Below are 461,373 nucleotides of genomic sequence, written 5' to 3' on the forward strand. Positions count from 1 at the left end.
GGAAGGGGCTGCGCAGATCCTGGACCACCAGGCAGAACAGGATCACCGGGAACGCCGCGTCCAGCCCCAGCCGGTCCGCGTCCACCACCGATCCCAGCAGCTGGCCCAGGGCGGCGCCGCCCACCCATGCCGGGAACAGGACCACCGCCATCAGGACGAAGCGCTGCCACCGCTCGGTGCGATCCGCCCCTGGGCGCGCGAAGGCCGCCGTCTCGTCATTGGCCAGGTGCGCCGCCAGGTACTGGCGCACACCCCGCGGAGCGTACTCGCCGATGCTCAGCCCGAAGGCGAAGTTCCGGGAGTTCACCAGCAGGCCGCCCAGCACCGCCAGGATCGGGGCGCCGCCGGCGGCCACCACCCCGACGAAGGTCAGCTCCGCGGCACCGCCGATCGCCAGAGCCGCGAGCATCACCGTCTGCCACAGGGGGAAGCCCGAGGCCTGGGACAGCGCCCCGTAGGACAGGCCCACAGCCACCAGGGTCACCCCGATCACCGCGCACTCCCTGCGCTGGGCAGGAGCGACCGCCGGGAACCACGGTCGGCCGGAGCTGGGCACGGATCTCATATTCCGTATCGTGCTATATCCACTGGCCGCCGTCACATCGGGGCGACGCCGCCCGGCCCCGATCCAGGCCCCGGCCCCGATACCGCGCCGTCACCTGCTCGTGATCCGCAGGCGGTAGGGTCGTGAGCCACATCGCACGCACCCGCCGAGACCCGGAGATCGCCATGGCCGACACCGACACCGACACCGCGCAGACCGCCCCCACCCGCGGGGCCGGAGACCGTCTGCTCACCGCCGTGGAGAAGCTCGGTAACAAGCTGCCCGAGCCCTTCACCCTGTTCATCATCCTGTTCCTGATCACCGGCGCCATCTCCACCGTCATGGCCCTGAGCGGGGCCGAGGTCACCATGCCCGGCTCCGACGAGAAGCTCGCCATCAAGGGCCTGTTCACCGGGGAGGGCATCGCCTGGTTCACCTCCACCATCGGGGACAACTACATCGGATTCCCGCCGCTGGTCACCGTCGCCACGATCCTGCTCGGCATCGGCATCGCGGACAAGACCGGCTTCCTCTCCACCGCCATCCGCCTGGGCATCGGCAACGCCCCGCGCTGGCTGCTGCCCTACGTCGTCGCGTTCGTGGGCGTGTCCGCCTCGATCATGGCGGACTCCTCCTTCCTCGTCGTCCCGCCGCTGGCCGCCCTCGCCTTCAAGGCCGTCGGTCGCCACCCGGTCGCCGGGCTCCTGGGCGGCTTCGCGGCCGTCAACGCCGGGTTCTCGACGGCGGTGCTGCCCACCACCCTGGATGCGCTGTTCGCCGGGATCACCAACGCCGTGATGCCCAACGTCCCCCAGGTCGCCCAGACCGCCACCACCGTCACCCCGCTGTCCAACTACTGGTTCAACATCGCCTCGTCCCTGGTGCTCACCGTCATCTGCGGGTGGCTGATCGACAAGGTGCTCGAGCCGCGCCTGAACCGGCAGCAGGTCCCCCAGGAGGAGAGCGGCGACCCGGTGGATCCCGCCCAGCCCACCACCCGGCAGATGCGCGCCGTCGGCGGGGAGGACGCCTTCGTCCCCGCGGACCAGTTCGACCAGACCGGGCCCGTCACCGCGCAGGAGAAGAAGGGGCTGGTGTGGGGCGCCGTCGCCCTGGCCGTCGTCGGGATCGCGATGATCGTGTTCGCGCTGCTGCCGGCCTCCCCGTGGCGCAACGACGACGGCGGATTCCTCCCCAAGTCACCGCTCATGGACTCGCTGGTGTTCATCATCTTCGCGCTGTTCGCGGTGGGCGGGTACGTCTACGGGCGCGTGGCCGGGGTGGTGCGCGGCATGAAGGACGTGCCGACCATCATGGGCCTGGCGCTGAAGGACCTCATCCCGTTCCTCGTCATCGCCTTCGTCCTCGGGCAGTTCGTGGCCCTGTTCAACTGGTCCGGGATCGGCTCCTGGACCGCCGTCAAGCTCGCCACCGGGCTGCAGGACGCGGGGATCACCGGCTTTCCGATCGTGGTGCTGTTCATCCTGCTGTGCTCGCTGCTGAACCTGTTCATCACCTCCGGCTCCGGGATGTGGACGCTGATGGCGGCGGTGTTCGTGCCGATGTTCGGACTGCTCGGGTACGAACCGGCCTTCGTGCAGGCCGCGTTCCGCATCGGCGACTCCGCGACCCAGGTGGTCACCCCGCTGTCGCCCTACCTGGTGATCATCCTGACCATGCTGCGCAAGTACGAGCCGAAGGCCGGCCTGGGCACCGTGATGGCCCGGCTGGTGCCCTTCGCGATCCTGTTCTGGATCGGGTGGTTCATCGTCCTGTGCGTCTTCTACTTCTTCGACCTGCCCCTGGGCCCGGGCGCCGGCATCATGATCGGCGGGTGAGCCGGGCGTCGGTCCGACTCCGGCGTCCTCGCCGACGCGAGGCGGGGCTTTCGTTCCCACCCGGGCGCCTTCTCCGAGGCGAGGCGGCGCTTTCGTTCCCACCCCTTCCGCGACCCGGCGCATCTGTTCCCACCCCTTCCGCGACCCGGCGCATCTGTTCCCGAAAATCGGTTTTTCGGGAACGGATGCGCCGGGTCGGCGTCGGGAGCGTGGGGTGCGGGAACGGATGCGCCGGGTCGGTGCCGGGTGGGCGAGACCCGGGGCGCCGTCGTCATGGTTAGCCTGGTGCGCATGGGAGCAGAAGCGAGCACTCCGGACGCCGGGCATGACTTCCCCGTGGAGGATCCGTTCCGGTGGTGTGTGCGCTCGCCGATCCTCAAAACGGTGCTGGTGGTGATGGTCGGGGTGCTGGCGGACGCGGCGGCGAGGACGCTCACGGCCTGGACCGGATCGGTCTGGGCGGACCAGATCACGCTGTGGGTCCTGTGGTGCGCGGGTGCCTATCTGCTGACCCGCATCTTCCGCGCGTCGGATGAGTCGAACCTGCCGCGGCCGTGGTGGAAGATGACCGGGCATCCCACGGCGAGCTTCATGATCGGCCTGCTCCTGCTCCTCGGCGTGCTCACCGGGAACGGCTGGTACTTCGCCCGCCCGCTGCCGGAGCAGCTCATCCTGCTGCTGCCCACCGCGCTCGCGGTGCTGTGCCTGCACTCCTCGTATCGGATGGGCGGGTTCCGCATCGGGGCGCCGAGCGGGACGCGCTGAGGGCGCCGTCGTCATCCCGGGACACCTTCCGCTGGTGGCGGAAGCCCCCGGGGGCCCTGGTGGAGCGCGGGCGGCGGCGCTAGCCTGGGAGGCGGTTCTATAAGCTGGATCACCGAAAGGATCGACATGGCTGACCAGTACACGCTTCCCGATCTCCCGTACGACTACGCCGCCCTCGAGCCGCACATCTCCGCGCGGATCATGGAGCTGCACCACGACAAGCACCACGCCACCTACGTCAAGGACGCCAACGCCGGGCTGCAGAAGCTCGAGGAGGCCCGCGCCAACGGCGACCTCGCGTTCGTGAACCAGCTGGAGAAGGACCTCGCCTTCAACCTCGGCGGCCACGTCAACCACTCCATCTTCTGGAACAACCTCTCCCCGGACGGCGGCGACAAGCCCACCGGTGAGCTCGCCGCGGCGATCGACGACTTCTTCGGCTCCTTCGACGCGTTCAAGAGCCAGTTCACCGCCACCGCCACCGGCATCCAGGGCTCCGGCTGGGCCGTGCTCGCCTGGGACTCCATCGGGCAGCGCCTGAACCTGTTCCAGATGTACGACCAGCAGGCCGGCAACATCCCGCTGGCGCAGACCCCGATCCTGCAGCTGGACATGTGGGAGCACGCCTTCTACCTGGACTACCAGAACGTCAAGCCGGACTACGTCAAGGCCTTCTGGAACATCGTGAACTGGGCTGACGTGCAGCAGCGCTTCGACCGCGCCCGCACCCAGACCCAGGGCCTGATCGTTCCGTAAGGTCCCCGCGTCCGTCCCCGTGACGACGTCGGAGCCCCGCCCCGCCGAGCCGCGCGCTCGGTGGGACGGGGCTCCGGTTCTTTAAGGGGCGACCCGGGGGCGGTGCCGCGGACCGGATCGTGCAGCGCGGGCCGGATGATCCGGCACCGGACGCACGATCCGGTACGGCGGGTGAGCGCCGGGGTCAATGGCGGCTGACGGCAGTGCCCGGTACCCGCGGCGTCGGCCGGGTTACTGCGGGGGCGGGGCGGAGTCGGCGAAGGCCAGGGAGTCGTCGTAGCGGTACAGCCGCGGGGGGCGATGAGGGGTGCCGGTCAGGCGTCGGCCGGTGTCGATGACGGCACGGGAGGCGGCCACCCGGCGTCGGAAGTTCGCCGGGTCCAGGGCCCGTCCCAGGATCGCCTCGTAGACCTCGCGCAGCTGCGCCAGCGTGAACTCCTCGTCGAGGAAGGAGTGCGCGACCCGCGAGTACTCCACCTTGGCGCGCAGCCGCGTGAGCGCGTAGTCCACGATCTCCCGGTGGTCGAAGGCCAGGCGCGGCAGCCGGTCCACCGGGAACCACCGCACGTTCTCCTCCTCGAGCACCTGGGCCGCCTGCGCGGAGGGCACCGACGCCCAGTACACCACCGAGACCACGCGCTCGGCCGCGGCGTCCTCCTCCTCAGAGGCCGACGCCACCGCCGCCGGGGAGCCCGACGCCGCCTCGGCATCGTCCCCCGGGGCGCGGGCCTGTCCCCGGTGCACCCGACCGAAGGCGTAGAGCTGCTCCAGGTAGCCGGGAACCAGCCCGGTCGCGTCCCGCAGCATGGAGGCCGCGGCCTCCTCGAGGGACAGCTCCGGGGGCAGGGGGCCGCCGGGCAGGGCGAACAGCCCGCGGTAGGGCGCGCGGATGCGCCGCACCAGCGGCAGCCACAGCCGCAGCCGACCGTCGGCCGCCGCGGACCCAGCCCCGGCCGCGCCGGTATCGGACGCCGACGCCGCGGCATCGGCCGCCTCGCCCCCGGTCCCGGCAGCACCAGCCTCAGCAACCCCGGCCGCAGCCTCGTCGGGCCGCAGAGCCAGGATCACCGTGGAGACGGCCAGCTGCACCGGGGCCGACGCCGCCCCGACCGGCCCACCTGCCCCGGCCAAGCCGGGCGCCGTCCCCGCCTCATCGCTCACAGCTTCGCTACTTCTTCAGCTCGCCCATCTCGTCCCAGCCGTCGCCGTCGACCTGCCGGGAGATGATCTTGGGCGTCTGGGTGATCAGCGGGTACAGGTCCTTCATGGCCTTCTGGAAGTGCTCGGAGTTCACGTGGGCCTCGGCGGCGTCGTCTTCGAAGGCCTCCAGCAGGACGTACTCGTTGGGGTCCTCGACGCTGCGGTTCCACAGGAACCACTTGTTGCCGGGTTCCGCGCGGGTGGCTTCGGTGAACTCCCGGACGTGCTCCATCCAGGTGTCGGCGTGCTCGGGCTTCACGGGGAAGCGGACGACGATCGAGATCATGGGGTCCTCCTCGGGTCGGTGATGGTCTCCTTCCATCGTGGCACGCCCGGCCCGTGGGACAATGGGGCGCATGAGCACCGCCACACCCGCGCCGCTGGTCCGCTTCCTGCCGACCCACCGCGACGTCGTCAGCGCCCAGACCGTGCTGCCGGGGGTGGAGGCTTCGCAGGTCTGGGATCTGGTGTCCCGGCCGCGGCGCCACGCCGAGCTCGACGGCGGCGGGAACGTCCGCGGGCTGATCGACGGCCCGGAGGCTCCGGAGGTCGGGCAGAGCACCGTGCAGCGCATGCGCCTATACGGCATCCCCTACCGGATGCGCGCCACCGTCATCCGCCGGGAGCCCGAGCGGACCTTCGCGTGGGTCATGCCCGGCGGGCACACCTGGGCCTGGGAGATCCTCCCCGCGGGGGACCCGGAGGGGGACAGCGCGGAGGCGATCACCGTGCGCTGCACCTTCGACGCCGCGGCGGCCCGCGTGCTCGGCCTCCCCCTGGCCCCGCTGTATCGACTCGACGGCGGATTCGCCCGCAACCGCCGCTCCATCGCCCTGTCCCTGGCCCGCCTGCACCGGACCTTCCCGCCACGCGGCTGACCTCTCGGCGGCCCACCCGAATCAGAAGGAGCACCCATGAAGATCCTGCTGCCCATGTCCATCGAGCTGGATGCGCAGACGCTGCCCCTGGAGCCGGGCGACGTCGTCGCCGGGTACGACCCCACGCAGCCGGTGCGCGAGGAGGACGCCGACGCCGAGGTCCTGGTGGTCTGGGGCAACACCGACGACCAGCTCGCCGACGCCGCACAGCGCCTGACCGACCTGAAGCTCATCCAGGCGCTGCTGGCCGGGCCGGACCAGATCAAGAAGGCCGGCTTCGGCGAGGATGTGGTGGTCTGCGCCGGCATCGGCCTGCACGACCGGACCGTCTCCGAGCACGCCCTGGCGCTGTCCCTGTCCCTGGTCCGCTTCCTGCCCGAGCTCGCCAGGCGCCAGGAGCGCCGCGAGTGGGCCTCGGAGCTTGGCGGGGCGCAGCCGCTGCACCCGGAGGGCGCGCCGATCACCACCCTGCTCGACGCGCACGTGACCATCTGGGGCTTCGGCTCCATCGGGCAGACCCTCGCACCGCTGTTCACGGCCCTGGGCGCGAAGGTCTCCGGCATCGCCCGCTCCACGGGGGAGCGCGCGGGGTATCCGGTGGTGGCCACCGAGGAGAAGAACGAGCTGCTGGCCCGCACGGACCTGCTGGTCATGATCCTGCCCTCCGGTGAGGCCACCGCGGATTCCCTCGACGCAGCGGTGCTGAAGACCCTCCCGGATACCGCCTACGTGGTCAACGTCGGCCGCGGGTCCACCGTGGACGAGGCCGCGCTGATCGAGGCCCTGGAGGAGGGGCGGATCGCGGGGGCCGCGATCGACGTCGCCAAGACCGAGCCGCTGCCGGCCGAGGACCCCCTGTGGGGCGCCCCGCACCTGATCATCACCCCGCACGCGGCCGGCGGGCGCCCGGTGGGCGCGGAGGAGCTGATCGGGCACAACCTGAAGGCCCTGCGCGGCGACGGCGAGTTCCGCAACCGCATGTAGCCGCCGACGCCGGGTCCCACTTCCGCGAGACGGCGCTCTCGTTCCCTACGCGGGCGCCCCTCTGCAACGACCCGGCGCTCTCGTTCCCTGCACGAGCACCCTTCTCACGCGAGACGGCGCATTCGTTCCCGAAAACGCGATTTCCGGGAACGAATGCGCCGTCTCGCGGAGGGGTGGGTACGGATGCGCCGTCTCGCGGAGGGGTGGGAACGAGAGCGCCGCCTCGCCGACGTCGACGTCAACGGGGACGCCGACGCGACCAGACCCCCCGGCGGCTCAGCGCGCCGTGGCCTCCGGGGCACCGGCGGCCGGGACCGACATCGTGCGCGGGGCCTGGGCGGCGGGCAGGTGACGGCGGTAGAAGGCCACCGCGATCCCCAGGCACAGCAGCGCCACCACGGACCCGCCGGCGAACATCAGCGGGTAGGTCAGCCACGTGTTGAGCATGGCCAGGGTCGCCGGGATGAAGAAGCCCAGGTAGGTCAGGGAGTAGTACACGGCGGTCAGCCCGGCCAGGTCCTCCGGTCCGGCGATGCGCTGCACCTCCTGCAGCCCGGAGACCAGCAGCATCCCGTAGGCCAGCCCCAGGGCGGCCGCGGCCAGGATGGCGACGGCGGGGTCGTGGGTCGCGGCGGCCCAGGCGGCCAGGCCCATGCTGGGTACGGTCGCGGCCAGGCCCACCACCACGCCGCGGGCGGAGCCCGGGTCATCCAGCTTCTTGCCGACGGACTGGATGCCGATGCCGAATCCCAGGGCGATCAGGCACAGCAGCCCGGAGAAGCCGACGTCGAGCCCGTGGGTGCGCGAGCCCATCAGCCCGGGCAGCACCGCGTAGGCGCAGCCGGCGCAGCCGAAGACCCACGGCGCCATCGGCACCACGACCCACAGGAACCGCCGGTGCGTGGCGGCCGGGATCTTCAGGTCCTCGGCCAGCGGCGCCGGGGTGGCCTGGCGGGCGTGGGTCTCCGGGGCGCGCAGCACCATCAGGAAGCCGATCGCGGTGACGAGCAGGTGCACCAGGTACGGGGTCTGGGCCTGCAGGGGGCCGAACTGCGCCAGTGCCGCGGCCACCGCCGCCCCGAGGCCGAAGCCGGCGGTCAGGGCCATGGAGGAGCGGCGGGCGCCGGCGGACTCGTCGGCCTCGGGGTCGTAGGGTGCGCCGGAGAGCTCCTTGATCCAGGAGCCGCCCACGACCATCACCAGGCCCAGGGCCAGGCCGGAGAAGATGCGGCCGAGGAACAGCACGGCGGGGGAGGAGGTCCCCACTCCCAGCAGGATGGAGGCGATCATCGCCAGCACCGGGGCCGGGACCATCAGGGGGCGCCGACCGTACCTGTCGGACATCGGGCCGCCGATCAGCAGGGCGGGGATGATGCCCAGCACATAGGCGCCGAGCAGCACGTCCACCGCGCCGGTGGACAGCCCATCCAGGTCCTTGTACATGATCAGCAGCGGGGTGAACTGGTTGCCGCCCCAGGCCACGGCGAACAGCGCGGCGGCGACCTTCAGCCAGTGCGGGATGCGCGGGCGGGCCGCACCCACGGGCACGACGGCGTTGGCCGAGGTGGCGGGGTGGTTCAGCTCGGGGCGGGCGGTGCCGGCGGGGCGGGCGCCGTCGGCCGCGTCGTGGGCGGCGGCACCGGTCTGGGGATCGGCCGGCGGCGTCGCGGCGGCGGTGACGTCGTGGGTGGTGGCGGCGGTCTCGGCGGACACGCGGGTTTCCTTTCGGGGCGGCGGTGCGGTGGGGGATGGCCGACGACGTCGGCGGCCGGGTCCCGCGCGGGCGGCGCGGGAAGTGCGGGGGCGCCGTCCCGGAAGACGGCAGGGCTCGGGGTTCGGGGCGGGGATTACGGGGCGCCGAGCAGGCGCTCGTGCACGGTGGTCAGGTGCTCGGTCAGCGCGGTCTCGAAGGCTCCCGGGTCCCCGGCCCGCACGGCGTCGAGCAGGTTCCGGTGTCCCGCCAGCACGGTGGCGGAGCGACGGTCGTCGCGCCAGACGGCGCGGGCGGACATGCGCCGCTGCCGGTCCGCGAGGCTGAGGTAGAAGGTGGTGATCAGCTGATTGCCGGCGGAGGCCACCAGGTGCTGGTGGAACTGGGCGTCGGTGGCGACGAAGTCGTCGTGGTCCTCGGCGCGGCGGGCGGCGTCCTGCCGGTCCAGGATCTCGGCGAGTTCTGCGGCGACCTGCTCCTGCTCCTCGGCGGTGACGATCTGGCGCACCGCGTGGGATTCCACCATGATCCGGGCCTGCACGACGTCGCGGATCTCGTGGGGGCCGACCTGCCGGATCAGGGCGCCGCGCTTGGGGTAGAGGGTCATCCACCCTTCGGTCTGCAGGCGGATGAATCCCTCGCGCACCGGGGTGCGGGAGACCTCCAGCGCCGCGGCGATCTCGCCTTCGGAGATCAGCTCCCCGCCCTCGAGGTCGTGCTCGAGGATGCGGGTCTTGACGTGCTGGTACACCAGGTCCGCCGCGGAGGCGCCGGTGGGGCGGGCGGGAGCGGTCTGGGCGGTCATGGGAGCCTTCCGGGGGTGGATCGGCCCGACGAGGTCTGGTGAACCTCACGAGCACAACTTAGATACAAGTTGCATCATAGTCTCATCGCGCCGCGAAGCAACCCCCGCCTCACCGACGGGATCGCCTCCGCTGTCCGGCCGGTTCCGCGGCCCTGGGTGCGGCCCCTGGGTGCGGGGCCCTGGAGCCGGGACGCTGAGGGGCCCGGCCGCCGGCAGGCGATGCCCCGCGGCGTCAGGCCATGAGGGCTGAGATGACCAGCAGGGCGGGGACCGAGGCGAGGGTGGACAGCAGCACGATGTCCCGGGCCAGGGAGACCTGCTGGTCGTACCGGGAGGCGAAGTTGAACAGGTTCTGCGCCGTCGGCAGCCCACCCAGGACGGTCGCGGCGAACAGGTCGTGCGGGGCCAGGTGGAAGGCGAAGCGGCCCAGGAGGTAGGCCGCCACCGGCATCATCGCGACCTTCAGGCCCACGGCCAGCAGGGTCTCCGTCCGCTGGCCCGGCACGGCGAGCGGTCGGCTGCCGCGCAGGGACATGCCGAAGGCCACCAGGATCAGCGGGATGCCGGCCCCGCCGAGCAGGCGCAGCGGCTCGTGCACGACGTCGGGGACCGGAAGCCCCAGCAGGTTCACGATGATCCCGGCCGCCGAGCCGAGGATCAGGGGGTTGCGCAGCGGCTGGGTGGCGATGGTCCTCAGCCTCACCTGCCCGCGGGAGACGACGTCGAGCACGGCCAGGCACAGCGGCGTGGCGAAGATCAGCTGGAACAGCAGGATCGGGGCGACCTGGGCCGGGTCCCCGAAGATGTAGGTGGCCACCGGCAGGCCCATGTTGTTGGCGTTGAGCAACCCGGCCCCGACGGCGCCGACGGTCACCCGGGCCACCCCGCGGCGCAGGATGAGTCCGGCGACCAGCGCGTAGAGGCCTGCCATCGCGGCGAAGCTGATCGCGGCCACCGGCAGGCGCCCGGAGAAGATGACGTGCAGGTCCGTGCCGGCCAGGGTGGTGAACATCAGGGCGGGCAGGGCCACGAAGAAGGCGAAGCGGTTCAGCTGCCATCCGGCGCCTTTGCCGAGCACCCCGGAGCGCTCCACGGTGTAGCCGATGCCGACGACGACGCCGATGATCGCGAACCCCTCGAGCACCCCGAGCATGGGCGGCCCCTTTCCTCCTGGTGAGCGCGGCGACGTCGGCTCCTCGCCCTCGAGTCTAGGGGCGCGGGGTGTGGGCCTGCTGCCGCGTTGAGAGGGAGGCGCGATGCCGCTTCCCGCGCTGCCCCGTCCTCGGGTCCTGACTGCGCCGGGTCTCAGACGCCGGTGTCGGTTTCCTCCTGGAGAGGACGACCTACCCTGAAGAGTCCCAGACCCGTACCATGTCTCTCAGCACTGATGACCAGGGCCGACATGCCAGTGTCGAAGAGTGACGACGTACGCTGCGTTCGGATGCGCCTTCCAGGGCGACGGAGGATGATCTTGTTGCCGGATCTTCTGCAGAGAACCCCGGGTTCGTTGTTCGCTCCTGAGGTTAGGCGCTTTCCTGGCGAGGCCTCGCGGCGCCAAGAGATGGAAGGGGCGTGATGGACCTGGGCTGGTTCGATGCGCTCACCTTCATCTGCGCCGCGGCCATCATCATCAGGAATCGGGTGTGCAAGAAGAAAGGTGTCGAACCGATCGATCATCGACTGTTCAGGAAGGTCGTTCCCTGGGGTGATCCGCGGATTGTCGGCTCTTCACGAATGAGGGTGTAGCGCGGGTCTGAACCCTCCGGCTTCGAGCAGCGACCGAGCGATGTAGTGGGTGAGGTTGCGGAAGCCCAGAGCGGAGCCGCGAAGGTGTTCGAGCCGCCCGTTGACGGCCTCCGTAGGACCGTTGCTGGTGCCAGGTCGGTCGAAGAACGCGAGAATGTCAGCGGCGCGTTGCTTCAGCGTCCGGCCGAGCTTGCGCAGCTCGACGAGCGGGGTCGGGACCCCGCTGGCGAGTGAGTCGATGAGCTGCTGCATGGCGAACCTCCCCAGACCCCGGTCGGGTTCCCGATATGCGGTGACCATCCGCTGGTAGATGCCCCAGGTCGCCTCGACCTCGGCATGTCGCTCATCGGCGAACAGCGCTTCAAGGCGGGCTTGTTGCTTCTCGGTGAGCAAGCCGGCACCGGTGTGCAGGGTACGACGCGCCGTGTAGAGCGGATCATTCTTCCTCCCGCGCCGCCCGAACGCATCGCGCTGGACGCGGCGGCGGCACTCATCGAGCGCGTCACCGGCCAGCCTCACGACGTGGAAGGGATCCATCACCGTCACCGCCGCAGGCAGCTCTTCGACGGAGGCGGTCTTGAACCCGGTGAACCCGTCCATCGCGACGATTTCGACACCGTCTCGCCAGGTCCGCGGCCGATCCGCGAGCCAGGTCTTGAACACCGCCTTCGAGCGTCCCTCGACCATGTCCAGCAGCCTGGCAGGTCCCGTTCTCTCACGGACCGGTGTCAGGTCGATGATGACGGTCACGTACTTGTCGCCGCGGCGGGTATGCCGCCAGACATGCTCGTCGACGCCGAGCACTCGGACACCGTCGAACCGGCCTGGTGCGTCGATCAGGCGGCGTTTGCCCGCGGTGAGGATCGCGGTGTTCGCGGTGTGCCAGGACACGCCCAGGCCGGCAGCGGCGCGCGAGACGGTGAGGTGCTCGATCACGATGGCCTCCAGCGCCCACCGCATCCCGCCGCGAGACAGCCTCGCTCGTGCGGGCGCGGCCTGGGTGAGGTCTTCACGCCAGGACCGCCCGCACCCGGGGCACGCGTATCGGCGGACGCGGACCAGCAGCGTGGTGGGTCGGTGTCCGAACGGCTCGTGCGCCAGGTATCGGGCATCCGTGCCTCGGGACAGTGCCTGGCTGCCGCAGCCGCGGCACCACGGATCCGGCTCGGCAACGCGGCACTCCAGGACCGCACGGTCCGGTTCGATGTGCTGGCCCACGGCTATGAGGCCGAGCTCATCAAGTCGGCAGAACACGGTCAGGTCAGGGGTGGCGAAGGTATCGTGGGGCATGTCGGGGTCTTCCGGATGGGCAGTGTAGGAACTTCCATCATCGGGAGGCCTCGACCCTCACCCAGGCAGCGACGCGCCGGCCGCACCTACCTCCTCGATTACGAAGAGCCGGACATCTTGGGGATCTGGCCAGGCAACGGGGACGGGGAGTCGGCGAAGTTCTGGTTCGCCTGCCTGACCGAACTGAAGAACCGCGGGGTCAAGGACGTGTTCTTCGTGGTCTGTGACGGGCTCAAGGTGGCTATGTCAACTTCATTTGGCCCCGGGTTGTCGGTCTGGCTGGGCCCCGGTTGGGTGCGAGAAGCCAACCCAGAGTGAACTCCGGGCAGCTTATGGGGGGCAGTTCATGTCAGTGGTGTCGGCGCAGGCGCAGGGAGTTGGTGATGACGCTCACCGAACTGAGGGCCATGGCGGCTGCGGCGATCATCGGGGACAACAGCCAGCCGAAGGCGGGGTAGAGCACTCCCGCGGCGATCGGAATGCCGATGACGTTGTAGATGAATGCGAACAGCAGGTTCTGCTTGATGTTGCGCATAGTGTCGACGGACAGGTCGCGGGCCTTGACCAGGGCTGCGAGGTCGCCGCCGAGGAGGGTCACGTCTGCGCTCTCGATGGCGACGTCGGTCCCGGTGCCCATGGCGACGCCAACGTCCGCCCCGGCCAGGGCAGGGGCGTCGTTGACGCCGTCACCGGCCATCGCGACCGTGTGACCTTGCTCCTGGAACCGCTGGACGTGCCCATGCTTCTGATCCGGAAGCACGTCCGCGATCACCTCGTCGATGTGGAGCTCGTCGGCGATGGCGTGGGCGGTGGTGGCGTTGTCCCCGGTCAGCATCACGATCCGCATGCCACGGTGACGTAGGTCGTCGATGGCCTGGGCGGTGGTGGGCTTGAGTGGGTCGGCGATGGCCAGGATGCTTGCAGGCTGACCATCGACAGAAACGATGACGGCAGTGGCTCCTTGGCGACGGAAGGCGTCGATGTCGTCGGTCAGGGGGGTCGTGTCGGCATGCTGGGTCGTGAGGAAGGCAGGGCTGCCGACCATGACCTGGTGACCGTCGACCAATGCTTCGACGCCGCCACCCGGGTGGGCGGTGAATGCAGTGGCGGTCGGTACGGTGACGTCGCGTTCTCGCGCCGCGTCGACGATCGCGCGGGCCAAGGGATGTTCGGACCCGGACTCGACAGCGGCCGCCATGGCCAGCACGATCTCGGCGTGGTGGCCGGCGACGACCTTCTGGTCGACGAGGCTGGGATGGCCCTGGGTCAGGGTCCCGGTCTTGTCGACCACCAAGGTGTCGATCTTCTGCAGTCGTTCGAGTGCATCGGCGTTCTTGACCAGGACGCCATCGCGGGCTCCGCGACCAACCCCGACCATGATGGACATGGGTGTGGCAAGGCCAAGCGCGCAAGGGCAGGCGATGATGAGCACGGACACTGTAGCAACGATCGCGAACGGTAGCCGGGGCTGTGGCCCGACCGTGGCCCAGACGGCGAAGGTGATCAGTGCGATGCCGATCACGACCGGCACGAACACAGCGGAGATCTTGTCGACGAGCCCTTGGATGGGGGCTTGGGAACGTTGCGCCTGGGACACGAGGTCGACGATGCGGGCCAGGGTCGAGTCGGCGCCCAGGCCGGTGGCCTCGATGACCAGGCTGCCGTCGCTGGTGATGGTGCCGCCGATCACACGGTCGCCGGGGTTCTTGTCAACAGGTACCGGCTCGCCGGTGATCATGGATTCGTCGACGTAGGCGTGGCCGTCGACCACGATGCCGTCTGCTGGGATCTTCTCACCGGGGCGGACCCGGCAATGGTCGCCGACCTGCAGGTCCGCGGATGGCACTTCCTCTTCTTCTCCGTCGGGGTTGATGCGGTGCGCGGTGGCTGGCGACAGGTCCAGCAGGGCGCGGATGGCACCCGAGGTCTGGTCGCGTGCCCGCAGTTCGAGTACCTGCCCCAGCAGCACCAGGGTGATGATCACGGCGGCGGCCTCGAAGTAGACTCCGACCCGGCCACCGTCATCACGCATGATGGCCGGGAAGATCCCCGGGGCCAGGACGGCGACCACACTGTAGAACCACGCGGCACCCACACCGAGGCTGACGAGGGTGAACATGTTGAGGTGCCGGCTGGCCACTGATCGGGCGCCACGTGCGAAGAATGGCCACCCGGCCCACCACACCACGGGGGTGGACAGCGCGAGTTCGACCCAGGGCACCCACGCCCCGACGGCCAGGGCCGGGACCATCGCCAGCACCACCAGGGGCAGGCTGAGCACGGCTGCCACGCGGAGACGGCGGCGCATGTCTGCCAGCTCTGGGTTGGGTCCGTCGTGGACGCCCACCGAGACCGGTTCGAGCGCCATGCCACAGATCGGGCACTCGCCCGGCCCATCCTGCCGGATCTCGGGGTGCATGGGGCAGGTCCATTCGCCATCGCGTGGGCCGGTGTCGGCCTGTGGTGGCGGGGCGCTTTGCCCGCCGTGCTCTTGGTGGGCAGCAGGCTGCCCGGGGTGGGTGTGCTGGTGTGCTGCTGGCGCGGGGGGCTGTCCGTCCGGTTGGAGGAACATGCCGCACTTAGGGCAGCGGCCAGGGTGGTCACTGGTGACCTCGGGGTGCATGGGGCAGGTGAAGGAGTCCCCTTCAGCCGTGATGGGCTCGTCGGGTGGGGTAGGGCTGGTCATGGTCTTCCTCGTCCGTTGAGTGGTGGTGCTCTGTGGTGCTGGTGGGCGCGTGGTGCGAGGTTCTTGGCTCAGTGGTGATCGGCCCCGTGGTTCATCATCCGCATCATGAGCCACATCATCACTACGCAGCCGAGGGCGGGGATGACGGCGGCCATGACGCCGCCTGCGGCGAGGCTGGCACGACCTGTCCACAGGTATCCGGCCACGATGAGCAGCATCGGGGCACACATCAGCAGGTGCATCCAGTGGTGGCTCTTGCCGTGGCCTGTCATCTTCGGATCGTGCCGGTGCTGCACGGGCTCGAGTACCGGGTCGGCGGCGGGGCGGGGAGCGTCGCTGTCACTGCGGTTGAGCTGGGTGGGGCTTGTGTACATGGTGGTCTCCTTCGTCGTGTGTGGCTGGCTGCCGTCACCATCCAGACTGTCGAGCGTCCATGAAGCTGGACCGGGGCAAATGATGAAGGTTTGACCAAGACGTCGGAGGCATGTGCGGGCATGCGGCGGTGCGGTTCCCGGGGTGACGCGGGAACCGCATCGGCGTGGGCTGGGGTCAGTAGCGCAGGCTGGTCATCATGCCGATCTCGGCGTGGTAGATGTTGTGGCAGTGCAGCATCCAGGCTCCGGGGTTGTCGGCCTGCAGGTCGGCCTCGATGGTCTGCATGGGCAGCAGCAGCACGGTGTCCTTGCGCAGTCCGTTGCTGCCCGGCAGGGACCAAGTGTGGCCGTGGATGTGCATCGGGTGGGCCATCATCGTCATGTTCGTCATCCGCATCCGGACCCGCTGTCCCGGGCTGATCGACAGGGGTGTGTCCTCACCGAACTTCTTGCCGTTGATGCCCCAGGCGTAGGGCTTCATCTGGCCGTTGAGCTGGACCTCGAGGGTCTGCTCCGGTTCCTTGTCGGGCAGCTTGGCTGCGTCGGCGGCGCGCAGGGCGGTGCCCAGGGCAGCCTTTCCTCCGAGTTCGGGGATTCGGGTGGTGGCCGGCGGAATGCTGCCGGCGCCGGTCTTGACGATGGCGCGGGCGGGAGTACCGGTCTTGCCCTCGGGGGCGGCCTGCAGCACGAAGACGCCGTCGCCGACGGTGACGGTGGCGTCGATCCTTTCTCCCATGGCGAGGTAGATGGCCGTCGCCTCGACCGGCTGCACGGCGAAACCGTCGGCGTGGGTGATGGTGAGTCGGTGCCCGGACAGGCCGACCTTGAAGATCGTGTCGGCTCCGGCATTGATGAGCCGTAGCCGGACCTTGTCCCCGGGGCGTGCCGTGAGGGTGCGCGGTGCGGCCGGGATCCGGCCGTTGACGACGTAGTGCGGGTAGCTCACGTCTCCGGCATCGCCCAAGGGGGAACTGCCGTGGTCCATGCCTCCCATGTCGTGGTTCATTCCTTGGGACAGGGGGCCGCTGTTGGCCTTGAAGTCGGCGAAGATCGCATCCGGTGACTTGCCAACCCCATCGGTCCAGTCATCCAGGACCAGGACCCATTCCGCGTCGTGGTCGCCCGGATCGCGTGGGTCGTCCAGCACGAGGGGAGCGTACAGCCCCCGGTCGATCTGGACTCCGCTGTGGGGATGGAAGAAGTAGGTTCCGGCATGGGGTGCGACGAACTCGTAGGTGAAGGCACTCTTGGCGGCGATGGGGTCCTGAGTGACACCAGGCACACCGTCGGAGGCGTTGCGCAGGGCAATGCCGTGCCAGTGCACCGAGGTGGCTGTGGGGAGCTGGTTGTCGACCGTGACCCGGAACAGGTCGCCCGCCTTGCCGCGCAGGACGTTCCCGTCGAGTTCGTCGGTGTAGGCCCAGGTCTTGGCCAGGACACCGCCCAGGTCCAAGGTGACAGGGCGCGGGGTCAGGGTGTGGGTGACGGTCGTCGCCCCGGTCGGGGTGGCGAGTGGTGTCTGGGTCGGGATGGCCCATGTGGCCGGGGTGGTGCTGGCCGGGGAGGGCTGCTTGGCGCCGCATGCAGCCAGGGCGCTGGTGGATGCCAGGCCGAGGCCGGCGAGCAAGGCCTGTCGGCGAGTGATCGTGTTCATGCCCACGACTCTTCCCGCCCCGCATTGTGACCGGGTCAGGGAAGTGTGGAGATTCGATCAAGACTTCGTGGCAGCACCAGGGTGAACGACGCACCGCAGCCCACCCCCGGACTGGCCGCCAGCACGTCGCCCCCATGTGCCCGGGCGACGGCTCTGGCGATGGTCAGGCCGACTCCGGTTCCGCCGTCGACGTCACGGACCCTGCGTGATCCTTGGTGGAAGAAGCGTTCGAAGACGTGGGGCACCTCACCGGCGGGTATGCCTGCGCCGGTGTCGCTGACCTGGATGGACACCGAGTCCGTGTCAGACCAGCTCGTCACACATACCTCACCCCCGCGTGGCGTGTGCTGGACGGCGTTGCGCAGCAGGTTGTCCAGGACCTGGCCGATGCGTGCAGGGTCGACATCCACCTCCACGGGGCAGTTGCCACGGGTCACCAGCTGGATACCTGCCTCGGCACAGGCTTTCGCACACGAGGTGACCGCCGATTCCACCAGGTCATCGATGCGGGTCAGCCGTAGTTCCAAGGGGATCCGCCCCTCCTCTGCCCTGGAGACCTCGGAGATGTCGGCCGCCAGCGCCGTGATGCGCTCGTTCTGGCGTTGGAGGACCTCAAGGACCTCCGGCCCATACACGGCGACTCCGTCCTGGAGGCTCTCGAGCGTCACCCGCGTCACGGACAGGGGCGTTCGCAGCTCATGGCCAAGATCGGTCAACATGCGTCGTCGGGTGGCCTCCGTGGCCGCGATCTGGGCCGCCATCCGGTTGAACTCATGGGCCACGGATTCGAGTTCGCGCCCCAGTGGCGGCATGCGCACGGGGTCGTCGTAGTTGCCGTGCGCGACCCTCTCAGCCCCCTCGGCCAGGGCATCCAGCCCTCGGATGAGGCTGCGGTTCAGCACCCATGACGTCACCGCCGCGATCATCATCGCGGCGGCAAGCCCCAATCCCAGGGAGGCCGCACCGGCGTCATGGAAGGCACGCTCGGCATGGTCCAGCACCATGGGCTGGGTGTGCCCGGCCTCGGCCATGTGCTTCTTGAACAACGGCGGGCCCATCTCCAGGGCGGTCAGGACCAGCGTGACGCTCATGGTGACCAGGACGGCGAACTGGGTCCACACCACCCGTCGACCCCACGACAACCCGGGCCACAGCTCTGATGGCCGTCCTCCCATCAGCCTCGGCCCATCCGGTAGCCCACGCCCCGCACAGTCAGCACGTAGCGGGGATCGGCGGCCTCCTCACCCAGCTTCTTGCGAAGGTGTGCCACGTGGACATCGACCAGATGGTCGTCGCCGACCCAGTCCTCGCCCCAGACCATGTCCGTGAGCTGACGCCGGCTCAACACACGTCCGGGATGCGCGGACAGCGCCTTCAGCAGGTCGAACTCGGTGCGTGTCAGGTCCACCGCCACACCATCCATGAAAGCCTCGCGCGAGTCGGGATGCACCACCAGTTCCCCGATCCTGCGGGCGACGGATACCGAAGCCGTGGATCTCGGGCGACGCAGCATCACCTGGACGCGTGCGACGAGTTCGCGCGGGCTGAAGGGCTTGGTGAGGTAGTCATCCGCGCCCACGGACAACCCGATGAGCATGTCCACCTCGTCAGCTCGCGCGGTCAGCATCAGGACGTAGCAGTCGCTGAAGGTGCGCACCTTGCGACAGACCTCCACTCCGTCGAGGCCCGGAAGGCCGAGGTCGAGGATGACGACATCCGGCTGCTCCTCCCGGATCCGCGACACCGCCTCGTTCCCGTCTGCACACGTGTCTGCGGCCATGCCGGCCCGTTCCAGGTAGTTCTTCACCGTGCCGGCCAGCACCGGTTCGTCGTCGACCACCAGCACCGAAGTGCGCGCCACATCACTCATGGCTCCATCTCACCACGAAACCCAGCAGGCGTCACCTCGTCGGTTGCGAGGACGGGGACATGTTGTGGTTCATGCTGCCCATGTCGTGGTTCATGCCGGACATGCCACCCATGTCATGGGTCATGACGCTCGACGACGTGTCACCTCCCAGGACTGCCGGATCGACCATCCCGAAGATCATCGCCATGTGGGCCACAACGAGGAAGGCCGCCACCATCGCCACGTGCATCCGCAGACGGTTCTCACTACTGCGGCCCAGGACCCCCGCCTCGAGGAGACTGATCACGAGCATGGGCAGGCCACCGACCAGGTAGCTGAGGACCGCGATGACATCAGCCGGGCCGCGCCATCCCCCATTCATGGTCAAGGGCACCACCGCGTGGACCATCAGGTGCGTCCCGATGAAGACCCACACGGGACCGGCGAGCAGGCCAGCAGCCCGACTGAGCCTCGCCACCCACGGGGCTGCGGGCCGGTCATTGCGGCGCCCCAGCAGCATGACCAGTTCCGTGATCGCCAAGGTCTCGGCCAGGATGACCGGGAGGGCCATGAACAACAGCAGGTTCCACGGTTGCCGCACCGCGAGAAGTTCCATGTAGTGGGTCATCGCCATGCCAGCCATGCCCGAGCCAGCAGTCAGGTCGGGCACGGCCAGGGCCAGCCCGACCGCGGCCACGCTGGCAATTCCCAGGAATGCGAGGGACCCACGAGCCAGCCCGGAGATTTCATGGGGGTAGGTGACCCCTGAACGCGAGAAGTGCCCTTGACCTGCAAGGATGTCGATTGCTGAAGTCGATACTTGCAGGATCAGAGGGGCACTTCTCAGGTGAGTAAGCGTAGCGGGCTGTACCCGCATGTCCGGGTTGATGCTGCGGACGTTCCCGCGGTGGCGCATGCGGGCGGGGTGCTGTTGACGCGCACGGTGCGGGTCTCGGGCTTGGATGTGGCGTTGAGGGAGGCGCTGCGACCATGGCGGAAGCCGCTGGTCAGGCACGATCCGGCGAAGGTCGTGACGGATCTGGCGGTTTCGTTGGCGTTGGGTGGGGACGCGTGCCGAGACGCGGCGTTGTTGCGGGCCGAACCCGGCGTGTACGGGCCGGTCGCTTCGGACGCCACGATCAGCCGGACTATCGCGGCCTTGGCCGCTGAGGTCGACAAGGCCGAGAAGGCCATCCCTGGAGCCCGTGCCACAGCGCGCGGACACGCGTGGCGTCTGGCCGGTGACCGCGCCCCGAGCCACGACGCGTCAGCGGCGAATCCGCTGGTCATTGACCTTGACGCGACTCTGGTGACGGCGCACTCGGACAAGGAACAGGGTGCGCCGACGTTCAAACGCGGCTACGGGTTCCACCCGCTGTGCGCCTTCGTGGACCACGGCGGCGACGGCACCGGGGAACCGTTGGCGATGCTCCTGTGCCCGGGCAACGCCGGATCGAACACGGCCGCGGACCACGAGACAGTCATCAAGCAAGCGCTGGCCGCCACACCAGGGATCAACCCGAGGAGGCCGGGTAAGAAGGTCCTGATCCGCACCGATGGCGCTGGTGGCACCCGTGACCTGTTGTGGTTTTGCCACCGGCGCGGGGTGTCGTATTCGATCGGATGGACCCTGCCGGCCGCGATGCCGCAGCTGTACCGGCTCGTGCCCGAGCGCGTGTGGCAGCCGGCGTACGACGCCGACGGGGCCGTGCGTGAGGGCGCGCACGTGGCTGAGCTCACCGACCTGCTCACGCTGAAGGACTACCCGCCGGGCATGCGCGTCATCGTCCGTCGCGAACGTCCCCACCCCGGAGCTCAGCTGCGGTTCGAGGACATCGACGGTTACCGGTTGACCGCGTTCGTCACCAATACGCAGCGTGGACAGCTCGCTGAGCTGGAGTTACGCCACCGTCGGCGGGCCAGGTGTGAGGACCGCATCCGGATCGCCAAGGACACCGGCCTGCACAACCTCCCGTTGCAGGGCTTCGCCCAGAACCGGATCTGGCTGCTCATCGTGCAACTCGCGAACGATCTGCTCGCCTGGATGGGAATGCTCGCCCTGAACGGACACGCCGCCCGCCGGTGGGAACTCAAAACACTGCGGCACCGTCTGTTCACCATCGCCGCAACACTCGCGCGATCCGCCCGTCAACGTCTTCTCCACATCAAGGACACCGCGTCCTGGGCAGTCCTGTTCACCACCGCATGGGACAAACTCGCGACCATGGCCCCACCCTGACCAGCGCCACCCCCGTCCCTTCGAGCCAGCACCGTCCTCGTTCCGTGGAAGACGACGCCCACCGGAAGCGACATCCCGGCCCTTGTCGTACCCACCTGCAAGAATCAGCCGATCTCAACGGCAGCGGCGCCCGTCACACCGGCGCCGCTGCCCGATGAAACATCCGGGTTAGGGCGTACGTATCCAGGGGTGCCTCCGTCCCTGCGTCTTGGGTCGGCAGGGAAGCGGCCCGCCGGGAACCGAGGTCCCGGCGGGCCGCCGCGAACCGAGGCTACTTCAGGGTCCGGCCGATCCTCAGGTGGATCAGGGACGGGCCGCGCGTGCGCAGGGCGGTGCGCACGGCGTCGGCCAGGGTGTCCATGGTGGCCTCCACGCCCACGGCGCCGAAGCCCTCCGCGAGCTTCACCCAGTCCGGCTGGCGCAGATCCACCGCCACCGGGGCGATCCCGGCGGCCCGCTCATTGGCGCGGATCTCCCCGTAGCCGCCGTTGTCCACGCAGATGATCGGCAGGTCCAGCTCCTGCTCCACCGCCGTCATCAGCTCCTGGATCGCGAACATCAGGGCGCCATCGCCCAGCAGGCACACCACCGGACGCTCCGGGGCGGCCACCTTGGCCCCCACCGCCGCCGGCAGGCCGTAGCCCAGCGTGGAGTAGGTGGCCATGAACAGCAGCGAGTTCGGCCTCTGCGCCCGGTAGAACGTGGTGGTGCCCATGTACGTCACCTGGGAGGAGTCCCCGGCGATGATCGTGTCCTCCGGCAGCACCTCCATGATCAGCTCATTCAGCTGTGCCAGCTCCGGGGCGATCGCCCGACCCTCCTCATCCAGGGCGTCGAACACCTCCCGCAGATCCCGCTCCGGCCGCGCCGGCCTCCCCGCCAGCTCGGCGCGCAGCGCCTCCACCAGCTGCGGCACGACGGCCGCGGAGTTGCCCGGCAGCTCCAGGTCCGGGGTGATGTTGGTGAGCATCTGGGAGCGCTCGATGTCCTGGCGGATCACCGGGCCCGCCGGGCGGATATCCCCCTCCCACAGCTCGGCCTCCCCGATCTTCGAGCCCACGATCAGCAGGGCGTCCGCAGACCGGCAGAACTCGTGCATCGCGGACAGCCGCAGATCCGCCCCCAGGGACAGCCGGTGCTTCTCCGGGATCGCGCCCTTCCCGTTCACCGACGTCACCACCGGGGCCTCCAGCAGCTCCGCCAGCTCCAGCAGCGCCGGACCCGCCGCCAGGGAGCCGCCGCCGGCCACGATCACCGGACGCTCGGAGGCCGCCAGCAGCTTCGCCGCCCGCGCGACGTCGTGGGCCGGGGCCGGCTGTGGAGACCCCAGCGGGCGCGGGGCCAGGTCCGCCTCCTCGAAGCCGCCCTCCTCCGCGAGCACATCCATCGGCACCTCGATGTGCACCGGCCGCGGCCGGGAGTGAGCGAAGGACACGAAGGCGTTGTGGATCATCTCCACCGCCTCCAGGGCCGAATTGACCCGGCGGGACACCCCCACGATCGCCCCGACCGCGCCGGTGGGGTTCTTGGTCTCGTGCAGCGCCCCGATGTCCCGGAACTCGTGCCCGCGCGGGCGCCCGGGGGAGAGCAGGATCATCGGCCGGGACTCGGCGTAGGCGGTGGCCGCCCCGGACAGGGAGTTCAGCAGGCCCGGCCCGGAGGTGGTGATCACGACGCCGGGCAGCCCCCGGGTCAGGGACCAGCCGTCCGCGCCGTAGGCCGCGCCCTGCTCGTGCCGGGTGGTGATCGGGGTGATCCCCAGGCCCTCCAGGTGCCGGTAGAACTCCAGGTTGTGGGTGCCCGGGATCCCGAAGACCGTGTCGATGCCGTAGCCGCGCAGGGTCTTCAGGATCGCGTAGCCGGCGTTGCGGCGGGGCTCGGTGCGCACCTCGGCGCCGTCGTCCGGGGCGGCCACGGCGCTGGGGGTCGCGACGTCGGGCGCGGTCTCGGGGTGCTGGGTCACGTCAGGCCTCCTGCGGGTGCTGCGGATCGGGATGCTCGGGGGCGCCGACGCGGGAGCCGGCTGTTGCCCGTGGATGAACTGGAGTCTACCGGGAGGAAACCCGCGGCGTGACGCAGACGACGCCGGATATCGCGCGAGGAATTCCCTGGATGCTCCCAGGAACGCGGGCCTACGATCGAGAATGGAAGCACCGAGGCGGAGCCGCCGGGTTCCGCCCGAACCACCTCAGGAGCGTGATTTCCCATGGCCCTGCGTCCCGAAGCGATGACGGACCCCATCATCAACCGCGGCACCGCGTACACCCACGAGCAGCGCAGGCAGCTCGGCCTGACCGGACGCCTGCCCTCCGGAGTGGAGACCCTGGACGCCCAGGCCGCCCGTTGCTGGGCCCAGCTCGGCCAGTTCCAGACGAACCTGCAGAAGTACATCTACCTGGACCAGCTGCACGACCGGAACGAGACCGTGTACTTCAAGCTCCTCGTGGACCACCTCAAGGAGCTGCTGCCCATCGTCTACGACCCCACGATCGGCGAGGCCATCGAGAACTGGTCCCAGGACTACCGTCAGTCCCGCGCCGTCTACCTCTCCGTGGACCGCATCGAGGACATCCGGGAGAGCTTCCAGACCCTCGGCCTGGGCCCGGACGACGTCGACCTCATCGTCTGCTCCGACGCCGAGCAGATCCTCGGCATCGGCGACTGGGGCGTGAACGGCACCGACATCGCCATCGGCAAGCTCGCCATCTACACGGCCGCCGCCGGCATCGACCCCTCCCGCGTGATCGCCGTGAACCTGGACGCCGGCACCGACAACGAGGACCTGCTGAACTCCCCCACGTACCTCGGCAACCGCCACGCCCGGGTGCGCGGGAAGGAATACGACCGCCTCATCGCGGAGTACCTGAAGGTCGCCTCCGAGCTGTTCCCGCACGCCCTGCTGCACTTCGAGGACTTCGGCCCCTCCAACGCCCGGCGGATCCTGCAGGACAACGCTGAGGACTACCGCATCTTCAACGACGACATGCAGGGCACCGGCGCGATCGTCACCGCCGCCGTGATGTCCGGGATGCGGGTGAGCGGCACCGACTTCTCCGACCAGAAGGTCGTGGTCTACGGCGCCGGCACCGCCGGCACCGGGATGGCCGACCAGCTGCGCGCCGGCATGATCCGGGACGGGCTGAGCGAGAAGGAGGCCACCGCCCGGATCTGGCTGATCGACATCAACGGCCTGGTCACCGACGACATGGACGACCTGCCGGACTACCAGCAGGCCTACGCCCGCCCCGCCGACGAGGTGAAGAGCTGGAAGCGCCAGGACGGGAAGATCGGGCTGGCCGAGGTGGTGCGCAAGGTCAAGCCGACCATCCTCATCGGCACCTCCACCGACCACGGGGCCTTCACCGAGGAGGTCGTCTCCGCGATGGCCGACGGGTGCGATCGCCCGATCATCCTGCCGCTGTCCAACCCGACCTCCCGCATCGAGGCCATGCCGCAGGACGTGATCCGCTGGTCCGACGGCCGCGCACTGGTGGCCGCCGGCATCCCCGTGGATGACCTGGACTACAAGGGCACCACCTACCGCTTCGGCCAGGGCAACAACGCCCTGCTCTACCCGGGCCTGGGCCTGGGCACGATCGTCGCCGGAGCGAAACACGTGACCGACGGGATGCTGCTGGCCGCGGCCTCCGCGGTGGCCGACCAGGTGGATGCCTCCCAGCCCGGCGCCCCGATCCTGCCGCCGGTGGAGAACCTGCGGGCCTCCTCCGCGAAGGTCGCGGTGGCCGTGGTCGAGGAGGCCGTGCGCGCCGGCGTCGCCGAGAACGCCCCGGAGAACGTGATCGCCGCGGTCCAGGAGCGCATGTGGTGGCCGGCCTACCCGGAGGAGCTGCCGACGACGGCGCACTGATCCTGAAGGAGATGCGCCGAACCGTCGCTGGCGTGGGCTCTGACCCGGTCAGAACCCACGGCGGCGACGGTTCGGCGCAGGGGGGCGGCGGGTACGGGACGCGGGCGCGCGGGGTTACCGCGCCAGGCGCTCCCGCCAGGCGCCCAGCACGTGCCGCGGCGTCGGCGGGGTGGCCAGGGAGACCCCGACGAACACCACCAGGGAGGCCGCCAGACCCACGTAGATCGGGGCGTTGGCCTCCACCCCGAACACCGCCATGGACACCAGCACGCCCACGGTGCCCACGACCATGGACCACCCGGCGGCGGCCCCAGTGGCCCGCTGCCACACCAGCGCCCCCAGGATCGGCACGAGCAGCCCGCCCACCAGGATCCCGTACGCGATGGTCAGCGCCGTGACCACGCTGGGCACGAGCATCGCGATGATCGTGACGACCACGCCCAGCCCCAGCACGTACCACCGGTCCAGGGCCATCGCGGCCTCGGACTCCCCGGTGACCTCCAGGGACAGCTGCTCGGTGTCCGGGTGCGACGTCGCGTCCTCCGCCGCGGACCCGCCGCCGGCCAGGGAGCGCAGCAGCGGCACCACGTCCACCCGCGCCACCGTGGCCGAGGCGATCAGCGCCCCGGAGGCGGTGGACATCATCGCGGCCACCCCGGCGGCCAGCACCAGCCCGCCCAGGCCCACCGGCAGGTAGCCCTCGGCCAGGGCCGCGAAGGCCTCATCCCCGGAGGCCAGGTCCGGCAGCACCACGGCCCCGGCCATCCCGATCACGGCCCCGGCCACCCCGTACAGCAGCACGTACACGCCCGAGGCGGTCCCGCCCCAGCGGGCCACCTGCGGGGAGCGGGCGGTGAACACCCGCTGCCAGATGTCCTGGCCCACCAGGATGCCCAGGGTGTAGACCACGAACATCGTCACGATGTACCCGGGCCCGCGCGCCCCGAGATCGAAGTGCGCGGCGTCCAGGCGCTGCTCCAGCCCGGACCAGCCGCCCGCGGCGTGCAGGGAGAAGGGCAGCAGCAGGAGGAACATCCCGACCGTCATGATCGCGAACTGCAGCAGGTCCGTCAGGGTGATGGACCACATCCCGCCCAGGATCGAGTACCCGATGACCACGACCGCCCCGAGGGCGATCCCCTAGGCGCGGTCGATGCCGAACAGCACTCCGAACACGCTGGCGTAGGCCGAGGTGGAGGTCACCGCGAGCATCAGGGTGTACCCGAGTATCACGATCGAGGAGGCCCGCACCGCCCGCCCGCCGAAGCGCAGCCCCAGCATCTGGGAGACGGTGTACACCCGCAGCCGCTGCAGCCGGCCCGCGAACAGCAGGGACAGCACGATGACTCCCACGGCGATCGCCGTCACCAGCCACACCCCGGACAGCCCGTAGGTCCAGCCCAGCCCGACGCCGCCGATGGTCGCCGCCCCGCCGAGCACCACTGCGGACATGGTGCCCGTGTAGAAGACCGGGCCCAGGCGCCGCCCGGCCACCCGGTAGTCCTCGGTGCTGCGGGCCCGGCGTTTGCCCACCCAGCCGAGGAACAGCATGAGCAGCAGATACAGGATGATGACGGCGACGTTCACGTGGGTCTCCTGAGTCTGGATGAAGTGCGTGGCCTCACGATACTGGGTGCGGATCACCACCGTGTTGCGCTGCCTGCGCCGAACCGTCATCGGCGTGGCTTCCGGGGCGCTGTTGAGCCACGTGGGTGACGGTTCGGCGGAACCCTGAGGCCCGGCCGGTCAGGGGGCCAGCAGGATCCACAGGACCTCGGCCGGCTCCTCGCCCAGGCTGCGCCAGGAGTGCGGCTCGCGCCCGCTGAAGGTCACCGTGTCCCCGGGGCCCAGGGCGTATTCCCCGGCGGCGGTGCGCAGCAGGAAGCGCCCGGAGATCACGTGCAGCAGCTCGGTCTCGCACTCCACCGTGTACAGGGCCTCCTCGCCCTCCCCGCCCGGGGCGACGCTGGCGCGGATCACCTGCGCGCCCTCCAGCTCCGGGGCCGAGACCAGCCGCTCGGCGATCCCGGTGCCGCCCAGATCCACGTGCGGGGCCTCCGCCAGGCGCACCACCGTCGTCGGCGGCTCCTCGAACAGCTGACCCACCGGGACTCGCAGCGCCCGGCAGATCTTCACCAGGGAAGCCACGGACGGGGAGGTCTGGTCCCGCTCCACCCGGGAGAGGAAGCCCTTGGTCAGCCCGGCCGCCCCCGCCAGCTGCTCGATCGTCATGTGCGCGCGCAGCCGGTGGTTGCGCAGGCGGGCGCCGAGCTCGGGGTCGCGCTCGGACTGCTGGACCGGCAGGGCCTTCATGGGTCGCTCCTGGTGGGGTGGGCGGCGTCGTGATCTCCCCAACGATCCTGCCATCTGCGCCGAACCGTCACCCGCGTGGCTGATCGGCCCGTCGGAACCCACGCCGATGACGGTTCGGCGCGGCAGCACCGGGGGGCGAGTGACACGGATGGGCAGGTCAGGGCGGTTCTCGTTACGCTGGCTGGGCAGAACGTCATCGCACCGACCCACCCGAAAGCGACATGAACCACCTCGTCTCAGCTCGCCGCCCCGCGGCCGCCATCGCCCTGCTCGCCTCCGCGGCCCTCGCCCTGTCCGGGTGCGGCTCCTCCGCCGACTCCGACGACGCCGCCTCCGGATCGGGCTCCGCCGCCGCCTCCGCGTCCGGGTCCGCCGGAGGGGCCCAGGCCTCGACGTCGGCGTCGGCCAGCCCGACCACCAGCGGCAAGGACGCGCAGCTGGTCGGCGGCGGACGCACCATGTTCCCGGACCGGCGCATGGTCGCCCTGTACGGCTCCCCCAACGGGCCCTCCCTGGGCGCGCTGGGCGAGCAGTCCCCGGAGGAATCCGCGCAGCGGGTCAAGAAGATGGCCGAGGACTACCAGCAGTACAGCAAGGAGAAGGTGATCCCGGCCTTCGAGATCATCACCACCACCGCCTCCAGCGCCCCCGGTGCGGACGGGGACTACTCGGATGAGATCCCCGTGGAGCAGCTCAAGCCGCTCATGGACGTGGCCAAGAAGGAGGGGATCTACGTGGTCCTGGACTTCCAGCCGGGCCGCTCCGACTTCCCCAGCCAGGTGGAGCAGTACAAGGAGCTGCTGGCCGAGCCGAACGTCGGCGTCGGCCTGGACCCGGAGTGGCGCCTGGCCCCGGACGAGCTGCCGCTGCAGCAGATCGGCACCGTGGACGCCTCCGAGATCAACCGGACCCTGGACGACATCGCCGCGATCACCCGCGAGCACGAGCTGCCGCAGAAAGCCGTGGTCATCCACCAGTTCGCCGGGACAATGATCACCAACCGCGAGCAGATCGACACCTCCCACCAGGAGCTGGCCCTGACCCTGCACGCGGACGGGCACGGCACCCCGGAGCTGAAGAAGGAGACCTGGAACGCCCTGCAGGAGGGACTGCCGAAGGGCATCTGGATGTCCTGGAAGAACTTCTACGACGAGGACACCCCGATGTTCACCCCGCAGCAGACCTACGAGCTGCAGCCCAAGCCCTGGGTGGTCACCTACCAGTGACCCGCCGGGTGCCCGGGGGATGACGTCGGTCCCGGGCGGCGCGGGGCAGGCGTGGTGCTCCCAGGGTGCGGGGGCGGCGTCGGCCGCGGCTCAGGCGGCGGCCCCGGGCACGGCGCGGCTCAGGCGCTGTGCCGCCCGGCGGGGATCCGGGCGAACTGGCGGATGACCCGCTCCGGGCCGTCCGTGCACATCCCGCGCACGCCCCACGCGGCGAGCTTGCGGGAGCGGCCCCGATCGTTCACCGTCCAGGTGTTCACGCCCAGGCCCTCCGCGTGCAGCAACCGCACGGTGGCCCGGCTCAGGTCCCGGTGGTGCGGGTGCACCCACGTCGCCCCGGTGCTGCGCACCGCCTCGCGCCACTCGGAGCGTCGACTCCACGGGGCCATCTGCAGCGGCTCGAACAGGCAGGCCGTGGCGTAGCCGGGGGCTGCCCGGTGGAACGCGGCCAGCAGCTCATGGTTGAAGCTGGAGACGATCACCTCCCGCTCCGGCGCCAGCCGATCCAGGTGCTCGGTCACGGTCTCCAGGAACCGGGTGGTGCGCCGCGGCGTCGGATCGGACAGCTTCAGCTCCAGATTCAGATTCAGCCCGCGGACCTCGGCCAGCTCGATCAGCTCGCCCAGCTGAGGCACCCGCTGCCCCGCGTGCGCGGAGGAGAACCAGGAGCCGGCGTCGATCCCGGCCAGATCCGTGCGGATCAGCTCGGCCACCGGCCCGACGGCGTCGGTGGTGCGCTCCAGCGTCGCGTCGTGGATGAGCACGGCGGTGCCATCGCCCAGCAGGTCGACGTCCGTCTCGATCCAGCCGAAGCCGGCGTCCGCGGCGGCGCGGAAGGCCGCCATCGTGTTCTCGGGTGCTCTGGCACTGTGCCCGCGGTGGGCGATCAGGAAGCTCACGGCTCCATCCCAACAGGTCGCATCGACGGCAGGGTGAACGGCGGGGGAACCGCTCGGGAACCCCCACCCTATGCGCATCCGCCGTGATAAACCGGAGGGATGGACACTTTCGTGAAGAACACCACGGGACGCGCCGCCGACTGGGAGGCCGCGGGGCTGGACTGGCTGGCCCGCGCCGAGCCGGACGGCGGGGTGCGCATCTGCCGGGTCCTGGGTCGGCCCGACGGCGGGCTCGAGCTGGAGCGGATCCGGGAGGCCGCGCCGTCGAAGTCCGCGGCCGGGGCCTTCGGCCAGGCGCTCGCGGTGACCCACGATGCCGGAGCCCCGGCCTTCGGCGCCGGTCCCGACGGCTGGGAGGGTGACGGCTACCAGGGGCCCGCCGGTCAGCAGCTGGACCTGCGCCTGGGATCATGGGAGTCCTGGGGCGAGTTCTGCGCCGCCGCCCGGGTGGCGCCGCTGGTGCGCGCGGGGAGGTTCGGGGCGGATGAGCGGGCGCTGTTCGGGAAGCTGTGCGATCGCCTGCGTGCCGGGGACTTCGATGACGACGACGCCCCGGCCCGCTGCCACGGGGACCTGTGGTCCGGGAACGTGCTGTGGACCGAGGACGAGGTGGTGCTCATCGACCCGACCGCCTTCGGCGGGCACCGCGAATCCGACCTCGCGGCGCTGTCCCTGTTCGGCGCGCCGCATCTGCGCGAGATCATCGCGGGGTACCAGCAGGTCCATCCGCTGCAGGAGGGCTGGGAGGACCGGGTGGCCCTGCACCAGATCCACCTGATGCTCCTGCACGCCGTGCTCTTCGGCGGCGGCTACGTGACCCGCGCCCTGGAGATCGCCCGCCGCTACGCCTGAGCGGGGGCACCCGTTCCCGTCCGGGCGCGTCCCTCCCGCGACCCGGCGCATCCGTTCCCGTTCGTACGGGTTCTTCCGGCGAGATGGCGCATCCGTTCCCGGTTTTCGCGTTTTCGGGAACGAGAGCGCCGGGTCGGTGAGGGGGTGGGTACGAGGGCGCCGGGTCGATGGGGGTGAGGGTGTCTCGAGCGGAAGGGGTGGGTACGGGAGCGCCGGGTCGATGCAGGAGGAGGGCGTCGGGAGTGCGGGTCCTCGAAGAAGGGGAAGCGCTGGGGCAACTTCTGTTGCACAATGGGAAACGACGCAGATCACATCCTCGTCGTCGAAAGGCAGCAGCATCCCATGACGGACCAGCACCCCGCTGAAGACCCCACCGAAACCACCGGATCCATCGGAACCCCCACCCCCGCCGCGAGCTTCTCCGCGCGTCCCCGGCGGGTCACCACCACGGCCTCGGACGGGCGGCAGATCCTCGGCCCGGTGGACGCCGCGCAGGTGCCTCGCTGGGCCGGGAGCGGGACCTTCGCCCGGCTGCCTCGCCTGGACGAGGTGGAGCACGCCGACGTCGTCGTCGCCGGGATGCCGTGGGACACCGGCGTCTCCTACCGGCCCGGCGCCCGCTTCGGCGCCAACCACGTGCGGGAGTCCTCGCGGCTGCTGCGGCCCTTCAACCCGGCGCAGTCCCACTCGCCCTTCGCTGGGGTGCAGGTGGCCGACGCCGGGGACATCATCGGCAACCCCTTCGACATCGAGGAGGCGCTGGCCGCGATGCAGGCCGGGGCCCGGGAGCTGACCGAGGGTGGGACCCGCCTGGTCACGATCGGCGGGGACCACACCATCGCGCTGCCCAACCTGCGCAACCTGGCCGAGCGCCACGGGAAGATCGCCCTGCTGCACTTCGACGCGCACCTGGACACCTGGGACACCTACTTCGGCGCCGAGTACACCCACGGCACCCCGTTCCGCCGGGCCTTCGAGGAGGACCTGCTGGACACGGACGCCCTGTGCCACGTGGGCACCCGCGGCCCGCTGTACGGCACCGAGGACCTGGATGACGACGCCCGCTTCGGCTTCGGCATCGTCTCCTCGGCGGACATCTACCGGCTCGGGGTGGACCGGGTCGTGCAGATCCTGCGCGAGCGGATCGGGGACCGTCCGCTGTACGTCTCCCTGGACATCGACGTGCTGGACCCCGCCCACGCCCCGGGCACCGGCACCCCCGAGGCCGGCGGGGCCACCTCCCGGGAGATCCTGGAGATCCTGCGGGGCCTGCGCGGGCTGAACCTGGTAGGTGCGGAGGTCGTGGAGGTCGCCCCGGCCTACGACCACGCCGAGATCACCGGCATCGCCGCCGCCCACATCGTCTACGAGTTCATCACCCTGCTCTCGCTCGGCGCGGGGGCCGACGCCGGCTCCCCGGTTTACGGGGAGGCCGACGCCGTCTACGGCGCTCGCCCCGGACGGGCCCGGCGCGACGAGGTTCGGGTGGTGCCCGTGGCCGACGTCGCCGGAACCCCCGACACCACCGGCCGGAAGGAGGCCTGAGGTGCCGAGCATCCAGGAGCTGATGGAGGGCGCCACCGGCGCCGACGCGCGGCTGATGCGCGGCTTCGCCGAGCGCGCCGGGGGCTTCCGTCCCTCGGCGGTGCGCGACGTCTTCGAGGTCGCGATGCGCCCCGGCATCGTCTCCCTGGCCGGGGGCAACCCGGACCTGGAGCTGCTGCCGCTGCAGGAGCTGGGGGAGATGGCTTCGCGGATCATCGCGGAGGAGGGTCTGGAGGTCCTGCAGTACGGCTCGGGAGCGGGGTATGAGCCGCTGATCGAGTTGGTCACCGAGTTCATGCGCTCGGAGGGCTCGCACCCGCGGGTCGAGGAGATCCAGATGACCGCGGGCTCCCAGATGGGTCTGGACCTGGTGACCAAGCTGTTCTGCGATCCGGGCGACGTCATCCTCGCGGAGGGCCCCACGTACACGGGGGCGCTGGGGGTGTTCGAGGGCTACCAGGTGGATGTGCGCCAGGTGCCCCTGGACGAGGACGGCCTGGATCCGGCCGCCGTCGAGACCCGCATCCGGGAGCTGAAGGAGCAGGGCAAGCGCGTCAAGCTGCTCTACACGATCCCGAACTTCCAGAACCCCACCGGGGTGACGCTGGCGCAGGATCGCCGGGCCGAGCTAGTGCGGGTCTGCCGGGAGCAGGACGTGCTGGTGGTGGAGGACAACCCGTACGGTCAGCTGTCCTTCTCCGGTGAGCGCCTGCCGTCCCTGCACTCCTACGACCCGGAGGCCGTGATCTACCTGGGGTCCTTCTCCAAGGTGTTCTCCCCGGGGGTGCGCGTGGGCTGGATGGTCGCGCCGCCGCGGGTGCGCAAGTTCCTGCAGATCGCGGGGGAGGCGGTGACGATCTGCCCGTCGGTGCTCTCCCAGCGCCTGGTCCTGGGGTTCATGGGGCAGGGGCTGTGGGAGTCGCACACCCGCCGCACCGCCGCGCTGTACCGGGAGCGCTGCGACGCCGTGCTCACCGCGTGCCGCGAGCACATGCCGGCCGGCACCCGTTGGACGACGCCGACCGGCGGTTTCTTCACCTGGCTGACCCTGCCGGAGGGCGGCCGGTACGACGACGCCGCGCAGGCCCTGGCCCCGGCGATCGACAACGGCGTCGTGTTCGTCCCCGGCACGGCCTTCCACGATGACCCGACGATGGGTCGCACGCCCGGGACGGATCCGGCCGGGGGCGCGGTGGACGACGCCGGCACCCGCCCGGGCGCCCGGAACCTGCGCCTGGCCTTCTCCTCGGTGGCCCCGGACCGCCTGACCGAGGGGGTGCGGCGCCTGGCCGAGGTGCTCTGAGCCCGAGCGAGCCGATGCTTCAGCGCCGCCTCGCGGCATCCGGCCCGCCAGACCGGGGCTACGGGCGTGCGCGCAGCCGCCGGGGGCGCAGCCGCACCGCGAGGCCGTGGGCGGTGAGCAGACCGAGGGTCATGGCCGCCAGGCTCAGGGCGGCCGTGGCCGCGTCCGTCGTCACGCTGAGCAGCAGATCCTGGCTCGGCCCGGTCACCAGGTCCATCAGCCCCGCCACGGTGCGGAACACGAACACGCCGGGAACGAGGGCCACGACCGCCGCGAAGCCGATCCCCGCGAAGGGCACGTGCCGGGTCAGCACCACGGGGGCCACCACCAGCCCGGCCACCAGGCAGGCGATGAAGTCACCCACCACGACGCCGGCGCCCACCGGCCCCAGCAGCACCCACCGCACCGCGTGGGCCGCGGCCCCGGCGAGCACCGCGTGCGGGATGTAGCGGGCCTGGAGGGAGAAGTAGACCGGATAGGACGCGGCGGCCGCCGCGGCCGCCGGCACGTCGATCCACCAGGCGACCGAGCGACCGGCCGCGTGGACCGGCAGCTGGGCCCCGCCGAGGGCCAGGCCCAGCAGCAGCCCGATGCTGATGCCGACCACGATCAGGGTGCCGAAGACCAGCCGGGCCCAGCCCAGGGTGATGCGCCGAGCCGCCAGATCCAGCATCCCGTTGAGCAGGTGCGGGCCGGGGACCAGGACCATCGCCGGGCAGACCGCGACCAGGCGGGCGTCGCTGGCGGTGCCCAGGTGCACGGTCAGCGCCCCGGCCAGTCCCGCGAGCAGCGCGGCGGCGAAGGCCTGGCCGATCGGCCCGACGCCGCGCCCACCCAGCCACCGCCGGATCACCGCGCCCAGCCCGGCGGCCACCGCCACCAGCACATAGGACACGGGCAGCCGGGCACCGAAGATCGCCGCGAGGGAGCAGGCGCCGGTGATGCAGGCCAGCGCGAAGATCGGCAGCGGGTAGGCAGGCGTCGACGCGGCGTCCTCGAGGCGCCGGGACAGCTCGCGGGCCGAGGGCTTCGGCTGCGCGCGCAGCTGCGCCATGGCGTTCACGACCACGCCCATGTGCACCCCGGTCGGGGAGCCGATCAGGCGCCGGTGGAGCCGGCCGTCCGGGGAGGCGAGCACGGAGCCGTCCCATTCGGGCAGCAGGCGCACCGGCACCTCCAGGCGGCGGGAGAGATCCTCGACGGCCTGCACCGTCCCCGAGGTGGTGCTGCCGTGGGTGAGCATCAGCTGCGCGGCCTGCCCGACCACCCCCAGACGCTCCTCCCGGCTTTCCTGTTCGGGATCCGCGTTCATCCTCGCTCCTCCTTCCGCGGCCGGGGTCCCGGTCTGCGCCGGAGGTCGCTGATTCCATCCTGCGCTTCGCACCGGAGGCCGGCAAAGCGGGACGCGCACAGTCCGAGCCTCCCAGCGGCGACGGCGCCCCCGGCGTCGCTACCCGGGGTGGGGTGCGCCCCCGCAGGAGCGGCGGCCCCGGCGTCGCCACCCGGACGACGACGGGGCGTCCCGTATGCTGGGGCGCGATGAGCGAATCACAGGAGAGGGCCCGCGGCGGGCGGGGACGGGGTGCCCTGCGTGCCGCCGTTCAGCACTGGCAGGTGCTCGCGGCTCTCGGGCTGCTCGTCGTCGGCGCGGTGGGTCTGGCCGTCACCGACTACGTGCCCGCGGATGAGACCTGCACCGCCGCGGACTCCCGCCCCATCCCGCAGGACCTCGTGACGGACCTGGAGGGCGCCTCCCGCGAATCCGGCTTCCCCGTGCGAGTGCTGGCCGCGCAGCTGGACGCCGAGTCCGGCTGGAATCCGGACGCCCACTCCCACGCCGGGGCCATGGGCATCGCCCAGTTCACCCAGGACACCTGGGACATCTGGGGCGGGGACGGGGACCCGATGGACGAGCACGACGCGATCGCCGCGCAGGGCCGGTACATGAAGTACCTGCGCACCGAGCTGGCGGACCTGGCCGGAGACGACGAGGACGCCCTCATCCGCTACGCCCTGGCCGGGTACAACGCCGGACCCAACGCCGTGAAGGACGCGAAGGGCGTGCCGAACTACCCGGAGACCCGCAGCTACGTGGACAAGATCATGCGGCTGCAGCAGGAGAAGTACGCCCGCACCTGCGACGGCTGAGGCGATGCCGACGCGCGGCGCGCCCTCGCCCGGCGCGGTCGGCGATCAGCGGCGGACGATGACGGGCACCGAGGAGAACCCGGCCACGGGATAGACCTCGTTGGCGGTGGGCCCGGCCTCTTCGATCGCGGTCGTGGCTGCGAGCAGCTCCTCCACGAGCAGCCGCAGCTCCAGCCGGGCCAGGGGTGCGCCGGGGCAGGCGTGGATTCCGGTTCCGTACACCAGGTTCGCGGACTGATCGCGGTCCGGTCGGTACTGCGCGGCGTCGGGGAAGGCGGCTTCGTCCCTGTTGGCGGAGGTCCAGTTCAGGGTGACCCGTGCCCCGGCGGGCAGGCGCCGGCCACCCACCTCCACGGGGCGGGTGGTCACGCGCCGATTGCTCACCAGCGGGTCCCGCAGCCGCATGATCTCCTCCACGGCCGCGGGGATCTGCGTAGGATCGCTGCGCAGCCGCTCCTGCTCGCGGGGGTGGGAGGCGAGGAACTGCACCAGCACCCCGGCGCAGGCCGCGATGGTGGACAGCTCGCCCACGGTCCAGTTGCGGATGAGGCTGATCAGCTCGGGTTCGGTCATCGGGCGGGCGCCGTCCGGCAGCTCGACGACGTCGCGCATCAGCTGGGCGGTGACGTCGCGCGGGCGGCCCTCGGCATCGAGCCCGGCGGAGCCCGTCCGGTCGGCGAGCATCCGGCGGATCGTGCCGTCGAACTCCAGGGCCACCCGACCGATCTCCGCGCGGTCCCGGCGCAGCGTGGCCTCCCGGTTGCGCTGAACCCACGCGCTCAGCGGCTCCCGATACTCCTCCTCCCACCCCATGAAGGCGGCGGTGATGCGCAGGGCGTACTGGCGGGCGAACTCCCCGGCCGCGTCCACGCGGTGTCCGGCGGGCAGCTCGGCGATGAGCTCGCGGATCACGGTGCGCAGCACGGGTTCGGCGGCGGCCATGCGCTCGGGGGTGAAGTAGGCGTCGTTGATGCGGCGGAAGGCCGTGTGCTCGGGTCCGTCCAACCCGTTGGGCACCGCGACGTGCCGATCGGAGACGCGGTTGCTGAAGGTCTGCGGGTCCAGGGCCGCAGCGGCGACGTCGGCATGACTGAGCAGGGTGTACCCCAGGTAGTCGTCGTGGGCCACAGGGCAGTGGGCTCGCAGCGCGTCGTAGGCGGCGATCTGATCCTGTTGCACCTCGGGGGAACGGGGGTCCCAGTCGGCGGGAACGGTGGTGTCTTCCGGTCTGCGGACTGTCATGGATCCTCCCTGATCACGGCTGCCCCTCCAATCTAGTACGAACAATGCGCATTATCGGCCGTCACTGGTCCCCCGCGTAGGATGAGGCCCATGACCCACGAGCTGCCCTGGATCGTCTCCGTCGCCGATCTCGCCTCCCTGCAGCGCGCGGCCGAGAACGCCGCCGCCGAGAACGCCCGGCACCGGGCCGCCGCCCGCGAGGCGGCCCGCGCCCTGGAGAACCCCGAGCAGCTGACCGCCGAGCGGCTGCAGGAGCTGGAGGCCCAGCTGGCCGCCGAGGACGAGCGCCTGCGCACCGCGCCCATCGAGGGGCGTCCCGTACGCGTGGCGGACGTGCGCTGGTACCTGGACGGGCGCTCCGGGGAGGAGGCCTACGAGGCCGGGCACATCCCCGGGGCCGTGTTCGTGGACCTCGACTTCATGCTCGCCGCCCCCGCCTCCCCCGAGGAGGGACGGCACCCGCTGCCGATGGAGGAGCGCTTCGCCGCCGCGATGGAGATCAGCGGCATCGCAGAGGACACCCTGGTCATCGCCTACGACGACGCCTCCGGCGCCTCCGCCTCCCGGCTGGTCTGGTTGCTGCGGGCCACCGGCCACCAGGCCGCGGTGCTCGACGGCGGCCTGCCCGCCTGGGTGGCCGCCCACGGCGAGGACGCCCTGGAGGCCGGGCCGGATGAGACCGAGCCGGAGGAGTCCGGGGCCTTCGCCGCCGCACCCTTCGAGGACTCCTGGCTGGCCGACATCGACGAGACCCAGGAGACGGCGTCCTCGGGCGGCGTCGTGCTGGATGCCCGCGCCCCGCAGCGCTACCGCGGCGAGGAGGAGCCGGTGGATCCCCGGGCCGGGCACATCCCGGGGGCGCGCAACCTGTTCCACCGTGACCTGATCGACGAGCACGGGCTGTTCCGCACCCCGGATCAGGTGCGGGCGCGGCTGACCGAGGCCGGGGTGGACCCCGAAGCACAGGAGACGCCGATCGTGTACTGCGGCTCCGGGGTGACCGCCACCCACGAGATCGTGGCCCTGGCCAGCGCGGGGGTGCGGGCGCGACTGTACCCGGGCTCCTGGTCCCAGTATTCGGCCACGGACCGCCCCGCCGCCACCGACTGACCCTTCCGCCCGAGCCCGGCCTCTCGCGACCCGGCGCATCCGTACCCATGTCCCGCTCGGTCTTCCGCGAGGCGGCGCATCGGTTCCCGGTTTTCGCGTTTCTGGGAACGGATGCGCCGGCTCGGTGGAGGGATGCGCCGCGGGAGCCTCACTCCACCCGGATCAGGCCGCGGGCGCCGCGCTCCATCTGCGCGAAGGAGTGGTTGACGAAGGTGTAGGTGCCGGGTTCCGTGAAGGTCAGCTCCACGAAGCCCCCCTGCGCGCTGGCCAGGTCCAGGGCCTGGGCCCGACCGCGGGTGCGCCCGAAGGCGTCGCGCTCCTCCAGCAGTCGGTACGCCCCCTCCTTGTACACGGTGGTGAACTGCCCGCCGACCACGTGGAAGCTCATCCCCAGGCTCGGCCCGGCGGCCAGGGTCCAGATCCGCACCCGCTGCCCGGTGCGCGCCTCCAAGGGCTCGGCGGCGTACTGGGTCGCGTGGCCGTTGAACATCGCGAGGGTCGGCACCCCGGTGGGCACTCGGGCCGGGTCCACCTCGGTGAGCTGCCGACCGGCGTCGTCCTTCCGGCCGGTGGTCTTCAGGTAGGTCTCGCTGTGCACCAGCAGGAACTCCCGATCCACCGTCGGCAGCTCGGGCGGGTCGACGACGACCGCCCCGAACATGCCCGCGGCGATGTGACTGGACATGGGCGCGGTGGAGCAGTGGTACAGCCAGATCCCGGCCCCGTGCGCGGTGAAGCGGTACTCCAGGGACTCCCCCGGGGCGATGGTGCGCATCGGCTGATCCGGGGCGATGTCCCCGGCATGGAAGTCCACCGAGTGGCCCATCGAGGCGCGGTTGACCAGGGTCACCTCGAAGGTGTCCCCGACCCGCCCGCGCAGGGTCGGTCCCATGAAATCCCCGTTGTACGTCCACGCGCGCAGCGCCACCCCGGGGGCCACCTCCAGGGTCTGCTCGGTGACGGTCAGGGTCACCCGGTGGATCACCCCGCCCGTCCCGTTCGGCTCCAGCCCGTCGACGGCGGCCGGGTCCAGCACCGCGGAGCGGGTGCGGTGATCCTTCCCCGGGGCGGCCTGCAGGTCCAGGGCCGGTTCGGTGCCCGCGCCCTGCCCGTCAGCGGACGAGTCCCCGCGCCCCGAGGACTCCTCGCCGGGGGAGGAGGCGCCGTCGGCGCGGATGCGCAGGGTCATGCCCATCTGCCGGTGCCCCACGATCGAGCACCATCCGTCCACATCCTGGGTGATCACCCCGGCGTCCACCGACGCGGAGGCCCCCGGGTCCAGCCGCCCGGAGGTGGCTCCGCCGTCCAGGACGAGGTCGTGCACCGTGGTCTCATCCGCGTTGGTGACCTCCAGGATGAGCCGGTCCCCGGCGGGCACGGTGATCTCGGCCGGCTCGAAGCGCATCGCGGCGGTGGCCTTCACCGCCACCCGGGTGGTGTGCCCCGTGCCGGCCGGCTCCCGACCCAGCCCGTGCAGCGCCCGCTGCAGACCCGAGGGGTCCAGGGCCAGGCCCGCGGCCACGCCCAGCGCGGTCAGGCCCGCCCCGGCGAGGATCTCCCGCCGCGGGTGCGCGGGCGCGACGCCGTGATCCCGCCGGGGGCTCGGCGGGGACCCCGCGGCGTGGCCGGACGCCTCGGAGGCCGGGTCCGTCCGGGCGGCAGGCCCGGAGCCCGGCCGCGCCCACGGGGCCGACCCCGCCGCGGACCCGGGCTCCGCTCCAGGCTCGGAATCGCCCGGACGCCCCCGATCGGCTGTGGCCGCCCGGGCGGCGATCATCGCCCGGCGGGCGGCCACCTGGGCGCGCACGGCGCGGATCATCAGGGGCAGGAAGGCCGCCAGGGCGAGGACTCCGAGGATCGAGGCGATGGCCCGCACCCAGGACCCGGTGAGCGCGGGCGGCAGGACGAACAGGATCAGGCACAGCTGCACCACGGTCACCCGCAGCCAGGACAGCCGGGTCAGCTCCCGGTTCCCGGCGCGCACCGCGGCGGGCCCTCCGCCCATGGTGGCCGGCAGCAGGTAGGTCATCGCCCCCAGCAGCACCTGCACCAGGAAGCCCGCGACGAACACCGGCGTCACCGGGGTCAGATCCAGACCCGCCCAGTCGGCGCGCAGCACGAGGATCCCGGTCCACACGGCACCCGCCAGCAGCCAGCAGATCCCGGCCAGCACGGACAGCCCGGCGTAGTCCCGCGGGGCACGGGTGCGGGCCACGCTCACCAGCCACCCCAGCAGCACCACAACACCCAGGGCGTAGGCGCCCAGGCCCGCGGCCGCCGTCGAGCGCCAGCCGACCGGGGCCGAGGTCGCGGCGCCCAGGACGCCGGCCAGCAGCAGCCCCAGCGCGAGACGCAGGCGCGGCAGGGAGCTCTGCGGCATCCGGGTGCGCAGGATCGTGGGCCACAGGGTCAGCAGGGTCCCGGTGACCGTGAGCCCGACGAAGCCCAGCACGTTCACCGCCTCGTGAGCCAGCTGGACCCGGGCGTGCCCGGCCGCGCTGAGATCGGCGACGCCGAGCACCGCCCCCAGCACCGCGCCCACCGGCAGCAGCCACGCCGCGGTGATGTACCACCGGACCGTGACCGCGAAGCGAGCCGGCAGGGCCGCGCGCAGCTGGCGCCCCAGGGAGGCGGCATGCCAGGCGACGGCCCCGCCCACCAGCACCGCCCCGCCGAGCACCGCCGGAACGTGCACGGCGGGGTACGGGGTGAGCATCATCCCCGCGATCAGGACGACGACGCCGAGGTTCAGCGTCCGGATCCGCCGCAGCTGGGCGGGGCGGGCGGAGTCCGGGAGACGGTGCTTGAGCAGGGCCTCGGCGAAGTGCTGGGACCAGATCAGGATGGAGTTGGCGATCAGCCCCAGGGCCACGAGGTGCACCAGGGTCCATCGGGCCTCGGGCAGCCACCGGTGGAAGAACACGGCGAACAGCAGCACGAGCATCCACACCGTGACCGGGCGGGAGGCTCGGCGGTGCCAGCTGGACCTGCCGCCGCCCGGGCGTCGTGCCTGCTGCTCGCCTCGCGTCCGGACCGTCACCGTCGTCGCGCCTCCCGGGGCCGTCATCGAATCATGCTTCTCCCATGCGAGTTTACCGGCCCGCGCGGTGGAGGCCGGGAGCGCAGACGCCGGGCAGGGAACCCCGGCCGGGAACCCGGGGCCAGCGGCTAGACTGGGCGCCCGTGAGATCCTTACCCGCCGTCGTCACCCTCGTCGCCGCCGCCATCCTGCAGGCGATGGGCATGTACCAGTACACCGGGGACACCATCGCCCTGTCCGGGCAGGTCTTCTTCCCGCTGCTGTTCGGGCTGATGGCGGTGTACTTGGCGTGGCGGACCAAGGACGCCCCGCGCTTCGGCGTCGTGCACGCGGTGCTGATGCTGCTGGGCTTCGCCGCCCTGGTGCTCACCGCGGTCGGGAGCATCATGCGGGTCTACTCCCTGTACCCGTCCCCCTACCTGTACTACGCGGCCTTCGCGGTGCTGGTCGCGGAGCTGTTCTTCCGCATCCTCGGGATGCCCAAGAAGGCCCGTGACCCGCAGGCCGCCCCGCGGCGCACCCGTCGCCGTCGCCGTCCCGCCGGTCAGGGCCCGACCAACCTGGTCGCCCGCCCCAAGGACCGCCCCCGGGAGGACCTCGAGGACGACGCCGACGCCATCGCCCCCGCCGATGAGGACGACGCCGCTTCCGGAGGAGCCGGCCGGTCCTCCCGTCTCGCCCGGTGAGCGATGACCGCCCGGGGATGAACCGGGCCCGTCCGGGATCCACCCCGGCCGACGCGGACTCCGCGGGTCACCGGGACCGGCCGGCTCGCCCACCCGCCCGCGGGGGAGCCCTCGTCCTGCTGCGCGCCGCGGTGTGGGCCTTCGTCGCGTGGATGCTGTGGAGCCAGTTCTCCTCGGCGGTGTTCGGAGGGTCCGGGGATCTGAAGGTCTACCGGGAGGCCGCGCGCATCGTCGTCGGGGACCCGGGGGCTGCGCCCTCCCTGTACGGCGGGCCCATCTCCACGACCGGAGATTCCTCCCTCCCCTTCACCTACCCGCCGTTCGCGGCCCTGGTCATGGCGCCGCTGGCGTGGATCAGCTGGTTCTCGGGCTCCGTGCTCGTGGCGCTGCTGACCTTCGCGGTCGCGGCGTGCCTGGCGTGGGTCCTGGTGGCGTCGGTCAACCGCCGCGGCGTCCTCCTGCCCGGGCAGGCGAGCCTGGGGACGGCCGCGATCGTCGGGCTCGTGTTCGCCCTGATCTGCGCGAGCTCTCCGTGGCAGGACAACTTCGGCTTCGGCCAGATCAACCCGCTGCTGCTGGCGCTGGTGCTCGCGGACTTCCTGCGTCCGGGCACCCGGGTGCCGCGGGGAGTGCTCGTGGGGATCGCCGGCGGGCTGAAGCTCACCCCGCTGGCCTTCGGCCTGATCCTGCTGATGCGTCGGGATCTCAGGGGCCTGGCGACCCTCGCGGCGAGCTTCGCCGGGACCGTCGCCGTGGGATTCCTGCTGCTGCCCGAGGAGTCCGCGCAGTTCTGGGCCGGGGCCCTGTGGGACTCCTCCCGGGTCGGCGGGCTCGGCGATCTGCGCAACATCTCCGTGGAGGGGTGGCTCACGCACCTGCACCTCGCGGGGCCGGCGCTGAGCCTGCTGCGCGTCCTGCTGGTGCTGGTGCTGCTGGTGGCGACGTCGGCCCTGCTGCCGCTGCTGCACCGGAGGGGTCTGGTGCTCTCCGAGGTCTCCGTGACGGCGTTCCTGATGCTGCAGATCTCCCCGATCTCCTGGATCCACCACTTCGTGTGGCTGCCGGTGGCCGTGTTCGCGTGGGCGTGGGAGGTGCGCCCCAGCCTGTGGGGCGGGGTCTCCCGGGGCGCGCGGATCTGGCTGGACGCGGCCGCGTGGGTGGCCGGCGTCGGCTTCTTCATCGGTCCGCTGCTGCTGGGGCCGTGGGTCGCCGGGATGTTCGGCTGGGGCACCGGGGGAGCGGCGAGCACCCTGCCCGCCGCGGTCCTGTACGCGCTGGTGGTGGTCACCGCGGTGCATGCGGTGCGCGGCGAGCGGCACGGTACCCTGGCAGGGTGAGTTCCCCCGCCGCCTCGTCGAGTCCCCAGCCTTCCCGCCGAGACCGCGATGCCGCGGTTCCCGGGCCCTCGCGCGCCTGGCAGATCGGGGCGTGGGTCGTCGTCGTCGCGGTGGTGGGTGCGCAGCTGACGTACTCGATGCTGGTGGGCGGGCTGGACTTCTCCGTGTACCGCACGGGCGCTGCGACGATCTTCGGCAGCGACGGCGTGCGCGCGGACCTGTACGACCGGGATCTGGTGCCCCTGGGTGGGGGCTTCCTGCCGTTCACCTATCCGCCGTTCGCGGCGCTGATCCTGCTGCCCTTCGCCTTCATCCCGATGTGGCTGGGTCAGGCGATCATGCTGGCGTTCTCGGTGGCGGTGGCGTGGTGGTTCGCGGCCATCGTGTACGACTACGTCAACCACCGCGGCCGGCGGATCCCCTTCCAGGACAAGCTGGGCCGCACGACGACGATCGCCGTGCTCACCGCGGTCATCCTGCTCTCGGGGCCGTGGCGGCGCGGCATCGGGCTGGTGCAGATCAATCCGCTGATCATGCTGCTGGTGCTGGGGGATCTGCTGCGACCGGCCACCCGCCTGCCGCGCGGGTTCTTCATCGGGATCGCCGGGGGCATCAAGCTCACCCCGCTGGTCTTCGGGCTCATTCCGCTGATGCGCAAGGACGTGAAGGGCGTGCTGACCCTCGGGGCGTCCTTCCTGGGCACGATCGCCCTGGGCTTCCTCCTGCTGCCGCACCAGGCGGTGCAGTTCTGGACCTCGGCGGTCTCGGATCCCACCCGGGTGGGCAACATCAACTACCCGGACAACATCTCGGTGCAGGGCTGGCTGATGCACCTGACCCTGGAGGGGTACCACGCGCAGATGCCGACGGCGCTGCTGTCGGGGCTGCACTGGCTGCTGATCGCGGTGCTGCTGGTGGGCACGGCCGCGGTGATCCCGGTGCTGGATCGGCGGGGGATGCGGCTGTCGGTGATCGGCCTGACGGCGTTCCTGATGCTGGAGATGTCCCCGATCTCCTGGTCCCACCACAACACGTGGCTGCCGCTGATCGTGGCGGCCTTCCTGGTGGACGCGCTGCCGTGGGCCTTCCGCGAGCGGGACTGGCGCCGCACCGCCGCGCAGGTGCTGGCGTGGGCGGCCTTCGTCGGCCTGTACTACTCGCCGCTGTGGCTGGCGGCCACGGTGGCCGGAACCACCGAGAACCTGGACTACGTCTCCCGTCCTGCCCAGATCGCGGCGGGCCTGCCGATGCTCGCCCACTACCTGCTGGTCCTGCTGTGGATCACCCAGATCTGGCGCCACCGCCACGACCCCCTGCCCGCCGGGAAATGATCTCCGGGATCTGTGGAGCGGTTGGCGGGTTGTGGAGCGGTGTAGCCACTCCCTAAGTTGCCAACCACTCCACAGACGGGAGTTGGCCGGGGGTTATCCACAGATTTCCGACGTCGGCTCCCCGCGTCCTGTTCCCGGGGGGACAGTGGTCCCATGGACAGGAAGCGCCTCATCACCGCCGATGACCTGCACCTCGTCTCCCGGATGCGCCGCGAGGGAGAATCCGAACACCCGCTGCGCCGCGGGGACTGGGTGAAGGTCTGGCGCGGCTGCTATCTGGACCGCGAGCACTGGGTACGGCTCACCCCGGAGCGCCGGGCCCTGGCCAGGCATCTCGCCTACGCCAGCGTGAGCACCGGGCCGATCACCTTCTCCAGGACCTCAGCGGCCCTGGCCTGGGGGCTGCACCTGTCTCCTGTGCCCGAGGAGATCCACATCTGCGGCGATCCCCGCCCGAACCCGTCGTCGCCGCTGGTCAAGGGGCATCTGCTGCGCGGACTCTCCGAGGATCGGCAGATCACCGATCTGGGGCTGCCGGTGACCTCTCTGCAGACCACGGCCGTGGAGTGCGCGCGCAGTCTGGACGCGCTTCCCGCCCTGGTGATCTTGGATCAGATCCTGGCCCGCGGGGTGCAGAGGGCCGCCATCGAGCGGGAACTCACCCACTCCCCGGGGAGGCATGGGAACCGCCGTGGACTGGCTGTCCTGGGACGGGCCGACGGGCTGGCCGGGTCCGTGGCGGAGACCATCGCTCGGTTCCGCATCGCGGAGGCGGGCATGCCGCTGCCGCAGCTGCAGGTCAGGGTGAACACCGCCAGCGGGAGGTTCTTCCTGGACATGGCCTGGCCGGAGCTGATGCTCGCCCTGGAGATCGACGGTTCCCTCAAGTACACCGACTACGGCCCGGCTCCGGAGGTCATCGTGAAGGAGAGATCCAGGGAGAAGGCCATCCAGAACCTCGGATGGTTCATCCTGCGGGCCGGGTGGCCTCAGCTGCACAGCGGCTGGCCGCAGTTCCGACGGATCCTCGGGGAGGCTATCCTGGTCCGCCAGCTGGAGCGCGGCCTGCCGCCGTGGACCGCTCCGAGCAGGTGATCGGTGATCTGCGGAGTGGTTGGCGGGTTATGGAGCGGCTACATCACTCCACAACCCGCCAACCACTCCACAAACGGGTTATTGAGCCGTGAAGGGGGCGATCTCCACCCCGGCCTCCTGGAGGGCGCCCCGCACCGCCCGGGCGATCCCGACGGCGTCGGGGGTGTCCCCGTGCACGCACACGGACTCCGCGCCCAGCCGCACCTGGGTGCCGTCCACGGCCTGGACCACGCCCTCGGACACCATCCGGAGCACGCGGGCAGCGATCTGCTCCGGGTCGTGCAGCACCGCGCCCGCCTCCCGGCGCGGCACCAGGGAGCCGTCCGGCAGGTAGCCCCGATCCGCGAAGGCCTCGCGCACCGGGCGCAGCCCCGCGGCTTGAGCCTCCTCCTCGATCACCGATCCCGGCAGCACCAGGATCGCCGCGCCCGGCAGGGCCGTCGCCACCCCCTCGGCCACCGCGGCGGCCTGCCCCCGCTCCCGGGCGATGACGTTGTACAGCGCCCCGTGCGGCTTCACATAGGAGACCTGCGCGCCCTCCGCCCGGGCGATCGCCTGCAGCGCCCCGATCTGCCAGATCACCGCATCCACCAGCTCGTGATGGGCCATCTCCAGGCGGCGTCGGCCGAAGCCCTGCAGATCCGGGTAGGCCACGTGCGCCCCGATCGCGGTTCCGTGCTCGACGGCGGCCCGGCAGGTCGCCCGCGCCACCGACGGGTCCCCGGCGTGGAAGCCGCAGGCCACGTTCAGCGAGGAGGCCAGCCCGGCCATCGCCGCGTCGTCGCCCATGGTCCAGGAGCCGAAGGACTCCCCGGAATCCGAGTTCAGATCGATCCGCGGCGCGGCCCCCGGCCCCCGGTCTCCGACGCCGGTCACCAGATGCTCACCCGCTCCTGCGGATCCAGCCAAAGCTCATCCTCCGGCCCCACCTCGAAGGCGTCGTAGAAGGCGTCGATGTTGCGCACGATCCCGTTGCACCGGAACTCCGCGGGGGAGTGCGGGTCCATCGAGAGGTACATCCGCAGGGTCTGCGGGCGGGCCTTGGAGCGCCACACCCGCGCGTAGGCGACGAACAGCCGCTGCAGCGCGGTCTGCCCGTCCACCACCGGCGCGGAGTCGAAGTCCAGCCTCTGCTCGGCCAGGGCCCGGCGGTAGGCCTTCAGCGCGATGCCCAGCCCGCCCAGGTCGCCGATGTTCTCCCCGAGGGTCAGCTCCCCGTTGACGGCGTCCCGCTCCGGGTCCAGCCCCTCCGGGACGTACCCGCTGTACTGGCGCACCAGCTCGCCGGTGCGCTTGTCGAACTCCGCCCGGTCCTGCGCGGTCCACCAGTCGTTGAGGTTGCCGTCGCCGTCGTACTTGGAGCCCTGATCGTCGAAGCCGTGCCCGATCTCGTGGCCGATCACCGCACCGATCGCCCCGAAGTTCACGGCGTCGTCGGCGTCCATGTCGAAGAACGGGGGACGCAGGATCGCGGCGGGGAACGCGATCTCGTTCATCAGCGGGTGGTAGTAGGCGTTGACCGTCTGCGGGGTCATCGCCCACTCGTCGCGGTTGATCGGCTGACCCAGCTTGCCCAGCTCGTACTCGTGCTCGAAGCGCGAGCCGCGCCGCACGTTCTCCAGCAGATCATCATCCATGCTCAGCCCGGAGTAGTCCCGCCAGGAATCCGGGTAGCCGATCTTGGGGGTGAACTTGTCCAGCTTGTCCAGGGCGCGCTCGCGGGTGGCCTCGGTCATCCAGTCCAGCGAGGAGATGGACTCGCGGTAGGCCTCGATCAGGTGCTGGACCAGCTGGAGCATCCGCTGCTTGTGCTCCGGCGGGAAGTGCCGGGCCACGTACTCCTGCCCCACCTCCTCGCCCAGCAGGGCCTCCACCAGGCCGACGCCGCGCTTCCAGCGGTCCCGGATCTGCTCGGTGCCGGTGAGGGTCTTGGAGTAGAACTCGAAGTTCTCCTGCACGATCTGCGTCCCGAGGAAGGGGGCGCGGGCGTGGATCAGGCGCCACACGGCCCACAGCCGCCAGTCCTCCAGGTCCTCCGAGACCCACAGCCGGGCCAGGCCCTCGAGGGCGGAGGGCTGGCCCACGATGACCTTCGCGAAGCCTTCGGGGGTGCCCCCGATGCCCTCGATCCACCGGGTCCAGGGGAAGCCGGGGAAGGCCTGATCCAGCTGGTCGAAGGAGTGCGGGTTGTAGCGCTTGTTGGCGTCGCGCAGGGTCACCTGGTCCCAGTGGTGGGAGGCGATCTTCTCCTCGAGGGCGTACACCCGGGCGGCGGCGTCGGCCGGGGTGGTGCCGAAGCGCTCGGCGGTCCCGGTCAGCGCGAACATCCGCTCCAGGTGCGCCCGGTAGGCCTCCCGGATCTGGGCGTGCTTGTCCTCGAAGAAGTAGTCCCGGTCCGGCAGGCCGATCCCGGACTGGGTGAGGTTCGGGACGTAGCGGGTGGCGTCCTTGGCGTCGTTGGCCACGTACAGGCCCACGGGCCCGCCGACGCCGGAGGCCTCCAGCGCGGCCAGGGCCAGCACCAGCCCGTCCCGGTCCTCGGCCTGTTCCAGCAGCGCCAGGTCCGGTTCCAGCGGGTCTGTGCCGGCGGCTTCGATGCTCTGCTCGTCCATGAAGGAGTTGTACAGCCGCCCGATGCGCGAATCCGGGTCGCGCCGGCCGATCTCGGTGATGATGTCCCGGACCTGCTCCTCGGCGAGGTCGCGCAGGTGGTGGAAGGCGCCGTCGATGCCGCGGTCGGCGGGGATCTCATGGGCGGCGATCCAGGGGCCGTTGACGTGGCGGTAGAAGTCATCGCCCGGGCGGATCGAGGGGTCGAAGGTCAGCTCGGGGGCTGTGGTGTCGGTGCTCTGCGTCATACGCACCAAGGTAATGTGTGCGCTCGCACCCTCGCACCCGGGTTCACCCACCGCGTGGCGCACCCCGGCGACGGTGTCGCCCCGATCGCGCATGTGACGCCGCCTGACGCCGGGTTGAGCGGGTCTGTTCGGGTGAGGCGAGCCTGACTAGACTGGCGAGGCGATGCCCACGGGGCCGCGCTCCAGCCGGGAGTCCGCGCCCCTCGCGGTCGACCGAAAGGAAACAACGCTTTGTCTCAAGACCAGCGCCCCCTGCGCGTGGCCGTCATCGGGGCCGGCCCCGCCGGGATCTACGCCGCGGACCTGCTGTCCCGCTCCGAGGCCGTCGCCGAGGGGCAGGTGCGCGTCAGCATCGACATCTTCGACCGCTACCCCGCCCCCTTCGGCCTGATCCGCTACGGCGTGGCCCCGGATCACCCCCGCATCAAGGGCATCGTGAACTCCCTGCACAAGATCATGGAGAATCCGGACATCCGGTTCTTCGGCAACGTCGAGTACGGCACGGACCTGACCCTGGCGCAGCTGCGCGAGCACTACGACGCCGTCATCTTCGCCACCGGCGCCTTCTACGACGCATCCCTGCACATCCCCGGCATCGAGCTGGACGGCTCCTACGGCGCGGCGGACTTCGTCGCCTGGTACGACGGGCATCCGGATGTGCCGCGTGAGTGGCCGCTGCGGGCGAAGGAGATCGCGGTGCTGGGCAACGGCAACGTGGCCCTGGATGTGGCGCGGGTGCTGTCCAAGCACGCCGAGGACCTGCTGACCACCGAGATCCCCGAAAACGTCTACGCCGGGCTGAAGGATTCCCCGGTCACCGATGTGCACGTCTTCGGCCGCCGTGGGCCGGCCCAGATGAAGTTCACCCCGCTGGAGCTGCGGGAGCTGGCCAAGTCCCGGGACGTGGACATCGTGCTGCACGAGGAGGACCTCCAGTACGACGAGGCCTCGCAGGCCGCGATCGAGTCCAACAACCAGATCAAGGCCCTGATCAAGACCATCGACAAGTGGAAGGCCGAGCAGGCCGAGCGCACCGAGCACGCCTCCCGGCGCCTGCACCTGCACTTCCTGCAGTCCCCGGCGGAGATCGTAGGGGATGAGGACGGGAAGGTCGCCGCGATCCGCATGGAGCGCAACGAGCTGGACGGCGCCGGCGGCATCCGGCCCACCGGCGAGATCCTGGAGTACCCGGTGCAGGCCGTGTACCGGGCCATCGGCTACTTCGGCTCCGAGCTGCCGGAGATCGGCTTCGACCGCACCCGCGGGGTCATCACCAACGTGGAGGGCCGGGTGGTGGACGAGACCGAGACGCCGGTGCCGGGGCTGTACGCGACGGGCTGGATCAAGCGCGGGCCCGTGGGGCTGATCGGCTCCACCAAGTCCGATGCCCTGGAGACCATCACGCACCTGCTCGAGGACCGCGCCTTCACCGCCGCGCACCCGGAGCCGGAGGCCGTGCCGGCCCTGCTGGACCGGGGCGGCGTCGAGTTCACCACGTGGGAGGGCTGGCACGCCCTGGACGCGCACGAGAAGGCGCTGGGTGCGGCCGCTCAGGATGCCGCCGGGAACCCGCGCCAGCGGGTGAAGGTCGTGGAGCGGGAGCAGATGGTGGACATCTCCCGCTCCGGGGCCTCGGCGGACGCCCGGGACTGAGGGCTTCCGCCGCGTCATCTCGGGCTGGCAGGGCCCCAGCCGGCCTAGACTGGAGGCATCGAGAACCCTCGTCTTCGCAGTCGCAAGGAGAGATGGAGATGACCGAGAACAACGGCGTTCGGCAGGATGGCGGCAGCTTCGGGCGGGAGGCGGTGGCTCAGCGCGCCAGCTCCCCCTCGGCCGAGGAGCTGCGCGGGGAGATCGTCGTCGGCATCGACGGCTCCGAGCAGAGCTTCGGCGCGCTGACCTGGGCGGTCGCGGAGGCCGAGCGCCGTGCGGCGGCGGTGCGCCTGGTCACCGCGTACTCCCTGCCGGTGTTCACCGGCTCCGGCTTCGACGCCGGATACTCCGTGGTGGATGAGAAGGCCCTGGAGGACGGGGTCGCCCAGATCCTCGACGAGGCCCGCTCGCGGGTGGGGGAGACGACGGTGCCGCTGCGGGCCACGGTGGAGACCGGAGACGCCTCGACGATCCTCGTGGACTTCTCCGAGCACGCCGAGCTGGTGGTGGTCGGCTCCCGCACGGCCCGCGGCTTCATGGGCCGCCTGCTGGGCACCGTGTCCACCTCCCTGCCGGCCCGGGCGCACTGCCCCGTCGTCGTCGTGCCGCTGCCGTGGGCTCAGCAGGCCGGCAAGGATCCGCAGGTGCTGGCCCCGAGCCAGCGCGTGGTGGTCGGCTCGGACGGATCGGATCAGGCGCGCATCGCGATCCTCGAGGCCGCGGAGCAGGCTCAGCGCTATGGCGTCGGGCTGACCCTGGTCAACGCGCTGGCCCCGTACACGGGGGCGCTGAGCTGGGTGCCGGCGGCCGTGGACTTCGAGGCGATCTACCGCGAGGTCGCGGATCTGCAGGAGAAGGCCAAGGCGTGGATCCACGAGTACTACCCGGATCTGACGGTGGATGCCGAGCTGATCGACGGCTCTCCGGTGGAGGTGCTGCTGGAGGCCGGGCAGAAGGCGGATCTGACCGTGGTGGGCACCCGGGGTCGCGGCGGGCTGCGCGGGATCATCCTCGGCTCGGTGTCCCAGGGGGTGTTGCACAGCTCGGATCGGCCCGTGATGATCGTCCCGGATCGGGAGGACCCGCGGCTGGAGCAGGCCCCGGAGGCCTCCGTGGTCTGGGGCTGAGCTCAGCACCCGGCGGGGGCGGTGCGTGATTGGCGCGGTGCGCCCCGCCCCCGTATGCTGGTGTGTGCTTCGGCGCGGGTGGACCGCGCCGGTCCGGGCCCCCATCGTCTAGCGGCCTAGGACACCGCCCTTTCACGGCGGCGGCACGGGTTCGAATCCCGTTGGGGGTACTGCAGATCACACGAGAGTGGATTTGCCCGGCGAGAGGGGTTCCGGTAGGCTCTTCTCTCGTTGGAAAAAACAACGAGGCCCTGTAGCGCAGTTGGTTAGCGCGCCGCCCTGTCACGGCGGAGGTCGCGGGTTCAAGTCCCGTCAGGGTCGCTCAGGCGGCGTATTCCTCCCGGTCACACCGGGGGTGAGGCGCCGTCGCGGCATATCCGGTACAGGATGTGCCGAGGCTCTGTAGCTCAGTTGGTAGAGCGTACGACTGAAAATCGTAAGGTCACCGGATCGACGCCGGTCGGAGCCACCGAAGACCGCCCCGTAGGCTTCTATGCGGGGCGGTCTTCTCGCATCTCTGAGGGGTCTCTGGAGGGACGCAGTATGAGCGAGGGGACCGGGCGCCGGCCCGTCATCGGGATCATCACCAACCTGGAGGCCGTCGCCCACTACCAGTTCCCGGGCTACCCGCGGATCACCGTCAACGAGGACTACCCCCGCTCCGTCGCGGCGTCCGGCGGGGCGCCCTTCCTCATGGCGCCCTCCCCGGATCTGTCCGTGCTCCCGGCTCAGCTGGACGCCCTGGACGGGTTGATCCTGGCGGGCGGGGTGGACGTCGACCCGCAGCGCTACGGCCAGGATCCGCTGATCGGCTGCGGCCCGGTGGACCCGGTGCGCGACGCCTACGAGCTGGAGGCCCTGCGCTTGGCGGGAGACTCCGGGCTGCCGGTGTTCGCGATCTGCCGCGGCATGCAGCTGGTCAACGTGTTCTTCGGCGGAACCCTCGTCCAGGACCTGCGCTACGCCGGCACGACCCAGCAGCACAGCTCCACCGGCAACCCCGCCCTGGGGGTGCACGCGATCGACGTCGAGCCGGGCACGTTCCTGGCCGAGGCCCTGGCCGAGGCGCGCACCCAGGATCCGGGAGCCGCCGGAATGCGCCGCGTGGGGCAGCCTGGGACGGGCACCGACGGTGAGGCTGGAGACGACGGCGAGCACCCGGCGTCGGCCCTGGTCAACTCGTACCACCACCAGGTCATCGACCGGCTCGGGGAGGGTCTGCGGGTGTGCGCCCGCGCCCGGGACGGGGTGATCGAGGCGCTGGACTGCCCCGGGGATCGGATGGATCTGACCGCGGTGGAGTGGCACCCGGAGATGATGTCCCGCGAGGACGCGCTGGCCCAGGCCCTGTTCACCCGCTTCATCCGCCGCACCACCCCCAGCTGACCCCGCCCCGCCTCCCGGCTCCGATCCGAGGGTTTGGGAGGGGTTTCGGTGTGCGGGATCCCCGAGGACGCTCCCGAACACCGAAACCCCTCCCCAACGGCTCCTCCGGGGGAGGGAGAGGGAGGCGAGGCCGGGGCGGCGCCGTCAGTCCCGGTAGTCCACGACGACGGGCAGGTGGTCGCTGGCGCCCTTGCCCTTGCGCTCCTCGCGGTCGTAGAAGGCGCCGGTGACGCGCTCGGCCAGGGCGGGGGAGCACAGCTGGAAGTCGATGCGCATGCCCTCGTTCTTCGGGAAGCGCAGCTGGGTGTAGTCCCAGTACGTGTAGTCCTTCTCGCCCTGGGTGTAGGGGCGGGCGACGTCGCTCAGGCCGGCCTCGTCCAGGAACGCGGCGAAGGCCTCCCGCTCCGGGGCGCTGACGTGGGTCATCCCGTTGCGGCGGAAGAAGTCGATGTCCCACACATCCCCGTCCTCCGGGGCCACGTTCCAGTCCCCCACCAGCGCCAGCGGCAGCCGCGGGTCCTCCGTCAGCCACCCGCGCACGTCCTCGCGCAGCACCTTCAGCCACTCCAGCTTGTACGCCATGTGCGGGTCATCCAGACCGCGCCCGTTGGGCACGTACAGGCTCCAGATCCGCACGCCGCCGCAGGTCGCGCCGATCGCACGGGCCTCCTGCACCGGCTCCTGCCCGGGCTTGCCGAAGGCCGGCTGCCCGGGAAAGGTGCGCTGCACGTCCTCAAGACCCACCCGGGAGGCGATGGCCACCCCGTTCCACTGGCTCAGCCCGAAGTGCGCGACGTCGTAGCCCAGCCGCTCGAAGACCGCGAAGGGGAAGGACTCGTCCTTGGCCTTGGTCTCCTGGATCGCCAGCACATCCGCATCGGAGCGGTCCAGCCAGGCCTCCACGCGGTCGGTGCGGGCGCGGATCGAGTTCACATTCCAGGTGGCGATTCTCATGCGCACCACCGTACCCACAACAGCTCCGCCCGGCCGCCCGACGACGGCCCCGGCGCCGCCGCGGAGCTCGCTCGCGGGCGGTCGGGCGGCCCGCGGCTCGAAGGTGAGCTCCGGCATGAACCGGTGCCGGGTCCCCGCCCCCGGTGTAGGGTGACGGACAAGCGGCCGGGGGGCCGCTTCTCATCGTCGGAGTCGGCGTCCGCCGCTCTCCGGCGCCGCGACCCGCGGGTGAGACCGCGGAAGAGCTATGGGGGTAGCTTGTGTCATCGGGCATCACTGTGCCATCTCGTCATCAGCAGGGAGATCCGCCCTCCCGGTCCACCGAGCCGGCGCCCGCCTCGCGGGCCCGCACCGGGCTGCAGCTGCTGCTCTACCTCTCGCCGGTCATCCTGCTGAGCACCATCTTCCCGCTCGTCTCGCCGCGTCTGGCCGCGGCGCAGCTGGGCGGGCAGCAGCTGAGCACTGTGGTGCTGGCCAGCAGCCTCACCGTCCCCTGGCTGAGCCAGATCGGCTGCCTGCCGATCTACCGGAGCCTGGGTGACCTCATCGAGGCGAAGGACCGCGCGGCCGTCACCGGGCGCTTCGCCCAGCACTGGGCGCGCACCTTCGCGCTGAGTCTGCCCGTGGTCGCGATCTTCACCGCGCTGGCGGGGCTGCTGCTGCGGTGGAGCCCGACGGCGCTGCTGGCCTACGCGGCGCTGATCTGCCTGCATCTGGTCTTCGTCCAGTCCCTCGTCCCGGGCAATGTGCTGCAGCGCAAGGGCGTGTGGGCCGCGGCGTGGCTGGCCTACGCTCTGGCCCTGCTGGCGATGCCCACCGTGTGGTGGCTGCCCCCGGTGCTGGGCACCGTGACGCAGCTGGTCTTCCTGCGCGCCGCCCTGCCGCAGGTGCGGGCGCTGCGCTCCCCGGGGGCGCTTCCGGCGCTGCGGGATATGGTCCGCGGCGCGCTGCTGGGCTCGGTCCTGTGGGCGGACAAGCTGATCCTGTTCCTGGTGGTCGGCCCCCGGATGGACGTGGTCGCGGTGTTCCTCGCCCTGCTGCCGGCGATCCTCGCGTACAACTGCTACTTCCAGCTCTACGCCCCGGGGGTGGACCGCGCCGTCGGACGCCTGCGCACGGCCATCCACGGGGAGCCGTATGCCGCGATGACCCGTCGCTCCGCCCAGCTGTCCGGAGCCGTGGAGTCCGCGGTGCGCCGCACCCTGGCGATCGGGGCGGTGGGGGCCATCCCGACGGCGCTCGTGCTGGGGGCGGCGCTGCCCGGGTCCTTCCCGTGGGGACTGAGCGTGCTGGCGGCGTCCTGGCTGTTCATGACCGTGACGCTGCTGACCTACCAGCTGGATTACATCGGGCGGCGCGTCGGCGCCCAGGTGCTCTGTGCGGTGCATCTGGCGGCCTGCTGCCTGGCCCTGGCGCTGCTGGGACCGGCCGGGGCGTATCCGGTGCTGATCGGGGTGGACGCCGTCCTGGCGGTGGCCGCCTACGTCGGCTACCGGCGGGTATGGTCCGTGCCGGAGTACACGCTGTTCTGGCGCCAGGCCCTCGCCTGGTGAGCCCGCCCCGCGCACCGGGAGGGGAGCCGGAGCGCGGCGGGGGTCACCTGCCGGCGTTTCCGAGGAACGCGCGATCCACGGCGCCGGGACGCGGCGCCACCGGCGGCCCGCTGGGGGCCGCACATCAATCATCGTCTGGGGGACGGATATGCAGACTGGAACACCGAGGCAGCCGCGCGTGCACACGTCGAGCGAGGACTGCGAGGATGTGGACGTCGCCATCATCATGGAATCGACCTACCCCTTCCTGAAGGGCGGGGTCTCGGCGGTGGTGCATGACATCGTCACCATGAATCCGGACATCTCCTACGGGATCATCCACATCGCCTGGGACTCCGCCGCCCCGAGCGAGGACCTGTACGGGATGCCGGAGAACGTGCGGTGGGTGCGGCTGATCCACCTGTCCATGGAGGAGCATGCGCAGGACTTCAAAGCCGCGGGAGCGCGCGCCGTCGGGATGGACCGGGGGCAGCGTCGGCGGGTCTCCGGCTGGTTCTTCGACGGGATCCGGACGCTGGCGCGCACGGGGGACCCGGAGCCGCTGTGGCGGCTCTACGACGCCGGATTCAACCCGCGCACCCGCACCATGGAGGCCTGGCGGGTGCTGGGCACGCAGGAGTTCATGACGGCGGTGCGCGAGCGGCTGTCCGGGCTGGGTCTGTCCCTGTCCGAGACGTTCTGGCTGGTGCGGGACTTCATGTCCATCCTCTATGCGCTGCTGGCCGAGACGATGCCGCGGGCTCGGGTATACCACGCGCACACCACCGGGTACGCGTCGCTGGTCGCGGCGGCCGCGGCCCGGGACCACGACGCCGCGTTCCTGCTCACCGAGCACAACCTCTACGTGCGCGACACCGTCAACACCCTCCTGGGCCGGAACATGGCCCTGCCGGTGCGCACCGGGGACTACCGGGACTTCGAGGCGGTCACGCCCGTGCAGCGGGCGTGGATGGCCTGGTGGATCGAGATGGGCCGGTTCTGCTATCCGAGCACGGATCGCATCACCTACCTGTACCCCAAGGCGCTGGAGGAGGCGCGGGGACTGGATGCTCCGGTGGATGACCCCGGGCGGGTGAGCATCCTGCCCAACGGGACGGTGCTCTCCGAGTTCAACGAGCAGTACGCCCTGCGCCTGGAGGAGACGCAGCGGATCGCTGCCCTGACCCCGGAGGGGGCCGCCCGACGCACCTGGAAGCTGGTGTTCATCGCCCGCGTGGTGCCCATCAAGGGGCTCGCGGACCTGCTGGATGCCCTGCACCTGCTGATCTCCCGCGGGGTGGAGGACTTCACCCTGGATGTGCTGGGGCCCACGGATCACGTGCCGGAGTACTACGAGCTGTGCCGGCAGAAGATCGAGGAGCTGCACCTGGAGCGGTGGGTGAGCTTCCGCGGCACCGTGGACGTGCGGGCGCAGCTGGGCCGTTACGACCTGCTGCTGATGCCCTCCTACAACGAAGGCCAGCCTGTGGTGGCGCTGGAGGCGATGAGCGCGGGCATCCCCGTGATCGGCTCCGACGTCGGCGGGATGTCCCAGCTGATCGACGACGAGCTGACCCACCCGGACGGTCGCACCTGGCAGGGGTGCGGGGTGCTCACCCGGCCCGGGGACGCGCCGATGCTGGCCGATGCGGTGGCCGGGGTGATCTCGGATCCGGCGCGGTACGCCCGTCTCGCGGCCAGCGCCCGGGGACGCGTGGAGGGATTCTTCCAGCTGTCGGACGTCATGGCCCGGTACAACGACCTCTATCGGGAGCTGGGCGGGTTCCCGTCCGTGGAGCAGCGGGTCCTCTCCGGTGAGCTCAGCGGCCAGCGGGCCCGCCGGGCCCTGGAGATCCGGTGAACCCGGGGAGGGGGGAGGCGAGGGGCGCGCCCGCCGGCCACCCGGGGCAGTTCCCTCCGGCCTTCCCTCCGGGGCGGTTCCGCCCCGACGCGGTGGATCCCGGGCCTGGGCCCGGCTCCCGAGCGGCGTGGGTCCGCTACGGCGGCCCGATCCCCCGGGAGCAGCTGGAGGCCGCCGTCGGACGCTACGCGGTGGCGATCCTGCAGCCCTGGGAGACGGGGGCCGCCGCGTACCTGCGGGAGCGCAGCCCGGGGACCCTGCTGCTGAGCTACAAATGCCTGTCCTCGGTTCGCGATTACGAACCGGGCCCGGTCTTCAGCTCCGGGGTCTCCCGCCGGGAGGCCGAAGCCGAGCGGGAGGGCGCGTGGTTCGCCCGTCGGCGGGATGGCTCGCGCATCCAGTGGAACGGCTACGGCGGGCACTGGCAGATGCGGGTCTGGGACCCGTCCTATCGCCGCCGGTGGGTGCGCAACGTGGTCGAGGAGATGCGCGGCTCCCCCTTCCACGGCGTCATGGCGGACAACGACGTGTTCGATGACTACTACGGTCTGGGCCTGCCCCTGCGCGATGTGGAGACGATGGCGCAGATCCGGGCCGGGGTGCAGACCCTGGTGGAGGAGGCGGGGGCCGCGCTCAACGGGATCGGACGGCTGCTGGTGCCCAACATCGCCGAGTCGCGGCGGGAGGAGGGGCGGTGGGAGCGGCACAGCGCCTACGGCGGGGGCTTCGAGGAGGTGTGGCTGGGGTGGTCCCCGGAGGACTTCTTCGACCCGCCCACGGTGCAGGCGCAGATCCCGCCGCTGCGCGGGGACCGGCTGTGCATCGCCCGGGTGCCGGCCGCCGGGCGGGAGGATGCCGCGCGGCTGCGCTACGCCGTCGCCGCACTGTGGGTCTTCGGCGGGGGCGGGCGCACGGCCGTGACCGCGACCGCCCATGACGACTACTCCGGTGCGCCGTTCCTGCCGGAGCAGCACTGGGAGCTGGGGGCCGCGGTGGGGCGCGGGCATCGGCGCGATGCCGTGTGGTCCCGCCGCTTCGAACAGGGCTGGGCCGCCGTGAACTTCCGGGCGGGGGCTCGGCGGGCCAGGGTCCGGGTCCCCGCCGGGCTGGTGGATGCCGCGGGGGAGCCGGCCCCGCGGCGCGTGACCCTGCACCCGCAGGAGGGGGCGATCTTCCGCCGTCCCCGGTAGGGTGGCTGTGATGGGCGGCACGCCGTGGGCGGGCTCGCCTGCCGCCCCGGCAGCGCCGTCGGGGCGAGCCGCTGGAAGGAGCCCCACCGTGACCGAATCCGCCGCCGCACCCTCAGCCCGCGCTGCTGACGCGCTTGGCCCGCCCTCGCCCTACCGGGCGGACCTGCTGGCCGGGCAGCGCATCCTGCTCACCGGCGGCGGCACCGGCCTGGGCCGCGGTGTGGCCGAGCAGCTGGCCGCACACGGCGCGCACGTGCAGATCTGGGGCCGCCGGGAGCCCGTGCTGGCCGACGCCGCCCAGCAGATCGCGCAGGAGATCGCGGACCGGCCGCACCCCGGCGTCGTGACCTTCCAGTCCGTGGACGTGCGCGACGCCGAGGCCGTGGAGGCCGCGGTGCAGCGGATCTGGGAGGAGCACGGCCCGCTGACGGGGGCGATCAACAACGCCGCCGGCAACTTCATCTCCCCCACGGAGAAGCTCTCCCCGCGCGGCTTCGCGGCCATCACGGATACGGTGATGAAGGGCTCCTACCACGTGACCCACGCCGTCGGGCGCCGGTGGATCGAGCAGGGGCTGCCCGGGGCCGTCCTGTCCACCCTGGTCTCCTGGGTGCACACCGGGTCGGCCTTCGTGGTGCCCAGCGCGATGGCGAAGTCCGCGGTGCTCGCGATGACCAGGTCCCTGGCGGTGGAGTGGGCCCGGCACGGGATCCGCCTGAACGCCGTCTCCCCGGGGGCCATCCCCACCGAGTACACCTCCGTGGTGCTGGGCTCGGGGCGGCGGGTGCGCGGGGACATGACGGATCTGGACGCCGTGCCGGCCGGGCGCGCGGGCACCGTGGCGGAGCTGGCGAATCTGGTGATCTTCCTGCTGTCCGACGCCTGCGAGTACCTGACGGGGCAGAACATCGTCATGGACGGGGCGCAGATGCTCGCCGGGCCCTCCACCTTCTCCCCGCTGACGGCCCTGTCCGGGGCCGACTGGGCGGAGATCGCCGCGCAGGGCAAGGCCGCGGCCGCCGCGTCCAGACGCCAGCGCGAGGGCTGAGCGGCCGCGCCTCGAACCATCCACCACCGCACAGAGCATCGGGAAGGGAAACCGCAGTCGATGAGCACCACCGCACCGCAGAGCGCACCGGAGACCGAGCCCACCGTCCTCGTCGAGACGCGGGGGCATCTGGGCGTCATCACCCTGAACCGCCCCCGGGCCGTCAACGCGATGGACACGGAGATGATCCGCCGCACCGACGCCGCCCTGGACGCCTTCGAACGGGATGACGCGGTGCGCGCGGTGCTGCTGCGCGGAGCGGGGGAGCGCGGATTGTGCGCGGGCGGGGACATCCGGGCCCTGCACCGGGCGTGCACCGAGGACCCGGAGCAGGGTTTCGCGTTCTTCCGCGCCGAATACGCCTTGGATCTGCGCATCGCCGAGCACCCCCAGCCGGTGGTGGCGTTCATGAGCGGGCTGGTGCTCGGCGGCGGCGTCGGGGTATCCGTGCCCGCGCAGGTGCGGGTGGTCACCGAGACCACACGGATCGGGATGCCGGAGACCGGAATCGGCTTCTCCCCGGACGTGGCCGGCAGCTGGCATCTGGGCCAGGCGCCGGGGCGCACGGGGGAGCTGTTCGCCCTGACCGGGCGGCACGGGGACGCCGCGGACGCCCTGTACCTCGGGCTGGCCGATGCGTACGTGCCGGAGGAGAGGCTGGCGGAGCTGGCCCGCGCCCTGGAGTCGGTGGCGGATCCGGAGCGGGTGGCCGACGTCGTCGAGGGCTTCGCCGTCGAGCCGCCGGTCTCCGGGCTGGAGGAGGCCCGGGTGTGGGTGGACGAGGTCTTCGCCGGGGAGACCGTGGAGCAGATCCGGGACGGGCTGATCCGCCGGGTGGAGCAGGTGCCGGAGGATGAGCTGGCGGCCCAGGCGCTCGCGGCGATCCGCCGCAACAGCCCCACCGGGATGAAGACGGCCCTGGAGGCGCTGCGCCGGGCCCGGGAGATGAGCATCGCGGCGACCCTGGACCAGGATTTCCGCACCAGCGGGCACGCGATCCTGGGCCACGACATGGCCGAGGGCATCCGCGCCCAGGTGGTGGACAAGGACAGGAACCCCCGGTGGGAGCCGGCCACCCTGGAGGAGGCCACCCGCGAGGCGGTGCTGGGGTTCTTCGCCCCGGTGCCGGGCCAGGCGGACCTGGGGCTGGAGGAGGCCCCGGAGGAGCCGGCCGAGGGAGCCTGAGGGTCGGTGAGGCGGGCTCGGTGAGGCGGGCCCGGTGAGCCGCCGGGTCACAGCGGCGCCGCGACGGAGGATGAACCGGAGATGAGCGAGGAGCTGGAGATGAGCGGGAAACGGGAGCAGACGGCGGAGCCGGTGGTGCTGACCGAGGTGCGCGACGGCGTCGGGCTGCTGCGGCTGAACCGGCCGAAGGCGCTGAACGCGCTGAACGCAGAAGTGATGGACGCGGTGGTGGAGTCCGCCGAGGCGTGGGAGGCGGACCCGCAGGTGCGGGTGATCGTGCTGACCGGGTCGGAGAAGGCCTTCGCCGCCGGGGCGGACATCAAGGAGATGGCGGGCAGGAGCTACCCCGAGATGCTGGCCGCGGACTGGTTCTCCCGGTGGCGGCGCTTCGCCGGGGTGCGTCTGCCGGTGGTGGCCGCGGTGAACGGCTACGCCCTGGGCGGCGGGTGCGAGCTGGCGATGATGTGCGACGTCCTGGTGGCCGGGGAAGGCGCGCGGTTCGGGCAGCCGGAGATCACCCTGGGCGTGATCCCGGGGATGGGCGGCTCCCAGCGGCTGACCCGCGCGGTGGGCAAGGCCAAGGCCATGGACATGGTGCTGACCGGCCGGATGATGGACGCGGCGGAGGCGGAGCGGGCCGGTCTGGTCTCCCGCCTGGTGCCCGACGACGCCGTCCTGGACACCGCCCTCGAGGTGGCTCGCACGATCGCGGCCCAGTCCCGCCCGGCGACGATGATCGCCAAGGAAGCGGTGGCCGCGGCCTTCGAGATGCCCCTGGAACAGGGCCTGCTCTTCGAGCGCCGGGCCTTCCACGCGCTGTTCTCCACCCGGGACCAGAAGGAGGGCATGGCCGCCTTCGCCGAGAAGCGCAAGCCCCGCTTCGAGGACCGGTGACCGGGGCGGGGGTGGTCCGGATAGGACGGGCCGGTCCGGGCCGCCCGTCCGCCGACGCCGACCCGGCGCATTCGTTCCCTCTTGCGGCCACCACTTCGCTGACCCGGCGTTTTCGTTCCCGGATTCCGCGTTTTCGGGAACGGATGCGCCGCCTCGCGGAAGGGGCTGGGAACGGATGCGCCGGGTCGCGGAGGGCGGCGGCGTCGGTACGGGGGGCATCGGGGTGACCGTGCGGTTTCGACGGGTGGCGCGGGGTGCCGCATAGGTGAACGTCATCCGGAACACACCGGTTGCTAGTGTGGGAGCCTAGCCCCCCGATGAATCGAGGAGAGCCAAGATGTCCGCAGAATCCCGCCGTCACCACAGCGACGAAGGCCACCGGCCACCGCAGGAGACCCCGCGCGAGAACGCCGGGCACAACGCCTACGACTTCCTGGACGGGTCCAGCGGCAGCGAGTTCATGACCGGGCCCAACGTGCAGCGTCGGGAGTCCGAAGGCCGCGGGGCGCTGTTCGGCACGATCGCGGTGCTGGTGCTCGCGGTCGTCGTCGTACTGGTGCTCATCCTCCGCTGATCCCGCCCCCGAGCGTCGAGTCATCACTTTCGACCGAAAAACCGCGGATTTCCGGTCGAAAGTGATGACTCGCGGAGCCTGCCTCGACGAAAGTGATGACTCGGCGCGGACGTTCTCTCCCGCGGCACCTCCCTCGCCGACCCGGCGCATTCGTTCCCGGATTCCATGTTTTTGGGAACGAGAGCGCCGTCTCGCGGGAAGGGGCGGGAACGGATGCGCCGTCTCGCGGGAGGCGGGAGGCCGGAGGCGTCAGAGGCAGGGGAAGGGTCGCACGGGGCGCGGCACCCTCCCCTCAGCTCCGACACTTCGTCAGTAAGTTAGGCAAGGCTTGCCTAAGCGTGAAGTTCGCACTACCGTTGCGGTGTGATGTCCCCGTCGATGAGGAACCCCATGCAGCATGAGGCACCGGTCCTGCTGGCCGGCAACCGCTCCGACATCGACCTCATGGCGGAGCTGATCCGCCAGCTGCCGCCGTGGGTGCACGGGCAGGTGCTCGTGGAGGTCCGGGAACTCGCCCACATCGAGGAGCTCGAGGTCCCCGCCGGACTCGCCGTGCACTGGCTCGTGCGGGAAAGCGCCCAGAGCCCGACGCCGCAGCCCGGCGCCAGACTCATCGACGCCGTGACCGCCTGGGTCGCCGAATGGGTCCCCGCCGAGGGATCCGACGACCCCGGCCCCGAGCTGATCTGGGTGGGCGGCAGCGACTGGCCCGAGGTCACCGGTCTGTGCCAGGACCTGATCCACCGCCACACCCGGCTGCACCTGCACCACGCCGACGTGTTCTGACCGGCAGCCCCAGGTGATCCGCAGGCCCCTTCCACCCGGAACCCGGACCCCGGAATCAGGAACCAGGACCCGGAACCCGGGCCCCGGGACCAGGAACCCGCCCCCACCCCGCCTCCAGACCCCCACCACCAGCCCCGACGGCACCCCGGGCCCGCGCGCCGTCGCCGCCGACGCTGCGGCCCACGCCCGAAACCACCCCCAACCCACCACCCCCGAACGAAGGAGTTCGCCATGAGCATGGACCAGGCTGCCCAGGAGCGTCACGTCAGCACCGAGGTGCTCGTCATCGGCACGGGAGGCGCGGGGCTGCGCGCCGCCATCGAGCTGTCCGAGCTGGGCCGGGACGTGCTGGCCGTGGGTAAGAGACCCAAGGCCGACGCCCACACCTCCCTGGCCGCCGGGGGCATCAACGCGGCCCTGGCCACGATGGACCCGGAGGACTCCTGGCAGCAGCACGCCGCGGACACCATCCGGGAGAGCTACGAGCTGGCCCACCCGGACATCGTGCAGATCGTCACCCAGGGCGCGGAGCAGGGCATCCGGGACCTGGAGCGCTACGGCATGAACTTCGCCCGGGAGGAGGACGGCCGGATCTCCCAGCGGTTCTTCGGTGCGCACACCTGGCGGCGCACCTCCTTCGCCGGGGACTACACGGGCCTGGAGATCCAGCGGACCCTGATCCACCGGGCCGAGCAGCTGGAGATCCCCATCCTGGACACCGTGTACATCACCCGGCTGCTGGTCAACGAGGACGGCGCGGTCTTCGGCGCCTACGGCTTCGACCAGGAGACCGGGCTGCGCTACGTCATCCAGGCCGACGCCGTGATCCTCGCCGCCGGCGGGCACAACCGCATCTGGCGGCGCACCTCCTCCCGACGCAACGAGAACACCGGGGACTCCTTCCGCCTGGCCGCGGAGGCCGGGGCGAAGATCCGCGACGCCGAGCTGGTGCAGTTCCAACCCTCCGGGATCCTGGAGCCGGAGGCCGACGCCGGCACCCTCGTCTCCGAGGCGGCCCGCGGGAAGGGTGGGATCCTGCGCAACGGCCTGGGGGAGCGGTACATGGCCCGCTACGACGCCGAGCGGATGGAGCTGTCCACCCGGGACCGGGTGGCCCTGGCCGGGTACACCGAGATCAAGGAGGGCCGCGGCACCGCCAACGGCGGGGTGTGGCTGGACATCTCCCACCTGCCGCGCGAGGTCATCATGGAGCGGCTGCCGCGGGTGTACCAGACCCTCATGGAGCTGCAGATGAAGGACGTGACCAAGGAGCCCATCGAGATCGCGCCCACCGCGCACTACTCGATGGGCGGGGTGTGGGTGGCCCCGGAGGACCACGGCACCGGGGTTCCGGGGCTGTACGCGATCGGGGAGGCCTCCTCCGGGCTGCACGGGGCCAATCGGCTGGGCGGGAACCCGCTGATCGAGCTGCTGGTCTTCGGGAGGATCACCGGGCAGGCCGCCGCCCGCTACTCCGAGCGGCTGCGGGTCCAGCGGCGCAGCCCCGAGGCCGTCGAGGCGGCCCGCCGGGAGGTGCGGGAGCTGCTGGCCGCCGACGGCGAGCAGAACGTGCGCGCCCTGCAGCGGGACATCCGCAACATCATGACCGAGCACTGCGGGGTGGTCCGGGACGAGCAGGGCCTCAGGCAGGGCCTGGCCGAGCTGGACGACGTCGAGCGCCGCGCCGCGGACATCGGGGTGCACCCGGACCTGGCCGGGTACTCCGAGCTGTCCCACGCCTTCGACCTGAAGTCCTCGATCCTCGCCGCCCGGGCGACCCTGCAGTGCGCCCTGGAGCGGCGGGAGACCCGCGGCTGCCACAACCGATCGGACTACCCGCAGCAGGACCCGGCCCTGCGGGTCAACATGATCTGGTCCGCGGACGGGACCGTGACCCGCGAGCAGATCCCGCCGGTCCCGGAGGAGATCCGGGCGCTGATGGGCGGGGAGGTTTCCCAGGAGGGCAAGCTCGTGGAGTAGCCGGGCCCGACGTCGCCCGAACGGACGATCACATGCCCGGCGGCCGGACCCGACGTCGCGTGCGGGTGCGCTACTCCAGCCCGGGGTAGCGCACCCCGATCTGCTCGCGGATCGCATCCAGCCAGGCCATCTGCCGCACCGAATCCGCCCACGGCATCACCGGGGACTCGGTGAGCCCCTGCTGGATGCAGCGGGTGGCCTCGCGCATCTCGTAGACGTACCCGCGGCCCACCGTCTCCACGCGCTCCTCGCGCACGGCACCGGAGGCGTCCGTGACGGTGAAGGAGACCGGCCGGTTCATCGGCGAGCCCACCTCCAGCACCCCCTCCTGCCCGGAGATCACGGCCCGGCGCGGCCCCTGGGAGGCCAGGGACAGGGTGATCTGCGCGGTGGCGGCCCCGCCCGGGGCGTCGTCGAAGGCCGCGGTGATGCTGGTCAGCGCGTCCACGGACCCACGCCTGATCGCGCTCGCGGTGAATCCGGTGGGCTCCCCGAAGGCCAGCCAGGGCCAGTGCAGCCCGTAGCAGCCCATGTCCAGCAGGGCCCCGCCGCCGGCGTCCTCGCGCCACAGCCGGTGCTCGACGTCGGCCGGGCCGCGGAAGCCCAGATCGACCTGCGCCCACCGCGGCGCGCCGATCTCCCCGGCGGCCAGCACCTCGGCGATGCGCGCGCGGATCGGCAGGAACCGGGTCCACAGCCCCTCCATGAGGAACAGCCCCCGTTGATCCGCCAGCTCGACGACGTCGCGGGCCTGCGCCGCGGTGATGGTCAGGGCCTTCTCGCACACCACGTGCTTGCCGGCCTCGAGGGCCGCCGTGATGTGCTCGTGGTGCTGCCCGTGCGGGGTCGCGATGTAGACGATCTCCACCTCCGGGTCCGCCAGCATCCGCGCCATCCCGTCCGGCCCGCCGTAGGCCCGGCCCACCCCGAGCTCCTCGGCGAAGGCGCGCGCGGACTCCTCGGTGCGGGAGGAGACCCCCACCAGGCGGGCGTCGGCCAGCAGGGCGATGTCCGGGGTCACCTTCCGGGCGATCGCCCCCGTGGAGACGATGCCCCAGCCGAGGGTGCGCCCGGTGGCGGTGCGGGGGTCGCTCGCGCGCGGATCGGGTGCGCCCGGCTCGGCGGCGGCTCGTGCGGTCTCGGTGCTCATCGGCGTCTCCTCAGCCCGGGGAAGTCGGCCTCCGCGTACTCGGCGGCCTCTCCCGGGGCCGGGGTGCGCTCGCTGTCGGGCCCGTGCAGGCGCTGCTCGCGCTCGCGCAGCTCCACGCGCCGGATCTTCCCGGACACGGTGCGCGGCAGGGCCTCGGCGAACTCCAGGCGGCGGATCCGGGCGTAGGGGGCCAGGCGCTCACGGCAGTGCGCCAGCACGGATTCGGCCAGCTGCGCCCCCGCCTGCGCGTCGGCAGCCGGCAGCACGTACACCTTGGGCACGGCCAGACGCACCGGGTCCGGGGAGGGCACGACGGCGGCCTCCGCGACCTCGGGGTGCTCCAGCACCACGGCCTCCAGCTCGAAGGGGGAGAGCTTGTAGTCGCTGGCCTTGAACACGTCATCGTCCCGGCCCACGTACGTGTACAGCCCGTCCTCGTCCCGGCGCATCACGTCCCCGGTGCGGTACAGCCCGTCCCGCAGGGTCCGCTCGGTGCGCTCCGGGTCCCCGACGTAGCCAGTCATCAGGCCCACCGGACGCGGGTCCGTGCGCAGGCAGGCCTCCCCCTGCCCGGGCCCGGTGATCAGCTGACCGGTGGACGCGTCCAGCAGCTCGACGTCGAAGCCCGGAGCGGGACGGCCCAGCGCCCCGGCCTTCAGCGGCATCCCCGGGGTGCTGGCGATCTGCACGGTGGTCTCGGTCTGCCCGAAGCCGTCCCGGATCTCCACGCCCCAGGCCTCCTGCACCCGGGTGATCACCCGGGCATCCAGCGGCTCCCCGGCGGAGACGGCCTCCCGGGGCGGGGTGCGCAGCCGGGTCAGGTCCGCGCGGATCAGCATCCGCCACACCGTCGGCGGGGCGCAGAAGCTCGTCACGGACTCCCGCTCCATCACGGCCATCAGCGCGGCGGCGTCGAAGCGGGAGTAGTGGTGCACCAGCACCGTGGCCTCCGCGATCCACGGGGCGAAGAAGTTGGACCAGGCGTGCTTGCCCCACCCGGGGGAGGCCACGTTCAGGTGCACGTCCCCGGGGCGCAGCCCGATCCAGTACATCGTGGACAGGTGCCCGATGGGGTACGAGGCGTGGGAGTGCTCCACGAGCTTGGCCCTGCTGGTGGTCCCCGAGGTGAAGTACAGCAGCAGCGGGTCCTCGGCCCGCGTCGGCTCCAGGATCTCCAGGCACGCCGACTCTACCCGGGAGTCCTCGTAGGCGGCGTGCGGGTGGGCCCCGGCGGGGGAGGTGACGCGGGAGGCGGCCTCCGGGCCGGTCTCGATGACGGTGAACTCGCCGTCGACCTCGGCGAACTTGCCGACGCTGCCCGGGCCGACCACGACCCAGGACACCTGCCCGCGCTCCACCCGGTCCTGCAGGTCCCGGGGGCCGAGCATCGTGGTGGTGGGCAGCAGGACCGCCCCGAGCTTGGTCCCGGCGAGCATCGTCTCCCACAGCTCCACCTGGTTGTCCAGCATCACCAGGATGCGGTCCCCGCGGGCGACACCCAGCTGCCGCAGCCACACGGCCACCCGGGAGGAGCGCTCGGACATCTGCCGGTAGGTGATCCGCTGGGAGGTCCCGTCCTCCTCCACGATCACCAGGGCCTCCTGCTCGGCCCGCTCCGGGGTCGCGGCGACGGCGTCGAACCAGTCCAGGGCGAAGTTGAAGTGCGTCGGGCGCGGCCAGCGGAAGGCCTCCCGGGCGGCGTCGAGATCCTCGCGCAGCTCGAGCAGGAGGTCCCGGGCGGCGCGGAACTCGACGGCGCCGGGATGAGCGGGAGCGGTGCTCACTTGGTCTCGCCCTCGATGACGTCGCCGGTGTCCAGCGGGGAGCGGGTGCGCCGGGTGGTGCCGTCTACGGTGCCGTACTGCTGGCGGAACTGCGCCTCGGCCCGGCGCAGGCCGTTGCCCACGCGGCGGAAGACGAGGCCGGCGGCGATCATCGCGAACCCGGAGAACAGGGCCAGCACCCCGAGCAGGATGCTCAGGGCCCCGGCGCCGGCGACGGGGTTGAACAGCAGGATCAGGGCGAGCAGGATCCACAGGATCCCGACGAGCACGCCCAGGCCGCGTCCGGGCCCCGGGGTGGAGGTGGCCGCCATCAGGCTGAGCACACCGCGCACGATGAGCCACACGCCCACGATCCACACGACGGCGGTGACCCCGGCGGCCGGGGCGAACAGGGCGACGATGCCGACGAGCGCGGTGAGGATCCCGGACCACAGGCCCCAGGCGCGCATGCCCCGGCCGGAGCGGGCCGCGAACACGGCCTCGGCGATGCCGGCGACCACGAGGAAGGCCCCGACGATCATGACCACGGCCATGGCGGTGTGCACGGGCCAGAACAGGGCGACCAGGCCGAAGATCACGGCCAGGACTCCGGTGACCAGGATGGTGGTGGACGAACGGGGGATCACGGTGATGCTCCTCGACTCGGGTCAGGGGGAGCGGGTCCGCTCCCTACCGGTCATTCTTCCACCACGGGTCCACCAGGGAGACCGGGGTGGTGCGCTTGTGTCGGGTGATGAGGTAGCGGCGCTCGATGGCCTCGGCCTGCTCCGCGGTCACCTCGCGGCCCTCCAGGTAGTCGTCGATGACGTCGTAGGTGATGCCCAGCTCATCCTCGTCCTCCCGGCCGGGGGTCGCATCCAGCAGATCCGCGGTGGGCTTCTTGGTCCACACGGCCTCGGGGGCGCCGAGCTCGCGCAGCAGGGCCTGGTTCTGGCGCTTGTCCAGCCCGAACAGCGGGAGGATGTCCGCCCCGCCGTCGCCGTACTTGGTGAAGAATCCGGTGACGGACTCCGCGGCGTGGTCCGTGCCGATCACCAGCAGGCTCCGGTCCCCGGCGATGGCGTACTGGGCGATCATGCGCTGGCGGGCCTTGACGTTGCCCTTGGTGAAGTCCGTGAGGTCCGCACCGGTAGCCGCGCGGTAGACCCGCTCGATGCCGGTGGTGGCCGGTTCGACGTCGAAGACCAGGGAGGTCTGCGGGCGGATGAACTCCAGGGCGCGCTGGGCGTCGGCCTCGTCGGCCTGGGTGCGGTAGGGCAGGCGCACCGCGACGAACTCGGCCTCGGTGCCCTCGGCGGCCAGTCGCTCGACGGCGAGCTGGGCGAGCCTGCCGGCCAGCGAGGAGTCGATACCGCCGCTGATGCCGAGGACGAAGCCCTTGGCCCCGGTGAGCCTCAGGTACTCGCACAGGAAGCCGACGCGCCGGTCGATCTCCTCGGCGGGGTCGATCTGCGGGCGCACGCCCATCTCGTCGATGATCTGCTGCTGGAGTTCGCGCATGGGGCCATGCTACGTCCGGGGTGTCGCCACTTGAATAGTCAACCCCTGGGGTAGAGGACGGAATCTGCAGTCGCTGAATATTCAGCTCCCGTGGCGCTGCCTGAATATTCAGCTGCGGCGCACGACGACGGTGCCACCCACCCCGCTGAATATTCAGTTCCGACGCACGACGACGGTGCCGCTCCCGCGCTGAATATTCACCAGCGGGCGGGCCGGTCGCGGACCTCTTCCGTGCCGGACCGGTACACGGAACGGTCGGTACCGGGTACTAGACTGTGATGCGGCCTACCCTGCACCGCCGAGCACCTCGAAGGAGAGCCCCGTGCCCGTGAACCCCGAACCCCGCTACGACCTGGAGACCCCCGAGGACCTGGACTACCTCGGCGCCTTCGCCGGAGCCACCGACGCCGACCGGGAGGCCTGGGGCGCTGCCCGCACCTACGGCCGGGAGATCCTGCCGCGGATGAATGAGGCCTGGCAGAAGGCCGAATACCCCCTCGATCTGGTCGCCAAGATGGGCGAGGCGGACCTGCTCACCGACGGCCTGGACATCCCCGGGCACCGGAAGCTCTCCCCGCTGGGCGCCGGACTCGTGAACATGGAGATCTCCCGCTGGGACGGCTCCATGGCCACCGCCCTGGCCGTGCAGGGCGGGCTGGCCCTGCGCTCCATCGCCCTGTTCGGCTCCGAGGAGCAGAAGCAGCGCTACGTGGAGGACCTGGTCACCGGGCGGGTCTGCGGCGCCTTCGCCCTGACCGAGCCGGAGCACGGCTCGGATTCCGTCTCCCTGGAGACCAGTGCTGTGCGCGACGGCGACGAGTACGTCATCACCGGGGAGAAGAAGTGGATCGGCAACGGCGCGGCGGGCGGCATCACCGTGGTCTGGGCCCGAGACGAGGACGGGAACGTGCGCGGCTTCATCGTCCCGCAGGACACTCCCGGCTACGAGGCCGAGGTGATCACCGGCAAGGGCGCGCTGCGCGCGATCGACCAGGCCCGCATCTCCCTGAACGGGGTGCGCGTGCCGGCGTCGAACCTGCTGCCCGGGGTCGCCCGCTTCAAGGAGGTCTCCGCGGTGCTCGTGGAGACCCGCGTCGGGGTGGGGTGGTCCGCGCTGGGCCACGCCGTCGCCGTGTTCGAGGCGGCCCTGGCCTATTCGCGCCAGCGCGTGCAGTTCGGCAAGCCGCTGGCGAAGTTCCAGATGGTCCAGGAGCGGCTGGTGGAGATGCTCTCCGACATCACGGACATGCAGCTGATGAGCGCGCAGATCGCCCGCCTGCAGACCGAGGGGATCCTGCGGGACCAGCAGGCCAGCCTGTTCAAGGTGCACAACACGGTCCGGGCCCGCCGGGTCGCGGCCACCGCCCGGGACATGCTCGGCGGCAACGGGATCCTGCTGGAGAACCACGTGATGCGCCATGTCGCGGACATCGAGGGCATCCACACCTACGAGGGCACCGAGTCCATCCAGCGGCTGATCGTCGGGCGGGACATCACCGGCCAGTCGGCCTTCGCCTGAGCCCGGGCACGACGGCGCCCCGCAGGTCCGGATCCCGGGGGCTCAGCTGCGGGAGTGGTGGCGGCGGGGCACCGCGAAGCTGTCCGCATCCGCCCGCTCCCAGCGGCGCATCCAGAACTCGGGGGCCGTGCCCTCCACCAGGGAACGGGGCTCGAGCCAGTCGTAGAGCTCCTCGTAGGACTGCGTGTGGGTGGAGTCGATCCGGTGCATCACGTGCTCCGGGCCCAGATCCTTGAAATCGGACAGCCCCATCGAGGCGAGGATGCGCCGGGCCGAGCGCATCACGCCCGCGTGATAGGCCCGCACCCGCTGGGCCTTGTCCTCCACGTCCACCCCGCGGGAGAGCCACGGATCCTGCGTGGCCACCCCGGAGGGGCAGCGGTTGGTGTTGCACCGCTGCGCCTGGATGCACCCGGTGGCCATCATCATCCCGCGCGCGGAGTTGGTGAAGTCCGCGCCCAGCGCGATCCGGCGCACGACGTCGGCCCCGCCGACCACCTTCCCGGCCGCCCCGATCGCGACTCGGTCCCGCAGCCCGGCACCCACCAGGGCGTTGTGCACGATGATGATCCCGTCCGTCAGCGGCACCCCCACGGAGTCCTCGTACTCCACCGGTGCCGCGCCGGTGCCGCCCTCGGAGCCGTCCACGGTGATCCAGTCCGGGGTGATCCCGGTGTCCAGCATGGCCTTGCACAGGGAGAGCACCTCGATGCGCGAGCCCACACAGAATTTGATGCCCACCGGCTTGCCGTCGGCCCCGCGTCGCACCCGGTCCACGAACTCCAGCAGCTCGCGCGGCGTGGAGAACTCGGGGTGCGCGGCGGGGGAGATCACGTCCTGGCCCATCGGGACCTCGCGGGTCTCCGCGATCTTCCGCGTCACCTTCGACGCCGGCAGCACCCCGCCGATCCCGGGCTTGGCGCCCTGGCTGATCTTGATGAGCACGCCCTTGACCTGCGGCAGGGCGGCCTTGCGGGCGAAGACCTCGTCGTCGAAGCGTCCCTCCTCGGTGCGGCACCCGAAGTACCCGGAGCCGAACTCCCAGATGATGTCCGCCCCGTGCTCCAGGTGGTACTCGCTGAGCCCGCCCTCCCCGGTCTCCTGGGAGAACCCGCCCAGGGCGGCGCCCTTGTTCATGGCCAGCACGGCGTTGGCGGACAGGGCGCCGAAGCTCATCGAGGAGATGTTGAACAGGGAGATCTCGTACGGTCGGGTGCAGTCCGGTCCGCCCAGGCGCTGGCGCGGCTCCTCCTCCATCACGGGCACGGGGGACATGGTGTGGCGCAGGTAGTCCTGTCCCGGCTGGAGGACCTTCCGCTCCGTGCCGAAGGCCTGCTCCCCGCCCAGGCCCTTGGCGTACTGGTAGATCATCGAGCGGGTGTCGCGGTCGAAGGGTCGACCGTCGTAGCTGCTCTCGATGAAGTACTGCTGGATCTCCGGGCGGATCCGCTCCATCGCGAAGCGGGCATGGCCCAGGAGGGGGAAGGTGCGCAGGATCGAGTGGCGCGGCTGCAGGGCGTCCCGCACGGCCAGGCCTGCGAGTCCGGCCGCGCCGGCGGCGGCTGCGGAGCGGACGATGCGACGGGAGAGCGAGGCCATGGGGGCTCCTCCTGAAGTGGTGGATAGCGGCAGTATGTGTGCTGCGCTTCAGCCTATGCCCGCGGGCCCGGCCGAGCCGTCGGTAGGATCGCAGGGACTCCCGACCCACCCCCCAGGAAGCGAGGAACCATGGCACCGCGCCCCTTCCCGCCGCGGGTCTTCGCAGTCCTCCGCGGGGAACCGACCCCGCAGGGTCGCGCCATCGCGGCGGGTCGCGGGCGGTGAGCGACGCCGTCCGGGCGCATGAGCTGCCCACGGGCCTGAGCGCGCAGGAGCTGGCGCCCATCATCCTCCTGGACCGTGGGCCCTCACCCGCCGGTTCCCCGGCCGACGTCGAGCGGGTGGCCTGGTGGCTGGACACCTCCGCCACGGGATCGGGGTGGAGCGCCCTGGGTGCTGCGGCATCCGAGGATCTGCGCACCGGAGCGGGCTTCGCCGTACCCGCCCCGCAGGAGCCTCCCGCGCCCGTGCCGGGGCTGCCGGAGGACGCTCCGGCCCTGCACGGCGGAGAGGTCGGGTTCTTCGGGTACGAGGCCGCGGCGGATCTGGAGGACTTCCGCGCAGACTCCCGGCCCCCGCGCGCGGCGCCCACCCCGGACTCCTGGTGGGTGCGGGTGCGCCGCCACGTCCTGGTCGACCACCGCACGGGGCGCGCTTGGGCCGTCGGAGACCCCGCCTGGGTCCGGAGGATCGCCGATGCGGTGCGCGACGCCGTCGATGGAGCAGAGCCGCAGGCGGCCTTACCGTCAGCCCTGGGCCGCTGGGCCGACGTCGTCCTGCCCGCCCCGGACCGCACCGGGTACGAGACCGCCGTGCGCGCCGCGCTGGCCGAGATCCGCGAGGGGAACTCCTACGAGGTCTGCCTCACCGCCGAGACGCACGCACCGCTGGCGGGACCGCTGAGCCTGCCGACGGCCCTGGGCCTCTACCTCGCCCAGCGCCGGGCGAATCCGGCCCCGCACGCGGCCTTCCTGTGGGGCGGGGATTTCGCGGTGCTGTGCTCCTCACCCGAGCGGTTCCTGCGGGTCGCGGCCGACGGGTGGTGCGAGGCGAAGCCCATCAAGGGCACCGCGGCCCGCAGCGCGGACTCGCAGGTCGACGCGGATTGCGCCCGCGCCCTGGCCGCCGACCCCAAAACCCGGGCCGAGAACCTCATGATCGCGGACCTGATGCGCAACGACCTCTCCCGGGTCTGCCGCCCGGGCAGCATCCGGGTGCCGGTGCTGTTCGGGGTGGAGACCTACGCCAGCGTCCACCAGCTGGTCTCCACCGTGCGCGGGAGGCTGCGCCCCGGGCGCACCGCGGCGGACCTGCTGGCCGCGTGCTTCCCGCCCGGGTCCATGACCGGGGCGCCCAAACCGCGGACCCTGGAGATCATCGACCGGCTGGAGGGCCGGGCCCGCGGGATCTACTCCGGGACCCTCGGGTGGATCGGCGCGGACGGGACGGCGGACCTCGCCGTCGTGATCCGCACCCTCGTGCTGACCCGCGGCGAGGACCCGGAGGCGACGACGGCCAGTATCGGCGCCGGCGGAGCGATCGTCGCGGACTCGGACCCGGCGGCCGAATACGAGGAGATGCTCGCCAAGCTGCGCGCCCCGCTGCCCCCGGGCTGGCGGATCGGCTGACGCGGATCCCAGCTACCCGCCCCGAAGCGTCCGTCGCGGCTCGGCGCGGCGTCGTCACGAGTGGGTCACACGGCGGGGGGACGGCTAGGGTCGGTGGCACCGATCACTCAGCGTCGAGAGGAAGGCCAGGTCCGCCGCCATGGAGCATCCGCACGTCACCGGGGATCACCTGCGCAGCTACGAACCGAACCCCACCCAGGCCATCGGCCAGGTGCAGCTCTCCCGGGGTCAGCGCAGCCCCGCCGTGGAGCGCGGCGAGCGGACCAAGCGCCTGCTCGGCCTGATCGGCGGGCCCGTGCTCGCCGTGCTGGTCTGGTTCCTGCTGCCCGCCGATCAGATGCCGGACTCCGCGCGGCTGACCGGCGCCGTCGCCGTGCTGATGGGCGTGTGGTGGATGACCGAGGCCCTGCCGATCCCCGCCACCGCCCTGATCCCGCTCATCGTGTTCCCCATCTTCGAGGACGGGGTGAAGTTCGACGACGTCGGCGCCTCCTACGGCAACAACGTGATCTTCCTGTTCATGGGCGGATTCCTCCTCGCCCTGGCCATGCAGCGGTGGAACCTGCACCGGCGCATCGCGCTGCTGACCCTGAAGGTCATGGGCACCAGGCCCTCCGCGATGGTCGCCGGCTTCATGATCGCCACCGGATTCCTGTCCATGTGGGTCTCCAACACCGCCACCGCCGTGATGATGCTGCCCATCGGCGTCTCCGTGCTGACCCTGGTGCTGAACATCGGCAAGGAGCAGACGGCCTCGGCCTCGACGGCCGACGCCGAGGGGCAGGCGGACTCGGGGCAGGCCGCGGAGGAGCCCGGCTTCGGCGGGGAGCCGGGCGAACCCCAGGACGAGGCGCAGCGGGAGATCATCAAGTCCAACTTCGGCACCGCCCTGATGCTGGGCATCGCCTACGCCGCCTCCATCGGCTCCCTGGCCACCCTGATCGGCACCCCGCCCAACACGCTGCTGCGCGGCTACATGGCCGACACCCACGGCATCGAGATCGGCTTCGGGCACTGGATGCTGGTCGGGGTCCCGCTGGCCGTCGTCGGGCTGGTGATCTGCTGGTTCATGCTCACCCAGGTGCTGTTCCGTCCGGAGATCAAGGAGATCCCCGGGGGCCGGGAGCTGATCCGCCACGAGATGCAGAAGCTGGGGCGCATGAGCCGCGGCGAGATGCGGGTCCTGGTGATCTTCGTGCTCGCGGCCGCCGCGTGGATCGGGGTGCCGCTGATCTGGGGCAAGGAGGCGTCGATCTCCGACGCCGGCATCGCCATCGCGGTGGGGGTGCTGCTGTTCCTGATGCCCGCCGGGGCGAAGAAGGGCGTGCGCCTGTTGGACTGGGACACCGCGGTCAAGCTGCCGTGGGGCGTGCTGCTGCTGTTCGGCGGCGGTCTGGCCCTGTCTGGGCAGTTCACCTCCTCCGGGCTGACCGAGTGGATCGGGCAGAAGGCGGCCGGGCTGGAGGGGATCCCCGTGGTGCTGATCGTGGCGCTGGTGGCCTGCCTGGTCCTGTTCCTCACCGAGCTGACCTCCAACACCGCGACGGCGGCCACCTTCCTGCCCGTCGCCGGCGGGGTGGCGATGGGCATGGGCCTGGAGCCGATGCTGCTGGCGATCCCCGTGGCTCTGGCCGCGACCTGCGCCTTCATGCTGCCGGTGGCCACCCCGCCGAACGCCATCGCCTACGGCTCCGGCTACGTGACCATCGGGCAGATGGTCAAGGGCGGATTCTGGCTGAACCTGATCTTCCTGGTGCTGGTCACCGCGACCACCATGACCCTGGCGGTCTGGGTCTTCTCCCTCTGAACCCTGGTTCCTCTGAAACCTGGTCCCGCGGCGCCCGGGCCGCCGGCCCGGCCTCGGCTACCCCTGCCCGGCGTAGGGAAGGGAGTACAGCGGGCTACGCAGAGACCCGGCCTCCTGGCCCGTGACGAAGAGGAAGAAGTGGTGCTGGGCCCCGGCGGCATCGCTGTAGGTGAACGTGTACCGCCCGGAGCGCAGCTGCTTCAGTCCCTCCCCGGTCAGGGCCGGGGCGCCGTCGGCGGTGGTGGACCAGCGCAGCCCCTGGATGGTGCCGGAGATCCACCGGCCGGTGGCCGCGTCCACGTACCCGGCCCGCGGCACGCTCAGCCCGGAGGTGTCCATCTGGCCGGTCGCGGCCCCGCCCTCGACCTGCCCCATCGGCAGCTCGGAGAAGCCCTGTTGGACCGTCGGGACCCCGGTGATGTTCCGGGCGTTGCCGGTGGGACCGGGCAGGTCGCTGCCCATCTGGTACTGCACCGCGCCGAGGAGGATCTCCGGCTCGGCGGGGACCCCGCCCTGCGCGTCCAGCGGACCCCGGACCTGCACCATGTAGTTCATCTTGTCCGCGAGCAGGGTGGAGAAGGCGTCCTGCTCCAGGGAGAACACCCCGCCGCGGACCTGCACCTCGGCGGTCGCGCCCTCGCGCCCATCCCCGACGGAGACCTGGTAGGTCCCGTCCGGGGCGGTGCCGCCGTCGGCGGTGCGCAGGGTCTGCTCCGGGCTGCCCAGCCCGTTGGGGGACATGGAGCCGCGGCTGCCGGCGGCGCCGAGCTGGTCCGCGGTCACCGGCAGGGGTGCGGTGCCGTCGAAGGACAGGGCCGCATCCGCCGGGGCGCTGCTCGTCGCGGTGGCCCCGGTGGGCTCGCCGCTCGGCGCGGGGGAGGTCGTCCCCGACGCCGTCCCTCCGGTCGCGGCGCTGGCGGCGGCGGTGGTGGGAGCCGGGGAGGAATCGGCGTCGGTCCCGCTCGAGCCGCACCCGCTCAGGGTCAGGGCGGCGACGCCGAGCGCGGTCATCGCGACGGCGCGTCGGCGGCCGGTGGGCAGTCGGTGTGTGGTGGGCTGGTGCCGCTGGGTCATCGTGGTCATCTCCTCATCCGATGTCCGCTCGGCCGCCCGGCCCGGCGCCGGGGGCCCCGCCTCACCGGGAGGCGGTATGACTCCGAGCATAGTGAGCAAGGCCACAGCAGACCATGGGGGTGGTCCGGGGTCGACGTCGGTGCGTGCGGTCCGCCGGTCGGCGCGCGGCGAAGGAGTGGGGCGGGTCGGGGCGGATAGGATGACGCTCGTGTCCGCCGCCCCCGTGTTCCGCCCCCGCCTCCTGCTCGCCATGGTGCTGATCGGCGTCGCCTCCGGCCTCGGTGGGGCGGCGATGTCCTGGACCCTGCACGCGGTGCAGCACCTGTGCTTCGGCACCGCCGCGAGCCCCTACACGGACCCGTACTCCGAGGTGGACGGCCCTCGGCGCGTCTTGGCTCTGCTGATCGTCGGGGCCGTGGTCTCCCTGCTGTGGTGGCTGCTGCGCCGCCCGCAGCCGCCGGTGCAGTCCGTGAAGGGCATGGTCGCCGGGGACACCCCGGTGCGGCGTCGACCCCCGATGCTGCGCGGGATCGTCAACTCCTTCGCGCAGGTGATCGCCGTGGGCGGCGGGGCCTCGATCGGCCGGGAGGTGGCTCCCCGGGAGATCGGCGCGCTGTTCGCCGGGCGGATCGGGGACGCCCTCGGGCTGGACCCGGCGCAGCGGCGGACCATGGTGGCCTGCGGGGCGGCGGCGGGCCTGGCCGCGGTGTACCACGTGCCCCTGGCCGGGGCGGGCTTTGCCCTGGAGATCCTGCTGGCCTCCTTCACCCTGGACTGCGCGGTGCTGGCCCTGGGCACCTGCGCCCTGGCGACGATCGTCGCCCGACTGACCGTCTCCCCGCTGCCCTTCTACCGGGTCGAGGCCCTGGAGGGGAGCTGGCCGGTGCTGCTGGCGGCCGTGGCGGTGGGGCTGGTGCTGGCCCTGCCCGCGCTGGGCTTCCGCCGCGTCGTCGCGCGCGTGCAGTCCCGCCGCCTGACCGGCTGGCGCCAGCTGCTCGGTCTGCCGCTGGCCTTTCTGCTCACCGGGGCGGTCTCCCTGGCCCTGCCGCAGGCCCTGGGCAACGGCCTGGCCGCGGCCCAGTGGGCCTACGACGGCGGCGCCCCCGGCACGGCCGCCGTGCTGCTGGGGGTCAAGGCCTTGCTGATCCTGGCCACCCTGGGAGCGGGGGCGGTGGGCGGCACCCTGACCCCCGGGTTCTCTCTGGGCGCGGTGGCCGGTGCGCTGCTGGGGGATCTGGCGGCGCTGGCCCTGCCCGGAACGGATCCGACCCCGTGGGCGCTGCTGGGGGCCGCCGCCTTCCTCGCGGTGTCCATGAACGCCCCGCTGACCGCGATCCTGCTGACCATCGGCTTCACCGATCAGCCGGCCTCCGCGTTCCTGCCCATCGTCCTGGCCGTGGCGGTCGCCTACGCCTGCGCCCGCCTGGTGACGACCCGGGCCGAGACCGGGACGGAGACGGGCCCCCGCCCGTAGAATGGGCGCCATGACTTCCTCCCTGTCCCAGACCCCGTCCATCGACGCGGCCCGTGAGCGGCTGCGCGACCTCATCGTGGAGCTCGCTGTGGTGCGCGGCAAGGTCACCCTGGCCTCCGGGCTGGAGGCCGACTACTACGTGGACCTGCGCCGCATCACCCTGCACCACGAGGCCTCCCGCCTGGTGGGCCAGGTCATGCTGGACCTGCTGGACCGCCACGGCATCGAGTTCGCCGCGGCCGGCGGGCTGACGATGGGCGCGGACCCGGTGGGCACCGCGATCATGCGCGCGGCCGGGGATCAGGACCGCCCGGTGGACGCCTTCGTGGTGCGCAAGGCGCAGAAGTCCTACGGGATGGGGCGCCAGGTGGAGGGCCCCTCGGTGGAGGGCCGCGACGTCGTGGTCGTGGAGGACACCTCCACCACCGGCGGCTCCGCGCTGACCGCGGTGGAGGCGCTGCGCGCGGCCGGAGCCAACGTGGTGGCCGTGGCCGTGATCGTGGATCGCGCCACGGGAGCGAAGGAGCGGATCGAAGAGGCCGCGGGCGTGCCCTGCCTGTACGCCTACTCCAAGTCCGAGCTCGGCCTGGACGACTGACCCGGTGACCGACCGGGATCCGAGCGCGCCCGACGACGCCGCATCGGCCGACGCCGCTTCCCCCGAGACCGCTGCCTCCGACTCCGGTCCCGCGGCCCCGGAGGACTCCGCGACCATCCCGCCCGGGCACGTCGTCGGCGTGGGTCCGTGGGAGGGGCCGTGGCCGCAGGGCCCGCAGTGGGACCCGCAGCTGCTGACCGAGGGGGACCGGCGCAACGTCGCGGATCAGTACCGGTACTGGCGCACCGAGGCGATCGTCGCGGAGCTGGACACCCGCCGGCACGGCTTCCACGTGGCGATCGAGAACTGGCAGCACGACCTGAACATCGGCTCCGTGGTGCGCACCGCCAACGCCTTCCTGGCCCGTGAGGTGCACATCGTGGGGCGACGCCGGTGGAACCGGCGCGGGGCCATGGTCACCGACCGGTACCAGCACGTGCGCCACCACGCCACGGTGGAGGAGTTCCGGGCCTGGGCCGAGGAGGCCGGGCTACCGGTGATCGGCATCGACAACTTCCCGGACTCCGTACCCCTGGAGACCTTCGATCTGCCGCGCGAGTGCGTCCTGGTCTTCGGGCAGGAGGGTCCGGGCCTGTCGGAGCCGATGAAGCAAGCCGCGCAGGCCACGCTGTCCATCGCGCAGTTCGGCTCCACCCGCTCCATCAACGCCTCGGCCGCGGCGGCCGTGGCCATGCACGCTTGGATCCGCAGGCACGCCTTCGGCCAGCATCCGGAAGGTCCGGCCCCTTCCGCCTGAGATGGCCCGTGACGGCGCGCCGCGATGCGTGATCGCGCAAGGAAAAGTGATGGATCCGTGACCTCTGCGCGCGATGGTCACGAAAAGGCGAACATTCTCCGAACGCGCCGGAAGAAAGCGCGCATCTCAGCATATGGATTCGCTGAGCGTCGCTATATCCGCAGGTCAGGAGTCTGTTTCCGAGGTGCAGCGAAAAAATACCGGGGATTTCGAGGCGAGCTCTTGTCGACCCCGGCGGGGTCGATAGCGTGAAATCGCAACCTCGATCCATGGGGCGAATCAAAGCGAATCCCTAACATAAGGAGCTGAGATCCATGGATACCGGTGACACCCAGAAGTCCGCTCGACGAACCATCGCCTCCGCGGCGGCGGCCGCGATGCTCGGCATCGGCGTCCTCGGGGCCTCCGCGGTCCCGGCCCAGGCCGCCCCCGCCGGCGGCACGGGGCTGTGCCAGGCGCCCACCGACGCCGGCTCCCCGGGGGGCTGAGCCCAACGAGGGTCAGTGGCTGGAGGGCCACGGCACGGCCCCGGCGGCCTTCACGCTGCCGCACCCGGCCGGTCAGTTCGGCGCGTTCGAGCAGAACGGCGTCTCCTCCCCGAAGTTCGAGGTGAAGGTGCCCGCCGGGGCCGGGGACTCGACCCTCGTGAACGCCCCGGATGGGCAGTACGACGTGAAGATCGGGGACGGCACCTGCGGCCAGACCCAGGTCTTCCCCGTGAAGGACGGGGTCCTGGACCTCTCCGAGCACCCCCTGATCGCCCAGGACCTGGGCCATCAGATGGTGCAGATCCGCGGCCCGGTGACCCCTGAGTTCGCCGAGGGCGCCGCGGGCGGGCCCATCTACCTGGACCCCGACGGTAAGCCCAGCTCCGCCCCGCAGCTGGAGATGGGCACCGTCTACTCCAACGGCGCGGACCTGGAGCCGGTCATGACGGAGGAGAACGCGCACCAGACCCGGGTCCTCGGGGTGCCCGTCCGCCAGATCGGGCTCGAGTCCCTGACGGTGGGGGCCGTGGATCCGCGGACCGCGGCCGAGGTGGTCGAGCAGAACCCGCAGGTGGACATCACCTATCGGGACTCCGTGACCGGCAATGCGGTGACCGTGGATGCCGGGACCACCTGGAAGCAGGATGGACCCACCGCGGCGGTCCTGGAGGGTGGGGTGCTCCCGCAGCTGCCCTCCGGCCGGTACACCCTGTCCTATCGGGACTCTGCTGGGGAGCAGCACCGGATGTTCCTGCTCCTGGGGGACGATGACCGCGATCCCCGGGCCGCGGATCAGCAGCTGTACTCGCTGCCCTACTGATCCGGGAACCCGGAAGGGGTGCCCGCTCCGGCCCATCACGGGCCGGGGCGGGCGCCCCCGTGTCCGGGGGGGGCGACGCCGCGGATGTGGGTTTCTGTGGGTTCGGTTCCGAAACACCGGGCCAAACCCTCTGGATCACACGCAATCCGTTGGTAGACTGAGGACCGAGCGAGCGACGGCGCACCCACCGCTGACGGGGGACGAGCACCGGACCGCTCGGAAGGCGCACCGCCAGACCGGCTGGCGCGCACGTCGTCGAAGAAGGAGCCTGCCATGCCCATTGCCACCCCAGACGTCTACTCGCAGATGCTCGACCGCGCCAAGGAGAAGGGCTTCGCCTACCCGGCGATCAACGTGACCTCCTCCCAGACCCTCAACGCCGCGATCCGCGGCTTCGCCGAGGCGGAGTCCGACGGCATCATCCAGGTCTCCACCGGCGGTGCGGCCTACTGGTCCGGCGCCTCCAAGAAGGACATGGTCGTCGGCTCCCTGGCCTTCGCCGCCTTCGCCCGCGAGGTCGCCCAGCAGTACGACGTCAACATCGCCCTGCACACCGATCACTGCCCCAAGGACAAGCTGGACGGCTTCGTGCTGCCCCTGCTGAAGAAGTCCGAGGAGGCCGTGGCCCGCGGCGAGGACCCGATCTTCAACTCCCACATGTGGGACGGCTCCGCGATCGCGCTGGATGAGAACCTCAAGATCGGCTCCGAGCTGATCGAGCGCACCGGCAAGGCCCACATCGTGCTCGAGGTGGAGATCGGCGCCGTCGGCGGCGAGGAGGACGGCGTGGTCGGGGAGATCAACGACTCCCTCTACACCACCACCGAGGACGCCCTGAAGACCATCGACGCGCTGGGCCAGAACGGGGAGAAGGGCCGCTACATGACCGCCCTGACCTTCGGCAACGTCCACGGCGTGTACAAGCCGGGCAACGTGAAGCTGCGCCCCGAGCTGCTGCAGCAGATCCAGTCCGAGGTCGGGCAGAAGCTGGGCAAGGACAAGCCCTTCGACCTCGTCTTCCACGGCGGCTCCGGCTCCACCGCCCAGGAGATCGCCGACGCCGTCTCCTACGGCGTCATCAAGATGAACGTGGACACCGACACCCAGTACGCGTTCACCCGTCCGGTGGCCGGGCACATGCTGGCCAACTACGACGGCGTGCTGAAGATCGACGGCGAGGTCGGCAACAAGAAGATGTACGACCCGCGCGTGTGGGGCGCCAAGGCCGAGGAGGGCATGGCCGACCGCGTGGTCGAGGCCTGCCAGAACCTCGGCTCCGCCGGCACCCGCATGAAGTAAGCGGATCCCGCGCAGTCCACGCCGCCCCCGGCCCTTCCCCCGCGGAAGGGACCCGGGGGCGGCGTCGTCGCGTCGGGCGGGATAGGCTGGCCGTCAACCCCGCAAGCGAGCACGTGAGGAGCCGCCATGTCCCTGGCCGGAAAGAATCTGCTGGACGCCCCCGAGCCCACCCTGCTGGAGGAGGAGCCGCAGGTGCGGGTCCGCATCGAGGCCGGCGACGAAGGCGAGGACCTGGTGAAGGCCTTCCCGAAGTCCTCCCTCGCCTGGTCCGTCATCGCCGGCGACGCCCTGGAGCAGGGGTACCTCGTGGAGGGCTACGCCTACGCCCGGGTGGGCTACCACCGCGGTCTCGATGCCCTGCGGGCCCACGGCTGGAAGGGCCACGGGCCGGTACCGTACTCCCACGAGCCCAACCGCGGCTTCCTGACCTGCCTGCACCTGCTGGGGCAGGCCGCCGCCGCCATCGGCGAGGAGGATGAGGCCCACCGCATCGAGGCCTTCCTGCACGACGCCGACCCGACCGCGAGGGAGCACCTCGCCGGCTGAGGCCGGGGACCGGGTGGGCGGCTCCGGATGCCCGACACGGAGCGCGCTCCTGTTCGGTGTGATCGGCACCTCGTGTCATGATGGTGGTGCGGACCACGACGTGGTGGGCCATCCCCATCCGAGACCCACGACCAACCGGAGGATGCTCCCATGCGCATCGGTGTTCCCACCGAGATCAAGCCCAGCGAGCGGAGGGTCGGGCTCACGCCGGACAGCGTGCACGCCCTGGCCGACCGCGGACACGAGGTCCTCATCCAGCGAGGCGCGGGAGAGGGCTCCGGTTTCACCGACGAGCAGTACGAGCGGGCCGGGGCGCGGCTGACCACCCAGGAGGAGGCCTGGGGCGAGGCCGAGCTGCTGGTCAAGGTCAAGGAGCCCATTGCCTCCGAATTCGGGTTCCTGCGTGAGGACCTGACCCTGTTCACCTATCTGCACCTGGCCGCGGATCGGCCGCTGACCGAGGCCCTGCTGAGCGCGGGGACCACAGCGATCGCCTACGAGACCGTGCGCGAGGGCCGGGCCCTGCCGCTGCTGGCGCCGATGTCCGAAATCGCCGGGCGCCTGGCGGCCCAGGCCGCCGCCCAGCACACCCTGAGCACCGAGGGCGGGCCCGGCATCCTGCTCGGCGGAACCCCCGGAGTGCGTCCGGCGCGGGTCCTGGTGCTCGGCGGCGGTGTCGTGGGCACCCAGGCGGCGCAGCTGGCCGTGGGGCTGCGGGCGGAGGTGACCATCCTGGACGCCTACCTGCCCCGGGTGCGGCAGCTGACCGAGCTGTTCGGCGCCACCGCGCGGGTGCTCGCCTCGAACCCGGCGACCATCGAGCGGGAGCTGCGCGAGGCCGACGTCGTCATCGGCTCCGTGCTGGTGCCGGGCGCGGCCGCCCCGAAGCTGGTGCGCCGGGAGCACCTGGGCATCATGAAGCCGGGGACGCTGCTGATCGACGTCGCGATCGACCAGGGCGGCTGCTTCGAGACCTCCCACCCCACCACCTACCAGGACCCGATCTTCGAGGTGGAGGGCATCCGACACTACTGCGTGGCCAACATGCCGGGCGCGGTGCCGCGCACGGCCACGGCCTCCCTGAACAACGCCAGCCTGCCGTACGCGCTGCGCCTGGCCGAGGGTGTGGAGGAGGCCCTGGTGCAGGACGCCGGGCTGGCCGCGGGGCTGAACGCCCGGGACGGGCGGATCACCTGCGCCGGGGTGGCCGAGGCCTACCCGGATCTGGCCGCCGCGGACTGAGGCGCGAACTCAGCCGAAGGTGCGGGGCGCGGGCCCATCGCGGCCCGCGCCCCGTTCCTGCCTCAGCGCAGCACGCGGATCTGCAGGGGGTAGCGGAAGACCTCGCCGCGGTGGGCCTGCACGGCCCCGATGATGTGGAAGATGATCGCGGCCAGGGAGGTGACGCCCCAGATCGGCACGGCCGCGATCAGGCCGATGCCCAGGGTCACCAGGGCCAGGATGCCCGCGGCGATGTTCACCAGCCACAGCATCAGGTTGAAGTTGAACGCCCCTGCGGAGCAGGCCCGCACGAAGGCGTACTCCGGTCGGTCCCGGTAGACGAACCAGAAGATCAGCGGCCCCAGGAAGCTCAGTGTGCCCACCGAGATCACCAGGCCCAGCAGCGAGGAGAGGTGGGAGAGCACCGCCAGGACGCGCACGTTCGGCGCCTCGGGGACGGGCTGCTGGGCGTAGGGCTGGTGCTGCGGCTGCTGGGTCACGGAGATCCTCACGGGTCGGTTCTGGTGGATGTTCTGGTCGACGGCGTCGCCGGGGGAGCGTCCATCCTGCCCCAGATCCGGCGGCGACCGGGAGACACATAGGAAGATTTACAGGAACTTCACGGGAAGTGCTTGACCTCACGTGATCCGTAGGACATGTTAGAGAAATCTCCGCTCGTCAGGGCGGGGTCTCCCCATCCCTCGCACCGAAGGAACGTCGATGTCTCCACGATTCCTCTCCGGGTCCCGCCGCAGCGCGAAAGCCTGCGCGGCGGCGGCACTCGGGCTCACGCTGGCCCTGTCCTCGGGCCTGCCAGCCTTCGCCGAGACCATCCAGGGCAGCGCCCCGGATGACACCTCGCTGTCCGCAGGCTCCTCCTCCCCGGTCCTCGCCGACGACGTCGCCGAGGCCCACGGGAACATCGCCGTGTACGTCCAGCTCAAGGGCGTCAGCGCCTTCGAGGCCACCCAGGCCGGCGGTCGCGTCGGCGGAGAGCTGCAGAACCGCGCCAGCCAGGTCCAGGCCATCGCCGGCCAGGTCCAGGCCACCGGCCAGCAGATGGCCGGGGATTCCGGCTCCCAGGTCCTCTACACCACCCACAACGCCCTGCGCGGGGTGGCCATGCAGGGGGATGCGGACCAGATCAAGAAGCTCGCCGAGCGCGACGACGTCCAGCGCATCTCCAAGATCATCCCGAAGGAGCGGGTCAACGCCGGAGCGGATGTGGACACCGGCGCCGCGAGCGCCTGGGAGAACCCCGGCGTCACCGGCAAGGACGTGACCATCGCCGTCATCGACACCGGCCTGGACTACACCCACGCGGACTTCGGCGGACCGGGCACCCAGGAGGCCTACGCCAAGGCCAAGGACCTGAAGACCTTCCCCACGAAGGATTCCGGGCTGATCGACCCGAACAAGGTCATCTCCGGCTACGACCTGGCCGGTGACGCCTACGACGCCCGCCTGGCCACCTCCGTCCCGCAGCCGGATGCCAATCCGCTGGACTGCAAGGCCGCCGGGCACGGCACCCACGTCGCGGGCACCGCCGGCGGCTACGGGGTGACGAAGGACGGCAAGACCTTCACGGGGGATTACTCCAAGCTCACCGCGGATGAGGTCAAGGCCATGAAGATCGGACCGGGCACCGCCCCCGAGGCCAAGCTGACCTCGCTGCGGGTCTTCGGCTGCGAGGGCTCCACCAATCTGGTCGGCGCCGCCCTGGACCGCACCCTGGATCCCAACGGGGACGGGGACTACTCGGATGCCGCGCAGATCGCGAGCATCTCCATCGGCTCGGACTTCGGCATCGCCGATGACCCGGAGAACGACATCGTCAACGCCCTGAACCGGGCCGGGGTCCTCTCCGTGATCGCCGCGGGCAACGCCGGGGACTCCTACGACGTCGCCGGCAGCCCGGGCAGCGCCACCTCCGCCCTGACCGTGGCCAACTCCATCGGCTCCACCGTGGCCGTGGACCAGGCCGAGGTCCTGGCCCCGGAGGATGTGAAGGGCGATGTGACCGGCTCCTACAGCCAGTCCTTCGACTACACGGCCGCCAAGCCGGAGCAGCTGGAGGGCACCGTGACCACCGTGCCCGAGGCCAACAAGTACGGCTGCCAGCCCTTCACCGGGCAGGACTTCGCCGGCAAGTGGGTGTACCTGGACTGGGCCGATGACGCCACGGGGCAGTACCCCTGCGGCTCCAAGGTCCGCTTCGACAACGCCCAGAACGCCGGGGCCAAGGGCGTGGTGCTGACCAGCGACGTCACGGTCGAGGACGCCGGGATCGCCGGCAACTCCGGGATCCCGGGCATCCGCCTGGACAAGGCCTCCGCGGACAAGGTGGACGCCGCGGCGAAGGCCGGGACCCTGCGCATCAAGGTCGGCCCGGGCATGATCGGCGCCGGCCGGGTGGACAGCGGTTCCCAGGACTACTCCAACGCCTCCACCTCCCGCGGCGAGCACGGCTCGGCCGGGTACACCAAGCCCGACGTCGCCGCCCCCGGCACCTCGATCGCCTCCGCGGGCGTGGGCTCGGGCAACGGCATCGAGGTGATGACCGGAACCTCCATGGCCACCCCGCACACCTCCGGGGTGGCGGCTCTGGTCTGGCAGAAGCACCGGAACTACACCCCGCAGAACGTCAAGGCCGCGATCATGAACACCGCGACCCACGACGTCAAGAACGCCAACGGCGCCACGGAGTCCGTGGAGCGGGTCGGGTCCGGCCGGGTGGATGCGGTGCGGGCCGTGAACCAAGACGTCATCGTCTACAACGCGGATCGCCCGGACATCGTCAGCCAGAGCTTCGGCGTCACCGAGGCCAAGACCAACGGCGGCGTGCAGAGGTTCACCCGGAAGATCACCGTGGACAACATCGGCAACCGGGCCCACACCTACGTGGTCTCCTTCGCCGGGACCACGCAGATGCCCGGGGTCTCCTTCTCCTACGATCCCACCGTCTCGGTGGGCTCCGGCGGGAAGGCCACCATCACCGTGACGGCCACCGTGGACCCGAAGGCCCTGGTCAAGACCCAGGACCCGGCCCAGGCCAAGATCCAGCTGGGCAAGGCCCGCCAGTACATCGGCAGCCTCTCCGGCCGGCTGGTGCTCTCCGAGAACGGCCAGGACCTGCGGCTGCCGCTGCAGATCGCCCCGAAGCCGGTCTCGGACATGAAGGTGGACGCCAACGCCATCGAGTTCAAGGACGCCAAGACCGCCCAGACCCAGGTCAGCCTGGCCGGGACGGCCCTGAACCAGGGCGGCTACCGCTCCGCCCTGGGCGCCTTCGAGCTCGGCGCGAGCTCCCCGCGGCTGCAGTCCACCTCCCTGCCGGCCCCGTCCACTCAGGCCCTGGACCTGCAGTACGTGGGCACGGCGGTGAAGGACGGCAAGCTCGCCATCGGCATCTCCACCTGGGGCAACCTCGTCTCGGTGATGCCGAGCAGCGAATTCCAGGTGCTGCTGGACACCGACGGCAACGGTCGCCCGGACTGGGTGGTCGTGACCACCCGGGCCACCGGCCTGGACTACCCGCTGGTCGGGCTGGTCCGCGTGGTCGGCAACAGCCTGCAGCGCGACGGCGCGGGCAACATCGTGTACACGGATCAGCAGCCGCTGAACGGCTCCTGGGGTGACACGGACACCAACACCATGGACACCAACGCCATCGTGCTGCCGGTGGACCTGACGAAGATGGGTCTGGACCCGGCGCAGAAGGATCTGTCGATCAGCTACGCCGTGTCCACCTTCTCCTACGCTCAGAGCGACGCGATCGACTCCACGGACGCGATCACCTTCAAGCCCAACCAGCCGAAGGTCGCCTTCGACTCCTCGAAGAGGATCAACTCCGTGCTGCTCAGCGATGAGCCGGGCACCCTGAGCGTCACCCGCGGCTCCGCGGAGGACGCCCAGGCCCTGTTCCTGCACCTGCACAACGGCACCGGGGATCTCTCCGGGATCAAGCAGGGCGAGGATGGCGGACGCGCCCAGGTGCTGACCGTGAAGAGCGGGAAGACCGAGGTCGTGGAGAACCCGCGCTTCAAGGATGTGCCGACCTCCTACCCCTTCTACAACGAGATCGCATGGCTGGCGACCAAGAAGATCACCACCGGATGGCCGGACGGCACCTACCGTCCCTCCGCCCCGGTGGAGCGCGGACAGATGGCGGCCTTCCTGTACCGGATGGCCGGGTCCCCGGCCTACACCCCGCCGAGCAAGTCCCCGTTCAAGGACGTGAGCACCAACTACGTCTTCTACAAGGAGATCAGCTGGCTGGCCTCGCAGGGCATCACCACGGGGTGGCCCGACGGCACGTTCCGTCCCTCCGCCTCGGTGGAGCGGGGTCAGATGGCGGCGTTCATGTACCGGATGGCCGGATCCCCGGCCTACACCCCGCCGGCCAAGTCCCCGTTCAAGGACGTGAGCACCAACTACGTGTTCTACCGGCAGGTGGCGTGGATGAATGACCAGAAGATCGCCAAGGGCTGGAACGACGGCACGTTCCGTCCCTCCGCCTCCGTGGAGCGCGGTCAGATGGCGGCCTTCCTCTACCGCTACGACCACGAGGTGCTGGGCAACCGCTGAGGCCCGCACCGCGCGAGACCGGCCCGTCCGTCCGGCCCCCGATCAGGGGGTTCGGGCGGGCGGGCCGGTCTCGTCGCATTCCCGGAAGGCTCGAGAGGGCTGAAGCCGCCGCCGGCTCCGGGCCGCTGCCGCGGGCGTTCGGGCGTTCGGGTGCGCGCAGGCTCAGCGGTAGATCGAGCGGGCCTCCTGGACCTTGGCCGCGCAGATCGCGGAGAAGTCCGCCGGGCGGCGCAGCTCCTCCAGGCGGTGCAGGCGGGATGGGTCGCCGTCGCTGAGCAGCCAGCGGGTGCCCAGGTCCCGGAGGGACTCGTGCTTGACGTCGTAGTAGCCGCCGTGCCCGTTCAGGGCGATCCCGCGCGCCCCGTGCAGGGCCCCCACCAGGTGGTGGTGGAAGCGGGTGCTCAGCCACACCTGGTGCGGACCGAAGTCGAAGCCGTCCCGCCAGAAGGCGGTGAACGGCAGGAAGCCGTCCTCGGCGATGAGATCCTTCAGCCGCTCGTAGCCGGCGTAGTCGTCCCCGGGGATGGCCTCGACGTAGCGCACCCGCTCCCGGGGGAAGCCCAGGGCCCGGATCTGCTCGCGGGTCCAGGCGATGAGCCGCTCGAAGGCGTCGGGATCCAGGGCGTCGCTCTGCACGCACACCCACAGCTCCCGCGGCTCAGCCCCGTCCAGCGCGGGGGCCGGGGGATTCTCGAGAAGGTAGGCGTCGTCGTAGCCCCGCTCGATGCCCAGGGCGCGGGCGCTGGGCCGGTCGCGCACCCCCACGTGGTCGAAGCCCTCGAACAGCTCCGCTCCGAGCGGCATCATGCCCTGGCCGGTGGCCACCAGCTTCGCTCCGGAGATCTCGGCGGCGGCGCGCATCCCCTCCACGAGCCCGTCGTTGCGGGGCCAGTACCCGTTGACGTAGCCGCCGCCCAGCAGATGCAGGGTGCCGGCTTCGCGCAGGTCCAGCAGGCCGGAGTCGAAGTGCGGGGAGCCCAGGTGCGTCACCAGGTCCGCGACGGTGCGGTCCGCGGTGTGCTCGGCGACGTCCAGGGCGCGGAACAGGGTGTCCGTGACGTGCAGCCGCGGGTGCAGGCCGCGCAGCAGGGAGGAGACCGTGCCGGGGTGGCGCACGTCCAGCCACACCTCCGCCTCCGGGCGGTGTTCGGCCAGGAAGCGCAGCCACCGGGCGGCGATCAGCTCGTCCCCGAAGTTGGGCCACCCGGCCCAGGAGACGAGGTGGATGGACTCGGCGGCCCGCGGCGCGGCATCGAGGAAGCTCATGCACACCAGGCTAACCGGCGCCCACGCTGGGCGCACCGGGTATCCTGGGAGGCGGCGCCCGCTCGCCGTCGTCCCGACGACGGCGCCCGCGCAGGCCCGGGCGCCTCACCCCGACCAGGAAGAGCTTCTCTCGACATGCCAGCAATCATCATCGTGGGCGCCCAGTGGGGCGACGAAGGCAAAGGCAAGGCCACGGACCTGCTCGGCGGGCGCGTGGACTACGTCGTCAAGCCCAACGGCGGCAACAACGCCGGACACACCGTGGTGGTCGGCGGCGAGAAGTTCGAGCTGAAGCTGCTGCCGGCCGGGATCCTCAGCCCCAACGCCACCCCTGTGATCGGCAACGGCGTCGTGGTCAACCCGGAGGCCCTGTTCGCGGAGATCGACGGGCTGGAAGCCCGCGGTGCGGACACCTCCCGGCTGCGGATCTCCGCCAACGCCCACCTGGTCGCCCCCTTCCACCAGACCATGGACAAGGTCACCGAGCGCTTCCTCGGCAAGCGCGCCATCGGCACCACCGGGCGCGGCATCGGCCCGGCCTACATGGACAAGGTGGGTCGGCTGGGCATCCGCGTGCAGGACATCATGGACGAGTCCATCCTGCGCCAGAAGGTGGAGGGCTCCCTGCGGCAGAAGAACCAGCTGCTGGTGAAGGTCTACAACCGCCGCCACGTGGAGGCCGAGGAGATCGTGCAGCACTTCCTCTCCTACGCCGAGCGGCTCAAGCCGATGATCGTGGACTCCACCCTCCTGCTCAACCAGGCCCTGGACGAGGGCAGGACCCTGCTGATGGAGGGCGGGCAGGCCACCTTCCTGGACGTGGACCACGGCACCTACCCCTTCGTGACCTCCTCCAACCCCACCGCCGGCGGCGCCTGCGTGGGCTCCGGAGTGGGGCCCACCCGCATCGACCGGGTCATCGGCATCCAGAAGGCCTACACCACCCGCGTGGGCGCCGGACCCTTCCCCACCGAGCTGTTCGACCAGTGGGGCACCTACCTGCAGAAGACCGGCGGGGAGTACGGCGTGAACACCGGGCGCCCCCGCCGCTGCGGCTGGTACGACGCCGTGCTGGCCCGGCAGGCCGCCCGCATCAACGGGTTCACGGACCTGTTCCTGACCAAGCTGGACGTGCTCACCGGCATTGAGCAGATCCCCGTGTGCGTGGCCTACGACGTGGACGGCGTGCGCCACGACGAGATGCCGATGACCCAGACCGACTTCCACCACGCCACCCCCATCTACGAGCACTTCGACGGCTGGACCGAGGACATCTCCGGGGCCAAGACCCTGGAGGATCTGCCCGCCAACGCCCGGCGCTACGTGGAGGCCCTGGAGGAGCTGTCCGGCTGCCGCATCTCCGCGATCGGGGTGGGCCCGGACCGGGAGAACACCATCGTCGTGCGCGACCTGATCGAGGACTGAGGCGGCCGATGACGCTCGCGTACGCCGCCGTCGTCGGGCGGGAGGGCCGGGTCCGGGAGGTCGAGGACTCCGACGAGGCCTTCCGCGTCTGGGGTGAGCAGGACGGCGGGTGCCTGACGATGGTCCTGGACCACCCGGACGAACAGGAGATCTACGAGGCCGCCCGCGTGCTCAACCTCCACGAACTCGCGGTGGAGGACACGATGGAGGGCCACCAGCGGCCCAAGCTGGAGCGCTACGGGGAGACCCTGTTCCTCGTGCTGCACCCGGTGGCCTACCGGGACCGGGCGGAGAAGCTGGAGGTCAGCGAGACCCACCTGTTCGTGGGCTCGGACCACTTCCTGGCCATCACCCGCGGCAAGCGGGACCGGCACCGGGCCGTGCACCAGGTGCGCCGCGCCCTGCGCCGCTCCGGGGAGGAGGCCGCGAATCCGCAGTGCTTCCTCTACCAGCTGCTCGACGCCGTCGTGGACGAATACGAGCCGATCCTGGTGGAGCTGGACGAGGACCTCGACGAGATCGAGGAGAACCTGTTCTCCGGTGACGAGAAGTCCTCGCAGCGCATCTACGAGCTGTTCAACGAGGTGGTCAAGTTCCAGCGGGCCACCCGACCGCTGAACTACATGATGGAGCTGCTGATGCGCGGGGCGCAGAAGTACGGCACCCCCGAGACCCTCCTTCCCCGTTTCCGGGACGTGAAGGACCACGCGATCCGCGCCACCGACCACCTGGACGGGCTGCGCGCCGCCCTGCAGAACGCCCTGACCGTGGAGGCCACCCTGGTGGCGCAGGACCAGAACGACGCGATGAAGAAGATGTCCGCGTGGGCCGCGATCCTCATCGCCCCGACCATCATCGCCGGGATCTACGGGATGAACTTCCAGCACATGCCGGAGCTGGACCTGAGCTGGGGCTACTACGGGGCGCTCGGGCTCATGGTGGCCGTGTGCACCGTGCTGTGGGGCGTGTTCAAGAAGAAGGACTGGCTGTAGCAGCCGGCTGACCTGCCGCCCCGTGGGGCTCAGAGGCGCTCGCGTTCGCGGTGCAGCAGCCAGAGCAGGTACACCCCGCCCAGGGCCCCGGTCACCAGCCCCACGGGGATCTCGAAGGGGGAGAGCAGCCGGGCGGCGAGGAAGTCCGCCACCGCGAGGATCCCCGCGCCGAGCAGGGCGGAGGTGCCCACCGTCAGGCCGGCGGTGCGCCACCAGCGGTGCGCCAGCTGCGGCGCCGCCAGCGCCAGGAAGCCGATGGGACCGGCCACGGCGATGGCCGCCGCGGTGATCCCCACGGCCAGCATCATCAGCACCCGGGAGGTGCGGCGCACCGGGACGCCCAGACCCCCGGCCATGTCCTCCCCGAGCTCCAGCATCCGCAGCTGCCGCCGTCCCAGCAGCAGCGCGAATAGCAGGAGCAGGATCGCCGGTCCCGGCCCGGTCAGGTCCGGCCAGCGCAGCGCGTTCAGGGAGCCGTACAGCCAGGTCTTGGCGCTCTCCGCCTCCTCCAGATCCGCGCTGGTCAGCAGGTAGTCGTTGACGGAGGACAGCAGAGCGGCGATGGCGATGCCGGCCAGGATCAGCCGGGAGCCCACGGAGGCTTCGCGGCGGGCCAGCAGCAGGACGACGGCGGCGGTGAGGAATCCGCCGAGCACGGCGCCGACGCCGATGCCGAGACCGCCGGCCTCGGCGCCTGCCTCCCCGGAGCGCATCCCCGGGAGCACCAGGGACACGATGAGGGCGCCCGTCGCCGAACCGGTGGTGAACCCCAGGATGTCCGGGCTGCCCAGGGGATTCCTGGAGAGGGTCTGGAACACCGCTCCCGCGGCCCCCAATCCGGCGCCGACCATGAGGGCGGCCAACAGGCGGGGCAGGCGCTGCTCCAGGATGATCTGGCGGTCCATGGGGGAGCCGCCGCCGGTCAGGGTCTGCCAGACCCGATCGAGGGTGATGTCGTAGGTGCCGAACACCAGCGTGGCGGCGGCCGTGAGCAGGATGCCGATCACGGCGACCGCGGTGGCCGCACGCTGCCACATGCCGCGGCTCATGAGCGTCCCCTCACGACGAGCCACAGGAGGGTCGGCGCCCCCAGGAACGCGGTGACCACCCCGACGGCGATCTCTGCGGGCGCGGCCACGACCCGCCCGACGATGTCCGAGGCGAGCACCAGGCAGGGACCGGCCACCAGGGCCAGAGGCATCAGGCGACGCAGATCCGGTCCCAGGAGGAGGCGCAGCACATGCGGGACGACCAGTCCGACGAAGGCCACCGGACCGGCCAGGGCGGTGGAGCCCCCGGCCAGCAGGGTGATGGCTGCCAGAGCCAGCACGCGCACCGGACCCACCCGAACCCCGAGCGCGGCGGCGGAGTCCTCGCCGAGCAGCAGCACGTTCAGCGGACCGCACAGGATCAGCGTCATCACCGCTCCCACCAGGACGAAGGGTGCGGTGGCCTCGACCGTCGCCATATCCCGTCCGGCCAGAGACCCGACCACCCAGAAGCGGTGGGCGTCGAAGGCCGCGGAATCGACCATCGTGATGATGCCGGTGACGGAGCCGAGCGAGGCGCCCAGGGCCGTGCCGGCCAGGACGATGCGCAGGCGCGAGGAGCCCCCGGTGGCGGTCCCGGATGAAGAGGCCGGGCCGGTCCCGCCGCGGCCCAGCAGGAACACCACCGCGGCGGCCGCGGCGGCACCGGCCAGCGCCCACCAGGCGTACCCCGCGGCGTCGTGCGCGCCGGCCAGCACGACCCCGAGGACCACGGCCACCGATGCCCCGGCGTTGACCCCCAGGATCCCCGGTTCGGCCAGGGGGTTGCGCGTCAGGGCCTGCATCACCAGCCCCGCCGCGCTCAGCCCCACCCCGACCACGACGGCGGCCAGGGCCCGGGGCATCCGCAGGTGCCAGATCACCAGCGCTTCCGCGCCGCCATCCGGGTGGAGGAGGGCGGCGAGCGTGTGGGAGAAGGGGATGGTGCGGGAGCCGACGGCGAGGCTCAGGACGAACAGCGCGAACAGGGCCGCCGCCGACGCCAGGACCACCAGGAGCAGGCGCCCGGACCCGCCCCGACGGCGCCCGGAGGAGGGGTCCGGTGTCCCTCTCGTGGCGCGGATCGCAGCGTCCGCCGAGGTGAGATGGGGTGACTTCATCGTGACTAAGGGTAACCTCAGGGGCATGACGTCTCAGAAACGCCCCCTGCTCGCACCCCTGGCCCTCCTGGCCGCCGGCGCCCTGGCACTGGCCGGCTGCTCCGGCGACGGATCCTCCGCCGACTCCTCGGCCTCCGAGTCCTCGAGCGCCTCCGCCTCGGTCGCCCCCGCCCCCAGCGCCCTGCCCAGCGGGATGGGCAGCACCGCGAAGGACGGCGAGTTCCCGCGCACCGTCAAGGGCTTCCGCGGTGACGTGACCATCGACGCCGCGCCGAAGAAGGTGGTGGTCATCTCCACCGGCCAGATGGATGACGTGCTGGACCTCGGCGTCGTGCCCGTGGGCACCACCTCCGCCAAGAACGCCGATGCCGTGCCCGAGTACCTGACCGAGGCCTACGCCGATGATGCCGAAGCGCTGGGGAAGATCGAATCCGTGGGCTCGCGCACCTCCCCGAACATCGAGAAGATCGCCAACCTCAAGCCGGACCTCATCCTGGTGAACAACACCCTCAAGGATGACTCCGCATACGAGTCCCTGTCCGGGATCGCGCCCACCGTCGTCACCGAGGGCACCGGGGTGAACTGGAAGCAGGACTACCTGCTGGTGGCCTCCGCCCTGGGCAAGCAGCAGGAGGGGGAGCAGAAGCTGGCGGAGTACGCCGAGCGGGCCAAGAAGGTCGGCGAGCAGGTGGGCTCGGACAAGACCATCTCCTTCCTGCGCTACCAGCCGGACCGCATCCGCATCTGGGGCGTGTCCAGCTTCGTCGGCTCCATCGCCGAGGACGCCGGCCTGAGCCGCCCGGAGACCCAGCGCTTCGACAAGACCAGCCAGGACATCAGCGCCGAGCAGCTGGACCAGGCCGACGGAGACTACCTCTTCTACGGGGTGCAGGGAGGGGACGCCTCGGACCTGACGAAGGAGACGCTGTGGTCCGGTCTGGAAGCGGTGAAGAGCGACCACGCCTTCCAGGTCGATGACGACGAGTTCTACCTCAACGCCGGCATCACCGCGGCCAACGGGGTGCTGGACGAGGTCGAGGAGCACGCCAAGTAGGCGACCGAGCCCCTCAGGGCCGCACACCGCCGCCTCGCGATCCCCGGGCACGCTCACCGCGCCGCCCGGGGATCGCGCCGTCTGCGCGGCGGATCAGGCCAGCAGACGCTCGCGGGCCAGGCGCTCCAGCACCGGCAGGGGATTCCGCAGGCAGGACCGCACGTCCGGCTCGACGTCGGTCATCGCGAGGATCCGCTGGAACGGGTGCCGGGTGCTCGGGGGCAAGGTGTTCTGCCCGCACACCGCGACCACCGGGATGCCGCGCTCCGCGGCGCGCTCGGCCACCCCCGCCGGAGCTTTGCCGCGCAGGGTCTGCTCATCCAGCTTCCCCTCCCCGGTGACCACCAGGTCGGTGCCCTCCAGCAGGTCGTCGACGCCGGCCAGGTCCAGGAACGTCTGCATCCCGGAGGCGTAGCGGGCGCCCAGCAGCGCCAGGGTCATGAAGCCCAGACCCCCGGCGGCCCCGGCTCCGGGCCGGTCCGCGACGTCGGCCGTCCCCGCGGCTTCCTCCACGGCGGCCGCGACGCGCCCCAGGGCCGCGTCCCGCGGCTCGATCCGCTCCGAGGCCAGTCCCTTCTGCGGGCCGAACACGGCCGCCGCGCCGTCGGGTCCCAGCAGCGGATTCGTGACGTCCGAGGCCGCGACGAACCGCACCGACCGCACCCGCGCATCCAGCCCGCTCAGATCCGCCCGGGCCACCTCGGCCAGGCGCCGCGGATCCGCCACCGGTTCTCCGGTCCCATCCAGGAAGCGGACCCCCAGGGCCTGGGCCATCCCGAACCCGGCGTCCGTGGTGGCGCTGCCGCCCAGACCCAGCACCACCTCCTCGGCCCCGGCATCCAGGGCCGCCAGCACCAGCTGCCCCACGCCCCGGCTCGTCGCGGCCTCCGCATCCGCGTCCTCCGGCAGCTCGCCATCGCGGGTCAGCAGCCGCATCCCGCAGGCCTCGGCCACCTCGATCACGGCCCGACGCCGCGGCTCGTCCCACGCGAAACGGGCCCGCAGTGCGGCACCGTCCGGACCGGTGACCCGCGCGCTGCGCAGGCGCCAGCCCAGGGCCTCGCACACCTGGAGGGTGCCGTCCCCGCCGTCGGCCACCGGCACCTGGACGGTCTGCACCTCGGGATGCTCGGCCAGCCCGCGGGCCAGCGCCCCGGCTACCTCGGCGGCGGTCGCGGTGCCCTTGAACTTGTCCACGGCGAGCAGGATGCGGGTCATGAGGAGTCCTTGTCGTCGGCGGGTCTCGGGCGGTGCGCGCCCCTCACTGTCCGAGCGTACCGACGGTAGGGTGTGACGCAGAGCAATTCCAGGGGAGTGGAGTCCGGACCGGATGCGCCGTGCGCGCCCCCGACCCACCGCCCCGCAGCATCGAGACGAAGGAGTCCCCTCCGTGAGCGCACCGACCGACGTCGTCATCCTCCACGGCGCCCGCACCCCGCAGGGCCGGATCATGGGGCAGCTGGCCCCGCTGAGCGCGGTGCGGCTAGGCGCGCACGCGATCCGCGCCGCCCTGGAGCGGGCCGGCGTCGAGCCTACACAGGTGGACCAGGTGCTCATGGGGCAGGTGATCCAGGCCGGGGCCGGGCAGAATCCCGCCAAGCAGGCCGCGATGGCCGCGGGCATCTCCCGCTCCGTGCCCGCCATGACCCTGAACAAGGTGTGCCTGTCCGGGCTGGCCGCCGTCGTCGACGCCGCCCGGCCGATCCGACTGGGCGAGGCCGACGTGATGGTGGCCGGCGGGCAGGAGTCCATGACCGGCGCCCCGCACCTGGCCGCCGGGGTGCGCGCCGGGAAGACCTACGGGGACCTGCGCCTGCAGGACGCCGTCGCCCGGGACGGGCTCACCGACGCCGAGGACGGGCGACCCATGGGCGAGTCCACCGAGGAGGGCAACGCCCAGCGCGGCATCGGGCGTGAGGAGCAGGACGAGGTGGCCGCGGCCTCCCACCAGCGGGCCGGGCGGGCGCAGGCGGACGGGATCCTCGGTGAGGAGATCGCGCCGATCCCGGTGCCGCAGCGGCGCGGGGAGCCGGTGACGGTGACCGAGGATGAGGGCATCCGCCCGGATTCCACCCCGCAGACCCTGGGGCGGCTGCGCCCGGCTTTCGCGGAGGGCGGCACGATCACCGCGGGCAACGCCTCGCCGCTGTCCGACGGGGCGGGCGCCGTCGTGCTGGCCTCTCGGGCCTGGGCCGAGGAGCACGGGCTGGAGTGGCTGTGCATGGTGGGGGCGGCGGGGCAGACCGCGGGGCCGGACGCCTCCCTGCACTCCCAGCCCTCCCAGGCGACGGCGGCCGCCCTGGCCCGCGCCGGATGGGACGCGGCGGACCTGGATTTCTGGGAGGTCAACGAGGCCTTCGCCTCCGTCGCCCTGCAGTCCGCGCGGGACCTCGGGGTGGAGCTGGAGCGGGTGAACATCCACGGCGGGGCGATCGCCCTGGGCCACCCCATCGGCGCCTCGGGGGCGCGCCTGGTGCTCACGGCGGCGCTGGAGCTGGCTCGGCGCGGTGCCGGGAAGGCCGCCGTCTCCCTGTGCGGCGGGGGCGGGCAGGGGGAGGCCCTGCTGCTGCAGCGGTGAGCGGTCTCTAGCGGCCGGGCGCCGGCTGGCGCAGGTCGATGCCGAACACGGCCCTGACCTCCGCGATCGTGTTCTGCGCCCACCGGTGATCCGAGGGCGTGGAGGGGAGGGTCACCGCCAGTCCCGGGTGGTCCTCGTGCGTGATCCGCTGGTGCTTGCCGCCGTCCACGACGTCGAAGCCCCGGGAGCGCAGCAGCGCCACGAAATCCGTGCGATCCGTGGGCACCGGAACCCGCCGGTCCGCCTTGGTCCCGGGCACCCGCGGCATCGGCGGGCCCGTGTTCACCGGCGGCTCCGCGCGCTCCGGCTCACCCACCGAGTACACGGCCAGCACCGTCTCCCCGTCCGAGCCCACCACCACGCGCAGGCCGCGCGCCACATAGATCGTGGCACCATCCCGGCCAGGCTCGGTGCCCTCCGGGTCCGCGACGATCGCCACGATCTCACCGAAGGCTATGCCCTGACGGCGCAGGAACTTGGTGACCTTGCGCAGCGGGCGCAGCTTCCACACCGGGTTCCCGGCTCGCTCCCCGGATTCCGCTGCCGCCAGCGCGGGGCGCCCGCTCCCGGCCAGATCCAGGGGAGTGGGTGCCGCAGGCTCCGGGGTGCTTCCCGCCTCCTCGCGGATCAGCTCCAGGCCCCGGGTCAGCAGGGCCACCACCTCCGGGGTCGGCGGGGTGTGCGGGCACAGCACCTCCCGACCGGCGGCATCCGTGACGGACCAGTGCCCGTGGTGCTCGCGCGGCGGATGGTAGGTCAGCGGCCCCTCCGGCAGGGCGCGGGCGAGCTCGCTCCACCGGCTGCTGGGAACGCGGGCCATGCGGGTCAACCTCCTGAGGGGATCGCGCCCTGAACGGGCGACGGGGGCGGCCCCCCGATCCTACCGGCCGGGTCTGAGCCCCGGCTGAGAACGCCCGGGCCGGGGTCCCGCCTCCGCCGCCGAAGCCGGGCACGCCGCCGATCCCGTGACCGTCCCCCGGCGCTCGCCGCACCGTCATCGGGGTGGGGCCGTCAGAAGGCCGCGCCCCCGCGCAGCTGGAGCGAGATCTCATCCGCGTCCAGGACCTGCAGGGCACCATCGAGCACATCGGCGTCATAGGTGCCCTCGTCGCGGGCGTCCAGCAGGGCAGCGCGCTGCCGACGGATCGAGGCCAGCCGCACCCGCTTGGCCTCCGCCGGGGAGGAAGGCTCGGCCTCGCCCTCCGGGGCACGGGCGGCCTCGTGCAGCAGGGCCATCACCGCCCGGTGCTCCTGCCGCTGCTCCTCCCGGTCCTCCTGCGCGGACTCCGGGTCCGCCCCGCGACGGGACAGACGATCCGCCAGCGGTTTGATGGTGCCGCCCTGGACCGCCAGGGACAGGGCGGCCACGGCGAAGGCGATGAAGATCAGCACCGAGCGCATCGGGGTATCCTCCGGCAGGGTCTGGGCGGCCGCGACCGTCACGGCCCCGCGCATCCCCGCCCACACGACGATCCCGCCGTCGGCCGCACTCAGGGGGCGCTTGGTCAGGTAGTCCGTGTCCGCGATGAACCGGCGCAGCCGGGCGGAGAACCGCTCCAGATCCGGGGCCCCGCGCCGGGTGCCCAGCCACCGCTTCCGGTGGTGCCGAGCCCGCGCGCGGGCCACCCCTCCCTGGGCCTGCTGCTCTCGGAAGCGGCGCACCGCCTCCTCCCGAGCCTGCGGATCCGCCAGCCGCCCCTGAATCGCCTCGGCCCGCGGGCGCATGGCCTCCCGACGCAGGGCCTTGCGCCGCAGCTGCCACAGCAGCGGCGCCACGAAGGCCGCGCGGATCAGCAGGGTAGCGGCCAGGGCGGCCGCGGCGATCCCCACCAGCACCCCCAGACCCACGGACTCCTCGGAGACCTCCTCGAGGATCGGGCCCAGCTGGAAGCCCATGGCCAGGAACACCGCACCCTCCCCGATGAGGTTGATGCTCTCCCAGTTCTGCCGGTCCGAGAGCCGGTGGCGCGGGCTGAGCTGGCGCGGGGCGCGCACCCCCGTGACCAGGCCGGCGACGACGGCGGCCACCAGCCCGGAGGCACCCGCCGCCTCCGTGGGGATCGAGGCGAGGAACGGCACCGTGAAGGACAGGATCGTGTTGACCGTGGGATCCTCCACCCGGCGTCGCACCGCAAGGTTGGCCACCCCCACCACGGAGCCAACCACCGCGGCCAGAGTCACCGAGTACGCGAGGGAGCCGACCACACCCCAGAAGGAGAACCCGGCGGCGCTGGCGACGATCGCGGTGCGCAGCATCACCAGGGCCGTGGCGTCGTTGAGCAGACCCTCGCCCTCCAGCAGCACGACGACGCGGCGGGGCACCGGGCCGCCCTTGATGATCGAGGTCGCCACGGCGTCGGTGGGGCTCACGATCGCGCCCAGGGCCACGCCCCACGCGAACCCGAGGTCCGGGATCAGCCACTGGAACAGCAGCCCCAGCAGCAGGGAGGTGATGATCACCAGGACCACGGACAGCCCGGAGATCGCCCCGAAGTCCCGGCGGAAGCTCATGGTGGGCATGGACACCGCCGCGGCGTACAGCAGCAGCGGCAGGATGCCCTGCAGGATGATCTCCGGGTCCACCTCCACCCCGTGGGTCGCCGGGATCAGGCTCAGCCCGACGCCGACCAGCACCAGCAGCAGCGGGGCCGCCAGCCCCAGCCGCGGGCCCAGCACGTCCGCGGCCGCGATGATGACGAACAGCAGCACGCCGGTGATCAGCAGCAGCTCCATGGGACTCCTTCGGGAGGGAAAGTGGCTCAGGGAGCATGCTAAGCACCGGCGTGCCGCCGTCGGGAACGGGTCCGCGCACCGGGCCCGGCTGCCGGGTCGGCTATCGGTCCGGGCACGGGACCCGGTCGGTCACTTCTGGACGGGGTCCCGCCGTCCCAGGCGGACCTTCTTGACCTCGCGCGCCTTGTCCGCGTCCGCATCCCGGAACCCGAAGAAGTAGGTCAGGATGAACGCGACGACCAGAGCCGTCGCCGACGCGATGAGGTAGCCCACCAAGTTGCCGTCCGCTCCGACCCCGGGGGTGATGAAGGACGGGAAGCCGACCAGGGAGCCGGTGAAGGCGTACATGGTCACCCCGAACATGCCGGTCAGCAGACCACCCGCTGCACCGCCGATCGAGGCCATGACGAACACCCGGGTGTACTTCAGGTTCACGCCGTACATGGCCGGCTCCGTGATGCCGCAGAACGCGGAGATCGCGGCCGGGCCGGCCAGCTCCTTGATCTTGGGCAGCTTGGACTTGACGAACACCGCCAGCACGGCACCGCCCTGAGCCACCATGGTCGCGGAGATGATCGCGTTGATCGGGGACTGGCCATCCGGTCCCGACACCTGGTCCGTGACGATCGGGATGACCGCCCAGTGCAGGCCGAAGATCACCAAGCACTGGTAGAACCCGCCGATGATCAGACCGGAGATGGTCGGGGACATGTCGTAGACCCACATCAGGGCGCTGGCGATGCCCTCCGAGACGAACATGACGGCGGGGCCAAGGACCACCATGACGGCCAGGGACACGATCACCACCTCGAACAGCGGCACGAAGATCATGCGCAGCACGGTGGGGATGATCTTCTTCAGCCACGGTTCCACGATCGAGGCGAACCAGGCGGCCACGATCATCGGGAAGATCGAGTAGCTGTAGGAGGCCATGTGGAAGGGCAGGCCGAAGAACTCGGCGTTCAGCGACATCCCCAGCAGCGAGCGCTGCCCTTCACCCGCGGCCATCTCCACCAGGGTCGGATACGCCAGCACCCCGCCGACGATGGAGACGATGATCGGGTCCGAGCCCAGCCGTCGCGCGGCGGTGAAGCCCACGAAGATCGGCAGGAAGTAGAAGACCGCGTCTCCCATCGCGGAGATGATGGTGAAGGTCTGGGAGGACTCATCCACCACATCGAACTGGGTGAGCAGGGAGAGGATCCCCTTGAGGATGCCGGCCGCCGCCAGCAGCCCGATCACCGGGATCATGGACCCGGTGATCACCCCGATCAGGGAGCTGAAGCCGTACTTGACCCAGCCCCACGCGGTGTCCGGGCGCTCGGCCTCCTCCGCGGCGTCCTGCTCGCTGGCGGCGGCCTTGTCCGTGCCCAGCTGCTTGACGACGGCGTCGTAGACGTCCTCCACGGCCGGGCCGATGACCACCTGGTACTGCCCGCCGGCCCGCACGACGTCGATCACGCCGTCCAGGTCCGCGACCACCTCGTCGTCGGCCTTGCCCTGGTCCTTCAGGTAGAACCGGACGCGGGTGATGCAGTGGGTCACGGAGCGGACGTTGGCCTTGCCGCCGATGTTGTCGAGGATGTCCCAGGCCAGCGCGTCGTAGCCGGTCAGATCCCCGGGGCGCTCCTCGGATTCGGCCTCGGTCGCGTCGGCCGGCGCCGCGGTGTTCTCAACCTGCGGCTGGCGGGCGTGCCCCGGCTCGGGGTCACCGGCGGGCACCGCGCCCGTCTCGGTCCCCGGCTCCTTCAGCGCGACGTCGGCGGCGGGCTGACCAGCCTCGGTGTGGCCTGCGCGCACCTGCACGGACTCGACCTTCTTGGCGGTGTTGGGCATGACGACGATCGCCGTCGGGTCCTTGCCGGCCTCGGTGATGGCCTCCACGTCCATGCGGCCGATCCGCTGACCGGCCTGGACGGCATCGCCTTTGGAGACCTCCATGGCGAAGGGCCGGCCCTCCAGCTCCACGGTGTCCACCCCGAGGTGCACGAGCACCTCCAAGCCGGAGTCGGTCTTGAAGCCCAGGGCGTGCCCGGTGTCCGCGGCCATGGTCACCGTGCCGCTGACCGGGGCGAGCACATCACCCGTGGACGGTTCGGACACGCCGAAGCCGTCGCCGACCATCTTCCCGGAGAAGACGGGGTCGGGGACGTCCGCGATGCCGATGATCGTGCCGCCGACGGGAGCCAGCAGCTCCTCGCGCGGCGAGTCTGTCTCAGATGCCATGACGATGGTCCTCTTCGTTGAGGGGAGGGATTGCGGCGCGGGATTTCCGCGCCGCACTGCGTGCGCCCAGTGTAGCGGGGCGTCATCCCCCGGAGCATTCGACCCGTCTCATGTCTGACTTGTCCGGACAGCGCGGGCGCGAACGGGCACGATGAGGCCGAGCCGTCATCCGCGTGGGCTCTGCGGCCCTCAGAGCTCACGCGGATGACGGCTCGACGTCGGTGCGGCGCCGCGGCGCTCAGTACAGGCGCTGCGAGGCGATCCGGGCGCCCTCGGTCAGGGCGGCCAGCTTGGCCCAGGCGATGTCCGGGTGGATCCGCCCACCCAGCCCGCAGTCGGTGGAGGCGATGACGTTCTCCTTCCCGACGAGTCCGGCGAAGCGCTCGATCCGCTGCGCCACCAGCTCCGGGTGCTCCACCACGTTGGTGGAGTGGGAGACGCAGCCCGGGATGATCAGCTTGCCCGTCGGCAGCTCCACGTCCTCCCACACCGTCCACTCGTGGGCGTGGCGGGCGTTGGCGGCCTCGAAGGTGTACGCCCCGGCCTGGATCTCCAGCATCAGCCCGACGATGTCCTTGAACTCCAGGTCCGTGGTGTGCGGGCCGTGCCAGGAGCCCCAGCACAGGTGGAAGCGGACCTGCTCGGCGGGGATGCCCTCCAGGGCGCTGTTCAGCGCGTCCACCCGGATCTGCTGGAACGTCAGGTAGTCCTGCACGGAGGGCTCCGGGTTGATCTGGTCCCACCCCTCGGCCAGCCCGGGGTCGTCGATCTGCACGATCAGCCCGGCGTCGGTGATGGCCTTGTACTCCTCGTGCAGCACCTCGGCCCACGCGCGGATGTGGCCCTCGTCCGTGGAGTAGAAGACGTTGCCCACCCGCGCCGCGGAGCCGGGGGACAGCGCCGCGATGTACGCCTCGTCGGCCCCGTGGCGCTGGGCTGCGGACTGGAGGTTGGCGATGTCGGCGGCCACCGCGTCCTGGCCGATGTAGCGCAGCTCGTCCACGGCCACCGGGAACTGGGTGTCCGGGTCGTTGCCGGTGTCGATCTCGGTGGCGTAGAAGTCCCGGAAGCGGGTCCAGTCCCGGCGGTCCTCGAAGGTCGTGTACCGCAGGTTCCCGGGTTCGGAGCGCTGCGGGACCTGCTCGGGGTCCTGCACATCCACGGACAGCCCCGCGGTGCGGGCGAAGGAGTAGTGCCACCAGGAGCCGTAGTCCACCGCGCCGTTGCTGGCGTGGCCGTACTCGCCGTCGTTGACGGTGTCGATGCCGACCTCCCGCTGCCGGGCCACCACCTCATCCACCGCCCGGGTGAGGATCGGGGCGAAGTCCTCCTCGCTCAGGGAGCCGGCGCGGCGCTCGGCGTTGGCGCGGTGCAGCTCCTCGTTGCGGGGGAGGGAGCCGACGTGGGTGGTGCGGATGCGGTCCGTGCTGCGCAGCATGGCGGGTCCTTTCGACGGGTGCGGCGGTCCCCTCCAGCGTGCCGGGTCGGCTCACCGGCCACCAGATTTCGACGCCGGTGGACCCGATGTGACGTGCGCGCGCCTGTGTTACACGCCCGACACCGGGGAGATCTATGCTGAGGCGATATGTTCCTGTGGCGGGACTCGGTCCGCCGTCGGCGGCAGGCGGGGCCCGTCCTCTTCTTCCAGGAGGTCCCCGTGACCCACCAGCCTCCGGTCTCATCGGCCGGCTCCGGCCCCGCCGTCCCGTCCACCGCGGATCCCGAGGACGCCTTCGGCCACGAGCAGGCCGGCTTCCAGCAGCACCTCGGACCGCGCCAGCTGCAGATGATCGCGATCGGCGGGGCCATCGGCACCGGCCTGTTCCTCGGCGCCGGCGGGCGCCTGGCCTCCGCCGGCCCCGGGTTGGCCCTGGACTACCTCGTCTGCGGCTTCATCGCCTATCTGATCCTGCGGGCCATCGGCGAGCTCGTGGTGCACCGGCCCTCCTCCGGCTCCTTCGTCTCCTACGCCCGTGAGTTCTACGGGGAGCGCGCCGCCTACATCTCCGGGTGGATGTACTGGATCAACTGGGCCACCACCTCGATCGTGGACTCCACCGCGATCGCCCTCTACGTCAAGTGGTTCGGGCAGTACTTCCACTGGCTCGACGCCGTGCCCCAGGGGCTGATCGCGCTGGTGGTCATCGTCCTGGTGGTCAGCGCCAACCTCATCTCCGTGAAGATCTTCGGGGAGATGGAGTTCTGGTTCGCCCTGATCAAGGTCGTGGCGCTGCTGACCTTCCTGGTGGTGGGCGTCTGCTTCGTGATCTTCGGGTCCCCCAACGGCAGCCCGACCGGCTTCTCCCTGATCAGCGAGCACGGCGGCTGGTTCCCCAACGGCCTGCTGCCGGCCCTGGTGATCATGCAGGGCGTGGTCTTCGCCTACGCGGCGATCGAGCTGGTGGGCACCACCTCCGGGGAGACCAAGGACCCCCAGAAGGTCATCCCCAAGGCCATCAACACCGTGATCCTGCGGGTGCTGGTGTTCTACGTCGGCTCCGTGCTGCTGCTGGCCCTGCTGCTGCCGTACTCCTCCTACAAGGAGGGCGAGTCCCCGTTCGTCACGTTCTTCTCCAGCATCGGGGTGAACGCGGCCGGGCCCATCATGGAGCTGGTGGTCATCACCGCGGCCATGTCCTCGCTGAACGCGGGGCTGTACTCCACCGGGCGCATCCTGCACTCGATGTCCATGGCCGGCTCCGCCCCGAAGTTCGCGCAGCGGATGAACAGCCACGGCGTCCCCTACGGCGGGATCCTCATGACCTCCGCCGTCGCGCTGATCGGGGTGGTGCTGAACTTCGTCGTCCCGGAGCAGGCCTTCGAGATCGTGCTGAACATCGCCTCCTTCGGGATCATCGGGGCGTGGGCGACCATCGCCCTGGCCCACCTGAAGTTCGTGTCCCTGGCCAAGCAGGGCCGCTACCGCAGGCCCGGCTACCGCGCCTGGGGCGCGCCGTTCACGGACTGGGTGATCCTGGTGTTCCTGGCCGGGGTGATCGTGCTGATCGGCTTCGACTACCCGGTGGGCACCTGGACCCTCGGACTGCTGATCGTGGTGATCATCCCCGCGCTGATCGTCGGCTGGTTCGCCGTGCGCGGGCGGGTGCGCGCCATCGCCGCCGAACGCGAGGGCGTGACCGGCCTGTACCCGATCGTCGCCGACCGCCCCGCCGCGCACACGCGGGATTGACGGGGCCGGAGAACGAGGAAACGCAGAACACGAAAGGAGAGCTCCGTCATGAGCCGAGACCTGTCTGAGAACGGCGCGTCGATGGCACGGAGAGGCCCAGACGAGAATGTCTTCGAGGAGGAGCAGGCTGGGTTCCGCAAGGGTCTCGGGCCGCGCCAGCTGCAGATGATCGCGATCGGCGGGGCCATCGGCACCGGACTGTTTCTCGGGGCCGGAGGGCGCTTGGCCAAGGCCGGGCCCTCTCTGCTGTTCGACTTCGCGCTGTGCGGGATCATCGCCTATCTGATCCTGCGGGCCCTGGGGGAGCTCGTGGTGCACCGGCCCTCCTCTGGCTCCTTCGTCTCCTACGCCCGGGAGTTCTATGGGGAGAAGGCGGCCTTCGTCGCCGGCTGGTGGTACTGGATCCACTGGGCCATGACCTCCATCGTGGACACCACCGCCATCGCCCTGTACGTCAAGTGGTTCGGGCAGTACAGCACCGTCATCGCGGGTATTCCGCAGTGGGTCTTCGCGCTGGCCGTGGTGGTGATCGTGGTGTCCATGAACCTCATCTCGGTGAAAGTCTTCGGGGAGATGGAGTTCTGGTTCTCGCTGATCAAGGTCCTGGCCCTGCTGATCTTCCTGGTTCTCGGCGTCGTCTTCGTGATCTTCGGGACTCCCACCGGTTCGCCCACCGGATTCCAGGTCATCGCGGACCACGGTGGCTGGTTCCCCGAGGGCATCGCTCCGGCCCTGCTGCTGATCCAGGGCGTGGTCTTTGCGTACTCTTCCATCGAGCTGGTGGGCACCACCTCCGGGGAGACCCGGAATGCCCAGCAGGTGATTCCCAAAGCGATCAACACGGTGATCCTGCGGATCGTGGTGTTCTACATCGGCTCCATTCTGCTGCTGATCCTGCTGCTCCCATACACCGCATACCAGAACGGCGTCTCCCCCTTCGTCACGTTCTTCTCCAGCATCGGCGTGGACGCGGCCGGGCCCATCATGGAGCTGGTGGTGATCACCGCCGCTCTGTCCTCCCTGAACGCCGGCATGTACTCCACCGGGCGCATCATGCACTCGATGGCCGTGGCAGGCTCCGGGCCGCGCTTCGCCCGCAGCCTGACCCGCGGCGGGGTGCCTTGGGGCGGCATCGTCATGACTGCGGCGGTGACATTGCTCGGGGTGGTGCTCAACGCGGTGGTTCCGGCTCAGGCCTTCGAGATCGTGCTGAATCTGGCTTCGGTGGGCATCGTCGCCGGGTGGGCGACGATCGCTTTGTCGCACCTGAAATTCGTCTCCCTGGTTCGCCAGGGGGTGTACCGGAGACCCGGATACCGGATGCCCGGAGCTCCGTTCACGGACTGGGTGATCCTGGTTTTCCTGGTGGGAGTGCTGGCTCTGATCGGTCTGGACTACCCGCAGGGAACCTGGACCCTCGGGGCGATGGTTCTCGTGCTGCCGTGCATGGCCATCGGCTGGTACATCTGCCGTGGGCGTATCCGCGCCATCGCCGCCGAACGCGAGGGCGTCACCGGGTTCTTCCCCACGGTGGCCGGGCGGCCCGCCTCCGGGCACCTTTCGCTGACCGATCAGGCCGCCGCTGAGGCTGAGGGGGCCCGCGCCGAGCGTATCGCTGGGCAATCCGACGCTGCCCGGGAGTCCTCGGAACGCCAAGATGCCGTGGACTACACTCACGACGCCGTGCGGCGGGCCTCCCGTGGGCGCCGCTCCGGTCGCTTCCGCGACAGGGACGCCTGAGCAGACGAGCGGGTCCGCGTTTTCTTTCCTCTCCATTGTCTCATCATCCGAGATCCCCGTCCCGGATGCTGGATGACCTTTGTGCCGGAGTAGCCTGGGACGAGCATCAGCCACGCCAAGGAGAAGCCATGCCCGCCCTGCGCTCCCGCACATCCACCCACGGTCGGAACATGGCCGGAGCCCGCGCCCTGTGGCGGGCCACCGGCATGAAGAAGGAGGACTTCGGCAAGCCGATCGTCGCCATCGCCAACTCCTTCACCCAGTTCGTCCCCGGCCACGTGCACCTGAAGAACATGGGCGCGCTGGTGGCCTCCGCGGTGGAGGAAGCCGGCGGGGTGGCCAAGGAGTTCAACACCATCGCCGTGGACGACGGCATCGCCATGGGCCACGACGGCATGCTCTACTCCCTGCCCTCCCGCGACGTCATCGCCGACTCCGTGGAGTACATGGTCAACGCCCACCGCGCCGACGCCCTGGTGTGCATCTCCAACTGCGACAAGATCACCCCCGGCATGCTCATGGCCGCGATGCGTCTGAACATCCCGGTCGTGTTCGTCTCCGGCGGGCCCATGGAATCCGGGGCGCCGGTGGAGGGCGTGCTGGAGCACCGGATCGACCTGGTCGACGCGATGGCCTACGCCGTGGACGAGCAGGTCTCCGACGCGCAGCTGGCCCAGATCGAGGAGAACGCCTGCCCCACCTGCGGCTCCTGCTCCGGGATGTTCACCGCGAACTCCATGAACTGCCTGACCGAGGCCCTCGGGCTCTCCCTGCCCGGCAACGGCACCACCCTGGCCACCCAGATCGCTCGCAAGGAGCTGTTCCTGAAGGCCGGGCGCACCGTCGTCGAGCTGGCCAAGCGCTACTACGACCAGGACGACGAGTCCGTCCTGCCGCGCAACGTCGCCACCAAGTCCTCCTTCCGCAACGCCATGTCCCTGGACGTGGCGATGGGCGGGTCCACCAACACCGTGCTGCACATCCTCGCCGCAGCGCAGGAGGCCGAGGTGGACTTCACCCTGAAGGACATCGACGAGATCTCCCGGCACGTGCCCTGCCTGTGCAAGGTCGCCCCGAACTCCACCCAGTTCCACATCGAGCACGTGCACCGGGCCGGCGGCATCCCCGCGATCCTCGGCGAGCTGGACCGGGCCGGGCTCCTGGAGCACGACGGCGTGCACACCGTGCACGCGGAGTCGGTGGAGGCCTGGCTGGATGAGTGGGACATCCGCCGGGACACCGCCTCCGAGCGGGCCCGCGAGCTGTACCTGGCCGCCCCCGGCGGGGTGCGCACCACCCAGGCCTTCTCCACCGCCAACCGCTTCGAATCCCACGACACCGACGCCGAGTTCGGGTGCATCCGGTCCGTGGAGCACGCTTACACCAAGGACGGCGGCCTGGCGGTGCTCTACGGCAACATCGCCGAGGACGGCGCGGTCATCAAGACCGCCGGGATCGACGAGTACCTGTTCCGCTTCATCGGCAAGGCCTTCGTGGTGGAATCCCAGGACGAGGCGGTCTTCGAGATCCTCTCCAAGCACGTGCAGCCCGGGGACATCGTCGTCATCCAGTACGAGGGGCCCAAGGGCGGGCCGGGCATGCAGGAGATGCTCTACCCCACCTCCTACCTGAAGGGCCTGGGGCTGGGGAAGGAATGCGCGCTGATCACCGACGGGCGCTTCTCCGGCGGGACCTCCGGGATCTCCATCGGCCACATCTCCCCGGAGGCGGCCTCCGGCGGCGCGGTGGGGCTGATCCGCACGGGGGACGAGATCGAGATCGACGTGACCCAGCGGCTGCTGCAGGTCAACGTCTCCGACGAGGAGCTGGCCCGACGCCGCGAGGAGCGCGGGCGCCTGCCGTGGAAGCCGACCAAGCCGCGCGAGCGCCAGGTCTCCAAGGCCCTGCGCGCCTACGCCTCGATGGTCACCAGCGCCGACAAGGGCGCGGTGCGGGTGGTCCCGGAGTAAAGGGGCGCTCGATCCTGCTCTGACGCTCCGGCGTCCCGGGCGTCCCGGGCCCGCCGACGCGACCTCGAGGCGGCGCAGCGGTGCCCACCCCGCCACCGAGACGGCGCATCCGTTCCCGAAAACCGGATTTCCGGGAACGGATGCGCCGTCTCGCGGGCGGGCGGGAACGGATGCGCCGGGTCGCGGGCGCGGGAGAGCGCGGCCCCCGGGTCACCGGGCGGGGTGCAGCGGGTTCAGCGGGCGCCCGCGGCTGCGCGCCAGCCGCGGGGGACCGCGCCCAGCAGGCGATGGCGGGCGGACAGGGCCTCCCGGTTGGACAGATCCACGGCCCGCGGCGGGTCATCCCACGCGCCGATCACCACCCCGGCCGTGCGCAGTCCGCGTGCGGCGATGGCCTCCACCGTGAGATCCGTGTGGTTCAGGGTGCCCAGGCCCGGGCGGCACACCACCACCAGCCCGCCCGCGCCGCACTCCCGGGCGATATCGGCCAGGGTGTGCCCGCCCAGATCCACGAGGATCCCGCCGGCGCCCTCCACCAGGACGACGTCGTGCCGCTCGCGCAGGCCCAGGATCCGGGCGGCCTGCTCCGCCGCGGTGGGCACCGGCACCCCCGCGGCCTCTGCTGCGGCCGCCGGGGCCAGGGGCAGGCGCAGGGCGAAGCCCGTGGAGTAGGAGACCCCGGCCAGCTCCCCGGCGATCTGCGCGTCCCCGCGCACCACCACATCCGAGTACCGCGCCTCCAGGGCCTCCCGCTCGGGATCATCCGGTGCGATCAGTCCGGTCTGGGCCGGTTTGTGGACGTGCACGTCCAGACCCTGCCCGGCCAGCAGGGCCGCCAGGGCCGCGGTGGCGTAGGTCTTGCCGACGCCGGTGTCCGTGCCGGTGACGAACAGCAGCCCGTCCGCGGCGGCGGCACGCACCGCGTCGGCGTCCAGGAAGGCGTCCGGCTGCGCGTCGGCCAGCGCATCCGGGGCGGTCCGCTCCACGGCGCCCGCCTGCGCATCCGCCGGCGCGTCGGCACTCGACGTCGTGCTCATGCGTCCTCCTCGACGGGCTCGTGGGCAGCGGCCGCGGCGACCATCGCCCCCGTGATCCGGGCCAGGCCCTCCTCGGTGCTCAGGTACGGCGGCATCGTGTAGATCGCGTCGCGGAACGGGCGCAGCCACACCCCGTGCTCGGCCGCGATGCGGGTGCAGACATCCACATCCACCGGGCCCCGGGTGCGCACCACGCCGATCCCCCCGGTCACGGCCACCTCGGCCACTCCCTCCAGGGAGGCCGCCGGGGCCAGGCCAGCGCGCAGTCCGGCCTCCAAGCGCGGCACGGCCTCGTACCACGCGCTCGACGGCGCGGCGCCCTCCGGGGCGGCGACCTCCGCGCCGCCCACGCGCCCGAAGAGCAGGTCCACGGAGGCTGCGGCCACCGCGCACGCCAGGGGATTGGCCATGAAGGTGGGTCCGTGCATCAGGGCCGCATAGGAGGAGCGGGAGATGACCTCGGCCACCGGGCCGGAGCACAGCAGGGCCGCCAGCGTCAGGTACCCGCCGGTCAGGGCCTTGCCCACGCACATCACATCCGGGACGATCCCGGCCTGCTCGCAGGCGAAGGCTGTGCCGGTGCGCCCGAAGCCCGTCGCGATCTCATCGGTGATGAACACCGCATCCAGCCGGTCCGCGGCCTCGCGCAGGAAGCGCAGGGCCCGCGGCAGATACGCCCGCATGGCCCCGGCGCCCTGGAATACCGGCTCCACGATGATCCCGGCCAGCTCCGCCCCGTGCCGATCCAGCAGCTCGGACACCTCGGCCTCCCACGCCGCGCAGGCGGCGTCATCGACCGCGGCATCACCGGAGGGTGCGGGGGGCTGCGGGGCGAAGACCTGCGGGGCCAGCAGCGAGGCGAAGTCGGCGTGCATCCCGCCGACCGGGTCGCACACGCTCATCGCGCCCGTCGTATCCCCGTGATAGGCCCCGCGCAGCGCCAGGAAGCGTCCGCGCTCCCGGCCCCGGGCCCGCTGGTACTGCACCGCGAGCTTCAGGGCCACCTCCACGGACACCGAGCCGGAGTCCGCGAGGAAGACGTGGTCCAGGCCCTGCGGGGTCACCTCCACCAGCCGCTCCGCCAGCTCGACGGCGGGAGCGTGGGTCAGCCCGCCGAACATCACGTGCGAGAACCGATCGATCTGCGCCCGCAGCGCCGCGTCCAGCACCGGGTTCCGGTACCCGTGCACCACGGACCACCACGAGCTCATCCCGTCCAGCACCCGCTGGGGACGCTCGGCCCCCGGGGCGACCAGATCCACGAAGGGCCCCTCGGCGCCGTGCACGGAGTACCGGGCCCCGGCCTCTAGGGAGCCGTAGGGATGCCACAGCAGGGCCCGGTCCCGATCCAGCACGGTACGGCCGGCGGGCCCGGCGGAGCCAGCGAGGGAGGGGGGCACGGGATCGGCGCCCGCGCTCACGAGTTGGGCAGCGCGTCCGTGCCGGCGCCGCGACGGCGGATGGTCGGGACCAGGGGGCGCCCGGCGTCATCGCGCAGACCGTGCCGCACGGTGCCGACACCGGCCTCGGCGGGCTGGGCGGCGCCCACGCCTGCGGGCACCGGCTGCTCGACCGGGACCTGCTGCTCCTCCGGGGCCGCGTGGGATCCGCAGCCTCCGCCGCCGCCGGCGCACGGCGGCAGGCCCGCACCGGTCTCGGCGCCGGCCCCGCCCATGGCCTCGCGGTGGGCGGCTCGGTGCGCGCGTAGCCGATCACGCAGCGCCTTGGCATCCTCCTGGCCGACGATCTGGAATCCGCCGTCCACGATCATGTCCAGGTCATCCTCGGCGGCCTGGCCCTCGCTGGTCAGGTAGTCCCCGAGGAACAGGGAGTTGGCCACATTCAGGCTCAGCGGCTGCAGGGAGCGCAGGTGCAGCTCACGGCCGCCGGCGATGCGCAGCTCCCGGTCCGGGCACATCAGCCGGACCATGCACAGGATGCGCAGGCACTTCTGGGGGGTCAGCTCCCAGGTGCCCTCCAGGGGGGTGCCGTCGAAGGGGATCAGGAAGTTCACGGGAATGGAGTCGGAGTCGATCTGCCGCAGCGCCTCCACGGCCTCCACCAGCTGCTCGTCGGTCTCGCCCATGCCCACGATCAGCCCCGAGCAGGGGGACAGCCCCGCGCTGCGGGCGGAGTCCACGGTGTCCACGCGGTCCTGGAAGGTGTGCGAGGAGCAGATCTCCTCGTAGTGGGAGGGTGCGGTGTTCAGGTTGTGGTTGTACGCATCCACCCCGGCCTGGCGCAGCCGCTCCGCCTGCCCCTCCTTGAGGATGCCCAGGCACGCGCAGACCTCGGTCTCCGGGTTGGCGTCCTTGATGGCCTCGGTCATCTCGGCCACGCGCCCGACGTCGCGGTTGGACGGGCCGCGCCCGGAGGCCACCAGGCACACCCGGGAGGCCCCGCCGGCCAGGCCGAACTCGGCCTGGCGCTTGGCCTCGTCGGTGGGCAGCCAGGAGTACTTGAGGATCTCCGCATCCGAGCCGAGACGCTGGGAGCAGTACCCGCAGTCCTCGGGACACAGGCCGGATTTCAGGTTGACGAGGTAGTTGACCTTGACCGAGTTGCCGAAGTAGCGACGGCGCACCCGGGAGGCCGCGGCCACGAGATCCAGCAGGACGTCGTCCTCGGAGGCCAGCACCGCCAGGGCCGCCTCCCGGTCCGCGGGGGTCCCGGCGAGGACGGAATCGGCGAGGTCATCGAAAGTCTTGAACACCGTTCAATCTTCGGACGGCCCCCCGTCCCGGTCAAGTCCGAGGCGCATCCCCGGCGGCATCGCGGGGCCCGCACGGGCCCGAGATCCGAGGTCTGCGCACGGGCGGTGCGCGTCACACCCGTCGAGTATGCTGTGGGGGCATCTCATCCCCTCGTCGAAACGGCAGGTCCATGTCCCCGAGCCCCGCGGATCCCGGCGCCCCCGGATCCTCCCAGCCCCTCACCGGCGACGACGCGCTGCACGCGCGGGAGCAGGAGGGCTACAGCAAGGGCCTCACGCCCCGGCAGATCCACATGATCGCCATCGGCAGCTCGATCGGCACCGGCCTGTTCCTCGGGGCCGGCGGCGGCCTGGCCGACGCCGGGCCCACCCTGTTCATCCTCTACGCCGTGGCCGGGTTCTTCGGCTACCTCATCCTGCGTCAGCTCGGCGAGCTGGTGGTGCACCGACCCTCCTCCGGGTCCTTCGTCTCCTACACCCGGGAGTTCTACGGCGAGAAGGCCGCATACTTCGTGGGATGGATGTACTGGCTGTCCTGGGCCTCCACCACGGTCGTGGACGCCACCGCGATGGCCATCTACGTCAAGTGGTTCGGGCAGTACAGCACGTTCATCGACGAGCTGCCGCAGTGGGTGCTGGCCGGGGCCGTGCTGATCATCGTCATGATCACCAACCTGATCTCCGTGAAGGTCTTCGGGGAGATGGAGTTCTGGTTCGCCCTGATCAAGGTCTCCGCCCTGGTGGTCTTCCTGGTGGTCGGGGTGTGCTTCGTGATCTTCGGGACCCCCACGGGGGCGCCCACCGGCTTCCATCTGATCCGCGAGAGCGGGGGGATGCTCCCGCACGGGATCCTCGCCGCGCTGGTGGTCTCCCAGGGCGTGGTCTTCGCCTACTCCGGCATCGAGCTGGTGGGGATCACCGCGGGGGAGACCAAGGACCCCCAGCGTCAGATCCCGCGGGCCATCAACACCGTGATCCTGCGCATCGCCGTGTTCTACGTCGGTTCGGTGCTGCTGCTGTGCCTGCTGCTGCCGTACACCGCGTACTCGGCGGATGAGTCCCCGTTCGTCACGTTCTTCTCCAGCATCGGGGTGGACTACATCGGCCCGATCATGCAGCTGGTGGTCATCACCGCCGCCCTGTCCTCCCTCAACGCCGGTCTGTACTCCACCGGGCGCATCGTGCACTCGATGGCCATGGCCGGCTCCGCGCCCAAGTTCACCGGGAAGATGACCCGCTCCGGGGTGCCCTTCGGGGGGATCCTGCTGACCGTGCTGGTCGGCGGGCTCGGCGTCGTGCTGAACTACTACGTCCCGGAGGATGCCTTCAACATCGTCCTGAACATCTCCGCGATCGGGATCATCGTCGGCTGGGCGGCCATCATGCTGCCGCACCAGCGCTTCGTCGCCCAGGCCCGGCGCGGTCAGCAGCGTCGGCCCGCCTATCGCGCGCCTCTGGCGCCGTACACCAACTGGCTCACCATGCTCTTCCTGGTGGGGGTTCTGGTGCTGGTGGCCCTGGACTACCCGCTGGGCACCTGGACGCTGGCCTCGATGGGCGTGGTGATCCCGGTGCTGATCATCGGCTGGTTCGCCGTGCGCGGGCGCGTGCGACGTCTGGCCGCCGAACGCGAGGGGTTCACCGGGGCGTATCCGGTGATCGTGCAGACTCCCGGCACCGAGGATCAGGGCACCATCTCCACGCTGCCCTGACCTGCGCCCCGCCCCCACGACGGCACCGTCCCCTCCGAGGCTCCGGCCTGTTCGGAAGGGACGGTGCCGTCGCGTGTGGCGGTTCGATGCGGGCGGATCTCAGCATCCGGACTGGGGTCTTGCTGATGCGGAACTGGGAGAGTCCCAAGTGCCGACGCTCTGACTAGGGGAGATGCCCTCGTGCGACGGTGATGTTTCGGATGGGGGCATAGCCGCCCGGTCTTTTCATATGATGGAAACAACAGGATATGCGAAGCGTGCGTATGCTTCTGCTCATCGTTCACGACGCCGCGGACCGCGGCCCCGTCACCGGGGCCACCGGCCGCGGCGTCTGACGGTTCTCCACCCGGATCTCCCCGCGTGCGGATCCCGCCGACGCCCATGCCGACGACGCACCGCGCGCACCCTCGGGGAGCTCCCCGCTCGAAGGGCTCACCACCCATGTCTCTGACCGCCTCACCCAAGGATCCGCAGGCGCTGCGCCACGGAACCGAAGCCACCATCGCCCCTGAGGACGACGCGCTGCACCAGGGCCTCGGTCCGCGCCAGCTGCAGATGATCGCCATCGGCGGGGCCATCGGCACCGGCCTGTTCCTCGGCGCCGGCGGGCGCCTGGCCTCCGCCGGCCCGTCCCTGTTCATCGCCTACGCCGTGTGCGGCTTCTCCGGGTACCTCATGCTGCGCTCCCTCGGGGAGCTGGTCTGCCACCGGCCCTCCTCCGGCTCCTTCGTCTCCTAGGCCCGGGAGTTCTACGGGGAGAAGGCCGCGTTCGTCTCCGGCTGGCTGTACTGGATGAACTGGGCGATGGTCGCGATCGCGGACTCCACCGCCATCGCCATCTACGTGCACTGGTTCGGCCAGTACAGCGCCTTCGTCGCGGCGATCCCGCAGTGGGCGGTGGCCCTGGCCGTGGTCGTGCTGGTGGTCGTGACCAACATGATCTCCGTGAAGGTCTTCGTGGAGATGGAGTTCTGGTTCTCCCTGATCAAGGTCGCCGCGCTGGTGATCTTCCTGATTGCGGGCATCTGCTTCGTCATCTTCGGCTCGCCCACCGGCTCCGAGACCGGATTCCACCTCATGTCCGACCACGGCGGCATCTTCCCCGCCGGAGGCATGGCCACCCTGATGATCGTGCAGGGCGTGGTCTTCGCCTACGCCGGCATCGAGCTGGTGGGCACCACCTCCGGGGAGACCCGCGACGCCCAGAAGGTCATCCCCAAGGCCATCAACACGGTGATCCTGCGCATCGCGGTGTTCTACGTCGGCCCGGTGCTGCTGCTGTGCCTGCTGCTGCCCTACACCGCCTTCAAGAAGGGCGAGTCCCCGTTCGTCACGTTCTTCTCCAGCATCGGCGTCGGCGCGGCCGGGCCCATCATGGAGCTGGTGGTCATCACCGCGGCGCTGTCCTCGCTCAATGCCGGGATCTACTCCACCGGGCGCATCCTGAACTCGATGTCCCACGCCGGGTCTGCGCCGAAGTTCGCGGCGATGATGACCAAGTCCGGGGTGCCCTTCGGCGGGATCCTGCTGACCGCGGCCGTGGCCCTGCTGGGGGTCGTGCTGAACTACTTCGTGCCCTCGGACGCCTTCGAGATCGTGCTGAACCTCTCCGCGCTGGGCACGATCGCCGCGTGGGCGACGATCAGCCTGTCCCACCAGAAGTTCGTCTCCCTGACGAAGAAGGGCCTGTACTCCCGGCCCAGCTACCGGGCGCCGCTCGCCCCGTACACCAACTGGCTGACCCTGGTGTTCCTGGCCGTGGTGATCGTGCTGATCGCCGTGGACTACCCGGTGGTCACCCTGACCCTCGGGTCCTTCCTCGTGATCGTGGTGCCGCTGCTGTTCATCGGCTGGTTCGCGGTGCGGGGACGGGTCGCGCACATCGCCGCCGAGCGCGCCGGGATCACGGGGGTCTTCCCTATCGCCGCCATCCCGCCGAGCGTGGAGGCGGTCAGGGAGACGGAGCTGCGGAAGATCGAGGACGCCGCCCAGGCCCGCATCCCGCAGGCCGAGCTGCTGGATGAGGATCCCCGCTAGGTCCCCAGCTCACAGCCGCGTGGTGTAAGTTACGACCCCAGAACGACATCACGACCCGAGGACGAGCCGCGGCCGGCGCCAGCCCGACGCGGCTCGTCCCGCTCCGCGGGGCCCGCAGCCCCGCGCTTCCCCTGGAGACGGACCGCACCGACATGACCCACCCCACCGCGCACGAGGCCGGATCCACCGCCTCCCCGGAGCCCGTCGGCTCCCCGACGGCCACCGCCGACCCCGCCCCCGGAGGATTCCATGAGGAGCAGAGCGGCTTCCAGAAGGGCCTCGGCCCGCGTCAGCTGCAGATGATCGCGATCGGCGGGGCCATCGGCACCGGCCTGTTCCTCGGGGCCGGCGGGCGCCTGGAGCAGGCCGGGCCCTCCCTGGCCCTGATCTACGCGGTGTGCGGATTCATGGGCTATCTCATCCTGCGGGCCCTCGGTGAGCTGGTGGTGCACCGGCCTTCCTCCGGCTCCTTCGTCTCCTACGCCCGGGAGCTGTTCGGGGAGAAGGCCGCCTACGTCTCCGGGTGGATGTACTGGCTGTTCTGGTCCACCACCGCGATCGTGGACTCCACCGCCATCGCCATCTACGTCGCCTGGTTCGGCCGCTACTCCGAGGCCGTCGCCGCGATCCCGCAGGGCGTCACGGCCTTCGCGGTGGTCGCCGTCGTGGTGGCCGCCAATCTCATCTCCGTGAAGGTCTTCGGGGAGATGGAGTTCTGGTTCGCGCTCATCAAGGTCGCGGCCCTGGTGATCTTCCTGGTGGTCGGGGTGATCATGGTCTTCACCGGCACCCCCAACGACCAGCCCTCGGGACTGAGCCTGATCACCGACCACGGCGGGCTGTTCCCCCGCGGGGTGCTGCCCGCGCTGCTGATCACCCAGGGCGTGGTCTTCGCCTACGCCGGCATCGAGCTGGTGGGCACCACCTCCGGGGAGACCCGCGACGCCGAGCGGATCATCCCCAAGGCCATCAACACGGTGATCCTGCGCATCGCGGTGTTCTACGTCGGCTCGGTGCTGCTGCTGTGCCTGCTGCTGCCCTACACCGCCTACTCCGCGGATGAATCCCCGTTCGTCACGTTCTTCTCCAGCATCGGCGTGGACGCCGCCGGTCCGATCATGCAGCTGGTGGTCATCACCGCCGCCCTGTCCTCCCTGAACGCGGGCCTGTACTCCACGGGACGGATCATGCATTCGATGGCGATGGCCGGCTCCGCTCCGCGCTTCGCCCGGCACCTGACCCGCTCCGGGGTGCCGTGGGGCGGGATCGTGCTCACCGCCGCCGTGGCGATGGTGGGGGTGGTGCTGAACTTCCTGGTGCCGGCCCAGGCCTTCGAGATCGTGCTGAACTTCGCCTCGATCGGCATCATGTCCACGTGGGTCGCGATCATCGCCTGCCATCTGCGCTTCCGGAGCCTGGCCCGCGCCGGCCGGTACCGGATCCCCGGCTACCGGATGCCCGGTGCGCCCTTCACGGACTGGCTGGTTCTGGCGTTCCTCGCCGGGGTGGTGGTGCTCATCGCCCGGGACTACCCGGTGGGCACCTGGACCCTCGGCGCGGCCCTGCTGCTGATCCCCCTGCTGATCCTCGGCTGGTTCGCCGTGCGCGGACGGGTCCTGGAGATCGCCGCGCAGCGGGAGGGATACACCGGCCTGAACCCGGTGGTCCCGCAGCGTCCGGCGGCCCGTCGGAGCCGGGACGCTCGGTAGGCGGTCTCGGGATATGGGTGCGGTGCGCGGGCGGCGGATGCTGCGCACGGTCGGCGTCCTGCTCCTCGCGGCGGCGCTGATCCTGGTCGCGGCCGTGGTGCGGCCCCGCGCCCAGGACGACGCGCAGGGACGGTACTTCCAGGACTTCTCCGACGGGCAGCGCACCAGCCGGTACCACGTGCTCGACGGCGGGGTGGACCGCTCCCGCCCCGTGGGGGTCGCCTTCTTCTTCGATGGGGACAGCACCGGGGAGGACGCCTGGTTCTGGAACCCGTACGGGGCGCAGATCCGCGCGATGGCCGCGGAGGTCAACCGCCGCAACCTGGTGCTGGTCCCGGTGCTCTCCCCGGAGGCCGAGGAGGCGGAGAACCCCGATGATCAGATCACCTGGTGGCTGCGGCAGCGCGACGACGGCGCGTGGTTCCGGGCCCTGGCCCGGCACCTGCTTCGCACCGAGCACCTGGACGCCTCCCGCTTGTGGCTGACCGGATACTCCGGCGGGGCCGACTTCATCACGGACGAGGCGCTGGCCCGGGACTCCGGGTGGATCCGCGGCGGCGGGGCGACGATCGTCGGCGGGGGCGAAGGCGACGGCTTCCCGACCGCCCCGAGCGCCGCCGTGAAGGGCATGGCCCTGACCTGGCACGAGGGCACCGAGGATGTGCCGGCCCAGGACGATCCGCAGGGCTGGTCCGGGACCACGGCCGGACGCGCCGGGTGGCGGCAGTATCGGGACGCCGGGTTCACCCGCGCGCGCTTCCAGACCGTGCCGGGAGCGGATCACGGCGGCTACGACGTCCACGCGCTGCTGGAGGAGGACCTGGAGCGCGAGGCCGCCGGCCGGTGATGGTGCGCCGGTCCAGCGGCGATCCGGTGCCGATCCCGCGACGTGCGCCGTGTTTGAGGGACGCGGTCTTCGAAGATCAGCTGAGAATTTCCGCCCCGGAGCCCGCCGGATGCAACCATCTGCGGAGCGACCGCGCAGGTCGCGCCGGGGAAGGCGCGTGTTCGAATATCACGGAACGGTGAACATTCTGGTCTGGACGGTCAGATTCGTGACGTTTCCTCTATAGACTCCATGGTGCCCGCGAGTCTCCGGCATCACAGCCGAGGGTGCGGGAGATCCCGTCACCTCACCCAGGAGCCTTCGAGTGAACAGCACCACCGCATCCTCCCGCGCCGGTCGGTACGTCCCCCAGCACAGCACCCGTCGCGGTCCCCGGGCCCACCGGGGCCGCCGCCCGCTCGGGACCCGCCCGCTGACCGCCGCGGCCCTGGCCACCGCGCTGGCGGCCGGGACCTTCGCCACCGGGCAGCTCGCCGACGCGCCGGTCGCCCAGGCCGCGCAGTCCGACATCGTGCAGGTCTCCGCCGCCCAGCGCGCCGCGGACCAGCAGAAGCTGCTGGACTCCATCAACTCCTACCGCCGCTCCCTCGGCCTGAAACCGGTCCGGTACTCCCAGACCCTCACGAACATCGAACAGGCCCACTCGGATGCCCAGGTGCGCGACGAGAGCTTCTACCACACCGACCAGTTCATGACGGATTCCCGGGCCGGGCGCTGGACCCACGTCAACGAGGTCATCGCCCTGTCCTATCAGAGCGACGTCAACCAGCTGCTGGCGTGGTGGAAGACCTCCGCCGCCCACAACGCCGCGATCACCAGCCCCAAGGCCGAGGTCATCGGCATCGCCCTGACCTACGCGGACGGCTCCCTGCAGCGCACCGGCCAGCCGTGGCGGCTGCTGGGCACCGTGAACCTCTACGGCTATGCCAACGGCGGCGCCCCCGCGGATGCGACCACCACCGTGGCCGGCGGTGCGGTCACCGTCCCGGCGGCCCAGGTGCAGCCCCAGGCCGCGGCCGCCTACAGTCCGTACGGGGCGATCGGGGTGACCTGGCGGAACTTCGGCGGGACCGCGGGCTTCGGCACCCCCGTGATGGCCGAGGCCCCCGCCGCGGACGGCGGCCGCTACCAGCGCTTCGTCAAGGACGGGCGGTACACCAAGGTCATGTGGAGCTCCAGCACCGGCACGCACTACATCAAGGAGTACGGCGGCATCGGCGCGACCTGGTCCCGGGCCGGCTACGAGCGCGGCTACGGCTACCCCGTGACCAACGAGTACCGCGTGGGCCGGGAGATGCACCAGCGCTTCTCCGGCGGCTACACCATCAAGTGGGATTCGGTGACCCAGCGAACCTGGGTCGAGCAATCCTGATCCCGACGTCGGTCCCGGGCCCCACCCGGTGCGGCGGGTCCCGCCGTAGGATGTGACGGTGCCCGCTGCGAACCCCGCCCCCGGCAGCCCCGTCGAGGGCGCCCCACGGCTGACCCGGACCCTGCTGCTCCTGATGTGCCTGGCCACGGGACTGTGCGCGGGCGGGAACTACTTCAACCAGCCCCTGCTGGACCGCATCGCCCAGACCCTCGGCGTGTCCGAGGCGGCGGCGGCCGGCTCCGTGACCGTCGCCCAGGTGGCCTACGCCGTCGGCCTGCTGCTGATCACCCCGCTGGGCGATCTGCTGGAGCGGCGTCGGCTGACCGTCGGGCTCATCCTGCTCACCGCGGCCGGGCAGCTGGCCGCGGGGTTCGCCCCCGTCTTCGGGGTGTTCCTGCTCGGGGTGGGGGCGGCCGGGCTGTTCTCCGTGGCCGCACAGGTCCTCGTGCCCTACGCGGCGCTGCTGGCCCCGCCCGGGCGGGAGGGGCGCGCCGTCGGGACCGTGATGAGCGGCCTGCTGGCAGGGATCCTGGTGGCGCGCGCGGTGGCCGGCCTGCTCGCCGAGCTGGGCGGGTGGACCCTCGTGTACCGGGTCGCCGCGCTGCTGATGGTCCTGGTGGCCCTGGGTCTGTGGCGCACGCTGCCGCCCTCGCGTCCGCAGGACCCGCCCACCTACCTCGGGCTGTTCGCCTCCATGGCCCGGCTGCTGCGCACCCATCCGCGGCTGAGCACCCGGTCCCTGGCCTCCGGGTTCTCCTTCGCCTCGATCTCCGCGGTCTTCGCGACCACCGCGCTGCTGCTGTCCGGCCCCGGCTTCGGGCTGGGCCCGGCGGCGATCGGCCTGATCAGCCTCACGGGGCTGGCCGGGACCCTGACCTCCCAGTGGGCCGGGCGCCTCACGGACCGCGGTCTCGTCCAGCGCGGCACCGGGGTGGGGGTGGCGCTGCTGGCGGCCGGGTGGGGTGCCTTCGTCCTCGGCGGGGGCAGCGTGGTGTGGTTCTGCGTCGGGATGGCCGTGGCGGACGGCGGACTGCAGCTGATCCACATCCTGTCGATGAGCGCCGTCTACGCGCTGGAGCCCTCGGCCCGCGCCCGGCTGAATTCGGTGTACATGACCGTGTACTTCGTCGGCGCCGCCGTCGGCTCGGCGGCCGGGGTGTGGGCGTGGGACCGGTGGGGCTGGTCCGGGGTCTGCGGCGTCGGCTTCGCGCTGACCGCCCTGACGGGTCTGGCGGCCGCGGCCGACCTGGTGTGTGCGAGACGACAGCCGTGTAGCGTATAGCCCAGCGAATGGATCCTGGGGAGGCGGCACATGCTCGGTGTCATCGGCGGCGTGGGGCCCTGGGCGACCCAGGAGCTCTACCGGATGGTGAACAGCCTCACCGAGCAGACCAGAGCCTGCGCGGAGTTCGCCTGCTGATGCGCCGCCACCTGGGATTCCTCGGCGCCTGCCTGGGATTCACGGTGGTGCTGCTGGATACGACGGCAGTGGCCGCGATCCTGCCGGGCATCGTCGCGGACCTGGGCGACGGGAGCTCCGCCGGGATGTGGATCGCCGCGGCCTACCTGCTGGCCTTCGCGGTGCTGCTCATGCCCTGCGGCGCCCTCGCGGATCGGATCGGCCCGGGGCGGGCCTATCTGCTGGGGCTGGTGATCTTCGGCATCGGCTCCGCACTGTGCGCCGCGGCCCCGGGGGCCTTCGCCCTGATCCTGGCGCGAGTGGTCCAGGGCGTCGGGGCCGCGGCCATGGTGCCCGCATCCCTGTCCCTCATCGCGGGGCTGTACGTCGAGCGGCGCCTCGCGGCGGTGCTGGGCATCTGGTCGGCGATCTCCGGGGTGGCCGCCGCGGCCGGTCCCGTGCTGGCCGGTGCGCTCGCCGCCCGCTGGGGGTGGCCCAGTGTGTTCTGGATGAACCTCCCCGTCTGCGCGACGGCCCTGGTGCTGCTCGTGGCCATCCCGCCCACCGCCGCGTTCCCCGGCGCGACCAGCCGCGATCCGAGGGCCGACCGGGACGGGGTCGGAACGGCGGCCGCCGTGCTCTCCCTCGGACTGGGAGCGGGCATCGCCGCCGCGCAGCTGCTGCCCGAGCAGCCGATCGCTCTGCCCCTCCTGCTGGCGGTCGCGGCCGCGATCCTGGTGGGGCTGGGTCTGCGCCTGGACCGCCGGCGCGGACGGCCCGTGCTGTCCCTGTTCGACCACGGCCGGTTCCGCCGCGTCACCGCGTGCGCGCTGTTCCTCAACGCCGCCTTCTACGGGCAGTTCATGATCGTGCCCTTCGTGATCCGGGACCTTCTGCCCGACGCGCAGCGGGTCATCGTCCAGGGGTACGCCCTGGAGGCGCTCGCCGCGATCGCGGGCTCCCTGGCGGCCGCCCGCGTGCTGACCTCCTGGCCCCGACCCCGCCGGGCGGCCACCGGGCTGCTGCTGCTCCTGGCCGGTCTGACGGCGGTGGGCGCCGGCTGCCGCCTCGGCCTCTCCGGACTCGTGCTGCTCGGCTGCGCGCTGTGCGGGTTCGGCAACGACGTGGCGGCCGTGCTGCTGACGGCCGTCTCCGTCTCCGACGTGCCCGAGGCGGTGCGCGGGCGCGGTCAGGGGGTGTTCAACGCGGCCCGGCAGATGGGCAGCGCCGCCGGGGTCGCGGCCGTCGCTCTGGGCTCCGCCGCCCTGTCCGGGGCAGACCGGATCCTCCTGGTGCTCGCCGTTCCTGCACTGCTGGGGCTGTGCGGCGCCGCCGTCCTGCTCCGGCCCGAGCGCCCCGGTTCCCGCAGCGCCCGCTCCGCCCCGGAACCCTCGACGATCTAGGCTCGGGGACATGCTCGACCTCGCCGGACTGCCCCACCCCATCATCCAGGCCCCCATGGCCGGCGGCCCCTCCACCCCGGAGTTGGCCGCGGCCGTGTCCGACGCCGGGGGCCTGGGATTCCTCGCGGCCGGATACCTCGCACCCGAGGCCCTGGCCGAGCGGATCCGCACCCTGCGCGGGCTCACCGAGGCGCCCTTCGGCGTGAACCTGTTCGTCCCGGAGCGGCACCGGACCGATCCCGCCCAGCTGGCGGAATACTCCCGCGTCCTGCAGCCCTGGCGCACCCGCTGGCGGGTGCAGGCCCCCGCCGAGCTGCCCGGATACTCCGATGACCGCTGGCAGGCCAAGCTGGAGCTGCTGCTGGCGGACCCGGTGCCCGCGGTGAGCTTCACCTTCGGCCTTCCGGGCCCCGAGGTCCTCGCCCGCCTGCGCGGCGTCGGCACCTGGACCGCGCTGACCGTCACCAGCGCCGCGGAGGCCGGGCGCGCCGCGGCGCTGGAGCCCGACGCGCTGATCGTGCAGTGCCACCGCGCCGGGGGCCACCGGGGAACCCTGGCCGCCGACGCGCCGCTGGGGCAGGAGGAGCTGCCGGAGCTGCTGCGCGCCGTGCGCCGCGTGACGGACCTGCCGCTGATCGGGGCCGGCGGCATCGGCACCGCCGAGCACGTGCGCGCCGCCCTGGAGGCCGGGGCGGCGGCCACGCAGATCGGCACCCTGTTCGCCGCCGCCGCCGAGGCCGGGACCGGCCCCGTGCACCGGGATGCTCTGCTGCGCGCCGCCGCGGACGCCGCGGCGGGCCGGCCCCCGGAGACCGCGGTGACCCGCGCCTTCTCCGGGCGGCCCGCCCGGGCCCTGGCCAACCGCTTCACCCGGGAGCTGGCCGACCACGAGATCACGGGGTACCCCGAGGTGAACGATCTGACCGCCCCGCTGCGCGCGGCCGCCCGCCGCGCGGGCGATCCGGAGGCCGTGAACCTGTGGGCCGGAACCGGGGTGGGCTGGGTGCGATCGGCTCCCGCCCGGGAGATCCTGGCCCGGCTGATCGCCTGAGGTCGGCGGCTCGCGGCTCCCGCCGGCGAGGAGCCGCGGAGCATCGGCGCCCCGCTTCACCTAGGATGGTGAGCATCATCACTCGATACCGCCCGGCTCACGCCGCGCGGGCCGATCCCGAGGGGGACCGACATGGACAAGCACCTCATGAGGACCGCGGGTCTGGCGGCGATCGGCATGCTCGCGCTGAGCGGCTGCGGCGCCGGAGGCTCCACCGACGCCGACGCCTCGGCCTCGCCCACCGAGGACAAGCCGATCTGCCAGCAGGAGGCCTCCGAGGCCACGACCATCGACTCCGCCCCGGAGGTGGAGTGGGTGGAGCACGATGGGCGCCCCTACACGCCGAAGTCCGAGGACCTCGGACCCGCCGAGGAGAAGGACGGCATCGGCACCTGCTACCGCCACTCCCCGGAGGGCGCGCTCGTGGCCAGCGCCGACTTCATCTCCGTGATCATGAGCTTCGACGCCGACGAGGTGAACAAGCTCACGCAGGAGCACGCCACCGGCGCCGACCGGGACAAGATCACCGAGGACTTCCAGAGGCTGGAGGACACCTACCGGGGAACCGAGACGAAGCAGATCATCGAGGGCATGAAGGTGGCCGGATACAAGGTCGAGTCCTACTCGGAGGATCGGGCCGTCATCAGCGTGGCGTACAGCATGGAGGCGCAGGGCGCCCACCACGAGATCTCCTTCGCTCTGCCGCTGACCTGGCAGGACGATGACTGGTCCTTCGCCGCCGATGCGTACGGAGACTCCTCGGAGGACCTCACCGGTTACACCCCGTGGGCCCCGCGGCGGAGCGCCTCGAGCCCAGCGCCTCCGCCTCCTCCGGGTCGTAGATCTCCGCCGATTCGGTCCCTGACCGGCGCAGATGCCTCCGGCCCGCCGTCGACGCCTGAGTGTCACACGGCGGGTCGGAGTTGTCTTTATCAGCAGGCTGATTACTCTGGGAGGTGACCCCGGGACGGCGTGCGCCGCCCCACGTACCCGTCATCACCCGAGGATCCCATGATCGACTTCGTCCGCGAACGGTGGGGGCAGATCCTGTTCGCCAGCTGGCAGCACCTGAGCCTGGTGGTCCAATGCCTCCTGCTCGCCACGGTCATCGCCGTCGCCCTGGCCGCGCTGTGCTACCGACGCCGCAGCCTGACCTCCCTGGCCAACAACGTCACCGCCGTCGGCCTGACCATCCCCTCCTTCGCCCTCATCGGCCTGCTCGTGATCCCCCTGAGCTTCGGCGTCCTGCCCGCCGTCGTGGTCATCACCTTCTACGCCGTCTTGCCCATCCTGCGCAACGCAGTGGTCGGGCTGGCGGGGGTGGACCGGGCCACCGTGGAGGCCGCCCGCGGCATCGGGATGGGCCGGACCGCCGCCTTCCTGCGTGTGGAGCTGCCTCTGGCCTGGCCCGTGATCCTCGCCGGGATGCGGGTCTCCGCGCAGATGACCATGGGCATCGCCGCCGTCGCCGCCTACGTCCTCGGACCCGGGCTCGGCACCTACATCTTCTCCGGCCTGTCCCGGCTGGGCGGTGCCAACTCCCTGGAGTCCGTCGTCACCGGCGTCATCGCCGTGATGATCCTCGCCCTGATCCTCGATCTCATCCTCGTCCTCATCGGCCGCCTGACCACCTCAAGGGGTATCCGTGTCTGAGCACACCACCACCGCCACGCCCGACGCCGCCCGGAAGGACACCGGGTCCCAGACCCGGCAGAAGGGCGCGCAGATCCTCATCGAGAACGTGACCAAGCGCTACGGCTCCGGCAAGGCCGCCGTGGACCACCTGACCCTGGAGATCCCCGCCGGGCAGACCGTCATGTTCGTCGGACCCTCCGGGTGCGGGAAGACCACCACCCTGAAGATGATCAACCGGCTCATCGAACCCACCGAGGGGCGTCTGGTCATCGACGGGCAGGACGTCACCCGCATGAACGGGGACAGGCTGCGCCGCCAGATCGGCTACGTCATCCAGGCCGGCGGGCTCCTGCCGCACATGACCGTGGCCAAGAACATCGGCCTGGTACCCAAGATGCTCGGGTGGGACAAGCGGCGCATCGCCGAGCGGGTGGACGAGCTGCTGGACCTGGTCTCCCTGGACCCGGACACCTACCGGGACCGCTACCCCCGGGAGCTGTCCGGCGGGCAGCAGCAGCGCGTGGGCGTCGCCCGCGCCCTGGCCGCCGACCCGCCCGTGCTGCTCATGGACGAGCCCTTCGGCGCCGTGGACCCCATCACCCGTCAGCGTCTGCAGGACGAGCTGATCAACATCCAGAACGAGCTGCAGAAGACCATCGTGTGCGTGACCCACGACTTCGATGAGGCGGTCAAGCTCGGGGACTGGATCGCCGTGTTCGACGAAGGCGCGCAGATCGTCCAGTACGACACCCCCGAGCGGATCCTCGCCGAACCCGCCAGCGAGTTCGTGGAGAACTTCATCGGCTCCGGCGCCGGGCTGAAGCAGCTGGGCCTGGCCCGCGTGGAGGACGTGGACCTGCTCGAGGCGATCACCGGACGCGCCGGGGACAGCGCGGTGCAGCTGCTGGACCTGGTGGAGAAGGGCCGGCAGAACCACGCCGTCGTGCTCGACGAACGCGAGCGGCCCCTGGCCTGGCTCTCCCGCGAGCAGCTGCGGCGCCTCTCCTCCCTGCCCGTCGAGCGGGACGAGAACCTGCCGCTGGTCTCCCTGCGCTCCACCCTCAACGACGCTCTGGACACCATGCTCGTCGCCTCCACCGGCGCGGCCCTGGTGGAGGGCCCGCGCGGCCGCTTCCGCGGGGTGATCACCGTGGAGACCGTCATGAACTCCATCCGGGAGCTGCGCCGCTTCGACCCGGGCGAGCGCACCCCGGTGGGCAACAACACCGGGGAGATCTCCCGGCTGCCGGGACAGGAGACCGATGAGGGTCCTGCCGCGGCGGACGCGGATGCCGCGGCCTCGGATTCCGCCCCGTCCGGCGGCGGGGAGCCGTGGAACGCGGGAGGTGAGGCGCGGTGAGCCGCGACACCGAGACCGTTCAGAGCACGGACCGGCGCTCCTGGAAGGGGCTCATCGCGCAGCCGCTGGTCATCGCCGCCTTCCTCATCGGCATCGTCATCTGGCTGCTCAACGCGGACCTGTCCAAGACCGAGCAGGTCACCCTGGCCCCCGCGAACCTGTGGGATCTGACCTGGCAGCACCTGGAGCTCACGGTGGTCTCCGCCGTCGTGGTGCTCGTGATCGCGATCCCCCTGGGGATCCTGCTGACCCGCCGGCCCTTCCGGAAGCTGAACACCCCCGTCCTGGCGGTGGCGAACATGGGCCAGGCCGCCCCGCCCGTGGGCATCGTCGTGCTGCTGGCCTTCTGGCTGGGCTTCGGCTTCAAGGCCACGGTGCTCGCGCTGATCTTCTACGCGCTGCTGCCGGTGCTGCGCAACACCATGGTGGGCCTGGACGCCGTGGACCCGCGGGTCATCGAGGCCGCCCGGGGCATGGGCATGTCCAATGCGGCGGTGCTGCTCAAGGTGGAGCTGCCCCTGGCGGTTCCGGTCATGCTCGCCGGGATCCGCACCGCGCTGGTGCTGCTGGTCGGCACCGCCACCCTCGGCACGTTCATCGACGGCGGCGGACTCGGCCTGCTCATCACCACCGGGGTGAACCTGGCCCTGAACCGCGTGCTGATCACCGGGTCCCTCCTGGTGGCGCTGCTGGCGCTGACCGTGGACTGGGTGGCGCGCGTTTTCGAAGAAGTCGCCCGACCGAAGGGGCTGTGACCGCATGAGCTCCGCCTCAGCATCGAAGCCGCGGCACCGCGGCACCGTCCGCCGAGCCCGGAAGGCGGCATGGCTGCCCGCCGGCGCGGCGCTGCTCCTGGGGCTGTCCGGGTGCGGCCTGGCGCCGTCCACCTCCGCAGTGCCGGAGGTGCGTCCCGCGACCATCGCGGCGATCGACGGCGCCGGGGACCGCGAGGTCACCGTGACGTCCAAGAACTTCACCGAGCAGATCATCCTCGGCAAGATGGCGGTGCTCACCGCGAAGGCCGCCGGGTTCGACGTCACGGACATGACCAACGTGCCGGGTTCCGTGCCGTCGAGGAACATGCTGGTCGATGGCGATGCCCAGATCGGCTGGGAGTACACGGGCACCGCGTGGCTGACGTACATGGGCCACGAGCAGGCCCTGCCCGACGCCGAGCAGCAGTGGCAGGCGGTGAAGGACGAGGACGCTGCCAACGGGCTGGACTGGGGGCGCCCCTCCGCGGTGAACAACACGTACGCCTTCGCGGTCAATCAGGAGACCGCCCGGAAGTACGGGCTGAAGACGATGGACGACATCCGCACCAAGGTCCCGGTGCAGGATCGCCAGTTCTGCGTGGAATCCGAGTTCAACTCCCGCCAGGACGGGATGAACCCGTTCCTGCAGGCCTACGGCATCCCCCGAGGCAGCGCCGACGGCGTCCCGGAGGCCAACGTATCCGTGATGGACACCGGGTCCATCTACGCCGCGACCGGCTCCGGGGACTGCACCTTCGGCGAGGTCTTCACCACCGATGGCCGCATCCCCGCCCTGGACCTGGTGGTCCTTCAGGACACGAGGAGGTTCTTCCCGCAGTACAACGCCTCACCGGTGTTCAACGCGCAGCTGGTCCGGGATTATCCGCAGCTTCCGGAGAGGTTCCAGGAGGTCGCCGAGCGTCTCAGCGATGACACGATGCGCTCGCTGAACTACCAGGTCGACGTCGAGGGGAAGGACCCGGGGGATGTGGCCGAGCAGTGGATGGTCGATCAGGATCTGATCAAGGAGGGCTGAGTATGAGGGGAACGAGGAAGAGCCGGTGGAGCGTGATCGCGGCGATGGGCGCCGTCGGGATGCTCGCGCTGAGCGGGTGCGGGCTGCAGCCGTCCACCGCCGCACCCCCGAACATCGGCCCCGGTTCCCTGCAGCCCGTGGAGGGGGCCGAGGGGCAGCGGATCGTGATCACCTCGAAGAACTACACCGAGCAGCTGATCCTGTCCAAGATCGCGGTGATGACGGCGGAGGCCGCCGGGTTCGACACCGTGGACATGGCCAATGTGCCCGGCTCCCAGCAGGTCCGCCGCCTGATGCTCTCCGGGGAGACGGATATGTTCTACGAGTACACCGGCTCCGCGTGGCTGACGTACATGGGCCACGAGCAGGGCATCAAGGATCAGCGTGAGCAGTGGCAGGCCGTGAAGGACGAGGATGCGAAGAACGGGCTCACCTGGGGCCCGCCGGCGCCCATGAACAACACCTACGCCTTCGCCGTGAACCGGGAGTTCGCGCAGAAGTACGGGATCACCAAGCTCTCCGACATCAAGGAGAAGGTCCCGGTGAACGAGCGCAACTTCTGCGTGGAGACCGAGTTCAACTCCCGGCAGGACGGGTTGGACCCGATGCTGCAGACCTACGGCATCCCGCGCGGGGCCCCCGACGGCGTGCCGGAGAACGAGGTGTCCATCATGGACACCGGATCCATCTACGCCGCGACCGGGTCCGGGGACTGCTCCTTTGGGGAGGTCTTCACCACCGACGGGCGCATTCCGGCCCTGGACCTGGTGGTCCTGGAGGACGACAAGCACTTCTTCCCCAACTACAACGTCGCCCCGGTGATCAACACCGAGTTCCTCGAGAAGTACCCGGAGCTCATGGACCGCTTCGATCAGGTGGATGAGAAGATCACCAACGAGATGCTCATGGACCTGAACCGGCAGGTGGATGTGGACGGGAAGGATCCCGGTGAGGTCGCGAAGCAGTGGATGATCTCCGAGGGGTTCATCTCCGAGGGGTGAGCCGCCGCGCGGAGTCGGACCGGCAGCCGGGTCCGGAGCCGGACGCGACGGCCCCGGTGGCTTCGGGCCCGCCGACGGCGGAGGCGTCAGGCCGCGGTGCGCTCCAGCAGGGCAGCAGCAGCATCCGCGGCGCGCACCTGCTCCGCCCAGCCGGTGCGGATCAGGGCCCGGCTCACCGCCTGCGGGCTGATCCCCAGCGCCCGTGCCGCCTCGGCGTGCTGACCTCGCACCCCCGGGACCATGAGGTCCACGACCCGCCACTGCGCGGCGCTGCGCTCGCGGATGAGGCGGGCCGCCAGCTCCAGCAGGGCCGCGGCCGCCTCGTCGAGCACGGGATCCGCTCCCTGCACCCGGATCCCCGGTCCCTCGTCGAAGGCCCGGCGGGCACGGCCCAGCCCGACGCCGTCGGCCTGCTCGCCGTCCAGGATCACCGGTCCGGCGCCCACGGCGATGCGATCCGCACCGGCCCGCACCGCATCCAGGACGGCCCACGCGGCGGCGATGGGGGAGTCCAGGACGGCGCGCAGCTCGGTGCGGGGATCCTGCCCGTGGGGCGCGACGGTGCGATTGATGAGCGAGGGCTGAGGGCCGGCGGGGGTCTCGCGGGCGCGTCGGCGCAGGAGCCGGGCCACGGGCTCCGGGTCCGGGGCGCAGCACAGCAGAACGAACATCAGCGGCCTTCCTCCAGCAGGGCCCGCGCGTGCCGGTACTTCTGTGCCAGGCGCTCGCGGGTGGGCTCATCCAGGCGAGCGGTGCGTGCCGGATCGGTGTTGTCCTCCAGGTCCGCCTGCTTGACCGCCAGGGCGAGACGGTCGGCGCGCACCCGCGCGTAGTACTCCTCCGGGGCCTCCGCCTCCCTGCGGGTCATCGCGTCCACGCCGGCCACCACCTCCGCGGGAAAGTCCCGCTCCAGGTCCTCCAGGGACACCGGGGTGTCTTCGACGACGTCGTGCAGCCACGCCACGGCCCGCGCCGACTCGAGGTCCTGCGGTGCGGCATAGCCTCGCACCCGCTGTGCCACCCTCCGCGGGTGCTCGATGTACGCCGCACCCGCCTTGTCTACCTGACCCGCATGGGCGCGGCGAGCCACCCGCTGCGCGCGCTCGATCATCTCCGACACCGTCTCCTCCTCTACTCCCAGAACAGGGTCTCCACGTCCACGCCGCGCACCATGAGCTCCTCCTGCAGCGCCTCCCGGCAGATCAGGGGCAGGGCCAGGGACCCCAGGACGTCGTCCGGACCGGCGTAGGCGGTCAGCGCGTCGAAGCCGCGACGGAACCGGGCCAGGGAACCGCACAGGGCGACGATGCCGCGCAGGTCCTGTGCGGCGCCGAACACCCAGAAGGCATCGCGATCGGTGAGCTGGAACAGGCCCACCGGGCGGCCTTCACCGGGGATGCTGCGCGTGCGCACCCAGCCCCCGGGAGCCCCCGGACCCATCGGCGGGCAGATCGGGTCGTAGGTCCAGGAGGTGGTCTCCCGCAGCCAGGCGGGGTACTCCGGGAACCACACCGTGGCGGTCTCCTCCCGGGGCCACTCCGTCTGCTGGAACACCGCGGCGTCCATCGCCGCCCAGAACTCCTCCGCCCCGCCGGTGATCCCCACCGAGTTGATGTGCTCCGGGTCCGGATCCGGGGCGAACAGCGCCCCCTCCTCCCCGGACAGGTACGCCTGATCCCAGAAGGTGGTGCGCGGGGCGCGATCCGCGGCCAGCAGGTTGGCCTCGATCTGCTGCAGCAGATGAGCATCCCCCAGGGCCACCGTCTGGTCATCGAAGTGCAGGAGGAACGGGGTCCGCGCCCGGAAGCTGGGACGGATCACCGGAGGGCGAGCGGCGTCCTCGGCCGCCGCGGCGTCATCCCGGCTCATCCGCCTCACCTCCGTCTCCCGTCCAATCCGCGTCCCGACCGTCCATCGTAGATCCGGTGGGCTCCCGCCAGGGCAGGGCCCGACGGCGCAGCCCCGTGAACCCGCCGAGCACCGCCAGACCCTCCGGGGAGGCGGGCCAGTAGTCCGTGAGTGCCGGAGAGCTGATCAGCACCGCCGCCCACTGGCCCCGGGATACGGCCACGTTCAACCGGTTCGGAGAGAGCAGGAAGTCCATGCCGCGGGGCACCTCGGCGGCGGAGCTTGCGGCCATGGACACGATCGCCACCGCGGCTTCCTGCCCCTGGAACTTATCCACGGTGCCCACTCGGACGCCGTCATCCTCTCCGGTGAGACCCGCGGCCCCCAGAGCATGGCGGATGGCTTCCACCTGGGCGTTGTACGCGGCGACCACCAGGAGGTCCGAGGCCTCCAGCGGGCGGGGCGCTCGCCCCGTCCCGGGGGTCCAGGGTCGGCCCACCAGGGTGCGCGCCACCTGCACGACGGCGTCGGCCTCCTCGGGACTGGCCGTGGCCCGGCCCGTGTGCTCCACCTCCAGTCGGTGCACCCCCGGGGCCAGCCCGGCCAGCCGGCGGTGACCGGCCGCTTCCGCTGCGTGCAACCGGCCCCGGTAGCTCAGCCGGGACACCGGGGCGCACAGGCTCGGGTGCATCCGCCAGGTCGCGTCCAGGAAGTACCCGAGCTGCGGGGGCAGGGTCTGCTCGCCGGCGGAGAGCCAGCCCAGGGTGGACTCGTCCACCGAATACGGGTGGGTGCCCTGGGTGACCTGCGGCAGCTGCTGGGGATCCCCGAGCAGCAGGAGGTTCCGTGCGGCCCGGGAGACCGCGAGCATGTTGGCCAGGGAGTACTGACCGGCCTCGTCGATGACCAGCAGATCCAGCTGGCCGGGGGAGAACCGCTCCGCATTGGCGAAGTCCCAGGCGGTGCCCCCGTACACCCGCCCGGGCACCGGGACCTCATCGTCCTCCCCGGCCAGGAAGTCCGGGATCTCCTGGGGGCCGATCCGCCGCCACGGCACCGTCGGCTCCGCGACCTGCTCGGCGCCGCGGGGACGACGGGGCTTGGCTTTGGCCATGGCCTCCCGCGGCACCCGGCCGTGCTGCGCGCACCCGCGCAGCAGGTTCTCGATCACCGCGTGGGACTGCGCCACCACGCCGATCCGCCACCCCCGCTGCACCAGCCGCCCGATCACGTGCGCCCCGACGAAGGACTTTCCGGTGCCCGGCGGACCCTGCACCGCCACGTAGGAGCGGTCCAGGTCCAGGACCGCGGCGAGGATCGCCTCGACCATCGGCAGGCCCGGCGCGGACCAGTCCGGGGCGGGCAGCGCCCCGCCGGAGCGCAGCCGCGGGGACCGGCGGGAGAGGATGTCCAGGCCGGCGTCGGCCGGCAGGTGCGGCAGGGCGGCGTCGACCTCCTCCGCCAGCGCCGCCAGGGCGTCCTCCTGCGCCTGGGTGCGGATCGGGGCGGGCGGGGTCAGGGCCATCGGCAGCTGTGCGAAGGCCTCGGAGTCGGCGGGTCGGGCCTCGGTGACCCGCACCCGGTAGGTCCCCTCCTGCGGCCCCGGCTCGATCTCCTCCAGCGTCGCGCGGGCCTGGGAGGCCCGCTCGGGCACCGGCGCAGCACCACCACCCTGGCCCCTCCGCTCCTGGGCCTGCAGCACCTGATCCCGCAGGTACCCGGGCAGCGGGGAGTCGTACATCGCGAACAGCCCGGACTCCCCGCCGCGCAGACTCGAGCCGTCCGGGATGCGAGCGGTGCCCTCCAGGACGCGGCGTTCGGTGCGCCCGCGCGGCGGGGTGTGCCAGTCCTCGGCCACCGTCACGCGGTCGAAGAGCACGACGTCGCGGGTGGATTCCCACTCCTGGACGGCGGAGGCCAACCGGTCGAAGTGCGACCACCAGAACTGCTTGCGCTCGCGCCGATGGTACCCGGTGGCCGAGGCGACCATCCCGGCGGCCGTCACGGTGCGGGCCAGCTCCGCCTCGTCCAGGCCGGTGGAGGCCGTGGTGGCGTGCTGGGCGAAGTGGGTCAGGGAGGCCTCCACCGCGGAGACCTCGGCGTCCTCATGCTCGGGCGCCTCCGGGTGCGGCGCGGCCGGATCCGGTGCGCAGGCCTCCGCGGCGGCGTCGCGCCCGGCCAGGTCCAGCAGCCAGTTCCGCAGCCGCAGCGTGGACAGGCAGTCGTACTCGTTGTAGTCGGCGATGGAGGCGAGGATCCGGCGGGCCTGCTCCGGTTCGTCCGCGTCCCGGTGCGCGGCGTAATCCGCGTAGGCCACCACGGAGGCGCCGGCGTCGGTCACGTCTCCGGCCCGCAGATGCTCGCCCATGTACAGGGGCTCGAGCTTCTTGATCGAGTACGACGGCGCGGAGATCCGCAACCCGCGGCGCACCGGCTCGTACAGGTCCACCAGGACCTCCTGGCGCAGCAGGTCATCCACGGCTTCCTCGCCGACGCCGTGGCGCATCGCCAGGGACCGCAGCGCGCGTTTCTCGTAGTCGGCGTAGTGGTAGATCCGCATCTGCGGGTATCGCCGTCTCCGCTCGGCGATGTACTCGAGGAAGTCCAGCAGCGCCCGGCGCTCCTCGCGGCGGGAGTGAGCCCAGAACGGCACGAACCGCGGCTCGTGGCCCGGGTCCGCCAGCAGCGCCGGATCCTCCGGGGCCTCGACGACGCCGAACAGGTACTCGATGCCCCAGGAGCCGTCCTCCGGGTCCTGCCACAGCGGATCCCCCTCGAAGTCGAAGAAGACGTCCCCGGGGGCGGCTCGCGGTATCCGCCGCAGCGGCGCCGCATCCGTGACCGCGTAGGTGAGCCGATGCTCCTCCCCGGCGGAGTCCCGGTAGGTGACCTCCCCGTCCGGTGAGCCCTCGCCCAGCTGCATCTGCGCCTGGGCGCGGGCGGCGCGCAGGGACCCCGAGAGGTGAGCGTCGTCCTCGGGCAGGTGGGCCAGATCCGCCACGGTGCGCACCCCGTGGCGTTCGCGCAGCAGGGTCCGCCGCGCCAGCGTCATCCCGGCCACCTGCAGCACGTCCTGGTTCTCCTGGATCTGCTCCAGGCAGTGGGGGCAGACGCCGCAGCGAGGCAGGGTCTCCTCCCACCAGTCCGCCGGCGCCGCGCCGGGGCGCCGACGCTTCGCGGTGAGTGCTTCGAACCGCTCCCGTCGCTCCCGATACACCTCCAGGAACCGCTCAACCTCGAAGCTCGCCTCCCGCCGGTCTCCCAGGATGAGGGTGACCTCGGGACTCACGGGGATCCCGGCCGCGGCGAGCTGGTCTGCGTAGGCCGCCAGCTGCAGCAGCGCGGTGACCTTGGCGTGGCGAGCGAGCTTGGTGTCGTACACGGCGTAGGCGCCGTCCGCCCGGCGGATCAGGAAGTCCGCGCGGCCGTGGAAGCGGCCGTCGTAGAAGGAGGCCTGGAAGACGACGTCGGCCCCGGAGCGCAGGGCCGCCACGGTCTCCTCGTGCTTGGCGGTGAGGGCCTCGTGGGTCATCGATCTCGCCGGCTCCACCTCGTACACCCCGCGCCCGGGCGCGCCCGCGTCCGGTGGCTGGTAGGGGCCGTACCGCTCCCGCAGCTCGGCCAGCACCTCGGCCTCGTGGCGGTCCCCGAGCCGCGCGGTGCGCTCGAGCATCGGGTCCTCGGGCACCGGCAGCCGCGGCACCCGCCCAAGCTTCTCGTCCAGGATCCACACCGTCGCCCACGGGCATTCCGCGGCGCGCACCAGATCGGTGGCGGAGCAGACGAGGACGCGGCCGTCGGCCTCGATGCCGCCGGGGACGTCGACGAAGAACATCTGCGGCCTCCTGGGGGTGTCTCGGGCGGTGGGTGCCGCCGTCTGGCTCCACCCTACGAGGGCCGACTGACAGATCGAACAGCCGACGGGAAGCCCGACGGCTGCAAGAAAGTATCGGAAATCGGGGCGGCAGCCGCTGTCGAGGTCCGTGCACCGCTGCGACACTGGTCACTGACAGAGCCCCGGAGCGTTCGAGACGCCTCCTCAAGGGGCGAGAACCGCACGAAGGAGTGCTGCCGATGATCCTGGGTATGCCCAAGCGCCTGGTCTGGGGGTATATCGCCCTGGCCGTGTTCATGGCCGGTGATGGCTTCGACCTGACCTTCCTCTCCCGCTACCTCGTGACCCAGCACGGGTTCACCAGCACCCAAGCGGGTCTGTGCTTCACGGTCTACGGGCTCGTCGTCGCCTTCTCCGCCTGGACCACGGGAGTGCTCGCGGAGACCTTCGGGGCCAAGCGGCTCATGCTGCTGGGCGGAATCCTCTGGATCGGATTGCACGTCCTCTTCCTGACGGTCGGGCTGATCTCCCCCGTCGCCGCGATCCTCACCTACGGCGCTCGCGGGATCGCGTACCCGCTGTTCATGTACAGCTTCGTGGTGCTGATCGCCCAGTCGGTCGATCCGGGGCGCCTCGCCTCCGCGATGGGCTGGTTCTGGGCCGCGTTCTCCGTCGGGCTGGGATCTCTGGGGGCATTCATCCCCACCCTGACCATCCCGCATCTGGGGGAGACCGGTACCCTCTGGCTGGCCCCGGTGCTCGTCGGCGTCGGCACGCTGATGTGCCTCTTCCTGGTCCCGAAGGCTCCGCCGGAGGAGCGCACCGCAGAACGGCTCGAAGGTGCCGACCGGGCCAGAGAGCTGCTGCGTGGCGTCACCATCCTCGTGGAGAACCGGCAGATCCTGCTCAGCGTCATCATCCGCATCCTGTGCAACCTGACCCTCTACGGCTTCCCGATGATGATGCCGCTGTATCTCACCGGGCAGCTCGACGATTCCCAGCCATGGTTCCAGCAGACCGAATGGATGACTCTGTGGGCGGTCATGAACACCATCACCATCGTCGCGAACATCGTCTGGGGCCGGTTGGGAGACCGCTACGGGTGGATGCGGCAGATGCGGTGGTTCGGCTTCGGCGGGATGGCATTGTCGGCTTTCGCCTTCGGATACTTCCCCCATCTGTTCGGCGCCAACTACGCGATGATGCTCATCGCCGCCGTCATCTTCGCCTGCTCCGTGACCGCGTTCGTCCCGATGGGGGCGATCTTCCCCGCGTTGGCCCCGCAGCACCGGGGTGCCGCGATCTCGGCGCACAATCTGGCCTCGGGTCTGACCACCTTCATCGGCCCGGGGATCGCCACGGCCCTGCTTCCCCTGATCGGCTCCCTCGGGGTCATCTGGGTGTACATCCTGCTGTTCCTGTCCGGCATCGTCATCACCTTCTTCATCCGCCCGCCCCAGCCCGGCATCACGGACGAGAATGGACGCATGCTCCCCGCCGGGCAGCGACGTCGAGCCCGCGCCGGAACCTCGCTGGCGCACTAGCCAACCGCAATCGAGGAGAGAAGGAGACAGATCATGTCCGAGACCATGAAGGCCGTCGTGCTCCAGGAGAAGGGGCGCATCACCATCGACGACATCCCCCGCCCCGGTGCCCCCGGGCCCGGTGAGGTGAAGATCGCGGTGCACACGGTCGGCATCTGCGGATCCGACGTCCACTACTACACGCACGGACGGATCGGGCAGTTCGTCCTCGAGCAGCCCATGATCCTGGGTCACGAGGCCTCCGGGACGGTGCTGGAGGTCGGCGACGGCGTCGAGCACCTGAGCCCCGGGGATCGGGTTGCGATGGAGCCGGGCATCCCGAATCCGCGCTCGCGGGCCTCGCGGGAAGGACGGTACAACGTGGACCCGGACGTGCGCTTCTGGGCCACCCCGCCGGTGGACGGCTGCCTGACCGAGGAGGTCACCCACCCCGCCGAGTACACCTACCGGCTTCCGAACTCCCTGAGCTACGCCGAGGGCGCGCTGATCGAGCCCTTCGCGGTCGGCATGCAGGCCGCGACCAAGGCCCGGCTGGCCCCCGGCGACGTCGCGGCGGTCGTCGGGGCGGGCACCATCGGCATCGTCACCGCGATGGCGGCCCTGGCCGGCGGCGCCAGCCGGGTCTACGTCTCGGACATCGCCCCGGAGAAGCTGGAGAAGCTGGCCGGTCTGGACGGCATCGTGCCCGTGGACGCCAGCCGGGAGGATCTGGCGCAGCGGGTCGCCGCAGACACGGACGGGTGGGGCGCCCAGGCGGTCTTCGAAGCATCCGGGGCGGGTGCCGCCTACGGCTTCGTCGCCGACGTCGCGGCCCCGGGCGGGGTTGTCGTGTGCGTGGGCATGCCCACCGGCCCCGTGCAGTTCGACGTCGTGGCCGCGCAGGCCAAGGAGCTGCGGATCGAGATGATCTTCCGCTACGCCAACGTGTACCGGAAGGCCATCGACCTGGCGGCCGGGGACACCGTGGACCTGGCCCGGCTGGTCACCGAGACCCTCCCGCTGGAGCGCTCCGTGGAGGTCTTCGACCGGGGTGCTGAGGCCCGCCCGACCGACACCAAGCTGCAGATCCGGGTGGATGGCTCCCGCTGACGGCGCCCACCCGGCGGAGCGGGAGCTGGTGGCCATGGACACCACCAGCATCTTCCGGTGGTTCAGCCATGGATTCCCCCATCCCCTGGCCCGCTGGCACCACCATCCCGAGATCGAGATCCACCTGATCCGGGATTCGCATGGAGCGGCCCACATCGGCCGCTCCGTGCGGGTGTTCGGGCCGGGAAGCCTCTATCTGCTCGGGGCGGATCTGCCTCACAACTGGGTCTCCGTCCTCGAGGATCGCAGCGAGGTTCCCGATCGGGATGTCCTGGTGCACGCTGACCCCCAGCTGCTGGCCAAGGCTGAGACGCTTCTGCCGGAGCTGACGGGACTGCGCGCTTTCCTGGAGACGGCTCGTGCCGGGATCGAGTTCACGGGGGACACCAGAGACAGAGCGACGGAGGCTCTGACCGCTATGGGCGGATCGACCGGGCCGGCCCGCCTCGCTCTGGGCATCGAGCTGCTCGGCATCCTCATGGCTGCCCCGCCCGAAGAACGGGAGATCGTCGATCCGGAGGCTCCTGCGGAGGCGGGCCCTCGCGGCGGGGAGGATTTCGACCGCGCCCTGGAATTCCTCCATCGCAATCTGCGTCGTGAGGTCCGGCTGGAGGATCTGGCCCGTGAGCTCGGCATGTCCACCTCGGCCGCCTCTCGGATGCTGACCCGGGCGACGACCGTGGGATTCTCCCGGCTGATGAGCCGCATGAGGGTCACGGAGGCGTGCCGACTGCTGCGCAGCACGCGACTGAGCGTGGTGGACGTGTGCTGGGCGTCCGGATTCCGCAACCTGTCCAACTTCAACCGGCGCTTCCGCGAGGAGACCGGCACGACGCCGTCGGCCTACCGCCGGTCGCTGGGGTGATGCGACGTCTGCTGTGAGCCCTCTGATGCGCGGCATGTCACGGTCAGTGCAGGATGTCGCGAACGGTTCGGGGCATCCTGCACTCAGCGTGACAGAGGCCAGTGACACGGCGCGGGTCGGCAGGATTCTGTGCCGCCAGTGTCTTCTGGGACTGGATCGTGCAGTGTGAGTCGGATGATCCGGCTCGGGATGCACGATCCGGTCCGCGGACACCGGGACCTCCGGGGGCGCCGGGTGGGGTACCGTGCGGGTCGGCCCCGCGGCGCAACACCGGTGTCATCCGGGCCCGGCGGATCCGCGGCGGGACTACCGTGGAAGGTGCTGAACAGGATCCGTCACGAAGGAGTGCACCGATGCGCGCAGCCCGCTACTACGACAACCACGACATCCGCATCGAGGAGATCGATGCGCCGACGCCCGCCGCGGGGGAGGTGCTGATCGACGTCGCCTGGTGCGGGATCTGCGGCACCGACCTGCACGAGTACCTCGACGGCCCGATCTTCGTGCCCCCGCACGGGCACCCGCACCCCATCTCCGGGGAGTCCGCCCCCGTGACCCTCGGGCACGAGATGTCCGGCACCGTCGCGGCCCTCGGCGAGGGCGTGGATGACCTCGAGGTCGGCCAGCACGTGGTCGTGGAGCCCTACATCATCCGCGAGGAGGACGAGGACCAGCCGAACTACCACCTCAGCCCGGACATGAACTTCATCGGGCTGGGCGGTCGCGGCGGCGGCCTGGCGGAGCAGATCTCCGTCAAGCGCCACTGGGTCCACCCCGTCTCCGACGACGTCCCGCTGGACGAGGCGGCGCTGATCGAGCCGCTGTCCGTCGCCCACCACGCCTACGTGCGCTCCGGCGCGAAGGCCGGGGACGTCGCGATCATCGGCGGGGCCGGGCCCATCGGGGTGCTCACCGCGGCGGTGCTCAAGGCCGAGGGGCTCACCGTGATCATCTCGGAGCTGTCCGAGCTGCGGCGCCAGAAGGCCCTGGACGCCGGGGTCGCCGACCACGCCTTCAGCCCCAAGGAGGTCGACGTCGTGGAGGAGGTGCGGAAGCTCACCGACGGCAAGGGGGCTGATGTGGGCTTCGAGTGCACGTCGGTGGACGTGGTGCTGGACATGCTGCTCGACGCCGTGCGGCCCACCGGGGTGATCGTCAACGTCTCGATCTGGGGGCACAAGCCCGCGGTGGACATGCACAAGCTGGTCATGAAGGAGATCGACCTGCGCGGCACCATCGGCTACTGCGGCGACCACCCGGACACCATCGCCCTGGTGGAGCAGGGGAAGGTGGACCTCAAGCCGTTCATCACCGGGAAGATCGGGCTGGACGACCTGGTGGACAAGGGCTTCGACACCCTCATCAACCACAACGAGACCGCCGTGAAGATCCTCGTCTCCCCGACGGGCAAGGGTCTGGAGGACTGATTCAGGCGGGCCGGCGCCGCAGGATCGCGGTGCCGGCCAGCAGGCCGAGGCTCAGCCCGACGACGTCGGCCAGGGCATCCAGCGGGTCCGCGGAACGGTGCGGCAGCAGGGTGCCCTGGATGACCTCGGAGAGCACGGCGTGGGCGGCGAAGACGACGGCGAGCAGCCGCCAGCGCACCCCGGCCGCCCGGAGGAACAGCGCGGGCAGGACGAACATGCCCAGGTGCGCGAGCTTGTCCATCCCCGGCAGGTCCAGCAGGCCGTCGGGTCCGTCGGGCTGGGCCGGGGCGTAGAGGCCGTAGAGCTGCACCAGCAGGAACGCCGCGCCCAGGGCGAGCAGGATCCAGCGCCCCGCCCCGGAGGCGGGACGGGCGGCAGGTTCGGCGGAGGACTCGGGGCGCGCGGGTTTCACGCCCCCGATCCTACGGGCCCGGGCACCGGCGCCCCGCCGCTCCAGATCCGAAACATCCGGGTCATACACTGTGGCCCATGAGCCTTCCCGTCACCGTGCAGATCACCCGCGACGTCGATCCCGGGGCCGTCACCGAGGTGGAGGACTGGGTGGCCCGCGGCCAGTCCATCGTCGCGGGCTTCCCCGGATACCTCGGCTCCGGCTGAGTGCGCGCCCACGAGGACTCCACCGTCTGGCACATGCTGCTGCGCTTCTCCTCCGAGGACACCCTGCGCACCTGGGCGGACTCCCCGCAGCGGCAGGCGTGGATGGCGGAGTTCCACAGCCACGTCCGCGAGTTCCGCCACGTCAAGCGCACCGGCATCGAGCGGTGGTTCGACACCCCGCAGGACGAGGCCGAGCCGGACGTGGTCCCGCCGCGGTGGAAGCAGGCCATCGTCATCTTCACCGGCTTCTACCCGGTCTCCGCCCTGGCCAACTACATCGTCGGGCACGTGGTGCCGCAGGCGCCGTTCCTGGTGAAGATCCTCCTGGTGATCCTCCTGGCCACCCCCACGATGGTGTACTGGGTGCTGCCGTGGACCACGCGCCTGTACCAGTCGTGGCTGAAACGGCCCCGTCGCACCCGACGCCGGCCCCGCCGGCCCCGCTCTCGGGACGCCGAGGGCTCCCCGGAAGGCTGACCCCGGGACCTCAGGAACCCCGAGCCAGAGCCGGCTCAGGTGTCCCGGCGGGTCCGGGAGGTCACCTTCGAGCGCACGGTCAGCGCCAGCACCACCAGCAGCACGGCGTACATCCCGAGGGCGATGGGGCTGTCCACCAGCACGCCCGCGTTCCCGTCGGAGGAGATCAGGGCGTCGCGCAGGTTGGTCTCCGCCAGCGGGCCCAGCACCATGCCGATGACCAGGGGCGCCAGCGGGTAGCCGTGCAGGCGCATCAGGAACCCCAGGACCCCGACCCCCAGCAGCATCAGCAGGTCGAAGACCTCCCCGCTGGTCGCGTAGATCCCCAGCGCGCAGAACACCGTGATCCCGGCGTACAGGTACGGCTTGGGGATCAGCAGCAGCTTGGCCCACACCATCGCGAAGGGCAGGTTGATGATCAGCAGCACGACCATCGCGACGAAGAAGCTCGCCAGCAGTGCCCACACCAGGTCCGGAGAGCGCTCGAACAGCAGCGGGCCCGGCTGCAGTCCGTACTGGCGGAAGGCGGCCAGCATGATCGCCGCCGTCGCGGAGATCGGCAGGCCCAGGGCCAGCAGCGCCCCCATCGCCATGCCCGTGGTGGAGTTGCCCGCCGCCTCCGGGGCGGCCAGCCCGCGGATCGCGCCCCGGCCGAACTGCGGGCGTCGTCGACGTCGGTCCAGGCGCCGCTCCACCCCGTAGGCCAGGAACGTGGGGATGTCCGCACCACCCGCGGGGATGACCCCGAAGGGCAGGCCGATCAGGGTGCCGCGCGCCCAGGCCGGGGCGGCCTCGCGCATCTCCTTCCGGGACAGCCAGGGCCGCCCCGTGGAGTTCACCATCTTCCCCGCTCGTGCGAAGCGATCCACCACCGCGCAGTGGATGACCTCCCCCAGGGCGAGGACCGCCACCGTCACCGTCACGAGTGAGATCCCGTCGAACAGGTACGGGGAGTCCATGGTGAACCGGGGCACGCCGGTCACGGCGTCCACCCCGACGACGGCGATGCCCAGCCCCAGCAGCAGCGACAGCAGGCCCTCCACCGCCGAGTCGGTGACCACCGAGGAGGTCGCGACGAACGCGAACAGGGCCAGGGCGAAGTACTCGGCCGGCCCGAAGCTCGCGGACAGGTCCGCCAGCCACGGGGCCAGGAACACCACGGCCACCGAGGAGACGAAGCCGCCGATGAACGCGCCGATCGCGGCCGTGGCCAGGGCCTGGGCGGCCCGCCCGTTCAGCGCCATCTTGTGGCCCTCGAAGGTCGAGGCGATCGCGGAGGCCTGCCCCGGGGTGTTCATGAGGATGCCCATCGTGGAATCCCCGAACAGCCCGCCGAAGTACACCCCGGAGAACATGATGAACGCGGCCGTGGGCTCCAGGGCGAAGGTCACCGGCAGCAGCAGGGCCACCGCCATCGAGGACCCCAGCCCGGGAATCACCCCGACGGCGGTGCCCAGCAGACAGCCCAGCACCACCCAGAACAGGTTCTGCCAGGTCAGCGCCCCGGCGAAGCCCTCCGCGAGCAGCGAGATCGCATCCATCAGAAACCGCCTCCCAGAATCCCGGAGGGCAGGTTCAGCCCCAGGACCATGTCGAACAGGATGTATGCCAGGGAGCTGACCGTGAGACCCGCCACCAGGCTCACCAGGTCGCGACGGGCCCCGAAGCCGCGGGCCACCGCCCAGAACAGCAGCCCGCCGCCGATCACCCAGCCGAGGGTCTCCAGCAACAAGGCGAAGATCAGGAAGCCGCCCACCACCCAGGCCAGCGAGGCCCAGGAGAAGCCGGGGGCGGCCGGGGGCTCGCCCTCACCTGCCGTCACGGCCCCGGCAGCGGCATCCGCGTCGTCGTCGTCGGCCTCCGTGGCGGGCCGGGTGCGGGAGCGCACGATCCGCACCACCTCGGCCACCGTCAGCACCAGGATTCCGACGGCGATGACCAGGGGGAAGAACCGCGGTCCAGGGAAGGCCGTCGAGTCGGGGACCTCCATGGCCGCGCAGCCGATCAGCAGGTACGTCGCGACGGCTGCGAGAACGGCCGGCATGATCAGCTCCCGGGCCCATCGCGGCCGGGTCTCCGTGGGCCGCGACCGGGGTGCGCGCGTGCTCGATGCGGTGCTCACAGTCCCAGCTCCTCGTACAGCTCGCCGATCCGCCGCTTCTCCCGGTCCAGGAAGTCCGTCAGCTCCTGACCGGTCACCACGTTCTCGTTCCAGTGGTAGCGCGTGATCGCCTCCCGCCACTGCGGGGTCGCGATGGTCTCCTCGATGATCTCCAGCAGCCCCGCACGGTCCTCGTCGGTGATGCCGCCGGGGGCCACCAGCAGCCGCCAGTTCGCCAGGGTCACGTCGTAGCCCTGCTCCACGGTGGTCGGCAGGTCGATGCCCTCGGGGCGTTCCTTCGCGACCAGCGCCAGGGCCTGTAGGCGCCCGGATTCGATCTGGTCGATGGAGTCCGGGTAGCCGCTGGCCGCGGCGGTGGCGGTGCCGTTCATCAGGGCCGCCGCGGATTCCCCGCCGCCGTCGGAGTTCACGTAGATCATGGTCTGCGGGTCGATGCCCGCGGCCATCGCCAGCTCGGCGATCACCAGCTGGTCGAAGGAGCCGCCGCCGGTCCACGGGATGGAGCGCGGGTCCGCCTTCCAGGCGTCCATCAGCTGCCCCAGGGTGCGGAACTCGGAGTCCCCGGGCACCACGACGACGTCGTACTCCTCCACGGTGATGGCCAGCGGGTTCACGTCCGCATAGGTCGCGGCGGAGCCGTACTTGATGGTCGCCGCCAGCTGCCCGGTGCCGCCGACCATGAGGTTGCCGGGCTGGCCCTCCAGCACGGAGAGGTTGCCCAGGGCGATGGTCCCGCCGGCCCCCGGCATGTTGACCACCTGGGTGTTGTTCACGATGCCCTCGGCGCGCTGGGCCTGCTGCATCTCCCGCGCCACGGTGTCCCAGCCGCCGCCGGCCGCGGCCGGGGCGATGATCGTCAGGGCCGAGCGCAGGTCCCGGCCCGCCGAGGCCGAGCTGATGGAGCCGTAGGAGGCGGTGCCGATAGCGGCCAGGGCGATGACCCCGCCCAGGCCCCAGCGCAGCACCGAGCGGCGGGTGGGGCCGGCTTCCGACGCCGCGGCGTCCGGCGCTTCGGGCGCAGGGCCGGAGCCGGGACCGGTCGGACCGGCATCGGGGGCTGCGGGGTCGTACGGGTCGGATCCCCACGGGGTCTGCTGGTCGCGGTCGGATGCCACGGGGAGCCTCCTGGGCGGTGGGCGATCGATGGGTGTCGAGCACGGGTCCCGGGCTCGACGGCGAGTGTGATTCACCCTACAGTGAGGGGACGGCGCCCCGCCAACCGGGGCACCGCAGAGCCCGTGACGCACCGAGGAGACCCATCCGTGAGCATCATCCTGGCCCACACCGACACCCCCGCCGGGCGCGCCGCCCGCGAGTTCGCCGTGCGGGAGGCCCAGCGGCGCGACGCCGACCTGATCCTGTTCCCGGTGGACGATGCCGAGCCGGACCCGCGGGCCCCCGAGCTGACCGGGCTGGACCCGGATCGGGTGCGCGTGCAGCGGCCGGATCCGCGCAGCCGCAGCGCCGTCGGAGACCTCGTGGATGCGACCGGTGATGGGGACGTGGAGGCGGTGGTCGTCGGGGTGCGCCGGCGCAGCCCCGTCGGGAAGATCCTGCTGGGCTCCGCGGCCCAGCAGATCATCCTCGAGGCGGAGTGTCCGGTCATCACCGTCAAACCTGAATGATCCCGTGGTGCGCGGCCTACAGTGGGATGTATGGCCGAATACCCGATCTCCCCGAACACCGCCGAGCTGTCCGTGGTGGACGACGGCATGAACTTCCACACCCGCAAGTGGGTCAAGCCGGAGGACCTCAACGCGCACGGCACCCTCTTCGGCGGCTCCCTGCTGCGCTGGATCGACGAGGAGGCCGCGATCTACGCGATCCTGCAGACCGGCAACCGGCGCGCGGTGACCAAGCTGATCTCCGAGATCAACTTCGTCTCCTCCGCGGTGCAGGGGGACATGATCGAGATGGGGCTGAAGGCCACCCGCTTCGGGCGGACCTCGGTGACCATGCGCTGCGAGGTCCGCAACATGCTGACCCGCCGGCTGATCCTGTCCATCGAGAAGATCGTGTTCGTCTCCGTGGATGAGAACGGCCGCCCCGTGCCCCACGGGTACACGGACATCACCTACAGGCGCGACCGCATCCCGGTGCGCCCGCAGAACCCTGACTGGGAGAACGACTGAGCCCCACAGTGGGACAATGGGACTGACAGCACATCGCGCCGAACCACGGAAGGTGAGCCAGATGCCCAGCAGCGCCGCTGACGCCCAGACCCTGCACACCCGGTTCGAGGAGCAGGTCGCCCTGCCCTCCCCGGATCCCGACGCGGCCGAGAGGCTGCTGGACGAGGCGCGCACCCAGCTGGGGGAGCGCGACCCGTTCACCGTGCAGGTGGCCTCCTACCGCGCCACGGCCCTGGCCGCCGGCGGCCAGGTCGACCGGGCCCTGGAGCTGTTCGACGAGCTCATCCGGCAGACCTCGGCCGCATCGGATGAGTCATCAGCCGCCCAGCGCAGCTTCCTGCTCCAGCAGAAGGCCGCCGTGCTCGAGTCCGCCGAGCGCGCCGACGAGGCCATCTCCGCCCTGCAGGAGACCGTGGCCAGCTGGGCCGCCGCCGGAGCGCGGTTCTCCGAGCAGCTGGCCGAAGCCCAGCTGCACCTGTCCCGCGTGCAGCTGCGCGCGGGACGCACCGGCGACGCCGCCGAGGGACTGACCCGGCTGCTGGGCGAGGCCGATCAGGTGCTCGGCCCCGACCACGCCCTGACCTTCGAGGCCCTGCGGCTGCGGGTGGTCGTGCTGTTCGCCGCCGGCCGCTTCGACGCCGGGGCCAAGGCCCTGCGTCGGCTGCTCGTGCGGGTGCACCACTACTACGGCGCGGACTCCGCCCAGGCCGCCGCCCTGCGCCGCAGCTTCGGCCAGGAGCTGGCCTACGCCTACGACCCGGCAGCCTCCCGGTCCGCCCTGGAGTCCCTGGTGGCGGACACCGAGCAGCGGCGCGGGGAACAGGACCCGCAGACCCTGCAGCTGCGCCGCCAGCTCGCCGGGCTCCTGGAGCGGCTGGGGCTGGTGGCCGAGGCCGAGGAGCAGCTGCACCGCGGGTGGGAGGACCTGGACGAGCTGCAGCGCACCGCCCTGACCCACGCCCACCTGATGATCCGGGATCAGCACGACGCCGCCCGGACCGAGTACCGGAAGCTGCTGGAGATGGTGGTCGCGGACCCCACCGAGGAGCACCGCGAGCTGCTCACCGAGGCCGCCCTGGCCCGGGGCCTGCCGGAGCAGGTCGAGGCGGAGCAGGACCCCCGCGGCCGGGTCTCCCGCGCCCATCGGGATGCCCACGATCGGCTGATCGAAGCCCTGGACGCCTACCGCGAGGCCGAGATCCTGGGGGACGAGGAGGAGATCGCGCTGGGGCTGTTCGCCGCCGACGAGCTGCGCTACGCCGGAGCGCTGGAGGCCTCCGTGCAGGAGCTGGAAGCGCTGCGCGAGCGGGCCGAGACCACCCTCGGCGCCGAGCACCCGCGGACCGAAGAGGTCGCCCAGACCCTCGACGCCGCCCGCGCCGGGATCCGCCTCTGAGCCCTCCTCTCAGGGAGTCCACCCCTCCCCGGCAGGAAAGCATTGCGAGCCTTTCGGGTTCCGGCGGAGGGGCATTAGGCTGGTCTGACCAGGGGCTTCGCCGCGTCGTCGGCCGCGCCCCACCGCCGCCCACGTCAGGACCTCCCCATGGCTTCGACCGCCGCCCACCAGCCCGCCCCGCCCGCGGCCGTCACCGGGAGGCGGCGTCGGCTCTCCATGCTCGTGGCTGCCTTCGGCACCGTCGTGGAGTGGTACGACTTCTCGATCTTCTTCTACGTCTCCACGAGCCTGTCCCGCGTCTTCTTCGGCCCGTATGAGGGATCCCTGCTGATGACCCTGGCCATCGGCTCGGTCGGCTTCCTCTTCCGTCCCATCGGCGCGATGGTCTTCGGGCACCTCGGGGACCGGATCGGCCGCAAATCCTCCCTGGTGATCTCCGCGAGCCTGATGGCCGTGGCGATGGCCGGCATCGCCCTCGTCCCCGGCCAGGAGACCTGGGGCGTTTGGGGCGCGGTCACCGTCATCGCCCTGCGCTGCCTGGCCGGCTTCTCCGTGGGTGCTGAGTACACCGGCATCATGGTCTTCCTCATGGAATCCGCGAAGGACGGCCGCCGCGGCTTCGCCGCCAGCTGGGCCGCGGCCAACAGCGAGGTCGGCTCCCTGCTGGCCGTGGGGCTGGGCACCGTCATGGCCGTGCAGCTGAGCCCCGAGGACCTGGACGGGTGGGGCTGGCGGGTGCTGTTCCTGATCGGCGGGGCGCTCGCGGCCCTGATGATCCCGCTGCGCCGGCTCATGGTGGAGACCGAGACCTTCGAGCACACCCAGCGCAGCACCGCACAGGCCGCCCGCTCCCCGCTGATCGCCGTGCTGCGCACCCACCCGAAGTCGGTGCTGCTGGCGTTCCTCATCTCCTCCATCGGGTCCGTGACGTACTTCCTGAACATCACCAACGTGCCCGCCTACCTGGAGGAGGCCGCGCACCTGGAGTCCGCGGGCTCCCTCGGCCTGGGCACCATCGCCGCCGTCGTCGCGATCGTCGTGACCCCGCTGATCGGGCTGGCCTCGGACCGGTTCGGACGGCGCGCGCTGCTGGCCGCGTTCGTCGCGATCATCGCGGTCAGCACCATCCCGGCCTACCTGATGCTCACCCACGCCGGCCCCGGTTCGGCCATGGTCGGCGTGGCCCTGCTCGCGGTGCCCGCCGCCGGGTGGTCCGCGATCGCCGCGGCCGCCGTCCCGGAGCAGTTCACCGCGGTGGGCCGGTTCTCCGGCATGGCCATCGGCTACAACCTCGCCACCGTCCTGTTCGGGGGCCTCTCCCCGTTCCTGGCCACGTGGCTGATGTCCGCCACCGGCTCCGCTCTGGCCCCGGCCGTGTACTCCACCGCCGTGGCCGTGCTCTTCGGGATCCCCGTGGTCGCGATGGTCCGGGACATGGCCGGGCGCCCCCTGGCCGAGCTGGATCAGGACCCGGAGCTGGAGCCGGGGGTCGAGCGGTCCGGGGGCGGCCGGCGGGTCACCCACCGGGGCGCCTGAGCCAGGACCGGGGCAGACGGCCCGGGTGCGGGTCGAAGACCTCCCGGGGCGTCCGTCGGCGTTCCGCATCCCCGCCGGCCCCGGGCCGGTGTGATCCCGGACGCACGGCATACGGGTGTGCGGCCCGTGTAGAACAGTAGGCATGAGCACCGGACACCTCCTGCGCACTCTCCGCGATCCCCGCACCGGCCGGACCCTGGACGCGCGGATCCGGGACGGGCGCGTGCGCCTGAGCCCGCCCGGGGCCCTCGCCCCGGAACCGGGGGAGCAGGTGCTGGAGGCCGAGGGCCGTTGGCTGATCCCCGGCCTGTGGGACCGGCACGTGCACGTGGACCAGTGGGCCCAGGCCCGCACCCGCCTGGACCTCACCGCGGCCGACAGTGCCGAACAGGCCCTGCAGACCGTGCGCGCGCACCTCTCCCGCCGCGAGCGCGACGGGGACCTGGACCCCGGAGAGGCCCTGTTCGGCTTCGGCTACCGCTCCTCCGTGTGGCCGCGCCAGCCCACCGTGGCCGAGCTGGACGCCGTGACCGGGCCCCGCCCCGTCGTGCTGATCAGCGGGGACATGCACAACGGCTGGCTCAACACCGCCGCCCTGCGGCTGCTCGGCGCCCCCGACACCGACGGCGCCCTGTCCGAGAACCGCTGGTTCCCCCTGTACTCCCAGCTGGAGCGGCACATGCCGGACACCGCCCGACTCATCCCGCAGACGCTGCGCGATGCCGCCTACCGCGGCGTGGTGGGCCTGGTGGACCTGGAATTCGCCGCCAACCACCGGGTCTGGCCCGAGCGCCTGGCCGCGGGGCTGAACCTGCTGCGCGTGCGCACCGGGGTGTACCAGGAGCACCTGGAGGAGGTCGTCGAGGCCGGGCTGCGCACCGGGGACCGGCTGTGCTCCCCGGAACAGGACCCGGAGGGGCTGCTGCGGATGGGGCCGCTGAAGATCATCTCCGACGGATCCCTGGGCACCCGCACCGCCCACTGCTGCTCCCCCTATCTGGGCTCCCCGGATCCCACCCGCCCCTCCGGGGTGCAGAACGAGAGTCCGCAGCGCCTGCGACGCCTGCTGGGCGCGGCCCACGAGGCGGGGCTTCAGGTGGCCCTGCACGCCATCGGCGACGCCGCCGTGCGCCACGCCCTGGACGCCTACGCCGCCACCGGGGCGCGCGGGTCCATCGAGCACGCCCAGCTGATGCGCCGGGAGGACCTGCCCCGCATGGCCGCTCTGGGGATCACCGCCAGCGTGCAGCCGGCGCACCTGCTGGATGACCGGGACGTCACCGACGTGCTGTGGGCGGATCGGGCCGAGCGCAGCTTCATGCTCGCCTCCATGCTGGCCGCGGGGATCCCGCTGGCCTTCGGCTCCGACGCGCCGGTCTCCCCGCTGGATCCCTGGCTGGAGATGGCCGCGGCCGTTCACCGCTCCGGGGACGCCCGTCCCGCCTGGCACCCGGAGGAGGCCATCGGCGCGCAGGCCGCGCTGCGGGCCTCGACCGGGGGCCGTCTGGTGCCGGCCGACGGCGACGTCGCGGACCTGGCCATCGTGGAGGACAACCCCCTGGCCCCGGCCGCGGACACCGCCGAGACCGGGGCGCGGCTGCGCGGGATGCGGGTCTGGGCCACCTTCCTGGCCGGTCGCCCCACCCACGGTCCGACTGCGTGCTGAGCCGTCCCGACGCCGCCCTCGTCTCCCGCGGGCCTCCCATCGGGTGGGACGCGCCCCGGCGCCCCTCGGCAGTGTTTCACATAGTGGTACGCGTGGCCGGAGAGTGAGAGCGAGGTCTAAGCTGGGGGCGCTCTCCACTCGCATCGTCAGGCTCACCGCCGGAGGACCCCCATGACCAACGCCCCCGAAGCGGCCCCCGGCCGCCCCCGCCGCACCGAACGCACCGGGGTGGTCATCGTCGTCGCGGCGATGATGCTGTTCTCCATGTTCTTCGGGGCGGGCAACCTCATCTTCCCGCCCATCCTCGGGGCGTCCTCCGGTGAGAGCTTCGTGCCCGCGGTGCTCGGCTTCCTCAGCTCCGGGGTGCTCCTGCCGGTGCTGGCCGTGCTGGCCATCGCCATCACCGGTCGGGACGTGCAGGACCTGGCCAGCCGCGGTGGGCGGATCTTCGGCGTGATCTTCCCGGTGCTGATCTACCTGTCCATCGGCGCCTTCTACGCCCTGCCGCGCACCGCCACGGTCAGCTTCTCCACCACCATCACCCCCAACTTCGGCTGGGACTCCTGGGGCGCCACCGCCCTCTTCTCCGCGGTGTTCTTCCTCATCACCCTCGCCCTGGCCTTCGACCCGCGCAACATCGTGGACGCCCTCGGCAAGTTCCTCACGCCCGCCCTGATCATCCTGCTGGTGATCATGGTGGTCCTGGGCATCGCCAATCTGCACTCGGATCCCGGTGCCGCGACCGAGGAGTACGCCAGCCACCCCTATTCCGCCGGGTTCCTGGAGGGGTACCTGACCATGGACTCCCTCGCGGCCCTGGCCTTCGGCATCGTGGTGGTCTCCGCGCTGCGCCAGAAGGGCGTGCCCACCGGCCCGTCCCTGGTGCGCGGGGTGAGCCTGTCCGGGATCATCGCCGGGGTGCTGCTGGCCGTGGTGTACGTGGGCCTGGGGGTGATCGGGCACCGGATCCCCGACGCCGCCGGCTACCCCGACGGCGCGTCCCTGCTCTCCGCGGCGGCCGCCCAGACCATGGGCCGGCCCGGCGCGTGGGTCTTCGGTCTGATCGTCCTGCTGGCCTGCCTGACCACCTCGGTGGGTCTGCTGGGCGCCACCTCCGAGTTCTTCGCCAAGCTCGTGCCCGCGATCCCCTACCGCTGGTGGGCCGTCATCTTCACGATCATCGCTTTCCTCGTCTCCACGCTGGGGCTGAGCACCGTCATCGCGATCGCCGGGCCCATCGTCGGCTTCCTCTACCCGGCCGCGATCACCCTGATCTTCCTGACCCTGGTCGAGCCGCTGCTGCGTCGTCGCCTGAACCTGACCTACGTGTTCTCCCTGACCGTGGCCATCATCTGGTCCGCCCTGATGAGCGCCGATTCCCTCGGCTGGGGCTCCTCCTGGATCGAGCCGCTGACCGGCTGGGCCCCGGGCTACGAGCAGGAGCTCGGCTGGTTCTTCCCCACCCTGGCCGCCGCGATCGTCGGCTACATCATCGACCTCTCCCGCGGAGCCAAGAAGGCCGTGCCCGTGGGCGGGGAGACCAAGGCCGAGGCCGAGGACCGCGTCCTGGGCTGAAGGCGGCAGCCACCACCTGGAGGAGAGCCCCATGCCATCCCCTGACCCTGCACGGGAGAACAGCGACCCGCTGCCCTCCGTCACCGGCTCCGAGGCTTCCCGCGAACGGGCGATCGAGGCCTCCGCAGATACCTACGACGCCCTCGTGAACCTGCTCCGCGCCCGGGTCGCCCGGCGCACCGAGAGCCAGGGTGGCGGGCACCGGGACCGGGCGATGGCCTACCTCACCGAGGAGATCGCTCCCCAGCTGGAGGAGCTCGGATTCTCCTGGCGGATCGCGCAGAACCCCGTCTCGGCGAACCATCCCGCGATCATCGGCCGGCGCGTCGAGGATCCGCAGCTGCCCACCGTGCTCGTGTACGGGCACGGCGACGTGCAGTTCGGGCACGCGGACGACTGGAGCGAGGGCCGCAGCCCCTGGCACCTGAGCATCGAGGGCGATGCCCTCTACGGCCGGGGCAGCGCGGACAACAAGGGCCAGCACACCGTCGACCTGTGCGCCCTCGGCGCCGTCATCGGGGTGCGCGGGAAGCTCGCGTACAACGTCACCGTCCTCATCGAGATGGGCGAGGAGGCCGGCTCCGTGGGGCTGAGCGAGATCGTCCGCGAGCACGCCGGGGACCTCGCCGCGGACCTGTTCATCGGCTCGGACGGGCCGCGGCTGGACGCACAGGCGCCCACCCTGTTCCTCGGCTCCCGCGGCGCGCTGGGCTTCGAGCTCGTGGTGGAAGAGCGCTCCGGGGACCTGCACTCCGGCAACTGGGGCGGGCGAGTGCGCAACCCCGCGACCGTCCTGGCCGCCGCGATCGGCGCCTTCGTGGACGGGGACGGGGTGATCCGCGCGGACTTCCTGCGCCCCTCGCGGATCCCCGACCCCGTGCGCCGGGCCGTGCAGGCCCTGCCCGAGCCCGCCGACGACGGCGGCCCGGCCGTCGACCGTGACTGGGGCGAGCCGGGGCTGAGCCCGAACGAGCGGGTCTTCGCGTGGAACACCGTCGAGGTCCTCGCTCTGGAGGCCGGTGATCCGGCCGAGCCGAAGAACGCGATCCCCGCCCGGGCGCGCGCTGTGCTGCAGCTGCGCTACGTCGTCGGCACGGACGTCTCCGACTTCGCCGCGAAGGCCGAGCGGGTCCTGCGCGAGCGCGGCATCCGCGGCGTCACGGTGCGCGCTCATGAACCGGTTCCCGCCACTCGGCTGGATCCCGCTGCCCCCGTGGTGCGCGCGGCCGAGGTCTCGATCGCCGAGACCGTGGGTCGGGAGCCCGCCGTCGAGCCGAATCTGGGCGGGACGATCCCCAACGCCGTGTTCGCCGACCAGCTCGGCCTGCCGACCGTGTGGATCCCGCACTCCCCCCCCCCGGGGTCCAACCAGCACGCCCCGGATGAGCACGCGCTGGCCTCCGTGCTGCGCGAGGGCCTGCGGATCATGGCGGGGGTGTTCTGGGACATGGGCGAGCGACCTGAGCAGTGGTTCCGCACCGGCCCGGACCGGCCCGGGATCCGCGGCTAGGGTGGGGCTCATGGAGCTGATCATCCGACCCGGGGACATCACCCGCACCCAGGCCGACGCGATCGTCAACGCCGCCAACCACACCCTGTACGGCGGGGGAGGGGTGGACGGGGCGATCCACCGCGCCGGGGGACCCGAGATCCTGGCGGCCTGCCGCCGGCTGCGCGCCGAGCGCTTCCCGGACGGTCTGCCCACCGGGCAGGCCGCGGCCACCACCGCCGGGGAGCTGCCCGCCTGCTGGGTCATCCACACCGTGGGACCCACCTACGCGAAGACCAAGTACGAGCAGAAGGCGCCCCTGCTGGCCTCCTGCTACCGGGAGTCCCTGCGGGTGGCCGCCGAGCTCGGTGCCGCCTCGGTCGCGTTCCCCGCGATCTCCGCGGGGATCTACGGCTGGCCCATGGACGACGCCGCGCGCATCGCCGTGGAGACGGTCCGCGCCACGGCCGAGGAGGTCGGCGAGACCGTGCGCACCGTGCTGTTCACGCCCTACGGGTCGGCGGCCGAGACCGCCTTCCGCGCCGCCTTCGGCTGAGCGCGGGGCATGCGATACGACAGAGGCCGCGCCTCCCGAGAGATCAGCTCTCGGGAGGCGCGGCCTCTGCTGCGCGGTCTGCGCGGGGGCCGGACGTCAGTCCTGCTCGGCCTCCTGGGCGGAGTCGTAGTCCGAGTGCTGGAAGCGCTCGATGGCGTCCTGGACCATCTTCTCCGCTGCCTCCTTGCCGTCCCAGCCCTCGCCCTTGACCCACTTGCCGGCCTCGAGGTCCTTGTACCGCTCGAAGAAGTGCTGGATCTCGTCCTTCAGGTACGGGTTGACGTCGCCCAGGTCCTGGATCTCGTCGTAGCGCTTGTCGGTGGCCACGCACAGCACCTTGGCGTCCCCGCCGGCCTCGTCGGTCATGTTGAACACGGCGATCGGGCGGGCCTCCACGATGACGCCGGGCACGACGTCGACGTCGAGGATCACCATCGCATCCAGCGGGTCCCCGTCCTCGCCCAGGGTGTCCTCGAAGTACCCGTAGGCGGTGGGGTACTGCATCGAGGTGAACAGGACCCGGTCCAGGCGCAGCCGCCCGGTCTCGTGGTCGATCTCGTACTTGACGCGGGACCCGCGGGGGATCTCGATGGTGACGTCGCGCTCCATGATGTGCTCCTTCAGCTGTTCGGCGATCGGGATGCGGTGCCCGCCGTGCGGCGGGCGGCTTCCCCCAGGCTAACCGACGCCGCCCCGGTAGAGTGGAGCCGCACCCGCCCACCCCGCCGCCTCGAAGGATCCCCGCCATGAGCAGCACCGCCCCGCAGGCCCCGTCCCGGGATCGGCGTCGCACCCGCCGGTGGTGGTCCGCGGCCGGGATCCTCGGCATCGCCTGCCTGGGCTCGGGGGCCGTGATCGTCCCGCAGGCGGCCGAGCACTGGGAGGACCTCACCGAGACCCCGCAGATCGCCGCCGCCGCACCGGCAAGCCCCTCCGCCGCGCCGGTGAGCACCCTGGACCCGGACGCCGCGCAGCCCGGTTCCGAGGCGGTGGCCAGCGCCCTGCGCACCGCGCAGCGGGACTTCCGCGGCGGCTCCCTGACCGCGCAGGTCGCCGACGCGCGCACCGGGGACGTGCTGTACTCCGACGACGCCGCCAAGCCGGTGATGCCGGCGTCGAACCTCAAGCTGCTCACCGCCTACACCCTGCTGTCCCACCAGGACCCCTCCGCCCGCTACGAGACGGGCGCCTACCTCGGGGCGGACGGGAGGTCCGTGGTGCTGCGCGCCGGCGGGGACACCATGCTCAGCCCCGACGAGGCCCGGCAGGGGGTCGACGGGCGGGCGAGCCTGCGGGACCTGGCCCGCCAGACCGTGGACTCCCTGCACCACCGCGGGGTCACCGGCACCGTGCCCGTGCGCCTGGACGCCTCCCGCTTCACCGGCCCCGCGGTGAGTCCGGCGTGGAGCGCGGAGGACGTGGCCAGCGGCTACGTCACCGGGGTGCACCCCATCGCCCTGTGGGACCATCACACCCAGGAGCCCGCCGACCCGGAGGAGACCTCCCACCGCCCGGACGACGCCGCCCAGGACGCCGTGGCCGCGTACCTGCGGGAGCTGGATGCCGCCGGGTCCGCCCACGGCCTGAGCTTCACCGACGCCGGGGCGGCCGACGCGCAGGATCGGGAGGCCTCCCAGCGCCTGGGTGCGGTGGAATCCGCGACGGTGCTGGAGCAGACTCGGTACATGCTCGACGAGTCGGACAACGTGCTGGCCGAGGTGCTGGGCCGCAACGCGGCGGTGGCCGCCGGGAAGGAGGGCTCTCAGGAGGCCGCGATCGCGCTGGTCCGGGAGACCCTCACCCGGGACGGGATCGGCGTCGAGGGCCTGGAGCAGGCGGACCTGTGCGGGCTCTCGGACCGCAACCGCGTCACCCCCGCGACCCTGGTGCAGACCGTGCAGCACGCGGTCACGGCCGATGACGCCCGGGCCCAGCTGGTCTCCGCCCTGCCGACCGCCGGACTGGACGGCACCCTGGCGGCCCGCTTCGAGGCCGCCGACGAGGCCGCCGGGCGCGGGTACGTGCGGGCCAAGACGGGGACCCTGCTGAAGGTCTCCTCCCTCTCCGGGGTCACCACCACCGAGGACGGGCGCCTGCTGGTCTACTCCTTCGTGGTCAACGACCTCACGGACCTCACCGCCGCCAAGGACATGCTGGACCGCTCCGCCGCCGCCCTGACCCGGCTGTAGCGCCGCCCGCTCACCCCGTGGCGAACGCGCGGGATCCTCCCTGGATTCGTCGCGGGCGAACGGGTTGAGTGAGAGCCATGACTGACACCCCGCAGACCTTCGTCATCATCGGCGCCAACGGCGACCTCACCGAGCGGCTGCTGCTGCCCGGCATCGCCTCCTACCTCGCGACCGGGGCCGTGGACCAGCCGCTGAAGATCATCGGCTCCGGGCGCCACGCCAATGACGAGTTCCCGCAGACCGTGCGCGAGGTCTTCGCCCAGACCCTGGGGGCTGACCCCCTGCCCGGTCCGGTGGTCGAGGGCACCGCGCAGCAGGCGGAGTTCCGCGTCAGCGACGCCACCGACGCCGAGGACCTCGCGGGGCTGCTGGAGCACGAGGCCGGCCCCGTGGTCCTGTACTTCGCGCTGGCCCCGGCCGTAGCGGTGGACACGGTGGACGCCCTGGCCCGGCTGAAGGAGCAGGGGCGGCTGCCGCGGCGGCTGATCCTCGCGATGGAGAAGCCCCTGGGCACCGGGGAGGACTCCGCCAGGGAGCTGGACGGCAAGCTCGCGGACCTCGTCCCGGAGGAGGACGTGTACCGGGTGGACCACTTCCTGGGGATGCCCGGGCTGCTGTCCCTGCTGGGGCTGCGCTTCGGCAACCGGCTCTTCGAGTCCGCCTGGTCCCGGGAGGGCATCGAGAGCATCGACATCCTCTTCGAGGAGACCCTGGGCCTGGAGGGCCGGGCGGACTTCTACGACGGCACGGGGGCGGCCGAGGACATGCTGCAGTCCCACCTGCTGCAGGTCATGGGCCTGACCCTGATGGACCCGCAGGGGGACATCGACGGCGCGGCGATCCAGGAGGCCAGCGCCGAGATCATCTGCTCGGCCCGGGTGGCCGAGAGCGCCGCCGACGGCGAGGGTCCAGCGGTGGTGCGCGGGCGCTACACCGCCGGTGAGGCCGGGGGCAAGAGCCTGCCCTCCTACGTGGACGAGGACGGGGTGGACCCGTCCCGGCAGACCGAGACCTACGCCCGGGCCACCCTGGCGGTGGACGCCGAGCGGTGGCGCGGGGTCCCCGTGACCATCGCCTCCGGCAAGGCCGTGGGCGAGCCGCGTCAGGAGATCCGCATCCGGTTCCGTCCCTCCGCCCGCAGCGCGGATCTGCCCGGGGTGCAGGAGGCCCGCCCGGGGATGCTGCGCATCGGCCTGCAGGACGAGGTCATCGCGATCGACGCGAACGTGGGCGGGGAGTACGACTCCCGGGGCCTGGGGCGGATCACCCTGTCCTCCCACGTCCGCCAGGCCCCGCTGACCCCCTACGGCTCGGTGGTGCGCGGGATCTTCGAGGGTCGGCGCACCTTCAGCGTCAGCGGGCGGGCCGCCGAGCAGGGCTGGCGGGTGCTCTCCGAGATCCGCGCCGCCTACGACGACGGTCGCGCGCCCCTGCTGGACTACCCGGCGGGTTCCGCGGGCCCCGTGCCGGCGGACGAGTCCGCCGCGGAGGCCTGAGCCATGGCCCAGCCCAGGACCCCCGCCTCGAGTCCGTCCCCCGACGCCGCCGTCCCCGCCGGATCCGCCGGGGCGCCGGGACAGCCCGCGCCCGAGGTCATCGGCTGGGAGGCGGCCGCCGCCGCGGCCCGTCGCCTGGCCCCGGCCGGGCCGCGGCTGTCCCGCCGGGAGGCCGGGGCCGTCGTCGAATCCGTGCGGTACCAGGCGAATGCCGCGGTGGACCACGTCCACGCCATCACCGGCTTGGAGGCGGCGCGCAACCTGCACGACTCCGAGGTCCTCGTGGTGGACCGGGCCGGCTGGTCCCGGGCCAACGCCCAGACCTTCGCCTTCCTGCTCAACCGCCTGCTGGCCGTGGGACCGGGGAAGCGGGTTCAGGACATGTCCGGGCTGGACCGGCGGGTCACGGCCGCCGGGGCCGCCGTCGAGCTGGGCGGGCTGCTGGCCTTCCTGTCGGGCAAGGTGCTCGGCCAGTACGATCCCTTCGCCGCGCTCGGCGGGCACGGGGCCGCGGGCGGGCGCCTGCTGCTGGTCGCCCCGAACATCGCGATGCTGGAGCGGGAGCTGAACGTGGAGCCGGAGGACTTCCGGCTGTGGGTTTGCCTGCACGAGCAGACCCACCGGGTGCAGTTCGCGGCCGCCCCCTGGCTGCGCGGGCACCTGCTGGAGCTGATCACCCGGCTGCCGGAGGGCCTCGGCGGAGGAGGCGGCGAGCTGGTCCAGCGCCTGGGGGAGGCCGCCCGGCGGGCGCTGTCCGCCCGCCGCGAGCAGGACGGGCAGGACTCCCCGGGCGGGGAGCGGCCCGTGCCCGGCAACCGGATGAGCCTGCTGTTGGATGAGGACTCCGCCGCCGCGCTGTCGCAGCTCACCGCGATCATGAGCCTCATGGAGGGCCACGCGAACGTGGTCATGGACGCGGTGGACGCGAGCATCGTGCCGACCGTGAAGACCATCCGCCGCCGCTTCGACGCCCGCCCCCAGCGCGGCCTGCTGGACCGGGCGATGCGGCGGGCGCTGGGCCTGGACCTGAAGATGCGCCAGTACCGGGACGGCCAGGAGTTCGTGCGCACCATCCTGCGCGAGCGCGGGATGGACGCCGTCAACCGGGTCTGGGAGGGCCCGGAGCACCTGCCCAGCGAGCGGGAGATCCACAACCCGCACCGCTGGATCGCCCGGGTGCTGGACGGCGCGCCCGAGGACTCCGCCCCTGCGGACGACGCGGCGGCATCCGCCCGGGCGGTCGGCACCGGAGCCGACGGGACGGACGCCGAGGGGGCCGGATCCGACGCGCCTGGATCCGAGGCGCGCGGCGTCGACGGGACGGAGCGGCGCTGATGGCTCAGAGCGGACGCACCGGACGCCTGCACCCCGCCGTCGGCGCCGCCCGACGCCGCCTGGCCCGCCACCTCGCCGAGCACGCGGGCCTGGAGACGACTCCGACGGGGCGGGCCGCGCGCTCAGCGGAGGCCGGGAGGCGGGCGGGCCGAGGCGAGCAGGACCCGGCCTCCTCGCCCGGGACCCCGAGCGCCCCCGCCCATCGCGCCGCCCAGGGGCCGCTGCTGCTGGTGGCCTGCTCCGGCGGGCCCGACTCCCTGGCCCTGGCCGCGCTCACCGCGCACTTCGCCCGCCGCGGGGACCTGCGGGCCGGGGCGATCGTCGTGGATCACGGGCTGCAGGAGGGCAGCGCGCAGGTCGCGCGGCGAGCCGCCGAGCAGTGCCGGGAGCTGGGCCTGGCCCCCGTGCTCATCCGGCGGGCCGCGGTGGAGCCCGGCGGGCACGGCCCCGAGATGGCCGCGCGCATCGCCCGCTACCGGGCCTTCGAGGAGGCCGTCGCCGAGCTGGGGGAGCAGGGCGAGACCGTGGCCGGCATCCTGCTGGGCCACACCCGCGACGATCAGGCGGAGACCGTGATGCTGGGCCTGGCCCGCGGCTCCGGAACCCGCTCCCTGGCCGGGATGCCGCCGGCGCGCCCCCTGGCCGGGCTCGGCATCGACGGCGAGCCGATCACCGCCCCGAAGAGCGAGCCGCTCACCGCGTCGATCGCGACGCCGCCCGACGAGCCGCCGCGCGCCGATCCCGACGGGACCGACGAGACTCCCTCGGCCGCCCTGCTGCTGCGGCCCCTGCTGGGCACCACCCGGGAGGAGGTCGAGCAGATCCTCGCCGCCGAGGGGCTGAGCCCCTGGCGGGACCCGAGCAACGCGGACACCTCCCTGCGCCGCAACCTCGTGCGTCACGACGTCCTGCCCCACCTGGAGCGCACCCTGGGCCCCGGCATCGCTCAGGCCCTGGCCCGCACGGCCGAGGTGCTCACCGAGGACGCGGACCTGCTGGATGCCCTGGCCGCCCGGCGGGCGCAGGACGCGCGCGCGGACCCGGGGCGCTTCCACCCCGTGCCGGAGCAGGCCCTGGCCGCGCTGTCCCTGGGGGTGCTGTCGGACACCCACCCCGCCCTGCGTCGGCGCATCCTCGCGGCGGCCCTGCAGGAGGCCGGGGGTGCTGCGCCCACCCACGAGCGCCTGGCCGCCCTGGAGGAGCTGCTCGGCGGCCGGGGCAATGCCGGTCCCGTGCAGATGCCGGGTAGAGTGACCGTGTGGCGCCGCCGGGCGCTGGAGCGGCGAGCCCCCGAGCCAGAGGCCGCGGGGGCGCTGATCCTGACCCGCACCCCGGCGGGGTGATCCGACCCAGCGGCACCGCGGCCACCGGCAGCATCACGGAAAGCAGGAGACCCCAATGGATGCGAACGACGTCAGCGAGGACCTCAAGAACGTCCTGTTCACCACGGAGCAGATCCGGGAGAAGGTCGCCGAGCTTGCGGCCCAGATCGACCGCGACTACGAGGACCGCGACGTCCTGCTCGTCGGGGTGCTCAAGGGCGCCGTGATGATCATGGCCGACCTCTCCCGCGCCCTGCACGGGCACTACACGATGGACTGGATGGCCGTGTCCTCCTACGGCTCCGGGACCAAATCCTCCGGGGTCGTGCGGATCCTCAAGGACCTGGACACGGACCTGCACGGCCGGGACGTGCTCATCGTCGAGGACATCATCGACTCCGGGCTGACCCTGTCCTGGCTGAAGTCCAACCTGGAATCCCGCGGGGCGAACTCCGTGGAGATCTGCGCGCTGCTGCGCAAGCCGGCCTCCGTGAAGACGGACGTGCCGGTCAAGTACATCGGGTGGGACATCGACCCGGAGTTCGTGGTCGGCTACGGCCTGGACTTCGCGGAGCGGTACCGCAACCTGGACTTCATCGGGACCCTCGCCCCGCACGTCTACTCCTGACGCGCCGCCGTCTGCGGCAGCCCCCCGTCCCCGCGCGGCGTCCGCCGTGAGGGAAGTCCGGGAGGCCCTGCCGGCTCCCGGCGGTAGTCTGTCACGAGACCGCTCGCGCCCCACGACGCATCCACGACGATCGGAAGGCACCACCAGCTTGGCCACCAACACCAGTCCCCAGAAGAAGACCGTCCGCCAGCGCCTCTTCAAGGGACCCTACTTCTGGATCGTCCTGGCCCTGGTGGGCCTGGCGACGGTGCTGTTCACCACGATGTCCGCGGAGACCAACCGCGTGGACACCAACGTCGGCATCGAGCTGCTGCAGGACCACAAGGCCACCGAGGCCAAGATGTACGACGGCGACCAGAAGGTCGAGCTCTCCCTCAAGGACGACTACACGGAGGGGGACCGGAACCTCGGCAAGTCCGTGGTGTTCTACTACGTCGAGCCGCGCGCCGAGGACGTCGTGCAGGCCATCGACGACGGGGACCTGAAGGGCTACACGGATCAGCCCGTGGAGAGCAACTGGTTCACCTCCCTGCTGGGGCTGATCCTGCCGTTCCTGATCATCCTGGCGCTGTTCTGGTTCCTGCTCTCGCGCATGTCCGGCGGCGGCGGGCAGCTGATGCAGTTCGGCAAGTCCAAGGCCAAGAAGTTCAACAAGGAGAACTCCACCGTGAAGTTCTCCGACGTCGCCGGGGCGGACGAGGCCGTGGAGGAGCTGCAGGAGGTCAAGGAGTTCCTCACCGATCCCCAGCGCTTCACCTCGGTCGGGGCCAAGATCCCCAAGGGCGTGCTGCTGTACGGCCCTCCCGGCACCGGCAAGACCCTGCTGGCCAAGGCCGTGGCCGGCGAGGCCGGGGTGCCGTTCTTCTCCATCTCCGGCTCGGACTTCGTGGAGATGTTCGTCGGCGTCGGCGCCTCCCGCGTGCGGGACCTGTTCGAGCAGGCCAAGCAGAACGAGGCCGCGATCATCTTCGTCGACGAGATCGACGCCGTCGGACGCCAGCGCGGGGCCGGCATGGGCGGGGGCAACGACGAGCGCGAGCAGACCCTGAACCAGCTGCTGGTGGAGATGGACGGGTTCGACGAGAACACCAACATCATCCTCATCGCCGCGACCAACCGCCCCGATGTGCTGGACCCGGCCCTGCTGCGCCCGGGGCGCTTCGACCGGCAGATCGGCGTGGACGCCCCGGACCTGAAGGGCCGACGCCGCATCCTGGAGGTCCACTCCCAGGGCAAGCGCCTGGCGGACAACGTGGACCTGGCCCAGGTGGCCAAGAAGACCCCGGGCTTCACCGGCGCGGACCTGGCCAATGTGATGAACGAGGCCGCGCTGCTCACGGCCCGCTCCAACGCCCAGATCATCGACGACCGCGCCCTGGACGAGGCGATCGACCGCGTCCTGGCCGGCCCGCAGCGCCGCTCCCGGCTGATGAAGGAGCTGGAGCGCAAGATCACCGCGTACCACGAGGGCGGGCACGCCCTGGTCGCGGCCGCGCTGCGCAACACGGATCCGGTCACCAAGATCACCATCCTGCCGCGCGGGCGCGCCCTGGGCTACACCATGGTCATGCCGGTGGACGACAAGTACTCCACGACCCGCAACGAGCTGCTGGACCAGCTGGCTTACGCCCTGGGCGGGCGGGTCGCCGAGGAGCTGGTCTTCCACGACCCCTCCACCGGTGCCGCCAACGACATCGACAAGGCCACCAAGACCGCCCGCAAGATGGTCACCGACTACGGCATGTCCGCGACGATCGGGGCGATCAAGCTCGGCTCGGATGACACCGAGCCGTTCATGGGCCGCGACGGCGGAGCCTCCTCCCGCGGCTACTCCGAGAAGACCGCCGCCCAGATCGACGTCGAGGTGCGGGCCCTGATCGACCACGCCCACGACGAGGCCTACGCGATCCTCACCGAGAACCGGGATGTGCTGGACCGGCTGGCCTTCGAGCTGCTGGATAAGGAGACCCTGAACGAGAAGGAGATCGCGGAGGTCTTCAAGGACGTCCGCCAGCGCCCGGTGCGCGAGGTCTGGCTGTCCAAGGAGACCCGCCCGGTCTCCGAGATCCCCCCGATCACCACCCCCGCCGAGCAGGCCGAGGCTCGCCGTGAGGGCACCCAGGACCCGGCGGAGATGACGCCGCAGGACCAGGCCGTGGCCGCCAAGCCCGAGCACCCCCTCGAGGTGCCCCGCAACCACACCGGCACCACCCCTCCCGGCACCGAGTCCGACGGCGGCGCCCAGGGCGGGCCCGGCGCCCAAGGGCCCCAGGGCCCCCAGCCGGGCCCCGACGCCCGGGAGCCCGAGCAGGACGGAGACGGCCCCCGGCCCGCCGGGCCCTGGAGCCGGTGATGCCCATGGACCTGCCGCGCATCGAGGCGGCCGTGCGGGAGATCCTGCTGGCCGTCGGCGAGGACCCGGACCGGGACGGGCTGCGGGAGACCCCGGCCCGGGTGGCCCGCTCCTACGCGGAGGTCTTCTCCGGGCTGGGGCAGGACCCGGCGGATCTGCTGGCCACGACCTTCGACATCGGCCACTCCGAGATGGTGCTGGTCAAGGACATCACCTTCCACTCGATGTGCGAGCACCACCTGGTGCCGTTCTTCGGCACCGCCCACATCGGGTACATCCCCGGCGCGGACGGGCGGGTCACCGGCCTGTCCAAGCTGGCACGGCTCGTGGACCTCTACGCCCGACGCCCCCAGGTCCAGGAGCGGCTGACCACCCAGATCGTGGAGGCGATGGAGCAGTTCCTGCGCCCGGCCGGGGCGATCGTCGTCGTGGAGGCCGAGCACCTGTGCATGGCCATGCGCGGGGTCGCCAAACCCGGCGCGCACACCGTCACCTCGGCGGTGCGCGGGCAGCTGCGGGACCCGGCGACCCGCGCCGAGGCGATGGGCCTGATCCGCGGGGGTGAGCGCCGGTGAGCGCCCGCTGGCCGAGCCTGCCCACCGGGCGCACCCTGGTCATGGGCATCCTCAACGTCACCCCGGACTCCTTCTCCGACGGCGGAGAGCACCTGGACCCGGAGGCCGCCGTCGCCCACGGGCTGGCCCTGGTCCGCGATGGCGCGGACCTCGTGGACGTCGGCGGGGAGTCCACCCGCCCCGGGGCCGAGCCCGTGGATCCGGCTCAGGAGCGGCGGCGCATCCTGCCGGTGGTTCGCCGGCTCACCGAGCGCGGCGTCGTCGTCTCGGTGGACACCCTGCACCCGGACACCGCCGAGGCGGCCCTGCAGGCCGGCGCCGGGATCGTCAACGACGTCTCCGGGGCCCGGCTGGGCGAGGAGATGATCGAGCTCATCGCCCGCACCGGTGCGCCCTACATCCTGACCCACGCCCGCGGGGACTCCGCGACCATGGACTCCCTGGCCCGGTACGCGGACCCGGTGGCGGAGGTGCGCGCCGAGCTGCTGGGGCTGCGCCAGCGGCTGCTGGACGGCGGGGTGGACCCCGCGCAGATCGTGCTGGACCCGGGCCTGGGCTTCGCCAAGGGCGGGGATCAGGACTGGCGGCTGCTGGCGGGGCTCGACGCCCTGACGGGGCTGGGCCATCCCGTGCTGGTCGCGGCTTCCCGCAAGCGCTTCCTGGGCTCGACGCTGGCCGCGGCGCGCGCCGAGCACCGGCCCGGGGCGCAGCTCCCGGACGGCGCAGCGACGCCGGATGAATCGGGGGCTCCCGGCGGTTCGGGCAGCGCTCAGCCGCAGACCCCCGGTCCCGTCGAGCGCGACGTCGCCACCGCCGCCGTCTCGGTGCTCGCGGCCCGGGCCGGGGCCTGGGCGGTGCGGGTGCACGACGTGCGGGCCACCGCGGATGCGCTGGCCGTGCAGCGGGCCTGGAGCCGGGCCGGCGGCTGAGCCGCAGCCCCGGGACGGGCGGCGCTGGCCCGGGCATCCCATCGACCATCACATCGTCGCGAGCACCGAGGAGGAACGGTGGAGCAGAACCAGGACGGCAGCGGCACCGCGCCCCGGCAGGGGAGTGCGGGCCGGGACCGGATCACCCTGATCGGGGTGGGCGCCGTCGGCACCCACGGGGTCCTGGAGCAGGAGAAGAAGATCGCCCAGCCGTTCTTCACGGACGTGATCCTCTACCGGGACCTCAGCCAGGCCGGACGCACGGACGATCTGTCCCGCACCGTGGACTACGGTGCGGTGGCCGAGACGATCAAGGACGTCGTGATGGGTCCGAGCGTGGAGCTGATCGAGACCCTCGCGCACACCATGGCCCAGCGGATACTGGAGCGCTTCCCGGTCGACGCCGTGGAGCTGACGGTGCACAAGCCCAAGGCCCCCATCGAGGTCACCTTCGGCGACGTGTCCGTGACGATCCACCGGGAGCGCGCATGAGTGTGGACGCGGTCCTGGCTCTGGGCTCCAATCAGGGCGAATCACGGCGCATCCTCGCGGAAGCCGTGGCGCGTCTGGGCGAGCATCCCCGCGTGAGCGTCACCGCCCGCTCCCCGGTGGTGATCACCGCGCCGGTCGGGGGACCCGTCGACCAGCCGGACTTCCTCAACATGGTCGTCGGGGTGCGCACGGATCTGCGGCCCTTCGCCCTGCTGCGCTGGTGCCAGGAGATCGAGCATCGGTTCCACCGGGTCCGCACCGTGCGGTGGGGCCCGCGCACCCTGGACGTGGACATCATCTCCTACGGGGGTCTGCACATGGACGAACCCGAGCTGGTCCTGCCCCACCCGCGGGCCGGGCAGCGGGCCTTCGTGCTCGCCCCCTGGGCGCGGATGGCCCCCGACGCCCAGCTGGACGGGATCCGCGTGGCCGCGCTGGCCGAACGGGCCCCGGACGCCGACGGCGTGCGCGGCTGGCTCACCGAGGACGGGAGCTGATCCGCGATGCGTCCTCTGCGTCCCCGATGGCTGGCCCTGATCTGGACCGCGGGCCTGGTCGGCGCCCTCCTGCTGTCCCTGCTCGTGCCCGGCGGCCTGCTGGTGCTGCCCTGGATCACCCTGGCCGCGCTGATCGTCCTGGCGATCGCGGTGCTGGTGCTGGCCCGCCGGGTGCGCGCCCACGTGCGGGATCCGCGCGGGCGTCCGGTGGAGCCGCTGCTCGCGGCCCGCACCGCGGTGCTCGCGCAGACCTGCGCGGTGTTCGGCGCCCTGGCCGCGGGATGGGCCGCGGGGCTGCTGATCCGGGAGCTGAGCCTGCTGCGCTGGCGCAGCGCCACCGAGGATCTGCCCCTGATCATCGCGGACCTGGTGGTCGGGGCTCTGGTGTGCGCGGCCGGGTGCGTGGCCGAAGCCTGGTGCAAGCGCCCACCGGATGATACGGATGAGGGGACCCAGCACGCCGATCCCCGCCGCGCCCAGCGCCGGGACATCCCCGAAGGAGAGGGTGGCTATGCCCGAGACCGCCAGAGCCCGGGTCCGACCCGGCAGTGACCGCTTCGAGGCCCGCCTGGCCGCCCTGGACGCCTGGGATGCCCCCTGGTAGCGGATGGACGCGCGGTATCCGGCGAGCATGCTGCTGGCCCGCGGCCTCGGCTGGCTCATCGTCCTGCTGCTGGCCGCCGCACCGTCGGTCCTGGGACTGCTCGGACTGCTGCCCGGCGCCTGGACGGCGGTCGGCCTCGTCGTGCTGGGCCTGCTGCTGATCTGGGCCGCGGCGGACCTGCTGCTGATCCCCCGGCGGGCCCGCGCCATGGGGTACGCCGAGCGGGAGGAGGACGTGCTGGTGCGCCGCGGGGTGCTCAGCCACCGGGTCACCGCCGTGCCCTACGGCAGGATGCAGTACGTGGAGGTCTCCCAGGGGCCCTGGCAGCGGCTGTTCGGCCTGTCCTCGGTGACCTTCCGCACCGCCTCGGCCGCCGCGGACGTCTCGGTGCCCGGGGTCTCCCGGCAGGAGGCGCGCCGGCTGCGCGAGGAGCTGAGCCGGCGCGGCCGCGAGCGGATGGAGGCCCTGTGAGCCGCGCGCCCCACCCGTCCTCCCCGGACGCCGCGCCCGCGCCGCAGCCGTCGGAGGACCCGATGAACCGGGAGGCGCCGGGGCAGCCCGAGGCGGGGCCGCAGTGGCGCCGGGTGCATCCGCTGACCCCGCTGGCCCGCTTCTGGATCACCGCGGTGCTGATCCTGGTGCTCTTCCTCCGGCCCCTGATCGAAGACGTCATCACCGGGGAGACCGACGCCGGGGACCTGGTGCGCGGCGCCGAGGAGATGGCAGGCGGGGTGAGCCTGCTCGCCGTCCTGACGGTGCTGGCGGCGGTGGCCGTGGTGATCGGGGCGATGGCCCTGACCTGGTGGTTCACCCGCTGGGCCGTCACCGAGGATTCCGTGCACGTGCGCGAGGGCATCCTGCTGCGCAAGGAGCGCCAGGCGCGGCTGGAGCGGGTCCAGGCCATCGAGATCACCCAGCCGCTGCTGGCCCGGCTGCTGCGGCTGGCGGAGCTGCGCTTCGACGTCGCCGACGCCGAGGACGCCGCCCTGCACCTGCGCTTCCTGAGCCTGCGCCAGGCCGAGGACCTGCGCGGGCGCCTGCTCTCCCGGGCCCGCCAGCTGCGCGCCCCCGCGACGCCGGGTTCAGGTGCCGCCGCCTCGGGAAACGCCGCCCCGGAGAACTCCGCCGCGCAGGACTCCGACTCGCGGGACCCGCGGGTGGTGCAGGCCAGGGGCGGCTCGATCGGTCCTGCCTCCGGGACGGTCGCCGCCGGGGGTCCCGACACCGGGATCTCCGAGGGCGGGGTTCCGCAGAGCGAGGCGCCCGAGGGCCTCGCGGAGCGGGAGGTGCTGCGCGTTCCCCTCGCCCGCGCGGCCGCGGCCCCGCTGCTGTCCGCGGGGCTGCTGAGCTCCCTGCTGGCCATCCTGCTGATCGCCGTCGCGCTGGGCTGGGCCGCGGACAGCGCCGGAACGGCCGTGGCCGGGGTGCTGCCGATGCTGCTGGTGGCCGGCAGCACGGTGTGGTCGGCCGTGAACGCCGGCGCCGGATTCCGGGTGCTGGAGGCCGACGGCGGCCTGCGCACCCGCGCGGGCCTGACCGACACCCGCGCCCAGTCCATCCCCCTGGGCCGGATCCACGCCATCGGGATCGAGCAGCCGCTGCTGTGGCGCCTGCCCGGGTGGTATCGGGTCCGCCTGACCAGCGCCGGGATCGGCGCGGGGGAGGGCTCCGAGACCCGCTCCGTGCTGCTGCCGGTCGGGACCGAAGCGCAGCTGCGTCGGCTCCTGCCGTACGTGCTGGGAGCCGTGGTCCGGGATGAGGCCCCCGGCTCGGAGGATCTGGCGGCGGCGCTGCGCGGCAGCGGCACCGGCCACGGATTCACCGTCTCCCCGCCGACGGCGCGCTGGCTGGCCCCGTTGACCTATCGACGCAGCGGATTCCTGCGCGACTCCGGGGCCCTGCTGCTGCGCGGCGGGCGGCTGACCCGGCACCTGAGCGTGGTCCCGCAGCGGCGGGTGCAGGGCGTGGGCGTGGCGGACGGTCCGCTGCTGCGCCGGCTGGGGCTGGCCGATGTCCAGCTGTGCACCGTGGCCGGACCCGTGGACACCCGGGTGCGCCGACTCGCCCGGGCCGATGCCCTGGCCCTGGCCCGGCTGCTCAGCATCCCGGCGTCGGAGGACCCCTCGACGCGGGAACCGGCCCGTGCGTGTCTCGGGCGGCAGGCCGCCCCGAGCCCCGCAGCAGCAGATCCCGAGAATGAGGAGCCCACCGCATGAACCCGCAGCAGCCGCCCGCCGACCGTCCCGGACGCCTCGGCATCGGGGTGATCGGGACCGGGCGGGTCGGGGCCGTGCTGGGTGCGGCCCTGCGCGCCGCCGGGCACGCGATCACCGGGGTGCACGCCGTGTCCGAGGCATCGCGCACCCGAGCGGAATCCCTCCTGCCCGGGGCGCCGCGCTGGGAGATCCCCGAGATCATGGAGCGCAGCGAGCTCGTGCTGTTCGCCGTGCCCGACGACGCCCTGGCCCCGCTCGTGCGCGGGCTGGTGGAGGGCGGGCACGTCAGCAGCGGGCAGCTGCTCGTGCACACCTCCGGACGCAGCGGCACCGAGGTCTTCGACACGGCCCGGGCCCGCGGGGCCGTGGGGCTGGCCATCCACCCGGCGATGACCTTCACCGGCCTGTCCCTGGACCTGGACCGGCTGCGCTCCTGCCCCTTCGGGGTCACCGCCCCCGCCGCGTTCCTGCCGGTGGCTCAGGCCCTGGTGGTGGAGATGGGCGGGGAGCCCGTGGTGGTGCAGGAGGGGGACCGGCCGCTGTACCACGCGGCCCTGTCCCACGGGTCCAACCACCTGGTGACCCTGGTCGGGCAGGCCCGCCAGATCCTGGAGAGCATCGGGGTGCCCGAGCCGGGGAGGATGCTCACCCCGCTGCTGCGCGCGAGCCTGGACAACGCCCTGGCCAGCGGGGACGCCGCGCTGACCGGGCCGGTGGCCCGCGGGGATGTGGGCACCCTGGCCGCGCACCGGGAGATCCTGGAGGGCTTCGCACGGGAGGAGGACGCCGCGGACATCGGCCGGGCCTATCTGGCGATGGCGCGGGCTAGCGCCGAGCGGGCGCACCGGCGCGGGGCGCTGTCCGCGGCGGCCCTGGAGCAGGTGCTGGGGGCGCTGGCCGAGGATCGGCAGCCCCCGCACGGCGCCGAGTACCGGTAGACTCTCCTGCCGAAACCCCGAACCACGGTCCCGCCCCCGCCTCCGCGCCCCGTCGAAGAAGGAGCGCCCCGACGGCGGGTCGGACCCCGCGAGAAGGACTGTCGAGCATGACCGAGCTCATCGTGGCCCGCACCCCGGAGGAGCTCTGCGCGCACCTGGCCCAGCGCGTGGGCCAGGCCGAGGCCCGCAACCTCGCCGTCGTCGAGCAGCGGCGCGCCGCCGGGCAGACCGAGGAGGACGTCGCCCCCGAGGCCCCGCGGGTGGCCACCGTGGGCCTGGTGCCCACGATGGGCGCCCTGCACGAGGGCCACGCGACCCTGATCCGCCGGGCTCGGGAGCAGAACGACGTCGTCGTCGTGTCGATCTTCGTCAACCCGCTGCAGTTCGGTCCCGGCGAGGATTACGACCGCTACCCCCGCACCCCCGAGGCGGACCTTGAGCTGCTGCGCGGGATCGGAGTGGACCTGGCCTTCGTGCCCGAGGTGCAGACCCTCTACCCGGGCAGCGAGCCGCTGGTGCGGGTCACCTCCGGGCGGCTGGGCGAGCTGTTCGAGGGGGCCCGGCGTCCCGGGCACTTCGACGGGGTGCTCACGGTCGTGAACAAACTGCTGAATATCACGGCGTCCGGGGCCTCCGGGCACCCGGTGCGCGCCTACTTCGGGCAGAAGGACGCCCAGCAGGTGGCGCTCGTCCAGCGGATGGTCGCGGATTTCGCGCTGCCGGTCACCGTCGTCCCGGTGGCGATCGTGCGCGACGACGACGGCCTGGCCCTGTCCTCGCGCAACGCGTACCTGTCCGCCGAGGAGCGCACCGCCGCCCTCGTGCTCTCCCGGACCCTCGCGCTGCTGCGGGAGGAGGGCCTGTCCCGCGGGTACGCCGGCATCGACCTGGAGGCCGCCCGGCAGCGGATCGAGCAGTCCGACGGCGTGGAGCTGGACTACCTGGAGATCGTGGACCCGGAGACCTTCGAGCCCCCGACCGAGGACTCCCGGCGCGCCCTGGCTCTGGCGGCGATCCGGGTGGGGTCGACCCGTCTGCTGGACAACATGGACGTGGTCTGACCGGGCCCCTCCCGGCGCCCGGGATCCGACGGCCACGCGCTAGGCTGGAGGGCGTGACTTCCGCAGAATCCCCCCAGGCCCCCGAGACCACCCCGGCCGCCGAGGCCGAGCGCGCCCAGGCCGCCGCCGAGGCGAACGAGCAGATGCGGGTGCGCGCGGACAAGCGCGCCGCGCTGCTGGCCGCCGGACGCGAGCCCTACCCGGTGGGAGTCCCCGTGACCCGCACGATCCCGAGCGTGCGCGCCCAGTACGAGGGGCTTGCCGCGGGGGAGGAGACCGGCGACGTCGTCGGCGTGGCCGGGCGCGTGGTCTTCCAGCGCAACACCGGCAAGCTGTGCTTCGCGACGCTGCAGTCCGGGGACGGCACCCGCCTGCAGGCCATGCTCTCCCTGGCCAGGGTGGGCCAGGAGGCGCTGGACGAGTGGAAGGCCCTGGTGGACCTGGGCGATCACGTGTTCGTGCGCGGGGAGGTCATCAGCTCCCGCCGCGGCGAGCTGTCCGTGATGGCCGATGAGTGGGCCATGGCCTCCAAGTCCCTGCGGCCCCTGCCGACCCTGCACAAGGATCTCAACGAGGAGACCCGCGTGCGCCAGCGCCACCTGGATCTCATGGTGCGCCCGGAGGCGCAGCAGGTGGTGCGCACCCGAGCGAAGATCATCTCCACGGTGCGCCGGGTGCTGGAGGAGCAGGATTACACCGAGATCGAGACCCCGATCCTGCAGCTGGTGCACGGCGGGGCCACCGCGCGGCCCTTCGCCACGCACCTGAACGCCTTCGACCAGGACATGACCCTGCGCATCGCCACGGAGCTGTACCTCAAGCGCGCCGTGGTCGGCGGGATCGAGCGGGTCTACGAGATCGGGCGGGTCTTCCGCAACGAGGGCGTGGACTCCACGCACAGCCCGGAGTTCACCACCCTGGAGGCTTACCAGGCCTACGGGGACCAGTACACGATGGCGGAGCTGATCCGCTCGATCATCCTGGCCTGCGCCGATGCCCTGGGTGTGCGCGAGATCCCCTCCGATCACGGCACGATCCACCTGGACGGCGAATGGCGGTGGCTCGGGGTCTACCCGGGGCTGTCCGAGGCCGTGGGCGAGCAGATCACCCCGGACACCTCGGCCGAGCGGCTGCGGCAGATCGCCGCCGAGCGCGACGTCGCGGTGGATCCGGCGTGGGATGCCGAGAAGCTGGTGATCGAGCTGTTCGGGGAGATCGTGGAGCCGACCCTGATCGATCCGACCTTCGTGTGCGACTACCCGCCGTCGGCTCAGCCGCTGGCCCGCCCGCACCGGGAGAAGGAGGGGGTCATCGAGGCGTGGGACCTGATCATCGGCGGGATGGAGCGCGGCACCGCGTTCTCCGAGCTGATCGATCCCGTGATCCAGCGCGAACGGCTCACCGAGCAGTCCCGGAAGGCCGCCCGCGGGGACGACGAGGCCATGCAGCTGGATGAGGATTTCCTGCGCGCCCTGGAGTCGGCCGCACCGCCGATGGGCGGGCTGGGTCTGGGCCTGGATCGGCTGGTCATGCTGTTCACCGGGCTGGGGATCCGCGAGACCATCCTGTTCCCCCTGATGAAGCCCGAGCAGGAGTAGGCCGTGGAATATCTGGCGGTGCTGCTGCCCTCGATCGGCCTGGGCGTGCTCTTCTGGCTCATCATGCGCTGGATCCTGCGCGCGGACAGCCGGGAGCGGCGCGCCCACGCGGCCGCGGAGGAGGATGCGCGCACCTGGTATGAAGGGGTGCGCCGACGCGAGGGTGGGGATGCGATCTTCTCCTCTCCGAGAGAGCCAGACGCAGAGAAACCTGGGAATTCGTGAATTCATCGCCGCGGAGATTGTATTCTCCGCGGCGATGTTGTTATCCTCGGAATCGAACGAGCCGCAGCGCGCGATGTGAGATGCGAAGGACGATCCGCTGGATCGGATAATCCGGATCCTCACCGTTCAGGCGCGTGGCAATGACGTGAGCGAATCGGCAGGAGAACACCATGGCTCAGAAAGTGAAGATCATTCTCGAGGACGATCTGCAGGGCGGACCGGCCGATGAGACCGTCCGCTTCGGGCTGGACGGCGGACAGTTCGAGATCGACCTGACCACCGAGAACGCCTCCAAGCTGCGGGATGCGCTGCGGCCCTACGTGGCCAAGGCCCGCCGGGTGCAGGCCCGCACCGGCCGCGGCGGCGGAAAGCAGTCCTCCTCCTCCGGTCAGGCCCGCAACCCCGAGACCGCGAAGATCCGCAAGTGGGCCAAGGAGAACAACTACGACGTCTCCGATCGCGGCCGCATCCACCAGGAGATCCAGGACGCCTACTACGCCGCGATGAAGAGCGGGAAGTAGACCCCTCCCGGAGCAGTCGTCCGGCCCCGGGTGACCTCGCGGGCGGGACCGACTTCAAGCCCAGGGCGGAAAGGCTCACGCGCTTTCCGCCCTGGGCTTGATGCGTCTCTCGCCGGTGGCGAACAGTCCGCATGCGGGCTTTGGGCGTGCGTAGCATCGAGGGCAAAGCCGCGTACAAGGAGACACCCATATGTTCGAGAGGTTCACGGATCGCGCTCGGCGCGTCGTCGTGCTGGCCCAGGAAGAGGCTCGCATGCTCAACCACAACTACATCGGCACCGAGCACCTGCTGCTCGGTCTCATCCACGAGGGCGAAGGCATCGCCGCGAAGGCCCTGGAGTCCATGGGCGTGACGCTGTCCGCCGTGCGCGAGCAGGTCCAGGACATCATCGGACCCGGCCAGCAGGCCCCCAGCGGGCACATCCCGTTCACCCCCCGGGCCAAGAAGGTCCTGGAGCTGTCCCTGCGGGAGGCCCTGCAGCTGGGACACAACTACATCGGCACCGAGCACATCCTCCTGGGTCTGATCCGGGCCGGCGAGGGCGTGGCCTCCCAGGTGCTGACCAAGCTCGGCGCGGACCCCTCGCGGGTGCGCCAGACGGTCATCGACATGATCTCCGGCTACCAGGGCGGCACCGGGGATGCCGGCAAGGAGACCGCCGGGGTCGGCGCCGGCGGCGGCAAGGACGGCAGCCCGGCCGGCTCCACCGTGCTGGACCAGTTCGGCACCAACCTCACCGCCGCGGCCCGCGAGGGCAAGCTGGACCCGGTGATCGGGCGCTTCAAGGAGATGGAGCGGGTCATGCAGGTGCTGTCCCGGCGCACCAAGAACAACCCCGTGCTCATCGGCGAGCCCGGCGTCGGCAAGACCGCCGTCGTGGAGGGCCTGGCCCAGGCCATCGTGCGCGGGGATGTCCCGGAGACCCTGAAGGACAAGCACCTCTACACCCTGGACCTCGGCTCCCTGGTGGCCGGCTCCCGGTACCGCGGCGACTTCGAGGAGCGGCTGAAGAAGGTGCTCAAGGAGATCCGCACCCGCGGGGACATCATCCTGTTCATCGATGAGATCCACACCCTCGTCGGGGCGGGCGCCGCCGAGGGCGCGATCGATGCGGCCAGCATCCTCAAGCCCATGCTGGCTCGCGGCGAGCTGCAGACCATCGGGGCGACCACCCTGGATGAGTACCGCAAGCACATCGAGAAGGACGCCGCCCTGGAGCGCCGCTTCCAGCCGATCCAGGTGGATGAGCCCTCCCAGGCCCACGCGGTGGAGATCCTCAAGGGCATCCGCGACAAGTACGAGGCCCACCACCGGGTGACCATCACCGATGAGGCCCTGGAGGCCGCGGTGTCCATGTCCGCCCGGTACATCTCGGACCGCTTCCTGCCGGACAAGGCCATCGACATGATCGACGAGGCCGGGGCGCGGCTGCGCATCAAGCGCCTGACCGCCCCGCCGGAGATCAAGGACCTCGAGGACCGCATCGCGGACCTGCGCTCCCAGAAGGAGTCGGCGATCGAGGGACAGGACTTCGAGAAGGCCGCCAACCTGCGGGACAAGGAGCAGAAGCTCATCTCGCAGAAGGAGGAGGCGGAGAAGAGCTGGAAGGAGTCCGACTCCGCGATGGGCGAGGTCAACCCGGAGGTCATCTCCGAGGTGCTGGCCGCGGCCACCGGCGTGCCGGTCTACAAGCTCTCCGAGGAGGAGTCCGGCCGCCTGCTGAAGATGGAGGACGAGCTGCACAAGCACGTCATCGGCCAGGACGACGCCATCAAGTCCCTGTCCCGGGCGATCCGGCGCACCCGCGCGGGGCTGAAGGACCCGCGCCGTCCGGGCGGCTCGTTCATCTTCGCCGGGCCCACCGGCGTCGGCAAGACCGAGCTGGCCAAGGCCCTGGCGGAGTTCCTGTTCGGCGACGACGACGCCCTGATCACCCTGGACATGTCCGAGTACCAGGAGAAGCACACCGTCTCCCGGCTGTTCGGGGCGCCCCCCGGGTACGTCGGCTACGAGGAGGGCGGCCAGCTGACCGAGAAGGTGCGCCGCAAGCCGTTCTCGGTGGTGCTGTTCGACGAGGTGGAGAAGGCCCACGCGGACCTGTTCAACTCGCTGCTGCAGATCCTGGAGGACGGGCGCCTGACCGACTCCCAGGGCCGGGTCGTGGACTTCAAAAACACGGTGATCATCATGACCACCAACCTGGGCACCCGGGACATCTCCCGGCGCGTGCCGGTGGGCTTCCAGTCCGCGGATGATGCCACGACCAACTACGAGCGGATGCAGGCGAAGGTGCAGGAGGAGCTCAAGGAGCACTTCCGCCCGGAGTTCCTCAACCGCGTGGATGACATCATCGTCTTCCCGCAGCTGACGGAGAAGGAGATCATCCAGATCGTGGACCTGTTCGTGGCCCGCCTGGCCGAGCGCCTGCGCGATCAGGACATGTCCATCGAGCTGACCGACGCCGCGAAGAGGCTGCTGGCCGAGCGCGGCTACGATCCGGCGATGGGCGCCCGGCCGCTGCGTCGGACCATGCAGCGGATGATCGAGGACCAGCTCTCGGAGAAGATCCTGTTCGGGGAGATCTCCGCGGGGGAGAAGATCACCGTGGACGTCGAGGGTGAGGGGCAGGACGCGCAGTTCACGTTCTCCTCGCAGAAGATGGCCGAGCTGTCCGAGGACGGCATCTCCTACGGGGATGAGGGCGCGGAGATCACCGACTCCCACGTGGACCCGGAGCAGCTGTCCGGTTCGGCCCTGCCGCCCAAGACGGATCGCGGCGGCGGGGAAGCCGGTCCGGCCTCCGGAGCCGCCCAGGCCTGACGGGAGGAAGCCCGCATCCTGAATGCCGCGAACGCCCCGGACCCGCGCCCAGCGCGCGGGTCCGGGGCGTTTCCGTCTGCGAGGGACGGCGCATGTGTTCGATTTCCAGCCACGTTCATATAGTTTGAACACGTGCGAAAAATGAACACGGCGGCCGAGGAGGAGCTCTGGCGCGTGCTGCGCCCGATCCTCGAGGACTATGGGCTCGATCCCTCGGTCGAGGGGGAAGGCCCCGATCAGCGGATGGTGTGGGTTCCGACGGCATCGGGCCCGCGCCCGATGAAGGTGCTGCTGCGGCGTCACGCTGTCGCGTCCTCCCGGCAGGAGGCGGCCGGCTCGCGGATCATCGCAGCGCCGCGGATCTCCGCGGGCTTGGGAGCTCAGCTGCGTCAGCAGGGGATCTTCTACATCGATACCGCGGGCAACGCCTTCCTCGATCTGCCGGGCTACCGGCTGCAGGTCGAGGGGCGCACGGAGCACTCGGATGACTTCTGGCAGCGGCAGACGCAGATCTCCACCGCCTTCACTCCGGCCGGTCTGCGCGTGCTGTTCGCTCTGCTGGTGAGCGAGCAGTCCAGGGAAGCCTCCCAGCGGGAGCTCGCGGAGGCGGCGGACGTCTCCGTGGGAACGGCCTCGCTGACCATCCGCGCACTGGAAGGACAGCGTCTGATCCTGCGCGATGCCGGCGAGGTGCATCTGCTGGATGAAGAACGGCTGCGGGACCTGTGGATCGATCACTACATCGTGCGTCTCGCCCCCAAGCTGCGCACCCGGAGATTCGCCGGACCGCCGCCGCACTGGTGGCTCGAGGAAGCCGGTGAGTGGTCAGCGGGAGGGACCCTCGGTGGAGAAACCGGGCTGGAGCAGGTCGGCACCGATCTGGTGGCACGGGAGACCGTTCTCTACGGCACTCCTCCCTGGCTGGACCTGGTGCGGCTCGGGCGCCTGATACCGGATGACCAGGGGAACGTGGTGCTGCGGGAGCAGTTCTGGGGACCACCCCTGCTCAGCGATGCCCGGGTGGTGCCCGGTCTCCTGCTGGAAGCGGATGCGCGAGCCGCGGCCGATCCTCGGGTGCAGGAGACGGCCGCCCGGCTGACGCGCCGGAGCGGACCCGGGGTGCATGACGGGGCCGGGCAGGATGGGGCAGGGAGCTGGAGATGAGCTTCGATGATCCCTTCCAGCCGGGTCAGGTGCTGGGAAGCCTGCGTGATGTGGTGAGAGAGCTGGATGGGAAGATCGGAGCTCAGCGGTACATGATGCTGGGAGCGCTGGTGCGGGACCATCACCTCAGGCGTGTCTTCCAGGAGGAGCCGCGAACACGCCGCACCCGGGATTTCGACTTCGCCGTGGTGGTTCCGGATGAGGCGGCCTACGCGGGGGTGCTGACCACTGGAGAACCGGCGGCGGGAGCTCTCGCCGTCAGGCGTCGGATCAGGGACCTGCCCGTGGACATCCTTCCGATCTTCCACGGGGGAGACCAGACGAAGTGGGTTGCAGACGGGATCACCTGGGACCTGCTCGGACTGCTGGAAGCCTGGGAAGGCTCCCAGGTGCTGGATTTGGGTGACGGAGCCTCGGTGAGGATTCCGACCCTGCCAGCCATGATCGCCCTCAAGATCGTGGCCTGGGGCGCTCGGGAGGATCGAAAGGACGCGGGAGATCTCCGTCTGCTGCTCGCGGCTGCCGTGGAAGAGGGGGAAGCGGCGTCCTGGGAGTCAGATGATGCTGCCCTTCTGGCCCATCCGGGGTTCGAGGGCGATATCCGTCAGGTCGCGGCGTATCGGGTCGGCAGGGAACTCCAGACTCAGCTTCGGGAGGATACGCTGGGCAGGTGCCGGGAGCTGCTCGGCGACGACGGCGAGCAGCTGTGGCTGGCCGCGGAGAGCACCGTCTCCCCCTACGGAACGGCCCAGCGGCGGGATCGCACGGTGATCCAGCGCGGAGCCAGAGCGCGGCTCGCCGCTTTCACGAAAGGCCTCACCTATGGGAGATGATCTCCACCTGCGCCCGGCCCGCACCGCGGACGCCCGGGCGATCGGGCGCCTGGTGGCGCCCTACGCCGAACAGGGCGTGCTGATCACCAAGGAGACGGTGGACTACTACGAGGCGATCCAGGAGTTCCTGGTCATCGAGGCCCCCGGCGTCGGGGTGGCCGGCTGCGCGGCGCTGCACGTGATCTGGGAGGACCTCGCCGAGATCCGCACCGTCGCGGTGGACCCGGTGCTCACCGGCCACGGCATCGGGCGGCGGCTGGTGCAGGCGCAGCTGGAGCGGGCCCGCGACCTCGGGGTGAGCCGGGTGTTCTGCCTGACCTTCGAGGTCGAGTTCTTCCGGCGGATGGGCTTCGAGGTCATGGACGAGCAGGAGGGCATCGACCCGCAGGTCTTCGCCGAGCTGCTGCGCTCCAAGGACGAGGGCATCGCCGAGTACCTGGACCTCGCCCGGGTCAAACCCAACACCCTGGGCAACACCCGCATGATCCGCGCCCTCTGAGCCCCGCCCATCTGCTGAGCCCCGCTCGCGGGCGGCCGGGTCAGGGCAGGGCCACCGTCTCCGGGGTGGGCTCCGCGGCCAGCCCGTCGGTGAGCAGCCCCTCCAGGCACCGCCGCAGCTGCTCGGGCGGGGCTTCGAGGCGACGCAGGGCGCGCACGGCGCGCACGACGTCGTCAGCCTCCGCCGCCGAGCCGTGGGCCTGCTCCGGCAGCCGCGGGTCCAGCAGCAGGGCCCGGGGCACCGGGGCGCTCGCCGCGCGCAGCACCGCCATCAGGGCCCCGCGGGCCTGCCGGTCCGTGCCGTGCCAGGCCTGGCCCTTCGGGGCGACCTCCGGCTCCGGGCGCCCCGCGGCCACCCAGGCGCAGTAGGCGAGCACCGGGCACTCCTCGCAGCGCGGGGCGCGGGCCGTGCACACCAGGGCGCCCAGCTCCATCACCGCGATGTTCCACCGCACGGAATCCTCCCGATCTCGCGGCAGCAGGGCCTCGGCCAGGCGCATCTCGGCGGCGGTCATGCCCCTGCCCGGCAGGGCCCGCCCGGAGATCAGCCGGGCCTGCACGCGCCGGATGTTCGTATCCACCACGGTCTCCCTGTGCCCGAAGGCGAAGACGCTGATCGCCGCGGCGGTGTAGGCCCCGATCCCGGGCAAACCCAGCAGGGTCTCCCGGTCCGCCGGAACCTCGCCGTCGTGCTCGGCGACGATGGCCGCGGCCGCAGCGTGCAGGCGCAGAGCCCGGCGCGGGTAACCCAGTCGGCCCCACGCCCGCACCGCCTCCCCGGGGGACTCCGCGGCCAGCGCGGCGGGGGTGGGCCAGCGCCGCAGCCACTCCCGCCAGACCGGCAAAACCCGGTTCACCGGGGTCTGCTGCAGCATGAATTCGCTGACCATGACCTCCCAGGGGGTGCGCTCGGGGGCCCGCCAGGGCAGGTCCCGGGCGTGGGCGCGGAACCACGCGCCGATGCGCTCGTGCAGCTGGGACAGGGTCGCGGGATCCGGCAGGGCGGTGGGAGCAGGCATATCCCCACCACTGTAGGGCAGGCGGAGGGCCCGGGATGCCGCGGAAAGGCGGCTTCCGGCGGGTCCGGGATGGGAGTGAGCCAGGACGCGGCGGCGGGGAGAATTGGGTAATCTGAGGGCCATGGCTGACTACGAAGAATTCGACGGTGACGGGGAAGAGTACGAGCGCGAGGCGCCCGAGGTCTATCGCAGGCGGCGCATCATCGCCGCGATCATCGCGATCCTCGCGATCATCCTGGTGGTGTGGGCGCTGGTCTTCGCCTTCCAGCGGCTCACCGACTCCGGGGATGACACCGCCGCAGCCTCCAGCGCCGCCGCCGGAGACAACTTCGACAGCTTCAGCGCCCGTCCCACCGGCGGCGCCTCCGGGTCCGCCTCGGGCTCCGCCTCCGCCCAGCCCTCGGCCTCGGCCTCCGCGGAGGTGACCCCCACCGGCGAGTCCACGGCCTCGGCCGACGCCGAAGGCACCGAGGCCAGCGCCACCCCCACGGACCAGGCCGCCGCACCCACCCCGGAGCCCACGACGCAGCAGCCCGTGCAGGCCTGCTCCGACGCCTTCACCGTGAGCACCACGGTGGACAAGCAGGTCTACGCCGCGGGGCAGCAGCCGGTCATCACCACGACCGTCGCCAACGGCTCGCAGAACCCCTGCACCGTGGATCTCGGCTCCGCGAACACCACGTACCAGATCACCTCCGGCCCGGCCAACGTCTACAGCAGCCAGACCTGCCAGGCCCAGCCCACCCACGATGAAGCCACCCTGCAGGCCGGGGCGAAGCAGACCACGAGCCTCACCTGGGATCGCGGGATGAACGCCTACGGCTGCGGGCAGGCCGCCCAGCAGGCGAAGACGGGGTACTACTGGGTCACCGCGACCGTCAACGGCGTGAGCTCCCAGCCCACGCTCATCGTGATCCAGTAGCCGCGTCTCATCGACCGCGCTTCACGCCCGGCGCCGGACCCGCTCAGGGACATCCGGGGCCGGGCGCGGTGCGTTCGCGTGGGCGGCAGGGCCGCGTCTCTTCCGGTGCAGGGCGCCCGCCGCGGGGTCTCACATGAACCGCTCCAGCAGGCTGGATTCGGCGGTGCGGGCCAGGGATTCGCGGATGCTGCGGGCGCGTTGCTCGCCGACCCCGTCCACGGCGCGCAGATCCTCCAGATTCGCGGCCATCAGCGCCTGCAGACCGTCGAAGCGCTCCACCAGCCGGTCGGCCACGGCCCGCGGCAGCGACTTGATCCCGGCCAGCAGCCGGTGCCCGCGCGGAGCCACCGGCACGTCCAGGTCCCCGGCCCCGGGCAGTCCCACGGTGCGGGCCACCACCGCCAGATCCGCCAGCTCCGCCGGGTCCAACCCGGCCACCGCCTCCCGGGCCTGGGCCAGTGCGGCCGCGTCGGGCGGAACCGGGAGGTAGTCCAGCAGGAGGGCATCCGCATCGGGCTGGCCCAGGACCAGCTCCTCCAGCTGCATCTGCACCATCCGCCCCTCGGTGCCCAGCTCGACGACGGCCTGGTCCACCTCCGCGGTGATGCGCCGGACCAGCTCCAGCCGCTGCAGGGCCGCGGCGACGCTGCGCACGGTCACATCGGACTCGATCTCCAGGGAGGCGAGGTTCGCGAACTCCTGATCCAGCCGGTGGGAGTAGCGCTCCAGGGTCTGCAGGGCCTGGTTGGCGCGGAACATGATGGCCTGGGAGTCCTCCAGGGGGTAGCGGACCCCGTCCGCGTAGATGGTGATGATGCCCATGGAGGCCGAGACGGAGACCACGGGGAAGCCGGTCTGCTTCGCGACCCGCTCGGCGGTGCGGTGCCGGGTCCCGGACTCCTCCGTGCGGATGGCCGGATCCGGCATCAGGTGCACCCCGGCCCGCAGGATGCGGGTCACGTCCCGGTCGCACACGATGGCCCCGTCCATCTTGGCCAGCTCGCGCAGGCGGGTGCCGGTGAACTCGATGCCGATGTCGAAGCCGCCGGTGCCGATGGCCTCGACCATCCGGTCCGTGCCGAGCACCACCAGCGCCCCGGTGCCGCCCTGCAGGATGCGCTCGAGACCCTCCCGCAGCTCGGTGCCGGGGGCGAGCAGGGCGAGGGTCTTGGTCAGCAGATGGGTTCGCGCGGTAGCCACCCGTCCATCTTAGGTGCGCGGGCCCCGACGACGCCCGACGACGCCTGGGGCCGCGCGGATCGACCCGCCGGCCGTCCCCCGGGGGAGCAGCGACGGGTTCCCGTGCCGGCCGGACTGGGGCTTCAGCCCTTGGTGCGCCCCGGGAAGAGGGTGGCCACGGCCTCCACCACGGAGGCGACCTCCTTGACGGTGAAGCCCTCCGGGACCTGCCCGACCCCGGCGGGGGAGGCGGGCACGAGGGCGTGGGTGAAGCCCAGCCGTGCGGCCTCGGCGATGCGCTGGCGGATGCCCGGCACCGCGCGGACCTCACCGGCCAAGCCCACCTCCCCGAAGACCACCAGGCGTCGCGGCAGCGGCTTGTCCTCCGCGGCGGAGGCCAGGGCCATGACGGTCGCCAGATCCGCTGCCGGCTCGCTCAGGCGCACCCCGCCGACCGTGGAGAGGTAGCAGTCCATCTTCCCGACGCCGAAGCCGGCCCGCCGCTGCAGCACGGCCAGCAGCATCGCGGTGCGCTGGGCGTCCAGTCCGGCGGTGGCCCGGCGCGGCTGGGAGGTGGAGGACTCATCCAGCAGCGCCTGGACCTCCGCCAGGAGCGGGCGGCGGCCCTCCAGGGTCACGCTCAGGCAGGTCCCGGCCACGGGCACGGGGGTGCGGGAGACGAACAGACCGGACGGGTCCGAGACCCCGGTGATGCCGTCCTCCAGCAGGTCGAAGCAGCCGACCTCGTCGGTGGGGCCGAAGCGGTTCTTGACCGCGCGCAGCATCCGGATCCGGGAGTTCTTATCCCCCTCGAACTGGCAGACCACATCCACCAGGTGCTCCAGCAGCCGGGGCCCGGCGATCGCGCCCTCCTTGGTCACATGCCCCACCAGCAGGGTGGTCATGTTCCGCCGCTTGGCCTCGGCGATGACGGCCGCGGCCACCTCCCGGACCTGGGTAACCCCGCCGGCTGAGCCGTCCACCTCCGCGCTGGCCAGGGTCTGCACGGAGTCCAGGATCAGCAGGGTCGGGTTGATCCGTTCGATGTGGGCCAGCGCGGCGCCGAGGTCCGTCTCCGCGGCCAGGTACAGGGTGTCCGCATCCGCGCCGATCCGGTCCGCGCGCAGCTTCACCTGGGCGGCGGATTCCTCCCCGGTCACGTACAGCACGTCCCGGGTGCTCCCGGCCCCGCGGGCGAAGGTCGCCGCGACGTCCAGCAGCAGCGTGGACTTGCCGACGCCGGGCTCCCCGGCCATCAGCACCACGGCCCCGGGCACCAGCCCGCCGCCGAGCACGCGGTCGAACTCGGCGATGCCGGTGGAGGCGGCGCGGGCGAGGGTCGCGTCCACCTGGGTGATGGGCTGGGCGGGGGTCTGCACGCTGGCCGCGGCGGTGGTGCGCGGCCCGGAGGCGACGGCGCCGACCTCCTCGATGGTGCCCCACTGCTGGCATTCCCCGCAGCGGCCCACCCATTTGGCCGTGGTCCAGCCGCATTCGCGGCAGCGATAGGCGTTGGCGGCGCGGGGGCTCTTGCGTGCGGGGCTCATGTGCCCAGGGTAGAGGCCCCGACTGACAGATCGAGCAGGCGCCTCCCCGCCCTGAGATGCGGGTTTCGTGTTGAGTTGCGCTGTTCGTGCTTCAGATGCGTCCCGCCGTGCGGTATCTCAGCACGATCCCCGCATCCCAGCACGAATCCGGGGCGTGTCAGTCCGACTCTCGCCGGATCCGGGTCCCGGGCCGGTCATCCTCCTCCGGGTCCACCACCGGCAGCGCCTCGGTGAGCTCCTGGCGGATCTGCACCGGGATGGTGCTGGCCTTCGCGTAGGGCAGGCCCGTGGCCGCCAGCAGGTCCACGCTCAGCGGTCGGATCAGCATCACCAGGGACTCGCCCTGGTAGGTGCGCACCCCCAGGGCCGCCGGATCCAGGCGCTGGGCCACCCGGGTCAGGTCCGCCCGGGCGCGAGCGGAGAAGGCCTCCCGGGCCGTCGTCGAGCCGCCGGCGAAGGACGCCCCGATCAGGTCCACGGCCTCGGCCAGCTCCGTGAGGATCTCCTCCAGGGCCGCCACCGCCTGGGGCCGCAGCCGCACCGTGCGGATCACGGCGGTCAGGCGCCGGGCCAGCACCCGGGTGTTGCGCACCGCGTGATCCAGGGCGTCCAGGCAGCGCTCGTAGGCTTCGATCTCCTCCAGGCGGCCGCGCCGCAGCAGGGTGAACCGCGCCTGCTCCCGGCCCATCTTCAGCGCGGACTCCAGGGCCGTGATGCTGGGCTGGGTGCGCCGGCCGCGGCGCAGGGCGCGCTGGGCGCGCTCGGCGTCGTACCCGCCCAGGGCCGCCGCGATCTCGCGCAGCACCGCGGAGAACTCCCCGCTCAGCGTGCGGAAGCCCCGCCGGGCCTCCCGGCTGGGATCCCGCGGGGAGATCGCCATGATCGCCAGCGCGAAGCAGGCCCCCACGATGGCGTCCAGGCTGCGGGCGAAGGGCCCGTCCACCGACGGCGGGAGGATCACCACCAGCACGGACTGCAGGCCCATCTGGGTGGTGAAAATCGTGCCGTTGTCCAGGAAGCGGGCCAGCAGGATCGAGACCAGCAGGACGACGGAGGCCTGCACCAGGCCCTGCCCCAGCACGTGCATCAGCACATCGCCGACCGCGATGCCCAGGGTGCAGCCGAGGGAGACCTCCAGGATGCGGCGCAGATGCACCGACCCGTTCCCGTAGCCGAGGGAGACGATCGCCGCCGTGGCGGAGAACAGCGGGCCGTGGTGGCCCAGCACGTGCTCGGCGAAGGCGTAGGCGCCGACCGCCGCGATCGTGATCTGCAGCGACTGCCCGAACCCCGCGCGCACCCGACCCAGCCCCGTGCGGATGCGCCGACGGACATGGTCGAGCACGGCGCCCGCGCGCCCGGCAGTCCCGCTTCCGCTCATGCCCCCATGGTACGGAAACGACCCCCGCGCGGGGTCCGCTCGGGGGAGGGCGCGGCGCCCGAGTGTTCACCCGGCGTTCACCCGGGATCGGGCCTCGGGTCACCTGCCCTGCGTACGCTCGAGACCGCGGGCCCGGACCGGGCCCCGCACCACCATCGGTCCCCGCGCAACGGGGCGCACACCAGACCCATAGGGAGAAGAACCCACATGAAGATCTCGCGCATCGGCCGCTGGGCCGCCCTGGCCGCCGTCGGCTCCCTCGCCCTGACTGCCTGCGGCTCGGACGACGCCACCGGCTCCGGGGACTCCGGCTCGGCGGGCTCGGACTCCTCCGTGTCCGGGACCCTCTCCGGGGTCGGCGCCTCCTCCCAGCAGGCGGCCATGACCGCCTGGCAGTCCGGCTACCAGTCCGCCCACTCCGGGGCCACCGTCCAGTACTCCCCGGACGGCTCCGGCGCCGGGCGCGAGGCCTTCCTGGCCGGCGGGGCCAGCTTCGCCGGCTCCGACGTCCCCCTGACCGACGACGAGGTCCAGAAGGCCAAGTCCCAGTGCGGCGACGGCGGCGCCATGGACATCCCCGTCTACGTCTCCCCGATCTCCGTGGCCTTCAACCTCAAGGGCATCGACTCCCTGAACCTGGACGCCAAGACGATCGCGGAGATCTTCTCCGGCAAGATCACCCAGTGGAACGACCCGGCGATCGCGGATCAGAACGAGGGCACCGACCTGCCGGACACCAAGATCACCACCGTGCACCGCTCGGATGACTCCGGGACCACCAAGAACTTCACCGACTACCTCGCTGACGCCTCGCAGGGCGCCTGGACCGAGAAGGCCTCCGGCAACTGGCCCTCCGGGCTGTCCGGTGAGGCCAACAAGGGCACCTCCGGGGTCGTGTCCACCACCAAGACCACCGAAGGCGCGATCACCTACGCCGACTCCTCCGCCGTGGGGGACCTGGGCGCCGCCAAGATCAAGGCCGGGGACGGCTACGTCTCCCACGAGGAGGAGAACGTCGCCCGCGCCGTGGAGAACGCCAAGCGCCTGGATGGCCGCTCGGAGCACGACATCGCCCTGGAGATCGACCACGAGGGCACCGACGGGGCCTACCCGATCGTGCTGGTCTCCTACCACATCATCTGCTCGGCCTACGACAAGCAGGAGACCGTGGACCAGGTCAAGGCCTTCGAGACCTACGTGACCTCCGAGGACGGGCAGAAGGCCGCCGCGGACGCCGCCCACTCCACCCCGCTGCCCCAGAAGCTGCGGGATGAGGCGAAGGCCGCCATCGACACCGTGAAGACCAAGTGAGCGCCAAGTCCTCCTCTCCGGCCCAGGACCGGATCTTCGCCGGGCTCGCCCTCGCGGCGGGCCTGGTGATCCTGGTCGTCCTGGCCGGCGTCGCCCTGTTCCTCGTGCTGCGCGCGAAGGATCTGGTGGGCACGCCGGCCGGGGACTTCACGGGCGGAGACGGCTTCATCGGCTACATCCGCCCGCTGGTGGCGGGCACCCTGATCAGCGCGCTGATCGCCCTGCTGATCGCCACCCCCGTGGGCATCGGCGTCGCCCTGTTCGTCTCCCACTACGCCCCGCGGCGCCTGGCCGCCCCGGTCGGCTACGTCATCGACCTGCTGGCCGCGATCCCGTCCGTCGTGTTCGGCGCCTGGGGTGCCTCCGTCCTGGCTCCCAAGATCGTGCCGTTCTACGACTGGCTGGCCGATGAGCTGGGCTTCCTGCCGATCTTCGCCGGCCCGGCCTCGGCCACCGGCAAGACCATCCTCACCGCGAGCATCGTCCTGGGGATCATGATCCTGCCGATCATCACCTCGATGTGTCGGGAGATCTTCGCCCAGACGCCGGTGCTGCAGCAGGAGGCGGCCCTGGGTCTGGGTGCCACCCGGTGGGAGATGATCCGGATGACGGTGCTGCCCTTCGCCCGGGCGGGGATCGTCTCCTCCGTGATGCTCGGGCTGGGTCGGGCTCTCGGGGAGACCATGGCCGTGGCCCTGGTCCTGTCCGGCGGGGCCTTCAACCCCTCGCTGATCCAGTCCGGGAACCAGACCGTGGCCAGTGAGATCGCCCTGAACTTCCCGGAGGCCTACGGGATGCGGATGAACGAGCTGATCGCCGCCGGTCTGGTCCTGTTCCTCATCACCCTCGTCGTCAACATGCTGGCCCGCCTGGTCGTGGCCCGCTACCGGCACTTCTCGGGAGCCGACGCATGAACCAGCCCTCCACCGCATCGTCGCAGCGCACCCAGCTGGGTCACCGGCTGAGGACCCGCACCGCCCCGGCCTGGCTGCCGTGGCTGATCGGGGTTCTCGCCGTCATCCTCGGGGCCGCGGCCTCCGCGCTGATCGGCTTCGGTATTGCCTCCTGGGCGATCTTCTCCGCCCTGATCCTGGTGATCGCGGGCCCGCTGGCCGTCGCCGGGATCGAGGGACGACGCCGCGGGGCCGACGCCTTTGCCCGCTACCTCGTCTGGGGGGCCTTCCTGCTGGCCCTCGTCCCGCTGGTCTCGGTGCTGTGGGTCGTGCTCGCCCGGGGCCTGCCCGGGCTGAACGCGCACCTGCTGAGCACCTCGATGGGCGGGGTCACCGGCGTCACGGACAACGCCGCGGCCGCCGGGGAGGGCCCCGTGTACGGCGGGGCCTACCACGCGATCGTCGGCACCCTGGTGATCACCTTCTGGGCCACCGTGATGTCCGTGCCGATCGGTCTGCTGACCGCGATCTACCTGACCGAGTACGGCGGGGCCACCCGCGTCTCCCGGGCGATCGCCAAGACCATCACGTTCCTCGTGGACGTGATGACCGGCATCCCCTCGATCGTCGCCGGTCTGTTCGCGGCCGCGTTCTTCGTGCAGATCCTGGATGACCCCTCCGCGCGCTTCGGCTTCATCGCCTCCGTCGCCCTGTCGGTGCTGATGATCCCGACGGTCGTGCGCAGCGCGGAGGAGATGCTGCGGATCGTGCCCAACGAGCTGCGGGAGGCCTCCTACGCCCTGGGGGTGCGCAAGTGGCGCACCATCGTCAAGGTGGTCATCCCGACGGCGATCTCCGGGATCTCCTCGGGCGTGACCCTGGCGATCGCCCGCGTCATCGGGGAGACCGCGCCCATCCTGGTCACCGCCGGGTTCGTCACCACCATCAACTGGAACGCGTTCTCCGGCTGGATGACCACCCTGCCCACGTACATCTACTACCAGATCATGACCCCGACCTCGCCCACCAGCCCTCAGATCTCGGAGGGCCGGGCCTGGTCCGCGGCGCTGATCCTCATCGTCGTCGTCATGCTGCTGAACCTCGCCGCCCGGCTGATCGCCCGGATCTTCGCCCCGAAGTCCGGCCGCTGACGCCCCCGCACCCGCCACCCCAAGGAGAGCCTGCCCCGTGTCCAAGAGCATCGACGTCGAGCACCTGAACGTCTACTACGGCGACTTCCTGGCCGTGCAGGACGTGAGCATGCAGATCCGCGCCCGGTCCGTGACCGCGTTCATCGGGCCCTCCGGCTGCGGCAAGTCCACGTTCCTGCGCACCCTGAACCGGATGCACGAGGTCATCGCGGGGGCCCGGGTGGAGGGTTCGGTGCGCCTGGACGGGGAGGACCTGTACGGCAAGGGGGTGGACCCGGTGCGGGTGCGCTCCCAGGTCGGCATGGTCTTCCAGCGGCCCAACCCCTTCCCCACGATGTCCATCCGGGACAACGTGCTGGCCGGGGTCAAGCTGAACTCCCGGCGCCTGCCCAAGGCCCAGGCCGATGAGCTGGTGGAGTCCTCCCTGCGTTCGGCGAACCTCTGGGAGGAGGTCCGGGACCGGCTGGACAAGCCCGGGGCCGGGCTCTCCGGCGGTCAGCAGCAGCGGCTGTGCATCGCCCGGACCATCGCCGTGAAGCCGGACGTGATCCTCATGGACGAGCCCTGCTCGGCCCTGGACCCGATCTCCACCCTGGCCGTGGAGGATCTGATCCACGAGCTGAAGGAGGAGTACACGGTCGTGATCGTCACGCACAACATGCAGCAGGCCGCGCGCGTCTCGGATCGCACCGCGTTCTTCAACATCGCCGGCACCGGCAAGCCCGGCCGGCTCATCGAGTACGCCCCCACCCAGGAGATCTTCAACAACCCCAAGGAGCAGGCCACGGAGGACTACGTCTCCGGGCGCTTCGGCTGAGTCGGGATCCCCGCGCGGGGGCGCGCCTCACAGCAGCGGGGACAGCGCCAGCAGCAGCACGGCCGCCAGCACCGCGCAGACCGGGACCGTGAGCAGCCAGGTCAGCACGATCCTGCCCGCGACCTGGGAGCGCACCGCGGTGAACCGCTGGGTGGACCCGGCCCCCAGCACGGCCGCGGCGGACAGGTGCGAGGAGGAGTACGGCTCGCGCAGCACCGCGCCGGTGCCCAGGCTGAGCAGGCTCGTCGTCGTCATCGCGACCGCCCCGCGGAACGGGTCCACCTGCACCATGCGGGTGGCCAGGGTGCGGGCGATCCGCCAGCCGCCGCCGAGGGTGCCCAGCACCATGAGCCCGCACAGCACCGCGCCCGCGGCCAGCGTCGCGGGGCCGGCCTCGGGCGGGGTGATCCCGGCGCAGCCCAGGAGCAGCCCGCCCAGCAGCAGCAGCCGGTGCCCGAAGTACATGCCGTGGCTCAGGGAGACGACGGCGGCGCTGAGGCACAGCAGGTACCGGGAGCGGTCGTTGACGGTGCGGGGGCTGGCGTGGCGCAGCAGCCCCACCAGCAGCACCGCCGCCAGCCAGGACACCGCGTAGGCCAGCAGCGGCCCGGCCACCAGCGGCAGCCACACGGAGGCCAGCAGCTGGCTGGCGGCGTCGGCCGGGACGTCCAGGTCCACGGCGCGGGCGGCCCACCCCGCCCCCAGCAGGGCCCCGATCAGGGCGTGGGTCGAGGAGGAGGGCATGGCCCGCCACCAGGTGGCCAGCTCCCACAGGATCGCGGTGGCCAGGATCGCGGTGAGTATCCCCAGCCCGTCGGTGCTGGAGGGGACCCGCAGCCAGTCGTGGGCGGTCTCCGGCAGGGTTGCCAGCCCCACCCCGAAGCCGATGGCGGTGCACACGGCGGCCAGGGCCAGCGCGGTCGTCGCGGTCAGGGCGCGGGTGCGCACGGCGACGGCGATCGCGTTGGGGGCGTCGTGGAAGCTGCCGATCACGGCGAAGCCCGCGAGCAGCAGCAGGCTCAGGGCGAGCAGGAGGGCCACCGGTCAGGACTCCTGCACGAGGATCCGGCCGACCTCCGTGGCCACCGCGCGCAGGTGGCGGGCCGCGGAGTCCAGCTTGTCCGCGAACTGCGCGGTCTGCTCGTAGCGGCGGGGCTTGAGGGATTCGATGAGGTCCGCTCGGTACAGGTCCCCGGTGCGGGTGGACTGCTTGGCCATGCGCAGCACCTCCACCCAGTACTCGTCCAGACCCTCCAGGTCGGACAGGTGGTGCATGGCCTCCGCGGTGAGGGAGGCCTGACGCTGGATGAGGTCCAGCAGGTCCGAGGCGCGGGAGGAGAACTGGTCCAGGCCGTTGATGACGATCGTGTGGGTCGCGGCCGCGAGATCCTCCCCCGCGGTGTTCAGGTGGTGGGCCAGCAGATACAGGTCCCCGCGGGGCAGGGCGGTGACGAAGGAGGAGCGCACGTCCGTCATCACCGCGAAGAACAGGTCCGTGCACCGGCCTTCGATGTCGAAGGCCTGCTCGAGCAGCTCGGGCCGGTCCTCCACGGGGGAGCCCATGGTGCGCGAGACCGCGGAGGCGGCGTCGATGACGAGATCGGCCATCTGGGAGAGCAGGGTCAGGGCCCGGTTCTCCTGGGGGAACAGTCGTAGTGCCACGCGGTGCTTCCGGCTTTCCGGTCGAGGGGTGGTCGGGGTGCCGCTACACCATAACCGGGCAAGGTTAACGACGACGGCCCGCCCCGGGGATTCGGGGCGGGCCGTCGGATGAGGAGGTGGGCACTGGACCGGGAGCGCCTCTCGGCGGAAGGCCGCTCGAAGCGGCTTGATGATGGAGCCCGGGGCTACCAGCGGCCCAGTGCCGCCCTCCCAGTCTGGTCCCGCACCGCGGGGGCTGTCAACGAGCCCGCGCGGTGCCGGGAAGGCCGCTCAGTAGGCCGTCGGGGCCTGGCGGGCGGCGGTGACCGCGCGGTACCAGGCGGAGGGGGGCTTCAGGAACAGGAGGATCACCCCGATGATGAAGACGATCGTCCCGATGCTGCCGAGGAGGCCGCCCGTCGCCAGGCTCGCGAGGACGCCCAGGGCGGAGAGGGCCGCGAAGACGAGCAGGACGATGCGCGCCCAGTTGCGTCCCTTGCCGGCGAACCACACGAACAGGGCTCCCACCGCACCCATGAGGATGTAGGCCACGAGCGCCGTGATCCGGGCCGCGCTTGCCATCGTGGAGACGGTGGTGGCATCGACGGTCTGGCCGTTGACCTGGGCCTGCTGGGTGTAGGTGGCTTCGAAGTCCAGGGTCAGGGCGGCGATGATGCCGAGGATCACGGTGAGCGCCAGCGAGATCCACAGGATCAGGAGGCCGGTGCGCACCTGCTGGGGCTTCTGCTGGAGCAGCTGGTCCACGGAGCCGGCGGCCTGCGGCTGACCGGCGTAGGCGGGGGCTCCGTACTGCGGGGCGCCCTGGCCGCCCTGGTACTGCGGGTAGCCCTGCTGGGGCTGGGACTGGCCGTACTGCGGGGCGCCGCCGTCGGCGGGGTTCTGCTCGGGCTGCTGCGACATGATCGATGTGCTCCTTCGAAGGGGTCTCGGGGTGTGCGTCGTGCGTCTCGAGTGAAGTTGGTGTGCATCACCCATTCCACCAGATCACCGCGGGAAAGTCCCGCGGTGAGTCAGTAGCCGCGGCGCAGGACCTGCACGGTCTGGAACCACCGGGAGACCGGCTTGGTCCACAGCATGAGCACCCCCACCAGGTAGGCGATCTCGGCGATCAGCGTCATCACCGAGCTGATCCAGAAGGCCGGGCCGGTGGCCTGGCGCATCAGGGTGTCGATCTCCGGGTTCTCCGCGGCCAGGACCGCCCCGATGGCGGGCAGGGCGATGAGCGCGAAGAGCGAGGCCAGGGCCTGCAGCCCGGCGATGATCGCGAAGACCAGGGAGCTCACCCGCGCCCAGTGGGCCCCGCGCAGGCACAGCCACAGGAACGCCGCCCCCATCACGTAGACCCCCAGGCCCAGGACCGCGCCGACGACGCCGCCGGCCACCTCGAGAGCCCCGCCGGAGATGAGGTTCTCGTCGATCATGCTGACCAGGCTACCCAGCAGGGCCAGTCCGCAGCCGATCCAGCCGATGAGCACCCCGGTGCGCAGCCGCTGCGGGGCGGGGCCCGCCTGCCGGACATCACCGGGCTGGGGCACATACCCTCCGGAACCGGTCGCATCGCCGTAGCGGGGGACGCCGCCGGGGGCCCCGCCCGGCTGGGCACCCTGCCCATAGACCGGTGCACCCTGACCATGCGTCGGCGTGCCCTGGCCGTAGCCGGGGGCCTGCTGGTACCCGGCGTGGCCCGGGGCGGGTGCCCCCGCGGCGGGCCCGCCCGCGGCGTCGGCGCCGTCCTGCGGGGCGTACTGGCCGTAGCGCGGCTGCGGCCGGGAGTAGTTCGGGTCCTCGGGGGAGGAAGGGGGCTGGGTCATCTCATCCTCATTCGGTCGGGGCGATCTGGGGCCGGTGATGGTGCGCACCACCAGTTCACCAGAAAAACCGCGACGGCGCGCCCCCACCGGGGACGCGCCGTCGAGACGAGGTCACGGGGTCGGGGCGCCGCCGTTGACGTCCAGCACCGAGCCGACCACGTAGCTGGATTCCGCGGAGGCCAGGTACACGTACGCCGGGGCGATCTTCACGGGGTGACCGGCACGGCCCAGCCAGGACTGCTGGCCGAAGCCGTCCAGCTTCGCATCGGGCTGCCCGTCGGTGACCTGCAGCGGCGTCCAGAAGGGCCCCGGAGCCACCGCGTTCACGCGGATCCCCTGCGGGGCCGCCTGCTGGGCCAGGGACTTGGTGAAGGCCTTGATCGCGGCCTTCGTCGCGGCGTCGTCCGGGAGCACATCTGAGGGCTTGTAGGCCTGCACCGAGGTGGTGTTGATGATGGTCGACCCGGCCGGCATCACCCGCAGCGCCGCCCGGGACAGGGTGAACATCGCCTGCACGTTGAGGGCGAAGCTGCGATCCACCTGGTCATCGGTGAGCTCCTGGATGCTCTCGGACCAGAACTGCATGCCCGCGTTGTTGACCAGGATGTCCAGCCCGCCCAGCTCCTGAACGGCGGCCTCCACCAGCCCGTCCCGGTACGAGGCCTCCAGCAGATCCCCCGGCAGCAGCGCCGCGGTGCGGCCCTCCGCCCGGATCAGCCCGGCGACGGTCTGGGCGTCCTCCTCCTCATCCGGCAGGTACGCGATCGCGACGTCGGCGCCCTCGCGGGCGAAGGCGATCGCCACGGCCGCCCCGATGCCGGAGTCGCCCCCGGTGATCAGGGCCCGACGGCCGGGCAGGCGCCCCAGGCCCCGGTAGGTGCGCTCGCCGCGATCCGGCTTCGGCTCCAGGCGGGCATCCAGCCCGGGATTGGGCTGGTGCTGGGGATCCGGGTTCAGCTGCGGGTAGGCGGTCACCGGGTTCGCGAACTCCAGCTGGGAGGCCACGGGGGTGCGCTGCTCATCGGTCACGCTCTGCTCCTTATGTTGAGGGCCCGGGGTCACCGGGCCGGGGTGCGCGCCGACGCCGTGGGCGGCGTCGGCGCGCGAGGGGCCGCGGCGGGCGCGACCGGGTGCGGGGTGCGGCCTCAGAAGGACTGGGCGCTGACCCGCACCAGCTTCTCGTTGGTGAACTCCTTCAGGCCCCACTCGGCCAGCTCCCGGCCGTAGCCGGAGCGGCCGATGCCGCCGAAGGGCAGGCCCGCCTGGGTCACCAGGTGCTCGTTGACGTGCACCATCCCGGCCTGCATCCGCCGGGCGAAGCGCTCGCCGCGCTCCAGGTCCTCGGTCCACACCGAGGCCTGCAACCCGTAGTCGGTGTGGTTGGCCAGGCGCAGCGCGTCCTCCTCGTCCTCGGCGCGGTAGACGATCACGGCGGGGCCGAACAGCTCGTTGCAGCCCAGGTCGGAATCCGGGTCCACGTCGGTGAGCAGGGCGGGGGACATGAACCAGCCGGGACGCTCCAGCTTCTCGCCGCCGGTGCGCAGGGTCGCCCCGTTCCGCACGGCGTCGTGGATGCGCTGGACCACCTCGTCCCGGGCGGTTTCGGAGGACAGAGGCCCCATGTCGGCGTCGGGATCGTCCCAGGCGCCCACGCGGATCGCCTCCACGGCCTCCTGGGCCTTGGCGACGAACTCCTCGTAGAGCTCATCGACCACGATGATCCGCTTGGGGGAGGTGCACACCTGCCCCTGCACGGAGGTGCGCAGCCCGACGGCGGTGCGCACCAGCGCGTCCAGGTCCGAGGTGTCCAGGACGACGAACGGGTCGTTGCCGCCCAGCTCCAGCACGGACTTCTTGAGGTTCTTCCCCGCGTTCTGCGCGACGGAGGCCCCGGCCCGCTCGGAGCCGGTCAAGGAGACCCCGCGCACCCGGAAGTCCTCCAGCACGGCGGGGACGTCCTCGGTGTCCAGGTAGAGGTTGATGTAGGCGTCCTCCGGGATCCCGGCCTCGTGCAGGATCTCGGCGAAGGTGCCCGCGGACAGCGGGCAGATGGCCGCCTGCTTCATCAGGATCGTGTTGCCGATCAGCAGATTCGGGGCGGCGAAGCGGGCCAGCTGGTAGTAGGGGAAGTTCCACGGCATGATCCCCAGCAGCACGCCCAGCGGCTCGTGCTCCACGATGGTCTTCTGCGCGCCCTGCGGCTGCAGCTCGGTGGGCTCCAGGACGTCGGGGCCGTGCTCGGCGTACCAGCGGAAGATGGAGGCGACCAGCTGGACCTCCTGCAGGCCCTCGCTCTTGAGCTTGCCCATCTCCCGGCCGATGATCCCGGCCAGCTCCTCGGCGCGCTGCTCGAAGAGGTCTCCGACCTTCGCCAGGGCCTGGGCGCGCTGGGCGATCGGGGTGTCCCGCCAGGGGCCGACGGCGAGGTGCGCCCGCTCGATGATCTCGGGGATCTGCTGGGCGGGCAGGGAGTCGAAGGTCTGCTCGACCTCGCCGGTGGATGCGTTGGTCACTGCGAATTCGGTCATAACCCCTAGTCAACGCCCCGGGTGGGGGACGGTTCCAGGGGTTTTCGCCGTGAGCATGACGGCGGGGGCGTCATCCGGGGACGCCGGGCGTCATCGGCGCGTCGCACGGTCACATCCGCGTCCGTTCTTGGCTGGCCGCGGCTGCGCCGGTTCACTGGAGGGGTACCTATCCAGAGCGGCCGAGAGACCTGGCTCGACGACGCCGCAGCAACCACCCCCACCGCCCTCGTGCGACGGTTCGGGAACGGTGCTCCCGCCAGGACCGATGGATACCGTGCGACAGCCGCCGCGGCTGCCGCGATCCGTCGGCCGATCCTGCAGAAGGAGGCCCGACGTGCCCGCCGCACCCCCGACCCCGCCGCCCTCGCTGTCCTACGAGCTGTTCCCACCGCGCGGACCCGCCGCCCAGGACGCCCTGCTGCGCACCCTCGACGCCCTCGCCCCGACCGCCCCCGACTGGGTCTCCGTGACCACCGGGGTGCAGGCCGATCGACGCGCCGGCTGCCTGGACCTGCTGGAGCACCTGGTGCACCACACCCTGTACCGGCCGCTGGCCCACGTGATCGCCACGGGCAGCACCCGCGGGCAGCTGCGGGAGCTGACGGCCCGGATCCTGGACCTCGGGGTGCGCGGGATCCTCGCGCTGCGCGGGGACCGCCCGCCCGGATACGTCCCCGGGCCGGAGGAGCTGCCCTTCGCCCGCCACCTCGTGGAGCTGGTCCGGGAGGTGGAGCGGGAGCACCGCGCCCACCTGGGCGCTGGGCGCCTGGCGGTGGGGGTCGCGGCCTATCCCGTGCGCCACCCCGAATCCCCGAGCGCCCTGCACGACATCGAGGTGCTGCTGGCCAAGGAGCGGGCCGGGGCGGACTTCGCGATCACCCAGGTCTGCCAGGACCCGCAGGACCACGTCCGGCTGCGGGCCCGGGCCGAGCAGGCCGGGGTGGGGCTGCCGCTGGTGGCTGGGATCCTCCCGGTGACCAGCCTGCGCCGCTACGAGAGGGTCTGCGCCCTGGCCGGGCTGGCGGTGGACGAGCGTTTCGCCCACCGGCTGGAGACCGCCGAGAGCGAGACGCAGCGGCGTCGGGTGGGGGTGGCCCGGGCCCGGGAGCAGGCCCTGGCCGCCCTGGACGCCGGGGCGCCGGGACTGCACCTGTACACCTTCAACGAGCATCCCGCGGCCCTGGAGCTGCTGGAGGTCCTGGACCTGCCTCGCCCCTCCCCGACACCCCGCCCGCCCCTGGGCCGACGCAGTCCGGTGGAGACCGCCCGGGGGCACCTGCCCTCCGGCTCCCAGCCCCTGGACGAGGAGATCCTCCCGGCGCCTGCGACCGAGAAGCAGCGCCATCCGGGACCGCCGGACCGTTCCCGCCACCCCGATCACCCCCACACCCGAGACACCCGATCCGATGCCGAGGAGACCACCGTGAGCACCACCGACCGCACCGCCGAGCACACTGAAGAGCGCACCGCCCTGTCCACCCACGGGGCCGCCGCCTGCCCCTTCCCCGCCGCGACCGTCCTGGGATACCCGCGCATCGGGCCCCGCCGGGAGCTCAAGCGCGCCCTGGAGCGGCGCTGGTCCGGGAACGCCGACGCCGCGGACCTGGCCAGCGAGGTCACCGCCCTGCGGGTGCGCACCGTCGCCCGGCTGCGCGAGCTGGGACTGACCGGCTGCTCCGCGATCCCCGCGTCCTTCGCCCTCTACGACCAGGTGCTCGACGCGATCGTCGCCACCGGGGCCGTGCCCGCCCGCTTCCACGACCTCGCCGACGAGCACGGGCGCCTGGACCGGGAGGCCTCCTTCGTCCTGGCCCGCGGCGACGCCGCCCGCGGGCCCCTGGAGATGACCAAGTGGTTCGACACCAACTACCACTACCTGGTCCCCGAGATCGGGCCGGAGACCCCCTTCGCGGCGAACCCCGAGGAGCTCAAGGGCCAGGTCTACGCCGGCACCTACTCCCCGGCCGACGCCGCGGCCCTGCGCCCGGCCGTCGTCGGACCCGTGACCTTCCTGCTGCTGGCCAAGCCCGAGGACTCCGCCCCGGCCGGCTACGACCCCCTGGACCGGCTGGAGGATCTGCTGCCGGTGTACTCCGAGCTGATCGCGGCCCTGGGGTGCACCGGGGTGCGCTGGGTGCAGCTGGAGGAGCCCGCCCTGGCGGCCGACCAGGACCGGGAGGATCTGCCGGAGCTGGTGGAGCGGGCCTACCGCGTGCTCTCCGAGGCCCGGGCGGCGGAGGACCCCGCCCTGCTGGTCACCACCGCCTACGGGGACGCCCGTGAGCTGCTGCCGGTGCTGGCCCGCACCGGGGTGGAGGCCGTGCACGCGGACCTGGCCTCCGGGCGGCGCGGACTGCGCCGGCTCACCGCCGAGCAGCTCGAGCCCTTCCTCGCCCCGCAGGCCCCGGCGCTGGTGGCCGGCGTCGTGGACGGGCGCAACGTGTGGCGCACGGACCTGCCGGGTGCCCTGGACCTGCTCGAGGAGCTGACCGAGGCCGGCGCCCGGGTGCGGGTGGGCACCTCCACCTCCCTGCTGCACGTGCCCCACGACCTCGAGGCCGAGACCGCCCTGCCCGGCCACGCCCGGAACCGCCTGGCCTTCGCGGACCAGAAGGTCCAGGAGGTGCTGATCCTCGCCCGCGGCCTGGCCGAGGGACGGGAGGCGATCGCCGAGGAGCTCGCGGCGGCCGAGGCGAGCCCGACCGAGCCGGGCCGCAGCACGCCCGACGCCGGGGACCCCGGGCTCGATGCGGCCGTGCGCTCGCGCGCCGCGGCCGTGGGCCCGCAGGACCGCCGGCGGGAGCCGGGACAGGTGCGTCGCGACATCCAGCGCGAACGCGGCGCGGCCGCGGGGCTGGGCCCGGTGCCGACCACGACCATCGGCTCCTTCCCGCAGACCCCCGAGATCCGGCGGGCCCGCGCCGAGCACCGGGCCGGGCGGCTGTCCGAGGAGGGCTACCGGGATCGGCTGCGGGAGGAGATCGCCCGGGTGATCCGGCTGCAGGAGGAGCTGGGGCTGGATGTGCTGGTGCACGGTGAGGCCGAGCGCAACGACATGGTCCAGTACTTCGCCGAGCACTTCGAGGGCTTCTCCGCGACCGAGCACGGCTGGGTGCAGTCCTACGGCTCTCGCTGCACCCGCCCCTCGATCCTGTGGGGCGACGTCTCCCGGAAGGGGGAGGGGGTGCGCGGGGAGGCCTTCACCGTCCCGTGGATCACCTGGGCGCAGTCGCTGACCGAGCGCCCGGTCAAGGGGATGCTCACCGGCCCGGTCACGATCCTCGCGTGGTCCTTCGTCCGGGAGGACCAGCCGCTGGCCGTCACCGCGGACCAGGTGGCCCTGGCCCTGCGCGATGAGGTGAGGGATCTGGAGGACGCCGGCATCGGCATCGTGCAGGTGGACGAGCCGGCCCTGCGCGAGCTGCTGCCGCTGCGTCGGGAGGACCACGCCGCGTACCTGGAGTGGGCGGTGCAGGCCTTCCGCCTGGCCACCTCCGGGGTGCGCGCCGAGACCCAGATCCACACGCACCTGTGCTACTCGGAGTTCGGGGAGGTGCTCGCGGCGATCGACGCGCTGGACGCCGACGTCACCAGCGTGGAGGCGGCCCGCTCCCGGATGGAGCTGCTGGCCCCGCTGGCCGAGTCCGGTTTCGACCGCGGCATCGGGCCGGGGGTGTGGGACATCCACTCCCCGCGGGTGCCCGCCGAGGAGGAGATCCGGGACCTGCTCCAGGCCGCGGCGCGGGTGGTGCCGGCGGATCGGCTGTGGGCCAACCCGGACTGCGGGCTGAAGACCCGGGGATACCCGGAGACCGAGGCCGCGCTGCGCCACCTGGTGGCCGCGGCCGCGGCGGTGCGTCGGGAGGCCGCGGCGCGTCCGGAGGAGGCGGTGCCGGTGGCCTGAGCCCCGCTCAGTCCTCGGGCAGCAGCTCGACGATCCCCTCCAGGAACTCCGGGGTGTCCAGTCCCGGATCCACCGAGATCCGCACGAAGTAGCCGTGCATGAGAGCCAGCAGCCCGTCCGCGCGGCGCCGGGCCAGCTCCTCCGCGGGCCCGGCGTCGCCCTGACGGCGGGCCCAGGGCAGCAGGGCCCCGGCCATCAGGTCCCGGACCCGCCGCAGGTTGCCCCGGGCCAGCTGCGCGATCCGGGGGTCCAGGACGGCCTCGGACCACAGCTGCAGGAACATGCGCATCAGGTCTCGGTCCACGACGTCGCGCGGCACGGTGCGGGCGATGCCCCGGGGGGTCACGGCCTGCTCCGCGCTCGCGGCCTCGGCCAGGATCCGCTCGGCCCGCTGAAGGGTGCGCTCGGCGGTGGCCTGCAGGATCTCGTCCTTGGAGGAGAAGTGGGAGTAGATGGATCCGGCCGAGAGTCCGGATTCGCGGATGATCTCGGCCATCGAGGTTCCGGTGAAACCGCGGCGGCGGAAGCAGGCGGCGGCGTCGTCGAGGATCTGTCGGCGGCGGGCGTCTCTGGTCTCATCGGTCAGGCGCGGCATACACAGAGAATACCCGTTCTGTTATGGTGTTCCCAAACAGAACAGGCATTCTTTACGAGGAGCATCCATGTCCGCACCCGAGCAGGCCGCCGCGGCACCCGCCGCCTCCCGCCGGATCCACGCCCCCAGCTCCTGGCCGCGGGCCGGGATGGTCGCGCTGATCTGCGCTGTCGTCGTGACGATCATCGTCCTGGCCTTCACCTGGCCCACCAAGACCCAGGAGGCCAAGGACCTGCCCATCTCCGTGGCCGGGCCGCAGGAGCGGGTCCAGCAGCTGGAGGACACCCTGGAGCAGGCCCGCCCCGGGGTCTTCGATTTCCACGAGGTCTCGAGCCGGGACGACGCCGAGCAGCAGATCCGCCGGCAGGAGACCGTCGGGGCCATCGTCTTCTCCGATGACGCCCAGCAGCCGCCCGAGATCCTCAAGGCCACCGCCGCCGGAACCGTTCCCGCGCAGCTGATGACCGCCCTGGGGGAGCAGCTGCAGTCCCAGATCCGGGCCGGTCTCCAGCAGCGGGCCGACGCGGCCCAGCAGCAGCTGCAGGCCTCCGGCGCCCAGGCCTCCCCGCAGCAGATCCAGCAGGCGGTGGGCCTGCAGAAGGCCGCCGCGAGCACCAAGGTGACCGTGACCGACGTCGTCGGCCTCTCCGACGAGGATCCCAACGGCGCCGGCTTCACCGCCGCCTCCTTCCCCCTCGTGCTCGGCGGGATCATCGGTGGCGTGCTGGTGAACACCATGGTGCACGGACTCTGGCGGCGCCTGTTCGCCGCGGGGGCCTACGCCGTCGTCGCGGGGCTGAGCCTGACCCTGATCCTGCACACCTGGTTCGGCTTCGTGCAGGGAGGCTTCCTGGTGGACTGGATGGTCTTCATCCTGTCCGTGCTGGGCACCTCCAGCTTCATCCTGGGCTGCACCGCGCTGATCGGCAACGCAGGGATCGGTCTGGGCGCGGTGATCACGATGTTCCTGGGCAACCCGCTGTCCGGTGCTCAGGTGCCCTGGCAGTTCTACCCGCACCCCTGGGGCTGGATCGGCCAGCACCTGGTGCCGGGTGCGGCTCAGCACCTGCTGCGCAGCGAGTCCTTCTTCCCCGACGCCGACACCGCCGAGCAGTGGTGGACCCTGATCTTCTGGGCCCTGCTGGGTGTCGCCCTGACCGTGGTGGGCTACCTGGTGCACCACCACGGCAGGACCAGCGATGTGTCCGAGGAGCAGTGGGAGGAAGCCCACGAGGGCGGGGCCCGCGGTGCCGAATCCGCGAGCAGCGTCGCGTCTCAGGCCGGTGCCGCGACTGCCGCGCCGCGCCATCGGGCCGCCGGCTGACTCCACCCCGGCGCCGCTGAGCGCCCCCGTGCCGCGAGCCGGCGCCCCCGCCCTTCCGGATCCGCAGATCCGAGGGACGGGGGCGCCGGCTCGTTCGTGGCTGGTCCGGGGCGGGGCTACAGCTCCTGCTCGTGCACCCGGAAGGTCTTCTCGTTGGTGAACTCGCGCAGGGCCCACTGGGCGCCCTCGCGGCCGTAGCCGGAGAGGTTGATCCCGCCGAAGGGGAACTCCGGACCGGACTCCATGTGCGCGTTGATCTGCAGCATGCCCACCTGCACCCGCTCGCCCACGCGGCGGGCCCGCTCCACATCCGTGGACCACACCGAGCCCATCAGGCCGTACGGGGTGTCGTTGGCGATGCGGATCGCGTCCTCCTCGTCCTCGGCCTTGAAGATGTTGACGATCGGCCCGAACATCTCCCGGCAGCCCATGTCCGAATCCAGCGGGGCGTCGGTGATCAGGGCGGGGGACATGAACCAGCCCGGCCGGTCCAGCTTCTCGCCCCCGCAGTGCAGGGTCGCGCCGTCCTTCACGGCCTGCTGCACGGACTCCACGAGCTCATCCCGGGCGGATTCGGAGGACAGCGGGCCCATGTCCGTGTCCTCGGCGTCGTAGTCACCGACGACGGTGGCCTCCACGGCCTTCTTGGCCGCGGCGACGAACTCGTCGTAGATGTCCTTCAGCACGATGAAGCGCTTGGGGGAGGTACACACCTGCCCGGCGTTGGCCAGGCGCAGGGACACGGCCTTCTTCGCCAGGGCCGCGACGTCGTCGGTGTCCAGCACGATCAGCGGGTCGTTGCCGCCCAGCTCCAGCACGGAGCGCTTCAGGTGCTTGGCCGCGATCCCGGCGACCGCGGCCCCGGCCTTCTCCGAGCCGGTCAGGGAGAAGCCCTTCACGCGCGGATCGCCCAGGACCACCTCGGCGTCGGAGGAGTCCATGTACACGTTGGTGTACACCCCCTCCGGCAGCCCGGCCTCCACCAGCAGATCCGCCAGGGCCTGGGAGGACTTCGGGCAGATCGCCGCCTGCTTCATGATGATCGCGTTGCCGACCATCAGGTTGGGCAGGGCGAAGCGGGCCAGCTGGTTGTACGGGAAGTTCCACGGCATGATGCTCAGCAGCACGCCCAGCGGGTCGTGCTTGACGACGGTGCTCACCCCGTCGGAGGGGTGCAGCTCGGTGGGGGCCAGGAACTCCTCCGCGTGCTCGGCGTACCAGCGGGCGGTCGCGGCGACCTTCTTCACCTCCGCGATGGTCTGCGGCTTCGGCTTGCCCATCTCGTGCCCGACGATCTCCGCCAGCTCCTCCTGGCGGGCCTCGAACAGGTCCGCGAAGCGGTTCAGGATCTCCCCGCGCTCGGCGTAGGACCGCTGGGACCAGTCCTGGTAGGCGGCGTCGGCGCGGTCGACCACGTCCTTCAGCTGCTCCTCGGTGAGCGAATCGAAGGTCTCCTCGACCTCGCCGGTGTTGGGATTGGTGACTGCGAAAGTGCTCATGGTCCCCAGTCAACCGCGTGACGCGCACCTCGTCCAGGGCGTGACCAGGGATTTCGGCCTGGGCGGACGGCCCGGATGGACGGCTCGGGACGGAGGCCTGACGACGGCGGACGGGTGCCCGGGGACTCAGAAGTCCCGGGCGGTCTCCGGAGACAGGGCCGGGTTGATCCGCTGCAGGTGGATGCGGCGGGTCAGGCGGATGCACGGGCGCACGAGCATGAGCACGGAGCCGGCCACGAACAGCCACGTGCCCGCGACCATCGTCGCGTCGCTGAAGAACAGGAAGGAGCCGATCAGGAAGATCAGCCCGATCAGCACGTCGTTGACGATCGAGAGGGTCTCGTACAGTCCCCGGATCACCAGCTCGTCGGGTCCGATGCGCAGCTGGATGGGGCGCTGGCCCTGCTCTCCGGCGGCGGGGGCGGCGGCGGTGCGATCCTCGGGGGGTGCGGTCGAATCTGCCATGGGCACATGCTCGCACATCCGCGCGAACCCGACCCGCCGGGCGCCGACCCGCCGTGCCGCGGCGTCGGGCTCAGGCCAGCCCGACGGCGGTCAGCCACACGAGTGCCGCGTTCAGCGCGATGATCGCCGTCGTCGCGGCCCACGCCAGAATCGTCATCCACCGCGGATTCGCGTGCTCGCCCATCAGGGTCCGGTCCGCGGTGCAGCGCACCAGCGGGATCAGGGCGAAGGGGATTCCCAGGGACAGCGCCACCTGGCTGAGCACCAGGGCACGGGTGGGGTCCCAGCCGGCGGCGAGGATCGCCAGCGCCGGGACCAGGGTGATCACCCGGCGCGCCAGCAGGGGGATGCGCAGCTGCAGCAGCCCGGCCATGATGTCCGCCCCGGCGTAGCAGCCGACCGCGGTGGAGGCCAGTCCGGAGACCAGCAGCCCCACCGCGAAGACGACGCCGATCCCGGGACCCAGGGCCGCGGTGACCGCCGCGTGCGCGCCCTCGATGCTGTCCGTGCCGGGGACCCCCTGCAGATTCCCGGCGGCCAGCAGCAGCATCGCGATGTTCACGGACCCGGCGATCACCAGGGCGAAGACCACATCCCAGCGGGAGGCCCGCAGCAGGGCTCGACGCCGCGCCTCGGCCTGCTCAGATCCCGGCTCCGCCGCGTCGGCGTCGGCCCCGGCGTGGTCCACGGACAGCCGCGAGTGCAGGTAGATCGCATGGGGCATGACCGTCGCACCCAGCATGCTGGCGCCGAGCAGCACGGAGTCCGCGCCCTCGAAGCGGGGGATCAGCCCCGCGGCGGTGGCCGACCAGTCCGGCGGGGCGGCGAACAGGCCCGCGGTGAATCCGATGGTGATGATCAGCAGCAGCCCCATGATCACGTGTTGGAAGGGCCGCTGCCCGTGGCGGGACTGGATGCCCAGCAGCAGCATGGACACGATCCCGACGATCAGCCCGCCCCAGACCAGCGGCAGCCCGAACAGCAGGTGCAGCGCGATGGCCCCGCCGATGACCTCCGCGAGGTCCGTGGCGGCCGCGATCAGCTCGGCCTGGGCCCAGAACAGGCGCCGGGGGACCGGGCGCAGCCGACGCCCGAGCAGCTCCGTCAGGGAGGCGCCGGTGACCACCCCGAGCCGGGCGGACAGGTGCTGCACGAGCACGGCCATGAGGTTGGCCAGCACCAGCACCCACACGAGCAGGTAGCCGAACCGGGCCCCCGCGGTGAGGTTGGCCGCGACGTTGCCCGGGTCCACGTAGGCGATGGCGGCCACGAAGGCCGGGCCGAGCAGGCGCCAGCCCCGCCGCGAGGTGATGCTCATGATCTCACCGTAGTCCGGCCACGGAACGGTCCGGACGGTCCGGACGCCCCGGGGGATCCGGGAGGAGGCCGGTGGCCGGCCGGTGACGCGCAGCCGACGCCGCGGCATCGGGCGGGGGAACACCGGGGACCGCCCCGGGCCGAGCCCCCGGAAGCGGCCGCTGACCTGCGATGATCGGTCCCAGGAGTCCGCGCGCGGCGGGCCTTGAGGAGAGGAGCGCGGATGCGCATCGCGGTGTTCGGGTCCGGGTAAGTGGGACTGGTGACGGGGGCCTGCCTGGCCGAGGGCGGGCACCGCGTGGTGTGCGTGGACGTCGACGTCGAGCGGGTGGAGCGCCTGCGCGGCGGGGACTGCCCGATCTGGGAGCTGGGCCTGGCCCCGCTGCTGTCCTCGGGGCTGACCTCCGGGCGGCTGGCCTTCACGACCGAGGCGGCCGAGGCCCTGGATCAGGCGCAGGTCGCGCTGATCGCGGTGGGCACCCCGCAGGGTGCGGACGGGGCGGCGGATCTCACCGCGGTGCACGCGGTGGCCCGCACCATCGGCCGGTGCGCGGACGGGGACCTGCTGGTCGCTGACAAGTCCACGGTGCCGGTGGGCACCGCCGCGGCGGTGCGGGAGCTGATCCGCGAGGAGCTGGAGGCGCGCTTCGCCGAGGGGGCGGCCCCGAGGATCGGGGTGTGCTCGAACCCGGAGTTCCTCAAGGAGGGTGCTGCCGTCGCGGACTTCACCCACGGGGAGCGGATCGTGATCGGGGTGGAGGATGCCCGTGACGAGGAGACGATGCGGACCCTGTACGCGCCGTTCAACCGGCAGCGGGACAAGATCATCGTCATGGACCCGGCGTCGGCGGAGCTGACCAAGTACGCCGCCAACGCGCTGCTGGCCACCAAGATCAGCTTCATGAACGAGATGGCCGGGATCGCCGAGGCCACCGGCGCCGATATCGAGCGGGTGCGCCTGGGCGTGGGCTCCGATCCCCGGATCGGCTACCCGTTCCTGTACGCGGGGGCCGGCTACGGCGGGTCCTGCTTCCCCAAGGACGTCGCCGCCCTGGCCCACACCGCGCGCGCCGTCGGGGTGGATCCGGGGCTGCTGGAGGCCGGGATGCGCGTGAACGAGCGGCAGAAGGAGCGGCTGGGGCAGAAGCTCGCCGAGCTGCTGCCGGACCCGGAGGGGGCGCGGGTCGCGGTGTGGGGGCTGAGCTTCAAACCCCGCACCGACGACGTGCGCGAGGCCCCCTCGCTGGCGCTCGTGGAGCGGCTGCTGGCCGCCGGGTGTCGGGTGCGCGCCTACGATCCGGCGGCCGGGGACACCTTCGCCGCGGCCCTGGCCGCGCGGCTGGGGGTGCGCGAGCTGCCGGAGGCCTACCAGCCGGCGCTCACCCGGGAGGATGCCCTGGAGGGCGCGGACGCGCTGGTGGTGTGCACCGAGTGGGAGCAGTTCCGCGCCTTCGACGCGCAGCTGCTGACCTCCCGGATGGCCGGGCGGGTGATCGTGGACGGGCGGAACCTGTGGGACCCCGAGCAGGTGGCGGCCGCGGGCTTCGCCTACGCCTCGATCGGGCGGGTCACCACCCGGCCCAGCGCCGCTCCAGATCGGGACTGAGCGGGTAGGGCCCGACCGCCGCCGCCATCCCGGTCCCCACCGGGTGGCCCGCCCGCTCCAGGGCCGCGGCCCGGGCGCTGACCAGCTCGGCCGCCACGGCGTCGGCCACCACGGCGTCGCCCGTCTCCTGGGCGGTCCCGGGCAGCAGCAGCCGAGCCCGCCGCTCGGCACCGCCCGGGGCCCGTCCTCCGCGGCGGCATCCAGCTCCCGCAGCGTCCCGGCCAGCCCGGCCGGGTCGAACAGGGCGCGCACCGCGAGCCGGAAGCGCGGGGCGGGCTCGCCCTGCACGGGCCGCGGGATCGGCGCGGCGCGCACCCGGGGGTCCGCGGCCAGGACCTCCGGAACGCCGATGTCGGGCGGCAGGTGCACCGCGGCGTCGGGCACGGCGGCCAGCAGATCCGCGATCCACGCGCTCACCCGGTCACTGGGGTCCCCCTCGTCATCCAGCGCCGGGCCGGTGAGGTCCGCGATCAGCTGCGGGACGGGGAAGACGACGCCGGCCGGGCGGGTCCAGGGCGCGGGGATGCGCACCGCCAGGGCCCGGGTCTCCCGGTTCTTCACCGCTTTCTGCTCCGGGTCCTCCCGGCCGCCGCGGGCGGCCCAGTCCGGTCCGTCGTGCACCGCCCGCGCTTCCGGGACGTGGCGGAAGGCCGCCCCGGCCTCCCACAGCCGGTGGGCCAGCTCCCAATCCTCCCCGCCGTAGCCGGTCAGGGACTCGTCGAATCCGCCCACGGCCAGGAAGGTCCACCGGCTCACCCCCAGCACCGCGGAGATCACCGCCTGGTGGGTGCGGGCGTCCCCGCCGGCGAGATTCCGGGTGCGGTGGTGGATCTGCTTCAGCCAGGTCGGGGATTCCAGCGGCCGACCGGCGTGGGGACCGGTCAGGTGCGCGTGATCCCGGCGTCCCGTGCTCACCTGCGCGGTGCCTGCCAGCAGCGGGGCGCACAGCGCCGCGAGGTACCCCGGATCGGGGACGGTGTCCCCGTCCAGGAACGCCAGGACCCGGCCGCGAGCGCGCCGGGCCCCGAGGTTGCGCGCCGCCCCCGCCCGGAACCCCCGATCCTCCTGGCGCAGACCCACCACGGCCTCGGGCAGCGTCGGGGCCGCCGGGGAGCCGTCGTCCACGACGATCGTCTCCGCGGTTCCGAGGCCCTCCTGCCGGGCCAGGGCGGCCAGCAGCAGCTCGAGTCGACGGGCCGCCAGGGTCCCGGTGGCCCCGGGGGTCGGATCGGGGGCGCCGTCGTCGTAATAGGGGATCACCACGCTCAGCTCGGGCTGATCCGGGGCGAAGAAGGCGGCGTAGTCCCGGGCGGCCTCCACCCGGCCGTGGGGCAGGGACCCGGGATCCTCGATGCGGGTGAGACCGGGATCCGCGAGGACCTCGCGCAGGCGGGTGAGCAGCTCGCCCGGCGCGAGGGGCAGCACCGTGCCCGGGCGCAGCTGGGCCATCTCCCGGATGTACCGGGAGTCCGCGCACACAGGGCGGCGCCCGAGGCCGATCCACGAGTTCACCGAACCGGAGGCGGACAGGTGCCGGTGCAGGCACAGGGGGGCATCCACCGCCCCCAGCACCGCGGGCAGCTGCGGCTCCGGGACGTATCCGGTGATCCGGAAGATGACCCCCCGCCGCTCGGCTCGCTCCCGCAGCGTCTCGGCCATCTCCTCATGTCCGGCGGCCGTCCGCCCCACGGCCAGCACCACCGGCGGTCCGGCCGGCACCGCCGGGGATCCGACGAGCGCGGCCGCGGCATCGATCGCCTCCTCGTGGCCCTTGCCCGGGTACACGAAGCCGAAGATCCCCAGGACCGGGCCGTGCCCGGCCGGCAGCCAGCGGTCCAGCGGGTCCGCCGCATCCCCTCCGGTGCTGGAAGACTCCGCGGTCGGGCGGGACGCCGCCCCCTGGTCGGGTCTCCGTTGGATACCCGTGGAGGTCCCAGGGGCGGTCCGCGCGGCGGGCGGATCCGGCAGGGGCAGCGGCACCACGGCGATCCGCGGTGGGCGGGCCCCGGGGCCGGGAGCCGCCGGGACCGTCCCGTGTTCGGCGAGCAGGGCCAGCTCGTGCCGGGAGCTGACCACGACTCCGGCCCCGGCCGCCGCGGCGATCCGGGCGTAGGCCCTCCGCCGCCGCGGCAGGTTCCGCGGGCCATCGCTGGGTTGGGGGATGTCGTGCAGGGTCGCGGACAGCCCCGCGCACGCGGCGGCCACTCGAGCCACCCGCTCGGCGGCCTCCTCGGGGCTGGGACCGAACAGCGCCTCCGTGACGTGCAGGTGGACCCGGCGCCCGGCCAGACGCGGCAGGGCCGCATCCAGGGCCGCGGGGTCGGGCACCCGCAGCACGGGGGCGCCCAGGGCCGCGGCCAGGTCCAGGGCGCAGGCGCTGACCCCGTGCTCGGGCGGCCCCGGCACCACGTGCAGCGGCAGAGCGGGATCCCCGGGCGTCGGGGTGTGGGTCGCCTCGCTGCCGATCGCCTCGGGCGACGCCTCTTCGGGCCGGGTCATCCGCGCGCCTCCGGTCGGCGGCGTCGGGCGCCATCCAGGGCCTCGGTCAGTCCCAGCAGCTTCAGGGTCCCGGCGTGGCGGGCGAGCCCGGCATCCACGAACCCCGGATGGCGGGTGTACCAGGCCAGCTGCGCGCGGGCGACCTCCTCCTCGGGGACCCGGACGCCGTCCACCTGCCAGCCGGGACCGGACCACTGCTGCGCGGGCACCCCCGGAAAGGCCGCCCGGGCGGCGGCGGTCACGGGGGCGCGGATCCCGCCGAGCATCTGCGCGTCCGGGGCCTCCGGGGCGGGGTCCAGGGCGAACCCGGCCTCGGCCAGGCGCCGGATCACCAGGGGGGCCACGCCGGTCAGGAAGGCGTTGGTCGGGTGGTTCAGCGTGTGGTGGGTGCGCTGCGCGGGCAGCATCGCGGCCAGCACCGCGGAGGCCGCCACGGCGTCGTGGGCCCGCTCCCGCCGGCGCATCCGCATCAGGGAGTCCGCGGTCAGCCGCCCCACGGCCGCCGGGTCCACGGCCCCGGTCAGCTCCTCGACCAGCCGCAGGGCCCGCGGGAAGGGCAGCCCCCGGGCATAGCGCCGGGACTCCCGGGCCGCCAGCAGCAGGCGCAGGTCGTGATACGGGACCACCGGCGGGTCCACCGACCCGGCGCAGGAGGGCCGGACCGTCACCTGGAACGGGAAGATCCCCGCGAAGCGCAGCACGGGGAAGACCACGACGGGCGCCCCGGCGGGCAGCAGGGCCGCCACCTGCTCGGTGCCCACCGGCAGGTCCCGGTAATCCGCGCGCACCGGCTGGGTCACCAGCGCCTCGGCCCGCCCGGCCAGGCGGGCCAGATGCCCGAGGTCCTCGGTCTCCAGCTCGTGCACCGGCGGAACCCGTACGGCGCAGGCCCCGGCCGTCTCCAGCAGCCGCCGCACGGAACCGGCCTGGCAGTTCCCGTGTACGAGCACCACCGGGCGCCCGGCGGGAGCCAGGGGGCGCAGCCCATAGAACTCGCCGAAGTGCTCCCGGCGGGCCCGCGCGGCATCGGCCGCGGCGGGGGGCGGAAGCGGGGCGGCGGGGCGGTCCGCAGGGGTGGTGAACATGGGCTCATGCTACCGGGATCCGCGCCGTGAGCTGCGTGATAACATCGCCGTATCCCCAGGTGAGACCGGGCTTTTCCGGGTCCGCGGCCTGATCGTCGCGCCTACCCGGTGCTGGCGGCCGCCCGCTTCCCTGACGGCCCATGCAGACCGTCACCACGAGGAAGGTGGGTTCGTGTCCCCCGATCGCGCGCGCATCCCCGCCCGCGTGCTCTCCGTGCCCTCCCACTACCCCTACATCCAGGCGGTCCTGGACCCGTGCGCCGTGAGCAGGTCCTCCCGGATCCGGGCGCGGCGCGCGATGAGACCGCCGCCTGGCGCCCCTCGCCGGTGCTGGACCCGCGGTGGATCCGCCGGCACGCGGAGCGCTTCGACATCGTCCATGTGCACTTCGGCTTCGAGGCCTGTGATCCCCGGACCATCGAGGCCTTCTGCCGGGAGGTGCGCGCCTGCTCCCGGCTGCTCGTGCTCACCGTGCACGACCTGTCCAACCCGCAGCTGCCCGCCGAGCATCAGGAGGGCTTCCTCGCCTGTCTGGATGCGCTGGTGCGCCACGCGGACCAGGTGCTCACCCTCACCCCCACGGCCGCCGGTGAGATCGAGCGGCGGTGGGGGCGCCGCGCCGTCGTCGTGGAGCACCCGCCGCTCCTGCTGGGTCCGGACGCCGCCGCGGCCCCGAGGATCGCGCCACCACGCCGGGAGGACCCTGCGCAGGCCCCGGCGGGCCCGGCCCGGTTGGGCGTACTCCTGAAGGACGCCCGGCCCTCCCTGGACCTGGAAGCCGTGGCGGGCCTGGCCGAGGTCCTGGATCAGCCGCCGGCCGCCGACGGATCGGGTGCCCGCCTGGAGATCCTGCACCACGGCCGCTTCCGGGCCGGCCGGGAGGAGGCCGTCGCCGCCCTGTTCGCCCGGCTGGCCGACCGGCCGACGGCGCGGCTGCTGCGCACCGGGCGCCTGGACGACGCCGCCCTGGAGGCGTGGCTGCGCGGGCTGGACGCCCTTGTGCTGCCCTACGGCCACGGCACCCACTCCGGTCTGCTGGAGCTGGCCTGCGACCTGGGGGTGCGCGTGCTGGTCAGCGACCGGGGGCACTTCGCCGCCCAGCGGCCCGGTGTCGTGAGCGCCGTCGACCTCCACGACCGCGCCGCCCTGGGACGGGCCGTGGAGCAGCTGCTGCGCACACCCCGCCCCGCCCCGATGACCCGGGCCGAGGCCCGCCACCGGATCACCGCGGTGCGCGCCGAGCACACCGCGATCTACCGGAGCCTGCTCGCCCCGCGGGCCCTGGAGAGCGCCGGCGCCCGACTGCGCATCCTCGTCCTGGCGGGGTTCCGCTACCCCCTGGTCCAGCCGCACCAGGGCGGCCTGGAATCCCACGTCTGGTCCCTGGTGCGCCAGCTGCGCGCCCGCGGACACCTGGTCCTGCTGGGCGCCCCCGCGGGCTCGGACTTCCTGGACGCGGGCATCCCCGAGCTGACCTGGCCCCGCTTCACCTGGCCCGTGGACCAGGCGCGCACGGATGCGAGCCTGCCGGAGCCGATCCGACGGCTGCAGGACGAGGCGCTGGACCGGGCCCTGGACTGGCTTCAGGCACATCCGGGCGCCGTCGATGTGGTGCACCATCATGCCCTGTGCGCCCGTGCCCACGAGCGGGCAGGCGACCTGCCCGTGCCGCTGGTCAGTACGCTGCACACCCCGCCGCTGCCGGAGCTGGTGGAGCCGATCCGCCGGGCGGCCGGGCGCGGCGCCGGGCCGGGGGGTCCGGAGACCCTGGTCGCCGTCTCCGAGCACACCGCCGAGGGGTGGCGCGCCCAGGGGGTCCCGGCCCGCGCCGTGCCCAACGGGGTGGACACCTCCGCGTGGACCCTCGGGGCCGGCGGGGAGAGACTGTGCTGGTTCGGGCGGATCGTGCCGGAGAAGGCCCCGCACCTGGCGGTCCTCGCGGCCGCCCGCCTCGGGATGGGACTGGATCTGGCCGGGCCCGTCGGGGATCCCGCGTACGCCGCTCAGCTGGCCCGGCTCTGCCGGGGCCGCGATGTGCGGTGGCGGGGGCCGCTGCGCCAGGCGGAGCTGGCCGACCTCGTCGGCTCCTCCCTGTGCACCCTGGTCACCCCGGTGTGGGATGAGCCCTTCGGGCAGGTGGTCCCGGAGTCCCTGGCCTGCGGCACCCCGGTGGTGGCGGTGCGCCGGGGTGGGCTGGGGGAGGTCTTCGACCGCACCGAAGGGGTCCGGCTGGTCGCCCCCGCCGAGGATCGGGACCGCCTCGCCGCCAGGCTGGCGCGGGAGGTGCGCGTGCTGGCCGCCGCCCACCGCGACCCGGAGGAGCGGGCCCGGCTGCGGGGCCTGGCCCGGGAGGAGGCGGTGCGCCGGTTCTCCTTCGAACGCACCGTGGACGCGCTGGAGCGGGTATACCGGCGCGCGATCCGCGAGCGCGGCCGCACCGCCCGCCCCTCGGCGGCACCGCGGGAGGTGCGGGCGTGATCGGCTGGTATCTGCACCATCACGGGGCCGGGCATCTGCAGCGGCTGCGGGCCATCGCCGCGCAGCTTGAGGCCGAGGTGACCGTGTTCAGCTCCCTGCCTGCCCCGCAGCTATCCGTCACCACCCGCAGCGGGCCGGTGGGCTGGATCCAGTTGCCCGAGGATTGGACACCGGAGACCTTCTGCCCGGATCCGAGTACCGCAGATCCCGTGGCCGGGGGATTGCTGCACTGGGCGCCTCTGCATCACCGAGGACATGCCTCCCGGCTCGCCGCTATCGCCGCGGCCGCCACGGATCTGGAGCTGATGGTCGTGGACGTCTCCGCGGAGGTTGTGCTGCTCGCCAGGTTGCTGGGGGTTCCCGTGGTGGCGGTCACCCAACCAGGAGAGCGGACGGATCTGACTCACCAGCTGGCCTATCGGGCCGCCACCCGCATCCTGGCGTCTTTTCCCGGACCGGATCGGGTTGGACGAGCCGTGTTGGCCAAGGCTGCCCCGCACGTTCTCGAGTTCGCCGAACGCACGGTGTTCACCGGCGGTATCTCCGCGTTGGATGAGACGGCTGGGCCCGCACAGGAGAGGGCTGATACCGTCGCGGGCTCCCGGGTGCTGTTCGTCGGATCCCGCGGCGGTTCTGCGATGACCGCGGAGGCGCTGCGTCCCCTGCTCGCCGCGAGCACCTTCGCTGGGGAGGTGGTCGGGGTCCCCGGCTTCCCGTGGGTCTCGGATGTGCGGAAGCGGATGGCCGAGGCCGACGTTGTGGTGATCAATGCGGGGCTGGGATCTGTGGCCGACGTCGCCCGGTTGGCCCGGCCCGCCGTCGTGCTGGCCCAGGACCGGCCCTTCGGAGAGCAGAACGCCACGGTGCGGTTGCTGCGGGGCATCGGCGTGGTGACCGCCTCCGGCATGCCGGAGATAGGTCAGTGGGATGCTCTGGTGGACCGTGCTTTATCCGCCGGGGGCCCGGCTTGGGGCGGTTGGCAGGTGAGAGGCGCTGCGGATCGGGCGGCGCGGGCAATCCAGGAGCTGGTGGAATGAGCCGCGCGCGCACCGCAGTACTGACCCTGGCCAGTGTGGAGCGGATGCCGCACGTGCGTCGTCAGCATGCCGCCCTTCGGCAGTACCATGGCGACCGCCTCGAGGAGGGGAGTCTCATTCATGTGCTGGCTCTGCTCGGGGATGCCCCCCGGGAGGTCGTCGAGAACCAGGGCTGGCAGGTGGTCCCCGTGACGGAGGGACTGTGCGGGGGACGGGCCAACCTGGCCCGAGCGCGCAATCTCGCCGCGGCGGCAGGGCGGAGAGCCGGGGTTGGCCTGTTGGTCTTCCTCGATGCGGACTGTCTTCCGGCTCCGCGCATGATCGAGCGCTACGAGGCCGCTGCCGCCGCCTTCCCGCAGGCCCTGTTGGCGGGTCCGGTCACCTATCTGGAACCGGAGGAGACCCAATGGGAGTTGACGCGGATCGTCGCTCACCCCCACCCACACCCGGCCCGCCCGAATCCGGCCGACTGCCAAATCCGGTTGACCCGGGTGGTGGAGCACCCCCGGGAGGCCTGGGAGCTGTTCTGGTCCCTGTCGTTCGCGGTGCGTCCCGAGGTTTACCTCCGGATCGGAGGCTTCTCCGAGGAGTACACCGGGTACGGAGGGGAGGACACGGACTTCGCCTACAGCGCCCATAGCGCGGGGGTGGACCTGGCTTGGGTGGGTGGGGCCCATGCCTTCCACCAGTACCACCCGGTCTCCTCCCCGCCGGTAGAGCACCTCACGGAGATCCTCGACAACGCGAGGCTCTTCCACAGGCGATGGGGTGTGTGGCCCATGCGCGGGTGGCTGGAGGCATTCGCCGAACGTGGTCTGGCCCGCTGGGATCCGCAGCGCGGTTGGCTGCTCGCTGAGTGACCGCATGCATGACTGTTCTCCGCCCCGGGACCCTTTTCCCGCCGGAATGGTCGAAGGGCCCGCGGGGGAGGACAATGGGGGCGGCGCAGTCCCATTCGTAGGAGGTCCCATGCCCGTCGCCCCGGAAGATGCCGGCGTGGTCCTGCCGCCCACACGGGCAGGGGGCGCGGGTCGGGCCCCGTCCCCGCGCTACCGCAGCCCCGATGACCTCACGCAGGCCCAGCTCGAGCGCTTCCGACGCCACCTGAGCCTCACCGGCTTCGGCCCCGAGCCCCAGCTGCGCCTGCTCAACGCCCACGCCGTGGTGATCGGGGCCGGCGGCCTGGGAGCGCCGGTGCTCAGCTACCTCGCCGCGGCCGGGGTCGGGCGGATCACCGTGATCGACGCCGACGTGGTGGAGCGCTCCAACCTGCACCGGCAGGTGATCCACGGGGAATCCGTCCTGGGCCGGCCCAAGACCGCCTCCGCCGCCCGGACCGTGCGGGAGCTGCACCCGGAAGCCGAGGTCACCGAGATCCGCGAGGTGCTGGATGCCGGCAACGCCCTGCGCCTGCTCGCCGGGGCGGACGTCGTGCTGGACGGCTCGGACAACTTCCCCACCCGCTACGCCGTGGCCGATGCCGCGGAGATCCTGCGCGTGCCCGTGGTCTACGGGGCGATCCTGCGCTTCGACGGCCAGGTGAGCGTGTTCTGGCCCGGACGCGGACCCCTCTACCGGGACCTGTTCCCCACCATGCCCGGCCCGGGGGAGGTGCCCAGCTGCGCGGAGGCCGGGGTGATCGGGGTGCTGCCCGGGGTGATCGGCACCCTCATGGCCACCGAGGCCGTCAAGGTGCTGGCCGGGGTGGGCGAGCCGCTGATCGGGCGGCTGCTGTTCTACGACGCCCTCACCGCAGGCTTCCGCGAGGTGCCCTTCGCCCCGGATCCCCGGCGTCGGCCGGTCACCCGCATGGGCGCGGCCCGGGACTACGACGCCGCCGCGTGCGCCGTCCCGTCGGCTGACGAGGCCGCGCGGCCCGCCGCCTCCGCGTGCCCGGCGCGGGAGTCCGGACAGATCCCACCGGAGCGGCTGCGGCGCTGGCGCGCGGAGGAGGAGGCCCCTCTGGTGCTGGACGTGCGGGAGGCCTGGGAGCACCGCCTCGGGGCCATCCCGGGCAGCCCGCTGCTGCCCCTGGGGGAGATCCAGCGGGATCCCGCCGCGGCCGCGCACCGGGTGCGGCGCCTGCGGGAGCAGACCGGAGCGGGAGGCGGCCCGGTGGTGCTGTACTGCCAGGCGGGGGTGCGCTCGCGGCGGGCGCAGGAGGCCCTGGCCGCGGCGGACCCGGACACCCCGTGGCTCAGCCTCTCCGGCGGATACGACGCCTGGGAGCGCGAGGACGCCTGAGCGCGCCGGCGGCGCCCCCGGGCCCCGGCCCGGCCCCGGGCGGCGATGCCCGGGCCCGGCGGGGATCAGGCGCTGCGGAAGCGGCTGCGCAGGCTCTCCACCCGATCCTCGAACTTCTCCCTGCGCTCGGCCCGGCGGGACTCGCGCAGCTGACGGCGGGCGGCCTCCGCGGCGGCCTCGGCCGCGGCCTGCTGGGACTCCATCTCCGCGACCACCTCGTCGGTGGGGCGGCGCACGATGCTCCCGCCGCGCTCGGCGACGAAGGCGTCCAGGGCGGCGGTGTCCGGCTCATCGGTCTCCAGCACCAGGGCGTTGCGCCCGGGCTGCACGGTGCGGCCCAGCTCCTCCAGGGCGGAATCCCCGCTCTGCGCGCGGTCCAGATCGAACAGTCCGCCCAGCATGGCCCCGGTGCCCAGACCGAAGATCATGCCCAGCGGCCCGCCGAGCACCCCGATCATCATGCCGATGAGGCTGCCGCCCGCGGTCCCGGATCCGATGCCGGGATCATCCCCCTCGGGCACGCGCAGCCGGCCCTGCTCATCCCGCTCCACGAGGGCGGTGGAGCGGACCAGGGAGGACAGAGAGGAGCCGCGCAGCTCGGACAGGGCCTGATAGGCGGTGGCGTCCTCGGGGAAGGTGACGACGGCGGCGTACTGGGTCATGGGGAACCTCCTGCGGTCTCGCGGGGCCGACATCGGAAACGCGCGGCGGCGCTGGAGCGGCCCGGGCCCGCCGGACCGTGCCCCGTCTGCCCTCAGTCTACTCCGCCGGAGCCGCCTGGACAAGACCCGGCCCGGAGGGGTCGGTCGCGGGGGCGACGTCGGGCGGCTCAGCCCTCCGTGGGGTCCTCGCGGTGCTCGTCGCTGCGCAGGTGCTCCGGCAGGAGGCCCACCAGGCGGCCCACCAGCACCGAGTTCACCTTCTGGGAGAACGCCTCGATCAGGGGGCCGTTGAAGAAGGCGGTGGCGAAGGTGCCCACCCCCACGGGCCCGCTGCACAGCCAGGCGGAGGTCACGGTGAGGATGTCCTGCACCGTGCGCACCCAGCGGTAGGAGAAGCGGGTCTTGTCCACGATCATCGGGGCGATCGCATCGTACGGGGCGGTGCCCACCCCCGCGGACATGTAGGCGCTGGCGCCGAAGTCGAACACGGCGATGCCCAGGAGGAAGAACAGCGCCTTGCCGCCCAGTCCCAGGTCATCCGGGATGACGGGATCCAGCAGCGCGGAGAACCAGGTGATGAAGTACCCGGTGAGCACCATGTTGATCACGGTGCCGACGCCGATGTACCCGCGGCCCCAGATCACCACGGCGACGATGAGGATGGCGTTGGCCAGCAGCTGCCAGGTGCCCAGGGACCACCCGATGAGATCGCTGATGCCGGTGTTCAGCGCGGTGAACGGGTCCACGCCCACCCCGCCGTCCAGCATGATGGCCGCGCCCAGGCCGATGACGGCCACCCCGACCAGGGCGTAGGCGGAGCGCAGCGCGATCTCGGCCGCGGACAGGTGCTTCCCGTGGGTCATGCTCGCCACGTCGGGCCTCGTTTCGGGTCGGAAGGGCCCGCCGTGGGTGCACACGGCGGGGGACGACGGCGCGGCGGCCCCGTCGGCGGGATCGTCCCACCGTAGCCCCGCCCCCGGCCGGGGTCCAAGGCGGGGGCGGGGCTGGGATGACGTGATCTCCGTCCCCGGGGCTATGCCGTCCCGTGGCGGTGCTGGACCTCCTGCGCCTCGGTCCTGTCGGCGCCGCGGCGCTGCAGGATCCGCTGCGCGCTGGCCTCCGGGGAGAGATCCAGCCGGCGCAGCAGCTGGGCGTTGGCCGCGACCACCACGGTGGAGGCGGACATCAGCAGCGCGCCGACGCTCATCGGCATCAGGAAGCCCACCGGGGCCAGGACCCCGGCCGCCAGGGGCACGGAGACCAGGTTGTACCCGGCGGCCCACCACAGGTTCTGCCGCATCTTCCGGTACGACGCCCGGGACAGCTCGATCACGGACAGCACCGAGCGCGGGTCCGAGGAGGCCAGCACCACCCCGGCCGAGCCGATCGCCACGTCCGTGCCCGCCCCGATGGCCAGGCCGACGTCGGCCCGGGCCAGGGCGGGGGCGTCGTTCACGCCGTCGCCGACCATCGCGACCCGGCGGCCCTCGCCCTGCACCTGCTCGACCTTCGCGGACTTGTCCTCCGGGCGCACCCCGGCGAAGACCCGGTCGATGCCCAGCTTCCCGGCGACATCCTGGGCCACCGCCTCGGCATCGCCCGTGATCATCGCGACCTGCACCCCGGCGGCGTGCAGCGCCTCCACGGCCTCGCGGGACTCCGGGCGGACCTCGTCGGCCAGGCGCAGAGCCCCGGCCACCGTCCCGTCCACGACCACGTGCAGGATGATCGCGCCCTCATCGCGCCAGGAGGAGGCCTGGGGCAGCTCCTCGAGGTCGTGCTGCTCCAGCAGCCGCGGGCCGCCGACCTCCACCGTCGCGCCGTCCACGCTCGCGCTGACCCCGACCGCGGGGGAGGAGGTGAAGTCCTGCGCCTGCGGCAGCCGCACGGAGCGCTTCCGGGCGGCGGCGAGGATCGCCCGGGCCAGCGGGTGCTCGCTGTCCTGCTCGGCGGCCGCCGCCAGCCCCAGCACGCTCTCCTCCTCCCGGCCCTCGGCCGGGTCCACCGCGGTGACGGCCGGCTCCCCGCGGGTCAGGGTCCCGGTCTTGTCGAAGAACACGGTGTCCACCCGGCGCATGGCCTCCAGGGCGGAGCGGTTGGAGATGAGCACCCCCGCCTTCGCGGCGCGCTCGGTGGCCAGGGAGACCACCAGCGGGATCGCCAGGCCCAGGGCGTGCGGGCAGGCGATGACCAGCACGGACACGGTGCGCACGACGGCGTCGTCCGGGCGACCCAGCGCGAACCACACGATCGCGGTGATCACCGCCGCGCCCAGCGCGAACCAGAACAGCCAGGCCGCGGCCCGGTCGGCCAGCAGCTGGGCGCGGGTCGAGGAGGACTGGGCGTCATCCACCAGCCGGCGGATCCCGGCCAGGGCCGTGTCCTCGCCGGTCGCGGTGATCTGCACGCGCAGCCCCGAGTCGGTCGCGATGGTCCCGGCCACCACGTGCTCGCCCTTCCCGCGGCGCACGGTCCGGGACTCCCCGGTGACCATGGACTCGTCCATCGCGGCGGCGCCCTCGAGGATCGTCCCATCGGCCGGGACGGAGGAGCCGGGACGCACCAGCACGACGTCGTCCACCGCCAGCTCGTCCGGGGAGACGGTGACGACGTTCTCGCCCTCGACCTTCTCCGCCTCATCCGGCAGGAGGGCTGCCAGGGAGTCCAGGGCGGAGGAGGTCTGGGCCAGGGAGCGCATCTCGATCCAGTGGCCCAGCAGCATGATCACCACCAGCAGGGCCAGCTCCCACCAGAATTCCAGACCGGAATCCAGCAGGTGCAGGGTGGCACCCCAGGAGGAGAGGAAGGCGACGGTGATGCCCAGGGAGATCAGCAGCATCATCCCGGGGGACTTGCTGCGGATCTCGGAGACGGCGCCGCTCAGGAAGGGCTTCCCGCCCCAGACGTACATCACGGTGCCCAGCACCGGGGCGATCCAGCGGACCCACTCGGCATCGGGCAGGGAGTAGCCCAGCAGGTGGGCGAAGCCGTGGCTGAACACCGACACGGGCACGGCCAGCACCAGCATGATCCAGAACAGCCGGCGGAACATCATCACGTGGTGCTGCATGTGCCCGCCGCCGTGCCCGGCGTGCCCGCCGTGGTGGTCGTGCCCGGCGTGCTGATCGTGTCCGCCGTGCCCGGAGTGCCCGTGCCCGCCGTTGTGCTGGTCGCGGTGCTGGCCGTGGGACTCGCCGCCGGCGTGCTCGTCGTGCCCGGCGTGGGGATCGCTCCCGGCGTCGCGGTGGTGGGTGCTCTCCTCGGTGCTCATCGGCTCTCCATCTCGCTCTGCACGACCCAGCGGTGGTTGGTCACGGTCTGTCCGTCAGGGGTCGTGTAGTCGACGATGTAGACCGGTTCGTCGGTGGAGGAGACGATCGTGGCCTGAGCCCCGTCCATGCCCTCCATGTGGTCGGCGTCCAGGGTGACGCGGGTGCCGTCGGCCAGGCGCTGGGAGCCGGCGTCGCGGATCTCCTGCTGCACGACCCAGCGGTGGTCCTTCACCTCGGGCCCGCCGGTGGTCGGGGTGTAGTCCACGGCGTAGGTCCAGGTGTCGTAGGCCCCGACGACGGTGGCTTCGGCGCCCTCCATGCCCTGCATGTGATCGGTGGTCAGGCGCACCTGGGAGCCCACCGGGTAGCGGGGGTTCTGGGCCGTGGGGATGTCCGTGGGCAGCGGGTCCCCATGGGAGTGGGCGTGGTCCATCCCGGACATGCTGGCCGCGGGGGAGGCGCTGGCGGAGGACGCGGCGCCCGTCGCGTGCTCCGCGGGGTGGGAATCGGCGTCGCCGCCGGCGGAGCAGCCGGCGAGCAGGACGACGGCGGCCGCGAGGGAGGCCGCGGCGGGGGCGGTGCGCAGATGCGGCATGGCGATGATGGTTCCTCTCGGTGCGGTGGGTCCTTCTCCTTTCAGTAGTACACCCCCTGTCAAGTACCCCCAGGGGGTATTCACGGGCGGTGGGGGCAGACGGCCGATCCTGACCACCTTCCCGGCTGTGATCAGCGCGAATGCCGGTCGGGGAGGGGTGCGGGCCCGTCCGACGGCGGTAGCCTGGGGATGCGCGCCCGCTCCTCGGGCGCCGTTCCCGAGGAAAGGCAGGACCCGATGCAGATCCCCGCGCAGACCCAGCCCTGGCCCGGCTCCACCGCGGCCATGGACCCCCAGCCGGATCACGGCGAGCAGTCCTACCGCGGCAGCGGGCGCCTGGAGGGCAAGCGCGTGCTGCTGACCGCCGGGGACAGCGGCATCGGCCGCGCCGTCGCCATCGCCTACGCCCGGGAGGGCGCGGACCTGGTGATCTCCTACTACGACGAGCACGACGACGCCGAGCAGACCCGCCCGGTGGGTGCGCGAGGTCGGCCGGAAGGCCGTGCTGGTCCCCGGGGATCTCACCGACCCCGAGCACTGCCGGGAGCTGGTGCGCCGCACCGTGGAGGAGCTGGGCGGCATCGACGTGCTGGTCTCCAACGCCGCGTTCCAGATGGTCCGCGAGCAGATCACCGACATCCCGGATGAGGAATGGGACTTCACCCTGGCCACCAACCTCTCCGCGATGTTCCACCTGGTCAAGGCCGCCGTGCCGCACATGCAGCCGGGTTCCAGCATCATCGGCTCCACCTCCGTGAACTCGGATATGCCCCCGCAGCAGCTGCTGGCCTACAACGCGACGAAGGCGGGGATCGCCAACATGATCGGCTCCCTCTCCCAGTCCCTGGCCCCGCGCGGCATCCGCGCCAACTCCGTGGCCCCGGGCCCCATCTGGACCCCGCTGATCCCGGCGACCATGCCGGAGGAGATGGTCGAGGACTTCGGCGGGGACTACCCCGTGGGCCGGGCCGGGCAGCCGGCCGAGCTCGCGCCCGCCTACGTCATGCTCGCCGCGGACGAGTCCAGCTACGTCTCCGGGGCCCGCGTGGCCGTCACGGGAGGTCAGCCGATCCTATGAGCGCCGTCGACTCCGAGACCGCCGCCGAGACGACGGGCGCCGTCGAACGCCACACCATCACCACCTCGGACGGGGTGCGCCTGTCCTACACCGACGAGGGCGCCGGTCGGCCCGTGGTCATGATCCACGGGTGGACCTTCTCCGGGAGGTTCTTCGACGGCGTCGCCTCCGAGCTGGCCCGCGGGCACCGGGTGATCCGCCTGGATCTGCGCGGGCACGGACGCTCCGAGTCCCCGGACCACGGGTACCGGATGTCCCGGCTCAGCGCGGACCTGCACGAGCTGCTGGAGGCCCTGGATCTGCGCGAGGCCACCCTCATCGGGTGGTCCCTGGGCTGCCCGATCATCTGGGGTCTGCTGGAGTCCTTCGGCTCCGCGAGGGTCGCCCAGGCCGTGTACATCGACCAGACCCCGGCGCAGTACCGCACCGCGGACTGGCCGTGGGCCCACGCCCAGTGCTGGGACGACGCCGCCCTGGCCGGCCTGCAGGCCGCCATCGCCGCCGACCCGGCCGGCCAGGACCGCGAGCAGGTGCCGACCATCCTGCAGCGCGAGCCCACCGAGCGGGAGCGGGAGCTGTTCCTGGCGGAGATGGGCCGGTGCCGCCCGGAGGTGCGCAACGCGGTGATGCAGAACCACACGCGCCTGGACTGGCGCGACGTCATCCCGCACCTGTCCGTGCCGGCCCTGGTGTGCGTGGCCCGGCGCAACGTCGTCTTCGACTGGCGCGGCCCGCACTGGGTGGCCGAGCACCTGCCCGACGCCCGGGAGCGGATCTTCGAGGACAGCCGCCACGCGCTGTTCCTGGACGAGCCGCAGGCCTTCGTCGAGACGGTCCGGGAGTTCCTGGCGGAGGCGGACCGATGAGCGGGATGCCCTTCGCCTTCGGGATGAACGAGTTCACCACCCAGCCGTGGAGCTTCGAGCGGGACCTGCGCGAGTGCGCGGACCTCGGGGTGCAGACCTTCGAGCTGTGCTAGGCCAAGCTGGCCGAGGGTGCTGCGGGCCGGGAGCAGCTGGAGGCCCTGCGGGAGTCCGGGCTGCCGGTGTGCTCGGTGCAGCCCGCGGTGCGCACGGCCGTGCCCAGCGCGATGCAGCCGAGCCCGAAGGGCGCCGACGAGCGGATCGCCGCCTACCGGGCCAGCCTGGAGCGGCTGGCCCCGGTGGCCCCCGGGGCGGTGTTCGTGACCAACACCGGGCCCGCCCCGGACGGGGACATGCACCGCGGCCTGGAGGAGGCCGTGCGCTTCCACCGGGAGCTGGCGCCGGTGGCCGCGGACCTGGGGGTGCGCCTGGCGGTGGAGCCGCTGAACCCGATCTCCCTGAACGCGGAGACGATGATCTGGACCTTCGCCCAGGCGGTCGAGCTGATCGAGCGGACCGGCGTCGAGGGCCTGGGGCTGTGCCTGGACACCTGGAACCTGTGGCAGGACCCCCTGCTGGAGGAGGGGATCCGCAGCCACGGCGAGCTGATCTCGATCCTGCAGGTCAGCGACTGGCGCACCCCGCGCTCCGGGATGGACCGGCGCAGCGTGGGCACCGGGCCGATCCCCACCGGGCGGCTGCTGCACGCGCTGGCCGAGTCCGGCTACACCGGGGCCTGCGTGGTGGAGATCTTCTCCCAGGGGGTGCCGGATTCCCTGTACGACGGGGACCTGCGCGCCCTGATCCGGCAGAACCGGGATGCCCTGGAGCAGGCGTGGGAGCGGGCCGCCTGAGCCGACCCGGTCGGGGCGCCCCCGCCTGAGCTGTGGGACCTGCGGACGTGGCCTGGGGGCGCGGGCGAGGCCGCCGGGTGGGGCGGGCTCAGTCGAGGGTGCCGGCCCGCCACGCCGCGGCGGCGGCCTCCAGCTGCTCGGCGGTGCCGATCAGCCGCCGGGAGGCGCGGGTCATCCGGGTGCCGGCCGGGTGGGAGCCCGGGTCGGCGAAGAACTCGCTGGCGGCTCCCGGCCGGTGGGGGATGACGGCGGCGTCGGTGCGGTCCGCGGCGAGGCTCTGACCCAGGGCGATGACGCGGCAGAAGGCTGCGAAGCGCTCCAGGGCGACGTCGAACTGCCCGGTGTACGCGCCGGTGAGGATCTCATCCACGGTGCGGCACACCTCCTCCGCGTCCGGCGGATCCGCGACGCCGGCCACCACGCGGGAGACCTCCGCGGTGTCCTGGCCCAGGCGGTAGTACTCGCCGATGCGCGCGGGGTCCCGGCGCACCGTGTCCCGCAGGGCGTGGATGCGCCACAGCGCGCCGGGCAGGGAGACCGCCGGGGCCTGCGCCCACATCTGCGCGAGGGCCTCCACCCCGAAGCGGTCCGTGAACTCCACGAGCCGGGCCGTGACCTCCGGGTCCCGGTTGGCCCGCCCGCGGGTGAGCAGGGCCCAGGCGGAGGTGTGCGCGGCCTGGCTGAGGGTCTCCGGGTCGGTGCCGCCCTCGCGCTGGTCGAACATCGCGGGGGAGAACTTCACGGGACGGTGGTGGCGCGCGGCAGGCTTCTCGGGCATCCGAACAGTGTAGGACCGGCCCCGGGCCACCCGCAGTTCTCTGCGCCACCGGCGGACGAGGACAATAACCGATCCCGCAGGAGGCCGGGCCGACAGGGGGCTTCGGCGGTGTCGGTGCGGGGCCGGGGGAGTTGAGGGGCCCGTCGTCGGGCCGGTAGTGTGAGGTGTTGCGCGCCTTTAGCTCAGTTGGTAGAGCAAGGGACTTTTAATCCCTGGGTCGTGGGTTCGAGCCCCACAGGGCGCACCGCAGAGGACCCCGCACCGGCAGCAGCCGGGACGGGGTCCTCGTCGTATGCGGCGTCCGCGCTTCAGATGAGGCCTTCGTGTTGAGATGCGCCGTTCGTGCTGAGATGCCGCACGGCGTGCGGTATCTCAGCACGAAAGTGGGATCTCAGCACACATCCGGGACCTCAGCGGGCCGCCGTCGGGGTCATGCCGCCTGCTCCAGTCTCAGCAGGGTCGTCTTCGCGTCCAGACCGCCGATGTAGCCGCCGAGGCCGCCGTCGGCGCGCAGCACCCGGTGACAGGGCACCACGACCGGCAGCGGGTTGGTCGCGCAGGCCGTGCCGACGGCGCGGACGGCCCGCGGATTCCCGACGAGTTCGGCGACCTCCTTGTAGGAGCGGGTGCGGCCGTAGTCGATGTGCGGCAGGCAATGCTGCACGGTCCGGCGGAACCCCGAGGACAGCGCGTAATCCAGCGGCACGTCGAAGGCGCGTCGACGGCCGGCGAAGTACTCGTCGATCTCGGCGGCCACCGCATCCAGGCGACGGGGGGCCTCCAGCACCCGCGGGCTGATCCTCTCCGCCAGCGATGTCAGCACCGCGTCGAAGTCCTCGCGTTCGTAGGCCACGCGCACCAGCCCCGTCTCGGTCGCGGCCAGCAGCAGCGGACCGACGGGGGTGTCGATCGTGCGGTAGGCGACGTCGAGCAGTCCGTGCTCACCGGCCCGTGCGGCCAGGCGCGCGTGGAGATCGGCCATCGCCCCGGGTTCGATCGGGAAGAGGGCGGCACACTCGGCTCCCTCGCCGTCACCGGTCGGAAGGCTCGCGCCTGCGGGCATGCTGTCGGTCATCGGGGTGCTCCTTCCGTGTGCTCGCCGTCGTGGTAGGTCTGCCGCAGTCTCCTGATGCCGTCCGAGGCGGCTCTGCGCACCGCGTCGGGGCTTGAGCCGATGATCGCGGCGGTCTCGGTGTGCGGCAGACCGCCGAGGTAGTGGTAGGCGATCGCCAGCCGCTGCCGCTCCGGCAGCCCCGCCACCGCGGCCCACACCCCGTGCTCGTCATCGCCCGGGGTGCCCAGGGAGGAGACCCGCTCGGGGAGGTCGTCGCTGGGGGTCGCGTGCCGGGCCCGGGCGCGGACGACGTCGATCGCCTTGCGGCGGGCGACCCGCACCAGCCAGGCCTCCGTGTTCGTCTCCTCCGGCAGGTCCGGCCAGGTCTTCAGCGCGGCCAGGAACGTCTCGGACCAGGCGTCATCGGCGTCGAGCCCGGGACCGAGCACGGCTCGGCAGACCCGCAGCACGGTCTCGCCGTGCCGGGTCACGGCCTGGTCGAAGGGAAGTCGCATCGTCATCCCACGGTAGTCGCGCCGGCCGGGCCGAGCTGCTGAGCGAGCCTGCGATCGCCCAGCGCCGTCTGGATCACCGTGTGTCGCCTGGTCATCATGATCATCTCCTCCGTCTGCTCATGCTGTAGACGCGTCAGCACCGGCGGATGTGAGGTGGCCTCGTCCACATGTGCCGCGGTCCTCCCTGTCCGGGCGCATCGCAGAAGACCCCGCCCCGGCTGGTGCCGGAGCGGGGTCTTCGTCGTGCGCGGGGCTCCTGCTGAGATGCGGGGTTCGTGTCGAGATGCTGCACGTCGGGCGGTATCTCAGCACGAACGCGGGATCTCAGAACGAAACCGGGGTCTCAGCGCGCCCCGGGTCTCAGCGGGCCGCGGCGGGGCGGCGGGTCTCGGCGCTGATGAACCAGGACTGCTGCTCGAGCTTCTCGAGGATGCTGTGCAGGATGTCCGCGGAGGTCGGGTCGGCCTCGTCCACGGTGTCGTGGACCTCGCGGATGGTGTTGGTGGTGGCCTCCACCGCGGTGACGATCTCGTCGATCGCGTCCGTGGTGAGCACCTCGCCCTGCGGCATCTCCGGCAGGGTCGAGGCGGCCGCGACGACGGTGGGGCGCCCGTCCGGGGTGGCGTGCAGGGCGCGCATGCGCTCGGCCACGGTGTCGGAGGCCTCGCGGGCGATCTCCACGATCTCGTCCAGGTTCAGGTGCAGGTCCCGGAAGTTGGGGCCGACGATGTTCCAGTGCGCCTGCTTACCCACCATGTGCAGGGCGATCAGGTCCACGAGCACTTTCTGCAGGCTGTCGCGCAGCTCCTTGGGGGCGACGAACCCGTGCTCGGCGTTCTCCACGCGGGTCTTGGTGTCTCCGGCGGGCTGCGGAACGGTGACGGTCTCGGTCATGTCCTCACTCCTTCTCGAACTCGTTCGCTTCCCTTCCACATCACCACCGCGACCGCCCTCCCACAAGGGGTTTGAGCTGTCAGCCGAAGGCTCCGCGCATCACAGGAGGCCGATGCCGGGGCCACAGACGGCGGATGGATGTGGTCTGGGTCTCGGAGTAGCGTGGGATGTGATTCCCGCACCCATCGCGGGATCGACCGCTGTGTCATGTCGCTGAGGAGCACACCATGAAGATCCGCGCCGCTGTCCTGACCACGATGGAGGCCGAGCGTCCCTATGCCGACTCCAAGCCGCTGGCCATCGAGGAGCTCGAACTGGATCCGCCGCAGGAAGGTGAGGTGCTGCTGCGGATGACGGCCGCCGGCGTCTGTCATTCCGATCTTTCCGTGGTGGACGGCAACCGACCGCGACCTCTGCCGATGGCTCTGGGGCATGAGGGCACAGGGGTCGTCGAGGAGGTCGGCCCGGGAGTGGCAGGTCTGTCCGTCGGCGATCACGTGGTCACGGTGTTCCTGCCGCGCTGCGGTGAATGCGCGAACTGCCGCACGGACGGCAAGCTGCCCTGTTCCCGCGGCACGGAGTCCAACACTGCCGGATATCTGCCGGGTGGAGGGAAGAAGATCCGCCTGCATCGACCGGACGGAGAGGAGGTCCTGCACCATCTCGGAGTCTCGGCATTCGCCACTCATGCAGTGGTCCACGAGTCCAGCGTCGTCAAGATCGGGGAGGACGTGCCTCCCGAAGCTGCGGCACCGCTGGGGTGTGCGGTGCTGACCGGCGGAGGAGCGGTGGTCAATGCCGGCGATCCCCAGGAGGGAGACACGATCATGGTCGTGGGTCTCGGTGGGGTGGGCATCGCCGCGCTGCTGACGGCCATCGGGCTCGGCAAGGGCAAGGTCATCGGCGTCGATGCGCAGGAAGCCAAGCTGAAGCGCGCTTCCGAGCTGGGAGCCGACGAGGTGTGGACCCCGGAGCAGGTCGCTGAGCAGGGAATCACGGCGGATCTGGTCATCGAGGCTGCGGGGCATCCGCGGGCTTTCGAGACGGCGTTTGCGGCGACTGCGGTGGGGGGACGGACCGTGACCGTCGGACTGCCCAGCCCTTCGGCCGAGTCGGTGATCCACCCTGTGGTCCTGACCTCGGAGGCGCGCAGCGTCATCGGCAGCTACTTGGGATCGGCGGTCCCCTCCCGGGACATTCCGCGGTATGAGCAGCTGTGGCGCGATGGGGACCTGCCCGTGGAGGAGCTCGTCTCCTCCCGCATCCGGCTGGAGGACATCAACGAGGCCATGGACACGCTGGCTGAGGCTCGGGCGATCCGGCAGATCATCCTCTTCGAGGAGTCCGATCAGGCCCAGTGACACCGGGTGCGATATCGGCTCTCGGCCGAGCCGGAGAGCGATGCCGCCTCAGGGAGAGTCCTTCCGCGGCGGTGTCGCCCTTGAGGCGAGGGCATCGCCGATCGCCTGACCCACATCATCGCCCGCACGCAGCGGACGGCCGGCGAAGATCCCCTCATGAGCCAGCACCGGACGACGGTCGCCGGCGAGCTCGGGGTACTTCTCCTCGAGCTTCTCTCGGCGTTCGATGGTCTTCCGCCAGTGGTGCAGGACGTCGGGATCTCCCCGGCCGGCGCCCTCCCAGCTGTGCGGCATCTGCTCACGGGACGGCCCGGCATCGGCCCGGTTGCCGATGTTGACCGACGACAGCCTCTTCCGTGCAGCAGCGCCGCAGATAGGACACGGCGGATTCGGCGCATCCATGGTGGGCAACCCAGCTTCGAAGCGATGCTGAGCCTCGCAGAGGAAGTCGTGGAGGATCATGAGTAGTGCCCCTCTGGGGCCCAGCGGATCTCGTGAGCTGCCTGATCGGCGTCGTGTCCGAAGAAGACCTGTGCCTCTTTCTCCTCGGCGATGCGGCGCAGCTTCTCCACCGAGTCCAGCCAGGCCAGATTGTTCCAGACGATCGCGGCCCCCACGGCCGGAGGGCCCCAGGAATCCCGCATGTACACGGCGTCGGAGGTGAAGATCTTCGTCCCCTCGTCGGGCAGATCCAGCATCAGGGACATCGTTCCCCAGGTGTGACCCGGCGTCTGCAGGAGGGTGACACCCGGCAGGATCTCCTCATCGCCGCTGATGCCGCCGATGTCCAGACCCTCGTAGTCAGAGGGAATATGCGCGCCTTCGTGGTAGCCGGTGATCCCCTTGACTCCCTCCAGCTCGGCGGTGCTGGTGAGGATCCTGGTCTTCCCGTTGTCGAAGGCTCGGGCATTGGCCGCATGGTCGAAGTGCAGGTGGCTGAGCACCAGCAGGTCGATGTCCTCGGTGCTCAGTCCCATCCGGGCAAGGCTGCGGTCCAGATAGGAGGCTTCCGGGTCTTCGGCGTCATCGACCACCGGGAAGAACTGGTCGAAGCCGGTCGACTGCCAGCGACTGGCCCAGTCTCGAGGGACACCGGTATCCCAGAGCATCCGCCCCTCGGGTGTCTCGACGAGCACGGCGTGCGTTGGAACGAGACCGAATTCGCGCGGGGCGTCCCGCTGACTGACGGGTTTGATGATGCGCTCGGGTTTGAGGAGGAGCCAGGTGTAGTCGGCCTCCATGTCTCCGGAGTGCAGCACGTGCGCCCTCATGTCCATAGTGGACACATCCTTCGGATCGACGGTGTAATGCAGAGCACAATGCCATCTGGGCGTGGCCATGTCAACGGGCCGATGCCGGGGCCACACCCGACCCTGCTTCCGCCCCTTCCGAGGAGCTACAGCAGCGCGGAGGTCAGGCGGCAGACGTTCTCCAGGGCCTTGGTGCGCAGCGGGCGACTGCGCCACTGCTCCAGGTCCACCTCGTCGGAGACGGCCATGTACCGCTCGGCGACGTCCTGCACCTGGGCGGTGATCTCCTCGCTGAGCAGCATCATCGTCACCTCCAGGTTCAGGGAGAAGGAGCGCACATCCATGTTGGACGAGCCCAGGCAGGTCATATCGTGGTCCACCAGGACGAACTTCGTGTGCAGCACCGTCGGGGCGGGGTACAGCATGATCCGCACCCCGGCCTCCAGCAGGCTGTCGTAGTAGGACTGCTGGCCGTAGTGGGCGAAGAACTGGTCGCCCTTCGCGCACACGATCAGCGTCACGTCGATCCCGGACTGCGCGGCCGTGGTCAGCGCCATCTTCAGGGAATCGTCCGGGATGAGGTACGGGGAGCAGATCAGCACCCGGTCCTCGGCGTTGTAGATCAGCTGGTTGATCAGCCGCAGGTTGTTCTCCGTGTCGAAGCCCGGCCCGGAGGGCACCGCCTGGGCCATCACCCCACCGTCGATCGAGGGCAGCTCCTGGTCCACCTCATCCAGCAGCAGATCCTCGGTCTCCGAGTACCAGTCGGAGATGAACAGGGCGTTCAGCTCATCCACCAGCGGTCCCTCGATGCGCAGCATCAGGTCCTTCCACTGCAGGCCCTTGCGCAGGTTCTTCGGCTTGTTGTACGAGCGGTCGATGATGTTCTGCGAGCCGGAGAAGGCGAGGTCGCCGTCGATGACGAGGATCTTCCGGTGGTTGCGCAGGTCCGGGCGCTGCCACTCCAGGCGCCACGGCCGGATCGGCAGCATCCGGTGCCAGGAGATCCCGGAGCGATCCAGCATCTTCACCAGCTCGCCGTAGCCGGGATACCCGGCCGAGCCCAGGTGGTCGATGAGGATGTGCACCTTGACCCCGCGCTCATGCGCCCGGAACAGGGCGTCGATCAGGGGAGCGGAGGTCTGGTCGTAGGCGACGATGTAGAACTCGAAGTGCACGTACTCCCGCGCCCGGTCCACGGCGTCGGCCATCACCCGGATGGACTCGTGGTTGTCCGGCAGCAGCTCGAAGGAGTTGCCGCCGGTCAGCGGCAGAGAGCCCAGCCGGTAGTTCAGCTGAGCGGCGGCCACCGCCGGCTCCCGCAGATGGTCGTGCCGACCCAGGATCGCCTGATCCCCGATCTGCTCGCGGATCAGCTCGTTCATCCGCGACTGACGCTGCCGTCGGGACTTGGGCAGATAGCGGGAGCCGATCACCAGGAACGCGATGATGCCGATGTACGGGATGAGGAAGATCGCCATGAGCCACCCCAGCGCCACGGCCGGCTTCCGGTTGTACGGGATCCAGCACAGCGCGATGATCCGGATGACCGCATCCACGACCACCAGGGTGATGTCCATCCACTGCGGCAGACCGGGGATGTTCAGCAGGGAGTAACTCACCGTGTCAGTGTACGGGAGGCCGCCCCCTCCGCCCTCAGGGCGTTCCTGCGCCCGCGGTCCCCGACGCCGCGGCCTCCCGGCCCAGCCCCAGATCGTAGGCGCTGGAGACCGCCGGGGCCCAGGAGGCCCCGCACGACGCCGCCCGGGCCAGGGCCCGCTGCGCCGCGGCGTCGGGTGCCAGGAACGTCGGCCCGGCCGCCGGCTCGCCGGCCGCCTGCCGCCCCGGGGACCGGGCAGCAGCACGCCGCGCCGGGCCCCCAGCAGACCCGCGTAGGCCACGGCCGGGGAGACGCGGGCGGCGTCGTCGTAGAGCAGCCAGCCGATCCGGCGCTCGCCGAGGCCGCGCAGCAGACTCGGCAGCAGGTTCGGGTCCACGCGGATCTCGGGGAAGATCGCGCTGAGCACCTGCACCGCCGCGAGCATGGCCTCTGCGGAGGGCACCGGGCGCCCGGAGAGCACATCGCGGGCGGCCTTCAGTCCGTCCCGGAACTCCCGGGGCAGGTGCAGCAGGGTCAGGGCGTGCAGGCGCACCGCCAGTCGGTAGGTCCCGGTCCGGGCCCGCTGCACCTCGGGATCCAGCCACGGGCAGGCCGGACCGGTCCCGGACCAGCCGCCGCCCAGCCACTCCTGGTCGATCGCGTGCTCCGGGTGCGGGTAAGCCGCCAGCTCCGCCTGCAGGGCCCGGGCCGTCTCCTGGGACTGCTCCAGCTCATCGCGCAGCCCGTCCCGGTTCTGCTGGGCCGCATGCAGCCGACGGCGGGCCGCGCCCACCCGGGTCTGGCAGGCGTCCTCCTCCCGGGCGGCCGTCTCCTGCGCGGTGCGCAGGTCCTCCAGCCGCTCCCGCCACGGCACCCGGGCCCGGCCCAGGCTCGCGGCCCGGCGCCAGACGCCCGGCTCCTCGTGCAGATGCGCGGCGATCGCGTCGCTGAGCCCGTGCCGGCGCATCTGGGCGGTGCGGTGCGCCCGCTCGGCCCGCACCAGGTCCGCCGTGAGGGCGTCCACGGAGGCTTGGGCATCGCGGATGTTCTGCCCGATGTCCCGGGTCATCTCCTCCGCCCGCAGCAGCAGGGGCACCGCCTCGTGGAAGCGCTGCCGGGAGGCCAGCAGCTCGCGGGTGCGCTCCTGGGCGGCCAGGGCGGCGTCGGCGGTGCGCTCCCACTCGCCCTGATCCGCCGCGGGATCGGCGCCGGCGCGCGGCAGGACGTTGAGGACGGCGTCGATCGCATCGATCACCCCGATCTCGCGTCCGGCGGGCAGCGCCTGGAAGGGAGGATGCTCGGGCATCCCGGGGGCCAGGACCACCCGCACCCCGTAGGGTCCGGTGCCCGGCACCGGGCCGGAGGCGCTGGAGGCCGGGTCCACGACGGCGTGCAGGAACTCGTGCCCGGCCAGGTCCGGGTGCGGCACGGGCACGGTGCGCCCCGGGGTCCAGGGCAGGGGCTCGGGGTCGAAGACCTCCGCGGGATCCGGGATCTCGGCCAGGGCGCGGGCCCGGTGCACGAGGATCGCGGCGGCGATCTCCCGGGAGGTCTCCGGTCCGGGTGTCCCGGCGGCCGTGCGCGGTGGGCAGGTCCACAGGCCCTCGCGCGCGCCGAGCCGGCTCAGGGCCGCGTCCACCGCGAACTGGGTGGCCGCCGTGGCCGGGGAGGGCTCCGGCGCGCCGAGGGGCACCTGCTGAGGGGCGACGGCGTAGTACAGGCGGGTGCGGGAGTCCATGACGTCGGCGGGATGCTCCGGGGCGTCCACCCCGAGCAGCCCGGCCGCGGCCTGGCGGAAGCGGGTGCGGTGGTCGGCCCGGTCCAGCGCGGCCGCGCTGGGGTGGTTCAGCACCGGCACGCGCGGGGAGCCTTCGGGGCGGCGGGTGCGGCGCACCCGGCGGCTGGCCACCCGCACCGTCGCTGAGACCGGCCCCGAGAGGATTCCCTCGCCCAGGATCCGGTCGGTCAGGCTCAGCGCCTGCGCCAGATCCTCCTGGGTGAGCCGCCGCCCGCCGTCACCCGGCTGCCCCCGGCCGCGGATCAGCACCTCCCGGTGCGCCCAGTGCTCCAGCAGCTGCTCGCGCCACCGCGGCAGCTGGCTCGCGTAGTCCGGACCGGGGGCACCGGCTGCTCGCCAGGCGGCCCGGGACAGCTCGAGGGTCTCCGGCAGCACCCGGCCCTCCTCGTCGACCTCCAGGGCGAACACGGCGGTGAGCTCCTGCGGTCGCCTCGACTCCGAAGCCTTCCCGGCGGAGGCGTCGTCGGGGGTCTCCGGCATCGTCCCCGCCGCGACGGCGCCGGCGACCAGCCGGGCGTGATCCACCAGGCCGGCGTAGACCCGATGGCGCCAGGTGCGCTCCCGATGCAGGCTCAGGTGCCCGGTCACCGGCTCCCAGGGCAGGTGGTGCTCCGGGAGGTAGTCCTTGACCGTCTCCGCCGGCCCGGCCGGGCCCGGCACCGGCAGGGCGCGCGGGCTGAGGTCGGTCACGATGCGCCACAGCCGCAGGGGATCGTCGGGTAGCAGGGAACCGAGGGGCATGATCCCAACCTACAAGGCTCACCTGGGCGCCCCGGGCCGGGTGACCGGGCCGCGTCGCGGGTGCGCCGGGTGCGCGGCCGGTGCACAACGACGTCGGGCCCTAGGATGGGAGGGTCTCCGCCGCCGTGCCTCACCCAGGAGCTCCCGCCGCCCGTGCCCACCGGTCCCCTGCATCAGCTCGTCCGCTTCGCCCCGCCCACGCAGGACCACGTTCCCGCCGTGCGCATCGCGCTGACCGTGGGTCTGCCGCAGCTGCTGCTGCTCGCCCTGGGGCGGCTGGACCTGAGCATCTACGCGGCCTTCGGGGCCTTCACCGCGATCTACGGGCGCCAGGAGGCCCCGCGGCTGCGCCTGCGCCACCAGTGCCAGGCGGCGCTGATGCTGCTGGTGTGCATCGCGCTGGGGCTGGGGCTGTCCCGGGCGCACGCGGACCCCTGGCTGGTGGTCGCGGTGTGCGGGCTGGTCGCCGGCGGCGGGGCCGTGCTCACCGCCGTGCTGCGTCTGCGCCCGGCCGGCTCGACCTTCCTGATCTTCGCCGCCGGAGCCATCGGCTCCATCCCGCACCCCGCCTCCTGGTCGCAGGGCCTGGGCACCGCCGGGGCGACGGCCGCGTGGTCCGTGCTCGCGGGTCTGGCCGGCGCCCTGCTGGGGGAGGGGCGACGCGGCCACGTGGCCCCGCCGCCGGGCCCGCACGGGATGGACCGGCGCCGCGCCGTGCGCTACGGCCTGATGTTCTTCCTCGCTCCGCTCATCGCCGGGCTGCTGGGCCAGGCCTCGGGGCTGTCCCACTCCTACTGGGCGATGGTCGCCGCGGCCGCGGCCATCGCCGGGCCCAACTCCCGGGCCCGGCTGCACCGGGGCATGCAGCGCGTCATCGGGACCCTCGGCGGAGTGCTGATCACCGCCTTCGTGCTCTCCCAGCACCCCCAACCCTGGCACCTGGTCGTGTGGGTCATCATCTTCCAGTTCCTCACCGAGACGTACGTGCTGCGCAACTACGCCTTCGCGACCCTGTTCATCACGCCGCTGGCCCTGCTCATGCTGCAGCTCGGGCACCCTTCCTCGGTGGGCACGGTGCTCACCGCGCGCCTGGCGGAGACCGCGATCGGCGGGGCCGTGGCCATCGCGCTGGTGCTGCTGACCCGCACCCGCGAGGAGCGCCGCGCGGGTGCCCACACGAGGACCCCAGCGGGGGCGGAGCGGAGCCGCGGCGGGGCCCATCGCCCCGAGACCGCCCCCGATGCCGCGCCCGGCGTCCCGACCCGAACCCCGGAGGAGCCCCGATGGCCGCGCGACTGAGCACCGGAACTCTCAAGCGCCAAGCCGGGAGGATCCTGAAGTTCTCCATCGTCCTGCCGCTGTTCATGACGGTGATGTTCCCGCTGATCTACGGGTTCAGCATGCACGCCCCGACCCCGCACCATCTGAAGGTCGCCGTCGTCGCCCAGGACGCGAGCGCCGAGCACCTGGTGGACCGGTTGGACGCCGCGGCCGGGGACTCCTACGACGTCTCCGCGGTGGACTCCGCCGAGGAGGCCAAGCGCCAGATCGAGGCCCTGCAGGTCCGGGCCGCCTGGGACCCGCAGACCAACACGGAGTACGTCGCGAGCATGGGCTCCACCTCCGCGACGCAGTTCGCCGAGTCCTACATCGCGAAGATCGCCCCGAAGGTCCTGGTGGAGCTGGGGAAGGCGGAATCCGCGGAGCAGGCGCCGGCGCCCACCGTGCAGGACCTCGTGCCCCCGCCGGGCGGCGACGGGCTGGGGCTGTCCCTGCTGTTCATGGGGCTGCCGGTGATGATGGCCGGGTTCATGACCGCCACGGGTCTGCGCTCCAACCTGGCGCAGCTCTCCGCACGGGTGGCGATCTCGATCATGGCCGTGCTGGCGCTGGCCTACGCGACGCTGGCGACCTTCGTGGGGTACAGCGTCTACGCGGCATTCCAGGTGCATGCCCTGCCGATCTTCCTGCTGATGGCCTTCGCCTCCTTCATCGTGATGCTGTTCCACACCGGCGGCATGCGGGTGATCGGGCTGTACATGGCCCTGCCCACGATCTTCCTGCTGGTGCTGCTGGGGGTGCCCTCCTCCGGGGCGGGCATGGCCACGGAGCTGGTCCCGCCGGTGGTCGCCGCTCTGCACCCGTGGCTGCCGACCCCGGCGCTGCTGGATGCCCTGCGCAAGCTGCTGTACTTCCCCACGGCCTCCCTGGCCGGCAACGTGATCACCCTGCTGCTGTGGTTCTTCCTGGCCCTGGCGCTGCTCGGGGCCTCCTTCCTGCGCCGTCCCCGTCCCACGGATGCCGACGCCGTGCCGGCGGAGAAGGACGAGCAGGAAGCGGTCGCAGACACTCCGGGCACCCGCGCCGAGGGACGGGCCAGGGAGCAGCTGCGCGCGGCCGTGGCCTCCACCCGCGGCTTCCGCGGATTCTTCGGCAGCCGCCGGGTGGTCTCGGACGAGCAGATGCAGAATCGGCGGGGTCTGCACGCCGCGATCCGCCTGCCGATGTTCTTCGCGATCGCGATGCCGCTGATGTATCTGGGGCTGGTCCACCACCCCGCACCCAACGGGATGGTCCTGGATGTGGTGGCCGACGGCGCTCAGGGCACCAGCATCGCGAAGACCCTCGAGCAGCTGCCCGCCTACGAGGTGCACCGGGTGGATTCCGCCGAGCAGGCCCGGCAGGACATGCTGCACGGGCGGGCCCGCGGGGCCTTCGTGCCCGCTGCCGATGCCGCGGAGGTGCCGGGGGCCGAGGCCGGAAAGGGCCCGGTGGTGCTGGTGGCCTCGGGGACGGGGATCCAGGCGGAGTCGGCGGTGACCACGGTGTTCGCGGCCGTGTCCGGGGAGGTCTCCCCGCAGACCGTGGATCTGGCCCCGACCCACGCCAACGACCGCTTCGGGATGTCGATGATGTACCTGGGTCTGGGCGGGATCGTCGGGTCCAACATCGCCGGCATGATGATCGGCCTGGTGGGACGGGGATGGAGCTGGTACCGCCGACTGGCGTGGGTGCTGGGGGTGGCCGCGGCGAACACGGGCCTGCAGTACCTGATCTCCGTGCACGTGGTGCGCTTCCTGCCCGCGGACGTGGACTGGACGGTGTGGCCGATCCTGTTCCTGATGTCCGTGAGCATCCAGATCTTCGCCGTCGGCGGGGCGCTGCTGATCCGCAACGACGTGATGATCTGGCTGATCGGCGTGTTCATCATGTGCGGGGTGCCGGCCTCGGGTCTGCTACTGCCGCTGGACATGGCCCCGGATCGGTACCAGATCCTGCACCACCTGGTGCCCTCAGCCGTGGCTCTCGGGGCCATCCGCTCCCGGGTGTACCTGCCGGAGGCGCCCGTGGGTTCGGCGGTGCTCACGGAGCTGATCTGGCTGGCCGCGGCCCTGCTGGTCTACCTGTGGGGGTGCCTGCACGTGCGCCGGCTGCGGCGTCGGGATGAGGCCGCCGCGGCCCGGGAGGCCCACCAGTTCGACGACGCCGAGGCCGGGGAGTTCGAGGGTGCGGTGCTCTCCGGGTCCCCGGGGCCGCAGACCCGGCAGCTGCAGGTGGTGCGCGCCGCGGCCAAGGAGGCCGCCCGCTCCCGGTCCTGAGTCTGGCCGGATCCGCGGTGGCGGAGACCGGAGCCACCCCCTAGACTGCTAGATAATCTAGTTAGATTTTCGAGGGGTGATGGTGGGTGAGACAGCCCGACGGCGCCGTCCTGCGGGTCCTGCAGCAGCTGCAGGTGCTGGGCCAGACCCTGGACCACGCCCACGCCGAGCTCAAGGACGGCATGGGACTCAACGCCACCGACCTGGCGACCCTGCGCCTTCTCATCGTGCGGGACCAGCGCGGCCGACTGACGACCCCCAAGGAGGTCGCCGCGCACCTGGAGATCACCACGGCCTCCGCCACCGCCCTGATCGACCGGCTCGTCGCGGCCGGGCACCTGCGCCGGGAGCCGCACCCGCGGGATCGACGCTCCCGCGTGCTGGTGCTCACCGAGCACGCCCGGCGGGAGTTCTTCGCGCACTTCTCCGGGCACCTGGCCGCGATGCGCACCGTCGCCGAGCGCTTCGACCACACCCAGCTGGGCACCATCGACGCCTTCCTGACCGGGCTGAACACCGCCCTGGGCGGCCCGGAGGCGGCGGAGCCTCCCGCCCGCCCCGGCCAGCCCCCGGGTGCCGCCGACGACGCCGAGCACCCCCGCACCGACCCCGAGGAGACCCCGTGAACGCCCAGCACAGCACCCCACGCGCCGACCACCACGTCGAGCCCCACAGCGACCGCGACCGGCACCATCCCCAGCACCTGGATCCGCAGGCCCGCCCGGGCCGACGCTGGCTGCGCATCCTGCTGCCGGCCCTGCTGATCCTCGCCTGGCTGGCGGTAACCGGCATCGGCGGGCCCTACTTCGGGAAGATCTCCGAGGTGACCTCGGAATCGGCCACGGACCGGCTGCCCGCCAGCGCCCAGTCCACCGAGGTGGCCCAGCGCCTGGCCGACTTCAAGGAATCCGACGCGATCCCGGCGATCGTCGTGCTGGAGAACCCGGACGGGATCACCGAGCAGGACACCGCCTGGGCCCAGCAGCTGGCGAAGGACCCGGGCCGCGAGGTGCCCCTGGACGGGGCGGCCTCCCCGGCGATCCCCGCCGAGGACGGCAAGGCCCTGCAGATCGTGCTGCCCCTGGATTCCGGGGCGCAGCCCGACGACGCCGTGACCGCCCTGCGGGAGCGGCTGAACGAGGCCCCCGAGGGCCTGCGCGGGTGGGTCACGGGCCCGGCCGGGTTCACCGCGGATCTGGCCGAGGCCTTCTCCGGGATCGACGGCATCCTGCTGGCGGTGGCCCTGGTCGTGGTGTTCGTGATCCTGCTGGCGGTCTACCGCTCGCCCCTGCTGCCGATCCTGGTGCTGCTGACCTCCCTGGCCGCCCTGTCCGCCTCCATCCTGGTGATCTGGCACCTGGCCGACGCCGCGTGGCTGAGCATCAACGGGCAGATCCAGGGCATCCTGTTCATCCTCGTCATCGGCGCGGCCACGGACTACTCCCTGCTGTTCGTGGCCCGCTACCGCGAAGCCCTGCAGACCCACCGCACGGTGCCCGCGGCGATGCGCACGGCCTGGCGGGGCACCATCGAGCCGGTGGCCGCCTCCGGCGGCACCGTCATCGCCGGGCTGCTGTGCCTGATGTTCTCCTCCCTGAAGACCAACGCCGCCCTCGGCCCGGTGGCCGCCACCGGCATCGTCTTCGCGATGCTCGCGGCCCTGACCCTCCTGCCGGCGCTGCTGCTGATCTTCGGCCGTGTGGCCTTCTGGCCCGCCCGTCCGCGCTTCCGAGGCGAGGACTTCACGCCCCCGGCCCGGCTGTGGGGCGGCATCGCGCGGCGGGTGGGGCGCCGAGCCCGCCCGATCTGGCTGGTCAGCGCCGCAGCCCTCGTGATCATGGCGGCCTTCGCCCTGCAGTTCCGGGCCTCCGGGGTCCCGCAGTCGGAGCTGATCCTCGGCCACTCCGACGCCCGGGACGGCCAGCAGGTCCAGGCCGAGCACTTCCCCGGCGGCTCCGGGACCCCGGCGCAGGTGGTCGTCGCGGCCGACGCCGAGCAGCAGGCCGGGCAGATCCTGCGGGAGACCGACGGCGTGGATTCGGTCAGCGTGGTCGCCGCGGATTCCCCCACCGGCACGGTGCCGCTGGATCAGCAGCAGCGCTCCGCCCCGCCCTACGACGGGGCGCAGCCCACCGTGGCCGAGGGGGACGTGATGCTGGAGGTGACCCTGGCCGACGCCCCGGATTCGGCGGCCGCGGAGGACACGGTGCAGCGGATGCGGGACCGGATCACCGCCGCGGATGCGCACGCCCTGGTGGGCGGGACCACCGCCCAGGACCTGGACACCCTAGAGGCGGCCAGCGCGGACCGGGCGCTGATCATCCCGATCATCCTCGCGGTGATCACCGTGATCCTCATGCTCCTGCTGCGCTCGATCCTCGCCCCGCTGCTGCTGGTGGCCACTACCGTGGTCAGCTACCTCGCGGCCCTGGGGGTGGGCGCCCTGGTGTTCCACCACCTGCTGGGCTTCTCGAACGCCGACCCCACGGTGCCGCTGTACGCCTTCGTGTTCCTCGTGGCCCTGGGCATCGACTACAACATCTTCCTGATGACCCGGGTGCGGGAGGAGTCCCTGAGCGCGGGCACCCGCGAGGGGGTGCTGCGGGGATTGCGCCTGACCGGCGGGGTGATCACCGCGGCCGGCGTCGTGCTGGCGGCGACCTTCGCGGCCCTGGCCGTGATCCCGCTGATGTTCCTGGCGCAGCTGGCCTTCCTCGTGGCCTTCGGCGTGCTGCTGGACACGACCCTGGTGCGGGCCCTGCTGGTCCCGGCCCTGGTGCACGACATCGGCGACGCCGTGTGGTGGCCCTCGAAGCTGCGCCACGGCCCGCTCCGCTCCCGGGACTGACCCGGTGCGGGGACTGACCCGGTGCGGGGCGGGCCTCAGCCGCGGGGGCGGGCGGTCTCGGCCTGCACCGTGTGGGCCAGGCGCCGCAGGGAGGAGCGCCACGCGGCGGCCACCCCGGGGTGCACCTCCGGGGGCAGGGGCCCCTGGCTGAGCACCACCCGGGTGCCCGGGGCGCCGTCGACCTCCCGCTCCAGGAACTCGATGCGGTGCAGCACCTGCGCGTCGCTGGCCTGCCCGTCCGGGCCGGGCAGGGACTCCCGGTGCTCCAGCAGCTGCTCCGGGACCACCGAGACGAACGTGGAGTACAGGGGCACCGCCTGGCCGGGGTTCTCGTGGTGGACCATCGCCAGACGCAGGATCCCGCCGGGGCGGGCGTCCAGGGAGATGGTGTGCACCGGGACGATCCAGCCCTCGGGGCCGTACCAGGCGGCCAGGCGCAGCGGATCCAGGAACGCCGCGTAGACCTCCCGGCGCGGGGCCCGCACATCCTGGGAGACGGAGACGATCTGGCGGGCCGGGACCGTGGCGAGGATGCTCATGCGCGCCCCTTCCCGGCCGACGCCGCGTCATCGGATGGTGCCGCGCCCGACGCCGGTCCCGGCGTCGTGCGCGCGGCGTAGTACCGGCCCAGGAACTCGTCCCGGTAGGCGAAGTAGTCCCCCGAGGCGATGGTCTGCCGCGCGGTGTCGACCATCCGCACGATGAACCGCTCGTTGTGGATCGACGCCAGGGTCGCGGCCAGGCGCTCCTTGGCCTTGAACAGGTGGTGCAGGTACGCCCGGGTGTAGTGGGTGCAGGTGTAGCAGTCGCAGCCGTCCACGATCGGGGAGAAGTCCGTCTTGAACCGGGCGTTGCTGACGTTGAAGCGCCCATCCGGGGAGTACACCGCGGAGGTGCGGGCCACCCGGGTGGGGGAGACGCAGTCGAAGGTGTCCGCCCCGTTCTCGATGGCCACGAAGATGTCATCCGGCTCGGAGATGCCCAACAGGTGCCGAGGCTTGGCCTCCGGCAGCTCCTCCGAGCACCACCGCACGATCGTGCCGAGGTTCTCCTTCTCCAGGGCCCCGCCCAGCCCGAAGCCGTTGAAGCCCATCGCGCCCAGGTCCCGGCAGGCCTTCCGGCGCAGGTCCTCGTACTGAGCGCCCTGGATCACCCCGAACAGCGCCTGATAGGGCTTCCCGGCCCGCTGCTCGGTGAGCCGCCGGTGCTCGGCCACGCAGCGCAGCGCCCAGAGGCGGGTCCGCTCCAGTGCCAGCTCCTGGTACCCCCGGGAGTTGTAGAGGGTGGTCAGCTCGTCGAAGGCGAACATGATGTCCGCGCCCAGCTGATGCTGCACCCGCATCGAGACCTCCGGGGTGAAGCGGTGCCGGTCCCCGTTCAGATGCGAGCGGAAGGTCACCCCGTCGTCGTCCACGTAGGCCATGCGCTCCTTGCCCGCGGCGACGTCGTCATCGCCCACCGGGCGCCCATCCGCGCCGACGGCGCCGGTCACGGTGCCCATGTCGATGACCTTCTTGAACCCCGAGCCCAGGGACATCACCTGGAAGCCACCGGAATCGGTGAAGGTGGGGCCGGGCCAGTTCATGAACGCGCCCAGCCCGCCCGCGGCGTCCAGGACCTCCGGGCCCGGCTGCAGGTACAGGTGGTAGGCGTTGGCCAGCAGCGCCTGCGCCCCCAGCTCGGCCATGGACTCCGGCAGCACCGCCTTGACGGTGGCCTGCGTGCCCACGGGGATGAACGCGGGGGTCGCGATGGACCCGTGCGGGGTGGTGATCACCCCGGTGCGTCCCAGGAACTGCCCGCCGTCGTTGCGCTCGCGGGCGCTGCGGGTGCCCCGGGCGTCGTCGGTCTCGGCCAGGCGGGCGCCGACGGCGAAGCCGAAGGCGGCGGTTCCGGACGGCGGGTCGGTGTTCTCTGCGGGTTCGGCGCCGGGGCGGGTGGCGGCGACGCCGGGGGCGGGACGCTGGGGGCTCTCTGCGGTCGGCACCCGTCCATCCTACGGGGTGGGGTGTCCGGCGCTGCGGGTCCGGGGGGCGCGGGCCAAGGGCGGGGTGCCGGGGGTCTTTCCTCCGACCCCGCATTGCACTAGGGTTCCGGATACGCAGGATTGCACAAGGGTTCCGTCAACAGGGGTTCCGGAAGGGGGTGGAACGCGATGACCCAGCGGGCGCAGACGGTGCAGCCTCGGCGCGGCGCGGGGGCCCGGGCAGGGGAGGCTGACCGGGAGACCCTCAGCGTGCGGGAGGCCGCCGAGCACCTGGGCGTGAGTGAGCGCCGGGTGCGGGCGCTGATCGCCGAAGGGCGGCTGGCCGCGCAGAAGCTCGGCGGCCGGTGGGCGGTGGATCAACGCGGCATCGGGAGGAGGGTGCAAGCGCGACCCGCCGCGGTGCGCCCGCTGTCGGCGCGCTCGGCCGCGGTGCTGGAGCGTCGGCTGCAGGCCCTGCTGGAGCAGGACGAGGACGTGGATTGGCGGGAGGGCGTTTCCGCGGTCGAGGCCCATCGCACCGAGCGGCGCCTGCGCCGCCTGCTCGAGGCGGAGCAGCCGTCGCCGCTGCTGCGCGCCTGGGTGGCCCATCAGTTCGCGCCGGTGGACATCTTCTGGGCTCCGCTGGAGGTGCTGGATCGAGCAGACCTTCCGCTGAGCGGCACGAGCCTGCCGGAGGCGGGGCTGGCCAGGGATGGCACCGTGGAGGTGCAGTGGTCGGATCCCATCCCGGTCCAGTGGCGCCGGGAGCCGGATGGAGAGCACCCCGTGCGCATGGAGGTCCACCGGCGTGCGCGGCTGGCCGGTCGCGCCACCGCCCTGATGAGCCTCGCCTGCCACGCCGGTCCGCGGGAGGACGCCGCGCTCGCCCGCCTGCTGAGGGAGTGGGGATGACGGCCCCGCGCGTCCTGGCGCCGCCGCTGATGCCTTCGGCGCGCAGCGGCTGGTCGACGCTGTTCGAGGTGCGCCGGAGACTCGGCCGCGGGTGGACGGTCATCGGCGGGCAGATGGCGCAGCTGCACAGCTGGGAGCGGGGACGCGGAGATCCCCGCCCCACCACGGACCTGGACGCGGGGTTGGGGTACCGGGAGGTGCCCGGCATCGGCGTTGTCCTCACCGGCCTGCTCCGGGACCTCGGATATCGGGCCGGCACCATCAGCCCGGACGGACCACAGGTTCGGTGGGTCCGGGAGGGCTCGGAGATCGACGTGCTGATCCCCCGTGGTTCGGGCAGACCCCGCTATGACGTGGGGGGCAGGCGGCTGATGGAGAGCCACGGCATCCAGCAGGCCCTTGACCGCACCGAGGAGATCGAGCTTGTGCTGCACACGGGGGAGTCCGGCCTGCTGCCGCGTCCGCGCCTGTTCGGCAGCCTCATCGCCAAGTGCGCGGCGCTGTCCAACACCGCGGACACCCCGGACCGGCACCTGTACGACATCGGCGTCATGGCCGAGATGCTGGAACCGGGGGATCTCGCCCGGGAGAACATCACCCGACGGGACCGCGTGCACCTCGGGCGTGCCCTGGACCGCTGGGAGCAGGGCCGCGGCGCGTGGCGGGATCTCTACCCGCGGGCCCTGCCCGCGCTGGAGCAGGTCCTGAACTCCTAGCAGCAGGGGCGATGCCAAGGCGGCGTTCCGCCCCGGGTGTCCGGGCGTCCCCGGTGCCTGCAGCGCGCGCTGCGCAGGATCAGCACCGACCCCAGCCCATGTGCGCCAGGGCCCGGTGCACCAGGTCCCCGCCGCCGCCCTCGAACTCGGCCTGCACCTGCGCGTCCATCGCCTCCTCGGGCGTGAACCAGGTCAGCTGCAGCGCGTCCTGCCGGGGCTCGCAGTCGCCCTGCACCGGGATCACGTAGCACAGGGCCACGCTGTGCTGGCGCTCATCGGTCAGCCCGGACTGCGAGGGGCTCGGGAAGTACTCCGCGACCGTGAACGGGGTCAGGGAGGCCGGCAGCTGCGGCATCGCCAGCGGCCCCAGGTCCTTCTCCAGGTGGCGCAGCAGGGCCGCGCGGATCGTCTCCCGGTAGTGCACCCGCCCGGAGACGAAGGAGCGCACCATCTCCCCGTCCTCGTTGGGCCGCAGCAGCAGCCCGACCTCCACGACGTTGCCCAGGGGGTCCAGGATCACCGGGATCGCCTGGACGTAGACCATCGGCAGCTTCCGACGGGCGGCGGCCAGCTCCTCCTCGGTCAGCCAGCCGGGGACGGGATCCGGGGTGCGCACAGTGCTCATGCCTCGGTTCTATCGCACCGGGAGGGCCCGAGCCACTCCCGCGGGTCCCCCACCGGGAGGTTCGGCTACCCGCTGAACGCGCCGGGAACCCAGCGCTCGAGCGCCGACCCACCCCGGCCCCAGCCCAGCCGGGTCCCGACGCAGCGCGGTCCAGCTCAGCCGGGATCTCAGCTCAGCCGGGCGGCGGCCTCCAGGATCGTCCAGGCCTGCACCTGCGAGGACAGCTGCACGGGAGCCCCGGCGGGCAGGGTCTGCGACGTCGGCCGGGAGGCGTCCGGGGAGAACACGGCCACCGGCGTGCCCCGCACCTCGGTCACATCCACCCCGTCCTCGTTCAGCGGCAGGTCCGGGTCGAACTCCCGGCGCCCGGCCCACAGCAGCTCCGCGGTGGCCAGCACCAGATCCCGGGCGGTGGCCCGCGCGGTGGAGGCCAACCGGGTGTCCCGGGCCGCCTGGGTGAGGTACCGGCCGAGGATCCCCGCGAACAGCCCCGCATCCCCGGAGCCCCGCGTGTTGAGGATCCGCACCGGGGTGCCCTCCACCTCGAGGCTCGTGGTCATCTTCTCCGCGATCAGACCGATCAGCTCCTCCGCGTGCTCCAGGTCCGCCCCCGGGGTCTCCAGCAGGGCGCCGAGCACCGTGCCCTGGTTGTAGGAGTACAGGTTGCGCTCCACCCGGTGCTCCACGGTGCCGTCCTGCTGCGCCACCAGCTTGATGCCGTCCCAGTAGCCCTGGCCCTCGGCGAACAGCCGCTCGCGCAGCCAGTCCAGCAGCCGCTGGGAGGTCTGGGCCTGCCCCGCGTGGGCCAGGGCCAGGGCGATCGGCGCGGTGGCCGGGGTGTTCTTGAAGTCCAGCTTCTTGGACCAGAACGCGCCCCCGCCGGTCTCGGCCGTGATGGCCCGGCGCAGCTGCGGGTACAGCGTCCGGGCGGCGTCCTGGGCCGGGGCGCTGCCCTCGCCATCGACCTTCCGGCTCAGCGCATCCAGGCGTCGCACGGCCAGGGTCAGCCAGGCCATGTCGTCGAAGAACGAGTTCACGTAGGTGCCGCCGTTGTGCCAGCGGATGCCGCGCAGCAGCCGACGCCCCCGCTGCAGCCACTCGCGGGCCAGCTCGGAGCGGTGCTCGCGGTGCGCGCGCAGCCCGGCGTCGACGATCGCGTCCAGCAGGTGCGCCTGCCACCAGTAGTTCCAGCCCAGCACCTTCGTCTTCAGCTCCTTCGGCGCGGGCGCTGCGGGCTCGCCGATCAGGGTCCCGGGGACCCCCAGCAGGCGGTGGGTGAACAGCTCGAGGACGGAGTGCGCGGCAAGCTCCGCCCGCTGGGAGGCCTCCTCGCGGGCAGAGGCGACGGAGCGCTCGCGGTGCCGGGCCGAGCGCGGGCCCTCCGACGCCGCTGATTCCCCGTCGGCTGCGGGGCCCCTGTGGGGTGCCGGTTCCCTGCCGGTCGCAGTGCGCGCGGCCCGGTCCTGCGGGGCGCCGGCGCTTCGGTTCTGCGGCGCGCGGGGGTCGGAGTTCTCGGCCACGGCGGCCTCCTTCACGGGTCGGGTGCCTCCAGCCTACGGCGGGAGCGCAGGGTCAGGGGCGCGCCGGTCACCGGATGCCGCACCCGCAGCTGACGGGCCAGCAGTGCCAGCGGGACCTCCGGGGTTCCGGCGACGTCGGTCGGTGCGGGTCCGTAGAGGGGGTCGCCGAGGATCGGGCGCCCGAGCCCGGCCAGGTGCACCCGGATCTGGTGGGTGCGTCCGGTCAGCGGCCGCGCCTCGTAGAGCCCGAGGTCGCCGTCGCGGGCGGCGAGCAGGCGCACCTCCGTCACGGAGTTGGCGGCACCGGGAATGCTGAGCACCCGCAGGGAGCCCTCCGGCTTGACCAGCCGGGAGCGCACCCGCAGGGGCGGATCGGGGGCAGCCGGCATCGCCACCGGGTCCTCCGACATGCCCTCCGCCGGCTGGGGCCTGAGCGGAGCCAGCAGCTCGTAGACCTTCTGCGCCTCCCGGGCCTCGAACTGGCGCTGCAGGGGCCCGCGGGCCTCCCGGGTCTTGGCCAGCAGCAGCACCCCCGCGGTGAGCCGATCCAGCCGATGCACCGGGGAGATCAGCGCGGCCGCGGGGTCACCGTCGCGTTCCCCTTGGGCCCGCAGCAGGGTGACGACGGTCTGGCGCACGAAGCCGCCGCGTGGGGTCACGGCCAGCCCGTGGGGCTTGTCCACCGCCAGCACGTGCTCGTCCTCGTAGAGCACCGGCAGATCCGTGGGCACCGGAGGCTCGGAGGGCAGCGGACGGAAGACCCACACGTGCCCGCCGGGACGGTAGGAGGCGTCGGCGCCCAGGGGCTCGCCGTCGGGCCCGAAGACGGCCCCGCGGGCGAACAGAGCGGCGGTGTGCTCGACGTCGTGCGGCGGGAACCGGTGCGTGAGGTACGCGGCGACGGTGTCGTGGTGCTCATCGTTGGGCAGCCGGATGCGGGTGGGGGAGACGCCCGCTCGTGGTGGAACCGGGCAGACGGGACGGGATCGGCGGGCCATCACCGGGTACCGCGGGGCCGCAGCCCGGCGTCGTCCAGGGTGGCCCGCAGGATCCCGGGCAGGTCATAGTCGGTGTGCTTGACCTCCGGCAGCTCATGCCGGACGATCCCACGCCATCCGGCCCGGCGGTAGGCGCGGATCCCCTCGGCGGCTGCGGCCTGCGCGGACCACAGCGGTCCGGAGCTATCCGGGGAGCCGTCGGCCTGCCCGATCCACCAGTGCAGGGGCAGGTGGGCGGCGGCCTCGGGCGGAGGCTGCGGGGTGGCGCGGGTGCCGCCCCCGGCGACCATGATGGCCCCGCCGCGCAGCCAGGCCGGGGCCCGGTGGGCGAGCAGGTCGAAGGTCAGGAACTCGGCGCCCCCGGAGTAGCCCATGACCCAGGTGCGGGCGGGATCGACCGGGAGGCGACGTCGGGCCAGGCGCGCGGCGACCCGCAGCACCCGTCCGTTGGCCCGGGCCCGCACCCACCAGGTGAAGCCCTCCTTGGAGTAGCGGCGGTCCGGGGTGTCCACCGCGATCAGCACCAGGTTGCGGACGTTGGCGATGGCCCCCAGGCGCAGCATGGTCGCGCCGGTGGGCTGATGCACCCGGGATTGGGCGGGCACCCAGTAGTCCCCGTCCAGGTAGACGACGACGCCGACCGGCCGATCCCAGCGGATGCCCCGGGCGTACACGTGGTAGCGCAGGGTGCGGCCCAGCGGCAGCCGGAAGGCGCGGTGCAGATAAAGGCCGCGGGTGGGGCGGCGGGGATCGGCTGTGGTCTGCGGCGTGGGGATGCCCGCCGAGGCCTGCGGCGTGGCGATGCCCGTCGGGCCGGATGCCGGACTGCCCGACGGGCGGTCGCCTGACCCGCTGGAGGCCGGGGTGGCGCCGGTTGGATCGGCCGCGGATGCGTGATCGGCGGGGCTCGTGGGACCGGGTGCGGGCGCGGCGTTGGCCGGTGTGGGGCGCCGTCGGTCGATGTGCCGGGTCAGCGCGGCGCCGACGACGCGGGAGACCGCAGGGGCGAGGCGCTCGCGCAGGACGCGCGCCGTCTCCCGGTGGATGCGCCGCAGCTGGTGGTCCACGTCGGCCCCTTCCGCGCTCGCCGATTCCGGTCGGCATCAGCCTAGCCCGCCCCGTCGGCCCCGGCTCACGGGCGGGATGCGCACGGCTCGCGGACCGGATCGTGCGAGATGCACCGGATCATCCGGCCCACGATGCACGATCCGGTCCGCGCCCGCCGGCCACGGCACCCTCGTTTCCTGACACATGCGGATAGGCTGCGGGAAGATGCCGCCCGTCGATGCGGGAGCCACCTCCGAGGAAAGCGAGGACCATGACCGAGGCGACGCCGACCACCCCCGGCCCTCTGGGACGCATGGAACTGGCCGTGGGTCTGTACGAACGGCTGATCGATCGGGATCTCGACGCCGCTCTCACGGCCGCGCCCCACCTGATACCGGTCCGCGAGCGCATCGATCCCGCTGATCTGCCCCACATCCTGGCTCGTCACCTGGGACGTCAGATCAGCGATGCTCTGCAGCAGCTGCCGGCGGATCAGCGCCGCGAATTCGCCAATCGACTTCTGCGAGTCGTTCCCGATGACACCGGGGGCGCCCAGCTGCCGCCCGAGGCGCAGCTGCTGACCCAGGTCCTCGAGGAGGATGCGCAGCCGCTGCGTCGTCCCGCGACTCCGCTGTCCGACGTCGCCCTGCTCACCAACGCCCCGGCGGATCCTTCGCTGCACGCGGAGCTTCGCACGGAGATGCTGAGCTCCGATCGGGTGGATCTGCTGTGCGCCTTCATCAAGCGCAGCGGAACGCGTCTGCTGCGCGACGGGTTTGAGGACCTGCGACGGCGCGGGGTGCCGCTGCGGGTGCTGACCACTACGTACATCGGTGCGACGGATCGACGGGCCCTGGATGAGCTGGTGCGGGAGTACGGGGCGCAGGTGAAGATCAGCTACAACGCCCGGTCCACCCGGCTGCACGCGAAGGCATGGCTGTTCCACCGCGGAACGGGCTTCCACACCGGGTACGTGGGCAGCTCCAATCTCAGCCGCGATGCCCTGCTGGACGGACTGGAGTGGAATGTCCGCATCTCGCAGACCGCGACCCCGGCCCTGATGGAGAAGTTCTCGGCCACATTCGACACCTACTGGAATGACCCGGCCTTCGAGGACTATGACCCGGACCGGGACGGCGACCGCCTGGACGCGGAGCTGATGCTGGCCTCCGGTCGAGGAAGAGCCGACGGTGCGAGCCCGCGACTGTCCGGTTTGGAAGTCCGACCGTACGATTTCCAGCGGACCATGTTGGAGGAGCTGCGCAGCGAGAGGACGGTCCACGGCCGGCACCGCAATCTGCTGGTCGCTGCGACGGGGACGGGCAAGACCGTCATGGCCGCACTGGATTATCGGGAGCTGTCGGGTGAGGCCCGGCCTCGGCCCACGCTGCTGTTCCTCGCTCACCGGCGCGAGATCCTGGAGCAGGCGCTGAGCACGTACCGGGATGTTCTCGGCGAAGGCGCCTTCGGTGAGCTGATGGTGGATGGCCACCAACCGGTCTTCGGGGAGCACGTCTTCGCCTCGGTGCAGTCGATGGGCCGTCCGGAGCAGCTGCGGCGGTGGAACCCGGACCACTTCGACATCGTCGTGGTGGACGAGTTCCACCATGCGGAGGCCGCCACCTATCGGAGGATCCTCGATCATCTGACGCCCCGAGAGCTGCTGGGGCTCACCGCGACGCCGGAGCGCACCGATGGGGTGAACGTCGCGCAGGAGCACTTCGGCGGGCGCATCGCCAGCCAGATGCGGCTGTGGGATGCGCTGGAGCGGGACCTTCTGGTCCCCTTCCACTACTTCGGGATCTGGGATGACGTGGACCTGTCCCGTCTCTCCTTCCGGCGCGGCGAGTATGAGACCCGACAGCTGGCTTCGGTGCTGGATCACCATGATGCTCGCGCCCGGAAGGTCATCAACGCGGTCCGGGACCAGGTGACGGATCCGCGCAGGATGCGTGCGCTGGGTTTCTGCGTGTCGGTGGAGCACGCCCGCTTCATGGCCCAGTGCTTCCGCCGGGCCGGTCTGCCGGCTGTGGCGCTGTCCGGGACCTCTTCCACCTCCGAGCGCGACGACGGGTTGGCGGCTCTGCGCGCCGGGGAGATCACCTGCATCTTCGCGGTGGATCTGTTCAACGAGGGGCTGGACATCCCGGAGATCGACACGGTGCTGATGCTTCGCCCCACCCAGTCCGCGACGATCTTCCTGCAGCAGCTCGGGCGGGGGCTGCGTCGGGCGCCGGGCAAGTCGGTGCTCACGGTGCTGGATTTCGTGGGCCATCAATCGGCGCAGTTCCGCTTCGACCTGAAGCTGCGGGCGCTGACCGGGCTGTCCCGCAGCCGCCTCGTGGCAGGCATCGAGCAGGGCTTCCCGTTCCTGCCGTCCGGCAGCCAGATCATCCTGGATCGGGTGGCGCAGCAGGAGGTCCTGGCCAACGTCAGGTCGCAGCTGTCCCTGAGCACCCGCGAGCTCGTCGCCGATATCCGCCAGCACACCGATCAGACCGGTGCGGAGAGCTCCCTGCGGGCCTATCTGGAGGGATCGGGACGGACGCTGGCCGATATCTACGGCGCTTCCAGCCGCAGCATGCGCGGGGAGCAGCGACCCGCCTGCTGGTCTGCGCTGGAGGTGTGGGCTCGGCCGGATGACGCTCTCCCACCGCTGTCCGCAGAATACGATCTGCTCCGGAGGATCCGGGGGCTGACGCATGTGGATGACCCGGAGCGGATCCGCGCCTACAGACGCCTGCTGGACCCCGCTCTGGATCCCCGGGTGCGGGCGGAGGATCCCTTCGCGCCGATGCTGTACTTCTCCTTCTGGCCTCAGGGCGCCCCGGAGGGCATGACTGAGGCGCTGCAGCGGCTGGCTGGATCCGTCCACGTGAGGCGTGAGCTGCTCCAGCTGCTGGACGTGTGCGAGACCGAGACGCGCGCGCTGCCGGAGAGGCTCAACGGGCCGCTGGAGAGCAGTCCGCTGCGCAGCCATGCCCGATATTCGAGGGATGAGCTCGCCGCCGCGCTGGGATTGGGCACGCGGACGAAGGGGACCCCGGGGTCACTGGTCTCCGGAGTCCGATGGTTTCCCGAGGCGCGGGTGGACCTGCTGCTGGTGACCCTGCGCAAATCGGAGGCGCAGTTCTCCCCGAGCACCCTCTATAGGGACTATGCGGTGGATGAGTCGCTGTTCCACTGGGAGTCCCAGAGCTCCACCGCCGCGGGCAGTCCCACCGGACTCAGGTATCGGACGCATGAGCAGAGAGGGTCCCAGGTGCTGCTGTGCGTGCGGGAGGCCACCGCCGGGGATATCGGCACGGAGCCGTTCACCTGCCTGGGGACGGTGCGGTATCGGGAGCATCAGGGGGAGAAGCCCATGCGGATTCTGTGGGAGCTGGACCGTCCGATGCCCCCGGAGCTCTTGGCCCACGCCCGGGCCGTCGCCTGAGATGGGACGTGGACCGGATCGTGCATCGGGGGCCGGATCATCCGGTCCGGGGAGCACGATCCGGTCCGCGGGCGGGGTGGGCACACGATCCGGTCCGGGAGTGGCGGATCGGCCCCGCCGTCTCACCGCCGGATCCGCAGGCCCTTCGGTGTCGAGTCGAAGCCCGCGGCCATCAGGGCCTCGCGCAGCGCGGTGATGGGGTCGGGGGAGCCGTCCTCGGCCGGGGCGCCGCGCTCCAGCACGGAGACGCCGTTGACCTTCTCCACCACCAGCTTCTGCGCGGCCCCGGCCCGCACGGCGTCGGCCACCGCGGGTGCGGCCAGCTCCAGGTCGAGTACGCGAGTGGTGAAGGCCAGCAGGGTCTTGCCGCCGCGCTCCACGTACAGCACCGGGCGGCCGTCCACCAGCACCACCAGGGCCCCGGCCTTCCGGCCCGGGCGCGCCTGGGACGTCTTCGCCCCCGCCGACGCCGCGCCGTCCGGCCCCGAGACCGCGCCGTCCCGCCCCGACGCCGCGCCGCCCCCGGCAAAGGCGCCCTCAGGACCCGACCCCCGGCTCCCGCCGCTCACCCCGCGCAGCAGCGACTCCCCGGGGATCGGATCCGGCCAGGACAGCGCCGCACCGTACGGCTGGGCGGGATCCGTGGCGGCCAGCACCAGCACCTGCGGAGTGCGCTCGGAGGCGCCGGAGGCCTCCAGCTGCTCGTCGATCTCCGCCGCGCGCAGCAGATCCACGGTGGCCGGGGCGGCGAACTGCGCGCCGCCCAGCCCCTCGATGAAGTAGCCGCGGCGGGCCTCGCCCTGATCCTCCTGGGCCGTGAGGATCTGGTACACCGCCGCGAAGCCGCCCGGGGAATCCTCCTGCTGCACCGCGCCTCGGGTCAGCACCCCGTACCGGTCCAGCATCAGCTGCGCCAGGGCGACGGCGCGCACCGTCGGCTCCAGGGGCTCCTCGGACAGGTACGAGCTCACCCGGGACCACCGCCCGGACAGCTCCCGCTCCCGCTGCGGACTCAGCGCGGACATCTCAGCCGCGCCGCCGCCGGGACCACCGCTAGCCACGCCGAGACCCCAGCCGCCGACGCCGCCGTCGGACCCGGCACCTGACCCGTCGGCCCCCAGCCCATCAGAACCCAGCCCACCGGAGCTGAGACCGGCACCGGCCCGACCGGGAGCCGCCAGCCCCGCATACCGCCCAGGACGCGCCCCCTGTGCCCGCGAGATCCGCCCGGCCCCGCGTCGACCCAGGGACCGGGAGCGGGCCGAGCCCCGGGGTCGGGCGTGCGCCGTCTTTCCGCCATCGAGGAAAGCTCGCAGCGCGGCCATCCCGTCGTTGGTCACCAGACCAGCCCACACCAGCTCCCACAGCCCATCCCCGGCGGCCCCGAGGGACAGCCCCGCGCGGGCGGCGATCCGCGGCAGGAAATCCGCCCCGTCGCCCATCGCCGCGTACACGGTGCGTGCGTCCGCGCTCAGCCGATCCAGCGGGATCGCCGGCCGCTCCGGCACGGTCAGATCCGCGGATCCGGCCAGGTGCAGACTCACCCAGCCGTCCTGCCCGGGCACGGTCCCGGCCCCGGTCCACAGCACCTGCCCCGAGGCCAGCAGCTCATCCAGCATCCGCGGGGCGTAGCCGCGCACCCGGGCCGGCAGCACCAGGGTCTCCAGGGCGGAGGCGGGCACCGCGGTCCCGGCCAGCTGGTCGATCACCGTGAGCAGCCCGTCCTCATCCGCGACCCGCGGATCCTGCTCGGCACCCCGAGCCCACACGTGCTGCCAGGCGGGCAGGAAGCGGGCGTAGGTCGCGGCATCCACCGGCTCGATCTGCGCGCGCAGCGCGGCCAGGGAGCGGCGTCGCAGCGTGCGCAGCACCCCGGCGTCGCACCATTCCTCGCCCGGATCCCGCGGGTCCAGGCCGCGGGCCGACAGCAGCTCGGCGGGCAGGAAGCGCCCGGTCGCCACCCGCCGGTCCGCGGCCAGGCGCCGCAGCACCGTCTCGACGACGGCCCGCCCCAGCCCCAGGGCCGCCGCGGCCTGCCCGGTGGTGAAGGGCCCGTGGGTGCGGGCGTACCGGGAGACCAGATCCCCCAGCGGGTCCGCGACCGGTTCGATGAAGGCCGCGGGCACCCCCATCGGCAGGGGCACCCCCAGCCCGTCGCGCAGGCGGGCGGCGTCCTCCACGGCCGCGATCCGCTCGATCCCGCCGGTGCGCACCCGGAAGGCCCGGTGGGCCCGCACCAGCCGATCCGCCCACTCCGCGACGACGCCGAGGTCGGCCGTCTCGTTCTCCGCGGCGTCGTCCGCGCCCGCAGCGTCCTCCGCGGCACCGTCCGCGCCCAGACCGCGGCCCGACGCCGAGCCGGGTCCCGCGGCGACGGCCCCCGCGGCCTCCTCCGGGCGCAGCCGGGCCGCGGCCTCCTCGGGGCTGAGCGGGCCCAACAGGCGCAGCAGGTCCGCCAATCCCTCCGCCCCGCGCAGGCGCCGGTCCGGGGCCAGGCGCTGCAGCTGGGCCTCGGTGCGCTCGATGATCTGCGCGTCCAGCAGCTCCCGCAGCTCCTCCTGCCCCAGCAGCTGGGCCAGCAGGGAGGGGTCCAGGGACAGGGCCGCGGCCCGCCGCTCGGCCAGGGGCGCGTCCGTGTTGTAGAGGAACTGCCCGACGTACCCGAACAGCAGGGTCTTGGCGAAGGGGGAGGGCTCCGGGGTCTCCAGCTCCCGGACCGTGATCCGCCGGGCCGCGATGTGCTCGTGCAGCCGGCGCAGGGCGGGCAGGTCATAGACGTCCTGGAGGCATTCGCGCACGGTCTCCAGGATGATCGGGAAGTCCGGGTGCTTCCGGGCGACGTCCAGCAGCTGCGCGGAGCGCTGCCGCTGCTGCCACAGGGGGGTGCGCCGCCCCGGGTCCCGGCGGGGCAGCAGCAGGGCCCGCGCGGCGCACTCGCGGAAGCGGGCGGCGAACAGCGCGGAGGAGCCCACCTGCTCGGTCACGATCCGCTCGATCTCCTCCGCGTCGAAGGCGAACAGCTCCGCCCCCGGCGGGGTGTCCTCCATCGCGGGGATGCGCAGCACGATGCCGTCGTCGGCGGCCATCGCGGAGCCGTCCAGGCCCCAGCGCTGCTCGATGCGCGCCCCCACGGCCAGGGCCCACGGCCCGTGCACGGGCATCCCGTAGGGCGAGTGCAGGATCACCCGCCAGTCCCCGAGCTCGTCCCGGAACCGCTCCACCACCAGGGTCTTCTCGCTGGGCACCTGCCCCGTCGCCTCGGTCTGCTCCCGCACGTAGGCCAGGAGGTTGTCCGCCGCCCACTCGTCCAGCCCGGCCTCGCGCAGGCGCGTGCGGGCGGCGTCGTCCTGCCCCGTCTCCAGGCGGGAGGCCAGCTCCCGGGTGAATCCGCCCACGGCCTCGCCGAGGTCCACCGGGCGCCCGGGCCCGTCTCCGTGCCAGAACGGCAGCTTGCCGACCTGCCCCGGGGCGGGGGTGACGCTGACCCGGTCGTGCGTGATCTCCTCGATCCGCCAGCTCGTGGCCCCCAGGGCGATGACGTCCCCGGCGCGGGACTCATAGACCATCTCCTCGTCCAGCTCGCCCACCCGCTTGGGCCCGGTCTGCTCGTCCCCGCCGACGATGAACACCGGGTACAGGCCGCGGTCCGGGATGGTGCCGCCGGAGGTCACCGCGATCCGCTGGGCCCCGGGGCGCGGTTCCAGGACCCCGCCGTCGCGATCCCAGATCAGGCGCGGACGCAGCTCGGCGAACTCATCCGAGGGGTACTTCCCGGCCAGCAGGTCCAGTACGGCGTCGAAGGCGGAGCGGGGCAGAGCCGCGAAGGGCGCGGTGCGCCGCAGCGCCTCGAACCAGGCCTCGACGTCGATGGGCCCCAGCGCCGCGGTGGCCACCGTCTGCTGGGCGAGCACGTCCAGGGGGTTGGCGGGCACATGCAGCTTCTCGATGGCCCCGGCGCGCATCCGCTCCACGGTCACGGCGGCGTCGCGCAGGTCCCCGCGGTGCTTGGGGTAGAGCACGGCCCGGGAGGTCTCGCCCACCTGGTGCCCGGCCCGGCCCACCCGCTGCAGCCCGGAGGCCACGCTCGGCGGGGACTCCACCTGGATCACCAGGTCCACCGCGCCCATGTCGATGCCCAGCTCCAGGGAGGAGGTCGCGACGACGCAGCGCAGCGCCCCGGTCTTCAGGGCGTCCTCGATCAGCGCGCGCTGGTCCTTGGACACGGAGCCGTGGTGGGCGCGGGCCAGCTCGGGCGCCGCGGTGCCGCTGGTCAGGTGGTTCACGGCCGGCGGCGCGTAGGGCATCTCGGCTGCGGCATCGGCATCGGGTACGGGCCCGCCCGACGCCGCGGCCGAAACTGTGCCCGACGCCCCGCCCGACGACGCGGCGGCGCGGGCCTCCCCGGCGCCCATCCGCTGCTCCCGGATCCCGGCCCCGGCCGATCCGCGTCGGCCGGGGGTCTGCTCCGGGTCCAGCAGCCCGCGCTGGACCTGCCGGAAGGCGTGGACCTCGTTGAGCCGGGAGGTCAGGCGCTCGGCCAGGCCGCGGGAGTTGGCGAAGACGATGGTGGAGCGGTGCGCCTCCACGAGGTCCACGATCCGCTCCTCCACGTGCGGCCAGATGGAGGCGACCACCTCGTGCACCGGCTCCGGCGGCAGGGGCGTGACGGCGGCGTCGTCGTTCTGCCGCCCGGCCAGCGGGGAGGCGAGGTCCAGACCGAGGGCGTCCTCCAGGGTCGCGGTGCCGCTGGCGGCGGAGCCCCGGTCGATGCCGGTGCGCACGCGCGGCTGCTCCCGCGGCACCGGCACCGTCAGGTTGGACATGTCCGGCACGGGCACGGAGACGGTGAGGTCCCAGGTCTTGGCGGCCTCGGGGCGCACCACGGTGACGGGGGTCGTGCCGCCGAGGAAGCGGGCGACCGTCTCCACGGGCTCCACGGTGGCGGACAGGCCGATGCGCTGGGCGGGGGAGGGCAGGATCTGGTCCAGGCGCTCCAGGGTCACGGCCAGGTGGGCCCCGCGCTTGGTCCCGGCCACCGCGTGCACCTCGTCCACGATCACGGTGTGCACCTGGGTGAGGCTGGAGCGCGCCTTCGAGGTGAGCATGAGGTAGAGGGATTCCGGGGTGGTGATGAGGATGTCCGGCGGGTTCGACAGCAGGGCCCGACGCTCGGCGGCGGGGGTGTCCCCGGAGCGCACCCCCACCGAGATCTCCCGCGGCTCGGTGCCCTGGAAGCGCGCGGTCTGGGTGATGCCGACCAGCGGGGCGCGCAGGTTGCGCTCCACGTCCACCCCGAGGGCCTTCAGGGGCGAGATGTAGAGGACCTGGGTGGCGTTCGTCCGGCGCTTCCCGGTGCGCCCGGCATCCCCGCCGTGACGTGCGGGCGTCGCGGCTTCGGCGTCGTCCGCGCCCCCGCCCGAGGCGCCGCCCCCGCCCAGCAGCAGCCGATCCAGGGCCCAGAGGAAGGCCGCGAGGGTCTTGCCGGAGCCGGTGGGGGCGACGACGAGCGCGTGCCGACCCTGCGCGATGGCCTCCCACGCCCCTTCCTGCGCGGCGGTGGGCGCGCCGAAGGCCCCGGCGAACCAGTCGCGGGTCGCGGGCGTGAAGCGGTCCAGGGCGTGCGGCATGGTCCCCATTGTGCCGCCCCCGACTGACAGGCCGAACGGCCATGCTGTCTGAGCAACCCCGTCGCACCCCGGAATAGCCCGGCGAAGCATAAGGTTTACACGTGAAGTGAATCCGGTGCGCGGTGATCGCCGCGCCGCCCCCCCAGCCTCAGGAGCCCCCATGACCGATGTCGCCGCCGTCGCCCAGCTGTCCGAGGAGGACCTGCACCGTCTGTTCGAGGCCCGCACCGTCAGCGCCTTCGAGGACGCCGAGGTCACCGAAGACCAGCGTCGGGCCATCTATGAGCTGACGAAGATGGGTCCCACCGCCTTCAACTCCCAGCCCCTGCGCATCGTCTGGGTGTCTCAGGGTGAGGCCCGCGACCGTCTGGTCTCCCACATGATGCCCGGCAACCAGCCCAAGACCGCGGCCGCGCCGATGACCGCGATCCTCGCCGTGGACGAGACCTGGCACCACAAATTCGATCGCTTCCTGCCGGCCCGCCCCCAGATGGGGCAGATGTACCGGGAGGATGAGGAGCTGGCGCAGGAGACCGGACGCTCCAACGCCTTCATCCAGGTCGGGTACTTCGTGATGGCCGTGCGGGCCGTCGGCCTGGCCGCGGGTCCCATGACCGGGTTCGATGCCGCCGGTCTGGACGCGGATCTGCTGGCCGGGACCGGGTTGAAGTCGGTGGTGGTCGTCAACGTGGGACGCGGCAAGGACCCTGAGTACGGCAGGGGACCCCGGTACTCCTATGACGATGCCACGCTGACCCTGTGACCCTGTGACCCTGTGACCCTGTGACCCGCGGGTGCCGCGCGCCGCGCTCAGCCGCGGGCGTCGATGGGCCCGATGGACAGCTGCTGGACCTGCGCATCGGCGCAGGCCGGCAGGGACAGGGCGACGTCGAGGCTGCCTTCCGAGTCCGGGGCGTGCACCCGCAGCCCGGCGGCGCTGGTGCGGGCGCACTGTTGCCCGTACAGCTCCGGCTGGGTGCTGCGCAGGATCGCCTGTGCGCTGCGTCCCGGTCGCAGGCGGGTGGCCTCCCCGGTCTGTTCGCTGGCCGGGATCGCCGGGGCGCCCAGCTCCGTCCCGGAATCGTCGATGAAGGAGACCTCGGGGTATCCGGACAGCGTGCAGTCCCGGTCGGAGCTGTTGGTGAAGCGCACGGCGTAGGTCGCGGACCCGGCGGCCCCGCCGGTGGAGCTGATCTGCACGTTGAGGTCCCCGGTGGTGCACCGGCCGGAGGCCTCGGCGGTCTCCGGGGCGGCGGAGACGCTCGGTGCGGGTGCCGTGCTCAGGTCCGCGGATGCCGTCGGGGAGGCCGCAGGGGCGGGGGTCGGGCTCGCCGTCGGGGAGAACGGGACCGCCGTCGGGGTCTGCGCGGCGGCGGTGGGGGACCCGCTCGATGTCGGGGCGGCGGCCTGGGAGCCGGATCCGGTGGGGGCCGCCGCGACGGTGCCGGTGGGGTGCGCGGAGGTCGTCGGTGCGGAGGCGGCGGCGGATCCGGCCGAGTGGTCCGTCGCGTCGTCGGCCGAGCAGCCGCCGAGCAGCAGGCCCGCCGCGATCAGGGCGACGGCCGCGCGCAGCCGGGAGGTGAAGGGTGCGTTCATGCGGGGGAGGGGTCGGGGACAGAGATCACATACCCGGTTTCAGGGTCACGGTCGCCCCGTCCAGGCCCTCGTGGTATTCGGTCTGGCAGGACAGCCGGGAGTACTCGGTGGCGACGTCGTCGATCATCTCCAGCAGGTCCTCCTCCTCCTCGGTGCGCTCCCCGCCGGCCGGGTAGTGCTGCGGGTCCAGGAAAGCGTGGCAGGTGGCGCAGGAGGCGTTGCCGCCGCAGGTGGCCAGCACCGGGTACTGGTTCTTATGCAGGCACTCCAGGAGGGTCTGGTTCTCGGTCCACTCGACGTCGCGGACCTCGCCGGCTTCGTCCACCACGGTGATGTTGATGCTCACTTGCTCTCCAGGGTCGATGCGTTCAGGCCGCGCCCGGTGCGCGTCGGTGCCTCGGGCGGGGCAGTCCGCGACGTCGGGCGTGCGGCCCGGGCCTTCCAGGCCAGTGTAGTGCGGGCCCGTGTCGCCGGAGAATCGGCTGGGTCACGGGAGAGGGCTGCTCGAGCCCGAGCGGCAGCCGGGGCTGTCTCCGGCTGAGGGGTCGTGCGCCGGTACTCCGTCGGGGCACCGGGTACTGTGTGCATGGCCCCGGGAGAACACCGGGAGCGGACGGTAAGAGGAGGAGCCACCATGGCCGGCAGGCGCCGCAGGTCCACCGAGCAGACCGAGGGGCAGGAGCAGTTCCTGTTCTCCCTGGACCTCGCCGAGTTCGCCGAACCCGCCGGCGGGGACGCCGACGCAGAGACCGCCGTCCAACAGCCCTCGGCCCCGCAGCGGCCGGCCGACGCCGCCCCTTCCGTGATGCCCGCGCAGGCCCCTGGTTCGGGAGCTTCGGGTTCGGAGGCCCCGGGCCAGGGCGCCTCGACCCCGCGGGAGACCCCGCGCCCGGCCGACGTCGTCGGGAAGGACGCGGAGGCCGAACCCCACGAGGAGGCCATGACCCGCGCGGAGCGGGCCGCCTCCCGCAGGCAGGGCCCGGAGTATCTGCTGGATCGGGCCCGCAGGGTCTTCCACCGCGCCCTGATCGACGAGCGGGTCCTGGTGACCCGTCCGGGCTCCGGGGTGCCCTCCAACGCGGACACCGGCTCGGGCTCGAGCCTGCGCTACGCCCGGGCGATCGCGGAGGGCATCGGGGCGGTGGAGGCCCACCCGCGCTCCCCGGGGCATTCCGCGGGCCGCAGCTTCGAGCGGGCCGTGGCCGCGTATCTGCAGGCGGTGCTGCAGGCCCTGGACGGGATCCGGCCCGGGGAGTGGACGGTGCGCCGGCTGGGGGACCGCGGAGCCGATGGGACCATCCGGGACGCCTCGGAGATCTTCGAGCAGTACGAGCACCTCGCGGCGCTGCGCGAGATCGTGGAGGGCAGCCGGGATCTGCGGGCCGTGCTGGGTGCGGAGGCGGAGCTGCTGGCTCCCGACGTCGTCGTGATGCGCTCGCCGCTGTCCGATCGGGATCTCAACGCCGTGACCCGTCTGGTGGATCCGCTGGGTCCGCTGGCCTCGGCCAGTCCGCTGCGCAGCGCGGTGCAGCCCAAGCCGCTGCTGCACGCGGTGGTCTCCTGCCGGTGGACGCTGCGCAGCGATCGGGCCCAGCAGGCCAAGGCGGAGGCGCAGCAGCTGATCCGGAATCGCCGCGGTCGGGCCCCGCACCTGGTGATGGTCACGGGCGAGCCGATGCCCTCGCGGCTGGCGGCCGTCGCCCTGGGCACGGGGGAGCTGGACTGCGTCTACCACTTCGCGCTGCACGAGCTGATGGACGCCATCGATCCCGCGGTGGATCCGGCCGGCGCGGAGCTGATGCACACGATGGTGCAGGGCCGCCGGCTGCGCGACATCTCGGACCTCCCCCTGGATCTGGCGATCTGAGCGCCCGACGTCGTCCGCCCGTCTCTGACCCGCCCTCGCCCAGAACGTGCGGTCTCGCGCCGTCGTGAGGGCCCCGCGCGGAGTGGACTGCGGCGGAATCCGCCCCGGAACGCGAAGAAGCCCCGTCACCAGGTGGTGACGGGGCTTCCGATGTGGTGCGCCCGAAGGGATTCGAACCCCCAACCTTCTGATCCGTAGTCAGATGCTCTATCCGTTGAGCTACAGGCGCCTGGTCCGCGATCACGAGCGCCGAAGCGCTCGCTCGAACCAGATACCAGCGTACACGCGCCCCCGGGTTCGCGCCAATCGCCGGGCTGTGACCTCGGTTGCAGAGCGCGATCAGAGTGCGAGCAGCTCCCACGCAGACCACCCGGGGAACCGGCCCGCTCCCACTCGCACCCCCGCGCCGGTCGTCAGGCTGACCCCGCGTGCAGAGCGTGAGAGGCCCGCACGTCCAGCGGCGTCAGGACCCACCCAGAGCCTCGACGTCGTCGCCGTGTCACGTGTGCCGCAGCCCCGGGCGTTCCGGGTTACGCTGGTCCCATCACACGGGCTCCCACCCGCGTGGCTGCGTCGTCCCCTCTCTCCGATGGATCGCTGCCGTGGCCACACCGGGAGAGCGCCGAACACAACGAAGTGCGTGATGGCCCGACGTGCGGGCCGGACCTGAAGGGAATCTCATGACTGACAACGTCGTCGGAACCAGCGGCCTGGAGCCGGCCGTGCGCGAGGCGCTGGAGAACGCGCCCACCACGCACCGGCACCTGCTGGAGTGGGTGCGGGAGGTCGCCGAGCTCACCCAGCCGCGGCAGCTGCACTGGGTGGACGGTTCCCGGCAGGAGTGGGATCGGCTGACCACCGAGCTGGTCGACGCCGGGACGTTCGTGCGCCTGGCCGAGGAGAAGTTCCCCAACTCCTTCGCCGCGTTCTCCGATCCGGAGGATGTGGCCCGGGTGGAGGAGCGCACCTACATCTGCACCGAGACCGAGGAAGGCGCGGGCCCCACCAACAACTGGATGGATCCGCAGCAGATGCGCGGGATCCTCACGGAGAAGTTCCGCGGGGCGATGCGCGGGCGGACCATGTACGTGATCCCCTTCGTCATGGGGCACCTGGATGCGGCCGAGCCCCGCTACGGGGTGGAGATCACCGATTCCGCGTACGTGGTGTGCTCGATGCGCATCATGGCGACCATCGGCTCGGAGGTCCTGGAGAAGATGACCCGGCAGGACGCGTTCTTCGTGGAGTGCCTGCACTCCGTCGGCGCGCCCCTGGCCGACGGCGAGCAGGACGTGCCGTGGCCGTGCAACCCGGAGAAGTACATCGTGCAGTTCCCGGAGAAGCGTGCCATCTGGTCCTTCGGGTCCGGGTACGGCGGCAACGCGCTGCTGGGCAAGAAGTGCTACGCCCTGCGCATCGCCTCCGCGATCGCCCACGACGAGGCGTGGCTGGCCGAGCACATGCTGATCCTGAAGGTCACGGACCCGCAGGGGGAGGTCCACTACATCTCCGGTGCCTTCCCGTCGGCCTGCGGGAAGACGAACTTCGCGATGATCCACCCGACGGTGGAGGGCTGGTCCGCGGAGATGGTCGGGGATGACATCTCCTGGATCACCTTCGATGCCGAGGGGCGCCCGCGCGTGATCAACCCGGAGGCCGGGCTGTTCGGCGTCGCCCCCGGCACCGGCTGGTCCACCAACCCCAATGCGATGCGCGCGGTGGCCGCGGGCAACACGATCTTCACCAACGTGGCGCTGACCGACGACGGCGGGGTCTGGTGGGAGGGCATGACCGACGAGGTCCCGGAGCACCTGACGGACTGGACCGGTCAGGACTGGACCCCGGATTCCGGTCGGCCGGCCGCGCACCCGAACTCCCGGTTCTGCACGCCCATCGACCAGGTGGACATGCTCGCCCCGGAGTACCACGACCCGGAGGGCGTGCCGCTGTCCGCGATCATCTTCGGCGGGCGCCGCAAGACCACGGTGCCGCTGGTCTCGGAGTCCTTCGACTGGGAGCACGGGGTGTTCCAGGGGGCGACGCTGTCCTCGGAGACCACGGCCGCGGCCAAGGGCCAGGTGGGCGTGGTGCGCCGGGATCCGATGGCGATGCTGCCGTTCATCGGCTACAACGCCGGGGACTACCTGCGCCACTGGCTGGACATCGCGCAGCAGCACGGCGAGCAGAACATGCCGCGGATCTTCTACGTCAACTGGTTCCGCCGCACCCCCGACGGCGGGTTCGCGTGGCCGGGCTTCGGGGAGAACTCCCGGGTGATCCAGTGGATCGTGCAGCGGCTCAACGGCACCGGCGGCGGCCAGGAGACGCCGGTGGGCGTGGTCCCGACCCCGGAGGATCTGGACCTGGACGGGCTGGATGCCGACCCGGAGGACGTGGCCGCGGCCCTGCGGGTGGATGCCGAGGAGTGGAGGAAGGAGCTGCCCGGGATCGACGAGTGGCTGGAGAAGCTCGGGGACCACGTGCCGCCGCAGATCCGCGAGCAGCGCGAGGCCCTGGCCCGGCGCCTGGGCGCCTGAGCCGCGGCCCGACGACGGTGGCTGGCCGCTGCCGCTAGGATGGACCGCATGCCGATGACGGGGTCCGGGAATCGAGGAGTCGGTTTCCGGGCCCCGTCGTCGTGTCCGGTGCGGCGGATCAGGACCAGGGGGAGGAGGCCGCGCAGATGAAGCTGACCGCGTTCTCCGACGTCGGGCTGCGGGTGATGATGCTGCTGTCCGGGGTGCCGGAGGGCTCCAAGCTGACCACCCACGAGCTGGCCGACGGGGTGGCCACCCCCTATAACCACGTGGCCAAAGCCGTGGCGCGCCTGAGCGGGCTGGGGCTGGTGCAGGCCACCCGCGGGCGCTTCGGCGGGGTGCGGATCACCGAGCCCGGACGCCGGGAGTCCGTGGGCCACCTGCTGCGGGAGCTGGAGGGGGACCAGCCGATGGTCGAGTGCGAGGCGCCCGACGGCGAGTGCCCCCTGAACCACCTGTGCTCCCTGCGCGGGGTTCTCAACCGGGCGCGCGAGGCCTTCTACGCGGAGCTGGACGCCGTGATCATCTCCGAGCTGCCGCATTCCCGACAGATGGGCCCGGTCATGGTGCAGCTGGGCCTGCGCCCCCCGCAGGACGCCCTCGCCTGACCCTTCCCGGGGCGCGCGCGGGTTCGGGACCCTCCCGCCTCACCGCGACCCGGCGCTCTCGTTCCCACCCTTGCGCGAGACGGCGCTCCGGTTCCCACTCCGACCCTCGCTTCTCCCGCGAGGCGGCTCTCTCGTTCCCACCTTTTCGTGAGACGGCGCTTTCGTTCCCAGAAAAGCCAGATTCGGGAACCGGAGCGCCGGGTCGGTGAAGCCGGTGCACCGGAGCGCCGTCTCGGTGCGCGCCGTCGGCCCCGCCCCGCAAGGGCGCCATCCCCGACATATTCAGCATCTCCCGTGCTAGTTTTGAAGGGCATCCCATCACCGGAGGAAGGAGCCCCATGCTCTCCGAGAAGTCCCGCCCCGTCGTCGAGGCGACCCTGCCCGTCATCGCCGAGCGGATCCCGCACATCACGCCGGTGTTCTACCGGGACATGTTCGCCGCCCGTCCGGACCTGATGGACGGCATGTTCTCCCGCTCCTCGCAGCTGGAGGGCACCCAGCCGCGGGCGCTGGCCGGGTCCATCGCGGTGTTCGCGCAGTGGATCGTGCAGCACCCGGATTCGTACCCGGAGGAGGTGCTCTCCCGGGTGGCCCACAAGCACGCCTCGCTGGGGCTGCGCCCGGAGGAGTACCCGACCGTGTACCGGTACCTGTTCGGGGCGATCGCGAAGGATCTGGGGGAGGCAGCCACCGAGGAGGTCGTGGCGGCGTGGACCGAGGTGTACTGGCTGATGGCCGACGCCCTGATCGCCCTGGAGAAGGGGCTCTACGCCGTGCAGGCCAATGACGTGATGCGCGCGCCGTTCCGCTTGGTGCGCCGGGTGCGGGCCGCCGACGACGTCGCGGACCTGACCTTCGAGCCGGCCGACGACACCCCGATGACCCCGGCTCAGGCCGGGCAGTACGTCTCGATCTTCTGCCGCGCCGAGGACGGTCTGCTGCAGCCGCGCCAGTTCACCCTGCTGCCCAGTGAGCCGGGGCAGCGGCGCATCGCGGTCAAGCTGGACCCGGCGGGGGAGATGACCCCGATCATCCTGGACAAGCTGACCGAGGGGGACGTCATCGAGATCTCCAACCCGTACGGGGATGTGACGCTGGGCGGTTTCGGGGACGACGGCGACGGTCCGCTGTGGCTGTTCTCGGCCGGGATCGGCGTGACCCCGATGATCGCGTTCGTCTCCGAGCTGGTGCGCCAGGGCTCCCAGCGGGAGGTGACGGTGGTGCACACCGCGCGGGATTTCGCCTCCTGGCCGCTGCGCGAGGAGCTGGCGGAGCTGGTGGCCCGCCTGCCGCACGGCCGGCTGATCTCCTGCACGACGGCGTCGGCGGAGGGAGACCACGCCGGGCGCGTGCGGGTGCCCGAGCTGGACGTGCCGGCCGACGCCGTGGCGTACCTGTGCGGGCCGCTGCCGTTCATGAAGGACGTGCGCTCGCAGCTGGTCGACGCCGGCGTGCCGGGCCAGCGCATCCGCTATGAGATCTTCGGCCCGGACCAGTGGATGCTGCACGACCAGGCCCGCGAGGAGCCGGCCGCGGCCTGAGCGGACGCCCGTCGTCCTTCTCCCTCCCGCACCGACCCGGCGCTCCCGTACCCACCCGGGCAGCGACCCGGCGTTCTCGTTCCCAGAAGCGCGATTTTCGGGAACGAGAGCGCCGGGTCGATGAAGAGCCTGCACGAAAGCGCCGGGTCGGCGACGGCGCAGGCGCGGCGCGGCCCGCGCCGCGCCGCAGGAAAGCCCTACCCCTCCTGCCGCACCAGGCCCAGCACCCGGTCGCGCACCCGCTCCATGGTCGCGGTGTCCGGGGCCTCCACGTTCAGGCGCAGGAAGGGCTCGGTGTTGGACGGGCGCAGGTTGAACCACCAGCCCTCGGTGCGGTGGGTGAAGGTGGTCCCGTCGGAATCCTCCACCTCCACGTCCTCCCCGGCCAGGGCCGCGCGCACCCGATCCACCGCGGCGGCCTTGTCCTCGATGGTCGAGTTGATCTCCCCGGAGGCCGCGTACGGGCTGTAGGCCGCGGCCAGCTCGGACAGGGGCTTGTCCTGCCCGCCCAGGGCGGCCAGCACGTGCATCGCGGCGAGCATGCCGGTGTCCGCGTTGAAGAAGTCCTTGAAGTAGTAGTGCGCGGAGTGCTCCCCGCCGAACACCCCGTGCTCGGCGGCCATCACGGCCTTGATGAAGGAGTGGCCCACGCGGGTCTTCACCGGGCGCCCGCCCTTGGCCTCCACCAGCTCCGGCACGGCCTTGGAGGTGATCAGGTTGTAGATGATCACCGGCTGCTCGTTCCCGTCGGCCTGCGCGCGGGCGATCTCCCGCTCGGCCACCAGCGCGGCGATCGCGGAGGGGGTCACCGGCTCGCCCTTCTCGTCGATCACGAAGCAGCGGTCCGCGTCCCCGTCGAAGGCCAGGCCGATGTACGCCCCGTGCTCCACGACGGCGGCCTGCAGGTCCCGCAGGTTGGCCGGCTCCAGCGGGTTGGCCGGGTGGTTGGGGAAGGTGCCGTCCAGCTCGAAGTACAGGGGCACGATCTCCAGGGGCAGGGCCTCCAGCTTCGCATCGCCCAGCACGGCCGGGGTGGTCATCCCGCCCATGCCGTTGCCGGCGTCCACCACGACCTTCAGCTTCCGGATCCCGGACAGGTCCACCAGGTCGCGCAGGTACCGGGCGTAGTCGGCCAGGATGTCCCGCTCCTCCACGGTCCCGGTGCGCTCACCGGCGGGGACGCCGTCGTCCAGGTAGCGCTGGGCCAGGTCCCGGATCTCGTACAGCCCGGTCTCGGAGGAGACGGGCACCGCACCGGCCTTGGCCATCTTCATCCCGTTGTACTGCGCCGGGTTGTGGGAGGCGGTGAAGGTGACCCCGGGGGCGTCGAACACGCCGCAGGCGAAGTACAGCTCGTCCGTGGAGATCAGCCCGATCTTCACGACGTCGGCCCCGCGTGCGGTGGCCCCGCGGGCGAAGGCGTCCATGAACTCCGGGGAGCTGGGGCGCATGTCCCCGCCCACCAGCACGGTGGTCCCGGCCAGGTCCTGCACGTCCACGAACGCGGCGGCGGTGGCCTCCACGGTCTCGGCGGTGATGGTCTCGCCCACGATGCCGCGGACATCGTAGGCCTTGAAGGATTCGGAAAGATCAATGCTCACGGCGCCCACTCTAGCCGGTGAGCCCCCGCCCGGCCTGGAGATGCACCGGCGCGGGTGACGCCCGATGCTCCCGCCCGGTGTGGTTTCATGGGGGACCATGGGCCACCTTCATGCCATGCGCAATCCGATCCAGCACTACGCCTGGGGCACCCGGGACACGCTCGCGCAGATGCGGGGCGCCCCCGTGCCCGCCCCGGAGCCGGAGGCCGAGCTGTGGGTCGGCGCGCATCCCAAGTCCCCGTCCGTCCTGGTGCAGGACGGAGTCGAGCGCTCCCTGGCCGAGGCCGTGGAGGCCGAGCCGCAGCGGTTCCTGCCCGAGGGTGCGGACCGCTTCCCCTTCCTGTTCAAGATCCTGGCGATCGCCGCGCCCCTGTCCCTGCAGGTGCACCCCTCCCGGGAGCAGGCCGAGGTCGGCTTCGCCGCGGAGGAGGCCGCCGGGGTCCCGGTGGATGCCCCGCATCGCAATTACAGGGATCGCGGCGCCAAGCCGGAGACCGTCATCGCCGTCTCCCCGGTGCGCATCCTCACCGGCATCCGCCCGGCCGAGCAGCTGCGCGAGATCGCCGAGGCCCTGGATCTGCGGTGGCTGGCGGAGAAGGCGCAGCTGGACGCCGCCGCCCTGATCCGCGCCATCTTCGACGCCGACGACGCCGCCGCGGCCCGGGACCTGCAGGTCACGGTGGCCGCGGCCCGGGACTGGGCGGCCGAGCACCCCTTCGACCCGCACCGCACCCCCGCCCATCAGGAGGCCGCCGGGGAGCGGATCACCGCCCTGGCGGACCTGGTGCTGCTGCTGGATGAGGCGTACCCGGGGGACCGGGGCATCCTCGTGGCCACGGCCATGAACCAGCTGTTCCTGGAGCCGGGCCAGTCCGCGCACACCCCCGCCGGGCAGGTGCACGCCTACGTCTCCGGCACGGCCGTGGAGATCATGGAGGCCTCGGACAACGTCATGCGGGCGGGCCTGACGCCCAAGCACGTGGACGTGGAGCAGATGCTCACCGTGCTGGTCCCGGATCAGCCGGCCCCGCCGCTGCGCGGGCCCGAGGAGGTGGCCCCGGGCGTGCACCGCTACGCCACCTGGGACCCGACGCTGAGCGTGACCCGGCTGGATCTGGACGGCCAGGAGCCGCTGAGCTTCCGCTGCGAGGGGCTTTCCGCCCTGCTGTGCACCGACGGCGAGGTCGAGGTGACCGGCCCGGACGGCGTCGTCCACCGGCTGCGCGGCACCGACTCCCTGCTGCACACCGGCACCCCGGATGACCTGGTCCTGACCGGGGCCGGCCGACTGTACTGCGCCAGCCATGTCTGAGCCGCGCCCGGCCGAGCCCGCCCAGGGCTCCACGGCGTCCGCCCAGGATCCGGAGGCAGCCGCCCAGGACCCCGAACGGACCGACTCCGCCCGCCCCATCACGCCGCACCGCAGCGACCTGGCCCCCTGGCAGGACGAGCCGCAGGCGGTGGAGGCGGACCCGGCGGCAACCCCCCGCCCGGGAGCGCCCCTGGGCGCGGTCTCCGTGCTGACCCTGGCCGGGCTCGTCGTGCTCATGGTGGGACTGCAGTACGTCGCGGACGTCTTCGGTCCGGCCTTCCTCGCCTTCTCCCTGGTCATCGCGGTGCGTCCCCTGCGGCTGTGGCTGACGGACCGGAAGGTGCCGGGCTGGATCGCCGGCGCGGGTGTGGCGGTGCTGCTGTACGCCATCCTGTTGGCCATCGTCGGGTCCATGGCCTACTCCGTGATGGCCCTGGTGGAGAAGGCCCCGGACTACGCCGGGAAGTTCCAGACCCTCTACGTGCAGCTGCGGGATCTGCTGACCCAGTGGGGCATCAACGAGACGGACCTCGGCAACTCGGTGCTGGAATACGCCCAGCCCAGCCGCATCATCACCGCCCTGACCACCGTGCTGACCGGGCTGTCCTCGGTCGGCTCGCAGCTGTTCGTGCTCGTCATGGTCGTGGCCTTCCTCATGATCGACTCCACGATCATCCAGGGCCGCCGGGGCCAGCTGCTGGCCGCCCAGCAGGGGCTGGGCCAGGCCTTCGAGGACTTCTCCCGCCGCACCTCCAAGTACTGGATCGTCAACACCGTGTTCGGTGCGATCGTCGCGGCCCTGGACTGGCTGGTGCTGCTGTGGCTGGGGGTGCCCCTGGCTTTCACGTGGGGCGTGTTCGCCTTCGTCACCAACTACATCCCCAACATCGGCTTCGTCATCGGGGTGATCCCCCCGGCGCTGCTGGGCCTGCTCGACGGCGGCCCGGCCACCGCGCTGTGGGTCATCGTCTGGTTCTCCGTGATCAACTTCGTCGCCCAGGCGGTGATCCAGCCGAAGATCACCGGCGACGCCGTCGGGCTGAACACCACGGTCACGTTCCTGTCCCTGATGTTCTGGTCCGCCGTCATCGGGCCGCTCGGCGCGATCCTCGCGGTGCCGCTGACCCTGTTCTTCAAGGCCGTGCTCATCGATTCGGATCCGCGCTCGCGGTGGGTGGGCATCGCCTTCGACTCCCGCGGCCGTCCCATCGACCTGCGCGGCACGGCCCGCATGATCAACGACGACGGGCGGATCTCCCTGCGCCGGGCCTACGGCCGGGAGGCCCCGCACCCCACCGAGACCCCATCCACCCGGCAGCACACCGAGGAGCAGCCATGAAGATCATCCTGACCGTCACCGGCCCGGACCGCGTGGGCATCATCGCCGCGGTCGCCACCCGCCTGGCCGCGCTGGAGGTGAACATCCTCAACGTCTCCCAGACCCTCATGGACGGGTACTTCACCATGATCATGCAGGGCTCCTTCGACGACGCCGCCGGCTCCATCGAGGCGATCCAGGAGGACATGGCCGCGGTGCAGGAGCAGATGGGCGTGATCGTGCGCATCCAGTCCGAGGCCATTTTCGACGCGATGCACCAGCTCTAGGGGGCCCGCATGATCGACACCAACGCGAACATCCTCGAGACCATCCAGATGATCGAGGAGGACCGCCTCGACATCCGCACGGTCACGATGGGCATCTCCCTGCTGGACTGCATCGACGGGGATGGGGACACCGCCCGGCGTCGGATCTACGAGAAGATCACCACGCGCGCGGCCCGGCTGGTGCAGGTGTGCCAGGGGATCGAACGGGAGCTGGGCATCCCGATCATCAACAAGCGGGTCGCGGTCACCCCGATCGCGCTGGTGGCCGCCGCCAGCGGGGAGCAGGACCTCACCGAGTACGCCCGCACCCTGGACGCCGCGGCCAAGGCCGTGGGGGTGGACTTCATCGGCGGGTTCTCCGCCCTGGTGGACAAGGGCGCGACGCCGGCGGACCGGGCCCTGATGGCCTCGATCCCGCAGGCCCTGGCCGAGACCGACGTCGTGTGCTCCTCCGTGGACATCGGCTCCTCCCGCGCCGGGATCAACATGAACGCGGTGCGCACCATGGGCGAGGTGATCCGCGAGACCGCGGAGCTGACGGCCGATGCCCACGGCTTCGGGTGCGCCAAGCTGGTGGTCTTCGCCAACGCGGTCTCGGACAACCCGTTCATGGCCGGCGCCTTCCACGGGGTGCAGGAGGCGGACACCGTGGTCTCGGTGGGCGTGTCCGGGCCGGGGGTGGTCAAGCGGGCCCTGGAGAAGGTGCCCGGCGCCCCGCTGGATGTGGCCGCGGAGACCATCAAGAAGGCCGCGTTCAAGATCACCCGGGTGGGGCAGCTGGTCGGGTCCCTGGCCTCCCAGCGCCTGGACACGGAGTTCGGGATCGTGGACCTGTCCCTGGCGCCCACCGCGGAGGTCGGGGATTCGGTGGCCCGGGTCCTGGAGGAGCTGGGCCTGGAGACGGTCGGCACCCACGGGACGACGGCGGCTCTGGCGCTGCTCAACGACGCGATGAAGAAGGGCGGGCTGATGGCCTGCTCCCGGGTGGGCGGGCTGTCCGGGTCCTTCATCCCCGTCTCGGAGGACATCGGGATGATCGAGGCCGCCGCGGCCGGGGCGATCACCTTGGACAAGCTCGAGGCGATGACCGCGATCTGCTCGGTGGGTCTGGACATGGTGGCCGTGCCGGGGCAGACCTCCGCGGCCACGCTGTCCGCGATGATCGCCGATGAGGCTGCGATCGGGGTGATGAACCACAAGACCACCGCGGTGCGCCTGATCCCGGCGATCGGGCTGGGGGTCGGGGAGATGGTGGAGTTCGGCGGCCTGCTGGGCCGGGCCCCGGTGATGCCGGTGCACGAGGCGTCCCCGGAGGTCTTCGTCGCCCGCTCCGGGACCATCCCCTCCCCGGTGCACGGCTTCCGCAACTGAGGCCTTTCGGGGCGGGCCCGGGCCCCGCCGGCTCGGCGCCCGGCCCGCCCGCGGCGTCGGCGCTCCGACGGCCCCCGCGCCGTCAGTGCCGCAGCATCAGGGCCGCGGCCATCGCCTCGAAGGCCAGGCGCGGGTTGGCGTTGGTGGAGATCCGCCGGCGGGTCAGGGCGATGGTGTCCAGCTGCTCCAGCGTCCGCTCGGGGGAGGAGTTCAGCGCGTAGTCGGCCAGCTCCCGCTGCAGGTGCCGGTTGACCAGGGTGGAGCCGGACTCCAGCTGCAGGGTCAGCACGTCCCGGTAGAAGGTGGACAGGTCGATGAGGAAGCGATCCAGGGTGTCCACCTGGATGCGCCGGGAGCGGCGCTTCTGGTCCTCCTCCAGTCGGCGCACCGCCGCCTGGATGTTCGGCGGCAGCCGCCCAGACTCCGGGGCGCCCAGGCTGACCAGCAGCTGCGCCCGCTCGGCTTCGTTGCGCTCCTCGGCATCCGCGGCGGCCTCCGCCTCCGCGGTGGCGATCAGCCGATCCGCCGCGGCCACGGCCGCCCCGATCCCGTCCAGACCCAGCGGCAGGCGCACCACGTCCTCCCGGCGCTGGCGGGCCTGCGGATCCAGGGCCAGACGCCGGGCGATGCCCACGTGCCCCTGGGCCAGGCGGGCCGCCTGCAGCGCGGTGGTCTCCTCGACGCCGTCGCGCCGGCTGAGCAGTCGAGCCACCTCCTCGGGGGCGGGGACCTTCAGGCGCACGGGCCGGCACCGGGAGCGGATGGTCACCAGCACGTCCACCGGGCTGGGCGCGCACAGCAGCCACACGGTGTGCGGCGGCGGCTCCTCGATGGCCTTGAGCAGCACGTTGGAGGTGCGCTCGGGCATCCGGTCCGCGTCCTCCACGATGATGATCCGCCAGCGCCCGACGGCGGGCCGGTCCTGGGCGCGCACCACCAGGTCCCGGGCCTCCTCGATCTTGATCGTGAGGTTCTCGGTGGCGAAGTCCGTGACGTCGGCGTGGGAGCCGGCCATCGTGGTGCGGCAGGAGCGGCACCGCCCGCAGCCGCGCTCGCCCGGATCCTCCTGGTCGCACAGCAGGGCCGCGGCCAGGGCGCGGGCGGCGGTGGAGCGCCCGGAGCCGGGCGGGCCGGTGAACAGCCAGGCGTGGGCCGGGGCGCTCTGGGCGGCCGCCCGACGCAGCTGGGCCACGGCCGCCTCCTGGCCCACCAGCTGATCCCAGACGCTCACGCCCGAGCCTCCGGCGCAGCGGTACCGGTGAGCAGCGCACCCAGGTACGGCAGGTGCTCGCCGATCACGGCGTCGATGCGCGCGGCCACCTCGGCCACCTCGCCCCGCCCGTCCACGGCCTGACGGTTCCCGCCGCGGGCGGCCAGGGCCCGGAAAGCGTCCGCGGTGCGGGCGCGGAAGGCGTCCGGTTCGGCCTCCAGCCGGTCCGGGGCCGCACCGCGGGCGGCCAGGCGGGCCCGGGCGTCGTCGTCGGGCACCTGGAGGAACAGGGTCATATCCGGCAGCAGCTCGCGGGTGGCCCAGCGGGACAGGTCCGCGATCGTCTGCTCGCCGAGGCCGCGTCCGGCGCCCTGGTAGGCCGCGGAGGAGTCCAGGTAGCGGTCGCAGATCACCACGGCCCCGCGGGCCAGGGCCGGGCGGATGGTCTGCTGTGCGTGGGCGGCGCGGGCCGCGGCGTAGAGCAGGGCCTCCGCGCGGGCGTCCATCTCGCCGTGGTCGGGGTCCAGGAGCAGCTTGCGGACGCGCTCGCCGAGGGGGGTGCCGCCGGGTTCGCGGGTCAGCACGACGTCGGCCCCGGCGGCCTCCAGGCGCTGGGCCAGCAGCCGGGCCTGGGTGGACTTGCCGCCGCCGTCCCCGCCCTCCAGGGCCAGGAACGTCCCGGGCAGGGCCTGGTCGGCGGTGCCCGGGGCCTCAGGGTGGTAGCTCAGCGCGTCAGTCACCTGCCCAGGGTATCCGAACCCCGCCCCGCGGCCGCGGGGCGGCTGGGGACAGCCCGTGCGGCGGGGGTCTCGGCTAGGCTGTGGCACATGTTCGTGCTGCGCATCGTGATGGCCCTGGAATTCGGCATCAACCTCGCCCTGGCCCTGCTGCTGGTCGTGCTGGCGATCTACGCCTTCGTCACCGCGGTCTCCGCCCAGCCCAGCGCCTTCGAGGTCATGGGCAAGCGGACCAAGGGCTTCTGGCTGGCGCTGACCGGCGGCAGCCTGCTGGTCGCGCTGCTCTCGGCGTGGACCTCCTTCGGCGGCGGCAGCTCCTCCCTGTTCCTGCAGCTGGTAGCGGCCGTGATCGTCGGGGTGTACCTGGCGGATGTGAAGCCGGAGGTGGCCCCGCGGCGTCGGCGCTGAGAGCCGCGTCCCCACCCGGTGCGAGGCGGCGCACCCCGTGCCGGTCCTTCCCTGACCCCGCCGTCGGTGCGAGAATGGGGGCATGGCTGAGACATACAAGCTCGTGCTGCTGCGGCACGGACAGAGCGAATGGAACAAGGAGAACCTGTTCACGGGATGGGTGGATGTCCCCCTGTCCGAGCAGGGACGCGCGGAGGCGAAGAAGGGCGGCGCGCTGCTGAAGGAGCGCGACATCCTGCCCGAGGTCGTGCACACCTCGCTGCTGCGCCGGGCGATGAACACCGCGAACATCGCCCTGGATGAGGCGGACCGCCTGTGGATCCCCGTCAAGCGCAGCTGGCGCCTGAACGAGCGGCACTACGGCGCGCTGCAGGGCAAGAACAAGTCCGAGATCCGCGAGAAGTACGGCGAGGACCAGTTCATGCAGTGGCGCCGCTCCTACGACGTGCCGCCGCCGGCCATCGAGGACGACGACGAGTTCTCCCAGGCCCATGACCCCCGCTACGCGGACGTGGCCGACGCCCCCCGCACCGAGTGCCTCAAGGACGTGCTCGAGCGGATGTTGCCGTACTGGAAGGACGGCATCGTCCCGGACCTGAAGGCCGGCAAGACCGTGCTGGTCGCCGCGCACGGGAACTCCCTGCGCGCGCTGGTCAAGCACCTGGACGGCATCTCGGATGAGGACATCTCCGGGCTGAACATCCCGACCGGCATCCCGCTGTACTACGAGCTGGACGAGGACCTGAAGCCCGTCAAGCCCGGCGAGTACCTGGATCCCAACGCCGAGGAGGCCATCAAGGCCGTGGCGAACCAGGGCAAGTAGCCCGTCCGCCGCACCCGGCGCCCACGGAGGAAGGGGCCCGCACCGAGTCGCTCGGTGCGGGCCCCTTCCCCCGTCTCTGCGGGGATGCTCGGTGCCCGGCCCCATCCTGAGCCGGGTCGTGCCTCCGGCCGATCGGCCGGCCGGGCTCAGGGGGCGGAGGGCAGGTCCCGCCCGGCGTCCCACTCCCCGGTGACCAGGTAGGCCACCTTCCGGGCCACCGCGACGCCGTGGTCCCCGAAGCGCTCCAGGTACCGGGAGACCAGGGCGATGTCCACGGTCGTCTCCGGGGACCAGCCGCCCTCGGCCACCGACCCGAACACGGAGGCGTGCAGCTCGTTCAGCCGGGCCTTCGCGGTGTGGATCGCGTCGGCGTCGGCCAGGTCCTGGCTCGTGAGCAGCCGGGTCACCGCCTCCACGATGCGCAGGTCCAGGTCCGCCATCTCCCGGAAGGTCCCCAGCAGGGGCTCCGGGATGACGGACTCGGGGTAGCGCAGCCGCGCGGTCTGGGACAGGTGCCGGGCCAGATCCCCCATGCGCTCCAGGGACGCGCTCATCCGCAGGGCCGCGACGATGCGGCGCAGATCCGAGGCCACCGGGGCCTGCAGGGCCAGCAGGTCGATCGCGCGCTCATCCAGCTGGGTCTGGCGCAGGTCGATCCGGGCATCATCGGAGATGACCTCCTCGGCCAGCTCGACGTCGGCCTCGAACAGGGATTCGGAGGCCCGGATCAGTGCGGCGCGCACCAGATCGGAGATCTCCACGAGGTCCTCGCCGATCTGCTGGAGCTCGGCCTGGAAGACGGTGCGCACGGTGCTCGGTCCTTTCCTGCGCCCGGGCTCTCGGTCTGCGGGGCGCTCATGGTGGGTGGGGCCGCCCCGCGGGTGCCCGACGCCGCGATGGTGCGGCGAGGGACGCGGCGGGGCGCATCGGTCTCCCATGGTGCCGGGCCGGGATGAACGGGCGGGGCGCGCGGGGATGAACGGCAGGTGAACCTCCGGTGCCGGGCGTCGTCGGAGGCCGATGGGCGCAGGCGCCCCGCTAAGCTGGTGCCCGTGAGTCCCGTAGCCATCGCCGTGCTGTGCGGTCTGATCGGCGCCGGGCTGGGCCTGCTCAGCCACGTCGCCATGCGCCGCAGCGACCGCCAGCGCTCGGATTGGGCCCTGGTGGAGGAGCCGGTCATCAGCGACGGCGCCGCGCAGGTGCTGGCCGTCGTGGGCCGGGCCTACGTGGTGGTGGACGCGGTGGACGGCGTCGTGCGCGCCTCGCAGGCCTCCTACGCCTACGGCCTGGTGCGCGGGCACGAGATCGTGCAGGAGGAGCTGGTGGAGCTGATCCGCCAGGTCCGGCGCAGCGGCGTCATCGTGGAGCGCACCGTGGAGATCTCCCGCGGCGCCACGGGCCGCTCGGTGCTCATCCTCAACGTGCGCATCGCGCCGGTGGCCGATGAGTACATCCTGCTGCTGGCCGATGACCGCACGGAGATCACCCGGGCCCAGGCGATCCGCACGGACTTCGTCGCCAACGTCTCCCACGAGCTGAAGACGCCGGTGGGCGCGGTGCGTCTGCTCGCCGAGGCCATCGACTCCGCGGCCGGGGACGAGGAGGCCGTGCGCCACTTCACCCGCCGCCTGCACAAGGAGTCCGAGCGGCTCACGGCCCTGGTGCACGACGTCATCGAGCTCTCCCGCCTGCAGGGCACGGACGTGGTCCAGGAGGGCCGGGTGGTGGATGTGAACCGGACGGTGCGCGAGGCCGTGGACCGCAACCGGCTGCCGGCCGAGGCCAAGTCCATCTCCCTGCGCATCGGCGGCACGGCGCCGCGCCCGGTGCACGGGGACCCGGAGATGCTCATGACGGCGCTGCGCAACCTCATCGACAACGCGATCCGCTACTCCCCGGAGAACACCCGGATCGGGGTGGGGATCCGCTCCAAGGACGGCACGGTGCGCATCTCGGTCAAGGATCAGGGCCCGGGCATCCCCGAGGCGGAGCAGGATCGGATCTTCGAGCGGTTCTACCGGGTCGACGCCGCCCGCTCCCGGCAGACCGGCGGGACGGGCCTGGGACTGTCGATCGTCAAGCACGTGACGGCCCAGCACGGCGGGGAGATCAGCGTCTGGTCCACCCCCGGGCAGGGCTCCACGTTCACCATGAGCCTGCCGGAGGTGGATGAGCAGGCCCAGCGCGAGCTGGCCGAGGGCGACGGCATCCCCGCGGGTTCCCCGGCCCCGCCGGTGGAGGTGCTCACCGCCCCGGCCACCCCGGGGCGCGTGCCCGCGCCGGCCGAGACCGCAGCACGCACAGCACACGCACACGAGGTCGGTCCCGGCAGGCTCCGGGACCGGAAGGAGGAGACCGGAGCATGACGAGGATCTTGGTGGTGGAGGATGAGCAGGCCCTGAGCGAGCCGCTGGCCTTCCTGCTGGGCAGGGAGGGCTTCGAGGTGACGGTCAGCGAGGACGGCCTGGACGCCGTCGAGCGCTTCGAGCGCTCCGGGGCGGATCTGGTGCTGCTGGATCTGATGCTGCCCGGGCAGTCGGGCACCGAGGTGTGCCGCCAGCTGCGTCAGCGCTCCTCCGTGCCGATCATCATGCTCACGGCCAAGGACGCGGAGATCGACAAGGTGCTGGGTCTGGAGCTCGGCGCGGATGACTACGTGACGAAGCCGTACTCCTCCCGGGAGCTGCTGGCCCGGATCCGGGCGGTGCTGCGTCGCCGCACGGATCGGGAGGATCCGGTGGACGCGGTGGTGCAGGGTGGGCCGGTGCGCCTGGACCCGGACCGGCACGTGGTCAGCGTGCAGGGCGAGGCGGTGTCGATGCCGCTGAAGGAGTTCGAGCTGCTGGAGCTGCTGCTGCGCAACGCCGGGCGGGTGCTGACCCGCGGGCAGCTGATCGAGCGGGTCTGGGGCAGCGACTACGTCGGGGACACCAAGACCCTGGATGTGCACATCAAGCGGCTGCGCTCCAAGATCGAGCCGGACCCCTCCCACCCCCGCCACCTCGTCACGGTCCGGGGTCTGGGCTACAAGTTCGAGGACTGAGGCCGGGCCGGGCGAAGGCCGCCGATCACGACGACGGCCCCGCCTCCTGCTCTGGGCAGGCGGCGGGGCCGTTCTCGCGTGCGGGTGACGGGGGAGGGGCGCTCGGCCCCGGGGTCATCAGTGCCCGTGGCCCTCGGTGGGCTTGGCCGGCGGGGTGTAGTCGGAGCCGCCGGGGATGTACTGGCGGTACTCGTCCAGCGCGCCGTTGAGCACGGGGACGTCGGTGGTGGTGGACTGCCCGCCCACGGAGATCTTCGTGCCCTCCAGCATCTTGCCCGGCAGCACCCCGGCCGGGTCCACGAGGGTCTCGTCGTCTTCGAGGTGGACCTCGGAGTTGGCGGGCACCTCGATGCGGGCGGTGGCCTTGCCGGTGTCCACGGTGACGGTCGCCGCCCGGTCCGCGCCGTTGAGCACGGTGCCGAGCAGGCGGCCCTCGGAGTCGGCGTCGTTGGCGACGACCATGATGTTGCGCACCCGGATGTCCCCGACGTTGGCACTCACACCGTCGGAGGCGTCGTAGTGGAAGGTCGTGGGCTGCTGGTGGATGTAGCCGCAGCCGGCGGTGGCCGTGAGCACGGCCGCGGCCAGCGCCGCGGTCGCTCCGATGCGGCGGGCGCCTGAGCGGGGTGCGAACGTCACGTAGGACTCCTCGAGATGTGGTGATGCGGTGCGCCGTGTCCGTCTCGCGCCCGGGTGGGCGCGGTCGGGGACAGGGCCTGTGCGGCCCCAGTCTAGCCCCTTGTGGCGACGATGCGTCAGCATGACACCCGCGGTGGGTATGGCCGCGTCGTGCCGCCCGGGTGCCTTCCGGTGCACCCGGGTTGCGGCCCGACCGATCGGGATCGGTGAGCAAGCCCACGCGCGTGCTAGGATAGACGGGCTGAAAGGGGTAGACCATATGCTTTTTGAGGTCGGCGAGACCGTCGTGTATCCGCATCACGGAGCGGCCACGATCGAGGAGATCAAGACCCGCGTGATCAAGGGCGAGGAGAAGACCTATCTGAAGCTCCAGGTGGCCCAGGGGGATCTGACGATCGAGGTCCCCGCGGACAACGTGGACATGGTCGGGGTGCGCGACGTCGTCGACGAGGAGGGCCTGGCCGAGGTCATCTCCGTGCTGCAGGCCTCCGATGTCGAGGAGGCCGCCAACTGGTCCCGGCGCTTCAAGGCCAACACGGAGAAGCTGGCCTCCGGCGACGTGCTGAAGGTCGCCGAGGTGGTGCGCGATCTGTGGCGTCGCGAGCAGGTCAAGGGCCTGTCGGCCGGGGAGAAGCGGATGCTGTCCAAGGCCCGCCAGATCCTCTCCTCGGAGGTGGCCCTGGCGCGGGACATCGACGAGGACGCCGCGGAGGCGGAACTGGATCGGATCCTGGCCGAGGGCACCGAGGCCGCCCAGGAGGCCGAGCCGGCGAAGAAGTGACTTCCGCGGCCCCGCCGCGGAGCCGACGACGGGCGCGTCCCCCTTCCCGCGCGGAGGGGGCGCGCCCGTCGTCGTGCGCGGGTGAACCGGTGTGACCGCACGGCGCTGCCGCGCGGGGGCGCATCGGTAGACTGGGCCGGGTGAGTCTGCGTTTCTACAGCACCGATACCGCCGCCATCCGCGATTTCCAGCCCGTGCATCCGGGTGAGGCCCGGCTGTACTACTGCGGCGCGACCGTCCAGGGCGCCCCGCACATCGGCCACGTCCGCTCCGCCCTGGTCTTCGACCTGCTGCGGCGCTGGCTTCAGCACCGCGGGTACCGGGTGACCACGGTGCGCAACGTGACGGACATCGACGACAAGATCCTCGCCAACGCCGAGGCCTCCAGTGCCCCGGGCTACACGGGGGAGCACCCGGATGAGCCGTGGTGGGCGCTGGCCTACCGCTTCGAGAAGGTCTTCGCCGACGCCTACGCGGCCCTGGGCATCGACCCGCCCACCTACGAGCCGCGGGCCACCGGGCACATCCCGGAGATGCACGCGCTGATCGCCCGGCTGATCGAGCGCGGCCACGCCTACCCCGCCCTGGATGACTCCGGTGACGTCTACTTCGACGTGCGCTCCTGGCCGGATTACGGCAGCCTCACCCGCCAGCGGGTCGAGGACATGCAGGACGCCCCGGACGCCGATCCGCGCGGCAAGCGCGACCCCCGGGACTTCGCCCTGTGGAAGGGACACAAGGAGGGCGAGCCGCTGACGGCCTCCTGGGATTCCCCGTGGGGCCGAGGCCGGCCGGGCTGGCACCTGGAGTGCTCGGCGATGGCCGGGAAGTATCTGGGCGAGCGCTTCGACATCCACGGCGGCGGGCTGGACCTGCGCTTCCCGCACCACGAGAACGAGCTGGCCCAGTCCACCGCGGCCGGATACGGCTTCGCGAACTTCTGGCTGCACAACGGGCTGGTGACCTACGAGGGCGAGAAGATGTCCAAGTCCATCGGCAACACGGTCTCTCCGGCGGATATGCTCGCCGCGGCCCGACCCCTGGCGGTGCGCTACTACCTGGGTCAGGCCCATTACCGCTCCGTGCTGGACTACCGGCCGACCTCCCTGGAGGAGGCGGGCACCGCCGTCGAGCGGGTGGAGGCCTTCCTCGTCGCGGCGGGGGTCCCGGAGGCCGGCGAGGTCCCGGAGGCCTTCGGCGAGGCGATGGACGATGACCTCAACGTCCCGCAGGCCCTGGCCGTGCTGCACGAGACCGTGCGCGCGGGCAACGCCGCTCGGGCCGAGGGACGCACGCAGGATGCCGCGGCCCGCGCCCGCGAGGTGCGGGCGATGACCGACGTGCTCGGGCTGAGCTCCCTGATGAGCTTCGCCGGCTCGGCAGGCTCCGACGGGGACGCCGAGCACCGTGCCCTGGATGCCCTGGTCCGCTCGCTGGTGGATCAGCGCGCGCAGGCCCGGGCTCAGCGGGAGTGGGCGCGCGCCGATGAGCTGCGGGACCAGCTGGCCGCGGCCGGGGTCCGGGTGGAGGACGGCCCCGAGGGCTCGACCTGGAGCGTGTGAGGCTCCGGGCGGGAGCACACGCAGGACACGACGACGCGATGGGCCGGGTGGCCCTCGCCCATGCAGGACACGAAGACGCGGAGGACACCAGAAGATGGCTGAGAGCAGACGACCCGGGGCGATCCGGAAGGGCAAGAAGGGTCCGCTGAAGGGCACGGGCGGGCACGGCCGCAAGGCCCTGGAAGGCAAGGGCCCTACGCCCAAGGCGGAGGACCGGCCCTATCACAAGGCGCACAAGATGAAGCGGGCCGCGGCCAACCGCCAGGCCACCAACACCGCCCGGCGCACCTCCCAGCGGCTGGGCGGCAAGCGCACGAGCGAGGAGCTGGTGACCGGGCGCAACGCGGTCCTGGAGTCGCTGCGCGCGGGGATCCCCGCCAAGCACCTGTACGTCATGGCCAACATCGAGGCCGATGAGCGGGTCAAGGAGATCGTCGCGACCGTGACCAAGCTGGACGTGCCGGCCCTGGAGATCACCCGCAGCGAGATCGAGCGGCTCACCGAGGGCGCGGTGCATCAGGGGGTCGCCCTGCAGACCCCGCAGTACAAGTACCCCGACGCCGGGGATCTGACCCGGGCCGTCATGGCGGATTGGCAGGAGGGGCGTCTGCAGCGTCCCCCGCTGTTCGTGGCCCTGGACGGGATCACGGATCCGCGCAACCTGGGGGCGGTGATCCGCAGCGTGTCGGCCTTCGCCGGGCAGGCGGTCATCGTCCCGGAGCGCCGGGCCGCGGGTGTCACGGCCTCGGCCTGGAAGACCAGCGCCGGTGCGGCGTCGCGGATCCCGGTGGCGAAGGCGACCAACCTGACGCGGATCATCCAGGACCTGAAGACCCAGGGCGTGTTCGTGGTCGGGCTGGACGGGGACGGCGAGGTCTCCCTGCCCGAGCTGGAGCTGGCCACGGAGCCGCTGTGCATCGTCGCCGGCTCCGAGGGCAAGGGCCTGTCGCGGCTGGTCGCGGAGAACTGCGATCAGATCGTCTCCATCCCGATCGACAGCGCGATGGAGTCCCTGAACGCCTCGATGGCGGTGGGCATCACCCTGTACGAGGTGGCCCGACGTCGGGCGGCCGCGGCCTGAGCGCAGGCGGGTGGCCGGGGGCCGCGGGAAGTGCGATGCACGTCATGCTCCTCCGGCTTGCCGGCCTCCGGTGGCCTGTGTACTGTTGACCGAGTCGCCGAGAGGCCCGGAAGGGTCCGCGGCGGCGCGGCCCACGTGGACCGCGGCACCGGCTTGCGCCGGATGATCCGATGGTCTAGAGTGGGGATCCGCTGCTTGGCCCGACCACGATGTGGGAGGAAGGGGAGCAGCAGGTGAACACGGCGGAAACGCCGGGTTGACCGGCCGGGAAGACTGGACTACAGTTGATCCGGCGGCCGCGGAAGCGGGCTTCCGAAGAACCGGGAGCTGCGTTGCCGAGACAGGCTCGTTGTTTGAGAACTCAATAGTGTGCTTTGTTCACTCTGATGGTGCATACCAAGTATTTTTTGTGAATGACTGTGGTCATCATGCAGAGTGTTGGTGCAGCGTGGAGGCCACCCCGTGGCTGGTGATGCGCTGTGCTGTTCATTTATTTTGATGAGTCCAGTGTTCATGCTTTTTGTTTTTCAACGGAGAGTTTGATCCTGGCTCAGGACGAACGCTGGCGGCGTGCTTAACACATGCAAGTCGAACGCTGAAGCCTGGTGCTTGCACCGGGTGGATGAGTGGCGAACGGGTGAGTAATACGTGAGTGACCTGCCTTTGACTCTGGGATAAGCCTGGGAAACTGGGTCTAATACCGGATGCGACTACTGCCCGCATGGGCTGGTGGTGGAAAGGGTTATGTACTGGTCTTAGATGGGCTCACGGCCTATCAGCTGGTTGGTGGGGTAATGGCCTACCAAGGCGACGACGGGTAGCCGGCCTGAGAGGGTGACCGGCCACACTGGGACTGAGACACGGCCCAGACTCCTACGGGAGGCAGCAGTGGGGAATATTGCACAATGGGCGCAAGCCTGATGCAGCGACGCCGCGTGAGGGATGACGGCCTTCGGGTTGTAAACCTCTTTCAGCAGGGAAGAAGCGGAAGTGACGGTACCTGCAGAAGAAGCGCCGGCTAACTACGTGCCAGCAGCCGCGGTAATACGTAGGGCGCAAGCGTTGTCCGGAATTATTGGGCGTAAAGAGCTCGTAGGCGGCTTGTCGCGTCTGCTGTGAAAGCCCGGGGCTTAACTCCGGGTGTGCAGTGGGTACGGGCAGGCTAGAGTGCAGTAGGGGTAACTGGAATTCCTGGTGTAGCGGTGAAATGCGCAGATATCAGGAGGAACACCGATGGCGAAGGCAGGTTACTGGGCTGTTACTGACGCTGAGGAGCGAAAGCATGGGGAGCGAACAGGATTAGATACCCTGGTAGTCCATGCCGTAAACGTTGGGCACTAGGTGTGGGGGACATTCCACGTTTTCCGCGCCGTAGCTAACGCATTAAGTGCCCCGCCTGGGGAGTACGGCCGCAAGGCTAAAACTCAAAGGAATTGACGGGGGCCCGCACAAGCGGCGGAGCATGCGGATTAATTCGATGCAACGCGAAGAACCTTACCAAGGCTTGACATACACCGGATCGTTCCAGAGATGGTTCTTCCCTTTTGGGCTGGTGTACAGGTGGTGCATGGTTGTCGTCAGCTCGTGTCGTGAGATGTTGGGTTAAGTCCCGCAACGAGCGCAACCCTCGTTCTATGTTGCCAGCACGTGATGGTGGGGACTCATAGGAGACTGCCGGGGTCAACTCGGAGGAAGGTGGGGATGACGTCAAATCATCATGCCCCTTATGTCTTGGGCTTCACGCATGCTACAATGGCCGGTACAATGGGTTGCGATACTGTGAGGTGGAGCTAATCCCAAAAAGCCGGTCTCAGTTCGGATTGGGGTCTGCAACTCGACCCCATGAAGTCGGAGTCGCTAGTAATCGCAGATCAGCAACGCTGCGGTGAATACGTTCCCGGGCCTTGTACACACCGCCCGTCAAGTCACGAAAGTTGGTAACACCCGAAGCCGATGGCCTAACCCTTGTGGAGGGAGTCGTCGAAGGTGGGACTGGCGATTGGGACTAAGTCGTAACAAGGTAGCCGTACCGGAAGGTGCGGCTGGATCACCTCCTTTCTAAGGAGCTCAACTTTGGTTGGCCCTGTTCGTGCCCGAGTGTGGTGCGTGGGGTTTGCTCATGGGTGGAATGTGCGCCTGTTCTTGTCATGCTGCCGGCTTGTGTGGCTGGTGGTGTGGTGAGTGGAGTGGATGGAGCATGCTGTTGGGTTTTGAGGCAATGAGCTTCTGACCCGTGCTGGTGATGGGTTTCCTGTTGCTGGTGTGGGTTGGGGTGGTTGTCTTGGGTTTGCCTGGCTGCTGCTGGTGCTATGCGTTGTGTGTGGTGTTGGTGGTGGTGTGGGTTGTTGTTTGAGAACTATATAGTGGACGCGAGCATCAATTTTATTCTGGTATGCCGTGTCTGGTGACTGCTGGGTTTCTGGTGGTTGCTGGGTGTGGTGTATCTGCGATTGTTGAGTTTATCTGTGATTATCTGTGTGTGGCTAAGTTGTTTAGGGCGCACGGTGGATGCCTTGGCACAAGAAGCCGATGAAGGACGTGTGAATCTGCGATAAGCCTCGGGGAGTCGATAACAGGACGTTGATTCGAGGATTTCCGAATGGGGGAACCCCGCCACTTGTCAAGGGTGGTGACCTGCACCTGAATGTATAGGGTGTGTGGAGGGAACGAGGGGAAGTGAAACATCTCAGTACCCTCAGGAAGAGAAAATAACTAATGATTCTGTGAGTAGTGGCGAGCGAAAGCGGATGAGACTAAACCTGTGGTGTGTGATACCGGTGAGGGGTTGCATCATGGGGGTTGTGGGAGTGATGCGTGCCAGTTCTTACCGGCTGGTGGTGTGGTGTGTTGCGGTAGGCGAAGCGCCTGGGATGGCGTGCCGTAGAGGGTGAGAGTCCTGTAGCTGAAACCGTGGCTGCTGCATGGTGTTGTTTCCCGAGTAGCACGGGGCCCGTGAAATCTCGTGTGAATCTGCCAGGACCACCTGGTAAGTCTAAATACTTTCTTGTGACCGATAGTGGATCAGTACCGTGAGGGAATGGTGAAAAGTACCCCGGGAGGGGAGTGAAATAGTACCTGAAACCGTGTGCCTACAAGCCGTCAGAGCCTTTTGGGGTGATGGCGTGCCTTTTGAAGAATGAGCCTGCGAGTTAGTGTTCTGTCGCGAGGTTAACCCGTGTGGGGTAGTCGTAGCGAAAGCGAGTCTGAAGAGGGCGTGTGAGTGGCAGGATCTAGACCCGAAGCGGAGTGATCTACCCATGGCCAGGTTGAAGCGCGTGTAAGAGCGCGTGGAGGACCGAACCCACTTCAGTTGAAAATGGAGGGGATGAGCTGTGGGTAGGGGTGAAAGGCCAATCAAACTCTGTGATAGCTGGTTCTCCCCGAAATGCATTTAGGTGCAGCGTTGCGTGTTGCTTGCTGGAGGTAGAGCTACTGGTTGGCTGATGGGCCTTATCGGGTTACTGACGTCTGCCAAACTCCGAATGCCGGTAAGTTTTAGCGTGGCAGTGAGACAGTGGGGGATAAGCTTCATTGTCGAGAGGGAAACAGCCCAGACCATCAACTAAGGCCCCTAAGCGTGTGCTAAGTGGGAAAGGATGTGGAGTTGCTGAGACAACCAGGAGGTTGGCTTAGAAGCAGCCATCCTTGAAAGAGTGCGTAATAGCTCACTGGTCAAGTGATTCTGCGCCGACAATGTAGCGGGGCTCAAGTACACCGCCGAAGTTGTGGCAACAGCGTTTTGTTGTTGGGTAGGGGAGCGTCGTGTGGCCGGTGAAGCTGCCGTGTGAACGAGTGGTGGAGGCTATGCGAGTGAGAATGCAGGCATGAGTAGCGAATGATGCGTGAGAAACGTATCCGCCGGATGATCAAGGGTTCCAGGGTCAAGCTAATCTTCCCTGGGTTAGTCGGGGCCTAAGGCGAGGCCGTCAGGCGTAGTCGATGGATAACGGGTTGATATTCCCGTACCGACGAAGGACCGTCCATACTGAGCTGGTGATACTAACCACCCGAACCGCTGTGGCCGCATTTTGTGTGGCTTCTGGTGGGGAGCGTGGGGCCTGAGCCAGGGAGGTAAGCGTGTTAACAGGTGTGACGCAGGAAGGTAGCCGGGCCACGCGGTGGTTGTCGTGGTCTAAGCATGTAGGGTGGGGTGTTGTTAAATGCGCGCCCCGTGTGCCTGAGATGTGATGGGACCCCCTTTGGTGGGGGATTCGGTGATCCTATGCTGTCGAGAAAAGCATCGGCGTGAGGTTCTAGTTGCCCGTACCCTAAACCGACACAGGTGATCAGGTAGAGAATACTAAGGCGTTCGAGAGAATCATGGTTAAGGAACTCGGCAAAATGCCCCCGTAACTTCGGGAGAAGGGGACCTTGAGCGTGAACCGGGCTTGCTCCGGGGAGCGTGTATGGGTCGCAGAGACCAGGGGGAAGCGACTGTTTATCAAAAACACAGGTCCGTGCGAAGTCGCAAGACGATGTATACGGACTGACTCCTGCCCGGTGCTGGAAGGTTAAGAGGACTCGTTAGGCCCTTCGGGGTCGAAGCGGAGAATTTAAGCCCCAGTAAACGGCGGTGGTAACTATAACCATCCTAAGGTAGCGAAATTCCTTGTCGGGTAAGTTCCGACCTGCACGAATGGAGTAACGACTTCCCTACTGTCTCAACCATGAACTCGGCGAAATTGCAGTACGAGTAAAGATGCTCGTTTCGCGCAGCAGGACGGAAAGACCCCGTGACCTTTACTATAGTTTGGTATTGGTGTTCGGTGTGGCTTGTGTAGGATAGGTGGGAGACTGTGAAGTCATCACGCTAGTGGTGGTGGAGTCGTTGTTGAAATACCACTCTGGTCATATTGGATGTCTAACTTCGGCCCATGATCTGGGTCAGGGACAGTGCCTGATGGGTAGTTTAACTGGGGCGGTTGCCTCCTAAAGAGTAACGGAGGCGCCCAAAGGTTCCCTCAGCCTGGTTGGCAATCAGGTGTTGAGTGTAAGTGCACAAGGGAGCTTGACTGTGAGACTGGCAGGTCGAGCAGGGACGAAAGTCGGGACTAGTGATCCGGCGGTTCATTGTGGAATGGCCGTCGCTCAACGGATAAAAGGTACCTCGGGGATAACAGGCTGATCTTGCCCAAGAGTCCATATCGACGGCATGGTTTGGCACCTCGATGTCGGCTCGTCGCATCCTGGGGCTGGAGTTGGTCCCAAGGGTTGGGCTGTTCGCCCATTAAAGCGGTACGCGAGCTGGGTTCAGAACGTCGTGAGACAGTTCGGTCCCTATCCGCTGCGTGCGTTGGAGAATTGTGGAGGCCTGTCCTTAGTACGAGAGGACCGGGACGGACGAACCTCTGGTATGTCAGTTGTACCGCCAGGTGCATGGCTGATTGGCTACGTTCGGGAGAGATAACCGCTGAAAGCATCTAAGCGGGAAGCTTGCTTCGAGATGAGTTCTCCTTGCCCTTTTGTTGGGTGTGAGGCTCCCTGTAGATGACGGGGTTGATAGGCCAGGTATGGAAGCCGGGACTGAAGACTGGTGGAGTTGACTGGTACTAATAGGCCGAAGACTTATCTACACATCATGGTGATCATGGTTGTTTGATGGTCGTGTGTTGGTGTTCGTGTTCACTGTATGGTTTTGGGATAGCAACCCGTGTGGGGTGCTGACCATGAACCCGTGACCCTTGGGGGTGTTTCCCTGGTGGGTGGGGTTGGTGGTGGGTGCCTGGATGGTGGTTGGCCCGTGTTTTTCTCGGTGGTTATGGCAAGAGGGGTACACCCGGTCCCTTTCCGAACCCGGTAGTTAAGGCTCTTAGCGCTGATGGTACTGCACCCGGTAGGTGTGTGGGAGAGTAGGTCGCCGCCGAGATTCATTTTTTGATGGTGGTGGGGGTCCCCGGTCGGGGACCCCCACCCTTTTTTTGTGCCCGTGGGATGTGCGGGGCTTGGCGGGGTCCGTGGTTGTGGGTGGTGGGGGTCCCGGTTGGGGCCCCCTTTTTTTCGTGCCCAGGACCCTTCCCGACCCTCCGGGGCAGCGTGCCAGCTGGCGCGCAGCGTGGGGCGGGGCAGTCTGGCCCGTCGCTGAGCGACCCCCGGGGCCGGCGGTGGGCCCTGGCCACCACCGGCGGCGACGTCGTCGTCGGGGGTCCCGTCGCCGGAACGAGCCGTGGGAAAGGGGCGGGAGGATGCCCCCCCGCCGTCACTCGGCTCGGTCAGTCTCGGCTGGTCGCCTCCTCCACCTGCTGCAGGGCGCGGGTGTGCTTGCGGCGCAGGTGAGCCAGACGGGCCAGCATGTGCGACATGGCCTCCGGTCCGGTGACCCGCACCCGCGCGATCGACTCGGCGCGGCCCACCTTCACCCCGAGGTCCTCGGCGCCCAGAGCGCTCAGGGCATGCTCGTCCGTGAGGTCATCCCCGGCGAACACCGCGCAGTCGGCGTCGGTGGCCTCCTTGAACAGGCGCATCGCATCGCCCTTGTCCACCTGCAGCACGGAGGACTCCACGACGTGCTGCCCCGGCGTGAGGTGCAGGCCCTCGATGCCCTTGAGAACCCGCACCGCCTCGGCCTCCGCGGCCTGGGCCAGTCCGTGATCCTCCATCGGGCGGGTGTGGAACACGACGCCGGCCGGCTTGTACTCGATATTCGAGCCCGGATACCGACTCACCAGCTCACGGATCGCCTCGGTCGCCTCCTCCAGCACGCGTCGCTGATCCTCGTCGAGGGTCAGGGCGGGGGATTCCTGTCCCGCAGCGGAGACGTCGAACTCCCCGCCGTGGGAACCCGACAGCAGCATCCGATGCTCCGGATCCGCAATCTCGCGCAGGAAGCTCATGGGTCGTCCCGAGATCAGCGCGACATAGGTGTCCGGCTGCTGGGCCAGGTCCTCCAGCGAGGTCTGCGACAGCGGCAGAGGCCGGGCGTCCTCGGGTCGGGTGGTGAACGGGGCGAGGGTCCCGTCGAAGTCCATGGCGACCAGCAGATTCTCGGCCTCGGCCACCCGCTGCAGCTCCTCCTCGATGGCCTGGTTGGGGAACGGTCCGTGGCCTCGGTCCATCACGGGAAGCGGCACCGTCGGCAGCTCGTCCGTCGTCGGGTCCGGGCCCAGACCCTCGGAGCGGATCCGGGACAGGTCATCCAGGAACCGGGTCGACCAGTCCTCGACGTCGTGGGCGAAGATCTGCTCGCGGATCGAACGCATCCGAGTCCGCCGCTCCTCCTCCGACATGTCCCGCGCATACAGCAGGGCGTCCTTGAAGCCGTCGATGTCGTGCGGGTTGATGGTGATCGCGCTGGGCAGCTGCTCCGCGGCCCCCGTGAACTCCGAGAGCACCAGGGCACCCCGATTGTCCGTGTGGGCCACCGCGTACTCCTTGGCCACGAGGTTCATCCCGTCGCGCAGCGAGGAGACGACCATGACGTCGGAGGCCAGGTACAGGGCCACCATCTCGGGGAAGGGGTAGCTGTGGTGCAGATAGCGGATAGCCGTGTGGGCCATGGTGTCGAACTGGCCGTTCAGCCGCCCCACGGTGCCCTCGATCTGCTCGCGCAGCTGGATGTAGGACTCCACCCGCTCCCGGGAGGGGCTGGCCACCTGGATCATCGCGGAGGTCTCCACGGTGAGGTCGCCGTCGTTGAGCAGCTCCCCGTAGGCCTTCAGCCGGTGCCGGATCCCCTTGGTGTAGTCCAGCCGGTCCACCCCCAGGTACACGGTCTCCGGATTGCCCAGCTCCTCCCGAATCTGCCGGGCCCGGCGCTTGGTCTCCGGACGCGAGGCCATCTCGGTGACCGCCTCCACGTCGATGGAGATGGGGTAGGAAGCCGCCCGGGTGACCCACGTGGACAGCTTCCGGTCCTTCAGCTCGCGCTTGGCCCGGCGCCGGGAGGTCACCCCCGGCAGCACGGTGGAATGGGTGCGGCGGTAGCGCTCCGACGGGGAGTCCTCATCCACCTCGTCGCGCGGGCGCTGGGAGACCTCCGCCTTCTCGCCGTCGAACTGGATGCCCAGCAGCTTCTCGCAGCAGCGCCGGAAGTTCGAGGCGTCCCCCGGGCGCTGGAAGCCCAGCAGATCCGCGCCCAGCAGCCCGGTGAGCACCTGACGGCGCCAGGGCAGCTGCGCGAAGATCTCCAGGGGCGGGAAGGGGATGTGGTCGAAGAAGCCGATGGTCAGGTCCGGGCGCAGGGTCCGCAGCATCGCGGGCACCAGCTGCAGCTGGTAGTCCTGCACCCACACGGTCGCGTTCTCGGCGGCGTTGGCCGCGGCGGCCTCGGCGAAGCGCCGGTTCACCTCCCGGTAGGTGTCCCACCAGGTGCGGTGGAACTCCGGGGGCGCGATGACGTCGTGGTACAGCGGCCAGATGGTCGCATTCGAGAAGCCCTCGTAGTAGCGGCGCACCTCGTCCTCGGACAGGGGCACGGGCACTAGATGGAAGACGTCGTGGTCGAAGGGCTCGAGGCGCTCATCGGCGGCGCCGTGCCAGCCGACCCAGGCGCCGTCGTGGGTGGACATGACGGGGGCCAGGGCGCTGACCAGCCCGCCGGGAGAGCGCCGCCAGGACGCGGCGCCGTCGTCGTCGACGACGCGGTCGACGGGCAGGCGGTTGGCGACGACGACGAAGTCGTAGGCCCCCCGCCCGGTGCCCTCAGTCGTGGATGCTGCTGGATCGGACATGTGGTTCTCCTTCGAGGTCTGCACCACAATCCTACCCGGGCAGCCCGCCCGGACAGGCGACGATGACCCGGCGGCCAGGACCCGTCCAGACGGCCCCGCTAGACTGACCTGCGATCGACGTACCCTGCGACGAAAAGCGAGTCATCACCTTGTCCCCTTCCTCCACGCAGCGCACCTCCGACGCGCGCGAGCGGGCCCGACAGATCGCGGACCGACAGGCCCGCTCCGCCAGCGCCAACCGACGCTGGCTGCAAGCCGCCGTGATCGCGGTGCTCGTCGTCATCATCGCGGTCATCGCCATCGTCTACACCCAGACGCGCAGCACCGATATCCCCGACGCCGGGGCCGTGCCCAGCAGCGCCAACCAGTACGGCGGGATCGTGCTGACCAAGGACGGCATCGTCAAGAACTCCTCCGACGAAGCCTCCCGTGATGTCAACGACCTGAAGACCTCCACGGTCTCCGCCTCCGCCTCCGACGGGCAGTCCGCCACCCTGCCCGTGGGGCTGCCCACGGCTGAGGAGGCGAAGAAGAACGGCAAGCCGGTGCGCCTGACCATGTTCCAGGACTACAACTGCATCCACTGCGCCGAGTTCGAGAAGGCCTACGGCGAGGACATCAAGAAGAAGGTCCTGGACGGGGAGATCGAGCTGGAGGTGCGCAACCTGAACTTCCTCGACGCGGAGACCACCACCGAGTACTCCTCCCGCGCCGCGGTGGCCGCCTACGCGGTCGCCGAGCAGGTGAGCACGGAGAAGTTCCTGGACTGGCAGGAGGAGATGTTCTCCCACCAGGGCGAAGGCGGGCTGAAGAACTCCGAGCTGGAGGACATCGCCTCCAAGTACGGCGCGGACATCAAGAGCGCGATGGACTCGATGGACTACCGGCCGATGGTCAACGTCACCGTCGCCGAGTCCAAGGAGAACGGCATCCAGGGCACCCCCACGGTCTACGTGGACAGCACCGAGACCCAGACGACGGACTTCTCCTCGGCCCTGGATGAGGCGATCAAGGCCAAGAAGGAATCCTGACCCGTCCGCCCTCGGAGCGCCGCCCGGCGATTGGGCGGCCCCGGGGGCACCGGGTATCCTGCTGGAGACCCGCAACCGCCCCGCGGAACCTCTCCGCCGGCGGTGCGGGTCCCCGCCTCCTTAGCTCAGCTGGCCAGAGCATCTGTCTTGTAAACAGAGGGTCGCCGGTTCGAATCCGGCAGGGGGCTCCGCGCACGCGCCGACCCGGTCAGGTGATCCCTGACCGGGTCGGCGCGTCTGCGCCGCGTGCGGCGATCGGGGAGGGGGCATCGGCAGTAGGATCGGAAGCTGTCCGCCCCACCCGTCGAAAGGATCCCCGTGGCCCCCGCCGAGCACCGCGCAGCCTCCCAGCCGATCGAGCCGTCCCTGCTCTCCGGGCGCCTGGTGCTCGTGCGCCACGGACAGACGGACTGGAACGCCGCAGGCCGGATGCAGGGCACCTCCGACATCCCCCTGAACGACACCGGGCGGGCTCAGGCCCGGGAGGCCGGGCGGCGGATCGCGGAGCTTGCCGAGAGCTGGGACCTGCTGGTCTGCTCCCCGCTGGGCCGGGCCCGGGAGACCGCCGAGATCATCGGGGAGCAGGTGGGGCTCCCTGTGGCGCAGACCGTGCCCGGGATCATCGAACGCCACTACGGCACCGCGGAGGGCCAGGTGCTGGATTATGAGGACTCGCGTCACCCGCAGGACCTCTACGAGGACGTGGAGGCCGAGGCCGAGGTCTACCGCCGCGGAGTGGCCGCCTGCCGCGAGCTGGTGCGGGCCCACCCCGGAGAGCGGATCCTGGCCGTCAGTCACGGCACCCTGATCCGCCGGGTGCTGCTGGCCACCACCCCGGGGGACTGGCGGGCCACCGTGCCCAACGCCGAGCCGCTGGAGGTGGATCTGGAGGGGCTGTTCGCCTGGGATCCCTCCTCCCTGGACGACGGCGAGGCCTGAGTCGCCGCACGGCCCGGCGGCCTCTCACCTCAGGCCCCGCCCGCTCCGCGCTTTCCCGCCTCCACGAGTGTGCGTTTGTGACCGGTTGGGTCCGTCCTCGTTGACCAAGCCAAACAAAACCACATAAAATCAAGGGAGCGCAGACGAGCCCACTGTTCGTCGCCGTCAAGGAGTGTTTCACCATGTTCGCTGAGGAACGACGGGCGGAGATCGCCAAGCTGGTCGCCACCGCGCGGCGAGTCAATGGTGCTGAACTCGCCCGGCGCTACGACGTCACCATGGAGACGGTGCGACGGGATCTGGCCGCCCTCGAGGCGGACGGGAAGCTGCGCCGGGTCCACGGCGGGGCGGTCACGGCCGAGCAGTCCACCTCCGTGGAATCCAGCATCGGCTCCCGCCAGTCCATGAACACCCCGGAGAAGCAGCGCATCGCCGCCCGGGCCTACCAGCTGCTGCGGGAATCCGACGCCGGCGCCGTCGTCCTGGACGCCGGATCCACCACCGAGATCCTCGCGGACCTCATCGCCTCCTCGGACTTCACCCTGAAGAACGGTGCAGACCGGATCATCATCACCCACGCCCTGCACATCGCCGTCAAGCTCGCCGAGGCCAGCGGCGTCGTCATCGACCTGGTCGGCGGGCAGCTGCGCAAGATGACCTGGGCCGCGGTGGGATCGCGCCCCGCCGAGCACTTCGCCAGCATCCGCCCCGACATCGCCCTGATCGGAGTCAACGGGCTGGACGAGGAGTTCGGACTGTCCACCCCGGGGCTCAACGAGGCGATCGTGAAGACCGCCATCGTCCGCTCCGCCCGCCGCGTGGTTCTGCTGTGCGATTCTGCGAAGTTCGGCCAGGAGTCCCTGGTACGCTTCGCTGGCCTGGAGGATCTGGACGCCATCATCACCGACCGGGCGCCGGAGGGCTCCCTGGCCGAGTCCCTGGAACAAGCCAACGTAGAGGTGCTCATCGCATGATCGTGACCCTGACCGCCAATCCGAGCCTGGATCGCACGGTGGAGATCCCCGCGCCCCTGGCGCGCGGGACCGTCATCCGCGCCAGCCGCTCCGTCGCCGACCCCGGCGGCAAGGGGGTGAACATCGCCCGCGCCCTGAGCGTCTCCGGCGTGCGCACCGTCGCCGTGCTGCCCGGGGACGACGGGGACCCCGTGCTGGAGGCGCTGACCGCCGCCCAGGTCCGCTACTCCAACCTGGCCACCGGAGCGCCCATCCGCACCAACGTGACCGTGGCCGAGCCGGACGGCACCACCACCAAGATCAACGCCCCCGGTGAGCCCGTGGACGACCTCGCCCAGCGCGAGCTGACGCGGCTGCTGATCCGCGAGGCCCAGGGCAGCAGCTGGCTGGTCATGGCCGGCTCCCTGCCGCCCGGGGTGCCCAGCGACTACTACGCCGTCGTCTCCCGCGCCGTGCGCGAGTCCCTGGGCGATCAGGCCCCGCGCATCGCGGTGGACACCTCCGGGGCCGCGCTGCGCGACACCCTCAACGGCCAGGACGGCCTGCCCAACCTCATCAAGCCCAACTCCGAGGAGCTGGCCGAGCTGGTGGGCCGCCCGGGGGAGTGGGAGCAGCTGGAGGCGCACCCGCAGGCCACCGCGGACACCGCCCGCGAGCTCGTGGACCGGGGGGTCGAGGCTGTGCTGGCCACCCTGGGCGCCAAGGGCGCGGTGCTGGTCACCGCGGACGGCGCCTGGCACGCCCAGCACGCCCCGATCCGCGCCCGCAGCACGGTGGGGGCCGGCGACTGCTCGCTGGCCGGGTACCTCCTGGCCCACGAGGCCGGACGCACCCCCCGCGAATGCCTCGTGCAGGCCGTTGCCCACGGCTCCGCCGCCGCCTCCCTGCCCGGCACCCAGGTGCCGACCCTGGAGGAGACCACCCCGGAGGCCGTCACCGTGACGGAACTCAGCTCGTGAGTCCGGACGGCCCCACCCCTTCGATCGCGTGCGCACCGCTCGCCGTCGTCACCACCACGTCACCAAGGAGGAGCTCATGCCAGCTCTGATCACCGCGGATCTCGTCAGCCTCGACGAGACGCTGGGCGATGACCGCTTCGACGTCATCCGGCACCTCGCAGGCCTCGTCGCCGAGGCCGGACGGGCCACTTCAGCCCAGGACCTCTACGCCGACGCGAAGGCCCGCGAGTCCAAGACCGACACCGGCATCCCCGGCGGCATCGCGATCCCGCACTGCCGCTCCGCGGCCGTGACCGAGGCCTCCCTGGCCGTCGCGCGCCTGCCCGAGGGTCGGGACTTCGGGGCCAAGGACGGCCCCGCGGACCTCGTCTTCTTCATCGCCGCCCCGGACGGGGCCGACCAGGAGCACCTGAAGCTGCTCTCGACCCTGGCCCGCTCGCTGATGAAGAAGGACTTCACCGCCGCCCTGCGCGCCGCCTCGTCCCGCGAGGAGATCGTGGACCTGGTGCAGGGCGCCCTGGACGCCCCCGGGCGCCCCGCGGCCGCCGCCGCGGCCCCGGCGAGCCCCACCCGTCCGGCCCAGGCCCCCGCGGGCATGATCGCCCCCGTCCTGGTCAGTCTCGACCAGGACCTCGGCTCGGACCGCCTCGACGTCATCCGCGAGCTGACCCGGCGGGTCGCCGCCGACGGGCGCGCCGACGACGCCGACGGGCTGTTCGCCGATGCGAAGGCCCGCGAGTCCAAGACCGACACCGGCATCCCCGGCGGCATCGCGATCCCGCACTGCCGCTCCGCCCACGTCACCCGCGCCTCCCTGGCCATGGCCCGGCCCAACCCGGCCGTGGACTTCGGCGCCAAGGACGGCCCCGCCGACCTGATCTTCCTCATCGCCGCCCCCGAAGGTGCGGACCAGGAGCACCTGAAGCTGCTGTCCACCCTCGCCCGATCCCTGATGAAGAAGGACTTCAAGGCCGCCCTGCGCGAGGCCGAGACCCCCGAGCAGATCGTGGAGATCGTCAACCGGGCCCTCGGCCTGGACGACGCCGCAGCGCAGCAGCCGACCCAGGACGCCGCCGCGCAGCAGGCCTCGGCCACCGCGGGGGCCTCCGCCGCCGGGGCTGCGGCCGCCTCGTCGGGTGCCGACGCCGCCGATGCGGAGCACCGGGCGCGGCTGGTGGCCGTGACCGCCTGCCCCACCGGCATCGCCCACACCTACATGGCCGCCGACGCGCTGAAGCAGGCCGCCGAGGAGATGGGCGTGCAGCTGGACGTGGAGACCCAGGGCTCGGCCGGCAACGAGGTCCTGGACCAGGCCACCATCGACGCCGCGGACGCCGTGATCTTCGCCGTCTCCGTGGACGTGCGCGATCGCGCGCGCTTCGCCGGCAAGCCCGTCGTCGAATCCCCCGTGAAGCGGGGCATCGACGAGCCGGTCGCCATGATCGAGGAAGCCGAGGCCGCCGCGAAGGACCCGAACGCCCGCCGCGTAGCCGGCTCCCGGGAAGAGGGATCCTCGTCCTCCTCCGGGGCCGACGCCTCCTGGGGCTCACGGATCTACAAGTCGCTGATGACCGGCGTGTCCTACATGATCCCGTTCGTCGCGGCCGGCGGCCTGATGATCGCCCTGGCCTTCCTGATGTCCTCGATCGTCGGGCACAAGTCCGAGGTCGCGGACCTCGCCCCCAGCATCCTCGGGATCCAGGACGGGGCGCTGACCGACGGCGGGGCGACCCTGTTCAACCCGGGCGAGCACGGGCTGTGGATGTACCTGGCCGCCGTGATCTTCGTGATCGGGCAGCAGGCGATCGGCCTGCTCGTGCCGGCTCTGGCCGGGTTCATCGGCTACGGCATGGCCGGGCGCCCCGGCATCGCCCCCGGCTTCGCGGCCGGCCTGGTGGCCAACATGGTGGGCGCGGGCTTCCTCGGCGGGATCGTCGGCGGCCTGCTGGCCGGCGTCGTGGCCTACGCCCTGCAGCAGCCCAAGCTGCCGCGCTGGCTGGCCGGGATGATGCCCGTGGTCATCATCCCGCTGGTGGCGACCATCGTCTCCTCCGGGCTGATGTTCCTGGTGCTGGGTCGGCCCATCGCCTGGGTCATGACCGCCCTGAACGACTTCCTGGTCTCCATGTCCGGGGCCTCGGCCCTGGTGCTCGGGCTGATCCTCGGCGCCATGATGGGCGCGGACCTGGGCGGGCCGATCAACAAGACGGCCTACCTGTTCGCCACCGCCGGACTGTCCGCCGGGACCCTGGTCTCCCAGGAGATCATGGGCGCGGTCATCGCCGCTGGCATGGCCACCCCGCTGGGCATGGCCCTGGCGACCACCCTGCGCAAGAAGTACTTCACCGAGGCGGAGATCAACAACGGCCGGGCCGCCTGGCTGCTGGGCGCCTCCTTCATCTCCGAGGGGGCCATCCCCTTCGCCGCGGCGGACCCGCTGCGCGTGATCCCCTCCTCGATCGTGGGATCGGCCGTGACCGGCGCGATCTGCATGTCCACCGGGGTGGCCTCCCAGGCCCCGCACGGCGGCATCTGGATCCTGCCCGTCGTGTCCAACCCCGGCATGTACCTGGTCGCGGTGATCGTGGGGATGCTCATCACCGCCGCGATGTACCTGCTGCTCAAGCGGATCGGGAACACCCGGACCGGGGCCGAGAAGGCCAAGGCAGCCCAGGTCGCCTAGTGTGAGCGACATCCCAGAGATCGCCGAAGACCTCGACGACGCCACCGACAACACCGAAGGACTGAGGAATCATGGATAAGCTGACCGGAGTCGGCGTCTCCGCAGGACGCGTCATCGGACCCGTGCTGCAGATGCCGGAACCCATCCGCGAGCCGGATGCCGCGAGCACCCTGACCGAAGGGGAGAGCCCCGAAGCCGCCGTCGAGCGGCTCAAGGAGGCCGCCGAGGCCGTCAAGGAGAACCTCAAGGAACGCGCCGGACGCGCCAGCGGCAACGCCGCGGCCGTGCTGAAGTCCACCGCCCTGATGGCCGGGGACAAGGCGCTGCTGAAGAACGCGGGCAAGCTCGTGACCGGCAAGGGGCTCAGCCCCGAGCGGGCCATCTGGGAGGCCGCCGGAGACTACGCCGCCCAGATGAAGGCCCTCGGCGGATACATGGCCCAGCGTGTCACCGACATCCTGGACGTGCGCTCGCGCATCGTCGCCCAGCTGACCGGCCAGCCCGCCCCGGGCATCCCCGAGTCCGAGACCGAGTTCGTGCTCGTGGCCGAGGACCTCGCCCCCGCGGACACCGCGACGCTGGACCCGGCCAAGGTCATCGCCCTGGTCACCTCCGAGGGCGGGCCCCAGGCGCACACCGCGATCCTCGCCCGCGACCTCGGTCTGCCCGCGATCGTGGCGACCAACGGCGCCCTGGAGATCCCCAACGGCACCACCGTGTACGTGGACGCCACCGACGGCACCGTGGTGACCACCCCTGGGGAGAAGGAGCACCGGCTCGCCCAGGCCTACGCCAACCGCAAGCCGCTGCCGGAGTTCGACGGCACCGGGAAGCTGGCCGACGGCACCCAGATCCCCCTGTACTCCAACGTCGGCAACGGCAAGGCCGCCCAGACCGCGGCCGAGGCCAAGGCCGAGGGCATCGGGCTGTTCCGCACCGAGTTCGCATTCCTGAACCGGGACGAGGAGCCCTCCGTGGAGGAGCAGACCGTCGAGTACAAGGCCGTCTTCGACGCCTTCCCCGGCCGCCACATCGTGGTGCGCACCCTGGACGCCGGGGCCGACAAGCCGCTGCCGTTCCTGACCGACACCTCCGAGCCCAACCCGGCGCTGGGCGTGCGCGGGTACCGCACCGACTGGACCTCCCCGGGGGTGCTGCAGCGCCAGATCGAGGCGATCGCCGCCGCCGCGAAGGGCGCCACCGCCGACGTGTGGGTCATGGCCCCGATGATCTCCACGGCCCCTGAGGCCCACGACTTCTCGGCGATGCTTGAGGAGGCCGGGCTGAAGACCCACGGCGTCATGGTCGAGACCCCCTCGGCCGCGGTGACCTCCCGGGACATCCTCCACGAGGTGGACTTCGTGTCCATGGGCACCAACGACCTCACCCAGTACACGATGGCCGCGGACCGGCTGCTCGGGCCCCTGGCCGAGCTGAACAATCCGTGGCAGCCCGGCGTGCTGCGCATGATCGATCTGACCGTGCGCGGCGCTCGCCAGGCCGAGGAGGAGACCGGGAAGGCCAAGAGCGTGTCCGTGTGCGGCGAGGCCGCCGCGGATCCGGCGCTCGCGGTGGTGCTGGTGGGCTTGGGCGTGAACGCCCTGTCCATGAACACCCGCTCGATCCCCGCCGTCGCCGCCGTGCTGAAATCCGTTACGCTGGAGAAAGCCCAGCAGATCGCGGTCCAGGTGCTGGATGCGCGGTCCGCGGAGAACGCCAAGGACGTGGCGCGTGCCGAGCTGCCCGTCCTCGATGAGCTCGGACTGTAGGTCCGTGACACATCGCGCACCCGCCGTGGCGGGTCCGCGAGCAACCGTCGATTCCTGATCGATCCAAGGAGAGAAACCATGGCAGAACGTACCGCTACCGTCGCCTCCCGCGTGGGCCTGCACGCCCGCCCCGCCGCGATCTTCGCCGAGGCCGCCGGTGACCTGCCCGTCGAGGTCACCATCGCCGCCGAGGGCGAGCCGGCCGATGAGGCCATGGACGCCTCGTCGATCCTGTCCCTGATGTCCCTGGGCGCCAAGCACGGCGACAAGGTCGTGCTGCGCGCCGAGGGCGAGGGCGCCGACGAGGCCCTGGACAGCCTCGTGAAGATCCTCGAGACGGACCACGACGCCGAGTAACCCACCGGCGCACCCCAGAGGCCCGGGACGCACCCCTCGTAGGTGGCGCGCCCCGGGCCTCTGCCGCGCCCGGGTCGACTCCCGCGCACGCCCCGAGGGGTGCGCGCACCGGCCTCGGGCGCCCCCGTAGACTGGGACACCGAAGACCCAGGGCGCCGACCGGCCTGCACCGCCGTCGAGCCGCCCGCCACCCGTGGATACCGAGGACTCCTTGAGACACTTCACCGCCCGCTTCGCCACCGCCGAGGAGATCGACTCCTGGGACGAGCACGTCACCGAGAACCCGAACGGCGGCAACCTGCTGCAGTCGGCCTCCTTCGCCGCCGTCAAGGCCCGGCACGGATGGAAGCCCGTGCACCTGGTCTATGAAGGCACCACCGAGCGCCCCGGGGCCGACGGCGGCGCCGTCGAGCAGACCGTGGCCAGCTACAACCTCGTGCTGGAGAAGCGGGTGCCCCTGCTGGGACGGCTCTGGTACATGATCAAGGGCCCGGACGTGGCCGACGTGCGGGACATCCCCGCGATCCTGGACGCCAACCGCGAGTTCGTGCGCCGCGAGGGCCTGGACGTCTTCGCGATCAAGATCGAGCCGGACATCCTGGACTCCCCGGAGCGGGCGGCCTTCCTGCACCGGGCCGGTCTGGTCAAGCAGTTCAACATCCAGCCCAACGACTCCACGGCCGTGCTGGACACGGACAAGGACGAGGAGGCCGTGCTGAAGTCCCTGCACTCCCGCGGGCGCAACGCCGTGCGCCGGGCGATCCGCGAGGGCGCCGAGGTGGAGCAGGTGGAGTTGACCGAGGAGAACATGAAGGCGATGTACGCCCTCATGGACACCGTCGGGCAGGGGCACGCGAACGTGAACCTGCGCTCCTACGAGTACTACCGCCAGTTCTGGACGACCTTCGCCGCGGCCGGCCAGGGCCGGCTGTACTTCACCTACGAGGACGGCCAGCCCTCCGTCGGCGCGTACGTGATCCGCTACGGCCGCAAGGGAACCTACAAGGACGGCGGCTCCAAGCCCCGCCGCAAGCAGTACGGGGACTCCCATCTGGTGCAGTGGCGGGCGCTGACCGACCTGATGAAGGACTACGGCATCGAGCAGTACGACTTCTGCGGGACCCCGCCGAAGGACCAGCTGAAGAACAAGGAGCACCACTACTACGGTCTGGGCCTGTTCAAGACCAGCTTCACCAAGTCCGTCATCGACTACGTGGGCGTGTGGGACCAGGTGCTGCGCCCGGTCCAGTACCGGCTGTGGGTGCGCATCGTGGAGAAGGTCATGCGCCAGATCTGGTGGCGGCGCACCCAGCAGCCCTTCTACTGATCCCCGCTTCCGGGGGACCCCGGGAGACGTGAGTGCGGGGTGGAGCCGAGCGTGCGCGGAGAAGGAGAGAGGATGCGCGAGGTGCAGGACGACGGGACGCCGCCGAAGGGCGCGTACCCCTCCTCCGGGCTGCCGGAGGAGGAGACCGCGGCTCCCGTGGACCCCTTCGGCCCGGATGCCGACGCTCAGGACCTCGCCGATCCCTTCTCCGCCGCGGACACCGACCCCGCTCCCGCGGCTCCCGCGACGCAGACGGCGCCGTCGTCCGTGCCGGGGGCGCAGTCCGGCACGGACCCGGCCCAGGGCTTCCCGCACATCCACCGCTCCCAGGTCCGCGATCAGTCGCTGGCCGACATCTGGGGGCTGGCCCCGGAGTCCGGTGAGCAGGGGACGGTCTCCGGGCCGGACGCGGCCTCGGATGCTCTCGGAGAGGGGCACGCGGGCACCGGACCGATCGGCCCTGGACCGGGGGCGGACACCGCCGGCTCCGCGGGCGGGCCCGGTGTCGGCGGCATGCTCAGCGCCGCCCGGGACGTGCCGCGGGACCTCTACAGCGACTCCCAGCCTCTGGGCCCGGACCAGACCTCGACGCCGCTGGGCGCCACCGGGACCCAGTCCGCGGGGGTCCCCCAGCCCACCGGCTCCCCGGCCGCCGGCGTCCGGAGTCCGGGAACGCCGGATGCGGGCACCCCGCCGATGGGCGCGGTCGCCCAGGCCAGCTACCCCTCTGCCACCGCGCTGCCCGTCAAGCGCCCCGCCCCCCGCTCCCTGGCCAGCGGGCTGCGGCGCATGATCCGGTCCGAGAGCCTCCCGACGGCGCCCATGCGCATCGTGCAGCGCCTGGCCAACACCCCCTTCGCCAATCCGCGGCGCAATCGGGAGCACTCCGAGGCCCGCCGGACCCTGAACTTCGCGCTGCGCCTGGCCGAGGCCATGTTCCACTTCGGCGCCGGCTCCCTCGAGGTGGAGACCGCGATCGCCGCGACCTGCGCCACCTACGGCGTCGAGGACGTGGACGTGGACATCACCAACCAGTCCGTGACCATCAACTACGTGGCCGGTTCGGGGCGCCTGAGCAGCGTCGCCCAGGACGACGCTGAGGGCACGTTCAGCCACACCGTGGTGCGGGTGGTGCGCTCGTGGTCGGACAACTACTCCGGGCTGACCGACACGCACCGGCTGGTCAAGACCATCACCGAAGGCGGGCTCTCCCGCGCGGAGGCGGAGCGGCGCCTGGACAGGATCATGTCCGAGCCCAAGCCCTTCCCCCGCTGGATGACGACGGCCGCGAACATCCTCGCGGCGTTCTTCCTGACCATCGGCATCGGCGGCACGTGGCGGGGGGCCACCTTGGCCTCGGCGACGTTCGGCGTGATCTTCATCGTCTCGGGCTGGATCTCCCGCCGCGGCATCCCCGGGTTCTTCATCTCCGTGGTGGATGCGGCGATGATCACGGCGGCCGCGCTGACAGCCTCCGGTCTGGGGCTGGACGTCTCCCCGGCGCACGTCGTCGCCTCCGGGCTGATCATGCTGCTGCCCACCCTGAGTCTGGTCTCCATGGTCCAGGACGCGATCAACGGGTTCCCGGTGACGGCCGCGGGCCGACTGGTGTCCACGGGGCTGACCTTCCTGGGCCTGATCGCGGGCCTGGCGCTGGCGATCTCGACCACGTCCCTGTTCTTCGGATCGCAGAAGATCGACGTGCAGCAGGCCGTGTTCACCGGCGCCCAGCCGGCCGTGCACGTGTCCTTCATGCTGGCCGCCACGGCGATGATCGCGGTGTCCCTGCAGGTGAGGGTCCGGCACATCGTCCCGGGCGTGCTCAGCGGTGCGGCGGGTCTGGCGGCCTACTACGCCGTGTCCTCCCTGGGGATGGGCCCGCGCATGATCTCGATGATCGGTGCGGTGGGGGTGGGCTGCGTCTCCGCGTGGATCGCGGATCGGTGGACGATCCCGCAGGTGGTCATCGCGGTGCCCGGGGTGACGTTCCTGCTGCCGGGTCTGTCCATCTTCCGCGGCATGTACATGTTCACGGTGGATGTGGACCCGGTGCAGGGTCTCGTGCCGATCATCAACGCCGGGGCGACCATCCTCTCGCTGGCTGCGGCCGTCGTGCTGGGCAACTACCTCATGCGCCCGTTCATGCGCCGGGAGAGACCCGCGACGACCTGAGCCCGCCCCTCCCCGCGACTGATGGCAGTGACGGGGAGAGCCCGCGACGACGGGGGGCGGGTCAGCCCGGCAGGCGCCAGTCCACCGGCTGCGCGCCCTGCTTCTGCAGGGCCTCGTTGGCTCGGCTGAAGGGCCGGGACCCGAAGAAGCCGCGGGAGGCGGACAGCGGGGAGGGGTGCACGGATTCGATCTTCGGCACCTGCGGCCCCAGCTGCGCCCCGGCGCTGCGGGCATCCCGACCCCACAGGATCGCCACCAGCGGGGTGTCGCGAGAACCCAGGGCCCGGATCGCGCAGTCTGTGATCTCCTCCCAGCCTCGGTTCCGGTGCGAGCCGGCGTCCCCGGCGCGCACGGACAGGCACCGGTTCATCAGCATGACGCCCTGGCGGGACCAGGCCGACAGGTCCCCGTGCCGCGGTGCGGGCAGCCCCAGGTCCTCGCCGAGCTCCCGGTAGATGTTCACCAGGGAGCGGGGCAGGGGACGCACCTCGGGACGCACCGAGAAGGACAGGCCCATCGCGTGCCCGGGCGTCGGGTACGGGTCCTGCCCGATGATCAGCACCCGCACCGCCGCCATCGGCTCCCGGAAGGCGCGGAACACGTCCTGGGACGGCGGCAGCGTGCGGTGCCCCTGGGCGTGCTCCGTGCGCAGGAAGTCACCCATGGCGCGGATGCGCTCCTCCACCGGGGCCAGGGCCCGCGCCCAGTCCTCGGCCATGATCTCGGTCAGCGGCTGGGGGGGCATGGTCCTCCTGCGGATGGAGACGTCGGACAGCGGCGGCGCGGACGGCCGCCGCGCACCCCACCAGGCTACCGGGCGGCGCGACTAGACTGGCTCACCGTGCAGCCCCTGACCGAGACCGAACGCGCCGTGCTGGCCTTGGAGAAGCGCACCTGGCGCCGTCCCGGCTCTAAGGAGCGGGCCATCCGCCGCGAGCTGGGCATGGGCGCGGTCGAGTACCACCTGCGGCTCAACGCCCTGCTGGACGACCCCCGGGCCATCGCCGCCGAACCGGCCCTGACCCGGCGATTGAGGGAGCAGCGGGATCCGGGCGGTACCCTGGCTCCATGAGCCGCATCGCCTCCCCGTGCGGTGCCCAGCCCCGACCCGATCAGCGTGAGGACAGCATGGCCGAGACCGAGGAGTACGCCCCCGACGATTTCGACGAGGTGCCGGCCGACTCCGCGCACCGAGGGGTGTATCGCGCCGCCGCGCCCGCCAAGGCGGTCTCCCGGCGCACCACCGGCGCGGTGATCCTCGCCGGAGCCCTGGCCCTGGTGCTCGGGGCCCTGACGTTCATCTACCAGCCGCGCTCCGCGGCGCCCGAGGCCCAGAGCGAATCAACCCAGAGCGAACCGGTGGCCTCGGCCAGCGCCACCGCCTCCTCCGGGTCCTCCGCGACCGAGCAGGCCGGCGCCTCGGCGCAGGCCAGCGCGGATCCCTCCGCGGATCCGGAGATCACGGTCGGGGTGTACAACAGCGGGCAGGACGCCGGGGCCGCCGGTGTCGCGGCCCAGACCCTGACCGCGCAGGGCTGGACCGTCAGCGAGGTCGGCAACTGGAGCGGACCCGCCGTGCAGGAGGGCACCGTCTACTACCGCAGCGGGGCCGAGGCGCAGGCCCGTCGGGTCGCCCTGGACCTGGGCCTCTCCACGGTGCGCGCCTCCGAGGAGTGGAGCGCACAGGTCACCGTCGTGCTGACCCACGGCTGAGTCGGCCCGCGGGCCTCTGCGGGACCGCCTGTCGGGGGGGTGTCGCCGCGGCGTCCGCCCAGGGCGGAGTCCGGCGGCGAGACGTTTGCACTCTCCGGGGGCGAGTGCCAAGATTGGGGTTAGCACTCATCCCGTCCGACTGCTAAGTCGCGGCGCTCGCCGACCGAGGCGAGGCGACGTCGTGATCGGCGCCGGAGGGGATGCGGACACCTCCCTCACCGCGGTGAGCGCTCGGGGCGGGGCACGGCGCGGAAGCGCCGGACCCGATCACGGGCGCGGCCGTCGCGGGCGCCGCGGTGGAGGAACTCCCCGAACCATCGTCCAGGAGGGACGCACGCCGACATGGCCAAACTGATTGCTTTCGATGAAGAGGCTCGCCGCGGGCTCGAGAAGGGCCTGAACACCCTGGCGGACGCCGTCAAGGTCACCCTGGGGCCGCGCGGGCGCAACGTCGTGCTCGAGAAGAAGTGGGGCGCTCCCACGATCACCAACGACGGCGTGTCCATCGCCAAGGAGATCGAGCTCGAGGACGCCTACGAGAAGATCGGCGCCGAGCTGGTCAAGGAGGTCGCCAAGAAGACCGACGACATCGCCGGCGACGGCACCACCACCGCGACCGTCCTCGCCCAGGCCCTGGTGCGCGAGGGCCTGCGCAACGTGGCCGCCGGTGCCGACCCGCTGTCCCTGAAGCGCGGCATCGAGAAGGCCGTGGAGGCCGTGACCGCCGAGCTGCTGGGCTCCGCCAAGGAGATCGAGACCGAGGAGCAGATCGCCGCGACCGCCTCCATCTCCGCCGGTGACCCCGAGATCGGCAAGCTCATCGCCCAGGCGATGGAGAAGGTCGGCAAGGAAGGCGTCATCACCGTCGAGGAGTCCAACACCTTCGGCCTCGAGCTGGAGCTGACCGAGGGCATGCGCTTCGACAAGGGCTTCCTCTCCGGCTACTTCGTCACCGACGCGGACCGCCAGGAGGCCGTGCTCGAGGATCCCTACATCCTCATCGTCAACTCCAAGATCTCCAACGTGAAGGACCTCGTCCCCGTGCTGGAGAAGGTCATGCAGTCCGGCAAGCCGCTGCTGATCATCGCCGAGGACGTCGAGGGCGAGGCCCTGGCCCTGCTGGTGCTGAACAAGATGCGCGGGTCCATCAAGTCCGTGGCTGTGAAGGCCCCCGGCTTCGGCGACCGCCGCAAGGCCCAGCTGGCCGACATCGCGATCCTCACCGGCGGCCAGGTCATCACCGAGGAGGTCGGGCTCTCCCTGGAGACCGCGACCCTCAACGAGCTCGGCCAGGCCCGCAAGGTCGTCGTGACCAAGGACGAGACCACCATCGTGGACGGTGCCGGCGCCCAGGAGCAGATCGAGGGCCGGGTCTCCCAGATCCGCGCCGAGATCGCCAACACCGACTCCGACTACGACCGCGAGAAGCTGCAGGAGCGCCTGGCGAAGCTGGCCGGCGGCGTGGCCGTGCTCAAGGCCGGTGCCGCCACCGAGGTCGAGCTGAAGGAGCGCAAGCACCGCATCGAGGACGCCGTGCGCAACGCCAAGGCCGCGGTGGAGGAGGGCATCGTCGCCGGCGGCGGCGTCGCCCTGATCCAGGCCGGGGTCAAGGCCTTCGAGACCCTGAAGGTTACCGGGGACGAGGAGACCGGCGCGAACATCGTCAAGGTCGCTGTGGACGCCCCGCTGAAGCAGATCGCCGCCAACGCCGGGCTGGAGCCGGGCGTGGTCGCGGACAAGGTCCGCCACCTGGAGCCCGGCCACGGGCTCAACGCCGCCACCGGCGAGTACGAGGACCTGATGGCCGCGGGCATCAACGACCCGGTCAAGGTCACCCGCTCCGCCCTGCAGAACGCCGCGTCCATCGCGGGCCTGTTCCTGACCACCGAGGCCGTCGTCGCGGACAAGCCGGAGAAGAACTCCGGTGCCGACGCCGCCGCCGGCATGGACGGGATGGGCGGCATGGGCGGCATGATGTAGCCACCCGCGCACCGCGCGTCGCTTCCGGGCCCCGCTCGTCCCCTCCCCACGCGGGAGGGGTCGGGCGGGGCCCGGTCGCGTCCGCGTTCCTGACGTGGACAGTAGACTCGACCACGCCATGCACTGCGACTACTACGACGCCGGACTCTGCCGCTCCTGCACCCGCATGAACGAGCCGTATCCGGCGCAGCTGGCCGACAAGCAGGAGCGGCTGCGGCAGCTGCTGGCCCCGCACCGGCCCGAGGCGTGGCTGGAGCCGGTGCCCAGCCCGGAATCCGGGTTCCGCAACAAGGCCAAGACGGTCGTCAGCGGCACCGTCGAGCGCCCGCTGCTGGGCATCCTGGACCGGGAGGGACACGGCATCGATCTCACCGGCTGCGGCCTGTACCCGCCGCAGCTGCTGGCCGCGATGCCCGCCCTGCGCCGGATCATCGGCGAGTTCGGGCTGACCCCCTACGACGTCCCGGCCCGCCGCGGGGAGCTGAAGCACCTGCTGCTGACCATCTCCCCGGACGGTGAGCTGCTGCTGCGCTTCGTCCTGCGCTCCAAGAAGCACCTCGTGCCCCTCAAGCGGGGCCTGCCCCGCATCCTGGAGCTGCTGCCCGCCGCTCGCGTGGTCTCCGTGAACATCCAGCGGGAGCACCAGGCCATCCTGGAGGGCCCCGAGGAGATCACCCTGACCGAGCAGGCCACCCTGCCGATGCGCCTGAACGGCATCCCCCTGGCCCTGCGGCCCCAGGGCTTCTTCCAGACCAACTCGCACATCGCCGCGGCGCTGTACCGCCAGGGCGCGGACTGGTTCGCCGACTCCGGGGCGGGCGGCCTCTGGGACCTGTACTGCGGCGTCGGCGGCTTCGCCCTGCACGCCGCGCGCCGGGTTCCCGGGGCGCGGGTGCTGGGCCTGGAGATCAGCGAGCAGGCGGTCGCCGCGGCGCGGACCACGGCCGCGGACCTCGGGCTGGAACGGGTGCGCTTCACCGCGGGGGACGCGACGGGCATCGCCACCGGCATCGCGGCGGGCGCCGGACGCCGGGCCCCGGAGGCGCTGGTGGTCAACCCGCCGCGCCGGGGCCTGGGGCCGGAGCTGGCCGCCTGGATCGAGGGGTCCGGCATCCCCACCGTGATCTACTCCAGCTGCCACGCCCCGAGCCTGGTCCGGGACCTGTCGGCGATGCCGTCCCTGAGCGTGCGGCGGGCGCGGCTGTTCGACATGTTCCCGCAGACCGATCACGCCGAGACCATGGTCCTGCTCAGCCGCAGGTGACCCGGCATTGACCAGGAAGTTAGGTGTGACTACGTTGGGGAGGGCTCCGCGTCGGGGCCCCGAGACACGAAGGAGCCCCATGCCCCTACCCACCATCCCCGCCTACACCCTGCCGCAGGATCGGCCCGCCGCCGCCGTCGACTGGACCGCGGACCCCACCCGCAGCGCCCTGCTGGTCCACGACATGCAGAGCTACTTCATCGACGCCTTCCAGAGCGGGGAGGACGGCGCGGAGGGCGAGGCCGGCGAGGGCTCGGCGCAGGGCGAGGCGGCCCCGGTCGGCGCGGCGCAGATCGACGTGGCGGTGGGCCGCATCGCCGCTCTGCTGGAGACCGCCCGCAAGGCGGGGATCCCCATCGTCTACACCGCTCAGCCGCCGCGGCAGGACCTGGCCGACCGGGCCCTGCTCACCGACTTCTGGGGGACCGGGCTGAGCACCGACGCCCAGGCGCGGATCATCGACGAGCTCGCCCCCGCCGAGGGGGACATCGTCCTGCCCAAGTGGCGCTACTCCGCGTTCATGCGCTCGACCCTGCGCGAGCAGCTGCTGGCCCGGGGCCGGGACCAGCTGGCGATCACCGGGGTGTACGCGCACATCGGGTGCCTGGCCACCGCCCTGGACGCCTTCATGCTGGACGTCCAGGCCTTCCTCGTCGCCGACGCGCTCGCGGACTTCACCCGCGAGGACCACGTGCGGGCCCTGGACTACGCCGCCGGCCGCTGCGCCCGCGTGCAGGACACGGCCGAGATCCTGGCCTCCTGGCAGGATGCCCAAGATGAGCAGGGCCAGGGGGTCAGCCGATGAGCGCGGTCCTCGTCACCGGAGCCGCCGGCGGGATCGGCAGCCAGGTGGTCAGGCTGCTGGCCGAGGACGGGCACCACGTGTGGGCCGCGGACCGGGTCATGCCGGATCCGCAGGGCTGGTCCGACCCCGAGCGCATCACCCCGGCCGTCCTGGACGTCTCCGCCGAGCGCGACGTCGTTGACCTGCTGCGCGGGATCGAGGAGTCCGGGCAGCAGCTGACCGGGGCGGTCCACGCCGCCGGCATCGTGCACGCCGCCCCGCTGCTGGAGACCTCCGTGCGGGAGTGGGACGAGATCCTGGCCGTCAACGCCCGGGCGGTGTTCCTCGTGCTGCGTGAGAGCGCGGGCCTGATGATCCGGCAGCGTGCGCAGGACCCGGGCAACCGACGCGGGATCGTGACCATCAGCTCCAACGCCGGGCGCGTGCCGCGCACCGAGTTCGGGGCCTACGGGGCCTCCAAGGCCGCCGCGACGTCGGTGACCCGCAGCTTCGGCCTGCAGCTGGCCCGCCACGGCATCCGCTGCAACGCGGTCAGCCCCGGCACCACCCGCACCCCCATGGTCACCTCCGGCTGGGACGGCGAGGACCGCAGCGCCGTGCCCGTGGCCGGCAGTCCCGAGGACTTCCGCCTCGGCATCCCCCTGGGCCGCATCGCCGAGCCCGCGGATATCGCCGAGGTGGCCCGCTTCCTCGTCTCCGAGCGGGCCCGGCACGTGAGCCTGCAGGACGTGGTGGTCGACGGCGGGGCGACCTTCTGATGCCCGGCCTCGAGCCCGCACACTTCTCCACCACCGGATCGGAGGATCCCATGAGCCCCACCCTGCCCGCCTTCTGCATGAGCACCCCCTGGGGGCGGGTGCGCGGGGAGGACCCGCTGACCGGGTTGCCCGAGGCGCAGGCGCTGGCCGCGGCCGCCGAGCACGGCACCGCCGTGGCGGGGCTGCTGCCCTTCCATCCCGTACAAGAGCCCCTGCTGCTGGTGCCGCGCCGCTGGGAGCGCACCCCCGCGCAGGACTCCCGTCCGGGGGACCCAGAGCCGACGGCACAGGCCGCCGCCCTGCCCGCTCCCCGCGCGGTGCACGGGCTGGACAGCCCCGCCTTCCGGGAGGTGGTGGCCGCCGCCGTCGCCCGCCTGCACGACGGGCAGCTGGAGAAGATCGTCCTGTCCCGGCTGCTGCGGCTGGACTACGACGCCGCGGCCCCACTGGATCCGGCCGCCGTGCATCGCAACCTGCTCGCCCAGCACCCCCGGGCTTACGTCTTCGCCTGTCGCGACCCCCGGGCGGGGGAGGGCCAGGAGGCCGAGACCCCGTGGCACCTGGGCGCCAGCCCCGAGCTGGTCATGTCCGTGCGGGACGGGGTGTGCACCACGCACCCGCTGGCCGGCTCGGCCAGCCGCGCCGGGGCCCGCGACGCCACGGAGGACGTGCAGATCGGGGAGCAGCTGATGCGCTCGCCCAAGGATCGGGGCGAACACGCGACCGTGATCCAGGACATCGCCCGCCGCCTGGATCCGCTGTGCGAGGAGCTGGACGTGCCGGCCGCCCCCTCCCTGTTGGCCACCCCGCAGCTGTGGCACCTGGGCACCCGGATCACGGGGCGGCTGAAGCCCGGCGTCACCGCGCTGGATGCGGCCCGGGCCATCCACCCGACCCCGGCGATCTGCGGCAGCCCGCGGGACACCGCCCTGCGGATGATCGAGGAGCTGGAGCCGCACCGCCGCGGCTTCTTCGGCGGGCTGGTGGGCTGGTGCGGCCCGGACGGCGACGGCGAGTGGGCCCTGAACCTGCGCAGCGCCCGGGTGGGCGCGCGCCGGGCCGTGCTGTTCGCCGGGGCCGGCATCGTGGAGGGCTCCACCCCCGACGGCGAGCACGCGGAGACCGGGACCAAGCTCTCCACGTTCCTGGCCGCCCTGGGGCTGGATGCCCGGGCCCGCCCGGTGCGGTAGGAGTCGGTAGAATCCGGACCCATGACCCCCGAGGCTTCCCCCACCCGTTCCGCATCCGCTGCCGAGACCGCCGGGGAGGGGCGGCCGCTGGTGGCCGCCGCGGACGGCTCCGCCCTGGGCAACCCCGGACCGGCCGGGTGGGCCTGGTACGTGGATGAGGACACCTGGGAGGCCGGGGGCTGGCCGCACGGGACCAACAACATGGGCGAGCTCAAGGCCGTGCTGGCCCTGCTGGAGGCCACCGCGGATCAGCCGGGGCGCCCGCTGCGCATTCTGTGCGACAGCCAGTACGCGATCAACTGCATCACCCGGTGGATGCCCGGGTGGAAGCGCAACGGGTGGCGGAAGAAGGACCGCAAGCCGGTGCTGAACCGGGACCTGCTCGAGGCCCTCGACGCCGCGATGCAGGGTCGGCGCTGCGAGTTCGAGTGGGTCAAGGGCCACGCCGGGCACGGGCTGAACGAAGCCGCCGATGCCCGCGCCCGGGCCGCGGCCACCGCCTACCAGCGCGGGCGCGAACCCGAGCGCGGCCCCGGCTTCCCCTCCGGAGACCGCGCCCGGGCGGGCGCGCCCGCCTCGCAGGAGGCGGCCTCGGCACGGGATGCCTCCGCGACGCCGGGGAGCGGACTCACCCGGTCGCAGGAAACCCGCGCCGACGCCTCGACCGACACCGCCGCTGCCGGCGGGGACGCAGCTGATGTGGCCGCTGGCACCGTCGCTGGCCCCGGGGCGGCCGAGGCAGGGACCACCCCCGCCGACGATCTCGACGTCGTCCGGGGCATCGAGGCGGCCCTGGGCCGGCCGCAGTTGCACGAGGATCCGCGGGCCCTGGGGCTGCACCTGCATCCCGACCTGACCTGGGTGACCCGGCGGGGACGGGTCGCGGATCGCGAGACCGCGCTGCGCTACCCGCAGCAGGCCTTCGCCCAGGACACCGACCCGGAGCCGCTGCGCGCCCTGCGCCCGGACCCGGACTCCGTGCTGCTGATCAGTCGGGCCGCCGGGCGCCGGGGCCCCCTGCTGCGCTCCAGCCTGTGGACCCGGGCCGGGGCAGAGCAGGAGGGCCCCGGCTGGCGGCTGCTGCTGCGCCAGGACACCCCCGAGGACTGACCCGACCCGGCAGGCGGGGCCGGTGCCCGCGCGAGGCAGCGGGAGCCCGGGACCCCGAACTCGGATGAGTCTGCCCCGAGCCGGAGCACCCGTGCCCGGCGCGCCCGAGGGCAGCGCCCGTCCGGATCAGCCGATGAACATCGCCGCGTTGGCGGCCTCCGTGTCCGCGTAGTTGACCCCGGCGTGGGACAGGGCCGTGTTGATCTCGCCGATGGACTGCTCCACCTGCGCCTGGGTGGCCCGCCAGTGGGTGAGCACCTCCTGGAAGTTCACCGACGCGGAGCCGGTCCAGGAGCCCTGCAGATCCTGCAGCGAGGCGGTCATCCCATTGACCTCGGAGGTGATGCGCTCCATGAAGCTGCGGGCTTCGGCGGTCTTGGCGGCGATGATCTCGGAATCGACGACGAAACGGGCCATGATGGTCTCCTTCGAACGGCGCCCGGCGGAGGTTCCGCGGGGCGGGCGGTGAGCCGCCGATCGGCGTGCCCATGCCCAGGAGACTAGGCCGACAGGCTCATCCCCGAACCGCTTCGGACCCCGCAGCACCGGGGTTCTGTGGAGAACCCCGCGATCATTCCCTGATCTCCCCCGAATGGGGATCCAGGGCGGCGCCGTCGGCGTCGGTGCGCAACTGCGGGATGCGCACGACCATGCTCGCCCCGCCGCCCGGGGTCTGCTCGACCCGTACCGTGCCGTGGTGCTGGTCCACGATCGCCGCGACGATGGCCAGGCCCAGCCCCGTCCCGCCCGTCTCCCGGGTCCGGGAGGTGTCCGCCCGGTAGAAGCGCTGGAAGACCTTCTCCGCCTCCTCGCCCTCGATGCCGGGGCCGTGGTCCACGACCTTCAGCACCGAGACGAAGCCGCCGTCGATGCCGGGCTGCACGCCCACCGCCAGCTCGATCGGGCTGCCCGCCGGGGTGTAGCGGATCGCGTTGGTCACGAGGTTCGCCAGGACCTGGCGCAGCCGGGCCTCGTCGCCGAAGACCGGGGCGGGCAGGGCCGGACCGTCCTCCAGGCCCACCACCCGCACCACCCGGTCCGGGGCGCTGGCCTCGGCGTCGTCCGCGGCGTCCTGGGCCAGCTCCATCAGATCCACCCGCTGGGACTCGCCCGGGCGGTTCTCGTCCAGGCGGGCCAGCATCAGCAGGTCCTCCACGAGACGGCCCATCCGCACGGATTCCGCCTCGATCCGGCTCATCGCCTTGGCGATGTCCTCCTCGCTCTGCAGCGCGCCGTGCCGGTACAGCTCCGAGTACCCGCGGATCGTGACGAGGGGCGTGCGCAGCTCGTGGGAGGCGTCCCCGACGAATCGGCGCATCTTCACCTCCGAGCGCTTGCGGGCGTCGAAGGCCTCCTCGATGCGGGTCAGCATCACGTTCAGGGACATGGACAGCCGCCCCAGCTCGGTGCGCGGGTTGTACCGCTCGATGCGCTGGGACAGGTCCCCGGCGGCGATCCGCGCGGCGGTGCGCTCCACCCGGGCCAGCGGCTCGAAGGCGCGGGTGACCAGCACCCACCCCAGGGCGATGGCGGCCAGCAGCGTCGCCAACCCGAAGGCCAGGGTCAGCATGCCCACCAGCGCCACGGTCTGCTCCACCCGGTTCAGGGGGGAGGCGACGATCATGGACTTGTCCGTGCCGGACAGGGAGAAGGGCTTGATCCGCCACTGCGTGCCCCCGCCCACCCCGGGCACGGTGAAGCCCTGGCCGGAGAAGCGGTCCACGGTGTCGTGGGTCCAGCCCGTGAGCACGGGGGTGGAGTCCAGGTGGGAGGTGTTCGCGGAGTCCACCACGTTGCCGTCGGCATCCAGCAGGTAGGCGGCGTACTGCGAATCCTGCGCGGAGTCCTCTCCGCCGCTGCGCTGACCCAGGGAGCGGGCCAGGGAGGAGGCGTTGGCGGACATGTCCGAATCCATCTGGGAGACCAGCTGCGCGCGCAGCGCGGAGATGGACACCAGGCCCATCACCGCGATGGCCAGGACCAGCAGCAGCCCGGTCAGCATGACCAGCTGGGTGCGCAGGGACAGCGCCCCCAGCCGGGAGTTGCGGACCCGATCGGTGACGGCGGACACGGAAGGCTAGTGCTTGGAGGTGCGCAGCAGATAGCCCACGCCGCGCTTGGTGTGGATCAGGGCCGGCTGGGTCTTGTCGTTGTCGATCTTCCGGCGCAGGTAGGAGATGTAGGACTCCACGATGGAGGCATCCCCGTTGAAGTCGTACTCCCACACGTGGTCCAAGATCTGCGCCTTGGACAGCACCCGGTTGGGGTTGAGCATGAGGTAGCGCAGCAGCTTGAACTCGGTGGGGGACAGGTCGATCTCCCGGTCCCCGCGGAAGACCTCGTGGGCGTCGTCGTCCAGGACCAGGTCCTCCACGCGCAGCCGGGAGTCCTCCTCCTCCAGCGCCTGGGTGCGCCGCAGCACCGCGCGGATGCGGGCCACGACCTCGTCCAGGCTGAACGGCTTGGTCACGTAGTCGTCCCCGCCGACGGTCAGGCCGGTGACCTTGTCCTCGGTGTCGTCCTTGGCGGTGAGGAAGAGGATCGGGAACACCAGCCCGGTCGCGCGGATCCGGCGGGTCACGGTGAAGCCGTCCATGTCGGGGAGCATCACGTCCAGCACCGCCAGGTCCGGTGTCTCCGCGGTGGCCTTGTCCAGGGCCTCGCGTCCGTTGGAGGCGGTGACCACCTCGAATCCGGCGAAGCGCAGGGAGGTCGCCAGCAGCTCGAGGATGTTGGGCTCGTCGTCGACGACCAGGAGTTTGGCTTCAGGCTGTGTCTTCTTCACGCTGGTCAGTGTCCCGCAGGTCCCTGGGGGATTCCTGAGCGTCTCTCGGATATCCGCTGCGAGCGGCTCGGGCGGGTTCCGGGCGCTGTCAGACCCGACGACGACGCCGCACGGCCAGGACCAGCGCGGCCATCAGCAGCAGGAACGCCACGGGCAGCATCAGCAGCGGGATCTGGCTGATGACAGGCCACGGGTGGGCGCCGAAGGCCTTGGCCACCAGCATCCCGACGCCGACCAGGGCCGCCAGCACCCCGAGGATCCCGCCGGCCGCGGCGGTCACCGCGAGGGCGCGCGAGTCGGTCTCCTCCCGGCGGTCGGGGTCGGCGGAGGCGGCGGGCTGCGGTGAGGCGGAGCGGGTCATGGGCACCACGGTACCGTGCGGCGCGCGCCCCGGCCCACGGCGAACGCCCGGGACGGGGACCCTGCCGCCCTGTATGATCGACACCGATACTGACGTTTCGCGCCGCACGCCGCCCGGTCCGCCGGTCCCGCCGAAGGGACCCGCGAGGATGCACCGGTCGAGGGCGGCGGCGCGCCCCGCCCGGACGGCGCCGGGGAACCCGACGCGCCGTCGCGCCCCCGCCGGGGAGCGCCTCGGGGCCTCCCCGCGCCCCGACACCGATGCAGCGAAGGAAGCAGACCATGCCCACCGGAAAAGTGAAGTGGTACGACGAGCAGAAGGGCTTCGGGTTCGTGGCCGCCGAGGACGGCCAGGAGGTCTTCCTGCCGGCCTCCGCCCTGCCCACCGGAGTGAAGGTGCGCGCCGGGACCCGCCTGGAGTTCGGCATCGCCGAGGGTCGCCGCGGCGCCCAGGCGCTGTCCGCGCGCGTCCTGGATCGGATGCCCTCCTCGGTCAAGAACCACCGCAAGCCCGCCGAGGAGATGGCGGTGATCACCGAGGACCTGATCAAGCTGCTGGACGGGGTCTCCAACACCCTGCGGCGCGGCCGCTACCCGGATCGCGCGGTGGGGCGCAAGACCGCCTCGATCCTGCGCACCGTCGCCGACGAGCTGGACGCGTGAGCCCGATGGCCGAGCGCACCGACGCGCAGGAGAGCACACAGACACCCGAGGCCCAGCCGCTGCTGGGCGATGCCGCCAAGCCCCGGCGTCGGCGCCGCTCCACCCCCGATGAGGTGCTGGCCGCCGCCGTGGACACCGCCCGCGCCGGGATCCTGGAGATCACCGACGCCTCGACCCTCGGCGAGGGCCACGAGGTGCGCGGGGAGGAGGATCGTCTCTCCACCCACCTGTTCGAGTGCACGCTGAAGGGCTACCGCGGCTGGAGCTGGTTCGCCACGCTCTCCCGGGCCCCGCGGTCCAAGACCGCGACCGTGTGCGAGGTGGGCCTGCTGCCCGGACCCGATGCCCTGCTCTCCCCGGAGTGGGTGCCCTGGTCCGAGCGGGTGCGCCCCGAGGAGCTGGCAGCGCAGCGCAAGGCCGATCAGGGGACCGCCACTCAGGGCGGCGCCGCGCAGGACGGCGCCGAGTCGACCGAGCAGTCGGCCGACGAGCAGGAGACCCCCGCGCAGGACGCCGCCGATGGTGAGGGCTCCGAGCAGGGCCGCCGGACCGAGGCGGGCGCCGCCGAGGCGACCTCCCAGCAGCACAGCACCGAGACCCAGACCGCCGGGCGGTGAGCCACCCCGGGTCCCCGGACCCGGGCCGAGAGGAGAGGTGAGGGCACACGAGCACCACCACAGCCGAGACCGCCGGCGGGGGCACCTTCCGCTCCCTGCGCTTGCGCAACTACCGCATCTGGTTCGCCGGGGCGCTGGTGTCCAACGTGGGCACCTGGATGCAGCGCATCGGCCAGGACTGGCTGGTGTTCAACTCCCTGTCCCACGAGGACTCCACCGCGATGGGCATCGTCACGGCCCTGCAGTTCGTGCCCCAGCTGTTCCTCGCCCCCTACGCCGGGGTGCTGGCGGACCGCCTGGACCGGCGTCGCGTGCTGTTCTGGACCCAGGGGGCTCAGGCCCTGCTGGGGCTGGGCCTGGGGCTGCTGGTGCTCTCCGGGCACGCCCAGATTTGGCACGTCTACATCTTCGCCCTGGCCCTGGGGGTGGTCACCGCCCTGGACACCCCGGTGCGCCAGACGTTCGTCTCCAACCTCGTCCCGGACCGGGACCTGCCCAACGCGGTCGCGCTGAACTCCACCTCCTTCAACGTCGCGCGCATGCTCGGTCCGGCCGTGGCCGGGGTGCTGGTGGCCGCGGTCGGGCCCGGCTGGGTGTTCCTGATCAACACGGTGACGTTTCTGGCGATGATCCTCGCGATCGCGCGCATCGACGTCGCCAGGCTGCGGCCCATGCCCCGGGTCTCCCGGGAGGACACCCGGATGCGCGAGGGCCTGGCCTACATCCGACGCCGCCCGGACATCCTCGCGGTGATCATCGGGGCGTTCCTGGTGGGCACCTTCGGGATGAACTCAGCGATCAACATCGCCGCGATGGCCACCAGCGAGTTCGGCTACGGGGCGGATCAGTTCGGCTTCCTCTCCTCCACGATGGCCATCGGCTCCGTGACCGGCACGCTCATGGCCGCCCGCCGGGACCGTCCCCGGCTGCGCTTCATCTTCGGCTCCGCCGGCGCCTTCGGGCTGACCTGCCTGGCAGGGGCGCTGGCCCCCAACGTGATCGTCTTCGCGGTGGTGCTGGTGCCCATGGGCCTGGCCGCGCTGACCTTCATTACCTCGGCCAACGCCTACGTGCAGGTCACCACCCGCCCCTCGATGCGCGGGCGGGTGCTGAGCATCTACATGGCCGTGTTCCTCGGTGGCACGCCCATCGGGGCGCCGCTGGTGGGCCTGGTCAACGACGTCATGGGGGCCCGCTGGGGCCTGGGCGTGGCCGTGGTGGCCGGGCTGCTCACCGCCCTGGTGGGCCTGGTCTGGTACTGGCGCTCGCAGGAGCTGCACCTGACCTTCGACCGCTCCCGGCGCGGCTTCTGGCGCGTGGAGCGCGACGAGGAGGAGCCGGAGCTGGGCCCGGCCACCCACCCGATCACCGCGGCCCTGGAGATCCAGGAACCTCGGTGACCCGGGCACATCCCGGGCGGGGTTTCAGAGGATCTGCTCGAGGATGCGATCGATGCAGGCCAGCAGCGCCTGCACATCCGCCGGCTCGATCGCGGTGAACGTCGCGATGCGCAGCTGGTTGCGCCCCAGCTTCCGGTACGGCTCCACATCCACGACGCCGTGCGCGCGCAGGATCCCCGCGATCCGGGCGGCCTCCACGGCGTCGTCGAAGTCCACCGTGGTGATCACCGTGGAGCGGTCCTGCTCCCGGGCCACGAACGGGCGGGCCACCTCGCTGGCCTCGGCCCAGGCGTAGACCAGGTCCGAGGACTCCCGGGTGCGCGCGGCCGCCCAGGCCAGGCCACCCTGGTCGTTGATCCAGGAGATCTGCTCGGCCAGCATCACCAGTGTGGCGATCGCCGGGGTGTTGTAGGTCTGGTTCTTCCGGGAGTTGGCCACCGCGGTGCTCAGATCCAGGGAGGCCGGGGTCCAGCGCCCGGCGGCGCTGATCCGTTCGATCCGCTCGAGTGCCGCGGGGGACAGCGCGGCCACCCACAGTCCGCCGTCGGAGGCGAAGTTCTTCTGCGGGGAGAAGTAGTAGGCATCCGTGCCGGCCACCTCCGCGGCCATCCCGCCGGCGGCCGAGGTCGCGTCGATCAGCAACAGCTGGTCCGGGGTGAGGAAGTCGGGACGCCGGGTGGGGGCGGCGACTCCCGTGGAGGTCTCGTTCTGCGGCCAGGCATAGACGTCGGCCCCCTCCACCGGGCGCGGGTCCGGGCGGGTGCCGGGCTGTGCGGTGATGATCTCCGAGGCCCCCAGGTGCGGGGCGGCGTCGGTGGCGTGGGCGAACTTGGCGCCGAACTCCCCGAAGCTCAGGTGCGCGGCCCGCTCGCGGACCAGCTGGAAGGTCGCGGCGTCCCAGAAAGCGGTGGCCCCGCCGTTGCCCAGCACCACCTCGTGTCCCTCGGGCAGCTCGAACAGCTGGGTGAGTCCCTCCCGGATCTGCCCCACCAGCCGGCGCACCGGGGCCTGCCGGTGGGAGGTGCCCAGCAGGGTGCTGCCGGCGCAATCGACGGCGCGCACCTGCTCGGGGCGGACCTTGGACGGGCCCGCGCCGAAGCGTCCGTCGCGCGGGAGGATCTCGGGGGGCAGGGTCGGTTCGGCGGTCACGATGGCTCTCTTCTCTCGGGGGACGCGCCCCGAGGCCGGCCGTGGGGCCGAAGAGGGGCGACGGTGACCCTCCCCATTGTGGCCCGCCGGCCCCGGGTGCGTCCTCCCGCGGTGAAAGATGGCCGGATGCTGGACGGGGCCGAAGGGCCGACCGCTTAGGATGGACGCATCACACACACCGTCCGCCCGTCCGCAGCGCAGAAGGGACACTCGCGTCCATGTCCGACTTGATCGACACCACGGAGATGTATCTCCGCACCATCCTGGAGCTGGAGGAGGAGGGCATCACCCCGATGCGCGCGCGCATCGCCGAGCGCCTGGACCACTCCGGCCCCACCGTCTCCCAGACCGTCGCCCGGATGGAGCGCCACGGCCTGGTCCACGTGGAGAAGGACCGCTCCCTGTCGCTGACCCAGGAGGGTCGGGAGAAGGCCGTGGCCGTGATGCGCAAGCACCGGCTGGCCGAGCGGCTGCTGGCCGACGTCATCGGCCTGGACTTCGCCCACGTGCACGACGAAGCCTGCCGCTGGGAGCACGTGATGAGCGAGCGGGTGGAGCGCCGGCTCGTCGAGCTGCTGAACTCCCCCAAGCACTCCCCGTACGGCAACGCGATCCCCGGCCTGGAGGTCCTGGGGCTCAGCAGCGAGGCCAACGACCCCAAGACCGTGCCCGTGAGCATCGCCGCGCAGGACGCGGAGGAGACCGACCGGTTCACCGTGGCGCGCCTGCCGGAGACCATCCAGACCGACATCGACCTGCTGCAGCAGTTCTCCCAGGCCGGGATCCACCCCGGCGCGGTGGTGACCATCCAGCCGGTGGAGGGCGCGGTGCGGGTGCGCGCCGAGGGACAGGACCACTCCCTGGACCTGGACGAGTCCGTGAGCACCCACCTGATCCTCAAGCGCGGAGCCTGATCCCGGACCGGTGGCCAAGCTGTACTTCCGCTACGGCGCGATGAACTCCGGCAAGTCCACCGCGCTGCTGCAGGCGGCCTTCAACTACGAGGAGCGGGGCCAGCGGGTCCTGCTGGCCAAGCCCCGGGTGGACACCAAGGGGGAGGGCAGCATCGTCTCCCGGCTCGGGGTGCGGCGGGAGGTCAGCTTCCTGCTGGGCCCGCACGACGACGCCCGCGCGGTATTCGCCCACCACGCCCAGGGGCGGGACGACGGCTCGATGCTGGCCGTGGATCTGCCGCCGGTGGCGTGTCTGCTGGTGGACGAGGCGCAGTTCCTCACCCGCGCCCAGGTGGATGACCTGCTGCGCATCGCGGTGCAGGACGGGGTGCCCGTGCTGGCCTACGGCATCCGCACCGACTTCCGCACCCGCGCCTTCACCGACTCCGCCCGGCTGCTGGAGGTCGCCCACTCCCTGGAGGAGCTGAAGACCATCTGCCGGTGCGGGCGCAAGGCCCTGTTCAACGGGCGCCGGATCGGGGAGCGGTTCGTGTTCTCCGGCCAGCAGGTGGCCATCGACGGGGCGAGCGTGTCCTACGAGTCCCTGTGCGCCGCCTGCTACCTGCGGGAGACCGGCGGGAGCCTGGGGGACTGAGCCCCGCCGCGGATCGCGAAGCGGCGGCGTCGGCCGATCCGTCATCGTGACCGAATCGTGATCTTCGGGGTCCGCGCGTGACCCGCGGCACCGTGGCACGGGCCGTTTCGAGTCCGCGAGCCGCCCCTGTGGAGGTGAGATACCCTGCGTGAGGGAATCCACAGGTTCGTTCGGACCGGCCGCGGGGCCGCTCCCACGGCGATCGAGGACTTCTTGCGATGGTCGCGTTTCTCCTGGTCAGCACGGTTTTTCGGGGATCGCGGGCGTGGTCCGTCGTCAACGGCCCAGCCGCTCGCCGGATCTCACGGCGGGAACGACGGCGGCTGGTCGTGACCAAAACGTGACTTTTGGTCACGGGTGTGTGTACTCTCGTGGACGTGCCCAGCACTGGTCGAAACGGGCACCTGATGGACGGAGCGCCGAGCTCTGCCGCTGTCCATCAGCACCGAGAACGAACACTGACTTCGGCAGAGGCGGGGGACCCAATCACGGGTTCTTCCCACGCGGAAGAGCCCTCGGGGTTAAGTCGTCCATCCGGACGGCCGGGTGACTCCCATCCGAACCCGACAGCTCACCTCGCAGGCACCAGGGAGGAAAAGAACACCATGGCAAAGAGCACCGCTCGTCACCGCGCAGCCACCCAGTCCCACACCCTGCGCAACACCGGGATCGCCGCCGCCGCCGGCGCCGTCGTCCTGGGCTCCGTGGCCCCCGCCAACGCCTACGCCGGCGCGGCCACCACCTACACCCAGCCCACCGCGTCCTCCACCCAGTACGCCGGGCAGAACACCTACACCGCGCAGATCACGGTGGACACCTCCGCCAGCACCCAGGCCACCGGCTCCCGCGCCAAGATCGTGGCCGACGCCGAGGCCGGCCAGGGCGGCGCCTACGTCTGGGGCGGCAAGTCCTACAAGGCCTGGGACTGCTCCGGCTTCGTCTCCTACGTGTACAAGCAGTCCGGCATCAACCTGACCGCCTACACCCTGGCGATGAAGAACGAGGTCAAGCAGACCTCCACCCCGCAGCCGGGCGACATCGTCTTCACCAACGGGTACTCCCACGTAGGCATCTACCTCGGTGATGGCAAGATGATCTCCGCGCTGAACCCGAGCCAGGGCACCCAGATCACCGCCGTTGACGGCGGCGGCATGATGCCCGTGGACGGCTACTTCACCGCCCTGTGATCGCAGCCCTTCCGGGCCGCCGCTAGATCCCGCGAGGCGCCCGACCGGCTGACGCCGCCGGGCGCCTCGCGCGCATCACCCCTCGCGCCTCATCTCTTCTTCCGCGGCTATCCCTCGCCGCTGATCGAGCCGCCGCCCGCGCATCGTCGCCCGGGCCCGCGGCTCACCCTCCCTCGCTCCTCCTCCGCAGAAGGATCCCCATGGCCTCCTCCGCCCTGCTGTCCAAGAACTCCGCCCGCGCCGCCGGCGTGCTGACCCTGTCCGGCCTGATGGTCGGCGGCATCGTCCTCGCCCAGGGCGCCGACGCCGCCCCCGAGGTCCAGAACACCGCGCAGGCCACCCCCGTGGCTTCCCTGGACGCGGTGAACACCCCGAGCCAGCATTACGTGCCGGCCAGCCTGGTCCGCCCGGCCGTGGCTCCGAAGTCCCAAGAGCAGATCGCCGCCGAGCAGAAGGCCGCGGCCGAGCAGAAGGCCGCCCAGGAGACCGCCCGCCGCGAGGCCGAGGCCGCGCAGAAGAAGGCCGAGGAGCAGGCTGCGCAGCAGCGCGAAGCCGAGCAGCGCCGGGCCGACGAGCAGAAGGCTCAGGAGGAGAAGGCCGAGCAGCAGCGTCAGGAGCAGGCCCAGACCGCCCAGAAGCAGCAGGATGACGCCGCGGCCCCGGTGGTGCAGAACGCCTCCACCACCACCGCGACCGGCTCCACCCAGCGCTCCACCGGCACCTCTGCCCAGGCCCAGGCGTCCTCCGCCCCGGCTTCCTCCTCCGATGACGCCCCGGTGGCCTCCGAGGGCAGCTACAACCGCGACGCCGTCGTGAAGGCCGCCCGCGCCCAGCTGGGCCGGCACCAGGACTGCACCGCGCTGGTGACCAACTCCCTGCGCGCGGCCGGGATCAACTTCCACGGCTGGCCGAAGGACTACCTGAGCCTGGGACACACCGTCTCGGCCTCCGAGGCCAAGCCCGGCGACATCATCTACTACGCCTCCAACGGCTTCGGCGGCTCCCACGTGGCCGTCTACCTGGGCAACGGCCGCGCCATCCACGGCGGCTGGGAGGGCGGGACCACCGCCGAGTTCTCCGCCTACCTGCCCGCGGCCTCCGCTCCCGTGTTCATCCACGTGGACCGGTGAGCACCCGCCCCGCGTCCGGCACATATCCGGACGCGGGGCCCGACGCTTTCCTCCCCGGGGTCCCTCCCGCGCCCGGTGCGCGGCACGGATCCCACCCCTTCCGCCCGGGCCCGCGAGGGTCCCTGAGGCGGAGCGCGCAGCGGCTCTCGACGACCAGCGGGAGCCGCTGTCGTCGTCTTCGCCCGACGGCGGGCCCGACTACCATGAGGACCATGTCCACCCAGTTCGAACCCCCGAAGTCCCGCAGCGACCAGGAATTCCTCTACATGGCCGTCGGCATGGTGGCCGGCGCGGTGCCCGGCATCGTCATCGGGCTGCTGCTGTCCCTGAGCCTCGGCAACCCCGCCATGTGGGTCTCGATCGTCGGGGGCGTGGGCATCATCCTGGGGCTGCTGGGCTCCCGAATCCTCTACCGCCGCCGGGGCCGCTGAGCCTCGGGGGCGGACCCTCCCTCCAACTCGGCCAGCTCCCGGTTCACGTTGGCTCGGGCCGCCTCCTCCCACCGCGCCCGCCCCGCGGGGGTCAGGAACACGTGGGGCCCGCCGATCAGCTCCCGCAGGATCATCGCCCGGCGGGTGCGGAACTGCCCTTCCGGCACGTGCGCGTACTCTCGGCGCACCCCCTCGACGTAGCGCCGGTAGCGCCCGAGGTCCGCGGCCAGGATCCCCAGGTCCGCGTCATGCAGCGCCGGCCACAGCGGGTCCGCCTCCGCCGAGCGGGCGTGGGCGGCCGTGGCGCGGACCAGGGCGGCCGCCCGGCGCACGGTCTCCGACGACGGCGCCCCCTCGCCCGTCGGCAGGTGCCGCGCCTCCTCCTCCAGGAGGGCGGCGCTGTCCTGCTCATCCGCTCCCGGAGCGCCCCGGTACACGGCGTCGTGGTACCAGGCGGCCAGCGCCAGCACCGTCCGATCCTTCTCCCGCTCGGGGGCCAGCGGCCCGTCGAGGCGCTCCAGGACCTCCCGCAGGTGCACCGAGTCGTGATAGGCCCGATGCTCCTCCTCCCACCGGGCCAGCAGCGCGCCGCCGTGTCCGGCCCAGGCCGGGAAGGCCCGATCCCAGGCGCGCAGCAGCCCCGCGCGGATCCGCTCCGGGCGCTCCCGGGCCGGGATGCGCAGGCCGCTGGCGCGCAGGCGGCGGGTCAGCTGCGCCGCGCTGACCGGCTGAGCCCCCAGCTCGATCAGCTCCTGGCGGCGGTGGGCGGGGACGTCGTAGTGGTCCCGGTCGAAGGCCCGCGGACTGATCCCCGCGGCCGCGGCCAGTGCGTGCAGCTCGGTCAGATCCCGGTCCGAGACCAGGTGGGAGAAGACGGTGCCGTGGGCCGGCCACAACGGGGGATCGATCAGCACAGCCATGCCCACCAGTCTGGCACGCGGACCCGGAGGGGATTCCGCGGGGGAAAGGCGGGGCGGGTAGAGTGGGCATCCGCGCCCTCGTAGCTCAGGGGATAGAGCACGGCTCTCCTAAAGCCGGTGTCGGTGGTTCGAATCCACTCGGGGGCACTCTCCGCCAGCCTCTCGGCGCCCCGGTGCATCTGCGCGCCCCGGAATCCGACGCCGGATCTCCCGTTCCGCGAAGGAAGGCATCTCCGTGAGCCCAGCCAGCACCCCGCCGCGCCATCGCCGGACCCGCGGGGCCGCGGCCCCCGGGCGGGACCCGGAGACGGCGCAGGCCTGGCGGGCGCTGTGGGCCATCGTCATCGGGTTCTTCATGATCCTGGTGGACGCCACGATCGTCTCCACCGCGATGCCGGCGATCATGAGCCACCTGGACGCGGACATCAACGCCGTGGTCTGGGTAACCAGCGTCTATCTGCTGGCTTACGCGGTGCCGCTGCTGATCACCGGGCGGCTGGGGGATCGCTTCGGCCCCAAGAGGCTGTACCTGACCGGGCTCACCGTGTTCACCCTGGCCTCCCTGTGGTGCGGGTTCTCCGGGTCCATCGCCTCCCTGATCCTCGCCCGTGTCTTCCAGGGCTTGGGTGCTGCGATCATGACCCCGCAGACCATGGCCATCATCACCCGCCTGTTCCCGCCCGAGCGGCGCGGGCCTGCCCTGGGCATCTGGGGTGCGACCGCCGGCGTCGCGAATCTGGCCGGGCCCATCGCCGGCGGGCTGCTCGTGGACTCCCTGGGTTGGCAGTGGATCTTCTTCGTCAACATCCCGGTCGGGATCTTCGCGTTCTGGCGGGCCGCCCGGGCCGTGCCGTCCCTGCCCGTGCACGCGCACTCGATGGACTGGGTGGGTGTGCTGCTCAGCGCCGTCGGGATGTTCCTGCTCGTGTTCGGCATCCAGGAGGGGCACGGGTACGACTGGGGTCCGATCTGGGGGCCGGTGACGGTGCCCGAGCTGATCATCGGCGGGGCGGTGATCCTGGCGGTCTTCGTGCTGTGGCAGCGGGTGACCCCCGCCGAGCCGCTGGTGCCGCTGGGGCTGTTCCGGGACCGCAACTTCTCCGTGGGCAACGCCGTGATCACCCTCGTGGGGCTGATGATCTCCTCCTTCGCGCTGCCGCTGATGCTTTTCCTGCAGCTGGTGCGCCAGATGAGCCCGACCCAGGCCGCGCTGATGCTGGCGCCGATGGCCGTGGTCTCCGGGGTGCTGGCCCCGCTGGTCGGGCGGATCATCACTGGGCGCAACGCCCCGCTGATGGCCGTGGGCGGGTTGTTGCTCAACGGCGTCGGCCTGGTGCTGTACTGGCTGCTGATGGACCCGGACACGGCGGTGGCGCTGCTGCTGGTGCCCAGCTTCGTCATGGGGGTCGGCGGGGCGTTCATGTGGTCCCCGGTCTCCATCACCGCGACCCGGGACCTGGCTCCCGCCCGGGCCGGCGCGGGGTCCGGGGTGTTCAACACGACGCGGCAGGTCGGCTCCGTGCTGGGCTCTGCGCTGATCGCGATGATGATGCAGAACCGCCTGGCCGCGCACCTGCCGGGGGTCGGGGCGGCGTCGGGCGGTGCGGGCGCCGGTGGTGCGGGTGAGGCGGCGGCCGGTGCCGATGGAGCGCTGCCGTCGTTCCTGCACGAGGGCTACGCCGCGGCGATGGGTCAGGCGATGCTGCTGCCGGCCGCGGCCGTGCTGGTGGGAGCGGTGCTGGCGCTGCTGTTCCGGCGCGTCTCCCCGCGCACGGCCTCCGAGGGCTGAGCCCGCGTGCCGGTGTCAGGGGGTCGGCTGCTGGCCCGGCAGCTCCCCGCGGGCGAAGGCGTCCAGCTTGGTGCGCACCAGGTGCGCCAGCATCCACGCGGCCTGGGCCAGCAGCGCCGCGGTGAGCACCCACCGGGCGATGACCAGCCCCGAGGCCAGCGCCACCGGGCCGTCGGTGGGATCGGCCAGGGCGGCGTCGATCGCGTGACCGCCGGCCAGGACCACGACGGCGAAGGCCAGGGGCACCGACCACAGCGCCCAGCGGACCGCGCGGGTGTGCACGGACTGCCCCAGCATCGCGAACCACGCCAGGGCCATGAACAGCGGCATCAGCAGACCCGAGGAGCGGTGCACCCAGCGGTAGTCCTCCCGACCCTGATCGCCCAGGGCGCTCGCGGCCGCGGCGATCTGCTCCCGGTCGAAGCCCGTGATCCGCAGCTCCGGCAGCGTCAGCCCGTAGGCGCGGCCGATGCCGGGCAGCACGAGGAAGGTCACGTAGCAGAACAGCAGCACCGCGATGGTCGTGAGCACCCCGATGATGATGCCCAGGGAGGACCCGGAGCCGGGGCGCGGGGCGAGGTCCTCGCGGCGGTAGGTGCCGGGGGCCACCGGAGTTCGGGTGCTGCTGCGGCCCGTGGGCTGGGCCGAACCGCGGGAGCGCCCCGCCGTTCCGGGGGTCCGATTCCCCTCACCGCCGGACGGGACGGCGGATGCACCGTATCTGCGCTTCTTCTGGCCTTCGGACATACCCATGCTCCCCATTATGGTGCGATGGCCGCGGTCGGCTGGCCCCGCCGCACGCCCGGACGTTTGGAGGCCCGGGGCCCGGGCACGGCGGGCGGTTTCGCGGCGGAACCCGCGTGCCGGCGTCGGGCGGGGGCGTGGATCGGCGGTTCCTTCGAAGACGTGTTCGCCTAGACTGGGAGGCGCCATGGACTTTCTGCGCGACACCTCCTTCTTCCGCCCCGACGCCTCCGCCCGGCCCGCCGAACCGGCCCCGCGAGCGGATCCGCAGGCCCTCGTGGAGGGGCTCAACGACCAGCAGCGCGAGGCCGTGGTGCATGCAGGGTCCCCGCTGCTGATCGTGGCGGGCGCCGGCTCCGGCAAGACCCGCGTGCTCACCCACCGGATCGCCTACCTGCTGGCCACCGGTCGGGCCCACGAGGGGCAGATCCTCGCGATCACCTTCACCAACAAGGCCGCCGCGGAGATGCGCGAGCGCGTCGTCGAGCTGGTGGGGGAGAAGGCACGGCGGATGACCATCTCCACCTTCCACAGCTTCTGCGTGCGGGTGCTGCGTCGGGAGGCCGCGACCCTGGGGATGAAGTCCAGCTTCTCCATCTACGACGCCGCGGACTCCCAGCGGCTGGTGGCCCTGATCGCCAAGGAGATGCAGCTGGATTCCAAGCGCTTCGCCCCCAAGGCCGTGCTCAACCGCATCTCCGCGCTGAAGAACGAGCTGGTGGACGCCGAAGCCAACGCCGCATCCGTGTCCCCTGGCGACGAGTGGAATCACACGATCGCGCGGATCTACAGCGAGTACACCCGTCGGCTGCGGGCCGCGGACGCCCTGGATTTCGACGACCTCATCTCCCAGACCGTCTTCCTGCTGCGTGCCTTCCCGCAGGTCGCGGAGTTCTACCGCCGCCGCTACCGGCACATCCTGGTGGACGAGTACCAGGACACCAACCACGCGCAGTACGCCCTGGTGCGGGAGCTGGTGGGGGCCGACGCCGCGGCGTCGTCGGGCGGGTCGTCGAACGGTGCGGTCGCAGGGAAGGCGAGCCCGTACCCGGAGGCCGCGGGCCCGGCGGAGCTGACCGTGGTGGGGGATTCGGATCAGTCCATCTACGCCTTCCGCGGGGCGGACATCCGCAACATCACGGACTTCGAGCGGGATTACCCGAACGCCCGCACCATCCTGCTGGAGCAGAACTACCGCTCCACCCAGACCATCCTCTCCGCGGCGAACGCGGTGATCGAGCGCAACCCGCAGCGTCGCCCGAAGAAGCTGTGGACGGCCTCCGGGGACGGGGAGCCGATCGTCGGCTACGTCGCGGAGAACGAGCACGCCGAGGCGCGGTTCATTGCCGAGGAGATCGACCGGCTGCGCGATGAGGAGGGCATCGCCGCCGGGGATGTGGCGGTGTTCTACCGGACCAACGCCCAGTCCCGCTCCCTGGAGGAGATCCTGATGCGGGTGGGTCTGCCGTACCGGGTGGTCGGCGGGACCCGCTTCTACGAGCGCAAGGAGATCAAGGACGCCCTGGCGTACCTGCGCGCCCTGCTCAACCCGGACGACGACATCACGGTGCGCCGCATCCTCAACGAGCCCAAGCGCGGCATCGGCGCCCGCTCGGAGGGGGCCATCGCCAATCTGGCGCAGCAGGAGCGGATCTCGTTCTTCGCCGCGGCCCGCCGGGCCGAGGAGGCCCCGGGGCTGGGTTCGGCCGGGGCGAAGAAGATCCTGGCGTTCGTGTCCATGATGGATGATCTGGCGCAGATCGCGGCCACCGAGTCCCCGGCCACCTGCCTGGAGGCGGTGCTGGAGCAGAGCGGGTACCTGGAGGCGCTGCGCACCTCGGAGGACCCGCAGGACGAGTCCCGGGTGGAGAACCTCAACGAGCTGGTGGCCGTGGTCCGGGAGTTCCAGGCGGAGGATCCCGACGCCGGGCTGGCCGAGTTCCTGGAGCACGTGGCCCTGGTGGCCGACGCCGACCAGATCCCCAACCGGCCCCGCGCCGCGGAGTCGGATGAGGACGGGGAGGGCGGGGTCTCCGCGGCCCAGGTGGCCCGCGAGGTGGCCGAGGCCCGCGAGCAGGGTGTGGTCACGCTGATGACCCTGCACACCGCGAAGGGCCTGGAGTTCCCGGTGGTGTTCCTCACCGGGATGGAGCACGGGCTGTTCCCCCACCAGCGGGCCCTGACCGATGAGGCGGAGATGTCCGAGGAGCGGCGCCTGGCCTACGTGGGGCTGACCCGGGCGATGCGCCGGCTGTACCTGACGCGCGCGGAGTCCCGCTCCATGTGGGGCCAGTCCCAGTTCAACCCGCCCTCGCCGTTCCTGGAGGAGATCCCGGAGGAGCTCGTGGAGTGGAAGCGGCTGGGCTCGATGCGCGCCGGCTGGGGCTCCCCGGTGCACGGGGCCGGCGGGTTCGGTTCGGGGTTCGGGTCTGGTGGATTCGGTGGGCGCTCGCGGGGCGGCTCGTGGGCGGAGTCCTCGTCTTGGGGCGGGCGCGGGTCCGGCCCGACGTCGTCGTCTTCCGCCCGGCGTCGGCCCGCCCCGGCCAGCGCTGATGCCGGGTTCTCCGGGGACATCGACGGCTCCCCGGCCCTGGGCTCCCGCGCCACGAAGGCCTCCCGGGTGCAGCAGGGTAAGGAGATTCCGACGCTGCGCGTGGGTCAGTCCGTGCAGCACAAGACTTTCGGCCGCGGGAAGGTGATCGCCCTGGAGGGCTCCGGAGACAAGACGGTCGCGAAGGTGCGCTTCGGCGCGGAGGAGAAGCGGCTGCTGCTGCGCTACGCGCCCATCGAACCCCTGGACTAGCCCCGGGCATCGTCCCGGGGTCCGTGCTCCCCCCCCTGATCCTCACCGACCCGGCGCATTCGTTCCCATAGACGCCGATCTTGGGAACGGATGCGCCGTCTCGCGTGGGTGGGGTGGGGCGTTTGGGAACGGACGCGCCGCCTCACCTGCGGGGAGGAGGCGTTTGGGTACGGGAGCGCCGGGTCGCGAGCGGGCGGAGGGGGAGGGGCCCCACCCCCAGGTTAGGGGCGTCACGGTCGGGTGGGATAGGCTCACTGTGGGGAGCCCCGTGACGCCCGCCGCATCCGTGCGGGCCCGGCGCGAGAGCTCCACGACAGATCAAGCCGGGCGCCCGGTTCCGCGGTTCCCGGCACGACTTCGAGGAAGAAGGACACAGACCCGTGGACCTGTTCGAATACCAGGCGCGCGACCTCTTCGAGAAGCACGGGGTGCCCGTGCTGCAGGGGATCGTCGCCGAGACTCCCGAAGAAGCTCAGGCCGCCGCCGAGAAGATCGGCGGCGTCACCGTCGTCAAGGCCCAGGTCAAGGTGGGCGGACGCGGCAAGGCCGGCGGCGTGAAGGTCGCCAAGACCCCGGAGGAGGCCCGCGAGTACGCCTCCCAGATCCTGGGGATGGACATCAAGGGCCACACCGTCAAGCGCGTGATGATCGCCCAGGGCGCGGACATCGCCGAGGAGTACTACTTCTCCGTGCTGCTGGACCGGGCCAACCGCACCTACCTGGCCATGTGCTCCGTGGAGGGCGGCATGGAGATCGAGCAGCTGGCCGCCGAGCGCCCCGAGGCGCTGGCCCGCGTCGAGGTGGACCCGGCCGCAGGCCTCACCCAGGAGAAGGCCCTGGAGATCGTGTCCACCGCCGGGTTCCCGGAGGAGCTGCGCGAGAAGGTCGCCGCCGTCATCGTGAAGCTCGGTGAGGTCTACGCCGCCGAGGACGCGACCCTGGTGGAGGTCAACCCGCTGGTGAAGACCGGCGACGGGCAGATCCTGGCCCTGGACGGCAAGGTCTCCCTGGACGACAACGCCGAGTTCCGCCACGAGGATCACGCTGCTCTGGAGGACAAGGCCGCCGCGGATCCGCTGGAGGCCAAGGCCAAGGAGAACGACCTCAACTACGTCAAGCTGGACGGGGAGGTCGGCATCATCGGCAACGGCGCCGGGCTGGTCATGTCCACCCTGGACGTCGTCGCCTACGCCGGGGAGAACCACGGCGATGTGAAGCCGGCGAACTTCCTGGACATCGGCGGCGGCGCCTCCGCGGAGGTCATGGCCAACGGCCTGGACGTGATCCTGAACGACGCCCAGGTGAAGTCCGTGTTCGTGAACGTGTTCGGCGGGATCACCGCGTGCGACGCCGTCGCCAACGGCATCGTGAAGGCCCTGGAGATCCTGGGCGATCAGGCCACCAAGCCGCTGGTGGTGCGCCTGGACGGGAACAACGTGGAGGAGGGGCGCCGCATCCTGGATGAGGCGAACCACCCGCTGGTCACCCAGGCCAAGACCATGGACGAGGGCGCCGACAAGGCCGCCGAGCTGGCCCACCAGGCCTGAGCACTCGCCGAAGCACTTCCAGGTAACGAGAAGGAAAACATGTCTATCTTCGTGAACAAGGACTCCAAGGTCATCGTTCAGGGCATCACCGGCGGCGAGGGCACCAAGCACACCGCGCGGATGCTGGCGGCCGGCACCCAGGTGGTCGGCGGCGTGAACGCCCGCAAGGCCGGGACCACGGTGTCCCACAAGACCAAGGACGGCGCCGACGTCGAGCTGCCCGTGTTCGGCACCGTCAAGGAGGCGGTGGCCGAGACCGGGGCGGACGTCTCGATCGTGTTCGTGCCGCCGGCCTTCACCAAGGACGCCGTGATCGAGGCGATCGACGCGGAGGTCCCGCTGGTCGTGGTGATCACCGAGGGCATCCCCGTGCAGGATTCCGCGGAGTTCTGGGCGCACGCCAAGGCCAACGCCGGGGCGGACGGGAAGCCGAAGACCCGCATCATCGGGCCGAACTGCCCCGGGATCATCACCCCGGAGGAGTGCCTGGTGGGCATCACCCCGGCGAACATCACGGGCAAGGGGAAGATCGGGCTGGTCTCCAAGTCCGGCACCCTGACCTACCAGATGATGTTCGAGCTGCGGGACATCGGGTTCACCACCGCGATCGGCATCGGCGGGGACCCGGTCATCGGGACCACGCACATCGACGCCCTGGAGGCCTTCGAGGCGGACCCGGAGACCGAGGCGATCGTGATGATCGGCGAGATCGGCGGGGACGCGGAGGAGCGCGCCGCGGAGTACATCAAGGAGCACGTGACCAAGCCGGTGGTCGGCTACGTCGCGGGCTTCACCGCCCCGGAGGGCAAGACCATGGGCCACGCTGGCGCCATCGTGTCCGGTTCCTCCGGCACCGCGGAAGCCAAGAAGGAGGCCCTGGAGGCCGCGGGCGTGAAGGTCGGCAAGACCCCGTCCCAGGCCGCCGAGCTGATGCGGGAGATCTTCGCCGGCAAGTAGGCGAGAGCCTCCCTCCAGCACGACGACGCCGAGCCGTCATCCGCGTGGGTTCTCAGACCGTCTGAGACCACGTGGATGACGGCTCGGCGTTCTCCGTACCCGTGGATCGCGCCGAACCGTCGCTGGCGTGCGTTCTGGGAGCCCGACAAGCCACGTAGATGACGGTTTGGGTGGTGGAAAGCGGAAGGCCCCGCACCGCGGGATGCGATGCGGGGCCTTCCGCTGAAAGAGATGCCAGTCAGCAGACCGGAGGGTGACTATACTGGCCGGACGTCCCCATATTGGAGACTGCAACGCACCGACCACCAGGATAGATGGCAGAGGTGCTGTTGATCGTCCCGCTCTCCGCGCATTCCCTGCGCGTGGAGGAACCGTTGAGCGTAAAGCGTGTCTCCGGGTAGCAGGTCTGGGATCCGCTCTTACTGAGGTAGATCAGAGGTGTGCGGCCCGTCCTGTTGGTGGCAACGGGCATTCGCTGTGGAACCTTCCAAGATAGAGAACCCGATGCAGGCTTAACCTGCTGACCGGACGAGCGCATATTCACTGTAACGGTGGTCTCGGGAGCGATTTCAGAGTCAGTCGTTCACTTGACACCGATCTCACAGTTCATAGTATTCTGCAGATCACTCGCTGACGCATCCCGATTGAAGGTTACGGTCATGGTGAATGCAGTAGCTGAAGTCCCGCTTGAGGGCGAGATGGTAGTGCTGGCGAGACCCCCACTGGTCTGGCCGGACGTGGGGTACATCTGAGGAACCTCCATTGTCTGTCCACCAGAGAGGGTGAATGCGAAGGTGAATACCGTGCCCTTGGGGATGGACCCACCCGGGGCATCTGATCCAAAGGTGAAGCAAACGTCATGCTGAGCCGCGAGGGGCCGATAACCGTCTCCGGTGAAGATCTTGCAGACACTGGCATGTGCTTGGTCCTGGCTGGCGGCCATGGCCGGGACGGCGGAGGCGGCGGCCACGACGGGCACGGACCAGGCGGCGCCCTTGGCGAGCTGGCGGCGAGAGACAGAGGTGGTCTCGTATTCCCCCCAAAGGAAACGAGTAGATCATCATGGGTCACGGGTGCGGCTGCCGCCGCGGCACCCGGCGAGGACGACGGGCGCCGTCATGCGGGCACTGCAGGGCCCAGGATAGCAAGGGATCCGCTACCCACCAACGGTCGTCCCGAACAGCAGGCCCAGCAGATACGTGGCCAACGCCGCACCGTAGCCGATCCCCAGCTGCCGCAGACCCCGCTTCGCCGGGGACGCCCCGGACAGCAGACCCACCACGCCACCCGTACCCAGCAGGGCCACCCCCACCAGGACCAGGGACAACACCATCGCCCACACCCCCGTCATCCCCAGCAGGTACGGCAGGATCGGGATCACCGCACCCGAGGCGAAGAAGCAGAAGCTCGACGCCGCCGCACCCAGATCCGTGCCCAACACCACATTCTCCGCGGACTCCTCCTCCGCGTCATCCCGATGGGACAGGGACGGATCGCAGTCGCAGTCGAAGTGTCCGAACCGCTCCAGCGCCCGATGCCTGGCCGCCTCCTCGGACATCCCCCGAGCCCGATAGATCAGCTCCAGCTCGTTCTCGTCGATGTCCAGATCATCCGCCACCCGCAGCGTCACCTGCGTCGGACGGGAAGCATCCAGCAGCTCCCGCTGAGACCGCACCGACACGAACTCCCCGGCCCCCATGGACAGGCCCCCCGCCAGCAGCCCCGCTAACCCGGAGAACAGCACCATCTGCGAGCTCGCCCCCGACGCGCCGATCCCCATGATCAGCGAGACATTCGAGACCAGGCCGTCATTGGCACCGAACACCGCCGCCCGGAAGTTCCCGGACAGCTTCTCCCTCCCATTCGTGGCCAGCGCCCGGATGATCTCCTCATGGACCGCCTCATCCGCGGCCATCGCATCCGTGGCATCCGGGTCCTCCGCATACGGGGAACGCCCCTCCGCCCGCTGCGCCAGCGCCAGCACGAACACCGAGCCGAAGCGCCGGGCCAGGAACTGCAGGAACGCCGAACCCACCGACGGACGCGGCATCGGCTCGGCATGCTCACCGAGCATCTGCACCCAGTGCTCCCGATGCCGGCCCTCCGCCTCGGCCACCTGCTCCAGGATCTCCGCCTCCCGGCCCGTGGCGTGCCGGGCCAGGCCGCGGTACAGGTTCGCCTCCGCGATCTCATCCGCCAGATACCGCCGCCACCGCCGGATCTGCGCCTTCGACGGCTCGCCCACCGCGTGATGCGCGTGCCCCGCCGGATCGGCAGGGTCCGCGGGGTCGCCGACAGGATGGGGGAGCGGCGTCGGCTCCTGCGCGGAGTGGGGGAGGGGCTGCTGGGAATCGGTGCGGTCCATGGCTGTCTCGCCTTCCGGGCCGGGCGACGACCCCGGACGACGGCGCACACGCACCGGACGGCGGGGGAGGACACGGCCCTGAACGAGGCCCGGGCACACCCCGCGGGGGTGCGGCGCGGGCCGGGATCGGTCAGTGGGACGAAGGTCTCGCTCGCCCGCACCCCGCGCGCACGGCACGAGGTGACGGGTGGGGCACCGGGACCTGAACACCGGATCCAGTGTGTCGACGCACCGCCACCGCCGCGGACACCGCGGCGGATGGGAACTACTCCCCTTCGTCGATGAGCCAGTCTAACGGCTCACCCCGCCCGGCGCACCAGCGTCCGATGCAGCACCGGGCAGGCCACCGCAGAACCCACCACCAGCAGCCCCGCGCAGAACAGGCCCGTGGCCAGCCACCCGCCGGCCGCATAGAAGAACCCGCCGACCCAGCCCACCAGCGCGGAACCCGCATAGTAGAAGACGTTGTACAGGGCCGTGCCCTGGGCCTTCGCCACACCGGCCTCCAGACCGGCCCACCCCGAGGCCACCGAATGCGCCGCGAAGAACCCCATGGTCAGCAGCACCAGCCCCACCACGATCAGCCACAGCGGCCGCGTCAGCGTCAGCCCGATCCCCACCAGCATCACCGCCACGCACGCGCCCACCACGTGCAGCCGTCCGAAGCGGGCGCTGAACCGCGCGGCCGTCGTCGAAGCGAACGTCCCGGACAGGTACGCCAGGAACAGCAGGGCGATCACGCTCGGAGACAGCAGATACGGCGGGGCCTCCAGGGTGAAGCCCACGTAGTTGTACACCGTGACGAACGCGCCCATCAGGATGAACGCCAGCAGGAACAGGCTCAGCATCGCCGGGTTGCGCAGCTGCAGCCCGATCCGATGGGCCGTCTCCCGCAGCGCCCCCTCCGGCGGCACCGGCACGAACCGCCGGGCCCGAGGCACCAGCACGATGAACGCCACCGCGGCCGCCCCCGCCAGCACGGACACCGTCATGACCGCGACCCGCCAGCTTCCCGTCACCTCCGCCATCGGCCCCGAGATCAGCCGGCCGGCCAACCCGCCCAGTGAGGTCCCGGCCACGTACAGACCCGTCGCGGCCCCGGCGTGCAGCGCGTGCGTCTCCTCGCTGATGTAGGACACCGCCAAGGCCGCCATCCCCGCCAGGGCCGCGCCCTGCGCCAGGCGCAGCACCAGCACCGTCCCGAAGTGCGGGATCCACGGGATCACCAGCCCCAGCACGGTCGCCGCGACGACCGCGATCTCCATCGCCCGGACCTTGCCCCACCGATCCGCCAGATACGTCCACGGCAGGGCGAACAGGGCCAGTCCCAAGGTGCCCGCCGAGACCATCAGCGCCGCCGAGGCCGCCTCCACCCCCAAGTCCCGGGCGATCGACGGCAGCACCGCCTGCGGCGAATACAGCTGCGCGAAGGTGGCGAGCCCCGCGCAGAACATCGCGATCAGCATCCGCGTGAACTCCGGGGAACCCCGACGGTGCCCCTCCGGTCGCGGGACGGGTCCGGTCAGCGGGGCGGAGCTCACCCGATCATCTCCTGAGGTCTGTCTCGGCTCTCTGCTCACCCTCAGCGTAGACCGCCCCCGAACCCCACCGGAAGCTGTACGGATCCGAGCAGTCCCGCCCGTGGCGCAGCCCATCCACCAGGGTCCGGGCCGCCGCCTCCGGCTCCAGGCGCCCCTGGCGCCAATGCGGCTGGGACTCGTCCGGGGCCGTCCACCCCGTGCGCTGCAGATGCGCGTCGTCGATCGGCCACACGATCGCCGGCAGGAACCGCTCCGAGACCAGTGTCACCTCCACCCCCGCAGGTCCCGTGAAGGCCTGCGCGAACGGCGCCTCGTCCAGGTTGTTGCCCGTCTCGTACTCCACCGTCAGGAAGTGGTTCCACGGCAGATCCCGCACCGCCTGGGCGATCTCCCCGACCAGCTCCTCCCACGCCGCCTCGGCGTCCGCTTCGGAGGTCTCACCCGGCTCCGCGCGCAGATGCCCGACGACGCCGATGCCCCGATCCGTCCAGCTGCTCACACTCCACGCCGCACGCCCTCCCGAGGGGGAGACCACCGGGGTGGGCTGCGTCCACGGCCCCACCCAGTGCTCCTCGTACCGGGGATCCGCCTGAGCCGGATCGCTGGAGTTGATCAGCTCCCGCCCGTGCGCGATCGCCTGAGACCAGGAGCCGAACTGGTGGCGCACCGTCGCCAGATTCGGCCGCGGCACCCGCGAGCGGGAGCCGCTGGCCGCCCATCGCCCATACAGCAGCGCGTGCGGAATCCGATCCGTGCGGATGCAGAACGTGAAGAAATCCGCCATCGCGCTGCGGAAGCGCGCCTCCGTGTAATCCGGGATCAGGTCCGTGCCGTCCGCGGCGTAGCGCTCCTCCGGGGACATGCCCACCGCCAGCAACGCCCGCGTCCAGGAGCCCTCACCGATGCGCTCGCGGATCAGCGCATCCGAGACCGGCCAGCGGCCGTCCTTCGCCGCGGACAGCTCCCGCAGATACTCCGGGATGTCCCGCAGGAACCCCCGGTACTCCTCCTGGGTGAGGGTGGTGCGCGGATACTCGGCGAGGAAGCGGTTGCTGGCCGCCAGCCGAGACAGGATGTGCGCCGCGGCCTCATCGGAGATCCCGTGCAGGTTCATGAACGCGGACATCTCCTGGAAGATCGCCCGCTCCAGCAGGGTCACGGCGTACTCCGGGTCCTCCCCGAGGTCGAACAGATCATTGACCGCCAGCAGCAGGGAACAGGAGATCACCACCCCGCCCAGCGGATCCTCCCGCCGCAGCTCGCTGCGCCAGCTCATCTCCGCCAGCGCCCGATCCAGCAGCTCATGATCCATCTCCGGGTGCACCGTGAGCATTCGGGAGCGGGCCTCCCGGCGGGTCCACTCGACGTCGTTCAGACGCTCCAGCAGCGGGCCGTAGCGGGCGCGGAACTCGCGGTACACGGCGTCGTCATGCTCCACAGTGCAGGCCTTTCGGTGATGCGCGAGACCGCCCCGCGTCGGTGTCTCGAGCGTATGCTCGCCGATGCGGGGCGGCCAAGGGATGGGGCGGATGTTACCGCCGGGGTCAGGATGCGGTCGGAGGGGGGCTCAGACCCCCTGCGCGGGATCGTTGCCCAGACGCCCGTCCTCGCGGGTCAGGCCGTTGATGGCCTGCACATCCTCGTCGTCCAGGCGCACGTCCAGGGCGCCGTAGTTCTCCGTGATCCGCTCCGGGGTCACGGACTTGGGGATCACGATGTTGCCCAGGGCCAGGTGCCAGGCGATCACGACCTGCCCGGCGGTGGCCCCGTGCTTCTCGGCGATGTCGGTGATGACCTTCTCCTTCAGGACCTCGCCGCCCTGGCCCAGCGGGGACCAGGCCTCGGTGCGGATGCCCAGCTCCTCGTCGACCGCGCGCATCTTCTCCTGGTTGAAGTGCGGGTGCAGCTCGATCTGGTGCACGGCCGGGGCCACCCCGGTCTCCCGCACGATCTCGCGCAGCTGCTCCTCCGGGAAGTTGGACACGCCGATGGAGCGGACCTTGCCCTGCTTCTGCAGCTCGATCAGCGCCTTCCAGGACTCCAGGTAGGTGCCCTGCTGCGGCTGGGCCCAGTGGATCAGGTACAGGTCCACCGGCTTGCCCAGATCCAGGCGCCTGGCGGAGGCCTCGTAGGCCTGCAGGGCCTTGTCGTAGCCCTGGTCGTCATTCCACAGTTTGGTGGTCACCCACACGTCCTGCGCATCCACGTCCGAGGCCTTCAGGCCGCGGCCCACGCCCTCCTCGTTGCCGTAGATCTTCGCGGTGTCGATGTGGCGGAACCCGGCCTCCAGGGCCAGCTGGACCACCTTCTCCGCGGTCTCGTCCTCGACCTGCCACACGCCGTAACCCAGCTGGGGGATGGCGTTGCCGTCGTTCAGGGAGATGAGAGGTGCTTCCGTCATGGGGATTCCCTGCCTTTCGAACCGTTGACGTCGTACCCCTCCAGCATGCCCCCGGCCCCGGGGCGCACGGTACCCGCGGGCCCCGGATTCAGCCCTCGGCTAGGCTTTCCCGTGTGCCCCGCCTCATGATGGACCTCACGCCCCTGCGCCAGCACCCGGATTTCCGGCGGCTGTGGCTGGGCACTGCCTTCTCCGTGCTGGGCTTCCAGGTCTCCGCGATGGCCGTGTCCCTGCAGATCTTCCGCATCACCGGCTCCACCTTCGCCGTGGGCGCTGTGGGCCTGGTCTCCGTGCTCCCGCTGATCTTCGGCGGGCTGTGGGGCGGGGTCCTGGCCGACACCCGGGACCGACGCCGCGTGGCCCTGGCCGCGTCGCTGGGCCTGTGGGTGCTCACCGGGCTCATCGCCGCGCAGGCGTTCCTGCGCCTGGACAGCATTGCCGTGCTCTACGGGCTGATCGCCCTGCAGTCCCTGCTGCACCCCATCAACCAGGCCGCGCGCGGGGCCATCATCCCCAACATCGTCGGGCTGAAGAGGCTGCCGGCGGCCAACGCCCTGAACATGTCCGCCAGCACCGTCGCCCTGACCCTGGGCCCCATGCTCGGCGGCTTCCTGGTCGCCGCCGTCGGCTACGGCTGGACGTACCTGGTGGACGTGGGCACCTTCACCGTGGGGCTGTGGGCCCTGTACCGGCTGCCCCCGCAGGTCCCGCAGCAGGCGGAGGGGGAGGAGCAGACCACCCGGGGCCTGTCCTCCGTGGTGGAGGGGCTGCGCTTCGTGCGCAGCTCACCCGTGGTCGCGATGACCTTCATGCTGGACCTGTGCGCCATGATCACCCTGTTCCCGCAGGCCCTGTTCCCCGCGATGGCGCTGGTGGTGGTCGGCGGCAGCGAGGCCGTGGCCGGGCTGCTGTCCGGGACCATGACGCTGGGCGCCTTCCTGGGCACCGTGCTGTCCGGGCGGGCCGTGCGGGTGCGGGCTCAGGGCCGGGCCCTGACCTGGACCTACGCGGGCTGGACCGCGGGGATGCTGTGGGCGGGCCTGGCCATGTGGTGGGTCCAGGCCGGGACCGAACGGGGCTCCGCGGCCGCCTGGACCGGGCTGATCCTGGCCCTGATCGGCCTGATGGTCGCCGGGGCCGTGGACTCCGTGGGCAGCATCTACCGCTCTACGATCCTGCAGGTGGCCGCCCCGGACACCATGCGCGGGCGCCTGCAGGGTCTGTTCATCGTCACCGTCAACGGCGGGCCGCGGCTGGGCTCCGGCGTGATGGGCGCGGCCGGCCAGTGGGCCGGTCCCGGCCTGGCCCTGGTGGGTGGGGCGGTGGCCTGCGGCCTCGGGGTGGCCGGGCTGAGCAGGCGCTTCCCCCAGCTGCTGGCCTACCGCGCCCCGGACCCGGCGCTGACCGCCGCCCTGCCCGCCGTCGAGCCGCTGCCGCCCGTCCGGCACGACACCACCGAGATCCCCCAGGTGCCCCCGGCCGACCCGGACCCGGGGGCCGAGCCCGGGCCGACGCGCCCGGAGTAGTGCCTGCGCTGCGCACGACGGCGGCCCCGCCGCGCTGCCACACGGCGACGGCCCCGCTGCGCGGGGCGCGACGGGGCCGTCGATGGGGCGTCGGGCCGGGCCGACGGGCGGTGAGGCTCAGGCGTCCTCGGTGATCAGCTCCGCGGCGCGCTCGCCGATCATGAAGCAGGTGATGTTCGGGTTCACCGCAGTGATCTCCGGCATCACGGAGGCGTCCGCGACCCGCAGGCCGGACACTCCCTTGACCCGCAGCCGGGCATCCAGCGGGGAGTCGACGTCGTCATCCGCGCCCATGCGCACCGTGCCCACCGGGTGGTACACGGTGTTGTGGGTCTTCGCGACGTACTCGGCGATCTCCTCATCCGTCTGCACGTCCTCGCCCGGGAACAGCTCGCGGCCCTTCCACTCGGCCAGGGCCGGCTGGGAGGCGATCTCCCGGGCCTTGCGGATGCCCGCGACCATGATCGCCATGTCGTAGCCCTCATCGTCCGTGAAGTACTTCGGATCGAACTTCGGCTTGTCCCGGAAGTCCAGGGAGCGCAGGCGCACCGTGCCGCGGGAGCGGGCGTGCGGGACGTTCGGGGTCAGGCAGAACACGTTATCCGCCGTCGGGTACCCCTGGCGCAGGGTGTGCATGTCGAAGTTCACCGAGCCGTAGTGCATCATGAAGTTCGGCCGACCCGGGAACTCATCCTCGAAGGGCACGTCCAGCTCCGTGAAGATCCCGAGCTCCCACCACTGGGTGGAATCCTGGACCATCGGCTTCTTCGCCTCCCACTGGATCACCGCCTCCGGGTGATCCTGCAGGTGGGAGCCGACGCCGGGGGAATCCACCAGCACGTCCACGCCCACCTCGCGCAGGTGCTCGGCCGGGCCGATCCCGGAGAGCATCAGCAGCTTCGGGGAGTCGATCGCCCCCGCCGAGAGCACGACCTCCCTGCGCGCCCGGATGGTCTTGGCCACCGCGAACGCGTTGTCCACCACCTCCACGCCCACGGCGCGCTTGTCCTCATCGAACAGGACCCGCTTGACCTGGGTGTCCGTGATCAGGTGGAAGTTCTCCCGGTCCCGGATCGGGTGGATGTAGGACACCGACGAGGAGGCGCGGGTGCCGTCGGCCTGCCGGTTGATCTGGAAGAAGCTCGCCCCGTTGGTCACGGTCTTCCCGGAGTTGAACCGTCCCCGGGGGATGCCGGCCTGCTCGCAGGCGTCCAGCACCGCGACCCCGCACGGATCCGAAGCCGGGACGTTCATCAGGTGCACCGGACCGGAATCGCCGTGGTGCTCCCCACCCTCGGTGCCGGCGTCCTCATTGGTCTCCAGCTGGCGGAACAGGCGGAAACCGGTCTCCGCGTTCCAGCCGGTCGCGCCGAAGCGGCGCTCCCAGTCATCCAGATCCTCGGCCGGGGCCCAGAAGGCGATACAGGAGTTGTGCGAGGAGCACCCGCCCATGACCTTCGCCCGGGCCATGCGCATGAAGGAGTTGCCGTGCTCCTGCTCCTCCACCGGGTAGTCCCAGTCGTAGCCGGACTCCAGCAGCTCCATCCAGCGGTTCAGCTGCAGGACCTCGTCGATCCCGGCGTCATCCGGGCCCGCCTCGATCAGCGCGACCTGCGCCTGCGGGTTCTTCTCCGACAGCCGGGCCGCCGCGGCCGCGCCGGACGAACCTCCGCCGACGATGATGTAGTCGAAAACCTGCTCTTCAGCCATGGATCCTCCTGTGGTTGGGGGGGTCGGTGGGGGAGCCGCTCGGTGCGCTCGCCGCCTCTCTGATCTCGATGCCGGCTCGCGGGTGCGCCTCTCCTCGTGGCGGGGCGCACCCGCAGCCGTGGGGTTACTTCCGGTCCTGGAACCAGCCGGTCACGGCCGGGGCGGTGTTCTGGTAGATGTGCTTGGTCTCCACATACTCGCCCAGACCCGCCAGGCCCAGCTCGCGGCCGATGCCGGACTGCTTCATGCCGCCCCACTCGGCCTGCGGCAGGTACGGGTGGAAGTCGTTGATCCAGATGGTGCCGTGGCGCAGCTTGGCCGCGACCCGCTCGGCCTTCCCGGCGTCGGAGGTCCACACGGCCCCGGCCAGGCCGTAGATCGTGTCATTGGCGATGGCCACCGCCTCGGCCTCATCCCGGAAGGTCTCCACGGTGACCACCGGCCCGAAGGCCTCCTCGGTCACCGCGTTGGACCCGCGGGCCACGTCCGCGATCACGGTGGGCTCGTAGAACCAGCCCTTCGACAGCTCACCCTCGGTGGCGCGCTTTCCGCCGCACAGGATGCTCGCGCCCTCCTCGCGTGCCTTGTCCACGTAGGCGGTGACCTTCTGCAGGTGCGCCTCGGAGATCAGGGCGCCGGTCTCGGCGTCGTCGTCGAAGGGACCGCCCAGGCGGATGTCCTTCGCCCGGCGCACCAGCTCGTCCGTGAACCGCTGGGCGATGGACTCCTCGACGACGATGCGCGCGCCGGCCGAGCAGACCTGCCCGGAGTGCACGAACGCGCCGTTCAGGGCGTTGTCCACCGCGGCGTCGAAGTCCGCGTCGGCGAAGATCACGTTGGGGTTCTTCCCGCCCAGCTCCAGGGCCACCTTCTTCACGGTGGCCGCCGCGGACTCGGCGATCTTCCGGCCGGTGACCAGGCCGCCGGTGAAGGAGACCAGGTCCACGTCCGGGTGGGTGGACAGCGGCGCCCCGGCCTCGGCCCCGGCGCCCAGCACCAGGTTGGCCACCCCGGCCGGCAGCCCCAGCTTGTCCAGCACATCCATCAGCAGGATCGCGGTGTGCGGGGTCAGCTCCGCGGGCTTGAGCACGAAGGTGTTGCCCGCGGCCAGCGCCGGGGCCACCTTCCAGGCCACCTGCAGCAGCGGGTAGTTCCACGGGGTGATCATCCCGCACACGCCCACCGGCTCGTGCACCACCTTGGAGGCCACGGACGGGTCCCCGGCGTCGACCACGCGCCCGGCGTCCTGCCCGGCGATCTTCCCGAAGTACTGGAAGCAGGCGGCGATGTCGTCCATGTCGTAGCCGGACTCCACCAGGCGCTTGCCGGTGTCCAGGGACTCGGCGCGGGCGAACTCGTCCTTGCGCTCGCGCAGCTGCGCGGCCACGGCCAGCAGGAAGTCCCCGCGCTCCGGGGCGCTCACGTCCCAGGCGTTCTCGTCGAAGGCCCGCCGCGCCGCGGCGATCGCCTTCTCGGTGTCCTTTGCGGTGGCCTCCGCGACGACGCCGACCTCGGTGCCGTCCGCGGGGCAGGTGATGGTGCGGGTCCCGCCGTCCTCAGCCGGGACCCAGGCTCCGTCGATGTACAGCGTGCTGCTCACACTCAGTCCTTCCTCGACGCCGGTGCGACGCGGCGCCTGCTCGAATCCGGTCACAGTCATGCTCCGGTGGTGTCAACGCGCGGTGCGGTCGGATTCTTCCGGGGTGTGGTTGGGGTCACCGGCAGAGGAGTCCTCCTCCGGGTCCTGGAAGTCCACGGTCCAGTCCATGGCGCCGGTGGGGGCGCCGGTGATCACGGTGGCCCCGGCGTCGTCCTGGGTGGGGGTGGACAGGCGGATGAACTCCAGGTGCCGCTCATGGTTGTCCAGCACGTCGTGGATCAGCTGCTCCTTCGTGAAGCCGTACACGTCGTATCCGCGCGAACCGGTCTGGGAGAACGGCTCCAGCCGGTAGTAGGAGTCCTCCGACTGCGGCGAGACCAGCAGGTACGACGGCGTCGGGCAGGCCACCGGGTAGATCTGGTACAGGAAGTCCCGCTCCCCGTCCAGGTGCTCCACCAGGCTCACATACGGCAGATCCGTGACGGGATCGTGCCCGTGCTCCACCGCGGCCTGCACGTGCTCCTCGCGCAGCGCCTGGCAGACCTCCTCCAGCGCCGGCTCCGCCGTCTGGGAGAGGTAGCGGCGGGTCGCGGCCTGGCCCGGGTAGGACACCGAGCGGACCAGGCGCTGGCGCCAGTTCCGGGTGTGCTCGGTCGGCTGGATCGCGGCGGCACGGTTGGCGGCGCGCACCCCCGCCCGGGCGGCCTCCTGGGAGTCCATCGCGGCCCGCTCCACCCGCAGCGCCTTCCACAGCCCGTACATCACCAGGTACATCACGATCGCGAAGGGCAGGCCGAACACGATCGTCGCCGACTGCAGGGTCGGGATCCCGCCGACCACCATCATCGCCAGGGTCAGCAGACCGGTGGCGATCGCCCAGAAGATGCGCATCCACTTGGGCCCGTCCTTCGTCGGGTCCTCGATGGTCGAGGCGAAGTTGGACATCACCAGGGCCCCGGAGTCCGCGCTGGTCACGTAGAACAGCAGCCCGGTGAAGGTCGCCACGGCCGCCGCTGCGGTGGCCCCCGGGTACTGGGCCAGCAGATCGTAGAAGGCCCGCTCCGGGGTGCCCATCAGGGTCTGGCCGAAGTCGGTGTCCCCGTCCTGGTCGATGATCCCCAGGGCCGAGTTCCCGAAGATGGAGATCCAGGTCAGGATGAACACGAACGGGATGGTCATGGTGCCCACCACGAACTGGCGGATGGTGCGCCCGCGGGAGATCCGCGCCAGGAACAGCCCCACGAACGGGGACCACGCGACCCACCAGGCCCAGAAGAACAGGGTCCAGGAGTTCATCCACTCCTCGGGGTGGTCATAGGCCATCGTGTCCATGGTCATCCCTGGGAACTGGGAGAGGTAGTCGCCCACGTTCATGACCAGCGCGTTGAGCAGGAAGTCCGTGTCCCCGAGGAACAGCACGTACAGCATCAGCGCGACGGCGAGGAAGATGTTCAGCTCGGACAGCCGCCGGATGCCCTTGTCCACCCCGGACACCGCCGAGGCGATCGCCAGGACCACGGAGACCGCGATCAGCCCGGCCTGGACCCCCACGGAGTTGGGCACCCCGAACAGGAACTGCAGCCCGTAGTTGATCTGCACGACGCCGATGCCCAGCGAGGTGGCCACCCCGAAGATCGTGCCCAGCAGCGCCGAGATGTCCACGGCGTCGCCGGCCGCGCCCTTGATCCGCTTGCCGATGATCGGGTACAGGGCCGAGCGGATGGACAGCGGCAGGTTGAACCGGTACGCGAAGTAGCCGAAGGCCATGCCCATCAGGGAGTACATGCCCCAGCCGGTCAGTCCGTAGTGGAACAGGGTCCACACGACCGCCTGCCGGGCGGCCTCTGCGGACTCGGTGCCGCCGGAGGGTTGCGTGTAGTACTGGGTGACCGGCTCCAGCACGGAGTAGAACATCAGGTCCGCCCCGATGCCGGCGGCGAAGAGCATGGCCGCCCACGAGAACAGGGAGAACTGCGGGCGGGAATGGTCCGGGCCCAGGCGCACCGAGCCCTGCTTGGAGAACGCGACGATCGCGATGAACGCCAGGACCACGGTGCCGGTGAGGATGTAGAACCAGCCGAAGTGCCGGGAGACCCACCCGACGACGGCGCCGATCACCTCACCCATCGACTCCGGATCGGCCAGACCCCAGATGGAGATGATCAGCACGCCGATGGCGGCCCCGCCGAAGACTCGCCAGTTCACCCGGGCGGGCGCGTGCTGGTGCGGCACGCTGTCGGTGATGGTGGGTGGTTCGGCGGGGGTGGTTCTGGTGGCGCCGGTGTTGGGTGCGGCGGCGTCGTCGCGGGATGTGTGCTCGGAGGTTCCGTCGGAGGAGGCCATGGGTTCCTGGGGTCGGGAGCGAGGGGGTGCGCACCGGCCGGTGGCGGTGCGGGCAGGGCCGGGGCGGGTCGAGCGGCGCGGGATCCGCCCCGGACAGCGCAGATGACCAGCGCCTCAGTCCATCAGCACGCTGATCATCGATCGATGATCCAGGCTAACCCATCCGCCCCGATCCGCCCACCCCACCCGACGGTGGGCGGGGGTGCTGTGCCGCTGAGGTGCAACCGTTGGGTGCTGAGGTGCGGCTTTCGTGTTGAGGTGTGGGGTTGGTGCTGAGGTGCGGCACGTCGTGCAGCATCTCAGCACGAACCTGGTATCTCAGCACAAACCCGGTATCTCAGCGGGTGCGGGTCCGGTGTGGGCGGTGATCGGCGAGGGGCCTCGGGTGCAGGGGAGGGCGCGCGGGCGGCGTCGGGTGCGAGGAGGTTTCCGGATCTGTGGATGAGGCGAGTGGATGTGGGGGACTGTCCTCGAAAAGGGGCCGGGAAGCGCGGACGGGCGGCGTCGTCGGCGAGCTGGAACGGCAAGCTGAACCCGTGAACACCGTCCCAGACCTCCACCACCGCGAGCTGCTGACCCCCGAGCAGGTGCGTCGGCTCGGCCATCCCGACCCGCGTCCCAGCCGGGGTGGCGGCAGCGAATGGACGCGCGTTCTGCGCGGCTGCCACATCCAGCGCCGCCGGTGGGAGGAACTCACCGAACGGCAGAAGTGCCTCGGCGTGCACCTGGCGTACCTGGCGCGGGCGAGGACGCCGTTCGTCTTCTCGCACACCTCGGCCGCCCTGTTCCGCGACCTCTCCCTGCTCCACCTGCCGGACGCCGTCCACATCAGCGCCGAGCAGCGGATCGCCTGCGCGGACCCCCGGGTGCGGGTCCACCGGGCGCCGGGGATCCTCGAACATCGCCGCCTCCTCGAGCTGCGCCTCCCGGTCACCGACGCCGAGCGCACCCTCCTGGACTGCGCGACCGGCCTGCCCTTCGACGACGCCGTCGTCATCGCCGACCAGATCCTGAAGGGCGACGTCTCCCGCCGGGATGTGCTCAGCCTGCTCGACGAGGGCCCCCGCCGACGCGGCTCGGTCACGGCCCGACGCGTCTTCGCCTTCGCCGACGCGCGCTCCGAGTCCGTCTTGGAGAGCCTCGGGCGGATCCGCCTGCAGCGCATGGCCGTGCCGATGCCGCAGCCGCAGGTCCTCGTGAGGACGCATCGGGGCCGGAAGTACTTGGACTTCGGCTGGCCGCACCTGCGCTTCGGGTTGGAGCTGGATGGCAAGGCCAAGTACTTCCGTGATGGCGACGCCGCAGAGGCGATCTATCAGGAGCGGCAGCGTCAGCTGGCCATCGAGGAAGCCGGCTGGGTGATCCTGCGCGCGAACTGGGCGGACGTGGTCGGGCACCCGGAGCAACTGGAGATGCGCCTGGTGCAGGCCCTCGAGCAGCGCGCCCGCCAGCTCGGGGTCCCCGTGTTCCCGCCGCCGATGCTGGCCGGTCTGTGAGGTGCGGGTTTCGTGTTGAGATGCGCCATTCGTGCTGAGATGCGCCCCGCCGTGCAGCATCTCAGCACGAATGGCGCATCTCGGAACGAAACTCGCACCGGAAGCCGGCCCCACGGTGCGGGGCGGGGGCGAACGGAAGCCGCCGGCGCCGGCTCAGCCGCCGAGCAGCTCCCGGATCTCCTCGGCGCGCAGGGAGCGGGAGAACAGCTCGCCGTCGTCCATCACGGCGTCGAACAGGGCGGCCTTGGAGTCCTTCAGGTCCATGACCTTCTCCTCGATCGTCCCCTCGGAGACCAGCCGGTACACCATGACCCGACGCCGCTGCCCGATCCGGTGCGCCCGGTCCACCGCCTGAGCCTCCGCCGCCGGATTCCACCAGGGGTCCATCAGGAAGCAGTAGTCCGCCTCCGTGAGGTTCAGCCCGAAGCCACCGGCCTTCAGGCTGATGAGGAACACCGGGGCCTCGCCCTCCTCGAAGGCCCGCAGCACCGCCGCCCGATCCCGGGTGGACCCGTCCAGGTACACGTGCCCGATCCCCGCCGCCTCCAGGGCCTCGGCGATCTGGTGCAGGAAGGTCGTGAACTGGCTGAACACCAGGGCCCGGTGCCCATCGGCGATGATCTCCGGCAGCTGCTCCGTCAGCCACGTCAGCTTGGCGGACTCGACCCCCGCGTGCGCCTCATCCACCAGGGAGGCGGACAGGGCCAGGCGGCGCAGCATGGTCAGGGACTGGAAGATCGTGAACCGGTTCCGGTCCATGTCCTGCAGCAGCCCCAGGATCTTCTGCCGCTCCCGCTGCAGCCGGGTCTCGTAGATCCGACGGTGCTCCGGGGTCAGGGCGATGTCCACCCGGTGCTCCTGCTTCTCCGGCAGATCCGCGGCCACCAGCTCCTTGGAGCGGCGCAGCATCAGCGGGCGGATCCGGCGCCGCAGCCGCGGCAGCGCCTGCGGGTCCTCCCCGGAGGAGATCGGCTTGGCGTACATGTCCCGGAAGTCCCGGGCGGAGGGGAACAGCCCCGGGGCGACGATCGAGAACATCGCCCACAGCTCCATGAGGTCGTTCTCCATCGGCGTGCCCGTGACCACCAGCTTGAACGGCACCGGCAGATCCTTGGCGATCCGGTGGGCCTTGGTCCGCGGGTTCTTCAGGAACTGGGCCTCGTCCAGCACCAGTCCGCTCAGCCCCAGGTCCGTGTACTCCTCCGCGTCCAGGCGCAGCAGCGCATAGGAGGTCACGACGACGTCGGCCCCGGCGGCCCGCTCCGGCACCGAGCTCTTGGCCTTGGCGCTGGAGGAGGTGAGCACCGCGCAGCTCAGGTGCGGGGCGAAGCGCTCGACCTCCCGGGCCCAGTTGGGGGCCACAGAGGTCGGGGCGACGACGAGGAAGCGCGGCCGCGCCCCGCCTTCCGCCGCCGCGGCGTCGTGCAGCTCGAAGGCGCGGCAGATCATCGCGAGGGTCTGGACCGTCTTGCCCAGGCCCATGTCATCGGCGAGGATCCCGCCGAGGCCGTGCTCGCGCAGGAAGCTCAGCCACCGGTAGCCCTCCTCCTGGTACGGGCGCAGCCGGGCGCGCAGGTCCCGCGGCAGCGGCGGCGCAGGGATCTCCTCCAGACGCAGCAGGGCCTCCACGGATTCCCGCCAGGTCCGGGTCACCTCGGTGTCCGCGGCGAGCTCCTCCAGGTCCTCCCACAGCCCCGCCTGGTGCCGGGAGATGCGCAGCGGCGTCTCCGGGTCCGCCATCTGCCGGGCCTCCCCGATCAGCTCCCGCAGCCGCAGGAATTCGGGCCGGTCCAGCCGGAAGTAGCTGCCGTCCCCGAGCATCAGGTGCTTCTGCCCGGCGTCCAGGGCGCGGAAGACGTCGGCGAAGGGCACGTACCACTGCCCGGCCCGGATGGTCACGCCCAGGCCGAACCAGTCGCGATCCCCGGTGGACTCCACGGAGACCGTGATCGTCGGGTCCTCGTCCAGAGCCCGGAACTGCGGCACCTCCCCGGTGAGCTCCACGTCCACCCCGTCCAGGTCGCGGGCGGCCGGGATGATCCGCTGGACCAGATCCCGGGTCTGCCAGCCGCTGGTGCGCCCGGCCTCCAGCGGGGTCTCGGGCAGCGCCCGACGCAGCCGGGTGAGCACGTCCTGCTCCGTCTCCGCATCCCGCAGCTCCCGATGCGGGTCCGGGCTGGCCACCGCGACCGGCACCCGGGTGCGGGCCACCTCCTGCCCCTCCCACTGGACGGGCGCCTGCGGGTAGGACCAGTGCCAGTCGTATCGGGCCGGGGCGATCCTCTCCGAGGCGCGCGGATCCGCGGTGCGCGCCGCGCCCTGCTCCGGGGTGGGCTGGGCGTGCGGATCCTCCTCGAAGCGCACGCTCAGCACCAGGCGCGGCTCGAGCACCTGCGGCAGGGACTCGGCGACCTCCGGGTCCGCGGCCACCGGCAGGCGCCGGGCCAGCTGCGGGTAGAAGCCCTCCGCGAAGTCCAGGACCTCCTCGCGCGGCACCGTCATGGGCCCGGAGGCGCTCAGGGAGGTGGCCAGCGGGGTCGGGGGTGCTGCCAGCGGGAGGAACAGCAGCTCCGTCTCCTCCGCGACCCACTGCTCTTGCGGGACCTGCGCGGCCAGCTGCGGCAGCGGGGACGGGCGGATCGCGGACCACGCCCCGGAGCGGCGGGCCTCCTGCTCGTAGGCGCGGTGCAGCGCCCCGCCCAGGGCCACGTAGGCCTGGGGCCGGTGGGCCGGGCCCAGGGGGAACAGTCCGTCGGTCGGCACCCGCCAGGCCTCCGGGGCGGCGTCGTCCTCCGCCTCCTCCGGGGAGCGGGGCACCAGCAGGGCGGGGATCAGCCGCAGGGCGCCGTCCTCGGCGTCGGCCACGTGCAGTCCGAGCCGGGCCTCCGGGGCCAGGCCTACCGAGACGGCACGCCCGTCCACCACGATGGCGATGCCGAGGTCCGCGGCCCGGTCCAGCAGGTCCCACAGCAGCGGGGAGGCCACCGGGTCCAGCTGCATGGTGTCGTGGGTGGAGGCGTAGGGGTTCTGATCCGGGGAGAGCACGGCGCCCAGCTCCCGAAACCAGGCCTCGTGCTCGCTGAGCAGCTGCGTGCCGCCCGGGGGGCCGGTGAACTGGGACCAGGTCAGCCCGCCCTTGATCCACCGGCCGCGGGTGCCCAGCATCAGCGGCCGGGCGCTGAGCCGGATCGGCGCGGGGGTCGCGGCATCGCCTCGACCCAGGCCGTAGCGGGTCGGGACCTCCAGGTGCAGGTCCAGGGCGCCGGGGGAGCGGGTCACGCGCGACCGCAGGTCCATGCTCTGGGACTGCAGCGCGCGGGCGACGTGGCGGCGCCAGGAATCGCGCACCTGCGGGGCGTCCGCGCGCGCCGCGAAGGGGCCCGCGCCCGGGTCCTGCGTCTCGACGACGTCGTCGCCGCCCCGGGCGGCGCCGGGTGCGCCGCCATTCGATGATGATGCCGATGCCGGGGCAGGCGATACGGCGGGCGACGCGGCCGGGGCCCCGGTGCCGCCGTCGATGCCGCCGATGGCCGCGCGCAGCCGCTGGATGGTCGCGGCCCGATCCTCGGCCCCGGACCCCGCCTGCGAGTCCCGCCGCGCGGAGGCCGAGCCGGAGGCGTCGGGGCCGGGGAGGCCGGGCGCCGAGCCGGCGTCGGTCGCCGATGAACGGGCCGCCGCGGAACCGGTTGCCGCGAAATGCTCCGTCTCGGTGCCGGCCGTCGAGCGCACGGGGAGGTTCTCCGCGGGCTCGGCCCAGCCGCCCTCGTGGAACCAGCCCAGCAGGGCCGCGACCACGTGCTTGCAGCCGGTGCGCACCGGGCAGGAGCAGAAGGACTGGAACGGCGCGGCATGCGGAACGCGGGTGCGAGGGAAGACCACCGACTGGGAATAGGGCCGGGTGGAGCCCCCGACGACCCGGCTGGTGAAGGTCAGCTCCGCGGCGTCGTAGTGGGCCTGGAGCACCTGGCCCGCCCGGTAGTAGCGCTCGCCCCGCGCGAAGGCGTTGTGGCCGACGGCGTGCAGGATCTGCGCCACGGTCACCGGGATCTGCTCGGCGGGGTAGGAGGGCATGGGATCCAATCTAGTCGGCGCTCGGCGCGGCCGACGGGGCCGGGAAGAGGCGTGAAGAAGGGTCTTGGCAGGCCCGCCCGGGCGGGTTATGCTGGTGCCAGCTTCAAGAGACTCAACTGCCAAGCTCCGACTCGGTTGAGCGCCAACCCCATGTTCAAGGGTGGCTCGGATGACGAAGCGGCCCGTATTCGCCGCCACGGCGGCATGTTGACCGGTACGGGCAAGAGCACCGAAAGGATGCGCTCTCCGCGCGATGGCCATGACCGTCACCTCTCCCACCCGCCTCGACTTCTCCGCCGCCGTTCCCGCCCGCGGGGGATACCGGGCCATGAGCATCACCGACTACGCCCGGGTGGACTCCGCCCGCACCGAGTTCCTGAACTTCCTCCTGGCCACCAGCAGCGGCAGCGCCTCCGCGGCCGCCGACCGGGCGGCATGAGCCGGCCCGGTACGGGCCTGCTGCTGGATTCCGGGATCCTCGCGCAGCTGCGCGGAAGCGCCCCGGACCGGGCCGTCGTCGCGTTCCTGCGGCGCCGGGCCCACCGCGTCCTCTACGTCTCCGTGCTCAGCCTCGGGGAGCTGGCCGCCCGCTTCCCCGGCCCGGAGACCGATCGCTGGCTGGATGAGCTGGCCGAGCGGTTCCGCGGCCACCTGCTGCCCGTGGACGATGCCGTCGCCCGGGCGTGGGCCGCCCGCCCCCTGCCCGCCGGGCCGGCCGGGCTGCGCAGCGTAGCCGACGACGAGGAGCCGAGCGAGGCCCCGGGGGAGACCGCCGGTCCCGAGGACGGCGTGCACGGGCTGCTGGCGGCCACCGCCCGCGTGCACGGGCTCACCGTGGTCTCCGCGCAGGCCGCCGCCTACCGCGCCTGGGGTGTGGAGGCCCTGGACCCCGCGGAGGACTGAACCCTTCCGGCCGCCCACCGGCGCAGACCGTCCGCCCGGTGGAACTGCCGCGCCAGCGCGTAGTGCTCCAGCAGCCGGTCCGTCAGCGCGGACCAGGACCTCGGCGTCATCGCCTCCCGCCCGGCGACGGCGAACTGCGCCCGCAGGCCCGGGTCCTCCAACCGTTGCACGTGCTCGCGCAGCCGGTCCAGGTGTCCCGGCGGGTAGAGCGGCCCCGTGCGCCCGTGCTCGACGATGTCCGCCGGCCCGCCGCAGCCCACGGCCACCACCGGGGTGCCTGCGGCCATCGCCTCCTGCAGGGTCTGCCCGAAGGTCTCCGACTCCCCGGGGTGGGTGAACACGTCCAGCTCCGCCACGGTGCGCGCCAGCTCCTCGCCCTCCAGGCGCCCGAGGAAGCTGGCCCGGTGCAGGGTGTGCTCCAGGCGCGCCCGCTCCGGGCCGTCCCCGACCACCACCAGGCGCACCCCGGGCAGGGACTGCAGCACTCGCAGATCCTCCACCTGCTTCTCCGGGGCCAGCCGACCGACGTAGCCGACCAGCAGCTCCTCCGGACCCGCCCCGATCCGAGCCCGCAGCGCCCCCTCGGCCCGCTCAGGGCGGAACAGGACCGTGTCCACTCCGCGTCCCCAGCGCAGGATCCGGGGCACTCCCAGGTCCCGCAGGTAGTCCTCGGAGGCCCTGGAGGGGGTCAAGGTCAGATCCGCCTGCCCGTGGATCGCGGCCAGCCGCCGGTCCGCTGCGCGGGCCAGCCAGGGCAGGCGATAGCGGCGGGCGTAGGCGGAGACGTCGGTCTGGTACACCGCCGCGCACGGGATGCCCAGGTCCCGGGCCGCGGTGACCGCCCGGGCGCCCAGCAGGAACGGGGAGGATGCGTGCACGATGTCCGGGTGGTGCCGGGCGATCAGGCGCCGCACTGGGGCGACGGGTCCAGGGGCCACGCGCAGCCCCGGGTAGCCGGCCACCGGCAGGGAGGGCACCCGCAGGCAGACGGCGCCGGACACGGGGTGCTGCGGCGTCTGCTCCCCGGGTCCGGTCTCCGGGGCCAGGATGGAGACCTCGTGCCCGCGCTGGATCAGCTGCTCCGCGCTGCGCAGCACGGAGGTGGTCACCCCGGACAGGTGGGGCAGGAACGATTCGGCGGCGATCATGATCCTCATGGGTCCAGTGCACCACCGGTCTGCGCCCCGCGGGATGCGGGCCGGTGACGCTGCGGGGAACGGAGCGTGAACCCTCACGGGGAGTCCGCGGCTCGGCGTGGGATGATGAACAGCGATGATGACCCCGCGCCGTTTCTCCCTTCCCCGGACGCTGCCCATGCCGCTGTGGCTGCAGGGCGCCGTCGAGATCCTCGTTGCCGCCCTGGCGGGTCTGGCCGTCGTGGCCGTGCTGCTGCTGATCGGCTGGTTCTCCCTGGACGGACCCGGCGGCCTGCCCGCGCTGGCCGCGGCGATCGGGCAGGTGTGGCTGGGCGCGCACGGCGTCGGACTGCAGCTGGACGTGCCGGCCACCGGGCGGGCCGCGGGACTGACGGGTACCGCGCATCTGCTGCCCCTGGGGCTCACGCTGGTGCTGCTGCTGATCGCTCGGCGCGCCGGGGCCCGCCTGGCCCGGGCCTCCTGGGAGGGCGAGTTCTGGAAGCCGGTGCTCGGCGGGCTGGTGGCCTACGCCGGGGTCGGTGCGGCGGTGGCCGTGCTGACCGGCACGACGACGCTGCGCGCCCCCGTGCTCGCCTCGGCCCTGGTGCCGCTGTGGGTGCCGCTGCTGGGCATGGTGTGGGGCGGGCACCGGGAGTCCGGCTCCTGGCTGCGGCTGATCGGGCTCGCCCCAGAGGGGCTGGCCCAGCGCTACAGCCAGTACACCCGGTGGGCGGGGGCCTACGCGCTGTCCGTGCTGCGGGCCGCCGGCGTGGGTCTGATCGGCCTGGTGGCAGGCGGGGCCCTGCTGACCGGGATCAGCGTCTTCGCGCACTGGCAGGGGATCATCGCGGCCTACCAGGCCCTGCACGCCGGGCTCACCGGGGATCTGACCCTGTTCCTGCTGCAGCTGGCGCTGCTGCCCAACCTCATCCTCTGCGCCACGGCCTGGTCCGTGGGGGCGGGCTTCAGCCTGGGGGAGGGGACGCTGTTCTCCCCGGCGGTCGCCGACGGACCGGCGCTGCCCGCCCTCCCGGTGTTCGCGGCGATGCCCACCGCCACCGGCCCCTACTCCTTCGCGGTGCTGGTGCTGCCGGTGCTGGCCGGGGCGCTGGCCGCGTGGTGGTTCCTGCGCGCCGGGGAGGATCACGTGGATGACTGGTTCTCCCTGCGCATCGGCTCCCGCGTGCTCGGTGCGATCCTGTCCGGGGCGGTGTTCGCCGTCGTCCTGGGGGCGCTGACCGGGGCTGGTGCGACGCTGCTGGTCGTGCTCGCCCGCGGGGGGCTGGGGGCTGGGCCCTTCGCCGTCGTGGGTCCCCACCCGGGGGCGATGTTCTGCTGGAGTGCGGTGACCGTGGCGATCGGCGCGGTGATCGGGCGGGTGGTGTCCCCCTGGTTCGAGCGCGATGCCGCCCGGGGCGGACAGGGCGCGGCCCCCGCACGGAAGCGGACCCGGCGCGCTTCCCGCCGGAATCGCTCTCCGCAGGCCGCGGGGGCCGAGGCCGTGGCGAACCGGAAGGTGGAGACCTCCGGCGAGAACGCCGTGAGCACCGAGGGTCCGAGCGGGCAGCAGACGGGCGCGGAACCGACGAGCGGGGTGCGGACGAGCGACGCCGCGGGCGACGACGGGGCGCGAGACGACGCCGCATCGGAACGGGACGAGGAGCAGGACTCCGCGGGGACCGACTCCGCGGGAGAGCGCCCCGCGGGGAAGCCGGACCGGGCCGAGCCCGGGTCCGAGCAGCGGCCCGAGCCCCGGTCCGAGCAGGAGTCTGAGCGGGGGCTCAGCGCCCTGCAGCGCCTGCGTCGCGCGGCGCCCGGGGCCGCGGGGCACGAGGCGAAGCGCCCGGTGAAGCCCGAGGTTGAGTCCACCGAGCAGAAGCCGGCCGAGGACGATGCGGCGGAGGAGCTGTTCATCCCGCAGTGGCGCTCCGGCGCCGGGGCCCAGACGCCCTGGTCCGCCGCGAAGGGGGACGATAAGCCCAACGCTAAGGCCCAGGCCCCGGAGGCCGACGAGTCCGAGCGCCCGGAAGAGCATCAGGAGGAGCTCGAGCAGGCGGAAGAACGTGAGGTGCAGAGGGAGCGCGAGGAGCCGCGCGTGGTGGTGCGTCGGCCGCGTCGGCGTCGCCTCAGCGGCCGGTGAGGGTCCGCTCGATCCCGTCCGTGAGGCGCTCCTGGCACTGCCCGGAGGAGGAGATGGTCAGGCTCGTGCGCACGCACTCCCGGTAGTCCTCGGCCGCGCCCCACAGCAGGAGGTTCGCGGCCATGCTCACCGCGAACCACAGGACCAGCGCGAGGGACAGGCTGGTCAGCACGTAGGAGAAGGGGCGGGCGCCGACCCGCTTCAGCGCCACCAGGGTCATGATGCAGGCGACGGCGGCACCTAGGAAGGCCAGCCCGGCCCCGGCCAGGGCCCACCCGCCCCAGGAGCGTCCCGCGAAGGTGCTCAGGCAGAACCCGATGACCGCCAGGAGCAGACCCGCCCGTGAGCGGTACAGGAGGGACTCGGCCGCGCGCGCCCGCTCGTCCTCTCCCAGGGGCCTGTCCGGACGCCGGGGCGGCTGCTGGGTGGGCTGAGGGTCCTGAGGCGGAGGGGCGGCAGACATGCCCACCAGGCTACCCGCTGGCCCGCGCGCCCGGTCGCGCCTCGGTAGGGTGGGAGCCATGCGCATCGTGGTCATGGTCTCCGGCTCCGGCACCAATCTGCAGTCCGTCCTGGACGCCGTCGCCCGCGGCGAGCTGCCGGTGCAGGTGGCCGCCGTCGGCGCGGATCAGGAGTGCCGGGGGCTGGAGCGCGCCCGCGAGGCCGGCATCGAGACGTTCGTGCTGGCGCCCCGGGACTTCCCGGACCGCCCTGCCTGGAACCGGGCCCTGGAGGAGAAGCTCGCCTCCTACGCCCCGGACCTGCTGCTGTTCGCCGGATTCATGCGCATCGTCGATGCGCAGCTGGTCGCGCGCTTCGAGCGGCGCATCGTCAACACCCACCCGGCGCTGCTGCCCTCCTTCCCCGGGGCCCACGGGGTGCGCGACGCCCTGGCCCACGGGGTGAAGATCACCGGCGTCACCGTGCACCTGGTGGATTCCGGGGTGGACACCGGCCCGATCCTCGCCCAGGCCGCGGTGCCGGTGCTGGAGGGGGACACCGAGCAGAGCCTGCACGAGCGGATCAAGGAGCAGGAGCGTCCTCTCCTGGTGCGCACCCTGCGGGAGCTGGCCGCCCGCGCCTGAGGCGGCGGGCGCTGGCACGCCCGAGTGCGACGCCCCTTACACTGGAAGGGTCTTCGCGCCGTGCGCGCCACCATCTCCGACTTCCCAAGGGAGCATCCTTCCGTGACCCTCATCGACCTGGACCGGATCCCGCTGCGTCGAGCCCTCATCTCCGTCTACGACAAGACCGGCCTGCCCGAGCTGGCCCGCGGCCTGCACGCCGCCGGGGTGTCGCTGGTCTCCACCGGCTCCACCGCCGGGGTGATCCGCGAGGCCGGGGTCCCGGTCACCGAGGTCTCCTGGATCACCGGGTTCCCCGAGTGCCTGGAGGGCCGGGTCAAGACCCTCCACCCGCGCATCCACGCCGGGATCCTCGCGGACCGGCGCAAGCAGGAGCACGTGGATCAGCTCGAGCAGCTCGGGGTCGAGCCCTTCGACCTCGTCGTCGTGAACCTCTACCCCTTCCAGGACACCGTGGCCTCCGGGGCCGGGGCGGATGAGATCATCGAGAAGATCGACATCGGCGGTCCCTCGATGGTGCGCGCCGCGGCCAAGAACCACCACGCCGTCGCCGTGGTGACGGACCCCGCCCACTACGACGACGCCGTGCGCGCGGCCGAGCAGGGCGGCTTCGACCTGGCCGCCCGTCGCCGCCTGGCCGCCGGGGCCTTCGCCCACACCGCCGCCTACGACACCGCCGTGGCCACCTGGACCCAGCACCAGTTCCTGCAGGATCCCGAGGCCAACTTCTGGCCGCCCTACGCCGGGCTGGGCTTCGAGCGCTCCGAGTCCCTGCGCTACGGCGAGAACCCGCACCAGAAGGCCGCCCTGTACGCGGATCCGGCCGCCGAGCCGGGCATCGCCCAGGCCGAGCAGCTGGGCGGGAAGGCGATGTCCTACAACAACTACGTGGACGCCGACGCCGCCCTGCGCGCCGCCTACGACTTCGACGAGCCGGCCGTGGCCGTGATCAAGCACAACAACCCGTGCGGGATCGCCGTGGGATCCGGTGAGGACCCCATCGCGGACGCGCACCGCAAGGCCCACGCCTGCGACCCGCTGTCCGCCTACGGCGGGGTCATCGCCGCGAACCGCGAGGTGAGCCTGGGCATGGCCGAGCAGATCAAGCCCGTGTTCACCGAGGTCGTGATCGCCCCGTCCTACGCCCCCGAGGCCCTCGAGCTGCTGCAGACCAAGAAGAACCTGCGCATCCTCCGGCTGCCGGAGGGCTTCGCCCGCGGGGCCGTCGAGTACCGGCAGGTCTCCGGCGGCGCCCTGTTCCAGGAGTCGGACCGGCTCCAGGCCGACGGGGATGACCCGAGCACCTGGACCCTGGCCGCCGGGGAGGCCGCCGACGAGCAGACCCTGCGGGACCTGGCCTTCGCCTGGAAGGCCCTGCGCGCGGCGAAGTCCAACGCGATCCTGCTGGCCGAGGACGGCGCGGCCGTCGGCATCGGCATGGGGCAGGTCAACCGGGTGGACTCCTGCCGGCTGTCCGTGGAGCGGGCCAACACCCTCGGGGCCGACGGCGCCGAGCGGGCCCGCGGCGCGGTGGCCGCCTCGGACGCCTTCTTCCCCTTCGCCGACGGGCTGCAGGTGCTGCTCGACGCCGGGGTGCGCGCCGTCGTGCAGCCCGGCGGGTCCATCCGGGATGAGGAGGTCATCGAGGCCGCCAAGACCGCCGGGGTGACCATGTACCTGACCGGCTCCCGGCACTTCTTCCACTGATGGCACCGGCAGCATCCGACCCCGCCGAGCGCACCGCGGAATCCGCCGCGGAGGAGCGCAGCGCCCGGCGGGCCGTGACCGTGTTCCCGCTGCTGATCCTCGGGGCGGGGGTGCTCGGCTTCCTCGCGCCAGGCGCGTTCGCCGCGTGGTCCCCGGCGATCAGCCCGCTGCTCGGGGTCATCATGTTCGGCATGGGCCTGACCCTGACCTGGCCGGACTTCGCGCTCATCGCCCGCCGCCCGGTGCCGGTTCTCATCGGAGTGATCGCGCAGTTCCTCATCATGCCGCTGCTCGGCGCCGGGATCGCCGCGGCGCTGCAGCTGCCGCCGGCCCTGGCGGCCGGGGTGATCCTCGTGGGCTGCTGCCCCGGCGGCACGGCGTCGAACGTGGTCTCCTACCTGGCGCGCGGGGACGTGGCGCTGTCCGTGGCGATGACCTCGGTGTCCACCCTGATCGCGCCGTTCCTGACGCCGCTGCTGTGCCTGTGGCTGGCGGGGGAGTACATGAGCGTGAACGGCACCGCGATGATGGTCTCGATCCTGCAGGTGGTGCTGATCCCGGTCCTGGCCGGGCTGCTCGTGCGCTGGCTGCTGCCGCGGCTGGTGCTGGCCATCACCCCGGCGCTGCCGTGGATCTCGGTCGCGGCGATCTCCGTGATCGTGGCGATCGTCGTCGCCGGCTCCGCGGGGGCCATCGTCTCCGCGGGTGCGCTGGTGCTGCTGGCGGTCGTGCTGCACAACGGCCTGGGCTACCTGCTGGGCTACGCCGCGGCCGCGGCCCTGCGGCTGCCGGCGCCCTCCCGGCGCACCACCGCGATCGAGGTCGGCATGCAGAACTCCGGATTGGCCACCTCCCTGGCCAAGACCTACCTCACCCCCGAGGCCGCCCTGCCGGGGGCGGTGTTCTCCGTGTGGCACAACGTCTCCGGGGCGCTGCTGGCGGCTATCCTGCGGCGGCGCGCCGGGGACTGAGCATCCCCGACGGGCACCGGCCGTAGTCGACGTCGGAGACGGAACGGCCGCGACCTCCTCCGAAGGGGGCCGCGGCCGTTCCGCTGCTCTCGGTCAGGCTCAGCCGAGCGGGAACTCGGCGGACTGCCCGCCGGTCAGCACCGTCTCCTGCTCCCCGACCACCACGCGCACCGGCTGGGCCCGGGTGGAGCGGGCGGTGATGCGCATGAAGGTGCCGTCGATGTACACGTCCAGCAGCTGGCCCCGGTACTGCACCTCGAAGCCCACGGACTTCAGCTGCTCCGGCATGGACGGCTCCAGGCTGACGCAGTCCTCGTGCACCCGAAGCCCGGCGTAGGCCCGCTGGATCACGTCCAGGGTCCCGCACATGGCCCCCAGGTGGATCCCCTCCTGGGTGGTGCCGCCCTGGGTGTCGTCCAGGTCCGCGACCAGCGCATCCTGATAGGTGGACCAGGAGTTGCGGCGGTCGATCTGCGCGAGGATCGAGGCGGTGACCACCCGGGAGAGCGTCGAGCCGTTGGAGGTGCGCGGCAGGTAGTAGCGCACCGTGTCCTCGATGCGGGCCAGGGAGACGTCGTAGCCGAGGGCCGCGAGCTCATCCTGCAGCCCGGACTGGCCGAACAGGTAGATCAGCATCAGCGTGTCCGCCTGCTTGGACAGCTTGTAGTTGTTGGTCGCATCCCCCTCGGACTCCAGGATCAGATCCATCCGCCCGATGTTGCCGTACTTGCGGCGGTAATGGTCCCAGTCGATCTCGGCGAGGTCGTCGTAGCCGTCGAACTGGCTGATGGTCCCGTTCTCGTTGAACGGCACGGCCATGCGGGTGGACATGTGCTTCCACCGCTCAGTCTCGGACTCGGTGACCTGGTTGGCGGCCAGGGTCCGATCGGCCAGGTGCTCCGGCAGCACCTCCGGCAGGTGCACCACGTGCCGGTACAGCCAGGCCGCCAGGACGTTGGTGTAGGCGTTGTCCTTCACACCCCCGCCGTTGACGGAGCCGGGGTAGCCGTCGTGGTACTCGTCCGGGCCCATCGCGCCCTCGATGTGGTAGCGCTGATCCTGCTCATCCCAGGTGGTGATGGAGGTGAAGAACCGGGCGATCTCGATCATCAGCTCCGCGCCCTCGTGGGAGAGCCAGGAGTCGTCCCGGGTGGCCTGGTAGTACTGCCAGGCGTTGAACGCGATGGCCAGGCCCACGTGGAACTGCCGCCAGGAGTTGTCCGGCATCCACCGCTCCGAGTGTGGGTTGTACAGCTCCACCGGGGTCTCCTCGCGCCCGTCCGAGCCGGACTGCCAGGGGAACATCGCGCCCTCGGCGCCGAACTCCCGGGCCTTGTGGCGGGCGGCCGGCAGTCGGGCGGAGCGGTAGGCCAGCAGGGACTTGGTGACGAAGGGCAGGCGCATGGTGATGACCGGGAGGATGAAGATCTCATCCCAGAAGATGTGCCCGCGGTACCCCTCCCCGTGCAGCCCGCGCGCGGTGACCCCGGCGTCGGCCAGCTCCATGTTGGGGCCGAGGGTCTGCACGATGTGGAAGATGTGCAGCCGCAGGGCCAGCATGGTCTTCACATCCGCGTCGATGTCCACGGCGAAGCGGGACCACAGCCGGGACCAGGTTGCGGTGTGCGGACCGTAGAGCGCCTCGAAGCCGATCGCGGTGCGGTTCAGGGCCTCCACCGAGCCGAGGGTGGCGGAGGCGATCGCGGAATCCCGGGAGGTCACGACGGCGGTGGTCGTGTCGAAGACCACCGGCTCGCCGTCGTGGCCGTTGACGTGGAAGTGGCGCATCTCCACGTTGCCGGGGCGGATCTCCCGCTCCACCCGGATATCCGAGGCGGCGTTGATCTGGGTGCGCTGGGCGATGGAGATCTGGTGGTCGGACTGGTTGGTGGAGACCACGCAGATGAGGGTCTCGTCCGGCAGCGTCGTGGAGGCGCGGGCCACCAGGTGGTGCCGGTTCAGCTCCCGGTACTCGGCGACGTTGTTGTTGGTCACGGTGGGATCGATGCCGGTGCGCACGTGGATGCGTCCGGACCAGCCCACCGGCTCCACCTTGGTCTCCATCGCGGACAGGTGCCGGCTGGCCATGGAGACCAGTCGACGCTGGTGCACGCGCAGGCGGCGGGGAGTCCGCGCGCCGTCGCGGTCCTCCTCGCGCAGCACCTCCTCCAGGAGTGCGCTGCGGGAGAGCACACCGTGGCGCATGTCCAGCTCGGTGGTCTCATCCAGGATGCGCAGCCCGCCCTCGGACCACCAGTCCCCGTCGCGAAGGCGGACGTCGAGCACCTCGAAGTTGGGCAGGTTGACCATGGACTCGTGCTCCAGGTCCCGGCCGTTGATGTGCGAGACCACCCGGTTGAAGATCCCGGCGACGTAGGTGCCGGGGTAGTGGATCCCGTCGTCCCCGTGCTCGGGGCGGGCCCCGCGCACCCCCATGTACCCGTTGGCCAGGGTCAGCAGGGCCTCGCGGTGGGCCTCGTGCTTGGGGTCGAAGCCGCGGTAGATCAGCTTCCAGGAGTCGGTGCGGTCCAGGCCGAGGTCCAGCTCGGCGACGTCGTTGTGCACGACGTCGGCCCCGGCCTCCTCCAGATCGGCCCGGTCCCCGTGCCGGTTGATCCCGACGACCAGCCCGAAGCCCCCGGCCTTGCCGGCCTGCACCCCGGAGACCGCATCCTCGATGACCACGGCGTCGGCGGGGTCCACCTCCAGGGCGCGGGCGGCGGCCAGGAACATGTCCGGGGCGGGCTTGCCGGGGATGCCGTGCTCCAGGGCGTAGCCGCCGTCGATGATGATGGGGAAGAGGTCCTCCAGCCCGGCCGCGGCCAGCACGGTGCGGGAGTTGCGGGAGGCGGTGACCAGGGCGATGCCGGTGCCGCCCTCCTTCACGCGGCGGGCGAAGTCCACGGTGCCGCGGAAGGTCTCCACGCCGTGCTCATCCAGCTGGGCCTGGAAGTAGTCGTTCTTCAGGGCGGCCTGCCCGTGCACGGTCCAGGCGCCGGGGGCATCGCCCTCGGCGCCCTCGGGCAGGGCGGCCCCGCGGGAGGCCAGCAGCTGGCGCACCCCGTCCTCGCGGGCGCGCCCGTCCACGTGGGCCCGGTAGTCCCGCGAGACGGAGAACTCCCGACGGTCGATATCCTCGGCGCTGCGGCCCTCGGCCGGCTCCAGGCGGGGATCGGCCAGGATCGCGTCGAACAGCTGCTTCCAGGCGGCGGCGTGCACCGAGGCGGTGTCGGTGACCACCCCGTCCATGTCGAAGATGACGGCCTGCTGGGGACACAGCATGGGGAACTCCGCCTTCTTCTCCGGGGCTCGGCGGGCGCCGGGCATGTTGGGATCGCCGGGGCGCAGGTTCAGCAGGTCGGTGGAGCCGAGGAGGTTCAGGGCGTTCATGGAGACCTTTCGCGAGGGTGACGACGGCGGTCAGGAGGTCAAGCCACCATTAAACACTCGCGTCGGAGGCCTGGCGATGGGCTCGGGCGCCGGATCCGCGGTCCAGGTGCACCCGAGGACGGGGTCGCGGGAGCGGGAGTGCGGAGCTCACCAGGCAAGACGCTGGAGCGCGCTCCACCCTGACGCCGACGCCGATGTGACCTAGACTAATCCCTCGGAACCCCTTTCCCCGCCGAATCCCCAGGAGAGCGATGAGCGCATCACCCGCGTCCGATGTCACCACCACCCCGCTGGCCGAGCTGGACCCGGAGGTCGCCCGGGCCATCGACGCCGAGCTGCACCGGCAGCGGGACACCCTGGAGATGATCGCCTCGGAGAACTTCGCCCCGCTGGCCGTGCTGCAGGCGCAGGGCTCGGTGCTGACCAACAAGTACGCGGAGGGTTACCCCGGGCGGCGCTACTACGGCGGCTGCGAGCACGTGGACGTCGTCGAGCGCCTGGCCATCGAGCGGGCCAAGGAGCTGTTCGGCGCCGAGCACGCCAACGTGCAGCCGCACTCCGGGGCGCAGGCCAACGCCGCGGTGATGATGGCCCTGATGAACCCGGGGGACACCCTGATGGGCCTGTCCCTGGCCCACGGCGGGCACCTGACCCACGGGATGAAGCTCAACGTCTCCGGGAAGCTGTACGACATCGCCGCCTACGAGGTGGACCCGGCCACCGGGCGCCTGGACATGGAGGCCGTGCGGCAGGTGGCCCTTCAGGCCCAGCCCAAGGTGATCGTGGCCGGCTGGTCCGCGTACCCGCGCCAGCAGGACTTCGCGGCCTTCCGCGCCATCGCCGACGAGGTGGGCGCCTACCTGTGGGTGGACATGGCCCACTTCGCGGGGCTGGTGGCCGCGGGGCTGCACCCCAACCCGGTGCCGCACGCCCACGTGGTGACCTCCACGGTGCACAAGACCCTCGCGGGTCCGCGCTCCGGGGTGATCCTGTGCACCGAGGAGCTGCGGAAGAAGATCGACTCCGCCGTCTTCCCGGGTCAGCAGGGCGGCCCGCTGATGCACGTGATCGCGGGCAAGGCCGTGGCCTTCAAGATCGCCGCCTCCGAGCAGTTCCGCGACCGGCAGGCCCGCACCCTGGAGGGCGCGCGGATCCTGGCCGAGCGGCTGGGGACCGAGGACGTCGCCCAGCACGGGGTGAAGGTGCTCTCCGGGGGCACGGACGTGCACCTGGTGCTGGTGGACCTGCGGGATTCCGCCCTGGACGGGCGCGCGGCCGAGGACCTGCTGCACGAGGTGGGCATCACCGTGAACCGCAACGCCGTGCCGAACGACCCGCGCCCGCCGATGGTCACCTCCGGGCTGCGCATCGGCACCCCGGCCCTGGCCACCCGCGGCTTCGGCGCCGAGCAGTTCGCGGAGGTCGCGGACATCATCGCCGAGGCCCTGAAGCCCGAGCCCGACGTCGCCGCCCTGCGCGAGCGCGTGAACGCCCTGACCGCGGCCTTCCCCCTGTACCCGGATGTCGAGGAGTTCGCGGCGTGAGCACCACCCAGCAGCACAGCGAGCAGGAGCAGAACGGCCAGCAGGGCCCGCAGATCCTGGACGGGCGGGCCACCGCGGCGGCCATCAAGGAGGAGCTGCGCGAGCAGGTCGCCGAGCTGAGGGCCCGCGGCATCGTGCCCGGGCTGGGCACGGTGCTGGTGGGCGATGACCCGGCCTCGCACTCGTACGTGAAGGGCAAGCACCGCGACTGCGCGGAGGTGGGCCTGGCCTCGATCCGCCGGGACCTGCCCGGGGACATCACCCAGGAGGAGCTGGAGGCCGTCATCGACGAGCTGAACGCGGACCCGGCGTGCACCGGGTACATAGTGCAGCTGCCCCTGCCCCAGCACATCGACACCAACGCGATCCTGGAGCGGATCGACCCGGCCAAGGACGCCGACGGGCTGCACCCGATGAACCTGGGGCGGCTGGTGCTGGACGTGTACGGGCAGGGAGATGCCCCGCTGCCGTGCACCCCGGCCGGGATCGTGGAGCTGATCCGCCGGCACGGGCTGGACGTGAAGGGCAAGGACGTGGCGGTGCTGGGCCGCGGGATCACCGTGGGCCGCCCGCTGGGGCTGCTGCTGTCCCGCCGGGACGTGAACGCGACCGTGACCCTGGCGCACACCGGCACCCGGGATCTGGACGAGGTGCTGGCCGCCGCGGACATCATCGTCGCCGCGATCGGCGTACCGCACGCGGTGCGCGCCCACCAGGTCAAGGAAGGTGCGATCCTCCTGGACGTGGGCGTCTCCCGGGTGATGGACCCGGTGACCGGCAAGAAGAAGCTGGTGGGGGACATCAGCCCGGAGGCCGCCGAGAAGGCGTCCTGGCTCTCCCCGAACCCCGGCGGGGTGGGCCCGATGACCCGCGCGATGCTGCTGGTCAACGTGGTCCAGGCCGCCCAGCGCGCCGCCGACGCCGCCTGAGCGGCCCGCTCGCGGGGGAGCGCCGAGACTCGTCTCGGCGCTCCCCCGCGGTCGTCTCGTGCCGACTCCGCGGAACACCGTTGTGGTGCGTGACACCTGACAGTAGGATCTGACGCACACATGAAAGTGTGACCCGCTCGGCGAGCGCTCGACGGGTCGCCCACCTCCGCTGAGACACCGGCTTCTTGCTGAGATGCGGGGATCGTGCTGAGATACCGCACGGCGGGACGCATCTCAGCACGAACAGCGCATCTCGACACGAAACCCGCATCTGAACGCACTTCGGAGCGCAGCAGTCACGACACTGACGGCACGCGGCATCACCGGGAAGTCATCGCCGGAGCCAGATGCAGGGCGGGTGTCCTGCATCCGATGATTCGGGCTGGGCACTTCTCCCCGACCCCCCCCGCCGGGGCCCCGGTGCCGCGCTTGTACAATGGGGGCCATGCGTTCATCCGGTCCCCAGGAGCACTCTCAGGCATCATCCCCGGGCGGGACGGACCCCGCCGCCACCCGCAGGAAGGCCGTCTGGGCCACCGTCGTCGGGATGGCCGTGCTCGTGGCGATCTTCATCGCCGCGATCTGGCGGGCCGCGGACGAGGCCTCCCTGCTCGGGTGGATCCTCGCCGCGATCGCCCTCGGCTGGCTGGGCCTGGCTGCGTACGTGCTGAGCCTGGTGCGCGGCAGCCTCACCCCCCGCACCACCTCGGCCCCCGGGCAGGAGGCCGGTGGGTCCGACTCCATGCGGGATGAGAAGCTCGCGCACAGCTTCCAGATCGTCCTGGTGCAGAAGAAGGTCGTCGCCGAGGAGCTGGCCAAGGGCGAGGACGCGGACGCCGAGATGATAGACCGCGCCCTGGACACCATCGACTTCACCGCCAAGAACGGCATGGGACTGGCCCGCTCCGCCCAGCCCGCCGCCCAGGAGGCCTGAGCCCACATGAGCTCCCCGAACACCGCCGCGCAGGACCCGGCACCCCGCGACCAGCACACGCTGCGCATCGCCACCGTCAACGTCAACGGCATCCGCGCCGCCTACAACTCCAAGAAGAAGCAGACCATGGGGGACTGGCTGGCCCACCGGGACATCGACATCCTCTGCCTGCAGGAGGTCCGCGCCCCGGACGCCAGCCTGCGCAAGCTCCTGGACGAGGACCAGTGGGAGATCCTGCACTCCGAGGCCGTGGCCAAGGGCCGTGCGGGTGTGGCGATCGCCACCCGTAAGGGTGCCGAGCAGCACCCCTCCCGGCTGCCGGACCAGCCCCGACAGACCCGCATCGGGCTGCCCGGCCTGGACGGGGACGAGCACACCGGCCGCTGGGTCGAGGCCGACTACGACCTGCCCGGCGGCACGAGCCTCACCGTGGTCTCCGCGTACGTGCACTCCGGGGAGGTGGACACCATCCGCCAGGAGCACAAGTACGCCTTCCTGGAGCGGATGCTCACCCGCCTGCCCGAGCTCGCCGAGCAGTCCGACCACGTGCTGATCGTCGGAGACCTCAACGTCGGGCACACCGAGCTGGACATCAAGAACTGGAGGGGCAACGTCAAGAACGCCGGGTTCCTGCCCGAGGAGCGGGCGTACCTCGACCGCTACTTCGGGGACGTCGGCTACGTGGACGTGGCCCGGAAGCTCGCCGGGGACGTGCCCGGCCCGTACACCTGGTGGTCCTACCGCGGTCAGGCCTTCGACAACGACGCCGGGTGGCGCATCGACTACCACATGGCCACCCCCGCGCTGGCCGCCGCCGCCCGGCAGGCGGTGGTGGACCGCGCCCCCAGCTACGACACCCGCTTCTCCGACCACGCCCCGCTCGTGGTCGACTACCAGCTCGTCTGAAGGAGCCCCCGCCCGTCATGACCGATACCGCCATCCCCAACCGCTCCACCGGCGCCCCCCGCGTGTTCTCCGGGGCCCAGCCCTCCGCGGACTCCCTGCACCTGGGCAACTACGTCGGGGCCGTGCGCAACTGGGTGGACATGCAGGATGCCAACGAGTGCATCTACTTCATCCCGGACCTGCACGCCATCACGGTACCCCAGGACCCGGCGACCCTGGCCGAGCGCACCCGCAAGACCGCGGCCCAGTACATCGCCGCCGGGATCGACCCCACCCGCACCCCGTTTTTCGTGCAGTCCCACGTGCCCGAGCACACCCAGCTGTCCTGGCTGCTGTCCTGCATCACCGGCTTCGGCGAGGCCTCCCGGATGACCCAGTTCAAGGACAAGTCCGCCAAGCAGGGCGCCGAGAACGCGACCGTCGGGTTGTTCACCTACCCCATCCTCATGGCCGCGGACATCCTGCTGTACCAGACGGACCAGGTCCCGGTGGGGGAGGACCAGCGCCAGCATCTGGAGCTGACCCGCACCCTCGCCCAGCGGTTCAACACCCGCTTCGGGGAGACCTTCGTGATCCCGGAGGGCAAGATCCTCCGGGACACCGCCAAGGTCTACGACCTGCAGAACCCCGGGGCGAAGATGTCCAAGTCCGCCGCCAGCGACTCCGGGATCATCTGGCTGCTGGACGAGCCGAAGAAGATGGCCAAGAAGATCAAGTCCGCCGTGACCGACGACGGCACCGAGATCCGCTTCGACCGCGAGGCCAAGCCGGGGATCTCCAACCTGCTGACCATCTACTCCTCCCTGACCGGCCGTCCCGTGGAGGAGATCGTCGCCGAGTACGAGGGGAAGATGTACGGGCACCTGAAGGTGGGCCTGGCCGAGGTCGCCGTCGAGGTCCTGGGGCCCATCCGGGAGCGGACCCTGGAGATCATGGCGGACCCGGCTGAGCTGGATCGGCTGCTGGCCGCCGGGGCCGAGCAGGCCCGTGAGATCGCGGCCGTGACCGTGCAGCGCGCCTACGACGCCGTCGGCTTCCTGCCCCCGCTGCGGTAGCGCCCACCCGGACCCGCCATGACCCCCGGCCCCAGCACCAGCCCCACCCTGCGCGGGGATCGGCGCTACCTCAGCGTGGTGCTGGGGGTGCCGGAGCACATCCAGGACCGGGTGCTGTCCTGGCGGGCGGCCCAGGGGCTGACCTCCTCCGCCCCGCCGCACATCACCGTCCTGATCACCGAGACCGACCCGCGCGATCCCCTGCCGGAGCGGATCGCCGCGGAGCTGGCCCGGGTGTGCCGGGAGGTCGGACCCTTCCGGGTGGGCTTCGACGGGGCGGAGACCTTCCTGCCGGTCAGTCCCGTCGCGTACCTGCGCATCGCCGACGGCGGGGACCACCTGACCCGGCTGCACCGGATCTGCGCGGACCTGCTGCCCAGTGCCTCGCCCTTCGACTACCACCCGCACCTGACGCTGGCCCACGGGCTGGACGAGGAGGGGCTGCACCGGGCCCGGTGGGACTTCGCCTCCTGCCGCCTGAGCTTCCGCGCCGAGCAGCTGCAGATCTTCCACGGGGACCGCACCGGCTGGCGGGACCTCGGCGCCCTGCCCCTCGGGCCCGCCCGCTGACGCCCTCGGCCGACGTCGTCCGGTCGACGTCGCACCCCAGACGTTAGCCCGCAGGCTCCCACTCCCGGGCACCCGTCGTCTTGCGCCGCGCGACGCCGCGTGACCTCCCGTGTCCGGGCACTCGTGCCCCGGGCCCGCCCGCTCCTAGCGTGGTCCCCAACCCCGCGCCCCGGAAGCGATTCCGGCGGGCGGGCGGCACACACACCGGCATGAGGGACGTCAGGAGCACGGACATGGTCGAGACGAGATTCCACTGGTTCCTGCCCACCAGCGGGGACTCCCGCGGGGTCGTGGGCGGCGAGCACGGCGCGGAGGTGCTCAGCAGCTCCCCGGTACGCGAACCCGAGCTGGCCTACCTGCGCCAGGTGGCCCAGGCCGCGGAGGCCAACCGCTTCGACTCCGTGCTGACCCCCACGGGTCTGTACTGCCGGGACCCATGGCTGACCGCCGCCGCGCTGGCCGAGCACACCCCGAGCCTGCGCTTCCTCGTCGCGATGCGTCCGGACGCCCTCTCGCCCACGCTGGCCGCGCAGATGGCCGCGACCTTCCAGGCCCAGACCGGCGGGCGCCTGGCCCTGAACGTGGTCACCGGCGGGGAGTCCGCCGAGCAGCGGGCCTACGGAGACTTCCTGGACAAGGAGGGCCGCTACCGGCGCACGCGGGAGCACCTGCGGGTCGTGCGCCGGCTGTGGGAGCACGGCCCGGCCTTCGACCACGACGCCGAGGGGGTGCGCGTGGAGCAGGCCCGTCTGGTCGATGCCCCGGACCCGGTGCCGGAGGTGCACTTCGCCGGGTCCTCCCCGGCGGCCCTGGAGATCGCCGCGGAGCTGGCCGATGTGTACCTGACCTGGGGCGAGCCGCCGGCCCAGGCGGGGGAGAAGATCGCGCGGGTGCGTGAGGCCGCGGCGGCGCGCGGACGCACCCTGCGCTACGGGGTCCGGCTGCACGTGATCACCCGGGACACCTCCGAGCAGGCCTGGGCCGTGGCCCAGGCGATGCTGGATGCGATCCCGGAGGAGCTGGTGCGCCGTCAGCAGCAGGCCCTGCGGGCCTCCGAATCCGAGGGGCAGCGGCGGATGCTGGCCCTGCACGGCGGGGACCGGCGGAACCTGGAGATCCACCCCGGGCTGTGGGCCGGTTCCGGGCTGATCCGCGGGGGAGCGGGCACCGCGCTGGTCGGCTCCCACGAGGAGGTCGCGGACCTGATCCGCCAGTACGAGGCCGTGGGCTTCACGGACTTCGTGCTCTCCGGGCACCCCTGCCTGGAGGAGGCGTGGTGGTTCGGCGAGGGCGTGCGCCCCCGGGTGGATCGGCCCGAGGCCGCGTCGCGCACCGCGGATGCCCGACGGCGCGAGCGCGCCGCCGCCGCGGTGGGCTGAGGCGCCCAGACACGGTGCGCCGGGGCGCGACGACGCGCTGCGCACCGCGGTGGTCTGATCCGCCCGGCCCCGTGTGTGGGGCGGGCGCCCCGGGTGCGTGACGGAGGCTAGAGCACGTCCGTGTCGCCGTTGCGCTTGAGCTCGTCCACCGCGTGCTTCACGCGCTGGGCATGCTCCTGGGTGGTCACCAGCAGCGCGTCCGGGGTGTCCACGACCACGATGTCCTGCACCCCGATCAGCGCGACGATGCGGCTGGTGTCGGAGACGACGATCCCGGAGGAGTCATCGGTCATCACCCGGGTGTTGCTGCCCAGCAGGGCCACCTCGTCCACGTTCTGCGCCCGGTTCAGCCGGGAGATCGCGGCGAAGTCCCCGACGTCGTCCCACGTGAAGTGGGCCGGGACCATCGCGACGTCGCCCGCGGCGGCGGCCGGCTCGGCCACCGCGTAGTCGATCGCGATCTTCGGCAGGGTCGGCCACACCCGATCCATCACGGCGTCGCGCTCCTCGGTCTCCCAGGCGCGGGCGATCTCCATGATCCCGGCGTGCAGCTGCGGCTGGTTGCGCTCCAGGTGCTCCAGCAGCAGGGCGGCCGGGGCGACGAACATCCCGGCGTTCCAGGTGTAGCGGCCCGAGCGCACGTACTCGCGGGCTGTGTCCTGGTCCGGCTTCTCCACGAACTCCTCCACGGCCAGCGCGGAGGGGGCCGCCTCGAGGTCGAGGGAGCGCCCGGCGCGGATGTAGCCGAAGCCCGTGGAGGGAGAGGTCGGGGTGATCCCGATGGTCACGATCCGCCCGGTCGCGGCGGTCTCGATCGCCTCGACCACGGCGCGGTGGAACTCCTCGGTGGGCTCCACGACGTGATCCGCGGCGAAGGAGCCGATGATCGCCCCCGGGTCGCGCAGCCACAGGATCGCCGAGGCCAGGCCGATCGCGGCCCCGGAGTCCTTGGGGGAGGGCTCCAGGACCAGGTCCTCCTCCGAGCATTCGGGCAGCTGGGTGCGCACGGCCGGGGCGTGGGTGCGCCCGGTGACGACCATGACGCCCTCGGCGCTGAGGTCGACGAGGCGGTCGTAGGTCGAGCGCAGCAGGGAGCTGCCGGAGCCGGTCAGGTCCAGGAGGAACTTGGGCGCATCCGCGCGGGACAGCGGCCACAGCCGCGAGCCCACCCCGCCGGCGGGGATGAAGGGTCGGAAGTGTTCGCGTGGGGATCTCATCGGCACCACCCTAGCCGCAAACCCCCGGGCGCGCGGCGCACATGGTGGGGAAGCGGGCGGACGCGGTCTGCCTCCGGCCGGTCCCCGCACCGCGGAGCGGGCGGGATTAGCCAAGGTTTCCCTCCCCTAATTCCGCGGAATTCCGCCGCGGAAGGGCTCAGACACCGTGTCACCAAGAGCCGCCGACGGCTGGTAGTCTCAGACGAGAAACAGCTCACTCACACCCGCGCCCGGGGACTCCTTCCGGACGACGTCGTCCCGAGTGGCCGGGCCCGCGCCGGGGCCGCAACCGGCGCCCGCCCGCTCGTTGATCACCCATCGGAGGTTGTTCAGTGCCGAACCAATCCCAAGGCACCCTCTACCGCGGCCGCCAGGGCATGTGGTCCTGGGTCGCGCACCGCATCACCGGCATCGCCATCTTCTTCTTCCTGCTCGTGCACGTCCTGGACACCGCCGTCGTGCGGATCTCCCCGGAGGCGTACAACGCCGTCATCGGCACGTACAAGAACCCTGTGATGGGGCTGGGCGAGGCCGGGCTGGTAGCGGCGATCTGCTACCACGCCTTCAACGGCCTGCGCATCATCCTCATCGACTTCTGGAAGGACGGGGCCAAGCACCAGAAGACCATGCTGTGGGGCGTGCTCGTCCTGTGGCTGCTGGCCATGGTGCCGTTCCTGATCCGCCACCTCGCCATCGTCTTCGGAGGTCACTGAGCCATGTCCACCCCTCTCAAGACCAGGATCGCCGTCCCGCGCAGCTCCGACCGCTCCGTGGACGGGGTGAAGTACAACCGCTCCGGGTCCAAGCGCAACAACTTCGAGATGTACGCGTGGCTGTACATGCGCATCTCCGGGGTGCTGCTGATCGTGCTGATCTTCGGGCACCTGTTCGTCAACCTCATGGTCGGCGACGGCGTGCACGCGATCGACTTCGGCTTCGTCGGCGGCAAGTGGGCCAACCCGTTCTGGCAGGTCTGGGACCTGCTGATGCTGTGGCTGGCGATGCTGCACGGCACCAACGGCGTGCGCGTGATCATCGAGGATTACGCGGAGAAGGACCGCACCCGCTTCTGGCTGAAGACCCTGCTCTTCCTAGCCGCCGGGTTCATCCTGCTGGTGGGCACCCTCGTGATCTTCACGTTCAGCCCCTGCCCGACCGTGGACAACCCGGATCTGCTGCCCTCCTTCTGCCCCGCGCAGTAGGCGCCGCCCTCCGCCGGGCGTGCCGCACAGCGCCCCCGCCCCACCACCGTCTCCCTCCATATAGAAAGAGCATCTGAAGCATGCAGGTTCACAAGTACGATGTGGTCATCGTCGGCGCCGGCGGCGCCGGGATGCGCGCCGCCATCGAAGCCGGCCAGCGCGCCCGCACCGCCGTGCTGACGAAGATCTACCCGACCCGCTCCCACACCGGCGCGGCCCAGGGGGGCATGTGCGCCGCCCTGGCCAACGTCGAGGAAGACAACTGGGAGTGGCACACCTTCGATACCATCAAGGGCGGGGACTACCTCGTGGACCAGGACGCCGCGGAGGTCATGGCCAAGGAGGCCATCGACGCCGTGCTGGACCTGGAGAAGATGGGCCTTCCGTTCAACCGCACCCCCGAGGGGAAGATCGACCAGCGCCGCTTCGGCGGGCACACCCGGGACCATGGGAAGGCGCCCGTGCGCCGGGCCTGCTACGCCGCGGACCGCACCGGGCACATGATCCTGCAGACCCTCTACCAGAACTGCGTCAAGCACAACGTGGAGTTCTTCAACGAGTACTACGTGCTGGACCTGATCATGGTCGAGGTGGACGGGATGAAGCGCCCGGCCGGCGTCGTCTCCTACGACCTCGCCTCCGGGGAGATCCACGTCTTCCAGGCCAAGTCCGTGGTCTTCGCCTCCGGCGGGACCGGCAAGATCTTCAAGACCACCTCCAACGCCCACACCCTGACCGGGGACGGCATGGCCATCGCCTTCCGCAACGGCCTGCCGCTGGAGGACATGGAGTTCGTTCAGTTCCACCCCACCGGCCTGGCAGGGCTCGGCATCCTCGTCTCCGAGGCGGCCCGCGGCGAGGGCGGGATCCTGCGCAACTCCGAGGGCGAGCGCTTCATGGAGCGCTACGCCCCCACCATCAAGGACCTCGCCCCACGCGACATCGTCGCCCGGTCCATGGCCAACGAGGTGCGCGAGGGCCGCGGCTGCGGGCCCAACAAGGACTATGTGCTGCTGGACCTGACCCACCTGGAGCCGGCCCACATCGACGCGAAGCTGCCGGACATCACCGAGTTCGCCCGCACCTACCTGGGCGTGGAGCCCTACACCGAGCCCGTGCCGGTGTTCCCCACCGCCCACTACGCGATGGGCGGGATCCCCACCACCATCGACGCCGAGGTCTACCGCAACTCCGAGGAGACCGTCCCGGGTCTGTACGCCGCCGGGGAGGTGGCCTGCGTGTCCGTGCACGGGTCCAACCGCCTGGGCACCAACTCGCTGCTGGACATCAACGTGTTCGGCAAGCGCGCCGGGATCAAGGCCGCCGAATACGCACTGGAAGCGGACTTCTTGCCCGTGCCCGAGGATGCGACCCGGCGCACCGAGGAGCTGCTGGAGCTGATGCGCAACGGCCACGGCGAGGAGAAGGTCGGCCAGATCCGCCGGGAGCTGCAGGACACCATGGACGCGGACATGCAGGTATTCCGCACCGAGGAGACCATCCACCGCGCCCTGGACAAGATCGCCGAGCTGCAGGACCGCTACACCCGCATCTCCATCCAGGACCAGGGCAAGCGGTTCAACCTGGACCTGCTGGAGGCCGTGGAGCTGGGCTTCCTGCTGGAGCTGGCCAAGGTCATGTCCGTGGCCGCCCTGCACCGCGAGGAGTCCCGCGGCGGGCACTTCCGCGAGGACTTCCCGAACCGCGATGACGAGAAGTTCATGAAGCACTCGATGGCGTACCTGGACACGGAGGCGGAGATGGACCACGTGGCCGGGATCCGCCTGGAGACCAAACCGGTGATCTTCACCCGCTACGAGCCGATGGAGCGCAAGTACTGATGAGCACGCAAGAGAAGGAATACGCGGAGCCGGCCGAGCCGGCCTCGAAGGTCGAGCTCAAGAGCGAGTCCGGCGACGGCGGGGAGATCCCCACCTACGACGTCACCCTGCGGGTGCGCCGCTACAACCCGGAGGTCTCCGAGGAGGCCCACTGGGACGAGTGGACGCTGCAGATGTACGGCACGGACCGCGTGCTGGACGCCCTGCACAAGGTCAAGTGGGAGCTGGACGGCTCGCTGTCCTTCCGCCGCTCCTGCGCCCACGGGGTGTGCGGCTCGGACGCGATGCGCATCAACGGGCGCAACCGCCTGGCCTGCAAGACCCTGCTGAAGGACCTGGACCTGTCCAAGCCGGTCACGGTCGAGGCCATCAAGGGCCTGCCCTGTGAGAAGGATCTCATCGTGGACATGGAGCCGTTCTTCCAGTCCTACCGGGAGATCATGCCGTTCCTGATGAACGAGGGGCACGAGCCGGAGAAGGAGCGCTACCAGTCCCAGGAGGACCGCGCCCGCTTCGACGACACCACCAAGTGCATCCTGTGCGCGGCGTGCACCAGCTCCTGCCCGGTGTTCTGGACGGACGGGCAGTACTTCGGCCCCGCGGCCATCGTCAACGCCCACCGGTTCATCTTCGACTCCCGAGATGACGCCGGGGACCTGCGCCTGGAGATCCTCAACGACAAGGAGGGCGTGTGGCGCTGCCGCACGACCTTCAACTGCACCGAGGCCTGCCCGCGCGGCATCCAGATCACCAAGGCCATCGCCGAGGTCAAGCAGGCGGTGCTGGCCCGGGCCTTCTGAGCCGGACCACCCGCCCGCTTCACGACGCCGCCCGCCCCTTCCGCACCGGGAGGGGCGGGCGGCGTCGTCGTGCCCGGGCGGCCTTCCGGGCGGGGCGGTGCCGCCTCCCGGTCACACGCCGTCACACGGTCACGCCCGCGGCGGGTCGCGTTGGGGTCCTATAGTCGTGACCATGCCAGAACTCCCCGCCGCACCCGCCGAGCAGCCGCCCATCGGCCCCCTCGCCAAGGCCTTCCTGCCCGAGCTCATCGACTTCCGCCGCACCGTGCACCGCAACCCCGAGCTGAGCTTCCGGGAGCACCGCACCACGGACCGGATCATGGCGCGCCTGCAGGCGGCGGGACTGGACCCGGTGCGCCTGGAGCACACCGGCTGCTACGTGGACATCGGCCGGGGCCCGCTGGCCGTGGCCCTGCGCGCGGACATCGACGCCCTGCCCATCCAGGAGGACACCGGGCTGGAGTTCTCCTCCGTCAACGACGGCGTCATGCATGCCTGCGGACACGACATCCACCAGACCGTGATGCTCGGGGCGGCCCTGACCCTGGCCGACGTGGACTCCTCCGCGCCGCTGGCCCGCAGCGTGCGGGTGATTTTCCAGCCGGCCGAGGAGAAGCTGCCCGGCGGCGCCCTGACCGTGATCCGCCAGGGGGTGCTGGAGGGGGTCCCGCGGGCCTTCGCCCTGCACTGCGAGCCCAAGGTGGACGTCGGTCAGGTCGGCACCCGCATCGGGTCCATCACCTCCGCGGCCGACACCATCAAGCTCAGCGTGCGCGGGCGCGGCGGGCACACCTCCCGTCCGCACCTGACCGAGGACCTGATCTTCGCGATGAGCCAGATCGCGATCAACGTGCCCGCGGTGATGTCCCGGAACATCGACGTCCGCTCGGGCGTGCTGGTGGCCTGGGGGCAGATCGAGGCCGGGGTGGCGCCCAACGCGATCCCCGCCCACGGCTACCTCGCTGGGACCATGCGCTGCCTGGACGCGGACGCCTGGTACCGCTCCGGGGACCTGCTGGATCGGGTGGTCGGCCAGGTGGCCGCCCCCTACGGCGTGGAGGTGGACGTGGAGCACATCCGCGGCGTGCCCCCGGTGGTCAACACCGAGACCGAGACGACGATGCTGGAGAACGCCGCCCGGGCCGAGCTGGGGGAGGACTCCGTGGTGCTCGTGGAGCAGTCCATGGGCGGGGAGGACTTCGCCTGGATGCTGCAGGAGGTCCCCGGCTCGATGATGCGCCTGGGCACCCGCACCCCCGGCGGGCGCACCTACGACCTGCATCAGGCCGACTACGTGGCCGATGAGCGGGCCATCGAATACGGGATCCGCGTCATGGCAGCCACCGCCCTGCGGACCATCCAGCACGAGCTGCGCACCCGCTGAGCGCAGGCGCGCGGGCACGGCCGATCTCGCGCGGGGACTACACTGGTGACCCGCACCCCACGTCACGTCCGGCTGTGCCCGGTGTCGCCTCGGTGTCCTCGCGCAGCAGGCGGCCGATCCGGCCGCGACCGTCCGAAAGGCCGTCTCCCATGCCCGTCGTCCCCGCCTGGCCCCGCACAGCCCCGCGCACCCGCCCCGTGCGCGCCGCCGCGCTGCTGGGTACGGCCGCCCTGCTGCTGGCCGGCTGCGCCCCCGCCCCGCCGGAGGACTCGGACATCGCCAGCGACCACGCGGACTACACCGGCTGCATCGTCTCCGACTCCGGCGGCTTCGATGACCGCTCCTTCAACCAGAACTCCTACGAAGGGGTGATGAAGACCAAGGACGACTACGGCATCAAGACCAAGGCCGCCGAATCCCAGGCCGTCACCGACTTCGAGCCCAACATCAACTCGATGCTGCAGGGCGGGTGCAACCTGACCGTGACGATCGGCTTCAACATCGCCGACCAGACCAAAGCCGCCGCTGAAGCCCACCCGGACCGGCACTTCGCGATCGTCGACGACGACTCGATCCAGCTGCCCAACGTCCGCCCCATCATCTACAACACCTCCCAGGCCGCCTACCTCGCCGGATACCTCGCCGCGGGCACCACCAAGACCGGCAAGGTCGCGACCTTCGGCGGCATGGAGATCCCCACCGTCACGATCTTCATGGACGGCTTCGCCCAGGGGGTGGCCCACTACAACCAGGTCCACCACACGGACGTGAAGCTGCTGGGCTGGGACGCCCAGAAGCAGACCGGCAGCTTCACCGGGGACTTCGAGGACACCGGCAAGGGCAAGACCACCGCGCAGAACTTCCTCAACGAGGGCGCCGACATCGTGATGCCCGTGGCCGGGCCCGTGGGCAACGGCGCGGTGGACGCGGTCACCGGATACAACGCGGATGAACCCGAGGCTCCGGCGCGGATCATCTGGGTGGACTCGGACGGCTACGAGACCCTGGCCTCCGGTCAGGAGTACGTGCTCACCTCCGTGATCAAGAAGATGGGCGCGGCCGTGGAGAACGTCTTCGTGGACGACATGGACGACAAGTTCACCAACACCCCCTACGTGGGCACCCTGGAGAACGACGGCGTGGGCCTGGCGCCCTTCCACGACCAGGCCTCCCAGGTTCCGCAGCAGCTGCAGGACGAGCTGGACGAGCTCAAGCAGCAGATCATCGACGGCACCGTGGACGCGGATTCCGCCGCCAGCCCCCAGACCAAGAACTGACACAGACCCGAAGGCCGCACGCACATGAGACTCGAACTGCGCGGGATCACCAAGCGCTTCGGCGCATTCACCGCCAACGACGCCGTGGACCTCACCGTGGAGCCCGGCACCGTCCATTGCCTCCTCGGGGAGAACGGGGCGGGTAAGTCCACGCTGATGAACATCATCTACGGACTGCAGGCCCCCACCGCCGGGCAGATCCGGGTCGACGGGCGCGAGGTCGCCTTCGACGGCCCCGGAGACGCGATGCGCGCCGGGATCGGCATGGTCCACCAGCACTTCATGCTCGTGCCCGTGTTCACGGTCGCGGAGAACGTCGCCCTCGGCTCGGAGGCCACCCGCGGGCCCGCCCTGGACCTGGAGACCACCCGACGCCGCATCCGGGAGATCTCCCGGCGCTACGGCTTCGCGGTGGACCCGGACGCCGTCGTGGAGGACCTGCCCGTCGGGGTGCAGCAGCGGGTGGAGATCATCAAGGCCCTGGTGCGCGACGCCGAGCTGCTGATCCTCGATGAGCCCACCGCGGTGCTGACCCCCGCGGAGACCGACGAGCTGCTGGGGATCATGGCGCAGCTGCGCGCGGACGGGAAGTCCCTGCTGTTCATCTCCCACAAGCTGCGCGAGGTGCGCCAGGTCTCCGACGAGATCACCGTGATCCGCCGCGGGAAGGTCGTGGGCACCGTGGCGCCCACCGCCTCCAGCACGGAGCTGGCCGCGATGATGGTCGGGCACGAGGTGTCCCTGACCGTGGACAAGGAGCCGGCCGGCACCAACGAGCGCCTGCTGCGCGTGCGCGACCTGTCCCTGCGCTCCGAGACCGGGGTGGCCCTGCTGGAGGAGATCGACCTGGACGTGCGCGGCGGGGAGATCCTCGCGATCGCCGGGGTGCAGGGCAACGGCCAGACCGAATTCGCCGAGACCCTCCTGGGGCTGCGGCCCCAGGCCACCGGGTCCGTGGAGCTGGACGGGCGCCAGCTGCTGGGCCGCCGCCCGAAGCGGATCATCCGCGACGGCATCGGCTTCGTGCCCGAGGACCGCGGCCGCGAGGGCCTGGTGGGATCCTTCAGCATCGAGGAGAACCTGGTGCTGAACCAGTACGACACCCCCCGCTTCTCCCGTGGCCCCTGGCTGCGGCGCCGGGCCATCCGGGCTCAGGCCGAGCAGAAGACCGCGGAGTTCGACATCCGCCTGCACTCCGTGGCCGACCCCGTGACCACCCTCTCCGGCGGCAACCAGCAGAAGGTGGTCCTGGCCCGGGAGCTGGCCCGCCCGCTGCGCCTGTTCGTCGCCTCCCAGCCCACCCGCGGCGTGGACGTCGGATCGATCGAGTTCATCCACCGGCGCATCGTCGCCGAGCGCGACGCCGGGACCCCGGTGGTCATCGTCTCCACCGAGCTGGACGAGGTCTACGCGCTCGCGGACCGGATCGCCGTCTTCCACGGCGGGCGGCTGATGGGCGTGGTGGAACCGGACGCCCCGCGCGAGCTCCTGGGCCAGATGATGGCCGGGGCCGACGCCGCGGAGGCCCGACGCCTCGTCGAGCAGGACACCCGCCAGCACGACCTCGCACCGATCACGGAAGGAGAGCGCGCATGAGCGGTCTCGACCCGACCGCCGGCACCACCGCCCCCGCGGGGGCGGGCCCCGGCGGACAGGAGCCCGAGGGGCGCCCGAAGCCGATCACCCCGCCCTGGGCCGAGGCTCCCGCCCCCGAACCACGGCCCACCCTGGCCTACCGCCTGACCTCCTCGCCGCTGGTGCTCTCCGCCGCGGCCCTGGTGCTGTCGCTGATCGTCGGCGGACTGCTCATCATCTTCACCGATCAGCGCACGCTGACCCGGATGAACTACTTCTTCGCCCGACCCTCGGACACCTTCGAGGCCGCCTGGCGGGCCGCCAGCGACGCCTACATCGCCCTGTTCGAGGGAGCGGTGTTCAACCCGCACGGAGCGGACTTCGCGGACAAGATCTTCCCGCTGACCGAGACCCTGACCATCGCGACCCCGCTGATCCTCGCCGGCCTCGGCGTCGCCCTGTCCTTCCGGGCCGGGCTGTTCAACATCGGCGCGCAGGGCCAGATCATCCTCGGCGCGATCCTCGCCGGCTGGATCGGCTTCTCCTGGGAGCTGCCCGCCGGGGTGCACCTGCTGCTGGTGATCCTGGGCGGGGCGCTCGGCGGGGCCCTGTGGGGCGGGCTGGTGGGCCTGCTCAAGGCCCGCACCGGGGCGCACGAGGTCATCCTGTGCATCATGTTCAACTACATCGCGCTGAACCTGGTGCTCTACCTGCTGACCACCCCGGCCTTCCAGCGGGAGGGATCCACCAACCCCATCTCCCCGCAGCTGCCGGACTCGGCCCTGTTCCCGCGCCTGCTCGGGGACTCCTTCCGGCTGCACTGGGGCTTCGTCCTGGCGATCCTCGCGGTGCTGTTCGTGTCCTGGCTGATCGAGCGCTCCACGATCGGGTTCCGCCTGCGCGCCGTCGGGGCCAACCCGAAGGCCGCGCGCACCGCCGGGATCAGCGTGAGCGCCGGATACATCGTCGTCATGCTGCTGTCCGGAGGGCTGGCCGGCCTGGCCGGGGCCACCCAGGTGGCCGGCACGGAGAAGGTGCTCACCGGGGATGTGGCCGCCTCCTTCGGCTTCGACGCGATCACCGTGGCCCTGCTGGGCCGCTCCACCCCGTGGGGCACGTTCTGGGCCGGCCTGCTCTACGGCGGCTTCCGCGCCGGGGGCGTGGCCATGCAGACCAACACCGGCACCAACATCAACATCGTCCTGGTGGTGCAGTCCCTGATCGTGCTGTTCATCGCGGCCCCGCCGCTGGTGCGCGCGATCTTCCGGCTGCCGGATCCGGCCCGCCCCCGCCGGGCGAAGTCCGCCCGTCCCGCCGCCGCGGAAGGAGCGACCCGATGAGCGTCGCAGCGACCCCCACGACCCGCCCCGCCGTCTCCCTGCCGGTGATCCGCCGGTGGCGCCTGGGCGCGACCTTCGCGGTCCTGGCCCTGCTGAGCCTGCTGCTCATCGGCCTCGACCCGGCCTCGGCGACGGTCACCTTCCGCCTCGCGGAGAAGCACGACGCCGTGCGTCTGGCGGACATCGACCTGCCGGCGGTGGCCACCGGCTGGGTGCTGACCGCGCTGATGCTGGTCCTGGCCACCTGGGCCCTGGTGCGGGGGGCGCACGGGGCCAACCCGCCGGTGTGGGCCTCGACCCTGTTCTGGGCCGCCTTCGTCGTGGCCATGCTGGTCTGGGCGGTGTCCCACGCGGACGCCCACTCGCTGTCCCTGCCGGGGCTGCTGGCCGGCTCCCTGGCCCTGTCCGTGCCCCTGATCTTCGGGTCCATGTCCGGTCTGCTGTGCGAACGCAGCGGCGTCGTGAACATCGCGATCGAGGGCCAGCTGCTGTTCGGCGCCTTCGCCGCGGCCGTCGTCGGGACCGTGACGCACTCGGCCTGGGCGGGGCTGGCGGCGGCCATGATCGGGGCGATGCTGGTCTCCCTGATCCTCGCCGTGTTCTCCATCCGGTACCTCGTCAACCAGGTCATCGTCGGCGTGGTCGTCAACGTGCTGGTCTCCGGGCTGACCGGCTTCCTGTACTCCACGGTGCTCTCCCGCCAGGCCACGACCCTGAACTCCCCGGAGCACCTGCCGGACTGGTCCGTGCCCGGGCTCTCGCGCATCCCGGTGATTGGGCCCGTGCTGTTCGACCAGTCGCTGCTGGTGTACGTGATGTTCGGCGTCGTCGCCCTCATCTGGTACGGGCTGAACCGCACCCGGTGGGGGCTGCGCACCCGGGCCGTGGGGGAGCACCCGCAGGCCGCGGACACCCTGGGGGTGAACGTGAACCGGCTGCGCTTCGGCAACGTGCTGCTGGCCGGGGCCGTGGCCGGGATGGGCGGGGCCTTCTTCACGCTGGTCTCGGTCTCCGCGTTCAACAAGGACATGACCGCAGGGCAGGGGTACATCGCCCTGGCCGCGCTGATCTTCGGCCGGTGGCGTCCCGGCGGGGCGCTGTGCGCGGCCCTGCTGTTCGGCTTCGCGACCAACCTGCAGTCGGTGCTCTCCCTGCTGGGCACCACGGTGCCCAGCCAGTTCCTGGCCATGCTGCCGTACGTGGTCACCGTTGCCGCGGTCACGGGGCTGGTGGGGCGCACCCGGGGTCCTGCCGCCTCCGGGCAGCCCTACGTCAAGGAGTGAGCATGGCCGATTCCGAGCAACCGGGCCGGGTGGGGCAGGACGCCGTTGCGGGCACCGAGGTGGGGGCTTGTGTCGGCGACGACCCGGCCTGGCCGGAGCTGCTCGCCGCGGCGCGCGACTGCCTGGAGCGGGCGTACTGCCCCTACTCCGGGTTCCCCGTGGGGGCCGCGGCCCGCACCGAGGACGGGCGGCTGGTGACCGGGGCGAACATCGAGAACGCCGCGTACGGGGTCACGCTGTGCGCGGAGTGCTCCCTGGTCTCCGAGCTGTTCCGCACCGGCGGGGGCCGGCTCGTCCGCTTCGCCTGCGTGGACCGCACCGGCACCCCGATCATGCCGTGCGGGCGCTGCCGCCAGCTGCTGTCCGAACACGCCGCACCGGGCCTGGTGGTGCTCACCCCGCAGGGCGAGCTGCCCATGGCCGAGGTTCTGCCCCAGGCCTTCGGGCCCGGAAACCTCGGGTCCTGACGGTCCCGTCCGCACCCGCCAGAGGAGAGGTCCCATCATGTCCGAGCCCTTCGACGCCGTCGACGTCATCCGCGCCAAGCGCGACGCCGGCCGGCTGAGCACCGAGCAGATCGACTGGGTCATCGACGCCTACACCCGAGGGGCGGTGGCCGAGGAGCAGATGGCCGCCCTGGCGATGGCGGTATACCTGAACGGCCTGGACCCGCAGGAGCTGTCCGCGTGGACCGCGGCGATGATCGCCTCCGGGCGCCGCCTGGACTTCTCCCCGATCCTGCGCTCGCCGGGCAACCCCGACGGGAAGATCGCCACGGCGGACAAGCACTCCACCGGCGGGGTGGGGGATAAGATCACGCTGCCGCTGGCCCCGCTGGTGGCCGTCTACGGGATCGCGGTCCCGCAGCTGTCCGGACGGGGGCTGGGGCACACCGGCGGCACCCTGGACAAGCTCGAGTCGATCCCCGGGTGGCGGGCGCAGGTGGGGCCCGAGCGGCTCCTGGAGATCCTCGGCTCCACCGGGGCGGTGGTGTGCGCGGCCGGGGCGGATCTGGCCCCGGCGGATCGCAAGCTCTACGCCCTGCGGGACGTGACCGGCACGGTCGAGTCGATCCCGCTGATCGCCTCCTCGATCATGTCCAAGAAGATCGCCGAAGGCACGGACTCCCTGGTCCTGGACGTGAAGGTGGGCACCGGGGCGTTCATGAAGACTCCGGAGCGGGCCCGGGAGCTGGCTCGCACCCTCGTGGGGCTGGGGGAGCAGGCCGGGGTGCGCACCACGGCCTTGCTCACCGAGATGTCCGTGCCGCTGGGCCGGGCGGTGGGCAACGCAGTGGAGGTCGAGGAGGCGGTGCAGGTGCTGGCCGGGGGCGGGCCGGACGACGTCGTCGAGCTGACCGTGGCGCTGGCCCGGGAGATGCTCGCGGCCTCCGGGATGCAGGAGGACCCGGCCGAGGCGCTGGCCGACGGGCGGGCGATGGACGTGTGGCGCCGGATGATCCGGGACCAGGGCGGGGACCCTGACGCCGCGCTGCCCGTGGCCCGCCACGAGCACGTCATCACCGCGCCGACCGACGGCGTGCTGACCCGGCTGGACGCCCTGGCCGTGGGCACGGCCTCCTGGCGGCTGGGGGCCGGACGGGCCCGGAAGGAGGACGCGGTGCAGGCCGGGGCAGGGATCCTGCTGCACGCCAAGCCGGGGGAGCGGGTGCGGGCGGGTCAGGCGCTGATGAGCCTGCGCACGGAGGATCCGGAGCGCTTCACCCGAGCCGAACAGGTCCTGGAAGGTTCCTGGGAGATCACCCAGGAAGCACGGGCGGCGGATTCCGCCGGTGTCGAACGGCGCGTGATCCTCGATAGGATTTCGGCAGAATAGAAGACCGAGGACGTGAGCCCCGCCCGTGGCCGTGAGCGGGGTGGTCGATCAACGCCGTCAGGCGTGGAAGTGCAGGTGTGTTGTGGCCTTCAAACTGTTCCGTGGCAGTGCCGAACCCGAGCCGAAGCAGCCCCGGCAGCGCCCTGCCGACGGCGGGGCGGGTGCCGCTCCCGCCACCGGGTCCGAGCCGCGCCCCGAGTCCGGCGGCATCCGGGCGCTGAGCCCCCGGGAGGAGATGCCCGCCGGCGGGGGACTGCCCGAGCTGCTGTCCCTGATGGACCGCTACGGGGTGCGCACCCTGCGCCTGGACCAGCACGGCAACGAGATGACGGCCACCATGGATCCCAGCGAGAAGCCCGAGCGCAAGACCACCGTGGACACCGAGTCCACCTGGTTCGACGCCGTCGCCTCCCTGTACACCGCGGCCCAGTCCGGCCCGCGCGGGCCGTGGCGGCGCGCGGAGATCATGGTCGGCACCACCCGCGACGGCCAGCGGCCGGTGGAGGTCGAGTACACCTACCCGGGCTCGGAGCGCCAGGATCGCTCCGCCTACGTGCAGACCGTCGCGCAGCAGTCGGCCGGCGAGGGCTCCGGGGCGGACGCCGATGCGGCGGCCGAGCCATCCTCCACGTCGTCCTCCGCCGGGGCCGGGTCCGCCGCGGTCGCCGCAGGGTCCGACTCAGCCGCCGGTGCATCCGAGACCGTCGCGTCGGGTGCCGAGGATCGGCCCGCGGAGAAGGCCGAGGTGCTGGGTGTGCCGGCCGCGCAGGAGTCCCGCGACGGCGCGGACGCCGAGACGCCGCGCACCGACGCCGCCGAGTCCGCCGTGTCCGGGTCCGCCCAGACCCCCGCTTCCGTGTCCGATGGCTCTGCGGCCCCCGAGGCCGCCGCGTCCGCCTCCGCCGAGCACGCCGCCGCCGGGGACCCGCAGGAGGCCCGGGAGGTCTCCGAGCAGACCGGGTCCACCGGAGCGGGTGAGGCCGGGGCCGAGCAGCCGGTGCCCGCCGTCGTCCCGGACAGCACCTGGGATGAGGAGCACCAGACCGGGCGCGAGCACCGCGTCGAGGACGCGCTGCCGGAGTCCGCGCCGTCGGTGGCCGAGCACGCCGACGTCGCCCCCTCCTACCACGCCCCCGCCCAGGCCCCGGCCAAGCCCTCGGACACCCGCCTGGCCCCCGGCAACCTGGTGCTCACCGAGGCGCAGGTGGTCTCCCGCCTCACCGACGCCCAGCAGGCGCTGTTCGGCCCGCAGGGCACGGCCCGGGACGTCTCCACCGTGCTGATCCGGGTGCGCGCCCTCGGCTCCTACTACGACGCCCTGACGCACGTGCGCGGCAACGGCCTGTGGGATCAGCGCAGCACCTTCCAGCTGGTTCCGGAGGAGGCCCTGCAGGTGCTGGCCCTGAAGGAGGACTCCTACCAGGAGGGCCAGGGCTCCCCGATCGCGATGATGTTCCGCTTCACCCCGGGCATCCCCCCGGAGGTCTCCTTCGACTACGCGGACGAGGAGCGCTACGTCCAGTACCGGGACCGGCTGCCGGCCCAGCAGTACGTGGAGGAGCTGCGGATGTACCCGCGCACCGGGTCCAACATCCCCGAGCACATGAACGAGGCCCTCACGCAGTGGAGCCTGTGAGCCACCAGCCGACGGCCACGGGAGCGGCCAGCGCGCCGCCCCCGTGGCCGTCGGTGTGTCTGCACGACCACCTCGACGGCGCCCTGCGACCGGGCACCGTCCTTCAGCTGGCCGCGCGGATCGGGCACGAGCTGCCCGCGTCCGACCCGGAATCCCTGGGCCGGTGGTTCCGGGAGGCGGCGGATTCGGGGTCCCTGGAGCGCTACCTCGAGACCTTCGAGCACACCGTCGCGGTGCTGCAGTCGGCCGAGGCGCTGGAGCGGGTGGCCCGCGAGTACGTGCTCGACGCCGCCGCGGACGGGGTGCTCTACGCCGAGGTCCGCTGGGCCCCGCAGCAGCACACCCGGGCCGGACTGGACCCGGATGAGGCCGTGCTGGCCGTGGCTCGCGGCCTGGCCGCCGGCGAACGGGAGGCGGCCGCTCGGGGCGAGTGGATCCGGGTGCGCCAGCTGCTGTGCGCGATGCGCCAGCTGGACGGCGCCGAGCGGGTCGCGGACCTGGCCCTGGCCCACCGCGAGCACGGCGTGGTCGGCTTCGACCTGGCCGGGCCGGAGGCCGGCCACCCGCCGTCGGATCACCGCGAGGCCCTGCAGCGCTGCGCCGAGCACCTGCTGCCGGTCACCCTGCACGCCGGGGAGGCCGCGGGGCCGGAGTCCATCCGCTCGGCCGTCGTCCACGGCCGGGCCCGGCGCCTGGGTCACGGGGTGCGCCTGCTCGCGGACGTCACCCGGGACCCGCAGGCTCTCGCGGACCCGGCCGATCCGGCCTCCGGGCTCGTCCTGGGGGAGCTGGCCGCGGGGATCCGGGACGCCGGGATCGGCCTGGAGGTGTGCCCCTGCTCGAATCTGCAGACCGGGGCGGCCCCGCGGGTGGACGACGTCGGGCGCGACGATCCGGCACCGGCGCGCACCCCGGGGGAGCACCCGGTCGCGCTGCTGCGCGCGCTGGGCTTCGACGTGCTGCTCTCCCCGGACAACCGGCTGATGAGCGGCACCTGGATGGCCCGGGAGCAGCAGCTGCTGACCCACCACCACGGCTGGGGCCGGGAGGAGTTCCGGGAGCTGGCCCTGACCGGCGCCCGCCACGCCTTCCTGCCCGCCGGGCAGCGGGAGCAGCTGGCCGAGCGGATCCGGGAGGCCTACGCCGTCCTGCCGCCCGCCGCGCCCGAGACTGAGACTGCCCCCGGCGGCGCCGCGGAGGAACCCGTCGCGCCGCGGGCGGAACGGGCCTTCGGGGATCTGGTGCGGATCATGCGGCGGCTGCGCTCGGAGCGGGGATGCCCGTGGGATGCCGCCCAGACCCACGCGAGCCTCGTGAAGTACCTCCTGGAGGAGACCCACGAGGTCATCGAGGCCATCGAGTCCCCGCAGCGGCCCGGGGTGGATGCCGCGCTGCTGCGCGAGGAGCTCGGGGATGTGCTGCTGCAGGTGGTCTTCCACGCCCGGATCGCCCAGGAGAGCCCGGAGGAGGCCTTCGACGCCGCGGACGTGGTAGCGGGGCTGAATGCCAAGATGATCCGGCGCCACCCCCACGTGTTCGCCGGGGACGCCGCCCAGGCCTCGGAGGATCTGCCTCCGGCCGACGCCGCTCCGACCGCCCAGGAGCGCGGGGCCGCGTGGGAGGAGCTCAAGCGGCGGGAGAAGCCCGAGCGCACCGGGCCCTTCGACGGCATCCCGCCGAGCCTGCCCGCCCTGGCCCGGGCGGAGAAGATCCTGGGCCGGGCCGCGAAGGCGGGCCTGGATCTCCCGCCGGTCGCGGATCCGCCCGGGCCCGACGCCGGGGCGGCGGACGCCCAGGAGGCCCTGGGCGAGGCCCTGCTGGGGCTGGCCGTGCGGGCCCGGCAGCTGGGGGTGGACCCGGAGGCCGCGCTGCGTGCCGCGGTGCGTCGCTACATGCGCCGGGTCGGCTGAGCCGCGGCGTCGGCCCCGGCCCGTTCGGCCTCCTCCCGAGCCGTCCAGTTGGGTTTCCCTGAAACTCTGTGTGATCGTGTGGGGAATTGGTAGACTCGTGGCAGAGGGCCCTTCGGGGTCCGAGCACTGATCAGCCCATCATCCTTCCCGATTCAAAGGAGAACACCATGGCTATCATCCTGGACGTGCACGCCCGCCAGATCCTGGACTCGCGCGGCAACCCGACCGTCGAGGTCGAGGTCCTGCTGGAGGACGGCTCCGTCGGCCGCGCCGCGGTGCCCTCGGGTGCCTCCACCGGCGAGTTCGAGGCCGTGGAGCGTCGCGACGGCGACAAGCACCTGTACCTCGGCAAGGGCGTCCTGGATGCGGTCAAGGCCGTCGAGGACGAGATCTCCGAGGTCGTCGTCGGCCTGGATGCCGCGGATCAGCGCGTCGTCGACCAGGCGATGCTGGACCTGGACGGCACCGACAACAAGGGCAAGCTCGGCGCCAACGCCATCCTCGGCGTCTCCCTGGCCGTGGCCCACGCCGCCGCCGAGTCCGCCGAGCTGCCGCTGTACAAGTACCTGGGCGGGCCCAACGCCCACGTGCTGCCCGTGCCGATGATGAACATCCTCAACGGCGGCTCCCACGCCGACTCCAACGTGGACATCCAGGAGTTCATGATCGCCCCGATCGGCGCCCCGAGCTTCTCCGAGGCCCTGCGCTACGGCGCCGAGGTCTACCACACGCTGAAGAACGTGCTGAAGGAGCGCGGGCTGTCCACCGGCCTGGGCGATGAGGGCGGCTTCGCCCCCAACCTGGACTCCAACGCCGAGGCCCTGGACCTGATCCTCGAGGCCATCGAGAAGGCCGGCTTCACCCCGGGCAAGGACGTCGCCCTGGCCCTGGACGTGGCCTCCTCCGAGTTCTACGACAAGGACTCCAAGACCTACTCCTTCGAGGGCGAGCAGAAGACCGCCGAGGAGATGTCCGCGTACTACGACCAGCTGGTCGCCAAGTACCCGCTGGTCTCCATCGAGGACCCGCTGGACGAGGACGACTGGGAGGGCTACCGCACCATCACCGAGCACCTCGGTGACAAGGTGCAGATCGTGGGCGATGACTTCTTCGTCACCAACCCGCAGCGCCTGGCCAAGGGCATCGAGATGGACGCCGCCAACGCCCTGCTGGTCAAGGTCAACCAGATCGGCTCCCTGACCGAGACCTTCGACGCCGTGGAGATGGCCCAGACCAACGGCTACCGCTGCATGATCTCCCACCGCTCTGGGGAGACCGAGGACGTGACCATCGCGGACATCGCGGTGGCCACCAACGCCGGGCAGATCAAGTCCGGTGCCCCGGCCCGCTCCGAGCGCGTGGCCAAGTACAACCAGCTGCTGCGCATCGAGGAGGAGCTGGCCGGCGGCGCCCGCTACGCCGGGGCCGCCGCCTTCCCCCGCTTCACCGCGAAGTGATCCGGACCCGCGGCCGATGAGCCGCGGTGTCCGCGCGCGCTGAGCGCGCTGAGAGACGACGCCGCCCGGTGCTCGCCGTCCCCTCGCGATCCGAGGGGCGGCGGCGCTGGGCGGCGTCGTTCTTCGCTAGACTGGGCGGGCGGGTCAGCAGACCCGTGCGGGTCCGGGCCGCTTCCGAGGCCGGGATCCGCAAGGACACCGCCGGCGCGGGCCCCGGTCCGCGCCGACAGGGGAGAGGGGCAGTCCCACGATGAGGAATCCGCTGCGCGGCGCGGCCCGCTGGCTCGGCTACACCCGACCCCCCGCCCGCAGCGCCGCAGCATCCCGCCCGACGGCACCCGACTCGACCGACTCGACGGCGACCCGCCCGACCGGTCCTACGGTCTCCCGCGCGACCCGCCCGGCGGACCCCGAGCAGCCGCCCGAGGTGGAGCTGGTCGAGCAGGAGGACCCCCGGGGCGCGCTGGTCGGCGCCGAGGACTGGTCCGAGCAGGAGGACCGCCATCCCACCCTGGAGCCGGTGGCCGCCCGCTCCTTCTCCGGGCGCACCCTCCTGCTGCTGCTGATCGCGGCCGTGCTCGTGGTGCCTCTGGCTCCCACCGTGCACCGCTACTTCGCCCAGCAGGCCGAGATCCAGTCCCTGCACCGGGACATCGCCGACCTGCAGTCCCAGCAGGCGGATCTGGAAGAGCAGAAGAAGCGCTGGGACTCGGATGACTACGTCCGCCAGCAGGCCCGCGAGCGGCTGATGTACGTGGATCCGGGAGCCACCCCGTACATGGTCATCGGCCAACAGGAGGGCCCGGCCCAGGCCGATGACTCCTCCGCGGAGGCCGCGGCCCAGGGCCACCCCAGCTGGGGGACCAGCCTCTGGGAATCCGTGGCCGGAACCCGCTGACCCCTTGCCGCACCGACCCCAGGAGGCCCTGTTGAGCCCCTCGCCCCAGGACGCACCCTCTCCCGCCTCCACCCCGAACACCGCCTCCGGCGACGTCGAGCCCCGCGAGGCCGAGCACCGCGAGGCCGAGACCGCGCAGGCTCCGGCCGCCGCCGGGGACGAGGTGCGCCCCGGGACCGGCTTCGGCGTCGACGAGACCGCGCTGGAGCCCACCGCCCAGGATCTGCGGGTGCTGACCCGGATGCTGGGCCGCCCGGTGCGCGACGTCGTGGAGATCCCGGCCCGCTGCGTGTGCGGGAACCCTCTGGTGGCCGCGACCGCCCCGCGGCTGTCCGGGGGCAGCCCGTTCCCGACCGTCTTCTACCTGGCCCACCCCGGGGCCACCCAGGCCACCTCCCGGCTGGAGGCCGCCGGGGTCATGGCGCAGATGACCGAGCGGCTGGGCCGGGATGAGCGGCTGGCGGCGGCCTACCGCGCCGCCCACGAGGACTATCTGGCCCGCCGGGAGCGGATCGGGCGTCTGGCCGGCACCGGGGAGGTTCCCGAGATCGAGGGCATCTCCGCCGGGGGCATGCCCGTGCGGGTCAAGTGCCTGCACGCCCTGCTCGGACATACCCTGGCCGTGGGGACCGGCATCAACCCCCTGGGGGATGAGACCCTGGAGGCCGTGGAGCCCTCCTGGTCCCCGCACCGCTGCGCCTGCGATCCCGCCTGGCGCGACCAGGACTGATACGCCCCACCCCTGCCGAAACACCACCGGAAGGACCCGACCATGCGCGTGGGCGCCATCGACTGCGGCACCAACTCCATCCGTCTGCTCATCGCCGACGCCGGCTCCGACGCCCCCGGGTCCGCGCCCCGGCTGCGCGACGTCGTGCGCGAGATGCGCATCGTGCGCCTCGGGGCCGGGGTGGACGCCACCGGCTGGCTCTCGGAGGAGGCCCTTCAGCGCACCTTCGAGGCCGCCGGGGCCTACGCCGAGCAGCTGCGCCGCCACGAGGTGGACCGGGTGCGCATGGTCGCGACCTCCGCGACCCGCGACGCCGGCAACCGGCAGGCCTTCGCCGCGGGGATCCGGGAGCGGCTGGGGATCGAGCCCGAGGTCATCAGCGGGGACGAGGAGGCCCGGCTGTCCTTCGCCGGGGCAGCGGCCGCCGTGCCGCAGGCCGCCGCGCCGCAGGCCGCCGCGGGCCGCAGCCTCGTCGTGGACATCGGGGGAGGGTCCACTGAGTTCGTGCTGGGCGAGGCCGACGGGGTGATCGCCGCCCGGTCCCACGACATCGGCTCCGTGCGCCTGACCGAGCGCTACCTCAGCTCGAATCCGCCCACCGAGGCCCAGCTGCGCCGCCTGGTCGAGGACGTCGACGCCGCGGTGGAGGCCACCCTGGAGACCGTCCCGCTGGACACCGCGACCCGGCTGATCGGGGTGGCCGGGTCCGTGACCACCGTGACCGCCCGGGCCCTGGGCCTGCGGCGCTACGACTCCCAGGCCGTGCACGGGGCCGAACTGGGCATCGAGGAGATCACCGCGGCGGCCGGGGAGCTGACGCGGATGACCCGGGAGCAGCGTTCGGACCTGGAGTACATGCCGGCCGGGCGGGAGGACGTCATCGGCGCGGGGGCGCAGATCTGGGCTCGGATCGCCCAGCGGATCGGGGAGCTGACCGAGGGGCGGATCCGCACCGCGGTGACCTCCGAGCAGGACATCCTCGACGGCATCGCCCTGTCCCTGCTCTCCTGAGCGGCGCGCGCCCCGCGGCCCGAGTTCGCAGGGGGGATGGCATGGGCGCCATCACGGTGGCAGGATGGGGCGGGTGAACCGTCCGGTCCGGCGTCGGCGTCGCGGGGCCATCCCCGCCGCGGCGCCACGGGCCCACCCCTCCAGCGCAAGGAGTAGCATTCTCACCATGGCTTTCAACCACCTGGCGAACGATCGCCCCCGTATTCTCGTGGTCGGCGGCGGCTATGTCGGCCTGACCGTCGCCTCCCGGATCCAGAAGGACGTCAAGGCCTCCGGCGGCGTCGTCACCGTCGTGGATCCCAACCCCTACATGACCTACTTGCCGTTCCTGCCGGAGGTGGCCGGCGGCTCGATCGAGTCCCGTCACGCCGTGGTCCCGCTGCGCCAGCACCTGCGCGACAGCGAGATCCTCGCCGCGCACGTGGAGAAGATCGACCACCGCAACCGCACCGCGACCCTGCGCGGCATCGACGCGGGCGACACCTACGAGCTGACCTACGACCAGATCGTGGTCGCCGCCGGATCCGTGACCCGCGCCTTCCCGATTCCGGGCCTGGCCGACGCCGCGATCGGCATGAAGAGCATCGAAGAGGCCGAGCACGTGCGCAACTGGGTGCTCGAGCGCATCGAGGTCGCCAGCCTGCTCAAGGACGAGGACGCCCGGCGTCGAGCCCTGACCTTCGTGGTCGTCGGCGGCGGCTTCGCCGGCATCGAGACGATCGGCGAGATCGAGGACATGGCCCGCGACGCCGTGGAGCGAACCTCCCAGCTGCGCTCCAGCGACCTGCGCTTCGTGCTGGTCGAGGCCATGGGCCGGATCATGCCGGAGGTCCCGGAGACCCGGGCCGAGTCGGTCGTCGCGCACCTGCGCGCCCGCGGCATCGAGGTCCTGCTGAACACCTCCCTCGGCGAGGTGGAGGACGGGCACACCCTGAAGCTGGTGAACATGTCCGACAAGTCCTCGGCCGGGGTGGTCGAGGCCGACACCCTGATCTGGACCGCCGGCGTGCAGGCCGCGCCGTTCCTGAAGAACTCGGACCTGCCGCTGGATGAGCGCGGGCGCGTGCGCGTGGGCGCCGACCTGCGCGTGACCGGCGACGACGGCCCCGTGGAGGGCGCCTGGGCCGCCGGGGACAACGCCGCGGTGCCGGACCTGACCGGCGGCGGCGTCGGCGGGTTCTGCGTGCCCAACGCCCAGCACGCCTCCCGCCAGGGCGTGCGCCTGGCCAAGAACCTGCTGGCCTCCCGCAGCGGCGGACAGCTGGAGGACTACTACCACGAGAACCTCGGTGCGGTCGCCGGGCTCGGGGCGTACAAGGGCGTGGCCAACATCAAGGGCCGTTCCTTCGAGGGTCCGCTGGCCTGGCTGATGCACCGCCTCTACCACGGCTACGCGATCCCCACCGCGGAGCGCTCCGCCCGCGTGGGCGCGAACTGGATCCTGTCCACCGTGTTCGGCCGGGACACCACCCCGATACGCCACGCCCGGGATCCGCGCCTGCCGTTCCTGGCCGCCACCGGCAACGCCCCGGAGGCCAAGAAGGCCCGGCTCTAGCCCGGTCTCGGCTCCGCGCGGTGCGTCCTCTCCCACGAGGGGACGCACCGCGCGGGCGGCTCCCGGCGCCCCGGCGTCGGCGGGCCGCCCCCTGCGCCCCAGTAGCCCAATCGGCAGAGGCAGCTGACTTAAAATCTGCACAGTGTGGGTTCGAGTCCCACCTGGGGCACCGCGCCCGTCACCTTGGGGCGCCTCACGCTCACGCTGTGGGCGATACGCGCCCGCACGGGCCTGCCCGCAGGCGCCGCCGCCTTGTAGACTGGGCCGCGACGTGTCGTGGTCGTCTGCGCAGCCTGTGGTCCGCGCGGCGGCCGTCGCCAGCGATGCCGTCGACGACCGTGAGCGAACACTCTCAGGAGATGAGAACACCCATGGCCAGAGGCAACCCCCTGATCAGCCGTCTCAGCACCGAGGCGCAGAAGAACCCCTACGCGAACCAGCCGCTGGACTACTACGACGGCGCCGGGCGGGCGACGACCTCCCAGGCGCCCTCCCCGTATGCGGTGCCGAACCCCGCCGTCGCACAGCCCGGTCCGCAGACCGCCGACGCCGAGCAGCTGAACCGGATGTACCAGGCCCCCTCGGCGACCCCGGCCGACACCCGGCGGGCCACTCTCAACGACGTCGTCGCGAAGACCCTGTCCCTGCTGGGCCTGGTCATCGTCGGTGCCGCCGTGGGCTGGTTCGTCCCCGGTCTGGGCTTCCTCGGCGGCATCGTGGGTCTGGTCGTCGGCCTCGTGGTGGTCTTCAAGAGGAACGTCTCCCCGGTGCTGACCATGGTCTACGCCGTGGCCGAGGGACTGCTGCTCGGGGCGATCTCCGGGGTCTTCGAAGCCCAGTACGGCGGGATCGTCATCAACGCGGTGCTGGCCACCGTGGTCGTGTTCATCGGGATGCTGATGCTCTACGCCAAGGCCGGGGTGCGCCTGTCCCAGCGGATGGTCGCGATCCTGGGCATCGGGATGATCGCCTACCTGGTGTTCCTGGTGGGCAACTTCGTCTTCGGGATGATCACAGGCTCCTCGATGCGCGACGCCGAGATCTTCGGCATCCCCCTGGGCATCCCGCTGGGCCTGATCGTCGTGGCGATGGCCGCGATCAGCCTGATCGCGGACTTCCAGAACATCGACGAGGCCCTGCGCGCGGGCGTCCCGGAGAAGGAATCCTGGCGCCTGGCCTTCGGCCTGATCGTGACCCTCGTCTGGCTCTACATCGAGATCCTGCGCCTGTTCAGCTACTTCATGCGCAGCGACGACTGAGCTGCTCCCCACCCCCGGCCATCGGGCCCCGGGCGCGCAAGCACCGCCGAGACGGCGGCTTCCGCACCGGGGCCCGGTGCCGTGCGGATCCCTTCCACCCATCCCTGAACCCTTGGAGAACCCGCCGATGAGCACCACCGAGGACGGCGCGGCTGAGCTGCAGCTTCCCATCACCACCCCGCCGCCCGGGGACCGTCCCACCGAGCCGTGGACCCGTCGCTCCTCCGGGCAGGGCGGGGACTCCCGTCGGCAGGATCCGCACATCCCCTTCGCCCTGAACACCGCCGCCGCCTGGTCCTGGCGGCTGCTGTTCGTGCTGATCATGGCCGGGGTCATCGTGTGGCTGTCCCGCCCCGTCTCCACGATCCTCGTGGGGGTGGCGGTCGCCGCCCTGCTGGCCGGACTGCTCACCCCCGCAGTGCGGTGGCTGCGCAAGCACCGCATCGGCTCCGGGTGGGCCACCGCCATCACCGAGATCGGCCTGATCGTCGTCGTCCTGGGGCTGCTGACCCTCGTGGGCCAGCAGCTGGTCTCCGGGTTCACCGACCTGTCCGATCAGGTGGTGGCCGGCTACCACCAGCTCATGGACTGGCTGGCCGACGGGCCCCTGCACGTCACGGTGGACCAGGTGGACCAGGCGATCAGCTCCGTGACCGCGACCATCAAGGACAACTCATCGCAGATCCTCGCCGGAGCCGCCAGCTTCGGCTCCACCGCCGGCAACGTGGGCGAGGGCCTCGTGATCTGCCTGTTCACGCTGATCTTCTTCCTCCTCGAGGGGGAGCGGATCTGGCTGTTCCTCGTCGGCCTCGCCCCGAAGAGCGCGCGCCGGGCCGTCAACGGTGCCGGTCGCCGCGGCTGGCACTCCCTGGTCTCCTACACGCGCATCCAGGTCTTCGTGGCTTTCGTCGACGCCGTCGGCATCGGACTGGCCGCGTTCTTCCTCGGGGTTCCGCTGGCCTTCCCGCTGGCGGTGCTGGTCTTCCTCAGCTCGTTCGTCCCGATCATCGGCGCCCTGCTGTCCGGTGCGGTCGCCGTGCTCCTGGCTCTGGTGGCCAACGGGCCCATCAACGCTGTGCTGATGCTCGCGGCGGTTCTGCTGGTCCAGCAGATCGAATCGCATCTGCTGCAGCCCCTGGTCATGGGCAAGGCCGTCTCCCTGCACCCGCTGGCCGTGGTCCTGGCCGTGGCCGTGGGCACCACGCTGCTGGGCATCGTGGGCGCGGTGTTCGCTGTGCCCGCCCTCGCCGTGCTCAACACCGTGATCCGGTATCTGGCCGGCAGGCAATGGGAGCAGGATGACGCCATCCGCACCGAGCCCTTCCGCTTCGACTGGGAGATCGCCAAGGCCAGGAAGAAGTCCCTGAAGCAGAAGGCCAAGGAGAAGCTGCGCGAGGAAGCGCAACCGGAGGAGCAGACCGCATGAGCACGCTGGAGCAGCTGCCCGTCACCTTCGAGCAGATCCAGGAGGCCGCCCACCGCCTGGACGGCATCATCGAGACCACGCCGATCGCCCACTCGCGGGCCCTGGAACGGCGCATCGGCTCCCCGGTGCACCTGAAGGCCGAGAACCTGCAGCGTTCCGGATCCTTCAAGGTCCGCGGCGCCTACAACCGCATGGTCCGGCTCACCCCGGAGCAGAAGGCGGCCGGCGTCGTCGCCGCCTCGGCGGGCAACCACGCCCAGGGGGTCGCGCTGGCCGCGTCCAAGCTGGGACTGGAGGCCAGGATCTACATGCCGCAGGGTGCGGCCCTGCCCAAGATCGCCGCGACCCAGGGCCACGGGGCCCAGGTGGTGCTGCACGGCACCACCGTCGACGAGGCGCTGGCGGAGGCCAAGCGGCACGCGGACGAGACGGGCAAGACCTTCATCCACCCCTTCGACAACGCCGACATCATCGCCGGTCAGGGCACCCTGGGCCTGGAGATGCTTGAGCAGGTCCCGGACGCGGACACGATCATCACCGGCGTCGGCGGCGGCGGGCTGCTGGCCGGGGTCGCGATCGCCGCCAAGACCCTCGCGGCCCGGCAGGGCCGCCCGATCCGGGTGATCGGGGTGCAGGCCGAGCACGCAGCCGCGTACCCGCCGTCCCTGGCCGCGGATGCGCTGGTGCCGCTGAAGAAGGTCTCGACCATCGCGGACGGCATCGCGGTCGGGCGGCCCGGGCAGCTGCCGTTCTCGATCATCAAGGAGCTGGTGGACGACGTCGTCACGGTCTCGGAGGACGACCTCGCCCGCGCGCTGATCTTCCTCATGGAGCGGAACAAGCTCGTGGTGGAGCCGGCCGGGGCGGTGGGGGTCGCGGCCCTGATGAACGGGACCCTCAACGAGGCCTACGGGAACCTCGGCACCACGGTGTGCCTGCTCTCCGGGGGCAACATCGACCCGATGCTGATGCTCAAGGTCATCCAGCGGGGCCTGTCCGCCGCCGGGCGCTTCCTGACCGTGCGCATCATGCTCACCGACCACCCGGGGGAGCTGCGCGACATCTCCCGGATCATCGCCGAATGCGATGCGAACGTGACCGGTGTGGACCACACCCGGGTCGGCGGGGCGCTGTCCATGGGGGACGTGTCGATCACCATCGACATGGAGACCAAGGGCAAGGACCACTCCCACGAGGTCCTGGAGGCCCTCCAGGCCGAGGGCTTCCGCCCCGAAGTCATCAACTGACCCACCCCCCCTGCCGCACAACGGGAGATGCTTCCCATCTCGGGACGTGTCACGTCCAGGAATGGGAAGCATCTCCCGCTCTGCGGTGGAGTAGGGGGAAAGGGGTCAGTAGGGCTTGGCGGCCAGGACCTTCAGCGGGATGTCCTTGCCGTTGGGGGCCTGGTAGGTCAGCTCGTCGCCCACCTTGTGCCCCATGATGGCCTGACCCATCGGGGACTTCTCGCTGTAGACCTGCAGGTCGTCATCGCCGACCAGGGTGTCGGCGACCTCGCGGGAGCCCAGCAGGAACGTGATCTTCTTCCCCGCGATCTCCGCTTCCACGCGCATCCCGGGCTCCACGACGCCGTCGTCGGCGGGCTTCTGGCCCACCTCGGAGTTCTCCAGGAGGTACTTCAGCTGCTGGATGCGGCCCTCGTTCTTGCCCTGCTCCTCCTTGGCGGCGTGGTAGCCGCCGTTCTCGCGCAGATCGCCCTCCTCGCGGGCGGCTTCGATGCGGTTCACGATCTCCTGGCGCTTGGGGCCCTCGCGCTCCTCCAGCTCCGCCTGGAGGCGGTCGTAGGCCTCCTGGGTCAGCCAGGCTGCGGATTCGGTGGTCTCTTCGGACATCGTGTCTCCTCGGTTGGGACGCCCGCCGCGGGCCCCGGACGGTCCGGGCGCGCTTGCGGGCCGGTGCCGGGGTCTGGCCCCGGGCCGACGCCGCGAGACGGCGTGCGTCTGGTCATGCAGATCAGGCCCGCAGGGGACCGCACGGGGTCGGGCTGCGGGTGACGTCAGGCTCCCAGTGTAGCCGCGCGCGGCGCGCCGCCGGCCGATTAAGCTCTGCGGAACACCGATGCCGACGCCGACGCCGTCGCGCTCACGCGCCGTCGACGACCCAGCAGGATTCCACGGTGGCGGTCTCGGCCCGCCCGGTGGTCAGCAGGTCCACGTGCTGGCGCGAGGTGGCCCCGGCGTCGCGGCCCACCTGGATCTCCTTCCAGCCGACCACGGCCCGCTGATCGTTCACGGCCTGCACCGCGCAGCGCACGTCGTCGTCCGGGCGCTTGGTGAGGTCGAAGTCCAGGGAGGTGCGCAGCGGGGAGCTGACCTGCACGCTCTTCTCCTGGTAGGTCGGGGCGGTGCCCCGGTGGGCGGCGATCCAGGCGACGAAACCGGAGGCCAGCACCAGCACGAGCACCGCCAGCAGGGCCAGCGCACGCCGCGAGGGCCGGGTGCGGGCGGGCTTCTTCCCGTAGCGCTGGTCTAGAGTGGAGGAGGTCAATTCGCTCGCTTCCGGCGGGTGCTCATGGACTGATCCCCACTCTAGCGAAAAGGATGTGTGCCAGGCCGTGCCAGAGCCGCTCAAGACCCAGACCGCAGGCCCCGTGGTCCCGCTCGACGCCGCCCTCGCCTCGGATTATTCGGGGCTGCGGATCCTCGCCGTCCACGCGCATCCCGACGACGAGTCCAGCAAGGGCGCGGCCACGATGGCCGCCTACGCCGCGCGCGGCGCCCGGGTCATGGTCGCCACCTGCACCGGCGGGGAGCGCGGGTCCATCCTCAACCCGGGCGTGGAGCGCAATCCCCGGTCCCACTGGGACCTGCCCGGGCTGCGTCGGCAGGAGATGGCCCGGGCCCGGGAGATCCTGGGGGTCGAGCACCGCTGGCTGGGGTTCACGGATTCCGGTCTGCCGGAGGGGGATCCGCTGCCGCCGCTGCCGCAGAACTCCTTCGCGACCCTGCCGCTGGCCCGGGCCGCAGCGCCCTTGGTGCGTCTGGTGCGCTCCTTCCGCCCACACGTGATCCTCGCCTACGACGAGAACGGCGGCTACCCGCACCCGGACCACATCATGAGCCACCGGGTGGCCGTGGAGGCCTGGGACGCGGCCGGGGACCCCGAGCGCTATCCGGGGACCGGTGAGCCCTGGACGCCGCTGAAGCTGTACTACGACCGGGCCTTCAACGTCGAGCGCTTCCAGGCCCTGCACGAGGCGCTGGTGGAGCGCGGACTGCCCTCTCCATACGCCGAGCGGCTGGCGCAGTGGGCCGAATCCGAGCCGGAGGGCGCCCCGCCGGTCTCCCGCCACGAGACCACCACGCAGATCCCGGTGGCCGACACGCTCGCGGTGCGCGACGACGCGCTGCGCGCCCACGAGTCCCAGGTGGACCCGGAGGGCTTCTTCTTCGCCGTCGCCCAGGATATCCAGCGCGAGGTGTGGCCGTGGGAGGACTACGTGCTGGCCGCCAGCCGCGTCCCGGAGAGCCTGCCTGAGCACGATCTGGCCGCCGGGATCGGCCTCGACGCCGCACCGGCGGGGAAGCGTCGATGATGGGCGCACCGGTCCTCGCCCTCGTGGGCCCCGTCCGGACGGCTGCGCTCGCGGCCGCCGAGCAGAGTCCCTCTCTGAAGCCCGGGCTGGACACCGCCGACGTCTCCCCGGGCACGGTGGGCTTCCTGGCGACCCTGGTGATGGTGATCCTGGTGATCCTCGTGGCCCTGGACCACACGCGGCGCCAGCGCCGGATGAAGAACCGCTTCGACTACGCGATGGCCCGCGCCGAGCAGGACCGACGCCGCGCCGAACAGCCCGAGGAGCGGGCGGGCGACGGCGGGGCCGCAGCCGCCGCCGGGACCGGCGAGCGCGAGGAGACCGCCGAGAGACCGACCGAGCAGAAGGACCCGGGCACGGGTGCGGACGGGGATCAGCCGGCGTAGATCGAGAACACGATGGCGATCCAGTGGCAGATGAACCCGAGGATCGTGCACACGTGGAACAGCTCGTGGAAGCCGAACACCGCAGGCGCCAGGTGCGGGCGCTTCAGCGCGTAGAACACCGCTCCGACGATGTAGCAGGCCCCGCCGCAGCAGATCAGGATCGTCGCCGTCGGGCTCACCGCCCAGAAGTCCCCCAGGAAGAACACCGCGGCCAGGCCCATGACCACGTACAGCGGTGTGTAGAGCAGCCGCGGGGCGCCGGTCCACAGCACCCGGAACAGCACCAGCAGCAGGGCACAGCCCCAGATGCTCCACAGCAGGATCTGCGTCTTCGGCGGGTCCAGCATGGTCAGGGCCAGCGGCGTGTACGTGCCGGCGATGATCAGGGAGATGTTCGAGTGGTCCAGGCGCTTGAAGACCATCCGGGTCCGATCCGGCCAGTACGCCCGGTGGTACATCCCGGAGACCCCGAACAGGATCACGCTGGTCAGCGCGAACACGGCGCAGGCCAGGGACAGCGCCCCGCCGCCGGCCAGCACGATCAGCACGATCCCGGCCGCGAAGGCCACGGGAGCGAAGGACGCGTGGATCCACCCGCGCCAGGCGGGCTTGCGCTCCAGGACCTCGGCGAAGCGCTCGGCCGCGGTGACGGCGGCCTCCTCCGCCCGGTCCGTGGCGCGCCGGGTCGCCGCCTCGGCCCGATCCAGCAGACTGGCGGCGTCCGCCTCCCGGTGCGGATGGCCGGACTGGTTCCCATGCTGCGTGCGCGACGGCGCCATGACGGCGGCCCCTTCCTGCCGGTGCGGGATGCTGTGGTCATCCTAGTCCTCGCGTCCGGATGCCGGCCCCGGTGGCCCCGACTCGGCGCGGCTCGCGGTACGGTGGGGACTGACCGACCGCCCGACGCGGCCGACGCTCGGGGTGGGCGCAACCGCCGCCCGGTGCGCCGACCCGCCAGCCCAGCGCCCGGTCGGCACCGCACCCGAGGACGGGTGCGCAGGAGAGCCGAGGGGCGCGCAGGAGAAGGACCGAGATGAAGCTGCGCAAGCCGCTGTACAGCGTGTACGAGCGGAACCTGGTCGCCGGGATTCCGGCGGAGCGCCTGCCGAAGCACGTGGGGGTCATGGTGGACGGCAACCGTCGCTGGGCCGCCCTGATGGGCCAGACCACCCGGCACGGACACCAGGCCGGGGCGGAGCGGATCCAGGAGTTCCTGGGCTGGTGCCGGGAGCTGGGGATCGACGTCGTGACCCTGTACATGCTCTCCACCGAGAACCTCAGCCGGCCGGCCGAGGAGCTGACGGACCTGCTGGGGATCATCGAGGAGCTGCTCACGGGCCTGGCCGATTCCCGGGTGGCCCGGCTGCAGCCGGTCGGCGCCCTCGAGCTGCTGCCGGAGGGTCTGGCCGCGACCCTGGAGCGGGCCACGGTGAGCACCGCCGAGGTGGAGGGGCTGCACGTGAACATCGCCGTGGGCTACGGCGGACGGCAGGAGATCGTGGACGCGGTCCGGGAGCTGCTGCGCGACGCCGCCCGGGAGGGACGCGAGATCGCCGAGCTCGCCGAGACCCTGGGGGCCGAGGACATCGAGAACTACCTCTACACCCGGGGCCAGCCGGACCCGGATCTGGTGATCCGCACCTCGGGGGAGCAGCGGCTGTCCGGGTTCATGATGTGGCAGTCCGCGTACTCCGAGTTCTACTTCTGCGAGGCGCTGTGGCCGGATTTCCGGAAGGTGGACTTCCTGCGGGCCCTGCGCGACTACGCCGGGCGGCAGCGGCGCTTCGGCTCCTGAGACACCGGGCGGGAAGGGGAGCAGACCATGGTGCGGATGCTCGGGGACTGGGCGGCGGCCGGCCGATACGGCGCCGTCGCGCTGGGGGCGGCCGGGGCGCTGGCCTTCCTGGTGCTGGCCGCGGTGCTCACCGTGATCGACGCCCGCGAGCACCGGCTGCCGCGGGCCTGGGTGCTGCCGGCCTACCCGGTGCTGGGCATCCTGCTGGGTGCCGCCTTCGCGCTCGGCGAGGGACCGGGAAGCCTGCTCGGCGGGCTGCTGGGCGCGGCGGGCACCGGGATCTTCTACGGCGCGGTGCGCCTGGCCTCCCCGGCGGCGATGGGTTTGGGTGATGTCCGCCTGGCCCCGCTGCTGGGCTGGAGCCTCGGGCTGGTCTCCGTGCCGCACGCCCTGGTCGGACTGCTGCTGAGCTTCCTGCTGGCCGGGCTCTGGGCCGCGGGGCTGATCCTGCTGCGCCGGGCGGATGCGGACTCCCACGTGGCCTTCGGCCCCTGGATGCTGCTCGGCACGGCTGCGGCCTGGCTGGCCCTGCCCGCCCGCCTGCTGTGACTCCCGTGATCCCACCGACGCATCGAGAAGGAGAAACCCATGCCCACCCCTGAGTTCGTGCTGAGCATCCGCGAGAAGATCGGCCACGACCTGCTGTGGATGACCGGGGTCACCGCGGTGATCCTGGATGACCGGGAGCGGATCCTGCTGTGCCGGCGCGCGGACAACGGGGCGTGGACCCCGATCACCGGGATCGTGGATCCGGGGGAGCAGCCGGCGGACACCGCCGTGCGGGAGGCCGAGGAGGAGACCGGAGTGCGGATCGCGGTGGAGGGGCTGGCCTCGGTGCTGAGCAATCCGCCGCTGGTCTTTCCCAACGGGGATCGGGCGCAGTTCCTGGATCTGACCTTCCGATGCCGCTGGGTCGGCGGGCGGGCCCGGGTCAACGACGAGGAGTCCACCGCGGTCCGCTGGTTCCCGCTGGATGATCTTCCCTCCATGTCCGAGCGGATGCATCGGCGCATCGCCGCGGCGCTGGGGTTCTCCGGGCGCACCGACTTCGCGGTCGGCGGCGCACAGAGCAGGGAAGCGCAGAACGGGGGAGCCGGGGACTCGGGATCCCCGAGCGGTCGCGGATCCGAGGCGGCGTCGGACCCTTCGTAGCGCTAAAGACTAAGGGCGTACTCAGATGAATATCAGGTAATCTTTACGGGCACCTGAGCCGACCCGCAGGTCGGCCTCACTCTGTCATTGCGCCGCACCGGGTGCTGCGGACGAAAGCATCTTCAAGGAGGATCGATGCGCCGAGGACCCGCGCTGTCCGCGATCGCGACCCTGTCGACCCTGACCCTGACCGGAACCGTCCTGGTGGCCCCCGCCCAGGCGAGCGAGGGGGTCAGCCTCTCACCGGAGACCACCATCACCACCGGCGGACGCCCCCGGGACCTGGACGTGGACGCCGCGCGCCAGCAGCTGTCCGTGCCCGTGCAGCAGGACTCCATCCTGCCCGGGCAGGACGCCGACGCGCCCGTCGGGCACATCGCCCGGATCGACCTGGCGAACCCGCAGACCCAGCAGCGGCATCAGGTCACCCAGCCGCGGCCCAGCGACGTCGTCTCCAGCGCCGACGGGTCTCGGCTGTACGTGCTCAACGCCTCCCACGGCTCCATCACGGTGCTCGATGCCCGCAGCGGGGCCGTCGAGCGGGAGATCGAGGGCGTGGTCACCTCCTCGAACGGCATCGTGCTGGACTCGGACAGCGGCGACCTGTACGTGTTCGACAACTTCGGCCTGCAGCGGGTCATCCCCGGCGCCGGGGAGGTCATGGAGCGCACCGAGGTGAGCCGGCACGAACGGCCCTTCGTCCGGGATGCGGTCTACGACGCCCAGCACCGGCTGGTGTGGCTGGCCAACGCCAATGAGGGTGTGGTCACCGCGTACTCCACCGTGACCCACCAGTGGGTGCGCACCGTGCGGGTCCCGGTGGCCGAGTACCGGTTCGAGGACACCGTCCTGGGAGCGAATCCGCGATCGCTGGCGATCGATCCCCAGCTGGGCAACCTGTACATCGGCACCAGCGGCAGCAAGGTCGCGGTGGTGCAGACCTCCACCGGCAAGCACCTGGGGGGCTCCCATCTCCGTGGTGGGGGAGTCCACCTCCCTGACGGTGAACCCCCGCACCCACGAGGTCGTGGCCGGTCACGGCCGGGCCAACACCGTCTCGGTGATCTCCCCGCAGACCTGGACCGTGGCCTCCTCCCTCGATCTGCACGCGGCGGGGATCACCGGTCCCGCGGGCTTCTTCACCTCGGACGTGACGGACGTGGAGACCGGGGCGGACGGCACCGAGGTCTACGTCTCCCACGAGCGCACCGGCCGGGTGTCCATCCTGGACCGGTCCGGGGACATCCCCGAGGTCACGCCGCTGAGCGTGGCCCCGGGGCAGGACGAGGCGCCGGACCCGCAGGAGCCGGGGCCGGGCGGCGAGCCCTGGGATGGTCCGGCGACGGCGGACCCCCTGCAGCGTCCCGCCGATGCGGTGGAGGTCTCCCACCCGAGCCTGTCCTGGGCGGTGAACGACTACATGCGGTCCTGGACCCCCGAACCGCTGGGCCCGGTCACCCGCGAGGGGCAGCAGTACGTCTTCGGTGAGGGCCGCGGCTGGTACGACGGGCGCAGCGGACGGGCCTCGGCGGCCTGGGACGGCGGGGTACGCATCCGGCACTACGCGATCATGGCCCCGGGGGTGATCACCAGCTTCGGGAATCCCCGCCTGGATGTGGAGGCGGACGGCTCGGCGCGACTGAGCGTGGAGCTGAGCTGGATGCTCAACGACGAGAACAGCGGCGGGTACCACCGGGTCACCATGGCCACCTTCGATCACGTGGAGCTCAGCCGGGAGGGCCAGCGGGTGACGGTCACCGGGACCCCGGACTTCGCGGGCCGCGAGTACCGCGAGGGCGACCGGGTGTTCTCCGGGTCCTTCCCGGGGGAGTTCATCGACGCGCTGCACCCGGATATGCGGCCCCGGTGGTATGCCTCCGGGTCCGGTGGGGACGCCAAGAAGACCCCACTGCCGCTGTCGGTGAGCTTCGACGCCGAGCAGAAGGCCGCCGAGCCGACGCCGGAGCCGACCAGCGAGCCGACGGCCGAGCCGACCGCTGACCCCACCGCGGAGCCGACCGCGGAGCCCACCAGCGAACCGACCGTCGAGCCCACCGCCGAGCCGATGGCCGAGCCCACCGCGGAGCCGACGTCGGACCCCGCCGACCCGACCGTGCCGGCGCCCGGCGGTGACGAGGACGCCGACGCCGAGGATCCGGAGGGTGCTCAGGAAGTGGGCGGCGCGGGAACCGGGCAGCCCGGCCCCGATGACTCGGCCGACCGCTCCGATCGGGCCGGAGCCGTCGGGACCGGCGGCGGCAACAGCCCCGAGAACGGCGGCACCGGTGGACCCAGCGATGCCGGCTCCGGCAACGACGGCTCCGGCGGCGGCCTGGCGGCCACCGGGGCCCGCACCGGCGGGTACCTGGCGGTCGGTGCGCTCCTGCTCGCCCTGGGCGCCGGTGCGCTGACGCTGCGGCACCGTCGCCGGGCCTGAGCCCGAAGACACGGAAAGGGCCCCACCCCGCGCGATCGCGGGATGGGGCCCTTTTCAGCCTCAGCGGGCGGGCCTCAGCGACCCGACGGCGCCGGTGCTACCACTGGCGCACGGCCTGCACGTTGCGCAGGTTGGAGCGGGCCATGGACACGGCCTCGCCCGCGCCGCGGTTGAGCACGATCTTGGACATCGCGGTCGCGAAGCCGAAGATCTGGTCCGAGGAGATCTTCGGCGGCACGGACAGGGACATCGGATCGGTGATGACCTCCACCAGGGCCGGGCCGTCGAAGGACAGCGCCTCCTGGTAGGCCTTCTTCAGCTTCTTCGGGTCCGTCACGCGGATGGCGTGGAAGCCCATCGCCTTGGCGATGTCCGCGTAGTTGGTGTCCGGCACGTCCACGCCGAAGTCGGCCAGGCCGTCCACCAGCATCTCCAGCTTGACCATGCCCAGCGTGGAGTTGTTGAACACCACGACGTTGGTGGGCAGGCGGTAGGTGGCGATGGTGATGAGATCGCCCAGCAGCATGGACAGCCCGCCGTCGCCGGACAGCGAGATGACCTGGCGGCCCGGGTAGGCAAACTGCGCCCCGATGGACTGCGGCATCGCGTTGGCCATGGACCCGTGCAGGTAGGACCCGATCAGCCGGCGCTTGCCGTTGGGGCGGATGTAGCGGGCCGACCACACGTTGCACATGCCGGTGTCCGCGGTGAACACGGCGTCCTCGGCGGCGACCTCATCCAGCACGGAAGCGGCGTACTCGGGGTGGATCGGCTGGTGCTTCTCCACGTTGCGGGTGTACGCGCCGACGGCCTTGTTCATGATCTGGTCGTGCTTCTTCAGCACGCGATCCAGCCACTTGCGGTCCTTCTTGTACTCCACCAGCGGCAGCAGGGCCCGCAGGGTCTCCAGGGCGGAGCCCTCGATCTGCAGGTCCACGTCCGTGCGCCGACCCATGACCGAGGGATCGGTGTCGATCTGGATGGTCGTGGTCTCCGGCAGGAACTGGTCGTACGGGAAGTCCGTGCCGATCATGATCATCAGGTCGGCGTCGTGGATGCCCTCGGCGGCCGCACCGTAGCCCAGCAGGCCGGTCATGCCGACGTCGAAGGGGTTGTCGTACTGGATGAAGTCCTTGCCGCGCAGGGAGTGCCCGACCGGGGCGGCGGCCTTCTCCGCGAGGGAGACGACCTCGTCGTGGGCGCCCTCGATGCCGGCGCCGACGAACAGCGCGACCTTCTTGGCGCGGTTGATGTGGGAGGCCAGCTCCTGGATGGTCTCCTGGTGCGGGACCTTCGGGGCCCGGCGCAGGGTCCCCAGCACCGGGGCCTCGGTGGCGGTGTCCTCATCGGCGATGTCGCCCGGGATGGTCACCACGGCCACCCCGGAGTCGCCGACGGCGTGGCGGATCGCCGAGGCGACCACGCGCGGGGACTGCTCGGGGGAGAGCACCATCTCGTTGTAGACGGAGCACTCCTCAAAGATCTGCTGCGGGCGGGTCTCCTGGAAGTACCCCTGCCCGATCTGCTTGCTCGGGATGTGCGAGGCGATCGCAAGCACCGGGGCCTGGGAGCGGTTGGCGTCGTACAGGCCGTTGATCAGGTGCATATTGCCCGGGCCACAGGAACCGGCGCACACGGCGAGCTCCCCGGTCAGCTGGGCGTCCGCGCTTGCGGCGAAGGCGGCGGCCTCCTCGTGGCGCACATGCACCCAGTCGATCCCGCCCTTCTTGGAGCCGCCGGTGGCGCGCACGGCGTCGACGATGGGGTTCAGGGAGTCTCCGACGATCCCGTAGATGCGGTGAACGCCGGCCTCGACCAGCTGGTTCACGATCTGTTCTGCAAGCTTCACGATGCCTCGATCTCTCTTCTCGCTTCTCGCGGGGATGGGTGGCCTCCTGCAGGCACAGGGGCACCCACGCAGCCCGGTGATGCCGTCTATGAGAACACCGCTGCATCGAACCAATATTCCAGAACGCCCCTCCCGGTGGAAGAGGCCATACCCCCTTGTGAGCGATGTCGCGGCCGCCTCCTCGGGTGGGCGCACGCCCCGGCGTCGATCGGTGCGGGGAACGCGCACGCGACGCCGGGGCGTGGGTGGGACGCGGCGGGCGGGACGGCTAGCGCCGGCCCAGCATCCGGGTCACGTCCAGGGCCTCGTCCAGCTGCTGCTCGGTGACCTCGCCGCGCTCGACGTAGCCCAGCTGCTCCACGGCCTCGCGCACGGTGGTCTTGTGGGCCACGGCGTGCTTGGCGATCTTCGCGGCCGCCTCGTAGCCGATGAGTTTGTTCATCGGGGTCACGGTGGACGGGGAGGCCTCGGCCAGGAAGCGGGCCCGCTCCTCGTTGGCCTCCAGCCCGTCCACCATCTTCTCCGCCATGACCCGGGAGGAGTTGGCCAGCAGCCGGATGGACTCCAGCAGGTTCTTGGCCATCACGGGGATGCCGACGTTGAGCTCGAAGGCGCCGTTGGTGGAGGACAGGGCGATCGTGGTGTCATTGCCGATGACTTGGGCGGCCACCTGGATCACGGCCTCGCAGATCACCGGGTTGACCTTGCCCGGCATGATCGAGGAGCCCGGCTGCAGGTCCGGGATGTGCAGCTCGCCCAGGCCCGTGTTCGGCCCGGAGCCCATCCAGCGGATGTCGTTGCAGATCTTCATCAGCGAGTATGCGATGTTCCGCAGCTGCCCGGAGGCCTCGATCAGCCCGTCCCGGTTGGCCTGGGCCTCGAAGTGGTTGCGGGCCTCGGTCAGGGGCAGACCGGTCTCCTCCGCCAGCAGCTCGATGACGCGGGCGGAGAAGCCGTCCGGGGTGTTGATCCCGGTGCCCACGGCCGTCCCGCCCAGGGGGACCTCGGCCACCCGCGGCAGCGAGGCTTCGATGCGCTCGATGCCGTAGCGGACCTGGGCGGCGTAGCCGGAGAACTCCTGCCCCAGGGTCACGGGGGTGGCGTCCATCAGGTGGGTGCGCCCGGACTTCACCACGTCCGCGAACTGCTCGGCCTTCGCCTCCAAGGAGGAGGCCAGGGTGTCCAGGGCCGGGATGAGGTCCTTGATCAGCGCGCCGGTCACGGCCACGTGCACGGAGGTGGGGAAGACGTCGTTGGAGGACTGGGAGGCGTTGACGTGGTCGTTGGGGTGCACCTCGATGCCCTGATCCTCCAGGGCCCGGGTGGCCAGGGTCGCCAGCACCTCGTTGGCGTTCATGTTCGAGGAGGTCCCGGAGCCGGTCTGGAACACGTCGATCGGGAAGTGCTCGTCGTAGGTGTGGGCGGCGACGGCGTCAGCGGCGTCGCGGATGGCCCGGGCCCGGTCCGCGTCCAGGACTCCCAGCTCCTCGTTGGCCTGGGCGGCGGCCTTCTTGACCAGGGCCAGGGCCGCGATGTGGGCGGATTCCAGCGTGGAGCCGGAGATCGGGAAGTTCTGCACGGCGCGCTGGGTCTGGGCCCGGTACAGGGCGTCCTTGGGGACCTGGACCTCGCCCATCGTGTCGTGCTCGATGCGGTATTCGGTGGTGTCGCTCATACGCACCATCCTATGCCGCGACCCGGTCCATGACGTGGTCCGGTCCACCGTCGACGGGCCCGGACCGGATCAGTCCTCGGCCAGCTCCTGGGAGGACCACACCAGCTCGGCCCGGCCGTCGCGCAGGTTGTAGAACACCCCGACGACGGCGGTGCGACCCTCGCGCACCGCGGCGTCGATGATCTTGGACTGGTCCAGCACCCGCTGGGCCGTCTGCCGGGTGTTGGTGCGCACCATGTCGTTGATGGTGGGGGTCTCGCCCTGGGCCTCGCGGTGGGTCTCCACCACGGCGGGCAGGATCTCCTCGACCAGGTCCCGCACGAAGCCGCCGGGCATCTGCCCGGAGTCGTAGGAGCCGGAGGCGGCGGTGACCGCGCCGCAGGAGTCGTGGCCCAGGACCACGATCAGCGGCACGTCCAGATCCGTCACCGAGTACTCCAGGGAGCCCAGTGCGGCGTTGCCCACGACCTGCCCGGCCGTGCGCACCACGAAGGTGTCGCCCAGCCCGAGGTCGAAGATGATCTCCGCGGCCAGCCGGGAGTCCGAGCACCCGAAGATCACGGCGAAGGGGTGTTGCCCGTCGGTCAGGGACTCCCGGCGCGCGGCGTCCTGGTTGGGGTGCTCGGAGGCGCCGGCGACGAAGCGGGCGTTGCCCGCGCGCAGACGCTGCAAGGCTTCGGCGGGGGTGGGACGGGTGCTGGTGCTCATGGGTCCTCGGATCTGTTCTCGTGGGTCGTCTGCGATGGGCCGCGCGGGATCCGCGCGGGGGTCGATGGGGTGTGTGGAGCGGGGTCGGTCGGTGAGGGGTCAGGGGGCGGCGGAGGCGCTGGCCGACGCCGCAGCCCCCGCGCCGTCCGCCGTGCGGGCCAGGCGGGAGAGCAGATCCTTCAGCTCCTCATCCCGGGAGTCCCCGGTGACCACCACCGTGGTCCCCGCCAGCCGCCCGACCGCTGAGACGGTGGTCTCCCCGGTCTTGCGGTCCGTGCTGGAGTGGCGGCGCCACTGGATGCCCTCGACATCCATGGTCCCGGTCTGCGGGGCCCGGTCGATCCGCTCGGCCGTCCAGGTGGGATCGGCGCGGTCGGTCTGGGCGAGCGTCAGGAAGCCGCCGGAGGCAGTGACCGCCCCGAACTCCCAGTACGGCACCTCCTGGTCATCGGCGGGGTGCCAGCGGGCGAAGTTCGCGTGCCAGTCCGCGGGCAGCTCGGGGGCCAAGACGTCGAAGCCGGCATCGGTGCGGGCCTGCTGGGCGGTCTGCACCAGGTCCACCTGGGGGCGGTAGGTCTGGTTGTCCGGGCGCGGCTGCAGCCACACGAACGGCAGGGTGATGCCCAGCAGGGCGATCACGGAGATCACCATCGCCCCGACCGGGGTATTCAGCCGCCGCGCCTGCTTCTCGGTGATCTGCGGGACCACCGGCTCATCCCGCTCGCTCCGGTCCCGGGCCTGCTCGTTCTCCTCCACGTCCCCCATTGTGCCCCACCCGCGGGCGCGCCCCGTCCGGCCGGGGCGCGTGCCCGGCGGGGCAGGCGGTGCCCACTATGCTGGAGAGCACAGCCAGAGGGGCCCGCTCGCGGGCGCCGAACTCAAGGACGAGGAAACAGCACCGTGTCTGCAGTACAGGATGAGAACAACAACCAAGCCGACCGCAACCTGGCCCTGGAGCTGGTGCGGGTGACTGAAGCCGCAGCCATCGCCGGCGGGCACTGGGTCGGGGCGGGGGATAAGAACTCCGCGGACGGGGCCGCGGTGGATGCGATGCGCAGCATGCTCTCCACCGTCAGCTTCAACGGCACCGTCGTCATCGGCGAGGGGGAGAAGGACGAGGCCCCCATGCTGTACAACGGCGAGTCCCTGGGCGACGGCGACGGCCCGGCCCTGGACGTGGCCGTGGACCCCATCGACGGCACCCGCCTGACCGCCCTGGGCATGAACAACGCGCTCGCGGTGATCGCGGTGGCCGACGGCGGGTCGATGTTCGACCCCTCCGCCGTGTTCTACATGGAGAAGCTCGTGACCGGCCCGGACGCGGCCGACATGGTGGACCTGCGCCTGCCGATCAAGCAGAACCTGCACCTGGTGGCCAAGGCCAAGGGGAAGAAGGTCAACCAGCTCACCGTGTGCATCCTGGATCGCCCGCGCCACGCCCAGCTGGTCGAGGAGGTGCGGGCCACCGGCGCCCGCACCCGCATGATCCTGGACGGGGATGTGGCCGGGGCGATCGCCGCCTGCCGCGAGAACACCGGGGTGGATGTGATGCTGGGCACCGGCGGCACCCCCGAGGGGATCGTGGCCGCGTGCGCGATCAAGGCCACCGGCGGGATCATCCAGGGGCGCCTGGCCCCCACCGACGATGACGAGAAGCAGAAGGCCATCGACGCCGGGCTGGACCTGGAGGCCGTGATGACCACGGATGAGCTGGTGACCAGTGACAACTGCTTCTTCGCCGCCACCGGGATCACCGACGGGGATCTGCTGCGCGGGGTCCGCTACTCCGGGCCCACCATCACCTCCCAGTCCATCGTCATGCGCTCCAAGTCCGGGACCGTGCGCATGGTCGAAGCCGAGCACCAGGCGGCCAAGTGGGAGCGGTACGCCCGCGGCTGATCCGGGGACGGGCGCGGCGTCGGGGTAGGATTCCCTGACGGCGCGCCGCCGCGGCTCCCGCGGATGCCCGACGGGCGGCGCTGTCGGAGACCGACGTCGTCGATGACCACCGTGGGGCGCGGTGGGGATGGGGGAGCCCGTGAACGCTGCCGAGGCCCAGGAATCCGCCGTGCGCGCGGACGTGCGCGATCTGCGCACGCTCTTCGCGCTGATCCCGTGGCGGATGCGCCCGCGCATCCTCGGCATGGTCCTGGTGGCCTTCGCCTCCTCCCTGCTGGACATCCTCGCGGTGGCGACGATGGTGCCGCTGACCCAGATGCTCACCGCCCACGGGGAGGTCCCCCCGGTGGTCCAGGAGCACCTGGCGCCCCTGGTGGGCACCGAGGATCGGCAGCGGCTGCTGCTGATCCTCGCGCTGCTGGTCGGGCTGGCCTTCCTCGTCAAGAACGTTGCGCTGATCGGGATCCGCTGGTGGTCCATCGGCGTGGTGCAGCGGGCGTCCTCCTCGGTGCAGGCCGAGATGCTGGACCGGTACCTGCAGGCCACGTATGAGGCCCACCGGCACCGCTCCAAGGCCGCGATCCTGAACAACATCAACACCGGCGTGCCCCAGGCGTTCAACAGCGTCCTGCTGGGCTACATCTCGATCCTGGTGGACGCGGCGACCATCGTCCTGCTCATGGGCACCCTGCTGGTGCTCTCCCCGGTCGGGTTCATCGCCGCCCTGGTGCTGTTCGGCGGGGCCGCGCTGCTGCTGGCCCGGGTGGTCCGGCCCTTCGCCCTGCGCTACGCGCACCGGCTGTTCGAGCTGAGCAAGGACGGCTTCGCCCTGCTCTCCCCGGCCATCGAGGGCTTCCGGGAGACCCGGATCTTCGGGCGGGAGGGGCTGTTCGCGGACGGGTTCCGCCGCAACCGCTCGGACAACGCCCACTACGCCCAGCCCCAGCAGTTCTTCGCGGAGCTGCCGCGGTACCTGCTGGAGGTCGTGATGATCTTCGGCATCCTCGTCATCGCGCTGGTGCTGTTCGCGACCACGGACCAGATGACGGCCTTCGGCCTGCTGGCGGCCTTCGCGGCCGCGGCCATGCGCATCGTGCCGGCTCTGAACCGGGTGGTCGGCACACTCAACGGCGTCCGGTCGGGGCAGCCCTCCCTGCGCACCGTCGCCGCCGAGGTGCGGGGCCTGCAGGCCGAGGCCGACGCCGATCCCTCCCATGCGGAGCAGCCGGTGCAGATCCCCCGGGCCTCCCTGGAGGTGCGGGACCTGGGCTTCCGGTACGCCGACGCCGACCGGGACGTGCTCACCGGGGTGGACGTGAGCATCCCGGTGGGCCGCACGGTCGCACTCGTCGGCTCCTCCGGGGCCGGCAAGACCACGTTCGCGGACCTGCTGGCCGGGCTCTACGTCCCCACCAGCGGCAGCGTCACGGTCGGCGGGGTGGATATCTCCGCGCATCCCCGGGCATGGCGCCGCCGGGTCGCGATGGTCTCCCAGAAGGTCTTCCTGTGGGATGTGCCCCTGCGGGACCTGATCACCTTCGGGCAGCCGGAGGATCAGGTGGACCAGGAGCTGCTGGCCCGGGTCCTGCGCCAGGCGCGCCTGGAGGAGCTGGTGGCGCAGCTGCCGGACGGGCTGGACACCCTCGTGGGCGACGCCGGTGCGCGCCTGTCCGGCGGGCAGACCCAGCGGGTGGGCATCGCCCGGGCGCTGTACTCCCAGCCCGAGGTGCTCATCCTGGACGAGGCGACCTCCGCCCTGGACAACGAGACCGAGCACGAGATCACCCGCACCATCGAGGCCCTGCACGGGAAGATCACCGTGATCGTGATCGCCCACCGGCTCTCCACGGTGCGCAACGCGGACGAGATCCTGTTCTTCTCCCGCGGGCGCCTGCGCTCGCGCGGAACCATGGCGCAGCTGCGCGAGACCGAGCCGGAGTTCGCCCGCCTGGTGGAGCTGGGCCGACTGGACTGAGCGCCCGGTCCCGATCCGCCCGACGCCGCCCGGCCCGGGCCGACGTCGGGCGGGGTGCCGCAGGTTCAGCGGCGCAGGCGCCCCACCAGTCCGCGGACCTTCTGTTCGGCGGTTCCCGCCAGGCGGCGGGCCGCGGGCAGGCCCTTCTCCTTGGCGGCCTCCTTGGCGGCGTAGACCGAGCGGAACGCGGCGTAGGCGGCGGTCGAGACCGGCAGGTCCCAGGTGCCCGGGTAGGTCACCGGGTAGCCGCCGTAGGACTTCTTGAACTTGGTGAACCCGGCCCACTCGTGATCCGGCTGGCCCTCCGGGGCGATGCCGAACATATCGAAGCGCCGCAGCCCGGCCTCCTTGGCATCCAGCATCATCCGGGTGACCAGGGGGTTGTTCGCGGACAGGCGCCGGTGGGCATAATCCATGCTCGCGTGGGCGTAGGTGCGGGTGTCCGCGGAGTCGTAGACGAAGGCCGCGCCGATGGGCTCTCCGTGCAGCTCGGCCACGTACAGCGCGGCGTCGCCCTGGGGCATCAGCGAGCGGGCCGCCTGGGTGAGGTAGTCATCCTTCTGCCGGTTGAACCCCACCCGCTCGGCGGTCTGGTTCAGGTAGCGCAGCAGGATCCCGATCTCCTCGGGGTCCCGCGAGGCGCGGAAGCTCACGCCCTTCTTGTGGATGTTCCGGTGCAGGTTCCGGTTGGTCGCGTTCATGCCCTTCAGCAGCGCGTCCTCGTCCTGGGTCAGATCCACCATCCAGGTGTGGGACGGCTGGATCTGGCGGGGGGAGAAGCGCAGGCCGCGGGCTCGCAGGTCCGCCTCCGGGTCCGTGCCCTCGGCGAAGGAGCGGGGGTCGCTGGGCTCGACGCGCACAAACAGGCAGCGGTGGGCCCGGGCCAGCTCCTTCAGCTCGGCCAGGGCGCGGGTCAGCGCCTCGGGGGAGTCCGCCTCCGGGCCGTAGGGGCAGTACAGGTAGCGCCCCGCGCGCCCGCCCTCTACGGTGGCCAGGTAGGAGTATCCCTCCCCGGCCCCGCGCAGCACCTCGTGGCCGAGGTCGGACTGGAACCGGGCCCAGGCATCGGATTGCAGGAAATTCGTCATGGTCTCCACTGTAGGACGTGGCCGGCAGGGCACCGGCGGGGCGTGGTTGGGTGGGGTCGGGGCAGCTGGCGGACGGGTCGGGCTCAGGGCACCGAGCAGGTGCCGTTGGGGCCGAGCTCCGCGACGGTGCTCACCGCGGGGCCGTCCTGGGCCTGGACAGAGCCGGCGCCGGGCAGCAGGGACAGGGTGGCCAGCAGGGCGGCGGGGCGCACCGCGGAGACCACCCCGGCCGGGCCCGCGGCCTGGGCGTCGTCGGCGGCCGGGGTAGGGGTCTTCCCCTCCGCCGACCCCTCGATGACCTGGGCGACCCCGGCGCGGAAGGCGTCGTAGTCCGGGTAGGTGGGGAACATGTCATCCCAGTACGGCGGGCCGGCCCCGTACTGGATCAGCTCGTGGTCCTTGGCCTTCAGCCCCAGGTCCGCGAACTCCCCGAGCTGGGCCTCCGGGATGTCCGTCTCCACGATCTGCTGGCCGGCGTCCGTGATCGAGCGGAACTTGGTCAGCACGTTCGCGGGATCCAGCTGCGCGAGCATCGCCGACTGCACGCAGCGCTGACGCGCCTCCCGCTCGAAGTCGCTGGCCCCCTCCCGGGAGCGGGCGTACCAGAGGGCGTGGAAGCCGTCCAGGTGCTGGCGGCCGGGCTCGATCCACCCGTCGATGGGGTTCTTCTCCCCGGTGATCTCGTTCGTCCCGCCGCCGATCGGCACCCGGCCGCCGACGTCGAGCTCGATGCCGCCCAGCGCGTCCACCAGGTCCGCGAAGCCGTCCATGTCCACCAGAGCGTAGCCCTGGATCGAAAGACCCGTGATGCCCTCGGCGGCGTCCCTCATGGCCTCGGCCCCGGGATCCGCGGCGTCCGGGTAGAGGTCCGCGTGCTCCTGGGCGACCTGCGGGTACAGGGCGTTGAGGATGCACTCGTCCCCGCAGTCGAAGCCCTCGGGCCAGACCTGCCACAGCGGCGAGCCCTGCGCGAAGGGGGCGTTCTGCAGGTTGCGCGGCAGGGAGATGGTCACGGCCTGGCCGGTCTTCGCGTCGATGCTGAACACCGTCATGGAATCCGGGCGGCGCCCCACCCGGTCCGCCCCGGCGTCCCCGCCCATCAGCAGGATGTTGTACCGGCCGTCCGCGGCCTCGAAGCCGGAGCCGCCGGAGAACACGTTGCCCAGGGCGCCGCGGCCCACTCCCACGAGATAGGCGGAGTAGCCGAGGGTGCCGGCGGTGACCAGCATCAGGCCCGCGCAGCCCAGGGCCACCATCGGCCGCATGCCCCGGGCCAGCAGAGCGGGCCGGATCAGGCGCAGCGCGTCGAGGAAGAGCAGGGCCCAGCCGAGAGCCAGCACCGCGAGCACGACGATCAGCACCAGGGACGTGAACCGGCCGGTGACCAGGGAGAACAGCCAGGACCGGTGCACCGCCAGCAGGATCAGGGCCGCGATGAGGCAGGCCCAGACGGTCAGGGTCACACCCAGGGCGCGCCGCCCCAGGCGGCGGTTGCCGATCAGCAGCTGGACGGAGCCGGGCAGGACGGCGGTGAGCAGCAGCAGCAGCCACGCCCGCTTGGTGCGGGTGAGAGCCCCGGACGCCTCCGGGTGGCGCAGAGGGTCCGTGCGGTGCGCCGGTCCCGGCCGGTGCCCCTCCGGGCGCGCGCCCGTGATCTCATCGGTCCCGCGGGGGCGTTCGGCTCCGGCGGCGGGGTCGCGGGGGTTCTCGGACGGGGTGGAGGGGGGCATCGGGGAGTACCTGCCGGTCGGGGAAGGGCGGGCGGTGGTCGGCGCCCGCCCCGGCGGATCGACGACGTCGCGGGGTCCGACCGAGGTGGGCGGGAACGGGGACCTACGGAGCGTAGGGGCCGGGCTGGGCGGGATCGTCGGCGTCGGGGGCCTGGGAGCGGGGTGCCGGGCGGTGGGCCTCGGTCTCCTCCTCCGGGCCGCGGCGGGACTCCAGCCGGCGGGTCAGGGCCGCGCCCTTGTCCTGGGCGGACTGGCGCAGATTCCGGGCGAACTCGCGCAGATCGCCGCGGATCTCCGCGGCGGCGGCCGGATCCTGGCCGGCCCCGAGGATGCGCGCGGCCAGCAGCCCGGCGTTGCGCGCCCCGTTGACCGAGACCGTGGCGACGGGCACCCCGGCCGGCATCTGCACGATGGACAGCAGGGAGTCCAGCCCCTCCAGCGTCTTCAGCTGCACGGGCACCCCGATGACGGGCAGGGCCGTGACCGAGGCGAGCATGCCGGGCAGGTGGGCGGCACCCCCGGCCCCGGCGATGATGACGCGCAGCCCGCGCTGCTCGGCCTCCTGGCCGTAGGCCAGCATGTCCTGGGGCATCCGGTGGGCGGAGACCACCCGGGCCTCGTAGGCGATGCCGAACTCCTCGAGGGCCTCGGCGGCGGCCTCCATGACCGGCCAGTCCGAGTCCGAACCCATGACGACGCCGACCAGCGGCGCGTTCTGCGAGGCGGGGGTGCTCATGATGTGCTCCTGGTGTGCTGTGGTGCTGGTGGGCTGGGGCTTATCGGCGGGCTGGGGCTCAGCGGTCGGTCGGGTCTGTCGCGGCCGGGTCGGCGGCGGGACCGTCCCGCAGGATCGCGGCCGCCTCCCGGGCCGCCCGGCGCACCTGCGCCAGCTCGGCGGCCGGGCCACTGAGGTTGACGTGCCCGACCTTCCGGCCCGGGCGCACCGCCTTGCCGTACAGGTGCACCTTGGCCTCGGGATGCGCGGCCATCGCCGCGGGGCACGCCCCGGCCAGGTCCTCGTTGGCCCCGCCGAGCACGTTCTTCATCACGGTGACCCCGGCCACCGGGGCGGTGGAGCCCAGCGGCAGATCCAGCACGGCGCGCAGGTGCTGCTCGAATTGGCTGGTCACCGCCCCGTCCTGGGTCCAGTGTCCGGAGTTGTGCGGGCGCATGGCCAGCTCGTTGACCAGCACCCCGCCCTCGCGCCCGGGCACCTCGAACAGCTCCGCGGCCATCACGCCGCTGACCCCGAGCTCCTCGGCCAGGCGCAGCGCGATCCGCTGGGCGGCCGCCGCGACCTGCGGGTCCAACCCCGGGGCGGGGGCGGTGACCTCGTCGCACACGGAGTCGGTCTGCACGGACTCGACGACGTCCCAGGCGCGCACCTCGCCGCTGGGGCGCCGGGCGACCAGGGAGGACAGCTCCCGGGTGAAGGGCACCTTCTCCTCGACCAGCAGCCCGCTCCAGCCCTTCTGCGGGATGGCCTCGAACCATGCGCGCACCGGGGCGGAGCCCACGGCGTCCTCGGCCACGAGCATCACGCCCTTGCCGTCGTATCCGCCGCGCGGGGTCTTCAGGACCACGGGCCAGCCGACCTCCCGCCCGAAGGCGAGCAGCTGATCGGCGTCGGCCACCGCCGCCCACCGGGGGTTGGGCAGGCTCAGGCGGTCCACGGCCTCGCGCATGCGGATCTTGTCCTGGGCGTGCACCAGGGCCTGCGGGCCCGGCCGCACGGCGACCCCCTCCTCCTCGAGGACCCGCAGGTGCTCGGTGGGCACGTGCTCGTGGTCGAAGGTCACGACGTCCACCCGGCGGGCGAACTCCCGCAGGACGGCCAGGTCGGTGTGGTCCCCAACGGGGGCGTGGGGGATGACGGCGGCGGCGCAGGATTCGGGGGATTCGGCCAGCACGCGCAGCTCGATGCCCAGCTCGGAGGCCTCCGGGGACATCATGCGGGCCAGCTGCCCTCCGCCGATCACGCCGATCACGGGTGCGGTCACAGGTAAGCTCACGCCTCCCAGGCTACCCGCTGGCCTGCCGCGCGCGAACCTCCCGAGTGGTGCGCGGGGTTGACCGATCTCACGGGGGCGGGGCGGCGTCGCGGCCCGGAGGCCCCGGGGCCTGCTTGTAGACTTTCAGCGCAGTCCGCACCCGCGACGCGGTACCCGCCCGGCCGCCGTGCGCACCGGGTCGGGCGCGAGGGCGCGGGGGACGAGGTGGTCCTCCCGCCCGCGTCCGCCGCGGACCCGCCCCGCCGACCCCGACCCTGTGGAGCCCCGCGTGTCAACCTTCTCCGAGAAAATCCACGGCCTGTGGGAGCTGTTCCTCAAAGAGGTCCTGAAGTTCGGGATCGTCGGCGGACTGGCCTTCATCGTCAACGCCTCCGTCACCTGGTTCCTGATGAGCACGTGGCTGGCGGACGGGCACTCCAAGGCCAAATTCGTCGCCGGCGTCGTCGCTACGATCTTCTCCTGGATCCTCAACCGCCTGTGGACGTTCCGGGACAAGCGCCAGGAGAACACCTGGCGGGAGGCCTGGCAGTTCGCGCTGGTCAACCTGATCGGGATCGGGGTGGAGACCGCCTGCGTGTTCGTCACCAACTACGGACTGGGGCTGACCTCCAAGACGGCCTCGTTCATCGGCGGCACGATCATCGGCACGGTGCTGGGCACGATCGTGCGCTACTTCGCCTACCGCTTCTGGGTCTACGGCGGGGTCACCCAGCGCGCGGACGAGCAGGAGTACACGCGCGAGGAGAAGGTCGCCCGGTTCGTCACCGAGGCCACCGACATCGTCACCGGGCGCCTGGATGTGGACGCGGTGCGCCGCGGGACCCGGGACCGCCGAGCCCTGGGCGGGGAGGACCCGGCTCAGCGCCCGGAGTGATCCGCGCCCTCCTGGGCCAGGGCGCGCTCGCGCTGCTGCTGCCCCAGCCGCGGGTCCAGCAGGACCAGCGTCCCGCCGTCGGCCAGCAGCCCGGCCCAGTCGGCCAGCAGCCCGGGATCGGCCTCCCGGTCCGCCACGGCCCCCAGGACGACGCCGCCTTGGCCGGCCTCCTGAGCCCGGTCCAGCCACGCCCCCAGGCTCAGCCCGGCCTCGCCCGGTTCCAGGGGAAGCTCCGGGTCCAGCGGATCGAAGGGGTCATAGGAGTCCGCGAAGGAGCGCACCGCCGCGGCATAGTCCACGGCATCGGCATCCAGCGGGCTCGCCCCGTCGTAGGAGGCGGCCAGGGCGCCGCGCGCCAGCAGCAGCCGGGTCTGGGCGGTCCGTGCCTGGGCCCCCTCGGCCTCGAAGCCCACCCACACCTGCGCCGGAACGGCCTCGGCTTCCCGTGCGCCATCCGTGCGGGGCAGCTGGACCAGCCCGGTGCGCACGGCCGCCAGTCCCATCGCGAGGCTGCGCCAGTGCGCGGGGGCGCGCAGGGCGATGGTCGAGCCCGGGGCGGCGTCGAGCTCCTCGACGAGCAGGTTGGCGGTCTTGGCCACCCAGTTCTCCAGGACCCGTCCGGACAGCTCGGTGCGCTCGCCGCCGGGGCCGTACCAGACGACGGCCGGGGTGGGGGAGGCGCCCAGGGTGGTGAACAGGGCTTCGACGTCGGCGAAGGTGCGGTGGGACATGCTCGCCATGGTAGCGGGCCGGACCGCGCGTCATCGGTTTGACGGGCACCGGATGACACGGCTGTAATTATCGTGAATCACGCCGAATTCGGCACCGGCCGGCACCTTCCGTCCGCGACCACCCCGCCCGGTCTTCCCGGGACGCGGCGGCGGCCGTGATCGGTGCAGGAAAGGACCAGCATGGGCCCTGCTCAGCCCTCTCACGAGACCACCCCGACCCTGCCCCGCTCCGTCTCTGAGGAGGGGGTGGACCTGTTCTCCTCGGACCCCGAGGTGCTGCGGCTGTGGCAGGCCGCCGCCGGAGCCTACGGCACCGACGAGGATGAGGGGGAGCTGGCCTGGCAGGCCGAGGCCCTGTGCGCCCAGACGGATCCGGAGGCGTTCTTCCCGGAGAAGGGCGGCTCCACCCGGGACGCCAAGCGCGTGTGCTCCGAATGCCCCGTGAGCACCGCCTGCCTGGACTACGCGCTGGCCAAGGACGAGCGCTTCGGCATCTGGGGCGGGATGTCCGAGCGGGAGCGGCGCCGGCTGCGCCGCCAGTCCCGCTGAGCCCCCTGTCCCCCGGCACGGGGAGCTCGCGGTCCGGTGGAGTAGCCTGTGGAGAATGGCAGAGAACAAGAGACTGTGCTCGCGCACCATGTGCCGGCGCGAGGCCGACTGGACCCTGACCTACGCGTACGCGGACTCCACGGCCGTCATCGGTCCGCTGGCGCCGCGGGTCGAGCCGCACGCCTACGATCTGTGCGCCTTCCACGCGGATCGGCTCACGGCCCCGCGCGGCTGGGAGGTCGTGCGGGTCGGCCAGGACGCCGCCGCGCCCGGTGACCCGGAGGCGGACACCGCCTCCGAGCCGTCACAGCCGTCCTCGGAAGCGCAGTCTCCCGAAGCCGGTGACACGCGCACGCGCCTGCGCGGGCTGCCCACGCGCCGCTGACCGGGCCGCGGACGGGCCGGTCCTCTCCTCATCTCTCCTCGACGCTTCGACACCTCCCCCTTCCGTCCCGAAAGGAGACCCCTGGTCTTGACTCCCCGCTTCCCCTTCCGCGCCTCCCGTGATGACGCCTCCGCCGGGGACCCGGTGGGCCCCCTGACCCGCCGTCGGCTGGTGGGCGCCGGCGCCTTGGGGCTGTTCGGCGCCGTCGTACTGACCGCCTGCGGGCAGGACGGAGGCGAGGACTCGGCTTCCGGCGCCGCCTCCGCCTCGGCGACCCCCACCCCCACCTTCACCCCGAAGGTCACCGTGACCCCGCAGGATGGGGCCAGCGAGTACAACCCGACCGCCCCGGTCACCGTGGTCACCGATGCCGGGCGGGTCAAGGCGGTCGAGGTCACCGGCGGCAAGGCGGTGGAGGGCACGATCTCCGAGGATGGCCGGACCTGGACCGCCAAGGGTCCTCTGGAGTTCGCCAAGGACTACCGGGTGCAGTACACGATCGTCAACGATGGCGACGTCGAGCACCGCGGCTCCACCGGCTTCGCCACGACCTCCGCGGCCAACGAGGCGGATCTGAGCTTCGACTTCGAGGACGGCGGCACCTACGGCACCGGGCAGGTCATCCAGCTGAACTTCTCCGAGCCGGTGACCGACAAGGCCGCGGTGGAGAAGGCCGTGACCGTGACCGGGGCTGGGGACCAGGAGGGGAAGTTCCGCTGGTACAGCGACCAGATGGTCCGCTACCGCCCCAAGGACAAGTGGGCGCCGAACTCCCAGGTGAACGTCAGCATCAAGCTGCTCGGCACGGACATCGGCAACGGCATGATCATGAACCAGAACTACGAGCGCAGCTTCAAGACCGGGCCGAAGAATTACGCCTACGTGGACAACAACACCAAGACCATCAAGATCTACGAGTCGGACAAGCTCACCAAGGAGTTCCCCGTGACTCTGGGGGATCCGCAGTGGCCCTCGGTCACCGGGCAGCTGGTGGTCATGGAGAAGGCCAAGAGCTACTTCTTCGACTCCCGCACCCTGGGCCTGAAGCCGGGGGACTCCCACTGGTACGAGCCGTTCTACGCGAGCAACGCCTGCCGGCTGACCTCCTCCGGGGCCTTCGTGCACCAGGCGGAGCCCTCCGGGTACCCCTACGTGGGCAACACCAACATCTCCCACGGCTGCATCGGCCTGCTGCCCGACGGCGCCGAGTACTTCTTCAACACCTTCCGCGTGGGCGATGTGGTGGAGACCGTGAACACCGGCTACGGTGAGGCCGACCCGGACAACGGCTACGGGGACTGGAACATCCCCTTCGAGCACTACCAGGACGCCTCCTGGAAGGGGAACTGGTAGGAGACCCGCCAGGGCCCGCCCGTCTCCGGTGTGACGGCGGGGAGGGCGGGCCCCGAACAGGAACGCTTCCGTCGCACCCGAGGAGGCCGCCGAGTGAGCCCGCGCAGCAATCCCGAGGAACAGGGAGCTCCCTGGTCCTCCGCAACCCAGGAGTGGGACGCCCTGGCCCCGGCCGTCGACGCCGGGACCCGCGGCGGCTCCACCGCCGCGTCCGCGCCCCGGCAGGAGCCCGGACCTCGGCAGGAACCCGGGCCTCGGCGGGAATCTGCGGGCGGACGGGAGTCCACCACCCAACGGGAGCCCGCCGCCCGGCAGGAGCCTGCGGCTCGGCCGGTCCGCACCCGCCCCCGGGCCCTGCGCCTGCGTCAGGCCGTGATCGCGGTGGCCGTGCCGCTGGTGATCCTCATGGCCGCGATCCGGGCCGTGGCCACCCCGGCGTTCCTGTGGTTCGAGTACCACCGCCCCGGCTTCCCGGCGGATGCCTACGGCTTCTCCACCGAGGACCGCATGGTCTACGGCTCCCACGGCCTGGACTACATCCTCAACTTCGCCCCCGCTCGCTTCCTGGGGGACGTGATGCTGCCGGATGGCCGGCACGCCTTCACCGCCCCGGAGGTGGGGCACATGACGGACGTGAAGCACGTGATGCTGTGGTCCCTGCTGCTGGTGGGCTGCTGGCTGGTGCTGGCCGTGCTGTGCGCCCGACGCCTGGGCGACGGCGCCCCGGGGGCCCTGCGCCGCGCCCTGTTCGCCGGGGCCTGGCTGACGATCCTGCTGATCCTGGGGCTGCTGGGGCTGTCCCTGCTGGGGTGGGAGCGGTTCTTCACCGGCTTCCACGAGATCTTCTTCCCCGAGGGGAACTGGGCCTTCTACCCCTCGGACACCCTGATCCGGCTGTACCCGGATCAGTTCTGGGTGGACTCGGCCGTGCTCATCGCGCTGATCACCGTGCTGGCCGTCTCCGTGCTGCTGGTGGCCACCTGGCCCCTGGCCCACCGTCGGCAGCGGGACCTGGCCCGGGCCCACGCCCGCCAGGAGGCGAACCGCCAGGCAGGCACCCGCCGGCAGGCCGTCCGCGGCGGCTCGGACGGGACCACCCGGGACGACGCGGCGGGCGCTCAGCCCCGCTCGGATCGCGGCCGCGACACCAGCGCGGGAAGCACCAGCTCCAGGCACTGATCGATCCGCGCCACCGCCCGGCGGGCGGCCTCCCGGCCCCGGCGGTACGGGTCCGCGATGCCGTCCTCGGGCAGCACGCGCACCCCGGGGGCGCGCAGCAGCGCCAGCGGATCCGCGGGGCTCGCAGGCTCCCCGGGCAGACCGGTCGTCGGGTCCCCGGCCCCGTGCGGCGGCAGCGTTCCGGCGTCGACCAGCGTCGCCGGTGACGAGCGCTGCGCTCCCAGCACGCGGGCGGCGGTGCCCAGCAGGAAGACGGAGCGCACCGCCCCCGGCCATTCCTCCAGGATCCAGCGTCGGTGCTCGGCCTCCATGACCAGCACCAGATCCGCCGCACGCAGCAGCCCGGCCCCCAGCTGCTGGGCGCGGTGCCCGGAGGCGTCCACCCCGCGCTCGGCCAGCTCGGTCCCGATCTCCGGGGCGATGCCCGCACCCACGAGGGCGCCGGTTCCGGCCGAGGCCGTCTCGATCCCGGCCCCCGCGGCCGACGCCGCGGCGAGGCGGCCGGCCGCCAGCAGCTGGGCGGCGGGGGAGCGGGCGACGTTGCCCTGGCAGACGAACAGCAACGCGAAGGGCGCGCTGCGAGCGTGCGCGGCGCGCCCGCTCAGCCGCGATCCGGCGGCGTCCTGGCCCGGGGCGGGGGCGGGACCGGGGGTGCTCGACGGGGTGCGCATCAGATCCAGCCCGTGAACCACATGTGCGCGTACCAGTCCTCGTAGGGGATGGACTGGCCGGTCCAGATGGGCCAGAAGTGGGCGCTGATCAGCAGGGCCGCGACCACGAACAGCCCGACCACCCCCAGGCCGTACCGGCGTCGGCGCACCGAGTCCCCGGGACGGCCCAGGGCCAGGCCCAGCACCGCGGTGAGTCCGAGGATCAGCCACGGCAGGAAGGACAGGGCGTAGAAGTAGAACATCGTGCGGTGGGGGTAGGCGAACCACGGCAGCCAGCCGACGGCCACCACCAGCAGGATGGCCCCGACACGCCAGTCTCGTCGCAGGATCCACCACAGGATCAACAGCACCAGGGCGGCCGCGCCCGTCCACCAGATCAGCGGGTTGCCGACGTTGAGGATCGCCTCGGAGCACTTCTGCGCCCCGCAGGCCGCGGCGTGCTCGGCCTCGTAGTAGTAGGAGGTGGGCCGCCCCAGGATCAGCCACTGCCAGGCGGGGGAGGCGTAGGTGTGCGGGGAATCCAGGCCGGTGTGGAAGGCGTAGGCGGAGCGGTGGTACTCCCAGAGGCTGCGCAGGCTCGCGGGCAGCCACCCGATGCCCTCGCCGGGGTGCTGCTCGGCCCAGTGCCGGTCGTACGCGCCGTCGGAGCGGAACCAGCCGATCCAGGTGGCCAGATACGTCACCAGGCCGATCCCGACGATCGAGACGAAGGCCGGACCGGCGTCCTTGAGCAGGGCGCCGGTGAACCAGCCGCGGATCCCGGCGGCCCGGCGGGCGCCGATGTCCCACAGGACCGTGAGGATCCCGAAGATCGCGATGAAGAACAGGGCGTTCCACTTGACCCCGAGGGCCGCGCCGCAGCACACCCCGGCCGCGATCCGCCACCACCGGATCCCCAGCCAGGGTCCGTAGCGCAACGCTGCGGCCGAGGGCGGGGCGCCCCCGGGCCCGGCCTGCGCGGCCAGCAGGACGGCCAGGCGGTGCCGAGCGGAGAAGCGGTCCGCGACGAGGCAGGCGAAGGCCAGCAGCAGCCAGAACATGAGGAAGATGTCCAGCAGGGCCAGGCGGGACTCCACCAGGTGCAGCCCGTCGATGCCGATCAGCAGCCCGGCGATGCCGGTCAGCGTCAAGGAACGGAACATCATCCACGCCACCCACATCAGCACCGCCACGGACAGGGTGCCGAACAGCGCCGCGGAGAAGCGCCAGCCCAGGGGCGAGGAGTCCCCGAACAGCACGTAGCCCAGGGCGATCATCCACTTGCCCAGCGGCGGGTGCACCACGTAGGAGCCCTGATCCTCCGGGCTCACGGGATGCCCGGCGACGAAGCTCGCATCCGCCCCGTCCGGCCAGGACCGCTCGTAGCCGTAGTGCCACAGGGACCAGGCGTCCTTGGCGTAGTAGGTCTCGTCGAACACGACGGCGTTGGGGTGGGTGAGCCCCACGAAGCGCAGCGCGGCCGCCAGGACCAGCACGAGGGCGGGGAAGACCCAGCCCCAGCGGGGCAGCGGCACGGGCAGGGCCCGCAGGCGATCCAGCAGGGCGTCGCGGGTGAAGGCCCCGGTGGGGAAGCGCGGGCCTGGGGCCGCGGAGGGCACGGGGCGGGGGGAGTGGCTGCTCACCCGCCCCATGCTAGTTCAGCCCTGCCCGCCGTCGCCTGCGAACTGCGCCCGGTACAGCGCCCGGTAGGCCCCGTCCCGGTGGATCAGCTCGTCGTGGCTGCCCTGCTCCACGATGCTGCCGTGCTCCATGACCAGGATCGTGTCCGCATCGCGGATCGTGGACAGCCGGTGGGCGATGACGAAGGACGTGCGGGATGCCCGCAGCGCGGCCATCGCCTGCTGGACCAGCACCTCCGTGCGGGTGTCCACGGAGGAGGTGGCCTCGTCCAGGATCAGCACCGCCGGGTCCGCCAGGAAAGCCCGGGCGATCGTGATCAGCTGCCGCTCCCCGGCCGAGACCGAGCCGCCGTTCTGATCCACCACTGTGTCGTAGCCCTCCGGCAGGGAGCGCACGAAGCGGTCGACGTAGGTGGCCCGGGCCGCGGCCAGCACCTCCTCATCCGTGGCCTCCAGTCGGCCGTAGCGGATGTTCTCCCGGATGGTGCCGCGGAACAGCACCGCGTCCTGCAGCACCATGCCGGTGGCTCGGCGCAGCCGGTCCCGGGTCATCTCCCGGATGTCCTGCCCGTCCAGGGTGATCTCCCCGGCGTCGATCTCGTAGAAGCGCAGGATCAGGTTGACCAGGGTGGTCTTGCCCGCCCCGGTCGGCCCCACGATCGCGACCGTCTGACCCGGTTCGGCCACCAGGGACAGATCCCGGATCAGCGGGCGCTGGGCGGTGTAGGAGAAGTCCACGTGGGAGAACTCGATGCGCCCGCGGGCTCGCTGCCCTTCCCGGGCGGCGTCGGCGGCCACCGCGGCGGGGGAGTCCGGGGACTGCTCCGGCTCGTCCAGCAGGTCGTAGACCCGCTCCGCGCTGGCCACCCCGGACTGCAGCATGTTCGCCATGCCGGCGATCTGGCCCAGCGGCTGGGTGAACTCGCGAGAGTACTGGATGAACGCCGTCGCCCCGCCCAGGGACAGCTGGCCGCTGGCCACCTTCAGCCCGCCCAGGACCGCGATGCCCACGTAGCCCAGGTAGGAGACGAACTGCATGATCGGCATCATCGTCCCGGAGAGGAACTGGGCGCGGAAGCTGGCCTGGAACACGGCGTCGTTGCGCTCCCGGAAGGCTCGGCCCATGTCCTGCCCGCGGCCGTAGACGCGGATCAGCTCGTGGCCGGTGAAGGCCTCCTCGATGTGCCCGTTCAGCTCCCCGGTGGCCTTCCACTGCGCGGCGAACAGCTTCTGGGAGCGGCGCCCGACGAAGGCCACCACCACCCCGGAGATCGGCACCGCGATCAGCGCCACCAGGGCCAGCTGCCAGGACAGCACGAACATCATCACGGCCACGCCCAGCACCGTGAGGATCGCCTGCACCAGCTCCGCCAGCGCCTGCTGCAGGGCCTGCTGGATGTTGTCCAGGTCGTTGGTGGTGCGGGAGAGCAGGTCTCCGCGCTGGTGGGTGTCCGCGTAGCTCAGCGGCAGGGCGTGCAGCTTGGCCTCCACCCGGCGGCGCACGTCCCGCACCACGCGCATCACCAGGTCGTTGAGGATCCGCCCCTCCAGCCACAGGAACACCCCGGCCAGCACGTACATCCCCAGCACCAGCAGCAGGGTCGCGCCCAGGGCCGGGAAGTCGATGCCCTGCCCGGGGGTGAAGTCCACCGCGGTGAGCATGTCCGCCATCTGGTCCCGGCCCTGCTCCCGCAGCCCGGCGATCACCTGCTCGGCGTCGGCCCCTGCCGGGGACTGCAGGCCGACGACGCCGGCGTAGATCAGGTCCGTGGCATGTCCCAGCACCCGCGGGGCGAACACGGTCAGCAGCACCGAGGACACCAGCAGGGCCGTCATCAGGCTCAGGCGTCCGGGCCAGCGGGTCAGCTCGCGCAGAAGCCGGCCCGCGGTGGGCCAGAAGGCGCGGGCGGTGCGCGGGGCGGGGGGCATCTCGCTCATGCGGCCTCCTCGGCGGAGAGCTGGGACTGCACGATCTCCCGGTAGGTGGGGGAGGTCTCAAGCAGCTCGGTGTGGGTGCCGCGGGCCACGATGCGTCCGGCCTCCAGCACCAGGATCTGGTCCGCCTCGGTGATGGTCGAGACGCGCTGGGCCACCACGATCACGCTGGCGTCCCGGGTGCGCGGGGCCAGGGCCGCGCGCAGGCGCCGGTCCGTGGCCACATCCAGGGCGGAGAAGGAGTCGTCGAACAGGTACACCGCCGGGTCCGCGACCAGGGCCCGGGCGATGCTCAGCCGCTGGCGCTGCCCGCCGGAGACGTCCGTGCCGCCCTGCGCGATCGCCGAATCCAGCCCGGTGGCCGCCTCCGCGCCTGAGCCGGTGGAGCGCTCCCGCACGAAATCCGCGGCCTGCGCGGTCTCCAGGGCCTCCCACAGCCGCTGCTCGGAGGCCTGGGGGTCCCCGAAGCGCAGGGTCGAGGCCACCGTCCCGGAGAACAGGTACGGCTTCTGCGGGACCAGGCCCACCCGGGAGGTGATCTGCTGCGCCGGCAGCTCGCGCACGTCCACCCCGTCCAGCAGCACCTGGCCCTCGGTCGCGTCGTGCAGCCGCGGGATCAGGTGCAGCAGGGTGGTCTTGCCGGCCCCGGTGGCGCCGATGATCGCCGTCGTCGTGCCCGGCTGAGCGCGGAAGCTGATCCCCTCCAGCACGGGGGCCTCGGCCCCGGGGTAGGCGAAGGAGACGTCCCGGAACTCCACGACGCCGCGGCGCTGCTCCGGCACGCGGGTGGTCTCGGCGTCGCGCACCCGCGGCACGGTGTCCAGCACCTGCCCGATGCGCCGGGCGCAGATGATGGCCCGCGGGAACATCATCGCCATGAAGGAGGCCATCATCACGGCCATGAGGATCTGCATCAGGTACTGCAGGAACGCGGTCAGCGAACCGACCTCCACCTGCCCGGCCTCGGCCCGATGTCCGCCGAACCACAGCACCGCGGCCTCCGCGGCGTGCATCAGCACGATCAGGATCGGCCCCATGAGCACGAAGATCCGCCCGATGCGCACCGCGACGTCGGTCAGGGCGTCGTTGGCCGCGGCGAACCGGCGAGTCTCGTGCTCCTCCCGCACGAAGGCGCGGATGACCCGCAGGCCCATGATCTGCTCGCGCAGCACCGCGTTGACGTCGTCGGTGCGCTCCTGCATGACGGTGAACAGCGGGATCAGCTGCCGGATCAGCAGGGCCATGATGATGACCACCACCGGGGCGGAGGCCCACACCAGCCAGGACAGGCCCGCATCCTCGCGCACCGCCATGATGATGCCGCCCACCACCATCAGCGGGAGATTGACCATGAAGCTGAGCATCAGCAGGAACAGCATCTGGATCTGCTGGACGTCGTTGGTGCCGCGGGTGATCAGGGTGGGGGCGCCGAAGGAGGAGACCTCCTCAGCTCCGAAGCCGTCCACGGCCTCGTAGACCGCGGCGCGCAGGTCCCGGCCCAGGCCCATCGCGGTGCGCGCGGCGAAGTAGACGGCGGTGATCGCGGCGATGATCTGCGCGAAGGCCACCAGCAGCATCCACCCGCCGGTGCGCCAGATGTAGGCGGTGTCCCCGGTGGCGACGCCGCGGTCGATGATCTGGGCGTTGAGGCTGGGCAGGTACAGGGTGGCCAGCACCGCCACCAGCTGCAGCACGAGCACGGCCAGGATGACCCGCCAGTGCGGGGCGGCGTGGGTCCTCAGGAGGCGGAAGAGCACGGAGATCCTCACGGGAAGCGGAAGACGGGACGCGGGTATCCGGCCCGAGGTGGGGGCGGAGGCCGGCGCGATGCCAGAGGAGAAGACCGTCACGTACCCCGGGAGCCCGAAACCTGGAAGAATGCGGGGACGACCCCGCGGCGGTCCATCCACTCTAGCCGGTGCCGCCGCCCCGCCCGCACCGTCCGCTTCCCGTATCCGCGCGCCGCATGGCCCCGGGGTGCCGGACGGCGCCCGCACAGAAGGCCATGACGCACCCCGCCATGACTCATCGCTCCCAGACCCCCCGCCCCGCCGACTCCCCGCAGACCCGCCCCCAGACGCCGACGGTCGGAGCCCCGGCGACCCAGGCACAGACCCTCCAGCCCACCGGGCCCGAGGACCCCGAACGGCGGTCTCCCCGGTCCGCGGGTCGCCCGACGCCGGCTCGGCTGCTGCTGGATGTGGTGCGCGGCGGGCTGATCGGCGCCGTGGAGACCGTCCCCGGCGTCTCCGGGGGAACCGTGGCGCTGGTCGTCGGACTCTACGAGAGCCTCATCGGCTCCCTCGGGCACCTCGTCTCCGCCGCCCGCTGCGCGCTGCTCGGTCTGCTGTCCCGCGGGGCCGGCGCCGTCGAGCACCGCCGACAGGCGCGCGTTCACCTGCGTCAGGTGGCCTGGCCGATGCTGCTGGCCGTGGGCCTGGGGATGGCGCTGGCCGTCGTCGTGATGGCCGGGGTCATGGGCCGGCTGGTGGAGGACCACCCGGTGCTGACCTCCGCGGCGTTCTTCGGCATGGTCCTGGCCTGCACCGCGGTGCCCGCCGCCCGGGTGGGCCGCTGGCGGGCCCGAGACGTCCTGGCCGCGGCGGCCGGGGCCGTGGCCACCTGGGCCGTGGTGTCCCTGCCGCGCCAGGGCGAGGCCGATCCCGCCCCCTGGGTGATCGTGCTGGCCGCGGCCGTGGCGATCTGCGCCCTCGTGCTGCCCGGCCTGTCCGGGTCCTTCCTGCTGCTGACCTTCGGGATGTACCAGCCGACCCTGGCTGCGGTGAACCAGCGGGACCTGGGGTATCTGACGCTGTTCGCCCTCGGGGCCCTGCTGGGGCTGGCCACCGTGGTCAAGGGTCTGGAGTGGCTGCTGGCCCACCGGCATCGGGTCACGCTGGCCGTGCTGACCGGGGTCATGATCGGCGGGCTGCGCGGGCTGTGGCCCTGGCAGTCCGAGACCGGGGCGCTGCAGCCGGTCGGGGAGGCCGCCGGAGCCGCTCTGCTGGTGGGCGTGCTCGGGTTCCTCGTGGTCGCCGCCGCCGTCGTCCTGGAACGGCGCCTGGCCGCCACCCGCGCGGCCCGCGACGACGACGCCGCGACGCGCGGGGCCGCCGCGGATGGCTAGGCTGGGACGGTGACCCGTCCGCCCAGCACCCCCGCCCAGTCCCCGGAGACCCCGGATCCCACGGAACCGGTGAGCTCCCCGCACTCCGAGGGCCTGCTCATCCTGGCCGCCACGCCCATCGGCAACCTGGAGGACGCCTCCCCGCGCCTGCGGGCGCACCTGGAGAGCGCAGACGTGATCGCGGTGGAGGACACCCGGCGCCTGCGCACCCTCACCGCGGGGCTCGGGGTGAGCACCCGCGGGCGCATCGTGACCAACCACGACCACAACGAGGGCCAGCGCGCCGAGGAACTCCTCGAGGCCGTGCGCCGCGGATCCACCGTGCTGTTGATCTCCGATGCCGGGATGCCCACCGTCTCCGACCCCGGCTTCCGGGTGGTGGAGCGCGCCGCGGCGGAGGACCTGCCGGTGACCTGCCTGCCCGGACCCTCCGCGGTGCTGGCCGCGCTCGCGGTCTCCGGCCTGCCCACCGACCGCTTCGCCTTCGAGGGGTTCATCCCGCGGAAGGCCTCCGAGCGGCGCACCCGGTTGGCCGAGCTGGCCGGGGAGCGGCGCACCCTCGTCTTCTATGAGGCGCCGCACCGGCTGGCCGCGATGCTGGAGGCGCTGGCGGGAGCCTTCGGCCCCGAGCGCCGGGCCGTGGTGGCCCGGGAGCTGACCAAGGTCCACGAGGAGGTCCGGCGGGCGACGCTGGGCGAGCTGCTGGCCTGGGCCCAGGAGGGCCAGGTGCGCGGGGAGATCGCCGTCGTGGTGGCCGGGGCCCCGGAACCGGAGCCGGAGGAGGCCGCGGACCTCACCGGGGAGGTGGAGGCCCTGGTGGCCGAGGGCCTGCGGCTCAAGCAGGCTGCCGCCCAGGTGGCCGAGGCGCACCGGGTGGGCAAGAGGGAGCTGTACGAGGCCGTGCTGGCGCGGCGACGGGAGGACTGAGGAGCCGTGATGACGGACTGGACGACGCTCATGCCGGAGGCCGAGCGGCTCAGTGGCAGCCTGTGGGCCGGAGATGCCGCCCCGGAGGTGCTTCCCGGGGAGGTGCCCCCGGCCTACCGAGCGGAGAACTACGACGTCGCCGGGGAGCCCTCGGGAGAGGGCACCCGCCGCCGCGGCACCGAGGGAGACGGCGGGCGCAGGCGCAACCTGGAGTTCCCGCCGGCCCCCGAGCCGCTGCCCGTCCCCATCGTGGATGACCACACCCACATGGATCTGCTGGACGGGGACACCGCCGTCACCGCGAAGGACGCGCTGGACACGGGGGAGGCCGTGGGCATCGGGGGGATCGTGCAGGTCGGCTGCGACCTGCCCTCCTCCGCTTACGCCGTCGCCGCCGCCGAGGCCGATCCGAGAGTGCTGGCCGCGGTCGCGATCCACCCGAATGAGGCCCCGGGGCTGATCGCGGAGGGGACCTTCGAGGCGGCGATGGCGGCGCTGGACGAGATGGCGCAGCGCCCCCGCGTGCGCGCGATCGGGGAGACGGGGCTGGACTACTTCCGCACGGACGAGTCCGGGCGGGACGCGCAGCAGGAGAGCTTCCGCCGGCACATCCGCCTGGCCGAGGAGCACGGCTTAGCCCTGCAGATCCACGACCGGGACGCCCACGAGGACGTGGTGCGCATCCTCGAGGAGGAGGGGGCTCCGGAGCGGACCGTGTTCCACTGCTACTCCGGCGGTCCGGAGCTGGCGGCGATCTGCAATGAGCGCGGCTGGTACATGTCCTTCGCCGGGACCGTGACCTTCAAGAACTCCCATGCGGTGCAGGCCTCCCTGGACATGGCCCGCCCGGACCTGATCCTCGCCGAGACCGATGCGCCCTTCCTCACTCCGCACCCGTTCCGGGGGCGGCCCAACGCCTCCTACATGACCGTGTACACGGTGCGGTGGATGGCCGAACGGCTGGGGATGCACCTGGCGGAGCTGTGCACCCGGATCCGGGACAACGCCCAGGCCGTGTACGGCTCTTGGGAGTGAGAGCTTCGGGCCCACATCAGAAACGAGGCCGGACAGCAGCCTCCCGGAGGATGTCCGCGACGGCGGCCCACAGCTGTTGGAAGGTGAAGGAATCCAGAACCCGATGGCGTGCAGCTCGGCCGATGCGCCTGCGTTGAGCCTCGTCCCCTAGAGCACGTTCGATGACCTTGGCGACGCCGACGGGGTCACCCGCGGGCAGGGCCAGGTTGCTGTGTCCATCCTGGAGATACTCCTCCATAGCAGCGGTGGCGGTGGCCGCTACCGACGCTCCGCAGGCCATGGCCTCCAAGAGCACGCTCTGACCCGTCGGATATGCCAGAGCATGGGTGGGAACCACGACCAATCGGGCAGACCGCAGATTGTCTCGATGCTGCTCCATGGAGACCGGCCCATGAATCATCACATTCGGCGGCGGGTCCAACACACGGCCGGGTTGGGTGAAGATGTCGAAACGGGTATCCGGAAGTCGCCGAGCGGCGTCCAGCAGCGTCTCGTAGTCTCTGCCGCGGTCGATGCCCATGGCGACGACGTCGAAGTCTCTGGTCCCTTCTCCAGGGCAGTAGTAGTCCGGGTCGACGCCGAAGCGGACGGGATGGATTCGGTCCTCGGGCATCCCCGCGGCCGCGAAGATCGAGCGCTGGTTGCGGCTGAAGCAGATCGCGTCATCGATTCCACGCAGGGCGGTGCGGATCGCGCGGACCCGCTCGGGGGAGCCGTGGCGAAGCTCCTCCGCCCACCAGCAACTCACGGTTGTCAGAGGCACGCGGTGATAGGGAGGAATCCCGAGTCGTCTCAGTTTCCCTGGGAGGACGGCTTTGTCCTCCAAGAGCGCCAACACCCCTTCGGCTCCCAGAATCCTCGGTGCGGAGCGCACCGCGAGGTCCACGCGTGTGCCCGTCCGATGCTCGATCACATCACGCGCTTTGCAATGCCACGGGTGTTTGGCCGGAGGCACCGGTATCAGATCGATTCCGTGCTCCATCAGCAGGTCCACGCGGTATGGACCTGCGATCCGTCGGTCTGCAGCTACACGATTCTGCCGGCGTCGGACGCCTCCATGATCGAATAGTCCTACGATCTTCATGGGGTCAGTCTCTCACGCCGGTGGCATCCATGATCGGTTCTGCGCGTCCGCTCGGTAGAATCCCCCGGGTGAGCACCGCACCCCTCCTGGGCCCCGCCGAGATCCGCCAAATGGCCGCACGCGCAGGCATCCAGCCGACCAAGACGCTGGGCCAGAACTTCGTCATCGACGCCAACACCATCCGACGGATCGTCACCACAGCACGGGTGGACGCGGGAGAGGTCGTGCTGGAGGTCGGCCCGGGGCTCGGCTCGCTGACCCTGGGGCTGCTGGATGCCGCGGCGCGCGTGGTCGCCGTGGAGATCGACCCGCCGCTGGCCGCCCAGCTGCCGGAGACGGTGCGCCGCTTCCGCCCCGAGAGCGCGGATCGGCTCGACGTCGTGCTGCATGATGCCCTGACCGTCACCGAGCTGCCCGCACAACCCGATGCGCTGGTGGCCAATCTCCCGTACAACGTGGCCGTGCCGGTGCTGCTGCACCTGCTCGCCCAGTTCCCGAGCATCACCCACGGGCTGGTCATGGTCCAGGACGAGGTGGCCGACCGGCTGGCCGCCGCTCCCGGCTCCAAGGTCTACGGAGTGCCATCGGTCAAGGCCCGCTGGTTCGGGGAGGTTTCCAAGGCGGGGGTCATCGGCACCAACGTGTTCTGGCCGGCGCCCAAGATCCGCTCCGGCCTGGTGGCCTTCCGCCGCTACGAGCGGCCCCTGGCGGAGGACGTGACCCGCCGGGAGGTCTTCGCGGTGATCGACGCCGCCTTCGCCCAGCGTCGCAAGACCCTGCGCGCGGCCCTGGCCGGCTGGGCCGGTTCGGCGGGGCGGGCGGGGGAGATCCTGACCGCGGCCGGCATCGACCCGACCCTGCGGGGAGAGCGGCTGGGCATCGAGGGCTTCATCGGCATCGCCCGGGCGGGGCGCTGCTGACCAGAAGAGAGAGGTGGCGCTCATCCGGAGTGTTTCCGAAGCTCATGAGCCGACGATCCGGAAGTCTCAGATCAGCTCGCGGAGACAGCCGCTAGGCAGGAGACGAGGTGATCCACCCGCTGCCGCGCCGTCTGCTCTACGGACCGGTTCGCCATGAAACGGGCAGCCCGCCGTCTGGCCGTGATCAGGTCATGCGGGTTCCGCTGGACGGCGGCGATGTGCTCAACCAATCCTCGAGCGTCGCCCCGAGGCGCGGTCCATCCCACCGCGTGCTCCCGCACCAGCGGCGTCAGGGTCTCATTGTCGAATCCGCCGATCGCGGCTCCGCACCCGAGAGCTTCGAAGTACGTGCAGGAGGGATCCCCCTGGAGATGGGGGAAGATGACGATGTCCACCGAATCCCGGACGAACTGCTTCCACTCATCCATGTCGAGGAACCCATGGATGACGAGGTTCGCCGGGGCCTGCGTGCGGATGCTCTGTTCCAGCGCCCCCGTCCCGAGCACATGGAGCACGGTCCCGGGAGTCAGGTCCTGCAGGTGACGGGCGATCTCCGGAAGCAGCTGGGCTCCCTTGAAGGGCTCCAGCCGACCGGAGAACGCGATGCTCATCCGAGCGTCCGGTAGACGAGGGGAGGTATTCGGAGGCTGGGTGGAGGCGCTCAGGACATCCAGATCCGCCTGGTAGATCCGGTGATCGTAGAACGTGAGATGACGCGGATTCAGCGACGCGTAGGCATCTCGGGCCGCGACCCCGTTGAATTCGACGCCGGCGGCTCGACGGAGCCGACGGCGCAGGAGCAGCTCGTCACGACGCAACCCGATCGCGCTGCGCAGGAGATCCGCGCGGGAACCACCGGATGCGCGAGCCAGATCCATGCGCACACTCAGCAGCACCTCGGTCATCTGATACGTCGGAATGCCCAATTTCGTCAGCCAGGAGGTCCTGCGGATGCTGAGCATCCAGATGACATCCGGGGAATCCCTGCGCACCAGTTCAGGGGTGAGGGACTCGGGGATGACGCTGCGCTCGCTGAGGAAATCCTCGACGGCTGCATAGCCGACGGGAAGCTCCTCAGGAGCTGCCGGCCGGACGAGCAGTCCTCCGATGCGCAGGGAACTCCCGAGCTGGAGCAGACGGCGGGAGAAGAGGTCCTGGTTCTCCAGCGACTTCCGCGGAGCCCAGAGTCTCCCCTCGACGACGAAGACCGGATTGGGCTCGATCAGTAGGACCTTCGGTCGTGTCAAGGGTGCTCACTCCAAGGGGTGGACGGCGGCCGTGGAGCGGTGACTGCGGAATCGGATTATTCCACGATCTCGGACAGCTCCATCCACCGCTCCTCCAAGGCGTCGATCTCCTCCTGGGTGGAGGAGGCCTCCGCGCTGAGCTCGCCCAGGCCCTGGAAATCCGTCTGATCGTGCTCGGCCATGCGCGCGTGCACCGCTTGCTTGGCCTCCTCCAGCTTCGCCAGCTTCCGCTCCACGGACTTCAGCTCCTTCTGCGCCTCCCGCACCTGCGCCCCCGAATACCGGGGTGCCACGGCGTCCGGGGCGGCGTCGGAGGCCGACGGGGACGACGCCGCGCCCATCGGATTGGCCTGGTCCCGCCGGGAGGAACCGGCGTCGTGGGCGGCCTCCAGACGCAGATACTCGTCGATCCCGCCGGGCAGGTGGCGGAAGCGGCCATCCAGCACCGCGTACTGCTGATCCGTGACCCGCTCCATGAGGTAGCGGTCGTGGGAGACCACCAGCAGGGTGCCCGGCCAGGTGTCCAACAGGTCCTCCATGGCCGCGAGCATGTCCGTGTCCAGGTCGTTGGAGGGCTCATCCAGGATCAGCACGTTCGGCTCGTCCAGCAGGATCATCAGCAGCTGCAGGCGCCGCTTCTGCCCGCCGGAGAGGTCCTTGACCGGGGTGGACAGCTGCGCGTTGGTGAAGCCCAGACGCTCCAGCAGCTGACCCGGGGTCATCTCCTTCCCGTCCGCCACGTAGCTGGTGCGTTTGCGGCCGATCACTTCGGAGACCCGGTCCTCGGCCACCTCCTCCAGCTCGTCCAGCTGCTGGGTCAGGGTCGCGATGCGCACGGTGGTGCCGCGCTTGACCCGCCCCTCGGTGGGCTGCACGGCGCCGGTGACCAGGCCGAGCAGGGTGGACTTGCCCGCGCCGTTGACCCCGAGGATCCCGGTGCGCTCGCCGGGGGCGATGCGCCAGGTGACCTCGCGCAGCACCGGCCGGGTGCCGCCGTCGGGCAGGGGATAGGAGACCGAGGCGTCCTCGATGTCCACCACGTCCTTGCCCAGCCGGGACACCGCCATCTGCGCCAGACCCACCGTGTCCCGGACCGGGGGAACGTCCGCGATCAGCTCGTTGGCCGCCTCGATGCGGAACTTCGGCTTGGAGGTGCGCGCCGGGGCGCCGCGGCGCAGCCACGCCAACTCCTTGCGCATCAGGTTCTGCCGCTTCGCCTCGGCCGCCGCGGCCTGCCGGTCCCGCTCCACCCGCTGCAGCACGTAGGCGGCGTACCCGCCGTCGAAGGGCTCAACGACGCCGTCGTGCACCTCCCAGGTACGGCTGGTGACCTCGTCCAGGAACCAACGGTCGTGGGTGACCGTGAGCAGGCCGCCGGCGGTGCGGGACCAGCGGCGCTTCAGGTGCTCGGCCAGCCACGTGATCGCCCCGACGTCCAGGTGGTTGGTGGGCTCATCCAGCATCAGCACGTCCCAGTCCCCGGCCAGCAGCTTCGCCAGGGCCACGCGCCGCCGCTGCCCGCCGGACAGGGAGGCCACCGGCGCGGCCCAGTCCAGGTCCCCCACCAGACCGGAGACGACGTCGCGGATCTTCGGGTCCGAGGCCCACTCATGCTCCGCGGCGTCGCCGACGATCGCCCGGCCCACGGAGTCCTGCCCGTCCAGCACATCGGACTGATCCAGGTAGCCCACGGTGATCCCGGAGCGCTTGGTGACCCGCCCGGCATCCGGTTCCAGGCGCCCCCCCAGCAGGGACAGCAGCGTGGACTTGCCGTCCCCGTTGCGCCCGACGATGCCGATGCGGTCGCCCTCGTTGACCCCCACGGTCACGCCCTCGAAGACCGTCCGCGTGGGGAAGCGGACGTGCAGGGACTCTCCACCCAGTAGATGTGCCACCCGCCCAGCGTACGTGCTGCCGGGCCGCAGCTGCCGCGAGGCGGGTCCGGGAGGCTCCTCGCCCCTTTGGTAGCATGGGCAACCGTCCGTCCCTGACGCTCCCAGACCGCCTCCGGGGCGCACTCCGCCTTGGTGTAATCGGCAACACAGCGGCCTTTGGAGCCGTTATTCTAGGTTCGAGTCCTAGAGGCGGAACGACCAGGACACGGTGCCGCGGCGCCGGCACAGCTACGTCGAGGAGCACTTCCGATTTGACCTCCGCACCCCAGTCCGAAGCCACCGGCGCACCGACCGCCGTCATCGTCCTCGCCGCCGGGGCGGGGACCCGCATGAAGTCGGCCCTGCCCAAGGTCATGCACCCCATCGGCGGCCGCTCCATGGTCGAGCACGCCGTGGCCACCGCCCGCGAGCTCGCCCCGCAGCACCTGGCGGTCGTCGTGCGCCACCAGCGCGAGCGCGTCGCCGAGCACGTCGCCGCCTTCGACGCCGAGGCCCTGCTCGTGGACCAGGACGAGATCCCGGGCACCGGGCGCGCCGTGGAGGTGGCCGTGGACGCCCTGGACGGGCTCGGTGCACCCCTGGAGGGCACCGTGGTGGTGACCTACGGGGACGTGCCCCTGCTGACCCCGGCCACCATCGGCGAGCTGACCCGCTTCCATCGCGAGGCGGGCAACGCCGTCACCGTGCTGACCACCCACCTGGCGGAGCCCGGCGGCTACGGGCGGATCATCCGCAACGAGGGCGGGGAGGTCACCGCGATCGTGGAGGCCAAGGACGCCACCGCGGAGCAGCTGGCCATCACCGAGGTCAACTCCGGGATCTACGCCTTCGACGCCGCCGTGCTGCGGGACTCCCTGCGCGAGGTCACCACCGAGAACGCCCAGGGGGAGAAGTACCTGACGGACGTGCTCTCGATCGCCCGCACCCACGGGCACCGCACCTCCGCGCTGAGCGTGGCCGACCGCTGGGAGGTGGAGGGCGCCAACGACCGCGTCCAGCTGTCCCGGCTGGGCCGGGTCCTCAACGACCGCATCACCGAGCGGCACATGCGCGCCGGGGTGAGCATCGTCGATCCGGCCACCACCTGGATCGATGCGACCGTGTCGATCGGCGAGGACGTCACGATCCTGCCCGGCACCCAGCTGCACGGGACCACGGTGATCGAGACCGGGGCCACCGTGGGCCCGGATACCACCCTGACCGATGTGCTGGTGGGGGAGGGCGCGGAGGTCGTGCGCACCCACGGCTCCGACGCCGAGATCGGCCCCGGGGCGAGCGTCGGGCCCTTCGCCTACCTGCGCCCGGGCACCTGGCTCGGGGAAGGCGGGAAGATCGGCACCTTCTGCGAGACCAAGAACGCCCAGATCGGGGCGGGCTCCAAGCTGCCGCACCTGTCCTACGCCGGAGACGTCACCATCGGCGAGCACTCGAACATCGGCGCGGCCAGCGTGTTCGTCAACTACGACGGGGTGAACAAGCACCGCTCCGTGATCGGCTCGCACGTGCGGATGGGCTCGGACAACATGTACGTGGCCCCCGTGACGGTGGGTGACGGGGCCTACTCCGGCGCCGGCACCGTGATCCGCCAGGACGTCCCCGCCGGGGCACTGGCCATCAACGACGCCCCCCAGCGCACCATCGAGGGCTGGGTGGAGAGGAAGCGACCCGGTACCGCGGCGGCCGATGCCGCCGCCCGGGCCCAGCGCGCAGCACACGCACAGCACGACGGCGAGGAAGGCTGATCCATGAGCAGCAAATTGACGAACCCGGGGGAGAAGAAGCTGGCGCTGGTCAGCGGCCGCGCCCACCCGGAGCTGGCCGAGCAGATCTCGAAGAACCTGGGATGCGATCTGCTGCCCGTGTCCGCCTACGACTTCGCCAACGGCGAGACGTACGTGCGCTACGAGGACTCCGTGCGCGGAGCGGACTGCTTCGTCCTGCAGTCCCACCCGGCGCCCATCAACGACTGGCTCATGGAGCAGATCATCATGATCGACGCGCTCAAGCGCGCCTCCGCCCGCCGGATCACCGTCATCGCGCCGTTCTACCCGTACGCCCGACAGGACAAGAAGCACAAGGGCCGCGAGCCCATCTCCGCCCGGCTCATCGCGGATCTGTACAAGACCGCCGGGGCGGATCGCATCATGAGCGTGGACCTGCACACCGCCCAGATCCAGGGGTTCTTCGACGGTCCGGTGGACCACCTCATGGCCATCCCGATCCTCGCGAACTACGTCCGCGACAAGGTCGGCACCGAGGGCGTCACGGTGGTCTCTCCGGATACCGGCCGGGTGCGGGTGGCCGAGCAGTGGGCCGAGCTGCTGGGTGGTGCCCCGCTGGGTTTCGTGCACAAGACCCGGGACATCTCCGTGCCCAACCAGGCCGTGGCCAAGACCGTGGTCGGGGACGTCAAGGGCCGCACCTGCGTGCTCATCGACGACATGATCGACACCGCCGGGACCATCTCCGGGGCGGTGTCCGTGCTGCGCGAGGCCGGGGCGAAGGACGTCATCATCGCCGCGACCCACCCCGTGTTCTCCGGGCCGGCCGTGGAGCGGCTGAAGGACTCCGGGGCCACCGAGGTCGTCGTGACCAACACCCTCCCGGTGCCGGAGGAGCGGCGCTTCGAGGGCCTCACGGTGCTGTCCATCGCCCCGCTGATCGCCCGCGCGATCAAGGAGGTCTTCGAGGACGGCTCCGTGACCAGCCTGTTCAACGGGGTCAGCTGAAGCCGCACGACGGCGGAGCGGCAGTCAGCGAGTTGAGGTGCGCCTCCCCCGTTGGGGAACGGACCCTCGGAGGGAAGTTAGCGTTGGAGATCCTGGTTGTCAGCCCGTGGGACCTCAAGGATCCGCGGGCCTGGTCGGGCGCCGTGGTCCCGATGCTGGAAGCCCTGCGACGGGAGGCTGAGGCCCGTGGGCACCGGCTCACCGCAACGAGCATCAGTGTCTCCCACCACCGGGTGGACCGGGTCCTGGCCAGAGCTTCAGGTGCCCTGCGCCGCGGCTATCTCCCCCAGCACTCGTGGGCGACCGCGGGCAGGTCCGGCCGCACAACCCGGAGCGAAGTCGAAAAGCGCCGCCCCGACGCTGTGGTCGGCATTGCGGCATCCGGGGTGCTCGCACGGGCTCGGCTGGATGTTCCCTGCGTCCAGATCACCGACGCGACGTTCCGGGCGATCCAGGGGCTGTATCCCCAGTTCACGGATCTCAGCGCGTTCGCACGGTGGCAGGGAGATGCCATCGAGCGGGCTGCGCTGCGCCGTTCTGACCAGATGGTCGTGGCCTCCGACTGGGCGCGACGTTCCCTGGTCGAGGACTACGGGGCGGAGCCGGAGCGGATCACCGTGGCGCCCTTCGGGCCAGCCGTGGGCAACCCCGACGGCATGCCCCGCAGAACCTCTGAGGATGGGGTGCTGCGTGTGCTCGCCGTGGCGACGGACTGGCACAGGAAAGGCGGGGACCGGGCCGTCGAGGTCGTCGGACGGCTCCGGGACTCCGGTGTGTCGGCGGTGCTCACCGTCCTCGGTGACACTCCCAGAACGCCGCTGCCCACGTGGGTGCGAGCTCCGGGGCGTGTGTCCCGGCCCCAGATGGCCGAGGAGTACGCGCGGCACGACGTCCTGCTGGAGCTGACTCGGGGGGCGGCTGGCGGAATCACGCTCGCTGATGCGGCGGGCTTCGGCCTGCCGTGCGTCGTGCAGAGCACCGGCGGCGTCGCGGATGTCGTGGTGGACGGCGTCACGGGGAGTCTGGTGGACGACGAGGATCAGGCGGTCAGGGCGCTGACCGAGCTGGTGGACCCAGAGCTGCGGGATCGACGGGGTGCGCAGGCCCGCGAAAGATTCGAGAGCGTCCTGTCCTGGGACTGCTGGGCGAGGAAGGTGCTTCCGGTGATCGAGCGGGCAGCGCTGATGCGATGATGAGGGCTTCGAGACGGCAGCGGGTCGTGATGATCACGCCTCTTGTGCCCGAGGAGAACCCGGAGCACGCCGGCGGCGTTCTCATCTCCCGCACGAGTCGGTGGCTTGCGGACAGGGCGGATGTCAGCGTCATCGTCCCCGACGGTCCTGCCGTGCGCCGGGCCCGCCCGGCGTCCTGGCTGCGTGACGTGGTGATCCTCGAGACCCCGGCCCAGCGGTCGGCTCTGCGCTCCCGGGTGTCCCGGTTTCTCGAGACCGGGCGAGCTTCCCGCTGGATGCACCATCGGCTGCGCGAGGATCCGGCGGCCACCCGGCTGCTGCACGAGGCGGACGTCGTCGATCTGCAGTGGCAGGAGCAGGCTGACCTGCTGCGCACGATCCGCCGGATCAACCCCTCGGCTCGCACGGTGGTGACCCTTCATGACGTGCTGAGCCAGCAGCTCTCCCGAGCCGCCCAGACCAGCCCGCGCACCGGCATCTCGCGACTTCTTCTGAATGTCTACAGCCGATGGGCGGTCGGGCGCGTCCGCCGCGATGAACGGCGTCTGGCCACCGGGTCCGGTGGGCCCGACGCCCTGGTGGTCCTGTCCGAGAAGGACGCGGCGCTGCTGCCGCGATCTCCCCGTGTGCGCACCCTGCCTCCGCCGGTTGATCTTCCCGCAGCGTCGACGCGATCGGTCGAGGAGTCGGCGCCGCCGACGATCCTGTTCGTCGCCTACCTGGCTCGCTGGTCCAACGAGCAGGGGCTGCGATGGTTCCTGCGCGAGGTGCTGCCCGGCATCCGGCAGCAGGTTCCCGATGTCCGGATGCGGATCGCTGGAGGAGGCATCCGCGACACCGTCCGGCGAGATGCCGACGGGACGGGGGCCGAGCTGCTCGGCTTCGTCCCGGACCTCGCCGAGGAATACGCTCGGGCCGACGTGGCCGTGGTCCCGCTTCTCCAGGGCGCCGGGGTCAAGTTCAAGACCCTCGATGCCCTGGCCTCTGAAGTCCCGGTGGTCACCACTCCCGTGGGAGCCGAAGGCATCGGGGACGACTCCTGGTTCGCGGGCGTGACCTCGGATCCGGAGGCCTTCGCCGATGCCGTGGTCTCCGTGCTCGGCGCTCCGGCGTCCTATCGAAGACGATCCGAGGCCGTTGCTGCTGAGCTTCGGCGTCGATTCGGCAGCGAAGCCGCCGAACGCGCACTCAGCACCATTCATCCGGACCTCTCCAGCCCGACAGGAAGCGCATCGTGAGCCATCCCGCAGACATCACCGTGGTCATCCCCGCCTTCAATGCCGCCGACAGCATCGGGGGGCAGCTGGAAGCGCTGTCGCAGCAGGTCGACTCGCCGGCATTCGACATCATCGTCGCGGACAACCTCTCCACGGATGGGACACGGGAAGCGGCGCTGGCTTGGTCCGATCGCGTCCCCGGGGACCTGCGGGTGGTCCGGGCTGACAAGACTCAAGGGCCCTCCCATGCCCGCAACGCGGGAATCGCGGTTGCGTCCGGATCGAAGATCCTGCTCTGCGACGCTGATGATCGCGTGAGTCGAAACTGGGTCGGTGTGGTGGCACGAGCCCTCGATGAGGCAGATCTGGTGGGCACCTGGGTGGAGACCGACACCGGCAGGAAGCTCGGCCCGGAATACCGGACGATGGGATACCTGCCCTATACGCATGGGTCCAGCAGGGGCATGAAGCGGACCGTCTGGGATGCCATCGGGGGTTTCGACGAATCGTTCCCGACCGGGCACGAGGAGGTCGACTTCGACTGGCGAGCGCAGGAAGCGGGATTCCAGCTCACGACGACGACGCTCGCCTCTTCCTGGTACGTGCAGCGGCGCACGATGCGTGCCGTGCGAAAGCAGCGTCGAGCCTACGCTCTGGGGTGGATGCTGCTTTGGGCTCGGTTCCGAGAGGGCAGGCCGCTGCCGCCGATATCCTTCGCAGGCTCCCTCCGCCGGTACCCCGAGGACCTGCTGAAGGCGGTGCTCACCCTTCGGCCGAACGTCGACCCAGCTGAGCGACGCGCGAGCTGGGAGCACCTCGGGTGGGCTGAGGGAATCCTCGAGGGGCACTGGCGCTATCGAATCCCCGGGCGGGTCCCTCCCCGTCAGCTGGACCATCCGGTCGCCGGCGCCACGTCCGGTGCAGGAGCGAACACATCTGTCAGTCCTGAGGAGAACCCTGTAACCGTGGTGATCCCCCACTACGGAACGCCCGATGACACTCGGTCGTTGATCAAGCAGCTCGCTGGGCAGCAGGGGATCGCCGACCTGCGGGTGATCGTCGTGGATGACTGTTCGCCCCGACCCTTCCTGGACCAGGACGCGGAGCTCTCCGAAGAAGAGAACCCCCACGGGCTGATCGTCAAGGTGGTGCGACGGGAGAGCAACGGCGGATTCGGCTCTGCCGTGAACACCGGATTGGCTGAGGCCACGACTCCCTGGGCACTCGTCCTCAACTCCGACCTGGATCTTGCTCAGGGCGTGGTCGCCCGCATCACTGAAAGAGTGCGTGGGGCTCGGCCCACCGTCTACTCGCCCCGCGTTCTGAATGAAGACGGCACCGCCCAATGGGTGGGTCGGCACTTTCCCACGGTCAGGCAACAGGTCGTGGAGTGGCTGACACCGCTGGCCAGGTACCGAGACCGTCGGGCCCTCCACGAGGCAGTCGGGCATGATACCCAGGCAGAGGCTCTCGGAGAACACCCCGTGGACTGGGTCATGGGGGCCGCGATGATTCTTCCGGTGGAGGCCGTGCGATCGGTCGGTGGATTCGACGAGAGATTCTTCATGAACGCCGAAGAGGTCGATCTGCAACGGCGTCTCCGGGAGATCGGAGTGCCTTCAGCGGTCCTCGGGGATATCACCGTCACCCACGCCAGCGGCGGCTCCTCCAACCCCGGGCTGCGTCGCCGGTGGCTGGTGGCCTCCCGCTTCCTGTACGCCCGCAAGTGGGGCGGGGAGCGTCGGCTGCGCGCCGCGCTGCGGGCCGCGACCCTGGTGAACCTCGGGCACCAGGTGCTGCGCCGGGCCGCCGGGCGCGACGTCGCCCCGCTGCGCACGTTCCGGGAGGAATGGGCCCTGACCGGCCTCAGCGAACGAGGGGCGAACCAGTGAGCGAGCCCCGCGGCCAGCGGCTGCTGATCATCAGCCCCGCCTTCCACGGGTACTGCCACTCCATCGCCCGCGGCTTCCGGGCCCTGGGCTACGAGACGGCGGTGCACCGCTACGACGCCTTCGACACCGTGGGGGCCAAGCTGCGCAACAAGCTGCGCTACGAGCTGCCCGAGCGCTTCGGCGCGGACTCCCGGGAGCGGGCCGAGGCGGACCTGACCCGGCGCGCCGTGGAGGTGCTGCGCGAGCACCGACCGGACCGGCTGCTGGTCATCAAGGCCGACGCCCTGGGGCAGGCGTTCTGGGAGGAGGTGCGCGCCCAGGGGGTCCCGCACCTGCTGTGGCTCTACGACGACCTCTCCCGCCACCGCTACGACTTCGACTTCCTGCGGCAGCTGCCGGGGGTCATCAGCTACGCCCGCTCCGAAGCGGACATGCTCGCCGAGGCGGGGGTGCCCGCGGCCTACGTGCCCAACGGCTTCGACCCCGAGCTGGCCCCGCCGCAGACCCGCACCCAGGAGGAGATCGTCTTCGTCGGCTCCCGCTACCCCAACCGGGTGCAGCTGCTGGAGCACCTGTCCGGGCACGGCGTGCCGGTGCGCGCCTACGGGCGCGGCTGGTCCCACCACCCGGTGGACCAGCTGCGCACCTGGGAATGGGCCCGCCCGGATCTGCCCTCCGAGCGGGACATCCCCCTGGCGCAGGCCTACGCGGTGCAGGCCCGCGCCGCCGCAGCCCTGAACGTGCACGGGCTGCAGGAGGGGCTGGCCATGCGCACCTTCGAAGTGCCCGGGATGAACGGCATCCAGCTGATCGACCGCCCCGACGTCGAGGAGTTCTACGACCCCGGCACGGAGGTGCTGATCTACCGCAGCCCCGAGCAGCTGCTGGAGCTGTCCCGCCGGGTCCTCGCCGATCGGCCCTGGTCCGAGCGCATCCGCGCCGCGGGGCGCGCTCGGACCCTCGCGCAGCACACCTTCGCCCACCGGGCCCGGGAGGTGCAGAAGCTGTGGGACTGACCCACCCCGCGGACCTGCGCGCCTGGCACCGCTGGCAGGCCCGGCGCAACCTGCCGCGCACCCTGAAGACCGCCGCGGCCCGCGGAGTCCGGCGGATCCGCCGCATCCCCGAGCCGCAGCCCCGATTCGCGCTGCACGTACGCGGCGAGGCGCCCGAGCTGCTCGTCGCCCTGGAGACCACCGGCCCCACCCAGCGGGCCGCCCTGCTGGAGCCCCTGACCCACCTGTCGGAACGCGACCTCGCCGTGCTCGCCCCCCACGAGGTCACCGAGCACCTGCCCGGCGGGCCCTGGCGCACCCGGGAGCTGACGGGGCAGCAGCTGGGGCAGGCCCCCGAGCTGCGCAGCGTGCGCCGGGTGCTCGGGGTCGGCTCCTACCTGCCGGTCGGCGCCGCGGCGGACGCCTGGCGCGAGCAGCGGGACCTGCCGTTCTGGGTGGTCCAGCACGGCCTGCTGGTGCCGATGGCACCCCCGCTGCCGCGGGCCGCGCACCTGCTGGCCTTCTCCGCCGCGGACGCCGCCTACTGGACCGCGGGCCGTCCGGACACCACGGCGGAGGTGGTGGGCTCCCAGCTGCTGTGGCGCGCCGGCGCCGCCCCGCGCGGTCCCGCAGAAGCCGTCGAGGCCGCCCCGGTGTTCCTGGGCCAGCTGCACGGGGCCGAGCTGCCCAGGATCGGGCTGATCCGCTCCTGCTACGCTTTCTGCAGGAAGCAGGGTGCGGTCTACCGCCCGCATCCCGGGGAACGGGACCTCCTCTCCCGGCTCGTGCACCGCTGGTGGCGCCGGCGCGGCATCGCCTTCGACGACGCCGGCCAGCCGCTGACGCGGCTGCGATCGCCCGTGGTCTCGGTGTTCTCCACCGGGGTCCTGGAGGCCGCGGCCCTCGGTCTGCCCGCCTGGGTGCACCACCGCCGACCGCCCGCCTGGCTGCGGGAGCTGTGGGGACGCTACGGCATGCGCCCCTGGGGCGGACCGCCCACCCCCGCGCCCGACCGGCCCGACGTCGAGCCCGCCCGCAGGATCGCCCAGATCCTCACCGAGGACCGGCACCCGTCGGCCCCGCACACCATCGCACAGCAGCAGGAAGAGGAACCGACACCATGAGCCAGGTCCTGGCCGTCATCCCGGTGCGCGGGGGATCCAAGGGGATCCCCCGCAAGAACCTCCGACCCATCGCCGGACGGCCCCTGGTCGCCTGGACCATCGCCCAGGCGCTGGCCGCCCGGAACGAACTCGCCCCGGAGACGGATCTGCGCGTGATCGTCTCCACGGACGATGAGGAGCTGGCCGAGATCTCCCGGCAGGCCGGCGCCGAGGTGCCCTTCCTGCGTCCGGCCGAGCTCGCGCAGGACACCACGGCCACCGAACCCGTCATCGAGCACGCCCTGGCCTGGGCGCGCGCGGACGGCTTCGCCCCGGATGCGGTGATGCTGCTGCAGGCCACCTCTCCGCTGCGCCTGCCGGGAACCATCGCCCGGGCAGTCCGGGAGTTCCTGGACTCGGATGCGGAGTCCATGGTCGGGGTGATCCCCGAGTCCCCGTTCATCTGGCGCCAGGGCGCACCCGGGGAGGAACCGAGCGCGGAGTACGAGGTCATGCACCGGCCCCGCCGTCAGGAGCTGACCGAGCAGACCCTGCGCTACCGGGAGAACGGCTCCCTCTACGTCACCGCACCGCACATCTACGACGAGCTGCACAACCGCCTGGGCGGGCGCATCCGCCTGTTCGTCCTGGACGAGGTGGAGGGCGTGGACATCGACACCCCCGTGGACTTCGCCACGGCCGAGGCACAGCTGCGGGAGACCTACCCGCAGGACGAGACGCAGAACCGAGGAACCCACCAGTGATCATCGAACGCACCATCTCCCCCTACGTCGTCTTCTCCGAGGACCCGGTGCTCACCGGGCTGCAGAAGATCTCCGCGAACAGGGCCCGCATCGTGTTCTGCGTGGATGCCCACGGCATCCTCCAGGGCGCCCTGACCGACGGTGACTTCCGCCGGTGGCTGCTGGCCAACCCGAGCGGGGACCTGTCCGTCTCCTGCCTGGAGGTCGCCAACCGGAACCCCCGCACCGCTCCGGAGGGGGCCGAGCCGGCGGAGCTGGCGGGGCTGTTCGGCGGCGGCATCGAGCATCTGCCGCTGGTGGATGAGCGGGGGCACCTGCTGGCCGTTGCCATGGACTCCGCGGAGACGCTGCAGATCGGACGGCACACGGTGGGCAAGGACCACCCCGCCTTCCTCATCGCGGAGATCGGCAACAACCACCAGGGGGACCCGGAGCTGGCCAAGCGCCTGGTGGACCTGGCCGCCGAGGCCGGGGCGGATGCGGTGAAGTTCCAGCTGCGGGACATGGACGCCCTGTACCGCCAGGCCGGCGGCACCTCCGCCGGGGAGGATCTCGGCGCCCAGTACACCCTGGACCTGCTGTCCAAGTTCTCCCTGACCGTGGAGCAGATGTACGACGTGTTCGACCACTGCAAGGAGGTGGACATCGACGTGCTGTGCACCCCGTGGGATGTCCCCTCCCTGGAGGCGCTGACCTCCTACGGCATTCCCGGTCTGAAGGTGGCCTCCGCGGATATGACCAACCACGACCTGCTGCGGGCGATGGGCCGCACCGGTCTGCCGATGCTGGTCTCCACGGGCATGTCCCGGGAGGAGGAGATCAAGGCGTCGGTGCAGGTGCTGCGCTCGGTGGGTGCCAGCTTCGCCCTGCTGCAGTGCCAGTCCGCCTACCCGGCCCCGTACAAGGACGTGAACCTCGCGTACATGTCCCGGCTGGAGGAGATCGGGCAGACCCTCGTGGGCTACTCCGGTCACGAGCGCGGGTACCACGTGCCGATCGCCGCGGTGGCCCGCGGGGCCAAGATCATCGAGAAGCACTTCACCATCGACAAGACCCTCGAGGGCAACGACCACACCGTCTCCCTGCTGCCCGAGGAGTTCGCGGCGATGGTGCGTCAGGTGCGCGACGTCGAGGAGGCCATCGGATCGGCCGGTCCCCGCGAGGTGACCACCGGCGAGCTGATGAACCGGGTGAACCTCGCCAAGTCCCTGGTGGCCACCCGGGCCCTGAAGGCCGGGGAGACCGTCACCGCCGAGGACGTGGCCGTGAAGTCCCCGGGCCGCGGCCTGCAGCCCAACTATGCGGATCAGCTGATCGGGCGGACCCTGCACCGCGACGTCGCCGAGGGGGACTTCTTCTTCGAGGGCGACCTGAAGGACGACGCCGTGCTGCGCCGGGACTTCTCCTTCGACCGGCCCTGGGGTCTGCCGGTGCGCTTCCACGACTACCGGGCCCTGATCGAGGAGGCGAAGCCGGACTTCCTGGAGTTCCACTTCTCCTACAAGGACCTGGAGATGGACATCGAGGAGGTCTTCGACGAGAAGCTGCCGATGTCCTTCACCACGCACCTGCCGGACCTCTTCGCGGGGGACTTCCTGGTGGACCTGGCCTCCGAGGACGAGGAGATCTGGGAGCGCTCCATCCGCGAGGTGCAGCGGACCATCGACATCACCCGGGACATGAAGAAGTACTTCACCCTGGAGGATGACCCGGTGATGGTGGTGACCATGGGCGGGTTCACCAAGAACGGGCACATCCCGCCGGAGCAGCGCAAGGCCAAGTACGCCCGCATCGGGCAGGCGCTGCAGCGACTGGACGCCGACGGCGTGCGCATCGCCGCGCAGACCCTGCCGCCGTACCCGTGGCTGATGGGCGGGCAGCAGTACCACAACCTCTTCCTGGATCCGCGGGACACCCGCGAGTTCGCGGACGAGTACGATGTGGACCTCTGCCTGGACATCTCCCACACGATGCTCGCGGCGAACTTCCTGAAGATGCCGCTGAGCGAGGCCGTCGAGCTGCTGGCTCCGCGCACCATCCACCTGCACCTGGTGGACGGCACCGGAGTGGACGGCGAGGGCGTGCAGGTGGGCGAGGGCGACGTCGACTGGGCCGCGCTGGGCGCCCAGCTGCGCCGGATCGTGCCGGATGCCTCCTTCATCCCCGAGATCTGGATGGGGCATGTGAACAACGGCGAAGGCTTCTTCGTCGCCCTGGACCGCCTGGAGCAGTGGTTGTGACTCCACCGCCGGAACACCGTTCCGGCAGCGAGCAGAACGCTCCGATCGCGCTGTGGTGCGTCCCCGTCCCCGAGATCGGGGGCGTGGCCCGCCACGTGCTCGACGCCGCGCGACAGGGCATCCCCGGATATCGCATCGTGGTGCTGTGCCCGGAGGGGGCGCTGGCCGAGGCCCTGCGCGGGCAGGGTTCCGCCGTGGTCACCGGGGCCTTCGGCACCGGCGCCGGGCTCGCGGCGTCGGTGCGGACCCTGCGCGCCACGGTGCGCGCCCTGCGCCCGGCGGTGGTGCACACGCACCTGGCCTTCGCCGACGTCGTCGCCGCGGCGGCTCTGGGACTCTCCCGGCTGCCGGGGCTGCGACGTCGGGGCCCGGTGCTGGCCACCACCGAGCACGGGATCGCCCCGGAGGACTCCGTCTACCAGTCCTCGACGCTGCGCGCCCGGGTGATGAACCTGGTGCACGGGATGCGGCTGCGGGTCACGGACGTGAAGCTCGCGGTCAGCGCCTCCACGGCCGAGGTCATGGCCGCCAAGTGGGGAGCTCGCGGGGTGCGCGTGGTGCGCAACGGGGTGGACGCCCCGACCCTGCGACGGCGCTTCGACGCCGCCCGGATGCCCGGTGCCCCGGGGGTCCTGCGGGTGCTCAGCCTGTCTCGGCTGGCCCCGGAGAAGAACCTCGACGTCCTGCTGGAGGCCTTCGCGCGGGTGCGCGAGCAGGTCCCGGAAGCCACTCTGGAGGTCGCGGGGGAGGGGCCGCTGCGCTCGCAGCTGGAGGACCGCGCCCGGACGCTGGGCGTGGCGGAGGCCGTGCGCTTCGTCGGCTTCGCGGATCCGATCGCGGCGATGGGCCGGGCCGATGTGCTGGCGCAGCTGTCGGCCTGGGAGAATCTGTCCTATGCGCTGCTGGATGCGGCGGCCGTGGGGCTGCCCGTGGTGGCCACGGACGTCGGCGGCAACGCCGAGGTCCTGCCCGTGGGGCGCCTGGTGGGCTCCCCGGAGCCGGAGACGATCGCGCGGAAGCTGATGACCGCGGAAGCCGGGCCCGGGCCTGCGACGGGCGGGTGGGACGCCGCGCAGATGTGCGCGGGCATCGCCGCGGCCTATGACGAGGTCCGGACCCCTGGGACTGGGAGGAGAGCACGATGAGCACGACGACGGTCCGGCCCGCCGGCTCCGGCTCCGTCTGGTACGAGCGCACCCGTGACCGGGTGCGCGATGAGGCGGGGCGGCTGCGCCTGGTGGAGTTCTTCCTGTTCCTGGTGATGGTGCTGCCCTTCCACGTGCCCGGGGTCGGCCTGGACACCCACCAGTTCATGCCCATCGTCGTCGTCCTCTACGGTCTGTGCCGTCGTCCGGCGGTGGCCCTGGGCGAGTACCGCTGGCTGGTGGTCCTGAACGCACTGATGCTGGTCTACGTGGGGCTGGTCTCCGCGCTGGCGGATCAGTCCGCGGATGCCGAGGACTGGAAGCGCCGGCTCTTCCGCATGACCGTGGTGACGGCGATGCTGTGGTTCATCGCCTCCGGGCGGATCCACATCCGCTCCGCGGTGATCGGCTATCTCACCGGGTTGGCGCTGAACATCCCGGCCTTCTACGCGGGGCTGGCCTCCAACGACTACGGCGGGTACCTCACCGGATTCATCGGGGACAAGAACCAGTCCGGTCTGGCCTACGCGATCTTCGGGCTGCTCGGCCTGATGCTGTTCCGCACCCTCCCGGCGCGGCTGCTGTGGCTGCTGGCGGCCGCGGTGCCGCTGTGGCTGACCGGCTCGCGCACCTCTCTGGCGGCCTTCGCGGCCGGGGCCCTGTGGATCCTGCTGGCGCCCCGGCTGTCCGTGTTCTGGAAGCTCGTGCTGGGGCTGGTGATCTACTGGGGAGTCAACCTGCTCAATGAGGACTTCTCGCAGGTCGGCGTGTTCTCCGATCGCGTGGGCAGCGATGCCCTGCGGGACCGGATCGATGACGCGTCGTGGGCGAAGGTCCAGACCACGGGCTTCTTCGGCCGCGGGCTCGGCGAAGCCGTGGTGCACCTCCTGGATTCCTCCGGCGGCACGGAGGAGAAGGCATGGTTCTTCCACAACTCCTACTGGTCCGCGTTCGTGGAGGGCGGCTGGCCCTGGCTGATCTTCATCGTCGCGGTGACCGTGCTCGTGGGCGTCCGGCCGTTCAGCTCGATCTCCGTGGCAGACCCCCTCGCGGGGCGGATCGCCCAGGGGGCGGCCGTCGCGCTGCTCGTGTGCGCGTGGCGCCTGGGGGAGGTCTTCTACACGAATGCGTGGGCGGTGGTGCTCGGCCTCGCGATCTTCGTCGCATTGTCGGCGCGAGGTGGTGCCTCGGAACCGGCCATGTCCACGACCAGCGCTGCACCGCGGATCGTCGCGAGGAGAGAGGCCCGATGACGCCCCTGGTGTCGGTGATCATCTGCGTCCGCAACGGGGCGGACACGCTCGGCCGTCAGCTGGCCGCCGTGGAGGCCCAGCGCAGCACGCACCCCTTCGAGCTCGTCATCGTGGACAACGGCTCCACCGACGGGACAGCCGAGCTCATCCGGCACTGGGCCGCAGAAGAGCACGACGCCGAGAGGTTCCCCGTGCAGATCGTGGACGGCGGGTCGGTCCCCGGCATTCCGGCCGCGCGCAATGCGGGGATCCGCCGCGCTCGCGGTCGCGTGCTGGCCTTCTGCGATGCGGACGACGCCATCCGGGATGGCTGGATCCAGGCGTTCGGGGACGCGCTGCGGGACCGGGAGGCCCTCGCCGGGGGGAGCGTGCATCCGCATCATCCGGGGGACTCCGAGACCGGTGCGAGCGCCCTCGGTGTGGTGCAGACACCGTATCTTTCGCACGTCGGAGGGGCATGCATGGCCGTGACCCGCGCGGCCTGCGATGCTGTCGGGGGCTTCGACCAGACGCTTCCCACCTATGGCTTCGAGGATGTGGTCTTCTCCTGGCGGGTCCAGGAAGCGGGATTCCCCCTCCTGAGCGTTCCGGACGCCGCCGTGGACTTCACGGTATCGGGAAACTCCGCGAGCATCCGCAAGCGGTTCCGACTCGGTCAGGGCCGCGTGCTCATGGCCCGTCGTTTTCCGGCCTATGACGCGCGGCGCTACACGGTCGGCGGAACCCTGAAGGACGCCGTGGGGGTCTCCGTCGGGGTGCTCGGCGCCGCCCTGCGGACCCGCAGTGTGGACCGAACCGACGCGGGCCGGGTCGTGGCCGCATGGGGCCGCGTCTACGGCTGCATCGTCTACGGCCCTCTCGGCGGGCTGCTGAAGCGCCGCCTCGGCGCTCGGAGCGGAACCGGGTCATGACCCGTCTCTACCTGGCCACCAACAACGGGGACATCTCCGGCGGTGAGGTCATGCTCTTCGCCATCGCGCGCGCCGCGAGGGAGGAAGGCTGGGAGGTCTCCGTGATCGCCCCGCGCACCCCGGACGAGGTCTGCCGCCGCGCGGATGCCGAGGGATACGACGTCGTGCGCCTGGCCGCCGACTCCCGACCCGCCTACATGCTGCAGCTGGCCCGGTGGGCCGCCCGACACCGCGACGCGTGGATCTGGTGCAACGGCTTGGTGCCCTCCTTCGCGCTGATCGGGCACCGCCGCAGGATCACCCACCTGCACCAGGTGCCGACCGGGAGCAACCGGGTCTTCGCGGCCGCGCTGCGGATCGGCGGTTCCGTGAGCCTGATCCCCTCGTACTACGGCGCGGCCGCGGTCCGCGGGACCCGCGGATTTCCCAACTGGACTCCGGTGATCAGCATCACCGGCCGTCCTGCGCCTCCCAGCGAGCCCGTGCGCGTCGGCTTCCTCGGGCGGATCTCCCCCATGAAGGGGGTCGCAACGCTGGCTCAGGCCGTCCGGGAGCTCGCCGGGAACCCTTCCGCAGGAGGATCACTCGAGCTCTGGCTGGCCGGCGATCACGGGCACATCCCCGAGGATGAGGTGGCGGTCGTCGAACGGGCCATCGGTCGGGTCCCAGCGGAGCTGGTCGTGCGCTGCGGCCGCGTCGTGCCGGAGCGGTTCCTCGAGCAGGTGGATCTCCTGGTGGTCGCCTCCGAGTGTTCCGAGGTCTTCGGGCTGACCGCCGCCGAGGCGATGAGCGCCGGGGTGCCGCTGGTCGTCTCCGATGACGGCGCCCTCCCGGAGCTGCTCGGCCCGGAGCACCCGTGGATCGCCCGCGCGGGTAACGCCGAGGACCTGGCCGCCGTGCTGCGCTCGGCCCTGCGCACTCTGCGCGAGGACCCCGCCCGGGTCCGGCGCATCACCGACGCCGCCCACTCGAGGTGGCGGAGGCTGTACTCACCGGAAGCCGGCCGGGCACGAGTGGCCGAGGTGCTGGACCGCATCCGGCGCGGCCAGGACCCCGTTCCGCCCGCCCAGGAAGGACGCCCATGACCGAGCACGAGCCCACCGCCGACGTTGCCGTGCGCGCCTCCGTCATCATCCCCACCCGCGGGGGCCGCGACCGCCTGCACCACCCCCTGGATGCGCTCCAGCGGCAGAGCATCGACGACTTCGAGGTGATCGTCGTCGTGGACGGGGACGTGGATGACACCGCCGGCCTGCTGGAGACCTACCGCCGCGAGGGCATGACCCGGCTGCGCAGCATCGTCTTCCCGCAGAACCGGGGGCGTTCGGCCGCACTGAACGCCGGCTTCGACGCCGCCCGCGGGCAGATCCTCATCCGCTGTGATGACGACCTGGAACCCGGACCCGAGTACCTGCAGCGTCATCTCGAGGCGCATCCGGATCCGGACGGCCTCTCAGGGGTCATCGGCCTGTACGACAACCGGTACCCGGAGACCCCGTATGCGCGGGTGTACGGGCGCCCGATGAACACCCGCTTCAGGCAGGACGCCGAGGCGACGCCGGCCGGTCGCCAATGGCGCTACTGGGCGGGCAACTGCTCGGTGACCCGACATGCGCATGACCTGGCCGGCGGATACGACCGGGACTACCGGCGGTACGGCTGGGAGGACGTCGACATGGGCTGGCGACTCGCCCAGGCCGGGGCTGACGTGCGCATCGAGCCCGGATTGCTGACCCCGCACCACGTCGCCGCCACCACCACCGCCTCCCGCGCCCGCCGGGCCCTGCACTCGGGGGCCGCGCGGGAGCTGTTCCTGGCCAAGCACGGGCAGGAGGCCCTTGGACCGCAGCGGCGCCCCGTGGGTCTCTGGGGTGCTGCCGTGCGCGGACTCGCCGCCGTGCTCACCGAAACCCGCCTGGAGAGGATCGCCGGGGGCGTAGACCGGATTCTGCCCCGCATTCCGGAAGGTCTGGGCCGTAAGCTGGTGGCGCTGTGCGTGGAAGCGGCAGGCCACGCCGGTGAACGCCACCCTGACAGAGCCCGACGAACCTTCTGAGAGACATGTTCGCCTCCCCCACGAACGCCCTCCGCCGTCTGATCCGCCCCCGCCCCGCATCCTCTCACCGCACTCCCCGCCACGAGATCGCGATCGCCCACGACTACCTCACCCAGCGCGGAGGAGCGGAGCGGGTGGTGCTGGCCCTGCACCGGATCTTCCCCGACGCCCCCATCCACACCACGCTGTACGACCCGGAGGGGACCTTCCCCGAGTTCCGGGACGCCCACATCATCACGTCCCCGCTGAATCGGATCGGCTTCCTGCGCCGGCACCACCGCATGGCCCTGCCCCTGCTGCCGCTGGCCTCCTCGCTGCTGCGGGTCCCCGCCCGGCTGAGCATCGTCTCCACGACCGGATGGGCCCACGGGTTCCGATTCGACGGGGACCGCCTGGTCTACTGCCACAGCCCCGCTCGGTGGATCTACCTCAGCGACCAGTACCTCGGGGACCGCGCGGGGAAGGGTCCCATGTCCTGGGTGCTCGCCGCGATGCTGCCCTTCCTGCGCCGCTGGGACCAGAAGGCCGCACACCGCCACGAGGGCGACTACCTCGCCAACTCCAGCGTGGTCCGCGATCGCATCCGCCGGGTCTACGGATTCGAAGCTCCGGTGCTCTTCCCGCCGCACAGCGTGGACGTGCAGGCCCCCGTCGAGCCCATCGACGAGGTCCCGTGGGACGGGACCGCGCGTGCCGACGGCGGGACCGGGGAGTTCTTCGTCATCGTCTCCCGCCTGCTGCCGTACAAGAACGTGCAGCACGCCGTGGAGGCCTTCCGGGACCTGCCGGAGCACAACCTCCTGGTCATCGGAGCGGGGCCGCTGTACCAGCCCCTGCGCACCCAGGCGCCGCCCAACGTGCGGGTGGCCCGCGGGCTCACCGACGCCCAGATGCGCTGGGCCTACTCCCGGGCCCGCGCGGTGCTCGCGGTCTCCTACGAGGACTTCGGGATCACCCCGCTGGAAGCCGGGGCCTACGGCAAGCCCGTGATCGCCCTGCGGGCCGGAGGATTCCTGGACACCCTGCGCGAGGGGGTGACCGGCGCGTTCATCGACGAGCCCACCGCCCCGGCCATCCGGGAGGCCGTGCAGGCCCTGGACCCGCGGGACTACGACGCCGAGCGGATCCGGGAGCACGCCCGCCCCTTCGGGCTCGAGCGCTTCGAGGAGCAGCTGCGGGAGCAGCTGCGCCGCCGGGGCATGCTCTCCGACTGAGGACCGCCCGGCCCGGGATCTCCGGACGTGCCGGGCGGGGTCAGTCCCGGCCCGGCATCTCGGGTTCCCCGAGCGGTTCCAGCAGACCCAGGTCCAGCAGCTGGCGGGCCAGCGCCTCGGCGTCGGCGGCCACCGTCTGGACCGGGGCGCCGTACTCGCGGGCCAGACGGCGCACCCCGGCGTCGAAGGGCTCGCCGTCCGCCCAGGACAGCCACAGCGCCCGCCCGGGCCCGGTGAGCGTCTGCGGACCGACCTCCGGGGGCCGGGCGACGTAGCACAGCTGCGCCTGCGCCCGGCTGTCCACCCAGGCGGTTCGGGGACTGACCCGGAAGGGCGGCAGGGGCACTTCCTCTGATGCGTGCTCGGTGCTCACCGGCGCCTCCCGATCCATCCCCGGGCGACAGCAGACACCCCGCGCACCCGGCGCGCGGCGGCGGCCCCGAGCTCCCGGAGGGCCCGCCGTCGACGCCGGGCGGCCTCCGCGCGCAGCTCCTGCTCCGAGGGCTCGTGGCCCAGGCGCATGGCCAGGTGATCCCGGTTCACGTGCACCATGGAGCGCAGCACGCGCAGCCGATCCCCGAGGGAGCGGGCCGCCCGGAAGCGCGCCTCCCACTCCTGCAGCCGGGACCCGCCCTGGGAGATCACCTTCCACAGGAGATAGTCCCGGTGCCCGCGGAAGCTCTCCAGCTCGCCCAGGGCGGTGGCCAGGGCCAGCGTGCACTCCAGCGCCTCAGCGCGCGAGCGCAGGATCGCGACGTCCTCGGCGCTGAGGATGCGCATCAGGTGGTGCACGTCGTGGCGCCCGCGCACGCCGTCGCGCCCGGCGTGGATCAGCAGCACCAGGATCTGGTCCAGCACCTGCGGCACCGCGCAGGGCAGGTGGGCGATGGGGACCCGCTCGTGGCTGGACCACAGCAGCTCGAAGGCCGCGGAGGGGTCCCGCAGGATCCCGGGGAAGTGCCGGTGGATGTCGGCCGGGCCCCACCAGGGATGGCGCAGGGTCATGGCGTGCTGGAAGGCCGAGCCGGAGTCGAAGTGGGCCACCACCTCCCAGCCCTGCTCGCGCAGCGCACCGAGGAAGCGCTGCAGGTGCTCCGGGCGCACCAGCACGTCCGCGTCCGTGCTGACCCGATCCACCCGGTACAGCCCCGGCATGCTCGCGTAGCCCTTGATGTGCAGCACATCGGCGCCGACGCCGTCGGCGGTGGCCTGCAGGGCGGCGTGGGCCAGGCGGATGCGATCGCCCAGTTCCAGTCCGTGCATCCCCTGCCTCCTTCCCGGTGGCTCCGCCGCTGCGTCGAAGTGCCCCGATGCCGCGAGGCGGCCCCGACCCCGGGGAAGGGGAGGGGCCGCCTCGAAGGATCAGCTGCTGTGAGAGGTGCGGGCCCGGCGCCCGCGTCCCTTCGCCCCGTGCTTGCCGCCGGCGGCGGGGGAGGACCCGGAGCCGGATCCCTCGCCGTCCTGGCCGTAGTAGGCCTGGTAGCCGCTGCGGTAGCCGCCGTAGCCGAAGCCGTAGTAGTGCGAGCCCAGACCCTTCTCCGGGGTCATATTCATCACGGTGCCCAGCAGGTGCCCGTTGACCCGGCCCAGCGCCTGCGCGGCGGCCTGCGCCTGATCCTTGCGGGTGCGCCCGCAGACGCTGACTAGGATGGCCCCGTCCACATTGGCCGAGAGCAGAGAGCCGTCCGTGACCGGCAGCAGCGGCGGGACGTCGATGATTACCAGGTACTCCTGGGACATCTCCTGGATCAGCCGCTGCATCTTGGACGAGCCCAGCAGCTCCGAGGGGTTCGGGGGGATGCGACCGGCCGGCAGCACGTACAGCTCGGTGTCCCCGATCCGCTGGATGGCCTCCTCCGGGCCGACCTGTCCGGAGAGCACCTGGGAGAGCCCGACGGCGTCGTCCAGGCCGAAGATCTTCGCCTGGGTGGGGCGGCGCAGGTCCGCGTCGATGAGGATCGTCGGCTGACCGGCCTTCGCGAAGGCGTGGGCCAGGGAGGCGGAGACCGTGGACTTGCCCTCGCCCGGGTTGGGGCTGGAGACGATGATCGAGCGCGGCGGGGCATCCACCGAGACGAAGCGCAGGTTGGTGCGCAGCTGGCGCAGCGCCTCCTCCGACTGGTGATCCGCGCGGTCGCTCAGGAAGGTGTTCTCATCCAAGGCCGAGGACTTCGGCAGGATGCCCAGGGTCCCCGCCTCGGTGGCGTTCTCCAGGTCATCGGTGGTGCGCACCCGCACGTCGGCGAACTTGCGCAGGAAGGCGATCAGGTAGGCCAGGACCAGGCCCACGGCGGCGCCGATCAGCAGGTAGTTGCGGTAGCTGGGGGAGACGGGTCCGTCCGGGGCCTGGGCATCATCCAGCGGGGTGACCTTCACCGCGGACTCCCGGCCCTCCAGGTCCGAGACGTAGTCCGCGGTGGCCTGCAGGGCGTTGTTGGCCAGCGTGGCCGCGTCCTGCGGGGAGGAGGCGGTGGCGGTGACCTTGATGAGGGTGGAGTTCGGCTCGACGGAGGCGCTCAGGTGCGAGGGGATCGCGGACTCGTCGATGCCCACGGAGTTGTTCTCGGCGATCTTCTTCGCGACCGGGCCGCTGGTGACCAGCGGCAGGTATGCGGAGGCCTTCGCCTGCGCCGCGGAGTCCCCGGAGAGGATGTCCCCGACGGCGGAGCCGCCGCCGGCGGTGACGTATCCGCTGGAGGTGGCAGAGTAGACCTTGGGCTGCAGGGCGGCGACGCCGAGGCCCAGCAGCGCCCCGGCTACGGTGAAGATGATGAGGTATTTCAGGTTCGCCCTGGTCAGGCGCAGGAAGTCGAGCAAAGTCATGGGGTCCCCTTGAGAAACGACACAGACGATCGGCGCGGTCGGCCCCCTCTGCTGGGTGAGGCCCTCAGGGCACGGCGAGGCCCTGACGGCTCGGGTGCCCGCCCGTCGCGATGCCTCGAGGGTACCATCCGGCCTCGGAGGGAACGGTGATCCGGCGCGGTGTAATCCACCCGGCCCGACGCACCAGCGCGACGACGCGGCGTCGGGTGCGCCGCGCGGCGATCTGGGTGCTGATCCCGGTGGTCCTGGTGGTGGGCGTCCTGCTGCTGTGGCCCGACGGCAGCCAGATCCGCCGGATCCTGCTGGATATCTGGCTGTGGCTGACCCCCACGCCCGCGCTGCGGCGCGCCATCAGCCCGGAGGACGTGGAGCAGACCCTGAACGCCCTGGTGTTCGTCCCCGTGTTCTGCGGGGCCCAGCTGCTCCTGCCGCGGATCCGCCCCGCCCTGTGGTGCCTGGCGGCCGTGGCGCTGGCCTGCTCGGTGGAGCTGACCCAGCTGCTGTTCCTGCCGGGCCGGAAGTTCGACCCGGTGGACGCCTGCTTCAACTCCCTCGGGGGGATCCTCGGGGTGGGCGCGGGGCTGGCGTTCTGGTCCCTGCTGGCCCGCCGGGAGGCGCGCCGCTCCCGCGGCCGCGGAAGCGGCGCAGAGACCGACGACGGGGACTCCGCGGGTTGATGGCTTCGGGGGCCTCACTCCTCCAGCAGGTTCAGCAGGTACCGGCCGTAGCCGCTCTTGACCAGTGGTTCGGCGCGGGCCCGCAGCCCGGCGTCGTCGATCAGCCCGGTGCGCCAGGCGATCTCCTCCGGGCAGCCGATGGACAGGCCCTGCCGGGCCTGCACGGTGCGGATGAAGCTCGTGGCATCCGCCAGAGAATCGAAGGTCCCCGTGTCCAGCCACGCCGTGCCGCGCGGCAGCACCTCCACCCGCAGCTTCCCCTGCTCCAGGTAGATCCGGTTCAGATCCGTGATCTCCAGCTCCCCCCGGGCCGAGGGGCGCAGGTTCCGGGCGTGCTCGATCACGTCGTTGTCGTAGAAGTACAGCCCCGGGATCGCGTAGTGGCTGCGCGGATGCTCCGGCTTCTCCTCGATGGACACGGCGCGGAAATCCTCATCGAACTCCACGACGCCGTAGGCGCTGGGATCCGAGACCCGGTACCCGAACACCGCCGCGCCGTCCACCTCCTGGTACTTGCGCAGCTGCGTGCCCAGGCCGGGGCCGTAGAAGATGTTGTCGCCCAGCACCAGCGCCACCGAGTCCTGCCCGATGTGCTCCTCCCCGAGCAGGAAGGCCTGCGCCAGCCCGTCCGGGGACTCCTGCACCGCGTAGGACAGCTCGACGCCGAAGGCCGAGCCGTCCCCGAGCAGGCGGCGGAACTGATCCGCGTCCTGCGGGGTGGTGATCACCAGGATGTCCCTGATCCCGGCCAGCATGAGCGTGGACAGCGGGTAGTAGATCATCGGCTTGTCGTAGACCGGGGTCAGCTGCTTGGAGATGCCCAGGGTGATCGGGTGCAGGCGGCTTCCCGTCCCCCCGGCGAGGATGATGCCCTTCATGGGAGTCATTGTGACACGGGCGCCCCGGAGCTCGGCTCACCTAGGATGGCCGGCATGGCGAGAATTCTGGTGACCGGCGGCGCCGGGTTCATCGGCTCCAACTTCGTCCACCACCTGGTGGAGCGCACGGAGCACGATGTCACGGTGCTGGACAAGATGACGTACGCGGCCAACGAGGACTCCCTGGCCGGGCTGCCCGAGGATCGGGTGCGCCTGGTGCGCGGGGACGTGGCCGATGCCGACGTCGTCGGAGACCTCGTGGCCGAGGCCGACGCCGTCGTGCACTACGCCGCGGAATCCCACAACGACAACTCCCTGGCGGATCCCGCGCCCTTCGTGCACACCAACCTGGTGGGCACCTTCACCCTGCTCGAGGCGGTGCGGCGCACCGGGACCCGCTACCACCACATCTCCACCGACGAGGTCTTCGGCGACCTCGCCCTGGATGACCCGGCCAAGTTCACCGAGACCACGCCGTACAACCCCTCCTCCCCGTACTCCTCGACCAAGGCCGGCTCGGACCTGCTGGTGCGCGCCTGGGTGCGCTCCTTCGGCATCGAGGCGACCCTGAGCAACTGCTCCAACAACTACGGGCCCTACCAGCACATCGAGAAGTTCATCCCCCGCCAGATCACCAACATCCTGGCCGGGATCCGCCCCAAGCTCTACGGCGACGGGCGCAACGTGCGGGACTGGATCCACGCCGAGGACCACTCCTCCGCGGTGCTGGCGATCCTGGAGCGCGGCCGCATCGGGCGCACCTACCTGATCGGCGCGGACGGGGAGCGGGACAACCTCACCGTGCTGCGCGCGATCCTGCGGCTGATGGGTCGGGCCGAGGATGACTTCGACCACGTGCGCGACCGCCCCGGGCACGACCTGCGCTACGCCATCGACGGCAGCGCGCTGCGCGAGGAGCTCGGCTGGCAGCCCCGCTTCCGCGACTTCGAGGCCGGCCTGGCCGAGACCATCGCCTGGTACGACGAGCACCGGGACTGGTGGGAGCCGCTCAAGCGGCAGGTGGAGGCCAAGTACGCGGAAGCGGGGCAGTGAGCATGGCCGAGCTGAGCATCACCACCACCCCCATCCCCGGGCTGCTCGTCGTGGACCTGCCCGTGCACGGAGACAACCGCGGCTGGTTCAAGGAGAACTGGCAGCGGGAGAAGATGACCGCCGCCGGGCTGCCGGACTTCGGGCCCGTGCAGAACAACATCTCCTTCAACGCCGCCCGGGGAACGACCCGCGGCATCCACGCCGAGCCGTGGGACAAGTACGTCTCCGTGGCCACCGGGGAGATCTTCGGGGCGTGGGTGGATCTGCGCGCCGGGGAGAGCTTCGGCCGGGTCTTCACCACCCGCCTGGATCCAGCCCGCGCGGTGTTCGTGCCACGCGGGGTGGGCAACGCCTTCCAGACCCTCGTCGATGACACGGCGTACGCCTACCTGGTCAATGACCACTGGTCCGCCGACGCCCAGGAGGAGTACGCCTTCCTCAACCTCGCCGATGAGACCGCCGGCATCGAGTGGCCCGTTCCCCTGGCCGAGGCGGAGCTGTCCGAGAAGGATCGGAACCACCCCCGGCTGGCCGAGGTGGAGCCCGTGGCCCCCGCCCCGCTGCTGATCACCGGGGCCACCGGGCAGCTGGGCCGGGAGCTGGTGCGCCAGTGCCGCGAGCGCGGCATCCCGCACCGGGCCGTCGGCCGCGAGGAGCTGGACCTGGCGCGCCCGGAGTCCTGGCGCACCTCCTTCCGCTGGCGCTCCTACCGCGCCATCGTCAACGCCGCCGCGCACACCGCGGTGGACGCGGCCCAAACCCCCGAGGGGCGCCGGGAGGCCTGGGCGGCCAACGCCACCGGGGTGGCCGCCCTGGCCGCGGTGGCCGTCGAGCACAGACTGCCGCTGGTGCACGTGTCCACCGACTACGTCTTCGACGGGGCCCGCCCCGTCGGGCAGGCCTACACCCCGGATGACGCCGTCGCCCCGCTGGGGGTCTACGGGCAGTCCAAGGCCGCGGGGGAGGCCGCGGTGGCCGCGGTGCCGCAGCACCACATCGTGCGGACCTCGTGGGTGATCGGGGAGGGGAGGAACTTCGTGCGCACCATGGCCTCCCTCGCCGAGCGCGGCGTGGACCCCGCGGTGGTGGGGGACCAGCACGGGCGACCCACCTTCACCGAGGACCTGGCCGCGGGGATCCTGCACCTGCAGGAGCAGAATGCCGCCCCGGGGATCTACCACCTGAGCAACGAGGGGCCGGACACCACGTGGGCCGAGCTGGCGGCGTCCGTCTACGAGCTCACCGGCCACGACCCGGCCCGGGTCTCGGCGACCACCACCGCCGAGTACTTCGTGGACAAGCCCGACGCCGCCCCGCGCCCGGCCAACTCCCTGCTGGATCTGACGAAGCTCGAGCAGACCGGCTTCCGCCCGCGGGATCACCGCGAGGCCCTGGCCGCGTACCTGGCGGGACGAGAGGTGGAATCCGCATGAGCAGTTTCAAGGACACCGCGATGCATGGCGCTCGCCAGGTCAAACACTGGGGATTTCTCGCGGAGAAGCACGGCAGAGCGCTCTCGAAGAGGACGAGGAATCGGGTCGCCGACGTCATCAATCCCGTCCGGTCCCACATCTCCCCGTATTCCTTCGATCCTTCCCTCTACCGGCGCAGCTTTCTGGTGCGGCCCGCTCCGCCGCAGAAGGAGCCCTCTCAGCTCCCGCGTCAGGTGTTCATGGTCTGGACTGGTGAGAATGACCTGACCCCCGCCCGCAGCCGCAACCTACAGGCGACACAGGAGATCGTCGGGGGGGCCCGTCCATCTCGTTCGCCCCGAGAACCTCGACGACTGGCTGCTCCCGGATCACCCGCGACATCCCGCCTACGACCAGCTGTCGCTGGTCCACCGGTCGGATTATCTGCGGGCCTATCTTCTGCACCATTACGGGGGTGGGTACTGCGACATCAAACGAGCGCTGCATGATTGGAACGGATCCTTCGACGCACTCGAAGAGCACCCGGACCGCTGGATCATCGGCTATCCCGACCAGCACGTGAATGACCCGGCCCGACTTCCCGGGCGCCTGGGCCATGACATTCGGAAGCACTACAGTCGTTTGGTGTCCAGTGGTGCTCTGATCACGCGCTCGCACACCGACTTCACCGCTGAATGGCTCCG

Annotated in this window: 372 protein-coding genes, 9 tRNA genes, 3 rRNA genes, 6 pseudogenes and 3 riboswitches (2 of these 393 cut by a window edge); of the genes and pseudogenes, 251 read left to right on the forward strand and 139 right to left on the reverse strand. The window is 71.7% G+C overall.

What is annotated here, in order from left to right; all coding sequences use genetic code 11:
- On the reverse strand, positions 1-493 hold the 5' portion of the coding sequence (locus I6G21_RS10795) for an AzlC family ABC transporter permease (RefSeq protein WP_197939464.1). Its footprint begins 188 nt before the window's first position; 493 of the gene's 681 nt are visible here — the first part of the coding sequence; it begins with the start codon at positions 491-493; its stop codon lies beyond the left edge, outside the window.
- A 194-nt stretch (positions 494-687) separates the two neighbouring features.
- On the opposite strand from I6G21_RS10795, the gene I6G21_RS04860 reads away from it, so the two are divergent.
- The 3 genes from I6G21_RS04860 to I6G21_RS04870 all read left to right on the forward strand — a co-directional run bounded on the left by I6G21_RS04860 (position 688) and on the right by I6G21_RS04870 (position 3,903).
- Entirely contained in the window at positions 688-2,382 is a 1,695-nt protein-coding gene (locus I6G21_RS04860; protein ID WP_331250959.1) for an AbgT family transporter, read from the forward strand.
- Positions 2,383-2,673: 291 nt separating this feature from the next.
- Positions 2,674-3,147 (forward strand): hypothetical protein, encoded by a 474-nt coding sequence (locus I6G21_RS04865; protein ID WP_129358073.1) that lies wholly within the window; start codon positions 2,674-2,676, stop codon positions 3,145-3,147.
- A gap of 126 nt (positions 3,148-3,273) precedes the next feature.
- Positions 3,274-3,903, forward strand: a complete 630-nt coding sequence (locus tag I6G21_RS04870; protein WP_129358072.1) for a superoxide dismutase — start codon at positions 3,274-3,276, stop codon at positions 3,901-3,903.
- A gap of 231 nt (positions 3,904-4,134) precedes the next feature.
- On the opposite strand, the gene I6G21_RS04875 is transcribed toward I6G21_RS04870, so the two are convergent.
- Both I6G21_RS04875 and I6G21_RS04880 read right to left on the reverse strand, forming a co-directional pair.
- Complete coding sequence (locus tag I6G21_RS04875; protein ID WP_224800024.1) at positions 4,135-5,064, reverse strand: NUDIX hydrolase; 930 nt, start codon at positions 5,062-5,064, stop codon at positions 4,135-4,137.
- A gap of 7 nt (positions 5,065-5,071) precedes the next feature.
- A complete protein-coding gene (locus I6G21_RS04880) occupies positions 5,072-5,389 on the reverse strand; it encodes a putative quinol monooxygenase (RefSeq protein ID WP_058731489.1) in 318 nt (105 codons plus the stop codon).
- A gap of 70 nt (positions 5,390-5,459) precedes the next feature.
- Here I6G21_RS04880 and I6G21_RS04885 point away from each other — a divergent pair, with 70 nt between their 5' ends.
- Both I6G21_RS04885 and I6G21_RS04890 read left to right on the forward strand, forming a co-directional pair.
- Positions 5,460-5,981 carry an SRPBCC family protein gene (locus I6G21_RS04885; RefSeq protein WP_100464994.1) on the forward strand — a complete coding sequence of 174 codons (522 nt, stop codon included), beginning with the start codon at positions 5,460-5,462 and terminating at the stop codon, positions 5,979-5,981.
- A 36-nt stretch (positions 5,982-6,017) separates the two neighbouring features.
- Positions 6,018-6,965, forward strand: a complete 948-nt coding sequence (locus I6G21_RS04890) for a phosphoglycerate dehydrogenase (RefSeq protein WP_058731491.1) — start codon at positions 6,018-6,020, stop codon at positions 6,963-6,965.
- Positions 6,966-7,241: 276 nt separating this feature from the next.
- Here I6G21_RS04890 and I6G21_RS04895 read toward each other — a convergent pair whose 3' ends face one another.
- From I6G21_RS04895 to I6G21_RS04905, 3 genes are all read right to left on the reverse strand, one after another.
- Positions 7,242-8,678, reverse strand: coding sequence for an MFS transporter (locus tag I6G21_RS04895; RefSeq protein ID WP_318247409.1), 1,437 nt, complete (start codon positions 8,676-8,678; stop codon positions 7,242-7,244).
- Positions 8,679-8,812: 134 nt separating this feature from the next.
- Positions 8,813-9,481 carry a GntR family transcriptional regulator gene (locus I6G21_RS04900; RefSeq protein WP_129358071.1) on the reverse strand — a complete coding sequence of 223 codons (669 nt, stop codon included), beginning with the start codon at positions 9,479-9,481 and terminating at the stop codon, positions 8,813-8,815.
- Positions 9,482-9,713: 232 nt separating this feature from the next.
- Positions 9,714-10,634, reverse strand: coding sequence for an AEC family transporter (locus tag I6G21_RS04905; RefSeq protein ID WP_100464998.1), 921 nt, complete (start codon positions 10,632-10,634; stop codon positions 9,714-9,716).
- Positions 10,635-11,053: 419 nt separating this feature from the next.
- Here I6G21_RS04905 and I6G21_RS04910 point away from each other — a divergent pair, with 419 nt between their 5' ends.
- Positions 11,054-11,227, forward strand: coding sequence for a hypothetical protein (locus I6G21_RS04910; protein WP_165590123.1), 174 nt, complete (start codon positions 11,054-11,056; stop codon positions 11,225-11,227).
- Here I6G21_RS04910 and I6G21_RS04915 read toward each other — a convergent pair.
- Entirely contained in the window at positions 11,210-12,517 is a 1,308-nt protein-coding gene (locus I6G21_RS04915) for an ISL3 family transposase (protein ID WP_058730461.1), read from the reverse strand. The two genes, I6G21_RS04910 and I6G21_RS04915, sit on opposite strands and share 18 nt — an antisense overlap.
- Positions 12,518-12,628: 111 nt before the next feature.
- On the opposite strand from I6G21_RS04915, the pseudogene I6G21_RS04920 reads away from it, so the two are divergent.
- Positions 12,629-12,754: pseudogene (locus tag I6G21_RS04920) on the forward strand (transposase); the annotation flags it as partial.
- A 112-nt stretch (positions 12,755-12,866) separates the two neighbouring features.
- On the opposite strand, the gene I6G21_RS04925 reads toward I6G21_RS04920, so the two are convergent.
- From I6G21_RS04925 to I6G21_RS04950, 6 genes are all read right to left on the reverse strand, one after another.
- Entirely contained in the window at positions 12,867-15,203 is a 2,337-nt protein-coding gene (locus I6G21_RS04925) for a copper-transporting P-type ATPase (RefSeq protein ID WP_129358070.1), read from the reverse strand.
- Between the two features lie 68 nt (positions 15,204-15,271).
- Positions 15,272-15,577, reverse strand: a complete 306-nt coding sequence (locus tag I6G21_RS04930; RefSeq protein ID WP_040159608.1) for a hypothetical protein — start codon at positions 15,575-15,577, stop codon at positions 15,272-15,274.
- 175 nt (positions 15,578-15,752) lie between these two features.
- A complete protein-coding gene (locus I6G21_RS04935; RefSeq protein ID WP_058730459.1) occupies positions 15,753-17,231 on the reverse strand; it encodes a multicopper oxidase family protein in 1,479 nt (492 codons plus the stop codon).
- A 35-nt stretch (positions 17,232-17,266) separates the two neighbouring features.
- On the reverse strand, positions 17,267-18,322 hold the full coding sequence (locus I6G21_RS04940; protein ID WP_036982503.1) for a sensor histidine kinase: 1,056 nt from the start codon (positions 18,320-18,322) through the stop codon (positions 17,267-17,269).
- 83 nt (positions 18,323-18,405) lie between these two features.
- Positions 18,406-19,101 (reverse strand): response regulator transcription factor, encoded by a 696-nt coding sequence (locus tag I6G21_RS04945; RefSeq protein WP_058730458.1) that lies wholly within the window; start codon positions 19,099-19,101, stop codon positions 18,406-18,408.
- 31 nt (positions 19,102-19,132) lie between these two features.
- Complete coding sequence (locus I6G21_RS04950; RefSeq protein WP_197939465.1) at positions 19,133-19,777, reverse strand: DUF6803 family protein; 645 nt, start codon at positions 19,775-19,777, stop codon at positions 19,133-19,135.
- Positions 19,778-19,927: 150 nt separating this feature from the next.
- Between I6G21_RS04950 and I6G21_RS04955 the strand changes: the two genes are divergently transcribed.
- Positions 19,928-21,319 (forward strand): IS1380 family transposase, encoded by a 1,392-nt coding sequence (locus I6G21_RS04955; protein WP_129358161.1) that lies wholly within the window; start codon positions 19,928-19,930, stop codon positions 21,317-21,319.
- 271 nt (positions 21,320-21,590) lie between these two features.
- On the opposite strand, the gene I6G21_RS04960 is transcribed toward I6G21_RS04955, so the two are convergent.
- Entirely contained in the window at positions 21,591-23,207 is a 1,617-nt protein-coding gene (locus I6G21_RS04960) for a thiamine pyrophosphate-binding protein (RefSeq protein WP_404435018.1), read from the reverse strand.
- Positions 23,208-23,525: 318 nt separating this feature from the next.
- Between I6G21_RS04960 and I6G21_RS04965 the strand changes: the two genes are divergently transcribed.
- A complete protein-coding gene (locus I6G21_RS04965) occupies positions 23,526-25,187 on the forward strand; it encodes an NAD-dependent malic enzyme (protein ID WP_064725015.1) in 1,662 nt (553 codons plus the stop codon).
- 114 nt (positions 25,188-25,301) lie between these two features.
- On the opposite strand, the pseudogene I6G21_RS04970 reads toward I6G21_RS04965, so the two are convergent.
- Both I6G21_RS04970 and I6G21_RS04975 read right to left on the reverse strand, forming a co-directional pair.
- Positions 25,302-26,738, reverse strand: a pseudogene (locus I6G21_RS04970) (sodium:solute symporter).
- Positions 26,739-26,933: 195 nt separating this feature from the next.
- Positions 26,934-27,500, reverse strand: a complete 567-nt coding sequence (locus I6G21_RS04975; protein WP_129357977.1) for a helix-turn-helix domain-containing protein — start codon at positions 27,498-27,500, stop codon at positions 26,934-26,936.
- A gap of 221 nt (positions 27,501-27,721) precedes the next feature.
- Here I6G21_RS04975 and I6G21_RS04980 point away from each other — a divergent pair, with 221 nt between their 5' ends.
- Positions 27,722-28,726, forward strand: coding sequence for an apurinic/apyrimidinic endonuclease family protein (locus I6G21_RS04980; RefSeq protein WP_100463749.1), 1,005 nt, complete (start codon positions 27,722-27,724; stop codon positions 28,724-28,726).
- 119 nt (positions 28,727-28,845) lie between these two features.
- Here the strand turns inward: I6G21_RS04980 and I6G21_RS04985 are convergent, their stop codons facing one another.
- Positions 28,846-29,622: a glycerophosphodiester phosphodiesterase family protein gene (locus I6G21_RS04985; protein ID WP_058730452.1), complete on the reverse strand. Its 777-nt coding sequence runs from the start codon at positions 29,620-29,622 to the stop codon at positions 28,846-28,848.
- A 99-nt stretch (positions 29,623-29,721) separates the two neighbouring features.
- Between I6G21_RS04985 and I6G21_RS04990 the strand changes: the two genes are divergently transcribed.
- From I6G21_RS04990 to I6G21_RS05000, 3 genes are all read left to right on the forward strand, one after another.
- Positions 29,722-30,474, forward strand: a complete 753-nt coding sequence (locus tag I6G21_RS04990; RefSeq protein ID WP_129357976.1) for a fructosamine kinase family protein — start codon at positions 29,722-29,724, stop codon at positions 30,472-30,474.
- A 342-nt stretch (positions 30,475-30,816) separates the two neighbouring features.
- Positions 30,817-32,019 (forward strand): agmatinase, encoded by a 1,203-nt coding sequence (gene speB, locus I6G21_RS04995; RefSeq protein ID WP_081046027.1) that lies wholly within the window; start codon positions 30,817-30,819, stop codon positions 32,017-32,019.
- A 1-nt stretch (position 32,020) separates the two neighbouring features.
- Positions 32,021-33,322: an aminotransferase-like domain-containing protein gene (locus tag I6G21_RS05000; protein ID WP_232238568.1), complete on the forward strand. Its 1,302-nt coding sequence runs from the start codon at positions 32,021-32,023 to the stop codon at positions 33,320-33,322.
- Between the two features lie 58 nt (positions 33,323-33,380).
- Here I6G21_RS05000 and I6G21_RS05005 read toward each other — a convergent pair whose 3' ends face one another.
- Positions 33,381-34,634, reverse strand: a complete 1,254-nt coding sequence (locus I6G21_RS05005; RefSeq protein ID WP_129357975.1) for a threonine/serine exporter family protein — start codon at positions 34,632-34,634, stop codon at positions 33,381-33,383.
- A gap of 227 nt (positions 34,635-34,861) precedes the next feature.
- Here I6G21_RS05005 and I6G21_RS05010 point away from each other — a divergent pair, with 227 nt between their 5' ends.
- Positions 34,862-35,470, forward strand: a complete 609-nt coding sequence (locus tag I6G21_RS05010; protein ID WP_081046026.1) for a lytic transglycosylase domain-containing protein — start codon at positions 34,862-34,864, stop codon at positions 35,468-35,470.
- A gap of 45 nt (positions 35,471-35,515) precedes the next feature.
- Here I6G21_RS05010 and I6G21_RS05015 read toward each other — a convergent pair whose 3' ends face one another.
- Positions 35,516-36,712, reverse strand: coding sequence for a cytochrome P450 (locus I6G21_RS05015; protein ID WP_058730448.1), 1,197 nt, complete (start codon positions 36,710-36,712; stop codon positions 35,516-35,518).
- Positions 36,713-36,802: 90 nt separating this feature from the next.
- Here I6G21_RS05015 and I6G21_RS05020 point away from each other — a divergent pair, with 90 nt between their 5' ends.
- Entirely contained in the window at positions 36,803-37,822 is a 1,020-nt protein-coding gene (locus I6G21_RS05020) for a sulfurtransferase (protein ID WP_193554009.1), read from the forward strand.
- A gap of 148 nt (positions 37,823-37,970) precedes the next feature.
- Here the strand turns inward: I6G21_RS05020 and I6G21_RS05025 are convergent, their stop codons facing one another.
- On the reverse strand, positions 37,971-40,889 hold the full coding sequence (locus tag I6G21_RS05025; RefSeq protein ID WP_129357974.1) for a multicopper oxidase domain-containing protein: 2,919 nt from the start codon (positions 40,887-40,889) through the stop codon (positions 37,971-37,973).
- A 116-nt stretch (positions 40,890-41,005) separates the two neighbouring features.
- Between I6G21_RS05025 and I6G21_RS05030 the strand changes: the two genes are divergently transcribed.
- The 4 genes from I6G21_RS05030 to I6G21_RS05045 all read left to right on the forward strand — a co-directional run bounded on the left by I6G21_RS05030 (position 41,006) and on the right by I6G21_RS05045 (position 45,311).
- On the forward strand, positions 41,006-41,548 hold the full coding sequence (locus I6G21_RS05030) for a hypothetical protein (protein ID WP_129357973.1): 543 nt from the start codon (positions 41,006-41,008) through the stop codon (positions 41,546-41,548).
- The gene (locus tag I6G21_RS05035; RefSeq protein WP_100463754.1) at positions 41,545-42,885 is read left to right on the forward strand and encodes a glycosyltransferase 87 family protein; all 1,341 of its coding nucleotides are present in this window, start codon (positions 41,545-41,547) and stop codon (positions 42,883-42,885) included. Before I6G21_RS05030 ends, I6G21_RS05035 begins: the two co-directional genes overlap by 4 nt.
- Positions 42,882-44,216: a glycosyltransferase 87 family protein gene (locus I6G21_RS05040; RefSeq protein ID WP_100463756.1), complete on the forward strand. Its 1,335-nt coding sequence runs from the start codon at positions 42,882-42,884 to the stop codon at positions 44,214-44,216. The genes I6G21_RS05035 and I6G21_RS05040 overlap by 4 nt, the downstream gene beginning before the upstream one ends.
- 153 nt (positions 44,217-44,369) lie before the next feature.
- The gene (locus I6G21_RS05045; RefSeq protein WP_058730443.1) at positions 44,370-45,311 is read left to right on the forward strand and encodes a hypothetical protein; all 942 of its coding nucleotides are present in this window, start codon (positions 44,370-44,372) and stop codon (positions 45,309-45,311) included.
- A 78-nt stretch (positions 45,312-45,389) separates the two neighbouring features.
- Here I6G21_RS05045 and I6G21_RS05050 read toward each other — a convergent pair whose 3' ends face one another.
- Both I6G21_RS05050 and I6G21_RS05055 read right to left on the reverse strand, forming a co-directional pair.
- The gene (locus I6G21_RS05050; protein WP_129357989.1) at positions 45,390-46,187 is read right to left on the reverse strand and encodes a LamB/YcsF family protein; all 798 of its coding nucleotides are present in this window, start codon (positions 46,185-46,187) and stop codon (positions 45,390-45,392) included.
- A complete protein-coding gene (locus I6G21_RS05055; protein ID WP_129357972.1) occupies positions 46,184-48,169 on the reverse strand; it encodes a M13 family metallopeptidase in 1,986 nt (661 codons plus the stop codon). The genes I6G21_RS05050 and I6G21_RS05055 overlap by 4 nt, the downstream gene beginning before the upstream one ends.
- 231 nt (positions 48,170-48,400) lie before the next feature.
- Here I6G21_RS05055 and I6G21_RS05060 point away from each other — a divergent pair, with 231 nt between their 5' ends.
- The 6 genes from I6G21_RS05060 (at position 48,401) to I6G21_RS05085 (ending at position 52,335) form a co-directional block, all read left to right on the forward strand.
- The gene (locus I6G21_RS05060) at positions 48,401-49,822 is read left to right on the forward strand and encodes an FAD-dependent oxidoreductase (protein ID WP_061225566.1); all 1,422 of its coding nucleotides are present in this window, start codon (positions 48,401-48,403) and stop codon (positions 49,820-49,822) included.
- A 98-nt stretch (positions 49,823-49,920) separates the two neighbouring features.
- The gene (locus I6G21_RS05065) at positions 49,921-50,949 is read left to right on the forward strand and encodes a universal stress protein (protein ID WP_129357971.1); all 1,029 of its coding nucleotides are present in this window, start codon (positions 49,921-49,923) and stop codon (positions 50,947-50,949) included.
- A 97-nt stretch (positions 50,950-51,046) separates the two neighbouring features.
- A tRNA-Glu gene (locus I6G21_RS05070) sits at positions 51,047-51,119 on the forward strand.
- A gap of 77 nt (positions 51,120-51,196) precedes the next feature.
- A tRNA-Asp gene (locus tag I6G21_RS05075) sits at positions 51,197-51,270 on the forward strand.
- A gap of 75 nt (positions 51,271-51,345) precedes the next feature.
- Positions 51,346-51,418: transfer RNA gene (locus I6G21_RS05080), tRNA-Phe, on the forward strand.
- A gap of 74 nt (positions 51,419-51,492) precedes the next feature.
- Positions 51,493-52,335, forward strand: coding sequence for a gamma-glutamyl-gamma-aminobutyrate hydrolase family protein (locus I6G21_RS05085; protein WP_061225567.1), 843 nt, complete (start codon positions 51,493-51,495; stop codon positions 52,333-52,335).
- A 144-nt stretch (positions 52,336-52,479) separates the two neighbouring features.
- Here the strand turns inward: I6G21_RS05085 and I6G21_RS05090 are convergent, their stop codons facing one another.
- Positions 52,480-53,289 (reverse strand): exodeoxyribonuclease III, encoded by an 810-nt coding sequence (locus tag I6G21_RS05090; protein ID WP_058730464.1) that lies wholly within the window; start codon positions 53,287-53,289, stop codon positions 52,480-52,482.
- A gap of 278 nt (positions 53,290-53,567) precedes the next feature.
- Here I6G21_RS05090 and I6G21_RS05095 point away from each other — a divergent pair, with 278 nt between their 5' ends.
- The 9 genes from I6G21_RS05095 to I6G21_RS05135 all read left to right on the forward strand — a co-directional run bounded on the left by I6G21_RS05095 (position 53,568) and on the right by I6G21_RS05135 (position 64,339).
- On the forward strand, positions 53,568-54,842 hold the full coding sequence (locus tag I6G21_RS05095; RefSeq protein ID WP_061225568.1) for a hypothetical protein: 1,275 nt from the start codon (positions 53,568-53,570) through the stop codon (positions 54,840-54,842).
- A gap of 178 nt (positions 54,843-55,020) precedes the next feature.
- Positions 55,021-56,682 carry a GT4 family glycosyltransferase PelF gene (gene pelF / locus I6G21_RS05100; protein WP_224799766.1) on the forward strand — a complete coding sequence of 554 codons (1,662 nt, stop codon included), beginning with the start codon at positions 55,021-55,023 and terminating at the stop codon, positions 56,680-56,682.
- Positions 56,683-56,774: 92 nt separating this feature from the next.
- Positions 56,775-57,872, forward strand: a complete 1,098-nt coding sequence (locus I6G21_RS05105; protein WP_058743426.1) for a putative glycoside hydrolase — start codon at positions 56,775-56,777, stop codon at positions 57,870-57,872.
- An 88-nt stretch (positions 57,873-57,960) separates the two neighbouring features.
- Positions 57,961-58,920 carry an SDR family oxidoreductase gene (locus I6G21_RS05110; protein WP_197939466.1) on the forward strand — a complete coding sequence of 320 codons (960 nt, stop codon included), beginning with the start codon at positions 57,961-57,963 and terminating at the stop codon, positions 58,918-58,920.
- Positions 58,921-58,980: 60 nt separating this feature from the next.
- The gene (locus I6G21_RS05115) at positions 58,981-60,105 is read left to right on the forward strand and encodes a 3-hydroxyisobutyryl-CoA hydrolase (RefSeq protein WP_129357969.1); all 1,125 of its coding nucleotides are present in this window, start codon (positions 58,981-58,983) and stop codon (positions 60,103-60,105) included.
- A gap of 99 nt (positions 60,106-60,204) precedes the next feature.
- The gene (locus tag I6G21_RS05120) at positions 60,205-60,999 is read left to right on the forward strand and encodes an enoyl-CoA hydratase (RefSeq protein ID WP_129357988.1); all 795 of its coding nucleotides are present in this window, start codon (positions 60,205-60,207) and stop codon (positions 60,997-60,999) included.
- 337 nt (positions 61,000-61,336) lie between these two features.
- A complete protein-coding gene (locus I6G21_RS05125) occupies positions 61,337-61,573 on the forward strand; it encodes a hypothetical protein (RefSeq protein WP_058731071.1) in 237 nt (78 codons plus the stop codon).
- A 390-nt stretch (positions 61,574-61,963) separates the two neighbouring features.
- Positions 61,964-62,359, forward strand: coding sequence for an SIP domain-containing protein (locus I6G21_RS05130; protein ID WP_165870002.1), 396 nt, complete (start codon positions 61,964-61,966; stop codon positions 62,357-62,359).
- 231 nt (positions 62,360-62,590) lie between these two features.
- Complete coding sequence (locus tag I6G21_RS05135; RefSeq protein ID WP_232238569.1) at positions 62,591-64,339, forward strand: L-aspartate oxidase; 1,749 nt, start codon at positions 62,591-62,593, stop codon at positions 64,337-64,339.
- Positions 64,340-64,409: 70 nt separating this feature from the next.
- On the opposite strand, the gene I6G21_RS05140 is transcribed toward I6G21_RS05135, so the two are convergent.
- From I6G21_RS05140 to nadE, 4 genes are read right to left on the reverse strand one after another with little or no spacing between them, the layout of a single operon-like run.
- A complete protein-coding gene (locus I6G21_RS05140) occupies positions 64,410-65,489 on the reverse strand; it encodes a Gfo/Idh/MocA family protein (protein ID WP_064725005.1) in 1,080 nt (359 codons plus the stop codon).
- A complete protein-coding gene (locus tag I6G21_RS05145) occupies positions 65,486-67,273 on the reverse strand; it encodes an AMP-binding protein (protein ID WP_129357967.1) in 1,788 nt (595 codons plus the stop codon). The genes I6G21_RS05140 and I6G21_RS05145 overlap by 4 nt, the downstream gene beginning before the upstream one ends.
- The gene (locus tag I6G21_RS05150; RefSeq protein ID WP_064725003.1) at positions 67,270-67,899 is read right to left on the reverse strand and encodes an HdeD family acid-resistance protein; all 630 of its coding nucleotides are present in this window, start codon (positions 67,897-67,899) and stop codon (positions 67,270-67,272) included. The genes I6G21_RS05145 and I6G21_RS05150 overlap by 4 nt, the downstream gene beginning before the upstream one ends.
- A gap of 43 nt (positions 67,900-67,942) precedes the next feature.
- A complete protein-coding gene (nadE, locus tag I6G21_RS05155) occupies positions 67,943-68,773 on the reverse strand; it encodes an ammonia-dependent NAD(+) synthetase (protein ID WP_058730614.1) in 831 nt (276 codons plus the stop codon).
- A 322-nt stretch (positions 68,774-69,095) separates the two neighbouring features.
- Here nadE and I6G21_RS05160 point away from each other — a divergent pair, with 322 nt between their 5' ends.
- On the forward strand, positions 69,096-70,292 hold the full coding sequence (locus I6G21_RS05160; protein WP_058730613.1) for an acyl-CoA dehydrogenase family protein: 1,197 nt from the start codon (positions 69,096-69,098) through the stop codon (positions 70,290-70,292).
- A gap of 42 nt (positions 70,293-70,334) precedes the next feature.
- Here I6G21_RS05160 and I6G21_RS05165 read toward each other — a convergent pair whose 3' ends face one another.
- On the reverse strand, positions 70,335-71,891 hold the full coding sequence (locus I6G21_RS05165) for an FMN-binding glutamate synthase family protein (RefSeq protein WP_058730612.1): 1,557 nt from the start codon (positions 71,889-71,891) through the stop codon (positions 70,335-70,337).
- A 221-nt stretch (positions 71,892-72,112) separates the two neighbouring features.
- On the opposite strand from I6G21_RS05165, the gene I6G21_RS05170 reads away from it, so the two are divergent.
- Positions 72,113-73,519, forward strand: a complete 1,407-nt coding sequence (locus tag I6G21_RS05170) for an anthranilate synthase component I family protein (RefSeq protein ID WP_064725001.1) — start codon at positions 72,113-72,115, stop codon at positions 73,517-73,519.
- 139 nt (positions 73,520-73,658) lie between these two features.
- Positions 73,659-75,326, forward strand: a complete 1,668-nt coding sequence (locus I6G21_RS05175) for an SLC13 family permease (protein ID WP_064725000.1) — start codon at positions 73,659-73,661, stop codon at positions 75,324-75,326.
- 57 nt (positions 75,327-75,383) lie between these two features.
- Here the strand turns inward: I6G21_RS05175 and I6G21_RS05180 are convergent, their stop codons facing one another.
- Entirely contained in the window at positions 75,384-76,409 is a 1,026-nt protein-coding gene (locus I6G21_RS05180; RefSeq protein ID WP_197939467.1) for a hypothetical protein, read from the reverse strand.
- 199 nt (positions 76,410-76,608) lie between these two features.
- Between I6G21_RS05180 and I6G21_RS05185 the strand changes: the two genes are divergently transcribed.
- The 8 genes from I6G21_RS05185 (at position 76,609) to ald (ending at position 83,624) form a co-directional block, all read left to right on the forward strand.
- Positions 76,609-77,874 (forward strand): chloride channel protein, encoded by a 1,266-nt coding sequence (locus I6G21_RS05185; protein WP_058753771.1) that lies wholly within the window; start codon positions 76,609-76,611, stop codon positions 77,872-77,874.
- 1 nt (position 77,875) lies between these two features.
- Positions 77,876-78,472: an orotate phosphoribosyltransferase gene (pyrE, locus tag I6G21_RS05190; protein ID WP_375542987.1), complete on the forward strand. Its 597-nt coding sequence runs from the start codon at positions 77,876-77,878 to the stop codon at positions 78,470-78,472.
- Positions 78,473-78,587: 115 nt separating this feature from the next.
- Positions 78,588-79,229, forward strand: coding sequence for a TrmH family RNA methyltransferase (locus I6G21_RS05195; protein WP_224799814.1), 642 nt, complete (start codon positions 78,588-78,590; stop codon positions 79,227-79,229).
- A 314-nt stretch (positions 79,230-79,543) separates the two neighbouring features.
- Positions 79,544-79,717, forward strand: coding sequence for a hypothetical protein (locus tag I6G21_RS05200; RefSeq protein ID WP_165596165.1), 174 nt, complete (start codon positions 79,544-79,546; stop codon positions 79,715-79,717).
- Positions 79,718-79,844: 127 nt separating this feature from the next.
- A complete protein-coding gene (locus tag I6G21_RS05205; RefSeq protein ID WP_129357965.1) occupies positions 79,845-80,537 on the forward strand; it encodes a hypothetical protein in 693 nt (230 codons plus the stop codon).
- A 273-nt stretch (positions 80,538-80,810) separates the two neighbouring features.
- The gene (gene fbaA / locus I6G21_RS05210; protein ID WP_061225581.1) at positions 80,811-81,836 is read left to right on the forward strand and encodes a class II fructose-bisphosphate aldolase; all 1,026 of its coding nucleotides are present in this window, start codon (positions 80,811-80,813) and stop codon (positions 81,834-81,836) included.
- A 126-nt stretch (positions 81,837-81,962) separates the two neighbouring features.
- Positions 81,963-82,382 carry a DUF3151 domain-containing protein gene (locus tag I6G21_RS05215; RefSeq protein ID WP_058730998.1) on the forward strand — a complete coding sequence of 140 codons (420 nt, stop codon included), beginning with the start codon at positions 81,963-81,965 and terminating at the stop codon, positions 82,380-82,382.
- A gap of 150 nt (positions 82,383-82,532) precedes the next feature.
- Positions 82,533-83,624, forward strand: a complete 1,092-nt coding sequence (gene ald / locus I6G21_RS05220; RefSeq protein WP_058730999.1) for an alanine dehydrogenase — start codon at positions 82,533-82,535, stop codon at positions 83,622-83,624.
- A gap of 62 nt (positions 83,625-83,686) precedes the next feature.
- Here the strand turns inward: ald and I6G21_RS05225 are convergent, their stop codons facing one another.
- Positions 83,687-84,103 carry a DUF4870 domain-containing protein gene (locus I6G21_RS05225; RefSeq protein ID WP_061225582.1) on the reverse strand — a complete coding sequence of 139 codons (417 nt, stop codon included), beginning with the start codon at positions 84,101-84,103 and terminating at the stop codon, positions 83,687-83,689.
- A 220-nt stretch (positions 84,104-84,323) separates the two neighbouring features.
- Here I6G21_RS05225 and I6G21_RS05230 point away from each other — a divergent pair, with 220 nt between their 5' ends.
- Positions 84,324-88,190 carry a S8 family serine peptidase gene (locus I6G21_RS05230; RefSeq protein ID WP_129357964.1) on the forward strand — a complete coding sequence of 1,289 codons (3,867 nt, stop codon included), beginning with the start codon at positions 84,324-84,326 and terminating at the stop codon, positions 88,188-88,190.
- A gap of 162 nt (positions 88,191-88,352) precedes the next feature.
- Here the strand turns inward: I6G21_RS05230 and I6G21_RS05235 are convergent, their stop codons facing one another.
- Complete coding sequence (locus I6G21_RS05235) at positions 88,353-89,456, reverse strand: polysaccharide pyruvyl transferase family protein (RefSeq protein ID WP_129357963.1); 1,104 nt, start codon at positions 89,454-89,456, stop codon at positions 88,353-88,355.
- A 135-nt stretch (positions 89,457-89,591) separates the two neighbouring features.
- Between I6G21_RS05235 and I6G21_RS05240 the strand changes: the two genes are divergently transcribed.
- On the forward strand, positions 89,592-90,881 hold the full coding sequence (locus I6G21_RS05240) for an adenylosuccinate synthase (protein ID WP_058731003.1): 1,290 nt from the start codon (positions 89,592-89,594) through the stop codon (positions 90,879-90,881).
- A gap of 8 nt (positions 90,882-90,889) precedes the next feature.
- Positions 90,890-91,873, forward strand: a complete 984-nt coding sequence (locus I6G21_RS05245; protein ID WP_058731004.1) for a magnesium and cobalt transport protein CorA — start codon at positions 90,890-90,892, stop codon at positions 91,871-91,873.
- 29 nt (positions 91,874-91,902) lie between these two features.
- Here the strand turns inward: I6G21_RS05245 and I6G21_RS05250 are convergent, their stop codons facing one another.
- Positions 91,903-92,922 (reverse strand): FecCD family ABC transporter permease, encoded by a 1,020-nt coding sequence (locus I6G21_RS05250; protein WP_129357962.1) that lies wholly within the window; start codon positions 92,920-92,922, stop codon positions 91,903-91,905.
- Positions 92,919-94,022: a FecCD family ABC transporter permease gene (locus I6G21_RS05255; protein WP_129357961.1), complete on the reverse strand. Its 1,104-nt coding sequence runs from the start codon at positions 94,020-94,022 to the stop codon at positions 92,919-92,921. Before I6G21_RS05255 ends, I6G21_RS05250 begins: the two co-directional genes overlap by 4 nt.
- A 25-nt stretch (positions 94,023-94,047) precedes the next feature.
- On the opposite strand from I6G21_RS05255, the gene I6G21_RS05260 reads away from it, so the two are divergent.
- Positions 94,048-95,076 (forward strand): ABC transporter substrate-binding protein, encoded by a 1,029-nt coding sequence (locus tag I6G21_RS05260; RefSeq protein WP_058731006.1) that lies wholly within the window; start codon positions 94,048-94,050, stop codon positions 95,074-95,076.
- Positions 95,077-95,169: 93 nt separating this feature from the next.
- Here the strand turns inward: I6G21_RS05260 and I6G21_RS05265 are convergent, their stop codons facing one another.
- The gene (locus I6G21_RS05265; RefSeq protein WP_174520375.1) at positions 95,170-96,294 is read right to left on the reverse strand and encodes a glycerate kinase; all 1,125 of its coding nucleotides are present in this window, start codon (positions 96,292-96,294) and stop codon (positions 95,170-95,172) included.
- 172 nt (positions 96,295-96,466) lie between these two features.
- On the opposite strand from I6G21_RS05265, the gene I6G21_RS05270 reads away from it, so the two are divergent.
- The gene (locus tag I6G21_RS05270) at positions 96,467-97,654 is read left to right on the forward strand and encodes an acetyl-CoA C-acetyltransferase (protein ID WP_058731007.1); all 1,188 of its coding nucleotides are present in this window, start codon (positions 96,467-96,469) and stop codon (positions 97,652-97,654) included.
- Positions 97,655-97,661: 7 nt separating this feature from the next.
- Here the strand turns inward: I6G21_RS05270 and I6G21_RS05275 are convergent, their stop codons facing one another.
- From I6G21_RS05275 to I6G21_RS05290, 4 genes are all read right to left on the reverse strand, one after another.
- The gene (locus I6G21_RS05275; RefSeq protein WP_058731008.1) at positions 97,662-98,474 is read right to left on the reverse strand and encodes a hypothetical protein; all 813 of its coding nucleotides are present in this window, start codon (positions 98,472-98,474) and stop codon (positions 97,662-97,664) included.
- Between the two features lie 191 nt (positions 98,475-98,665).
- Positions 98,666-100,387: a cation:proton antiporter gene (locus I6G21_RS05280; protein WP_058731009.1), complete on the reverse strand. Its 1,722-nt coding sequence runs from the start codon at positions 100,385-100,387 to the stop codon at positions 98,666-98,668.
- A 129-nt stretch (positions 100,388-100,516) separates the two neighbouring features.
- Positions 100,517-102,613, reverse strand: a complete 2,097-nt coding sequence (locus tag I6G21_RS05285; RefSeq protein ID WP_058731010.1) for a glucose PTS transporter subunit IIA — start codon at positions 102,611-102,613, stop codon at positions 100,517-100,519.
- A gap of 238 nt (positions 102,614-102,851) precedes the next feature.
- The gene (locus I6G21_RS05290) at positions 102,852-104,051 is read right to left on the reverse strand and encodes a cobalamin-independent methionine synthase II family protein (RefSeq protein ID WP_058731011.1); all 1,200 of its coding nucleotides are present in this window, start codon (positions 104,049-104,051) and stop codon (positions 102,852-102,854) included.
- Between the two features lie 147 nt (positions 104,052-104,198).
- Here I6G21_RS05290 and I6G21_RS05295 point away from each other — a divergent pair, with 147 nt between their 5' ends.
- The 3 genes from I6G21_RS05295 to ilvD all read left to right on the forward strand — a co-directional run bounded on the left by I6G21_RS05295 (position 104,199) and on the right by ilvD (position 109,513).
- Entirely contained in the window at positions 104,199-105,803 is a 1,605-nt protein-coding gene (locus I6G21_RS05295) for an amino acid permease (RefSeq protein ID WP_081046313.1), read from the forward strand.
- Positions 105,804-105,851: 48 nt separating this feature from the next.
- Positions 105,852-107,543, forward strand: coding sequence for an amino acid permease (locus I6G21_RS05300; RefSeq protein WP_099049744.1), 1,692 nt, complete (start codon positions 105,852-105,854; stop codon positions 107,541-107,543).
- A gap of 128 nt (positions 107,544-107,671) precedes the next feature.
- Positions 107,672-109,513, forward strand: coding sequence for a dihydroxy-acid dehydratase (gene ilvD, locus I6G21_RS05305; RefSeq protein WP_129357960.1), 1,842 nt, complete (start codon positions 107,672-107,674; stop codon positions 109,511-109,513).
- Positions 109,514-109,746: 233 nt separating this feature from the next.
- Here ilvD and bioD read toward each other — a convergent pair whose 3' ends face one another.
- The 3 genes from bioD to bioB are packed head-to-tail and all read right to left on the reverse strand — an operon-like array spanning position 109,747 to position 113,263.
- Positions 109,747-110,550: a dethiobiotin synthase gene (gene bioD / locus I6G21_RS05310; protein ID WP_061225583.1), complete on the reverse strand. Its 804-nt coding sequence runs from the start codon at positions 110,548-110,550 to the stop codon at positions 109,747-109,749.
- Entirely contained in the window at positions 110,547-111,950 is a 1,404-nt protein-coding gene (gene bioA / locus I6G21_RS05315) for an adenosylmethionine--8-amino-7-oxononanoate transaminase (protein WP_100463855.1), read from the reverse strand. Before bioA ends, bioD begins: the two co-directional genes overlap by 4 nt.
- Positions 111,951-111,967: 17 nt before the next feature.
- On the reverse strand, positions 111,968-113,263 hold the full coding sequence (bioB, locus tag I6G21_RS05320; protein WP_129357959.1) for a biotin synthase BioB: 1,296 nt from the start codon (positions 113,261-113,263) through the stop codon (positions 111,968-111,970).
- A 170-nt stretch (positions 113,264-113,433) separates the two neighbouring features.
- Between bioB and I6G21_RS05325 the strand changes: the two genes are divergently transcribed.
- The 14 genes and pseudogenes from I6G21_RS05325 to I6G21_RS05390 all read left to right on the forward strand — a co-directional run bounded on the left by I6G21_RS05325 (position 113,434) and on the right by I6G21_RS05390 (position 130,580).
- Positions 113,434-114,975 carry an amino acid permease gene (locus I6G21_RS05325; protein WP_129357958.1) on the forward strand — a complete coding sequence of 514 codons (1,542 nt, stop codon included), beginning with the start codon at positions 113,434-113,436 and terminating at the stop codon, positions 114,973-114,975.
- A 441-nt stretch (positions 114,976-115,416) separates the two neighbouring features.
- Positions 115,417-117,012, forward strand: a pseudogene (locus I6G21_RS05330) (amino acid permease).
- A 152-nt stretch (positions 117,013-117,164) separates the two neighbouring features.
- Positions 117,165-118,721, forward strand: a complete 1,557-nt coding sequence (locus I6G21_RS05335) for an amino acid permease (protein ID WP_081046060.1) — start codon at positions 117,165-117,167, stop codon at positions 118,719-118,721.
- Positions 118,722-118,734: 13 nt separating this feature from the next.
- On the forward strand, positions 118,735-119,568 hold the full coding sequence (locus I6G21_RS05340; protein ID WP_058731387.1) for a hypothetical protein: 834 nt from the start codon (positions 118,735-118,737) through the stop codon (positions 119,566-119,568).
- Between the two features lie 304 nt (positions 119,569-119,872).
- Positions 119,873-120,940, forward strand: coding sequence for a CAP domain-containing protein (locus I6G21_RS05345; RefSeq protein WP_232238409.1), 1,068 nt, complete (start codon positions 119,873-119,875; stop codon positions 120,938-120,940).
- Positions 120,941-120,998: 58 nt separating this feature from the next.
- On the forward strand, positions 120,999-122,222 hold the full coding sequence (locus tag I6G21_RS05350) for an MFS transporter (RefSeq protein WP_197939438.1): 1,224 nt from the start codon (positions 120,999-121,001) through the stop codon (positions 122,220-122,222).
- 137 nt (positions 122,223-122,359) lie between these two features.
- Positions 122,360-123,742: an MFS transporter gene (locus I6G21_RS05355; RefSeq protein ID WP_165870000.1), complete on the forward strand. Its 1,383-nt coding sequence runs from the start codon at positions 122,360-122,362 to the stop codon at positions 123,740-123,742.
- 10 nt (positions 123,743-123,752) lie between these two features.
- Positions 123,753-124,793: a nitronate monooxygenase gene (locus I6G21_RS05360; protein WP_129357956.1), complete on the forward strand. Its 1,041-nt coding sequence runs from the start codon at positions 123,753-123,755 to the stop codon at positions 124,791-124,793.
- Between the two features lie 132 nt (positions 124,794-124,925).
- Entirely contained in the window at positions 124,926-125,753 is an 828-nt protein-coding gene (locus tag I6G21_RS05365; RefSeq protein ID WP_129357955.1) for a hypothetical protein, read from the forward strand.
- Between the two features lie 51 nt (positions 125,754-125,804).
- The gene (locus I6G21_RS05370) at positions 125,805-126,446 is read left to right on the forward strand and encodes an ABC transporter permease (RefSeq protein WP_058731050.1); all 642 of its coding nucleotides are present in this window, start codon (positions 125,805-125,807) and stop codon (positions 126,444-126,446) included.
- Entirely contained in the window at positions 126,439-127,788 is a 1,350-nt protein-coding gene (locus I6G21_RS05375; RefSeq protein WP_129357954.1) for an ATP-binding cassette domain-containing protein, read from the forward strand. The genes I6G21_RS05370 and I6G21_RS05375 overlap by 8 nt, the downstream gene beginning before the upstream one ends.
- Positions 127,785-128,543 carry an ABC transporter permease gene (locus I6G21_RS05380; protein ID WP_058731051.1) on the forward strand — a complete coding sequence of 253 codons (759 nt, stop codon included), beginning with the start codon at positions 127,785-127,787 and terminating at the stop codon, positions 128,541-128,543. The genes I6G21_RS05375 and I6G21_RS05380 overlap by 4 nt, the downstream gene beginning before the upstream one ends.
- A gap of 4 nt (positions 128,544-128,547) precedes the next feature.
- The gene (locus tag I6G21_RS05385) at positions 128,548-129,579 is read left to right on the forward strand and encodes a glycine betaine ABC transporter substrate-binding protein (RefSeq protein ID WP_081101550.1); all 1,032 of its coding nucleotides are present in this window, start codon (positions 128,548-128,550) and stop codon (positions 129,577-129,579) included.
- 2 nt (positions 129,580-129,581) lie between these two features.
- Positions 129,582-130,580, forward strand: a complete 999-nt coding sequence (locus I6G21_RS05390) for a glycine betaine ABC transporter substrate-binding protein (protein WP_058731052.1) — start codon at positions 129,582-129,584, stop codon at positions 130,578-130,580.
- Between the two features lie 86 nt (positions 130,581-130,666).
- On the opposite strand, the gene I6G21_RS05395 is transcribed toward I6G21_RS05390, so the two are convergent.
- The 4 genes from I6G21_RS05395 to I6G21_RS05410 are packed head-to-tail and all read right to left on the reverse strand — an operon-like array spanning position 130,667 to position 136,263.
- The gene (locus I6G21_RS05395; protein ID WP_061225376.1) at positions 130,667-131,251 is read right to left on the reverse strand and encodes a hypothetical protein; all 585 of its coding nucleotides are present in this window, start codon (positions 131,249-131,251) and stop codon (positions 130,667-130,669) included.
- Positions 131,251-131,691 carry an HD domain-containing protein gene (locus I6G21_RS05400; protein ID WP_174544407.1) on the reverse strand — a complete coding sequence of 147 codons (441 nt, stop codon included), beginning with the start codon at positions 131,689-131,691 and terminating at the stop codon, positions 131,251-131,253. Before I6G21_RS05400 ends, I6G21_RS05395 begins: the two co-directional genes overlap by 1 nt.
- Positions 131,692-131,711: 20 nt before the next feature.
- A complete protein-coding gene (locus I6G21_RS05405; RefSeq protein WP_058731055.1) occupies positions 131,712-132,449 on the reverse strand; it encodes a hypothetical protein in 738 nt (245 codons plus the stop codon).
- The gene (locus tag I6G21_RS05410) at positions 132,436-136,263 is read right to left on the reverse strand and encodes a TM0106 family RecB-like putative nuclease (RefSeq protein ID WP_129357953.1); all 3,828 of its coding nucleotides are present in this window, start codon (positions 136,261-136,263) and stop codon (positions 132,436-132,438) included. The genes I6G21_RS05405 and I6G21_RS05410 overlap by 14 nt, the downstream gene beginning before the upstream one ends.
- A 239-nt stretch (positions 136,264-136,502) precedes the next feature.
- Between I6G21_RS05410 and I6G21_RS05415 the strand changes: the two genes are divergently transcribed.
- The 4 genes from I6G21_RS05415 (at position 136,503) to I6G21_RS05430 (ending at position 141,188) form a co-directional block, all read left to right on the forward strand.
- Positions 136,503-137,807, forward strand: coding sequence for an MFS transporter (locus I6G21_RS05415; protein ID WP_058731056.1), 1,305 nt, complete (start codon positions 136,503-136,505; stop codon positions 137,805-137,807).
- A gap of 33 nt (positions 137,808-137,840) precedes the next feature.
- Positions 137,841-138,896, forward strand: a complete 1,056-nt coding sequence (locus I6G21_RS05420) for an NAD(P)-dependent alcohol dehydrogenase (protein WP_232238410.1) — start codon at positions 137,841-137,843, stop codon at positions 138,894-138,896.
- Entirely contained in the window at positions 138,883-139,761 is an 879-nt protein-coding gene (locus I6G21_RS05425; RefSeq protein WP_129357952.1) for an AraC family transcriptional regulator, read from the forward strand. Before I6G21_RS05420 ends, I6G21_RS05425 begins: the two co-directional genes overlap by 14 nt.
- 353 nt (positions 139,762-140,114) lie before the next feature.
- Positions 140,115-141,188: a 2,3-butanediol dehydrogenase gene (locus tag I6G21_RS05430; protein WP_129357951.1), complete on the forward strand. Its 1,074-nt coding sequence runs from the start codon at positions 140,115-140,117 to the stop codon at positions 141,186-141,188.
- 1 nt (position 141,189) lies between these two features.
- Here I6G21_RS05430 and I6G21_RS05435 read toward each other — a convergent pair whose 3' ends face one another.
- The gene (locus I6G21_RS05435) at positions 141,190-141,600 is read right to left on the reverse strand and encodes a VanZ family protein (RefSeq protein WP_129357950.1); all 411 of its coding nucleotides are present in this window, start codon (positions 141,598-141,600) and stop codon (positions 141,190-141,192) included.
- A gap of 77 nt (positions 141,601-141,677) precedes the next feature.
- On the opposite strand from I6G21_RS05435, the gene I6G21_RS10800 reads away from it, so the two are divergent.
- Both I6G21_RS10800 and I6G21_RS05440 read left to right on the forward strand, forming a co-directional pair.
- Complete coding sequence (locus I6G21_RS10800) at positions 141,678-141,806, forward strand: hypothetical protein (protein WP_260006706.1); 129 nt, start codon at positions 141,678-141,680, stop codon at positions 141,804-141,806.
- Entirely contained in the window at positions 141,807-142,283 is a 477-nt protein-coding gene (locus tag I6G21_RS05440) for an antibiotic biosynthesis monooxygenase (RefSeq protein WP_129357949.1), read from the forward strand.
- 35 nt (positions 142,284-142,318) lie between these two features.
- Here I6G21_RS05440 and I6G21_RS05445 read toward each other — a convergent pair whose 3' ends face one another.
- Genes I6G21_RS05445 through I6G21_RS05455 form a run of 3 tightly spaced genes read right to left on the reverse strand, consistent with a single transcriptional unit; the run spans position 142,319 to position 145,370 of the window.
- Positions 142,319-143,824 (reverse strand): tripartite tricarboxylate transporter permease, encoded by a 1,506-nt coding sequence (locus tag I6G21_RS05445; RefSeq protein WP_129357948.1) that lies wholly within the window; start codon positions 143,822-143,824, stop codon positions 142,319-142,321.
- The gene (locus I6G21_RS05450; protein WP_058731061.1) at positions 143,824-144,405 is read right to left on the reverse strand and encodes a tripartite tricarboxylate transporter TctB family protein; all 582 of its coding nucleotides are present in this window, start codon (positions 144,403-144,405) and stop codon (positions 143,824-143,826) included. The genes I6G21_RS05445 and I6G21_RS05450 overlap by 1 nt, the downstream gene beginning before the upstream one ends.
- Positions 144,402-145,370 carry a tripartite tricarboxylate transporter substrate binding protein gene (locus I6G21_RS05455; RefSeq protein WP_193554010.1) on the reverse strand — a complete coding sequence of 323 codons (969 nt, stop codon included), beginning with the start codon at positions 145,368-145,370 and terminating at the stop codon, positions 144,402-144,404. The genes I6G21_RS05450 and I6G21_RS05455 overlap by 4 nt, the downstream gene beginning before the upstream one ends.
- 297 nt (positions 145,371-145,667) lie before the next feature.
- On the opposite strand from I6G21_RS05455, the gene I6G21_RS05460 reads away from it, so the two are divergent.
- From I6G21_RS05460 to I6G21_RS05495, 8 genes are all read left to right on the forward strand, one after another.
- A complete protein-coding gene (locus I6G21_RS05460; RefSeq protein WP_129357946.1) occupies positions 145,668-146,030 on the forward strand; it encodes a universal stress protein in 363 nt (120 codons plus the stop codon).
- 87 nt (positions 146,031-146,117) lie between these two features.
- Positions 146,118-146,537, forward strand: a complete 420-nt coding sequence (locus I6G21_RS05465; protein WP_100463857.1) for an acyl-CoA thioesterase — start codon at positions 146,118-146,120, stop codon at positions 146,535-146,537.
- A gap of 61 nt (positions 146,538-146,598) precedes the next feature.
- Complete coding sequence (locus tag I6G21_RS05470) at positions 146,599-147,933, forward strand: ATP-binding protein (protein ID WP_129357945.1); 1,335 nt, start codon at positions 146,599-146,601, stop codon at positions 147,931-147,933.
- A gap of 147 nt (positions 147,934-148,080) precedes the next feature.
- On the forward strand, positions 148,081-149,469 hold the full coding sequence (locus I6G21_RS05475; protein ID WP_058743435.1) for an MFS transporter: 1,389 nt from the start codon (positions 148,081-148,083) through the stop codon (positions 149,467-149,469).
- A 142-nt stretch (positions 149,470-149,611) separates the two neighbouring features.
- Positions 149,612-151,135, forward strand: coding sequence for an amidohydrolase (locus I6G21_RS05480; RefSeq protein WP_197939439.1), 1,524 nt, complete (start codon positions 149,612-149,614; stop codon positions 151,133-151,135).
- 171 nt (positions 151,136-151,306) lie between these two features.
- The gene (brnQ, locus tag I6G21_RS05485; RefSeq protein WP_064724969.1) at positions 151,307-152,710 is read left to right on the forward strand and encodes a branched-chain amino acid transport system II carrier protein; all 1,404 of its coding nucleotides are present in this window, start codon (positions 151,307-151,309) and stop codon (positions 152,708-152,710) included.
- Between the two features lie 31 nt (positions 152,711-152,741).
- The gene (locus I6G21_RS05490) at positions 152,742-154,220 is read left to right on the forward strand and encodes a M20/M25/M40 family metallo-hydrolase (protein WP_129357944.1); all 1,479 of its coding nucleotides are present in this window, start codon (positions 152,742-152,744) and stop codon (positions 154,218-154,220) included.
- Positions 154,221-154,230: 10 nt separating this feature from the next.
- Entirely contained in the window at positions 154,231-154,755 is a 525-nt protein-coding gene (locus I6G21_RS05495) for an O-acetyl-ADP-ribose deacetylase (protein ID WP_058731651.1), read from the forward strand.
- A 96-nt stretch (positions 154,756-154,851) separates the two neighbouring features.
- Here I6G21_RS05495 and I6G21_RS05500 read toward each other — a convergent pair whose 3' ends face one another.
- The gene (locus tag I6G21_RS05500; protein ID WP_058731650.1) at positions 154,852-155,364 is read right to left on the reverse strand and encodes an inorganic diphosphatase; all 513 of its coding nucleotides are present in this window, start codon (positions 155,362-155,364) and stop codon (positions 154,852-154,854) included.
- A gap of 137 nt (positions 155,365-155,501) precedes the next feature.
- On the opposite strand from I6G21_RS05500, the gene dacB reads away from it, so the two are divergent.
- From dacB to I6G21_RS05610, 22 genes are all read left to right on the forward strand, one after another.
- A complete protein-coding gene (gene dacB, locus I6G21_RS05505) occupies positions 155,502-156,944 on the forward strand; it encodes a D-alanyl-D-alanine carboxypeptidase/D-alanyl-D-alanine endopeptidase (protein WP_061225385.1) in 1,443 nt (480 codons plus the stop codon).
- A gap of 77 nt (positions 156,945-157,021) precedes the next feature.
- Positions 157,022-158,440, forward strand: coding sequence for a glucose-6-phosphate dehydrogenase (locus I6G21_RS05510; RefSeq protein WP_129357943.1), 1,419 nt, complete (start codon positions 157,022-157,024; stop codon positions 158,438-158,440).
- A 3-nt stretch (positions 158,441-158,443) separates the two neighbouring features.
- Positions 158,444-159,775, forward strand: a complete 1,332-nt coding sequence (locus I6G21_RS05515; protein WP_129357942.1) for a zinc-dependent metalloprotease — start codon at positions 158,444-158,446, stop codon at positions 159,773-159,775.
- Positions 159,775-161,118: a tRNA lysidine(34) synthetase TilS gene (gene tilS, locus I6G21_RS05520; RefSeq protein WP_129357941.1), complete on the forward strand. Its 1,344-nt coding sequence runs from the start codon at positions 159,775-159,777 to the stop codon at positions 161,116-161,118. The genes I6G21_RS05515 and tilS overlap by 1 nt, the downstream gene beginning before the upstream one ends.
- A 55-nt stretch (positions 161,119-161,173) precedes the next feature.
- Entirely contained in the window at positions 161,174-161,725 is a 552-nt protein-coding gene (hpt, locus tag I6G21_RS05525) for a hypoxanthine phosphoribosyltransferase (protein ID WP_058731113.1), read from the forward strand.
- A 148-nt stretch (positions 161,726-161,873) separates the two neighbouring features.
- Positions 161,874-164,078, forward strand: a complete 2,205-nt coding sequence (ftsH, locus tag I6G21_RS05530) for an ATP-dependent zinc metalloprotease FtsH (protein WP_058731112.1) — start codon at positions 161,874-161,876, stop codon at positions 164,076-164,078.
- Positions 164,079-164,083: 5 nt separating this feature from the next.
- Positions 164,084-164,653, forward strand: coding sequence for a GTP cyclohydrolase I FolE (folE, locus tag I6G21_RS05535; protein ID WP_058731116.1), 570 nt, complete (start codon positions 164,084-164,086; stop codon positions 164,651-164,653).
- Entirely contained in the window at positions 164,650-165,582 is a 933-nt protein-coding gene (gene folP, locus I6G21_RS05540; protein ID WP_058731111.1) for a dihydropteroate synthase, read from the forward strand. Before folE ends, folP begins: the two co-directional genes overlap by 4 nt.
- 78 nt (positions 165,583-165,660) lie before the next feature.
- Positions 165,661-166,074 (forward strand): dihydroneopterin aldolase, encoded by a 414-nt coding sequence (folB, locus tag I6G21_RS05545; protein WP_058731110.1) that lies wholly within the window; start codon positions 165,661-165,663, stop codon positions 166,072-166,074.
- Entirely contained in the window at positions 166,071-166,571 is a 501-nt protein-coding gene (gene folK / locus I6G21_RS05550) for a 2-amino-4-hydroxy-6-hydroxymethyldihydropteridine diphosphokinase (protein WP_129357940.1), read from the forward strand. The genes folB and folK overlap by 4 nt, the downstream gene beginning before the upstream one ends.
- 6 nt (positions 166,572-166,577) lie before the next feature.
- On the forward strand, positions 166,578-167,123 hold the full coding sequence (locus I6G21_RS05555; protein WP_064724965.1) for a DUF3180 domain-containing protein: 546 nt from the start codon (positions 166,578-166,580) through the stop codon (positions 167,121-167,123).
- 79 nt (positions 167,124-167,202) lie between these two features.
- Positions 167,203-167,646, forward strand: coding sequence for a PH domain-containing protein (locus tag I6G21_RS05560; protein ID WP_165869999.1), 444 nt, complete (start codon positions 167,203-167,205; stop codon positions 167,644-167,646).
- Positions 167,643-169,391, forward strand: a complete 1,749-nt coding sequence (locus I6G21_RS05565) for a PH domain-containing protein (RefSeq protein ID WP_129357939.1) — start codon at positions 167,643-167,645, stop codon at positions 169,389-169,391. The genes I6G21_RS05560 and I6G21_RS05565 overlap by 4 nt, the downstream gene beginning before the upstream one ends.
- Positions 169,388-170,329 (forward strand): Rossmann-like and DUF2520 domain-containing protein, encoded by a 942-nt coding sequence (locus I6G21_RS05570; protein WP_075514805.1) that lies wholly within the window; start codon positions 169,388-169,390, stop codon positions 170,327-170,329. Before I6G21_RS05565 ends, I6G21_RS05570 begins: the two co-directional genes overlap by 4 nt.
- Before the next feature lie 107 nt (positions 170,330-170,436).
- Entirely contained in the window at positions 170,437-171,390 is a 954-nt protein-coding gene (gene panC, locus I6G21_RS05575) for a pantoate--beta-alanine ligase (protein WP_061225393.1), read from the forward strand.
- A 143-nt stretch (positions 171,391-171,533) separates the two neighbouring features.
- Positions 171,534-172,988 (forward strand): lysine--tRNA ligase, encoded by a 1,455-nt coding sequence (gene lysS, locus I6G21_RS05580; RefSeq protein ID WP_081101565.1) that lies wholly within the window; start codon positions 171,534-171,536, stop codon positions 172,986-172,988.
- Positions 172,989-172,991: 3 nt separating this feature from the next.
- The gene (locus I6G21_RS05585; RefSeq protein WP_061225395.1) at positions 172,992-173,213 is read left to right on the forward strand and encodes a hypothetical protein; all 222 of its coding nucleotides are present in this window, start codon (positions 172,992-172,994) and stop codon (positions 173,211-173,213) included.
- Positions 173,214-173,383: 170 nt separating this feature from the next.
- Positions 173,384-173,734: a histone-like nucleoid-structuring protein Lsr2 gene (locus tag I6G21_RS05590; protein WP_061225396.1), complete on the forward strand. Its 351-nt coding sequence runs from the start codon at positions 173,384-173,386 to the stop codon at positions 173,732-173,734.
- Positions 173,735-173,924: 190 nt separating this feature from the next.
- Positions 173,925-176,555 (forward strand): ATP-dependent Clp protease ATP-binding subunit, encoded by a 2,631-nt coding sequence (locus I6G21_RS05595; protein ID WP_129357938.1) that lies wholly within the window; start codon positions 173,925-173,927, stop codon positions 176,553-176,555.
- Positions 176,556-176,696: 141 nt separating this feature from the next.
- Positions 176,697-177,719, forward strand: coding sequence for a type IV toxin-antitoxin system AbiEi family antitoxin (locus tag I6G21_RS05600; RefSeq protein WP_151196644.1), 1,023 nt, complete (start codon positions 176,697-176,699; stop codon positions 177,717-177,719).
- On the forward strand, positions 177,716-178,552 hold the full coding sequence (locus tag I6G21_RS05605; protein ID WP_129357936.1) for a hypothetical protein: 837 nt from the start codon (positions 177,716-177,718) through the stop codon (positions 178,550-178,552). The genes I6G21_RS05600 and I6G21_RS05605 overlap by 4 nt, the downstream gene beginning before the upstream one ends.
- The gene (locus I6G21_RS05610) at positions 178,542-179,051 is read left to right on the forward strand and encodes an amino-acid N-acetyltransferase (RefSeq protein WP_129357935.1); all 510 of its coding nucleotides are present in this window, start codon (positions 178,542-178,544) and stop codon (positions 179,049-179,051) included. Before I6G21_RS05605 ends, I6G21_RS05610 begins: the two co-directional genes overlap by 11 nt.
- Before the next feature lie 40 nt (positions 179,052-179,091).
- Here I6G21_RS05610 and I6G21_RS05615 read toward each other — a convergent pair whose 3' ends face one another.
- Positions 179,092-180,069, reverse strand: coding sequence for an HhH-GPD family protein (locus tag I6G21_RS05615; protein WP_129357934.1), 978 nt, complete (start codon positions 180,067-180,069; stop codon positions 179,092-179,094).
- Positions 180,070-180,190: 121 nt separating this feature from the next.
- Between I6G21_RS05615 and I6G21_RS05620 the strand changes: the two genes are divergently transcribed.
- Complete coding sequence (locus I6G21_RS05620; RefSeq protein ID WP_058731098.1) at positions 180,191-180,991, forward strand: hypothetical protein; 801 nt, start codon at positions 180,191-180,193, stop codon at positions 180,989-180,991.
- Positions 180,992-181,120: 129 nt separating this feature from the next.
- Here the strand turns inward: I6G21_RS05620 and disA are convergent, their stop codons facing one another.
- The 3 genes from disA to I6G21_RS10805 all read right to left on the reverse strand — a co-directional run bounded on the left by disA (position 181,121) and on the right by I6G21_RS10805 (position 185,098).
- The gene (gene disA / locus I6G21_RS05625) at positions 181,121-182,191 is read right to left on the reverse strand and encodes a DNA integrity scanning diadenylate cyclase DisA (RefSeq protein WP_129357933.1); all 1,071 of its coding nucleotides are present in this window, start codon (positions 182,189-182,191) and stop codon (positions 181,121-181,123) included.
- Positions 182,192-182,313: 122 nt separating this feature from the next.
- Entirely contained in the window at positions 182,314-183,717 is a 1,404-nt protein-coding gene (radA, locus tag I6G21_RS05630) for a DNA repair protein RadA (RefSeq protein ID WP_129357932.1), read from the reverse strand.
- Between the two features lie 157 nt (positions 183,718-183,874).
- The gene (locus I6G21_RS10805) at positions 183,875-185,098 is read right to left on the reverse strand and encodes an FUSC family protein (RefSeq protein WP_129357931.1); all 1,224 of its coding nucleotides are present in this window, start codon (positions 185,096-185,098) and stop codon (positions 183,875-183,877) included.
- Positions 185,099-185,305: 207 nt separating this feature from the next.
- On the opposite strand from I6G21_RS10805, the gene pstS reads away from it, so the two are divergent.
- Genes pstS through pstB form a run of 4 tightly spaced genes read left to right on the forward strand, consistent with a single transcriptional unit; the run spans position 185,306 to position 189,270 of the window.
- The gene (gene pstS / locus I6G21_RS05640) at positions 185,306-186,409 is read left to right on the forward strand and encodes a phosphate ABC transporter substrate-binding protein PstS (RefSeq protein ID WP_129357930.1); all 1,104 of its coding nucleotides are present in this window, start codon (positions 185,306-185,308) and stop codon (positions 186,407-186,409) included.
- Positions 186,406-187,323: a phosphate ABC transporter permease subunit PstC gene (gene pstC, locus I6G21_RS05645; protein ID WP_058731657.1), complete on the forward strand. Its 918-nt coding sequence runs from the start codon at positions 186,406-186,408 to the stop codon at positions 187,321-187,323. Before pstS ends, pstC begins: the two co-directional genes overlap by 4 nt.
- Positions 187,320-188,453 (forward strand): phosphate ABC transporter permease PstA, encoded by a 1,134-nt coding sequence (gene pstA, locus I6G21_RS05650; RefSeq protein WP_129357929.1) that lies wholly within the window; start codon positions 187,320-187,322, stop codon positions 188,451-188,453. The genes pstC and pstA overlap by 4 nt, the downstream gene beginning before the upstream one ends.
- A 37-nt stretch (positions 188,454-188,490) precedes the next feature.
- The gene (gene pstB, locus I6G21_RS05655; protein WP_058731658.1) at positions 188,491-189,270 is read left to right on the forward strand and encodes a phosphate ABC transporter ATP-binding protein PstB; all 780 of its coding nucleotides are present in this window, start codon (positions 188,491-188,493) and stop codon (positions 189,268-189,270) included.
- A gap of 27 nt (positions 189,271-189,297) precedes the next feature.
- Here pstB and I6G21_RS05660 read toward each other — a convergent pair whose 3' ends face one another.
- The 6 genes from I6G21_RS05660 to I6G21_RS05685 form a co-directional block, all read right to left on the reverse strand.
- Positions 189,298-190,311, reverse strand: coding sequence for an inorganic phosphate transporter (locus I6G21_RS05660; protein WP_129357928.1), 1,014 nt, complete (start codon positions 190,309-190,311; stop codon positions 189,298-189,300).
- A 3-nt stretch (positions 190,312-190,314) separates the two neighbouring features.
- Complete coding sequence (locus tag I6G21_RS05665; protein WP_058731660.1) at positions 190,315-190,932, reverse strand: DUF47 domain-containing protein; 618 nt, start codon at positions 190,930-190,932, stop codon at positions 190,315-190,317.
- 270 nt (positions 190,933-191,202) lie between these two features.
- On the reverse strand, positions 191,203-191,832 hold the full coding sequence (locus I6G21_RS05670) for a hypothetical protein (RefSeq protein WP_129357927.1): 630 nt from the start codon (positions 191,830-191,832) through the stop codon (positions 191,203-191,205).
- Positions 191,833-191,942: 110 nt separating this feature from the next.
- Positions 191,943-192,743: a hypothetical protein gene (locus I6G21_RS05675; RefSeq protein ID WP_129357926.1), complete on the reverse strand. Its 801-nt coding sequence runs from the start codon at positions 192,741-192,743 to the stop codon at positions 191,943-191,945.
- Positions 192,744-192,854: 111 nt separating this feature from the next.
- Positions 192,855-193,748 (reverse strand): SDR family oxidoreductase, encoded by an 894-nt coding sequence (locus I6G21_RS05680; protein WP_129357982.1) that lies wholly within the window; start codon positions 193,746-193,748, stop codon positions 192,855-192,857.
- A gap of 140 nt (positions 193,749-193,888) precedes the next feature.
- The gene (locus I6G21_RS05685) at positions 193,889-195,271 is read right to left on the reverse strand and encodes an NAD-dependent succinate-semialdehyde dehydrogenase (protein WP_129357925.1); all 1,383 of its coding nucleotides are present in this window, start codon (positions 195,269-195,271) and stop codon (positions 193,889-193,891) included.
- A gap of 163 nt (positions 195,272-195,434) precedes the next feature.
- Positions 195,435-195,543: riboswitch (SAM riboswitch) on the forward strand.
- A 62-nt stretch (positions 195,544-195,605) separates the two neighbouring features.
- Between I6G21_RS05685 and metE the strand changes: the two genes are divergently transcribed.
- On the forward strand, positions 195,606-199,175 hold the full coding sequence (gene metE / locus I6G21_RS05695; protein WP_193554008.1) for a 5-methyltetrahydropteroyltriglutamate--homocysteine S-methyltransferase: 3,570 nt from the start codon (positions 195,606-195,608) through the stop codon (positions 199,173-199,175).
- A gap of 7 nt (positions 199,176-199,182) precedes the next feature.
- Here the strand turns inward: metE and I6G21_RS05700 are convergent, their stop codons facing one another.
- Positions 199,183-199,770 (reverse strand): TetR/AcrR family transcriptional regulator, encoded by a 588-nt coding sequence (locus I6G21_RS05700; RefSeq protein ID WP_061225404.1) that lies wholly within the window; start codon positions 199,768-199,770, stop codon positions 199,183-199,185.
- A gap of 67 nt (positions 199,771-199,837) precedes the next feature.
- Here I6G21_RS05700 and I6G21_RS05705 point away from each other — a divergent pair, with 67 nt between their 5' ends.
- Entirely contained in the window at positions 199,838-201,094 is a 1,257-nt protein-coding gene (locus tag I6G21_RS05705) for an ABC transporter permease (protein ID WP_058730370.1), read from the forward strand.
- Positions 201,095-201,210: 116 nt separating this feature from the next.
- Here the strand turns inward: I6G21_RS05705 and I6G21_RS05710 are convergent, their stop codons facing one another.
- The 3 genes from I6G21_RS05710 to I6G21_RS05720 form a co-directional block, all read right to left on the reverse strand.
- Positions 201,211-202,593 carry an aldehyde dehydrogenase family protein gene (locus I6G21_RS05710; protein WP_058730369.1) on the reverse strand — a complete coding sequence of 461 codons (1,383 nt, stop codon included), beginning with the start codon at positions 202,591-202,593 and terminating at the stop codon, positions 201,211-201,213.
- Positions 202,594-202,719: 126 nt separating this feature from the next.
- The gene (locus I6G21_RS05715) at positions 202,720-203,058 is read right to left on the reverse strand and encodes a YrhK family protein (RefSeq protein WP_081046281.1); all 339 of its coding nucleotides are present in this window, start codon (positions 203,056-203,058) and stop codon (positions 202,720-202,722) included.
- A 70-nt stretch (positions 203,059-203,128) separates the two neighbouring features.
- A complete protein-coding gene (locus I6G21_RS05720; protein ID WP_058730372.1) occupies positions 203,129-204,376 on the reverse strand; it encodes an Nramp family divalent metal transporter in 1,248 nt (415 codons plus the stop codon).
- 252 nt (positions 204,377-204,628) lie between these two features.
- On the opposite strand from I6G21_RS05720, the gene I6G21_RS05725 reads away from it, so the two are divergent.
- Positions 204,629-205,981: a UDP-glucose dehydrogenase family protein gene (locus tag I6G21_RS05725; RefSeq protein WP_269148350.1), complete on the forward strand. Its 1,353-nt coding sequence runs from the start codon at positions 204,629-204,631 to the stop codon at positions 205,979-205,981.
- Here I6G21_RS05725 and I6G21_RS05730 read toward each other — a convergent pair.
- From I6G21_RS05730 to I6G21_RS05740, 3 genes and pseudogenes are all read right to left on the reverse strand, one after another.
- Positions 205,944-206,093 (reverse strand): hypothetical protein, encoded by a 150-nt coding sequence (locus I6G21_RS05730; RefSeq protein ID WP_197939492.1) that lies wholly within the window; start codon positions 206,091-206,093, stop codon positions 205,944-205,946. The two genes, I6G21_RS05725 and I6G21_RS05730, sit on opposite strands and share 38 nt — an antisense overlap.
- Positions 206,094-206,623: 530 nt before the next feature.
- Positions 206,624-208,480, reverse strand: a pseudogene (locus I6G21_RS10905) (glycosyltransferase); the annotation flags it as partial.
- Complete coding sequence (locus I6G21_RS05740) at positions 208,477-209,565, reverse strand: WcbI family polysaccharide biosynthesis putative acetyltransferase (protein WP_165607419.1); 1,089 nt, start codon at positions 209,563-209,565, stop codon at positions 208,477-208,479. The pseudogene I6G21_RS10905 and the gene I6G21_RS05740, both read right to left, overlap by 4 nt.
- A gap of 255 nt (positions 209,566-209,820) precedes the next feature.
- On the opposite strand from I6G21_RS05740, the gene I6G21_RS05745 reads away from it, so the two are divergent.
- From I6G21_RS05745 to I6G21_RS05760, 4 genes are all read left to right on the forward strand, one after another.
- On the forward strand, positions 209,821-212,043 hold the full coding sequence (locus I6G21_RS05745) for a glycosyltransferase (RefSeq protein WP_129357923.1): 2,223 nt from the start codon (positions 209,821-209,823) through the stop codon (positions 212,041-212,043).
- Positions 212,040-213,080: a glycosyltransferase family 28 protein gene (locus tag I6G21_RS05750; RefSeq protein WP_061225407.1), complete on the forward strand. Its 1,041-nt coding sequence runs from the start codon at positions 212,040-212,042 to the stop codon at positions 213,078-213,080. The genes I6G21_RS05745 and I6G21_RS05750 overlap by 4 nt, the downstream gene beginning before the upstream one ends.
- Positions 213,077-213,940, forward strand: a complete 864-nt coding sequence (locus tag I6G21_RS05755) for a galactosyltransferase-related protein (RefSeq protein WP_058743517.1) — start codon at positions 213,077-213,079, stop codon at positions 213,938-213,940. Before I6G21_RS05750 ends, I6G21_RS05755 begins: the two co-directional genes overlap by 4 nt.
- A 109-nt stretch (positions 213,941-214,049) precedes the next feature.
- The gene (locus tag I6G21_RS05760) at positions 214,050-215,324 is read left to right on the forward strand and encodes a HesA/MoeB/ThiF family protein (RefSeq protein ID WP_081101560.1); all 1,275 of its coding nucleotides are present in this window, start codon (positions 214,050-214,052) and stop codon (positions 215,322-215,324) included.
- A 65-nt stretch (positions 215,325-215,389) separates the two neighbouring features.
- Here I6G21_RS05760 and I6G21_RS05765 read toward each other — a convergent pair whose 3' ends face one another.
- The 4 genes from I6G21_RS05765 to I6G21_RS05780 all read right to left on the reverse strand — a co-directional run bounded on the left by I6G21_RS05765 (position 215,390) and on the right by I6G21_RS05780 (position 219,853).
- A complete protein-coding gene (locus tag I6G21_RS05765; protein ID WP_129357922.1) occupies positions 215,390-215,986 on the reverse strand; it encodes a DUF1269 domain-containing protein in 597 nt (198 codons plus the stop codon).
- Positions 215,987-216,153: 167 nt separating this feature from the next.
- Entirely contained in the window at positions 216,154-216,849 is a 696-nt protein-coding gene (locus I6G21_RS05770) for a YczE/YyaS/YitT family protein (protein WP_058730554.1), read from the reverse strand.
- Positions 216,850-217,019: 170 nt separating this feature from the next.
- On the reverse strand, positions 217,020-219,257 hold the full coding sequence (locus tag I6G21_RS05775) for a heavy metal translocating P-type ATPase (RefSeq protein ID WP_058730549.1): 2,238 nt from the start codon (positions 219,255-219,257) through the stop codon (positions 217,020-217,022).
- Entirely contained in the window at positions 219,254-219,853 is a 600-nt protein-coding gene (locus tag I6G21_RS05780; RefSeq protein ID WP_058730548.1) for a YdhK family protein, read from the reverse strand. The genes I6G21_RS05775 and I6G21_RS05780 overlap by 4 nt, the downstream gene beginning before the upstream one ends.
- Positions 219,854-220,090: 237 nt before the next feature.
- On the opposite strand from I6G21_RS05780, the pseudogene I6G21_RS05785 reads away from it, so the two are divergent.
- From I6G21_RS05785 to I6G21_RS05795, 3 genes and pseudogenes are all read left to right on the forward strand, one after another.
- A pseudogene (locus I6G21_RS05785) lies at positions 220,091-220,931 on the forward strand (SDR family oxidoreductase).
- The gene (locus I6G21_RS05790) at positions 220,928-221,797 is read left to right on the forward strand and encodes an alpha/beta fold hydrolase (protein ID WP_064725428.1); all 870 of its coding nucleotides are present in this window, start codon (positions 220,928-220,930) and stop codon (positions 221,795-221,797) included. Before I6G21_RS05785 ends, I6G21_RS05790 begins: the two are co-directional and overlap by 4 nt.
- A 158-nt stretch (positions 221,798-221,955) precedes the next feature.
- Positions 221,956-222,648, forward strand: a complete 693-nt coding sequence (locus I6G21_RS05795; protein WP_397548257.1) for a sugar phosphate isomerase/epimerase family protein — start codon at positions 221,956-221,958, stop codon at positions 222,646-222,648.
- Positions 222,649-222,736: 88 nt separating this feature from the next.
- Here the strand turns inward: I6G21_RS05795 and I6G21_RS05800 are convergent, their stop codons facing one another.
- Positions 222,737-223,426 carry a hypothetical protein gene (locus I6G21_RS05800; protein ID WP_058730546.1) on the reverse strand — a complete coding sequence of 230 codons (690 nt, stop codon included), beginning with the start codon at positions 223,424-223,426 and terminating at the stop codon, positions 222,737-222,739.
- Between the two features lie 171 nt (positions 223,427-223,597).
- Here I6G21_RS05800 and I6G21_RS05805 point away from each other — a divergent pair.
- Positions 223,598-223,670: transfer RNA gene (locus tag I6G21_RS05805), tRNA-Lys, on the forward strand.
- A gap of 186 nt (positions 223,671-223,856) precedes the next feature.
- On the opposite strand, the gene I6G21_RS05810 is transcribed toward I6G21_RS05805, so the two are convergent.
- The 4 genes from I6G21_RS05810 to I6G21_RS05825 all read right to left on the reverse strand — a co-directional run bounded on the left by I6G21_RS05810 (position 223,857) and on the right by I6G21_RS05825 (position 225,889).
- Positions 223,857-224,408 (reverse strand): methylated-DNA--[protein]-cysteine S-methyltransferase, encoded by a 552-nt coding sequence (locus I6G21_RS05810; protein ID WP_224799800.1) that lies wholly within the window; start codon positions 224,406-224,408, stop codon positions 223,857-223,859.
- Between the two features lie 89 nt (positions 224,409-224,497).
- Complete coding sequence (locus tag I6G21_RS05815) at positions 224,498-224,995, reverse strand: RNA polymerase sigma factor (protein ID WP_058730545.1); 498 nt, start codon at positions 224,993-224,995, stop codon at positions 224,498-224,500.
- Positions 224,996-224,997: 2 nt separating this feature from the next.
- Positions 224,998-225,162 (reverse strand): hypothetical protein, encoded by a 165-nt coding sequence (locus tag I6G21_RS05820; protein ID WP_165596158.1) that lies wholly within the window; start codon positions 225,160-225,162, stop codon positions 224,998-225,000.
- Positions 225,163-225,355: 193 nt separating this feature from the next.
- A complete protein-coding gene (locus I6G21_RS05825; RefSeq protein WP_058730544.1) occupies positions 225,356-225,889 on the reverse strand; it encodes a Dps family protein in 534 nt (177 codons plus the stop codon).
- 227 nt (positions 225,890-226,116) lie between these two features.
- Here I6G21_RS05825 and I6G21_RS05830 point away from each other — a divergent pair, with 227 nt between their 5' ends.
- Positions 226,117-227,250 (forward strand): alcohol dehydrogenase catalytic domain-containing protein, encoded by a 1,134-nt coding sequence (locus I6G21_RS05830; protein WP_058730543.1) that lies wholly within the window; start codon positions 226,117-226,119, stop codon positions 227,248-227,250.
- 48 nt (positions 227,251-227,298) lie between these two features.
- Here I6G21_RS05830 and I6G21_RS05835 read toward each other — a convergent pair whose 3' ends face one another.
- The 3 genes from I6G21_RS05835 to cls form a co-directional block, all read right to left on the reverse strand.
- The gene (locus I6G21_RS05835; RefSeq protein WP_174520369.1) at positions 227,299-227,712 is read right to left on the reverse strand and encodes an FmdB family zinc ribbon protein; all 414 of its coding nucleotides are present in this window, start codon (positions 227,710-227,712) and stop codon (positions 227,299-227,301) included.
- Positions 227,709-228,491 carry an N-acyl homoserine lactonase family protein gene (locus I6G21_RS05840; RefSeq protein WP_232238412.1) on the reverse strand — a complete coding sequence of 261 codons (783 nt, stop codon included), beginning with the start codon at positions 228,489-228,491 and terminating at the stop codon, positions 227,709-227,711. The genes I6G21_RS05835 and I6G21_RS05840 overlap by 4 nt, the downstream gene beginning before the upstream one ends.
- A 155-nt stretch (positions 228,492-228,646) precedes the next feature.
- The gene (cls, locus tag I6G21_RS10850; RefSeq protein ID WP_331252935.1) at positions 228,647-232,639 is read right to left on the reverse strand and encodes a cardiolipin synthase; all 3,993 of its coding nucleotides are present in this window, start codon (positions 232,637-232,639) and stop codon (positions 228,647-228,649) included.
- A gap of 153 nt (positions 232,640-232,792) precedes the next feature.
- Here cls and I6G21_RS05850 point away from each other — a divergent pair, with 153 nt between their 5' ends.
- The 4 genes from I6G21_RS05850 to I6G21_RS05865 all read left to right on the forward strand — a co-directional run bounded on the left by I6G21_RS05850 (position 232,793) and on the right by I6G21_RS05865 (position 239,086).
- On the forward strand, positions 232,793-233,938 hold the full coding sequence (locus I6G21_RS05850) for an FUSC family protein (RefSeq protein WP_129357920.1): 1,146 nt from the start codon (positions 232,793-232,795) through the stop codon (positions 233,936-233,938).
- Positions 233,923-236,238, forward strand: a complete 2,316-nt coding sequence (locus tag I6G21_RS05855; protein ID WP_129357919.1) for an ABC transporter permease — start codon at positions 233,923-233,925, stop codon at positions 236,236-236,238. Before I6G21_RS05850 ends, I6G21_RS05855 begins: the two co-directional genes overlap by 16 nt.
- An 86-nt stretch (positions 236,239-236,324) precedes the next feature.
- Complete coding sequence (locus I6G21_RS05860; protein WP_232238413.1) at positions 236,325-236,864, forward strand: MarR family winged helix-turn-helix transcriptional regulator; 540 nt, start codon at positions 236,325-236,327, stop codon at positions 236,862-236,864.
- Positions 236,861-239,086, forward strand: coding sequence for an MMPL family transporter (locus I6G21_RS05865; protein ID WP_232238414.1), 2,226 nt, complete (start codon positions 236,861-236,863; stop codon positions 239,084-239,086). Before I6G21_RS05860 ends, I6G21_RS05865 begins: the two co-directional genes overlap by 4 nt.
- 35 nt (positions 239,087-239,121) lie before the next feature.
- On the opposite strand, the gene I6G21_RS05870 is transcribed toward I6G21_RS05865, so the two are convergent.
- On the reverse strand, positions 239,122-239,625 hold the full coding sequence (locus tag I6G21_RS05870) for an SRPBCC family protein (protein ID WP_064725439.1): 504 nt from the start codon (positions 239,623-239,625) through the stop codon (positions 239,122-239,124).
- On the reverse strand, positions 239,622-240,944 hold the full coding sequence (gene tgt, locus I6G21_RS05875; RefSeq protein WP_081047939.1) for a tRNA guanosine(34) transglycosylase Tgt: 1,323 nt from the start codon (positions 240,942-240,944) through the stop codon (positions 239,622-239,624). Before tgt ends, I6G21_RS05870 begins: the two co-directional genes overlap by 4 nt.
- Positions 240,945-241,241: 297 nt before the next feature.
- Between tgt and I6G21_RS05880 the strand changes: the two genes are divergently transcribed.
- Both I6G21_RS05880 and I6G21_RS05885 read left to right on the forward strand, forming a co-directional pair.
- Positions 241,242-241,964, forward strand: a complete 723-nt coding sequence (locus I6G21_RS05880; RefSeq protein ID WP_129357918.1) for a helix-turn-helix domain-containing protein — start codon at positions 241,242-241,244, stop codon at positions 241,962-241,964.
- Positions 241,961-242,680: a hypothetical protein gene (locus tag I6G21_RS05885; protein ID WP_129357917.1), complete on the forward strand. Its 720-nt coding sequence runs from the start codon at positions 241,961-241,963 to the stop codon at positions 242,678-242,680. The genes I6G21_RS05880 and I6G21_RS05885 overlap by 4 nt, the downstream gene beginning before the upstream one ends.
- A gap of 79 nt (positions 242,681-242,759) precedes the next feature.
- On the opposite strand, the gene I6G21_RS05890 is transcribed toward I6G21_RS05885, so the two are convergent.
- The 4 genes from I6G21_RS05890 to I6G21_RS05905 form a co-directional block, all read right to left on the reverse strand.
- Positions 242,760-243,305 (reverse strand): NUDIX hydrolase family protein, encoded by a 546-nt coding sequence (locus tag I6G21_RS05890; protein ID WP_100463823.1) that lies wholly within the window; start codon positions 243,303-243,305, stop codon positions 242,760-242,762.
- A gap of 167 nt (positions 243,306-243,472) precedes the next feature.
- On the reverse strand, positions 243,473-244,825 hold the full coding sequence (locus I6G21_RS05895) for a glycoside hydrolase family 76 protein (RefSeq protein ID WP_232238415.1): 1,353 nt from the start codon (positions 244,823-244,825) through the stop codon (positions 243,473-243,475).
- 11 nt (positions 244,826-244,836) lie between these two features.
- Positions 244,837-245,823: a pseudouridine synthase gene (locus tag I6G21_RS05900; RefSeq protein WP_061225412.1), complete on the reverse strand. Its 987-nt coding sequence runs from the start codon at positions 245,821-245,823 to the stop codon at positions 244,837-244,839.
- Positions 245,823-246,890: a hypothetical protein gene (locus I6G21_RS05905; protein ID WP_129357916.1), complete on the reverse strand. Its 1,068-nt coding sequence runs from the start codon at positions 246,888-246,890 to the stop codon at positions 245,823-245,825. The genes I6G21_RS05900 and I6G21_RS05905 overlap by 1 nt, the downstream gene beginning before the upstream one ends.
- A gap of 251 nt (positions 246,891-247,141) precedes the next feature.
- Here I6G21_RS05905 and I6G21_RS05910 point away from each other — a divergent pair, with 251 nt between their 5' ends.
- A complete protein-coding gene (locus I6G21_RS05910; RefSeq protein WP_129357915.1) occupies positions 247,142-250,306 on the forward strand; it encodes a DUF3427 domain-containing protein in 3,165 nt (1,054 codons plus the stop codon).
- A 122-nt stretch (positions 250,307-250,428) separates the two neighbouring features.
- On the opposite strand, the gene I6G21_RS05915 is transcribed toward I6G21_RS05910, so the two are convergent.
- The gene (locus I6G21_RS05915; protein ID WP_408015174.1) at positions 250,429-255,942 is read right to left on the reverse strand and encodes an Lhr family helicase; all 5,514 of its coding nucleotides are present in this window, start codon (positions 255,940-255,942) and stop codon (positions 250,429-250,431) included.
- A 151-nt stretch (positions 255,943-256,093) separates the two neighbouring features.
- Between I6G21_RS05915 and I6G21_RS05920 the strand changes: the two genes are divergently transcribed.
- Positions 256,094-256,696, forward strand: a complete 603-nt coding sequence (locus I6G21_RS05920) for a malonic semialdehyde reductase (RefSeq protein ID WP_129357913.1) — start codon at positions 256,094-256,096, stop codon at positions 256,694-256,696.
- A gap of 47 nt (positions 256,697-256,743) precedes the next feature.
- Here I6G21_RS05920 and I6G21_RS05925 read toward each other — a convergent pair whose 3' ends face one another.
- A complete protein-coding gene (locus tag I6G21_RS05925; RefSeq protein ID WP_129357912.1) occupies positions 256,744-257,529 on the reverse strand; it encodes a DUF4232 domain-containing protein in 786 nt (261 codons plus the stop codon).
- Between the two features lie 25 nt (positions 257,530-257,554).
- On the reverse strand, positions 257,555-257,875 hold the full coding sequence (locus tag I6G21_RS05930) for a 2Fe-2S iron-sulfur cluster-binding protein (protein ID WP_064725447.1): 321 nt from the start codon (positions 257,873-257,875) through the stop codon (positions 257,555-257,557).
- 288 nt (positions 257,876-258,163) lie between these two features.
- Between I6G21_RS05930 and I6G21_RS05935 the strand changes: the two genes are divergently transcribed.
- A complete protein-coding gene (locus I6G21_RS05935; protein ID WP_133566400.1) occupies positions 258,164-259,396 on the forward strand; it encodes an NgoMIV family type II restriction endonuclease in 1,233 nt (410 codons plus the stop codon).
- A gap of 153 nt (positions 259,397-259,549) precedes the next feature.
- Here the strand turns inward: I6G21_RS05935 and I6G21_RS05940 are convergent.
- Positions 259,550-259,625: transfer RNA gene (locus I6G21_RS05940), tRNA-Arg, on the reverse strand.
- Positions 259,626-260,076: 451 nt separating this feature from the next.
- Here I6G21_RS05940 and I6G21_RS05945 point away from each other — a divergent pair.
- From I6G21_RS05945 to I6G21_RS05955, 3 genes are all read left to right on the forward strand, one after another.
- Positions 260,077-261,933, forward strand: coding sequence for a phosphoenolpyruvate carboxykinase (GTP) (locus tag I6G21_RS05945; RefSeq protein ID WP_064725449.1), 1,857 nt, complete (start codon positions 260,077-260,079; stop codon positions 261,931-261,933).
- Between the two features lie 146 nt (positions 261,934-262,079).
- Positions 262,080-262,541 (forward strand): RrF2 family transcriptional regulator, encoded by a 462-nt coding sequence (locus tag I6G21_RS05950; protein ID WP_064725468.1) that lies wholly within the window; start codon positions 262,080-262,082, stop codon positions 262,539-262,541.
- A 338-nt stretch (positions 262,542-262,879) separates the two neighbouring features.
- On the forward strand, positions 262,880-264,082 hold the full coding sequence (locus tag I6G21_RS05955) for a globin domain-containing protein (protein WP_058730278.1): 1,203 nt from the start codon (positions 262,880-262,882) through the stop codon (positions 264,080-264,082).
- A gap of 197 nt (positions 264,083-264,279) precedes the next feature.
- On the opposite strand, the gene I6G21_RS05960 is transcribed toward I6G21_RS05955, so the two are convergent.
- The gene (locus I6G21_RS05960; RefSeq protein WP_232238416.1) at positions 264,280-265,683 is read right to left on the reverse strand and encodes a phosphomannomutase/phosphoglucomutase; all 1,404 of its coding nucleotides are present in this window, start codon (positions 265,681-265,683) and stop codon (positions 264,280-264,282) included.
- 115 nt (positions 265,684-265,798) lie between these two features.
- Between I6G21_RS05960 and manA the strand changes: the two genes are divergently transcribed.
- From manA to I6G21_RS05980, 4 genes are read left to right on the forward strand one after another with little or no spacing between them, the layout of a single operon-like run.
- Positions 265,799-266,995: a mannose-6-phosphate isomerase, class I gene (manA, locus tag I6G21_RS05965; protein WP_224799809.1), complete on the forward strand. Its 1,197-nt coding sequence runs from the start codon at positions 265,799-265,801 to the stop codon at positions 266,993-266,995.
- Entirely contained in the window at positions 266,988-268,334 is a 1,347-nt protein-coding gene (locus tag I6G21_RS05970) for an AI-2E family transporter (RefSeq protein WP_129357908.1), read from the forward strand. Before manA ends, I6G21_RS05970 begins: the two co-directional genes overlap by 8 nt.
- Positions 268,331-268,600, forward strand: coding sequence for an ACT domain-containing protein (locus I6G21_RS05975; RefSeq protein ID WP_058730281.1), 270 nt, complete (start codon positions 268,331-268,333; stop codon positions 268,598-268,600). Before I6G21_RS05970 ends, I6G21_RS05975 begins: the two co-directional genes overlap by 4 nt.
- Positions 268,601-268,609: 9 nt before the next feature.
- Positions 268,610-269,971 (forward strand): PFL family protein, encoded by a 1,362-nt coding sequence (locus I6G21_RS05980; RefSeq protein WP_100463833.1) that lies wholly within the window; start codon positions 268,610-268,612, stop codon positions 269,969-269,971.
- A gap of 82 nt (positions 269,972-270,053) precedes the next feature.
- On the opposite strand, the gene I6G21_RS05985 is transcribed toward I6G21_RS05980, so the two are convergent.
- Complete coding sequence (locus I6G21_RS05985) at positions 270,054-271,202, reverse strand: DNA polymerase III subunit delta' (protein WP_061225919.1); 1,149 nt, start codon at positions 271,200-271,202, stop codon at positions 270,054-270,056.
- A complete protein-coding gene (gene tmk / locus I6G21_RS05990; RefSeq protein ID WP_081101704.1) occupies positions 271,199-271,921 on the reverse strand; it encodes a dTMP kinase in 723 nt (240 codons plus the stop codon). The genes I6G21_RS05985 and tmk overlap by 4 nt, the downstream gene beginning before the upstream one ends.
- An 87-nt stretch (positions 271,922-272,008) precedes the next feature.
- Between tmk and I6G21_RS05995 the strand changes: the two genes are divergently transcribed.
- A complete protein-coding gene (locus tag I6G21_RS05995; protein ID WP_099049771.1) occupies positions 272,009-272,326 on the forward strand; it encodes a DUF2516 family protein in 318 nt (105 codons plus the stop codon).
- 82 nt (positions 272,327-272,408) lie between these two features.
- Positions 272,409-273,149: a phosphoglyceromutase gene (locus tag I6G21_RS06000; RefSeq protein ID WP_058730283.1), complete on the forward strand. Its 741-nt coding sequence runs from the start codon at positions 272,409-272,411 to the stop codon at positions 273,147-273,149.
- A 146-nt stretch (positions 273,150-273,295) separates the two neighbouring features.
- Here the strand turns inward: I6G21_RS06000 and phoU are convergent, their stop codons facing one another.
- The gene (gene phoU, locus I6G21_RS06005; protein ID WP_058730284.1) at positions 273,296-273,958 is read right to left on the reverse strand and encodes a phosphate signaling complex protein PhoU; all 663 of its coding nucleotides are present in this window, start codon (positions 273,956-273,958) and stop codon (positions 273,296-273,298) included.
- Positions 273,959-274,201: 243 nt separating this feature from the next.
- Here phoU and I6G21_RS06010 point away from each other — a divergent pair, with 243 nt between their 5' ends.
- Together I6G21_RS06010 and I6G21_RS06015 are read left to right on the forward strand one after the other, a co-directional pair.
- A complete protein-coding gene (locus I6G21_RS06010) occupies positions 274,202-275,515 on the forward strand; it encodes a sensor histidine kinase (RefSeq protein ID WP_129357907.1) in 1,314 nt (437 codons plus the stop codon).
- Entirely contained in the window at positions 275,512-276,192 is a 681-nt protein-coding gene (locus tag I6G21_RS06015; RefSeq protein ID WP_058730285.1) for a response regulator transcription factor, read from the forward strand. The genes I6G21_RS06010 and I6G21_RS06015 overlap by 4 nt, the downstream gene beginning before the upstream one ends.
- A 117-nt stretch (positions 276,193-276,309) precedes the next feature.
- On the opposite strand, the gene I6G21_RS06020 is transcribed toward I6G21_RS06015, so the two are convergent.
- Positions 276,310-276,831, reverse strand: coding sequence for a hypothetical protein (locus I6G21_RS06020; protein WP_058730286.1), 522 nt, complete (start codon positions 276,829-276,831; stop codon positions 276,310-276,312).
- A 259-nt stretch (positions 276,832-277,090) separates the two neighbouring features.
- Here I6G21_RS06020 and I6G21_RS06025 point away from each other — a divergent pair, with 259 nt between their 5' ends.
- The 6 genes from I6G21_RS06025 (at position 277,091) to rrf (ending at position 286,121) form a co-directional block, all read left to right on the forward strand.
- Positions 277,091-277,612: a CarD family transcriptional regulator gene (locus tag I6G21_RS06025; RefSeq protein WP_058730287.1), complete on the forward strand. Its 522-nt coding sequence runs from the start codon at positions 277,091-277,093 to the stop codon at positions 277,610-277,612.
- A 140-nt stretch (positions 277,613-277,752) separates the two neighbouring features.
- Positions 277,753-279,174, forward strand: a complete 1,422-nt coding sequence (gene cysS / locus I6G21_RS06030) for a cysteine--tRNA ligase (protein ID WP_129357906.1) — start codon at positions 277,753-277,755, stop codon at positions 279,172-279,174.
- Between the two features lie 94 nt (positions 279,175-279,268).
- Positions 279,269-280,255, forward strand: coding sequence for a 23S rRNA (guanosine(2251)-2'-O)-methyltransferase RlmB (rlmB, locus tag I6G21_RS06035; RefSeq protein ID WP_129357905.1), 987 nt, complete (start codon positions 279,269-279,271; stop codon positions 280,253-280,255).
- A gap of 527 nt (positions 280,256-280,782) precedes the next feature.
- A 16S ribosomal RNA gene (locus I6G21_RS06040) occupies positions 280,783-282,313 on the forward strand.
- 423 nt (positions 282,314-282,736) lie between these two features.
- Positions 282,737-285,828, forward strand: a 23S ribosomal RNA gene (locus I6G21_RS06045).
- A 175-nt stretch (positions 285,829-286,003) separates the two neighbouring features.
- Positions 286,004-286,121, forward strand: a 5S ribosomal RNA gene (gene rrf, locus I6G21_RS06050).
- The 16S, 23S and 5S rRNA genes sit together here, the layout of an rRNA operon.
- Positions 286,122-286,464: 343 nt before the next feature.
- On the opposite strand, the gene otsB is transcribed toward rrf, so the two are convergent.
- Positions 286,465-288,921 carry a trehalose-phosphatase gene (gene otsB, locus I6G21_RS06055; protein WP_100465080.1) on the reverse strand — a complete coding sequence of 819 codons (2,457 nt, stop codon included), beginning with the start codon at positions 288,919-288,921 and terminating at the stop codon, positions 286,465-286,467.
- 149 nt (positions 288,922-289,070) lie between these two features.
- Here otsB and I6G21_RS06060 point away from each other — a divergent pair, with 149 nt between their 5' ends.
- The 10 genes from I6G21_RS06060 to I6G21_RS06110 all read left to right on the forward strand — a co-directional run bounded on the left by I6G21_RS06060 (position 289,071) and on the right by I6G21_RS06110 (position 301,132).
- The gene (locus tag I6G21_RS06060) at positions 289,071-289,952 is read left to right on the forward strand and encodes a DsbA family protein (protein WP_058730431.1); all 882 of its coding nucleotides are present in this window, start codon (positions 289,071-289,073) and stop codon (positions 289,950-289,952) included.
- Positions 289,953-290,066: 114 nt separating this feature from the next.
- Positions 290,067-290,140 (forward strand) — tRNA-Thr (locus I6G21_RS06065).
- Between the two features lie 130 nt (positions 290,141-290,270).
- Positions 290,271-290,891 (forward strand): histidine phosphatase family protein, encoded by a 621-nt coding sequence (locus I6G21_RS06070; RefSeq protein WP_055684243.1) that lies wholly within the window; start codon positions 290,271-290,273, stop codon positions 290,889-290,891.
- A gap of 182 nt (positions 290,892-291,073) precedes the next feature.
- Complete coding sequence (locus I6G21_RS06075; protein ID WP_055684244.1) at positions 291,074-291,865, forward strand: DeoR/GlpR family DNA-binding transcription regulator; 792 nt, start codon at positions 291,074-291,076, stop codon at positions 291,863-291,865.
- Positions 291,862-292,824, forward strand: coding sequence for a 1-phosphofructokinase family hexose kinase (locus I6G21_RS06080; protein WP_055684245.1), 963 nt, complete (start codon positions 291,862-291,864; stop codon positions 292,822-292,824). The genes I6G21_RS06075 and I6G21_RS06080 overlap by 4 nt, the downstream gene beginning before the upstream one ends.
- A gap of 76 nt (positions 292,825-292,900) precedes the next feature.
- The gene (locus tag I6G21_RS06090) at positions 292,901-295,507 is read left to right on the forward strand and encodes a PTS fructose transporter subunit IIABC (RefSeq protein ID WP_081046049.1); all 2,607 of its coding nucleotides are present in this window, start codon (positions 292,901-292,903) and stop codon (positions 295,505-295,507) included.
- Between the two features lie 71 nt (positions 295,508-295,578).
- Entirely contained in the window at positions 295,579-297,276 is a 1,698-nt protein-coding gene (ptsP, locus tag I6G21_RS06095) for a phosphoenolpyruvate--protein phosphotransferase (RefSeq protein ID WP_129357801.1), read from the forward strand.
- Positions 297,277-297,354: 78 nt separating this feature from the next.
- Positions 297,355-297,633, forward strand: a complete 279-nt coding sequence (locus tag I6G21_RS06100; protein ID WP_055684247.1) for an HPr family phosphocarrier protein — start codon at positions 297,355-297,357, stop codon at positions 297,631-297,633.
- A 211-nt stretch (positions 297,634-297,844) separates the two neighbouring features.
- Positions 297,845-298,960 (forward strand): lipid II:glycine glycyltransferase FemX, encoded by a 1,116-nt coding sequence (locus I6G21_RS06105; protein ID WP_055684248.1) that lies wholly within the window; start codon positions 297,845-297,847, stop codon positions 298,958-298,960.
- A gap of 72 nt (positions 298,961-299,032) precedes the next feature.
- Entirely contained in the window at positions 299,033-301,132 is a 2,100-nt protein-coding gene (locus tag I6G21_RS06110; protein WP_129357802.1) for a threonine/serine exporter family protein, read from the forward strand.
- A gap of 61 nt (positions 301,133-301,193) precedes the next feature.
- Here I6G21_RS06110 and I6G21_RS06115 read toward each other — a convergent pair whose 3' ends face one another.
- A complete protein-coding gene (locus tag I6G21_RS06115) occupies positions 301,194-301,877 on the reverse strand; it encodes a uracil-DNA glycosylase (RefSeq protein WP_129357803.1) in 684 nt (227 codons plus the stop codon).
- 96 nt (positions 301,878-301,973) lie between these two features.
- Here I6G21_RS06115 and I6G21_RS06120 point away from each other — a divergent pair, with 96 nt between their 5' ends.
- The 8 genes from I6G21_RS06120 to I6G21_RS06155 all read left to right on the forward strand — a co-directional run bounded on the left by I6G21_RS06120 (position 301,974) and on the right by I6G21_RS06155 (position 309,952).
- On the forward strand, positions 301,974-302,204 hold the full coding sequence (locus tag I6G21_RS06120) for a DUF3263 domain-containing protein (protein ID WP_055684413.1): 231 nt from the start codon (positions 301,974-301,976) through the stop codon (positions 302,202-302,204).
- Positions 302,201-302,845, forward strand: a complete 645-nt coding sequence (locus tag I6G21_RS06125; RefSeq protein ID WP_129357804.1) for a LytR C-terminal domain-containing protein — start codon at positions 302,201-302,203, stop codon at positions 302,843-302,845. Before I6G21_RS06120 ends, I6G21_RS06125 begins: the two co-directional genes overlap by 4 nt.
- A 342-nt stretch (positions 302,846-303,187) precedes the next feature.
- Entirely contained in the window at positions 303,188-304,825 is a 1,638-nt protein-coding gene (gene groL, locus I6G21_RS06130; RefSeq protein ID WP_058730426.1) for a chaperonin GroEL, read from the forward strand.
- A 118-nt stretch (positions 304,826-304,943) separates the two neighbouring features.
- Positions 304,944-306,089, forward strand: a complete 1,146-nt coding sequence (locus I6G21_RS06135) for a methyltransferase domain-containing protein (protein WP_129357890.1) — start codon at positions 304,944-304,946, stop codon at positions 306,087-306,089.
- A 79-nt stretch (positions 306,090-306,168) separates the two neighbouring features.
- Positions 306,169-306,894: an isochorismatase family protein gene (locus I6G21_RS06140; RefSeq protein ID WP_058730424.1), complete on the forward strand. Its 726-nt coding sequence runs from the start codon at positions 306,169-306,171 to the stop codon at positions 306,892-306,894.
- Positions 306,891-307,652, forward strand: coding sequence for an SDR family oxidoreductase (locus tag I6G21_RS06145; RefSeq protein ID WP_058730423.1), 762 nt, complete (start codon positions 306,891-306,893; stop codon positions 307,650-307,652). The genes I6G21_RS06140 and I6G21_RS06145 overlap by 4 nt, the downstream gene beginning before the upstream one ends.
- Positions 307,653-307,702: 50 nt before the next feature.
- Positions 307,703-308,842 (forward strand): isochorismate synthase, encoded by a 1,140-nt coding sequence (locus I6G21_RS06150; RefSeq protein ID WP_100465077.1) that lies wholly within the window; start codon positions 307,703-307,705, stop codon positions 308,840-308,842.
- A gap of 21 nt (positions 308,843-308,863) precedes the next feature.
- Positions 308,864-309,952 carry a ribonuclease HI family protein gene (locus I6G21_RS06155; protein ID WP_100465047.1) on the forward strand — a complete coding sequence of 363 codons (1,089 nt, stop codon included), beginning with the start codon at positions 308,864-308,866 and terminating at the stop codon, positions 309,950-309,952.
- A 126-nt stretch (positions 309,953-310,078) separates the two neighbouring features.
- Here the strand turns inward: I6G21_RS06155 and I6G21_RS06160 are convergent, their stop codons facing one another.
- From I6G21_RS06160 to I6G21_RS06175, 4 genes are all read right to left on the reverse strand, one after another.
- Positions 310,079-310,369 carry a WXG100 family type VII secretion target gene (locus I6G21_RS06160; RefSeq protein WP_100465045.1) on the reverse strand — a complete coding sequence of 97 codons (291 nt, stop codon included), beginning with the start codon at positions 310,367-310,369 and terminating at the stop codon, positions 310,079-310,081.
- 154 nt (positions 310,370-310,523) lie between these two features.
- A complete protein-coding gene (locus I6G21_RS06165; RefSeq protein ID WP_129357891.1) occupies positions 310,524-311,954 on the reverse strand; it encodes a sensor histidine kinase in 1,431 nt (476 codons plus the stop codon).
- A 75-nt stretch (positions 311,955-312,029) separates the two neighbouring features.
- The gene (locus tag I6G21_RS06170) at positions 312,030-312,737 is read right to left on the reverse strand and encodes a response regulator transcription factor (RefSeq protein WP_055684257.1); all 708 of its coding nucleotides are present in this window, start codon (positions 312,735-312,737) and stop codon (positions 312,030-312,032) included.
- Between the two features lie 88 nt (positions 312,738-312,825).
- Entirely contained in the window at positions 312,826-313,098 is a 273-nt protein-coding gene (locus I6G21_RS06175; RefSeq protein ID WP_081046051.1) for a hypothetical protein, read from the reverse strand.
- Positions 313,099-313,379: 281 nt separating this feature from the next.
- Between I6G21_RS06175 and I6G21_RS06180 the strand changes: the two genes are divergently transcribed.
- From I6G21_RS06180 to I6G21_RS06190, 3 genes are all read left to right on the forward strand, one after another.
- Positions 313,380-313,760: a cold-shock protein gene (locus I6G21_RS06180; protein ID WP_129357805.1), complete on the forward strand. Its 381-nt coding sequence runs from the start codon at positions 313,380-313,382 to the stop codon at positions 313,758-313,760.
- Between the two features lie 5 nt (positions 313,761-313,765).
- Positions 313,766-314,377, forward strand: coding sequence for a DUF3027 domain-containing protein (locus tag I6G21_RS06185; protein ID WP_081046058.1), 612 nt, complete (start codon positions 313,766-313,768; stop codon positions 314,375-314,377).
- 101 nt (positions 314,378-314,478) lie between these two features.
- Positions 314,479-315,777 (forward strand): MFS transporter, encoded by a 1,299-nt coding sequence (locus tag I6G21_RS06190; RefSeq protein ID WP_232238417.1) that lies wholly within the window; start codon positions 314,479-314,481, stop codon positions 315,775-315,777.
- 24 nt (positions 315,778-315,801) lie between these two features.
- On the opposite strand, the gene serC is transcribed toward I6G21_RS06190, so the two are convergent.
- Positions 315,802-316,926, reverse strand: coding sequence for a phosphoserine transaminase (gene serC, locus I6G21_RS06195; RefSeq protein WP_129357807.1), 1,125 nt, complete (start codon positions 316,924-316,926; stop codon positions 315,802-315,804).
- A gap of 218 nt (positions 316,927-317,144) precedes the next feature.
- On the opposite strand from serC, the gene I6G21_RS06200 reads away from it, so the two are divergent.
- The 5 genes from I6G21_RS06200 (at position 317,145) to I6G21_RS06220 (ending at position 321,222) form a co-directional block, all read left to right on the forward strand.
- On the forward strand, positions 317,145-317,840 hold the full coding sequence (locus I6G21_RS06200) for a metal-dependent transcriptional regulator (RefSeq protein ID WP_129357808.1): 696 nt from the start codon (positions 317,145-317,147) through the stop codon (positions 317,838-317,840).
- A 10-nt stretch (positions 317,841-317,850) separates the two neighbouring features.
- On the forward strand, positions 317,851-318,474 hold the full coding sequence (locus I6G21_RS06205) for a thymidine kinase (protein ID WP_129357809.1): 624 nt from the start codon (positions 317,851-317,853) through the stop codon (positions 318,472-318,474).
- 446 nt (positions 318,475-318,920) lie between these two features.
- Positions 318,921-319,074, forward strand: a riboswitch (cyclic di-AMP (ydaO/yuaA leader).
- A 5-nt stretch (positions 319,075-319,079) separates the two neighbouring features.
- On the forward strand, positions 319,080-319,661 hold the full coding sequence (locus I6G21_RS06210; RefSeq protein WP_129357810.1) for a C40 family peptidase: 582 nt from the start codon (positions 319,080-319,082) through the stop codon (positions 319,659-319,661).
- Between the two features lie 200 nt (positions 319,662-319,861).
- Positions 319,862-320,791 carry a C40 family peptidase gene (locus I6G21_RS06215; protein ID WP_232238418.1) on the forward strand — a complete coding sequence of 310 codons (930 nt, stop codon included), beginning with the start codon at positions 319,862-319,864 and terminating at the stop codon, positions 320,789-320,791.
- 212 nt (positions 320,792-321,003) lie between these two features.
- On the forward strand, positions 321,004-321,222 hold the full coding sequence (locus I6G21_RS06220; protein ID WP_055684265.1) for a hypothetical protein: 219 nt from the start codon (positions 321,004-321,006) through the stop codon (positions 321,220-321,222).
- Here I6G21_RS06220 and I6G21_RS06225 read toward each other — a convergent pair.
- On the reverse strand, positions 321,201-322,142 hold the full coding sequence (locus I6G21_RS06225) for a DUF4031 domain-containing protein (RefSeq protein WP_055684266.1): 942 nt from the start codon (positions 322,140-322,142) through the stop codon (positions 321,201-321,203). The two genes, I6G21_RS06220 and I6G21_RS06225, sit on opposite strands and share 22 nt — an antisense overlap.
- A gap of 74 nt (positions 322,143-322,216) precedes the next feature.
- Here I6G21_RS06225 and I6G21_RS06230 point away from each other — a divergent pair.
- Both I6G21_RS06230 and I6G21_RS06235 read left to right on the forward strand, forming a co-directional pair.
- Positions 322,217-322,289: transfer RNA gene (locus tag I6G21_RS06230), tRNA-Arg, on the forward strand.
- Between the two features lie 88 nt (positions 322,290-322,377).
- Positions 322,378-323,931: a DHA2 family efflux MFS transporter permease subunit gene (locus I6G21_RS06235; protein WP_129357811.1), complete on the forward strand. Its 1,554-nt coding sequence runs from the start codon at positions 322,378-322,380 to the stop codon at positions 323,929-323,931.
- A 15-nt stretch (positions 323,932-323,946) separates the two neighbouring features.
- Here the strand turns inward: I6G21_RS06235 and I6G21_RS06240 are convergent, their stop codons facing one another.
- Positions 323,947-324,540, reverse strand: a complete 594-nt coding sequence (locus tag I6G21_RS06240; protein WP_058730417.1) for a hypothetical protein — start codon at positions 324,538-324,540, stop codon at positions 323,947-323,949.
- Positions 324,541-324,862: 322 nt separating this feature from the next.
- Here I6G21_RS06240 and I6G21_RS06245 point away from each other — a divergent pair, with 322 nt between their 5' ends.
- The 3 genes from I6G21_RS06245 to sucD all read left to right on the forward strand — a co-directional run bounded on the left by I6G21_RS06245 (position 324,863) and on the right by sucD (position 329,982).
- Positions 324,863-327,478, forward strand: coding sequence for a UvrD-helicase domain-containing protein (locus I6G21_RS06245; RefSeq protein WP_129357812.1), 2,616 nt, complete (start codon positions 324,863-324,865; stop codon positions 327,476-327,478).
- Positions 327,479-327,858: 380 nt separating this feature from the next.
- Complete coding sequence (gene sucC, locus I6G21_RS06250; RefSeq protein WP_058731405.1) at positions 327,859-329,025, forward strand: ADP-forming succinate--CoA ligase subunit beta; 1,167 nt, start codon at positions 327,859-327,861, stop codon at positions 329,023-329,025.
- Positions 329,026-329,064: 39 nt separating this feature from the next.
- Positions 329,065-329,982 (forward strand): succinate--CoA ligase subunit alpha, encoded by a 918-nt coding sequence (gene sucD, locus I6G21_RS06255; protein ID WP_055684271.1) that lies wholly within the window; start codon positions 329,065-329,067, stop codon positions 329,980-329,982.
- 1,156 nt (positions 329,983-331,138) lie between these two features.
- Here the strand turns inward: sucD and I6G21_RS06260 are convergent.
- From I6G21_RS06260 to I6G21_RS06275, 4 genes are all read right to left on the reverse strand, one after another.
- Positions 331,139-332,347, reverse strand: coding sequence for a VIT1/CCC1 transporter family protein (locus tag I6G21_RS06260; protein ID WP_081275350.1), 1,209 nt, complete (start codon positions 332,345-332,347; stop codon positions 331,139-331,141).
- Positions 332,348-332,646: 299 nt separating this feature from the next.
- Complete coding sequence (locus I6G21_RS06265) at positions 332,647-333,888, reverse strand: MFS transporter (RefSeq protein ID WP_165869990.1); 1,242 nt, start codon at positions 333,886-333,888, stop codon at positions 332,647-332,649.
- A 4-nt stretch (positions 333,889-333,892) separates the two neighbouring features.
- A complete protein-coding gene (locus I6G21_RS06270) occupies positions 333,893-335,326 on the reverse strand; it encodes a TY-Chap domain-containing protein (protein ID WP_055684273.1) in 1,434 nt (477 codons plus the stop codon).
- Between the two features lie 129 nt (positions 335,327-335,455).
- On the reverse strand, positions 335,456-336,289 hold the full coding sequence (locus I6G21_RS06275) for an aldo/keto reductase (protein WP_055684274.1): 834 nt from the start codon (positions 336,287-336,289) through the stop codon (positions 335,456-335,458).
- Positions 336,290-336,402: 113 nt separating this feature from the next.
- Here I6G21_RS06275 and I6G21_RS06280 point away from each other — a divergent pair, with 113 nt between their 5' ends.
- Positions 336,403-337,815, forward strand: coding sequence for an MFS transporter (locus I6G21_RS06280; RefSeq protein WP_061225806.1), 1,413 nt, complete (start codon positions 336,403-336,405; stop codon positions 337,813-337,815).
- A 117-nt stretch (positions 337,816-337,932) separates the two neighbouring features.
- Here I6G21_RS06280 and I6G21_RS06285 read toward each other — a convergent pair whose 3' ends face one another.
- From I6G21_RS06285 to betT, 3 genes are all read right to left on the reverse strand, one after another.
- A complete protein-coding gene (locus tag I6G21_RS06285) occupies positions 337,933-339,525 on the reverse strand; it encodes a GMC family oxidoreductase (RefSeq protein WP_058731406.1) in 1,593 nt (530 codons plus the stop codon).
- Between the two features lie 124 nt (positions 339,526-339,649).
- Entirely contained in the window at positions 339,650-341,185 is a 1,536-nt protein-coding gene (locus I6G21_RS06290) for an aldehyde dehydrogenase family protein (protein ID WP_061225804.1), read from the reverse strand.
- 12 nt (positions 341,186-341,197) lie between these two features.
- A complete protein-coding gene (gene betT, locus I6G21_RS06295; protein WP_081047748.1) occupies positions 341,198-343,468 on the reverse strand; it encodes a choline BCCT transporter BetT in 2,271 nt (756 codons plus the stop codon).
- A 536-nt stretch (positions 343,469-344,004) separates the two neighbouring features.
- Between betT and I6G21_RS06300 the strand changes: the two genes are divergently transcribed.
- Positions 344,005-344,964 (forward strand): hypothetical protein, encoded by a 960-nt coding sequence (locus I6G21_RS06300; RefSeq protein WP_129357814.1) that lies wholly within the window; start codon positions 344,005-344,007, stop codon positions 344,962-344,964.
- Positions 344,965-345,117: 153 nt separating this feature from the next.
- Here I6G21_RS06300 and I6G21_RS06305 read toward each other — a convergent pair whose 3' ends face one another.
- The gene (locus I6G21_RS06305) at positions 345,118-349,035 is read right to left on the reverse strand and encodes a DEAD/DEAH box helicase (RefSeq protein ID WP_129357815.1); all 3,918 of its coding nucleotides are present in this window, start codon (positions 349,033-349,035) and stop codon (positions 345,118-345,120) included.
- 101 nt (positions 349,036-349,136) lie between these two features.
- A riboswitch (SAM riboswitch) is annotated at positions 349,137-349,268 on the forward strand.
- A gap of 20 nt (positions 349,269-349,288) precedes the next feature.
- Between I6G21_RS06305 and I6G21_RS06310 the strand changes: the two genes are divergently transcribed.
- Together I6G21_RS06310 and I6G21_RS06315 are read left to right on the forward strand one after the other, a co-directional pair.
- Complete coding sequence (locus I6G21_RS06310) at positions 349,289-349,474, forward strand: hypothetical protein (protein ID WP_129357816.1); 186 nt, start codon at positions 349,289-349,291, stop codon at positions 349,472-349,474.
- Entirely contained in the window at positions 349,471-349,938 is a 468-nt protein-coding gene (locus I6G21_RS06315; RefSeq protein ID WP_055684281.1) for a PIN domain-containing protein, read from the forward strand. The genes I6G21_RS06310 and I6G21_RS06315 overlap by 4 nt, the downstream gene beginning before the upstream one ends.
- Here the strand turns inward: I6G21_RS06315 and I6G21_RS06320 are convergent.
- Positions 349,893-351,095, reverse strand: a complete 1,203-nt coding sequence (locus I6G21_RS06320) for a glycosyltransferase family 4 protein (protein WP_129357817.1) — start codon at positions 351,093-351,095, stop codon at positions 349,893-349,895. The two genes, I6G21_RS06315 and I6G21_RS06320, sit on opposite strands and share 46 nt — an antisense overlap.
- A 118-nt stretch (positions 351,096-351,213) precedes the next feature.
- On the opposite strand from I6G21_RS06320, the gene I6G21_RS06325 reads away from it, so the two are divergent.
- On the forward strand, positions 351,214-353,214 hold the full coding sequence (locus tag I6G21_RS06325; RefSeq protein ID WP_129357818.1) for a cell division protein PerM: 2,001 nt from the start codon (positions 351,214-351,216) through the stop codon (positions 353,212-353,214).
- On the opposite strand, the gene I6G21_RS06330 is transcribed toward I6G21_RS06325, so the two are convergent.
- Positions 353,201-353,677 carry a hypothetical protein gene (locus I6G21_RS06330; RefSeq protein ID WP_061225800.1) on the reverse strand — a complete coding sequence of 159 codons (477 nt, stop codon included), beginning with the start codon at positions 353,675-353,677 and terminating at the stop codon, positions 353,201-353,203. The genes I6G21_RS06325 and I6G21_RS06330 overlap by 14 nt on opposite strands.
- A 58-nt stretch (positions 353,678-353,735) precedes the next feature.
- Here I6G21_RS06330 and purN point away from each other — a divergent pair, with 58 nt between their 5' ends.
- The 3 genes from purN to I6G21_RS06345 all read left to right on the forward strand — a co-directional run bounded on the left by purN (position 353,736) and on the right by I6G21_RS06345 (position 356,977).
- Entirely contained in the window at positions 353,736-354,299 is a 564-nt protein-coding gene (gene purN, locus I6G21_RS06335; RefSeq protein ID WP_081046391.1) for a phosphoribosylglycinamide formyltransferase, read from the forward strand.
- A 102-nt stretch (positions 354,300-354,401) separates the two neighbouring features.
- A complete protein-coding gene (purH, locus tag I6G21_RS06340; RefSeq protein WP_058731535.1) occupies positions 354,402-356,006 on the forward strand; it encodes a bifunctional phosphoribosylaminoimidazolecarboxamide formyltransferase/IMP cyclohydrolase in 1,605 nt (534 codons plus the stop codon).
- On the forward strand, positions 356,006-356,977 hold the full coding sequence (locus I6G21_RS06345) for a bile acid:sodium symporter family protein (protein ID WP_058731536.1): 972 nt from the start codon (positions 356,006-356,008) through the stop codon (positions 356,975-356,977). The genes purH and I6G21_RS06345 overlap by 1 nt, the downstream gene beginning before the upstream one ends.
- Positions 356,978-357,076: 99 nt before the next feature.
- On the opposite strand, the gene I6G21_RS06350 is transcribed toward I6G21_RS06345, so the two are convergent.
- Positions 357,077-360,367: a beta-phosphoglucomutase family hydrolase gene (locus I6G21_RS06350; RefSeq protein ID WP_081046392.1), complete on the reverse strand. Its 3,291-nt coding sequence runs from the start codon at positions 360,365-360,367 to the stop codon at positions 357,077-357,079.
- Positions 360,368-360,618: 251 nt separating this feature from the next.
- On the opposite strand from I6G21_RS06350, the gene glyA reads away from it, so the two are divergent.
- From glyA to I6G21_RS06385, 7 genes are all read left to right on the forward strand, one after another.
- Positions 360,619-361,911, forward strand: coding sequence for a serine hydroxymethyltransferase (glyA, locus tag I6G21_RS06355; RefSeq protein WP_058731538.1), 1,293 nt, complete (start codon positions 360,619-360,621; stop codon positions 361,909-361,911).
- Complete coding sequence (locus I6G21_RS06360) at positions 361,908-362,840, forward strand: bifunctional methylenetetrahydrofolate dehydrogenase/methenyltetrahydrofolate cyclohydrolase (RefSeq protein WP_055684287.1); 933 nt, start codon at positions 361,908-361,910, stop codon at positions 362,838-362,840. The genes glyA and I6G21_RS06360 overlap by 4 nt, the downstream gene beginning before the upstream one ends.
- Positions 362,841-363,285: 445 nt before the next feature.
- Entirely contained in the window at positions 363,286-363,774 is a 489-nt protein-coding gene (locus I6G21_RS06365) for a hypothetical protein (protein ID WP_232238419.1), read from the forward strand.
- Between the two features lie 6 nt (positions 363,775-363,780).
- The gene (locus I6G21_RS06370) at positions 363,781-364,680 is read left to right on the forward strand and encodes an exodeoxyribonuclease III (RefSeq protein ID WP_100465018.1); all 900 of its coding nucleotides are present in this window, start codon (positions 363,781-363,783) and stop codon (positions 364,678-364,680) included.
- A 17-nt stretch (positions 364,681-364,697) separates the two neighbouring features.
- Positions 364,698-365,735 (forward strand): tryptophan--tRNA ligase, encoded by a 1,038-nt coding sequence (gene trpS / locus I6G21_RS06375; RefSeq protein ID WP_055684290.1) that lies wholly within the window; start codon positions 364,698-364,700, stop codon positions 365,733-365,735.
- A gap of 18 nt (positions 365,736-365,753) precedes the next feature.
- Positions 365,754-366,305 carry a 2'-5' RNA ligase family protein gene (locus I6G21_RS06380; protein WP_055684291.1) on the forward strand — a complete coding sequence of 184 codons (552 nt, stop codon included), beginning with the start codon at positions 365,754-365,756 and terminating at the stop codon, positions 366,303-366,305.
- 233 nt (positions 366,306-366,538) lie between these two features.
- Positions 366,539-367,684, forward strand: a complete 1,146-nt coding sequence (locus tag I6G21_RS06385) for an LLM class flavin-dependent oxidoreductase (protein WP_129357819.1) — start codon at positions 366,539-366,541, stop codon at positions 367,682-367,684.
- A gap of 107 nt (positions 367,685-367,791) precedes the next feature.
- Here I6G21_RS06385 and I6G21_RS06390 read toward each other — a convergent pair whose 3' ends face one another.
- A complete protein-coding gene (locus I6G21_RS06390; RefSeq protein ID WP_129357820.1) occupies positions 367,792-368,901 on the reverse strand; it encodes a mannose-1-phosphate guanylyltransferase in 1,110 nt (369 codons plus the stop codon).
- Positions 368,902-369,233: 332 nt separating this feature from the next.
- Between I6G21_RS06390 and sdhC the strand changes: the two genes are divergently transcribed.
- The 22 genes from sdhC to ilvA all read left to right on the forward strand — a co-directional run bounded on the left by sdhC (position 369,234) and on the right by ilvA (position 394,568).
- The gene (sdhC, locus tag I6G21_RS06395; RefSeq protein WP_081046379.1) at positions 369,234-369,614 is read left to right on the forward strand and encodes a succinate dehydrogenase, cytochrome b556 subunit; all 381 of its coding nucleotides are present in this window, start codon (positions 369,234-369,236) and stop codon (positions 369,612-369,614) included.
- A gap of 3 nt (positions 369,615-369,617) precedes the next feature.
- Complete coding sequence (locus I6G21_RS06400) at positions 369,618-370,103, forward strand: succinate dehydrogenase hydrophobic membrane anchor subunit (protein ID WP_055684293.1); 486 nt, start codon at positions 369,618-369,620, stop codon at positions 370,101-370,103.
- A gap of 80 nt (positions 370,104-370,183) precedes the next feature.
- Entirely contained in the window at positions 370,184-371,944 is a 1,761-nt protein-coding gene (sdhA, locus tag I6G21_RS06405; protein ID WP_129357821.1) for a succinate dehydrogenase flavoprotein subunit, read from the forward strand.
- Positions 371,944-372,744, forward strand: a complete 801-nt coding sequence (locus I6G21_RS06410; protein WP_055684295.1) for a succinate dehydrogenase iron-sulfur subunit — start codon at positions 371,944-371,946, stop codon at positions 372,742-372,744. Before sdhA ends, I6G21_RS06410 begins: the two co-directional genes overlap by 1 nt.
- A 172-nt stretch (positions 372,745-372,916) precedes the next feature.
- Positions 372,917-374,128: an amidohydrolase gene (locus tag I6G21_RS06415; protein WP_129357822.1), complete on the forward strand. Its 1,212-nt coding sequence runs from the start codon at positions 372,917-372,919 to the stop codon at positions 374,126-374,128.
- 149 nt (positions 374,129-374,277) lie between these two features.
- A complete protein-coding gene (locus I6G21_RS06420) occupies positions 374,278-375,405 on the forward strand; it encodes a BMP family lipoprotein (protein ID WP_129357823.1) in 1,128 nt (375 codons plus the stop codon).
- A gap of 24 nt (positions 375,406-375,429) precedes the next feature.
- Complete coding sequence (locus I6G21_RS06425; RefSeq protein ID WP_129357824.1) at positions 375,430-377,001, forward strand: ABC transporter ATP-binding protein; 1,572 nt, start codon at positions 375,430-375,432, stop codon at positions 376,999-377,001.
- Positions 376,998-378,320: an ABC transporter permease gene (locus tag I6G21_RS06430; RefSeq protein ID WP_129357825.1), complete on the forward strand. Its 1,323-nt coding sequence runs from the start codon at positions 376,998-377,000 to the stop codon at positions 378,318-378,320. The genes I6G21_RS06425 and I6G21_RS06430 overlap by 4 nt, the downstream gene beginning before the upstream one ends.
- Positions 378,317-379,603, forward strand: a complete 1,287-nt coding sequence (locus I6G21_RS06435) for an ABC transporter permease (RefSeq protein ID WP_129357826.1) — start codon at positions 378,317-378,319, stop codon at positions 379,601-379,603. The genes I6G21_RS06430 and I6G21_RS06435 overlap by 4 nt, the downstream gene beginning before the upstream one ends.
- 2 nt (positions 379,604-379,605) lie before the next feature.
- Positions 379,606-380,070: a cytidine deaminase gene (locus I6G21_RS06440; protein WP_081046382.1), complete on the forward strand. Its 465-nt coding sequence runs from the start codon at positions 379,606-379,608 to the stop codon at positions 380,068-380,070.
- Between the two features lie 37 nt (positions 380,071-380,107).
- Positions 380,108-381,439, forward strand: a complete 1,332-nt coding sequence (locus I6G21_RS06445) for a thymidine phosphorylase (RefSeq protein WP_055684298.1) — start codon at positions 380,108-380,110, stop codon at positions 381,437-381,439.
- Positions 381,440-381,521: 82 nt separating this feature from the next.
- Positions 381,522-383,075 carry a hypothetical protein gene (locus I6G21_RS06450; protein ID WP_129357827.1) on the forward strand — a complete coding sequence of 518 codons (1,554 nt, stop codon included), beginning with the start codon at positions 381,522-381,524 and terminating at the stop codon, positions 383,073-383,075.
- Positions 383,072-384,985 carry an adenosine deaminase gene (locus tag I6G21_RS06455; RefSeq protein WP_129357828.1) on the forward strand — a complete coding sequence of 638 codons (1,914 nt, stop codon included), beginning with the start codon at positions 383,072-383,074 and terminating at the stop codon, positions 384,983-384,985. The genes I6G21_RS06450 and I6G21_RS06455 overlap by 4 nt, the downstream gene beginning before the upstream one ends.
- Before the next feature lie 167 nt (positions 384,986-385,152).
- Positions 385,153-386,442: a phosphopyruvate hydratase gene (eno, locus tag I6G21_RS06460; protein WP_129357829.1), complete on the forward strand. Its 1,290-nt coding sequence runs from the start codon at positions 385,153-385,155 to the stop codon at positions 386,440-386,442.
- Positions 386,443-386,692: 250 nt separating this feature from the next.
- The gene (locus I6G21_RS06465; RefSeq protein WP_129357830.1) at positions 386,693-387,340 is read left to right on the forward strand and encodes an FtsB family cell division protein; all 648 of its coding nucleotides are present in this window, start codon (positions 386,693-386,695) and stop codon (positions 387,338-387,340) included.
- 163 nt (positions 387,341-387,503) lie between these two features.
- Positions 387,504-388,070 (forward strand): DUF501 domain-containing protein, encoded by a 567-nt coding sequence (locus I6G21_RS06470; protein ID WP_408015187.1) that lies wholly within the window; start codon positions 387,504-387,506, stop codon positions 388,068-388,070.
- Positions 388,071-388,112: 42 nt separating this feature from the next.
- Positions 388,113-389,081 (forward strand): Ppx/GppA phosphatase family protein, encoded by a 969-nt coding sequence (locus I6G21_RS06475; protein WP_129357831.1) that lies wholly within the window; start codon positions 388,113-388,115, stop codon positions 389,079-389,081.
- Positions 389,082-389,247: 166 nt separating this feature from the next.
- Positions 389,248-390,636 carry an NAD(P)/FAD-dependent oxidoreductase gene (locus tag I6G21_RS06480; RefSeq protein WP_075514545.1) on the forward strand — a complete coding sequence of 463 codons (1,389 nt, stop codon included), beginning with the start codon at positions 389,248-389,250 and terminating at the stop codon, positions 390,634-390,636.
- Positions 390,637-390,731: 95 nt separating this feature from the next.
- Positions 390,732-390,805 (forward strand) — tRNA-Leu (locus I6G21_RS06485).
- A gap of 202 nt (positions 390,806-391,007) precedes the next feature.
- Entirely contained in the window at positions 391,008-391,895 is an 888-nt protein-coding gene (locus I6G21_RS06490; protein ID WP_129357832.1) for a Bax inhibitor-1/YccA family protein, read from the forward strand.
- Between the two features lie 127 nt (positions 391,896-392,022).
- Entirely contained in the window at positions 392,023-393,321 is a 1,299-nt protein-coding gene (locus I6G21_RS06495; RefSeq protein ID WP_129357833.1) for an AI-2E family transporter, read from the forward strand.
- Positions 393,318-394,568 (forward strand): threonine ammonia-lyase, encoded by a 1,251-nt coding sequence (gene ilvA, locus I6G21_RS06500; protein WP_129357834.1) that lies wholly within the window; start codon positions 393,318-393,320, stop codon positions 394,566-394,568. Before I6G21_RS06495 ends, ilvA begins: the two co-directional genes overlap by 4 nt.
- A 105-nt stretch (positions 394,569-394,673) precedes the next feature.
- On the opposite strand, the gene greA is transcribed toward ilvA, so the two are convergent.
- Both greA and I6G21_RS06510 read right to left on the reverse strand, forming a co-directional pair.
- Complete coding sequence (greA, locus tag I6G21_RS06505; RefSeq protein WP_129357835.1) at positions 394,674-395,174, reverse strand: transcription elongation factor GreA; 501 nt, start codon at positions 395,172-395,174, stop codon at positions 394,674-394,676.
- Between the two features lie 250 nt (positions 395,175-395,424).
- Entirely contained in the window at positions 395,425-395,829 is a 405-nt protein-coding gene (locus I6G21_RS06510) for a DUF4307 domain-containing protein (protein WP_055684307.1), read from the reverse strand.
- Positions 395,830-395,932: 103 nt separating this feature from the next.
- On the opposite strand from I6G21_RS06510, the gene mca reads away from it, so the two are divergent.
- Together mca and I6G21_RS06520 are read left to right on the forward strand one after the other, a co-directional pair.
- Positions 395,933-396,877: a mycothiol conjugate amidase Mca gene (mca, locus tag I6G21_RS06515; protein ID WP_129357895.1), complete on the forward strand. Its 945-nt coding sequence runs from the start codon at positions 395,933-395,935 to the stop codon at positions 396,875-396,877.
- Positions 396,874-397,263 carry a hypothetical protein gene (locus I6G21_RS06520; protein WP_058743460.1) on the forward strand — a complete coding sequence of 130 codons (390 nt, stop codon included), beginning with the start codon at positions 396,874-396,876 and terminating at the stop codon, positions 397,261-397,263. Before mca ends, I6G21_RS06520 begins: the two co-directional genes overlap by 4 nt.
- Here I6G21_RS06520 and trhA read toward each other — a convergent pair.
- Positions 397,251-398,042: a PAQR family membrane homeostasis protein TrhA gene (gene trhA / locus I6G21_RS06525; protein WP_081046138.1), complete on the reverse strand. Its 792-nt coding sequence runs from the start codon at positions 398,040-398,042 to the stop codon at positions 397,251-397,253. The two genes, I6G21_RS06520 and trhA, sit on opposite strands and share 13 nt — an antisense overlap.
- A gap of 254 nt (positions 398,043-398,296) precedes the next feature.
- On the opposite strand from trhA, the gene I6G21_RS06530 reads away from it, so the two are divergent.
- Genes I6G21_RS06530 through I6G21_RS06540 form a run of 3 tightly spaced genes read left to right on the forward strand, consistent with a single transcriptional unit; the run spans position 398,297 to position 400,210 of the window.
- Positions 398,297-399,058, forward strand: a complete 762-nt coding sequence (locus I6G21_RS06530; protein WP_058730212.1) for an isoprenyl transferase — start codon at positions 398,297-398,299, stop codon at positions 399,056-399,058.
- A 27-nt stretch (positions 399,059-399,085) separates the two neighbouring features.
- Positions 399,086-399,607, forward strand: coding sequence for a prepilin peptidase (locus I6G21_RS06535; RefSeq protein ID WP_055684310.1), 522 nt, complete (start codon positions 399,086-399,088; stop codon positions 399,605-399,607).
- Between the two features lie 39 nt (positions 399,608-399,646).
- A complete protein-coding gene (locus I6G21_RS06540; protein WP_081046137.1) occupies positions 399,647-400,210 on the forward strand; it encodes an NUDIX hydrolase in 564 nt (187 codons plus the stop codon).
- Between the two features lie 419 nt (positions 400,211-400,629).
- Here the strand turns inward: I6G21_RS06540 and I6G21_RS06545 are convergent, their stop codons facing one another.
- Complete coding sequence (locus tag I6G21_RS06545; protein ID WP_165869991.1) at positions 400,630-400,788, reverse strand: hypothetical protein; 159 nt, start codon at positions 400,786-400,788, stop codon at positions 400,630-400,632.
- Positions 400,789-401,189: 401 nt separating this feature from the next.
- On the opposite strand from I6G21_RS06545, the gene I6G21_RS10810 reads away from it, so the two are divergent.
- A complete protein-coding gene (locus tag I6G21_RS10810; protein WP_269148347.1) occupies positions 401,190-402,647 on the forward strand; it encodes a PT domain-containing protein in 1,458 nt (485 codons plus the stop codon).
- Positions 402,648-402,744: 97 nt separating this feature from the next.
- On the opposite strand, the gene I6G21_RS06555 is transcribed toward I6G21_RS10810, so the two are convergent.
- The 4 genes from I6G21_RS06555 to I6G21_RS06570 form a co-directional block, all read right to left on the reverse strand.
- Positions 402,745-404,496: a pyruvate dehydrogenase gene (locus I6G21_RS06555; protein ID WP_075514535.1), complete on the reverse strand. Its 1,752-nt coding sequence runs from the start codon at positions 404,494-404,496 to the stop codon at positions 402,745-402,747.
- 268 nt (positions 404,497-404,764) lie between these two features.
- Positions 404,765-406,171 carry a class II fumarate hydratase gene (locus tag I6G21_RS06560; protein ID WP_055684313.1) on the reverse strand — a complete coding sequence of 469 codons (1,407 nt, stop codon included), beginning with the start codon at positions 406,169-406,171 and terminating at the stop codon, positions 404,765-404,767.
- A gap of 69 nt (positions 406,172-406,240) precedes the next feature.
- A complete protein-coding gene (locus I6G21_RS06565) occupies positions 406,241-406,879 on the reverse strand; it encodes a carbonic anhydrase (protein WP_075514534.1) in 639 nt (212 codons plus the stop codon).
- A 99-nt stretch (positions 406,880-406,978) separates the two neighbouring features.
- Positions 406,979-407,635, reverse strand: coding sequence for a DUF4245 domain-containing protein (locus I6G21_RS06570; protein WP_165869992.1), 657 nt, complete (start codon positions 407,633-407,635; stop codon positions 406,979-406,981).
- A gap of 144 nt (positions 407,636-407,779) precedes the next feature.
- Between I6G21_RS06570 and glpX the strand changes: the two genes are divergently transcribed.
- Both glpX and I6G21_RS06580 read left to right on the forward strand, forming a co-directional pair.
- A complete protein-coding gene (glpX, locus tag I6G21_RS06575) occupies positions 407,780-408,778 on the forward strand; it encodes a class II fructose-bisphosphatase (RefSeq protein ID WP_055684316.1) in 999 nt (332 codons plus the stop codon).
- A 139-nt stretch (positions 408,779-408,917) separates the two neighbouring features.
- Complete coding sequence (locus I6G21_RS06580) at positions 408,918-410,753, forward strand: ABC transporter ATP-binding protein (protein ID WP_165869993.1); 1,836 nt, start codon at positions 408,918-408,920, stop codon at positions 410,751-410,753.
- Positions 410,754-410,818: 65 nt separating this feature from the next.
- Here the strand turns inward: I6G21_RS06580 and I6G21_RS06585 are convergent, their stop codons facing one another.
- The 4 genes from I6G21_RS06585 to I6G21_RS06600 form a co-directional block, all read right to left on the reverse strand.
- Entirely contained in the window at positions 410,819-411,841 is a 1,023-nt protein-coding gene (locus tag I6G21_RS06585; protein WP_129357838.1) for a lipid II:glycine glycyltransferase FemX, read from the reverse strand.
- Between the two features lie 83 nt (positions 411,842-411,924).
- Entirely contained in the window at positions 411,925-413,571 is a 1,647-nt protein-coding gene (locus I6G21_RS06590) for an LCP family protein (RefSeq protein WP_129357839.1), read from the reverse strand.
- A gap of 103 nt (positions 413,572-413,674) precedes the next feature.
- Complete coding sequence (gene purE, locus I6G21_RS06595) at positions 413,675-414,307, reverse strand: 5-(carboxyamino)imidazole ribonucleotide mutase (protein ID WP_055684319.1); 633 nt, start codon at positions 414,305-414,307, stop codon at positions 413,675-413,677.
- A gap of 58 nt (positions 414,308-414,365) precedes the next feature.
- Positions 414,366-415,583, reverse strand: coding sequence for a 5-(carboxyamino)imidazole ribonucleotide synthase (locus I6G21_RS06600; RefSeq protein ID WP_129357840.1), 1,218 nt, complete (start codon positions 415,581-415,583; stop codon positions 414,366-414,368).
- 268 nt (positions 415,584-415,851) lie between these two features.
- Between I6G21_RS06600 and I6G21_RS06605 the strand changes: the two genes are divergently transcribed.
- The gene (locus I6G21_RS06605) at positions 415,852-416,457 is read left to right on the forward strand and encodes a GtrA family protein (RefSeq protein WP_224799927.1); all 606 of its coding nucleotides are present in this window, start codon (positions 415,852-415,854) and stop codon (positions 416,455-416,457) included.
- On the opposite strand, the gene I6G21_RS06610 is transcribed toward I6G21_RS06605, so the two are convergent.
- Positions 416,442-417,188 (reverse strand): TIGR03089 family protein, encoded by a 747-nt coding sequence (locus I6G21_RS06610; RefSeq protein ID WP_055684322.1) that lies wholly within the window; start codon positions 417,186-417,188, stop codon positions 416,442-416,444. The two genes, I6G21_RS06605 and I6G21_RS06610, sit on opposite strands and share 16 nt — an antisense overlap.
- Positions 417,189-417,470: 282 nt before the next feature.
- On the opposite strand from I6G21_RS06610, the pseudogene I6G21_RS06615 reads away from it, so the two are divergent.
- The 4 genes and pseudogenes from I6G21_RS06615 to I6G21_RS06630 form a co-directional block, all read left to right on the forward strand.
- Positions 417,471-417,737, forward strand: a pseudogene (locus I6G21_RS06615) (WhiB family transcriptional regulator); the annotation flags it as partial.
- 55 nt (positions 417,738-417,792) lie between these two features.
- The gene (locus I6G21_RS06620; RefSeq protein ID WP_058731415.1) at positions 417,793-418,122 is read left to right on the forward strand and encodes a DUF3499 family protein; all 330 of its coding nucleotides are present in this window, start codon (positions 417,793-417,795) and stop codon (positions 418,120-418,122) included.
- An 87-nt stretch (positions 418,123-418,209) separates the two neighbouring features.
- Complete coding sequence (locus I6G21_RS06625; RefSeq protein ID WP_129357841.1) at positions 418,210-419,475, forward strand: L,D-transpeptidase; 1,266 nt, start codon at positions 418,210-418,212, stop codon at positions 419,473-419,475.
- 93 nt (positions 419,476-419,568) lie between these two features.
- Positions 419,569-420,654: a DUF1461 domain-containing protein gene (locus I6G21_RS06630; RefSeq protein WP_064724919.1), complete on the forward strand. Its 1,086-nt coding sequence runs from the start codon at positions 419,569-419,571 to the stop codon at positions 420,652-420,654.
- On the opposite strand, the gene I6G21_RS06635 is transcribed toward I6G21_RS06630, so the two are convergent.
- The 4 genes from I6G21_RS06635 to I6G21_RS06650 are packed head-to-tail and all read right to left on the reverse strand — an operon-like array spanning position 420,594 to position 426,636.
- The gene (locus I6G21_RS06635; RefSeq protein WP_129357842.1) at positions 420,594-421,325 is read right to left on the reverse strand and encodes an arsenate reductase/protein-tyrosine-phosphatase family protein; all 732 of its coding nucleotides are present in this window, start codon (positions 421,323-421,325) and stop codon (positions 420,594-420,596) included. The genes I6G21_RS06630 and I6G21_RS06635 overlap by 61 nt on opposite strands.
- Positions 421,325-422,956, reverse strand: a complete 1,632-nt coding sequence (locus I6G21_RS06640) for a dolichyl-phosphate-mannose--protein mannosyltransferase (protein ID WP_058731418.1) — start codon at positions 422,954-422,956, stop codon at positions 421,325-421,327. The genes I6G21_RS06635 and I6G21_RS06640 overlap by 1 nt, the downstream gene beginning before the upstream one ends.
- Before the next feature lie 6 nt (positions 422,957-422,962).
- On the reverse strand, positions 422,963-424,882 hold the full coding sequence (locus I6G21_RS06645) for an ABC transporter ATP-binding protein (RefSeq protein ID WP_129357843.1): 1,920 nt from the start codon (positions 424,880-424,882) through the stop codon (positions 422,963-422,965).
- On the reverse strand, positions 424,879-426,636 hold the full coding sequence (locus I6G21_RS06650) for an ABC transporter ATP-binding protein (RefSeq protein WP_129357844.1): 1,758 nt from the start codon (positions 426,634-426,636) through the stop codon (positions 424,879-424,881). The genes I6G21_RS06645 and I6G21_RS06650 overlap by 4 nt, the downstream gene beginning before the upstream one ends.
- Before the next feature lie 263 nt (positions 426,637-426,899).
- Here I6G21_RS06650 and I6G21_RS06655 point away from each other — a divergent pair, with 263 nt between their 5' ends.
- From I6G21_RS06655 to I6G21_RS06665, 3 genes are read left to right on the forward strand one after another with little or no spacing between them, the layout of a single operon-like run.
- On the forward strand, positions 426,900-428,006 hold the full coding sequence (locus I6G21_RS06655; protein ID WP_081047918.1) for a DUF368 domain-containing protein: 1,107 nt from the start codon (positions 426,900-426,902) through the stop codon (positions 428,004-428,006).
- A 9-nt stretch (positions 428,007-428,015) separates the two neighbouring features.
- Complete coding sequence (gene rsmI / locus I6G21_RS06660; RefSeq protein ID WP_404817470.1) at positions 428,016-428,933, forward strand: 16S rRNA (cytidine(1402)-2'-O)-methyltransferase; 918 nt, start codon at positions 428,016-428,018, stop codon at positions 428,931-428,933.
- Positions 428,934-428,963: 30 nt separating this feature from the next.
- Entirely contained in the window at positions 428,964-429,968 is a 1,005-nt protein-coding gene (locus I6G21_RS06665) for a TatD family hydrolase (protein WP_055684435.1), read from the forward strand.
- A 16-nt stretch (positions 429,969-429,984) separates the two neighbouring features.
- Here I6G21_RS06665 and I6G21_RS06670 read toward each other — a convergent pair whose 3' ends face one another.
- Positions 429,985-430,962, reverse strand: coding sequence for a glycosyltransferase family 4 protein (locus I6G21_RS06670; RefSeq protein WP_165590096.1), 978 nt, complete (start codon positions 430,960-430,962; stop codon positions 429,985-429,987).
- Between the two features lie 119 nt (positions 430,963-431,081).
- Between I6G21_RS06670 and rsmA the strand changes: the two genes are divergently transcribed.
- Positions 431,082-431,972, forward strand: coding sequence for a 16S rRNA (adenine(1518)-N(6)/adenine(1519)-N(6))-dimethyltransferase RsmA (gene rsmA / locus I6G21_RS06675; protein WP_174520364.1), 891 nt, complete (start codon positions 431,082-431,084; stop codon positions 431,970-431,972).
- Between the two features lie 71 nt (positions 431,973-432,043).
- On the opposite strand, the gene I6G21_RS06680 is transcribed toward rsmA, so the two are convergent.
- Both I6G21_RS06680 and I6G21_RS06685 read right to left on the reverse strand, forming a co-directional pair.
- The gene (locus I6G21_RS06680; RefSeq protein WP_058730644.1) at positions 432,044-433,219 is read right to left on the reverse strand and encodes a glycosyltransferase; all 1,176 of its coding nucleotides are present in this window, start codon (positions 433,217-433,219) and stop codon (positions 432,044-432,046) included.
- Between the two features lie 56 nt (positions 433,220-433,275).
- Positions 433,276-435,114, reverse strand: coding sequence for an ABC-F family ATP-binding cassette domain-containing protein (locus I6G21_RS06685; RefSeq protein WP_058730643.1), 1,839 nt, complete (start codon positions 435,112-435,114; stop codon positions 433,276-433,278).
- A 123-nt stretch (positions 435,115-435,237) separates the two neighbouring features.
- Between I6G21_RS06685 and I6G21_RS06690 the strand changes: the two genes are divergently transcribed.
- The 16 genes from I6G21_RS06690 to I6G21_RS06765 all read left to right on the forward strand — a co-directional run bounded on the left by I6G21_RS06690 (position 435,238) and on the right by I6G21_RS06765 (position 453,826).
- Positions 435,238-435,309, forward strand: a tRNA-Gln gene (locus I6G21_RS06690).
- 56 nt (positions 435,310-435,365) lie between these two features.
- Positions 435,366-436,856, forward strand: coding sequence for a bifunctional UDP-N-acetylglucosamine diphosphorylase/glucosamine-1-phosphate N-acetyltransferase GlmU (glmU, locus tag I6G21_RS06695; RefSeq protein WP_055684332.1), 1,491 nt, complete (start codon positions 435,366-435,368; stop codon positions 436,854-436,856).
- 3 nt (positions 436,857-436,859) lie between these two features.
- Positions 436,860-437,843, forward strand: coding sequence for a ribose-phosphate diphosphokinase (locus tag I6G21_RS06700; protein WP_055684333.1), 984 nt, complete (start codon positions 436,860-436,862; stop codon positions 437,841-437,843).
- 83 nt (positions 437,844-437,926) lie between these two features.
- On the forward strand, positions 437,927-439,036 hold the full coding sequence (locus I6G21_RS06705; protein WP_055684334.1) for a glycosyltransferase family 4 protein: 1,110 nt from the start codon (positions 437,927-437,929) through the stop codon (positions 439,034-439,036).
- A gap of 44 nt (positions 439,037-439,080) precedes the next feature.
- Positions 439,081-440,274 (forward strand): glycosyltransferase, encoded by a 1,194-nt coding sequence (locus tag I6G21_RS06710; RefSeq protein WP_061225277.1) that lies wholly within the window; start codon positions 439,081-439,083, stop codon positions 440,272-440,274.
- Positions 440,271-442,145, forward strand: a complete 1,875-nt coding sequence (locus I6G21_RS06715) for a glycosyltransferase family 2 protein (RefSeq protein WP_129357846.1) — start codon at positions 440,271-440,273, stop codon at positions 442,143-442,145. Before I6G21_RS06710 ends, I6G21_RS06715 begins: the two co-directional genes overlap by 4 nt.
- Complete coding sequence (locus I6G21_RS06720) at positions 442,142-443,161, forward strand: CgeB family protein (protein WP_064724920.1); 1,020 nt, start codon at positions 442,142-442,144, stop codon at positions 443,159-443,161. The genes I6G21_RS06715 and I6G21_RS06720 overlap by 4 nt, the downstream gene beginning before the upstream one ends.
- Positions 443,152-444,264 (forward strand): RNA-binding protein, encoded by a 1,113-nt coding sequence (locus tag I6G21_RS06725; RefSeq protein ID WP_193554003.1) that lies wholly within the window; start codon positions 443,152-443,154, stop codon positions 444,262-444,264. Before I6G21_RS06720 ends, I6G21_RS06725 begins: the two co-directional genes overlap by 10 nt.
- Positions 444,261-445,007: an acylneuraminate cytidylyltransferase family protein gene (locus I6G21_RS06730; RefSeq protein WP_055684338.1), complete on the forward strand. Its 747-nt coding sequence runs from the start codon at positions 444,261-444,263 to the stop codon at positions 445,005-445,007. Before I6G21_RS06725 ends, I6G21_RS06730 begins: the two co-directional genes overlap by 4 nt.
- Complete coding sequence (locus I6G21_RS06735; protein ID WP_129357847.1) at positions 445,004-447,247, forward strand: N-acetylneuraminate synthase family protein; 2,244 nt, start codon at positions 445,004-445,006, stop codon at positions 447,245-447,247. The genes I6G21_RS06730 and I6G21_RS06735 overlap by 4 nt, the downstream gene beginning before the upstream one ends.
- An 83-nt stretch (positions 447,248-447,330) precedes the next feature.
- Entirely contained in the window at positions 447,331-448,392 is a 1,062-nt protein-coding gene (locus I6G21_RS06740) for a glycosyltransferase family 4 protein (RefSeq protein ID WP_232238420.1), read from the forward strand.
- Entirely contained in the window at positions 448,389-449,645 is a 1,257-nt protein-coding gene (locus I6G21_RS06745) for a hypothetical protein (protein ID WP_165869994.1), read from the forward strand. The genes I6G21_RS06740 and I6G21_RS06745 overlap by 4 nt, the downstream gene beginning before the upstream one ends.
- The gene (locus I6G21_RS06750; protein WP_055684342.1) at positions 449,642-450,556 is read left to right on the forward strand and encodes a glycosyltransferase family 2 protein; all 915 of its coding nucleotides are present in this window, start codon (positions 449,642-449,644) and stop codon (positions 450,554-450,556) included. The genes I6G21_RS06745 and I6G21_RS06750 overlap by 4 nt, the downstream gene beginning before the upstream one ends.
- Positions 450,553-451,641: a glycosyltransferase family 4 protein gene (locus I6G21_RS06755; protein ID WP_058730636.1), complete on the forward strand. Its 1,089-nt coding sequence runs from the start codon at positions 450,553-450,555 to the stop codon at positions 451,639-451,641. The genes I6G21_RS06750 and I6G21_RS06755 overlap by 4 nt, the downstream gene beginning before the upstream one ends.
- Positions 451,638-452,612 (forward strand): glycosyltransferase family 2 protein, encoded by a 975-nt coding sequence (locus I6G21_RS06760; protein ID WP_129357850.1) that lies wholly within the window; start codon positions 451,638-451,640, stop codon positions 452,610-452,612. The genes I6G21_RS06755 and I6G21_RS06760 overlap by 4 nt, the downstream gene beginning before the upstream one ends.
- A gap of 5 nt (positions 452,613-452,617) precedes the next feature.
- Positions 452,618-453,826, forward strand: a complete 1,209-nt coding sequence (locus I6G21_RS06765) for a glycosyltransferase (protein WP_100464267.1) — start codon at positions 452,618-452,620, stop codon at positions 453,824-453,826.
- Positions 453,827-453,866: 40 nt separating this feature from the next.
- Here the strand turns inward: I6G21_RS06765 and I6G21_RS06770 are convergent, their stop codons facing one another.
- The 3 genes from I6G21_RS06770 to I6G21_RS06780 all read right to left on the reverse strand — a co-directional run bounded on the left by I6G21_RS06770 (position 453,867) and on the right by I6G21_RS06780 (position 456,649).
- Entirely contained in the window at positions 453,867-454,199 is a 333-nt protein-coding gene (locus I6G21_RS06770; protein WP_129357851.1) for a PqqD family peptide modification chaperone, read from the reverse strand.
- Positions 454,196-455,089, reverse strand: a complete 894-nt coding sequence (locus tag I6G21_RS06775) for a nucleotidyltransferase family protein (protein WP_129357852.1) — start codon at positions 455,087-455,089, stop codon at positions 454,196-454,198. The genes I6G21_RS06770 and I6G21_RS06775 overlap by 4 nt, the downstream gene beginning before the upstream one ends.
- 99 nt (positions 455,090-455,188) lie before the next feature.
- Positions 455,189-456,649, reverse strand: a complete 1,461-nt coding sequence (locus tag I6G21_RS06780; protein ID WP_061225276.1) for a polysaccharide biosynthesis tyrosine autokinase — start codon at positions 456,647-456,649, stop codon at positions 455,189-455,191.
- Positions 456,650-456,795: 146 nt separating this feature from the next.
- Here I6G21_RS06780 and I6G21_RS06785 point away from each other — a divergent pair, with 146 nt between their 5' ends.
- Positions 456,796-457,326: a VanZ family protein gene (locus I6G21_RS06785; RefSeq protein ID WP_165869995.1), complete on the forward strand. Its 531-nt coding sequence runs from the start codon at positions 456,796-456,798 to the stop codon at positions 457,324-457,326.
- A 14-nt stretch (positions 457,327-457,340) separates the two neighbouring features.
- Here the strand turns inward: I6G21_RS06785 and rfbA are convergent, their stop codons facing one another.
- Positions 457,341-458,204, reverse strand: coding sequence for a glucose-1-phosphate thymidylyltransferase RfbA (gene rfbA / locus I6G21_RS06790; protein ID WP_129357854.1), 864 nt, complete (start codon positions 458,202-458,204; stop codon positions 457,341-457,343).
- 54 nt (positions 458,205-458,258) lie between these two features.
- Here rfbA and rfbB point away from each other — a divergent pair, with 54 nt between their 5' ends.
- The 3 genes from rfbB to I6G21_RS06805 form a co-directional block, all read left to right on the forward strand.
- Entirely contained in the window at positions 458,259-459,257 is a 999-nt protein-coding gene (rfbB, locus tag I6G21_RS06795) for a dTDP-glucose 4,6-dehydratase (RefSeq protein ID WP_058730631.1), read from the forward strand.
- 2 nt (positions 459,258-459,259) lie between these two features.
- Positions 459,260-460,690, forward strand: a complete 1,431-nt coding sequence (gene rfbD / locus I6G21_RS06800; protein WP_129357897.1) for a dTDP-4-dehydrorhamnose reductase — start codon at positions 459,260-459,262, stop codon at positions 460,688-460,690.
- 624 nt (positions 460,691-461,314) lie between these two features.
- Positions 461,315-461,373 carry the beginning of a hypothetical protein gene (locus I6G21_RS06805; RefSeq protein ID WP_129357855.1) on the forward strand. The gene runs 196 nt beyond the window's last position, so the window shows 59 of its 255 coding nt (coding positions 1-59); the start codon lies at positions 461,315-461,317; its stop codon lies off the right edge, out of view.

The organism is Rothia kristinae (assembly GCF_016028855.1).
GTDB lineage: Bacteria > Actinomycetota > Actinomycetes > Actinomycetales > Micrococcaceae > Rothia > Rothia kristinae.

Excerpts from the sequence above, each read along its gene's own strand:
- I6G21_RS04865 (WP_129358073.1), top strand. The coding sequence starts at position 2,674 with ATGGGAGCAGAAGCGAGCACTCCGGACGCCGGGCATGACTTCCCCGTG.
- I6G21_RS04870 (WP_129358072.1), top strand. The coding sequence starts at position 3,274 with ATGGCTGACCAGTACACGCTTCCCGATCTCCCGTACGACTACGCCGCC.
- I6G21_RS04880 (WP_058731489.1), bottom strand. The coding sequence starts at position 5,389 with ATGATCTCGATCGTCGTCCGCTTCCCCGTGAAGCCCGAGCACGCCGAC.
- I6G21_RS04885 (WP_100464994.1), top strand. The coding sequence starts at position 5,460 with ATGAGCACCGCCACACCCGCGCCGCTGGTCCGCTTCCTGCCGACCCAC.
- I6G21_RS04890 (WP_058731491.1), top strand. The coding sequence starts at position 6,018 with ATGAAGATCCTGCTGCCCATGTCCATCGAGCTGGATGCGCAGACGCTG.
- I6G21_RS04900 (WP_129358071.1), bottom strand. The coding sequence starts at position 9,481 with ATGACCGCCCAGACCGCTCCCGCCCGCCCCACCGGCGCCTCCGCGGCG.
- I6G21_RS04905 (WP_100464998.1), bottom strand. The coding sequence starts at position 10,634 with ATGCTCGGGGTGCTCGAGGGGTTCGCGATCATCGGCGTCGTCGTCGGC.
- I6G21_RS04915 (WP_058730461.1), bottom strand. The coding sequence starts at position 12,517 with ATGCCCCACGATACCTTCGCCACCCCTGACCTGACCGTGTTCTGCCGA.
- I6G21_RS04925 (WP_129358070.1), bottom strand. The coding sequence starts at position 15,203 with ATGACCAGCCCTACCCCACCCGACGAGCCCATCACGGCTGAAGGGGAC.
- I6G21_RS04930 (WP_040159608.1), bottom strand. The coding sequence starts at position 15,577 with ATGTACACAAGCCCCACCCAGCTCAACCGCAGTGACAGCGACGCTCCC.
- I6G21_RS04935 (WP_058730459.1), bottom strand. The coding sequence starts at position 17,231 with ATGAACACGATCACTCGCCGACAGGCCTTGCTCGCCGGCCTCGGCCTG.
- I6G21_RS04940 (WP_036982503.1), bottom strand. The coding sequence starts at position 18,322 with ATGAGCGTCACGCTGGTCCTGACCGCCCTGGAGATGGGCCCGCCGTTG.
- I6G21_RS04945 (WP_058730458.1), bottom strand. The coding sequence starts at position 19,101 with ATGAGTGATGTGGCGCGCACTTCGGTGCTGGTGGTCGACGACGAACCG.
- I6G21_RS04965 (WP_064725015.1), top strand. The coding sequence starts at position 23,526 with ATGGCCCTGCGTCCCGAAGCGATGACGGACCCCATCATCAACCGCGGC.
- I6G21_RS04975 (WP_129357977.1), bottom strand. The coding sequence starts at position 27,500 with ATGAAGGCCCTGCCGGTCCAGCAGTCCGAGCGCGACCCCGAGCTCGGC.
- I6G21_RS04980 (WP_100463749.1), top strand. The coding sequence starts at position 27,722 with ATGAACCACCTCGTCTCAGCTCGCCGCCCCGCGGCCGCCATCGCCCTG.
- I6G21_RS04990 (WP_129357976.1), top strand. The coding sequence starts at position 29,722 with ATGGACACTTTCGTGAAGAACACCACGGGACGCGCCGCCGACTGGGAG.
- speB (WP_081046027.1), top strand. The coding sequence starts at position 30,817 with ATGACGGACCAGCACCCCGCTGAAGACCCCACCGAAACCACCGGATCC.
- I6G21_RS05005 (WP_129357975.1), bottom strand. The coding sequence starts at position 34,634 with ATGAACGCGGATCCCGAACAGGAAAGCCGGGAGGAGCGTCTGGGGGTG.
- I6G21_RS05010 (WP_081046026.1), top strand. The coding sequence starts at position 34,862 with ATGAGCGAATCACAGGAGAGGGCCCGCGGCGGGCGGGGACGGGGTGCC.
- I6G21_RS05015 (WP_058730448.1), bottom strand. The coding sequence starts at position 36,712 with ATGACAGTCCGCAGACCGGAAGACACCACCGTTCCCGCCGACTGGGAC.
- I6G21_RS05020 (WP_193554009.1), top strand. The coding sequence starts at position 36,803 with ATGACCCACGAGCTGCCCTGGATCGTCTCCGTCGCCGATCTCGCCTCC.
- I6G21_RS05025 (WP_129357974.1), bottom strand. The coding sequence starts at position 40,889 with ATGACGGCCCCGGGAGGCGCGACGACGGTGACGGTCCGGACGCGAGGC.
- I6G21_RS05045 (WP_058730443.1), top strand. The coding sequence starts at position 44,370 with ATGGACAGGAAGCGCCTCATCACCGCCGATGACCTGCACCTCGTCTCC.
- I6G21_RS05055 (WP_129357972.1), bottom strand. The coding sequence starts at position 48,169 with ATGACGCAGAGCACCGACACCACAGCCCCCGAGCTGACCTTCGACCCC.
- I6G21_RS05065 (WP_129357971.1), top strand. The coding sequence starts at position 49,921 with ATGACCGAGAACAACGGCGTTCGGCAGGATGGCGGCAGCTTCGGGCGG.
- I6G21_RS05085 (WP_061225567.1), top strand. The coding sequence starts at position 51,493 with ATGAGCGAGGGGACCGGGCGCCGGCCCGTCATCGGGATCATCACCAAC.
- I6G21_RS05090 (WP_058730464.1), bottom strand. The coding sequence starts at position 53,289 with ATGAGAATCGCCACCTGGAATGTGAACTCGATCCGCGCCCGCACCGAC.
- I6G21_RS05115 (WP_129357969.1), top strand. The coding sequence starts at position 58,981 with ATGAGCACCACCGCACCGCAGAGCGCACCGGAGACCGAGCCCACCGTC.
- I6G21_RS05120 (WP_129357988.1), top strand. The coding sequence starts at position 60,205 with ATGAGCGGGAAACGGGAGCAGACGGCGGAGCCGGTGGTGCTGACCGAG.
- I6G21_RS05125 (WP_058731071.1), top strand. The coding sequence starts at position 61,337 with ATGTCCGCAGAATCCCGCCGTCACCACAGCGACGAAGGCCACCGGCCA.
- I6G21_RS05130 (WP_165870002.1), top strand. The coding sequence starts at position 61,964 with ATGCAGCATGAGGCACCGGTCCTGCTGGCCGGCAACCGCTCCGACATC.
- I6G21_RS05135 (WP_232238569.1), top strand. The coding sequence starts at position 62,591 with ATGAGCATGGACCAGGCTGCCCAGGAGCGTCACGTCAGCACCGAGGTG.
- I6G21_RS05140 (WP_064725005.1), bottom strand. The coding sequence starts at position 65,489 with ATGAGCACCGAGACCGCACGAGCCGCCGCCGAGCCGGGCGCACCCGAT.
- nadE (WP_058730614.1), bottom strand. The coding sequence starts at position 68,773 with ATGCGCGAACTCCAGCAGCAGATCATCGACGAGATGGGCGTGCGCCCG.
- I6G21_RS05165 (WP_058730612.1), bottom strand. The coding sequence starts at position 71,891 with ATGGCCTCGCTCTCCCGTCGCATCGTCCGCTCCGCAGCCGCCGCCGGC.
- I6G21_RS05175 (WP_064725000.1), top strand. The coding sequence starts at position 73,659 with ATGGAGCATCCGCACGTCACCGGGGATCACCTGCGCAGCTACGAACCG.
- I6G21_RS05180 (WP_197939467.1), bottom strand. The coding sequence starts at position 76,409 with ATGACCACGATGACCCAGCGGCACCAGCCCACCACACACCGACTGCCC.
- pyrE (WP_375542987.1), top strand. The coding sequence starts at position 77,876 with ATGGGCGCCATGACTTCCTCCCTGTCCCAGACCCCGTCCATCGACGCG.
- I6G21_RS05200 (WP_165596165.1), top strand. The coding sequence starts at position 79,544 with ATGGATACCGGTGACACCCAGAAGTCCGCTCGACGAACCATCGCCTCC.
- fbaA (WP_061225581.1), top strand. The coding sequence starts at position 80,811 with ATGCCCATTGCCACCCCAGACGTCTACTCGCAGATGCTCGACCGCGCC.
- I6G21_RS05215 (WP_058730998.1), top strand. The coding sequence starts at position 81,963 with ATGTCCCTGGCCGGAAAGAATCTGCTGGACGCCCCCGAGCCCACCCTG.
- ald (WP_058730999.1), top strand. The coding sequence starts at position 82,533 with ATGCGCATCGGTGTTCCCACCGAGATCAAGCCCAGCGAGCGGAGGGTC.
- I6G21_RS05230 (WP_129357964.1), top strand. The coding sequence starts at position 84,324 with ATGTCTCCACGATTCCTCTCCGGGTCCCGCCGCAGCGCGAAAGCCTGC.
- I6G21_RS05235 (WP_129357963.1), bottom strand. The coding sequence starts at position 89,456 with ATGAGCTTCCTCGATGCCGCGCCGCGGGCCGCCGAGTCCATCCACCTC.
- I6G21_RS05240 (WP_058731003.1), top strand. The coding sequence starts at position 89,592 with ATGCCAGCAATCATCATCGTGGGCGCCCAGTGGGGCGACGAAGGCAAA.
- I6G21_RS05245 (WP_058731004.1), top strand. The coding sequence starts at position 90,890 with ATGACGCTCGCGTACGCCGCCGTCGTCGGGCGGGAGGGCCGGGTCCGG.
- I6G21_RS05250 (WP_129357962.1), bottom strand. The coding sequence starts at position 92,922 with ATGAGCCGCGGCATGTGGCAGCGTGCGGCCACCGCGGTCGCCGTGATC.
- I6G21_RS05255 (WP_129357961.1), bottom strand. The coding sequence starts at position 94,022 with ATGAAGTCACCCCATCTCACCTCGGCGGACGCTGCGATCCGCGCCACG.
- I6G21_RS05260 (WP_058731006.1), top strand. The coding sequence starts at position 94,048 with ATGACGTCTCAGAAACGCCCCCTGCTCGCACCCCTGGCCCTCCTGGCC.
- I6G21_RS05265 (WP_174520375.1), bottom strand. The coding sequence starts at position 96,294 with ATGACCCGCATCCTGCTCGCCGTGGACAAGTTCAAGGGCACCGCGACC.
- I6G21_RS05275 (WP_058731008.1), bottom strand. The coding sequence starts at position 98,474 with ATGGCCCGCGTTCCCAGCAGCCGGTGGAGCGAGCTCGCCCGCGCCCTG.
- I6G21_RS05280 (WP_058731009.1), bottom strand. The coding sequence starts at position 100,387 with ATGGAGCTGCTGCTGATCACCGGCGTGCTGCTGTTCGTCATCATCGCG.
- I6G21_RS05285 (WP_058731010.1), bottom strand. The coding sequence starts at position 102,613 with ATGGCATCTGAGACAGACTCGCCGCGCGAGGAGCTGCTGGCTCCCGTC.
- I6G21_RS05290 (WP_058731011.1), bottom strand. The coding sequence starts at position 104,051 with ATGCTGCGCAGCACGGACCGCATCCGCACCACCCACGTCGGCTCCCTC.
- I6G21_RS05295 (WP_081046313.1), top strand. The coding sequence starts at position 104,199 with ATGTTCCTGTGGCGGGACTCGGTCCGCCGTCGGCGGCAGGCGGGGCCC.
- I6G21_RS05300 (WP_099049744.1), top strand. The coding sequence starts at position 105,852 with ATGAGCCGAGACCTGTCTGAGAACGGCGCGTCGATGGCACGGAGAGGC.
- ilvD (WP_129357960.1), top strand. The coding sequence starts at position 107,672 with ATGCCCGCCCTGCGCTCCCGCACATCCACCCACGGTCGGAACATGGCC.
- bioD (WP_061225583.1), bottom strand. The coding sequence starts at position 110,550 with ATGAGCACGACGTCGAGTGCCGACGCGCCGGCGGATGCGCAGGCGGGC.
- I6G21_RS05325 (WP_129357958.1), top strand. The coding sequence starts at position 113,434 with ATGTCCCCGAGCCCCGCGGATCCCGGCGCCCCCGGATCCTCCCAGCCC.
- I6G21_RS05335 (WP_081046060.1), top strand. The coding sequence starts at position 117,165 with ATGACCCACCCCACCGCGCACGAGGCCGGATCCACCGCCTCCCCGGAG.
- I6G21_RS05340 (WP_058731387.1), top strand. The coding sequence starts at position 118,735 with ATGGGTGCGGTGCGCGGGCGGCGGATGCTGCGCACGGTCGGCGTCCTG.
- I6G21_RS05355 (WP_165870000.1), top strand. The coding sequence starts at position 122,360 with ATGCGCCGCCACCTGGGATTCCTCGGCGCCTGCCTGGGATTCACGGTG.
- I6G21_RS05360 (WP_129357956.1), top strand. The coding sequence starts at position 123,753 with ATGCTCGACCTCGCCGGACTGCCCCACCCCATCATCCAGGCCCCCATG.
- I6G21_RS05365 (WP_129357955.1), top strand. The coding sequence starts at position 124,926 with ATGGACAAGCACCTCATGAGGACCGCGGGTCTGGCGGCGATCGGCATG.
- I6G21_RS05370 (WP_058731050.1), top strand. The coding sequence starts at position 125,805 with ATGATCGACTTCGTCCGCGAACGGTGGGGGCAGATCCTGTTCGCCAGC.
- I6G21_RS05385 (WP_081101550.1), top strand. The coding sequence starts at position 128,548 with ATGAGCTCCGCCTCAGCATCGAAGCCGCGGCACCGCGGCACCGTCCGC.
- I6G21_RS05390 (WP_058731052.1), top strand. The coding sequence starts at position 129,582 with ATGAGGGGAACGAGGAAGAGCCGGTGGAGCGTGATCGCGGCGATGGGC.
- I6G21_RS05395 (WP_061225376.1), bottom strand. The coding sequence starts at position 131,251 with ATGTTCGTTCTGCTGTGCTGCGCCCCGGACCCGGAGCCCGTGGCCCGG.
- I6G21_RS05400 (WP_174544407.1), bottom strand. The coding sequence starts at position 131,691 with ATGATCGAGCGCGCGCAGCGGGTGGCTCGCCGCGCCCATGCGGGTCAG.
- I6G21_RS05405 (WP_058731055.1), bottom strand. The coding sequence starts at position 132,449 with ATGAGCCGGGATGACGCCGCGGCGGCCGAGGACGCCGCTCGCCCTCCG.
- I6G21_RS05410 (WP_129357953.1), bottom strand. The coding sequence starts at position 136,263 with ATGTTCTTCGTCGACGTCCCCGGCGGCATCGAGGCCGACGGCCGCGTC.
- I6G21_RS05415 (WP_058731056.1), top strand. The coding sequence starts at position 136,503 with ATGATCCTGGGTATGCCCAAGCGCCTGGTCTGGGGGTATATCGCCCTG.
- I6G21_RS05420 (WP_232238410.1), top strand. The coding sequence starts at position 137,841 with ATGTCCGAGACCATGAAGGCCGTCGTGCTCCAGGAGAAGGGGCGCATC.
- I6G21_RS05425 (WP_129357952.1), top strand. The coding sequence starts at position 138,883 with ATGGCTCCCGCTGACGGCGCCCACCCGGCGGAGCGGGAGCTGGTGGCC.
- I6G21_RS05430 (WP_129357951.1), top strand. The coding sequence starts at position 140,115 with ATGCGCGCAGCCCGCTACTACGACAACCACGACATCCGCATCGAGGAG.
- I6G21_RS10800 (WP_260006706.1), top strand. The coding sequence starts at position 141,678 with ATGAGCCTTCCCGTCACCGTGCAGATCACCCGCGACGTCGATCCCGGG.
- I6G21_RS05445 (WP_129357948.1), bottom strand. The coding sequence starts at position 143,824 with ATGGATGCGATCTCGCTGCTCGCGGAGGGCTTCGCCGGGGCGCTGACC.
- I6G21_RS05465 (WP_100463857.1), top strand. The coding sequence starts at position 146,118 with ATGAACTTCCACACCCGCAAGTGGGTCAAGCCGGAGGACCTCAACGCG.
- I6G21_RS05470 (WP_129357945.1), top strand. The coding sequence starts at position 146,599 with ATGCCCAGCAGCGCCGCTGACGCCCAGACCCTGCACACCCGGTTCGAG.
- I6G21_RS05475 (WP_058743435.1), top strand. The coding sequence starts at position 148,081 with ATGGCTTCGACCGCCGCCCACCAGCCCGCCCCGCCCGCGGCCGTCACC.
- I6G21_RS05480 (WP_197939439.1), top strand. The coding sequence starts at position 149,612 with ATGAGCACCGGACACCTCCTGCGCACTCTCCGCGATCCCCGCACCGGC.
- brnQ (WP_064724969.1), top strand. The coding sequence starts at position 151,307 with ATGACCAACGCCCCCGAAGCGGCCCCCGGCCGCCCCCGCCGCACCGAA.
- I6G21_RS05490 (WP_129357944.1), top strand. The coding sequence starts at position 152,742 with ATGCCATCCCCTGACCCTGCACGGGAGAACAGCGACCCGCTGCCCTCC.
- I6G21_RS05495 (WP_058731651.1), top strand. The coding sequence starts at position 154,231 with ATGGAGCTGATCATCCGACCCGGGGACATCACCCGCACCCAGGCCGAC.
- I6G21_RS05500 (WP_058731650.1), bottom strand. The coding sequence starts at position 155,364 with ATGGAGCGCGACGTCACCATCGAGATCCCCCGCGGGTCCCGCGTCAAG.
- dacB (WP_061225385.1), top strand. The coding sequence starts at position 155,502 with ATGAGCAGCACCGCCCCGCAGGCCCCGTCCCGGGATCGGCGTCGCACC.
- I6G21_RS05510 (WP_129357943.1), top strand. The coding sequence starts at position 157,022 with ATGACTGACACCCCGCAGACCTTCGTCATCATCGGCGCCAACGGCGAC.
- I6G21_RS05515 (WP_129357942.1), top strand. The coding sequence starts at position 158,444 with ATGGCCCAGCCCAGGACCCCCGCCTCGAGTCCGTCCCCCGACGCCGCC.
- tilS (WP_129357941.1), top strand. The coding sequence starts at position 159,775 with ATGGCTCAGAGCGGACGCACCGGACGCCTGCACCCCGCCGTCGGCGCC.
- hpt (WP_058731113.1), top strand. The coding sequence starts at position 161,174 with ATGGATGCGAACGACGTCAGCGAGGACCTCAAGAACGTCCTGTTCACC.
- folE (WP_058731116.1), top strand. The coding sequence starts at position 164,084 with ATGGACCTGCCGCGCATCGAGGCGGCCGTGCGGGAGATCCTGCTGGCC.
- folK (WP_129357940.1), top strand. The coding sequence starts at position 166,071 with ATGAGTGTGGACGCGGTCCTGGCTCTGGGCTCCAATCAGGGCGAATCA.
- I6G21_RS05555 (WP_064724965.1), top strand. The coding sequence starts at position 166,578 with ATGCGTCCTCTGCGTCCCCGATGGCTGGCCCTGATCTGGACCGCGGGC.
- I6G21_RS05560 (WP_165869999.1), top strand. The coding sequence starts at position 167,203 with ATGCTGCTGGCCCGCGGCCTCGGCTGGCTCATCGTCCTGCTGCTGGCC.
- I6G21_RS05570 (WP_075514805.1), top strand. The coding sequence starts at position 169,388 with ATGAACCCGCAGCAGCCGCCCGCCGACCGTCCCGGACGCCTCGGCATC.
- panC (WP_061225393.1), top strand. The coding sequence starts at position 170,437 with ATGACCGAGCTCATCGTGGCCCGCACCCCGGAGGAGCTCTGCGCGCAC.
- lysS (WP_081101565.1), top strand. The coding sequence starts at position 171,534 with ATGCGGGTGCGCGCGGACAAGCGCGCCGCGCTGCTGGCCGCCGGACGC.
- I6G21_RS05590 (WP_061225396.1), top strand. The coding sequence starts at position 173,384 with ATGGCTCAGAAAGTGAAGATCATTCTCGAGGACGATCTGCAGGGCGGA.
- I6G21_RS05595 (WP_129357938.1), top strand. The coding sequence starts at position 173,925 with ATGTTCGAGAGGTTCACGGATCGCGCTCGGCGCGTCGTCGTGCTGGCC.
- I6G21_RS05600 (WP_151196644.1), top strand. The coding sequence starts at position 176,697 with ATGAACACGGCGGCCGAGGAGGAGCTCTGGCGCGTGCTGCGCCCGATC.
- I6G21_RS05605 (WP_129357936.1), top strand. The coding sequence starts at position 177,716 with ATGAGCTTCGATGATCCCTTCCAGCCGGGTCAGGTGCTGGGAAGCCTG.
- I6G21_RS05610 (WP_129357935.1), top strand. The coding sequence starts at position 178,542 with ATGGGAGATGATCTCCACCTGCGCCCGGCCCGCACCGCGGACGCCCGG.
- I6G21_RS05615 (WP_129357934.1), bottom strand. The coding sequence starts at position 180,069 with ATGCCTGCTCCCACCGCCCTGCCGGATCCCGCGACCCTGTCCCAGCTG.
- I6G21_RS05620 (WP_058731098.1), top strand. The coding sequence starts at position 180,191 with ATGGCTGACTACGAAGAATTCGACGGTGACGGGGAAGAGTACGAGCGC.
- radA (WP_129357932.1), bottom strand. The coding sequence starts at position 183,717 with ATGAGCCCCGCACGCAAGAGCCCCCGCGCCGCCAACGCCTATCGCTGC.
- I6G21_RS10805 (WP_129357931.1), bottom strand. The coding sequence starts at position 185,098 with ATGAGCGGAAGCGGGACTGCCGGGCGCGCGGGCGCCGTGCTCGACCAT.
- pstS (WP_129357930.1), top strand. The coding sequence starts at position 185,306 with ATGAAGATCTCGCGCATCGGCCGCTGGGCCGCCCTGGCCGCCGTCGGC.
- pstA (WP_129357929.1), top strand. The coding sequence starts at position 187,320 with ATGAACCAGCCCTCCACCGCATCGTCGCAGCGCACCCAGCTGGGTCAC.
- I6G21_RS05670 (WP_129357927.1), bottom strand. The coding sequence starts at position 191,832 with ATGTCGCAGCAGCCCGAGCAGAACCCCGCCGACGGCGGCGCCCCGCAG.
- I6G21_RS05675 (WP_129357926.1), bottom strand. The coding sequence starts at position 192,743 with ATGACCCAGCCCCCTTCCTCCCCCGAGGACCCGAACTACTCCCGGCCG.
- I6G21_RS05685 (WP_129357925.1), bottom strand. The coding sequence starts at position 195,271 with ATGACCGAATTCGCAGTGACCAACGCATCCACCGGCGAGGTCGAGCAG.
- I6G21_RS05700 (WP_061225404.1), bottom strand. The coding sequence starts at position 199,770 with ATGCCGCGCCTGACCGATGAGACCAGAGACGCCCGCCGCCGACAGATC.
- I6G21_RS05705 (WP_058730370.1), top strand. The coding sequence starts at position 199,838 with ATGTCCGCACCCGAGCAGGCCGCCGCGGCACCCGCCGCCTCCCGCCGG.
- I6G21_RS05710 (WP_058730369.1), bottom strand. The coding sequence starts at position 202,593 with ATGAGCACTTTCGCAGTCACCAATCCCAACACCGGCGAGGTCGAGGAG.
- I6G21_RS05715 (WP_081046281.1), bottom strand. The coding sequence starts at position 203,058 with ATGGCAGATTCGACCGCACCCCCCGAGGATCGCACCGCCGCCGCCCCC.
- I6G21_RS05720 (WP_058730372.1), bottom strand. The coding sequence starts at position 204,376 with ATGAGCATCACCTCGCGGCGGGGCTGGCGCCTGCTCGGCCCGGCCTTC.
- I6G21_RS05740 (WP_165607419.1), bottom strand. The coding sequence starts at position 209,565 with ATGTTCACCACCCCTGCGGACCGCCCCGCCGCCCCGCTTCCGCCCCCC.
- I6G21_RS05755 (WP_058743517.1), top strand. The coding sequence starts at position 213,077 with ATGAGCCGCGCGCGCACCGCAGTACTGACCCTGGCCAGTGTGGAGCGG.
- I6G21_RS05760 (WP_081101560.1), top strand. The coding sequence starts at position 214,050 with ATGCCCGTCGCCCCGGAAGATGCCGGCGTGGTCCTGCCGCCCACACGG.
- I6G21_RS05765 (WP_129357922.1), bottom strand. The coding sequence starts at position 215,986 with ATGACCCAGTACGCCGCCGTCGTCACCTTCCCCGAGGACGCCACCGCC.
- I6G21_RS05770 (WP_058730554.1), bottom strand. The coding sequence starts at position 216,849 with ATGACCCACGGGAAGCACCTGTCCGCGGCCGAGATCGCGCTGCGCTCC.
- I6G21_RS05775 (WP_058730549.1), bottom strand. The coding sequence starts at position 219,257 with ATGAGCACCGAGGAGAGCACCCACCACCGCGACGCCGGGAGCGATCCC.
- I6G21_RS05780 (WP_058730548.1), bottom strand. The coding sequence starts at position 219,853 with ATGCCGCATCTGCGCACCGCCCCCGCCGCGGCCTCCCTCGCGGCCGCC.
- I6G21_RS05790 (WP_064725428.1), top strand. The coding sequence starts at position 220,928 with ATGAGCGCCGTCGACTCCGAGACCGCCGCCGAGACGACGGGCGCCGTC.
- I6G21_RS05800 (WP_058730546.1), bottom strand. The coding sequence starts at position 223,426 with ATGCCCGAGAAGCCTGCCGCGCGCCACCACCGTCCCGTGAAGTTCTCC.
- I6G21_RS05810 (WP_224799800.1), bottom strand. The coding sequence starts at position 224,408 with ATGGCCGATCTCCACGCGCGCCTGGCCGCACGGGCCGGTGAGCACGGA.
- I6G21_RS05815 (WP_058730545.1), bottom strand. The coding sequence starts at position 224,995 with ATGCGACTTCCCTTCGACCAGGCCGTGACCCGGCACGGCGAGACCGTG.
- I6G21_RS05825 (WP_058730544.1), bottom strand. The coding sequence starts at position 225,889 with ATGACCGAGACCGTCACCGTTCCGCAGCCCGCCGGAGACACCAAGACC.
- I6G21_RS05830 (WP_058730543.1), top strand. The coding sequence starts at position 226,117 with ATGAAGATCCGCGCCGCTGTCCTGACCACGATGGAGGCCGAGCGTCCC.
- I6G21_RS05835 (WP_174520369.1), bottom strand. The coding sequence starts at position 227,712 with ATGATCCTCCACGACTTCCTCTGCGAGGCTCAGCATCGCTTCGAAGCT.
- I6G21_RS05840 (WP_232238412.1), bottom strand. The coding sequence starts at position 228,491 with ATGGAGGCCGACTACACCTGGCTCCTCCTCAAACCCGAGCGCATCATC.
- cls (WP_331252935.1), bottom strand. The coding sequence starts at position 232,639 with ATGCCCCTCGGTTCCCTGCTACCCGACGATCCCCTGCGGCTGTGGCGC.
- I6G21_RS05855 (WP_129357919.1), top strand. The coding sequence starts at position 233,923 with ATGGCCGCGCGACTGAGCACCGGAACTCTCAAGCGCCAAGCCGGGAGG.
- I6G21_RS05870 (WP_064725439.1), bottom strand. The coding sequence starts at position 239,625 with ATGAGCATCCTCGCCACGGTCCCGGCCCGCCAGATCGTCTCCGTCTCC.
- I6G21_RS05880 (WP_129357918.1), top strand. The coding sequence starts at position 241,242 with ATGACCCAGCGGGCGCAGACGGTGCAGCCTCGGCGCGGCGCGGGGGCC.
- I6G21_RS05885 (WP_129357917.1), top strand. The coding sequence starts at position 241,961 with ATGACGGCCCCGCGCGTCCTGGCGCCGCCGCTGATGCCTTCGGCGCGC.
- I6G21_RS05890 (WP_100463823.1), bottom strand. The coding sequence starts at position 243,305 with ATGAGCACTGTGCGCACCCCGGATCCCGTCCCCGGCTGGCTGACCGAG.
- I6G21_RS05900 (WP_061225412.1), bottom strand. The coding sequence starts at position 245,823 with ATGGCCCGCCGATCCCGTCCCGTCTGCCCGGTTCCACCACGAGCGGGC.
- I6G21_RS05910 (WP_129357915.1), top strand. The coding sequence starts at position 247,142 with ATGACCGAGGCGACGCCGACCACCCCCGGCCCTCTGGGACGCATGGAA.
- I6G21_RS05915 (WP_408015174.1), bottom strand. The coding sequence starts at position 255,942 with ATGGGGACCATGCCGCACGCCCTGGACCGCTTCACGCCCGCGACCCGC.
- I6G21_RS05920 (WP_129357913.1), top strand. The coding sequence starts at position 256,094 with ATGACCGATGTCGCCGCCGTCGCCCAGCTGTCCGAGGAGGACCTGCAC.
- I6G21_RS05925 (WP_129357912.1), bottom strand. The coding sequence starts at position 257,529 with ATGAACGCACCCTTCACCTCCCGGCTGCGCGCGGCCGTCGCCCTGATC.
- I6G21_RS05935 (WP_133566400.1), top strand. The coding sequence starts at position 258,164 with ATGGCCGGCAGGCGCCGCAGGTCCACCGAGCAGACCGAGGGGCAGGAG.
- I6G21_RS05945 (WP_064725449.1), top strand. The coding sequence starts at position 260,077 with ATGACTGACAACGTCGTCGGAACCAGCGGCCTGGAGCCGGCCGTGCGC.
- I6G21_RS05950 (WP_064725468.1), top strand. The coding sequence starts at position 262,080 with ATGAAGCTGACCGCGTTCTCCGACGTCGGGCTGCGGGTGATGATGCTG.
- I6G21_RS05955 (WP_058730278.1), top strand. The coding sequence starts at position 262,880 with ATGCTCTCCGAGAAGTCCCGCCCCGTCGTCGAGGCGACCCTGCCCGTC.
- manA (WP_224799809.1), top strand. The coding sequence starts at position 265,799 with ATGCGCAATCCGATCCAGCACTACGCCTGGGGCACCCGGGACACGCTC.
- I6G21_RS05970 (WP_129357908.1), top strand. The coding sequence starts at position 266,988 with ATGTCTGAGCCGCGCCCGGCCGAGCCCGCCCAGGGCTCCACGGCGTCC.
- I6G21_RS05975 (WP_058730281.1), top strand. The coding sequence starts at position 268,331 with ATGAAGATCATCCTGACCGTCACCGGCCCGGACCGCGTGGGCATCATC.
- I6G21_RS05980 (WP_100463833.1), top strand. The coding sequence starts at position 268,610 with ATGATCGACACCAACGCGAACATCCTCGAGACCATCCAGATGATCGAG.
- I6G21_RS05995 (WP_099049771.1), top strand. The coding sequence starts at position 272,009 with ATGTTCGTGCTGCGCATCGTGATGGCCCTGGAATTCGGCATCAACCTC.
- I6G21_RS06000 (WP_058730283.1), top strand. The coding sequence starts at position 272,409 with ATGGCTGAGACATACAAGCTCGTGCTGCTGCGGCACGGACAGAGCGAA.
- I6G21_RS06015 (WP_058730285.1), top strand. The coding sequence starts at position 275,512 with ATGACGAGGATCTTGGTGGTGGAGGATGAGCAGGCCCTGAGCGAGCCG.
- I6G21_RS06025 (WP_058730287.1), top strand. The coding sequence starts at position 277,091 with ATGCTTTTTGAGGTCGGCGAGACCGTCGTGTATCCGCATCACGGAGCG.
- rlmB (WP_129357905.1), top strand. The coding sequence starts at position 279,269 with ATGGCTGAGAGCAGACGACCCGGGGCGATCCGGAAGGGCAAGAAGGGT.
- otsB (WP_100465080.1), bottom strand. The coding sequence starts at position 288,921 with ATGTCCGATCCAGCAGCATCCACGACTGAGGGCACCGGGCGGGGGGCC.
- I6G21_RS06075 (WP_055684244.1), top strand. The coding sequence starts at position 291,074 with ATGTTCGCTGAGGAACGACGGGCGGAGATCGCCAAGCTGGTCGCCACC.
- I6G21_RS06080 (WP_055684245.1), top strand. The coding sequence starts at position 291,862 with ATGATCGTGACCCTGACCGCCAATCCGAGCCTGGATCGCACGGTGGAG.
- I6G21_RS06090 (WP_081046049.1), top strand. The coding sequence starts at position 292,901 with ATGCCAGCTCTGATCACCGCGGATCTCGTCAGCCTCGACGAGACGCTG.
- ptsP (WP_129357801.1), top strand. The coding sequence starts at position 295,579 with ATGGATAAGCTGACCGGAGTCGGCGTCTCCGCAGGACGCGTCATCGGA.
- I6G21_RS06100 (WP_055684247.1), top strand. The coding sequence starts at position 297,355 with ATGGCAGAACGTACCGCTACCGTCGCCTCCCGCGTGGGCCTGCACGCC.
- I6G21_RS06110 (WP_129357802.1), top strand. The coding sequence starts at position 299,033 with ATGCGCGAGGTGCAGGACGACGGGACGCCGCCGAAGGGCGCGTACCCC.
- I6G21_RS06115 (WP_129357803.1), bottom strand. The coding sequence starts at position 301,877 with ATGCCCCCCCAGCCGCTGACCGAGATCATGGCCGAGGACTGGGCGCGG.
- I6G21_RS06125 (WP_129357804.1), top strand. The coding sequence starts at position 302,201 with ATGAGCCGCATCGCCTCCCCGTGCGGTGCCCAGCCCCGACCCGATCAG.
- groL (WP_058730426.1), top strand. The coding sequence starts at position 303,188 with ATGGCCAAACTGATTGCTTTCGATGAAGAGGCTCGCCGCGGGCTCGAG.
- I6G21_RS06135 (WP_129357890.1), top strand. The coding sequence starts at position 304,944 with ATGCACTGCGACTACTACGACGCCGGACTCTGCCGCTCCTGCACCCGC.
- I6G21_RS06140 (WP_058730424.1), top strand. The coding sequence starts at position 306,169 with ATGCCCCTACCCACCATCCCCGCCTACACCCTGCCGCAGGATCGGCCC.
- I6G21_RS06145 (WP_058730423.1), top strand. The coding sequence starts at position 306,891 with ATGAGCGCGGTCCTCGTCACCGGAGCCGCCGGCGGGATCGGCAGCCAG.
- I6G21_RS06150 (WP_100465077.1), top strand. The coding sequence starts at position 307,703 with ATGAGCCCCACCCTGCCCGCCTTCTGCATGAGCACCCCCTGGGGGCGG.
- I6G21_RS06155 (WP_100465047.1), top strand. The coding sequence starts at position 308,864 with ATGACCCCCGAGGCTTCCCCCACCCGTTCCGCATCCGCTGCCGAGACC.
- I6G21_RS06160 (WP_100465045.1), bottom strand. The coding sequence starts at position 310,369 with ATGGCCCGTTTCGTCGTCGATTCCGAGATCATCGCCGCCAAGACCGCC.
- I6G21_RS06165 (WP_129357891.1), bottom strand. The coding sequence starts at position 311,954 with ATGCTGACCGGGCTGCTGCTGGTCCTGGCCATCGCGGTGATGGGCCTG.
- I6G21_RS06175 (WP_081046051.1), bottom strand. The coding sequence starts at position 313,098 with ATGACCCGCTCCGCCTCACCGCAGCCCGCCGCCTCCGCCGACCCCGAC.
- I6G21_RS06180 (WP_129357805.1), top strand. The coding sequence starts at position 313,380 with ATGCCCACCGGAAAAGTGAAGTGGTACGACGAGCAGAAGGGCTTCGGG.
- I6G21_RS06185 (WP_081046058.1), top strand. The coding sequence starts at position 313,766 with ATGGCCGAGCGCACCGACGCGCAGGAGAGCACACAGACACCCGAGGCC.
- I6G21_RS06200 (WP_129357808.1), top strand. The coding sequence starts at position 317,145 with ATGTCCGACTTGATCGACACCACGGAGATGTATCTCCGCACCATCCTG.
- I6G21_RS06210 (WP_129357810.1), top strand. The coding sequence starts at position 319,080 with ATGGCAAAGAGCACCGCTCGTCACCGCGCAGCCACCCAGTCCCACACC.
- I6G21_RS06215 (WP_232238418.1), top strand. The coding sequence starts at position 319,862 with ATGGCCTCCTCCGCCCTGCTGTCCAAGAACTCCGCCCGCGCCGCCGGC.
- I6G21_RS06220 (WP_055684265.1), top strand. The coding sequence starts at position 321,004 with ATGTCCACCCAGTTCGAACCCCCGAAGTCCCGCAGCGACCAGGAATTC.
- I6G21_RS06225 (WP_055684266.1), bottom strand. The coding sequence starts at position 322,142 with ATGGCTGTGCTGATCGATCCCCCGTTGTGGCCGGCCCACGGCACCGTC.
- I6G21_RS06245 (WP_129357812.1), top strand. The coding sequence starts at position 324,863 with ATGGACTTTCTGCGCGACACCTCCTTCTTCCGCCCCGACGCCTCCGCC.
- sucD (WP_055684271.1), top strand. The coding sequence starts at position 329,065 with ATGTCTATCTTCGTGAACAAGGACTCCAAGGTCATCGTTCAGGGCATC.
- I6G21_RS06260 (WP_081275350.1), bottom strand. The coding sequence starts at position 332,347 with ATGGACCGCACCGATTCCCAGCAGCCCCTCCCCCACTCCGCGCAGGAG.
- I6G21_RS06275 (WP_055684274.1), bottom strand. The coding sequence starts at position 336,289 with ATGACGGAAGCACCTCTCATCTCCCTGAACGACGGCAACGCCATCCCC.
- I6G21_RS06285 (WP_058731406.1), bottom strand. The coding sequence starts at position 339,525 with ATGGCTGAAGAGCAGGTTTTCGACTACATCATCGTCGGCGGAGGTTCG.
- I6G21_RS06290 (WP_061225804.1), bottom strand. The coding sequence starts at position 341,185 with ATGACTGTGACCGGATTCGAGCAGGCGCCGCGTCGCACCGGCGTCGAG.
- betT (WP_081047748.1), bottom strand. The coding sequence starts at position 343,468 with ATGGCCTCCTCCGACGGAACCTCCGAGCACACATCCCGCGACGACGCC.
- I6G21_RS06305 (WP_129357815.1), bottom strand. The coding sequence starts at position 349,035 with ATGCCCTCCTACCCCGCCGAGCAGATCCCGGTGACCGTGGCGCAGATC.
- I6G21_RS06310 (WP_129357816.1), top strand. The coding sequence starts at position 349,289 with ATGGCCATGACCGTCACCTCTCCCACCCGCCTCGACTTCTCCGCCGCC.
- I6G21_RS06315 (WP_055684281.1), top strand. The coding sequence starts at position 349,471 with ATGAGCCGGCCCGGTACGGGCCTGCTGCTGGATTCCGGGATCCTCGCG.
- I6G21_RS06320 (WP_129357817.1), bottom strand. The coding sequence starts at position 351,095 with ATGAGGATCATGATCGCCGCCGAATCGTTCCTGCCCCACCTGTCCGGG.
- I6G21_RS06325 (WP_129357818.1), top strand. The coding sequence starts at position 351,214 with ATGACCCCGCGCCGTTTCTCCCTTCCCCGGACGCTGCCCATGCCGCTG.
- I6G21_RS06330 (WP_061225800.1), bottom strand. The coding sequence starts at position 353,677 with ATGTCTGCCGCCCCTCCGCCTCAGGACCCTCAGCCCACCCAGCAGCCG.
- purN (WP_081046391.1), top strand. The coding sequence starts at position 353,736 with ATGCGCATCGTGGTCATGGTCTCCGGCTCCGGCACCAATCTGCAGTCC.
- I6G21_RS06345 (WP_058731536.1), top strand. The coding sequence starts at position 356,006 with ATGGCACCGGCAGCATCCGACCCCGCCGAGCGCACCGCGGAATCCGCC.
- I6G21_RS06350 (WP_081046392.1), bottom strand. The coding sequence starts at position 360,367 with ATGAACGCCCTGAACCTCCTCGGCTCCACCGACCTGCTGAACCTGCGC.
- glyA (WP_058731538.1), top strand. The coding sequence starts at position 360,619 with ATGAGCGCATCACCCGCGTCCGATGTCACCACCACCCCGCTGGCCGAG.
- I6G21_RS06365 (WP_232238419.1), top strand. The coding sequence starts at position 363,286 with ATGCGTTCATCCGGTCCCCAGGAGCACTCTCAGGCATCATCCCCGGGC.
- I6G21_RS06370 (WP_100465018.1), top strand. The coding sequence starts at position 363,781 with ATGAGCTCCCCGAACACCGCCGCGCAGGACCCGGCACCCCGCGACCAG.
- trpS (WP_055684290.1), top strand. The coding sequence starts at position 364,698 with ATGACCGATACCGCCATCCCCAACCGCTCCACCGGCGCCCCCCGCGTG.
- I6G21_RS06380 (WP_055684291.1), top strand. The coding sequence starts at position 365,754 with ATGACCCCCGGCCCCAGCACCAGCCCCACCCTGCGCGGGGATCGGCGC.
- I6G21_RS06385 (WP_129357819.1), top strand. The coding sequence starts at position 366,539 with ATGGTCGAGACGAGATTCCACTGGTTCCTGCCCACCAGCGGGGACTCC.
- I6G21_RS06390 (WP_129357820.1), bottom strand. The coding sequence starts at position 368,901 with ATGAGATCCCCACGCGAACACTTCCGACCCTTCATCCCCGCCGGCGGG.
- I6G21_RS06400 (WP_055684293.1), top strand. The coding sequence starts at position 369,618 with ATGTCCACCCCTCTCAAGACCAGGATCGCCGTCCCGCGCAGCTCCGAC.
- sdhA (WP_129357821.1), top strand. The coding sequence starts at position 370,184 with ATGCAGGTTCACAAGTACGATGTGGTCATCGTCGGCGCCGGCGGCGCC.
- I6G21_RS06410 (WP_055684295.1), top strand. The coding sequence starts at position 371,944 with ATGAGCACGCAAGAGAAGGAATACGCGGAGCCGGCCGAGCCGGCCTCG.
- I6G21_RS06415 (WP_129357822.1), top strand. The coding sequence starts at position 372,917 with ATGCCAGAACTCCCCGCCGCACCCGCCGAGCAGCCGCCCATCGGCCCC.
- I6G21_RS06420 (WP_129357823.1), top strand. The coding sequence starts at position 374,278 with ATGCCCGTCGTCCCCGCCTGGCCCCGCACAGCCCCGCGCACCCGCCCC.
- I6G21_RS06425 (WP_129357824.1), top strand. The coding sequence starts at position 375,430 with ATGAGACTCGAACTGCGCGGGATCACCAAGCGCTTCGGCGCATTCACC.
- I6G21_RS06430 (WP_129357825.1), top strand. The coding sequence starts at position 376,998 with ATGAGCGGTCTCGACCCGACCGCCGGCACCACCGCCCCCGCGGGGGCG.
- I6G21_RS06435 (WP_129357826.1), top strand. The coding sequence starts at position 378,317 with ATGAGCGTCGCAGCGACCCCCACGACCCGCCCCGCCGTCTCCCTGCCG.
- I6G21_RS06440 (WP_081046382.1), top strand. The coding sequence starts at position 379,606 with ATGGCCGATTCCGAGCAACCGGGCCGGGTGGGGCAGGACGCCGTTGCG.
- I6G21_RS06445 (WP_055684298.1), top strand. The coding sequence starts at position 380,108 with ATGTCCGAGCCCTTCGACGCCGTCGACGTCATCCGCGCCAAGCGCGAC.
- eno (WP_129357829.1), top strand. The coding sequence starts at position 385,153 with ATGGCTATCATCCTGGACGTGCACGCCCGCCAGATCCTGGACTCGCGC.
- I6G21_RS06465 (WP_129357830.1), top strand. The coding sequence starts at position 386,693 with ATGAGGAATCCGCTGCGCGGCGCGGCCCGCTGGCTCGGCTACACCCGA.
- I6G21_RS06475 (WP_129357831.1), top strand. The coding sequence starts at position 388,113 with ATGCGCGTGGGCGCCATCGACTGCGGCACCAACTCCATCCGTCTGCTC.
- I6G21_RS06480 (WP_075514545.1), top strand. The coding sequence starts at position 389,248 with ATGGCTTTCAACCACCTGGCGAACGATCGCCCCCGTATTCTCGTGGTC.
- I6G21_RS06490 (WP_129357832.1), top strand. The coding sequence starts at position 391,008 with ATGGCCAGAGGCAACCCCCTGATCAGCCGTCTCAGCACCGAGGCGCAG.
- I6G21_RS06495 (WP_129357833.1), top strand. The coding sequence starts at position 392,023 with ATGAGCACCACCGAGGACGGCGCGGCTGAGCTGCAGCTTCCCATCACC.
- ilvA (WP_129357834.1), top strand. The coding sequence starts at position 393,318 with ATGAGCACGCTGGAGCAGCTGCCCGTCACCTTCGAGCAGATCCAGGAG.
- greA (WP_129357835.1), bottom strand. The coding sequence starts at position 395,174 with ATGTCCGAAGAGACCACCGAATCCGCAGCCTGGCTGACCCAGGAGGCC.
- I6G21_RS06520 (WP_058743460.1), top strand. The coding sequence starts at position 396,874 with ATGATGGGCGCACCGGTCCTCGCCCTCGTGGGCCCCGTCCGGACGGCT.
- trhA (WP_081046138.1), bottom strand. The coding sequence starts at position 398,042 with ATGGCGCCGTCGCGCACGCAGCATGGGAACCAGTCCGGCCATCCGCAC.
- I6G21_RS06530 (WP_058730212.1), top strand. The coding sequence starts at position 398,297 with ATGAAGCTGCGCAAGCCGCTGTACAGCGTGTACGAGCGGAACCTGGTC.
- I6G21_RS06535 (WP_055684310.1), top strand. The coding sequence starts at position 399,086 with ATGGTGCGGATGCTCGGGGACTGGGCGGCGGCCGGCCGATACGGCGCC.
- I6G21_RS06540 (WP_081046137.1), top strand. The coding sequence starts at position 399,647 with ATGCCCACCCCTGAGTTCGTGCTGAGCATCCGCGAGAAGATCGGCCAC.
- I6G21_RS06545 (WP_165869991.1), bottom strand. The coding sequence starts at position 400,788 with ATGCCGTTCGAGGAGGTGACCACGCCCTCGATCTCCCGCTCGACGGCC.
- I6G21_RS06560 (WP_055684313.1), bottom strand. The coding sequence starts at position 406,171 with ATGAGCGACACCACCGAATACCGCATCGAGCACGACACGATGGGCGAG.
- I6G21_RS06565 (WP_075514534.1), bottom strand. The coding sequence starts at position 406,879 with ATGAGCACCAGCACCCGTCCCACCCCCGCCGAAGCCTTGCAGCGTCTG.
- I6G21_RS06585 (WP_129357838.1), bottom strand. The coding sequence starts at position 411,841 with ATGACGAATTTCCTGCAATCCGATGCCTGGGCCCGGTTCCAGTCCGAC.
- I6G21_RS06590 (WP_129357839.1), bottom strand. The coding sequence starts at position 413,571 with ATGCCCCCCTCCACCCCGTCCGAGAACCCCCGCGACCCCGCCGCCGGA.
- purE (WP_055684319.1), bottom strand. The coding sequence starts at position 414,307 with ATGAGCACCCCCGCCTCGCAGAACGCGCCGCTGGTCGGCGTCGTCATG.
- I6G21_RS06610 (WP_055684322.1), bottom strand. The coding sequence starts at position 417,188 with ATGTCCCACCGCACCTTCGCCGACGTCGAAGCCCTGTTCACCACCCTG.
- I6G21_RS06620 (WP_058731415.1), top strand. The coding sequence starts at position 417,793 with ATGGCAGAGAACAAGAGACTGTGCTCGCGCACCATGTGCCGGCGCGAG.
- I6G21_RS06635 (WP_129357842.1), bottom strand. The coding sequence starts at position 421,325 with ATGCGCACCCCGTCGAGCACCCCCGGTCCCGCCCCCGCCCCGGGCCAG.
- I6G21_RS06640 (WP_058731418.1), bottom strand. The coding sequence starts at position 422,956 with ATGGGGCGGGTGAGCAGCCACTCCCCCCGCCCCGTGCCCTCCGCGGCC.
- I6G21_RS06645 (WP_129357843.1), bottom strand. The coding sequence starts at position 424,882 with ATGAGCGAGATGCCCCCCGCCCCGCGCACCGCCCGCGCCTTCTGGCCC.
- I6G21_RS06655 (WP_081047918.1), top strand. The coding sequence starts at position 426,900 with ATGACTCATCGCTCCCAGACCCCCCGCCCCGCCGACTCCCCGCAGACC.
- I6G21_RS06665 (WP_055684435.1), top strand. The coding sequence starts at position 428,964 with ATGCCGGAGGCCGAGCGGCTCAGTGGCAGCCTGTGGGCCGGAGATGCC.
- rsmA (WP_174520364.1), top strand. The coding sequence starts at position 431,082 with ATGATCGGTTCTGCGCGTCCGCTCGGTAGAATCCCCCGGGTGAGCACC.
- I6G21_RS06700 (WP_055684333.1), top strand. The coding sequence starts at position 436,860 with ATGAGCAGCAAATTGACGAACCCGGGGGAGAAGAAGCTGGCGCTGGTC.
- I6G21_RS06730 (WP_055684338.1), top strand. The coding sequence starts at position 444,261 with ATGAGCCAGGTCCTGGCCGTCATCCCGGTGCGCGGGGGATCCAAGGGG.
- I6G21_RS06745 (WP_165869994.1), top strand. The coding sequence starts at position 448,389 with ATGAGCACGACGACGGTCCGGCCCGCCGGCTCCGGCTCCGTCTGGTAC.
- I6G21_RS06750 (WP_055684342.1), top strand. The coding sequence starts at position 449,642 with ATGACGCCCCTGGTGTCGGTGATCATCTGCGTCCGCAACGGGGCGGAC.
- I6G21_RS06755 (WP_058730636.1), top strand. The coding sequence starts at position 450,553 with ATGACCCGTCTCTACCTGGCCACCAACAACGGGGACATCTCCGGCGGT.
- I6G21_RS06760 (WP_129357850.1), top strand. The coding sequence starts at position 451,638 with ATGACCGAGCACGAGCCCACCGCCGACGTTGCCGTGCGCGCCTCCGTC.
- I6G21_RS06765 (WP_100464267.1), top strand. The coding sequence starts at position 452,618 with ATGTTCGCCTCCCCCACGAACGCCCTCCGCCGTCTGATCCGCCCCCGC.
- I6G21_RS06775 (WP_129357852.1), bottom strand. The coding sequence starts at position 455,089 with ATGCACGGACTGGAACTGGGCGATCGCATCCGCCTGGCCCACGCCGCC.
- I6G21_RS06780 (WP_061225276.1), bottom strand. The coding sequence starts at position 456,649 with ATGACTTTGCTCGACTTCCTGCGCCTGACCAGGGCGAACCTGAAATAC.
- rfbA (WP_129357854.1), bottom strand. The coding sequence starts at position 458,204 with ATGAAGGGCATCATCCTCGCCGGGGGGACGGGAAGCCGCCTGCACCCG.
- rfbB (WP_058730631.1), top strand. The coding sequence starts at position 458,259 with ATGGCGAGAATTCTGGTGACCGGCGGCGCCGGGTTCATCGGCTCCAAC.
- rfbD (WP_129357897.1), top strand. The coding sequence starts at position 459,260 with ATGGCCGAGCTGAGCATCACCACCACCCCCATCCCCGGGCTGCTCGTC.